The organism is Flavobacterium sp. MEB061, assembly GCF_000834715.1.
GTDB lineage: Bacteria > Bacteroidota > Bacteroidia > Flavobacteriales > Flavobacteriaceae > Flavobacterium > Flavobacterium pectinovorum.
This window is the reverse complement of sequence record NZ_JXQR01000015.1, coordinates 57,672-519,044: the sequence shown is the minus strand read 5'-3', so window position 1 is coordinate 519,044 and position 461,373 is coordinate 57,672. Positions and strand designations below refer to the sequence as shown.

Here is a 461,373-nt window from a genome sequence, read left to right as displayed (position 1 = left end):
CGGAATGGCTTATGTTATCGTACAGCATTTATCATCGGATTATCCTAGTAATTTAACCGAAATATTAGCCCAGCACTCTAAAATACCGGTTCATGAGATTGTTAATGACATTAACCTGGCTCACAATCATATTTATATTATTCCGGAGAACAATAATTTAATTGCCGAAGACGGAGTTTTAAAACTCTACAAAAGAACACGCAGTGATAAAACAAATAAAAGCATTGATATCTTTTTTGAATCGCTTGCGCAGGTACATAAAAGTTTTGCCATTGGGGTAATACTTTCCGGAACCGCTTTTGACGGTACGATTGGGTTAAAAAAAATAAAAGAATTTGGCGGCGCAACAATTGCGCAGGAGCCAGAAACTGCTGCTTTTAAAGGAATGCCGCAAAGTGCCATCGATGCCGATGTGATCGATTATATATTGCCTCCTGAACAAATTGCCTCCCAATTAATCGAAATTCGCAAAAGTTATATTACCAATCATGCTTACAGCGAAGAAGAACATATTCCAAAAGAGGAAGAAGACATTCTGAATCAAATTATAAATCTGGTTTTTTTAAGAACCGGAAATGATTTTCGTCATTACAAACAGCCTACAATAAGAAGACGTATTGCCCGCAGAATGGTTATTTTAAGAAGAGAAACCATGCAGGATTATTACAATATTCTTCGCAATGATAAAAACGAACAGGATGCGCTTTTTAACGATTTTTTGATTCCGGTTACGTATTTCTTCAGAGACGAAAAATACTTTGAGACCTTGCCTACTCTGGTTTTTCCACAGCTAATCAATAATATCGTAAATAATAATTTAAGAATTTGGGTAGCAGGCTGTGCATCTGGTGAAGAAGCGTATTCATTGGCAATCTGCCTTCATGAATATTTAACCCAAAAAAATCTTAAAGACGTCAGAGTTCAGATTTTTGCTTCGGATATTTCCGAAAAATGCATTGCAAAGGCCCGGGCAGCGTTATATACGCCTCAGGATGTACAGCAAATTTCTGAAATAAGACTGCACAATTATTTTACAAAAAGAGATGGACATTATCATATCAATAAGGCAATTCGTGATATGTGTATTTTTGCAGTTCACAATTTTATAAAAGACCCGCCCTTTGCCAGAATTGATTTGGTTTCATGCCGAAATGTTTTAATATATTTTGATCCGTTTTTACAAAATAAAGTGCTGAGCTCTTTTCATTATTCCTTAAAAGAAAAAGGCTTTTTATTTCTTGGAAAATCAGAAAGCACAAACAATGCCGCAAACTTATTTGAAAATGTGGGCAAACATGAAAAAATATACACCCGCAAATTTGCTCCGGGACGTTATGTACCTGAAGCATTTAAACCTACACATATTACTTCACGCGAAAAAACGACGAACTACGACGTAAAAAATGTCCCGGAAACCGATTTTAAAAAAATAACTTCTGATATTTTATTTTCAAAATATACCCCGGCAAGTATTATTATAAACGAGCATTCAGAAATTGTTCATTTTCATGGAGACACAAGTCCGTTTTTATTGCCTTCTCCGGGTAAACCGAATTTTAACATTCTAAAAATGGCACGTGAAGGCATTAGTTTTGAACTTCGTAATGCACTATTGAAAGTAAAAAAGGAAAAGGAAAGCCTCATAAAAGAAAATATCAAAGTTAAAGACCAGAACTATCTGGCATCTTTTGAAATACTTACGCTTCCTTATGATGATTTACATCTTATGGTGATTTTTCATAAAAAACCTATTCCGGAAATTGATAACGATGCCAAATTAAGCGCAAGTACATCTGATAAACAACGAATTAAGGATCTGGAAAAAGAGCTTAACCAGATGCGCGAAGACATTAAACGCGTTACCGAAGAACAACAGACTGCTTTTGAAGAACTGCAGACTACAAATGAAGAATTGTTAAGCAGCAGCGAAGAACTTCAGGCAATGAATGAAGAACTGGAGACTTCTACAGAAGAACTTCAGTCGAATAATGAAGAATTAATGTGTGTAAATGATGAACTTCTGGATCGTCAGGAACAGCTTATTTCGACACGCAACTATTCTGAATCGATTGTAAAAACAATTCGCGAGCCTTTGCTTATCATCGATAAGGATTTTATTATAAAAAGTGCCAATCCTGCTTTTTACAAATATTTTCAAACAACAGAAGCTGAAACCGAGGATCATTCCTTTTTTGAAATTGGAGACTGTCAATGGGATATTCCTGAATTTAAAGAACTTATCTTTACAATGCTGGGAGAAAAAAACACTATTGAAGATTATAAGGTTGATACCTTTTGTTCGGGAATTGGCAAAAAAGTATTGATGGTAAATGCCCGTAAGATTATAAATTCAAAACCAGAAGGAATGATTCTTTTGGCACTCGAAGATATCACAGATTTAAGTGTCACAAATGAATTACTCAAAACTAAAAATGAAGAATTAGAAAGATATAACAAACAGTTAGAATTGTTTACCTCTTCGGCAAGTCATGATTTACAGGAACCGCTGCGAAAAATTAATATGTTTTGCAAAAGAGTTTTTGATACTGAAAAGAACTTATCAGAAAGCGGAAGACATAATTTAGACCGTGTTTTATTTTCGGTAAACAATATGAGTCAGTTAATTACCGATTTGATCAATTATTCGAGAATTAATTTTATCGAAAAAGAATTTAAAAAAACAGATCTGAATTTACTTTTAAAGAAAACAATTAATGATCTGAAGGATGTAATTGCAGAGAAAAATGCGATTGTGATTACAGATCCTATTCCGCAATTAACTGTTATTCCGTATCAAATACAGCAGTTGTTTACCAATTTAATTTCGAATTCGATTAAGTACGCAAAAGAAAATGTTGTTCCTGAAATAAAAATAAGTTCGCAACAACCTACAAATGAAGAAATAACCGAAGTTGGAGGAAATCTGCAGACACATTATGTCAAGATTTGTGTTATGGATAACGGAATTGGTATTGCTGAAAATTATGAAACTAAAATTTTTGAACCTTTTTACAGATTGCATAATAGCGATCAATACAGCGGCAGCGGTCTTGGACTGACTTTGGTACAAAAAATTGTCAACAATCATCACGGCTTTATAAAAGTTTCAAGTAAGGCTAACGAAGGAACAAACATGATTATTTATCTTCCTCTCAATTAATTCAAACACTATTTAAGAACATAAAAAAAGCGGTAAACATAATTTACCGCTTTTTTGTTTCTAATTTGCTACATCTTTCTGGCCTTTACTTTTGCCATATTGGGTTATAGATTCCGTTTTACTCCAATATTCGACTATAGTACGAATAACTTCTTTGAATTTTTCGTACGTATAAGGATTTACAATGTAACTTTGTGTTGGTACTGAATGTACATCAAGCACAAAACACTGATTGAATACAGTTGTAAAAAACAAACAGGGACAATTTAATTCTATACTCAGATTTTTGTACGGAATATGAGCTGTTTGTTTATCATCCATATGAAGCAGTACAATATCTGCAAAAATTAAAAATGCTGAAACATCATGTGTTGTCAGATAATTATAAGCATCATTCCCCGAATTAAAGCATAAAATTTTATTAGAAATTTCTAATTCAGAGAAAATTTGTGTAAATAATTTACGATCTCCCTGATTATTTTCTATAAGTACAATAGGTCCCTTTTGGTTCATAATAGTTCTTTTTTAGTTATAAAATAAGATCGAAAAAACATCATAATTACTGCCTTATTTTGGTGGCAGAAATCTTTAAACAAAGATTTTAAATTTTATGAAATTTAACATTACAAGATAATTTTGAAAAATTATATAATTTTCATTGCATAGTTTGTACAAAAAATTCCTACATTGTAGTGATTGAATTTATTTAGATTTATACAGAAATTCTCAGCAACTACAACTGTTACCCTGATAATTATATAAGTAGAAAATTAAATTCTATAAAGAAAAAAGAAGCTTGCGGGCTTAAATTTGGAAATACTAGAAATTTAAATCGAAAACGTCATGGTCGAAAAGAATTACGATCCGGATAATGACAATTGTCCTGAAAAAGATACTGTAGAGAATCTCTTAAAATCAAAAATGGATTCTGATAAAAACAACCAAATGGAAAAAGAATTAATACATGATACTCCAAATCGAATTTTAAAAGAAAAGAACGATTTGAAGCATATAGAAAATTCAGACGATACTAAAAGATAGAAAGATTTAGAAAAATAAAATCTGATGAAATAACCAGTCAGACCTTTTACAAATGTTAAATTAAAAAAACAAAAAAATCATGGAAAATTTAAATTTCATTAACCCATTACTACACGGAATTATTCCTGAAGAATTAGAAAACAAAGCGCTAAGTTTTTCTACTAAACAATTGGTATGTGCAGGTGTAGGAACATTAATTGCCGGTGCTGTTTTAAAAAAAGCAGGACACCAAAAAACCGGGGCAATCATCGCCGGTATTGCTTTACCTATTCTGGCAACTGCGATTTATAAAAAGATCAAAAAATCGTCTGATGAAAAAGCTGCTTCAGGATATTCTGATGCTGATAATGTAAATGAACATGCATAATATAAATTTTGTACTTCCGGGTTTCACTTTTGTTTTTGGTTTTTAAAATTAAATAGCAGAATGACAGCTTGGAAGTACATTTTTTTTTTACAGACTAAAAAAAAACAGACTATGAACCCATAAATACTTTATTATGTCACTTTCCAAATACAACCAAAAACGTAATTTCAAGCAAACCGAGGAGCCTGAAGGCAAAATTGGCAAATCTGAAAAAGACCTCATTTTTGTGGTTCAAAAACATGCAGCTTCGCATTTGCATTACGATTTTAGGCTGGAACTGGATGGTGTTCTTAAAAGTTGGGCCGTTCCCAAAGGTCCTTCTATGGATCCCGAAGTAAAGCGACTTGCCATGATGGTCGAGGATCATCCATATGATTATAAGGATTTTGAAGGCTCAATTCCAGAAGGAAATTACGGCGCCGGAAATGTTATTGTTTGGGATAACGGAACTTATACTACTGCAGATGAAGATGCTGTTTCTGCCAGAAAAGCATTAAAAGCCGCATTGCACAAAGGCCATTTGAGTTTTGTTTTAAAAGGAAAAAAACTCAAAGGCGAATTTTCTTTGGTAAAACTTCACGGCAAACAGGAAAATGCCTGGCTCTTGATTAAAAAAAAGGACAAATACGCCACGGATGAAGATATTTTGAAGAAAAACAAATCAATTCTCTCGAATCAGACTTTAGAATCGTTAGAGAAAAAAACGGAAAGTGCTTCAAAAAAAAATGAGATTGAAGATGAAGATACCTCTGAAGAAACTACTCCCAGGAAAACCAAAACAGCAAAAACCAAAACAGACAAAAAAGAAACTATAGGCTTTTTGTCGCCCATGCTGGCCAATATTGTCGATAAACCTTTTGATGATCCTGACTGGGTTTTTGAAAATAAATATGACGGTTACCGCACTCTCGCCACCATTACCCCGAATGAAGTGCATTTGTTTAGCCGAAACGAACTTTCGTTTGATAAAAACTTCAAACCTGTTTTAAAAGAACTTGAAAAAATAAAACATGAAGTTATTCTGGATGGCGAAGTTGTTGTTGAAAATGATGCGGGAAAAGCCAGTTTTCAGCACCTTCAAAATTATCTTAAAACCGGAGAAGGAAATTTAAAATATTATGTTTTTGATATTTTAAATCTGAATGGTTTTTCTACTGTTGATTTAACTTTACTTGAGCGAAAAGAGCTTTTAAAAATGTTATTGGAAAAATATTCTTTTTCGAATGTTTTTTACTCTGAACATACTATCGAAAACGGACTTAAAAGCCTAGAAATTGCCACAAAAAACAATAGTGAAGGTATAATGGCTAAGAAAGCTAATGGCACTTATTTGATTGGAAAAAGAAGCAATAACTGGCTTAAAATAAAAATTGCACAGCAGGAAGAAGCGGTTATTATAGGAATTACCGAACCAAAAAATTCCCGCAGTTACTTTGGTGCCTTGCTTTTAGGACAATATTACGGCAAAAGACTGGAATATATTGGTAAATGCGGAACCGGATTTACAGAGGAAGTCCTGAAGGATTTATACACGAAATTTAAACCTCATTTTATAAAGGAATCTCCGGTTGTACAAAAAATAAAACTTCGTGATAAGATACAATGGCTAAAACCAAAATTTGTCTGCCAGGTTAAATTTACAGAATGGACGGATGATATGCGACTAAGACATCCCGTTTATCTGGGCTTGAGAGTGGATAAAAAAGCAAGTGAAGTTTTTTTGACTTCAAAAACCAAAACTTTAAATACGGAAGTTATGAAGACTAAAGAAAAAACAGAAACGGCTAAAAAAAAACCAGAAACGAGTAAAGAAAAGGATTATGATTTGAAGGTGGGTACAAAAACGCTCCATCTTACCAATCAAAACAAAATATATTTTCCTGAAAGTGGAATTACAAAAGGCGAAATTGTGCAATATTACAATGAAGTTGCTGATTTTATTTTGCCGTATTTAAAAGATCGTCCGCAGTCTATGAATCGATTTCCTAACGGAATTGATGCGCCAAGTTTTTATCAGAAAGATGTTGATGTGGATAAAATTCCATCGTGGTTAAAAACCAAAAAAGTATATTCAGAATCCAACGATGAACATCTGGATTATTTGATTTGCAATGACAAAGCGACTTTGCTTTATATGGCAAATTTGGGCTGCATTGACATAAATCCATGGAATTCAACCATCAAACATATTGAAAATCCCGATTGGCTCGTAATCGATATTGATCCTTCAAAAGATAAATTTGAAGAAGTTGTACAAACTGCCTTAACCGTAAAAGAAGTTATGGATGAATTTGAAACCGAATGTTACTGCAAAACTTCGGGGGCTTCGGGCTTGCATGTATATATTCCGCTTGGCGCGAAATACGATTATGATTCGATTAAAATTTTCGCACAATTAGTGGCAACAGAAATTCAAAAACGAATTCCCGAAATTACTTCTCTGGAACGAAGCATCAAAAAAAGAAACAATAAAATTTATGTGGATTATCTGCAAAATCGCCGCGGACAAACTTTGGCCGCACCCTACTCTGTTCGCCCTGTGCCCGGAGCGCAGGTTTCAACGCCTTTAGAATGGAGCGAAGTAACTCCAAAATTGCATCCGTCTCAATTTACCATTAAAAATGTCTTGCCAAGATTTGAGAAAAAAGGTGATTTATGGGCGCCTGTTTTAGGCAAAGGAGCCAATATCCAGAAAATTATCAAGAATTATGGATTGGGAGTTAAAAGTTAGTTATGAATTGTGAATTATGAATTATGAGTTTTGAGTTATAGTTCTGCGTTTGATCTTTTTGATGATTAAAATAAAAAAGAGACAAAAGTCTATATAAACTTTTGTCTCTTTTTTATATAATGACATTCAAACTCATAATTCACAACTCAAAACTTTTAAGACGATTTCTTATTTTCTAAACTTGCTTTCAGCATATCTAATAAATCGTCGCTTTGTTTGTGAACCACTTTGAGTTTTGGTGCTTTTACTTTTTTACCTTTTGCTTTGCTTTTAATTATTTTTAAAAGTTTGGCTGTGTATTCGTCTTTGTAGGCGCTAATATCAAACTTTTCGGTAAGCTGATCTATAAGTTTATGCGCCATATCCATTTCTTTGGTATTCTTTTTTGAAATTGCCGGAACTTTAAGTTCGTCTGTACTTCTGATTTCCTGCTCAAAGCGAATTCGGTTTAAAAGAATTATATTTTTGTACGGTCTTAAAATCGCCAGGCTTTCTTTATTTCTTAAAACAAAACTCGTCACTCCTACTTTTCCCGTAGATGCCAATGCATCACGAAGTAAACCGTAGGCATTCATTGCTCCTTTATCAGGTTCAAGAAAATACGGCTGTTCATAATAAATGCTTTCTATTTCTTTTTCGTCAACAAAACTCTGAATATCAATAGTTTTTGTTTTAACGGCATCTGCAGCTTCAAAATCTTCATCTTCGACAATTACGTATTTATCATCAATTTTGTAGCCTTTTACAATATTGGCAAAAGTGACTTCCTTGCCCGTTTTTTCGTTTACACGCTTGAATTTAATATTAGAATGATCTTTTGCATCCAGCATATCCATATCAAGCGAGCTCTCCTGCACGGCAGAAAACATCTTTATGGGAATATTGATCAACCCAAAACTAATCGAACCTGTCCATATTGACCTCATGAGTGTTTGTTTTTAAATTCCAAAAAATAAATTCCAAATTCCAAAAAAGATAAATTCAAATTCCAAATTCCAAAAAATCTAAAAGTCTAGCTTGGAATTTGGAATTTATTTTTTGGAATTTATGTCTAAATGTTCCCTTCAACCCAATTTAAAGCTTTATTGAATTCCAGTTTTTTAAAGCCTTTAAACTCTCCCGGAACGATATAACTGAATCCGTTTGTAAAAGAAATAATCTCTTCAGAATCTGAAACAATAGCAGCTCTGTTCCATTTTCCCAAATGCTTAAGTCCGATCATGGCATCCTGAAGCCAGGCGCCAGCGGTAAAATTTTCAAGATCAGTATCTAAAACCAATAAAAAATTGATTTCGTTTAATTGCTTTACCAGTTTTTCTACAGCCGGAACAACCACTCTTTGAAAATCTTCTTTAGTTACTTCTGCTAATGCTCTAAAAGCAACAACATTATCTGTTGTATCAATTTGATGTATCATTTTTTTCTTTAATTAAATTATGGTAATTTTTAATTCAGTCGATTTTAATAATGCTGATTTTTTAAAGTTAATCAGGCATTTTTTACGTTGACTCAAATGTAAATCAGAGGCTTGTTTTTTCTCTTATATTTTATCAGTTAAATTTTACAGAATATCAATTTATGAATCTGATTTCGTGATCTTTTGCGCTAACTTTTGATTTTTTCAGGTCACCTTATTTTTGAAAATGAGACTACTTTAGGAAGTTGATAAAGACCCAAAAAATAATTAATCATGGAAAAAGAAAAACCAAAAAAATTTCCCGAACAAAAGCAGAATTTGCCGGGAGATGAACATAAAATGCATCCTCAGCCTGAAATTATCAGGGAGAATTATACCGGAAGCGGAAAACTGCTTGGAAAAGTTGCTTTTATAACCGGAGGTGACAGCGGTATTGGCCGAAGTGTTGCGGTACATTTTGCCAGAGAAGGTGCAGATGTTGCCATAGTTTATCTTAATGAAGATAAAGATGCTCTTGAAACCAAAGAGTTGATCGAAAAAGAAGGTCAGCAGTGTTTGATTATCAGTGGAGATTTAAAAGACGAGAAATTTTGCAAAGAAGCTGTAAAAAAATGCCAGACAAGATTTAAAAAAATTAATGTTCTGGTCAATAATGCTGCTGTACAATTCCCTCAGGACGAATTTAAAAAAATAACTTCAAAACAGCTTCACGAAACATTTGAAACTAATATTTACCCGTATTTTTATATCACAAACGCTGTACTGCCTCTTTTGCAGGAAGGTGATACGATTATTAACACGAGTTCGGTTACTGCCTATCGTGGCAGCGAACATTTGGTTGATTACGCGAGTACAAAAGGGGCTATTGTAAGTTTTACAAGATCGTTAGCAACGATGTTGGCCAAGAAAAAAATACGTGTCAATGGCGTTGCACCTGGCCCAATCTGGACGCCTTTAATCGTTGCCAGTTTCGATAAAGTATCCGATTTCGGAAAAGATAATCCGATGGAACGAGCCGGCCAACCCTCAGAAGTTGCGCCTGCGTATGTTTTTCTGGCTTGTGAAGATAGCAGCTATATCACAGGACAATTTATACATATTAATGGTGGTGAAATTGTGGCTTAGTTTTAGTTTGCAACGAATTTCGTTGTAATGTTTGTTTGCCACGTATTTCACTAATTTTCTCGAATTTTTATTTAAATATAAAAGCGGATATACTTAATTGGTATATCCGCTTTTTTTATTCTTTGCGATAAACCGGACAGGTTTTAGACGTGACGTTGAATTTAAACAAACTGTTTGAAAAGATAGCTTTTACTTTGAGCCACATGGTTTCTTGTATTTGTTAAAAATATGATGTGTTACAGGTCGAATTGTACTTCCGCTTTCGGGATGTCTTCCATTTCCACAAGTTGTAAAAAAATCTACTTCATTATTCGTTTTTGCATACCAAATAATAGATTTCCCATTTGCAAACCAAGTTGTTGTATCACAAACCGGTATCTTTTTAAAATCTAAAAGATGATTGTCGTATTGAATTTTTTCATTTGGGTTTCCTTCAATTCCTTCTTTACAGTCAACAACTTCATAATGATTATCAGACCATTGGATACAACCTTTATTAAAAAACACAAAATAGCCTGCGATAAGCGATAAAAAAATTATAGCACTAATGCTTAATTTATTTTCTTTTAGTTTTTCTATAAAAGTTTTTATCTGTGGAGGCTCTTCTGTTTCTATTGGTTTAATATCGTGAGTTTGTATTACTGGGTCATCTTTAATTTCGGGAATATTATCATTTTCTTCCCTATCAGATTCTAATTCTGGATAATTATAATTTTTAGCCAATTCCTCGATTATTTCTTTCTCGCTTTTTCCTCCCATTACCTTACTAAAATTGTAAAAAGGTCTAGGTTGAAAATCTAATAAAATTGCTGCAAAATGAATTGTCGCTTCAGTAGGAATTTCAGTGATCCCTAGAAAAAATCTTCTAATTTTTTTTAATTTATCTACAGTTTTTCCCGTAATAAGATTTTTTTTATTCGGATCGAATTCAAATTTGAAAAAAGTATAGAAAATTTTTAAATCATCTTCATTGTTATTTTTCTCAAATCGCTCTATACATAAATCTCTAAGTTTTGCAGTTGTAATATTACTTAATGCAATCTCAGGATCTTCATCTTTTTCTCTCTCGTATTTTGCTTTTATAGCTTTTCTATAATATTCAAAAAAAGTACTGTTATACATAGGCTATTCATTTTTAAAGACTTTTGTTCGGACTTTTTAGGACTTTTCTTTTGGACTTTGCAGGACTTTTTACAAGTTTTTAGGACTTTTCAAAAAAGAATTGGAAGTCCAGGAAGTCCATATAAACACTGGTTTATAAGCGTCGCATCTTTGCGATATCAAATTAGTTAAACGTTTTAATCTGCAGGTTAAAACAAATGTACAAAACTAGTTCTATTAACAAGTGCGGAAAACCGTAATGATCATTATCCGGGAAGTATAACACATTCTTTACGGTCGACCGCACTTCACTTCCCAAAGCAATTTGGTATTGCCTTAACAAGATCTGGAAAAATTCCGGACAGCAATACTCATGTCCAATTTTTAAAACTAAAAAACATGAAAAATTTATTTGTGATGGGTGCATTTGCACTATTAAGTACTACGTTATTTTCTTGCACAGCTGACGAATTTGAAACGGCTGAGACAAAAACTGAGATAAAAAAGGATTCTATTCCTGTTCAGGCAGATGCACCACTTGATGGACCTGGGGATCAGCCAATCATTATTACTCCACCAAAAAAATAATGGATTTAATTAAAATGTAAAAAAATAATTACTAATTTAGAGAAATAATCATTGATAATAATTGGTATTGCAATAATAAGATTCGGAAAATCCAGAACGCAATACCAATTTCTAACTTTTAATTCAAATCAAAGAAATGAAAACAAAAAGATTACTTTTAATGGCAACATTCGCTCTTTTGAGCACAATTTTATTTTCTTGCACAGCTGACGACTCTGAAACAGCTGATACAAAAACTGAGATAAAAAAGGATGCAATTCCTGTACAAGCAGATGCACCGCCTGATGGGCCTGGGGATGATACGGTGCCTGTTAAACCACCAAAATAATAATTGGTAAATCTTAATAAAGTACTAAGATAATTAGTACATTCGGGGAAAGTAACTTTTATGCTACGATCCCCGTTTTTTTATTTATTTATTTTTCTCTTTTTTATTTCCTGTAAAGAGAAAACTATAGTAAAAGTTCAGTCCAATCTATCTAAAAAAGAAGGCAAGTTTTTGCAGGAAAAAGCGATGGACAATTTTCAAAAAAACAATTTTAATAGTTCTTTTTATTATTTCAACAAATCAAAAATAGCATTTGAAACTTCAAAAGATAGCGTAAATATCGCTTTCAATTTAATTCAAATGGGTTATATACAACAAATAAACGGCGATTATTATGGAAGTAAAGAAACTTTAACTGAAGTACTTCCTTATCTTAAAAATGATACAAATTATATAGCAGCTGTAAATAATTTCTTTGGAATAGCAGATAAACAACTTTCTCTTTATGATGATGCTGTTTTTTATTACAATAAAGCTTTAAAAGAAACTAAAGATGAAGTTTCAAAACAGGCTCCGTTAAATAATATTGCTGTGGTTTATATTCAGCAAAAAAAGTATAATCAAGCAATTAAGATATTGGAATCAATATTAAATCTGAAAAAAATAAATGATTTATCAGCTATAAATTATAAAGCCAGAGTTTTGGATAATCTTGGTTTTGCTTATTTTAAAAATGGAAATCCAGATAAAGGACTTCAATTTATAAATGAAAGTCTTGAATTAAGAAAACAAACTGATGATGCTTATGGTAGCATAGAAAGCTATCTTCATTTAGCCGAATTTTACGCAAAAACCGATGTTAAAAAATCAAATCAAAACGCTCAGAATGCTTATCAAATTGCAACCAAATTTCATAGTATCGATGAACGTTTAAAAGCATTGTCTCTTTTAATTTCTAATGGTTCAGGTACACAATATGCCCAAAAATACATTTCCTTAAATGATAGTATTATCAAAATTCGCAACAATTTTAAAAACAAATTTGCCAAAATTAAATACGATTCTAAAAAGGAAAAAGACGAAAACCAAAAACTAAAATTAGAAAAGGCAGAGAATTTACTGGCGCTTCAGGAAGCAAAATATCAAAAAATAGTGGGTTTTATTGGCTTTATTTTTCTGGGAATTGTAATTGTCGTTCTGGTACGTTATTACAAAAATAAAAACAGAATTATACGAATAAAAACCGCTTATGATACCGAAACCAGAATTGCAAAAGATATTCATGATGAATTGGCAAATGATGTTTTTAACGCCATAACTTTTACACAAACGCAATCCTTATCTGTAGAAAACACAAAAGAAACTTTGATTCAAAAACTGGATCATATTTATACGCGCGTTCGCGGAATTTCGAGAGAAAACAATGATATTGAAACCGGAGTAAATTATTCTGATAATTTGAAAGAAATGCTTTCTACCTATAATAGCAAATCTACAAACGTGATTATTAACAACATCGAAAAAGTAATTTGGAACGAAATTGACGAAATAAAAAAAGTCACGATTTACAGGGTTTTACAGGAATTAATGGTAAACATGAAAAAACATAGCCACGCGCCGTTAGCTGCTTTAACTTTTGATAACGATCAAAAATTTGTATTTATAAATTATGCCGATCGCGGAAAAGGTGCCGAAAAAAATAAAATTGTAAAAAATGGTCTACAAAATATGGAAAACCGTATTCTGGCCATAAAAGGAACTATTACTTTTGACACTGAACCTGATAAAGGTTTTAGAGTTAATATAAAACTGCCAAAATAAAAACCCTATGTTTAAAAAAGTAATAATTGCCGAAGATCTTGATGCAATGAATTTAGGAATTCAGCAAGTCTTAAAAGATGTAAATATTGAAAATTTTCAGCATTCAAAATACTGTGATGAAGCTTTACTGAAAGTTCGAAAAGCAATCCAGGATAACGAACCTTTTGATTTATTAATCAGTGACCTTTCATTCAAAACAGATCATCGCGAACTAAAAATTGCTAATGGCGATGAATTGGTACAAAAAGTGCGTGAATTACAGCCTAATATTAAAATTATAGTCTATTCGGTAGAAGATAAAAGCTACCGTATAAAATCGCTTTTTGATAATGCGGGAGTTGATGCTTTTGTTCTAAAAGGCCTAAACAGTATTGAAGATCTAAAAAAGGCGATCAATTTACTGTATACTTCAAACGAAACCTTTATTTCTCAAGAAGTTGCTTTTGCTTTGCAGGAAAAAAGCAATTACGAAATTGATGATTTGGATATCAAGATTCTGAAACATTTATCTTTGGGTATTATGCAGGATGATATTACCAATACCTTTCAGGAATTAGGCATAAAACCAAACAGCAAAAGCACCATCGAAAAAAGAATCTCAAAACTAAAGGATTTTTTTAAGGCGGCAAATACTGTTCACTTGGTTTCCATAACTAAAGATATGGGGATTATTTAAAATCTATAATTCTCATTATTAACTTTTAAGCTCCCTTCGGGGAGCTTTTTTTTGCTTTGAAATGTATTTTTTGGATTATGGTTTTCCGTAAAATACTGGTTTTAAATAGGTTTAAGTTTGGCTTATAAATCAATTTAAAATTAAAATTATGAAAAAATTAGTCGTTTTGTTTAGTTTATTCTTCCTGGTTTTAGGAGGTACTGTTGAGGCTCAAAGTGGGCATTACAAAAGTGGAAAAGGTAGTTCTCATAAAGGAGGAAAATACAAAAACTCAAGTACCAACAACCACTATAAAAAAAGAAAATAATCTTTTCTGACTTCGATTGACATGATAAAAAGTAACGTCAAAAGAAGTTGCTGCACAATTAGAAATCTTTAATTAACTAAATCTAAAAATCATGGGCTTTCGATTTCAAAAAAGGATAAAACTTGGAGGAGGACTTGGATTAAACATTAGCCAATCCGGAATTTCTCCAAGTTTAAGAACAAAAATGGGAACATTTGGTAAAAGCGGATATTCTGTAAAAACAGGTATATCCGGAGTAAGATATCAAAATAGCGGATGCATGTTACTATTTGCATTTACAGGAATAATAACCTTTTTATTATTTACACTAAATCACTTATAATCATGGGATATAGAAAAGGATATTACAGAAAAGACGGAACTTATGTTCAAGGTCATTTTACTAATACAAGATCCAGGTCATATTCAAATAAAAATAGCGGCTGCTTACTATTATTTGCATTTGCAGGAATCACAACAATTATAATTTATATGATATAACACTACTAATTATGGAAAAACGAATAAAATACACAGGAATCTTCATTGCAATATTATTATTAAGATTAGCAATTTCATGTTCAGAATCATCAGATTCAGGAGAAACAACCAGTAACGCAGGTGGATCTAGTTCAAATTGCCCCACAAAAACATGCGGCGATTTTTCTAGTCGTGCTGCAGCACAAGCAACTTATGACAGCAATAAAAGCTGTTATAAAAACCTGGATTCTGACAGTGACGGAATCGCATGCGAAAATTTAAAATAAAATCTTAAACAATGATAACACTAGAATTAAAAAGCCATTTTTTAAGATTGTATCAAATGGCATTATCCGATGATCAGTTTGATGTATTAGAATTGCAAATGTTATATCATTTTGCAGATGAACGCGGGATTCCGAGGGAAGAACTGGATAAACTTTTTCTCAATCCAATTACTACAGAATTACTTATTCCGGAAGACTTAAACACTCGCATTGAATATTTATATGATTTTACGAGAATTATTTGGGCAGACGGAAAGATTACTGAAGACGAATTAAATATGCTTAAAAAGTATTGCAGAAAATTTAATTTTTTGGATGAAAACATCAATGATCTATCGGATTATTTGATTGACTGCGTTCAGAAAAATATTCAGAAAGAAGAAATTATTAGTCAATTAAACGCTTAAGTTATGAAATCACTTACACAACTATTTAGTCTTAAAAAAACAGAAGATTCTCCTGTTGTTTTTGAGGAAAACGAAGATGACAGAGAACAAATAAGAATAACTTATTATCAAAGTGGTTTTGCTGCATCTGTAAAAGCAACAGGTAAACCAATTGTTTTAAAAGCATGCCTTCAAAATTTATATATGAGCTTTGAAGATCAATGCAGAAAACAGAAACTGGAACAAGATAAATTAAAACAGCCTTATCGCGAGGAACAGGAAAAAAACAGAACTGAGCTCAAAAAATCGGAAGCTGCGATTGGTATTTTCGAAAAGAAAGAACAAGATATTAATGACCAAATTGATCTGATCAAAACCGAAATCATCGAAGTAAAACGCAATCCCGATAAATACGGAATTGAAGATGGTAAAGGTTTAAAAGCGCAGTTTTATATTGGCTTATTTCTTTTATTACCAATTACGCTTTATTTATTGGTGTTTTATATTTCTGCTTCCTATTCTGCTTTCTTCAAAGAATTTGCTGATGACAGTTTAACTGCAGCAATTTTTGATGCTGATGCCTTAAACAATTCATTTAAAGCAAGCTGGCTTGAAGGAGTTTTGGTAGTAACAATTCCGTTTGTATTTATGGGATTAGGTTATGTTATTCATATGGTACAAAAAACAAAAGGTTATAAAAATATAATCAGAATGATTGCCCTTTTCACCACAACATTTTTGTTTGATGGATTATTAGCATATATAATTGAGAAAAAAATATATGAATTCAATAAAACTCCAGATTCAGATCCATATGATTTAAATATCGCATTAGGAGAATCTGAGTTCTGGATGATCATTTTTGCGGGATTTGTAGTGTACATTATCTGGGGATTAGTATTTGATTTTGTAATGAAAGAATTTGAAAACATTGATAAAATCAGAGCATTTATAAGAGGCCGAAAAGAAAAACAAATTGATTTGGAAAAATTAAAAGTTGATATAATCAATAAAATCAATGATTTCAAACAACAGGTAATTACAATCAACGGAAAAATATCTGAATTACAGTCTAAAATAGACGGTTTTGTCTTTCCCGTAAAAGAATATCTCCATTATCATCATCAATATAAAGAAGGATGGTTTCAGGCAATTAATACAGAGATTGCATTAGCTCACAATCAAAAAACTGAATTATTAGAAAATTGCGAAACCTCATCTGAAGAGCATCTTACTAAATTAAACCTGGTTGATCCTGATTTTCAACACTTGGTTTATTCTAAAAACTAATTATCATGAAAAAAATTTTACCTCTACTATTTGTGTTATTATTTTTTGTTTGCTCATGTAAAAAAGATCCAGATAACACTGCAAAAACTGTTACAATTAAAAAAGATGCAAACGAAAATTACAATATCAGTTTATTGCTTGATTTATCGGATAGAATTAGCCTTGCAAAAAATCCAAATCTTACAATGGAATATTATCAAAGAGATTTGGGTTATATAAAATCAGTTGCGGAAACTTTTACGCAACATCTGAAAGTAAAAAAAATAAAACAAATGGACGATAAAATTCAATTGTTTTTTAATCCTGAACCTTTAGATCCTGCAATTAATTCGATATCTGCGAGCTTAAAAATAGCTGTTGACAAAAATAATGCTTCAAAAGATTTTCTGAATTCCATCAATAAAAATTACGCAGCAAAAACGTCCAAAATATATAATTCTGCCATAAAAGATGACAATTATATTGGTTCTGATATTTGGATTTTTTTTGATACTAAAGTAAAAGATCAATGTGTTGAAGATAAATATCGAAATATATTAATCGTATTGACAGATGGATATATGTTTCATGAAAATACGGTTGTAACAGAAGGCAAAAGAACCTCTTATATTACACCTGAACTGATTCGGAAAAACGGCTTAAATACACAAAATTGGAAGAAAAAATTTGATGAACAGGATTTTGGTTTTATAAAAATTGAGGGTAATTTATCAAATTTGGAAGTATTAGTTTTAGGTATTAATCCTGATAAAAAAAATCCGTATGAAGAAAAAGTAATCAAGGCATATTGGACAAAATGGTTTGCAGAAATGAATATAAAGCATTTTGAAATTAAAAATGCTGATTTACCATCTAATATGGAGAAAATTATTCAGGACTTCATCTTAAAAAAACCTAATTAATCACGTATAACTACGCTATCCCAAAACATTCCTTCTAATTACATTTATCAAAAAATGCCTGTGAAATCTAAAATTACATTATTTGCTTTTGTTCTCTTATTTTTAAGTTGCAAAAGAGAACTTCCACCACCTGAAATAAAATCGTTTTACAAAGAAGTAATCACACCTGATGACAGAAAAGTGATTACGCCGCAGGAAGCGAAAACATATCACGTAGACACAGAATATCAATACGAATACAGAACCGGAAACTCCGGTCATTACGAGTATAATTATGATGTAAAAGGCGTGAATACCAAAGGTGATTCTGTTTACGGAAACATCAATGTTGAAGGTAAATACGGTGCTGGAATTTTACTATTTGACACAATTAATGATATCGAAATTAACACGGAATGGATTGATTACGGAAAACTTAAAGCAACTGACAAAACTGGAAATGAATATTACTTAAAAGTTGAATAATTTCCTGTAACCCAAAAAAACCTGCTAAAATGAAATATAGTACAATCCTTCTTTTTATAGTTCTGAGTTCTTTTCGGCCTGTTGAAACTAAGGTATATATCTGTGGGCCAACGGGTGCAAAAAAATATCATTATAAAGAACATTGTCGTGGCTTAACGGCCTGCAGGCATGAATTAACTAAAGTATCTGAATCTCAGGCACAAGGTTATGGTTTAACACTTTGCGGATGGGAAGACTGATTTAACTACAGATTTTTAAAACTATTATTCAGGACAAAAGGAAATTTTTCTTTTGTCCTTTTTATTTGTAAGAACTACATATACACCTATAAATTAACATTTTACTCAACCATTAAAATTTATTTTATTAGAAAAATATTACAATTTAAAAGAAAATTTATTTAACTTTAACAATAATTAACATATAATTCTGGCTACAGAATTCAGAAACATCCTAAAAATTAAACCCAATTATTTCATTTGAAATAACAAGATTTCCAAGATTACATTAGTACCTATTTATTTTAGGCAGTTCTATTAATTAACGTTATAACACTAAGTCAATGAAATACAATAAACTAATATTCGCCTCTTTATTATTTTGTAGTATCCATGTTTTCGGTCAGGTTTACACCGAAAAAATTGTTGGACAAAAAAATCAACAGCTTAAAGACAGCCTTAAAGTAGAAGAATACCCATATGCCTTACCTATCTGGGGCGAAAAAGTAGCTCAAAAAGGTTACAAACTGCCCTACTCTGCCGGACTTTCGGTTAATTATTTTTGGCAGGATTCTGAAATTGTAATCAATGGTCTGGAAGTTGGTTTTAATAATGGTCCTCAATATAATTTAGATGAAATTGTACGATTTGATAAATCTACTGTAGAAGCCGGAGCCCTTACTATTAGGCCTGATATCTGGCTGCTTCCTTTTTTAAATATTTATGGAATTTTTGGTAAAGGTACATCAACAACAAAAATTAATGCCGGAATCTGGGTTCCTGACGCCGATAATAACTGGTCGCAAATAGCCAGTTTTAATACAAAAGCAAATTTTGACATCACTACTTTCGGATTTGGGTTAACTCCCACAATTGGTATTGGCGGCGGTTGGCTGGCACTTGATATGAATATGTCCTGGAGCGACGTGAGCGCGTTAGACAAACCTGCTTTTTCTTATGTTTTTGGACCACGATTGGGTAAAACTTTTAAACTACCTAAACCAGACAGAAATATTGCTGTTTGGGTTGGCGGTTTTAGGGTTCATATTTCCGGTGACACACAAGGAAATATTCCTTTCTCGGATATTTTTGACGTAAATGGTCTTCAGGAAAAAGTAGATAACGGTTTTGCAAAAGTTGATGAAAACCAAACTAAAGTCGATAATTGGTGGGACACGTTAACCCCTGCACAGCAAAAGAATCCGACAAATATTGCCAAACATAATACTGCAAACCGCGCTCTGGAATCTGCAGGAAACATTTTAACTTCATTGGATGGCGCTATAAGTACAATAGATAATTCATCTGTTCAATATTCGCTTCAGAAAAGACCAAAAGATATGTGGAATTTTATTGTAGGATCTCAATTTCAATACAATAAGCATATTATGCTAAGGGTAGAATGTGGCTTTTTAGGGAGCCGTACTCAGGTTTTAGGTGGTCTTCAATATCGTTTTGGACTTTAATCTATTCTTATGAAAAAAGGTTTATTATTACTCATCGTTTTCTTTTGTATGACTTCGGCACGATCGCAGGTATTAATTTCCTTGATTTTTGGAGATAAACTCAACTCGCCCTTTTTAGAATTTGGTTTGGATGGCGGTCTTAATTTTTCGACGATTTCTAATATGGAAACTTCAGGAACGGAAGTGGGTTTTAATCTTGGTTTTTATTTTGATATCCGGTCTAAAAAAAATCCGGCATGGATGATTAATACCGGGGTTATTGTAAAATCGCCAATGGGTGCGCACGGATTGCCTGTTTATTCTTTAGACGATCCTAATCTGGATAATACATTTGCGGGAGGAAAAGTCGATAGGGAAATTCGGTATTTTAATGTTCCTATTTTGATTAAATATCAATTCAAAAATAATATTTACCTAAAAACAGGGCCACAATTAGGACTTTTGGCAAAAGCTTTTGATAAATTTCATCAGGAATATAATAAGGAAGATGTTGTTTACAAAAACAATATCAGAGATAAAATACATGTTATTGATGCCGGAATTGCTCTTGGCGCAGGTTATCACATGAATGTTGGAAATGGCTTAAACATTACGGTTCAGTATTATTACGGATTGGTTCCTGTAATGAAAGGCGACGGACCAAACCAATACAATCGATCGCTGTATGTAACCGCCGGAATACCAATTGGAAAAGGAAAAGCTGCTCAAAAAAGAGCAGAAAAAGAAGCTGAAATGTATAAGGTTATTTTGCCTGAGGAGAAAAAATAATATTCATATTTTTTGTCATCCTGAGGAACGAAGGATCTCCGCAAGAAACTCCGTAAAGTAAATTACCAATCTTTATCGAGCCACTCGCGGAGATCCTTCCTCCGTCAGGATGACAAGATTGTGGTTACTGTACTGGTTACTTTAAGCAAAAAGCTTTGTCAAAGTTTAAAACTTTGACAAAGCTGCCGAACAGAAGTTTTAAAAAACGTTTATATAAAATAGAAAAAACCTGCTCAAATCACGAGCAGGCTTTTTACTAAAAAAAATAAACTAACACAAAAACTTAATTATAACCTTGATTTTGTTTAAACAATTTCTGATCTATAACGGTTTGCGGAATTGGAAACACTCTTCTAAAAGGTTGAGAAGCAGCTTTTGCAGTTCCGGCCAAATCAAATTTTCCAAAACGGATGCTTTCCGGTCTTCTTTGTAATTCCCAATATAATTCGAAACCTAATTCTTTATACAATTGCTCTGAATCTAAAGCCGTAAGTACTATTCCCGGAGCATTTCCGTACAATGATTCTCTTTTTCTGCTGGTACGCAATTTATTCAAGTCATCCATTGCAGGACCTACACTTCCTTTTCTAAAATAAGCCTCAGCTCTCATAGCGTACATTCCACCTAAACGGAATAGCGGAATATCAACATTACTGTTTCCATTTCCTCCTTCAGGATCGAATTCATATTTAAAAACACGAGCTCCCTGATTGATTTCGTTTTGGGCAAAAACAGCCTTAGTAGGATCTGCAAAGGTTAATTTTGGTGTAAAATCCATTTTTGTAGTCGTACTTTTTTCCATAACCAACGGAGAAACTTTAATACGGTTTCCTACCATTTCAAAAGCTGCCGAAGTTAATAATACAGGACCATATTGAGGCCCGTACTGAATACCTCTGTTAAAATGGAACCAAGGCGTAGCAGGACTGCTCTTTGGTACAATATCTGTTGCAGGAACACTTACATCTGTTCCATCATTCATAAACCACGTTCCATCAGCATATTGATAATGTTGTTGAAATCTAGGATCATCATGATTACCATTCCATGAATTATAAAATTCTTCTGTTGTACAAGCCGCATTTGTTCCTCTGTTTCCAGCAGATGTTCTTTGGTTACGCTCCATACATACATAAGCAAAACTGTTAGAACCATTACGGATGTAATCTATCTTTTGAGAAATCGCAAAAATAAGTTCTTTTCCATTTTCGTTATCTCTTGCAAAGTTTTTGAAGAAATCACTTTCTAAACTATATTTTCCAGAGTCGATTAGCAAAGAAGTGTAATAAATAACACGGTCCATGTCTGTTCCTGTACCACTTACCGCCGCTTCATTAAAATTGAAAGATGATCCTGCATTATAACGATCTTTAAATACCGCACGGTTCAAATACATATTTGCTAAAAAAGCATAAGCAGCTTGTTTTGTAAAACGTCCGTGGTGTGTTCTTTGTGTACCAATGTCGGCCAAATCCGGAATTAAAGCTTCAACATCAGTGATTAATTTATCAATTTGAGTATCTGCTTTTAAAATTTGTATTGGTGCGTCTACATTCAACGGATCTCTAAAAGGTGCTTGTCCGTAAAGATCTAAAGTTGTGTAAGTGTAATAGGCCAAAAGTGCTTTTGCTTCTGCCAAAAATAACGTCTTTTCCGGAAAAGTATTTTCTTCAGATGACTTAATTGCCGTCAAAGAACGAGTGATTCCGTTTGTCAGTAAATCCCAGTTACCCACTATAATAGCATTACTGGAACTCCATGTAAATTCATGCATATCTCTCCATTTTCCACCATCTCCCCAGTCACTTCCGCGTGTTGGCAAAATAGCTTCATCTGTAGTGTATTCCTGCATGGCAAAAACCGCTCCGTGATCTGTAAAAGTTCCGTCTCCAAGTCTGTCGTAAGCTGCCGCAAGCGAACCTGCAGGATCTGTAGCGTCGGTTCCCAATTTTTCATCCAATACAGCTTCATCAAGGTCCGTACAGCTATTTAAAAGAAAAATAAAAGAGAATATTGTTAAAATTTTTATGCTAAAAAATGTCTTTGTCTTCATGATAAATTATAATTTTAAAGTTGCTCCAAAACTGAAAGTTCTCGAAGTTGGATAAGCAGCGTAATCAATACCAATAGATTGGTTTCCACCATTCGATTTCGGGCTGTTAATTAACGGATCGTAACCTGTATAATTCGTAATTGTTATTAAGTTTGAACCCGTTACATAAAGCGTTAGTCCGTTTAACCAGCTTACGTTTTTTAAATCAAAATTGTATCCTAAACGCGCTGTATTTAATCTGATAAAATCTGATTTCTCTAAGAAAAGCGTTGATAATGTTGGTGCATTTGTTGCGTTTGCGCCAGACTCATAATATCCTGTAGCCACGTTTCTGTCAGAAGCCAAATTATTGATGTTTAAGGCATTTAATCCTGTATTATTCAACAAATAACCACCTGTTTGACCAATGATTGAAAACGAAAAACTAAAGTTTTTATAGGTCATATCACTATTAAGCCCGTAATAAAAAGTTGGCAACGCCCCTTCTATAATAATTCTGTCACTGTTATCAATTTTACCGTCTCCGTTTTGATCTTTAAATATATTTCCACCTTTATCATCAAAACCAATATGTTCTAACAAATAAAATGAACCAGCGGCGTATCCGCTTTTGTAAATATTAGCATTTACTCCAGATTGTCCAGGTCCTGAAATAGTTCCTGTTAAGATTTCTGAAACTGGTAAATCTTCAATTTTGTTTCTTAATGTTGCTCCGTTTACATCAACATTCCAGGTAAAATTTTTAGTATTAACTAATTTTGAACCCAACATAACTTCCAAACCTGTATTAACGATTTTTCCATCAATGTTTGTCCATACTGTTGTTGTTGGTTTTAAAGGGCTTGACGGAACGTTTAAGATTGCATCTGTAGTTGTTTTGTTGAAATAATCTACAGTTCCGTACAATTTATCATTCCATAAACTAAAATCTAAACCTATGTTAGCTTGTGTAACCACTTCCCATTTTAAATCAGGATTTGCAGTTCTGGTTACCGAAACTCCGTTTACCAAATTCAAATCATCATACAAATAATATCCGTCAGGACCTGACAAAGAGTAACTTGCTTTAGTCAATTTGTTTTGAACTTCCTGATTTCCTGTTTCTCCCCAACTTGCTCTCAATTTTAAATTGTTTATAGCCGTAACATTTTCCATGAAGCTTTCTTTAGAAATATTCCATCCTAAAGCAAATGAAGGAAAGTATCCGTATTTGTTATTATCTCCAAAACGAGTAGAACCGTCTGCTCTCATCGAAGCCGTTAAAAGATATTTATCGTTGAAAGTATAATTCAATCTTCCAAAGTAAGACTGCAATTCATTTTCCTGAGCATAACCTGTAGTTCCTGACTGTGTTCCTGCAAAACCAGGATTAATAGATGGTTTTATACCAACGCCCTGAGCAGAAATTCCGTCGATACTGAAACTTGTTCCTGATTTTTCAAATTTTTGATAGGAGAATCCGCCCAAAACCTCAAATTTATGTTTGTCTAACAATAAATTATACGTCAAATAATGCTCAACCAAAGAGTTTTTAGAATCTAAATTATTCTGAACATATTTTCCTTTTGGATTCAAATCGGTTAAATTTGGATAAATCGTCGTATTACGTTCAGCGCTGGAACGATCTACACCCACGTTTAATTTATATTCTAATCCGTCGATGATTCTAAAAGAAGCTTCAAAATTTCCTAAAACTCTCAACGTACGCGTTTGATCCTCATAAATACTCAATAAATAAGCAGGATTATAATGCGCGTTCATGTTAAAGTTGGTGTATTTTCCATTAGCATCAAAAACAGATCTTGTTGGGTTTGCCATCAGGGTGTGTACGATTAATTGTCCGTTAGAACCACCGTCATCACTTGTAGGAACTCCATCATCTTTAGTTTCACTTGCAGTAAGATTCACTTTTATTTTTAAACGTTTGTTGTCTAAAAATGATTCTGCCGCATTAATTCTACCCGAAAGACGTTTGAAATTACTGTTACGAATAATTCCTTCCTGATCCATTTGCGCAACAGATGCGTAATAATTTCCTGATTCTGTTTGTTTTGCAAAAGACAAAGCGTTGTTTGTAGTAACGGCACTTCTGTAAATTACATCCTGCCAGTCTGTGTTTCCACCATGATCAAAAGCCGGATCTTTAATTGCACCTCTGTACTCCTCTGCGCTTAAAACATCTAATTTGTGAGCAACTTTCGAAACTCCCATATAAGAATCAAAAGTTAATGTTCCCTCCCCTTTTGATCCTTTTTTTGTTGTAACCAAAACAACTCCATTAGATCCTCTTGCACCGTAAATAGCCGCTGCAGAAGCATCTTTTAAAACTGTAATCGATTCGATATCACTTGTATTCAAAAAGTTTAATGGATTTTTTGCAGATGATGCCCCAAAACCAACATTGCTTCCCGTTGGACTTACGTCATCGTTAGACAACGGCATACCATCTACAACAAACAAAGGTGTACTTCCGCTTCTGATAGAACCAACTCCACGAATCGTAACATTTACACCTGCTCCCGGCTCACCGCTTGTGTTAACAACACGAACACCGGCAACTTTTCCCTGAATTAAATTATCTACAGAAACGTTAACTCCTTGTTTAAAATTTGCTGCTTCAAGCTGAGTTACAGCCCCCGTAACATCTTTTTTGGATTGTTTTCCATAACCTACAATCAAAACTTCGCTTAACTCTGATGTATTTGGCTCCAGCTGAATTGTCATGAAATTCTTTTGAACGCCAACTGTTTTGGTTTTATATCCCAAATACGAAACTTCGATCGTTTTTCCTTCTGTAACAGAAAGTTCAAATTCACCATCAAAATTAGAAACAGTAGCGTTTTTTGTAGCAGTTTCCAAAACCGTTACACCCGGCATTGGTACTCCGTTTTCGTCAATAATTTTCCCTTTAATTTTAATTTTTTCTGCTTCAGATGTTGTTTTTGCCACAACAGTTGTTTTCTGAATCAAAACTAATTTTCCATTAATATTATAATTGAAATTAGCTTTTTTAGAAAGATCACTTAAAATTACATCAACAGATTCGTTGCTATAATTTACCGTATAGGTTGTGTTATCTGCAATAATTGCTTGTCCGTAACTAAATTTATAGTCCGTTTTTTTACTCAGTTTTGAAAAAATAGATACTAAAGTTGCTTTTTCTATTTTATTTTCTATTTTTGATTTTTTAAGAACAGTTGCACTGTAACCACTTTGAACGCACAGTAACGCCAGAATTAAAAAGAAAATTCCCTTTAGAAGATTTAAATTGATTCGTTTAAAATACATGATTTAAGTTATTGGTTTTTCGATACTTAATTATTAATCGCAGTTGTTCTCAGCAACTGCTTTTTTTTTGATTTTAGTTCACTTTTACTATTTCGCCATAAACTTTAAATTTTAGGTTTGTGATATAATTGATTTGCTCTAAAACATTTTCTAATGTTGCGTCCTTCTTTATGAACACCGTTAATGGCGTTGCTAATACAAGTTCATTATCGTATTGAAATGAAACTCCGTATTTATATTGTAAAATGGTAATTACCTGTTTAAGTGTAGTTTGGTTTAGCGTTACATCACTCGCATACCAATTGACCAAAAATGATTTGTCTGCCAGTAGTTTAGTTAGTTTTTTATCTTCAAACAAGGCTTCCTGATTTGGTAGCAAGTCAACGCTTTGACCATTTGAAGTAACATTTACTTTTCCGGTTACGACAATGACTTCGCATTTTGATTTTGACATTTGAATGTGAAAAGAAGTCCCTACAACCCTGGTTTTAATTTCGCCGGATGCAATAATAAAAGGATGTTTTTTGTCTTTGGCTACCTCAAAAAATGCATTTCCTTTTAGTAAAGAAACTTTTCTTTCGCTTCCGCTAAATTTTTCCGGATACTGAAATAATGAATTTGCTGCCAGATAAATTTTCGAACCGTCACTTAATTGGATAGACTTGGGGATGTCTGACGTTTTAAATGTTAATTGCTTTTCGACTGAAAAGCCAGGTTTGAAGAAAAATCCCAAACCGGCAAGAAAAAGAATACTGGCAGCGGCCATATATTTTAAATACGAATTGAAGTTTTTCTTCTTCAGTATTCGAAGTTGAATTCCTTCATATATATTTTGAGAAACTTCATTAGAACTTCCCATTACATTATCATCCCATTTTGAATTTTGATATTCGCTTAAAGCAAAATCATTCAGCAAATTTTCTTCTGCTTTTGATGTTTTATTTCGAGAACTTTTATCAACAAGATATTCTAAACTGTGTTTTAATCTTTTTATCATAATACTTATTATTACCTATAAGTACCGGAAACATAAAATCGTACTATCCGGAAATATTATGAAACCATTAACAGAAAGTTATCTTAAAACTTTTGATGTAAAATAATGAATGGAGCAAGCCAGGCAAGGTCTTTCAGGCCTTCTCGCAATTGTTTTAATCCCGAAGAAATTTGATTTTTTACCGTTTGTTTCGATATTCCAAGTTCATCGGCAATTTGATCAATCGTCATATCCTGCATTTTATACATCAGTAAAACTTCTTTTCTTTTTTCAGGAAGTTTGTCTAATAAAGAGTAAAGCAAATCCATCAATTCAGGATCGATCGTTGCAAAATGATCAATTACATAATCTTCGAATTTATCTTCAAGAATTGTCTTGTCGAACTTATTATTTTGGTAATGTTTAAAAACCTGATTTTTTACGGCCCTGAACAAATAAGGTTCAATAGCATTGATTTCGACATCATTTTTTCTTTCCCATAAATCGACAAAAACATCCTGAACAATATTCTGTGCCAAGTCGTTATCCTGAGTCATCGTATACGAAAAAGCCGTTAGCTTTTTCCAGTACAGCGTATACGTTTCTTCAAAAATTTCAGGATTCTTCATAGGTTATCTGGGTGGCATTTGTTGATGTAAAATAATAAAATGTTATACCATTGTTTTTTTCCTGAAGATTATCTTTCAATTAAGAAATCAATACATTTGTTTTATTAATACTACGTTTTGGAAATAAAAATGATAATTGATTTGCGATTTCTTTTTCTTTAACTAACACATAAATCAAATGGTATTTTTAAATTAGTGTCATCCAAAAAAGGTAATTTTCTTTTGCTGCGTCCTCAGTATTAATAATTTTACACTTAAAAATCATGAAACAAATTTTGTTTACATTATTTCTTGCCGGAGCGATTTCTAACGCTGCTCAGGCACAAAATGACACGCTAAAAATTAACCAATTACAGGTTATTGGTTCTCACAATAGTTACAGACATGCCATTGAAACCGATTTGTACAATACAATTCAGGCAAAAGACACTTCGCGTTCTCTAAAAGGCTTACAATACACACACATTAGCCTTACAGATCAATTAAATAAAGGTTTACGCAATCTTGAAATCGATGTTCAGGGCGATGCAAAAGGCGGAAAATTTGCGCACCCAAAAGGTTTGGACCTTGCAAAATCTCAGGAAGCTTATGACCCAAATGGAGAAATGAAAAAACCGGGTTTTAAAGTTTTTCATATGATAGATATTGATTTTAGAACATCTTGTTACACACTTCAAAATTGCCTTGCAGAATTAAAAAAATGGTCTGACGCAAATCCTGATCACGTTCCGGTTTTTATTACGCTGGAACCCAAAGATGACGACAGTTTTTTAGGTACAAAAGCAGAGAAATTTACACCCGAATTGTTCGACGCATTGGATAAAGAACTTCGCAAAGGTTTAGGAAATAAATTGATAACGCCGGATATGGTGCGCGGAAAATACAAAACGCTTGAAGAAGCGGTTTTAAACAACAACTGGCCAACGCTTAAAAAAGCAAAAGGGAAATTCTTGTTTATTTTGGATAACAACGGAGCCAAAAGAGATTTATACGCTTTGAATCATCCATCATTAAAAGGACGCGCCGTTTTTATTAATGCCGAACCCGGAAAACCAGAAGCTGCAACTTTGTTCCGCAATAACGCTGAAGATCCTACAATTACCGATTTAGTTAAAAAAGGATATATCATCAGAACCCGCGCCGATTCTGACACGAAAGAAGCACGCAAAAATGATTATTCGCATTTTGAAGCGGCTAAAAAATCTGGAGCACAAATAATAACAACTGATTATTATTTGCCAAGTACGTTTTTCGATTCTCCTTATCAGATAAAATACGATGATGGAACTTATGTGAGGGTTGATCCGATCAACGGAGTTAAATAAGTTTAAGGTTTTTATGTTGGAATGATTTTTACCGCAAAGAGCGCTAAGCTTTTTATTAGCTGTCTGTTTGCAAGCTTAAAAAGTTCGCAAAGCTTTGTCTATAAAGCTCTGCGAATTTTGCGTTTTAAAAAAGATTATAATTATAAATCTAGTTTTCAAATATAGCCCGCGGTTTCAACCTCGGGATTCCAACGTATATCGTAAAATAAATATATGGACGTTCCTGCGGTTGAAACCGCAGGCTATATTCGCAAAAAATTCGTAAATCTTTTTGCAGGTAGCTTTGCGAACTTTGCGTTTTCTAACCACAAGCTAAAGCAAAAAATCTTTGCACGCTTCGGTTAAATTATCGAACGTTTTTAGCCACGAATTCACGAATTTTTTCTATTTGATTATAGATAATAATTCGTGAATTCGTGGCTATTTTTTTTTTCATTTTATTAGTGAGGTTGCTTTGTTCCTCGCAATGACTTTGCGTATAAACTTTTGTCTATAAAAAAAATCCGCGCTAAACCCGCTTAAATCCGCGTCATCCGCGTGCCATTTTTTCTCATTTTAAACTTTTAATTTTTCCCGTTTTCAAATCAACACTAAAATGATCTGCAGGAACTTCATGCATGAATTTATTGAAGATGATTAAAAATAATCGAAGTTGATTTTGAAGAGGTTTTTCTTTAGAATTATCATCTTTATGATTTTCAAAAAACATTTGTGAAAGAACTTTGTATTGTTTGGCTCTTTTTTCGCCAACATCGGTCAGAGCCAGTTCATCAGCGCTTCTAAAGCGATAAAAATCTACCAGAAAATCATAACCTGTCCAGTTTAAATCTTGTTTTTTGATATTGTTTTCGGCTAATATCTTGTTTGTTTTTTGTTCTGCTTCCGCCCATTCCTTTGCGGCACTTTCCTTGTTTTTCAGAATAAAATCAAAATCTTTATCAGATTGAATATTCGCTAAAACCAATAATTCTGAAGCAGAAATATGCAGAAAAAAATCTTTGAAAGCAGAAGGCCAATCATCTGATAAAAAACGAAGGCGAACTAATTCTTTCAAATGAAAATCGGTAAAATCGTGGTAGTTTTTGGTTTCTAAAATGGCTTTGTTCCAAATATCTTTAGTATGCTGCGATTCTAAAAACTGATATTCCATTTTATACAGATCAAAAAGTTCATTATAACCTTTCACTTTATCAATCGTAATCGTTTGAATATCTACCAAATTATCTTTTTGAATTGTCAGTAATTTATAAGCGGGAATATACGCCGCCAAAGATGGCGTTTGAATATTGACCAATGTATTGCCTTTTGCTGTGGTGCGAATTCCGGTGTCGTTAATGTGCATGTGTCCGCCAAAATGAATTTTTAAACCTGCATCTGCAAAAGTTTGCGCCACTTCTTCAACCGGAACTCTGTTCAATTGCCATTTGTTTGGCCCAAGCAGTTCTTTTATTTCTGCAGAAGCGTCATCATTAAAATCAATCATCGGAAAATGGCTAAAAGCAATTAAGGTCTTGCCTTGTTTTTTGGCTTGAGCCGAAATTTCTTCGACCCATTTTATTAAATGTTTTTTATTCGAAAGCACATTATTATATCCGGTGCTGGCTTCTGAGTAATTTTTAGAATCTTTTGCGTCTGCCGTAGCATTTTTTTTGGGAATATATACATTACCGTCTATCGCCATAAGCCACAGTCCGTCAACTGGTTCAACAACGTAACTTACGTCCGGAACCTCGTAGCCTGGTGCTACTTCATAAACTCTGTTTGATAATTTTGCAGCTTCTGATGCTTTTTCAAAACTATAATTTTCAGCCGTATAAGCTGAAAAAGGTGTTGCCCAGAATTTGTATTTTTCATTAGGATAAAAACCAAAATTTTTCAAGCCTTCTGTAATTCCCAAATAACCCATTTTAGCAATATCGGCTGTTATTACAACAGGCTGTTCAATAGTTAAATTTGGCTTATACAGGCCTTCTTTGCTATAAATGGGCTGGCTTTTGCCTTCTTTGCCTAAAAAATCTTCTTTGCCGGATTCCTGTGCAAATGGTCCAACAGGATCGTGATTTCCGGTTGTAATGAAAAATTCAATGCCGTATTTTTTTCTGTATTGATTTAGAATCGCTTCTAACCCACGCACGTGAATAGGCTGACCATCATCAGTATAATCACCGGGAAGCGCGACGTATTTTATCTTTCGCTTAGCGATATCATCAAGAGCTGCTATAAAAGCAAAATAGTTTTCGTTGAATATTCGGGTCGAATGCAATTGAGACGCCATAGTTCTCAATAAAGTATATTTTCCTGTTTTTGGATTTAAAACACCCCGATAATCATTATCTGAAAATTTACCAAATAAATCCTGCAAATGCACATCTGATAAAAAAGCAATCTGAACACCATCGAGTTTGGTTTGTTTTTGTGCTGAAATATTATTGATGCAAAGAATAAAAAACAGAAATAGAATTGAATTTTTATAAACGGAAAATATTTTGGAAATCATAGGTTATGTTTTTGCAAATGGAGAATTAGAAAGTATTTTGGGATCACTTTCACTTGCAATTTTATGGATTATAACCGAGAGTTGGTTTATGGTATCGTTATGGAAATGATAATGTTTAGAATGGGTAGCGTCCTGCAAGGTTTTCGAAACCTTGTAGGTTTGGACATAGTAATACCTACAAGGTTTCGAAAACCTTGCAGGATAGAATATTAAAAATATAATTATTTATCTATAGAAATTATAAATTTCAATATTTCTTCGGTGCTTAAAATATAATCCGGAGTAGTATTTAAAATGGCATTAGAAGGCATATAAGGCATTTCTGCCGATTTTGGATCCTGAATTACGACTATTCCGCCTGCGTTTTGAATGGCTTTTAATCCTTCTGTGCCGTCTTTATTGGAACCCGATAGCAAAATTCCGATTAGGTTAGAACCATAAACTTCTGCGGCAGATTCGAAAGAAACATCAATGCTTGGTCGGCTGTAATTTACTTTTTCTGAAGTATCGAGGGCAAAAAAATCATCTTTTTCAAATAATAAATGATAGTTTGAAGGTGCAACATAAATAAATCCATGCATTAATTGCACTTTGTCTTCAATAAGTTTTACCTCGGTTTGGGCTTTAAGTGTTATTAATTCTTCGAGGGTCAAATCATCTGTTCCTCTTCGATGCAGGACAATTACGAGCGCAAAAGTTTTAAATACAGGCAAATCAGGTAAAATTTGTAATATTGCATTCAAACTTCCCGCCGATCCTCCTATAATAACTACTCTTTTGTTCGATATTATTTTACTTTCCTCCATATTTTCTCTTTCTCTAACTGCTTGTATTTAGTTGTAGATATCGAATATTTTATGGTTTCTTTGGTTCCGAGTGCCAAAAAACCCAAAACTGCTAAACTTGAATCAAATAAATTGATGACTCTTTTTTGTAAATCATTATCAAAATAGATTAAAACGTTGCGGCATAAAATAAAATCAAATTCGTTGAATGAATTATCTGAAACTAGATTATGCTGCGAAAAAACCATTTTTTGGGCCAGTTCATCATTGAATTTTGCAATGCCGTAATTGGCGATATAATAGCTTGAAAAATCTTCCTGCCCGCCAGAATCTCTGTAGTTTTCTGAATATTCTTTCATCATTCGTAAAGGAAAAATACCTTTTTTGGCTGTTTCCAATACTTTCGAATTAATATCGGTGGCATATATCAATGATTTGTGCAAAAGTCCCGCTTCTTTTAACATTATGGCCATCGAATACACTTCTTCGCCGGTGGAACATCCTGCATGCCACAAACGTATGAATGGTTTTGTGGCAAGTAAGGGCAATATTTCGGTTCTGACAATTCTATAAAAAGTCGGGTCCCGAAACATTTCTGTAACGTTTACAGTAATTTCGTCGATTAATCTTTTATAATAATCAGAATCGTTTCTAACTTTTGATAAAAACTCATAAAAATTCCTGAATCCATCTAAATGGTAAATTCTATTAACGCGCCTTTTTAATGATGCTCTAGAATAACTTCCAAAGTCAAAACCGTAATATTCGTAAATATCATTTATAAGGGTTTCTAACTCAATGTCTTCTATCATAACAATTTTAAATTTTATTTAAAACGTGCATCAATTTATCTACGTCTATAGGCTTTGAAACATAATCATCTGCGCCTGCTTCAAGGCATTTTTCTTTGTCACCTGTCATAGCCTGGGCTGTAACTGCAACAACTAATGTATTTTTTCGTGACGGAATACTTTTTATAATCGGAATTGCCTCATAACCATCCATTTCGGGCATCATCATGTCGATTAAAATAGCATCGATATGTTCGTCTGTTTTTAATAATCGTATTGCGTCTTCGGCACTTAAACTAGACAAACAATCGAATGATTTGGCACGCAAAACGTTTACCAAAGCAAATATATTTCTTGAATCGTCATCAATAATCAAGAGTCGTTTTTTCTCCATGTCTCTTCAGCAATTATGCATTAAATTTTATCGTATAACCATACACGCAATAGCGACAATAACTGATCTATATCTACAGGTTTTGTAATATAATCTGATGCTCCTGCCTTTATGCACTTTTCTCTGTCGCCTGTCATTGCTTTTGCTGTTACGGCGATTAATGGCAAGGTCAGGAATTTAGGAATTGTTCTTATTTTTTCGGCAGTCTCATAACCGTCCATATTTGGCATCATCATGTCCAGCAAAACAATATCAGTATCGGGATTTTCTTCTAATACCTTTATTGCGTCATTACCGTCGAATGCCGTAATTACATTCATTTTAAAAACTTCGAGTGCTTTTGTTAATGAATAAATATTACGAACATCGTCATCTACAATCAATACTTTTTTATCATGTAAAATATTGTTTAGTAAATTTAGTTTTTTGTAGCTTTCTTTTTTGCCGTTTTGTCCTTTATTTTCTTCTACTAAATGTAAAAACAACGAAACCTCATCGAGCATTCTTTGGTAAGAATGTGCTGTTTTTACGATAATAGAATCAGCATATTTCTTAATTTTTACTTCTTCTTTAAGTGAAAGGCTTTTTCCTGTAAACACAATTACGGGAAGATTTTCTAATCCCGGGCTTTTTTTAACGCCATCTAAAATTTGATAGGCTTGTTTATCCGGAATTCCCATATCGAGAATCACACAATCAACTTCTGTTTTATTCAACGCTTTCAGACCTTCAGAAACTTCACTTTTTATCTCAGAGTTAATATTATAACTTTCTAAGAAATAAGCTAATGCCTTGGCATGTTTAGGGTTATCTTCGATAATTAAAACCTTTTGAGATTCTTTGGTAATAATATGTTCGATACGCATGAAAACCTCCGGAATTCTATCAAAAGCAACCGGTTTGTCTAGAAAATCAACAGCTCCTTTAAGCAAACTTTCCTGTTTTAGTTTGTGCGACGACATAATATGTACGGGAATGTGTTTGGTTTGAATGTTGTTTTTTAATTCTTCCAAAACTTCCCAACCACTTTTTATTGGCAATTCGATATCCAATAAAATACCTACTGGTTTGTACATTAAGGCAAAGTTTAAAGCATAATCCCCGCGAACGGCAACTACAACTTTATATCCATTTTTTCGGCTAAATGCCAAAAGTGATTGTGCAAAATTGATGTCATCTTCTACAATCAAAATAACTTTATCTTCTTCAGTAATTATATCTCTGTCATCTTCAATTTCATCAGGAATTACGGCAGACAAATATTTATTTTTTATCTTTTTCAATTCTTCAGTTTCAACTGTAGAAATTTCCATTGGCGGCGGCGCTTTATCAACAATTACTTTTTTGCTGATTGTTCCGTAAACCGGTAAGCATAAAGTAAACGAGCTTCCTTCGCCTTCTTTACTATGCAGAATAATTTCTCCTCTAAGTAATTTTGCCAATTCTCTACTAATGGATAATCCTAGGCCTGTTCCTCCATATTTACGTTTTGTAGATCCGTCTGCTTGTTGGAAAGCTTCAAAAATTAACGGTTGCTTTTCTAACGGAATTCCGATTCCTGTATCTTTTACAATGAAACAGATTACTTTATCATCGTCATCGTTTATTTTTATTTCGACACTTACAGAACCTTTATCTGTAAATTTAATAGCATTTGAAATTAAGTTTTTCAGGATTTGCTCTAATCTCATTTTGTCTGTTTTAATGACAATTGGAGCATCTTTAGACATAATCTCAAATTTGATTCCTTTCTCTTTGGCAACCTGAGAAAATAAACTGGAAAGTGTATCTGTAATTTCTTTAGTAGAAACATCTAAAAATTCAAGCTCCATTTTTCCGGCTTCGATTTTAGATAAATCCAAAATTTCATCAATTAAACCAAGTAAGCTGTTCCCTGAACTCTGAATCACTTTTGCAAATTCAACTTCTTCATTGTTCATGCCTTTGCCATTATTTTCAGATAATAATCGGCTTAAAAGTAAAATAGAATTTAAAGGTGTTCTTAATTCATGCGACATATTTGCCAAAAACTCTGATTTATAACGAGTTGTAAGCTCCAATGCTTCTGATTTCTTTTGAATTTCGTTGTTTCTTTCTTCCAATAAAACACTTCTTTCCGAAAGTTCCTCGTTGGTTTGCTCCAGTTCTTCCTGTTGCACACGAAGTTCTTCTTCAGATGCCTGCAGTTTTTCTGTCTGCGCTTCTAATTCGGCATTAATAGCCTCTAATTCGCTATGCTGAACACGTAATTCTTCTGATTGTGATTGGGTTTCTTCTAACAACTCCATAACACGTTTACGGTTTTGCGTTGATTTGATGGAAATACCAATATTATTTGCTATGGTTCTAAGGAATTCTAAATGTAATTCGGAAAAACCATAAATACTCGCCAGTTCCAGAGCTCCTTCTACTCTGTTATCGATCAACGGAACTGCCACAATATGCGTTGGTTTTATTTCGCCCAAAGCATAATTTATATGAATAAAATCTGAAGAAATAGTTCTTAATTCTAAAAGTTCGCCCGAAATAATTGCCTGGCCTAACAGACCATCGCCTTTTTGAATCGTTTCTCTGCTTTTTGTCGGGATATAGCTGTATCCTGCCGTAAAAGAAAGTTCATCACCTTCTATAACATAAAAAACGCCGGCACTGCTGTTTGTATAATGACACAAATATTCGATAACATCTTTTGCGAGTTCTTTCAACGATTTATCACCTAGCATGACATTATTAAGACCTGCAACACCGCTTTGTATCCACTCTTTTTCTGATAATAAACTAAAAGATTGCTTTAGCGCACTGCTCATGCTATTAAGTGATTCTCCAACACTTCCCAGTGCATCTGCTTTGGTATCGTCTACACGAATATCATAATTACCATTTGAAATATTTAATGCTATAGAACTGATTGCTTCAATCCTTTGAGCAGTTTCTATATCTTTTTGTTCTAATTCTCTCTGAAGCTCAGAACGTTCGTTGTAATCTTTTAAAATTCTGATTAAAAACACGATCGAAATCAAAAATGCAATAATAAAAGCCACAATAATTAAAATGGTACTATACGTTCCATAACGTTCTGAAGTTTGGTTGCGCTCTTTTAAAAGGGCTTGCTCGCTCAGCTCAATTCGTTTAAAATAAGTACGAAGTTCGTCCATCATGGCTCTTCCTTCGTTTAAGTCGAATGTAGTATTGTTTTTCCCTAGTCGTTTTTTTACAATTTGATTATTTAGGTATTTAAAGAAATTAGATCGAAGGGTTTTTAATTGCAATAAAGCTTTTTGCTGTGACGGATTATCAGTTGTAAGTTCATCTAACTTATCAAAATAACCATTTGATTCTGCTTCATATGCATTATATCTGTTTACAAATTGTTCGTCTCCGGTTATCAGATAGCCTCGCATACTGGTTTGGGCATCTGTAAGCGACGAAGACCCCTGGTTTAAGTTGTAAATAACATCCTGGGTATGGTTGACCCAAAAATTACTTTTCAATAAGTTTTTTATACTAATAAACGATGCCGTAGAACTGATCATTAATACAAGTAATGAAACCAGGGAGCTGATTAGTAAATTTCTTTTAAAGTTGTTTTTCATAGGTTGTAATCCGATTTGATTTAGTTTTCGTATTGTAGGGGAAGAATGATAATAAAACTGGCGCCTTTGCCTAATTGACTTTTTGCGGTGATTAATCCGTTGTGTTTATCAACAATTTTTTTTGCAATGGCAAGACCAATCCCGGTACCTTCATAAGTTTGACGGTCGTTAAGACTTTGAAAGATAATAAAGATGCGGTCGAGATAAATTTCGTCAAAACCTATTCCGTTATCTGTTACTGTAATTCGGCAAAATTTTCCATCAGGAGCAATTTCAGCGTCAAAATCTTTCGTTTTTATTAGTTCTGAAGTGATTTCAATAATCGGAATTTCCACATTTCCGGAGAATTTAAGCGCATTTCCAATCAAATTCTGAAAAACCTGACGCAACTGGCTCGGAATACTGTCTATAGTTGGCAGCTGGCTTGTTTTTATAACCGCACATTTGCGTTCTATCAAATAATCAAAATCCGACAGGACTTCCTGTAATACAACATTTAAGTCTGTTTTTTCAGGTTTAACTTTTGACGAAAGTCGCGAGTAAGCAAGCAAGTCTGTAATAAGGGTTTGCATTCTTTCGGCAGCTTTTATGGTTCTGTCTACATAATCAATTCCTTTTGCATCTGTGGTTAAATAAAGCTCTTTTATGATTTTAATAAAGATTTGAATTTTTCGGATTGGCTCGTTTAAATCATGAGAAACCACCCAGGCGAATTGCTGCAATTCGTGGTTCTTCATTTCCAGTTCTTCATTTTTAGAAACCAGTTCTTTTGTTCTCTCGCTGATTTTAACTTCTAGATTATCCTGAGCTTCTTTACGAATTTTAATCTCTTTTGAAAGTAAGTCTTTCATGACTTTCAATTGATTTTGCTGATCGTAAATTTTAAGGAAAGTTTTTACTTTTAAGATCAGTAAATCAGTATCAACCGGTTTTGTAATATAATCGACAGCCCCTGTTTCGTAACCTTTAAAAATGTATTTTTTTTCGATGCTGATCGCCGATAAAAAGATAACCGGTATGTCTTTGGTGCGTTTATTTCCGGAAAGAATTTTTACTACTTCAAAGCCGTCAAGTCCGGGCATCTGAACATCCATTATTATCAGGCAGTAATTTGTTTTTAGGATTTTCTTTAAAGCTTCTTCTCCAGACTCTGCTGTGTCAACCTCAATATCATGCAGTTCAAGTGTTTTTTTTAAGGCAATTATGTTAGCCCGAATATCATCTACAATTAATATCATTTTATTTGGGGAGTAAAACGTTATGAATTAAATTTTAATTAATTCGGATTAAAATTGATTATATTTTTTAAAAGTTGATTATTCTTTTAAAAACATTCGCTCAAACTTTCAAATTTATAAAAAAAAAGAAGTTTCCTCTTTTATCGTAATTAAAATAAGTTTCATAATTCCCATGTTGAGTTTCAGAATTTCCATTTTAGTGTGATATATAAGATATTAGATTTATCCTATAAATTCTCAAATCGACTTTTGACGTAGCTATTTTCATTCAAATAAGATAAAATCAGAATTTATTGAGATATTCTTTTATGTATTGAAGTTAAGCTTATCAGAAAAGAAGAATTAAATTTAATCTGGAATTTTAATAGAGAATTTATCCTGAGAAATTAGTTTTAAATATTTAAGGCTTATGAATTTAACCGATATTATTGGACTCTTCGCCGGAATCTGTGTAACAATATCCGTTGTGCCACAAATCGTGAAAGTTTGGAAAACGAAAAAAGTAAAACAAATTTCTCTTTTAACTTTCAGTGTTTTAACTTTCGGAATTGCCGTGTGGGTTGTTTATGGTATTCTTAAAAATGATATGCCAATTATCATTACCAACAGTGTTTCACTATTCCTCAACTTAATAATGGTTTATTTTATTATTTATTATGAAAAGGAAAGTTAACGAATAAAAAACAGCTTATAAAAACTGTTTCGCGTTTATCTCATTTTGTTATAAAAATCACTTTCGCGTTTGTATAAATAAATGGCAGGATTCTTTAGATTCTCATTATGAGTTTCTTCTTTAGTATTTGATTTTCGATATAGCTTTTTTGTAGCATAACCTTGTTTTTTCAATATTATGTTCGCAGAATTTGAATTTATTTTCAAGCTAAAAAATCCTAAACTGTCTGTTCGGGTTATATTATTGTTAATGATAATTTCAACATTTTTAAGCGGTTTATCTGTGTCATAATCATGAACATTACCTTCAAAGGTGTAGTTTTTGCAACTGCAAAAAAGTAATATTAGTAAAATGAATTTTATTTTCAATTTATTGTTTTTTTGGTTGAGAGTTTTTGAATTGATTTGTAGGCGGTTTTATTTAGATAGCTGCCATTCTTTTTGTTCACGAGCAGGGCGCTTGTATTAAGTGATCATTATTTGATATAACTTATCTTAAATTAATTTTAGAATAAGAATCCAAAATAGTGTCAGTAGAAGTACTATCAGTAATTATTGTTTTTATTTTGGAAACATTTTTACCTTGATTAAAAATTCTCAGGTTTGTAATCAGAAATAAAAAATGAGATTAATTTACTATCGTAAAATGTAAAACTAATATATCCTGTCCTTTTTTTGTTTACTATAAAAGCCGATATAAAAGCGGCTCTCTCAAGTGGAGTCACTGGTAATCCTGATGCATTTTTATATGAGTTTTTAAAAACTTTCTTAAATTGAGATAATGTCAGGTTTTTAGATAATATGATTTTCTTATTTTTATAATAAATAATTCCAGTTTTTTTAGATAATTCAAAATCAAAATAATCCACAAAAGCCTTATTTTTAGTCATTAATAATGAAACTTCATCATTAGAAAATGAATTGATAAGCTTTGAATTATAATGTAAAGGAATCTTTTCCGTAGTTTTCATTCTTTTTAAATTATTATTCAATTTCCCGTAGATTGTCTCTAAATCTTTGAAATTTTTATATTCAAAATATAATTCCCGATTATCAATTTTAATATTTTTAAACAATATTGTATCATACTTTTTATTTTGAGAAAATAAATTGCTTACAATTAATACAAACCATATTATATAATATTTTTTCATAATTATTTTAGTTCTTTGTAAAAAATGCTTCCGGCATGCGTTGCTAATATCTCAAAACAAGGTGTGTATTTAAGTTTGTCTTGTTTGTTTACAACTTCGTATTCCTCTTTATAAATTATTAGGTCTTTTAAATTGTCAAGTTTATTTTGATAATCTTTTTGCAATGATTCACTTATTTTTGGATTGCTAATTTTATTTTCTAATGCTTTTTTTACATTACTATAAAAAGTTTGAGACAAATTTTTAGGATCGGTTATTCCTTTTCTTTTGCCATGTACTCTTTGCCTAAAATGATTTTCTTGTTTCCATTTAGCATCAAATCTTCCTGTCAATACGTCAACACCATCCCATGAATCTGCGCCATTGCTATAATCTTTACCATCAGTAAGTGCATTAATAACTGCTGCTAACGCTGTCTGCATTACAGTACCATTCCTTTTTTCATTCTCTCTTTTTCTAAATGATATAGCCCCAGCACTATCTTTTCCATATGCTACATTTTTTGGATGCTTAAAATTTACATATGCGATAGCAAATAATTCCAATTTAACATCTAAATTGTACTCTAATGAACATTCTCCATATGCTATTGATGCTAAATTTATAAATTTCTCATGAGTAATTTTCACATCGTTTTCTTTCAACAATTTAGTATTATTATAAGTTACCAAATCATTTCCATTTTTATTTTTTTGGGTTGATTTCCCATCACAAACATAAACATCCTCTACACTTCCTTCAAAATCAGGCTCGTTTATTTTACCTTCAAAAGTACCATCTTTATTATAAAAATGTCCGTTTATGTATATGATACGATCTTCGGTTTCTTCTTTGGGTTGATAATAAGTGGGCTGAGTTGGTAAGGATGATACCTGCCAATGTTTTACAAAATCTTGTGAATAACCATAATTTTGAATCGCAGGTGAAATTGTCAAAATAATTTGCATATTTTCTGTTCCCCAGGAATGAAATATTTCTGAGAATTCTACCAAATAAGCATCATTAAATTTATATTTTCTTATTGCACTATCTTCGTTTCCTTTGCTATAAAAATGTATTTCTCCTTTTTCCATTCTCTCTGTTTCCTTATCGACTTTTTTGACCATATTATGCCAAAAAACCTCATCGCTTTCTTGTGAAACAAAACTTAACCGAAGCAATCCTCCTTCAAGATTACTGCTAGGGGAACCGTCTCTTGCTACATATCTGTAATAATTTGTGTCTACCCATCGTAAGTCTCGTTCCATGCCTAAAAGAAACAATTTTGCTGATGTCAAAGTACTTCAATCTTAAATGTTATTTTTTTATAAAAATAGTAAAATTCTTATAATTAAAAATAGTATTTAAAATAAAACACGTTTTTTCGTACAATTTAACATTAATCTTTTAGAATCAATTCTATAATTAAAAGAATGAAATATAGATAAACAAAAAAAACAGCTTATACAAAAGCTGTTTTTTGATCTTACAAGTTAAAGGTATATTAGGCTGTTTTAGCTAGCGAATTTTGGTGATAATGTTTGTTTAATGTATGATATCTCTCTTTTATTAATCTTGGGAAATAACTTTTGCGTCCAAGACCAATTGAGAATAAAACTTCAGAAAAATTCATGTTCGAAATTCTTTTTAGTTCATCTAATTGTTTTGTCGCCAAATTCATAAACGGAGCAATCATTGTGGCATAGTTATAACTATGTTGGGCTATCTCCAGATCCAGAATCGTGCTCATAATACTTCTTTGAAGCAAACTTCTAACCGCTCCTTTTTGCGGAATCGTATTAAGTTCTTTTAGCTTTTGGGTAATTTTCGGATTTTGCTGTCCGATATAAATATAATTTCCGGATTCGCTTGTAAACACTTTTTTCAAATGAGAAATCAATTCAAAACTCTCTTCTTTTAAAGTAACCGCTAAAGGCATCACGATCAATGAAAACTGAATGCGTTTGAAACTTTCAAAATACAAAACGCTATTGATTGTAGATGTGTTGTTTAAAATACCGGTTTGTTGTTTTTTAAGGCTTTTTTTCTCGCCATTGGCACCAAAACTATGTGTTAGGCTTCCTTCTTCACAATAAGCAAAAAATATTGGCGCTCCCTGAAAAGATTCTATGCTCAAACTTACTTCGTTATGAAACGTAAGGTCAAAATGCATATATGATATTTCTTTTTCAAAATGAGTTCCTGTAATTTTTCCTTTTGCCCACTTTGATTTTATAGCTAAATTGTAGTCATTATTATTAGTGGTTAATTCACCTCCGAAACTATCGGCAAGATCATTAAAAATTGTATTGAATTCTCCTGTATTTAAGTAAAGTTTTTTCATTTTGGTTTGGCTTAATAAATTGGTTAGTACTTCTTTATGTACAATCTTATTATTACTTATTTATTAGGTTTGTCATTCCTGTTTTATAATATTCAAATTTCGTACATATCTACAGCCAATTTATTATACAATTTCAGGCAGATTTTTCATAATTAATATCTTACGTTTAAAAACTGTTGGGATTAATCAATGTACCGCAGAGGATGCAAAGGTTTTCTCAAAGTGACTAAGAGGTGTGTTTATACAATATAAGATCGCAAAGCTTTGCGGTCTTTGCGTAAACCTTTGGACACTTTGCGGTTAAATCATCCTACTACAATTAATCTCATAAAAAAAACAGCTATTCTGGAATTAAATCCGGAATAACTGCTTTCCTGCAAAATAAAATAGTCCAACGTCTAAGTCAGTTCGTTTATATCTGAGTTTTGAGCGTAATTCTCTTCAGGAATGTCTTTAAAGAATTCTGCTTCTTCCAGATCAGCCATTGGTCCATAACCAATTAAATGAGTTCCTTTTATCTTATCTTTCGTTTCTATAACATATAAAATTGACATATCATCAGGATCGCTCATTCCTTCATAACGGTGATGGGCTACAATAGTTATATCTTCAGGTTTATAAACCTGTTTTGTTTCTGAATCTATTAAAGAATTGTTATCGAACAAAAAATTGCTTGTATATCCTTCTTCTTCATATTTCTTTATATAGTCTGTTTCGTGTTTTGACATTTCCTTTTTCATGACCTGATATTTTTAGTTAAATGTTAGCAATCTGTTTATTCAAATTTCTTCATTAAAAAAAGATTTGCTTAACTCAAAAGATTTAAATTTTATCTCAATTAAAAAATTTAAATTTTAATTACTACTTGCCTAATTCACTTAAAAAATTGTGCAGTTTTCTTGATAAATTAGTATATTTATTGAACATTATTAACAGACCTTGGTTACTTAAAGTAAAAAAGAAAATACACTTTCATGATAGATATGAATCAGGATTTCCTTTCGAAAGGAGGCGAAATGGGAGCATTAACCCGTGCTAAAGATTGGAGTAAAACTGCTGCAGGTTCAGTCGAAACATGGCCGCAAAGTTTACGCACAACATTAGGACTTTTACTAAATTCAAAATTTCCAATGTTTTTATTTTGGGGACCGGATCATATTTGTTTTTATAATGATGCTTACCGACCAAGTTTGGGTAATGATGGCAAGCATCCTTCTATTTTAGGTCAAAAAGGCGTAGATTCCTGGCCTGAAATCTGGGATTTTATAAAACCCCTGATAGATCAGGTTATTTTAGAAGGTGAAGCTACCTGGCACGAAGACCAATTATTGCCTATATATCGTAACGGGAAAATAGAAGATGTTTACTGGACTTTTAGTTACAGCCCCGTAAATAACGAATCTGGAAAACCTGCAGGCGTTTTGGTTATTTGTAATGAGACAACCGAAAAAGTAAAATTAGTTAGGAAATTAGAAGAAAGTAATTCACGCTATCTCAATAACATTTTGCAGACACCAAGTGCAATGTGTGTTTTTAGAGGCCCTGATTATATCGTTGAAATTGCAAATACCCTTATGCTCGAATTATGGGGACGAAAAGAAAATGAAGTAGTTAACAAACCCATTTTTGAAGGACTTCCGGAGGCAAAAGGACAAGGTTTGGAAACCATTCTTGAAAATGTTTATAAAACCGGACAAAAATTTGAAGCACACGAACGTCTGGTCAGGCTTCCCCGTAAGGAAACAGTCGAAGATGTGTATATAAACTTTGTATATGAAGCTTTGAAAGAACCAGATGGAACAATTTCTGGTATTGTAGCTCTCGCCAATGATGTCACGTCGCAGGTAATTGCAAGAAATACAATCGAAGAAAGCGAGAGAAGATTTAGAAATACAGTGCAGCAGGTTCCGCTTGGCATTGCCATATTAAAAGGTCAGGATTTGATTGTAGATATGGCCAATCCTACCTATTTACAAATTATTGATAAGCAGGAAAACGATATTCTCGGAAAACCTTTATTTGATTCTGTTCCCGAGGCCAAAGAAACTGCTCAGCCACTTCTTTTGAATGTTCTTGAAACTGGAAATCCTTATTTTACAGATGAATTTTCGGTAACATTAAACCGCTACGGAAAACAGGAATTATGTTATTTTAATTTGGTTTTTCATCCTTTAAAAGAAGAAAACGATATTATTTCGGGAGTTATTGTTGCCGCTTATGAAGTTACAGAAACTGTAAAAACACGTCATTTTATATCTGAAAGTGAAGCCGCTTTTAGAAAATTAGTTATGCAGTCGCCAATTGCAATGGCCATTTTTAGAGGAAAAAATCACACTATTGAAATGGCCAATAACACGATGATGAATGTTATTTGGCAAAAAACGGAAGAAGAAACTATTGGAAAACCAATTCTGGAAGTTTTTCCTGAACTCGCCGAACAAAAATATCCGGAACTGCTTGACGACGTTGTAAATAACGCAAAGATTATAAAAGAAAAAGAAGCTGTTGCTTATGTAGATATTAAAGGAAAACTGGAGAGATTTTACCTTGATTATCAATATACTCCTTTGTTTGAAAAAGATGGCAAGATATCCGGCGTAATGGTTACTGTTAATGATGTTACAGATAAAGTTGAAGCTCGAAAAAAAGTTGAAGATGCAGAAGAAAGAGCTCGTTTGGCAGCCGAAATTGCCGAAATCGTAACCTGGGACCTGAATATACCAACACAGGAATTAATTTATTCTGAGAATTTGCCTTCGCTTTTTGGTCTTGAAAAAGAAACAAAAGTAACAAGAGCCGAAATTCTGACTATGATATATCCTGATGACAGGCCAATCTTGGAAAAAGCATATGAGGTTGCGCTGACGACCAGCATTTATAAATATGAATCAAGAATTATCAAACCCGATAATTCGATTAGCTGGATAAAAGCACACGGGAAAATATTTTTTGATGAAGATGGCGAACCCGCAAAAATGATCGGTACTATTATAGATATTACCGATGAAAAAAATGCGCATCAGGTATTGATGAAAAGCGAAGAAAAATTCAGGCTTCTTGCCGATTCTATGCCACAGCATATCTGGACAAGTGATGCATTGGGCAATATAAATTATTTCAATCAGTCTGTTTATTCTTATTCGGGGCTTAAAAGTGAAGACATCGAGAAAAATGGCTGGCTGCAAATTGTTCATCCTGATGATCGCCAGGAAAACATCAAAGTTTGGGTAGATGCCATTACTACCGGAAAAGACTTTTTATTAGAACATCGCTTTCGTCGTTATGATGGTAAATACCGCTGGCAATTAAGCCGCGCAATTCCGCAAAAAGACACACAGGGAAATATACAAATGTGGGTTGGAACAAGCACAGATATTCAGGATCAGAAAAATTTTACCGAAAATCTCGAAAAACAAGTATACGAACGTACGGCCGAATTGGAGCAAAAAAACAAGGATTTGATTAATATGAATATTGAATTACAATCCTTTGCCTACATTTCCAGCCACGATTTGCAGGAGCCTTTACGAAAAATACAAACTTTTGCCAGTCGTCTTTCTGATTTGGATGAACAGAATATTTCGGCGAAAGCCAAAACATATTTAGGTCGTATAGAAGTTTCGGCAAAAAGAATGCAAACTTTAATTCAGGATCTCCTCACCTATTCCAGAACAAATTCCGCCGACAGGGTTTTTGTAAAAGTAAATCTGGATGAAATTGCCGAAGAAGTTATCAGTGATTTCTCTGAACGTATTGAAGAAACAAATGCAATTATTAATTTAAATCCTTTGGGAGAAGCGACAGTTATTCCTTTTCAGTTTAGACAGTTACTGCATAATTTGATCGGGAATGCTTTAAAGTTTTCTAAAAAAGGCCAGGATCCGTATGTTGAAATTAAGGCCAGGAGAATTAAAGGTTACGAAACAAAAATCCCCGTTGATTATCCTGATAAAATGTATTATCATCTTACAATATCTGACAACGGAATTGGCTTTGCAGATGAATATAAGGAACGAATTTTTGAGGTTTTCCAGAGATTAAATACCGAAAGTGAATTCTCCGGAACCGGAATTGGTCTAGCCATCGTTAAAAAAATCGTAGAAAACCATAAAGGAATAATTCGCGCACATAGCGAAAAAGGTAAAGGAGCAACTTTTGAAATTTACTTACCGGAATAAAATAAAAAAACACCAAAACTCAATTTGAATTTGGTGTTTTTTTTATCTGTTATACCATGTGTTTATGATTTATAAACAAAGTTTTTAGGTCCGGGAACGAAGTTTTTCCAATCAATTTCCAGAGCATGTTCTATAGATTTTACAATATCTTTCATTAAAACTGGCTTGGTAATAAAAAAATTAGCCCCAAGTGTACGGCATTTTTCTATAATACCAGGCTCATTTGAAGTAGAGAAAATAACAATTGGAATGTCTTTTTTATCTTCCGAATTTCTAAGTTCTGCCAAAACATCAAAACCATTTTTACCAGGCATATTTAAATCTAAAAAAACAACATGTGGAGTTGGCGGCGGATTATAAATTGCCGTTAGTAATTTCTCTCCGCCATTATAAGTTAAAAGATCAATTTTCTTAGGCAATGATTCAACAGCATCGGCGAAAATGCTCAAATCATCTTCATCATCATCGGTATAAAATACGGTCAAATCTGTCATATATGTGAAAGTGGTATAATTACGGACCAAAGATAATTCAAATAAATAAAATATAACAATTGATTTTAAATTCTCACAAAAAAGTAAATAATAGAAATCTCATAACTTATAATTTTAATTCTATAAGAACTAAAAATCTAAAAAACAGCAACTTTACAAATAATAATTTTTCAAAAATACCTTTTGTACGACAGTCAAATTAGTATTTAAAAAAACTTTACAAATAACTTAAAATATAGAGCCATGGGAGATCATAAAGACCTTACAAACGAATTTGCTGTAGATAAAATAAAAGATCTTGCAGAAAATATAAAAACCTGCATGCTGTGTACTTATAATCTTGAAAATAAATTACAATCGCGACCAATGTCTGTTCAAAAAATTGACGATTTGGGTCAGCTTTGGTTTTTATCTGACAGAAACAGCAGTCAAAATGCAGAGATTACACAAAATCCAACGGTTGAAATCTTTTTTTCTGAACCGCATGATAAATTTTTAACCTTACATGGAACTGCCAGCATTTTGTACAATCCTGAAATAATTCACGAATTATATGATCCTATTATAAAAGTATGGATGCCAGGCGGCGAGGATGATCCAAATTTGAGCGTTATTAAAGTAATTCCTGAAGATGGTTATTACTGGAACAATAAAAACGGAAAAATGGTTGCTATTGCAAAAATGACCGCCGCTTTTGTTACCGGAAAAACAATGGATGACGGAATTGAAGGAAGTTTGAAATTGTAATTTTCAAACACATAAATTTTAACCGCAAAGTTCGCAAGGATTTACGCAAAGCTTAAAAAACTTTACGAACCTTGCTTAAATCCTTGCGAATTTTGCGGTTAATTTTTTACAGTTAATTCCATATTTTTAAACTCCAAAGCATTCAAAATTCCTGCTTCGCTTGCTGTGTTGTTAAAATAAACGAAACCTGGTTTATCCTCAATTTTCTTTTTTATATTTTCTAATTCTTCTGAAGAATAACTCGAATAAAATAGTTTTTTATTTCCGTGAAAACGAACATAAGTAAGCGGAAATTCGGTTAAAATATCTTCTGGTAATCCTGGGTAATTTACGCTGCAAAAGGTTATTTTGTTTTGTTGAAAAGCATTCCAAACTTCCTGATTCCACCAGCTTTTATGCCGAAATTCAACTGCATTTTTAAAGCTTTTATCTAATGTTTTAATAATAGTATGAAGCCTTTCTTCGGTATAATCAAAACTTGGAGGAAACTGAAAAAGAATACAGCCTAGTTTTTCCTCTAAACCATCATCACATACATTATAAAATTCTTTGATTTGCTCTTTGCAATCTACCAGCTTTTTAATGTGCGTGAGTTCTTTGGGGGCTTTTACTGAGAAAAGAAAATTATCCGGCGCTTTTTTATACCAGTTTTCCATTATTCTGATGGTTGGAAATTTATAAAAAGTACCATTCATTTCATAGGTATTAAAATGCCGGCAATAAAAATTGAACCAATTTTTGGTTGGTAAATCTTCAGGATAAAAGATACCTTTCCAAAAACGGTTATTATAACTTGAACACCCTATGTGTATTTCTTTTTTCATGTGTATAATTGTTGACAGTTGGTACAGAAAAAACTACGGCGTTTTTTTATACCCGTATGTTTTTTTATAAAAGGAAGACCGCATCTCAAACAAGTTTTTTTAGTATGTGCCAGCCAATGTTTTTTCAATTCAAATTTCTTTTTCCAATCTAAAAATTCGAAACTGTAAATGGAGCATTCATCAATTATTTCGACTATTTTATCGTGTGGAATTTTCCCTGTTAAAGATTCCGGATGAACATGGCATCGGTATAAAACTTCATTTTTAATAATATTACCAACTCCTGAAAATATATTCTGATCCAGAACGGCATCACAAATCATTTGGTTGGGAATTTTCCCCAGACTTTGTTTTGCTTTTTCGGGACTCCATTTAATATTCATTACATCTTCTTCCCAATCATAATGCAAATTAATATCACCCTGTAAAATTTTAACCGAACAGGTATAAAAATTAAGTTCTCCGTTTGAGAAAATAAGGCTTAATCTGGGTGTGGTTTCTTTTCTTTCATTAATGCGATAAGTGCCAAACATTAGTAAATGAATCTTAACCGTAAAATCATCAAAACAAATTAAATAATGTTTTCCCCAGGTTTTAATAGCTTCTACAACTTTACCTTTTATTCGCTCTAAATCAATAGCGCTGTTTCCGGAGACAGAAATCACTTTTTGTCCTGCAAAATGCTCAGTTTCTTCTTTCAGAATTACGATAGACGGACCTTCGGGCATAATGAATAATATTTTTTGATTTAAATTTTAAAAAATGAAAAAAAAGTGCAGCTTTTATTACTGCACTTTTTAGATATTTTGAAAACTAAGCTTCATCTTCTTCCGCAGCCTCAACATTAATTGCATTTACAGCAACTTCTGTCAATAGTTTATCTGCGCCTTTTTCTTCGTCAAGAGTTAATTCTAATAAAGAAGCGGCTTCTGTAAGACCAAGTGTTTCTGCAAATTGTCTTAAAGTTCCATAAGTCGCAATTTCGTAATGTTCGATTTTCTGGCTGGCAGCAATAATTCCCGCATCACGAACAACGCCAACTTCAGTTTCTTCAAGGATACTCTTACCTTCTTCAATTAGCCCCTCCATTGCATCGCATTTTTTTGCAGTTGCTTTTTTACCAATACTTGCAAAAACCTGTTCCAATCTGGTTACATGTTCTTCAGTTTCTGTTAAATGGTTTGTTATCGCATCAATTAACTCTGCAGACGTTGCATTTTTTGCCATTAGCGGAAGCGCTTTTGTCAAAGCTTTTTCTGCCCAGTAAATGTCTTTTAATCCATCTTCAAACAGTTCTGTAAGTCCGGATGCAGCATTTGATTTTGGTTTTGTTACTCCTGCTTTAGTTGTTTGTTTTGGTGCAGCTTTTTTTGTCGTAGTTTGTTTCTTATTTTTAGTTTCCATGATAAATAATTTAATTGTTATTAATAATTGTAAAAGTACTTTTGATTAGTAGCAATCAGTTATAGTATTTCTTACATTATTTACAATATAATCATCTGTGAATTATAGAATTAGCGATTTTAATTCTATAAGATAATCCTACACCTTAGTAATTAGATTTGTATTATACGAACAATAAATTAACTTGTCATGGAAACTACTGATAAAAGAAATAGTACTGTAGAAAATAGAGATTCTCGAAATCAAAATTTAAACAGACAAAACAATATTATGAACGAGAAGCTCTATAATAATGACGAAATCAGAAGAGCTAATCATCAGGGTGATGTTAAAAATTATGGTTTTACTATAAATGGATATGATCCTAATAAAGCCATTCCTGATCAGGAGCGTATTACAAATGAAGATGATTTAGACGATTTGGATGATGATTTTCATCAACCGGGCGATCTGGTAGATGACGCAGATGATTTAAATGATGAATTTGATAATCCATCAGATAATGTAAATGATGATTTTACCAATTCTGCAGATGAATTTGATGAGGAAGAATATGAAGAATATGAAGATGACAGAGAAGAAGAAGAAGAACTTGACGATCACACGCACACTACAGGAGATCTTCTTTATGATGAAAATGCAGATAACCTTAACGATGAATTCGACAATCCTTCAGACTCTGAAGAATTAACAGAATCAGATGAGGATTTACAGGAATTAGATCCTGATGATGACGATGATGATTTAGAAGACGATTTGGAACCGGGAGAAATCGAGGAAGAAGATTCTGGAGATGATTATAATGATAACGATCCCAGAAAATTCTAATCGAAAATATAGATTAAAAAAACGCCGTTACTAAAATTAGTAACGGCGTTTTTTTGCCTTAAGCAGTTTTTTTAGTCCCCAATTTTAGTTAAAGTTGGGATATCGTCCATTCTCTCCAAACGCTCTGCAAGACCTAATCGTGCCTCTGTTAATTCGATTTCGGCTTTGCCTAATTCTTTATACCATTCTTCTTTTCCGGTTTCTGAGCTTTCGATTTTTCGCATAATCTCAAAAATTTCGCCTTGTGCTTCCATAACGGCCAGTCTTTTATAATACGTTAAACTTTCTGTCATGTGTGCAAGCGCAATCATAGCGGTTAAAAACGGATGATTGTTGGTTACATTTACGTCTCTTACCCTGCCATGTTCAAGTTCTACTTTTAAGGCAAAGGCAAACTCTTCCATATTAAATCGTTCGTGCTTGCTTTTTGGATTCAAATAAGCCTTAATAGCTTCAACATTATCCATAGTCGAAAGATCAACATCTGTATCTTTATCTTCGCTTAAATCTCTGTAAACGACAGCCGCAATAGCACGCGCTTCATCGATTGTTGGATCATTTTCAGGATTTTCAAAATCTCTTACCGACCAATCCCAATTTTCAGGATGAACAGGTTTTATATATTTCTCACAAAAATCTGTTACATCATTTTTTAAGCTTACCATTTTGTCATCTCTTTTGATATAAACATCCTGATAAGCGCCACTTTTTGTTGCCATAATTTTTTTGATTATTTATTTAAATTAAAACGACACATTACCGATGATGATAATGTGTCGTTTTGTCCCCAACTTGAATCCTTTTATATTTCTCAAAGTTGCCACATAAAAAAGGAAACTGTTAACTCAAAACGTTCAATTATTAGCTCAATCCGTTTCATTATGAAAATTCGGGCTGAAAATTTCCGATTAATTCTGAAAAAGCAATTTCTGAATGCGAAAAATGCGGCTGATTGCTTCGGCATTTTTTTGCGCGATCAAAATATTGCTGAATTGATCCATCTTCATAACTTGCCACAATGAGCGGATGTACATAATAGTTTTTACATACATTTTTTGTATTTCCCAAAGCCTCGGCTGTAGTTTCAAAAGCGTCCAGAATATTCTTTTTAATTTCTTTTTCTTCGGTTGTTGTCCCGATTTCCATTAAAGTTTCGAAAAATATTAAGGATGCTCCCCATGTTCTAAAATCCTTGGCGCTAAAATATTTTCCTGTAATATCATGCAGATAAGAATTCACCATATGACTATCTAAAACTTTGCGTTCGCCATTTTCATCATAATATTTAAAAACTTCCATACCCGGAATTTCTTCACATCGCCCTACCAGTTTAACCAGTTGTTTGTTTCTGGTCGTTATAGTATGTTTTACGCCTTTTTTTCCAACGAATTCAAAACGTAGCGTATTTTTGTCGATGTTAATGTGCTTTTTTCTTAATGTCGAAAGTCCGTACGATTTGTTGTCTTTCGCATATTTTTCATTTCCGATTCTGATATGCGTTTCTTCCATTAAGCGAATTACAAGTGCTGTAACTTTGTTTTTACACCACTCTTTCTGAGCAAGATCCTGATCGACCTGTTCTCTTATTTTTGGGAGGTATTTTCCAAATTCGGCTATTTTATAAAATTTAGTCTGATTTCTGATAAGATTCCATTTCGGATGATAACGGTATTGTTTTCTGTTTTTAACATCCGTTCCAACAGCCTGAAGATGACCGTTTGACAAATCTGCAATTCGCACTTTTTCCCACGCAGGCGGAAGCACGAGGCTGTTAAAGCGTTTTATTTCGTTTTTTGCTTTTATACATCTTCCGTTTTTTTTATAAACAAACCCCTCGCCTTCTCTGCAACGCTCGATCGTTAAGCTGTTATCGCTTACATATACTAAATCTAATTTTTCTAGAACCAATTGAGGTGACTGTATCAATTGTTTCATTAATTTTTCCTGAGAGAGTTTGGCATTCATAATTTATTGAAGATATAAATTTTGTATTCTAGTTATTTCGTAATGATTTGATTAGGTTTCTTTTATTCATGTAAGACCTACCTTCTACTCCAACTTTTCTGGCTTGCTGATAGAGCTCTTCTTTCGTCCATTCTTCATATGGTTTTGTTCTTACGTTTTCTCCAGCGTTAGAAGAATTAGCCGTTTGTCCATATTTTTCGTTACTTAAAACCTTGTGTATAAGAGTCTCGTAATGTTCTTTGTTCTTAATTCCTGAATTTTGCATGACGATTAAATTTTGTGGTTATTATTCAGTAAAGTATACTACCAAAGTTCCTTAAAAACAGCTTGGAATTCGTTATATAATTCTTTCCTATACTTTCATAATTAACTATACATCAAAGGGTTTAAAAACAAAAAATCCCAATTCGCAAGAATTTGGGATTTTTTGTTTTGAAGTTATGAGTTTTTCTTTGTGTATTTTTTTAATAGTATCTCTTTATTCAATATTAATCTCTATAAGACTTTTTACCAAAATACCTTGTATGTTTTTATCTAAAATATCCTTTATGGCTTTTTTAGACTTGTAAATGGTTTTCGTGTCTTTTGTATCAATTTCAATGTTTTTTATTGAATTGGCAAATTTTACAGTTTCGTTAGTTGACCAGGTTCCAATTCCACAATAAAGCGTGGCGGTGTCACTTTTCTTTAAATTATAAACAATCGAATCATTTTCTGCATTTTGATAAAGTTGAATATCTTTTACTTTAGGATCTAAATTAATTTTAATCTTTACATCAAAATCTGTTTTGTTTATAAATGAAATATGCTGTGAAGGATCGCAGCTTATCAGAGCATTCGAGAAGAAAATTAATAACAATAATCTAAGTAGGTTTTTCATTTTGATTCGGTTTTTGTTCTATTGCGAGAACGTAAAGAATATAATTTTTAAAAAGAAGTTTTAATTTTTGATTTTAATTCTTTAATAAAATCAGATTCTTTTAAATCTTCATTTTTAATGATAAATGAAGTCCTATTTTTTAAAGTTATAAAACTGTAATTTTTCGTGATATATGTCTTTTTAATAGTATGCCACTCATACACTTTGACAACATTGTTATAAAAATTATTAAATTCTATTCCATCTGGTTTTATTTCTAAAGACTTTTCCCCTAATAAATCAGGTTGTGAATCTATTAGTTTTTTGATTTTTGAATGTTTTATTAAATCAGGAATAATACTAATGACAATCAAGGCAAAAAAGAAAAAAATAGCTGAAATAAATAAAAATTCCGACCAATTAAAGTCTTTGTATACAAATGTATAACTCACTATAACTGAAACCAGAGAAAAGTAAGTTATCAGAAATATGTACCTTTTCGTAATTAATTCTGTTCCTGCTTTTTTATAATCTTCCCGATCTAAAGTATAGTTTATTTTCAATGTTTGTTTACTTTTAATTTAATTAAGCTTTGGTCTAACCATTCATTATACCATTCTGTAAAATTATATCTATTATTATTTTCTGTTGATAACGGATAAATTCCTTGATCATTTGCTCTGTCATCAACCCAAACATTTCCTTTTTCAACTCCGGAAACTACTAAAAAAAAATAAATAGCACAGCCATAATGACATACTCTAATACTGCCAAAAACATGCTTTTCATTATAGTAATCTTGTTCCCAACATTCAAATTCTTCACTATCCATAAACTTTTCATCTTCTGTATTTCCATTAAAGTCTGAATTCCATTTTTCTGTGTAAGGAAATTTTGTTTTAAGAAAATTATCATTCTCAATTTCTAGTTCTAAATTCCAGTCTTTTAATTTATAAAGTCCTAAAGCAGGACCAACTCCTCCATTTCCTATATGTTTTATAAAATTTCGATAATCTGTTGGAAGCTTTATATTATGGAATTTCTCAAACTCTTCAATTTCAGCTTCACCTAAACAATTATTTAATTTGTATTTATGTATCTTAGAACCAAATAATTTAAATGGCTTAATTTTAAAAAATCCATTACCATCGATTTTTTTAAGTTGTAGTATTTTTTCTTTTTCGATAGTCATGCTCAATTAAAATAGGTTCTGATTGTTTGTTTGGTAATTACTTTTTGTCCTTTTATTTCACCTGCACTACATTTTTGATACTTTTTTAATTGATCAATTCCAGCTTTTACAAATTGAACTTTATACTTTTCTCTGTTGTTTTTTTCAAGTCTATTATAATCGTCTAAATGATACCCGCTATGTTTTCCTTTTTTATCAATGTAAAATCTAATGTCAATTCCTGCTCCATAATAAATCTTATCTTTTGCTAGTTGCTTTTTAAATTTAGCATCTAATAAAATGTGTATTGAGTTTTCAGATGTTAATCCTTCAATTTTTGGTTTTATATCACAATCCCAACTTCGAATAGTATCGTTTGATTTACTTAACATTATATCAGCTTCATTAAGCAGGTTTTGCTTAAAATTTGAATTAAATTTTTTAGCAATCATATTATCCATGTATGCACCATAACACCCTTGCATTCCTTCTTCAACTGGAGCATCATCAATCATTTCAAATCTAAAAATCAAATTATGCTTTTTACATAATATCCTAATATACTTTTCTTGTCTCAAATCATAATCACCTTCACCACTTGGCATACTAAAAACTAATTCTCCTTTTTCAATATCTTTTTTTGCCCATTTTATTCCATTTCTACAAATTCTATCTTCTGATTTTGGAAGCTGAATATAAGTATGAATATTTTCTAATTTAGGAAGTTTTATAATTTTAGAAGTATCCAATGGACTACTTTCTTCTAAATTTTGTTTACAGCTAAAAATGCTCAAAAGTAATAAAAGAAAGAAAATGTTTTTTTTCATAGACTTAGGTTTCAAAGTTTAATAAATAAATTATTTAGTAAATATAAAAACTATTAAATATATCAATCTTGAAATCCTGTAACATTATCTAAAAATGCTGTAAAACATTCCATCTACATCCTATATAATTTTACATCATAACATTTAAACCATAAAATCATGAAAAAGTTACTATTAGCAGGAAAAGTTATTTTAGGCGCCGGACTAATCATTATATTTTTAAATTCTTGCAAAAACGAAACTAAACAAGAAGATCCAAAAGAGGTTGCTGAAGATGCTAACGAAGCTAAATTTGACTCTATCGACAGCAAAGAAGATGATTCTGAATTTTTGGTAGATCAGGCTGAAATTAACCTAGCTGAAATCGAAATTGGAAAATTAGCGCAAACTAAAAGTACAAATGCTGAAGTGAAAAAATTTGGTCAAATGCTTGTTGATGAACACACAAAATCAGCTTCTGAAGTGAGTGCATTAGCAAAAACTAAAAACTTTACGTTACCAACTTCGTTAACTGAAGAAGGTCAGGAAGAATACAAAAAACTAAACGAAAAATCAGGTGTTGATTTCGACAAAAAATTTGCTGACATGATGATTGATGGTCACGAAAAAGCAATTAATAAACTTAAAAAAGCTTCGGAAGACGCAAAAGATGCAGATATTAGACTTTGGGCTTCTAATAATATCGCTGGTTTAACAGCACATTTAGAACATGCCAAAATGCTAAAACAAAATCTGGATAAAAAATAAAAATAATTGGTACTGGTATTTTTTTTTGAGAAACCCCTTAAGAGTTGAATTGCTTAAGGGGTTATTTTTTTTAAGATACTAAGTTGCTAAGATTCTGAGGAACTAAGTTTTTTTTTCTTAGCATCTTAGCAACTTAGAACCTTAGCTACTTTAAAGAAGCCATATCAATCACAAAACGATATTTAATATCTCCTTTAAGTAATCTTTCGTAAGCGTCGTTTACATCGTTTACGCCAATTACTTCGATATCTGCAGTGATGTTGTGTTGGGCGCAGAAGTCCAGCATTTCCTGAGTTTCAGCGATTCCACCAATGTTTGATCCGGCGAAGCTTCTTCTTCCCATTAAAAGGCTGAAAGACGTTACAGGAAGCGGTTCCATTGGCGCTCCAACCAAAACCATATTTCCGTCTACTTTTAGTAAATTCAGGTATTCATCTATATTATGCTGAGCCGAAACGCAATCTAAAATAAAGTGTAAACTTCTCGCATATTTTGCCATTTGTTCAGGATCTGTAGATAAAACAACTTCATCTGCACCCAAACGTTTTGCATCTTCTGTTTTAGATAAAGAAGTTGTAAAAACAACAACATGAGCGCCCATAGCTTTTGCTAATTTGATTCCCATATGTCCTAAACCACCAATACCCACAACTCCTACTCTTTGTCCAGGACCTACTTTCCAGTGTTTTAAGGGAGAATAAGTCGTGATTCCGGCACAAAGTAAAGGTGCAACTCCGGCAAGATCAAGTTTATCTGAAATATGCAATACATAATTTTCATCAACAACAATACTTTCAGAATAACCTCCAAAAGTTTGTCCGCCCAAATGAGTGTCAGAAGAGTTGAATGTCAATGTATTTCCAGGCTCACAAAATTGCTCCAGGCCTTCCTTACAATGTTCACATTCTCTACAAGAATCAACCATACAGCCTACTCCGGCTAATTGACCCACTTTGAAGTTTTTTACATGCTCACCAACTTTTGTAACTCTTCCCACAATTTCGTGTCCGGGAACGATTGGATAAATGGTTCCGTGCCACTCATTACGAGCAGAATGCAAATCAGAATGACAGATTCCGCAATATAAAATCTCGATTTCTACGTCGTGTGCCAATACGCCTCTGCGTTTGATGTCTAATGTTTTTAATAGTGCTTCAGCAGCTTCTGTACCAAAGGCTTTTATGTTTTTTGTTTCCATTTTAAGGGGTTTAAATTTGTTTCAGGTTTTCTTTATTTTAGGGTTCAAGTTGCTTTTTATAGCCACAAAGGCGCTAGGTCTCAAAGATTAAAACTTAGGACCTTAGCAACTCAGCATCTTAGAATCTTAGTATCTTAGAGACTTATTTCACTCCGTAACTAAAATACTCTTCATCGGTTACGCTTTGTAACCAGCTTCCTGAGCCTTTATCAACTTCTGTGATGATGATGATGTAAGAGAATTTACTAAATGGCGTTGCGCCGTACCAGTGTTCTATTCCCGGTAAAATAGTAACCACTTCGTCTTTATGAAGTAATCGTATTGCTTGGCCTTTTTCCTGAAAATAACCAATTCCGTTTGTCGCGATAAGCAATTGCAAACTTGCATTTACGTGCCAGTTGCTTCTTGCGCCAGGCTCAAAAGTTACTTCTTTGATCATTGTATTTTCAGGGTGAATATCGCTGGTTTGTTTTTTATATGAAACATCACCAGTCATATAAGTATTGGGAACTTTCCCTTCTTCGATAACGGTAGAATAAGTTGTTGACATAATAATTGGTTTTGAGTTTGGTTATTAAAAACTATTATATTGTTCATCAGTTACAGGCTCAAGCCAGTCTACAATTCCCAGTTGAGTATTTGTACTGATGGCAATATGGGTAAATTCGCTTTCTGGAGATGCTCCATGCCAATGTTTAACTTCGGGTTGAATATTTACCACATCACCTTCCTTTAGTAATTGAATTGGTTTTCCAACTTCCTGATAGTAACCTGTTCCGTGCGTTACAATCAAAATTTGTCCTCCGGGATGTGTGTGCCAATTGTTTCTTGCGCCGGGTTCGAAAACGACATTACCAACTGCAGTATTTAAAATTGGGTCGTTTGGCACCAGCATTTTAACCCAGGCTTTTCCTGTAAAGTAATCTGCCGAAGCCAAATCGCCTTTAGGAAAAATTTCATTTAATTGATTTTCTGAAGTTTTCATAATTATTTGTTTTTTACTATCGGGAAAACTAAATCAGCAAAGCAAGAATGTGCTTTAAGAAGTTTTATTTAGTTTGCAGAAAACCGATAAAGGATTAATACTAATTATTTCGACGCAAAATTACTTTAGTAAAGCGAACCCGAGATAACAATAATCAAACAAAAAATTAAGAATATGAAACAATTTACATTCTTAACGATTTCGGAATTGTTCCGGTAAGTCTTTTAAAGTAATTATTAAAGTAGCTCGGATATTCAAATCCAAGTGAATAACCGATGTCGGCAATACTCCAATCTGTGTGTTGTAACAAGGCTTTGGCTTCGCCAATAATTCGTTCAGTAATATGTGCTGTAGTAGGTTTTCCGGTCACTTCTTTAACCGAACGATTTAAGTGGTTTACATGTACGGCAAGACTTTGAGCATAATCTTGCGGAGTTTTTAAAACAAGTGGCTGATCTTTAGTTTCAACGGGAAATTGTCTTTCCAGCAATTCCAGAAATAAAGAAGTTATTCGTGAAGAAGCGTTTTTATGTTTAAAGAAATTTTCTGACGGCTGCATTTTCATCGATTCATGCAAAATCAAATTGATATAATTGCGCATTAAATCGTCTTTAAATACATAATCAGTCTCTTGTTCTTCAATCATTTTTACAAAAAGAGAATCAACAAAAACTTTCTGTTCTGCTGATAATGAGAAAATTGGAGTTCCGCCTATTTTAAACAAAGGCGACTCATGAAGACTTTCTGAACGGTCGTTTACCTTTAAAAAATCTTCGGTAAAAACACAGGCATATCCTTCATATGTAGGTGAAAGTGTATCCCACGAATATGGAATGTGCGGATTTCCAAAAAACAAAATAGTTCCGTCAGTTTCGATTCCCCGATCTGCATAATGAATAAGACTTTTGCTGGTATTAATGCAAATTTTGTAATAATCCCTGCGGTTATAGGTTGGAATTTTACTTACATCACCATTTATCTCATAAACTTTAAACCCTTTTAACTTTAAATCGTTAATTCCGAGTTCTGTTGCCTGACATACGCTTTGCTCTTTCATTTTGCAAAGTTATGAAAATCAAATAAAAATTAAGGAGTTTTTTTTGTTTCAAGTTTCAAGTTTCAAGTTTCAAGTTTCAAGTTTCAAGTTTTCACTTTGCTCAATAAACCCGACAGGTTTTAAAAACCTGTCGGGTTTTGTCCTTAGTTTGTCCACAAAGATTGAAACCTGAAACCTGAAACAAAACAAACCCTTTTCTTTTTTATCTTTGTTACATGAAAGAAGTACAACCCGTAATAGACTATATATCAAGATACGTTGATTTGACAGACGCTGAAAAAACGCATCTGGCGACTTTTTTGAAGATTACCAAAGTCAAAAAAAGACAATTTATCGTGCAGCCGGGTTTTGTATGCAAACACAAAAGTTATGTTGTAAAAGGCGCATTTAGAGGTTATTTGGTAGATAATGAAGGAAAAGAACACACACTTTCGTTTGCTATTGAAGATTGGTGGATTTCTGATTACAGCAGTTTGATTTATCAGGAACCTGCAACTTTATTTGTAGAAGCTTTGGAAGATTCTGTTTTAATTCAAATTGAATACGAAGACGAACAGAAATTTTTGCAGAAAATTCCGAAACTCGAAAAATTCGAACGCATTATTACCCAGCGCTCATTGGCTTTTCACCAAAAACGACTTTTATCTAATTTTACCAAAACGGCCGAAGAACGCTACGACGAATTCATGAGCAAATATTCGGCAATTGCAAAGCGCGTTCCGCAATATGCTTTGGCTTCTTATCTTGGTTTTAGTACCGAATATTTAAGTAAAATTCGCAACAGAAAAACTTCAAAAAGTTAAACCAGTTCAACCTTATTTCCTAAACCAGTTCATTTTTATTCGTTTTCTTCTGTCTCAAATTTGCATTGTCAATACCGACAAAATAATTTAATTCAAATAAAAATGAAAAAGACCATTTACCCAAACCATACGAGAATATTTTCATTATTACTATGGTTTTTATCTATCAATTTCAACATTAATGCACAAAACAAAGACAATAGTAAAGTTCAGATTTTCCATATTCAGAACTATTTTACTGAAGCTTATCTGGTAAAAGGAAATTCACAAAAACTGATTTTAATTGATACCGGAGTTCCCGTTGCAGGATATCAGGATAGTTTGATAAGTGCTATCAAAAAATTAGGTTTTAAACCCGAAAATATTGCTCTTGCCATTGTTACACACGGACACGGAGATCATGCAGGAAATGCGAGATTTCTTCAGCAAAATTTCAAAACCAAAATTGCAGGAAGCAAAGCCGATTTAAACAAATTTACTTCAGGCAAAACCGAATTATCAAAATCTGAAGACGTGAGCATTTGGGGAACAAGACTTCGCCAGTATTCCGACTTAGATTATCCCGCTTTTACGCCTGATATTATTGTCGAAAATGCCAATATCGATCTTAAAAAATATGGCTTTGATGGAAAAATAATTCCAATAAAAGGCGGACATACTCCGGGAGATTTATTGATTTTGATTGGAGATAATCTTTTTGTTGGAGATGCTTTTGTAGGCACCTTTAAAGCGCAAGGCGGAGGTTTAGCCCCTGACGGTCATCATGTAAGAGAACATTTTTATCATGAAAACAGACAACTCGCCGACCAAAATTTAAAACTAATCGAGAAAATTGCATTAGATAATAAAGTAAAAACAATTTACCCCACTCACAATGGACCTGTTTCTACTTTTGAATTAACAAAATACATTAAAGAAGAACCATTATTGAGACTTTTATCACAGCAAAATGAATCTTTAAATACCGAAGATTTCAGAATTGTTTCTTCTGATGAAAATACGGCTGTACTAACTTATATCGAAGCAATTAAACTTGAAGGAAAAGAGGCTAAAAATGTTTTTATAACTGAAACTTATTCTAAAGAAAAAGGGAATTGGAAAATGGTTAAGAAAGAGATTAAATAGTCTTGTTTCAGGTTTCAGGTTTCAGGTTTCAGGTTTCAGGTTTCAGGTTTGCGTAATAAACCCGACAGGTTTTAAAAACCTGTTGGGTTTACTCGCGTTACCGAAAAACCTGAAACTTGAAACAAAAAAACCTGAAACAAATTTTAAAGAAAATGCAGTTTTTCCTCTTCCAAATCTAAATGCAAAATATGCTTGCGTACAATTTCTTCATCAATTCGGTGATCCTTGTTTTTATCGGTAAGCCATTGTCTTTGCAGGTTTAATATTTCTCTGTAAACTTTTTTGGCCTCTTCGGTCATTAAAATATCTTCGTTGTTAGAAACGCTTGCATCTTCCCATTTTACAGCGAGTTGCTGCAATACTTTTTCAGTTTCAAGATGTTGGCTGTAGTTCGTTTTTAAATGATTCAGAGCCTGTTGAGAAAGCATTCGTCTTAACTTATTATACATTTCATCATCGGGCATAATAAAATCAGGATCCGGCATATTTAATTTTTTAATAAGCCATGGCAATGTTAATCCTTGTAAAAGCAATGTGGTCAATATAACAACAAAAGTGATGAAGAGAATCAAATTTCTTTGCGGAAATTCTGCTCCGCCCTGCGCATAAACCGGAATCGACAACGCCGCTGCCAACGATACAACACCTCGCATACCCGACCAGCCAATAATTACAATTCCTTTGTAACCCGGATGTCTGGAATCTGCAACTGTTATAAAATTTCGGGCTATCAAAGTCACAATTACAGCCGCATAAGCAGATATTAACCTCGCAATGATCAAAACCAATGTAATCAAAAGTCCATAACCAATCGCTGAGGAAAGACTCACATCTCCCAATCCCGAAGTAATTTCGGGCAAGTCGAGACCAATAAACATAAAAATTAATCCGTTGAGGATAAAGCAGAAACTTTCCCAGACATTAACACCGCGCAATCGCGATGTGCTGCTTAAAAACGAAAGCCGGTTATTCGATAATAATAATCCGCCACTTACAACTGCAAGAACACCAGAACTGTGAATTTCCTCGGCAACGAGATAAATAACATAAGGCGTTACGATAGAAAATACGATATCTATATTGGCATCTGTGGGCAAATATTTATGCAGTTTCATGAAAATAAAACCAATTGCTACGCCAACTCCAACTCCCGCAATTACCATCCAGCCAAAACTCGTTACAGCATTATACCAAACAAATTGTCCCGTTCCTGCGGTTATTAGCGCAAAGCGAAAAATAATCAGCGATGAGGCGTCATTCAACAAACTTTCACCTTCTAAAATAGAAGACAGTCGGCGGGGTACTTTTACAAATTTCAAAATAGCGCCCACACTTACGGCATCAGGAGGTGAAACAATTCCGCCAAGCAAAAAACCTAATGCGAGTGAAAATCCCGGTATAAAATAATTCGAAAAAAGTGCAACAGAAAGTGCTGTAAAAAATACAACCAAAAAAGCAAAACTGGTTATAATACGTCGCCAGCGCCAGAGTTCTTTCCATGAGATTTTCCATGAAGCTTCATACAATAATGGCGGAAGGAATATGAAAAAAATAAGTTCCGGATCGATACGTAATTTTGGAATTCCGGGAATAAAACTAATCGCCAATCCCGCCAAAACCAATAAAACCGGATAAGCAACTTTTATTTTGTTGCTTGCCATAATCAGGAAAAGGATAACAATGACAATACCGATATAAAACGCGAGATTATCTAACATTTGAGAATTTTATTAAAAATTTATAAAGCTATAATCTTTTGAAATATCAATATTAGGAAATATTTTTTGGATAAAGTAATTTCAATTTGGTGCGGTTTATTTAAACACATAGAAATATAGCTTTTTATTTTAAATTAAAAATTGAGAATTAAAAATTAAAATAATTCTAAGATTCACAATACTATGTTATGCGCATTTAAACACATAGAAACATAGAATCTTTGCGTTTAAAAAGGCGTTTCACTTAGTTCAAATGCAGGTGAAAAAACCTTGATTTTCTAAAACCAACTTCAAGTTAATTTTTAATTTTTAATTCTCAATTTTTAATTAAAAAAATTATTTCACACTAACAGTTCCCGTTTTTAATCCTTTGGCTGTAGCCGATAAAATAACTTCGGCTGCATTTTCGTCTTTCTGAATAATGATTTGAGCGTACCCGTTAAATAATTTTCGTTTCCATTGTTCTGCAGGCGTAATTACCTGAATAATTCCGGGATCAGTATTCATAACATCCCAGTCTTTATTTTTTTGCAAAGGCGGCGCAATAATTTGAATTGTGTTTAAACCTTGTTTTAAAACAGCCGCATTCAAAATATATTTTTGATCATCATCTGTACTTGCCGGAATTTTATTTCCGTTCACAAAAACGACTGCGTTTATTCCGATTTTTTTGTAAAAGAAAGTAACCGTATTGGTTTTAATATTGTTCTTTAAATCAAATTTTCCACGATACACATACGCCGGAGCCTGATTTTTATAATCCCTGTCTTTAAAAGCTTCTTTCCAGTTATTATCAGCTTCAACAGTAATTTGGTTAGGAATATTAGCCGAAGCCAATTTCTTCTCCTCAAAATTAGTTATAGCAACAAGTTCCATGTTATCAATAAATTTATCACTTTCTAACGATGTTGGATTTCCATTTCCTACTCCAAGAATCTTTCCTCCTTTTATAGAAAAAGTCATTTCGTGATTTGCAGTTGGTACATGTGCGCCTTTTTCATCTGTTGTTTCAGCTGTAATAACCACAACATTTGCATTAGAAATGTTTTCTTTATCAACAGAAAGTTTGATGTTTTGAGCATTTTCTGTTGTTTTCTGAATGTCCAAAAGTATCTTTTTACCATTTTTATAACCAACTGCTTCAAGCGTTCCCGGAACATATTTCACCTTCCATTCTAAATGTCCGTTTTGCTCCATTTTCTTTTTACCAAGACTTTCTTTATTCAGAAAAAGCTCTACTTCATCACAATTAGAATGTACCCAAACATCGATTTCTTTTCCTGTACTCCAGTTCCAATGAGGCATAATGTGCAAAACAGGTTCAGTTCCCCACCACGATTTCAAATAGAAAACATTGTCTTTCGGGAAACCGCAAACATCCATCATCCCAAAATACGAAGTAACCGATGGCCAGCCGTAAGGCGTTGGTTCACCGCGATAATCAAAACCTGTCCAGATAAACATTCCTGCTAAATAGGGTCTTTCAGCATAAAATTTCCAGCCTTCTTCAATACTAAAAAAACTTGGGCGCGGTTTTTTGTCGTAAGCACTCTGGTAATGTTTGGCATCATCTGTAAAATAAACTCCTCGCGTTGCAAAAGTCGAGCCTTCCTCTGTTCCCATTCCCGGCTGTTGTTTAAACTGGTTTCTGTGTGCATCAATATCACCGTTACCCATGTAATTATAGCCCATAATTTCGACAACCGATGAAATTCCGCTTTTAAAACCGCTGCTAATTCCCACCGTTACAGGTCTTGTAGCATCGATACCTTTCGTAAATTCCTGCATCACATTCGTAATACGTTCGCCTACGATATTACCTTCAATATTCCATTCTTCATTTCCAACCGACCAGCAAAAAATACTCGGATGATTGCGATCGCGTTTTATCATGCGCTCCAAATCATTCAAATGATAATCATTAATTCCCATCAAACGGGTTTCATCAATAACCAGCATTCCCAGTTTATCGCAGGCTTCAAGAAGTTCCGGCGTTGGCGGATGATGCGAACAACGATACGCATTCGAACCCATTTCTTTCAGTTTTTTAATTCTGAAATACTGCAATTCATCCGGCAGCGCCGTTCCAATTCCTGCATGATCCTGATGATTGTTTGTTCCTTTTAGTTTTACCGATTTTCCGTTAAGGAAAAAACCTTTCTCGGCATCAAACTTTATGGTTCTAATCCCGAACGAAGTTTCATAACGGTCTATAATTTTTCCTTCCTGCTTAATTTCAGTTATTAAACGATATAAATTCGGATTTTCTATATCCCATAATAATGGATCATTAACCGTTAATTTTGAAGTGTAATTTGTTGTTTTATAAAAATTTGGCGCAGTTCCGTTTTCAGAAACCGTTGCAATTTGTTTTCCCTGAGCATCCAAAATCGTCTGAACAATTTCGATTGCTCCTTTATAATTTCCTTTGTTTTCGATAGTAACTTCTGCTGAAACTTCTGTCTTGTTTTCTTTTATTTCAGAAGTTACATAAGTTCCGTTTTGCGCCACATGAAGCGGATTCGTTTTCTTCAAATAAACATGTCTGTAAATTCCCGCACCTTCATAAAACCAACCTTCTTCCATTGAGGCATCTACACGCACGACAATCGTATTATCTCCGCCATAATTCACATAAGCCGTTACATCATATTCAAATCCGTTATAGCCACTTTCTTCTGTTCCAAGAAAATAACCATTAAAAAATACTTTCGAATTTCTAAAAACGCCGTCAAATTTTAGCGAAATAATTTTGCCTTTATCACTTTCCTGAATACTGATTTTTTTTCGGTACCAGCCAATGCTTTTTTCAGGAAAACCTTTTCCCGCAGTTTTAAAACCATGACTAAAACTCGCTTTTTCGCTAAAGGATTGTTCAACCGCCCAATCGTGCGGAAGATCTAGTTTTCTCCATGCTCTGTCATCAAAATTGCTGGATGCAGGACCATCTCCAAATCCCGTTTTGGTTAAGTAGGAAAAATATCCCGTTGCATGACCAAAATCTTTCCCGGTATCAAATAAATGTCCAAATGAAAATCGCCAATCTTTATCGATCAGAGTCAAATCTCTTTCTGATTTATTTTGTGCCGAAGCAGAATAGAAAATCAAAAAAATAAAACAGAATAGAATTCCTTTTGAAAAAATAGCTTTCATAAAAACGTGGTTAACGGATAATGGTTGTAAAATAGCGATAAAAATATTGTTTTTAATTTGATTAAAATAATAGTATTTTATCAAATCATGCTTATTTGTACTGAAATGCCCCCTGAGAATTAGGGTTTAAAAATTTAGAATCATTCTACTAGCAGTTTTTGAGTCAAATTTGTTCTTTTGGCGTAATTTTAGATAGAAATTCAACAAAAATAGTAGTACCATGAGTGTTATTAAAGATGAAGATACGCTTCTTAGCACTATTAAGCGTATAGACCATGAAATTGACAAACTTAATGATCAAAAAATAATCGCTTTTTTTGAGCATCTCGGGCTGACCGAACGTGACGATGTGCCTAAAAATTATCTGGATTTTGAAACCATTCTTATCGTTGTTCCCAACCGACATATTTCGCATCAATTAAAATATTTTAAATATTCAATCGCAAGACTTTCTTTCGTTACCAATCCATATGCGAAAAATATTCACGTTTATGATTTTAAAGAATGGGATAGCGTGACCCGAAATAAAACACAATTTCAGGTAAGAGAAATGCTAAAAACCAATTTTGGAGGCGTTAGAAGTATTATTGATGGGCTGAATTAATTTAAAGCAATATAAAAAATGAAGTGGATCACACGCGAAAGGCCAAAGATTGACAGAATTGCTTGTCCATGGCTAATTCAAAAATTTGTTGATCCTGAAGCTGATTTTTTTTATGTTCCTTTTAATGAAGTTATTACCAAAGCAAAAGAATTAAACGCAATTCCTTTTGATATTCCTGATGTAGAATTTACGCATTATAATGAAGAATGCACTTTTGATTACATCATTAAAAAATATCAAATTAAGGATCCGGCGGTTTTAATTATGGCAAAAATTGTTCGTGGTGCCGATACAGACCGACATGAAATTGCAAAAGAATCAGCTGGCCTTTGGGCAATTTCTGCCGGACTTTCTCATAATATCACAGACGATTTAGAATTGCTAAAAAACGGAATGATTCTCTACGATGCCCTTTACAGTTGGGCTACGCATCTTTACAAACAAAATCATCTGCAAAATAGCCCTTTTGAAAATTTGCTTCATGAAGTCTATAATAAATTTTTAAGCGAAAAAAAAGCAGGTAAAAAAACGCCTTCCTGGGTTAAAGATTTAAAAGAAATAATTCAGGATCAAATCGACGCACAGTTTACTTTCGATCTTAAAAAAATATCAAATGATTTAGAACTCAATCCATCTTATTTATCGCGGGAATTTTCTAAATACTTTGAAGATTTAAATTTTGGCGAATATGTTCGAAAATTACGCATCGAAAAAGCCATAAATCTTATTCAGAATTCAACTTACACGCTTACTGAAATCGCTTATATGACTGGCTTTTCAGATCAAAGCCATTTTACGAGAATATTCAAATTACATACAGGAAAAAATCCGTCTTCGTATAGAAAAAATGCACTGAAAAGTAATTCTGATGGAAAAAGTAAATAGCTCGTACTTATCTTTTTATTTCAAAAATACTGATAAACTTTTTTTCTAACTTTTGTCTCTTCCGCTCTTCATACCATCTCGAATAGAAAGCCAAAAAAAGTAAAAACAAATTCACAATGGTAGACGCTCGTCTTAGTCCTCTCGCGAAAAAAAGAAAAAATATATTAATGGCCACAATCAAAATTATTGGAGAATAGTGTGACCAAAATTGCTGGTATTTATTCCCCGATTCCACAATATAATCTACTGTGACTGTATCATTAACTATTTTATACTTTCCATTTATTATATAATATGTTGATGCTTTTAATGAATTTACAGTCAGACTAAAACTGTTATCATCAAAAAATCCATAAAAAGGCTTTACTGCACCAGATAAAGGAAAAACTCTAACCTGCCCCAATGCTGTTTTTGGAGAACCAATTTCTGTATTATCGGTCAATCTTCTACGAAATTCAGACAAACTGAGGTTTGATTGCATAAATTATTTGTTTTTCAGGTTTTGCTTTGTTTCAGGTTTCAGGTTTCAAGAAAAATCTTTGTCAAAGTTTAAAACTTTGACAAAGATCGGCAATTCATTCAAAATAAGTTTTTCTCCGTAAAGCGATTAAACCCGACAGGTTTTATCCCGAGGCTTCGGGACTGTCAGGTTTAACGTTTATCCGCTTTGTGTAAACTTTAGCTTATAGACAAATTTTGCAATCCAAAACCTGAAACAAAAAAACTCTACTGCCCTAAAATACTCTTTACCATTTCATTCAAGGCATTTCCATGAATATTTTTAGCTAAGATAATTCCGTTTTTATCAATTAAAAAATTTAGCGGAACTGATTGCAGCATATAATCGCCAACAACTGGCGAAGTCCAGTATTTTAAATCACTTACTTGAGTCCATGGTAATTTTTGTTTGGCAATTGCTGCCAGCCATAAAGGTTTTTTAGTATCCATAGATACGCTGTAAATCGAAAATTTTCCCTGATAAGTGTTGTATAATTTTATCAATTCAGGATGTTCTTTCGTACAAGGCCCGCACCATGATGCCCAGAAATCAACCAAAACCAAATCTCCCCTTAAAGAAGAAAGTACAACATTGTTTCCTTTTGGATCCGGAAGATCAATTTCCGGAGCGATATCTCCAACATCAGTTCCAATAACCTGAGCTTTTGAGTTTGATATCACGCATAATAAGAATCCTAAAATAAGTAAAGTTTTTTTCATAATAGATTAAGTTATTTATTGGGGTTCGTTTCAATTCTTACAAAGTAGCATCGTTTTTTATGCCTCAATTAAATGCTTAAAAGATTTTTTCACGCAGATTCTGCTGATTAGGGCAGATTTAATTTAAAAAAATATAAATATTATCTGCTTAAATCTTTTTAAATCTGCGTGAAACTAACTTCGCGACTTTGCAATATTAATCCACAAAACAAATATAAACTTTCTCCTCTCCTTCTTAAAATTATCCTAAAAAAAAATCTTTAAATTGATATATCGGGAAAAGTCGATATATTTGCGCCATGGAAAATATAGAAATCTTTAAAGCATTATCTAATAAGTCCAGATTGCAAATGCTGGAATGGCTCAAGGAACCCGAAATTAACTTTCCGGATCAGCTTCAGCACGCCGGATTTGAACACGGCGTTTGTGTGGGACAAATTCAGGCCAAAGCCGGTTTAACGCAGTCAACAGTTTCAGAATACCTGTCTATTTTACAACGCGCCGGATTCATAGAATCCAAACGCGTAGGACAATGGACCTATTATAAACGTAACGAAGGTGCCTTTGAAGCACTCAGTAAATTAATTCAATCTAATTTGTAAATTACTATGAGTACAAACAACCTGTTTTCTCCATTTAACTTAAAAACGTTAAATCTTAAAAACCGAATCGTAATGGCGCCAATGACGCGCTCATTTTCTCCAAACGGAATTCCAACTGATGAAGTAGCCGCTTATTATCAAAAAAGAGCTGAAGGTGAAGTTGGTCTAATATTATCTGAAGGAACTGTAATCGACAGACCTTCATCATCTAACGATGGAAATGTTCCTCATTTTTATGGTGAAGCTTTAAACGGCTGGGAAAAAGTAATTAAAGAAGTTCACGCTGCAGGCGGTGCAATGGGACCACAAATCTGGCATATGGGAATTATGGATAATCACCATTCAGGATGGGTTCCTCCGGTTCCTTTTGAAGGTCCGTCTGGGTTAAACCGACCAGATTTCAGCAACGGAAACACAATGACTGAGAAAGATATTGAAGATACTATTATTGCTTTTGGTAAAGCTGCCGCTGATGCCAAAAGACTAGGTTTTGATACAATCGAAATTCACGGTGCACACGGTTATTTAATCGATCAGTTTTTTAGAGCTGAAACCAATTTACGTACTGATATTTACGGTGGAAAAACATTGCCGGAACGTAATCGTTTCGCTATCGAAGTGGTAAAAGAAATCAGAAAACAAGTTGGGAATGACTTTGCAGTAATCATGCGTTTTTCTCAATTTAAACCTTCTGATTATAATTATAAACTAGCTAAAAATCCACAGGAATTAGAAGCGTGGCTTAATCCTCTTGTTGATGCCGGAGTAGATATTTTACACTGTTCTCAACGTCGTTTTTGGGAACCTGAATTCGAAGATTCTGATTTGAACTTTGCAGGATGGGCTAAAAAAGTAACAGGCGCACCAACAATTACTGTAGGTTCTGTTGGACTTTCTGGTGATTTCTTCGGTGCTTTTGCAGGAGAAAGTTCTGAGCCAACTTCTTTGGAAGAATTAAACAGACGTTTCGACCGTGGCGATTTTGATTTAGTTGCCGTTGGAAGACCTCTTTTATCTGATCCTAATTGGGTTGCAAAAATCAAAGCGGGAAAAACAGATCAATTGAAAGGTTTCAGCAAAGAAGCTTTAGGAGCATTGGTTCTTGAATAAGTTTTTTTTAAAAGGTTCAAAGATGCAAAGGTTCAAAGGGACAAAGTTTTCCTTTGAACCTTTGTTGTTTTGTAGGTTTACAATTGTAGAGACGCACAGCAGTACGTCTACGCAACGTATATACATAAAGAAAATAGACAAAAAGGGATGAAACATATAAAAATGTTTCATCCCTTTTTTTATTAATCGTCATCACCATCTGATTCGAAAAAATCATTTGGATTAAAAGGAATATCTTCATCAGGATCTTTATCATGCGCATTTACACCAGGAGGATTAAATAATCCCCAACTGTCTTTAATATAATTCCAAACATCAAAACTGGCTACCCAATCTATAAATAACAAACGAAACTCTTCAATTGTATTTCGAAGTAATTCAATATAATCTTTATCTGTAATACCTTCTTCAAAACGTAAACTTCCTGCCTGAACATACAATTCTCTTGCCGCCCTGCGAATAATAGCTGCATTTTCCATGCGCAGATCATATAAATCTCCGCCTTCTGCTCCAGCGATTTTTACAGGAATCAGCATTGCATTTTCTAACATATAACGAACCGTCGTTTCTTGTAAAAATTCATTTTCAACAGGAATTATCTGAACCAGTCCTTCTGTTAATCTAAAAATTTGTTCTGCCTTTTGATATATTGGCATATTATCGGTTTTGTCTGCTTCTGACATTTTTTATCGTTTTTTGTTCTTCCAAATTTAAAATATTAATAAACGGAAAATGCATGAGTTAAATTACATTATTTTATATTTATTTCGAACGTTTTATTCTTTGTCGATATACTGTGCGTAGATGCACTGCAGTGCATCTCTACGATTATAGAATCGGATAATTTCTTAAATAAAAAAGGGATGAAAACATAAACGTTTCATCCCTCAATTTGAATATCTACAACTAACGAAATTAGAAAATTCAATATCATTTATTCCGTAACAACAATTTTTCTTTTTTGAAATTTGCTCTGCAACCAATTACGAACCGGTTCATCATACAATTTCAAACATAAATACGCCATTATAATACTGGCAACTAAAACTCCAATTCCAACACCATAACCATCTCCAATTGAAACTTTATTATCTACAACCCAAGCTGTAAACCAATAAATTAGCGGATAATGTGTGATATAAATTGGATATGAAATATCTCCTAAAAGCTTGCATATTTTAGTCGAAAAAGCACTTTTAATTTCTCCGCCGGCACCAATGGCAACAATAAGAGGGAAAACTAAAATAATACAGATAGATTCATATAAACCGTTCATCCATAAGCTATTTTCGTCACCAAATCTTGGTAAGGCAAGTACAATTGTGATTAAAATACTGCAAACCCAGAACGCGCCTTTTATGTGAATTAGTTTTCCTAAACGGGAAAGCAAAATTCCTGCAAAAAACGGATACAATAAACGGGTGAAACCAACATTCATTTGTTCCAGATTTAAAGACCATCCGCCAATAACATCTCCTTTTGGACCAAAAACGGTATAATTAATAAGTAATCCTGCAAATATCAGAACAAAAAAGCCTAAAACTTTATTGGAGAACTTACGGAAGATTAAGGCGTATAAAATATTTGCAATGTATTCGAAGAATAATGACCATGCAGGTCCATTTAACGGGTGCATTTCGCCCCATCCTCTGATTTCTAATGATGGCGGAATTGGTAATAATGTAAACCCAATAACCATGGTTAAAATTACTTTCCAGACTTCCATTCCGGCAATCATCGGAAACAAAATATCCGAAGCCTGAAAATAATAAAAAATGGCTCCAATGATCATTCCCATAATTACCATGGGCTGTAAACGTATTAAACGTCGTTTGTAAAATTCCCATTGCGACATTTTTACCCAGCGATCATCATATGCGTAAGCGACAACAAATCCGGATAAGAGAAAAAAGAAATCAACGGCAAGATAACCGTGATTGATAATTTGTATAAAACGATTTCCGCCGCCAAAAGCTTCAAAAATATGGAAAGCTACAACTAAAATAGCCGCTACTCCACGTAAACCGTCCAGGATTTCGTAATGCTTTTTTGGTTGAATATCAGTAGAAATAGAACTCATAAAAATGGTTAATTATTAATGGTTGATGGTTAGTTTTTTATTGAACTTATTTAAGCGCAAAGTCCGCAAAGGTTTTTACGCAAAGATAGCGATGGAAATTTTTGAAAAGATCTTTAAATGTTCGCAAAGCTTTATGTATAACTATATAATTTTATCTAATTTTCTAATTCGGCTTTAATTAAAACAATAAAGTGTTTATTTTTTTGAACCATTAAGAGATTAAGAAAAATTAAGTTTAAGCTCGTCGAGCTTAATTCTCACCAGATAAATTTAAGCACAAAGCTTAATTAACTTAATATCTTAATGGTAAAATTATTTTAACGTAAAATAATTCTAAAAGCAAAGCCGCAATTTTTTACAATTGCAGCTTTACAACCAACCAATTTAGAAATAATGAAACTATTGAAGTGAGAATCCCACTTTAGATTTTATATCTGTTGAAGATGCACCAACGATTGCTTCAAAAGCGCCCGGTTCTGCAACCCAGTCGTGTTTTTTATCATCAAAAAAGCTCAAAGCTGTTTTATCAATTGTAAATGTCGCTGTTTTTTCTTCTCCCGCTTTAAGCGAAATTTTCTCAAAACCTTTTAATTCTTTTATAGGACGAACTAATGAAGATTTTAAATCACTGATATAAAGCTGAACAACTTCTGAACCTTCACGAGTTCCTGTATTTTTTACTTTTACAGAAAACGTAATTTTACCATCAGCAGAAACTTGTTTTTTATCCGCTGTCACTTTTCCGTATTCAAAAGTCGTGTAACTTAATCCGTGACCAAAAGAAAATAATGGTTTTGCTTTTTGTTTGTCGGCATAGCGATATCCTACAAAAATGCTTTCATTGTATTTAACTTCATCACCACCAGGAAATTCTCCTAAAGCGTGAGCACCATTGTCAGACAATTTTACAGGGAAAGTAAAAGTCAGTTTTCCAGATGGATTTACATCTCCAACTAAAACGGCTGCCAAAGCATTTCCTGCTTCTGTACCTAAAAACCAGCCTTGCACAATTCCCGGAACTTCTTTTACCCACGGCATTGCCACAGCATTTCCTGAAATATTTACAAAAACTATATTTTTATTTACTTTCGCCAATTCGCTGATTAATTTATCCTGACCATACGAAAGTTCTAATCCTTTACGGTCGTGGCCTTCTGCATCCTGATTGTCGGTTTTGTTTAAACCTCCAATAAAAAGCACAATATCAGCATCTTTAGCTACTTTTAAAGCTTCTGCGGTTAGTTCAGCAGGAGAACGTTTGTCTTCTAAACTTACTTTTGCAATAACGCCGTTATAATTACTTGTCGGATCTCCCACATAACCACGAGCGTATACGATTTCAGCCTGATTGCCAATTCTTTTCTTTAATCCTTCAAGTGGTGTGATTTCATATCTTGCTTTTAATGAAGAACTTCCTCCACCAACTGTCATCATTTTAATGGCATTTTCACCAATTACAGCAATTTTTTTAGTTTTAGCAAGATTGATTGGCAAAATATTATTGTTATTTTGAAGTAATACAATTCCTTCTTCAGCAATTTTCAAACCTGCTTTTGCATGTTCTTCTGTTCCAAAAGACCCAAAAGGTCTGTTTTTATTCATCGTTGTTAAAAAAGATAAACGTAAAATACGGCTTACTTTCTCGTCTAATTCTTTCGTTCCTACTTCGCCTCTGGCAATCATAATCGAATATGGTTTTGCCAAAAAGTAGTTGTCATAAGCATTGCTTGTTCCCCATGAAAGTCCGTTTGTCCAGGAGCCAAATTCCATATCCAAACCGTTATGAATCGCTTGTTTGGTATCATTAACGCCACCCCAATCTGAAACTACAACACCTTTAAATCCCCATTCTCCGCGAAGAATATCATTCAATAAAAACTCATTGTGACAACATTGCTGTCCTTTATATTTATTATAAGATCCCATAATCGCCCAGGCATCTCCTTCTTGTACAGCCGCTTTAAAAGCCGGCAAATAAATTTCGTATAATGCTCTGTCGTCCACAATTACGTTTACTGAGTTACGATTGGTTTCCTGATTGTTTAAGGCAAAATGTTTTACGCAAGCCGCAACTCCGTTAGACTGAACTCCTTTAATATAAGGAACCACCATTTTTGAAGTCAGGAAAGGATCTTCACCCATATATTCGAAATTACGACCGTTCAATGGCGTTCTGTAAATATTAACTCCGGGTCCTAATAATACATTTTTGTTACGGTAACGTGCTTCTTCACCAATCGATTTTCCGTATAAAGCAGCCATTTCCTTGTTCCATGTTGCAGAAAGCGCGGTAAGAGCAGGAAAAGCAATACATGAATCGTTTGTCCAGCCTGCCTGATCCCATTCGTCCCATTTAACTTCGGTACGAATTCCGTGTGGTCCGTCGGTCATCCAGTTTTCCGGAATTCCCAAACGCGGAACACCCGGCGAACTAAATTTAGATTGTGCGTGAATCATGGCAATTTTTTCGTCGGTTGTCATTTTTGAAAGTGCATCTGCGACACGCTCTTCAATCGACTTTTTATCATCAAGATAAACCGGAACTTTGTTTTGGGCATTTATCCCAATCGAAGTCAACAAAAGTAAAACAACAATTGTTTTAACGTTTTTAAACATAACTATAATTTATTAAAGCATTAATTTATATATAAGATAGCTTTGTGTCAAAAGTACCCTATAATAATATTGTAAAGCTAAAACGTTATAGTATGCATGAGATTTTTAAACGAAAAAAAGTAGTGAAATAAAAATTTAAAATATTGATTTACAAATATTTAATAAATTTTAAAGCCCAAAAAAAGTAGTGGTTTTAAAACAAAAAGTTATACTTTCAGCGAAATTAAACCTATTTTCATGACCATTTCTTCCAAATCATTTCGCGAAACTGCGGCTTTATTTCGAGCTCTGGTCCTATAGTTGTAAATTGTGCTTAAAGAGTAACGAAGAAAGGCAGCAATTTTTACGCTGTCTGTAATTCCAAGTCGGATTAAAGCAAAAATTCTGAGTTCAGTATTTAGCAATTCGCCTTGTTTCAAAACGATTTGTTCTTCTTTAATCAGCAATTCGTTAAAGTCTTTCACGAAAGTGGGATATAAATTCAGAAATATAATATCGAAATTTTTATATAATTCTTCCAATTCATTATCAACCAAAGTCGTTGATTTTAGCATTTTATAAATTTCGTCAAACTGTTTTGCCGTCGCTTTTTTGTTTAAAATAATGCGATAGTTTTCTAATTTATTGATGTAAGCCGAACAAAGATTGAAAAAATGCGCTATATATTCTTCCTTAACATGATTCGATTCTGATAATTGCGAATTACGTTCCTGCAACTGATTGTTGGTTTCGGTAATATCTTTGTTTAACTCGGCTAGTTTTTGACTTGTTTCATATAATTCTCCACGAATTCTCGAAACTTTTTTCATTTGTTTGTAAACGTAAATAACCGCTACAATCAAGAATACAGAAAGTAAACTAATGCATAAAAGATACAATTGCAATTCTGTTTTTCTTTTGGCTTCTTTTTCTAAATAAACCGTATTGATGATCGAATACACTTCTGACATTAAAAGTGTTCGGAATTGTACATTGCAATACAACGCGTCTTCAATGGCCGATTGCGTGAGCTTGTACGCCATATCGACATCCCCAACTTCATAAAAAACCAAGGCCAGTTCCTGAAGCGATGCATTGTCTTTATTGGCATTTTTAATATCTGCAGTGGCAGAAAGTGCGTAGTATTTTTTTCGTAATTCTAATTGATGTGTTCCCTCATAAATACTGCCTAAAAGATAAGTAATCATGGCATATTGCGGATTATCTTCTTTGGTGTTTTTCAATAAATCCAGTAATTGTTTTCGCGAAATGTCTATTTTTTCCTCAGACATTCGCTGCTGAATTTTATTAATTTGATAGTTTAAAGTACTTGGATCTAAAACCATTAGCAACGAATCACGGTATTTTCGTATTTGCTCGATGTATTTTATATCGTAACTATTGGCGGCATAATGCTCAAAAAATTCGCGATACGCCACATAATAATTAGGAAGCAATGTTTTTGATAATGTTTTTTTGTTGATGCTTTTTAAAATGGCTTCAGATTCACGGTATTTTCCCGAAGAAGAGAAAAGTGTAACCAATTGAATGTTGGCTAAATCTGAAAGCTCTTTGTTTTGAAGTTCTTCAGCAATTTTCAAATTCTTTTTTACATAAAAAATAGCCGAATCTGAATTGAATTTTTGGTATTCTGTATATAAAGTTTTGTTGTAATTGTATTCCTGTTCCTTGCTTAAATCTGCCGATTTGATTTTTTTGAAATTTAAAATTCGCTCTTCCTTAAGCGCCACATATCGCTGTTTGTTTTTTAAAGCGTCATTTAGTTTTCTCAAAATAGTATCTGTACTATCCGATGCAAAAACAGGATTTCCTAAAAGAACGAACAAACAAAACAACAGATAATTTTTCAAACCAATTAAGATATAATGAGACTTACAAATATAAGAAAGTGCGCAAACAAAAATGAATTATTTAGTAAGTCGTAAAATTTGAATTTAGTAACAAAAAATCGAATAAAAACGTTTTATAAAAAGTCATTTTTAAATAATTCCAACTAATGTTTTCTTAATTTTGTTTTAAACTGAATTTCTACACTTTAAAACCAATATCAACATGCCACATTTTATTATTGATTGTTCAGAAAATGTAATCCGAATGAGATCTGCTGATGAAATAATGCAGGAAGTTTTTGATGCCGCTTTGTCTACGGATCTTTTTATTGCTTCTGAAATTAAGGTCCGCATAAATCCATTTAGCTATTATAATAACGGAAATAGTTTAGACGATTTTATTCACGTCTTTGGATATATTATGGAAGGTCGAAATACAGATCAAAAATCGAAACTATCAAAAGCGATTGTAACCAAATTGAATGAAATTCTTCCTGAAGTTCCGGTAATTTCAATCAATATCAAAGATTTTGAAAAAGCCAGTTATTTTAATAAAACCATGATTTAAAACCTAAAATAACAATACAATGATATTATAAAATTAATTTCATTGCCGTTTTGTCATAAAAAAAACAATTCCACTTGTTTATTCAAATCTGAATATCCAAGCGGAATTTGTAGCCTTAATCCATTTTTATCTAACCAAAAATATACTTGTAATTAAGGTTTAAGCTCTGTAAACTTAGTATCTGCTTCAAAAGCTTTTTTTACTTTTTCAACTGTAAGTTCGTTCGGTACCGAAAATTCAGCTGTTTTTTTTATATCTTCAGATGAAGCTCCAACCAAAACTTTATACGTTCCGGCTTCTGCAATCCAGGCGCTTTTATTTTCTAAAAACGAAGCCAGATCTTTTGGAGATAAAGTCAATTGCAATGTTTGAGTTTCGCCCGGTTTTAATTCTTTGGTTTTACCAAAAGCTTTTAATTCTTCTTTTGGTTTGTCAATAGATTTTGCCGGAGCTGAAAGGTAAACCTGCACTACTTCTTTACCGGAAACTTTTCCTGTGTTTTTTACTGTAACAGAAACCGTCAGTTTATCTTTAAAAGTTGGTGAACTTACTTTTACATCGGTATAATCAAATGAAGTATAAGAAGTTCCGAAACCAAATTCATAAGATGGTTTTACATTGAATGTATTGTAATAACGGTATCCAACATAAACGCCTTCTTCATAAGTTACTTCTTTTGGATTATTAGCAGGAATTCCAGGGAAATTTTTTGCCGAAGGTGTATCAGCATATTTTACAGGGAAAGTCATCGTCAATTTTCCTGATGGATTTATTTTTCCTGAAACTACATCTGCAACAGAATGTCCTCCCTCCTGACCCGGCTGCCACGCCAGTAAAATAGCATCAACTTTATCTTTCCATGAAGCTGTTTCAATTACGCCGCCAATATTTAAAATAACCACAACTTTTTTTCCTTTCGCATGAAAAGCTTTAGCGATTTTATCCAGCATTTCAATCTCTTCATTAGCCAAATTAAAATCATTATCGACAACTCTGTCGTTAAATTCTCCAGAGTTTCTTCCTAAAGTTACCAATGCAATTTCAGAACTTGCCGCTTTTTTAGCAATAAAATCATCAGTCAATTTCAATTCAGGAAGTCTTTCAGGCAAAGCCATAACTCCTTTTTCCTCTCTTCTTTCCTTTTCAGCAAGTACTTCTTTATCAGCGTACGGTTTATACAAATCAACTAATTCATTATCTAATTTATAACCTGCAGCATTCAAACCCTCTAAAAGAGAAACGGTGTGTTTATTATTCACACTTCCGCTTCCTGTTCCGCCTGTAATCCAGGCGTAAGAAGTAACTCCAAATACAGAAACTTCTTTTTGTTTGTCAGCAAATGGCAATGCATTATTGGTATTTTTAAGTAAAACCATTCCTTCTGCCGCCGCATTTCTGGTTACTTCAGCATTTTTAGTCAGGTTTGGTTTATCGCTGTATTTATATTTAGCGAAAGTTGGCGTACGAAAAATATATTCTAAAATTCTTTTCACATTTGTATTGGCCACTTCCTGAGATAATTTTCCTGAATTTAAGGCTTCTAATAATGCCTTTTTCTGAACTGGAATTCCAGGCATTAAAAGATCATTTCCGGCAATCATTTGTTTCACTACTTCAGAATTTGAACCGTCTCTAATACTTTCAAATCCTGGAAAACCGCCAAACCAGTCTGTCATTACAATACCCTTAAAACCCCATTCGTTTCTTAAAACTTCCGTCAGTAAATCTTTTCTGGCAGAAGTATATTCGCCGTTAAGTTTATTGTAAGATGACATTACAGTCCACGGCTGCGATTCTTTCACTGTGATTTCAAAACCTTTTAAGTACAATTCCCGAATCGCTCTTTCAGAAACGTGCGCATTGATTGTTAAACGATTGGTTTCTTCGTTATTAACCGCAAAGTGTTTGATAGAAGTTCCAACTCCTTGCGACTGAATTCCATTTACAATTGCTGCTGCCGTTTTTCCTGAAATCAACGGATCTTCCGAATAATATTCGAAATTTCTTCCGTTTAAAGGATTTCTGTGGATGTTTAAAGCCGGTGCCAATAAAACGTCAACACCATATTCTTTTACCTCATTACCCATTGCTTTTCCAACTTCTTCCAAAAGTGCTTTATTCCAGGTCGAAGCCAAAGCCGTGCCAACCGGAAATGCCGTTGCATAATAGGTTTTTGTATCATTATCTCTAGTTGGCTGAATTCTTAAACCCGCTGGGCCATCGGCAACAACTGTAGCTGGAATTCCGAAACGCTCAAAAGCAGCAGTTCCGCCGGCAGCTCCCGGAACCAACCCTTTTTTAGAATCTCCAATAGGACCTGTAAGTACTTCTATTCCCGGCATTCCGGTTCCGATAAGCAGTTCTGCCTTTTCTGCATTTGTCATTTCCTTGATGATCGCATCAATTCTTTGATTATTAGAAAGACGTGTATCTTCCCAAATGTCTAATTTTCCATTTCGGTTAAAGTCTTGAAATGTAAATCCTTTAATCGTTAGCAGCGGTGGATTTGTTTCATCATTCGGAAAAATGTTCCATGATAAATTAGAAAGTACTAACGCGGTTAAAAGTGATAATCGCGCTGTTTTTATAATTGTTTTTTTCATAATTGGAAATTTAGAAAGTGGTTGAAAATAGTAAAGTTGTAGTATTTTAAATTTCATTGCTTCATTATGAAGCAATATTAATTACTTTTTTTCATATCAACAAATAAAATCCCTTAAATTTTCATTTATCACAAATGGAAACCATAAAACTTAATATATTCTTAGTCGAATAAACATTTAATCAAACATTATCAGAATAAAAAAAGAGCTAAAGGATTGATTTTAAAGGAAATTTTTGAATTTTTGCAGTATTACACGGATTTATAATTTTCAAAAAGAGTAAATTTGAAAACAAATCAATACAATGGAATTTAAGAAATTACTTGAACAACAATCTGAAGAAGCGTTTAAAAAATATATTCCGACGCTTTCTATTGACTGTGCTATTTTTAGCTTTCATGAAAATTCGCTTCATGTTTTGACTGTAAAAATGAAGGATCAGGAATTTTGGGGACTTCCCGGAGGATATGTAAAAAAAGAGGAAAACGTAGATGATGCGGCAGTTCGCATTTTAAAAGACAGAACCGGAACCGAAAATATTTATCTCCAGCAGTTTTATACTTTTGGAAACCTGCATCGCTCTGAAGATGCTTTTGCAGACTACCATGACACGATTTGGAACAAACAGCGCTTTGTTTCTATTGGATATTATGCTTTGGCTGAACATTCAAAAGTAAATTTAGTTATTGACGAATATTCTACAAATGTGCAATGGCATTCTATTGAAAATCTTCCGTCGTTTATGATGGATCACAGAACCATTTTAGATAAAGCACTTTCGACACTTCGTGAACAATTAAATAATCATCCTATTGGTTATAATCTTCTTTCGGATAAGTTTACGATGCCAGAACTTCAAAAATTATATGAAGCTATTTTAGGGAAAAAATTGAACCGCGGGAATTTCTATCGCAAAATACTTCGTTATGATATTCTAACCAAATTAGATGAATCGCGAAAAGGGGGCGCCCACAAAGCTCCTGATTTGTACAGTTTTGATTTGGAGAAATACAACAGCGCCCTTAAAGAAGGTTTAAAGGGAAGCTGGTAGTTTTTTTAAACATATAAGTTATTGATTTTACCAGATTTTATTTCTACTCTATACATAAAAATAGCCACGAATTCACGAATGATTGCGTGTAAAGCTTTTAAAATTCGTGAATTCGTGGCTAAAAAAAAAGCTTTGTCAAAGTTTAAAACTTTGACAAAGCTCAAGTTTAAAATTAGTTTGCGCATTTTTATTCATTTCTGAAATGACAGACTGTAAATCTACATTTTATTTCTATTTTCAAACATAGCCCGTGGTTTCAACCACGGGAACACAATATGAGACGTAATAATATTGAATCCCCGTGGTTGAAACCACGGGCTATATTTGACAAAGCTGCTTAAAAAGTCTATATTCTTTACTCTATATTCTATATTCTCAATTAACTGCAATTGGAGCCGCCAAACAACTTTCCGGAATATCAAAAGCGTTTACTAATGCAACTGCATCAGGGCGAATATCCCAACAAAGCTGGTTGACTATTTTGCGAACTGCTTTTGTTTTAACAGCTTCCATATAACCGTCTTCAAGATACCAGGCTTTGTTTTTTTCTATCTGCGAAAGCGCGTATAGTTGGTATAATTTTGTCAATATTTCTTTTGATTTTTCATCTTCAACCGTTTTAATGGCTTCCTGAAATTGCTCTAAAACAATTCTTTCCAAATACGCCTGAGCCACATCGATCATTTGATGCTGAACGACATTAAACGCATCGTAAGGTTCTAAACCGCCATCGACCAATTTTTTGATACGTCGGGCTGCAGAGGCCAAAATTGTTTTTTCTCTATGGATAAAGGCCTGTAAATGAAATTCTGAATCTAATAAATGTTCATCATCTGTTCTTCTGGTCGCGATTGGGTTTTTCTCAGAAATCGCCACTTTTGCATTTTCATACACATAATTGATGATTCCCAATGACCCCATTTCTCCAAATGCTTTTCTGAATTCAGCCAAACGATTTTTAGCAACCAATTGCATCAAAACAGTATTATCACCTTCAAAAGTGGTGTAAATTTCAGTGTCGTTTTTTAAATCGTCGATTCTGTTTTCAGATAAATATCCTTTTCCACCAATAGCTTCACGACATTCCTGCAGAATATCTCTGGTGCTCCAGGTTGAATACGATTTCATTCCGGCTGCAAGAGCTTCAATTTCCTGCATTTCGGCTTCGGTTTTATTCAGGAAACGTTTCGTAAGATATTGTAATGCAAAATGAACCGCGTAGGTTTTCGCTAAATGCGGAAGTAATCTGCGTTGGTGCATTCTGTAATTTAAAATTGGAACTTCAGATCCGCCTTCGGGACCAAATTGTCGGCGTTGATCGCTGTATCGAATGGCAATTGTTAATCCGGATTTGGCTGCTGCCAAAGCCGAACGCGGAATCCCGATTCGGCCTCCAACCAAAGTACCTAACATGGTAAAGAAACGTCTGTTATCACTCGGAATTGGGCTTTCAAATTCTCCTTTTTCGTTTACAGAAGCAAATCTGTCCAGCATATTTTCTTTTGGAATCACAACCTGATTAAAACGAATTATTCCGTTATCAACACCATTTAATCCCATTTTATGGCCGCAATCGCCAATTGTAATTCCGTTTAACGTATTTCCGTTTGTGTCGCGCAACGGAACCACAAAAGCATTTACGCCATAATCGTGATCGTTAATAATTAATTTGGCAAAAACAGTTGCCATTTGTCCGTGTACGGCTGCGTTGCCAATATATTCTTTTTGCGCTTTTTCATGCGGTGTATGAATCGTAAACGTTTGATCGTTATGATTGTAAGTTGCCGTGGTTTCTAATCCTTTTACGTTTGAACCGTGATGTGTTTCGGTCATGGCAAAACAGCCCGGGATTTTTAGCGAACCAATATCTTTTAAATATTTTGCGTAATGCTTTTCGGTTCCTAATGACTGAACGCTCATTCCCCAAAGTCCAAACTGAACGCCAAATTTAATTACCAAACTTAAATCATGATAACTCAAAGTTTCCATAATCGCAAAATAATCGGCTATGTTTTCTCCTCCGCCATGTTGCTTTGGATACGCCATATTTCCGAGATTTTCTTCGGCTAAAATTTTACACCAATTGTAAACCGTTTGGCGATACACATTAATATCTGTCGACGTTTCATAAGCAAATTCAGGTCTTGAAATAACTGATTTTACCTTTTTTATAATCGCAGCTTCTTTTCCGTCTAAAAGGGCTGTTATTTTCTGAATATCAAAATTATTTGTAGTCTGAGAATTGGCTGTAAATGATCCTTCTTTGGTTTTAAAGTTCTGAATTACTTCTTCTCCCAAAACACCCAAATCATTCTCCAGTTTTAAAAATTCAGGTTTTAACTTCGAAATATCTATGTCTTTTTCTGAAAGTGCTTCGGCAATATCAAAAACCGATTTTATGGATGATTTATCTTTTATACTTTTTTCAATATCCAATTTCCATTGTGTGAGTTCATTTCGCGTAGGCGGATTTGAAATATCAACTTTAGAAAGAAGCTGTTGTTTTTCTTCAGGCGAAAGCCATGTCAAATCATTAATAAATGTCTGAATGGTGGCAAACTCTTTTTGTGTTAAAAGATCGTCTGACCATACTAAATAAAATAACGGAATGAAGGCTTGTAATTTGGTATTTTTCATAAAACTTGAATCTGGTTATTTTGTTTTTTTTGCTACGAATTACACTAATTTTCGCTAATTTTTTTAAATTTTAATTCGTAAGTATTTGTGTAATTCGTGGCAACTTTTTTCATGCATTATCGCATAAAAAAACAGAAATGAAAAATACTCATTCCTGTTTAAATATCCTGTTAAGATTCTGGTAATTTTATGAATTACATCTTCAAAAATAATCGCCACGAATTCACGAATTATTATAAACTAAATTCGTGAATTCGTGGCGGAAAAATTTATTGACCTTAAACTTCTAAATTAATTTATAAAATTAGCCACAACTTCACGAATGTTCATCAAATCTATTTCCATAAAATTTGACTATGTCAATTTGGAGTTTTCAGGTTCGTGAAAGTTGTGGCAAAAAGTTTAAGCGTTTTTTGAAGCTGGTGTATATCTTTGTTTTAGTGCAAAAAGATGATGCGAGTTAAAGACGATAACAGCTATAAAAATTATGCTGTAAGCCGTGATTTGTAAAACGGTTATGTTTTCGTGATACACAAAAGTCGCTAAGCCGAAAGCGATCATTGGGTTTATGTTTAACAACATGCCAACTGTTGATGAATTAATGCCGGAAAGTGCGTATAAATTCAGGAACAACGGGAAAATCGTAAACAAAATGGCAATGGTTTCGATACAGAAATAAAATTTAAATTCTGTTGGAACCGGACCGCTGTATGCCGGATAAAAAGGCAATAAAATCAAGGCTGCCAATGTGATATGAAAGGTTAAAATAATAAACTTATCAAAACCTTTATTGACACGCTGACTTACTAAATAACAAGCGTATGTAAAACCTATTATGATACTGAAAAACATATCCATAATATCAGCATAAGACAATAATAAACAACCTGAAATACTTAATCCGACAGAAATCCATTGGGTTTTGCTTAGTTTTTCGTGCAACAGAAAATACGCCAATAAAGTGGTTAAAATTGGACAAACCAAATAGGCTAATGATGTTGCTTTTACGCTAACGTGATTCATTACGTAAATGAATGTGAACCAGTTTAACATCAGGAAAACGCTTCCGCCAATGTTTAGTAAAAGTGCTTTTCGTTTTTCTGATTTTGGTAATGCTTTGAAGATTTCGATTGTTTCTTTTACTTTTTTTCGTTTGAAAGCAAAAGAAATCAATAACATTAAAATACTACAGCTAAAAACTCGAAAGAATAAAATATCCAAAGAGGCATATTCGTGAATTGGTTTTAGCACAAGGCTAAAAAATCCCCAAATGGTGTACGCCGTTATGGCTGCGATGTAGTATTTTGTTGTTTTCACGGATTATTGTTTTTTGGTTTGATTTTGTGATGAAACAAATTTCTTAAAAATAAATAAGCAATACAGATACAGTTTTTGTAAATTGCACCATAACAGTTTTTTTTTATGAGAAATTCTAATTACTTGTATCTGCAGTTTGCCGACCGAATTGAAAAGCAAATCAAATCTGGCGTTTTAAGCGTTGGCGATAAACTGCCTTCGATTCGTGAAGTAGTGGCCGAAACCGGTTACAGCATGAGCACGGTAAGTAAAGCCTATTACGAAGTCGAGAGCCGATCTTTGATTGAATCGAGACCACAATCGGGTTATTATGTGAGTAATACTTCTGCCAGAATTATTACGGAACCTTCACCGAGCAGTCCGGTTTTGAAATGCCTGAACATTGATCGCGAGGATTTGATTGATCAGGTTTACCGTAATATGACGGATAAAAGTATTACGATGCTTTCTTTGGGTTTTCCGTCGAATGAACTTTTACCAATTGCGAAATTGAACAAGGGAATTATTCAGGCGACTCGTCAATTGCCCAATAGCGGAACGAGTTATGAGGAAGTGCAGGGAAATCTTAATTTAAGGAGAGAAATTGCGCGCTGGTCTTTTACTTGGGGTGGTTCTTTGACCGAAAATGATATTATTACAATGCCAGGCTGTACAAGTGCTATATCGCATTGTTTGATGACTTTAACAAAACCCGGCGATACTATTATTACAGAAAGTCCCGCCTATTTTGGGATTTTGCAATTGGCTAAATCACTCGGTTTGTATATTATGGAATTGCCTACAAACATGACAACGGGGATTGAACTGGATGCTTTAAAAAAGGCACTTGCTACAAAAAAAGTAAAGCTTTGTTTGCTGATGAGTAATTTTAGCAATCCGTCTGGGAGTATGATGCCTGCAGAACATAAAAAAGAAGTGGTTAAGCTAATGGAGTTTTATGATATTCCGTTGATTGAAGATGATATTCACGGCGATTTGTACTTTGGCTCCAGCCGACCAACTAATTGCAAAACCTACGATGAAAGCGGGATTGTACTTTGCTGCAGTTCGGTTTCTAAAACTTTGGCACCGGGTTATCGCGTGGGATGGGTTTCGCCGGGGAAATTCAAAAAACAGATTCTGCGAAATAAAATTTATCACACGCTCTCCTCGCCTACTATTACACATGAAGTTGTGGGCGATTTTTTGAAAAACGGACGTTATGAAAATCACCTTCGTAAAATACGCCAAATCTTACATCAAAATTGCAATAATTATATTAATACGGTCCTGGAATCTTTTCCGGAAGGTACAAAAGTGAGTCAGCCTCAGGGCGGTTTTTTTCTCTGGATAGAATTGGATAAAAGCATCGATACGGCGGCTTTTTATCATTTGGCGATGAAACATAATATCAGTTTTGCACCGGGAAGAATTTTCTCTTTTCAGGATCAGTTTTCAAATTGTATGCGTTTGAGTTTTGGTTTGCCTTGGACAAATGAATTGCGACATTCGATACAGACTTTGGGAAAATTACTTAAAACGTGACGCTGTCTCTGTTTGCGCTTCCAGGGATTAAAATCCCTGGCTACAATATAAATCGTTCCTCCGGAACTTTACGAAAAGCGTCGTCAAATAAACCTGACAGGTTTTAAAAACCTGTCCGGTTTTGTGCGTGTGTTTGTTTTCATTCAAAATAACCCGAGTGCCCTAGCCCCGATAGTAGTGGAAAGCCCGGAGCTAAAAAAACTAATTTTTCTTGTCAGAAAACAGCGACCAGCGGAAGCTCGTTTTCTGGCTTAGAAAAATAGTTTTTTTAGCGAGGACTTGGAACGGATAGCGGGATTAGCTCCTAAAAATTTAAATTCCAATTTTGAAATTCCAAATTCCAAATCCAAATTAAACTTCAAATATTAAATTCCAAATTCCAATTCTAAAAATAAAAAACCAGACAACACAAAAGCGTTGTCTGGTTTACAATTAAATAGACTAATATAATTAAAGAACAAAGTACTCGTTTCCGGTAAGTTTTGCAGGTTCTGGTTTGAGATCAAATTCTTTAATGATGTCAAACTCAACCTGAAACTCATTTAGCATTTGCATTAAATTCTTTTCAATTGCCTGAGAAATAGCCGTTACCGGCGTATCTGTTGGTCTGTTTTCGAAAGGATCCTGCAAGTGAATTGCCATTTTTTCGATCAAAAAGAAAGTTCCTGCAATAATTGTAATTAATGGTATTGCGAACCAACTTAATAAATCAATTAATCCAAAAGGCAATAAAATAATAAACAAACACAATGTCATTCTGATGTACATACTATATGTGGTTGGGAAAATTGTGTTTTTAATTCTTTCACATTTACCCATCGCGTCACATAATCTTGTCAATGTATTATCTATTTCTACTTGCTGATAAGTATTGAAACGCTTGTCTTTTCTGGCGTTTCTTAAATCTCTGGCATGCAGTAACAAGATCGCGTTTGGAACGTTTTGATGATTTTTTACAAAACTTAACTCTTCTTCACTTATCAAATTTTTGATAGGCTTTATGGCGTCTTTATTTCGCAAAGCCTGTCCTAAGCTATAACACCAGGCTATTTGTCTTTTAGTGAAATTTTCCTTGAAATCATTGGCTTCAACAGAAAAATCAGGGTCTTTATAAAACGTTAATACTTGTCTAATCAACGTTCTGGATTCATTTACGATTGATCCCCAGATAATTCTTGCTTCCCACCATCTGTCATACGCCTGATTGGATTTAAAGGCCAATAATAAGGATATAATGGTACCAACCATCGTTGGTATTGCGATCGGAATATCTACAGAAATATTGATGAAATAGTGGTGAAAAACTTCAAATAATATGGTATAAGCCACTACAAGACCTAATTCCACTTTAATTTTTCCGAGAACGTACCTCATTGGAATTCTTTTCTTTAATAACATATTTTTTAGTTTTAAATTAAACTTTATTTTATTGAAAAAGCAGCTATTAAGCTAGCTCTTCGTACAGCGATAAAACAGGAAGTCCCAGTTTATCTGTGCTATTTTCTTTTTTTGTTTTTTTGAATTTGATTTTTTCTCCTTTACGGGTTTCTACCAATAAATCAATATCATATTTTGAAATGGCTTCAGACAAATAAGGTGCAAATTGTTCGTAATTATCATCAAAATTGGCCGTTTGGCTTACAATTTCATAAGAGAAATTTTTGCTTAAAAACTGCTGAACATCTTTTACATGCATGTTTGCTTTTGCATTTTCGATGTAAAGTGCTTTATTGAAATCATTTTTAAGGGATTCTGCTCCTAAATGTAAAATTGGGCATTTTTGATTCCCTGCTAATTTTACTGCATATTGATGAATACGTTTTGTTTCTTGCTTATAAGAATGTGTCAGAATAACCAGTTTTATAGCAAAAGCATCGATAATTCCTTTAAAAATAGGTGCCGAAAGTCCGTATTGATTGTGCACTTTTATTTTGCAATTATCTGTGCGTGAGATAATGTAACGGCACGTTTCAAGAACTTCTTCCTGGCTTGTGGTTAGGCTTGTTTTCATTTCACGTAAAAATTGTGAAGATGAAAAAGTATCCGGAGTATCAGAAACAATCATTAATATAATCTCACAATTGGTGTTTTTTGCCTGATTAACTGCTGATTTTACAGCGCTGATAGTATCTTGTTCTAATGTGGTAGGTATAAGGAAATTTTTCATATGTATAATCGTTTAGTTTATACATACAAAATAACATCGTGCAGATTAGAAGGGTCTTAATCTAAAATTAGAATTTCCTAAGATTCAACATTAGAATTTTTAATGTTGGTTTTCTTGATATTTTTTTTGATATTTTTCTTAAAAGTAATGGTTACGATTGTCCCTTTGTTTTGTTCGGATTGTACCTGAATTTCGCCATCGTGCATTCGGATAATTTTGGATGCCAAAGGAAGTCCTAAACCGTAGCCAATATATTTGGCAGCAATTTTTCCTCTAAAAAAAGGTTCATACAAATGCGGAATATCTTCCGGCGGAATTCCGATTCCGATATCGTTAATCGAAATTTTAATCCATTCTGTATTAGCCGAAAGTGTAACAAAAACTTCATTATTATCGGAGTATTTTACACCGTTTGTAATAATATTATTGATTGCCAGTTCTAAAAGCGGTTTATTGCACGGAATTAAAAGTAAATTAGAATCTGTTGGAACAAAATTCAGTTTGATACTCACACGGTTATCCGGATAAATTTTATCTAAATCAGATTTTACATCCATTAACAGTTCATCGATTCTGGCGATATCCAAAACCTGTTTTTTACCATCGTAACCTGTTTGAGTAAGTTTTAATAAACTTTCGGTTAGATTTCCTAATCTTGAAGCCTGACTGTAAATGTTTTGTAATGATTCAATATATTCTGAAACTTCTCTTTCTTTCAAAAGCATAATTTCAGACTCGGCAATAATAGTTGTTATTGGCGTTTTTAATTCGTGAGAGGCATTATTGATGAAGTTTGCCTGAATTTCGAAAGAAGTTTCCAATCTGTCCAGCATATCATTAAAAGTATGGGTAAGATCTGAAATTTCATCAGAGTTCTTCACTTCAGGCAGCCTGTTATGCAAATTTGAAGCACTAATTCTATTTACCTCTCTTGTAATTCTCGCCACAGGATTAATCACGCGTTTGGCCAGAAGACGCCCTAAAAAGAAGGCTAGAATTATAAAAGCAAAACCGCCAAAAACCAATATTTTTATAATGTAAACAGTTGTAGTTTTTCCGCGTCGATCTCTGGCGCCCACTATTACAATATATTTCTGATTGTTTTCGGTGAAAACCTGACCTAAATAATACTTACTGTTTATTTCAAAATAGTCTTTTCCTGTTTCGAGAATAGTAGAATAAAATGAATTGGGTAAATTTAATTTTGTGTTATAATCAAAACTATTGGCGCTGTTAATTTTAAGAACATATTCTTCTTCTTCAATAAGTTCTTCCAGTCCGTTTTTTTTAAGATTACTGTAGTATTTTATTTTTTCGGGATCGTCCTGAAAATGAATTGAAGCTACGATTTTTGCCCTGTCTTCTAATCTTTTTAAAAAATGATATCTGTTGTTTTCACGAAATAATACAAAAACTACAACACACAGTAACAGTGTACTAAATGTAGAAAGTGCAACATAAGTAAAAGTAATTTTTTTTCTTATATCCATTTTATTCTTGTATAACGTAACCTAAACCTTTCATGGTATGAATAAGTTTGGTTGTAAAAGGTTTGTCTATTTTTTTTCTTAAATAATTAATATAAACATCCACAACATTGGTGTTCATATCAAAATTAATGTCCCAGACATTGTCTAAAATCTGGTCTCTGGATACAATTCTGCCTGTATTTTTGGCTAAATAATACAGTAGTTTAAATTCTTTGGCGGTTAAAACAATTGGTTCTCCTTCGCGTTTTACCGTTTTTGCCTGACTGTTTATTTCTAAATCACCAATTATTATGGTATCTGCTTTTTCAGTTTCCTGATTGGCCCTGCGGTTTAAGGCATTTACCCTTGCATCGAGTTCGCCAAACTTAAAGGGTTTTACTAAATAATCATCGGCTCCGGCATTGAGTCCGGTTACAATGTTCTCTGAAGTTCCAAGGGCTGTTAAAAGCAAAACAGGTACAAAATTCTTGTCTGCACGCAATCTTCTGCAAATTTCAATTCCGTTAATGTCAGGTAACATTACATCTAAAATTACTACATCAAAAGTATAGTTTTGAATCATTTCCAAAGCCGTTTTACCATCAAGAGCCACGCTGACATCATTGTTGTTTTCAGCGAAACCTTTGCGTAAAATGGAGAGTAGATTTGGTTCGTCTTCGACTATAAGTAGTTTCATTGATAGAGGTATTATTAACAAAAATAGCAATTGAGTTTAAAATATAAATCACAATAATTTAGAATTATGAATTTATTGTGAAGAAATCAATTTTCAGGTCATAAAAATGTACTTCTCATTATTAAAGTTAGTAAAATCATTGAGTAATCTGTTTCCTGAATTTAAATAAATTTAATTAAACACATAGAAACATAGATTTTCCTTCGTTTATAAAAGATTAGTAAAAGAAACTACTTTCTCACATATAGTCAATCTGAATGGTTTTGAAATAATCTTTTTTAAAATGTTTCTCCCGCATTTAGATAAAAGCCTTTTGATTGGTTTCCCCAGGCGTAATCTACAATTAGATTTGTTCTGGTGCTTTTATCGATTAAAATTCGTAATCCAATACCAGCTGCGGGTTGAATTGAGCTAAAGAGTTTTGTATTGGTATCCGGATTACTTGTAGTTACGAAGTTGGTAAATACAGTTCCGCTAAACATTTGATTGCAGGTTATTGGAAATCTAAATTCTGTAGCCAGATAAACTAAATTCGTTCCTCTAAATAATCCTTGTGTGTAGCCTTCTCCACTCCTGCTGCGCTGATCCCAGCCAATTGCAGGTAAATTCAAATAAGGCAATTTTCCTCTGGTTACAAATTGCCCGTAAGTCCAAATGGCCAAAATATAACGTTCGTTTTTCTGCGAAAGCGGAATAAAATTACGGTATTCAGTATACAAAACATTACTATATCGCTGATTATCAAAAAATACAGGATTGAACCGATAATTAATATTGGCAAACCAGCCACGAGTCGAATTAACCTGATTATCTCTCGAATCATATACTAAATTTAGACTCACGCCAGTCAAAAAATACTCTGAGTTATCAAAACCATACTTTTGGTTATAATCGTAGTGATACGTAAATTTTCCGTTTGCAACATCTAATTCCTTATCTGAAATTTTAGAATACCAATCGATATTGATACCTCCTCCAACATAAAAATTCTTCTTTACTTCGAATGAGGCAGTCTGATGAAATTTGAAATAATTATAATCCATGGGCTGTGCCAGAGAATCGAGACTGAATCCTGGATCCTGATTACGCTTTCGCGGAATAATATTAGTTCCTAATCCATAATTAGGCTGTGAAAAAAGATATATTCGATAATCTCCGCTTAAAAAAATTCGATTATTTTTTAATAAAATATTATTCTTGACATTTACCAGCCATTGATTTTTTACGGTATAGGTGATACCGAGATTTGCTATTGAATATTTATCTGCTTTTTGTTTTCCTTTAAAAGTATACTGGGCCACACCACCAAAAAAAAAGCCTGTTGCAGGTTGCGTGCCGATTGCCGGAATAATTAAAAAGAAACTGTTTTTTACGGGTTTAACAACATACACAGAATCTCTCTTTTTAAAGATTTCTAATATTGTTTTTGGCGGACAAAGTTCTTTATTGATGGAATCGTTTTGAGCAAATAAGGTAAAAGAAATGAAAAATAACAATCCGAAAATTTTATCTTTTTTATGAAAGAGATTATTTTTTAAAAATTTTACCATTTGAAAGCTTTAATTTTTTGGAATAATAATTAACCTTACTGTAAATATAAGTCTTATTTTCAACATCTTACACTAATACACTTACAAATTAAATCGATGTCTCAAGTAAACATTATAAAAGAGAAGTATTAAAAGAAATCAATTATCTGATTTAATTATTATAATTTCGCTTTAAAATAATCAGCAAGCCAGCATTGAAAAAAGAATCAGAATATTTCCTTGATAAAGAATATGATACCATTACTTATGGTAGAGACGATCTTAATTTTAAGGATTTTGAATGCTGTATTTTTAATAATTGCAACTTTTCTGCCTGTACTTTTCTCGCAGTCACTTTTATCGACTGTGTTTTTAATGATTGTATTTTTAATGAAGCCAAAATCAATTATGTAGCTTTCAGAACTGCTACATTTAATCGCTGTGAAATTAAAGAGGTGAATTTTGCGATGTGTGATAAACTTATTTTCGAAGTCCATTTTTACGATTGCATTTTGGATTTTTCGAAGTTTTATACTTTAAAAATTAAAGGAACGACGTTTACCAATTGCAGTTTAATCGCTGTCGATTTTATGGCAACCGACCTTACAAGTGTTTTGTTCGAGAATTGTGATTTATATCGATCAGAATTCGACAAAGCCATCGCTAACAAAGCCGATTTTAAAACGAGTTACAATTATACTATTGATCCCTCAAAAACGAAACTAAAGAAAGCTGTTTTTGCTTTGAAAGACGTGAAAGGATTGCTGTTTAAGCATGATATTGTGGTGAATTAAGAAAAAATTGAACACGAATTTCACGAATTGACACTAATTTTAATGTTAGCTTAATTTTGTGGAATTAATTTCACAAACTAATTCGTGTCAATTCGTGAAATTCGTGTTTAAAACCTCTTCTCCATCACATAATCTTCCATCAAATAGCCATTTCCAATTTCAATATTTACTTCATCAATAACTTCAAAACCTATTTTTTTATAAAAACCTAAAGCCGAATTAAATCGGTTTACATTTAATAATAACGTTTTTGAATTGTTTTTTAAGGCTAATATTCCAATTTCATCAATCACTTTTTTACCAATTCCTTTTCCTTGAGTTTCTGGTAAAAGATATATTTTATGAATTTTGGTTACAGCTTCTCCGTTATAATTATGTTCAATTCCGATAAATCCTATATTCTCAGTTTGATCTTCATAAATCATATAAAATAATTGTTCTTTTTTATTGTATTGAAGAATTAAAGCTTCATCAGAATAAAAAAGATCCAACATATAATCTAATTGTTCATTAGATAAAATTTCACCGTAAGTAATTGGCCATGTTATATGTACTATATTCTGAATTTGTTTAATATCGCTTATAGTTGCTTCTGTAATTGTAATCATATTATATAAAATGCTTTTATTATTTGGTAAAAATTTGATTTTCCTGTTCGCTTACGCGGATGAAAGTCGTTCGTTTTGTTAATTCTTTCAATCTTGAAGCGCCAACATAAGTGCAGGTGCTTCTTAATCCGCCTAAAATGTCTAAAACTGTATTTATGACTTTTCCTCTAAAAGGAACTTTAACTGTTTTTCCTTCACTTGCTCTATATTCTGCTACTCCGCCAACATGTTTGTCCATTGCTGTTGTTGAGCTCATTCCGTAAAATTGTTTAAACTTTTCGCCATTAATTTCGATCAGCTCTCCTCCGCTTTCTGTGTGTCCGGCCAACATTCCGCCCAGCATTACAAAATCTGAACCTGCACCAAAAGCTTTGGCTACATCGCCCGGTGTACTGCAGCCGCCGTCACTGATAATATGTCCGCCTAAACCGTGAGCGGCATCGGCACATTCTATAATTGCCGAAAGCTGAGGATATCCAACCCCAGTTTTTACGCGCGTTGTGCAAACAGAACCGGGTCCAATTCCGACTTTTACGATATCGGCTCCTGCCAAAAGTAATTCTTCGACCATTTCTCCGGTAACGACATTTCCTGCAATAATAACTTTATCAGGATACTGTTTTCTGGTTTGTTTTAAAAACTGTACAAAATGTTCTGAATATCCGTTTGCTACATCTATACAAATAAATTTAAGCAAAGGATTTTCTGTAATGATCTGACCAATTTTAGCAAAATCCTCTTTTCCGGTTCCGGTACTAATAGCGATATAATCGTAGAAATCCGGTGTAACTTTCGATAAAAAAGTCTTCCATTCTTCTGGTGAATAATGTTTGTGAATGGCTGTAAAAAGTTTTTCTTTCGCCAAAACTTCTGCCATTTCAAAGGTTCCAACTGTATCCATGTTCGCTGCCATAATCGGAATTCCTGTCCAATTTGTGGTACTGTGCAAAAATTTAAAATTGCGTTCTAAAGAGACTTCAGATCTGCTTTTTAGTGTTGATCTTTTTGGTCTGATCATTACATCTTTAAATCCTAATTTGAGATCAGTTTCTATTCTCATGAGTTTGGAGTTTGGTTACTTTCAAATATAGCGATTTTAGAATTCAGATTTTAGATTTTAGATTGCTAAACTTTGCGCTTTATTTGGAACGAAAATGGCACGCGGATGACGCAGGTTCGCTAAGCGAAGACGCGGATTTATGCGGATTTTTTATTTTAGAAATTTCGCAGAGATTCACAAAGTTTCTTCAATTTTGGAATTTGGAATTTAAAAAATTGGAGTTTTAATAAATTTATCCATGAATCGTTTCGCCTTTTCCGTAGTTGGTGATGATTGATTCTTCGAATGCCAACCATTCTCTCCAACGTTTTTCTACGTCAATTCCTACTCCGTATTTTCTGGCGTATGTTATGAATGTAACATAATGCCCGGCTTCACTTTCCATTAAATCTCTGTAAAAAACAGCCAATTCTTCGTCCTGAATGTTTTCAGATAAAACTTTAAAACGTTCGCAGCTTCTGGCTTCGATCATAGCTGAGAATAGTAATCTTTCAACTAAACCTGAAACTCGGCTTCCGTCGCCGCTTTTTTTCATATACAAATACAATTCATTTACATAATCGTCTTTGCGTTCACGTCCTAGTTTTAATCCTCTTTTGATAATTATATTATGAACCTGCTCAAAATGATCAATTTCTTCTTTGGCCAAAGCCAATAAATCTTTAACCAAATCCTGATGTTCAGAGTTATTGGTAATAATGGTTATAGCGTTTGTTGCTGCTTTTTGCTCGCACCAAGCGTGATCTGTCAGGATTTCTTCAATGTTTTTTTCTACAATATTTACCCATCTTGGGTCTGTTGGCAATTGTAATCTTAATACGCCCATAATATTTTTGTTTATTTTGTTTCAAGTTTTCTTTGTTTCAAGTTCTTTTAGGAACGAAAAAAGTTTAAAGTTTTGTTTACGTATTTATTACGCGTCACAAAACTTTAAACTTGAAACCTGAAACTTGAAACAATTAAGTTTCAACCTTTTTAATTAGTATACGAAAATCGGTCTTTCGCTCATCATTTCGTTTACTTCGTTTGCTACTTCTTCGATAACTGCTTCGTTTGTATGATCAGCAAGTACTCTGTCGATTAAAGCTACTATAGTTTCCATATCTTCTTCAACTAAACCACGAGTAGTGATTGCAGCTGTTCCTACACGAATTCCAGACGTGATAAATGGTGATTTATCATCAAACGGAACCATGTTTTTATTTACTGTGATTTCTGCTTTTACTAATGCATTTTCTGCTTCTTTACCAGAGATATTTTTATTTCTTAAATCAATAAGCATCATGTGGTTATCAGTTCCGCCAGAAATAATTTTGTATCCTCTTTTTACAAAAGCATCTGCCATAGCATTTGCATTTTTTTGCAATTGCATAGCGTATGTAAAGAACTCATCTTTAAGCGCTTCACCAAAAGCAACAGCTTTAGCCGCGATAATGTGCATTAAAGGTCCGCCTTGATTTCCAGGGAAAACTGCAAGATCTAATAAAGATGACATCATTCTGATTTCTCCTTTTGGAGTTTTTAATCCTTGTGGGTTTTCAAAATCTTTCCCCATCAAGATCAAACCTCCACGTGGTCCACGTAGTGTTTTGTGTGTTGTTGTAGAAACGATATGACAATGTGGAATTGGATCGTTCATTAATCCTTTTGCAATTAAACCTGCTGGGTGAGAAATATCAGCAAATAAGATTGCTCCTACGCTGTCAGCAATTTTTCTGAAACGCTCAAAATCCATATCACGAGAATAAGCCGAAGCTCCTGCGATGATTAGTTTTGGCTGTTCTTTTGTTGCAATTTCCTGAATTTTATCATAATCTAAACGACCAGTTTCTGCATCTACGCCGTAAAAAACCGGACTGTACAAACGACCCGAAAAGTTTACCGGAGAACCGTGAGTTAAGTGACCACCGTGAGATAAATCAAAACCTAAAATAGTATCTCCAGGATTTAAACAAGCGTGATAAACTGCTGTATTTGCCTGAGAACCTGAGTGAGGCTGTACGTTTGCATATTCAGCACCAAATAATTCTTTTGCTCTGTCAATAGCAATTTGCTCAATAACGTCAACTACTTCGCAACCGCCGTAGTATCTTTTGCCAGGATACCCCTCAGCATATTTATTAGTTAAAACAGAACCAGCTGCTTCCATTACTTCATCACTTACAAAATTCTCAGAAGCGATAAGTTCTAATCCGTGAATTTGTCTGTCTTGTTCCTCTAGTATAAGGTCAAAAATTTGTTCGTCGCGTTGCATTTTTTCGTTTTTCGTTAATTTCCTGCAAAAATACAAAAAAACGTTTGTCAAACTGTTAGATTATGATATATTTGACATAGAATTTTTCAACAAATAATTAACATTCACATGCCAATAACCGCCAACGATACCAAAAGAAAATCATGGTTAGAAGTACCAGAAAATAGTGACTTCCCTATTCAAAATATTCCTTTCGGTGTATTTCTTACTAAAGAAAATGTCGTTACAGTAGGAACTAGAATTGGCGATTTCGCTATAGATTTAGGCGCTTTACAACAATTAAACTATTTTGAAGGAATAGATTTAACCGATGATATGTTCATGCAGGACACGCTAAATGATTTTATTTCTGATGGAAAAAAAACATGGCGTTTGGTTCGAAACCGTATCGCTGAAATTTTCGACGAAACAAATCCAAAACTTAGGGATTCAACAAAAGACAGAGATATTGTTATTTTTAAAATCGACGATGTCGAGATGCAATTGCCTGTTTTAATTGGTGATTATACTGATTTTTACTCCAGTAAAGAACATGCTACAAACGTAGGTAAAATGTTTCGTGATCCTGAAAATGCATTGTTGCCAAACTGGTTACACATTCCTGTAGGATACCACGGAAGAAGTTCAACAATTGTTCCGTCCGGGATTCCGGTTCACAGACCAATGGGACAAACTTTGCCTGCGGGTGAAAAATACCCTGTTTTTGGCCCGTCTCGTTTAGTAGATTTTGAATTGGAAACGGCTTTTATTACAACTGACGTCAATATAATGGGAGAAAACATCCCAACTTATGAAGCTGAAGATTATATTTTCGGAATGGTTTTACTGAATGACTGGAGTGCGCGCGATATCCAAAAATGGGAATATGTGCCTCTTGGACCTTTCTTAGCTAAAAACTTTGCTACGTCAATTTCTCCGTGGATTGTTACTATGGATGCTTTGGAACCTTTTAGAACTAAAGGCCCAAAACAAGATCCGTCGCCGCTTCCTTATTTACAAACTAAAGGAAAAAAAGCTTTTGATATTCATTTAGAAGTTTCAATACAACCTGAAGATCAGGAAGAAACTGTTGTTTCTAAATCAAATTTTAAATATTTATACTGGTCTATGGCTCAGCAATTGGCGCATCATACTTCAAACGGATGTCGTGTAAATTCTGGTGATATGATGGGTTCAGGAACTATTTCTGGTCCAACTCCGGATAGTTTTGGTTCAATGTTAGAATTAACCTGGGGCGGAAAAAATCCACTTAAATTAAAAGATGGTAGCGAACGTAAATTTATCGAAGATAATGATACGGTAATCATTAGAGGTTTCTGCGAAAATGCCGAAGTTAGAATTGGTTTTGGTGAAGTTTGCAGTCAACTATTGCCTCCTTTTATCAGACCTTGAAGAGCAGATAAAAAATCTGAAGAAATATAAAAATAGAAAAACCTTGGTTCTCACCAAGGTTTTTTTTATGTTTTATACAAGAAAGAGTTATTTACTCCAAAAGAACCTTAACCCAAACTAAACGATGATCTGAACTTGATTCACGTTTTTCAACCAATTCTGACATTGGTTCAACTTTTGCAGGCCAGAACACACCGCTGTTGATAACCTTAAAACCAAATTTAGAAGGTAACACATAATCAGCGCGCATTCTCCAAAAGGCTGTATGGTTAACTCCAAAAGGATTTTCAGGGCTATATTCAGCACCACCTTTACTGGCAGGTGTAAGCTCGCTATTAATTTTCGGATGAGCAAGTAATGACTTTATACCTTCAGTAATAGCGTTACCTTCAACCGGCGAAGCATTTTGATCACCCATTATAACAAATTGAGAATTCACAGGCAAACCGCCTTTTACACCTTTATCATCATAAATATACGAAGCAGAACTGTCTGAAATGTAGTCTCTCCAAAATCTGATTTCATCATGATTTCTTTTCCCATTACGATCTTCAGCACCATCAAAAGAAGGAGGAGTGGGATGGCTGGCTAAAATATGAACCGTTTTTTTGTTAATCTTAACAGGAACGTCCCAGTGAGATTTGGAAGATAATGGAAAAAGCTCCCATGCCTCCTTGCTATACCAATCCGATCCATCCGGCTTTTTGATAAGCAATGCCCCCGGCATATCTTTCCATTTGAAATTTTGAAAAGTACGGACTGCCTTAACATCAATAGGATATTTTGACAAAAGCATCATCGCATATTGACCCGGATACATACCAAATCCCCAGGCATCATTTCCGAAATTTTCCAACTTTCCGTCATTGTTCAAATCGTAAGGACTTGACTGACCGGTATTCACGGTTGAGTAATAGTAATACGGATAATCAATAGCCTTTGCTCCGCCTTGACTCACTTTTAAATAGTTTTTAATAAATGCCTTGACACCAAGTTTAGGATTTTTAATGTAGTCAAATTCGTTTAGCAGAATAACATCCGGTCTTACGGTCTGAATAATCTGGGCGATATTTCTGATTTGAACATTATTTCCCGAATGAAGCTGATTGATCAATACTTGTTCTGAGTTTCCCTTTGTACCTCTTGGAAAATAATTCTCGGATTCCATACTCACATTATAGGTAGCAAATGTAAGTTCTTTTTGTGGAGCAGTCTGTGGAAAAAGAGTTCCTGCAGAAAGCATGGAAAAGATAAAAAATATTTTATTCATAAAAAAAATTGAATCTGCATTTCTGCATTTATTGAATACACGAATATAAGAATGTTGTTGGGACGTTCGCCAGCCTGTATGTTAAGTATATGTCAATAAAAAGGCTGTCAATAAAAGTGACAACCCAAATAATATTAAGAAAGATTATTTTTCCTTCCGGTTAAAAACGGGGAGTTATTGAATAAATTTAAACTTAAAAAACTTAGTGTCTTTGTGCTTTAGGGAGCAAAAAATTAAGCAGGAATCTGCTGACTCAAACAATGCAAAGTCCCGAATCCCCAAATGAAATCGATACAGCTAATTCCGATTACTTCTCTATCCGGAAAACATTCTGAAAGTATATTTAAAGCCACACGATCGTTGCTGTCGTTGAATGTTGGCACTAAAACGCAATTATTCAGAATTAAAAAATTAGCATAACTTGCCGGTAATCTTAGATCTTCAAAATCAACACGTTTTGGCATTGGCAATGCTACAATTGTTGGCGATTTTCCGTCTTCTAATTTTGCATTTTGCAAACGTTTCAGATTATCTTGTAAAGGCTTGTAATTAGCGTCGTTTTTATCAGTTTCAACAATAGTGACAATTGTATCTTCGTTTACAAATCGGCATAAATCGTCGATATGTCCGTGAGTATCATCTCCTTCTATTCCATCTCCCAGCCAAATTACGTTTGTAACTCCAAGATATTCTTTAAAAACAGCTTCGTAATCTTCTTTGGTAAAGTTTTTATTTCGAACCTGAATTGATGGGTGCATCAAGCATTCTTCGGAAGTCAATAATGTTCCTTTTCCGTTTACATCAATGGCTCCACCTTCAACAATAACCGGTTTTCCTTTATACATTACTTGTGTAAGCGGAACTTCAATAAAATCAGCAATTTTACTCGGAACAAATTTATCTAACTGGTAATTTTTATATTTCGCCCAACCATTAAAATTGAAATTTAATGCTTCTCTTTTCGAACCATTTTTTACAACAATTGGTCCGGAATCACGCATCCAGCTTCTGTTTGTTTTATGAATGATATACGAAATGTTTACAAGGTTTACACGAGCACTTTCAAGCATTCCTGCTACTTTCTCTTTTAATTTTTCATCGGCTACGACCAAAAAAACGGTTTCAAAAGTGGCTACTTTTTTAATAAATTCTACAAAAGCCCATTGAACTGCTTCATATTTTCCCGGCCAATCATTTCCGTTATGCGGAAAACACAATACAATTCCTTGTTGTTTTTCCCATTCTGCCGGAAATCTTCTATTATTTGTGGTCATAAAAAAGTTTCTAAATTAAAGAGTACAAAGATAATCATTCGTAAGGATTATAAAATAGCTTAAAAGACTTCAAATCTATATTTGGAGCATTATCGTCTAAAAATTAAGTTAAAGATTAAATAATGAAGCCTTAATATACACGCTACAATCGCTAATTACTTTTGGCAAAACTAAAAACTAAAGTAATATGAAAAAAGTAAGTCTTTCATTATTAGCATTAATAACAATTTTTGCAAGCTGTAATAATGATGATAATTCTAACAACGAAGAACCTGAAGTTGTTGTAAATGAAAATCCTGCAACCTTTAAAGAAATTGGTTCTATAACGATTGGCGGAGAAGCTGCTGCAGAAATTTCGGCTTATGATGAAAAAACGAAAAGATTATTTACGGTAAACAATAGCGGAACAAATCAGATTGATGTAATTGATATCACTGATCCGACAAAACCAGTTAAGATTGGCAAAATTGATTTAACTACTTATGAAGGTGCATCAAATAGTGTTGCTGTTTATGACGGAAAACTGGCTGTTGCTCTGGAATCAACCGCTAACAAACAAGGAAACGGGAAAGTAGTTGTTTTTAATACATCAGATTATAGCTTGATTAAACAAGTTACCGTTGGTGCTTTGCCTGATATGATTACTTTTTCGCCAGATGGAAAATATATCATGACTGCTAATGAAGGTGAACCAAATACTGATTATTCTCAAGATCCAAACGGAACTATTTCTATTATTGATGTAGCTAATAATTATGCGGTTACAACTCTCGATTTTGCTTCTTTTGGCGGTCAGGTCGAAACTTTGAAAAAAGACGGATTTAGAATTTCAAAAGTTGCTAAAAGTTTTGCTCAGGATATTGAGCCGGAATATGTAACGATTTCTGATGATTCTAAAAAGGCATGGGTAACCCTGCAGGAAAATAATGGTGTTGCAAAAGTTGATTTAACTTCAAAAACGATTACGGCAATTTATCCGCTAGGTTTTAAAGATTTCAATACTGCTGACAACGCTATTGATGTAAGCGATAAAGATGATAAGATTGCTTTTAATCCGTGGAAAGTAAAAGGTATGTTTATGCCGGATGCTATTAGTCATTTTTCTGCAAACAATATTCCTTATTTTGTTACTGCTAATGAAGGTGATGCGAGAGAATACACTGCAAATACAGATATTAAGAGAATGAAAGACATGACATTAGACGCTACTGTTTTTCCTGATGCTGCTACTTTAAAATTAGAAACTAATTTAGGAAGATTGAACCTTATTGCCGATATGGGCGATACTGACGGAGATGGAGACCTAGATGAAATGGTTGCTTTTGGAGCACGTTCTTTTACAATATGGAATGGAAATACCGGGAAAATCGTTTATGACAGTAAAAATGATGCTGATAAAAAAACGAATGAACTGGGAACTTATGATGACAAACGTAGTGATGATAAAGGCTCTGAACCAGAAGCTGTTGTTGTTGCTAAAATGGGAAATCAAAATATATTGTTTGTTGGTCTTGAAAGATCTGATGCTTTTATGACTTATGATGTTACCAATCCTGCATCTCCACAATATTTGCAAACCGTAAAAACTGGGGATGCGCCAGAAGGAGTTTTATTTATTCCTGCTTCAAAAAGTCCAACTAAAAGAAGTTTACTTGTTGTAAGCAGCGAAGGTGATGGAACTATTAAAATCTACCAGCCTGATTTGAAATAAAATATCACCTAGTTAATTTAAAAAAGCGAACAAAAATACTTTGTTCGCTTTTTTTTATTTTATGCATTTTTAGATTTATTTAACATATTCTCATAAAATCAAATTAAAAGATGGGAATTATATAATATTGACAATAAATATATAGAAGCTGATTTTGAAATTCATATTCTAAGTTTGTGGTGAGTTTAAAAATACCTCACCAAAACAAATTTAAAATTAAACGAATCATGAAAAAGAAATTAGCTTCCGTAACACTAGTATTATTATCATTTGCGGCAGGAGCTCAAAATGTGGCAACAACATCAAATCAACCTACAGTTGACGCACCTGCATACAACAAATGGTCTATAGAATTGAATGGCGGTGTAGGAAAACCATTGAGAGCTATGACTCCGGGTTACTCTACCGCTACCCTTAACCCTTTCCACGCAGATTTAGGCGTAAGATATATGTTTAGTCCAACTTTTGGTATGAAATTAGACGTGGGATATGATCAATTCCAGGAACGTGATGACACACCAAACTTTGAAAGCAGATATGTTAGAACAAGTTTACAAGGTGTAATAAACCTTGGTAGAGCTTTAAATTTTGAGACTTGGACAAATACAATAGGCATATTAGCACATGGTGGTGTTGGTGTTTCACAAATTAGCACTGAAACCGGGTATGGCGGACAAGATTACATGGGACATGGGATTTTGGGATTAACAGGACAAATTAAATTAAGTAACAGAGTTGCCTTAACAGGAGATTTAACCGGAATTGTAAATGGAAGACAAAACTGGAACTTTGACGGAATGGGACAAGCAAGAACAGGATCATTAGATGGTATACTATTAAACGCATCTGTTGGTTTGACTTTTTACTTAGGTAAAAATGAAAAACATGCTGACTGGTATGCGGAAGAAAATGACAGATTAAATAAATTAGAAGACAGAGTTGGCCTTATCGAAAATGGACTTTTAGATACTGATAAAGATGGCGTTGCTGATTTATACGATTTAGAACCAAATAGTATTACTGGTGTTGCTGTAAATACAAAAGGACAATCTATCGATACCAACCAAAATGGTGTTCCTGATGAATTAGAAAGCTATTTAGACAAAACTTATGCTAAAAAAGGCGATAATAATCTAACAAACAATACTGTAGAAGAATTAATTAACGGTGGATACGTAAATGTATACTTCGACTTTAACTCTTCTAAACCAACGAATGCGTCTTTATCTGGTGTTGATTTCTTAGTGAAATACTTGAAAAACAATCCTGGAAAATCTGCAGATATCATTGGATATGCTGACGAAATTGGAAATTCAAGTTACAATACCGAATTATCAAGAAAAAGAGCTGAAGCTGTGAAAAAAGTGGCAACAAATGCCGGAATCGATGCTTCGAGACTTAATGTAATCGCTAATGGTGAAGATACTTCTGTGAATAAAAATTCTAAAGAAGCACGTCAAATCGTTAGAAGAGTTACTTTCCAAGTGAAATAATAAATCAGAATCTATATTAATTTCAAAAAAAGGCGGTTTCAACTATTTGAAACCGCCTTTTTCTTTGCAAAGAAAAAGGACAAAATTTTCATTTTGTCCTTTTTTAATTTATTTAAACATTATTTATCTATTGCTCTTTTTGTAATATCTCCAAAAGCATCAATTCTTCTGTCTCTGAAAAATGGCCAGTTTTGACGAACATTTTCCTGTAAATCCAAATCAACTTCTGCAATTAGGATTTCTTCTTTATCGTGAGAAGCCTGAGCTAAAATTTCTCCTTGAGGGCCGGCTATAAATGAAGCTCCCCAAAACTGAATTCCGTCAGTCCCATCAATATATTGCTCTAGACCTATTCGGTTTGCAGCGGCAACAAAAACCCCATTTGCAACAGCATGACCTTTCATCACGTTCATCCATGCGCCATATTGATTTTCTCCGTATTGCTCTTTTTCTTTTGGATGCCATCCAATTGCTGTTGGATAAAATAAAACTTCTGCTCCTTTTAAAGCTGTAATACGGGCTGCTTCCGGATACCATTGATCCCAACAAATTAGTGTTCCAATTTTTCCTTTTTTGGTTTCAATTGCCTGAAAACCTAAATCTCCCGGAGTAAAATAGAATTTTTCATAGAAATGCGGATCGTCTGGAATGTGCATTTTACGGTATAAACCAGCTTCTGTTCCGTCTGTATCTATAATATAAGCACTGTTGTGATAAATTCCAGCCATTCTTTTTTCGAAGAAAGGAACAATAATTACAACTCCTAATTCTTTTGCCAATTCGCTAAAAGCAATAAATGAAGTACTGTAAAGTGGTTCTGCCAATGCAAAATTGTCTACATCTTCGCTTTGGCAAAAATAATGACTGCTATATAATTCAGGTAATAAGATCACTTCGGCACCTTTATTGGCTGCATCTTTTACCCAGCTGATACATTTTTTAAGATTATTTTCGGCTACATCGTTAAGATTCAACTGAACAACGGCTATTTTATATTTTCTTTTCGGCATGACATAAAATTTTAGAAGTGCAAAAATAGTAATTTTTAGAGGAATGACAAAGGGAGTTAATACGGTCTTATGAAAACTAAACCTCTCTTATAGCCCCGATAGCAGCGATATCCTTTTTCTGGCTTCTTTAGCCGGGAAAAGATATAGCGAATAGCGGGACTGATGTTCTTTTGAAAACAAATTCTTCTGCTTCAAAAAAATAAAAAAACCGTTTTATAAAATAATTTATAAGACGGTTTTAAAATATTAATTTATTAAAATAAATTATTCAATAACAACTGTTGTTGAAATGTATTCTGTTTCTGATTTGGCAAGTCTTAAATAAAAAGTTCCTTTAGTTTGTGGAGTAATTTTATATACTGTTACTCTTCTTTCAGGAGTTGTTTTTGCGCAAGTAGCTATAGGATACTGAGCTTCTACCTGATAAACCAGAACTTTATTATATTCTACTTCTACTAATTGGTGAAATTCTCCACACCCATTTTCCGAAGTAAACTCTATATCATAACTAAGTTCCTGACCTACTTTTCCAGTTGTAGGACCTACAACAGATGTCGCATAAGCTGTTTTATAAATAACTTTTGGATCTTCAGCCGTATCATTATCACTGCTGCATGAAGTTAACACAGTTACGAATAACATTATAAGTGCAATGGATTGTAATTTAAAATTTTTCATAGGGTGATTGTTTATTCTTATTTTTTACATAGATACTAATAAGTTGTTTTGGTTGCTTGAAAAAATTGTTAAAATTGAATTTTTAAAAATAATCAACAACAAATCAACGTTTTATATCATCAATTATTTTGCCACTTCTTTCTTTTTAAATATCATTTTAAAAAGATTTACAATTCCTAAAACGACAAATCCTAACGCCAGACCGATTACAAATTCTTTTAAAATAGAAGGCAGTTTAATTGTAGGCACTACATGATGGAAGAATGGAATATAATGAACGAAGATACCTCCGGCAACTAAAAGTAATGCAATTGTACCAATTACGGTTAAACTTTTAATAACCAATGGAAGCGCTTTTACCAATATATTACCTATAAATTTTGAGATACTTTTTTCTTTTTTACTAAATTTAATAAGTTTATAACCAGCTTCATCCATTCTTACAATCAGAGCGACAATACCGTAAACTCCAACTGTTGCAATTACAGCAATTATTGATGTTACCACGATCTGTTGCATCAAAGGCTCATCGATTACTGTTCCTAAAGCGATAATTACAATTTCGACAGATAATATAAAATCGGTTACAATTGCTGACTTTATTTTACCTTTTTCAACAACCAGGATTTCTTCTTCTGTTAAAACTTCTTCTGTTATTCCTTCTGATTCTTTGTGCTTGTGGGGAAAAATAAATTCGTATATTTTTTCTGCTCCTTCGTATGCCAGAAATAATCCTCCAAGTACAAGGATTACAATGATTGCAACGGGTAAAAATGCACTTAATAAAAATGCAATTGGCAAAATGATAATTTTGTTAAGAAGTGAACCTTTACTAATTGCCCACAACACCGGAAGCTCTCTTGATGATGCAAATCCTGAAGCTTTTTCGGCATTTACGGCTAAATCATCACCCAAAATACCGGCAGTTTTTTTTGCTGCAATTTTGCTCATTACTGCAACATCATCCATAATTGCTGCGATATCATCTAATAGTACGAAAAAACCTGATGCCATTTTATTTTTATTTTTTGCGAATTTAATACTTTTAAATTAATTAATTTCTAGAAATTAATGACTGCATTGCCCTAAAAGCACCCAAATAATAATAAATACAAAAATAGTTCCGAAGCATCCGCCTCCTAATTTTTTTGCGCCGTAACCTGCCAATAATCCTCTAAATAAATTATTCATAATAGTTGTTTTAAGTTAGAGTAAATATCAGAATTCAAAAAGAAAATTATTTTATATGAATTTTGAAAAAAGTTTCATGATTCACGGTTTCGTTTTATTCAAAAAAAAACACCAATCTTTACGACTGGTGTTTTTCATTATCTTTCAACAAAAAAATTACTCAACAGGCTGTGTTTGATTTCTAAAAACCAATTTACCATCAAAAGCGTCAATTAAAATAATACTGTCTGTTGTGATATTTCCTGCTAGAATTTCTTTTGATAATTGATTCAAAACTTCTCTCTGGATCACACGTTTTACCGGTCTTGCACCAAATTCAGGATCATAACCTTTGTCTGAAAGATATTTGATTCCCTCTGGAGTTGCATCCATTGTAATGCCTTGTAAAGCCAGCATTTTACTAACGCTCTTCAATTGTAAACTCACAATTCTTGAAATATTATCAACTGTTAACGGCGTAAACATTACGATTTCGTCGATACGGTTTATAAATTCCGGGCGAACAGTTTGTTTCAATAATCCTAAAACTTCCACTTTTGCAGCTTCGGTTGCGGCTTCGACACTTCCTTTTAGATTTTCAAATTTCTCTTGTATAATCTGACTTCCCATGTTAGATGTCATGATGATAATCGTGTTTTTAAAATCGGCCAAACGACCTTTGTTGTCTGTCAATCGGCCTTCGTCTAAAACTTGCAATAAGATATTGAAAGTATCCGGATGTGCTTTTTCTATTTCGTCTAATAAAATCACTGAATATGGTTTTCTACGAACAGCTTCTGTCAACTGTCCACCTTCATCATAACCCACATATCCCGGAGGCGCACCAACTAAACGGCTCACACTGTGACGTTCCTGGTATTCACTCATATCAATACGCGTCATAGCATTTTCATCATCAAAAAGATATTCTGCCAATGCTTTAGCAAGTTCGGTTTTACCAACTCCGGTTGTTCCTAAAAATAAGAATGTTCCAACTGGTTTTTTCATGTCCTGCAATCCGGCACGGCTTCTGCGAACGGCGTCACTCACGGCTTCAATCGCTTCTTCCTGACCTACGACTCTTCTGTGTAATTCTTCTTCCAGATGAAGTAATTTTTCTCTCTCTGTCTGAAGCATTTTCATTACCGGAATTCCTGTCCATTTTGCAACAACTTCTGCAATATCTTCGCGTGTAACTTCTTCTTTAATTAATGAATTACCAGATTGATATTCCTGTAATTGTTTTTGTAAAACATCAAGGCGTTCCTGCGCTTCTTTTATTTTTCCGTAACGAATTTCGGCTACTTTTCCGTAATCTCCGTCACGTTCTGCGCGTTCTGCTTCGTATTTAAAATCTTCAATTTCTAATTTTACAGCCTGAATTCCGTCTACAACATCTTTTTCAGATTTCCATTTCGTGTAGATTTCGTTGCGTTCTTCTTTCAAGTTAGCCAAATCCATGTGAAGGATTTTCAGCTTGCTTTCTTCTTTTTCACGTTTAATGGCTTCAATTTCAATTTCCAACTGCATGATTTTACGATCTAAAACATCCAGTTCTTCTGGTTTAGAATTGATTTCCATACGCAATTTAGAAGCGGCTTCATCCATCAAATCGATTGCTTTATCCGGTAAAAAACGATTGGTAATATAACGCTGCGAAAGTTCTACGGCCGCAATAATTGCCTCATCTTTAATCTGAACTTTATGATGCGTTTCGTATTTTTCCTTGATTCCACGTAAAATTGAAATCGCACTTTCCGTATCCGGTTCATCTACCAAAACCTTTTGAAAACGACGCTCTAAGGCTTTATCTTTTTCAAAATATTTTTGATATTCATCTAAAGTCGTAGCTCCAATCGCTCTTAATTCACCACGAGCCAAAGCTGGTTTCAGTATGTTTGCCGCGTCCATTGCGCCTTCACCTCCACCCGCGCCTACAAGCGTGTGAATCTCATCAATAAATAAAACAATATCTCCCTCGGCAGCGGTAACTTCTTTTACAACTGATTTCAAACGTTCTTCAAATTCTCCTTTGTATTTTGCACCTGCAATAAGCGCTCCCATATCTAGTGAGAAAACAATTTTGTTTTTTAAGTTTTCAGGCACGTCGCCATCAACAATTCTGTGCGCCAAACCTTCTGCAATTGCCGTTTTACCAACTCCGGGTTCTCCCACCAACATTGGGTTGTTTTTTGTTCTACGGGTAAGAATTTGCAATACACGACGAATTTCTTCGTCACGCCCAATAACGGGATCCAGTTTTCCTGTTTTTGCTAATTCGTTTAAGTTTTTAGCGTATTTATTTAAGGCATTATAAGTTTCTTCTGCAGATGCCGAAGTTACTCTTTCGCCTTTTCTAAGTTCTTCTATTGTAGCTTTTAAGGCTTTTCCGGTTACGCCCTGATCTTTTAAAATTTGGGCTACTTTACTTTTCGAATCGAAAATTGCCAGAATTAAATGTTCGATCGAAACGTATTCATCGTTCATTTTTTGCGCGATAATTTCAGCTTCATTCAAAGCTTTATTGGCGTCTCTGGAAAGCATAATATCGCCTCCTGAAACTTTTGGAAAACTCTGAATTGTTGAATCTAAAATTTGCAAAAACAAAGGCACATTTACATTGAGCTTTTTCAAAATAAAAGGTGCTACATTTTCATCTACTTCAAAAATAGCCTTAAAAATGTGTTCGTTTTCTATTTGTTGCTGCCCGTTGCGTTGTGCGAGTTGCTGTGAAAGCTGAATGGCTTCCTGCGATTTAGTTGTAAATTTATTTATGTTCATATTTTTTACGATTTATGATTGATTTTTTATTTTTGATATTCGATTAAATTAAAATTAGAATTTATTGCATTAAGTTTTAACTTTAAATAGGCTAACTTTGCTTCTATATTTCAAAATACATTCCATACTAAAATTACAGACAAAATGGCGTTTAACACAGCTTTTCAGCTAATTATTAACGTCAAAAAGTCATAAAACAAGTCAAATATGAGTTTTTTAAATTCAATCTTCGGAAATTCAGAGAATACAGATTCTCCTAAAAGCAATGTAAACTGGACTGAATTGACTGATGTATTACAGTTACAGGAAATTGAAGCTATTTCTAATGAAAAGCCGGTTGTCATTTTCAAACATAGCACAAGATGCAGCATTAGCCGAATGGCTTTAAAACAATTTGAGCGTGAATTTGAATTAAATGATACAGTCGATGCTTACTTTCTTGATTTAATTGCACACCGTGATATTTCGAATGAAATTGCGCAAAAATTTAATGTATATCACGAATCTCCTCAATTGATTTTAATCAAAAACGGAAAAGCGGTTTATGATGTTTCACACAGCGACATTGATGCTGAAGCATTGAAAAGCAAAGTTTAACAGTAAACTTAAATTTTTTACCATTAAGATATTAAGAAAAATTAAGCTCACACTTAATGAACCTTAATATCTTAATAGTTTTAAAAAAACTTAATGGTAAAACAATTAAAAACTTCCGTCTGAGCCTCCTCCGCTAAAACCTCCTCCTCCAAATTCCATTGGAGATTCTGTTATTTTTGCTTCTGGTTTTAAACCGAAAGTCGAAGCTACAATTAAAGCTTCGGCATTCAATAAAGCATTTGAGTTATTAATTCTGTCCGGTTTAAAAGTCACTCCAACTTCATTATTTTTTAATTTTCTTATTGAAAAATAAGCTATCGTAAATAAAACCATTCCGCCTAGTGTTAGCGCTACTTCTATTGGCAAAACAGAATAATAAAATCGTATTGTGTAAATTGAAAAAGCGATGGCTAAAAAACTAATCCAAAGCATAATTCTGTCTTTGACCCTTAAAGCTTGTACCAAATAAACAGCCGGCACAATAAACGTAAAAGCATAGAAGAAATAAGAAAACGGAATATCCTGTCCGGGAAGAACTTCATTTCCTAAAAGTTCTGCTGAAAGTTCTCTTACTACCAAATAATTACAAGAAAGATAAAAGAGAATCAAACAGAAAGTATTTGCCCACAAAAGACCTTTATAATGATAACTTTCGGTTAGTTTATTGATTGTTTTTTTAGTGAAAAAATAAAAACCTATTGCAAATAACATAGCAACAAATGGTAGTATGGCTTTTCCGATGGCACCAAACTCAAACATTCCGTAAAATAAAAGTGCCGAAACTGAAATACAGAAAATAAGCATTGACATTAAATGCAAATATCTTTTATACATCATAAATGAAGCGATTGCAACAAAAAAAGCAATTACTATTTCATGGCCTTCGGTCGTAATGCCAATAGCAAATCCTACATTTAAGAGCGCTCCTAAAATAAAAGCATCATCTAAACCATGTTCGTAATAATTTTGATTTGCCAGAAACTCTGCGCCCGCAAAACCCACTACAGCAAAAATATAGCAGCAAATTTCAAAAAAAATCCTCTCGCCGCTTAAACCCACTAATGAAATTACACCGCAAATTGAAATGTATAAAAATGCTCCTAAAAGAAAGAATCCTAATCGCACCAAAATATTACTTTGCCTTTTAAAAGCCGGTAATTCTTTTTTGATTAAATCTTTTTGTTCTTTACTAATAAAACCAGCCGATTGTAAAGACTTTGCCTCTTCGACAAAACTCAAATTATCTAATAAATTTTTATCGTATACTATCATGCTGCAATTTCTTTATTGAAATTTTTAATTAGTTTAATAAACAATATTATAGAACCTATAAAATATATTGGAAGTGCCATAATAATAAATATCCATAAATCTCGAAAATCCATAAATTCGAGAACTCTGAAAATAAATATATTCACCCCAATGTAAGCGTAAATAATCATAAAGACATATAACGAAATTGCCTTATATTCATGACTAATTTTATAGAAATAATAAGAAGATCCGGCTAAAGCAATCACAAAAAACAACCAGACTATGTCCTCAAAATAACTGATCAAACTACTAATTGCTGCAATGCTTATAATATGCAAAGCAAAAGTTAGATAAATAATATTGAAATGTGTTTTTAACTGGATTCTTGAACTATAAACTGTCCATAAAACCAATAAGACGCCTAACATTATTGCTGAATAACTTAAAGTTTGATCTTCATAAAAATTAATGTTTTTTAATAAATCCTGAGGTGTTACCGAAAGCCCGATATAAGCTGCCAAACCAGTTATTGCAATGGCTAAAACACTTTTGTTATCAAAATAATAAGCACATGAAAAACTGACTATCGTGGGGATCAAAGTTGCCAGACCATAATGCGTACCAAACGCCTCATATTGAAACTGTAGATATCCTATAAAAATACAAGTCAAAATATTGCCCGCTAAAACCAAATATTCTAAAACAGGATTTTCGAAAACTGTTTCTGCTTTTTGAAATCCTTTTGAATTTTTAAAACAATAATAAAAGCAAACGCAAATAAGTACAAAGAGAATCGAAAGAATAGCGATATGCCCAATACTGTCAATGTTTTTATAGATTAAGACTCCAATTCCCGAAGTAAAAAGTAATACAGATAAATAGAGAAAAAATTTTAATTCGGCATTAAGCGAAAAAATATTCAGACCGCGGTAAGTTGTAATTTCCTGATATTGATTTTCAGTAATTAGATTTTTATCTAAAAGTTTTTGTGTTGCCTGCTCTTCAAATTTTATCATAGTATAAATTTAAGATAACTAATTATTCAAATGTATGTATTTCGCCTGAATTTTTCTATTTAAAATTGAGAACTGATTTATTCAAAAAAAATGCGCCAGAAACTACTGGCGCATTTAAATATTATAATTTAGATATGATTCTTAATTACTTTTGGATTTTAATATCTGCAACAATTCTAGGATTAGAACCCACTCTAGTTACAGATTTAACGTAGATAACTCCTTTTTTACCAGCAGCATTTTTAAACAAAACTACTAGTGGCAATTTACTATCTGGAAATGCTTCACCATCATCAGTAATAGTTAAACTATTTAAATCTTCTCCTTTTTCCAATTTATTGAATTGGTCAATAGTATACTGATTTGTAACATAATTAATGAAATCAGTATTTGTTGCCGTACTACCAAGACCATCTTCTGAATCATTAGGGCTAACGAAAAAATTCAAAGAAGAACTACCTCCGTAAAAAGCTATATCAACCTTTGGCAAAGTAGCAGCGTCAATTTGGCTCTTTTTGTAAGATTTACCAGTTTCTGTTGAGAAGAAACGTCCTGCATCAAATCCTTCAGAATAATCTAAAGAAAAAGTTACATCTTTAAAAGTTTTTAAAGTTGCTGTATCGACAACTTCAGTTTCATTTTTGTCATCATCACTAGAACAACCAGTGAAGATTGATGCGCAAATAAATAATACTACTGCAAATTTTTTTGTAATGTTCATTTTCATAAATTTTTAAATTTGATGCGAATATAATCTGAAAATTCAAAAATTTTAATATTTTTTTAACAAAAAAAACACCTTAATTATTTAATATTAATCGGCTAAACACTAACTATAATAAGATGAATACTTTAAACATTTCCTTTTTTTTATAATCTTTATAGATATATTTTTTCATTGTAATAGTATTCTTGAATTTGAAAAATATTGCAAATATTTTACTACATCAAATACGATTTAAACATACATCTCAAATTATAACTTTTAATTTATTAAAAAATTGATTAAGACTCTAACTATATAAAAAAGGCCGATTTGTAAATACAAATCGGCCTTTTTAATGAATGAAATACTTTTAAAAAGCAGCTTTCATTTTATCTTTAATCGCATCCAGACATAAATTATTAATACTGCCTTCGTGCGTATGTTTTGTTTCTTTTGGAGATTGATATGTTCCTGCTTCCAATTGTTCTGCAACGGCTTTGTACGCGTCTCTAAATGGCATTCCGGCCACAACCATCTCGTTCAGAGTATCAACCGTAAAAAGATAATCATATTTTTTATCTTTTAAGATATTGTCTTTTACTGTAATATCTTTTACCGAGAAAATAGCAATATCCAAACATGCTTTTAAATTTTGAAGTGCCGGAAACAAGCCTTCTTTCAAAAGTTGTAAATCTCTGTGATAACCGCTTGGTAAATTATTGGTTATTAAAGTGATTTCGTATGGAAGCGCCTGAATTTTGTTGCATTTTCCTCTGATTAATTCAAAAACATCAGGGTTTTTCTTGTGAGGCATAATGCTTGAACCTGTTGTAAGATGTGCCGGCAAACCAATAAAATCGAAGTTTTGGCTCATATATAAACAAACATCCATTGCAAATTTTGATAAAGTCCCAGCTACACTTGCCATTGCAAAAGCAACAGTTTTCTCTGCTTTTCCGCGGCTCATTTGTGCGGCAACGGCGTTGAATTTCAACGTTTCGAAACCTAATTCCTGAGTTGTAAAAGTTCTGTTGATTGGAAACGAACTTCCGTAACCCGCCGCAGAACCTAACGGATTCTGATCTACAATTTTTGAAGCCGCATTCAACATCGTTACATCATCGATTAAGCTTTCTGCATAAGCAGAAAACCACATTCCGAATGAAGATGGCATTGCGATTTGCAAATGCGTATAACCTGGCAATAAAACATTTTGGTGTTTTTCTGCCGATTCCATTAACAAGTCAAAAAGTGTTTTTACTTGTTCTTTTAAAGCTTTTAATTCGTCTTTTAAATACAAATGAACATCAACTAAAACCTGATCGTTACGAGAACGCGCGGTGTGGATTTTTTTTCCTGCATCGCCAAGTTTTACCGTTAATAAATATTCTATTTTAGAATGTACATCTTCAAAACTATCTTCGATTTCAAAATTTCCAACTACAATATCAGCGATGATATCGTTTAGGGCATCAACCAAAGAAGTTGTTTCTTCCTGAGTTAATAATCCAATTTGCCCAAGCATTTTAGCGTGTGCAATTGAACCTAAAGCATCGTATTTTGCCAACACCAAATCAAGTTCTCGATCATTTCCTACTGTGAAATGTTCGATTTGTTTATCTGTTGGTATTCCTTTTTCCCAAAGTTTCATAGATTTTTTTTTTTCGCCACGAATTCACGAATTTATATCTTCAAAGATTATCAAAAATAATTCGTGAATTCGTGGCGGTTTTTCTTTTCTTATAATTTAAAGAAATCTGTTAGTATTTTAACGTACAAATCGACTCCTTCTTCAATTTCGTTAATGAAAATAAATTCATCTGCTGAGTGTGACCGCAGGGTTTCTCCTGGTCCTAATTTTAAAGACTGGCAACTTAAAACCGATTGATCTGAAAGTGTTGGTGAGCCATAAGTGGTTCTTCCTAAAGCAATTCCGGCTTGTACCAAACCATGTGCAACCGGAATAGACGATGCATTTAAATGCATAGATCTTGGTGTCACTTCGGCATTTACATTGGCTTTTACCACTTCTAAAATTTCGGTATTTGAATAACGATCTGTTACGCGAATATCGACAACCAAATCACATTCTGATGGTACAACATTATGCTGTTTTCCAGCGCTGATTTGTGTTACGGTCATTTTTACAGGACCTAAAACATCGGAGATTTTATCGAATTTATAGTTTTTAAACCATTCCATTACGGGAATTGATTTGTATAATGAATTATCATCGTTTTGATGCGCGGCGTGACTTGCAGTTCCTTTTACTTTTACGTCAAGAACTAACAAACCTTTCTCAGCTACAGCTAGTTGCATTAAAGTTGGCTCACCAACAATGGCGCAATCTAACTCGGGTAAATGTTTTAAAACGCTGTTTAAACCGTTTTTACCGCTGCTTTCTTCTTCGGCGGAAGCCACAATTACGATATTATGTGATAAGTTTTGATTTTCGTAAAAATGTACAAACGTTGCCAATAACGAAACCAGACATCCTCCGGCATCATTACTTCCTAATCCGAATAATTTACCGTCTTTTTCAATGGCTTTAAACGGATCGTTTGTGTAGGCTTGGTTTGGTTTTACGGTATCGTGATGTGAATTCAGTAAAAGTGTTGGTTTATTCTCGTCGAAATATTTATTGAAAGCCCACACATTATTGTTTTCTCTTTTAAAAGGAATCTCGTTTTGATTGAACCAATTTTCTATTAAAAGTGCTGTTTGATCTTCTTCACTTGAAAATGAAGGGGTTTCAATTAGATTTTTCAATAAGTTAATTGCCTCTTTGGTAAGCGTTGCTATATTTTTCATAGGTGTAGGTTCTCTGCCACGATCCCGATAGCTATCGGGACGAAGTCACAATGTTTTTAATTAAATCTGTGACATTTTTAATTTGCGCAAATTTCTAAAATTAATATTTAAAACAACTTCCGCAGCTATCTTTTTTTGCCACGAATTACACAAATTTTCGCTAATTTTTTTAAATTTTAAGTCGTAAAAATTTGTGCAATTCGGGGCTATATCTTTTATAATGTAATCGTCGTATGCAAAACATCTGGATTTTGGAGCATTTTGTGATGTCCTATTTTGATTTTTTGAACGCCTCTTGACAAACTATTAAAGCAATTATCCAACTTTGGAATCATTCCGGAATGGATTACTTTTTCTGTTTTTAGTTTATTGTATAATTCTTCGTTTATTGCTGTAATCACAGATGAATCGTCTTCTGAATCTTGCAAAACGCCTTGTTTTTCAAAACAGTATGTTAATGTAACATCAAAAACTTCAGACAATGCAATTGATAATTCACTTGCAATTGTATCTGCATTTGTGTTTAATAATTGTCCGTTTTTATCGTGCGTAATGGCGCAGAAAACAGGAACTATTCCAGCTTCAAGCAACGTTTTCAACAAAGCTGTATTTACTTTTTTTACATCGCCTACAAAACCGTAGTCAATTGTTGGGTGATTTCTTTTTATTGACTGAATTAAATTTCCGTCAGCTCCCGAAAATCCTATTGCATTGCTGTTTTTTGCCTGCAACTGTGCGACAATATCTTTATTGATTTGTCCGGCATAGATCATCACGACAACATCAAGCATTGCAGCATCGGTAATACGGCGACCTTCAATCATTTGAGGTACTAAACCAATACTTTGTGCCATTTTTGTAGCCGATTTTCCACCACCGTGAACTAAAACTTTATAGCCTCCGATTTTAGAAAAATCTGTTAAGAATTGCTCTAATTCGGTTGGATTATCGATAATGTTTCCGCCAATTTTTATTACTTTAACTTTATTCATGAGGTTCAAAGGTTCAGAGGAACAAAGGAACAAAGTTTAGATTCAGTTTGTAAAAACCTCTGAACCTTTGCAACTTTGTGCCTTTGCAACTTTATTTATAACTTCTTCAAAATCTTTTGTAAAACTAATTGTGCCGAATACGTTCTGTTATTCGCTTGCTGAATTACGATTGAATTCTCGCTATCAATAACTTCGTCGCTTACAATTACGTTACGACGAACCGGAAGGCAATGCATGAATTTTCCGTTATTGGTTAAAGCCATTTTTTCGGCAGTAACGGTCCAGTTTGAGTCTGTGTTGGTTACTTTCCCGTAATCGTTGAAGTTACTCCAGTTTTTTACGTAAACAAAATCAGCATTTTCGAAAGCTTTGTTTTGATCGTATTCTATTTTGCAGTCTTTTGTAATTTCCGGGCTCAATTCGTAACCTTCAGGATGTGTGATTACAAAATCCATGTCTTTTTGCATTTGCATCATTTCTACAAATGAATTTGCAACTGCCTGTGGCAAAGCTTTTGGATGCGGCGCCCACGAAAGTACTACTTTTGGTTTGTGTTTCGTTTTGTATTCTTCCATCGTAATCGCATCTGCCAAAGATTGCATCGGGTGACGAACGGCACTTTCCATGTTTACAATTGGCACTGTTGCGTGTTTCAAGAATCCTGAAATAACAGTTTCAGCATAATCTTTTTCTTTATCAACTAAACCAGCAAAAGCACGAATGGCGATAATATCACAGTATTGTGAAACTACTTCTGCGGCTTCTTTGATATGTTCTGAAGCACCGGAATTCATTACAGCTCCGTCTTCAAATTCTAATGTCCAGCCTTCGTTGGTAAAATTCATTACCATTACGTTCATTCCTAAATTTAAAGCCGCTTTTTGAGTGCTCAAACGCGTTCTTAAACTTGGGTTGAAGAATAACATTCCTAAGGTTTTATTCTTTCCTAATTTTTGATTTTTAAGCGGATTCTTTTTGATTTTAATCGCACTTTTTACCCATTTTGATAATGAGTCGATATCTTTTATTGAAATATAATTCATAATTATTTAAATTTTATATGACTTCAGCTTAGCAAATCATGTTTTTTCTGCCACGAATTCACGAATTTTTATTTAATAATTTCGAAAATAAAATTCGTGAATTCGTGGCGATTATTTTTACTTTTAAATTTTATATTACACAATCTTAGTAAACGAAATTTCATCCTTCAACGCCTTTAAAATAAAATTATCATTCAATCCGTTTACGATCCAGGTTTCTATGCTGGCGGCTTTTGCGATTCCGGCTGCTTCGATTTTGGATTGCATTCCGCCTGTTCCGTGTGATGATTTTGATTCTCCGATTTCTTTTTCTAATACTTTTAAATCATTTACTAATTTAATCGTTTCAGGGTTTTCATCGTGAATAGAATCTTTCGTATAAATTCCGTTTGTATTAGTTGCAATAATCAGAATATCAACATTTAAAAGAACCGCTGTTAAGGCTGCTAATTTATCGTTATCTCCAAACCGAATCTCATCTGTGGCAACGGTATCATTTTCATTAATAATCGGAATGTAATTGTTCTCGACCAAAACATTAATGGTATTGACAATATTGACTTTTGACTGATCTTTTTCGAAATCTGAATAAGAAAGCAAACATTGTGATGTCAACAAGCCTAAATCGCTGAAATTTTCATGAAAAATCCGCATTAAATGGGGCTGTCCAATCGAGGCTAAAGCTTGCTTTAATGCAATTTCTTTGCCTTTACTTTCGAGTTTTACAAACTGTTTGGCCGCTGCAATGGCTCCTGAACTTACGATTACAAACTCGTAATCTTTGTTTAAAGCGGCAATTTGCATACCAATATCTTCAATCTTTCCCCGCGAAATATGATTGGTTTCTTTGGTTAAAGTATTACTTCCTATTTTTAATAAAATCCGTTTTTTGCTCATTTTGTTTTGGTTTTGCCACGAAGGCTCAAAGGCACTAAGTTTTATTTTTACCGCAAAGGGCGCAAGGTTTATCTTTAGTTAAATTCCAAATTTTAAAATCAGAAATTATTAATCTTTTTAATCCTCAATCTAAAATCTAAAATCAGAAATCTAAAATTCTACCGTATTTGTCCTTCTCCGTAAACGTACCATTTATTGGTTACAAGATGTTGTAAACCAATTGGTCCCCGTTGATGTAATTTATCTGTACTTATCGCTAATTCTCCGCCAAGACCAAATTGTCCGCCGTCTGTAAAACGGGTTGATGCGTTGTGATAAACTGCAGCTGCGTCAATAGATTCCATGAATTGTTTTGCACTATTCTCCTCTTTTGTAATTATTGCTGCCGAATGTCCGCCACAATATTTATTGATTTTTTCGATTGCGTGTTCTTCAGAATCAATTGTTCCGATGACAATTTTATAATCCAGAAATTCTTCATACCAGATATCTTCGTTTTGAAGTGTTTCGGTATTTTCGAAATTTTCTAATGATTGATCAACGATTACTTCGACTTTATTTTCAATTAAAGTTTCTATCAAAATAGCTGTAAAACCTTCAAAATTGGGTAATCTCGAATCGATTAAAACTTTATCTAAAGCATTACAAGCTGAGATTTTAGACGTTTTAGCATTCAAAATTACTTTTAAAGCCAAATCGGTATCTGCATTTTGATGAACGTAAACAAAATTATTTCCGCGACCGCTTACAATTACCGGACAAGTGGCATGTTGTTTGACAAACTCAATTAATTTTTCTCCGCCTCTTGGAACAATTAAATCAACTTTTTGAGTCGGTTTTTCTAAAAAAGCCTGAGTTTCTGCACGATTAAAATTCAGATACTCTACCCAATCTTTAGAAACTCCGTTTTCTTCTAAAGCCTGATGCCATAAATCAACAATCTTCAAATTTGATTTTAAGGATTCTTTCCCTCCTTTTAATAAAATCTTATTTCCGGATTTAAAAGCAATTCCGCCTGCTTCGATTGTAACATCGGGACGCGATTCGTAAATAATTAATATGGTTCCGAATGCTGCGGTTTTATTGACTACTTTGATTCCATTATCATGAACAAAATGAAAACGCTCTACTCCAACCGGATCTTCCTGAGAAGCCAATTGGTTTAACGATAAAATCATCTCGTCGACTTTTTTATTATCTACTTTCAGGCGCTCTTCCATCGCTAAATCTGAACCATCGTAAGCTAATAAATCTTCCTGATTGGTTAGAATTATTTGACTCCGCTCCTGCTCGACCAGCTTTGCCATAGAGTGCAAAACGAGATTGCGTTTTTCGATTGATAATGGGTTCATAATTTGTAGTTGGTTGTTTTTTGGTTGTTTACTTTATAGCATCAATTTCCTGTTTCATTCTTTCTCTCCAATTTTTACCATTTCTTTTTTCGAGATATGGCTCAGTAATTTTTTTATATTCTTCTTTCGAAATCTCCAGGCTTTCAGAAATTATGCAATTACTTGAAATAACAAGACCATACTTCTTTCTTATAGAATCTTTTTTTTGAAATTTTATATATTCAATTTTATCTCTTGGTGGCAATAATAGGCCTATGGAAAATTGTTTAATTTTTCCTTTTTTAATATCATTTCTTGCCTCATTCTTATAAAATCTTATCGAACTTTCTAATTCTTCCTTACTAATATAAAACCGATATAGTCCATTTGATGACATCAAAATGATACACAAAACATTGATAAGAATCATTGAACGAATTAATTTTCGCGAAAAACTTATTTTCTTATAAAAGATCAGACTGAAAAAAATAGCTGCTAAAAATAATGCGCTATAAATGAATAAAAGCTCCTTCCATTCAACATGTTGGGTTAGAATATCAGTCAAAGTAAAACGCTCTGGATAATTAAATAAATAGTAAACTAATATATTTACTATCCAAAGAATTAAAGTACTGATAAATAACCTTACTTTCATAAATCTTAATTTTGAAGCTCTTCTAAACTCTCTTTTAAAGCTACAATAAAAGTATCTATATCTGATTTTTTAACTGTTAACGGTGGCAAAATTCTTAACAGATTTTTGTTATTTGCACTTCCCGTAAAAATATGTTTCTCGATAATTAGTTTTTTTCTTAAAGCAGAAACATCAAAATCGAACTCAACACCAAGCATTAAACCTTTTCCTTTTACTTGTTTGATTCCCGGAACTTGTTTGATTTGTTCTGAGAAATAAGCCGAAACTTCGTTTACATTATCTTGTAATTTCAGTTTTTCCATTACATCCAAAACCGCAATTCCTGCTGCACAAGATAAATGGCTTCCGCCGAAAGTAGTTCCTAATAATCCGAAACTTGCTTCAAATTTTGGCGAAATTAAAATCGCTCCAACCGGAAATCCGTTCCCCATTCCTTTTGCAACAGAAATAATATCAGCGTTGATTCCGTGATGTTGAAAAGCAAAAAATTTCCCGCTTCTTCCGTATCCTGATTGTACTTCATCTAAAATTAAAACAACATCGTGTTTTTTACACGCTTTTTCTAAAGCCTGAAAAAAATCTGTTGTTCCTTGGTCTAAACCTCCAACTCCTTGAATTCCTTCTATAATTACAGCTGTAACATCTCCTTTTGCAAGTTCTGCTTCAACTAATTCGATTTGGTTTAATGGTAAAAAAGTAACGACTTGTTGTGCGTTTATTGGCGCCACGATTTTTTTATTATCTGTAACAGCAACAGCTGCAGAAGTTCTTCCGTGGAAAGAATTATCAAAAGCTACAACTCTTGATTTCCCATTATGGAAAGAAGCTAATTTTAATGCATTTTCGTTGGCTTCTGCTCCAGAACTGCATAAAAACAATTCGTAATCTTCTAATCCTGAAAGTTTTCCTAATTTTTGAGCCAACTCAACCTGCAAAGGATTCTGAATTGCATTCGAATAAAATCCTAAATGATCCAGTTGATTTTTTAATTTGGCTACATAATCCGGTTGCGTGTGGCCAATCGAAATCACGCCGTGTCCGCTATATAAGTCTAAATATTCTACTCCGTTATTGTCTGTAATTGTGCAATCTACTGCTTTTACAGGTGTTATATCGTAAAGTGGGTATACGTTGAATAAATTCATGTCTATTTTTGTTTGTTTTGTTTCAGGTTTCATGTTTCAAGTTATTTTTAGAACGTGAAACTTTAAACTTGAAACTGATTTAAATTTCAGTATTTATATTTCAAGTTACGTACAGAACGTGAAACTTGAAACTTTAAACCTGAAACAAATTTTTCCTAAAATCCGCTTGGTTTCAAATGTAAACCGGTGGTTTCTTCTAATCCGAACATTAAATTCATATTTTGAATGGCTTGTCCTGAAGCACCTTTGGTTAAGTTGTCAATGATTGAGGTGATCAAAATCCGGTTTCCTTTTTTCATTAAACTGATGATACATTTGTTGGTTTGAACGACTTGTTTCATATTGATATTTGTCGTTGTAACGGTTACAAACGGTTCATTTTTATAGAAATCTTCGTATTTGGCAACGGTTTGTTCCAGACTTTCGTCGGATGTTGTATATAATGTTGCAAAAATTCCTCTTGGAAAATCCCCTCTGTTTGGAATAAAAAGCAACTCGCTTTCAAAATCATCCTGTAATTGCACTAAACTTTCTGAGATTTCTCCTAAATGCTGGTGCTCAAAAGCTTTATAATGCGACATATTATTGTTTCTCCAGCTGAAATGTGACGTTTCTGAAAGCCCAACTCCGGCGCCCGTGCTTCCCGTTGTGGCATTAATATGAACGTCGTTATTCAGTAAATTAGCTTTCGCCAAAGGCAACAAAGCCAACTGAATAGCTGTCGCAAAACAACCCGGATTTGCAATATAATTCGCTTTTTTGATTTCTGCTTTATTCAATTCGGGTAAACCGTAAATAAAATCTTTTCCTTCAAAATGAGCGTCTTTGTTCAATCTGAAATCATTTCCTAAATCGATGATTTTTGTATGACTTGCAAATTGATTTTCCTGCAAAAATGAAATCGATTTTCCGTGCCCAAGACATAAGAAAACAACATTTACATCCGGATTTATCTGATCAGTAAAATTCATTTCAATATCTCCCATCAAATCGTGGTGCGCCACAGAAAGTGGTTTACCCGAATTTGTTGTACTGTAAACAAAATCGATGTTTACATTGGGATGATACATTAATATTCTGATAAGTTCTCCGGCCGTGTAGCCCGAACCACCAATTATTCCGATATTAATCATGAGTTAAATGGTTTACAGATGAAAATATGTTTTGTGCATTTCCTAAAATCTTAATAAATCCTTTTGCATCGTCAGATGTCCAGGCGTTATTCATTTCTCCGTATTGTCCGAAGCCTGTGTTCATCAAATCATTTTTAGATTCGATTCCGTCAAGCGAAAAATGATATGGTTTTAATGAAACCGTTACAGTTCCGTTCACTGTTTTTTGTGTGTCTTGCAAAAAGGTTTCGATGTTACGCATTACAGGATCTAAAAACTGACCTTCGTGAAATAACATTCCGTACCAGTTTCCTAGTTGTTCTTTCCAGTATTGCTGCCATTTACCAAGCGTGTGTTTCTCTAATAAATGGTGCGCTTTGATGATAATTAAAGGCGCAGCAGCCTCAAAACCAACTCTTCCTTTAATTCCGATAATAGTATCACCTACATGAATATCTCTGCCAATTGCATAAGCATTTGCCAGTTTTTCAAGCTTTACAATATTATTTTCAGGGACATCTTTTTTACCATTTAAAGCAACTAATTCTCCTTGTTCAAAGTGTAAAGTCACTTTTTCTTCCCCTTCTTTTTGCAATTGCGAAGGATAAGCTTCACTTGGCAAAGGCTGGCTCGAAGTTAGAGTTTCTTTTCCTCCTACGCTGGTTCCCCAAAGTCCTTTATTGATCGAATATTGTGCTTTTTCCCAAGAATAGTGAACGCCGTTTTTAGCCAAATAATCAACTTCTTCTTGTCTTGACAATTTTAAATCTCTAATTGGTGTGATGATTTCAATTTCAGGCGCAATTGTCTGAAAAATTAAGTCAAAACGAATCTGGTCATTTCCTGCACCTGTACTTCCGTGTGCGATGGCACTTGCTCCTACTTTTTTAGCATATTTAATGGCTTCAATTGCCTGAAAAACACGCTCTGCACTTACTGACAATGGATAGGTATTGTTTTTTAATACATTTCCAAAAATCAAATATTTTATAGCTTTATCGTAATATTTGTCTATGATGGTTAGGTTGGCGTGTTGCGCACTTCCTAATTCATAAGCTCTTTTTTCGATCGCTGTTAATTCTTCTTCACTAAATCCTCCTGTATCTACAAGTACGGTATGAACTTCGTATCCTTTTTCATTTTTTAAATATTTCAAACAATACGAGGTATCTAATCCTCCACTATAAGCTAATACAACTTTTTTCATTTTTTATAATTTAGGCTAATACTTTCGTATGTAGCAAGTTTGAGATTTCTTTTTTGTTCTATTCTTAGGTTAAAAAAATAAACGACAATAGTTTATTTAAGAATAAGGCTTGTTTTATTTTCTTTAATCTGCTTAAAACAGCTTCGTTAAAAGGATGTCTTGGCGGACCTTTTGGTTTGTCTTTTGGATCGTACAACATTCCTGTACACAAGCACATTTTGTTTTCTTTGCTTTGCAGAATTTGAAAATTTGTACAGGTTTTACAGCCCGCCCAAAAACTTGGATCTGTTGTCAATTCTGAGAAAGGTACTGGCTTGTAACCCAAATCTGAATTGATTTTCATTACCGCCAAACCAGTCGTAATTCCGAATATTTTTGCGTCCGGATATTTCTGCAGCGAATAATCAAAAACTTTTGATTTTATTTGTTTTGCCAAACCTAAGTTTCTATAGTCCGGGTGTACAATTAAGCCGGAATGTGCCACGAATTTTCCATGCTCCCAACTTTCGATATAACAAAAACCTGCAAATTTTCCGTCTGCTAAAGCAATCATCGCATCACCGTTCGACATTTTTTTCTGAATGTATTCAGGAGTTCTTTTAGCAATCCCAGTACCTCTTAATAAGGCAGATGATTCTATCGTATCGCAAATTTCCTGTGCGAATTTGAAGTGTTCTTCCTGAGTTACAACAATAGAGATTTTCATTTCAATAGTTGAAGTTAGAGTTAAAAATTAAAACGTATTGTTTAGTTTGAAATCTTGAAACCCATCCAATAAAGTTAGACAAAATAGAAGTAACATTCTCAAAATCAAAAAGTTGATTTAGAAAATAATTAAAATAAGATATACTTTTAGGATATGTTTGTCCAATGGACAAATTATGTGATTTCAAAATGAAAAATGAATATAAATAAATACGCGGCGAAAAACTCTGTGAATACTATAGAGATAGTATCCGTACTTCGGGAGAAGTTACAGGTGAGTTTGTCCGTGACAAAGAAGTTATATGTAAACTTATTTTATTCATCGGTGCAAAAGTACACTATTTTTTAATTTACAAAACAAAAAAATAAAATTCTAACATTTTTTTAATGGAATGTTGGTTTTTTCTAAGATTCTGAGTTGATAAGATTCTATCCCGAAGCCTCGGGACTGAGTTTTTTATTGAACTTGAAACTTCAAACCTGAAACTAAAAAACAAAACCCGATAGCTACTAATAACTATCGGGTTTTGAATATTTTAAGATTTTGTGATTTTATTTTTTAGTAAACGGAATTACTTGTCCGTTACCTAAAACAATCATATCAAAACCTGTTTTTGATTCATTAAATTTGAATTTTAAACCTGCTCTTTTTGATTCGAATGTATCTTTTTCATTTGCAACAGGAGATAAACTAAATTTTGGATAGTTTGGAAGTTCTGCGCTTAAAATGCTGTTTTTCTCTGTCATTTCAATTGTCAAAGGCGATTTAGTGGTAACATAATTTCCTAAATAACCATCAAGAATAATATCTTTTTCAATTTTACCGTTTCCCGCTTTCCAAACGTTATTGCTTTCGTTATAATCTGGAAAAGCATGATCAGGATCTAAAGTGATGCTTTCAATTTCTTCTGTAGAATTATGTTTGAAAGACCAATCGTTGTTACGCTGCCAGATTTCTACAGGTAATTTAACTCTGGTTACTTTTCCGCTTTTTGTTTTTACATCCAAAACAATTGGCATTGGCATTTTGTCGAAATTCTCAACTGTAATTACAACTCCTTTTGCAGGATCATTTTTTACATATTTAATAGAGTTGATTCCCTGATCGAATCTCCAGTTGTTTACGAACCAGCTTCTCCAGAACCAGCTTAAATCTTCTCCGGCAACATTTTCAATTGTTCTGAAGAAATCATCCGGAGTTGGATGTTTGTAAGCCCAACGCTCTACGTAAGTACGTAATGCTTTATCAAAACGCTCTTCTCCTAAAACCTGTTCTCTTAAAATTACCAATCCTGCGCTTGGTTTTGCGTAACATAAAACACCAATATTCGCTTCCTTCATATTATCAGGAGAGCTCATAATCGTTTCTAATTTTGGACTTGTATAATATTCTGCATCTTCATGTAAGTTTGAAGCTGGCTGTTTGTATTCTCCATTATTAAAATCGTAAGAACTTACAGAGTTGATAAAAGTATTAAAACCTTCATCCATCCAGGCAAAATAACGCTCGTTTGAACCTACGATCATCGGGAACCAAATGTGTCCAAATTCGTGATCTGTAACTCCCCATAAATCATCTCCTTTAGATTTCCATCCGCAAAAAACAATTCCTGGATATTCCATTCCGCCTTCATTTCCTGCTACGTTTGTAGCTGCAGGATAAGGATATTCGAACCATCTTTTTGAGTAATTCTCTATAGACGCTTTTGTATATTCTGTAGAACGTCCCCATGCATCATTTCCTGAACTTTCTACCGGATAAGCCGATAAAGCCAATGCTTTTTTACCGCTTGGCAGGTTTATTTTTGCTCCGTCTAAGATAAAGGCCGGAGACGATGCCCATGAAAAATCACGTGCATTTTTAATTTGATAATGCCATGTTTTTTCAGCAGTTGCATTTGCTGTTGCTGTTGCAGCAACTTCATCTGCAGAACGAATTACAACTGTTTTATCACTTTGTTTTGCTTCTCCATAACGCTTAAATTGTTCAGCAGAAAATACTTCTGATCCATTTAATAATTCACCAGAACCTACAACATAATGATTGGCAGGAGTTGTAATTTTTACATCAAAATCACCGTACTCTAAATAAAACTCAGAAGCTCCTAAATAAGGTGCCGTATTCCAGCCTCTTACGTCATCATACACACACATACGCGGGTACCATTGTGCAATTGTGAAGATTTTTCCGTTTTTAGTTTCTAAAACTCCCATTCTGTCTGATCCTTCAAAAGGTGCAATGAATGAAAATTCGATTTTAATTTTTATAGACCCTCCTTTTGAAGCTAATTCTTCCGGAAGAAAAATTTGCATTCTTGTATCTGTAACTACATATTTTACATCAGTTTCTGTTTTTTTCTTTCCAGAAATTACCTTCACCGATTTAATTTTATTTCCTCCCTCAAAAACCTGACCCTGCGCTCCGTTACGGCTTCCTGTTAAAGGCACAACAGCATTTCCTCTTGAGTCTTCTTTGAATAAATTTTGATCTAAATTCAACCAGACAAATGATAATTTATCAGGACTATTATTAGTATACGTGATTTCATCTGTACCACTAATTTCATTTGATGTAGCATTTAATCTTGCCGTTATTTGATAATCGGCTCTGTTTTGCCAATATTCAACTCCCGGCTGACCGCTGGCAGAACGTGTTGGCGTACCATTTTTAGTGTAAAAATGTGGTGCAAAAGCATCGTGATAATTGTAATTATTAACAGGGGTAACTGCTGTTGTAGCTGGCGTTTGTTGTGCCGAAACAGAAGAAATCCCTACAAACAAAGCCATGGTTAATAAGGCTTTTGAGAATTGTTTTTTCATATTTTTTAGCTGTTTATGTAGCAAATTAATGAAAAAAAAAGCTATTTACAGAGAAAATCTTAACCTTAAATTAAAGTTTAGCAAAATTTTATCAAAAAAATAATTTAGGCGATTTTCTTAAAAAACTAAATTTTATAAAATATATTTACATCACTTTTAAAACTAATTTCTTTCAATTATACTATTTTGAATACAACTATATCAAATTCAACGCTTAAAGCTTCCATCAAACATGCCGGAGCTGAATTGTTTTCCTTAAAAGACAATCAAAACAAAGAATATATCTGGGAAGGAAACCCTGCTTTTTGGGGAAAACATTCCCCTGTTCTTTTTCCGATTGTGGGAACTTTAAAAAACAATGCTTATACTATTAATGGAAAAGAATATCAATTGCCAAGACATGGGTTTGCGCGTGATATGGAATTTCAATTAATTGATAAAACCGAAAACAGTGCTACTTTTTCATTGCAATCCAATAGTGAAACACTGAAAAAATATCCTTTTGATTTTGAATTGCAACTTATTTATACGCTAAATGAAACCACTTTAGACATTGCATATAAAGTAATTAATAAAAGCGAATCTAAAATACCTTTTTCTATAGGAGCCCATCCGGCAATTGCTTTACCTGAAAATTTTGAGAATTATTCTTTTAAATTTGAGAAGGAAGAAGATTTAAAATATTCTCTTTTAGAAAATGATCTAATTTCGAATAAAACAGAAAGCTTGCAAACTATTGAAAATCTGGTTCCGCTGAATTATAAATTGTTTGAAAATGATGCGTTGGTTTTTAAAACTTTAGAATCTAATTCGCTTACCATCTTGGAAAATTCAAAACCTTATATAAAAGTTGATTTTGCAGATTTTCCAAGTTTAGGAATCTGGACTAAAGATCAGGCTCCGTTTGTATGTATTGAACCGTGGTTTGGTTATTCAGACACCGCCGAAAATTCAGGTGATTTATTCGAAAAAGAAGGAATTTTGATTTTAGATGCCAAACAAACATTTAATTCAAAATTTAGTATACAAATATTATAAAATTACAAAATGCTAGAATTTAACTTTTCTCCATTTCCAACTATAGAAACCGAACGTTTACTTTTAAGAAGAATTACGAATGACGATGTAAATGAAATTCTTGAATTGCGCTCGAATCCGGAAACTATGAAATACATTCCGAGACCTTTGGTGAAAAATACCGAAGATGCACTCGCACATATTGCCATGATCGAAGAAAAAATTGAAACCAATGTTGGAATCAATTGGGCAATTACTTTAAAAGAAAGTACTAAACTATTAGGAATCATTGGTTTTTACAGGATGCAGCCAGAAAATTATCGCGCTGAAATTGGCTATATGTTATTACCTGAATTTCACGGAAAAGGAATTATTCCTGAAGCCGTAAACAGGCTAAACAGATATGGTTTTGATGATTTAAAATTGCACTCCATAGAAGCTGTTATCGATCCGGAAAACTTTGCGTCAGAAAAAGTTTTGCAAAAATGCGGTTTTGTTAAAGAAGCTCATTTTAAAGAATCTGAATTTTATGAAGGTCGCTTTCTGGACAAAGTAATTTACTCATTGTTAGACAAGTAAACTTTTAAAGATTTTATTTCAAAAAATATAATGAAATACTCTGTTTTTTTTAACATACAGCAAGTATTTGTTGCGTTATATTTGCATCCGAAATAAGTAATTTTTAACTTATTTATCACCATGAAAATCTTGTTTATGAAAAAATTACTTGTTCTGTTTGTTCTTTTCTTTTCTATTCAATCACAAAGTCAAACTTATATTAAATTCAATGCCGCTACGGCTATAGTAGGCGTACCTAATATTGGAGTTGAAACAAGCGTTGGAGAAAAACTTACTTTTAGTGTAGATGTTATGGCTTCTTTTTGGGAATCTTTCAACGGTCATAGCCCAATGAAGTTTTATACTTTGACTCCTGAACTTCGTTATCATTTTAAAGAAAATTACAACGGATTTTATGTTGGCGGACATGCCGGACCTGATATTTATGAATTACAAAAATGGAATTATTTTGACTCAAATAAATATGAACATGGCTTTGGTTACCGTCTGGGTGTTTCAGTTGGGTATAACATCAAACTAAATGATAAATTTCTTATCGATGTCTTTGCCGGAGGTGGATGGCACCAGGGGTTTTATCATGGATATTACAACGATGGAACTCCGGGAAGATATGAAACGGCGGCGCATTGGAACAAAAGTGGTGAATGGTTGCCATATCGTGGCGGAGTAATGATTTCGTATAAATTATAATTATTTTGCCAACTTAGGCAGCGTTTTTAGATATAAATCCTCTACTTTTTTGCGTGCCCAGTCCGTTTTTCTTAAAAAGGTTAAACTTGATTTTATACTCGGATTGGAAATAAAACATTTTACAGGAATTAATTCTGATAACGTATCAAAACCATAATATTCTACTAATGTTTCTACTATTTTTTGAAGAGTAACTCCGTGTAAGGGATCTTTAGATTGATTTTGCATTTTTTTACTTTTATAATATTAAAAAAGACCATACTCCAAAAAGTATGGTCTTTTCATTTTACAAAATTAATGATTTCAAATTTAATTCAATCTACTACTATTAGAATATAAATTTAAATCCGACAGAAAGTGGAGAAGTTAGATTTGGATTACTTCCTGCCAATGCTGTATTATAAAATGGGTCTACATTTGCCACATGTGCTAATCCAAAATTAGTAACTGTAGTTTTTTCACCAATTTTAGGGTCAAGAGTAGTAGAAGTAAAATTGGCCAAATCATAAGAGAACTCGACTGAAAAATTTTTCGTTACGAAATAATCAAATCCTCCTGAAAGAGACAAACCAAATTGATTTACTTTTAAGTCACTTTCTTTTTCTTTCCCAGTAATAACAGGCAAGGCCAATTGACCAAAGAAATACAATGAACCAGCTACATTCCAATATTTTCTTGCTAATGGCTCAATTACAATTAAATCTGTTTTTGCTGCAGTTTTACCCTCTGAATCAGCTTTAATATTAATATATCCAAAAGCTGCTCCAACAGCTACCGAAGGAGTTATAAATGTACCTACAATTGGTAAAACAGATAAACTTGTATTTTTTTTATCTGCGGTTTTAGTTTGCTGATAACCAAATTGAGATGTTGCAAACCAGGCACCTTTTAATCCCTGACCTGTTTCCTGAGCTTTTGCGGTTAAACTTACTAATAGAATACTGATTAATGTTACAATTTTTTTCATTTTAAAGTTTTGTTAAATTATTTAACAAACTTAGCAGGAAGGCTTTTCCTTAAAAATGATTAAAATCATAGATTAAAAAAAATCTTTAATTATCTTATATTCCTATTTTTAATTAACTTAGGACTACTAAAGTTTTCAATTTTGTTTTACATTTGCACACTATGTTAAAAACAGTCAATATACTTAATAAAAGAGCTCGATTTGATTATGAGATAATCGACACTTATACTGCCGGAATAGTTTTATCCGGTACAGAAATTAAATCTATACGATTAGGAAAAGCCAATATTACAGAGAGTTTTTGCGAATTTAGTAACCTGGAACTTTTTGCTATTAATACTTATATCGAAGAATATACGTTTGGAAATCAATTCAATCATAAATCCCGAAGTGAGCGAAAATTGCTTTTAAATAAAAAAGAATTAAAAAGTCTTCATAAAAGTGTTCAGGCAAAAGGATTAACTATCGTTCCGTTAAAATTATTTACCAACGAAAAAGGTCTTGCTAAACTGCAAATTGGTCTTTGTAAAGGAAAGAAAAACTACGACAAACGTGAATCTCTTAAAGAGCAAGACACGAAAAGAGATTTAGACAGAATTAAAAAAGCTTACAACTAAATCTGTAAAAGAGCAATTTTTAAATATTTTATCTTATTTTTACTACAATAACTCTAATTAGTAAAATATGAAAAAGTACTTAATTCTATTGGCTGCTATTATACTTTCAGGTTGTGGCAGTAATACTTCTATCGTAAGTAGTTGGAGAGATCCTAAAATTACTGTGGCTCAGGAACATTTTAAAAAAGTTTTGGTCGTTGTTCTGGTAAAAGATGAAGCTTCTAGAAGAACGGCAGAAAATAGAATTGCTGCCAGTAATGAAATTTTTAAAACTTCATATCAATATTTGAACGAAAGCACTTCGCAACTTACTAAAGAGCAAAAATTAAAAATCCTGCAAGATGAGAATTTCGACGGAGTGATTACAATGCGTTTAGTAAGCACTGAAAAAGAAACCAATTATGTTCCGGGAACTTATACCGGAATGTATTACGGGGGTTTTGACGGAATGTATACAAATGTCTATGGTTACGGTTTCGGGAATTGGTACGGAATGTATTCTCCTAGTTTTTATGATCCCGGATATTATCAGGAAACCACATCGTATATGGTCGAAACCAATATTTTTTCATTAAAAGAAAATAAACTGATCTGGACAGGAACAACAAAATCAGAATATGTGACAGACTTAGGACAAACTGTTGATGCTATTATGCAAGCAGTTGTTGCAGAAATGAGAAAAGACGGTTCTTTGCCTCCAAAATAAAATTACACAAAGCAATATTTACTTATTGCTTTTTTTTATTATTAAAAAATGACTAAATTTGTCAAGACATTTAAACTCATTAAAAATGAAAATGCTTCTTAAAAACGCCCGTGAGCAAAAAGGATTAAAAACTCGCGAAGTTGCACAGCTTTTGGGTATTGATCAGGCTTTAATAAGTAAATTTGAAAGTGGTACACGAAAACCAACCAAAGATCAAATTTCTAAACTAGCTCAGCTTTTAGAAATAGATTACGAAACTTTAATGATTGCGTGGTTAAAGGAAAAAATTCTCTACGAAATTGGCGATGATGAGTTTGCATTAAAAGCGCTTATGGTTGCTGAGCAGGAAATTAAATACAACAAGACGATTTCTAAAGTAAAAATATCAAATACTTTAGAAAAAATTCTGAAAGAAATTGATATTCTGAAAGAAAAACTGGACCAGTATAGACAATTTGATAGTTATAAAATTACACAGGCTCTTGAATTAGAGTATACTTTTGAAAGCAATAGAATTGAAGGAAATACGATGACACTTCGTGAAACAGGTTTGGTAATTAATGAAGGCTTAACGATTTCGGGAAAAAGTATGAAGGAACATCTTGAGGCCATAAATCATCAGGAAGCAATTGGTTTTATAAAGGATTTAATGAGTAAAAATAATTCTATAAATGAACGTGATCTTTTATCAATTCATAACTTAATTCTTAGAGGAATAATTCCCGAAGATGCGGGCCGTTACAGAAAAGTTCAGGTCATGATCAAAGGAAGTACGCATATGCCTCCGCAGCCCTTTATGGTTGCCAAAGAAATGGAAGATTATTTTATTTGGTATGAAATTAATAGAAACAAATTGCATCCCATTATTCTGGCTGCCGAAATGCACGAAAGATTGGTTACAATTCACCCTTTTATTGATGGAAATGGAAGAACTTCCCGTTTGATTATGAATTTAATCTTAATGCAAAAAGGATATTTAATAGCCAATATAAAAGGCGATTATGAAAACAGAATGCAGTATTACCAATCTCTCGAAACCGCTCAGATCAAAAACAACAAGGAAGACTTTTTAATGTTTATTGCTCAAACAGAGAAAGAAAGTTTAGAAAGATATATTAGCATTATTGCGCAATAAATTTTAAACACGAATTTCACTAATTGTCACTAATTCAGTTTGTGAAATTAATTTCACAAACCTAATCAGTTTTTAATTTGTGTAAATTAGTGAAATTCGTGTTTAAAATTAATTTCTATCTTCTAATAAAGGAACAAATCGAAACTCTCCAAATTCATGTTTTTCGAATTGCGTTTCATTTTTACGAATTAATAATGTCATAATCTGCACGTCTTCACCTAACGGAATAACAAGCCTTCCTCCTATTTTTAATTGTGCCATTAAAGGCTGAGGAATAAAAGGTGCGCCCGCCGTAACAATAATACTATCAAACGGAGCATGGTTTGGCAAACCTTTATAACCGTCTCCAAACGAAAGATGTTTTGGGCGAATATTCAATTTCGGAAACAAGTTAGAAGTTGCTTTAAACAATTCATTTTGCCTTTCAATACTATAAACTTTAGCGCCAAGCATAAACAAAACAGCGGTTTGGTAGCCAGATCCGGTACCAATTTCCAGGATTTTATGATCCTTTTTTACTTCTAATAATTGCGATTGAAATGCAACTGTATACGGCTGCGAAATAGTTTGTCCCGCTCCTATAGGAAATGCCTTATCCTGATAAGCATAATCTTCAAAACTTGAATTTAAAAAAAGGTGTCTTGGGATTTTTTTTATCGCATCCAAAACTGCTTTATCAGTAATGCCCTTTTGTTCTAAAGTGCTTACTAATTGATTACGAAGTCCTTGATGTTTGGCAGTGTCTTTCAAAATAGGTTTATTTTATTTTGGTAAAATTAATAAACTAAATACTAAATCAAATATTGATTTTTAATTATTAAATCGCTAAATCTTTACTACATTCATTTTCACGTTCAACAAATAAATTATATTTTTGTTTAAAATACATTCTCATGTTAAAAGTAGGAGTTTTAGGTGCTGGTCATCTTGGTAAAATACATTTACGCTTATTACAACAATCTGACAAATACGAATTAGTTGGGTTTTACGACGAAAATCAGGAAAACGCCGAAAGAATTTCAAAAGAATTTGGCTATAAAAACTTCAGCACAATTGCAAAATTAATCCACGCTGTCGATGTAATCGATATTGTAACGCCAACACTTTCTCATTATAAATGTGCAAAAGTGGCCATCAAATCAGGAAAACATATCTTTATAGAAAAACCAATCGCCAATACTGTTGAAGAAGCTGAAGAAATTATAGCTTTAGCAAAAGAATACAATGTAAAAGGGCAAGTTGGTCATGTTGAGCGCTTTAACCCTGCATTTATTGCTACAAAAAACATGATCGAAAATCCGATGTTTATAGAAACACATCGTTTGGCCGAGTTTAATCCGCGTGGTACAGATGTTCCTGTGGTTTTAGATTTAATGATTCACGATATTGATGCGATTTTGAGTGTTGTACATTCAAAAGTAAAAGATATTCATGCCAGCGGAGTTTCTGTAATTAGTGATACTCCGGATATTGCCAATGCCCGAATTGAATTCGAAAATGGCTGTGTTGCCAATTTAACAGCGAGCAGAATCTCAATGAAAAACATGCGCAAAACACGTTTCTTTCAAAAAGATGCTTACATTTCAGTTGACTTTTTAGAGAAAAAGTGCGAAGTAGTTCGTATGAAAGATGCGCCGGAAGTTCCCGGAGATTTTGATATGATCCTGCAAAATGCCGAAGGTGTAAAAAAACAAATCTATTTTACAAATCCTGATGTTGAGCAAAATAATGCAATTCTAGATGAATTAGAATCATTTGCAAACGCTATCAATACAAATACAACACCTGTAGTTACATTAGAACAAGCTACAGATGCTTTAAGAGTTGCGTATCAGATTATTGATTGTTTCGATAAATAATATAATTTTAAAAATAAAAATAGCCACGAATTCACTACTTAATTGGTGAATTCGTGGCTAAATCATAAATATAATACCAATATATAAAATGAAAACTATAGCTGTAATTGGTGCAGGAACAATGGGTAACGGAATTGCTCATAGTTTTGCACAAAGTGGTTTTACCGTAAAACTTATTGATGTTTCTGAAAAATCCTTAGATAAAGGAATGGCGACTATTGCCGCTAATTTAGACAGAATGTTGTCTAAAGGAACCATTACTCAGGAAGATGTTGCAAAAACTATCACCAATATTATTACCTATACTGATATTAAAGACGGAGTTGTTGGTGTCGATTTGGTTGTTGAAGCCGCTACAGAAAATGTAGAGTTAAAACTAAATATCTTCAAACAATTAAACGAAGCTTGTTCTCATAATACAATTTTAGCGACGAATACTTCTTCAATATCCATTACACAAATTGGAGCTGTAGTTGCACATCCTGAACGTGTTATCGGAATGCATTTTATGAATCCGGTGCCAATTATGAAATTAGTAGAAATCATTCGCGGATACAATACCAGTGATGAAGTCACTAAAATTATCATGGATTTATCTGTAAAATTAGGAAAAACTCCTGTTGAAGTAAACGATTATCCTGGTTTTGTAGCAAACAGAATTTTGATGCCTATGCTAAACGAAGCCATCGAAACGTTATATAATAAAGTTGCCGGAGTTTACGAAATTGATACCGTAATGAAATTAGGAATGGGACACCCGATGGGACCACTTCAACTAGCTGATTTTATTGGTCTTGATGTTTGTCTTGCCATTTTAAATGTAATGTACGAAGGTTTCAAAAATCCTAAATATGCTCCTTGCCCATTATTGGTAAATATGGTGAGAGCCGGAAAATTAGGCGTGAAATCCGGAGAAGGTTTTTATGATTACAGTGAAAGTAAAAAGGCTGAGAAAATTTCTAAGCAGTTTATCCTTTCATAAAAAATAAATACAATGTCAATAGCATCGAATTTAAATAGCATTAAAGCAAGTTTACCTGAACATGTAACATTAGTTGCAGTCTCTAAAACCAAACCCGTTTCAGACTTAATGCAAGCCTATGAAGCCGGTCAGCGTATTTTTGGAGAAAACAAAATTCAGGAAATGGCTGAAAAATGGGAAGAAATGCCAAAGGATATTCAATGGCATATGATTGGTCATGTCCAAACGAATAAAGTCAAATTTATGGCACCATTTGTGAGTTTGATTCATGGTGTTGACAGTTTAAAATTGCTACAGGAAATCAACAAACAAGCTTTAAAAAATAATAGAATTATTGATTGTTTGCTTCAAATACATATTGCCGAAGAAGAAACTAAATTTGGTTTAGACGAAAACGAATTAAATGAACTTATTTCTTCATCTGAGTTCAAAGAACTCAAAAATATTCGTACCTTAGGTTTAATGGGAATGGCAACATTTACAGAAGATCAAAACCAAATTAAAAAAGAATTTCAACATTTAAAATCGATTTTTGATTCCATAAAAGAAAAAAATGCATTACAAGAAGCATCTACAATATCAATGGGAATGTCCGGCGATTACCAACTTGCTATAGAATGTGGCAGCACAATGGTGCGCATTGGAAGCAGCATTTTTGGAGGTCGCTAATCAAAAATCCACTATCGTTAGACGCACTGCTGTGCGCCTCTACAACAAAACTGAATACTGATACCTGAATACCGAAAACTAAATTTGTACGCAATACTAGACATAGAAACTACTGGAGGACAGTTTAATGAAGAAGGAATTACCGAAATCGCCATTTATAAATTTGATGGACACGAAGTAGTTGACCAATTCATTAGTCTTGTAAATCCCGAAATTCCGATTCAGCCCTTTGTGGTAAAATTAACTGGGATTAATAATGCCATGTTGCGCTCTGCCCCCAAGTTTTTTGAAGTTGCTAAACGAATTATAGAAATCACTTCAGATTGTATTATTGTTGCTCATAACGCTTCTTTTGACTACCGAATTTTACGTACAGAATTCAGACGTTTAGGCTATGATTTTGAAGCCAAAACCCTTTGTACCGTTGAACTTGCCAAAAAATTAATTCCGGAACAGCCTTCTTATAGTTTAGGAAAATTGGTTCGCGCACTCGGAATCCCCATGGCAGACAGACATCGCGCCAGCGGAGATGCAATGGCTACAACAAAGCTGTTCAAAATGCTTCTTGAAAAAGATCTTGAAAAAACAATTGTAAAAGATTTTATAAAACTCGAAGTCGAAAAAGGGATATCTCCAAAATTAATGGATTTGGTTGGGCAAATGCCTTCTAAAACTGGTATTTATTATATTTATAATGAAGGCGGTACATTAATTTATATTGGCAAAAGCCAAAACATTCGAAAAAGAGTAAATCAGCATTTTACTGGAATTACAACCAAAAGCAAAAAAATTCAGGCAGAAGTTTTTACCATTACGTATGATGAAACCGGAAGCGAATTGATTGCGTTACTCAAAGAAAGTGAAGAAATAAAAGTAAACCGACCAAGACATAATCGATCACAGAAAAAGACTTTTTTTCCCTTTGCCTTATATGCCGAAAAAGATTCGAACGGATATCTGAATCTAAAACTTCAAAAAGCTGATGGACGTAAAAAAGAAATTACATCCTTTATTTCTTTACAGGAAGGTAAAAATATGCTGTTTAAATTCACTGCGAAATATCATTTATGCCAAAAATTGACAGGTTTATATCAATCCAAAAAAGAATGTTTTCAATATAAAATAAAAGAATGCGACGGTGCCTGTATTGGCGAAATTAGTGCAGAAGAATACAATAGTCGTGTACAACAATTTATATCAGAACACAGTTTTGAGAACAAAAGCATGATTATCATTGACAGAGGACGAAATGTTAACGAAAGAAGTGCGGTATTAATCGAAAACGGGCAATATAAAGGCTATGCTTATTATGATTTGAATTATCAGATTATGAATATCGACATCTTGAAAAATATTTTAATTCCAATGCAAAACAATCGCGACGTAAAAAACATAATTCAAAATTACGTTCGTAAAAGCAAATCAGTCAAAATACTTCATTTTTAACAAATAAAAACTTTCATTATATTTGTGGTTTATGAAAAAAATGAAATCAAAATACGAACAATTCAGAGAAAAAATCAAGATTGTTCTCTATGGCACAAACACCATTTTAGGGCGAATGTTTGATTTAGTGCTTCTGGGATTGATATTGTTAAGTGTTCTTTTGATAATGATGGAAACCGTTCAGGGAATCAATCAAAAATACCACACACAACTTATTATTTGCGAATGGATCATTACGGTATTTTTTACTATTGAATATATTTTAAGAATAATTTCGATTCAAAAACCTGTAAAATATATTTTTAGCTTTTACGGAATTATAGATTTACTCGCCGTTTTACCCATGTATTTGTCAATATTTTTTCCGGGAGCGAGCATACTTTCTATCGTGAGAGCTTTACGTTTCTTCCGATTATTTAAAATATTACATATTCCGCAGATATCGCATCAATCAATTCAGCTTCGGGAAGCTATTGACGCCAGCAAAGAAAAAATTCTTGTTTTCATTTATTTTGTTCTGATAAGCACCATAATAATCGGTTCAATAATGTATTTAGTAGAAGGAAAAGAATCTGGTTTTACAAGTATTCCGATGAGTATTTACTGGACAATTGTAACATTAACAACTGTTGGTTATGGTGACATTTCTCCACAAACCCCTTTAGGACAATTCATCGCAGCCTTAGTAATGATTTTGGGTTACGGAATCATAGCCGTACCAACCGGAATCGTTACAGCAGAATTTGCAAAAAGCAGTTTAAAAAACAGTAATAGTGTGAGCGGAAAAAAAACATGCAGAAAATGCAATTCACAAGTACATTTTGATAACGCAAAATACTGTTACGAATGTGGAACAGAGTTGCCAAATAATTAATTTAAGAAGCTAATCCAGCTGTACATTGCAACTCCTCCTTATCTTTGTTGTTTTTTTAAGGCATAAAAGGAGCTTCTAAAGTCGCTCTTTTATCCCAAAAAAAACGAACAAACATAAGTCCGGGGTTTCCATTTCCATCTGGGCTAAAAAATATGAAATACTTAATTACCATTGTCGGACCAACAGCCATAGGCAAAACAGCCTTGAGTATTGCTTTGGCAAAACATTTTAACTGCGAAATAATCTCTTGCGACAGCCGTCAGTTTTTTAAAGAAATGACAATTGGTACAGCAGTTCCAAATCAGGAAGAATTACAATCTGCCACACATCATTTCATTCAAAATAAATCTATTTTCGAAAATTATACTGTTGGCGATTACGAAAAAGAAGCACTTTCAAAATTAGAAGAATTATTTCAAACAAACGAATTTGCAATTTTAATTGGTGGCTCGGGCTTATATGTTGATGCAATTTTAAAAGGATTTGATGAATTTCCTGAAATTGATCCTTCCGTAAGGGCAGAAGTTAATTCTAATTACGAAAAACTCGGAATCAATTATTTACAGGAACAATTACAACTTTTAGATCCGGAATATTTTCAAAAAATAGCTTTAGAAAATCCACAAACTTTACAAAATCCACAACGAATGATGCGTTTTGTAGAAGTTTGCATTGGAACACAAAAACCTTATTCCTTATTTCTAAATCAAAAGAAAAACAATAGAAACTTCACTTCAATTTTAATTGGTTTAGAAACTGAAAGACAAGTAATTTACGATCGAATTAATCAACGTGTCGATATTATGATGAACGAAGGTTTATTAGAAGAAGCAAAAACTTTGTATCCTAATAAAGCGTTAAATGCATTACAAACCGTGGGTTATAGAGAATTATTTAGTTATTTTGACGGAGATTTTACCTTGCCTTTTGCAATCGAAGAAATCAAAAAAAACACCCGAAGATTCTCCAAAAGACAATTAACCTGGTTTAAACGAGATGAAAACACTAAATGGTTTGATTACGTGACAGACAGAAAAAATATAATCAATTATATAGAAAATCTTATAAAGTAAAATCGATAGTATTTTTTCTTTACTCTATTCTATTCTCTAAAATAAATCTAAAATTACAAAATGCCAATATCTCCAAATTTCACATCAGTTTTAAGCAAAGACTGGGAAATCAATTTCACGCAATGCACCCCAAACGGTTTCTTAAAATATACCGATTTGTGTAATATCCTGCAGTTAACAGCCGCGGCACATTCCGAAGTTGGTGGCATCAGCTTTTTTGATATGCAGGAATTTCATCAGGCATGGGTTTTAAGCAGAATGCGTGTTGAAATTAGCGCTTTACCAAAATGGCAGGATATTGTTACAGTAAAAACATGGATCAATAGTTTAGAAAATTCTCGTTCCGTTCGTGCTTTAGAAATGTATGTAAACGACAAAAAAATAGTAGGCTGTGAAACGTATTGGGCAGTTTTTAATACACAATTACGCCGTCCAGAAGCTTTAGCTTTGCCTTACGAACATTTTGAATTGTTTCCCGAAAATAGGGCCACAACTGAAGGTTTTTCAAAAATCAATATCAATCACGAAAAAGGGGCTATTTTTGAAAAAACAGTTTATTTATCAGATTTAGATATTGTAAATCACGTTAATAACGTGAAATATTTAGAGTGGTGCCTTGATCACGTTGATGAAAAGAGAATTTTAAAACAACAAGTGAAAAGCTTTGAAATGAACTTCATGAAAGAACTTTCGCTTAAAGATAATGTCGTGATTCACGAAAGCGAAGATGATGATCATACAACCGCCACATTTAGCATTACAAAGGGTGAAAAAACATGTTTTGCTTTAGAATTACATTGGAAATAATAAATTTCAATAGTAAAGATTGTGTAGTCCCTACGGGACATCATGTATCGTTTGTCAATTATTTCTACCAACATATAATCTCTACGAGATATTTTTTGGAAGTCAAATAAACCTATAGAAATTGCTGATAATACTCCGCTAGGAGTTAAATTTTGGTAGAAAAAATTGATACCGACACGCAAAATGTCCCGTAGGGACTACATGTTATAAAACAGTATAATAAAAAAACGATGCAATTAAATATATTGCATCGTTTTTCTGTTTAAAATCAAAAATCATTTTGATTTATTTTTTGAATCTTTCTTAGATTTTTTCGACTTCTTTTTCTTTTCAAGCAACTCCATTTTGCCTTTAATTCTTTTCTCTACTTCAGTAATATCAGAATCATAAGCAAATTGTAAAGTTGTAAGTTTAGCATTTTTAATCTCCTTTAAAGCCTTTTTAAACTCTTGTTGAGCTTCAAGAAGCATCGCTTTCTTTACAAAAATTTCAGATTTATTTATTCCTTTTATGGTCAAAGCGAAATCGATCAGTTTTTGTGCTTCTTCGTAATCTTCATTCAAAATTAAAACATGCAAATAATAAGGATAAACTTCAAGAGCATGAATATTAATCGCTAAAGCTTCCTGAAAATAGCTTTTTGCTTCCTCATAATTCAATAATTGCTCCGCCTGAATTCTTCCGTACAAACATAAAACCATTGTATTTTTTGCATCATACGAAAAAGCGTAATCTAAAGATTCAATCGTTTCTTCAAGCGAATACGGATAATTATCCAAAGCCTGAAAAAGGTATTTATCAATTGTTTTCATTTCTTAAATCTGTTTTTAATTTCTGTCGAATTCCTTTGTAACTTTTAAGCACTTTATTTTTCTTGAAATCACTTCCTGTAAAAGTCCTAACAGGATTCCCGCGCTGAACATTCAGTTGGTTTTCCCATTGTTTTCCAACATAACTTTTAAGTTGTTGCAAAGTTTCGTCTTCTAATTTCTTTAATAATCTTTCTGTTGCCAGTTTTTTGTTTTGGTGTTGCGAACGGCTGTCCATTGCTACAACCGCAATTCCTGTCGGAATATGCGTTGCTCTAACCGCCGAACTTACTTTATTTACATGTTGTCCGCCAGCACCGGAACTTCGCATTGCCTGATATTGAATATCACTTTCCGAAATTGACGTATTTTTTTCCGGTTCAATCTCAAAAACACCAATAAACCAATTCTTGCGTTTGTGCATTTTACGAAACTGACTTTGTCCAATCCATTGAATCGTTCCAATCCAGGAATTTACAAATGTTGCCGCATTTTTCCCCTTTACAGCAATTGTTGCCGTTTCAATAGTTCCATTTTCAGAACCAACTTCTCTTTGTAATAATGTCGTTTCCAATTGTTGTTCCTGAGCTTCTTCCAACACTTTTTTAAGCACTTGGGCAACTACCCAAGTGCATTCTGCAAGTCCGCGACCCGCCGTTAACTGAATTATTTTTTCCATTTTTAATTTCTTTTTATCGGTCCATTCTAACGATTTTAGGCGTAAAAGTTCCCAGAACTTCAACTAAATCCGTTTGATTAGCCATTACTTTTGTAATGTCTTTGTACGCCATCGGAGCTTCATCGATATTTCCTCCAATTAAAGTGACCTGATTAGCTTTCAAAACTTTTTTGATTTCACTTTGAGTAAAAGTAGCTTTACATTTAGCTCTTGAAAATAAACGACCTGCACCGTGCGAAGCCGAGTTTAAACTTGCTGCATTTCCTTTCCCTTTCACAATATAACCGGGAGCCGTCATCGATCCCGGAATAATTCCCAATTGCCCTTCTGCGGCAGGAGTTGCTCCTTTTCTATGCACAATACATTCTTGTCCGTTTACCATTTCTTTCCAGGCAAAATTGTGGTGGTTTTCGATTGTAACCACTACCCTCTTTCCTATTGCTTTGGCAATTCTTCTGTGAATATCATCGTGACAGGCTTTGGCATATTCTCCTGCCAGATTCATCGCCAACCAGTATTCCTGACCGTCATGCGTGTTTAAATCAAGCCATGCCAAATGCTGTACATTTTTTGGTAACGGACATTGTTTCGTTGCCAAGTACGTATAATGTTTCGCAATATTAGCACCTAAACCACGTGATCCGCTATGCGAAAGAACGGCGAAATATTCACCAGCTCCTAACTTCCATTCATTTTCAGGATTGTCAATTTTTGCAATTCCAAATTCTACAAAATGATTCCCTCCGCCTGAACTTCCCAATTGCTTATACGCTTTTGGTAAAAGATTCTTTAATAACGGAATATCCTGAAATCCACTTTTGTAAAATACATCATGATCAGCTTTTGTGGCATGTGTTTCGTTCATTCCAAACTTGGTATTGTCTTTTAAAATTGCTTCTAACTGATGCTCTTTTCCTTTAAAATGCGACGCTGGTAAGTCAAAAATTGACAAACTCATTCGACAGCCAATATCAACTCCAACTCCGTAAGGAATAACAGCATTATCTGTTGCCAAAACTCCGCCAATTGGTAATCCGTATCCTGAATGTGCGTCTGGCATTAAAGCTCCTGCAATTGAAATTGGTAATTTTAAAGAGTCATACAATTGGAATTTAGCTTGCTGATCAATTTCATTTTCACCAAAAATTGTAAAAGGAACTCGTGTCGTTTTAAGCTGGTGCATTCGAACCTGAACCGGTTTGATTAAACCTTCAGCTACTTTACCCCAGGTGCCATTTCTCTCAAATTTTTCAGGATGAAGCAAGACTTCTTTGGCTTCTGCTAAAATGGATTCTTTTTTTTCTCTTTTTCTATATCTGTTTATTTGCCCAAGAGCAATATTTATTGAATTGTTTTTTGGAAAGCCTAACTTAATCAGGTCTTTTCCGGATAATTTATTTCCCATGATTTATATCATTTTCATCTGCATATTGTTGATACAATACATGCAGGCTTTTATTTTTAATTGGGTTTTTCTCTTTCGGGTTTTCATATTGATAATACCCCGAAAAACGAGCTTTCCCCAGAACTAATTTGTTTATTTTGTGTCTTAAATTTTGATTTACAATATAATTGTCTAAAATTCGAATTTCACTTTCCAAGAGTTCATCAACCATTTTAGTATGCGTTATCATGTTTGGCCTAACGCTAAATACATAACGCCATGGTTCATCAAATACATAATGAATTTTATAACGTTTACAATTAGGACACCATCGTTCCCTCTTATAAAAATGCATTTTCTCTTTTTCTGTCAATGCTAATTTTGGACTTCTCCATTCTGATTCAGAAAACTCTTTTACTGTTTGAAGTTTTTCAACATATACATGTTTTCTTTTCCTCTTTTTCTTTTTCTTAAAAGATTTTTCAGAAGAATACTGAACCGTATTAATCTTCTCCAGTAAAATTTGGTAAAAAGAAGATTCATTTGATCTTTTAATATCATCTCTTAATACAAAATTGCGTTGCCAACCTTTTTGATAAGGACTTTTTAATAGAACTAGTGGTAAATCTCTACGTTTTTTCCAGAGTTGATCTTCAAGCTTTCTTAACTGAATTAATTGTTTTTCAAAATCTTCTTTTACTGCTCTTTTCTTTCTCCTTTTAGTTTTAAAGCGAGAGGATAAAGCATACTCCTCTACTGTATAATTTTCCATAAAAAAATTATAACGTATTAAATTAGTAACCAAACTGGCTACGGCATTTTATCCATACGGATAAATAATAAAAATCGATTATTCGGGAAAATTTGAAGTGTCTAGAATAAAAAAAGCCCGAAACTAAATGTCTTCGGGCTTTTTTATATATCTAAAAATTACTTTCTAAGATTGAAATAAGCCACGAAGAAGCGCTGCACCAAATTCGTTTGGTGTGAAGCTTTGAGATGCTGATGTAAGTACAAACATTTTTCTTCGTTTTTAAAGGGTTATTATTATTTTTTCGTTTGCAAATATTCAGAATTGTTTTTTGTTTTTCCAAATTTATTTTAAGAAAAATCTCTTTAAAAATAATTAAGGTAATTTTAAAAAATGTAAAAACAGAATTATGTATCTGGAAAACAAACTACTATACCTTAATATTAAATTTCAAAAATAAATTCCAAATTCCAATTTTCGCAACGTTTATCACTTCAATTCTAGGACAAACGATGCTCAAAAAGTATTATTGACGTGAAATCTTTAAGCAGTAAACTAAAATTTGAGCATAAAAAAAGCCCTGATTTCTCAGAGCTTTCTTTTTTTTGGATGAACTAGTTTGTTATTCTATAACTTATTCAGATACTTTGCTTTTAACAACTAATCTGAAACCTTCTCCGTGAATGTTAAGAATTTCAACATCTTCATCAGATTTTAGGTATTTTCTCAATTTAGCGATGTACACGTCCATACTTCTTGAAGTAAAATAGTTGTCATCTCTCCAGATTTTCGTTAATGCTAATTCTCTTGGCATTAAATCATTTTCATGCAGAATTAACATTTTAAGTAATTCGTTTTCTTTTGGAGATAGTTTTATTGGCTCTTCGTTTTCGAAAGTTAAAAATCTAAGTTTAGAATTTAAATGGAATTTACCAATATTAAACTCAAACTGAACTTGTTCTGCTTTTGTATCTGCCGATTTTCTTTGAATGATAGCTTTGATTTTCATTAATAAAACTTCTGAATCAAAAGGTTTATTTAAATAATCATCAGCTCCAGCTTTATACCCTTTTAACACATCTTCTTTCATAGATTTTGCAGTTAAAAATATAATTGGCACTTCGCTATTTTTCTCTCTAATCTCTTTGGCTAAAGTATAACCATCTTTATAAGGCATCATTACGTCAAGAATACATAAATCATATACATCCTTCTTGAATTTCTCGAAACCTTCCATACCGTTTTTAGCTAAAGTAACTTCAAAGTCATTTAACATTAGATAATCTTTAAGAACTGCCCCAAAATTAAGGTCATCTTCTACTAAAAGTATTCTTTTGTTATTATTTTCCATATTTTAATTTATTAATGGTATTTTTATTATAAAGGTGCTACCTTTTCCTTTTTCGCTTTCAACATATACTTGACCATTGTGATCCTCAACTATTCTTTTTACATAGGCCAGACCTAAACCGTGTCCTTTTACATTATGTAAATCTCCGGTATGCTCTCTGTAAAACTTCTCAAAAACTCTTTTTTGAGCTATTTTACTCATACCAAGTCCATTATCTTTTACTTTTATCAGAATCATGTCTTTAACATTTTCTGTGAAAATTTCAATTTCCGGAATATCCGGAGAATATTTTATTGCATTTTCTAAAATATTTACCAAGACGTTTGTAAAATGAACTTCATTTACCAAACATGTTGTTCTCGCGGCATTTAGATGTTTTACAACTGTTCCGTGTCGATCTTCTAATATTAGATTCACGTGTTCAATTGCGTCATCAATTATATCATGAATAGCAGTTGGCTCTTTGGTGATATCAAGTTCTCTTTTTTCTAATTTAGAAATTCGGAGAACATTTTCAACCTGAGCATGCATTCTTTTATTTTCGTCTCTGATCATTTGAAGATAGCGAAAAACTTTTTCTTTATCTTCAATAATTTTGGGGTTTCTTATCGCATCAAGCGCTAAGTTTATTGTTGCAATTGGAGTTTTAAACTCATGCGTCATATTATTTATAAAATCGGTTTTGATTTCAGAAATATGCTTTTGACGTAACAATTGATTCAATGCACTTGTATAAGCTACAATTATAATCAGTGTAAAAACAATTGATAATATTGTAATACTCAATAATTCTGATAATAAAAATTTCTTTTTATGAGGAAAAGTTATGAATAGTTCATATTTGCTATTTCCTTCATTATCAGTATATATTGGTATATGATAGCTCGCATCTTTATCATAATGAAAACCATCAGATTTTATTTTTGTTGCTAAACCACTATTAAGAACGCCAAATTCAAATTTGGTTTTTACACCGTATTCTTCCAGTTCCTTTTTTAATAGCTTTTGCAGCTTATCTTTTGTAATTCTTCCTTCGATTGGAGTTAGAGAAGCAATATCTTTATATTGAATCTGTTGCTGAACTTTATTTAAAATATCCAGACTTCCTGATTTTTCAATCTTTAAATCCGGAATAATACTTTGTCCTAAAGCATTATTATCGATATTGTTATTATTATTATAAATTTCAGTTACTCTTTTAGAGCTAAAGTTTTTAAATCTTTCGCTGCTAAACTTTTTATTAAAAAGCGATCCGCTTATGTCGTAATCTTCAGACGTAAGTGTGTTAGAATAAACAATTGTTTTATTTGTTTTTGTGTTTCTTTGAACGTAAAGAACTTCCAATAAATCTTCTTTCTTTGGAATTTTACCTGTACTGTCTTTTATGCGATTGTATTTATCGTAAAAACTATACTCTTCCTGCTGTTCAAGTTTATCAGCAACACTCCCAATCACTTGGGTAACGTGGTATTTAAATTGCTCGTCGTTATTTTTAAACGAAGAATTGAACCAAAATACCTGAACCAGAATTATCCCTATTAAGGACAAACTCATCAATAAAACAAGTATTCTAAAAAATAATTTATTCATCGAAACAAAATTAATATTTTAACAATATACTAAATAATACATTAACCAAATATTAACATTTAAGACTGATTTTGTTTAATATCTAAAATTTTAAGAATTTTAACAACTTCTTCCTTAGCATTTTTAAGATTATCGTTATTAATAACAAAATTGCTTCTGGAAATTCGATTTTCATCATTCCATTGCATTTTCATTCGGCTTAAAACTTGTTCTCTTGTGGTATTGTCGCGTTTTAAGACCCTTTCAATTCTAACTTCTTCGGGCGCAGTAACTGTTATAATTAAATCACATTCTTTATAACGCCCGCTTTCAAATAATATAGCAGCTTCATAAATTACATATTGGTAACTTTTATGTTGCAATAACCATACCTCAAAATCTTTTTTTACAGCAGGATGTACTATTGCATTTAATTCAGCCAGCTTATCTTTATCATTGAATACAATTTCAGCAAGTTTAGCACGGTTCAAAATGTTATTTTCAAATAAGGCTTCACCAAACGAGGTTTTTATCTCCTCAATAATATGGTCAGATTTCATTACATTTCTTGCACCATCATCTGCGATATAAACCGGAACTCCCATTTCATTAAAGTAATTTGCAATGGTTGTTTTACCACTACCAATTCCTCCTGTCAAACCAATAACTTTTGTCATACTATACTTTAAAAAACATACGAGGAAAAGCTTCTTGTGGTTTTTTCTTTAAAAGGATAATTTTAATAAAAGATTCTAAAAAGCCAGTTCCGTATCCGTAAAATTGTTTCCAGACAGCAATAACAGATAAATATCCAATTTTGATACTTTTATTCTGAATACTTGCTGTAAGAAATATTATAACGAAATATACGAAATATAATTGTAATAAAATATCAATATTAAAAATTAACAGTAAAAAAGCTAATAATAAACCTAATATAAACACGGTCGGAAAGAAGAAAGTAAGCTTATTATGTTCTGGATACCAACTATTTAATATTGGTCTTGCCTTACCAAATTTATTTACCTGAACAGCAAATTTTTCCCAGTCAATTCTGCGTTTATGGTACACAAAAGCCTCAGGAAATAGTCTGGTTTGAAAGCCAAGGTTCCACAAACGAATAGATAGGTCGGGATCTTCGCCAGGATGAATATTTCCAAAACCTTTTGAAGCCTCAAATGCTTTCTTAGAAATCCCCATGTTAAAGCTGCGAGGCTGAAATTTATTGATTTTTTCAGATCCGCCACGAATTCCACCTGTTGTAAGAAACGAAGTCATTGCAAAATTAATGGCTTTCTGAATATCTGAGAAACTTGCTAAAGCTCTATCCGGGCCACCAAAACAATCTACATAATCCTTATCTAATTCCGTACGAACCTCAGTTAAGTAATTGGGCGGAATTATACAATCTGAGTCAAAAATGATAAAATAATCACCTCTGGCTTTTTGCATACCAAAATTTCTTGAATCTCCCGGCCCTGAATTCTCTTTAAAATAATAAGATATATTTAGCTTTCCCTGATATGTCATCACAACATCTTTGCAGGGAATTGAAGAACCATCTTCTATCAGAACAATTTCAAAAGCTTCACTATAATCAGATTTGGTTAAACTTTCTAAAAGTTCATCAACTTCATCCGGACGATTATACACGGGTATAATTAAAGAAAAAATCATAATGGAATATGCGTTATTAAAGTGGCGATTGTTTTAAATTTCAAAATTTCAGCAAAGATATGTTATATTAACAAAAAAACCATTCGCCGCAACGAATGGTTTCTTATATGTAGTACTAATTTGTACTTATTTTATACTTTCAATATTTACAACTTCATTTGCTTCGGCTTTATAATCAACTCCTGCAAATTCAAAACCAAATAGATTTAAGAAATCATTTCTATATCCTGCCAAATCACCAATTGCAGGTAAAGTTTCAGTCGTTGCTTCTAACCAAAGTTTAGCCACTTTTGCCTGAACATCATCACGCATTTCCCAATCATCGATTCTGATTCTTCCTTTTTCATCTACAGGAACTTCTGATCCTGAGTATAATCTGTCTTTAAACAAACGCTGAATTTGCTCGATGCAACCTTCATGTATTCCTTCTTCTTTCATAATTTTATACAAAAGAGAGATATACAACGGAATAACCGGAATTGCAGAACTTGCCTGGGTAACTAATGCTTTATTTACAGAAACATAAGCCTTACCTCCTATAGATTTCAAACTATCTGTAATTGTAAATGCAGTAGCTTCTAAATGATCTTTTGCGCGTCCAATTGTACCTTTTCTATATACAGCTTCTGTCAATGATGGCCCTATATAAGAATAAGCAACTGTTGTAGCTCCTTCAGCCAGTAAATTTTCAGCCTTTAAAGCATCAATCCACATAGCCCAGTCTTCACCTCCCATTACTGCTACAGTATTTTCAATATCTTCCTCATTTGCAGGAGCTATTGAAACCTCTGTAACATTTCCAGTGTGAAAATCAACTGTTTTATTTGTAAAAGTTTGTCCGATTGGCTTTAAAACAGAACGGTGCAAAACTCCGGTAACAGGATGCTGACGAACTGGAGAGGCCAAACTATAAATTATAAGATCTACTTGTCCTAAATCTGCTTTTATTAAATCTAAAGTTTCTCTTTTGATTTCATTTGAAAAAGCATCTCCATTGATACTTTTTGCATATAAACCTGCTTTGTGAGCTTCAGTTTCAAAAGCTGCTGAATTATACCAACCCGGAGAAGCCGTTTTACCTTCAACTGGCGGTTTTTCAAAAAACACTCCAATTGTAGCTGCATCAGACCCGAAAGCACTTGTGATTCTTGAAGCCAATCCGAAACCTGTTGAAGCACCAATTACCAGTACTTTTTTTGCTCCGTTAATTGGACCTTTCGATTTTATATATTCTATTTGATTTTTTACGTTTTGCGCGCTTCCATCAGGATGTGCAGTCAAACAAATAAATCCTCGCATTCTAGGTTCTATAATCATCTTGTATTATTTATTGTATTAATTCAATTTCAGTTTTAATTTTTCAAAAATAGACATTTTATCCTTAACCCTTTTCATGTTGGCATTCATATTGTCTATAAAATTTGGATTTAAAGCATTTTTCTTCGCCAACTTATAGAAATTATAAGCTGCAGTATAATTGCTTTCATATTCAGCCATTCTTCCTAATTCACTGTTAAATGAAGAATAATCTACATTTTCAAGATTGTTAAATGTAAAATCAATATGCTCTTTAGCTTCCGCATATCGACCAATATCTATTAACAAATAAGTGTAGTTTAAATACGGCGCAGGATATTTTGGTTCAAATTTCATTGCCAGTTTATAATGATAAATTCCTTTATCATAATTACTTAACTTATTGTAGTAAATCCACCCTAAATGATTGTGGGCTTTTCCAAAATCGGGATATTGAGATAATATTTCTTCCAGCATCTCTTTTCCGTCTGCAATATTTCCTTCAGATATTAATGAATCTGCCTTAATAAATTGATTTTCGTAAAAGCTTAAACTTTCCATACCTATACCTTATATCTTAATTTAATAATTCTTTTGCATGATTTAATGCCGAGTCAGAAATATTGGCTCCTGAAAGCATTTGTGCAATTTCTGTAATACGCTCATCCGGCAATAAAAGTTTCAATTCTGATTGTGTAGCATCTGCAACAGTAGATTTGAACACTTTAAAATGAGAATCACCTTTTGCAGCAATTTGTGGCAAATGCGTAATAGCAAATATCTGCATCTTTGCACTCATTTCTTTCATGATTTCGCCCATTCGAATGGCAATTTCTCCAGAAACTCCAGTATCAATTTCATCAAAAATTAAAGTTGGTAATTTTGAATACTGTGCCAAAATTGCTTTTACAGCCAGCATAATACGTGACATTTCCCCGCCTGAAGCTACTTTTTTCAACAAACCAAAATCAGTTCCTTTATTCGCAGAAAATAAAAATTGCAATTCGTCTTTTCCATTTTGGAAATACGTTTCAGATGGTAAAAGCTCCATTTTAAATCGAACATTTGGCATTCCCAGCGTTTCTAAAATAGAAATTAACTGACTTGATAATACCGGAATAGAATTTAGCCTGTTTTGACGAATTGTTTCTGAAAAAGCATCTAACTCCTGCGCTTTTTGCTCAATTGATTTCGAAAGAATTTCAATTTCTTCTTCTATATTACCCAGTTCAATAACTGCATTTTCAAGATTTACCTGAATTTGTAATAAGTCATCAACAGTATTTGCCTGATGTTTTTTCTGCAAATTATAAATTAACTGCAATTTTTGATTGGTTAATTCTAATTTTTCAGGATCGTTTAATAATTTCTCAGAAGCATTTTGCAATTCTTTTGAAACATCATCAAATTCAATCGTTATACTTGTAATTCTTTCAAATAAATTTTGATATTCTGGCGAAAATGGAGTAATTTTCTGCAAAGAGGCCTTGATTTCATTCAGATTATGAAAAACACCAAATTGCTCTTCATTTGCAATTACTAATGATTTATCAATTGATTCTTTAATAATTTCAACATTATTCAGCTTCTCAAAATCGACTTCTAATTCTTCTTGTTCACCTGATTTTAATTTGGCTGCTACCAATTCATTCAATAAGAAAGTATTGTATTCCTGCTCTTTTCCTGAATCACTTTGCTTTTTTAATAAAGCGTTTAATTTAGATTTATCTGATTTATATGTTTTTAATAATTTTTGATACGCTGAAATTGTATCAAAATTATTAGCAATGGCATCAATTATTTTAAACTGAACACTTTCATCTGATAATTCCTGGGTTTGCTGCTGCGAATGAATATCAATCAAAAACAAACTTAAGTCTTGCAATTCCTGAAGATTTACAGGACTATCATTAATAAAAGCACGTGATTTTCCAGATGGTAAAATTTCACGTCTGATTATTGTGTCATCTTCATAATCCAGATCATTTGCTTCAAAAAACTCTTTTAAATTATATTTTGAGATTTCAAAATGAGCTTCAATTATACATTTTTCTTCTTTATTTTTTAAGGAAGTCAAATCGGCTCTTTTTCCTAAAACCAATCCTAAAGCTCCTAATATAATAGATTTACCAGCTCCTGTTTCACCTGTAATTATAGAAAAACCTTTTGAAAAATCAATAGACAATTTTTCAATCAGGGCGTAGTTTTTAATCGACAGCGAAGTTATCATAGGATAAATATGTGAAAATAAAATTAATGAATAAAGTTAAAATTGAAAAGTCAATTAAAATTTAATTTGTGACCATTTAGTAGAATTTAATGGCGAAACCTTATTCAAAACGTCTGTTAAATCTGTAACCGAAATACTTGGCCCACCAGAAAAAATAGAAACAATTTCATCTGATTTAGCATCAAAAAATACCCGGGTTAAAAAAGCATTTGGCTTAACTGAGTTTAATTTCCCTATTAATGCTATAGATGATTTCACTTTTTCTTTTGATGTTTTTAAATCAACCGTCATATTATCCAATCCTGTGTGATATAAAAAACTGGTTTGACGCAAATCACTATAGGTTGGTGAAACTAAATCATTTATTAAATAATAACGGTTTTGAAGTCCATCAGTCTGGCTCCAGCCTTTTGAACCTCCCTGCTGTGCAACGTTGGCAATATTTTGAGCAGTTTCAAAATACGGACTTCCGGCGCCCATTTGAAAAGTGTCGGCATCTAATCCCAAAATTATATAGCTATAAAAAGAGATAACAGATACTAAGTTTGATTCAAATGTAGTTGGATTAAACAATAAAGGCTGATACTCAGTATAAGTAAAATTAAAGTCTTTATCATTATAATTTAAGACAGGCGAAGAATATGTCGAATTATAAATTAACCTCGAAGATTGTACCTGAATTGTACCTGTAAACTGGTCTGAACTATTTGACGAAAGTGTAATATACATTGAGCAATTAATTCTTTCATTTTGTTTTAAAAGCGCTCCTGTCCAGTCTGTTTTATTTACAAATTCAGATAATGAGGTCTGAAGTGTTTTAAAAACCTGCTGATTTGGGTTTGGGAGTCTTTCAGTATTTATAGTTACAGTACAGTTTAGCTGTTGCGCCTGCGCAAAGCCAAATATTAAAAATACTAAAAGAGTAACTATTTTATTGTTCATACAAGGTAATGTTTGCTTTATCGAAATTCGATTTAGCTATTCTTATTCCGTTTTTTGATTAAAAAATCTGTGGTATTTAAGAAAAATGTAAAATTACTTTATTTAAAATATCAACTGCAACCGATTCTTTTGTTTTTAATTCCATTGGTTCAATTTTAAAATCTTTATCAATAAAGGTAACTTTATTGGTTTCTTTTTTAAAACCTGCGCCTTCATCCTGCAAAGAATTAAGAACTATCAAATCTAAGTTTTTTTTCTGAATTTTCAACTTAGCATTTTCAATTTCATTTTCGGTCTCTAAAGCAAATCCAATTAAAAACTGATTTTTTTTAATGGCTCCCAATGATTGCAGAATATCTTTTGTTTTTTCGAGTTCAATCGAAAACTCATTAGCAGCTTTCTTAATCTTTTGAAGAGCAACTGTTTTAGGTTTATAATCAGCAACGGCAGCAGCAGCAATCGCAACATCTGCATCGTTGTAATGTGCATGACAGGCATCGTACATTTCTTGTGCAGAAATTACATTTACTACTTCAATTGAAGTGTTTTTTGTCTTAAAATGTGTTGGTCCCGAAACTAAAATAACATGAGCGCCCAAATTTGCGGCTGCATTTGCAATATCAAAACCCATTTTTCCTGAAGAATGGTTCCCTATAAAACGTACAGGATCTATTGCTTCGTATGTTGGGCCGGCAGTTATTAGTATTTTTTTTCCTTTTAATGGCAACTTGCTTTCCAGATCTGCTTCAAGAAAAGCAATAATATTTTCAGGCTCTGCCATTCTTCCTTCTCCGGATAAACCACTGGCCAATTCGCCATTTTCTGCAGGAATCATAACATTACCAAATTGCTTTAAAGCCTTAAAACTAGAAAGTGTTGAAGGATGTTTATACATATCCAGATCCATTGCCGGAGCAAAATAAACAGGACATTTGGCCGATAAATAAGTAGCAATTAAAAGATTATCACAGTTTCCTGTTGCCATCTTAGATAATGTATTGGCAGTTGCGGGAGCAACTATCATTAAATCAGCCCAAAGACCTAATTCAACATGATTGTTCCAAACTGCATCTTGATCATCCTCATTAAAAAAAGTAGAGTGTACAGGATTTTTTGATAACGTAGATAACGTAAGTGGAGTTACAAAATCCTTAGAAGCAGGTGTCATTATCACTTGGACATGTGCACCTGCTTTTATAAAGAGTCGTACTAATGTGGCTGTTTTATACGCTGCAATTCCACCAGAAACTCCCAGTAAAATTTTTTTTCCGTTTAAAACTGACATTATACTATATTATTTGTTTGAACCTCTGTGGTAAGTTTTACCGTCTAACCATTCCTGAACAGCTAAAGCGTGTGGTTTAGGCAATTTTTCGTAAAATTTAGAAACTTCAATTTGTTCTTTATTTTCAAAAACTTCTTCAAGACTGTCATTATAAGTAGCAAACTCTTCTAATTTCTCAGTTAATTCTTTTTTAATTTCAGAATTAATTTGGTTTGCTCTTTTAGCCATAATGGTAATTGCTTCATACACATTTCCTGTTGGCTCTTCAATAACTGTTTTATTGTATGTTATTGTATTTACAGGAGCATTCGTCTTTTTTAAATCCATGACTTTATTTTATTTAGTAAATTTTTGTAAATCAGTTTCAACTCTGGCATTCATTTCGTCTGCCTGTTTTTTGTATTTTGTAGCGCTGTTAAACTTAATTAAGTTATTGTAAGCTGCTTTGGCAACATTTAAACGTTCCTGCATTTTTGATGGAACACTATTTATTGCTAATTGGTATGCTGAATCGTATTTGTAAAACAATGCATCTTCTTTAAAAGGTGTTCCCGGAAAATCAGCGATAAAATTATCAAACGCAATTAATGCCGATTTATAATCTGAAATCGTATTATAACCTTTTGCATTTTCGTATGCTTTTTTCTCAAGTTTACCGTTCAAAATCTGTACAGCTGCATTTGCCTGAGGAAGATATTCTGAATTTGGATAATTGTCTATAAAAGCCTGTAATTTTTCTAAAGCTTTTACTGTATCTGTTTGATCCAGGCTATAAATTGGAGATAATTTTGAATAGCTGAAAGCTCCTAAAAATGCGGCTTCCTGAACTTTTTCACTTCGTGGATATCCTGAAACGAAACTCTCAAACTGATAACCTGCCAAATAATACTGTTTTGTTTTATAATACGACTGAGAAAACATATAAAACAATTTCTCTGCCTGAGGTTTACCTCTATAAGTTGGCGCTAGTTGCTCAAAAAGACGAATAGCTTTATTATATTTACCTGCCTCATACATTTTTGTTGCTATTTCAAATTTTGCCGCAACATCTTCATTTTTCAATGCTTTTTGGTAATCACTACAAGAACAAAAAAGGACAACAACAATTAATAGAGATACTATTTTTTTCATTTTCTTACTTTTATTATGATTTCTTAGACAATTGTGCCAAAGCAAAATCACACCGAAGTTCCGGTGGCAAATTTAGTTATTAATTTAGCTACTACAAAATATTTTTTGGTATATTAAAATACCCTTAATCCTGCTCTACTTTGATGCTGTGTTTTACAAATTCGTTTAATCTGTTTGCCAACGAATCGTCTACAGAAACTAATGGCAAACGTACTGTGTTCTCAGCAATACCAAGGGCTTGAAACACTTGTTTGATTCCTGCAGGATTTCCCTGTTCGAAAATCATATCAATACAATCTGATAAAAAGTATTGTGTTTTAAACGCTTCATTTACTTTTTTATTAAGACCTAAACGAATCATTTCTGAAAATTCTTTAGGAAAACCTTGCCCGATTACGGAAATTACACCTGCTCCACCCGCTAAAACAATTGGTAAAGCGATCATATCATCTCCTGAAATTACAAGAAAATCTTTTGGTGCATTTTTTATTAATTGCATTGCCTGCACAACATCACCGGCAGCTTCTTTTATAGCCACAACATTGTCAAAATCTTTGGCAAGACGTACTACTGTCGATGGCAGCATATTACTTGACGTTCTTCCTGGTACATTATATAAAATTACCGGAATTGGAGACGCTTCGGCAACAGCCTTAAAATGCTGATAAATACCTTCCTGAGTTGGTTTATTATAATATGGTGAAACAGACAGAATAGCTTCAAAAGCAGAAAAATCTCTTGTTTTTAACTCTTCTACAACCTGCATAGTATTATTTCCTCCAACACCAAGTACTAATGGTAATCTTCCCTTATTAATATCAATTACTGCATTAATTACCTGTTCTTTTTCGTCTTGTGTCAGGGTAGCATTTTCTGCTGTTGTTCCCATTACTACAAGATACTCAACTCCTCCATCAATCGAAAAATTTACTATTCGCTGTAACGCTTCAAAATCAATTGAGAAATCTTTTTTAAATGGTGTTACAAGTGCAACGCCTGTTCCTATTAATGATTGCATATTCTAATTTATAATTTATTTTATACTTTTTAAATACTTAAACAATTCAGAAATGAAAAGTTTATAATTCTCTAAATCAGTATTTATCATCCATCGATTTAATTTTTCATCGACTGATGCAAACCCGACTTTAAACTTCGCTTTTGATTTGCTGGTTATCATCATCAAAATTGGTTTTTCAATTTCATAATAACTAATCAAAAGGTCAAATTCTGTCTCGACAAACTCATTTAAGAAATCTACCGTAATTCTGCCTTTCCAATTGATGTGATTTTTACCAAAAGTAGTTACTGAATACGTTTTTTTCTTCTTTAATTTGCCTCTATACTGAGCAATTTTTATGTTCTCCGGTTTAATTCCTTTTAAGATTAATTCGCTAATTAACTCTTTAGAATATCGAATTTTACTTTCATCAACCAGCAATCCAATTGTTTGTATATTACTTGTAAATACTTCGTTTTTTACCTTATGTAAGTTATTTTTTAATGATTTTTTTACAAAAAATTCCTTTATATAATTTAAAAACATAGTACTTTTACAAATTACAAAATTAATTATTTAAGTCGCATTTAAGATGGTAAATCTAAAAAAGTATAACGGAGTTTTAAAACTTTTTGTTATATTCTTAACACTTTTTTTTATAGTTTCCTGCAGTAACAAAAACTACAACTTAACAAAGATCGAAGGGAAGCAGCTTCCAGTTACCGAAAAACAGGCCGAAACCCCTGAAATTGAGAATTTCATAAAACCATATAGAGAGCATATTAATAAAGATTTGGACAGTGTTCTGGCATATTGTCCTGAAACTTTGGATAAAAGTACGGGGAAATGGCAAACTACTATTGGTAATTTAATGGCTGATGTTTGTGTAGAAAGAGGAAATCTTGTTTTTAAAGCCCGTGAGAAAAAAAGTATCGATTTATGTTTATTGAATCATGGCGGGATAAGAGCGGTTTTACCTAAAGGAAATGTGACCAGCAGAACTGCTTTTGAAATTATGCCTTTTGAAAATAGTCTGGTCGTAATGGCATTAAAAGGAGAACAGATTCTTGAAATAACTTCTTATATTATTAAGGTACAAAAAGCGCAGCCACTGTCTGGAATGACTTTTACAATTGCAAAAGACAAGACCGCAAAAAACATTTTGATTCAGGGAAAACCTCTTGACCTTAATAAAATTTATTACGTTGTCACAAATGATTATTTGGCTAATGGCGGTGACAGTATGGTTTTCTTTGCTAAAAGTGTTCAAAAATTTGATTTGAATTATAAAATTCGAAATGTATTTATTGATTATTTTAAGGAAGTTGATACCATTCCGGTTCCAAGAGATATTCGAATTACTGAAGAATAAAAAAGTTAACCACGAATTCACGAATTATTTTAAAAAAATTAGTGCCAATTCTTGAAATTCGTGGCGAAAAAATCCTTTATAAAAACCTACAAGATCTTTCCTGAAAAAATATATACAATGAAAAGAAGAGAATTTATCGAAAAAACAGCTGCAAGCACTGCCTTATTAAGTTTAGGTTTATCATTAAGCAGTTTTGAAAGTAACGATATTAAGCATTTAACTGTTTTACATACAAATGATGTTCACAGTCATATTGATCCTTTTCCTGCTGATGACCCTCGCAATCCGAATAAAGGTGGTGTATCTCGTCGTGCGGCACTTATTGAAACTATTCGTAGAGAAAACCCAAATGTACTTTTATTGGATGCGGGCGATATTTTTCAGGGAACTCCGTACTTTAATTATTATGGTGGAGAATTGGAGTTTAAATTAATGAGCATGATGAAATATGATGCCTCAACTATTGGAAATCATGATTTTGATAATGGTCTTGATGGTTTGTATGCTCAAATGCCTCATGCAACTTTTGAGTTTATTAATTCAAACTACGATTTTAAAAATACTGTCATGAACGGACTTGTGAAACCTTATAAAATTTTCAATAAAAACGGAATTAAAGTAGGCGTTTTTGGTGTGGGAATTGAGCTTGCAGGTTTGGTAGATAAACAAATGTACAAGGAAACTGTATATAATAATCCTGTAGAAATTGCACAGGATATGACACAATTATTGAAGAAGGAAGAAAAATGTGATTTGGTAATTTGTCTTTCGCATTTAGGTTATAACTATAAAGAAGATGAATCTAAAATTTCTGATTTAAAATTCGCAGCGTTAACTCAGGATATTGATTTGATTATTGGCGGACATACGCATACTTTTTTAGACAAACCAACGATTGTAAAAAACAAAGCGGGAGAAAATGTATTAGTCAACCAAGTTGGCTGTTACGGAATAAATTTAGGCAGAATTGACTTTTATTTTGATAAGAATAAAGCACATACAAACGAAGGTAAATCAATTATCGTATAACATTTTTTTATGCGATTTTGCTTTTTTAAGAAAATAGGCAACCATAAAATAGTATGCCAGAATTTGGGTTATATCACGAATTAAAATAAGCACAATGGAGTACGAGAAGTATTCGCAGAAAATAAAAAACATATCCGACAACATATAGCTAATAGCCATCAGGCTCATTAAAAAAGCTATATAAGTGCCTTTTGTGATGTAATTTACAAATGCATAATAACACAAAAGGCTTAGGATTATTCCGTAAAAAGTATACAGCCAGTTAAACTTTTTCATATTGTCTGATTCTAAACTTAAGACCGAAATCAATAAATAGACAATAAAAATTACTACTATTGATATTGGCAAAATATCTCTTTTTCGGAATTTTATTCTTTCGTGTCTGGTAATAAAAATTCTTAAAAGCAATATATAAACAATCAGAAAACTTAATACACCGCCAATTTCTGAAATTTCTACATCCATCAATTCGAAAACCTGGCCAATAAAACAAAATAAGAAAACTAGTGCTTCGGTTTTTCCTATTTTATAATCACTACTGATTAAAAAGTAAAAAAAAATAGCAGGCAACACAATAGATTTAGCGTAAACTGCCATAACATCATGCTGCATACAATTAAAAATAATTGTAAACAGCAGTGCTAAAAAATATAAAATCAACGACGGTTTATTCGCTTTCATTTAGTTTATTTATAAAATCCTGTTCAGATAATATAGGTATATTTAGTTTAGTGGCTTTTTCTAATTTGGCTGGCCCCATATTATCTCCGGCCACTACAAAATCTGTTTTTGCAGAAATTGAACTTCCCACTTTCCCTCCATTATCCTCGATTGTTTTCTTTAAATCATCTCTTGAAAACTGCTCGAAAACACCCGAAACGACAAATGTTTTTCCAATGAATTTTTCTGTTGCATCCGGATTTATATTTTCAACAATTTCAAATTGAACTCCGTAACTTTTTAAGCGTTCAATTATTATTTGGTTTTCATCATTTTCAAAAAATTCAACTACACTTCTGGCAATTCTTTCCCCTATTTCATCAACTAAAATTAAATCCATTAAAGTAGCTTTGCTTAGCGCATCGATATTTTTATAATGTTTGGCTAGTTTTTTGGCTACGGTTTCTCCAACAAATCGAATTCCGAGCGCAAAAAGAACACTTTGAAACGGAATTTCTTTTGATTTCTCAACGCCGTTTACCAAATTCTCGGCTGATTTTTGCGCCATTCTTTCTAAGTGCAAAATATCATTTACTTTTAATTCGTATAAATCGGCATAATTATGAACTAAGCCATTTTTGAAAAGCAAGGCAACAGTTTCGCCGCCAAGACCTTCAATATCCATTGCTTTTCTTGAAATATAATGCTGGATTCGTCCAATAATCTGCGGAGGACAACCGTAAAAATTAGGGCAATAATGATTGGCTTCCCCAACATTTCTAACCAACTCGGTATGACATTCGGGACAATATGTAATGTATTGTGTTGGCTCTGAATTCTCAGGACGTTTTTCTAAATCTACTGCAATGATTTTCGGAATAATTTCACCTCCTTTTTCAACAAAAACGGTATCATTTATTCTGATATCTAATTTCTCAATTTGATCTGCATTGTGTAAAGATGCTCTTTTTACAATGGTTCCTGCCAATTGAACCGGCACTAAATTAGCAACGGGTGTTATGGCTCCGGTGCGGCCAACCTGATACGTAATTGAGTTTAACTGTGTCGAAACCTGTTCTGACTTAAATTTATAAGCAATTGCCCAGCGTGGTGATTTTGCAGTATAACCTAATTCCTGCTGATGCTGAATGCTGTTTACTTTTACTACAACTCCATCGGTTTCATAAGGTAATTTGTGACGGTGTACATCCCAATAATCAATAAAATCGAAAACTTCCTGAAGGTTATTTACCAATTTTGCTTCGCTTGGTACTTTAAAACCCCATTTTTTTGCAGATTCTAATCCTTCAAACTGTGTTGAAAAGGGTAAATTGTTGCTGGTTACTGTATATAATAAACATTCTAAAGGCCGTTTTGCAACCTCAGCACTGTCTTGTAATTTTAAACTTCCCGATGCTGTATTTCTTGGATTTGAATAAGGAGTCTCGCCAATTTCGATTAATTCCTGATTCATTTTTTCGAAACCTTTATATGGCAAAATAATTTCGCCACGAATATCGAATTTATCCGGATAATCGCCTTTTAATTGCAACGGAACAGATTTTATGGTTTTGATGTTATTTGTAACCTCATCACCTTGAAAACCGTCTCCGCGGGTTAAAGCCTGGACTAATTTTCCGTTTTCGTATGAAATACTTATAGACGCTCCATCGTATTTTAATTCGCAGGTATATTGTAAATCAACATTTCCCAGAACTCTTTGAATTCGGTTTTCCCAATCGACTAAATCTTCTTTTGAATAAGAATTATCCAAAGAATACATGCGATATTGATGTGCAATGGTCTTAAAATTTTTGGTTACTGTTCCTCCTACTCTTTGCGTTGGGGAATTTTCATCAAAAAATTCGGGATGTTTATTTTCTAAATCCTGCAGCTCCTTTAATTTAATATCAAAATCATAGTCTGAAATTGTGGCATTATCAAGTACATAATAATTGTAATTGTGTTGGTTAAGTTCGTTTCTTAAAGCCTGAATTGTGTCTTGAATACTCATAAAAATATTAAAATGGTGCTGATTGTAATTTAGAATAACTGTAACTTCAAAATTAGGATATTTTTGTTGAAAAGCGTTTAAAAACCTGAAAGTTTTAAAATCAAAAATCAAGTTGCAAAAAGATGCAACTTGATTTTCTTCTTGTCCATTATTCTTTAAAAGAATCAACAAATCTTAAAAAGAATCAAACAAAAACCAACTTCCAAATGGTTTTAACATTTATCAGGACTGATAAAAAAGTTTTAAATAGAAATAGGTTTTATTTTTGGATAATGATAAAATCAGAACGTCTGTTTAGTACATGTTCTGCATCTGTACATTTTACTCCATTTTTACATTTATTGATTAATCGGCTTTCGCCATAACCAATGGCACTTTCAATTCGAGAAGCATCAATATTTTGTGAAATAAGATAATCACGGGTTGATTTTGCTCTGTTATCTGAAAGTTTTAAGTTATAAGCGTCTTTTCCGCGAGAGTCTGTATGTGATTCAATTTTGATACGGATATTAGGAAACTTCTGCATGATGAAAACTACTTTCGTTAATTCTTCAACTGCCAAAGGGGTAATATCAGATTTGTCGTAATCAAAATAAATTGGGTTTACGTCGACTTTTTCGACTCCTTTTTTCTTCACAACCAAATCATCATAATTACTTAGTTCGAAATTAATGTTCGGAATTTCACCTTCATTTTCATTTGTAGTTTCTACCGTTTTTTCGTCGCTGCTGTAATTCGGTTTTGCTGCTATCATTTTAACTGTTTTTCCGCACGGAACTACCAATGCATATTTACCTTCAAAATTGGTTTTTACTTCTCCCAAAACATCGCTGAAAGAGTTGTATCCCATAATGGTAACATCTGTAAGCGGTTTTCTGGTTTTTCTGTCGATTGCAATTCCGGAAATAGTTTGGTTGCAAACCGGATCTCCTTTTATAAAGGAATAAATATCATCATCGCCTTTTCCTCCTTCTCTATTGGAAGACATATATCCTGCATGACCTGTTTTATCAATTATATAAGCAAAATCATCTTTATTACTGTTTATTGGAGGTCCGAGATTTTTTGGGCTTGAAAAACTTCCGTCAGGTAAAAATTTGCTTTCATAAATATCAAGATCTCCTAATCCGTAATGTCCGTCTGAAGAAAAATAGAGTATTCCTTTACTGAAATATGGAAAAACATCATTACCGATAGTATTAATTTTTGGTCCCAGGTTTTGTGGCGAACTCATTGTTCCGTCTGCTGCAATTTTTACAAAATACAAATCACTTTCACCAACTCCCCCTGGCATATCTGATGCAAAGAAAAGCCATTGTCCGTCTTCACTTAAAGAAGGGTGCCCAACTGAATACTCATTACTATTAAAAAATACGTTTTGAGGATTTTCCAGTTTATTTCCATCTAATGTTCCTTTTACGATTTGAAAATTATTGGTTTTTGTTTCGTCTACAACCAATTTATTCTTTTTGACAATATTAGTGGTATAATAAATTGTTTTTCCGCTGGCATCAAATGTAGCTGTAGCTTCATGATATTTTGACATAATGTTTGGTAAAAATACCGTTTCGTTAAATAAACTTGCATCGGCCGGGTTTCTTTCTGCAACATATAAATTCAGAAATGGCTGATTGTTCCAGGTATACAACTTTTCGCTAAATTTTGTAGTATCTCTTGCAGAGGTAAAAACAATTTTATCCTGAAAAAATGCGGTTCCAAAATCAGATTTACTGCTATTTATAGCGAGATTTTTTATTTCATAAAGCGATTTTGATTTTGAAAGACTGTCCAGTTGGTATTTTTGAACCAAGTATCGGTTGATCTCGTTTTTATCGCCTTTTTTATCAAGATATTCTTTGGTAACTCTATTTGCTTCGTCATAGTCCATTACGGCTTTCATCGATTGAATATAACGTAAATAGTAGATATCTGTTAAATTATTCCCTTGGGCTTCATATAACTTTTTGTACCATTTTAATGCATTTCTTGAATCGGAAATAAAGTAATACGAGTCTGCAGCATTTTTTAAAGTTTGTGCCGAAGGATTTTTGATGTTTGCCAAAATTTCTTCGTATGCTTTTGACGCATCAGCATACGAATAATTTTTAAACAACGCGTCGGCCTTTTTTAAATTGGTAGTCTGAGCAAAACAAATCGTGAAGCTCAATACCAGGCTTAGGATATATAGTTTTTTCATAGGGTTTACTTTTAGAAGAATCGAGGAGATTTAATTTTACTTTCGCCTTTGTTAAACTGATAACGCAATATGATTTCGTGCGAACCGTCGTTGTATTTGTTTAATTCGCTTACGGTGTAATCAAAAGCATATCCGATGTAAAAACTTCTGGAGATTTGAAAACCAGCCAGGATGCTTACCGAATCATCTGTTCTATAAGCTCCACCAATTACAAATTTTTCTGCAATCATAAAATTCGCCGAAACATCAGCAGTAAGCGGTGCTCCGCTCACTGCTTTTACTAAAAATGCAGGCTTGAATTTTAAATTCGGATTCAAATCAAAAACATAACCTCCCATTAAATAATAATGCAAACGATCATAATCTACTGATTCCTGTACATCATCATAATAGTTATTTTCTATAAAATTAGGAATCGAAAGTCCTAAATACCACTTATCTGTATAGTAATAGATTCCTGCTCCAACCGCTAATTTCATTTGGTTGTCGATATTTTGGTTTAATAAAACATCGTTTTGGTTGTAATATCTTCCTTTAGACCAGTCTACATTTAGCATTCTCATACCGGCTTTAAGTCCGAAGGCTAATCTTTTTTCATAACCAAGAGGTACTGAGTAGGCAAAATTTCCATCAAGATACAGTTCATCAGACGGACCAATTTTGTCGTTAACGACACTTAATCCCAAACCGATATTTTCATTGGCAAGTGGTCCGTGAATCGAGAACGATTGTGTTTCTGGCGCACCATCAATACCAATCCATTGTGAACGATACAAAAGTGTTGCTTCTAAGGCTCCTGTAGACCCTGCATAAGCAGGGTTTACGGCCATGGTGTTATACATATATTGTGTATACTCCGGATCTTGTTGTGCAGTAGCACTAAATGTTATAATAGAACATATTAAGATTAAATACGTTTCTAATGATTTTATATATAGTTTCATAACGATACTTATTTAGTTTATTAATTAGAGGATTAATTATGGGGCTTATCTCATTATAGATAACCATCCTTTTTTAACCTTTCCGTCTCCCATGTCTATCACATAAAAATAAGTACCTGTTGGCAACATATCTCCTCTATTTATAACTCCGGATACATTTGCTGTTCCGTCCCAATCGTTTTCATAATGTTTTTTGCTGTATACTAATGCACCATATCTGTTATATACTTTTAATTCGTTGTTTGGATATGATTCGATACAATCAATTCTGAAAAGATCATTTGCTCCGTCACTATTTGGCGTGAACTCATTGTAAACCGTTAAACAAACTGGTTCTACAAAAGCTGTGGCCGTATTGTTTGTTGGATCAACATCTAAAGGAGTTGAAATTTCGATCGTTGATACGTTTGTATATTCACCATTTGGCATCACAATCACTCTGATTTCTAGTGTTTCGCTTTCTCCTGCATTTAAAGTTGGAATTGTCCAAAGTCCGGTTAAAGGATCGTACACTCCGCTTGATGTAGAAGTTGAAACTAATTCATATCCACTAGGAATTAAATCACTAACAATTGTGTTGATAATAGTTCCTTCGCCAACATTATTGACGGTTATTGTAAATACTATTTCTTCACCAAAATTAGGAGTTGGATTACTAACCGTATTCGTTATCGTAAGATCTGAACATGTCGCTACTGTCACATTTAGTGTTTTTGTAGTAGTTTCATCGCATGTATTGGTGTAGGTTACTGAAACTGTTCCTGTACCAACATCTCCCCATGAAATTGTTGCAGATCCGTCTGAATTTCCTCCACCGGCAGTTATCGTTCCGGTTCCGCTTGTAATTGACCAAACATAATCGGATTTTCCGTTTGCCACTGAATAGGTTACGCCTTGGAAAACACATGGTGTATCGTCACTTGCCGTAATTTGATATGCGGCATCATTTATGAAACTAACCGCTACTGCTAAACGTGTCGCATTTTCACAACCATTTGTTGTATTGCTAACCGTTGTTGCATAATAGGTCGTTGCAGTAAGTGCTGTATTTGCTGCTAATGGAGTTCCTCCTGTTGCAGTAGCATACCAAATTACATTTGGCTCGTTTACCTGAATGCTAGCAACTGTTGGTGCTGCTGATAAACAAAATTCCTGTGTTGTATCTGTTGTAGTTACAACTTCCGGTGTATTTACATTTACTGTAACCAATAATCGTAGTGAATTTTCACATCCTATAGTACTTGAAATAGCTCCATAATATGTTCCTGTCACTAAAGCTGTTGTAGCTGGTATTACTGTACCACCAGTTGCAGTACTGTACCAAACTACATTTGCCTCATTAACCTGAATGTTGGCAACTGTTGGTGCATTTATTGAACAGAAATCCTGTGTATCATCTGTTGTTGTTGGTGTTGCGGTAGGATTGTTTATTGTTACTGTTACAAGTAATCTTGTAGTACTCTCACAACCTGAAACCGGATCTAAAATTCCTCCATAATAAATTCCGTTTGCTAAAGCTGTTGTTGGTGCAATAGCAACTCCACCTGTAGGTGTGCTATACCAAACTACATTTGCTTCGTTCACCTGAATATTAGCAACCGTTGGCGCATTAGAAATACAGAAGTCCTGTGTATCATCTGTTGTGGTTGGAGTAGCCGGATCTGTAACTGTAATTGTTACTGCTAATCTTACGGCACTTTCACAATTGGTTACAGGATCTAAAATAGCTCCGTAATAAACTCCACTTGCTAAAACTGTTGTTGGTGCAAGTGCCGCTCCGCCTGTGGCAGTACTGTACCAAACTACATTGGCTTCATTTACCTGAATGTTGGCAACTGTTGATGCATTTACCAAACAGAAATCTTGTGTATTATCTGTTGTGGTTGGTGTACCCGGATCTGTAACTGAAATTGTTACCGCTAAACGAACTGAACTTTCGCAACCTGTTACCGGATCTAAAATAGCTCCGTAATAAACTCCATTTGCCAAAGCTGTTGTAGCTGGTATTGCTGTTCCACCTGTGGCAGTATTGTACCAAACTACATTTGGTTCGTTTACCTGAATATTGGCAACCGTTGGTGCATTCACTAAACAGAAGTCCTGAGTGTCATCTGTAGTTGTTGGTGTTAATGGATCTGTAACGGTAATTGTTATTGCTAATCTTACTGCACTTTCACAATTGGTTACAGGATCTAAAATAGCTCCGTAGTAAATTCCGTTTGCCAAAGCTGTTGTAGCTGGTATTGCTGTTCCACCTGTTGGTGTACTATACCAAACTACATTTGCCTCGTTCACCTGAATATTGGCAACCGTTGGCGCATTTACCAAACAGAAATCTTGTGTATCATCTGTTGTGGTTGGTGTGCCAGGATCGGTAACTGAAATTGTTACCGCTAATCTTATAGCGCTTTCACAATTGGTTACCGGATCTAAAATAGCTCCGTAATAAACTCCGTTTGCCAAAGCTGTAGTTGATGGAATTGCTACACCGCCTGTTGCAGTGCTATACCAAACTACATTTGGCTCGTTTACCTGAATGTTGGCAACTGTTGGCGCATTCACTAAACAGAAATCTTGCGTATCATCTGTTGTGGTTGGTGTGCCAGGATCGGTAACTGAAATTGTTACCGCTAAACGAACTGAACTTTCGCAACCTGTTACAGGATCTAAAATAGCTCCGTAATAAATTCCGTTTGCCAAAGCTGTCGTGGCTGGTATCGCTGTACCGCCTGTTAAAGTGCTGTACCAAACTACATTGGCTTCGTTCACCTGAATATTGGCTACTGTTGGTGTATTCACTAAACAGAAATCCTGAGTATCATCTGTAGTTGTTGGCGTTAACGGATCTGTAATGTTAATTGTTACTGCTAATCTTACTGCACTTTCACAATTAGTTACAGGATCTAGAATAGCTCCGTAATAAATTCCATTTGCCAAAGCTGTAGTTGATGCTATTGCTACACCGCCTGTTGCAGTGCTATACCAAACTACATTGGCTTCGTTTACCTGAATATTGGCAACTGTTGGAGCATTTACCAAACAGAAGTCCTGTGTATCATCAGTTGTGGTTGGAGTACCCGGATCTGTAACGGTAATTGTCACTGCTAATCTTACAGCGCTTTCACAATTGGATACAGGATCTAGAATAGCTCCGTAATAAACTCCGTTTGCCAAAGCTGTGGTTGGCGCAATTGCCACTCCGCCTGTTAAAGTGCTATACCAAACTACATTTGCTTCGTTTACCTGAATGTTGGCAACTGTTGGCGCATTCACTAAACAGAAATCTTGTGTATCATCTGTTGTGGTTGGTGTACCCGGATCCGTAACTGAAATTGTTACTGCTAAACGAACTGAACTTTCACAACCTGTTACAGGATCTAAAATGGCTCCGTAATAAATTCCGTTTGCCAAAGCGGTGGTTGGCGCAATTGCCACTCCGCCTGTTAAAGTGCTATACCAAACTACATTGGCTTCGTTTACCTGAATGTTGGCAACTGTTGGCGCATTCACCAAACAGAAATCCTGAGTATCATCTGTTGTGGTTGGTGTTAATGGATCTGTAACTGTAATTGTTACTGCTAATCTTACGGCGCTTTCACAATTGGTTACAGGATCTAGAATAGCTCCATAATAAATTCCGTTTGCCAAAGCTGTAGTTGATGGAATTGCTACACCGCCTGTTGCAGTGCTGTACCAAACTACATTGGCTTCGTTTACCTGAATATTGGCAACTGTTGGCGCATTTACCAAACAGAAATCTTGTGTATCATCTGTTGTAGTTGGTGTACCCGGATCGTTTATTGTAATTGTTACTGCTAAACGAACTGAACTTTCGCAATTTGCTACAAGATCTAAAACAGCTCCATAGTAAACTCCATTTGCTAAAGCTGTTGTTGGAGGAATTGCTGTTCCGCCTGTGGCAGTACTGTACCAAACTACATTAGCTTCATTTACCTGAATATTGGCTACTGTTGGCGCATTTACCAAACAGAAATCTTGTGTATCATCTGTAGTAGTTGGTGTAAGAGGATCGTTTATTATTACAGTAGCAGCCTGAAGTGTTCCTGCAATGTTCTCACAAGTTGTATCACTTGAAACGCCTACATAATAAGTAATCGGACTTACAGCACGGGTTAAACCTGTGATTGTTAAAACTCCGGCTGCATCAATTGTATAAGTTGCTCCACTTATTACAGCTCCATTTGCAATTGGCAGTGTTTTAGCATTATCTAAATACCATGTAAATATCGGATTTGTTAATGTAGTTGCTGTTGGTGTCAATACCGCAGCGACATCATGACAAACTGTTATATCATCAACAGAAATATCAGTTTCATTTGATGGAGGCAATATTGTAAATGTAATTTGTTTTCTGTCTGCTTCAGCAGTTTGACAAAATTCATCTGAACTAACTCCTACATAATAAGTATATGTTCCGGGAACTAAACCAGTCACAACTAATTGTGGTGTTGTCTCTCCTGGAATTAACTGAGCAGTTGTTCCGTCAAAACTATACCAATAGTAAATTGGATTTGTTAAGGTTGCTGTTCCGCTTAAGCTCGTTGCTAAAGTTACGGTTCCTGTTGGAGAACAAATTGAAGTTGTCGTAGCTCCGTTTAACGTAATATCTGTTAAAGCATTTTCAGGAGTTGAAGCGCTAACCTCAACAGTAACTTCTCCTCTCGCAAAAGTTTCGCAACCATAACGAACAGGCTGTACGTAGTATTTATAAATTCCTGCAGCCAATGTGCCTGGAATTGTATAAGTAACTCCCGTTGCTACTACAGAACCTCCCGTAGGCGAATCGTACCACTTATAAGTAGAACAGGCATCGGCCGGAATTTGCAGTGTGACAGCTGATCCCGGACAAACCGTTACTTTATTATTAAGATCGCTGCCTATGACTTTTGTATTTCCTACACGCTCAACAGTATGAACTCTAAGGAATTCTAAAACTCCTGCTACACCTCCAAAACGAATTCTCACACGATCATAAGGTTCTGGCTGAGAAGATACAAGTACCATTGACATTGTATTTCCCGGTAATAATCTTAAGCTTAAAAATGTACTCGTATTTTCAATAGGAGCTCCTACTGCAACATTACCTAAGTAACGTTGAATACTAAATCCTGTCAATAAATTAACATCTAATAAAACAGCAGGTTTTGAAACCACTATTCTTAGTGTATCACTTGCAATTGCCGGTGTTTTAAATGCCACTGTTAAATCGGCTGCAGCCAAAGCCCCAACTCCGCTATACATCGTTGCAAAAGTTGTTATATCATTATCAGCAACATTAAAAGAATCAGTAACTCCAACTGTAGCAGTTAATGCTCCTATTGGAAGACCTAAATCTGTTGCTCCATAATAAACATCCTGAATATCTCCAGGTGTACAAGTAACTGTTGGAACAGATATGTTGTAATAAGCATCAAATACTTTTGTGTTTTGTGCAACACTTAAAAGAGAAGCCGACTGAATTCTCACTCCATTATAAGCCTGAGGTCCGGAACCATTTGCAGGAACAAAAGTATATTCAAAACTATTATCACCAGACAATAAGTTTAATAATGATCCCGAAACAGATTGTAAAGGTCCAATATCAACTCCGTTCAAAGTTCCAACTACTGATAGGTTTTGTCCCACTGCAACTGCGCTATACTCAGATCCTAATTTAATAGTAACCGGAGTTCCTTTTGCAATATTTGCAGGCCAGCTTAAAGTTTGCCAGGTTGTACCAACACCTAAAAGACCTAATCCTGTTGTAATAGTCGAAAATGTTTGCGGATTTCCGTCAACGGCATTTATTCCGTTAGAAACCCCTCCTGTTACAATCGAACCGGAAGTCTGTGCAGTAGCATAAACTCTTTCGGTTAAAGACTGACAAGCAGCAGGATCTATAACATTGATAGAAACCGTTCCTGTAACTGTACAGTTTAAAGCGCTTGTAGCAACTACTGTATAAGTATAGATGCCGGGAGTATTTAAAACACCTGTTGTATACGGTGGCCCGGCTACAGGATTTCCTTGTGGATCAAACCAGGCCAAAGTTCCGTCTGATGTTGCATTTAATGCTACTGTAGCTCCTACATTTACTGAAATTGAAGGTGTTACAACCAAACTTGGCAACGGATTAATAGTCACTGTTACTTGTAAAATAGCAGATGGACATGTAACACCGTTACCTTGAGCCTGAATTGAGTAAACACCACTTGTATTTATATTTGCTGCAGCATTTGCAGGTAAAACATTATTTGATGGATCATAAAAAGTATATGTTGTGTTTCCTGATGTATCAAAACCTGTAATGGCATTTGCTAAATTTACAGTACCACAACCTACTAGAGGTGTACCAATTACAACTAAAGGCGTAACTGTTGGAAAATTAACCACTACTTCTTTTAAAGTATTGATATCATTATCGCAAGTTGCACTATTTGAAACAGACACATAATAACTATAAGGAGCTCCCGCAGCATTTAAACCTGCGATTGCTAATGCTCCGGTTGTTGGATCTTTTGTAAAAGTTACTCCCGGCTGCGCTGCAACAGTAGTTCCTGTTATAATTTCCTGTGTTTTATTTTGATCTGTATAATATCTAAATTGTGCTGCTGCCAAAGGCGATGTAGGAGATAATGTAACTTCTCCAGCACATGAAGCTTCCTGCGGACTTACTATCGTTACATCTGCAGCAGTTGCAAATGGCGCCACAGTAACCGTTACAGGTTGACGAACGCTATTAGTACAAGCTCCGTCACGTGTTGCTTCTATATAATAAGTTGTTGTTGCTGTTAAATTTGGTGTAGTATATGATGCTGTAGCTGAAAGCTGAGTTCCTGCACTTGGAGCATCATACCAGGTAAATGTTTCACCTGCTACTGTTGAACTAGCTGCTAAAGTTGCCGGTTGTCCGCTACAAATTGAAGACGCAGCACCAGTAACTGTTGCAGGATTGAATCTGTAAGAAGCTCCGTAAATGTCTAAACTTGTTAATAAAGTAGCCACGCCACCCAGTCTAACTTCAACAGCTGTAAAAGGTCCCGCTGCCACAAAACTGGCTTTTAAACGAGTAGATGATAATAATTGAACATCAATTAATGATCCGATATTAACCTGATCAGCATTTGGAGTTCCTCCATTATAACTTCTTAAACTAATATAAGAAAGAGCAGTTACATTTGCAATTCCGGCTGGAATTCCTAATTCTACATCTATAATATCGCCCGCGTGTCCTGCTGTAGAAAATGTTAGCATTTGTTGTATGTAATCATTTACTAAGCCAACAGGCACTGAAAGATTTGCTGCTGTTGCATCATTGGCATCAATAGAGTTTCCTTCATTTACCGAACTACATAATAAACATCCCGTAAGTCCCCCTTTTGAAGTTACCTGAGCATTTACCTGCAAACAACTGCTTACAGTGTTACTTATTATAACATTTATCGCCGTTCTTGTACTACTAATACAAGTTGAAGTTGTATTTCTGGCAGTTACATAATATGTTTGATTTGCTGTTAAGACAGGAGTTGTATAAGTAGCTGTTCCTGTTCCTCCAGCCAATACTGTTCCTCCCGTTGGTACATTATACCAATCAAATGTAACATTAGAGTCCGGACTTGATACTTGTAAAGTTGCAGTTTGCCCTGATTGAATAATTACACTGGACGAAGCTGCTATTGGTGCTGCAGGTAACGGATTAACCGTTACAGTAACCGGAGTACGGGTTGCACTTGCACAACTTCCAATTCCGGCTTCAACATGATAAGTTGTGTTGGCAGTTAAATTTGGTGTTGTAAAAGAATTTCCGGTAAATAATAAATTTCCGGCAGAAGCTGCATCATACCAAGTATATACAGTTCCTACAACTGGCGTATCTACATTTAATATAGTCGTCTGACCGCTACAAATTGTTGTATCTCCTGCAGCAATAACCGGAGCAACCGGATTATCAATTGATATTAATACCGGAAAACGCTCACTATTAACACAACCATTTCTTGCTATTTCTATATAATAGGTAGTTGGAGTTGTTAAAGCTGGTGTTGTATAAGCAGCTGTATTAGCAAGTGATGCACCGCCTGTTGCTACACTATACCAGTTAATAGTTTCTCCAACTGCAATATTAGCAACTAAAGTAGTCGTTTGTCCACTACAAATAGTTGTATTTCCTGCCACAGTTGGCGCTTTATATCTGTAAGTTGCCTGATAAATATCTAAACTTGTTAAAACAGTTGCTAAACCTCCTAATCGAATCTCAACACGATCAAAATTAGCACCTGCAACTACACTAGCTCTAAAACGATCACCTGTTAATAATTGTAAAGTTACCAGCGGATTCGTAACTGATATTCTGTCATTATTATAAGTTGCCCCATTATAAGTTGCTAAAGTAACAGCTCCTAATAATTGAAGATCAGCTATTCCGCCCGGTAATTCTAACTCTACATCAACAATGTCACCCGCTTTGCCAGGATTATTAAATTGTAAGGTTTGTTGAACCCATCCGTTAATTAAACCAACGGGAACCGAAATTCTTGCTGCTGTTGCGGTATTTCCGTCAACAGAGTTATTAGGATTAGTACTGCTGCATAGCAAACATAAACCGTTTTGAAGTGTTTGCTGACTGCCAGCTTCTAAACATCCGCCCAAAGCCGATGGTATAACTGTTACTGTTACAGGAACTCTTGTTGCGCTTACGCAGTTTCCTGACGCACTTTGAGCCTCAACATAAAAAGTTTTTGTTGCTGTTAAAACAGGAGTTGTATAAGTTGGCGTATTTATAGCAAGTGCTGTTCCGCCTGTTGCAACATCATACCAATTTAATGTAACTCCCGCCTGAGGAGTTGCCGCGGTTAATGTAGCATTTTGTCCAGATTGAATAGTAACACTTTGCGTTAAAACCGTTGGAAGAGCAGGAACAGCATTCGAAATTACATCTACCTGAGTTCTTGCAGGGCTCAAACAGCTTCCTATTGCAGCCTCAACATAAAAACTTGTAGTTCCCAAAGGAACAGTTGGAGAGTAAGTAATTCCTGAAGCTAAAGCTACACCTCCCGAACCTACATTATACCAATTGTAAGTCGTTCCCGGAATTGGGTTAACAACTGATAATGTAGTTTGTTGTGTTGCACCAGTCGAACAAATTGCCGTACCGGTTGTACTAATCGCAGGAGCAACAGGATTTGACACATTAACGACAACTGGTACACGTTCATTTCCTTCACAGCCCGCTGCTCTCGTAACACCAATATAATAAGTAGTATTAGCAGTTAAAACTGGCGTAGCATAAGAATTTGTAGTTGCCAAAGCTGTAGTCGAAGTTGGTGAGCTATACCATGCTACTGTAGTTCCGGCAGCCGGAGTAGCTGTTAATGTAATTGAGCTTCCAGAGCAAATCGTTTGATTTAAACCTCCTGTTACTGCTGGAGGAGCAAATTCTAAACGAACATCATAAATTCTTAAATCAGTCAGCACGCTTACTAAGCCTCCTAACTGAATTTGAACCTGATTTGCAGGACCTGTCAAAGTATATCTTAATACCCCGATAGTGTTTCCCGGCAACAATGACAAATTAAGTAACGGATCGTTAATCGCTACTGCAGAACCAACATTGGTACCATTTAATTTAGCCTGAACTGTACCCGAAGATAATAATGACAGATTAAGCAATCCGGCACCGCTACCTATATACAAAACAATTTGATCGCCTGCACTTGCCGTTTGGTTAAGAACCAAAGTTTCCTGTGCAGAACACAACACTCCAACGACCGTACTCAGCGTTGCAAATGTCGTTAAGCCTGCGTCGTTATCGTAGGCCGCTGTAGGGCTAGTTACACTTGTACCAAGGCAGATCCCGGAAACACTATTAGTGTTGGATACTGGTCTGCAAAAGGTTTGCCCAAATGCATTATTACATAGAAGTAATAAAAAAAACAGCCCTAATAATCTCTTCTGAAAGAGGAGATTACAAAAAGTAAAGAATTTTTTCATAATTTGGAAGATTAGAAAATGGACAATAAAATACCTGTTGCGATAGGCACGTATGCCTAAGCAATTATAAAAAACGTTAATAATCAATTGATTAAATCAAATTTTAAAACCTTACCTAGCTAAAATTTTAAATTAGATTTTGTAAAAAATTGTATTGCGTATATCAAAATACACTAAAGAGAATTTTTATCCACAACGAATAATGTTAAGCCTACATCTTTCGCGTAGGCATCTGTAGAGTTCGTTACACTTGAACCAATGCATACACCAGAAATACTATTCGTATTTGATGCTGGTTTACAAAAGGTCGGCTCAAATGCATTATTACATAGAAGTAATAAAAAAAGTAGTCCTAACAATCTCTTCTGGAAGATGAGATTACAAAAAGTAAAGAATTTTTTCATAATTTGGAAGATTAGAAAATGGACAATAAAACACCTGTTGCGATAGGCACGTATGCCTAAGCAATCATAAAAAAATTAATAATCAACTAGTTAAACCGAAATTTAAAACCTTACCTAACTAAAATTTTAAATTAGATTTTATAAAAATTATATTGTTTAGTATATATCAAAATATACTAAAGAGCACTTTTTATCCCAAACGAATAAAAGATGTCTCAAAACTTTAGGAAATATTGATCTGAATCAATCTTCCAAACGGAGTGATTTGTACCTGAACTAATTTTCATAAAGAAAACTATAGGTTAAGTAATGCGGGGGGAGTTTAATAATATAGAGTATGATCCAATATTATAGAAAGTTGATTAGGCGATCTACAATTTGTTTATTTAGAATTTAGGTTCTAAAATTGAATCATGATTTTTTATGCAAAAACACATTGAATTTAAAATGAAACGCAACAATGCTGTTCATTAACAAATCCTCTACTGGGGTTTGGAAATAAAAAGCTATTATTATGTTTAAATTTATAAAACAAATTTGCCAATGAATTAAAAATAGATTTTGGAGTAAATTGAATTTTACCCAAAAGAGAAATAAATAAAAACAGAAGAATAAGAATACCTAATGCAAACTTGATAAAAAGAGTAAATTTCAATTCCATAAGTAAATGAATTAAGTTTATATTAAATCTTCAGCTTTTAATCAACCTCAAAAACAATAATTAAGTTCATTTTTTTTTAACCAATTCAATTATGCCTTTGCTGTTTGTTTTTTATTTCAAAAAGTACAAACACATTTTGTTTAACTTTTTTCCTTTACTAAAATTAAGAAAAACCTAAATATAAAACAAGTACAAAACTCTTATCTTTTTTAAATTACTAAAATTCAAAAAAACAAAAAAGATATAAATCTCAATAAAATCAAGGCATTAAATCAAAAAAAGGACTGTTATAGAAATCATAAATAAAACCATATTTTTTCGTAAAAATACAAAAATGTAAGTTTATGATTACTTTTTAAATTTGGTAACATGTTTAAAATCAACATAAATACAAAAAATTGAAAAGTAAAACCTACAATAACAAGTGTAAAGAAGACATTTTTAAACAATTCGAAAAAAACAGGTAAAAATACGGGGTAAAAAAAATAAAAAAGTCTAAACAAAAGTTAAATAAGGTAAAAAAGGTAAATATTTTAACATCAATCATTTACCTTTTAAACAGTTCAACTACAACGATTACGATTCAATAATCGTATTAATTTGCTTAAAAAGCTGTCCGTCGCTTAAAAAAGCGCCTTGCTGAATTAATTCAAATATTGAGGCATTTCTATCTTCAGTAAAAACTTTCTTGCCTACTTTCATTTCAATTGTTTCAGTAAACATATTATCGCTCAGCCATTGCAACCCTTCTTTTGTTAAAAAATCAGTATCCGGAACTAACGATTTCAAGACTATTGATTGAACATGAGTTTCAAAACATTGAAATAAAAAGATGTGATTTTTAGAAAAATGCTCTAAAAATTCGGCTCTTGACAAAACACCTTCCCAAATTAAATCAGAAAAAACATCTAGCTCCTGTTCTGCCACTTCCGGCTTATTTTCTTTAATAGAATCCCACTCAGCTTTATCAATTGCCTGAGTTGCTAAAAAACTAGCAAATTCTGCATGCAATTCATCAAATTGCTCTTTTGTTAATCTTGCGTATTTCATTTATTTTTTCTTTGATTTAAACGCTTTAAAAAGGCTTAAACAGATTATAACTAATTTTAATCCATAAAAAAAGCCCTCACAAATGCGAGGGCAAATTTATAACTTTTTTTTACTTACTAGAAGATATATCTGATACCAAATTGAGCCTGCCATCTGGATGTTAAGCTGGCATCATAACTAAACGTTTTGGTTTGCGTATTATTAAAGGTATAAGTTGGTGTGTTTCCCGCAACTGTAACACCAATTGGCTGAACACTCGTAGGAACCTGAACAACTCCCCAATCAGAATTAAGTAAATTACCAAAATTCAAAATATCAATACTAAATTGAATCGTGTTCGTTTTTTCGGATGCAGAAGAAACCCTAAAATTATAGTCCTGTAATAATTTAATATCACATCTTCCTCTCCATGGAGATATTGCCCCATAGCGCTCTGCATATTGTCCTCTTCTGTCTCTCATATATTTATCCTGAGAAATAAACTTATCAAAAGCTTCCCCTTGTCCCGGGGCGCTAAAATTCATCGTTGCAATTTCTGCAGTTGTTGGTATATAAATTAAATCGTTAACACTTGACCCGTCTCCGTTAATATCCCCTCCATAGGTATAATTAAAACGTCCGCCCTGAGCATATTCCAGAAAAGTTGAAACTGTTGTTGCCCATTTATCTTTTCCGTATTTCCATTTTTTAGATGCAACCCCTATAAAACGATGATTATCTCCATATTTAGAATTCGAAAGCGCTGCAGTATTTACATTTCCTAATGCAGGATTAAAAGAAAAAGCATCTCCCGTAATTTCAGCTTCAATAGAGTTTACATCTTTTGATTTTAAATAATTATAAGCCACACTTGCATACAGACCGTTTTCAAAAGTTTTTTGCAATTTAACAGAAGCATTAAAAGCACTTCCTTTATCAGAATTTGTCATTACATAAGCATTGTTTGCTCCTTTATCTGCAGCAACATAAATAGCTCTGTTGTCAACACCGGCTAAAGTTCCGGTTGGCGGTTTTAAGCCCCAGTTTTGAACCTGAACCGCATTTATATCCTTATTGTAAGATAAATCAACTGTTACAATATAATTACTTTCAAATCTGTGATCAAATCCTAAACTACTTCTCCAGACTTGTGGCCATTTATAATCAGGATCCATAATTTGAAAGAAACTGTCATCGGCACCACTAACCTGGTTTCCTAACCAAACAAACGGAATTCTTCCTGTAAAAATCCCAGATCCTCCACGAAGTTGAGAAGTAGCATCGCCTTTTACATCCCAGTTAAATCCAATTCTAGGCGACCAAAGAATTCTATCGCTTGGTAAATCTGTAGAAATCAATTTAACAGCCTGACCTGTCTGCGGATTATAATAATCAATACTATTATCTCTTCCAGAACCTCCATTATCAGTGTCTATATATTTCTGAATCAAATCTGCTGTATTAAAATACAACGGTTTATCAATTCTTAAACCTACAGACAATTTAAAATCATCACTTACACTAATATCATCCTGTGCATAAAAGGCCAATTGTCCTACATTTAATTCCGCCAGTTTCCATCCACCGTCAGTTCCTACTTCAAAGTTACTTTTGGTATTAAAAACATCCTGAGCATATTGAAGGTTTTGTGCTATGATACTGGTTGCATAAGGCTGAGCAGCATCATTTAAGAAATCTTGTGTTGTGAAATAGGGAGTGAAAAAAGTTCCCGCATAACCATTCGGGTTTCCGAAGTTATCGTAACCACCCAGATTAAATGAATTTTTAAATCCGAATTTTTCAAAAGAAGTTCCAAAAGTAAAAGCATGTTTACCAACCGTATAAGTCAAATTATTGGTGATTTGAATTACTTTTTGATCTAAAGTATTATTGATCGAAAATGGTTCATGACCAGCAATAATATAATTAGAACCCGCGCCATCCTGAATATTAATTACAGGAGCCGGAACAGAAAATGGAACTCTGTAGTCATTAAAATGCGAATATCCTGCCTGAAACTTATTCGAAACTTTCTCACTGAATTTTGAGTTTAATTCAACTAAAAAAGAACTTAAGTTATTATTAATTTGATATCCGGAATTTTGAAATTGTAAAATTGAAGCATTCGGTCCTCTAAAACCAAGAGCTGTTGGATGCGCAGGTTTATCTTTTGAAGCATCAAGAAAATTATAAATAACCGCCAATTTATGATTATCACTGATATTCCAGTCGACTTTAATAATTCCTTTATTTGAGTTTGATTCATGAATAAAACCCTGATAAGCTCCTGTATTATACCCCAAACCTGCCAAAGCATTAGAAACCGCAATTAAATCAGATTCCAAAACCCTTGATTCGTTAATTCCTGTAACACCATCATTATTATTCGCAACGAAATTTGAACCTAAATCGCTTCTTTTATCAATTTCAAAATTTCCGAAAATGAATAATTTATCTTTAATAATAGGCGCTCCTAAACTAAAACCTGCCTGAGTTTGTTCTAGTGTTGGCACAAATATTTTTTCTCCTTTAATTTTATCGCCGGTCAGATCCTGATTTCTGTAAAAAGCATATGCAGTACCATGAAACTCATTTGTTCCTGATTTTGTAACTGCATTTACAGAAGCTCCGGTAAATCCGGATAAAGTAACATCATAAGGAGCAGTCGCCACCTGAATTTGTTCGATTGCATCTAATGAAATAGGCTGAGCACCTGTTTGTCCTCCGGGAGTTGCAGCATCCAAACCAAACGGATTATTAAATACCGCACCATTTAAAGAATAATTATTGTACTGATCATTTCTTCCTCCAAAAGATCCGCCGCTAGCAGTTGGCTCCAAACGTGTAAAATCTTCTGCAGATCTTGAAATTGTTGGTAATGCCGTTAATTCTCTTCTGCCAATTGTAGTTTCGGCACCTGTTTTTCCGCTTTTAAAAACCTTGTCTTTAGCAACAACCTTTACTTCTTCCAGCGCCTGGCTCGCATCTGCAAGCAGAACATCTATATTAAATGGTTTTCCTAAATCAAGATAGATATCATTATATTCCTGATCTTGAAAGCCCACAAAAGTTACAACAATTTTGTAAGGTCCTCCAATTCTCATATTCAAAATATTAAACCTTCCATCTTCATTTGAAACGGCAGAATATTTACCCCCAGTCGGAGTATGAATGGCTAATATACTAGCACCGGGCAATAGTTCGTTGGTTGAACTTTTTACAATACCCTTAATACTCGAAGTTGTTGTTTGTCCCGTGACCGCGGTTAAGGCCAGCAAACATAACAATAATGCAAAGATTTTTTTCATTTTCTTAGTTTTGAGTGAGTTATTTCCCTCAAAATTAGACAAAAAAAAGCCACTCGTTAGAGTGGCTTTTATATTTTATTAACAAGAAGTTAACAAAATGTTATTTTTCAGCGATAATCTCGTATGGTAAATCAACGATAACATCTCTGTGTAAACGGATGCTAGCAGAATATTTTCCTGTACGTTTTACGATACCACTAGTGATGAATTTTCTATCAATAGCATTACCTGATTTCTCTAAAGCTTCAGCAATATCGATGTTTGTGATAGAACCAAAAAGTTTCTCTCCACCAGCTTTTGCAGTAAGTTTAATTTCAAGAGCTTTTAAAGTTTCAGCTAATGCTTTTGCATCAGCAACAACTTTAGCTTCTTTGTGTGCTCTTTGTTTTAGGTTTTCAGCTAAAACTTTCTTTGCAGAAGGTGTAGCTAAATGCGCGAATCCTTGAGGAATTAAAAAGTTACGACCGTAACCAGCTTTAACTGATACTACATCATCTTTAAATCCTAAGTTTTGTACGTCTTGTTTTAAAATAAGTTCCATGTTGTTGTCCTTATATTTTAGAAGTTAGGTTCTGCATAACAGAAACCAGCGACTAGAGTTTTTAATTATTTTAATAAATCGGCCACGTATGGCATTAAAGCTAAGTGACGAGCTCTTTTTACAGCTACAGAAACTTTTCTTTGGTATTTTAATGAAGTTCCAGTTAAACGACGAGGAAGAATTTTTCCTTGCTCATTAACGAATTTCAATAAGAAATCAGCATCTTTATAATCGATATATTTGATTCCTGATTTTTTGAAACGACAGTACTTTTTAGTTTTGTTAGTTTCAATGTTTAAAGGCGTTAAATATCTGATATCTCCGTCTTTTTTTCCTTTTGCAGATTGCTCTATTGTAGACATAATAATTAAGCTTTAGTAGATTTTAATTTGGCTCTTCTTCTTTCAGCCCATGAAATAGCATGTTTGTCTAAACTTACAGTTAAGAAACGCATAACTCTTTCGTCACGTCTAAATTCAGTTTCAAAAGCAATTAGAACTTCTCCAGCTACTTTGAATTCGAATAAGTGATAAAAACCACTTTTTTTGTTTTGGATTTCGTAAGCCATTTTTTTCAGACCCCAATCCTCTTTTGACACCATTTCAGCTCCTCTACTAGTAAGAAATTCTTCAAATTTCGTTACTGTTTCCTTCACCTGAACTTCAGATAAAACGGGATTTAAAATGAAAACAGTTTCATAATGATTCATAAATACAATATTTATTTGTTAAAATTGGGTGCAAAAGTAATCATTATATTTAAATAAACAACTCTTTTTTACGTTTATTCGATGTAAAGTAAAAAATAAAGATCTACTTTAGTTTTTTTCCTAAAAAAATTAATATATTTACTACTGCTATCCTGATTTATATAAATTTAAATGTTATGAAACTAAATTGTGTTGTTGTAGATGATAGTTCTATACAGAGGACAATTATTGCTAAATTAGTCAATAATCACCCAGGCTTGCATTTAATTGGTGACTTTTCGAACGCAATCGAGGCGAAAAGCTGTATCTCCTTAAATAATATAGACTTAATATTTCTTGATATAGAAATGCCGGTTATAAATGGCTTTGATTTTCTGGACGGATTAAAAACTAAACCACAAATTATATTTATAACTTCTAAAGCAGAATATGCTCTAAAAGCTTTTGATTATGATGCCACCGATTATCTACAAAAACCTATTGCAGTAGACCGATTTAATGCTTCTGTAAAAAGAGCAATTGATATGCATCTACTTAAAAAAGAGGTAAAAGAAGAAGAAGGCGAACATATTTTTATCAAAAGCAATCTTAAAAAACTTAAAATCTTTACAGCCAAAATCAAATGGATTGAAGCTTTTGGAGATTACGTAAGAGTTGTTACCGAAGATGATAGCAATTTGGTTCTTTCAACAATGAAATCTTTTGAAAACGACTTGTCTAAAGATAAATTTATCCGGGTACACAAGTCTTATATTATCAATATTGACAAAGTAGAGCGTTTCAACAGCAAATTTGCCGAAATTGGAATTACCAAAATTCCATTAAGCCGAAACAAAAAAGAAGATTTGGTAAAAGCACTCTCCACATCTTCTTAATCAATAAAAATCGACGTTTACAGTAACTTTTATAGCTCTGTATTGAGCAACCGCTTCAAAACTATTCAACATTTTCTGAATAGTTTTTTTTGTGTTCCCTAAATGTAGTTCCTGCGGAATCTTAATTAATATCGTCCTGATATATTCATTTCTGATTCTGCTAATTGCCGGTTCTTCCGGTCCCAAAACGGGCATACTCAGATTTTGACTCAAAACCTGATACAACCACATAGATCCTTCTTTTAGCTTATCAAAATCCCGATGTTTTAAAGTTAACTTTATAATTCTGAAATAAGGAGGATACCTATAAATCAGACGATCATACAATTGTTCCTTATACATACCTGCATAATTATGCGTAGTAACCTGCTGTATTGTATTATGATTTGGATTATAAGTCTGAATCACGACTTTACCCTGTTTTTCTGATCTTCCTGCTCTCCCCGCAACTTGTGTCATCATTTGAAAACTGCGCTCAAAAGCTCTAAAATCAGGATGATGCAGCATATTATCGGCATTCATGATACCCACCAAACTTACGTTATCAAAGTCTAAACCTTTAGCCAGCATTTGTGTCCCTACCAAAATATCTATTTCGCGGCCTTTAAAGGAATCAATAATTTTTTCAAAACCATATTTGCCCCGCGTTGTATCCTGATCCATTCTTCCGGTTTTAGCATTCGGAAAAAGAGAAATTAACTCCTGTTCAATTTGTTCTGTTCCAAAACCTTTCGTTGTCAAATCTATACTCGAACAACTATGGCAATGCGTTGGTTTTGCAATCGAATAACCGCAATAATGGCAACGCAATTGATTTTTATTTTTATGAAAAGTCAAACTCACATCACACTGCTGACAATGTGGAACATGCCCACAAGTCATACATTCAATAATAGGTGAATATCCTCTTCTGTTTTGAAATAAAATTACCTGTTCACCCAATGACAAAGCTTCGGCTATTTCTTCGATTAAAAGATCGCTAAAATGCCCAGTCATCTTTTTTCTAAAGTGTTTGTCTTTTAAATCTACCAAAACAACTTCGGGCATTCGAACATTGTTATAACGTTCTGTAAGCGTTACCAAACCATATTTTGCAGTTTGCGTATTAAAATAGGTTTCAATACTTGGCGTTGCAGACCCCAAAAGAACTTTTGCCTGATGAAAATTAGCCAAAACAATTGCTGCATCCCGCGCATGATAACGAGGCGCCGGATCTGTTTGCTTAAAAGTCTGCTCATGTTCTTCATCTACAATCAATAAACCCAAATCAGTAAAAGGCAAAAACAAAGCCGATCTTGCTCCTATTACAATTTGTGCTTTTTCAGAATTTTCGAGTGTTTGTTTCCAAACTTCTACCCTTTCGTTATTACTATATTTTGAATGAAAAACCGCCACTTTGTCTCCAAAATGAAGTCTAAGACGAGAAACTAATTGAGTCGTAAGCGCAATTTCAGGCAGTAAATACAAAACCTGCCTGCCCGTTTCTAGATATTCTTCAATTAATTTGATGTAAATTTCTGTTTTACCACTTGATGTTACACCATGAAGCAGACAAACTTCTTTTTCCAGAAAATTATCTTTAATTGCTGTAAAAGCACCTTCCTGGGCATCACTTAATTGCAACTGTTTTTCTGAAGCTTTTCCATCAAAAGAAATCCTGTCGTGTTGCAGAAAATATTCTTCAAAAATTTCTTTTTCAATTAACGCTTTTATTACTGCAGAAGTAGATTTCGAAATCTCAACCAGTTTTTTTACTGTTATTGGTTTCTTCTCAGAAGCACGTAATTGAAAAAAAGCCAAAACAATTTCTTTTTGTTTATTGGCGCTTTTTAATATTTCAAGCAATTGTCCCAAACCTTCATCAGATTCGTATTTACTATGCAATTTTACATAGCGAATCAATTTTGGTTTGTAACTTTCTTTTATTTCTTCTTCTAAAACAATAATATCCCTGGCCATCATTTTTTGAAGAACCGGCAAAATATTTTTCTTATTTAAAATTGAAATAATCTCCTGAACCTTTAAGGAACTCTGTTGCTGCAAGGCTTCATAAACCAAAAATTCTTCATCAGAAAGTTCGTTTTGATTTACAACAACATCTGTTTTATGCGAAATAATTGTTTCACTTTCCAGCAATAATCCACTAGGGAAAGCACCGCGATACACATCGCCAATGCCGCACATATAATAATTCGCCACCCAAAGCCAGTGTTTAATCTGAATTTCTGTCGCAATAGGTTTTTCGTCTAAAATTTGATGAATTTCTTTGGCATCATATAAAATCGGAGCATTTTCATGAATATCAATTACCAATGCCGTATAGATTTTACTTTTACCAAAAGGCACCGCGACTCTCATTCCTTTTTTAATGAAATGAAATTCAGCCTCAGAAATACGATATGTAAAGGTTTTGGCTAAGGAAAGCGGTAGAACAACTTCGACAAAAAACATGTAAATATTTTATAGGATTTGAAAAATAACTTTAGTGATGAAAATTAATAATTTTCTAACCAATTTTCTATTTGGATTACATCCAAAGAAATACTTGTGTCAAGTAAATAATCCCATTAAAATTTAGTTTCAGTATTTTTAAATTTTCGGTCGTATTTAATCTCTAAGACAATTTGTTCTGCAGATTTTTCAGAAGCAAAAGCACCAAACGATTTATAAAAGCCGTTTCCTTTTGATTTATTAACTTTTAAAGATTTTATCAATCTTTCAATAAGTTCAATTTTATTACTAAAGCTAAGTCCTTTAAACAAAATTAAATAGCTTTCAATTATTTTTTTATCTGTAACAGTCATCTTACTCTATTTCAAATATAAGCAAAATTAAGCTATTTTTTATTAATCAAAAATAGATCAAAATCTAATATACAATTACTTTTTTGTTGGTTTACCAGAAGATTTCTGAGCAAGATACTCATCAACCAATTTCAAAGTATGATTCAGCGATTCTGTATTTGTCCAGTCTTCATGACCTGGAATAATATAGATTGGATTTTTAAATTTCGTCTTTACTTTTTCGATTGATTTTTTCCATTCTTTTACATCAGAATCAGCCAGATAACCCAAATCTTTGGCATCTGCACTTTTTATAAAACAGGCTCCGTAAAGTACTTTTTCTTTATCAAACCAAACCACAATATTATCTGGTGCGTGACCTTTTCCCGGATAATATACCTCAAAAGTATGCTGGCCAACAGTAAATATAGTATCATTAGGAACTATAAATTCAGCTCTTTTCTCGTTATTTTTTTTAAGAATATTATCAGTTAATTTACCTGAATAAGTCTTCACTCCTTTTTGTCTGTAAAAGTCTAAACCTCCCGCTCTGTCATCATGAGAATGTGTTGCAAAACACATAATTACTTCTTTATTATGCTTTGCCTTAATAGTGTCTAACAAAGGTTGAAATTGCGATTTATCCCATGGTGCATCAAAAAGCACAACTCCTTTATCTGTAACAAGATACATTGCATTCGCAGAAATCATAGTTCCGTTATAATCATGAAAGGTCCTATAAACATAAAAGTCACCTGTAAGATGACTTATTTGTAATGGCGAATTCTTAGATTGTCCAAAACTGCTTGACAGCGCAACTAAGAATAAAATTATTGATGCTAATTTTCGCATTTTAATTATAAAATTAATTTTTTACTCTCGTCCAGTATTGTGTTCTTCCCATGATAGAAATCCCAACATAACCGCGAAGTTTTAGTTTATCGGCAGATTCAAGTTCAATATAACATTTGTATTTTTTTCCGTTTGTAGGATCCAAAATTGTTCCTCCGCTATATTCAGAACCATCTTTTTTAAGTCCGTTAATGATCACCATTCCTAAAATAGGTTTGTTTTTATCTGCACCTTCACATTTGACACATATATCTTTTTTATGATCGGCACGAAGTATATCTGCTACTTTACCATAAATTTTTCCAGATTTTTCGTAAATCTCAACTACTGACTTAGCTTCTCCAGTCGCATCATCAATTGTTTTCCATTTTCCAATGACACTTTGGCCTTGAATTGTGCCTAAGGTTAGAAAACACAATCCAATTGTTAACATCCAATTTTTCATACTATTTATTTTTTTTTTGTTTTAATTTTCTGATAGTAGCATTCAATTCAAACCCTAAAAGCAGAATCATACAGTTTATCCAAATATAAAACATTAGAATTAATAATGTGCCAATAGAACCATAAAGTTCGTTGTATTTTGAGAATTTTATAACCCAAATCCCAAAAAAGAACGAAGATATAACAATTAAGACCGTTGTAAAAACTGACCCAATACTAATAAAAGGTACTTTATTGTATTGTCTTGTGCCGTAACGCAATAATATTGAAGACGTTACCAAAATCATTACCAAAACAAATGCATATCGCCCTAAAATAATCAGCGGAATGTTATCACTTAACACATCCTGAATAATTGTTTTTTGAATAAAAACCTCAAAAACAACAATTGTAGCCACGGTTACAAATAATATAATGGTCATTACAAGTGAAATGGCCAATGCCACTAAATATTGACTAAAAAAACCGCGTTTATCAAAAACATGTTTAGACGATTCAAAACCACTTAAAATTCCGTTTACACCATTTGCCATTAAAAAAATAGAAAGTAAAAATCCTGACGATAATAAACCAGAGTGACTATTATTTAAAATATCACTAATAATTTTATTAATAGCATCGTAGGTATTTGGCGGAACACTTTGCTGCACAAATAACAAAAAATCTGCCTGAAAATTATCAATTGGGATAAATGGAATTAAGTTTAAAATAAACAGTGCAAAAGGAAATAATGCCATAAAAAAGCTGAACGAAACGGCACTTGCATGATAAGAAAATGCACCCTCAAGAATACCTAAAGTATACATTTCGAGCAAATCGTATAACGAAAAACCTTCTAACCAGGGTAATTTTATTTGCTTTAAAAGCCTTACTACAGAACGCAATACAGGAACTTTTTCAATCCGGGCTTCTATCTCTTGGGACATATTTATGATTTTAATTTTAGAGTTCAGGTTTTAGATTGCAAACCTCACTCATAACTTATAATTCAAAACTCATAACTTCATTAGAAAGCTTTAAGACTCAAATCCATGTTGTAAACAGAATGTGTTAATGCTCCGGACGATATATAATTTACACCACATAAAGCATATTCACGAATCGTTTTTTCATTGATATTTCCTGAAGATTCTGTTTTCGTTTTGTTACCAATTAAAGCTACAGCTGTTTTAGTATCTTCATAATTAAAATTGTCTATCAGGATTCTGTGAACACCATCACTTAATAAAATCTCACGAATTTCATCAAGATTTCTGGCTTCAACGATAATTTTCAGATCTAAATTATTGGTCTTCAAATATTCTTTTGTTTTCTTAATTGCAAGCGTAATTCCGCCTGCAAAATCAATATGATTGTCTTTTAGCATTACCATATCATAAAGCGCAAAACGGTGGTTTTCTCCACCTCCAATTTTTACTGCCCATTTTTCTGCAACCCTAAAATTTGGTGTCGTTTTTCGGGTATCTAATATTTTTGCGCCGGTACCTTCTAAAAGTTTTGCGTACTGACTTGTTTTTGTGGCAATTGCAGACATACGCTGCATGGTATTCAAAACAACTCTTTCAGATTTTAAAATGGATTGCGAACTTCCTGAAACTTCAAAAACCACATCTCCATATTCTACATGCGTTCCATCTTCAATAAAAGTCTTCACTTTTAATTTTGGATCAACAAATTCAAAAATCATTTTAGCAATTGCAACACCGGCAATAATTCCCTGATCTTTTACTAATAATTTAGCCTGACCATGAGCTGTTTCAGGAATACAGGCCAATGAGCTATAATCTCCCGTACCAACATCTTCGCGAATTGCGTTACTAATTAATAATTTTAATTCCGTTTGAAATTGTATATCGCTAATCATTTTTATTAAATTTTTATAAGATGCTAAAGTAGGATATATTTTGGGGATTTGAAAGTTTCATTCTGAAAAGTAAGAATAGATTGTTTTAATTCAGAGTACAGGAACTGTCTTATTTTGTCACTCTAAAAACCTTTAGGGGTAAGCTTTTTTTTTGTTTATAGACAATTTTTGCAGTTCTAATCATTACCCCTTAATTTTAATATTAAACCATTTAAATATGAAAAAAATTACTTTATTTCTATTTTGTATTGCAATTTTCTCCTCTTGTGATAGAGAAGAACTTACTTCAGTTTCAAAACCTGATTTATCAGCTTATCCAACTAAACGTCAAAATATGTATCCTATAGTGTTAGTACACGGAATGTGTGGCTGGGGACGTGATGAAATGTTCGGTTACAAGTATTGGGGAGGATTTGGCGATACTCAAACTTACTTAAATTTTAATGGTTATAAAACCTTTACTGCATCAGTAGGACCATTATCAAGTAACTGGGATCGTGCTGTTGAACTTTACTACAACATTGTAGGCGGCAGAGTTGATTACGGAGCTGCTCATGCTTTGAAACACGGGCATAATCGTTTTGGCGAAACATACACCGGATTTTACAAACAATGGAGTGCTACAAATAAAGTACATTTTGTAGGACACAGTTTAGGAGGAGCATCTCCAAGATTTTTAATTCAATTATTAGAAAACGGAGACGCAGATGAAATGGCTTATGTTCCTAGTCATAATGAAACTCCAACTTCTGATTTATTCAAAGGAAATAAAAAGAATTGGGTAGCAAGTCATACTTCTATAGCAGGTGTACAAAATGGTGCTTTAACCGTAGATTCTGATTCTTTCAGAGAAGTACTTATGAAAATGGTTCTGGGTATTGGAACTATTGGAGGAATTGGATTAGAGCAAAATACTTTTTACAATTTTGATCTTGGACATTGGGGATTACAAAGACAACCAAAGGAAACTGTAAAAGCATATTTTGACAGAATATCTGCTAAAACAGCATCTGGAACACCAGTAACAGCTCGTTTTTGGGACTCAAAAGACAATTGCATGTATGATATGAAAGTAACAACCATGCAGCAACAAAACCAATGGGTTAAGAGCTCTCCTAATGTATATTATGCATCATACACATTCAATGATACAAAACAGCAATCTAATAGAAATTGGACTCCAATACCTAGTATGAGTTTATTATTTCAACTTGAATCAGCTCATATTGGTAAAACTAGTGCAGACTTACCAGAAGGTTTCAACAGCTGGAGACCTAACGATGGTCTTGTAAGTGTAGTTTCTAGTCAATACCCTCTTGGACACGATTATGTATTAATGGATCCCGCTAACAGAAAATTAGCTCAAAAAGGTGTTTGGGACGTACATCCTACTATCAATGGCCAAGATCACTTAAGTGTTGTAGCACCAGATTTATTACAATCTACAACTATTTCGTTGAATAATTTTTACCTGGGTATAGCTAAAGATTTATCTTACCTGCCTAAATAAAAATCTGATAAAAAGAATATTTAAGAGTCTAAAAAGCAATAATTTTAAATTGATTTTTAGACTTTTCTTTTTTTAAATATCTTCTTATATCACACAAAAACTTTACCTAATTAAATGCGATAAAAGCGATCAATATTAAATATCTTTGAAGTTCAATATTATTACAAAATGGGATTAATAAAAGATATTTACTCCGTTACTTTTTACGAAAAATTTGGTCAGGCCGTTGCCGAAGTACATTCAACATTCGATAAACAAAAATTCATCGAAGCCATTTACGAAGGCAATTTTGCCCAAAAGGAATGGAAAGAACGCATGAAACATACCACAGTTGTTTTGCATCAATTTATGCCTCAAAATTTCCCTGAAGCGGTTTCTTTAATTGATAAAATCATCGAAAATTTAAAAAAAAATAATTTTACCGAAGGAAATCTGGCGTTCATATTTTTTGCTGATTATATAGAAACTTACGGTTTAGACGACTTTAAAACTTCGGCAAAAGCCTTAGTATCTATCACACAATTTATAAGCTGCGAATTTGCCGTTCGCCCTTTTATTTTAAAATATCAGGAAAAAATGATAGGCGAAATGGTGAAATGGTCTTTACACGAAAATCATCACGTACGTCGTTTAGCCAGTGAAGGTTCACGCTCGAGATTACCGTGGGCAATGGCGATTCCGTTCCTAAAAAAAGACCCTGCTTCTATTCTGCCAATTTTAGAAAATCTTAAAAATGATCCGTCAGAATATGTACGCCGAAGTGTTGCCAATAACTTAAATGATATTGTAAAAGATAATCCTGAAATTGTATTAGAAATTGCAAAAAAATGGCGCGGTTTAAGCAAAGAAACCGACGCGATTATCAAACACGGCTGCAGAACTTTATTAAAACAAGGACATCCTGAAATCCTGAGCCATTATGGTTTAGAAAGCACAAATATTGAACTTTCTAACTTTGAAATCAAAACGCCAATTGTGAAAGTTGGAGATTATCTGCAGTTTCAATTTCACTTAAATAATAAAAATGACGAAGCCAAAACAATTCGTTTGGAATACGCCGTTCATTATAAAAAATCAAAAGGACATTTGGCGAAAAAAGTCTTTAAAATCAGTGAGAAAATCTATCAGCCACATCAATTAACCAAAGTCGAAAGAAAACAGTCTTTCAAACTAATTACAACTCGTGTTTTTCATACAGGAATGCATCAATTGTCTATTATTATTAATGGAACTGAAAGTAAGGCTTTGGAATTTGAGTTGATTGAATAAATACTCTAAACATTAAACCTAAAAAAAACTAAAATGACATTTCCCGACTATTTAAAAGAATTTGAAAGTGATTTATTAAAGTATAAGTTAGGCTTTATTCAAATTAATGCAAAACCTATACAAGAAGAAAGTACTTTGCCTTTTACCCAAAGCAAATTTTTAGGAAAACCATATTTGCCAATTAATATGGAATATCCAAAAGACAAAGCAGGAAAACCAATGGTTTTGTTGGCGCAGCTTAATTTTTCGGAAATACCTAAATTAGAAAATTATCCAGAAAAAGGGATATTGCAATTTTATATTCCATCAGAAGATTGGTACGACATGAATGATTATAAAGTTTTATATCATACAGAAATCGAAAACAATCAAACTAATTTTGATTTTCTAACTGAAGAATTATATTCCGATTTTCCTGTTTATTGTGAACATAGCCTAACTTTTTCAAAACAAGAAGAATATGGAGGTGTTCTAGATTTTAGATTTGATTATAGTTTTAACGGTCTGGATTATTGGGAATTTGAAGAAAAATTGGATGATATCCAAAAAAAAGAAATTCAAAAATTGTTGTATTATGAAGGTCATAAAATTGGAGGTTATGCCTATTTTACGCAATCAGATCCAAGAGAATATGATGATAAATTAAAAAATGATGTTTTACTGCTGCAAATAGATACCGATGAAGAAATAATGTTTGGTGATAGTGGCGTTGCAAACTTCTTTATAAACAAAGAAGATTTACTTAATAAAAACTTTGAAAAAGCATATTTTAATTGGGATTGTTGCTAATTAACTAATCTTGTTTTAGCCATAAAAATTATCGCAAATTGCACCAATTTTCACTAATTTATGTGTGTTAATTTGTGCAATTCGTGTTATATTTTCAATTCAAATAGAATCTTTATAATTCTATTTCCTTACTTTTATAATTCATACCAAAAACAAATTTTCTTAATCTAAATTAAGTTGCAGATTGTGACTACAACTGTAATTTTGCTTTCAACTAAAACAAATACCATGTCAAATATCAGTTTAATTATCGAAGAACGTTCTGCCAGTATTGGCAATTTTATGGTAGGCAGATTATTGCCTTTCCGTGAAAAAAGAGCCGTTGGACCATTTGTATTTATCGATCATATGGGACCGGCACATTTAAGTGATCATGAAAATATGGATGTTCCTCCACATCCGCACATTGGACTTTCGACATTGACATTTTTGTTTGAAGGAAGTATTATGCACCGCGATAGTTTAGGAACAGAATTAGAAATAAAACCGGGTGCTGTAAACTGGATGACGGCCGGAAAAGGAATCGTACATTCTGAAAGAACGCCGGAATATTTAAGACATTCTGATAAAATGCTTCACGGTTTACAAATTTGGGTTGCGCTACCAAAAGAATTGGAACAAATGGATCCGAATTTTGCCCATATAGAAGCAGATGATATTCCGAGTTGGGAAGAAGATGGCGTTTCATACAAATTAATTGCTGGAGAAGCCTTTGGAAAAAAATCGCCGGTTCCGGTTTATAGCCCGTTATATTTTATTGAAATTAAAAGTACAGAGGCTAAAAAGATAAACATCGGCAAAGATTTATTTGGCGAAAGTGGCTTGTATATTTTGGAAGGAAGTATTAAAAGCGGCGAACATGTTTATGATCCGAAACAAATTTTAATTACAAACGACAGTACGCTTTGTGAGTTTGAAATAGCTGCAAATTCAACAGTTTACATCTTTGGTGGACAGCCATTTCCTGAAGAACATTTTATCTTTTGGAATTTTGTTTCTTCGGATAAAAACTTAATCGAAAAAGCCAAACAAGACTGGAGAGAACAAACTTTTCCAAAAGTTCCGGGCGAAACCGAATTTGTGCCTTTACCAGAACCTAAAATCAAATAATAATGGATACTATATCAGCACAAATTGATACACGTTTGTATCGAACGGAAGTCACATCTGCTAGTGGAAATATTTTAATTTCTGATGAACCTCAAATATTGGGCGGCAAGAATTTAGGCTTAAATCCAACAGAACTTTTGGCAGCTTCACTGGCTTCGTGCACCGTAATTACTTTGCGAATGTATATTAATCGTAAAGAATGGGATGTTTCTGAAATAAATGTCAAAATTGATTTTGAAAGAGATTCTGATCGAAATGTATCATTATTTACCCGAAAAATCGAAGTAATTGGCGAAGTCGACCAAACACAAAGACAAAGATTAGAAACAATAGCAAATAGTTGCCCAATTCATAAAACACTGACACATTCAATCGAAATTAAAACCACATTAATATAATTACCATGGAAATTCAACAAATTAACGATACAAGAAGAGGCTATTTTGAAGCTGTAGAAGACGGAAAAGAAGCCGGGAAAATGACGTATACCTGGGCTGGAGATTCAAAATTCATCATCGATCATACAGAAGTAAGTGAAGAATTTAACGGAAAAGGTGTTGGCAAAAAACTAGTTATGGCCGCTGTAGCATATGCCAGAACCAATAACTTAAAAATCATTCCGCTTTGTCCCTTTGCAAAAAGCGTTTTTGATAAGGTTGAGGAAATTCGTGATGTGTTGTTTTCGTAAAGATGCTAAGATGCTGAGTTGCTAAGGTTCTAAGATTTAATATTAAGACGTACTATTGTGCGTCTTTTTTTGTTTATAAACAATTGTCGATTTTGATTGTGGAGCTTCTTGTGTGATCTCTCCTCTGTCGAGATGACAAAAATGGCGCAAAGCTTAGCGAACTTTGCCAACTTTTCTACAAACACTCCACAATAAACTTTGTGAACTTTGCGAAAAAACTTTGTTATCTCTGCGGTTAAATTCACAACCTTAAACCCGCATCCCTAAATCAAATTTTTTAATCTCCTCCGAAACTCTTACATTTGCATGTAATTTAAACTTAGAGTATGTCAAGGATAATTACACTTTTCTTTTTTTTCATAGCACAAATCGGCTTTTCTCAATCAGCTGAAAATTATTTAGAAAAAATCAGAAATAACGAAGCTCTCTTAACAGCTTTTTTTCAGCAAATGCCTAAAGGCGGCGATTTACACCATCATTTTTCGGGATCAATTTATGCAGAACCTCTTTTAGAAAGAGCTATTGCAGAAGATTTTTATCTGAATATAGAAACGATGGCAACTTCTAAAACAAAACCTGCAAAAGGGAATTGGCAAACTTTCTCTTCGCTAAAAAATGAAGGAAAACTGGCTTTTTACGAAGAGCAAGTTATGCAAACCTGGTCGGTTAAAGATTATAATGGTTCTGTGCCTTCTGATGATCAGTTTTTTGACTCTTTTCAAAAATTTGAACCAACTATACAAGGTCATTTTGCCGAAGGAATACTCGAATTAAAAAAACGCGCCCTTGCAGAAAATGTAAGTTATATCGAAACACAATTATCAACGATTCCGTGCGATATGAATGTTGCTGATTTATCTGATTTTAATTCGAAATTGCGTCAGGCTTCATCTCAAAAAGATGAAAAAGCAGTTCTAAAACTTTTAGACGATTTGTATAAATCACTTCAGAAAAAAGACGCTAAAAAATATGCAACAGATTTCAATACTAATTTTATAGCAAAACTTCATAAAGACTTAAAAATTGATGATGAGCGTTTTACCATGCGTTATCAAAACTTTGTACTTCGTTTTATGGATCCTGTTGATTTATTTAAGAACCTGACGATTGCATTTATCTCTGCCAACGACAGCAAATTGGTTGCGGGCGTAAACATCGTTTCGCCGGAACACGGTGAAAATTCCATGAAAGATTATTGGCTTCACATGGTCATGTTTAAATATTGTCACTCAAAATTTCCTGATGTAAAATATACGCTTCACGCGGGCGAATTAACTTTAGGTTTGGTTCTTCCAGAAGATTTAACCTGGCATATTAATGATGCGATTCATATTGCCGGAGCCAACAGAATTGGTCACGGAGTTGATATTGCGTACGAAGCAAATTCATATGATTTATTGCAATATATGGCAAAGAACAATATTCCGATTGAGATTAATTTAGTTAGTAATGAGTTCATCTTGAAGGTAAAAGATAGCCGTCATCCGTTTACACTTTACAAAGAATTTAATGTGCCAATTGTAATCAGTACTGATGATGCAGGAATTTTAAGAACCAATATGACGGAACAATATGTTTTATTGGCTAAAAGATATCCTGATGTTTCATACGCGACTATAAAACAATATGTTTACAACAGTATTAATTACAGTTTTATTCAGGATGAAGCGGTTAAAAAGCAATTAATCAAAGATTTGGATAATAGATTTAAAGCTTTTGAAGGGAAATTTTCTAAAAACTAACTGTCTAATCTTTGCGAAATTGCACGCAGATTTTAAAAAAGATTTAAGCAGATTAACGCAGATAAAATTAAATTTAACTATGATTCTAGAAGCCGCATTCCTTTTCGTAAAACCAGATTTAGCAAATCAGTTTGAAATTGATTTTGTAAAAGCAAGTCAGTATATTTCATCAATTGATGGCTATTTAGGTCATACTTTACAGAAATGTCTTGAAGTCGAAAATAAATATCTTTTATTAGTCGATTGGAATACACTCCAAGATCATACCGTAGGTTTTAGAACTTCTGAAGCTTATCTGGAATGGAAAAATATTTTGCATCATTATTATGAACCGTTTCCCATTGTAGAACATTTCGAAACCGTTTTTGAGAATAAAAAATAGGCCACTGATTATAGTGATTGAACGGATTAACGCAGATTATTTATTTTTAATTCGTACTCATTCGTGAATCCCGATTACTATCGGGAATGGCAAAAAACATTACATATGAACATCAAACTTATCGCCATTGGCAAAACCGACAATAAATCGTTGCAGACTTTAATCGACGATTATACCAAACGTTTGTCCTTTTATATCAAATTTGATTTGGAGATAATTCCGGATATCAAAAACGTAAAGAATTTATCTGAAAGTCAGCAAAAGGAAAAAGAAGGCGAATTGATTCTGTCCAAATTAACGCCGACAGATCAGTTGATTTTATTGGATGAAAACGGTAAAAATTTCTCCAGCGTTGGTTTTTCTGAAGAATTGCAAAAGAAAATGAACTCCGGAATCAAAACTCTTGTTTTTGTAATTGGCGGCCCTTACGGATTTTCCGATACGGTTTACAGCAAAGCACAAGGCAAAATTTCGCTTTCGCTAATGACGTTTTCACATCAAATGGTTCGTTTATTTTTTATTGAGCAATTGTATCGCGGCTTTACGATTTTAAGAAATGAACCTTATCATCATCAATAAAAAAGCTTTGTTTTTTTTAGTTTCAGGTTTTCTTTGTTTCAAGTTTAGAAGATGAATTCTACCGGAAGTTTATCAAGATTATAAGATACATATTTTTGAACTAAAATTTTATGTTGGATATATTCTTCATAACTCATGTTCTTATCAAATAAAAATACGACATCTGGTACTCTTTCAAACTTTATACTATAAAAATATTGTAATATTTTTGATATTTCTATTTCCTTATTTCCCATCAAAACTTGCTCTTTTCCTTTTCTAAAACGAAATACAAAATTTTCTTTATTTGGTTTTTCCATTTTATAATACACTTTCGTGAAAGGTAAAAAGGCTAAATTCTTTCCAACAGAATCTGCGTAGGAATAGTAATTTTCGGCTTTTTCGTTTTTGTGGGCTTTTTCGCCACGCTTTTTTTCCTGTAATTTTATTACTTCCGGAATTACCAATTTTAACGGTAAACGTTTGTCAATATTAAAAATCCAGTTGGTTGAAATAATGCTGTTTTTTCTGTTTACTTCTGCAATTGTATCTTTTCCTTCTATTTTTAAAAAGATATAAATTGGTGAAAGATCTTCGACGTTTTTAACTATTGAAACATTAGATTTTGGAAGTAGAACGTCTTTTTTTTCTTCGCAGGAAAAGAGAAGACAAACTATTATTAAGGTAAAGTATTTCATATTATTTGTTTTTTTAACTAGACGATTTCTTCTATCAAAAATTCATTTTATTATACAAAGTAACACATTCCATCGCCTCTTTTACATCGTGCACACGCAAAATTTTAGCTCCTTTTGTCAATGCAATGGTATTCAGAAACGTTGTTCCGTTTAAAGCTTCTTGTGCTGTATTATTTAGCGTTTTATAAATCATTGATTTTCTGGAAATTCCGACTAAAACTGGCAATTCTAATACATTAAAAAGTTCCATTTTCTGCATGACTTCATAATTCTGATCGGTTGTTTTAGCAAATCCGAAACCGGGATCTAAGATTAAATCATTAATTCCGAGACTTCTTGCTTTTTTTACTTTTTCAGAAAAATAGAAAAGCATTTCTTTTACAATATCATCGTATTGTGTCAAACTCTGCATTGTTTGCGGGTTTCCACGCATGTGCATCATAATGTACGGAACATTATATTTTGCAATTACACCAACCATTTTATCGTCTAATTCGCCTGCCGCAATATCGTTTATAATCGCTGCACCGCTTTCTATACTTGCTTTTGCTACTTCGGCTCTAAAAGTATCGATTGATAATAAAGCTTCCGGAAAATGCTTTAAAATCAGTTCAATGGCAGGAACAATCCGGTCAATTTCTTCCTGTTCGGTAACAAATTCGGCACTTGGTTTGCTCGAATAAGCACCAATATCAATAAACGTCGCTCCTTCTGAAAGCATTTTATCTGCTTGCGAGATTATTTCGTCTTCATTTTTATATTTTCCGCCATCAAAGAATGAATTTGGTGTCACGTTCAAAATTCCCATTACTTTAGGAATAGACAAATCAATAAGTTGGCCTTTGCAATTAATCAGCATTTTTGTTGTTTTATGTTTCAGATTTCAAGCTTCAGGTTCTGGCATTAACATTTTGTTTAGAAAAAACTTGAAACAAAGAAAACCTGAAACTTGAAACTCTTTAATATTATACCTATTTTTGAAGAAATTTAAGCAAATATACAGCAATAAATGAAGAATACTTCCCTTGAATTTGATAATGTAATTACGGTTTGCCGTACTTTATTTATCAATAAAATGAAAGATTATGGTAGTGCATGGCGTATTTTGAGACTGCCATCATTGACCGATCAGATATTCATAAAAGCACAAAGAATCAGAAGTTTACAGGAAAACGAAGTTCGTAAAGTTGATGAAGATGAAAAAGGAGAATTTATCGGGATCATTAATTATTCGATTATGGCCCTGATTCAGTTAGAATTAGGCGTTGTTGACCAACCTGATCTTGATGTAGAAAAAGCAACCGAATTATACGACGCTAAAGTTAAGTTAACCAAAGAGTTAATGGAAGCCAAAAATCACGATTACGGCGAAGCATGGCGCGATATGCGAGTAAGTTCATTGACGGATTTGATTCTGCAAAAATTACTTCGCGTAAAGCAAATTGAAGATAATAAAGGAAAAACTTTAGTTTCTGAAGGCATCGATGCGAATTATCAGGATATGATTAATTATTCTGTTTTTGCTTTGATCCTAAATCCTATAAACAAATAAAATTCCAATTTTTAAATTCCAAAATCCAAGTTATAGAATTGGAGTTTGGAATTTCTTTATTGAGATTTAAATTTTAATACTTTCCCCATGAAAAACATCATTACTCAATTCTCCCGATTATTTGTCGGCGTATTATTTATCATTTCCGGATTAATTAAACTGAATGATCCGGTTGGTTTCTCTTATAAATTGGCCGAATATTTTAGCGAGCCGGTTTTCAATATGCCTTTTTTAGAACCTTTAGCTTTAGGTTTGGCGATCTTTTTAGTGATTTTAGAAGTAGTTTTGGGTGTAATGTTATTGGTGGGTTACAAATCAAAACTTACCATTTGGGCTTTATTGCTTTTAATTGTTTTCTTCACATTCCTTACCTTCTACTCCGCTTATTTTGATGTAGTTAAAGATTGTGGATGTTTTGGAGATGCCTTACACTTAACACCTTGGCAATCGTTTACAAAAGATATTGTTTTACTTTTCTTTATTCTGATCTTATTTATCAATAAAAAGTTGGTAAAACCTTTATTTTCAAAGACAGTTACTAATATTATTACGCTAATTGCTATTGTATTATGTGTTGTTATGGCTATTTGGGTTTTAAAACATAATCCAATAAAAGATTTCCGTCCGTTTAAAGTAGGAAGTAACATCGAAAAAGGTATGGAAATTCCGGAAGGTGCACCAAAATCGGTAGTTGAAATGACTTTTATCTACAAAGTAAATGGTGTTGATAAAGAATTTATAGAAAAAGATCTAGCCAATATTCCTGAAGGTGCCACTTTTGTTGACAGAAAAGATAAAGTAATTACAGAAGGTTATGTTCCGCCAATTCATGATTTTTCGATGACAAAAGACGATTCTGATTATAAAGAAGAATTGCTGAAAGAACCAAAATTAGTGATTTTTGTAACCTACGATCTGGCTTTATCAAATCCTGAAGGAATGAAAAAGTTAGAAGATGTAAATAAAGAGGCAAAATCAAAAGGATATAAAGTTATCGCTATGACTGCTTCCGGAGCTGATGAAATTGCAAAAGCTAAAAAACAATATGGCTTAAATGTCGATTTTTATTTCTGCGATGCTACAACTTTAAAAACAATTGAAAGAGCAAATCCTAGTATTGTGGTTTTAGAGAACGGAACTGTAATTCAGAAAGTTCATTATAATGATGTTGATGATTTAAATCTTTAAGACTCTCGATATAGTATCTAATAAAACATATAATTCAAAAAAGCTACAATTTATTTTGTAGCTTTTTTTTTACTTATTTTTTATATTTTTGTAGATTTAAATTAAAATAATGAAACATTTAAAATATGAACTTTATCGAAATACTGAAACAACTATTTTTGAATTTAAAAGCATTGGTCCTAATGGAGAAATAACGAAAGTCATAATCTTTAATGCAACTCAATCTAAAGAAATTTATAATCTGGCATTCGGAGATTTGATATATGATGAAGTTCATAAAAGATATATTTTAGATGATTCAATAATTACAAATAATGGAGACCGAAATAAAATTTTAGCAACAGTTGCCAGCTCAGTTTATATTTTTACAGAAAAATATCCTAAAAAGATGGTCTTTTTTAAAGGCAGTACACTCGCTAGAACACGTTTATACAGAAGGGCACTTTCAATTAATTTAGAAGAATTGTCCGAAACTTTTATTATCTTTGGATCAATAAAGAATGAGTTTGGAAACGTTAACAGCGTACCTTTCAAATCAAATGGTGATTTTTTTGGTTTTATTATAAAAAGAAAAGAATTATGAAAACTACAGTAAAGAAAGTTTTAACTGAAAACAAAAATACTCCTATAAATTCTAAAGTAAAAATTGATAAAAAATTGGACGATTTAAAAATTATACAATCAAATAAACAAGAAGAAGTAAATAAACTCACCTTTAATTTGAATTTTTAACTTTTATAAACTAATACTACACTATAAAGTCCTTTTAAAAATTGGGCTTTTTTTATAAAAAACAATTAAGTTTTATGAAATTACAAAAATTACCGTTTCTTCTACTAGCAATTTTATCAAGCTTTATTGCTGTTAGCCAATCTCAGATCGCAAACAAAGATCAACGCTACATCTTCTTCTTTCATAATAAATTTGTAGAAGAAAACGATTTAAGTGTTGCCCATCCTGAATATGGAAAAGCAGAGTATAACGAGATTATAGATTCATTTAAAAAAGATAATTTTATTGTTATCAGCGAAAAAAGAAAGAAAAATACTAATGCGTATGACTATGCTGAAAAAACAGTAAAACAAATTAAAAAACTTCTTAAAAAAGGTGTTTCTCCAAATAAAATTACTGTTATCGGAACATCAAAAGGCGGTTATATTGCTGAATATGTTTCTACTTTGCTAGCTAATCCAGATGTAAATTTTGTTTTTATTGGATGCTTTATGGACACCGATATCGAACAAATTCCGGATATTAATTTCTGTGGAAACATTTTAACGATTTATGAAGAATCAGATATTTATGGTGTTGATGCTACAAAACGAAAAGAAACTTCAAAACTGAAAATAAATCATTTCAAACAAATCAAATTACATACAAATCTAAAACATGGCTTTTTATATAAAGCTTTAGACGAATGGATTACTCCAAGTAAAAAATGGGCAAATGGCAATTATGATTTGAATTAAATTCTAAAAATCATATTTAAAAGACTTCAGTAAATTCTAAATTAGAAAATTTTATTGAAGTCTTTTTTTTGCTTTAATCTGACGTTTTTTGGCTCAAAAAAAATCCTTCTTTCATTAAAAATATCTTTTTTCTCATTTTCTTTAGAAAACATTTTCCGGAATATAATATAATTTCAAGTTTTTCAAGTGAACTATTACGATTTCAAAGCGCTTTTTTTAACCGAAATTTCCCGTTTTGTGATAAAATAAACGAGTCTTCAAATTTTGTTAATCTCCATTTGGCATTCGATTTGTTTGTTTAACTTTGTTCGGAACCTTAATTTATGAAATTGCTCTGATTTGAATTTGCAGATTCATTTCCTGAAAAGCAATTTAAAGTACATTACAAATATTATTTTAATATGAAACAAATAGCGCTAATTGTTATTGCATTTATTACTTTTTCATGTTCACAAGCTCAGAAAACAAGTTTTTCAAAAGAGGCTTTGTCTGAAAAATTATTAACCCTTGATGGAGGTCAGACTTCTTTCAAGAACATTCTTAAAAAATACAAAGGAAAAACTTTGGTTATCGAAGTTTGGGCTTCCTGGTGTGGTGATTGCGTAAAAGCAATGCCTAAATTAAAAGAGCTTCAGTCGAATAATCCTGATGTTTCTTACTTATTCCTTTCGGCAGATAAAACGGCTGACAAATGGAAAGCCGGAATTGAAAAACACGAATTAAAAGGCGATCATTTTATGATGAACGACGGTATGAAAGGTGTTTTTGGAAAAGCAATTGATCTAGATTGGATTCCGAGATACATTATCGTTGACAAAACTGGTAAAATTGTATTATATCGCGCCATAGAAACTGATTTTGATAAAATCAATGAAACTTTAAAAGGTTTAAAATAAAATTTGAATGGCAATGACAATTTCAAAATTCAATGTCAATGCTGAATTCAATTTAATACAAGAATAAAAAACAAAAAAAAGAATAATAAAAACTACCAAAATGAGAAAAAAGATTGTTGCAGGAAACTGGAAAATGCATAAAAACGCAGGACAAACTGAAGAATTATTAAGTGAATTAATTACAAAAATACCAGCACAAACAACTGCGCAAGTAATTGTTGCCCCAACATTTGTAAATTTACAAGCAGCTGCTGCTAAAGTAAAAAATACAACTATTGGTGTTGCTGCACAAAACGTTCACCAAGCGGAAGGCGGAGCTTTTACAGGAGAAATTTCTGCAGACATGTTAACTAGCATTGGTGTAAACACTGTAATTCTTGGTCACTCTGAGCGTCGTGCTATTTTTCACGAAACAGATGCATTGATCGCAAGCAAAGTTGATACAGCTTTGAAACATGATATGACTGTAATTTTCTGTTTTGGTGAAGAACTAAAAGATCGTCAATCTGGAAATCACTTCAACATTGTTGAAAACCAATTGCGTGACGGAATTTTTCATATTGCAAAAGAATCTTGGTCTAAAGTTGTTTTAGCTTATGAGCCAGTTTGGGCAATTGGAACCGGAGAAACTGCTTCTCCTGAACAAGCGCAGGAAATGCACGAATTTATCAGAGAAACAATCCGTAAAGCTTTTGGAGCTGATATCGCTGATGAAGTTTCTATTTTATACGGTGGTTCTGTAAAACCGGATAACGCTAAAGAAATCTTCGGTAAACCAGACGTAGATGGTGGTTTAATTGGAGGTGCTGCCTTAAAAGCTGATGACTTTTTAGCAATTGTAACGGCTATCTAAAACTTTTTAGCCATCAGATTACAAAATTAAAAAGATTTTAAAATTTGTTATATTATAAAAGCGTTCACCATGTGAGCGCTTTTTTTATGTTTTTAAACCATATAAGTTATATAAGTAAATATAAGTTTAGTTTAAAATCATACTTATATTTACTTATATAACTTATATGGTGGAAAAAAAATTAGTTTATAAATGATTGCAACAACGGACAATTGTACTTTTTAAAAGTTGGTGTTGTTTTATAAAGCGAATAAAAATCTACAAGCTCCTTCCCTGCTTTAAATGGATTTTTTTCTTCTTCTTCGGCAGAAATAATATTAGCATAATGATTGTAATAGTTACATTCAAAAATCATTAAACTGGCCAGAGCTTTTTCATTTTTGTTTTTAGACATTTTCAAGGCTTTTTCATAATACATTTTTGCCATTGTTAAACTGTAATAATTGCCTTTTTGGTATGTTTTTTCTTTTTCAGAATTATCTCCGTAAACATAATCAATATAGGATTCCCCAGACGTCCAATCGTAAGCAACCATCATCCAGGAATTTCCTAAATAAGAAACATTAAAATACGCATTTGCCAATTGCAGATTGCCCGACGCTGTATTTTGCTTTTTCAACTGAATTAATTTTGCAATAAATTCGGCTTTATTAAAACGGTAATCAAATTTTCGTTCTTCTTGTTTTTGCAGAATTTTGGGTGTAAAAGGGTTTTCATTTAGAAAATCTGTAAAGGCATAATTCTTCTCCCAAAAATCTTTGGGCATACTTGAAAAGGTTTCATAAGCCAATTCTAAATCATTGTTTCTGAAAGCAATTGTTCCTTTTAGATCTTTGTAATAATCAATATTTGGCGCAATTGTTCCTGAGCAAATGTATTTTTCAAATGTGGTTTTATCTTCTTTTTGTTGTAGTGCAATCAATTTATCAATGTCTTCAACGGTTGCAGTTCGTTCAAAATAACCGATGTACATATAGAAATAAGGATTGTTATATCCTGAATAAATACCTTCATTTTTGATATCTGATTTCATCATTAATAAACCTGCTGTAACGCGATCGTTTTTTTTATAGAATTCGCCGCTTGCTATTCTATATAAACTGTATAAGTTTTTGAATAATCCGTTATCGGTTTCAACTAAATTTTCAACAGCATCAAAATATTTAAAAAGCTGGTTTTGCACTGTTTCGCTTTTCAAATCATCTTGTTTTAAGGATACTAATGCCAACTGAATATTTTTCTGCATTTGTATCGATGCATTTGCTTTATCAGATATCATATTGGTATATTTTTTTCCCAACTCGATATCATCGTCCATAAAACAAAGCTGTGCAATTGCAGCGGTTATATAATCTTTTTGTTCACCGGAAGTTTGTTCCCGAATAGCAATCAGAAAATATTCTAACTCTCTTAAATACAGAATGTCTTTATTGAAATTTTCATTTTTAGCATTGACGTAATCTCCGTACCAGTCCGTTCCTTCAAACACAACCGATGGACTTCCGTTTGTGGTATATTGCGGTGTAAAAATCCAGTCTTCGAGTTTATTTATTTCTCTTCCAATTAAAAAACTTAAGTTCAAACTATTCGGACTCAATTCGTAAACTTCTTTGATTGTTTTTAAATCGGGAGCCGGATTACGAAAACTTTCAATTGACAGAATCACACTTCGTTCTTCATTATTTTGGACCAAAGCCAAAGTTTCAGCAGTTAATTTCCAGTTATAATGCTGTAAAACGGCAAATGATTTTTCTTCGCAAGTAGCAAAAACTTTACTCAATAAATAATTCTGCAAAGGCAAATCATCAATACATAAAGCTTTATAGTACAAAGCCCAAGGTTGAAGAATTGTATTTTTATTTTCTGCAAAATAAGTATCGTATAAGCGAATAACTTCATTTTTATCCTGAGCGTAAAAACTATATCTGAGAATTAAAAAAGCATAACGCTGTTTTAAAAAAGGATCTTTTGCAGTTTTAATTTTCTTTTCGAAATCTTCTAAATCCGCTAATTTATGATCTTTGCTATTGTAACCGACTTGTTCCCAGGATTCCCATTTTACATCGATATTACTGTTATATTCAAGTTTTTTAGCAAATAAAATATAGTTTAAAAAGGTTTTGTTTTTTGGCAACAATAAAGCTTCAATAAAAGTGTTTTTTTCGAACGCTTTTTTTAATGATTTAGATTCAAAGGCATTTTCAAACTGTTCAGCATCTGTTTCATACAAAATCGTATGAACATCTTTTGGGTTAATTTTATTTCCTAATTTTTTCTGCCATTCTAAACAATTCAATTCCTGATCTACACCCGAAACTGTATTTGTTGCATAGTAATAATCTGCAGAATAATAAAACGGGGTTAGTTTAAAAAAACCTTCTCGTTGTGCTTTAAACAATACCAATCTGCTGGTTTCCGGCGAAACACTCCATCCGCAGGCAAATGAAACCTGTAGGCTTAAAAAGAAAAGTAAACTACTAAAAACGCGCATAATAGCTGGATATATTTTGGGTTCCATAATCGTTGATGTATTTTTTATCAAAAGAAAAAAACGTCACTTTGGTTTGATTATCAATCTTGATTTTATCTTTTATAATCGAAATCATTTTGTCTAATTCTTCTTCAGAAATTTTCTCGATTCTAATCTCGTCTCCGTTTCGCAAATAAGTTTGCCCAACCAAAACATCATCTTCTAAAACATATTTAGATTCAGTTGATTTCTTCAATTTTATCGAATCTTTCAGTAATTGATCATAATCTGATAAAATTCCTTTAAACTGATTCCCTCTAAAAACAACTGCCCAGCTATATAACGGCAACGCAATATCGAGTTTGAGTTTATATTCGCTGTGTGTAATATATTGCGCCAATTCGTTGCTTGTTCCTATTGAGTTTTTAGTTTTAAAATCATCTGGTTTTGTCAAATTATAACACATCAATAAACCTTTATCTACTGGCGGAATTCCGGCTTTTGAAGCAAATTTATATTGCCAAAGCCTGATTGTAGCAGATATTTGCACTGTTGGAAATTCTTTTTTGATTTGTTTTAATAAATAAAAATAATTGTCTTTAGATTTTTCAGACCAATCGCAATCAATTAGAATTTCCTTAAAATCAACTTTTAATTTCGCTAATTCTAACGCTTTTACTGAATCGTAATTGATTCGTTTATAGTCTTTTTGTTTGTAATAATCTTTGGGGTAAACAATTGCATTGGCGATTACATCTGCTTTTGTTTCGTTCATTTTTACACCAATTTGATTAACGCGTTGTGCAATTCTAACCGCCAAACTATCCAATTGCTTTTTAGTCGATTGTAAAACAACTTCATTGGTAATAAAAACACTTGGTGTAATATCAGGATTGCTTTCGTTTAAACTGACATTTCCAATGGTTGCCACCGGCAGAGGTTCTTTTGCATACGGATTCCAATCTACGTCAAAAAAGCGAACGTACAGGTGTTTTACATCCAATTCTCTCATTAAGGAATCATCTTCTTTCTGAAAATTTAAATCGGTTTTCCAATAACAAAAAGATCGGATTACTTCGTGGTCGTTCTCACACGAAGCGCCGTTTAAAACCGCAAAAAGTAAAATATAGATGGTATTCTTCATAAATTAAATCAGTAGAAATTTGAATCAAAATTAACATTAATCTTCTTGAGAATATGATTTATTTTTAAAGAACTTCAACTTTGGATTCTTACCTTTGCAAAAAAATTATTTATGTCGAATATATATTTAGGATATCATTTTACGATTGAACCGAAAGAACCCGGATCAGAAATTTTAATTGCTGAATTAGGCGAAAAAGCATTTGAAACTTTTACAGAAACAGAAACCGGAATTTCGGCTTATGTGAAGAAAGATTTGTGGGATGAGAATATTCTGGATGACATTTATATTTTAGAATCTGAAGAATTTAAAATTGAGTATACTGTTGAAGAAATCGATCAGGTAAACTGGAACGAAGAATGGGAAAAGAACTTTGAAGCGATTGATGTTGACGGAAAATGCCACGTACGCGCTCCTTTTCATGAAAAAACCAATGCTGAATTTGATATTGTAATCGAACCAAAAATGAGTTTCGGGACCGGTCATCATGAAACAACGCACATGATGATTCAGCATTTATTAGAAATGAATGTTGAAGGTTTAAAAACGTTAGACATGGGCTGCGGAACTGCAATTTTAGCCATTTTAGCCGAAATGAAAGGTGCTCAGCCAATTGATGCTATTGATATTGACAACTGGTGTTATTTGAATTCTATCGAAAATGCTGAACGCAATAACTGCAAACACATTACCGTTTATGAAGGTGACGCCGCTTTATTAGAAGGGAAAAAATACGATTTGATTATTGCCAACATCAACCGTAATATTTTACTAAACGATATGCAAAGTTATGTTGATTCTTTAAACCCAAAAGGAATTATACTTTTTAGCGGTTTTTATGAAGAAGATATTCCGTTTATTGATGCTTCCTGCACGGAGAAAGGTTTGACTTATGTTAAAAAATTTCAAAGAAACAACTGGGTTTCATTAAAATACGTAAATTAGATAGTAATTACAAACAGTACAAAAACCTAAAAAACATGAGTACTAAAGAAAAAGTAAGAGAAAGAGTTCGCGAGAAAGAAGCGACAGGTTTTAATAACGAGATCATTGTTTATAATGACGATGTAAATACTTTTGATCATGTTATCGATACTTTAATGCGCGTTTGTAATCATACACCTGAGCAAGCAGAACAATGTTCTTTAATTGTACATTACAACGGAAAATGCACCGTAAAAACAGGTCCGATGGACAAACTTAAACCTCAATGTACACAGCTTTTAGAAGCAGGACTTAGCGCAGAGATTGTTTAATTGTGAATAATTTAAAAAATGTTATAAAATATTCTATATTTGAATATTTTATAACATTTTTTTTATGGAAGAATATGGAAAGATATTAATTATCGCTACGCCTATTTTTTTAGTTTTAATTATAATTGAAAAAATATACGGCATCTATAAAAAAGAAGACACTGCGCCTTTAATTGACAGTGTTTCAAGCATCAGTTCCGGAATTACCAATTCTGTAAAGGATGTTTTGGGTTTAAGCCTGACTTTTATTTCATATGAATGGCTGGTTTCTAAAATTGCCGTTTTTCATCTTGAAACTTCTATTTTATCTTATTGTATTGCCTTTTTCGTTATTGATTTTTACGGATATTGGAGCCACAGACTGGCACATCAAATAAATTTTCTTTGGAACAAACATGCGATTCATCACAGTAGTGAAGAATTTAATTTAGCCTGTGCTTTGCGCCAGCCTATTGCGAGTGTGGTTAATTTATTCACTTTTTTATTGATTCCTGCTGCATTATTGGGCGTTCCGGCCACAGTGATCGCGATTACTTTGCCTTTGCACCTATTTTTACAATTTTGGTATCATACCAAACATATTAAAAAAATGGGTTTTATAGAACACATTTTGGTAACTCCTTCGCATCATCGTGTTCATCATGCTATAAATCCCGAATATTTAGACAAAAACCATTCGCAGATATTTATTTTTTGGGATAAACTTTTTGGTACTTTTCAGGCAGAAATGGATGATGTTCCGCCTGTATTTGGCATTACAAGACCGGCGCAAACCTGGAATCCGATTAAGATCAATTTCCAACATCTTATTTTATTAATCAAAGATGCCTGGCGTGCCGAAAACTGGAAAGATAAATTTACCATTTGGTTTAAACCAACAGGCTGGCGACCAGAAAATTTTGAAGAAAAATATCCTGTCCATAAAATTGAAAATGTGTATGATTTTGAAAAATACGGAACTCAAAATTCACAAAAACTAGTTTATTGGTCGGTTACTCAAATGTTGATTACCCTTTTGTTTGTCACTTATTTATTTGATAATATTGCCAAAATTGGTTTGCCCAGTATCTTTGTTTATGGCTTTTTTATCCTGATAACGATTTACAGTTATAGTGAATTAATGGATAAAAGTAAATATGCAATTTTTTGGGAAGGTTTCCGTTTTGTAATTGTCATTGCAATCATTTCTTATTATGGCGACTGGTTTGGGCTAAATCAGGTTTTTCCATTTTCAAATTACATCATTTTAAGTTTTTTAAGTTTTTCATTTATAGCCACAATTTATTTTGTAGCTATCGATTTTAAATCTCCCCCCGGTATAACACTCAATTCCTGATGACTATGAAACACACCTTATTTTTCAAAATTTATTTTTTTATCAGCCTTATTTATTTGCTTGCGCTGCTTTTGGGGTATGAATATTTGGATCTGTATTTAAAACCTACTTTGATTCCGTTATTAGGTTTTGCGGTTTACGCTTACAAAAGATTCCCGTCTCGAAATTTACTCTTAGCTGCATTAGCATTTTCTTGGATTGGCGATATTGTTTTATTATTTGCAGATATAGCCGAAATTTATTTTATTCTGGCGTTAGCTTCTTTTCTGATTTCGCATCTCCTATATTGTACACTTTTTAACAAACAAAAAACCGTTGAAATTAGAAACAATATAGTTTTTAGAATTGGATGTCTTATTATTTTACTTTATGTCGTGGGAATGATTTCTTTTTTACTGCCAACTTTGGGCAGTTTAAAAGTTCCTGTAATCATTTATGCATTCGTGATTTCAACTATGCTTTTATTTGCTTTTAATGGTTTTTTAAGCTGGTCGAAACCAGGAAACAAATATGTTTTTTATGGGGCTGTTATTTTTGTCATTTCTGATAGTATTCTGGCAATTAATAAGTTTTATACTTCAATAGAAAAAGGTTCGTTTTTTATTATGCTTACTTATCTTGTGGCACAATATCTGCTTGTACTTGGAATATTAGAACTGAATCCACAAAAGGAAGAATAATTTAGTTTAATTTGAAAGTCGATGACATAGATTACACAGATTTGCGCCTATAACAAATTATTTTATTCTTTTTTAATTCCTTAATCTGTGGCAAAACTATTTTACTTTTACATTTGTACGACCAATACTCTTAAACCATGAAAAAAATAGCATTTTTTATCATTTTACTTATAACTGCAACCTCATGTATAAGTACTAAATCGACTTTGAAAAATGTAGATGACAATGCTCCTGATTTAGTTTTAAAAAAAGACAATACTTTTGTTATTACGCTTTTTAGTAAAGACAAAAAGTACGGTTACGATCCTGATTATCCGATCAATATTTTTTTCAGAAATACTAGAGATGAGGCTTTAAACGAAACTCGTTTCCTGAATGCTTTAGCCGGACCAAATGGTGAAAAAATCACGTATTCAAGATTGGAAACCTGTTGCCCCTTCCCAACCAAACGAAGCGATATGGGCGCTGGATTCCTTAATGTTTATGAACTAAAATGGGAAGGCCAAAAAAAACCTGTCATACTTTATTTGAATATTTATGAGAAGGGAATCTTGATGGTTCCTATGGGATTGAGTTTGAAGAAGGAGTAGATTTTAAATTATTAATTCCTTGTTTTCGCTAGCGCGAGCGTCCCGCTCGTGCCCGCATGCTGAATAAAAATATGAGTACTAAATATAAATTTGGAGAAAAAACAGGCGCATATTTTATAAGTTTTGCAACTGTCAATTGGATTGATGTATTTACTCGAGAGGAGTATTTTTGGACAGTAATTGAATCGTTAGATTTTTGTCGAAAGAATAAGGCAATGGAAATTTATGGATATTGTATTATGCCTAGCCATATTCATTTAATTTTTCGTTCAGGAAACGGAGATCCATCTGGTTTAATGAGAGATTTTAAAGGTTTTACTTCTAAAAAACTTATTCAGGCAATTATAGAAAATCCCCAGGAAAGCAGAAAGGAATGGATGCTTTGGATGATGGAGCGTGCCGGAAAAAAGAATAGTAATGTTAAAAATCGACAATTTTGGCAACAAGACAATCACCCAATTGAAATCTGGTCATTAAAAGTCTTTGAACAAAAACTTGATTACATTCATCAAAATCCAGTAAAATCAGGTTTTGTAACTGATGCTGTAGATTGGAAATACAGCTCTGCTCGAAATTATTCTGATAATAACCATACTGTTTTACAAATAGATCTAAATTGATTTTGATTGCGGGCACGAGCGGGACGCTCGCGCTAGCCATGGGAAATTGAAAATGATTAAGATTTTCTTATAAACTTATAGAAATCAATCACTTTGAAAATCCTTGAAAAATAAGTTAAATTATCTCTTTACTTCTATAAATGCCTTAATTTTGATTGTATTCATAAAATGCAAAAAAATTAAAATGGAACAATCAAAAAATCATAAAATTGAAGCTTCAAGTTTCGATTTACAGCAATATTTAAAGAGAATCAATTTTGAGGGAGAAATTAAATTGAATTTAGAAGGCATAAAGAAATTGATGCAAAGCCAAATATTTAGTGTGCCTTTTGAAAATATTGATGTACAGGCCGGAAAAGTTATTTCCTTAATTGGTGATGATATTGTAAACCAAATTGTGACTAAAAAACGTGGCGGATATTGCTATCAAATTAATGGTATCTTTTCGTTAATGCTTCAGGAAATTGGTGTTCCACATTATTATATTGCGGTGCGCCCGCTTGTTAATCCTGATCCTAATGCTAAAACACATTTGGCCATAGTTGCTACCATCGAAAATGAAGATTATCTTATTGATCTGGGGTTTGGCGGCAACAGTATTAGAAAACCTTTAAAACTGAGTGAAATTGGAACTGAAATTCAGCATGATTTTGACACTTTTACTTTGATCAAAACAGAAGAAAATGAATTTTTACTGCAAATTCTAATCGGAAAAGAATGGGCTAATTTATATTCTTTTGATTTGACTCCACAAAGATGGATCGATTTTAAACCTGCCAATCATTATAATTACTCACATCCTGATTCTGTTTTTACCCAAAAATTAATTGTTGTGTTACAAAATCCGTTGGGCAAAAAAATATTATCAAAAAATTCGTTAAAATCAGTGACAAATGGGATTGCCGAAATTATTTCTTTTGAAGATGATCAGTTGGATGCTATTTTGGAAACAGAATTTAATTTGAAGGTATAATTGAGAAACTGTTTTGAAGAGATATTCCTAATCAAATACTATAATTCCACTACAATTCTAGCCCTGATAGCAGCGGAAATCCTTTTTTGAGAAAGCCTATTTTTTCTGGTTTTTGCAGAGCGACCAGCGGAAGCTCCTGCAAAGACCTAGAAAAAAGGGTTTGGAGAAAAAGATTGCAGCGGGCAGTCCCGATAGCTATCGGGAGGCTTCTTAAAATAATCTTAAATCTTCATCTCGTATTCATAAATCATAACTACCTTTGCACTGTCAAAAAATCATATTATGAACATACAACATATTCCACAAATTAAGCATACTGATAGTGGTAATTTCTTTTTATTGGCGGGACCTTGCGCTATTGAAGGAGAAGAAATGGCTCTCAGGATTGCTGAAAAATTAGTTGGTATTACCGACAAACTTCAGATTCCTTATGTTTTTAAAGGATCATTTAAAAAAGCGAACCGTTCGAGAATTGATAGTTTTTCTGGAATTGGTGACGAAAAAGCATTAAAAATTTTAAGAAAAGTTTCTGAAACTTTTCATATTCCAACTGTAACAGATATTCATACTAATGAAGATGCTGATATGGCTGCGCAATATGTAGATGTTTTACAAATTCCGGCTTTTCTTGTACGCCAGACTGATCTTGTTGTTGCTGCAGCAAATACAGGAAAAGTGGTGAACTTGAAAAAAGGACAATTTATGAGTCCGGAAAGCATGAAACATGCTGTACAAAAAGTATTAGACTGTCAGAATGAGAATGTTATGGTTACAGATCGTGGTACTATGTTTGGTTACCAGGACATGATTGTTGATTTTAGAGGAATTCCTACTATGCAACAATATGCTTCTACTGTTTTGGATGTTACACATTCATTACAACAACCTAATCAAACTGCGGGTGTTACCGGAGGAAGACCTGATATGATTGAAACTGTTGCCAAAGCGGGTATTGCTGTGGGTGTTGACGGTATTTTTATCGAAACACACTTTGACCCTGCTAATGCAAAAAGTGATGGTGCTAACATGTTGCATTTAGACTATTTTGAAGATCTAATGACTAAGTTAGTTGCTATAAGAAAAACTGTAAACGCCTTTTAATTTTTATTATACAATCAATTCATTGAAAAATAAACTTTTATTCTTGCCTTTCTTTTTAATGTGTTTTGCTGTAAATACATTTGCTCAGGAAGAAATTGCAATACAAAATAAATATACAGCACACAATAAAGGAAAGTTCTTTGTAATGTGGGGTGGAAATAGAGAAAGTTACTCAAAATCTGATGTAACTTTTAGAGGAAAAGATTATAATTTTACTGTTGATAACATGCAGGCACATGACAAACCGAAAGGCTGGCATGTCGATTATATTAATCCTGCAAACATGACTATTCCGCAAACCAATTTGAGATTAGGTTATTTTTTTAGTGATCATTATAGTGTTACAATTGGTGTTGACCACATGAAATATGTAATGTCACAAAATCAAATTGCAAATGTTACCGGAGATATCAATTTGCCAGCAGATCAGGCAGGTTCAATTTACAATGGAAATTACAACAATACACCTGTAGATATGTCTCAAGGTGGCGCTATGGAAGGTGGCGGTACTCTTAACGGTGGTACTCCATTTTTAATTTACGAACATACTGATGGTTTGAACTATATTAATACTGAAGTTTCAAGATTTGATGATATTTCGAAATTGTTTACTCTTCCGAATATTGATAAAGTTCAAATTAACTTAACTGAAGGTTTGGGTGCAGGAGTTTTATATCCTAAAACAAACACAACACTTTTAGGAAAAGAGCGTCATGATGATTTTCACGTTTCTGGTTATGGTGTTTCTGCAAAAGCAGGTATCAACGTTACTTTTTTCAAACACTTCTACATTCAGGGAGAGTTAAAAGGTGGTTACATTAACATGCAGGATATTAGAACTACAACAAGTAATGAAGATAAAGCTTCTCAAGATTTTTTCTTCTTTCAGCGTATTATTGCCGTTGGAGGTATATTTAGAATCTAATATTTCTTAAAATATATTTATAAAATAGCTGTCATTTTATTTGGCAGCTATTTTTTTTATTATTTACTTTGTATTTCAAAGTACTTTATATAGCTTTTGTTTTTTTAGTTAATATTAAAAAACTGAAATAAGAAATGATGGAATTTAAAGTATATTTAGAATTTAAAAATTCAACATGAAAAAAATGAAATACATCTTTTTAGGAACTACATTTTTAATTAGTTTTTGCTGTGCTTTGTATGTGGCAACGTTAGTATTTCCTAACAATCCGTTTTCTGGAACAAAACCGCAAACCACACTATCTGATAAAGTTCAGGATGGAGATATTATTTTTCAAACTTCAGAATCTAAGCAATGTGAAGCGGTGAAAATTGCGACAAACTCAAAATTTTCACATTGCGGAATTATCTTCTTTATCAATGACAGGAAATTTGTTTTTGAAGCTGTTCAGCCTGTAAAAATAACGTTGCTGGATGAATGGATAAAACACGGTAAAGAAAATAAATATGTTGTGAAAAGATTGAAAAATACAGAAAAAGTTTTGACTGCAAGTACTTTACAAAAGATGAAAGATTATGGACAGCAATTTAACGGTAAAGAATATGATGCTTATTTTGAATGGGCGGATAATAGAATCTACTGTTCTGAATTGGTCTGGAAAATATATAAAACCGGAGCCGGTATCGAATTGTGTCCATTACAGGAATTAAAAGATTTTAATTTGAAAGATGAAAGAGTTCAAAAAATATTAAAGGAAAGATACGGAAATGATATTCCGCTTACTGAAAAAGTAGTCTCACCATCTAACCTAGCCGATTCTAATTTGTTAAAAACTGTAATCGATACTTATTAAAAAACATACAAAGCTAATTTAAAACTCAATTAGCTTTTTTATTTATTATTTTACTTTGAATTTCAAAGAACTTTTAAAATTATTATATGAAAGATTATATTATTGAAAAAATGTATGAATGGTCAAGAAAACCATATCAAAAGTATTTTAAAAAGAGTATTCCGTGGGAAATCGATAAAGATGAATTATTACAATATCCAGTAGATTCTCTTGGGTTTGGTTTGGGTAATTTCCTTGACAAAAATCATTTTGATATTCAGCCAAAACTGGAAGATCACGACATTATTCATGTTTTAACAAACACTGGAATTTCGGTTGCTGATGAAATCGGAATGCAATATTATCTTTTAGGAAATGGTAAAAGAAGCTTGTATCTATTTATGGTTATTCTTTCGGGCACCCCTTTTTATCTGCGCCATATCAATTATTTTTTTCAACAATATAAAAGAGGCAAACAAGCTCTTCCCTTCCATTATCTCGATTTTTCAAAAATGCTTTCCATATCTATTCAATCAATTCAAAAAACATTTAAAATTTAATTTTATGAAAACAACTGAAAAACCTTTTGAAGAAAAACAATCGACAGAATTGGCTATCGGCAGTTTTATAGTCAGTACCATTTTATTTGTACTTTATATTGTTACAAATGCCAATCCGAATATTTTAATTGTTGCTTTTCCATTTGTGGCATCAGCAATAGTACTTAACACTATAATGTTATTCCATCTTATTGATAAATTTATTGAACTCACAGAACAGAGAAAAGACATAGCGGTTAAAATTTTAATTCTTTTGTCTAATATTCCTGTTACAATGTTGTATTATTCGATAGTAATGAAATTGTAATTATAAAAAAAAAGAAGCTATCTCAAAACGAGACGGCTTCCTTTTCAACAAAAATGAAAAATGAATTATTGTAAAAAATAACCAAGCGTTATTTGAAAAACTTTGTTTTTCATATTATTATCGATGTAATGATTTGCATCTCCATCTTTAAATACATTAGAATAAGAAATATTATATCTTACATCTGTATAAAATTTATTTTTTAATTGATATCCCAAACCGAAGTTTACAGAAGTATCTATACCGCTCGAATACTCTTTTAGATTAAAACTCCCTTGATTTTCATAACCCAAAAAGTTATCCTGATATTTATTATTAGCTTTCAGTAATATTCCTATTTGAGGCCCGGCTTGTACACTTAATCCTTTTATTACGTAATATTTTAACATTACAGGAATGTTTAAATAGTTCAATTCAATAGTACTTTTATAGTGAGAATTTGCTACTTCTTCATCATAAAAAGTAATTTTTGTTCCTTGTTGGCTGTATAACAATTCAGGTTGAAGAGAAAAATTTTTCGCCATAGGAATTTCGACCATAATTCCCGCCGTAAACCCTGTTTTACCTGATGAATTCAATTCGCTTTCGTTAAGAGTGAGATTTGAGATGTTTAAACCTGCTTTTACGCCTAGTTTTACTTTTTCAGTTTGCCCCATAACAGTCACGCCAAAAAAAAGTGTGCTTAAGATTAGTATATATTTTTTCATAGTATTTTTTTGTTTAAGAATGGTAACTCTCAAAAATGAGAGTTACCTTATCTATCTGTAATGCTGTTACTTCTTAATGATTTTGGCTGTATATTTCTTGCCATTTATGATACAGTCTAAAACATAAACTCCAGCATTTAATTCGCTTACATTTATATTTGATGGAATATTGGCATACTTTTTATTCCACAGTACTTTACCATCCATTGCATAAATATTGATTTGTGTTTCTCCTTCATTTTTATCGGCCAAAAAGATATTTACCGTATCAACTGCCGGATTAGGAAATACTCTAAAGGGATTTGTTATTTTTCCAACAAGCATACCTTTTGAATCAAATGAAATTGATTTACTGCTACATCCATTATTATTGGTTATCTGAAGGCTGTAATTTCCTTCCCAAATTGTGATTATAGATTTTTCGGTTGCATTTGGTATAGGTCTTTCATTTAGAAACCATTGATACGAAACAGCTTCAACCGAAGCAGTTAATTTTTTATTTCCTACAACCTGAATCTCAGGTACGATATTGTTTTCAAGAATTGAAATGGTAGTACTAAAAGTTTTACCGATGCCATTTTCATTGTAAACCGTTACATAATAATCCCCACTTTCTGTTATGGTAATAGTTGGTTCTGTTGAGCCGTCAAACCATTCGTAAGATTTGTATGTTCCGGGAGACAAAACAACCTCAGGACCGCATAAGTCTCCGCTTTCCAATTCAGATTCGAAAGTATCAAATGTTGCAGTTATGGTTTCTGTTAGCTTGCATCCGTTTTTCATTACTAATGTTACGGTATAATCTCCTGCTTTATTGATTTCTATACCATTAGAAACATCACCGGTATTCCATTTATAGGAAACAACTTCTAATTTATTAGCCCTAAAATTCGTTGCTGCATCGATGTACAAACTTTTACCTTCATATCCATGAATTACTGAATTATCAAATATTTTGAAATCTCCTGATACCTCTTGATAGATATAGTTTTTTATTTCATTGTTTTGCGGAATAAGGTCATTATCTAATTTTGCAATAACATTAAATACATGAGAATCACCACTTGTATCAAGTTTAGGCTGTTTTTTTAAAATATATTCTATGCTTTCACCTACCGGAATCGCTGCTTCAATCCCTTCTGAAATAGTTTCATTTGTATTGATATATTCCAGATTCAATTGAATTGCCTTTTCCTGAATTGGAATTTGCCCTTCATTGGTCAGCTTAACTTTCACTTCAGATCCGCCACATACATCTTTTGGCGACAATATCTGTACAGATAAATCTAAAATAGGATCGCTGATTATTTTTAAATCATCCAATACCATATAAGAATACCCCCCTGCTTTGGCATGTCTAAATCGCAGCATTACAGATTTACCAGCATATTTACTTAAATTTACTATTCCTTTTTGCCATTCAGTGTCTCTATAATTTCCTTGTTTAGAGGCTCTCCATATCTCATTCCATTCGCCTCCTGCGGTTTTAACATCTATAATAAAGGCATTATTATAATTACTTTCAAGTCCGTAATAAAATTCTAAAGCAGTTGTGTTTTCAGATAAATTATACAACGGAGAGATTAATTCTCCATAAGCTGCATAACCTTCTAGTTGATTGTAAAGCATTTGCGCTGCAATATCGCCAGTATGATCTTTTTTAGGAAGACCCAGATTTGCATTATCCGGTTTAACAACTGCTCGCCATGGATAATTTTCATCACTTTGATTGGATACAAATCCTTTTGATCCAAATATTGATCCCGCCGATATAGTAGAAAAAGTTTCAGCATCTAAAGTTGGTGCTTTTTCCAAAACCTGAAAAGCTCCTTTAAGCTCCTCTGCCAGCGCTTTTGGTTCTCCTTCTGCAATTACTTTTACATTAATCTCATAATTTCCTGCTGGTAACTGCGGTATACCATCTACTGTATAAACAATAGTTTGATATCTGAATATCTGATCATTTCTTTCTCGTACAATTGGCTCCCCTATAGGTTTACCATTTTGGGTAATTTGATATTCGATAGTTGCCTTATTAACTGTACTATAAGATAAATTTTTTCCACTTATAAAAAATTGGTGTGATGGCGCATCTTCATATACATTTTCTGGTACACTTAAATTTGAGAGCTGTAAATAATCTGCTGTGTCTTTGATTTTAATATTATCTACTGCAAAACCATTGGCAAACAATCCGTTATCATCATGTACAAATGCTACAAGAACACAAGATTTTCCGGCATATGGAGTTAAATCTACATGATATTCTATCCAGTTTGTAATATAAGACATTTTAAAAACCTCTTCCCAGGTTTTACCTCCATCCGTACTTACTTTTACATATCCGTCTGAAAGTCTTTGTCCGTCTCCAAAACCATCAAATGACAAATGTGCTTCTTTATACTTTCTTAAATCTAATACTGGAGAAATCAACATATCACTTGATGCATCACAATTACATTTATCATCATTACTTGCCATAAAATGCTCATGGCCTTCTAAAAACCAACCCGGAGATCCTAACTCTTTACTTGTTCCATATTTCCATCCTCCACTATTATTATTTTCAGAAGTTCTCCATCCTTTGTATTGAGTGCTATCTTCAAAATCCATTGTATAAGGCAATGAATCTATCTTCATATCTTTATTATCCCAGTTATCGAAACCAAATGTTAACGAATTATTTTCTGGTTTAACATCCTGAGCTACATCTTCAGGAAAAACTGAAACTGTGATTGTATTTTTACCAATGCTTTTTAAATTAATATTTGAAAGAGAATATGTTAGCGTATCTCCATATTTTGTAAATGTTAAAGCTATTTTTTCGATATTTGAAAAAACTTCATTTTTTTCCTTATCAAGAATTTTAACTGTTACATTAACCTGCTCTTTAGCGGTTGTAAAATTATTAATGATTTTTGCGCTAATTGTTACATTATCATTGTTAACAGTACAGGTACCGGCGTCTAATTTTGCACCCGTAACTTCTAAATCATAAGGCGCATTACCTACACGAATGTTATCTATAAAAGCACCTAAAAAGTTACTGGCATAACTATCTGTAACAACTCGAAAACGAATAGCCGCCTTTTTACCTGCAAGTTCATTTAAACGTATTCCGATTGGTTTTTTATCCGTACGGTTATTAATTCCGCTAAACCATGGGCCAACTACTAAATCATTGTATTGCAAAGTTTCTGGATAATCTATGCCTGTAGCTTTTTTCCAGTTTTGACCTTTGTCTTCAGAATATTCAACAATTAATCCGTCATATCCTTTATAAAACAAATGAATCATATCAAACTCAACATAGGGAGAAGTAATATTGGTAAAGTCAAATATTGGAGATTCTAATGTAAAATCAGAATTGGGTGGTACTCTTTCAGAAGTGCCATAATTTACAGTACCCCATAAATATTTCGAATTAGTATCTCTAAATGAAATCGCGGAAGTTTGCTGCCATACAAATTTTTGATTCATAAGTATTGATTTTGAATACCAGCCACCAGGTGTTTTTTCGAAATCCTGAAAATATGGAAATTGAGTTACAACCCCATTATAAACCGAATTTGTAATACTGTTATTCGTAGTTACAGGATCCTGGCTATAGGTCACAAAAGCTTCATAATTATACAAGCCAGCTGCTGACAAATTGATATTATCTAAAGGAATTATCATTTCTGAATTGCCTTTAAAGACAGCTTGCAGTGTAATATCTTTCCAGATAGTTTCGCCTCCCGAAAGTGTATTCAAATATCCAACTTTCAATTGAGATCCTGCTGCTATATCCTCACAGCCCAAATTATAGATTGTTACAGCTAATGGATGATTGGCTGATAAAGCATCACCAGAGTACACGGGAAGATTTAGTCCCATAAGTTTAAGGTCAAAATCTTTTTGTGCAGGAGGAACTATTAAATTTGAAACAAAAGAAACTCCATCTTTTGCGCCAAATTCTGTAATAGGATTAAAATCAAATTTAACTTCAACATAATTTACTGTATTTAAACTTATTACATAAGGAATATTGTCCTGAATTTTTATAATCGTTTCTTCTCCTACGCCAAGATCTTTGGTAAAGCTGATAATACTATCGTTGGTGTAAAGAACATTAAATCTGCCGCCAAAACCTTGTGTCATCAATCTTAATTTGTAATTTAAGCTTTCATTGGCTTTAATTACAGTAGATCCTGTATTTTTAATTTTAATATAAAAAGGCTCATCCCCTTTTAAAGAACCACAAACAGCCGAAGGTTTTTCAACAGAAACAAGAGATATTTGCTTGTCTGCATAAGCAGCTCCAATACCAATAGCATACCAGGCATTGGTAACTTGTTTGTATTCTTCAGAACCTAATCCGTATAAATCTTCGGCAACCATTAAAGTTGCCCGACGCATATCACTAAAGTTTGAAGAGGGAGATAAATACTCTGTAAGCGTTATGTAGGCAATTTTCTCTGCTTTGGCAAGACCAATAGCTTTAACATTATAACTGTTATTAAGATCATTTACACCTTGGCCGCCTTCGCTTAAAAGGTAAAACCAGTAATTTGTGATTCCGCTGTTAATGTGTACACCACCATTATCGTAATTTATGTTTGATGTATTTGCCCAATTTATTCCTCCATACGTATCAGGCTGTCCTTGGGCTTTCGGATTAGACATACTCCTCATACTTCCGTGGGTATACAATTCATTTCCCAACATCCAAATGTCATCTTTTTTGTCTTTTCCAACATAAAACTCAACAGAAACACCAAAAATATCACTGAAGGATTCATTCATAGCACCTGATTCTCCCTGATAAATTAAACCCGCCGTAAAACGTGTTACACCATGCGTCAATTCATGAGCTGTAATTCCCAATCCAACATAAGGCGTGTCGTAACCATCTCCAAATTGTGCCCATCCACCAGTCCACGAAGCATTTTCGACATTATTGCCTAAATGTGCAAGACCAATAATTGTCATTCCTTTATTGTCGATACTATTTCGATCAAATTTTTCACCATAATATTCTATGGTTTTCTGCATACCCCAATGAATATCAATGGCAACTTCATCGTTATTTTTATTGTGCAGTTCATTCCAAATATTATCTTCATCAATAAAATCAGTAATTACTTCATCTGAAGCCTGATCATTGTGATTCAGATTCATAGTATACATTGGCACATTATATTTTCCCTGCAGACCTTCTAATCTATAACCATCAGCATATTGTTTGGTATTAAAAGTTACATCTCCGGCGTATCGTGATTTACCTCTACCCAGCCTTTGGCCTTCGAAACTGGCATCTCGATTTAAGTCGATAATAAGAACTATTTTTCCAGAGTTTGCATCTACGTAAATAGTCTGGCTTGATTGCGGATTGATTGCATAAATATCAAATTTCCATGTCAGGTAATATTCTTTTAGTTCAGAAGAAAAATTAGGACCCACATAAACCAATTCTCCTTCTGGTTTTGTACTTATATTTTTATCAAGTAAAGCACCTAATTTTTTACTTTCCCAAATATATTGTTTGGCGTTTACTTTTTTAAGTGCATTTTCTAAAGCAGCTGTAGCACTTACTTTATAACTGCTGCTTACAGACAATTTTTTAGCAGTATAACCAAATGCGTCTATCTTGGTTTTATTTTCTCTAACCTTGTAAATTGCTCCTTCTACCGGAACAGAATTATGCAATTGCTGATAAGTAGCCAGTATTCTTCCATGATTATCAGAGATTGATTTTAATTGCATTTTATCTGATGCAGACAAATCAAAAGCTTCTTTTTTAACTTCGAATATGTTTTTGGCAGTTAAACCTGAAGATTTAGCAAAAGATTTAACCTTCGTGCTTACAGTATCCTGTGCGTTTGTTTTCTCTGAATCATTTAGTTTTTGTCCAAATAATTGTTGGCTTTGCTGTAGTTGTTTTGTTACCGATTCACTTTCTGCTTTAGAAAGCTCTTTGCCGCTTATCTTTTCCTCTTCCTGAATTAGAAGATTGCCGGCATTGTTACTCTGAGTAGAATTTGGATCATTATTTGTCTTACTAACTTGATCTTTTGTCTGATTTGGTGCTGACTCGTCAACAGCCATTTTCACACCATCTTTTTTTACGCTTTGAAAAGGAGACTGAGCCATTCCTACGGAACAGGCGAAGAAACTTAACAAAACAAACAAACACTTGGTTTTGAGGTAAATCTGGTTCATTTCTTTAAATTTAAAATTAATATTATGGTTAGTTTGGTTATAATCGCACTTTAAATGGTATAGCAGCCATTCAAATGCCTTTCTAAAAATCAATTTGGAGTTTGATCTTCAGGATTTTCTTTTGTTATTTTTTCAAGAATCTTTAAGAGGATTTCCTTTTGGGTTTTTGTTTCTTCCAAAAGCTGTTCTAAATTTTTAGGAGGTACTTTTTTTTTCTTCTCGTTCATTCTAAATTTATTTGCATCGATTTGGTAAATGTAGAATGGACATTACATATTTTTGAAAAACGGACTATTACAAAAACACTCACAGGTAAAAAATTGTCACTCAAAAAACACTCAAAAAAAAATAACCCAAACTAAATCAGCCGATTAGTTTGGGTTATTTTTTACATTTATTAAACTTAAAATGTATTGAGATAAGTGGAGAGATTTACCTTTTCGTTAGTCAAATCAAATTTTTTCCGAAGTCTTGTTCTGGAATTTTCGATCGCTTTGAAGGATTGCCCTGTAATTTGAGAAATTTCTTTTGTTGTTAGATCCAGGTATAAAAGAGCACATAATCTCCGGTCTTTTGGAGTAAGGGAAGGATAATCGTTTTTTAGTTTATCAAAAAAAGACTGGTGAACCTGTTCAAAACTTATTTCGAATTCTTTCCAGATATCGGTATTTAAATTCTTTTCCAAACGCTTTAAAACTATATCAATAGCTTGTTGCATTTCTTTATTAATAGCTTTGAGTTTAATTTGTTTAAGATCAGTAAGGATTTCATTAATGCTGTCTGTACGATGTATTTCTGACATAGCTTTTCCTACCAGAACCATATTTTTAGCTTTCAGGTTTTCCTTTAAACCTTGCATTTTGGTGTTTAATTTTTCTTTTTCCAGTTGATTTTTAATGTTTCTGTTTCGGTATTTTATTAGTAAAATAATTAAAATTAAAATGCCAACTACCAATATCAATCCCACCACAGAATACTTAAATAGTTTCTTTTGTTCTATAAGTGTTTTTATTTGTGTGCGAACTTTGTAATCCTGTTCTAATTTTATTCTTTCCAGATTTACTGCTTTTTCTTCAACATTAATACTGTCGTTGATTGCATTGTATTTCTGAAAATAATGTACTGCATTTTTATAATCAGCCGTACTTATATAAACCTCATAAAGCATTTTATTCAGGTTTAAACCTGAAAAGCTATATACATTATCTTTACCTAATTCTAATGCCTTTTTTGCATTTGCAATTACGGCATCATAGTTTTTCTCTTTTAATTTATATTGCGAAAAAGACTCATATACAAAAGCTTTTACAGCATTATCAACTGGTTTATCTACTAAAGAAAAAGCCTGGTCAAAATAATATTCGGTATTTTTTTTATCTTTTTTTAATGCATAAGCTCGTGCCAAATTAGTATAGACATAAATTTTTAAGGTGTAGTCTTTTATCGTTCCGTTTATAGCTTGAGCCTTTTGGTAATAATGCAAAGAAGAATCTACATTTTTATCTAAATATAAAGTACCAATATTGTTTAAAATTTTTACGAGCTTAACGGGATCATTCTTAGACTTTTGATAGTGATATACGTTTAAGAAATATTTTAATGCTTTTTCCTTATTTTTCCCGAGTGAATAAATAATGGCAAGATTGTTTTCTAATTTTGATAATTCTTCAATATTATTGTTTTGCTTGTAAATATCATGCGCTTTAAAATAATATTTCAAACTAACATCAAATACTTCTTTGGAGGCATACATTTTTCCTGCCGTAACATAAACATACGCCAGCGTAAGTTCTGGATTTTCTGTTTTTCTGGCTTCAGATTCGGCTATTTCAATATATTTTATAGCTCTGTCCCAATCCGATTTTTGCAATCTTAAAGCAATTTTTCGACAGAGTTCTACTTTTTTCTGATGATCATTAATAGTATTTAGACCATCAATCAGTTCCTTTGTCGATTGTGAATGAATACTCAAAGAAAGAATAAGAAAAAAGTAAGAAAATAATCGTGTAGCCATATTAATAACTCTAAAGAAGGATTCAAATTTAAACAAAAAAAATAGGATTAATAAGACATAAATAATAAAAAGAAGAATTGTCGGTTTAGTCCTGAATTTGAAATTATAACTGCTTTAAGCGATTAATATTATACTCTAAGGAATCAATTATGAATTAAATTTAAAAGCCGTCTCAAACGTATTTGAGACGGCTTCATTTTGTAAATATCTATTTAAAATTAATTAGCCTTTGGCATTTCAATTCCGGTTTGGTCTAATAAATAAACTAAGCTTGCCATTGTTGCTGCTCCAAGTTCTAATTCTCTTTTATTAACAGCATCAAATTTGTCGTTTGCTGCGTGGTGATAATCAAAATAACGTTGAGAATCTGGTTTTAAACCAGCTTTAACAATCGCTTTAGACGTTAAATGGCTAATATCAGATCCTGCATGTCCAATTGTAAAACTATGAACTAAATAAGGCTCAAAAAGATCTCTGAATCCTTGTATTTTTTTTAGGTTTGCATCGTCTGCTTCAATTGAAAAACCTCTTGGTGAAAATCCGCCTGAATCACTTTCTAAAGCAAAAATATGGTTCTCATTTTTTTGTTTTGAAACTTCTTCATATTTCGCTCCACCTTTTCCGCCATTCTCTTCATTCATAAATAAAACTACACGAATTGTATTTTTAGGTTTGTAGTTTAAATTTTTAAGAATACGAACTACTTCCATACTTTGTACTACTCCTGCTCCATCATCCTGAGAACCATCAGCCAGATCCCAAGAATCTAAGTGACCACCAACAACCATAATATTCTCCGGAGTTACTGTTCCTGTTAATTCTCCAATAACATTATATGATAATACATCAGGCAATGTTTCGCAAGATTGTTTGATATAAAATTTTAAAGACGGATTGCTTTTTAAGGTTGCACTTAATAATTCAGCTCCGTTTGTACTAATCGCAGCTGTAGGGATATATTGTTCTTTTGGCAAATCACCATAACTTTGGGCGCCTGTATGAGGAAAATCGTCTAAACGTAAATTCATCGAACGTACAATTGTTCCCACTGCTCCAAGTTTAGCGGCTTCTTTTGCACCAGCAAATCTTTGATCAACACAAGCTCCGTATGAAATGAAAGTTTCAACATTTTCAGGATTCATTGGTCTGTTAAAAAACACAATTTTTCCTTTTACTTTATCTCCTAATTCGGCAAGTTCTTTAATTCCCTGAACTTCTATAACTTCTGCCGTAAGTCCTGTTTTTGCAGTTGCAACAGATCCTCCCAAAGCGCAAATTGGCACAGCAGTTTTAACTTTTCCGTTTAAGATAAAAGCACTTTCTTTTTCGCCACGAACCCAATGCGGAACCATAACTTCTTGTAAATATACTTTGTCAAGTCCTAAACTTTCAAGCTGAGATTTAGTATAATTAACAGCCAGCTGTGCGTTTTGTGATCCTGATAAACGAGCTCCAATATCGTTAGATAAATACTCTAACCAAGTGTAAGCTTTAGACTCGGTTAATGCCTTTTTATAAAATAATTTAATGTTTTTTTCATCATTTGACTGGGCAAAAGATGTCAATCCGCTTAAAACTAATGCAGTTAAAAGAATTGTTTTTTTCATAGGTTTAATGGCTTTTTTCGGGTTACTTAATCTGCTACATGATAGCCATGCAAAGGAACAAATTCTTTTATAAATCGTTGCCATTTTAGTCAACCTTTTATGAAAAAATAGTTACAAAATTATTTTACTTCAATAAGCTTCGTTTTTGAACTAATACCATTTTCGTTAAAAGCTTCAACCGTAAAATAATATTTTGTGTCTTTATCCAAACCTCTAAAATCATACGCACTTTCATCATAAACCATAATGGTATTGTATAATTTATCCGGAGCAATTCCGTAATAAATATTGTATCCAATTGCGTCAGATTGTTTCTTCCAGGAAATCATTGCATTACGAGAATCTTTGTTATTTCTATTTACTTTAAAACCAGAAACAGCTTTTGGTTTTGCCATCAATCCGTTTCCAAAAACCCTGAAATCTGAAACCGCAAATAATCCCGAAGCGTTATGAATGTTTTCCATTTTAATGTAACGAGCTTCAATTGGTTTTGTTAACTCAACATAATCATGCGGAGCATCTTTATCATTTTGAGATTTATCTACCACCAATGTCCAGTTTACACCATCATCAGACATGAATATTTTATATTGATAATAAATATCCATTGCTTTATTGTATTGTGTTGCTTTATGATCGGCATAATTAATTTGCAAAGCATTTACCTGCATTTTTCTCCCTAAATCAAGCTGTAACCATTCACCCGGATTACTTGTTTTTGCTGACCAATAGGTTTGAATATTTTCATCTGTTAAATTATTCGCGCCATAGCAAAATTTCTCATATACTTTTTTGCCTCCATTATCCATTCTGTGTGTTTCCACTTCCATACAATCTTCTGAAGAAGAAACTGTAGCTGTTTTTTTATAAGATAATAACATCCATCCGGAAGAAGCTCCATTTTCGTGATTGCGTTGTTCTGTCGGAAGTTTTATTGGAAAATCTCCATAAGATGTGTTCGAATACATGACATCATCTTTATCAAATCCGGCAGGAAACATATCAATACGACGTTCAAAACGGTCTTTTATTGAAATTTTGCATGTTCCTGTATTCCAGTAATTTCCGTAAATATCTGCAAAAGTGTTTCCGTGTCCGGCACCAATTACAAATCCTCCGGGCTTATACGACATTGGATTGTGCTTTTGATACACAAATGGTCCCAACGGATTATCACCAACGTGAACTCCGTTTGCATATCCTTTAAATTCAGTAGCAGGAGCGCCATATTGCATATAATATTTACCGTTGTGTTTGGTCATCCATGCGCCCTCTATAAAATTACCCCAGGGTGCAGGTTCCATATCATTGTTAGGTCCAAAACGTTCCCAACCGTGTGAAGCAGGATCTAAACCAACAACCGCTTTTGCCTGACCGTAAGGTTTTTGAATATCCTCAACTTCTGTGGCTGCGTATAATTGTGCATAATCTGCCTGATTTCCTTTTGGTAACCATGTTTTATAATCTACTTCTACACCTACAAGTGGTAATTTTCCGCTTGAACCGTAGTACATATATACTTTTTTATCATCATCCTGAAAAATAGCAGGATCCCAGGTTGGCAACATTGCTTTATCGACATGTCGCAACCATTTTCCTGATTTTGGATCGGCTGTTTTCCAAATCGGATGATCTTTTTTCCATGTTGATCCAACATAAAACAAAGTATCGTTTACCACCCATGCAGCAGGCGCACATTGGTCATCATCGCCGGGTTGTCTTTGAAAACTTCCGTATACAAATTTCCAGTCAGACATGTCTTTACTCCAAAAGAAACCTGCCTGATTTGTAGCAAATAAATAATATTCGCCTTTGTAAGTAATAATAACAGGATCGGCACTTGAACGGCGAGATTCAGGAATCCCGTTGTGCTTAAAGGTCGTGTAATTGTAACCAATATTTATTGGATTACAATATGTTGAAGCTGGTTTATTAGGATCAAACCATTCTGTTTTTCCAGGAATGGAATTTTGTGCCGAGATATTAAATCCTATCAAAAGCAACAAAAGCGATATAGACGATAGTTTATACATTTCTTTTATTTTTATGTTTTTATAATTAAAAATCAAGCTTTGAAAAGAGTGTTTTTAATTTTTAATTTTTATAATTCTTTCCTTTAGCAATTCCGGTTCATTGGTGGTTATATAATCGAATTTATTTTCGATAATCCAATCCATTACTTTGGCATCGTTAACCGTCCAGACATTTAGTGTAATATGATTTTCTTTAGCTTCTTTGATCCATTCCGGATGTTTTTCAAAAACTGAATAATGGAAATCAACGCCCGTTATTTTGTCTAATTTCACTTCTTTTGGCGATCTATTTCCTTCCAGATATTGCAAAGAGGTTTTAGGATCGACTTCTCTAATTTGTTTCAGAATGTCATAATCAAAACTGATGTAACCCGTAATTTTATCAGCTTTAAGTTTTTTAATTACTTCAACCGTTTTCAGTGCCGTTTTCTTTCCTCTTTCTTTACTTATTTCCGAAGGTTTTATTTCACAGACCAAAAGTGTGTGCTTATTATTTTTTTTGCCTTCAGTGATATATTCATGTAAAGTAGGCAGCTTCTCTCCGTTTGAAAGTTTAAATTTTATTAAGTCCGCATAATTTGTTTCCTCAATAAGAAGTTTGTTATAGTGCGCATCATGATTGATTACCAATGAATCATCGGCTGTTCTCCATACATCAAACTCTGATCCTGCCAATTTTAAATCAATCGCATGTCGAAGTGAAGCAATTGAATTTTCCGGAAAATTATTTGTTTTCCAGGCTCCGCGATGTGCAACAATCGCATTTTTCTTTGCCGTACAAGAAGACAAAACAACTATTGCAAACAGAAACGGGAATATTTTAGATGTTTTAATGGTTTTCATTGTATAGAAAATTAAATTATTTGAAAAATTTGAGTTTTTATTGATCTAAAAATCCGTACTAATTTTAATACATTTTAAGACTAAAAAACTATAAAAAAGCCCTCCGTATAACCAGTACGAAGGGCAATTTCTAATTAACAAACCAATTATTTAGTTAACTCAAAACTAACTTTCTTATCGGCATTTGAATTTCCACCAACGAAAACATCAAACTGTCCAGGTTCTGCTACGAATTGTAAATCAGAATTATAAAATTTTAAATCTTCAACAGTAATTTCAAAAGTCACTGTTTGTTTCTCTCCTTTTTTAAGGGTTATTTTTTGAAAGTTTTTCAATTCTCTAACGGGTCTTGTTACCGAACCAACTAAATCTCTGATATATAACTGAACGGTTTCTTTACCGTCATAATTTCCTGTGTTTGCAACGTCAACCGTAACTTTTAGTTTTCCGCTGAAATTCATTTTATCAGATGAAATTTTCAGGTTTGAATATTCGAAAGAAGTATAACTTAAACCAAAACCAAATGGAAATAATGGCTCGTTTCTTTCATCGATATAATTTGATCTGAATTTCTCGAATTTTCCTTCTGTATTAGAAAGTGGTCTTCCTGTATTTTTGTGTGCATAATAAATTGGCACTTGTCCTACGCTTCTTGGGAAAGTTGTTGTCAATTTTCCAGAAGGGTTTACATCTCCAAATAAAACATCGGCGATAGCGTAACCTGCTTCTGTACCGGCGAACCAGGCATTTAAAATTGCAGGAACTGTTTTTTCTTCCTCTGTAATAACCAAAGGACGTCCGTCAAATAATACTAAAACAACCGGTTTTCCTGTTTTTAATAAGGCATTTAATAAATCTTTTTGTGCTTGTGGAATTTCTAAATTCGTACGGCTGCTTGATTCTCCGCTCATTTCAGCAGATTCTCCCAGAGCTGCCACAATTACATCTGACTGATTTGCAACTTTTAAAGCTTCAGCTAATAATTCTTCTTTTGAACGAGAATCACGATGTAAGGTTTTACCAAACATTGTAGCATTTGTTTCAAAAGTTTCATCGTAATCTAAATTGCTTCCTTTTGCATATAAAACTTTAGTCGAAGCTCCTGCAACTTCTTTAATTCCTGCTAATAATGAAATAGCATTCTCCATTTTTGTAGCTACACTCCATGTTCCAGGCATATTTTCTTTTGCATCTGCCAATGGTCCGATAAGTGCAATAGTTCCAGATTTTTTAAGAGGTAAAACCTGATTTTTATTTTTTAATAAAACCAATGACTGAGCAGAAATCGATCTTGCTTCTTTTCTGCTGCTTGCTGTAAAAATCTCCGTTTTAGCTCTTTTTTCATCGCAATATTTATAAGGATCTTCAAATAATCCTAAGTCATATTTTGCTTCTAGAATAAGTCTTACCGCATTGTCAATTTGTGAAATAGTAACTCTGTTTTCGTCTAAAGATTTTTTCAAAGTCGTTAAAAAACCTTCTCCAACCATATCCATCTCAACACCCGCGTTTAAGGACATAGCCGAAACATCTTGTAAATTACCCATTCCGTGTTCGATCATTTCAGGAATTCCTGTAAAATCTGTTACTACGAAACCTTTAAAACCCCATTGTTTTCTTAAAACATCGGTCATTAACCATTTATTTCCTGTAGCCGGAATTCCGTCAACTTCGTTAAAAGAGGCCATAACTGAACCTACTCCTGCGTCAACAGCTGCTTTGTAAGGAGGAAAATAATCGTTAAACATTCTGATATGACTCATATCAACAGTATTGTAATCACGTCCGCCTTCTGGGGCTCCGTATAAAGCGAAGTGTTTTACACAAGCTAAAATTGAATTGTTTTTAGATAAATCGTGTTGTTGATATCCGTTTACCATTGCTTTTGCAATCTGGCTTCCTAAATACGGATCTTCTCCTGAACCTTCAGAAACTCTTCCCCAGCGAGGATCACGGGATATATCAACCATTGGTGAAAATGTCCAGTTAATTCCGTCTGCACTTGCTTCCTGAGCAGCAATTTGCGCACTTCTTTCGATCAAATTCATATCCCATGTACAAGATAATCCTAACGGAATTGGGAATGTAGTTTCGTAACCATGAATAACATCCATTCCAAAAAGCAATGGGATTTTCAAGCGGCTTTTTTCAACAGCAATTTTTTGAACTTCTTTAATTTTTTGTACCGATTTGATGTTGAACAAACCTCCAACTTTTCCCTCGGCAATATTTTTTGCAACATTAGAACTATTAGCTTGTCCTGTAGTAATATCTCCAGAAGTTGGTAAATTTAACTGCCCTAGTTTTTCGTCTAAAGTCATTTTTGAAATTAACTCGGCTACAAACTCAGATTTCGGTTTAATTTTTACTGCATTTTTAGTGTTCTTTTTTTGGGCGTAACCCAAAACAGCACATCCTAAAAACAGTAAGACTAATTTCTTTTTCATTCTATTGTTTTTATTTATTTGTATTTGTTTTAATCTGTTTAAGCATCCAGTCATAAATTTCCGGATTATCATAAACTCTTGTCCAGCTATCGTGACCGGCATCATCAAAAATGGTTAGCTGAACATCTTTTGCATTACATTTTTTTAATTCTTTGTAAATCGCAATTGCATAATCTAGTTTTACCACATCATCCAATAATCCGTGATAAATTCTGGTTGGAATATTGGCTATTTTACAAGCACTTTCTAATTCAATTAAATCAACAAAACCCGAAATCGGAACTATAGCTGCAAACATATCCGGATACGAAAGTGCCAAATTCCAGGCTGCCCAGCCTCCGGAACTTAAACCTGTAACATAAATTCTGTCAGGATCTATTTTGTTTTCTTTCTGAATTTTTAAAATCAATTCATAAATAGATTCAATACTCCATTTTTCGCCTTCTTTACATTGCGGCGCCAAAACATAAGTATCTAATTGATGTGTTTTTAAGTACTTTAAAGGCCCATTAATTTTCACTTTTTCAATGTCAGTTCCTTTTTCTCCATCACCGGAAATAAAAACTATTAAAGATTTTTTCTCCTTTGTATTGGCGGGTTTATGTAAAGCGTAACCTAATTCATAATTGGCCACCACAACTGTTTTCAATTTTCCGTTTGTCTCACTTTGCGCAAAACCCATCGCAGAAAAAAGAAACAATAATAACTTGATACTATTTTTAATTTTAAGTGCCATTAAAAACCGTATTTACCTGATTTAAATCCAAGTTTTACTAAACCTTGTTTTACTTCCGGAGCATTCATGAATAATTTCCATAATAATTCAGTTCTGTAATTTTCGATCATCACAACTTCTGGTCCCTGATCGATTGCTAAGTAGCGTTTTGCAACCCAGTTATTATTCTGTAAACTCAAAGCATCATAAAAACCGGCATTCCCCCAAGTTTCTTTTTTATGATTATCGTATAAATTACGAATTACAGCCATAGATTCTTTTGGTGTATAAACGATCGAACTTATAGCAGCAGTTGGCGACATAACGCCCTGATCGTTACTCGGCATATGTGCATTATAACCTATTGACCCATCAGGATTTCTTGAATACGAAGCGCTTAATCCCCAATAATCAGCACTGTAGCCTTTTTTAGGATTTTCTACACAATATTCATAATTGATTTTGGTTTGATTTACGTTTAAATCCCAATAGTTGGCATATTTATCGCTTAATTGAGTTGGATCAAGTCCTACATAAGAATAATGCGCCCAGAATAACGGACCTCCAAATTCTTCTGCTCCATTGTGTTTTAAAACTAACGGAAGATTGTATTTTGTTTTTGATGAAACGATTTCTCCGCTTCTTGCCCAGCCTTCGTGATAAACTTTTGCATCAATTCCGTGAGTTGGAGAAGAAGCTGCCATTACGTAAGTAATTAAACATTCGTTGTATCCTTCTAATGCAAAATTCATTTGCCACGCATAGTTTGGCGACCAATGCCAGTATAGAACATTTTTGTTGTTTGTGTACCAGTTCCACTCCACTCCTTTCCAAAGTGCGTCATATTTTTGAGCTACTGCTTTTTCTTTTTCAGAACCGTCTTTTAGATATTCGCGAACTGTAATCATTCCCGCAACCAAAAATGAAGTCTCGACTAAGTCTCCACCATTATCCTTGGTTCCAAAAGGCTTTACTTTTCCTGTATTTCCGTCTATCCAGTGTGACCAAGCTCCGTGAAAACGATCGGCTTTGCCTAAAAAATCCGCAATTTTGTTTAATCTTTCAACACCTTGATCTTTGGTAATATAGCCTTGAGACATTCCAGAAACAAGTGCCATTAATCCAAAACCAGAACCACCTGTAGTTACAATATTCGAATCATTTTCAGGATAAATTCCATCTGGATGATAACGTTCTCTGGCTAACCCAGAGTTTGGTTCGGCATAATCCCAGAAATACTTAAAGGTTTCTTTTTGAACCACGTTTAAAAGTTGCTCATCAGATAATTTCTCCGTTGCAGTATTTTCTTCTGCATTTTCTTTTGGTTTGTCAGTATTTGAACCACAACCAAAAAAAGTAAAAACCATTAGTAAAACTGAAATTCTAATCATTATAAAAAAATTATGGGAATTTGAAAATAATCACTCCTTTCAACTTTCGAAAGGAGTGATTTTGAGATTTTAATTAGTAACCACCAGGGTTTTGTTGAGAAAGTCCATTCGCTTCTCTTATAAATGAAGTTGGTATAGGCCATAACTCATGTTTTCCAACAATAAAGTTTTTTCCGTCTGCTGCCATTGCTGCTGCTGCCTGACCTGTTCTTACAAGATCAAACCATCTGTCATGTTCGAAAGCAAATTCTAATCTTCTTTCTTTGTAGATTGCTTTTCTAATATCATCTTGAGAAGTAAAAGGAGTATCTCCTAAACCTGCTCTTTTACGAATTTGATTTACTAAAGGAATTGCGTCTGAAGTTTGTCCTAATTCATTTAAAGCTTCCGCTTTCATTAATATGACTTCAGCATATCTTAAATATCTAAGATTTGTATCTGTAAATTCCTGATTGTAAAAAGCTGATGAATATGCTTTATAATTGTATCTTGGATTTGCTACAGTTGATGGTATTTCTCTACCATCATATAAAACTGAACCTCTAAAAATGATAGTTGCTTCTCTTCTAACATCTCCTGGCTCATAAGCATCTGCTAAACCTTGAGTTGGTGTGTTGAATCCCCATCCCCAACCTCCGGCACCACGTGGTGCTTGAGAAACAGAGTAATTTCCAATTCCAAATCCAGGTGTAGAAGTAGAACCAACTCCATTAATTTCGAAAATAGATTCCGGGCCGAATTCTCCTTCTTTTTTAAATTGTAATGAATAATCAGAAACTAAAGAATAACCCGTTACTTTATCGCAATTGTCAATTACTTTTTGCCAATTTTTTTGATATAGATTTACTTTTGCTAATAAAGCGTATGCAGATCCTTTAGAAACTCTGACAACATCTGCCCCTGAGTAAGCTGATTTTAAAGGCAAAGCTTCTGCAGCATCATTTAAGTCTTGCTCTATAAAAGCATAAACTTCTGCTACTGTTTTACGAGTTAATTGCATTTTTCTATCATCCTCAGAAATTGGAACAAGAGCTAAATGATCTATAATTGGCACTCCGCCGTATCCTTTTACTAAAGTAAAATACATAAAAGCTCTCAGGAACTTCGTTTCACCTACTAATCTTGCTTTTAAAACAGGGTTTGCTTTATCTAATTTAGGAAACATTTCTAATGCCTGATTACATCTGTTAATTCCAGCATAATTAGCCTCCCATGTAGATTGAAATGATGGAGTTGAAGCATTATAAGTTAATGCATCAATAATATCTTTATCTCCACCCGCATCTCCCGGGTCAGAGCCTTTATCTGCATCATCTGAGATAATACTTGAAACTGCATTCCATCCAAAAGAAGACATTTCCCATCCTAAAAATTGATTGTAAATTGCCGTTACAAAACCTGTTGCTCCTGCATCGCTATTCACCAAAGCAGGATCTGCGGGAATAGCTTCTGTCGGCTCTACATCCAAAAAAAAATCTGAACATCCGGAAAAAAATAATCCAGAAAGTACAAACATTGATATATATAATCTTTTCATAATATTAAAATTTTAAATTAGCACCTATAACAAATGATCTCAATGATGGGTAAGCATCTAACTCAACCCCTTGAGTGCCTTCAACAAGTTTACCATCACTTGTAACATCTGGTGAAAATCCAGAGAATTTTTGTGAGATAAATGGATTAATTGCATTCACATATATTCGGCAAAAGCTAATAAACTGATCTTCTTTAAGTGGAAGTTTATATCCTAAAGTGATATTATTGATTCTAAAAAAATCTGCAGACTCCAAGTAATAAGTTGAAGCGAAAGGAGTTAAATTAGAAGGTGCAGGATTAGAAGCTGTTGTATTTGTAGGTGTCCAGAAATCACGAGCTGTTGAAGCTTCTATGTTTTCACCTCCAAAACGCTGCGCTTTTTTTCCATTATATACTTTTGATCCTCCAACTCCGTAACCGTCAACAGAAAAATCGATGTTTTTGTAATTTACTCCTAAAGTAACTCCATAATTAGAAGTTGGTAAAAGAGAACCTACATACTTTTTGTCTTTAAGTTCGTCTAATCCTGATTGAGCAACTTTAGAACCATCTGCTTTGTAGTACAACATTTGACCGTTTGTTGGGTCAACTCCTGCATACTCATACATAAAAAAACTACCTAATGGCTGCCCTACTGAAGTATTATCAAGAATTTTGGTGTTTTGTCCATTTCCTAAACTTCCTCCAATAATTGGATTTAACTGAACATTTTTAAGACTTGTAAGCTCATTTTTATTATGGGAAAAATTTCCTCCTACCCAATAGCTTAAATTGTCATTTATTTTATCATCCCAACGTAATGCAATTTCATAACCTTTGTTAGATACTTCTCCAATATGTGCTGGTGTAGCAACGGTAATTCCAGAAGTTGAATATGGTTTAACATTCAAAATTGTATTTGTTGTATTTTTATCATAGACATCAAATGATCCTTTTAATCTGCTGTTCAATACTTCAAAATCAAAACCTCCTGAAAGTTCTTCAACAATCTCCCAAGATAAATTAGGATCTACCTGAGAATTTATTGTAGTACCTGAACCTAAACCTGAATAATCTAATCCAGAAGTTAACAACTGTGTATTAAGTGGTACATTTTGATTTCCTAATCTACCCCAAGATCCTCTAATTTTTAATAAATTAATTGGTTCTACATTACTTAAGAAGGTTTCTTTAGATACAATCCAGCCTAAACCAACTGATGGGAATGTTCCCCAACGCTTGTCTTCAGCAAATTGTGATGATCCATCACGTCTTACAGTACCTGTAACCAAGTATTTGTCTAACAATTTATATTGAAAACGTGCAAAATAAGATGCCAGTCTTCTTTGGTTCAAAGCTTCATCTTTTAAACCTGTAACATTACCTGCAACATTAACATCTTTTAAAGACCAGTAATTTGAGTTTGCATTTACATTCTTTCTGTCAATAGTTAACTTTTCTCTGGTTCCTTGTACATTTGCTTCAATACCAGCTGTAACTTCAACATCATGGATTTCAGCAAAAACTTTGTTGTAAGTTAGATAGTTTGACAAATTCCAGTTAAAATATTGGTCTCTATTCCTTGTTAAAGTATTTATATTCAAATCTAATGGATACCCTGCTACTGCACGAGTTGGATCTGCCGATAACCAAAGTGCTTGATTATCTACATAATTATACTGTTTGTAGGTATAAAATTCTCCATTGAATTGTGAAGTAAATTTTAAAGATTTGATAATATCATAATCTAATTTTAATCCACCTTGCAGCATAACAGTTTGTTGCTGCTCATTTGTATAATCCAATTGAGCTACCGGATTTCCAACATTGTTAAAAGATGCTCCGGTTTCAGCTACAACTCCATTAGAAACAAATGGCACACCATATTTTCCGTCAGCGTAACGCACAGGAACTAGTGGAGATTGTCTGTAAGCATTCGTAAATGCGCTCAAAGGCATTGGCGTATTCTTAATAGTACTTACACTTAAATTCTGGGTTATTTTAACTTTTTCTGAAAGTTTAAACTCATTATTGTTTCTGATAGTAGTACGTCCGTAATCAGATCCGTTTAAAATTCCTTTTTCTTCATAATTTCCAACACTAAAAAAGTATTTTACATTTTCTGAAGATCCTGAGATTGCAATATTGTTTTGAGTATAGGTTCCTGTTCTTGTAATCGCATCTAACCAATCTGTATTATAAGGCTGATTTGCAGAGAATCTGCCTTGTGGAAAATCGTTACTGTAAGCAGCATTACTATAGCGAACATACTCGTCACTATTTGCCATTTTTACTTTTTTCAAAGGGCTTCTGATACCTGTAAAACTTTCAACATCTACAGTAAGTTTTCCTTTTCCGTTTTTGGTTGTAATCATAATTACACCATTTGCACCTCTGGTTCCGTAAATAGCTAATGAAGAAGCATCTTTCAAAATCTCGTAAGATGTAATATCATTACTATTGATGTTATTGATATTGTCAGTTGGCATACCGTCTACAACATATAAAGGATTTCTTCCTCCTAATGCAGTACCAGCTCCCCTGATTACAACTGATGGTGTACTTCCAGGCGCATCTGAAGTAGATACCTGAACACCAGCCGCCTTACCTTGTATGGCCTGCGATGCATTTGCAACCTTCATTTTGGTAATTTCCTCCGATTTAATTGAGCTTACAGCCGAAGTATTATCAATTTTCTTTCTTGTACCATATCCAATTACTACAACTTCTTTCAAGGCAGTATCACCTGATTCTTTTAATGTAATTGACATTGGTTCTGCTGTTGCTGGTACAGATACAGCGTCGAAACCAAGCATTGAGATTTTTATAATCTCACCCACTTTAGCATTTATTGTAAAATTTCCGTCGAAATCAGCATCAGCAGAAGTTCGTGAATTGGGAGCGCTAATGACTGCTCCGGGAATTCCCATTCCACTACTGTCTACTACTTTTCCTTTAATTGCTTGTCCAGACATATAAGCCGGAAGAAGCAAGAGTGCTAAAAAGCTAAAAATAAAATTTTTCATACAGTTCGTAATCGTTTAAGTTAGTAGAGCCAAATTAAACAATTACAACGTTGTAGTACATCAAATACCACTACTACACAGCTACATCATTATGTTAAAACATTAATATATTGTACTAAAAATCAAAGCTTTAAATGTTAATTTTATTTCCTTAACATAACCTTATGATGTAGTAATGATGTATTGTAATTCTATAAAAAATGATGTGGAAAAATATAAAATATGTAAAAAACAAATGCAAATCTTACAGACTTAATAAAAACTTTGACAGATTTTCTTCCTGTGAGAGATTTAATTTCTTTCTAAGGCGATATCTGTGTAATTCTACACCTCTAAAAGAGATATTCATCATAGGTGCAATTTCCTTTGATGAAAGATTCATTTTAAGATAAACACACAATTTTATATCTTTTGGAGTTAAATTTGGAAACTTCTTTGAAAGATTTATAATGAATTCATTATGGATTTGGTTCAGATTGGTTTCAAAAATTTCCCACTCGTGTTTATTGACTTCATTTATCTTTATTGCTTTTTTAATTTCACTTTTAAGTTTGTTGAAATCTTTTTCAGAATCCAAAATGCTTTGGATATTTTCAATCATCTCACTTTGTTTGGCTATAGACAATGACTTTCCGGCAACTTCGGATGATTTAGTTTGTAGTTCCAATTCTAAAATATGTTTTTCATACTCCTGAATATTTAATTCGTTTTCAGCCTTCAACTCCATTTCAAGAATTTCCCTTTGATGTTTTAATTCTTCGGCCTGCAATTTTAATTTTTGCATATAACGCAGTTTATTCCATTTGTAATAGAAAAATAAAACTGCTCCAATTATTAAAAGATATAATAAAATCATCCAAAAAGAAAAGTACCAGGGCTGAGCTACTTTAAATTCAAAACTTGATACTTTGTCATAATTAGCGCCATCGTGTTTATAGATTATCATTGAATGATAACCGCTGCTCAAATTATTCAGCAAAATCAATCCATCTGAAATTGGACTAAAATCTTTGCCTTTATTTAGTTTATAAAACAAATTTGGTTTGCTGGCTCCATAAATTCCAGATATAACATTAATTTTCAGCTCGGTATTATATTTAATTTTAGAATCATCAGGAATTAAATTTCCATCATTAAAAGCTTCAACTTTTATCTGTGTATTTTGCTTATTTTCATACTTCAATTGAAGAGAAATAAAACCATCATCAAGATTTAATAAATAATGATTCTTGTTTTTAAAAATTCTCAGGTTGTCATTGATTAATTTTCCTTTATAATATTTCTCCTGAATAATATTCCAAACAAATTTATTTCCCTTAACATATATATGGTATAAAATTCCATCCTGAAGTACCATAAAATGATCTTCATCTATGCCAATTACATCAGAAACGTTCTTGAAATTTTCATTAAACAATTCGTTTTCTTCAAGTTTGTTGGTTATCGAATTATACGTATACCATGAATTGTTGATTAAGAAGAGTATTTCATTTCTAAATTCAAAAATCTTAACTCCAAAGTCATTTTTGATTTTACTTTGCTGAGTTACATTCTCAATTTTCTTAGTTTTATAGTTATCGTCGTATAAAACACGATACAAACCACGATAATTATCTGCTGCCCAAATTTCATTCTTTTTATTTTGGGCAACGTATTTAATTGGTTTAGTAAAATCGTTAATTACTTTATATTTAGTAAGGTCTAAAGGATTATCATAAACCAAAACGCCACTATAAGTAGATTGAAAATAAGTATCATTGATGCTGCTTTTCGATAAATTCCACCCTCCGCTTACTTTATTTATCTTGCTTAAAAATCCATTATCATATGAAAATGTTCCGTCATTATGACCAATAATATATTTTTCATTTATTTTAGTAATATTCCAGCCCTGACCCTGTGTGTTAGGTATCATTTTAAATTTTCCGGAATCAAATTCAAAAACACCATGATTGGAAGCAATTAAATATCCCTTATTAGTTGTAGCAACAGAATAAATAGAACCTAACGTTCCTGAATTGTCATAAAAAAAGGAGATTGGCGAATTTACTTCAACATGCGCAATTCCGTTATCTAATCCCAGCCACAAATCATTTTCTTTATCAAAGCCAATACTTAAAATAGAATTATTCATTAAAACATTGCTTCTATCAATGTTTTTATAGGTGTCTGTATTAAAATCATAAATAAAAACTCCCCTGTTTCCGGTTCCAACAACCAGTTTGTTTGTTTTTATAAATTTAGCAATATTAATTGTAGCTGCTTTTAATGTTTCATTCAATGGATTGTTCCAGGGTTTTAATCCGTTATTTTCAATGATAAAAATTCCTTTTTTCTGAGTAAAAATATAGAACTTGTCATTATATTTCTCAATTGCATGTACAACTGTGTTTTTTAAAACATTCCAGCCTTTTGGATTCGAAATTTTGGAGCCATCCATTTTAAAAAGACCTTTTTCAACAGAAGCAACGTAAACATTCTTATTGATTACAAAACAATAAGAAATTAAAAATGGAAATTTAATTTTTTGAATATGTTTTCCGTTATAAATAAAAACATCATTAAACGACTGGAAATAAATAGAACCATTAAACCTGAAAATTTTCCAGATTTCTTCGTTATCTTTTTCATCAAACAAACGCAGGTTTTTGGTAATCGAAACATATCGCATTTTACCGTCTTTTCTGTACCAATAACCAAATTCCTTATAAGAGCCAGAATAAATCTTATCGCCTTCGATCATAATTGAACGAATAATGGTTTTATTCGGCAATGTATATTTTTCCCACATTACACCATCATATCGCAATAAGTAGTGATTATTAGCAAAATACATCGCATTATCCTTTCCCTGAGCAACATTCCAAATTTGATTATCACCCTGGTAATCTGATTTATTATAGTTTTCAACGAAAGGAAGTAATTCTTGTGCTTGAATTTGAGAAGCGATGAAAAAGAAGAAAAATAATTTTAGAAGTATCGATTTCAAAATATTCGGATTTATATTCAAAGATAATGACAAATATTTAATTTTTATAAGTAAAAAAGCTCCTCGGTTGAGAAGCTTTTTTACTTATAAAGTGGATTTTAAATTTAGTTTTGAAGCAATTGATAAACCTGATTGGCAATTTCATATTCTTCATCTGTTGGTATAACCAAAACTTTTGTTTTTGAATTTGGCTTACTAATTTCTCTGATTGATTTCGAACGAACCTGATTCTTTTCTTGATCTAATTCAATTCCGAAATAGTCCATATCAGTACAAACCAATTTTCGCATATAAGATGAATTTTCACCAATTCCGGCAGTAAAAATAATAGCGTCCAGACCATTTAATGCTGCAGTGTAAGAGCCTATATATTTTCGAATTCTGTAAGCGTTCATTAATAAAGCCAATTGACAGTCTTTATTTCCTTTCTCGGCTTCAGCTTCAATATCACGCAAATCACTATAACCTGTAAGTCCGAGCATTCCGCTTTGTTTTAGTAAAATTGCATTTACTTCATCTGCAGTGTAGCTTAAATTTTTAGTCAGATAAAAAATTACCGATTGATCGATATCTCCGGCGCGGGTTCCCATAATTAAACCATTTGCAGGCGAAAATCCCATGGTATGATCGATGCTTTTCCCGTCTTTAATCGCTGTCATACTACAGCCGTTCCCTAAGTGAATTGTGATTATTTTAGAATTATTTTCTAAATAACCTATCGCTTTTTCAGATACATATTTGTGACTTGTTCCGTGAAAACCATAAACACGAACTTTATTTTCTGTTAAAAGGTAATTTGGAATCGCATATTTATAGGCTTCAACCGGAATTGTCTGATGGAAAGCGGTATCAAAAACGGCGACTTGTTTTGCATCCGAAAAAATTTCTTCAGCAACAGTAATTCCAATCAAATGTGCCGGATTATGCAAAGGTGCTAGTTCTGAAAGTTCTTTTATTTTTTCTTTAACCTCTTCTGTAATAATTGTTGTATCAGAGAAATAACTTCCTCCATGTACCACACGATGCCCAACTGCCCCAATTTCTGAAGTCGATTTTATAACTCCTTTTTCAGTATCTAAAAGCATATCGGCAACTTTTTGCAAACCTACTTTATGGTTTGCAATCGGAAGCAATTCTTCTAATGAATCTGAAGCTGTTTTAAACGTAACATTTGAAGTTTCCAGACCAATTCTATCAATCATTCCGCTACAAATTACTTCGTTTGTTGGCATAATCATTAATTGGTATTTTATTGACGAACTTCCTGAGTTTATAATTAATATTTTCATTTTTTATGTTTTTGCCACGAAGGCACTAAGTCACTAAGTTTTTTTACTAAAAGGCTTAAGCCTATATTTTTTTTAAGAACGTGAATTTGAACGCGGATGACGCGGATTGCTAAAGCAAAACGCGGATAAAAAACGGATTTTTTTAAGATAATAACACAATATAATTCATAATTCACCATTAATAATTAATTAAAGTCCTTGCGCCTGAATTGCTGTAATTACAACTGTATTTATAATATCATCTACAGTACAGCCACGGCTTAAATCGTTTACAGGTTTGTTTAAACCTTGCAACATTGGTCCGATGGCTAATGCTCCGGTTTCTCTTTGTACAGCTTTATAGGTATTATTTCCTGTATTTAAATCAGGGAAAATAAGTACGCTCGCCTGCCCTGCCACTTCAGAATCCGGCATTTTGCTTTTTCCTACGGCGCGATCTACTGCGGCATCATATTGAATTGGTCCTTCGATTTTTAAATCAGGACGTTTTTGTTTTACAATCTCAGTTGCGGCTCTTACTTTTTCTACTTCATCCCCTTTTCCTGATGAACCGGAAGAATAAGAAAGCATGGCAATTTTAGGTTCAATTCCGAAAGCTGAACTTGATTCTGCCGAAGAAATTGCAATTTCTGCCAATTGTTCTGCGGTTGGATTTGGGTTAATAGCACAATCTCCAAAAACAGAAACACGATCTTCCAGACACATAAAAAATACGGATGAAACTACAGATGAATTTGGTTTTGTTTTAATGAATTGCAATGCCGGCAAAATAGTATGTTGTGTGGTGTGTGCGGCTCCGGAAACCATTCCGTCAGCGTGACCTTTATACACCATCATGGTTCCGAAATACGAAACGTCTTCCATTAAATCTCTTGCCATTGTAATACTTACATTTTTGGCTTTTCTAAGCTCATAATAAGTATTGGCGTAATCTTCATAATTTTTTGATTCGCTCGGATTTATAATGTTTACTTTCGAAAAATCAAATGTTATTCCGAGTTCTGTAACCTTACTTTCAATTTGTTTTTTATCACCAATAATGGAAATATCAACCACATCCATATCTAATAATCTTGAAGCGGCAATGATAATTCGATCATCATTTCCTTCTGGCAAAACAATATGTTTACGATGCTGTTTGGCTCTTTTCACCATATTGTACTGAAACATTTTTGGTGTCATTCCTTCCGGCACAAAAGTGATTAATCTTTCAGATAACGCGTCATTATCAACATATTTTTCGAATGTTGTAATGGAAGTTTCGATTTTGTGGGTGTTGTTGGCATAAATTTCAGATTTTATCGCACCAATTCGGTTTGTAATATGATACGTTCCGCCATCAACAGCAATAATTGGTACAATTGCAGAAAGTCCTTCAATAAGCTTTAAAATACTCTCCTCAGGAACAATATTTCCGGTTAAAATAATTCCTGAAATGGTAGGATAATTTACTGATTCATTGGCTTGTAAAGCACCTAAAATAATATCAGAACGATCTCCCGGAGTAATTACAAGTGCATTATTATGCAAATGCACTAAATAATTATGCAATTGCATTGCTCCCACACTAAAGTGCCCGATTTCATTGTTCAGATAATTTTCTCCAAATAAAACTTTGGCATCCAGTTCATTTACAATTTCCTGCATTGTCGGATTATTCAAACTTGAAATAAGCGGAATTGTATTAATCAAAACATTCGCTGGTAAACTTTTTTGAAGGCTTTTTGTAACCAGCTCGATATTTTCCGGCTGAACTTTATTAGCAAAAACCGATAGAACCTCAACTTCTTTTATTTTGAAAGAATCATAAACCAAATAAAGGCTGTCTACCAATTCTTCTAATGTTTTACCTACTCCTGAACCAATAATTATGGTAGGAATTCCGAGATTTTTTGCAATTAAAACATTCAAATCCAATTCGATTGAAGTTCCTTCTCCTGTAAAGCTTGTTCCCTCTACAAGAACAAAATCAAAACGTTCTTCCAGCTTTTTATATTTCTCAATAATAAGATCCAGAACCTCACCTATTTTCCCTTTATTTTTCTTCTTGATAAGTTTGCTTTTTGTAATGGCATATGCGTCTTCAAACTTAATATCAAGGTTAAAATAAGAGAGAACAGTTTCGATATGATTGTCTTGTTCTCCATCGACGAAATCTTCAACTATAGGTCTAAAATAACCTACTTTAGCCGTTTTACCAATCAAAATGCTCATTAAACCGAGTGTAATAATCGATTTTCCACTATTTTGATCACTGGTGGCTATATATATTGCTTTACTCATAGTTATTTATATTGATTCTAAACAAAGATAATCTAAATGATTTTTTTTTACTGAAACAAACGTTAAAACCAACGTCTTTTTTTGAAATAAATGATAAGGCCAATGACCAATAAAAACATGCATCCCATGACAACAAAATAGCCATTTCTGGCACGTAATTCCGGCATATAATCAAAGTTCATTCCATAAACTCCCACAATAAAAGTAAGCGGAATGAAGATTGCAGAAATGATTGTTAGCGTTTTCATGATCTCATTCATTTTTCGGCTTTGTTCCGAAAAATAAAAATTTGAAGCACTTTCTAATGAACTCATATCCGATTCAATTTGTTCTAAAAGCTCTAAACTTTTTTGATGCAATCTGATAAAAAAATTAAACGTATCTTTTTGAATGAGTTTATTTGTATCATCATCTTTAATCGTTTTCAAATAATACAACGAATCCCGAAGCGGTACAATGGCTCGCTTTAAAAAATTGAAATTATCACGATGATTTTCAATCTTTTCCAGAATAATCGGATCTGCTCCTTTTTTGGTCAAATTGATTAATTCTTCAATTTTATCCTCTTCGTCTTCAATTGTAATGTAAAAATTTTCCATTACAGCATCCAAGAGTAAATACAATAGATAATCGACTTTTTTTGTGCGAACAATTCCCGCATGTGTGCGAATACGCTCTCTAATATGGGTAAAAAAATCACTACGCTTTTCCTGAAATGAAATTAAAACTCCATCTTTTAGAATAAAACTAAGCTGTTCGACACTTATATTATCTGAATATTCAGATGGCAAAAGCGATTTTATATTAAAAAACAAGATATCCTCTTGCTCTTGTAATTTGGTTCTTTTAGTAGTATTTAAAATATCTGCCAGCAAAAAATCATCCACTTTAAAATGCGCCCCAATCGTTTTTATCAGATTAATATCATTTAATCCGTGGATATTCAGCCAGTTATTCTTAGAGTAATCTATACATGTATTTAAAGCCAGAATAGTAAATTTATCATATTCAATAACGTCTTCATTATCATATACAAAAAGCTGCATCTCAGATTCATGATCTTTATGAGAGCCTGTATACTCTAAAGTGATATGTTGAAGCTTGCGCCCTTTCTTGTATTTTATCTTTCTCATTCAAAAAATCAATTATATAGTAATATTACAAAAAAGAATTCGAACGCGAAATGACAATTGTCATTTTGTGAATTCCCTAACAATCTATATGCGTAAGACGCACTGCATTGCATCTCTACAATACAGTACGTTCATTTCTGGCCACAAAAAAACCGGACTATCACTAGTCCGGTTTTCATTATCATTAAAGAAGAATTATTTTACTTCTTCGAATTCAACGTCTTCAACATTGTCACCTTGCGATTGCTCTTGTTGTGGAGCTGCTTGTTGACCTTGATCTCCTTGAGCGTACATAGCTTCTGTAGCTGTTTTCCAAGCTGCATTGATGTTGTCAAGAGCCGTTTGAATAGCTGGAATGTCTTGAGATTGGTGAGCCATTCTCAATTCAGTTAAAGCGTACTCTACAGCAACTTTGTGATCGTCAGCAAGTTTGCTTCCTAACTCTTTCAATTGACTTTCTGTTTGGAAAATCATGCTGTCAGCTTCGTTTAATTTCTCAGCTCTTTCTTTAGCTATTTTGTCAGCGTCAGCGTTAGCTTCAGCATCTTTTTTCATTTTTTCGATTTCTTCAGCTGTTAATCCAGAAGAAGCTTCGATACGGATATCGTGAGATTTTCCTGTTCCTTTATCAGTTGCAGAAACTTTGATGATACCATTTGCATCAATATCAAAAGTAACCTCGATTTGAGGAACTCCTCTTGGTGCTGGTGGAATACCATCTAAGTGGAAACGACCGATAGTTTTGTTATCAGCAGCCATAGCTCTTTCTCCTTGTAATACGTGGATTTCAACAGATGGTTGAGAATCAGCAGCAGTAGAGAATACTTGAGATTTTTTAGTTGGAATAGTTGTATTAGACTCAATTAATTTAGTCAATACACCACCCATAGTTTCGATACCTAAAGATAAAGGCGTAACGTCAAGTAACAATACATCTTTTACATCTCCAGATAAAACTCCACCTTGAATAGCAGCTCCAATAGCAACAACCTCATCAGGATTAACTCCTTTAGATGCTTTTTTACCAAAGAATTTTTCAACTTCGTCAGCGATTCTTGGCATACGAGTAGAACCTCCAACAAGGATTACTTCGTCGATATCAGATGTAGATAAACCTGCATCTTTTAATGCTTTAGCAACTGGCTCCATAGAACGTTTTACTAAAGTATCAGATAATTGCTCAAATTTAGCTCTAGACAATTTTTTCACTAAGTGTTTTGGTCCTGAAGCAGTAGCAGTTACGTAAGGTAAGTTGATTTCAGTTTCAGCAGAAGATGATAATTCAATCTTAGCTTTCTCTGCAGCTTCTTTCAAACGTTGCAATGACATTGGATCTAAACGTAAATCAATACCTTCTTCAGATTTGAATTCGTCAGCTAACCAGTCAATAATAACCTGGTCAAAATCATCTCCACCTAAGTGAGTATCACCATTTGTAGACAATACTTCAAATACACCGTCTCCTAATTCAAGAACAGAGATATCAAAAGTACCTCCACCTAAATCGTAAACAGCAATTTTTTGATCAGTTCCTTTTTTATCTAATCCGTAAGCAAGTGCAGCAGCAGTTGGCTCGTTGATGATACGCATAACTTTAAGACCAGCAATTTCTCCAGCTTCTTTAGTAGCCTGACGTTGTGCATCGTTAAAGTAAGCAGGAACAGTAATAACCGCTTCAGTTACAGTTTGACCTAAATAGTCTTCAGCAGTTTTTTTCATTTTTTGAAGTGTCATTGCTGACAATTCCTGAGCAGTGTATAAACGACCGTCAATATCCACACGTGGCGTATTGTTGTCACCTTTTACAACACTGTAAGGAACTCTTTTTGCCTCTTCCTGAGTTTCAGCAAAAGTGTGTCCCATAAAACGTTTAATAGAAGCAATCGTTTTTGTAGGATTCGTTACCGCTTGTCTTTTTGCAGGATCACCTACTTTAATTTCTCCACCTTCAACAAAAGCGATGATAGATGGCGTTGTTCTTTTTCCTTCTGCGTTAGGAATAACAACTGCTTCGTTACCTTCCATTACAGAAACACAAGAGTTCGTCGTACCTAAGTCAATTCCGATTATTTTACCCATTTTTTATATATTTAATTTTGATATACATTTTATAACTCAGGTGGCATAAGTCAATCTTTGTGCCAATATAAAAAACCAAAGTAAATTGTCAGTTTCATGTCGGCGCAATAAAAATCATCTGACAACATGACATTTTCAAAACCTGACAATCATGGCATATCAGTACTTTACGTGTCATTATAAGGAGCTGTTTCCTGCTGTCCGCTGTATCTTTTGTGCCGAACCCCGGCACAAAAGGATGCCGCTCCCATCAGGGCTAGGGCATCCAGTTTCATAAGAAAATCATTTTCTTATGACAGTTTAATATCTTTCCAATATTTTCAATTAAATCCTGAAATACTTACATTAGCATTTTTCTAAATTAAAAAAATGGAAAACTACAGCATTATTATTTTTATACTCGCCATCGTAATTGGTCTCTCTGCATTTGCCGATAAAGTAAAACTACCCTATCCAATTCTTTTAGTAATTGCCGGAATCGCAATTGGTTTCATACCTTCAATGGGCGAAATCGAAATCAATCCCGAAATTATCTTTCTGATATTTCTTCCGCCACTTTTATACGATGCTTCTTTTAATATTTCTCCAAAACATTTTAAAACAAACCTGGGTACAATAAGTAATTTGGCAATACCATTGGTTTTCCTAACCACATTTTGGATCGCAGTCGTTTCACATTATATGATTCCCGGCATGAGCTGGCCACTGTCTTTCGTACTCGGCGCCATACTTTCTGCCACAGATGCCGTTGCAGCAGTAAGCATAACAAAAGGTTTAGGAATACCCGAAAAAACCATTACAATACTCGAAGGAGAAAGTCTTATTAATGATGCCTCAGCCTTAGTTGCGTATCGTTTTGCCGTGGCAGCCGCAATGGGCTCTGCATTTATAATCTGGAAAGCCACACTTAACTTTGTATTACTATTAGGCGGAGGTTTTTTAGTTGGTTTTGTTATGGCAAAAATTTTATCCATCATTCTTACCAAAGTCCATAAAAACACCAACGCTACCATTGGATTTATGCTTTTAATGCCATTTGTAACGTATTTAATTGCAGAACATCTTCACGTTTCCGGAGTAATTGCTGTTGTAGTATTAGGTTTGGCAATATCCCGTTTTAGCAATAAAATTTTTCCTCAAAACTTAAAAGACAGTTCAAAAAGCCTTTGGGACATCATTATTTTCCTTCTAAACGGATTAATCTTTATCCTAATCGGGCTAAATTTTAGATATATCCTAAAAGATATTGATAACGATATGATTTTACCATACATAGGTTATGCAGCCGTTATAACAGCTGTAGCATTATTGACCAGAATGGTAAGGATATTTCTTCAAAAAATTAATCTTCAAAAAGCTTTTCAAAATAATGATAAAAAAAGACGAAAAGTAAGCGAACATGCCCTACTCGATACCAAAAATAGTTTCATTATCAGCTGGTCCGGAATGCGCGGAATTGTTTCTCTTGCAATCGCTTTAGGTTTGCCGAAATTCCTCGAAGACGGAACTCCTTTTCCCCAACGAAATGCCATAATATTTATTTCTGTAGCCGTTGTGCTTTTAACGCTTATTGGGCAAGGACTGACACTTCCGTGGATTGTGAAAAAGCTGAATTTAAAAGAAGAAGAGCAAAAAGAATAACAATTTGCAAATAACATATAATACAATTTTAGCTACATTAGCGTTCCATTAACAAAACCAAAAACCTAATGAAAAAGTTACTTGTATTTGCATTTTCTCTTCTAATTTATTCAAATTCATATTGCCAAAAAACCGAATTGAGAGTGTCTCTGGATTCAGGACTTTCTTCTTTTAGCGGAGAAAGAGCAGAATCTTCTTCGTCTATAAACTTTAATAACAACTCAAATTCAGGATACACAAACAACCCTTATGGCTCAAAAAATGTACTTTCTTATGGTGTTTCTGTAAATTTAAAAAGAGTAACCAAAGCTAACTTTGTATACGGGATTGGTTTAGGGTACGAAAACATAGGAAGCAAAACTTCGATAAACTCTATATCTCTGTATGATGAAGTAACTAGTTATAACGTTCCTGCCTCCGGAAAAACAATTATGAGCATCAATACCATAAATGCAAATCCTTTTATAGGATATCGTTTTAATGCATCAAAATTACCAATTGATTTAGTAGCCGGTTTTGATTTTGCCAGCATTTTAAACACCAAAGAATGTGGAGACGCTACTGATGAAGACGGAAACAACTATACAACCTCTATAGACAGAAAAACAATAAGTACCGATTTTCGCCCAAGAATTCAGGTATCGACAGATTATAAAAAATTTGGTGTTTATATGGGCTATTCTTTCGGATTGCTAAATTATATGAACGGCTATGTTGGAGGCACAAATGATGCATATTCTAAGATTTTCAGATTTGGAATAACCTATCAGGTTTTCTAAGAAATCATTTTACAAACAAGAAAAATAAATATAATGGATCAGGAATTAGAAAGCCAATTTAACGAATTTGACAAACCGCCTGTCATCAGAAGAAAACTTTTGCCATGGTGGATTAAAACCTTTTGCTGGATTTTTATGCTTTTGGGCATTTGTGCTGCAGGTTCGCTAATTGGTAACTTATTTATATCAAATATTGACTTATCCATTTATGGTTTTTCAAGCAACAATGCATATACAGGTACCGGACTTTTCATTATTGCAATTGCAGTATTTAAAGGTTTTGCCGCTTATTCTCTTTGGTTTGAAAAACCAAATGCAATCTCGATTGGTAAAATCGATGCCTTTTGTGGGGTTGTAATTTGTATCGCTTCCATGTTCATAATTCCCTTTACAACCGGAGATGGTCATATTCAAATTCGAATCGAAATTCTTCTTCTTATCCCGTATTATATAAAATTAAATAAGATAGAATATGAATGGGATAATTTAGAAACCATTTAATTTTTCTCAAATAAATCAGTCTTTTTAAACAAAATAAATCTTTCTAATAATGGAAAACAGCATTGCAATTTACGGCGCTTACGGACATACCGGAAAATTAATTACAGCTGAACTTCAAAGGCAAGGCTACAAATTAATGCTTTCCGGAAGAGATTATGAAAAGTTATCACAGCTGCAGCAACAATATCCGGATTCAGCGATAAAAGCGGCAGATATTAGTGATTCAAAATCATTAGACGAAGCATTTTCCGGAACAAAAGTTATTATAAACTGCGCTGGTCCGTTTTTAGATACTGCAGAACCAATCATTCAATCGGCTTTGCGATTAGGAATTCATTATATAGATTTAAGTGCCGAACAAAAAGCCGTTTTAGATGTATTTGAAAAGTTTTCGGAAAAAGCAAAATCAAACGAAATTTCAGTAATTCCTGCCGTTGCTTTTTACGGCGGATTGGCCGATTTATTAAGCACCGCCATAACTCAGGATTGGGACACAATTGACGAGATAAATGTTTATATTGGTCTGGATTCCTGGCATCCTACAAAAGGAACAAGATTAACCGGAGACAGAAATCATTATACAAGATTAACCTTAAAAGACAATCGTTTACAGGAACTCCAGCCGAGTGCTCCAATACAATGGGATTTTAAAAATCCAATCGGAATTAAAGATGTTGTGGCTTTGCCTCTTTCAGAAATTATTACGATCTCGCGTCATTTAAAGGTAAATTCCATTAATACTTTCCTGAGCCAAAACTCATTAGATGATCTTCGAAATACAGCAACTCCCGAACCAAAACCGACCGATGAAAAGAACAGATCCTCTCAGCTTTTTTGCTTGGAAGTTGTTGCAACAAAAGACAATACAAAAAGAACTATTTTGGCACAGGGCCAAGATATATATGCCGTTACAGCACCATTGGTTGTTGAAACTGTAAACAGGATATTATCAGGAAAATTGAAGAAAACCGGTGTAACAACAATTGGTGAAGTATTTGACGCCCCTGATTTTTTACAATCATTAAATGAAGATGACATAACAATTTCTGTCATTGAAGAATCAAAATTAAAATAATTTATAATGCCCAAGTTTATATTTCCGTTTGTCTTTCTTTTTTCAGTAATGCTTTCTGCTCAAAATAATTTCACCAAAGAAATTACAAAAGTAAAAGGTGATTTAAATAAAGATGGTTTAATTGATTACGTTCAGGTTTTACAAGATACTATAAGTGAAACAGCGCCATATAAACTCGAAATTTATTTCGCAGAAACCAATGGTACTTTCAAAAAAATAATTTCTACAATCAAAGCAATAGATCAGCAATTTCCAGAAGGGAGAAACGGTTATTACAACGGAAATTCTTTTTATGAAATAACAATTATAAAAGGAATTTTAAGCATTCATAATGAACTTATCCGTGGAAATTTTGAACATAAATTCAGATATCAAAATGGGAATTTTGAACTAATTGGTTTCTCCCAAGTGTATTCTGACGGTCAGGGAACAATGGGAATGGTTGATTTTAATCTTTCAACCGGAATCAGAATAAAAACAACAGAGCCTTACGGCGAAGACGATTTTCCGAAAACCAAAAACCAAACGAAAATGATGATTCGGCCGTTGCCAAAACTACAGGATTTTACGCCTTTTAAAACAGAGTATTACTAAGATTTAACTTTTCAAAAAAGTTGCCTTTCCTTTTTTATTTGTAATTTCGATTTTCATAAAATTATAAATAAAAAATGGCTTCATTTATCAAACAAATATCTTTTCGCTGGTCAGATCTTGACCCTAATTTTCACGTTCGTCATAGTGCTTATTACGATTTTGGTGCACAGCATCGTATCGAAATTTTAGAAGAATTAGGCTTAACTTTAAAAGTAATGCAAACACAGGGTTTTGGTCCTGTTTTATTTAGAGAAGAATGTGTTTTTAGAAAAGAATTAAAACTTTCAGACAAAATATTCATTCATACTAAAACATCAAAAATGAAAGCCGATGCTTCACGCTGGTCCATCATTCACGAATTTAGAAAAGAAGACGATACACTTTGTGCCGTAATTACTGTTGATGGCGCCTGGATGGATACAAAACTGCGTAAATTAGCTTCTCCAACACCGGAAATTGCTATCGAAGCTTTAAGTATTTTCCCAAAAAGTGATGATTTTGTTGGGCTTTAATTTAATCATAACTATCAATATTGCTTAAAACTCTATATAATATAGCCCACGGTTTCAACCGTGGGATACAATATATTGCGCTCCAACGGTTGAAACCGTTGGCTATGTTAACAGATTTTCATTTAATTCTTTATTCTGCCACAATTTTAAAAGTTCTGTTTAAATCTTCCGAAGAAATATTCAAAACATACATTCCTGCTATTTTTTTATTCGAAATATTTAAAGTAAAAAGCCCGTTTCCATCAGAAGCAATTTTTTCTTTCAGAATAATTTTGCCTGTCATATCGCTTAAAGTTGCCGTTGCATAAGACGATGCATGATCCGGAATATTAATGAAAATTTGATCTTTCACGGGATTTGGATATACAATTCCTGCATTTTTATTCTGGCTAAATTTTTCGGTACTTAAAAATTCCTGATTAAATAATCCCAATACTTCAGTGGCATTTAAAGGATAATTGAATACCTGAAGCTCATCAAATTGTCCCTTATAAGGAGCAGGCGCAGTTCCTGATGCAAGTTCCAATTCTCCAATATTTCCAATTATTAAATCCGTTTCTTCAGAAATTCCGGTTACGGCAGATTCATCCAATTCAGCCGAAAATACGCCATTGGTATAAATTCTCATTTTATGAGCAGGAACATCTCTCATAATCACAACATTTACCCAATCGTCTGTAAAATATTTGGTGGCGGCTGTTGTTACTTCTTTTTTCGTTTTATCATCATCAATGGCAAAACGCAAGAGTCCGCCTTTGATTTCTATATTATATCTTCTGCCGGTTGCTCCTGTTGTTGTGTTTTTGGTAAACGAACCTTTGCACAAAACATAAATACTGGTCGCCGAAGAACCCGGCAATAAAGCCGGAGCCGCTTTCATCCAAAATGAAATCGTAAACGAACTTTTATCAAACAATAAATGTTCCTGATTTGGAATCTTCACCATAACTTTATCATTTGCCGATGTTGCAAAATCAATCGCATTATTTGCTTTTCCGGGTACTCTTACATTGGCATTATCAAAAACAATATCCAAAGTGCCATAATTGGCATAAGATGTAATATCTGCAATTTGTTCTCCCTGAGAAACAGTTTCCTTAAACGGCCAATGCCCAACAAGACCTGGTGTAAGCGCACGGAAATTCCACACATCGCCGGTTGTAGTTCCTTTATCATTTACGGCATCAATTCTCCAATAATAATTTACTGCAGAACTTAAACCCGCAACCTGATAAGATGGATTTGCAGTATAAGCAACATCGCCTAATTTGGTTAAGTTTAAAGAATCTGTGCCAAAATATACAGCATAGTTTACTGTATTTGAACTCCCGCTCCATTTCAAAGTCAAGTTACCGCCCGACAATTCAGCATTCATAAATCCCGAAGCAGGGCTTGGAGCTGTGGTCTTAGTTGGCGGTAAAGGAATTGGCGGTGTAGTTAAAGAAGTAGTTTCATAAACCGAAGATTCAGTACTGTTGGTTGCTTTAACACGATAATAATAGGTAGTATTTGGTGTTAAACCAGTATCATTATAACTTGTGATATTAGCGTCTAATGTAGCAATTACTGTAAAATATGTGCCATTTGTTGAACGCTCCACAACATAATTATCCTCATTTGTAGTTCCATCAATCCAGTTAACGGTTAAGGAACTAGCAACCGGAATTTCTGTCGATACAACATTCGTAAAATTTATATTTGATGGCGGAATAATAAAAGAAGCCGGCGTTTCATTCGTTAATCCGTTAATATAAACTTCAATATTCAGATAAGGCGCATTCGATGTACTAACCAATAAAGCATCGGCAAGGTTTTTATTCAGTCCATTTGCGTCTTCCCACGCATCCGGCATTCCGTCATTATCAGTATCCAAAGGAGCCGGCGCGCCATAAACATGACCTGCACCACCGTTTATAAATCCAAATTGAGTAGTCAAATCTGTTTGAACATAAACATAGGTTGCCGTTGTTCCTTTCGACATCAAATCGGAAATCATCAAATTATCAACCTGATCACGTCGTGGGTACGAAGCTCCAACACCTTCAACTATTTTATTATAAGCATCCTGAGCGCTTAACGTAGTATTCTTCATTGGGTAATCATATGAAGTTGATAATATCGTCGAAATATCTCCTGTAGGATATCCCGTTAAATCTGCGGGAACCAAAGTTCCGTTTAAAACCCCATCTTTATTGTTATCAAAGTAATTTCCTGATCCGTACAAGGAGAAATTATCGTTTCCGCGGTTAAAAGGAGTCGAAATAGTTGTACTAGTATTGGGTCCGCCAATAAAATAATTATTAATGATATTTACATCAGAACTTCCTGCAGAATCACCACCCATAATGTATGCATCGCCAGATTCTGTGTGTCCGTAGGTATTACCGTAATTTCCCCAATTGTAAACCACATTGTTTACAAACTCATTAATTCCCTTAATTTTATTATTACGTGTCTTATTGCAGATATATAAATTTCCAATCAAACTTATTTTTCCGCCGGAAGGCTGTATCAATCCGCCCGCCGAATGATTATGGCGATGCAATCCCTGACCAATAATAGAATTCTGAATCGTAATATTATCGGGGCTCACGCCTTTACTATCCCAGTTTATAGAAAAAACTTCATCGGTTCCCCAAGTAAAAGTCATGTGATCAAAAATCATATTGGCGCCATTTGCAAGTCCCGATGCATCCTGATTTTGGGCAGTTCCGCCATACCGAATTCTAAGATATCTGGCAATCGTATTATTGGCTCCTGTAAAAGTAACTCTTGGTCCCAAAAACACAATTCCCTCGCCTGTTGCAGTTTGTCCTGCAATCGTCGTGTTACTTGCCACAACAATCTGAGTTTGCAAGTTTACAATACCCCCAACCTTAAAAATCACAAATCGTCCTTCCTGACTAACGGCATCGCGAAACGAACCCGGACCGCTGTCGTTTAAATTGGTTACCAAATAAATTTGAGGATTTGCAGCCCCTCTTGCTCCTGTTGTAAATCGCCCAAAACCAGTTGCTTCAGGAAATGCTAATGTTTGAGCCTGCAGATTAACAAAACTGTTAATAAATCCGTAGATCATAAATAATTTAAGCAAAAACTTAAATTGTAGGTTACTTTTTTTCATAAATTTTGGTTATATGTTAGTATAACTAATTTACTTATAAGCTCAAAAGAGACCATCCTGTCCTATCCTGCTTTATCCTATTAGTTATCAATTAATTATAATTTTAAAACCAGCAAAAAATATTTTTTTTTAAGCAAAAGTCTTGCAATACTTTACACAACAATTACGCTAATAGCTGGAAAACTTCGTAAATTAGCTTTTCTAACTTTTTAGAATTTTAACAAAACTTAAAGCGCATGATCGATTTTACAAAAGACTTTAGAATTGGCTTTTTCATTGCGATAATAGCTCTTACAACCATTGTTTTGGGTGCAGTAACAGATAAAGTACTTCGCTATTTTTTGTATCGAAAACAAAGCAATAAAGAATATGATGCCACTGGTTTTAAGTTTTTAAAACACTTAATTATTACCGTAATTTATATTCTGGGATTTGCTTTTGCTTTAATTCAAATTCCTGAATTTAAAATCATTGGGCATTCTTTTCTGGCCGGAGCGGGAATGATTTCCCTGGTCGCAGGTCTTGCTTCTCAACAAGCTTTAAGCAATATTGTAAGCGGCATTTTTCTGGTGATTTTTAAACCTTTCCGAATCAACGATAAAATCACCATCAACAATTTTGTGGGTACGGTTGAAGATATAAACCTGAGACAAGTTGTTTTAAAAGATGCCGAAAACAACCGGATCATTATTCCCAATTCTGTCATCAGCAATCAGATTATTGTAAACACGAATATGCACGATACTAAATGCTGCAAAATCATTGAAATTGGTATTGGCTACGAATCAGATATTGATAAAGCATTGAAAATCATGAAAGATGAAATTGCAAAACATCCTCTTTTTATCGATACCAGAACAGCCGAAAACAAGAAACAAAAAACACCTTTGGTTGTAGCACGCGTTGTTGCTCTTGCAGATTCGAGCGTTACTTTAAAAGCATGGGCATGGGCCAAAAATTCTACAGATGGTTTTGTGATGTATTGCGATTTATTGCAAAGTATTAAAAAACGTTTTGATGAATCTGATATTAATATTCCGTATCCGCAACAGGTTGTAACACTTAAAAATAACGACATAAAAACATCAAAAGCGAATTAGTTTATGAAATCTTCTGAAATTGTTCCGATAAAAACCTTACCTCTTTTTTCTATTCTTGATGATTTGTTAATTCAACTTTTAAAATCATTAACCGAAGATGAATGGAATGCCAGAACTGTTGCAAAAAAATGGATAGTAAAAGATATCGCTTCACATTTACTTGACGGAAACCTGAGAGGTTTATCTTTTTCAAGAGATCATTATTTTGGAGAAAAGACTGAAAATATTAATTCATACAGTGATCTGGTCGACTTTTTAAATCAGCTCAATATGACCTGGACAAACGCTACAAAAAGACTTAGTCCGAATGTTATAATTGAATTATTAGAAAGTACCGGGAAACAATATTCTGCTCATTTAAAAACACTGGATCCTTTTGACGATGCCATCTTTTCAGTCGATTGGGCTGGCGAAGAAACTTCATTAAACTGGTTTCATATTGCCCGGGAATACACCGAAAAATTTCTGCACCAACAACAAATTCGAAATGCTGTTGGCAAACAGGCTCTTTTTACCAAAGAATTATTCTATCCGTTTATCAGCACTTTCATGTATGCTTTACCCCACACTTATCGGGATGTTTCGGCACAAAAAGGCACAATTGTAACTTTGATTGTAAAGACTGAAATTGGAGGTGAATGGAGCATAATTAAAAAAGAAAAACAGTGGGAATTTATTGAATCCTTTGAAGAAAAACCAACTGCAATTATTAAAATAAATCCTGATGATGCCTGGCTATTGTTCTCAAAAGGAATAACCCCGGATGATGCAAAACAAAAAGTAGAAATTATTGGTGATCAAAAATTAGGTGAAGTTGCCTTAAATATTATTGCCGTTATGGCATAGCGCCTGGATATAAAGCATAAAGAGCAAACACAAATTGCACGAATTTGCACAAATTCTAATAGTTAGCTTAGTTTGTGAAATTAATTTCACAAACTAAAATTAGTGACAATTCGTGCAATTTGTGTTTAAAATTGATTTATAATATTTGTGCCCAGACGGTCGGTTATGGCATAATGCAAAACTGTTATTTTCTGATAACTTTAAGATTTTAAGTTTTGCTTTTAAAATGGTAAACTTTAATTTTATAGTTAAAGCAAACCAACACTAAACTGAAATGAAAAATCTGAAATTTATAATTCTTCTCCTTCCCTTTCTTTGTTTTTCGCAGAAAGAAAATATAAAAGCACTTGACATTAATTTAACCAATTATGAATATCCTTTTCCTGTTCAGTTTTTAGAATTGAGCAATCAGCGCCAGCTTTTAAAAATGGCGTATATGGATATTAAACCAGATAATTACAACAACAAAAACATCGTTTTGCTACACGGAAAAAATTTCAACGGAGCTTATTGGGAAACAACCATAAAAGCCCTGACAAAAGAAGGTTTTCGTGTAATTGTTCCAGACCAGATTGGTTTTGGAAAATCAACAAAACCCGAAAATTATCAGTATAGTTTTCAGCAATTTGCCCAAAACACCAAGAAATTATTAGATCATTTGGGAATTGAAAAAACAACAATTCTAGGGCATTCGATGGGCGGAATGTTAGCCACAAGATTTACTTTGATGTATCCTGAAACAGCTGAAAAATTAGTATTGGAAAACCCGATTGGTTTAGAAGACTGGAAGCTCGTTGTTCCTTATCAAACCATAGATTCGTGGTACGAAAGCGAATTAAAACAAAATTACGAAGCCATAAAAAAATACCAAATGGCGAATTATTATGACGGAAAATGGAATGCAGATTTCCAGAAATGGGCAGAACTTAGCGCGGGCTGGACATCGGCACCAAATTACGATCGGGTGGCTTGGAATTCGGCATTGATGTACGATATGATTTTTACACAGCCTGTTGTTTACGAATTCAAAAACATCAAAAGTGCCACTTTATTAATCATCGGAACAAGAGATAAAACCGCAATCGGAAAACAATTTGTATCTGAAGAAGTTAGAAAAACAATGGGGAATTATGCCGAATTAGGTAAAAAAACACAAAAGACAATTCAAAATTCAAAATTAATAGAAGTTCCAAACACAGGGCATTTACCACATATTGAATCTTTCGATCAATTTATAAAACCATTAATTGTATTTTTGAAACAATAATTTTTCACCACGAAATCTTTTTTCGCCACGAATTACACGAATTTGCACCAATTTTTATACGCAAAACCTTCAATATTAATTCGTGAAAATTAGTGCAATTCGTGGCAAACTTTAACTTAAAAACCAAAATATCATGTTTACAATCGAACAAATAAAAGAAGCACATGCCAAGGTAAAAAGCGGAGCCGATTTTCCAAATTATATACAAGACTTAATTATTTTAGGTGTTTTAGGCTACGATACATTCGTAAATGATGGTCATGTTGAATATTACGGCGTTAACAATTATAATGTTAGTGCTGACGAAAAATATCCTGAAATTAAAGTTGAAGCTGTTGCTAATAAAGAACGTTTTATCGAATTTTTGGTAATGCACCAGAACGGTCAAACAGATTATCTTACTTTTTGTAATCATGCAGCACAATGCGGAATCGCAAAATGGAGAGTGGATATTATCGCCATGACCTGTACTTATTTTGATAAGGCTGAATATGAAATATTGATCGAGAAAATCCCTGATTAATAAACAACGGTAATTTTTATTTGAGCAATACCAGAAAACAAACCTATACCAAATGAAACTTTCTCCCATTATAAATCCCGAAGAACTTTTAAATCTAAAAGATTCATCCGAAATTGTTTTAATTGATGCACGAGCCGGCGCAAATGCCGAAGAAAATTACAGAAACGAACATTTAAAAAGTGCTCGCTATATCGATTTGAATAAAGATTTGGCAGCTGTAGAAAAAAATCCTGCAAATGGCGGAAGACATCCTTTGCCATCATTAGAAAAATTTGCAGAAGTACTTTCAAAACTCGGAATTTCATCTCAAAGTCACATTATTATTTATGATGACAAAAACGGATCAAATGCCGCAGCCAGATTTTGGTGGATGCTAAAATCAATCAGACATGAAAAAGTTCAGGTTTTGAATGGAGGTTTGCAGGCTGCAATAAAAATTGGTTTTGAGACAAGTTCTGAAATTGAAAATTTTGAACCAACCTACAACTATCCCATCACAAAATGGAATTTGGCCGTTGCCGATATTGAAGAAGTCGAAAAAGCCCGAAATAATAGTCAAAATATCGTAATTGACGTAAGGGATAAAAATCGTTTTGATGGCTTAACAGAACCATTAGATTTAATCGCCGGACATATTCCGGGCGCAATTAATGTTCCGTTTAGTGAAAATTTAAACGAAGATGGTTTTTATAAATCACCTGAAGTTTTGGCTGAAAAATATACTGAAATTTTAGGCGATATAAAACCAGAAAATGTAATCGTACATTGCGGTTCAGGAGTTACTGCCTGCCATACTTTATTAGCAATGGATTATGCGGGAATCGAGATTCCAAAACTTTATGTGGGATCATGGAGCGAATGGTCGAGAAACGATCGCGACATGTTTACACAACAAACAAAATAAACCGTGAAGTAAAATTCATAATTATTAGCCACAGATTAAAGGATTAAAATGATTTTAAAAATCTGTGCTAATCTTTTAATCTGTGGCAAAAAAATAACTAACAAAATGCAACATTGGGATATACTTTTATCAAACCTTGTAAATAAAAAAGCTTTCATAGAAACAATACTTTCTGGCGAAGCAAGAGGAGAATTAGCCGTTTTTAACAATCAAAAAGGAATTTTGTTTTCTGATATTGCGATTGAAAAATTCATCGAAAAAGAATACCAATACGATTCTGTTGAAGCTTCTCCGGAATCACACAGGCAATTACGCACTTTTTCTTCTGGAGAGCGTAAGAAAGAGTTTTTAAAATACTGCATCAATCAAAAACCTGATTTCATTATTTTCGACAATCCGTTTGATCATTTAGATCAGGCTTCGCGGGTAATTTTGGCTGAATCGTTAAAATATTTATCCAATATTATTGCTATTATTCAAATTGTAAATCGTGTTACAGACGTATTAAATTTTGTTCCGAATAAAGCTCAGATTAAAGACAATACATTTGAACTGCATCCCATTTCAAAAACCGAAAGCCACTTTAAAACCTTAAATACAGCTTCAATTCCAAAAGCCATAGAAACGCATTCCTTTCAAGAAAGTGTATTAATAAAACTAGAAAATGTTTCTGTAAGTTATGACGAACGAAAAATCGTCGACAACATTTCATGGACCATAAAACAAGGTGAGTTTTGGCAATTAATCGGCCCGAATGGTTCCGGAAAAAGCACGATTTTATCTTTAATAACAGGCGATAATCCAAAAGGTTTTGGCCAGGATTTATTTTTATTTGGAAGAAAAAAAGGAAGCGGCGAAAGCGTTTGGGATATCAAAAAGCAAATTGGAATCTTCGCCACTTCAATGACCGATTTGTTTCAAAAAAGCCACACTTTAGAAGAAATGATTCTCTCCGGATTTTTCGATTCAATCGGGCTTTACATTGAACCAACCACACATCAAAAACAAATTGTTGCGCAATGGCTTGAAGTAATTGAAATGACACATTTAAGAAAAAAACGTTTCATCGATTTTTCCATCGGGCAGCAAAGAGTTGCGTTAATTGTTCGCGCCGTTTTAAAACATCCGCCATTATTAATTCTCGACGAGCCTGTAGAAGGCCTGGACGATGAAAATGTAGATTTAGTAATTCAGCTTATCAACACTATAAAACAAGAAACAAACGTGAGTATTTTATACGTTTCACATCGTATAGAACAAGGCCTCGCTCCTACTTCTGTTTTTGAACTTATTCCTACTCCGACAGGATCAATCGGAAAAATAAAATACCATTCAGAATTGAATTAAAAACACATAAATGAATTTCAAACACCTCTTATTAATAACAATAACATTATTAATTTCTTCATGCGCAAGCACAATTTCAACCACAGAAAAACAATATAAAATAACAAACACCTCAAAACTTAAATCAGAATGGAATTTTAATTCCAAAGAATGGATTCTTGCAAGCGATACTTTAACAGGATCCGGAGGACCAATGCATTGGGGCGTTATAGAATCTAAAAAACAACTTTCTGAAAACTATGAAATCAATTTTAAAGTAAACATGACGAAAGAATCTTTATTTGAAGTCATGCTAAACATCGATAAAGAAAACTACATCAGAACTTATCTTTATCAAATTGAGCAAAATATAGTAATTGGAAAAGGTACTTACAAAAAAGGAAGCGATGAATATAATAAACGAGGCGGACCAACTTTATTCAAAAAACCATTAAAATTAGAAAACAACAAATGGTACGCTGCAAAAATAAGAGTTATAAATGATCAATTATTCTATTCCGTTGATAACGAAACTATATTAGAATGTTCTCTCGAAAAAAGCAATTTGAGCCAAAAAGGAAAGCTGGGATTTATAACAAACGGAGAAGCCAAAATAATTGATTTAACGATTAAAACTTTATGATTTTTACCATTAAGATATTAAGGTGATTAAGCATGCTGCACTTAATTTTCTCTTTTAAGAGTAAGAAAATGAAGCCTTTTAAACTTAACTAACTTAATATCTTAATGGTAAAAAATAATTTCAAAAAAAAAGCTCCACAAGGAGCTTTTTTAGTATATAACAAATTATCTAATTTTCTAATCGACAAATTATCTAATTAATTCTCTTCATCTTCAATATTATGCGATTTCCCGTAATTACGCCATTTCTCAATACAATCCTGAAAATCCTGAGGTAATTCAGTATCAAAACGCATCATTTCGCCTGTTGTAGGATGCACAAAACCAAGTGTTTTAGCATGCAAAGCCTGACGAGGCAATGCTTTAAAACAATTCTCAATAAATTGTTTGTATTTTGTAAATGTTGTTCCTTTCAAAATCAAATGTCCTCCGTAACGCTCGTCGTTAAACAACGGATGCCCAATGTGTTTCATGTGCGCACGAATCTGGTGCGTTCTTCCTGTTTCTAACCTGCAAGAAATCAAAGTTACATAACCAAAGCGTTCTAGAACCTTATAATGCGTAATTGCAGGTTTTCCTATTTCAGGATCAGCAAAAACCGCCATCTGCATGCGATCTTTTAAATGTCTGGCAAGATTCCCTTCAATCGTTCCTTCTTCTTCGGCAACATTTCCCCAAACAAGGGCAATATATTCACGTTCAGACGTTTTAGCTTCAAACTGCTTTGCTAAATGCGTCATTGCGGCTTCCGTTTTGGCAACAACCAAAAGTCCAGATGTGTCCTTATCAATTCTATGAACCAATCCCGGGCGTTCGCTGCTGTTCATTGGCAAATTATCAAAATGATGTGCCAAAGCATTAACCAAAGTTCCCGTATAATTTCCGTGACCCGGATGCACAACCATTCCCGGTTCTTTATTAATCAGTAAAAGTGCGTCGTCTTCATACACAATATTCAACGGAAGATCTTCCGGCAGAATATGGTTTTCAAACGGCGGATGCGATAACATAACTGTCACGACATCAAAAGGTTTAACCTTATAATTTGATTTTACCGGAATATCATTTACAAAAATGTTTCCTTCAGTTGCGGCGTTCTGAATTTTATTTCGGGTCGCATTCTGAATCAAATTCATTAAATATTTGTCAATACGCAAAAGCGCCTGACCTTTAGGTACCTCAAATCTAAAATGTTCGAATAATTCGTCTTCCAGATCTAAATTTTCAATATTATTGTTCATCTTGTGGGGTTTCTGCAGGCACTGCTGTACTATCTGTCGCCTGACTTTCATCTACATAAGTCGCTTTTCCGTCTCCTAAAACCAAATCAATTTTAGAAGCTTTCAATACACGATCTCCAACTTTTAAGTTTCTTCCTTTATAACGCATCTCCAAAACCATATCTTTTCCTAAGTTCGGAATATAAGTAATCGTTCCCTCTTCAAGCCCTAAAGCTTTCAAAGTAGGAACAGCTTCACGATACGTTTTTTCTATTAAATCCGGAATTCTAACAGAAGAAAAACCGGAAGCATTGATTTTAATATATATTTTTCGACCTACTTTTACTTTCGTTCCCGGCAACGGATCTTGCTCAACAACACTGTATTTAGGAAATCCGCTTCGGTAATCAACACTATCCAAAAGCACATAATCAAGGTCTAATTCATCCAATTTTGATTCTACTTGCTCCTCCGTCAATTTAGACAAATTCGGAACCGTAATTTCATGTCCGTGATCAGTTGTAAAAGTCAGCCAATGCATAAACAAATAACCTAAAACGGCAATAATAGCAGCCGCACCCAATACTTGTAAAAAAAACACACGGCTAGTTAAATACTTACGTAAACTCATAAATTTATTTTTAGTTGTCGCAAAGATAAAGCTATTTCGTTTCAAAAAAAATGATAATTTTGTTTTAAGTAATATTAATAATACTAGTAATACTATATTACCAATATTAAAAAAATTGGAATTTGGAATTTCATATGTCACTCTGAGCGGAGTCGAAGAGTTAGGAGCTGTTTCCTGCTGTCCGCTGTATCTTTTCCTGGCTAAAGAAGCCAGAAAAAGGATGCCGCTCCCATCAGGGCTAGGGCTTTAGGTTTCATAAGACGTTTTCTTTTTAAGAGAAACGAACAAAACAAATTCGAGAAAATTAGTGCAATTCGTGGCAAAAAAACAAATACACAGTTAAACAAATAAACGATTAAACATCAAATCAATGAAAAACATAGCCATCATAATGGGCGGATATTCAAGCGAATATAAAATCTCACTTATCTCAGGAAACGTAGTACACCAATATCTTGACAAAACAAAATACAACGGATTCCGTATTCATATTTTCAAGGAAAAATGGGTTTATGTAGACGAAAAGGACGCTGAATTTCCAATCGACAGAAATGATTTCTCTGTTACAGTAGACGGAAAAAAAATCACTTTTGACTGTGTTTTCAATGCCATACACGGAACTCCGGGCGAAGACGGATTAATGCAGGCGTATTTTGAATTATTAGGGATTCCGCAATCATCATGCGATTATTACCAATCGGCGCTTACATTCAACAAACGTGATTTACTATCGGTTTTAAAACCATACGGAATCAAAACGGCAATTTCTTATTACCTAAATAAAGGTGACGTTATCAATACTGACGAAATCGTTAAAAAAGTAGGTTTACCATGTTTCGTAAAACCAAATAAAGCCGGTTCAAGTTTCGGAATATCAAAAGTAAAAACTGCTGCCGAATTGCCAATCGCAATTGAAGTGGCTTATAAAGAAGACAACGAAATCATCATAGAAAGTTTCCTTGACGGAACAGAAGTTTCTGTAGGCGTAATTAATTACAAAGGAGAAATTAAAGTTTTACCAATCACAGAAATCGTTTCAGACAATGATTTCTTTGACTACGAAGCAAAATATGAAGGAAAATCACAAGAAATCACTCCAGCAAGAATTTCAGACGAACTAACACAAAAAGTGGGTGAAACTGCCAAACGTGCTTACGAAGTTTTAAAAATGAAAGGTTTCTCAAGAAGCGAATTCATTATTGTAGACAACGAACCATATATGCTTGAAATGAACACAATTCCGGGTTTAACAACCGAAAGTTTGATTCCGCAACAAGCCAAAGCAGCCGGAATTTCTCTTGAAGATTTGTTCACCAATGCAATTGAGTTAGCGCTTGCTTAAAAGATGCTAAGATACTAAGGTGCTAAGATTCTAAGATTTTAGCACCTTTGTTTTTTAAAACTTTGCTTTCTACACAAAAAACTTAGTAACTTAGAATCTCAGAACCTTAGCATCTTAAAAAAATGAAAGAAATCTTTGAATGGAATAGACTTTTTTTTAACGAGCTTCCCGAAATTTTTATTCTGGAAGTAATATTTCGTTCAACTGTAATGTTTACTATTTTACTGCTTACGCTAAAATTGGCAGGTAAAAGAGGTGTAAAACAATTATCAATTTTCGAAACTGTAATTATTATTGCACTTGGATCAGCAGCCGGCGACCCAATGTTTTATGAAGATGTAGGAATTGTACCCGCAGCAATTGTTTTCTTGACAATCATTATTTTATACCGCGCCGTAACCTGGCTTACAGGAAAAAGCAAAAAATTCGAAGAATTTATAGAAGGCAAAACCGAATGTTTAATCCAGGATGGAAAATTTTCTATATCGAGTTTCAAAAAAGAAACTTTGGCACAGGATGAATTTTTCTCAGAACTTCGTATACGATCCATCGAACATTTAGGCCAGGTAAAACATGCTTTTATAGAAACCAGCGGAGAAGTAAGTGTGTTTTTTTATGAAGATAAAGATGTACAATTTGGTTTGCCAATTTTGCCAGCTGCATTCAATCAAAAAAGCAAAATTATTACAACCGATGGTATTCATGCCTGTACTTTTTGCGGTCACACCGAAGAACAAAAACCCGGAACTGCCAGATGCAAAGTCTGTAAAAAAGAGGAATGGGTTCCTGCGATAAAAACACTCAGAATAACTTAGAATAAATTCCAAAATTCAAATTCTAACAACAAAGCTTCAAAACATTTTAATTTTATTAATCATCTTTGAGCCTTTGCAACTTTGAACCTTAAAAAAATGAGAAAAGCCATATTCCCTGGATCATTTGATCCCATTACACTTGGTCACGAAGATATTATCAAACGAGGAATTTCCCTTTTTGATGAAATCGTAATCGCAATTGGTGTCAATGCCGAAAAAAAATACATGTTTTCACTTGAAGAAAGAAAACGTTTTATAGAAGAAACTTTCAAAAATGAACCAAAAATATCTGTTATTACTTATGAAGGTTTAACGATAGATTTAGCCAAAAAACTAAAAGCAAATTTCATATTAAGAGGTTTACGCAATCCAGCCGATTTCGAATTCGAAAAAGCCATTGCACACACCAACAGAAAGCTGTCTAAAATAGAAACTGTCTTTTTATTAACTGCAGCAAGTACCTCTTACATCAGTTCAAGTATTGTGCGTGATGTATTGCGAAATGGTGGTCAGTATGAAATGCTGGTTCCGGATGCGGTTAGGGTGAAGAAATAGCCAATCTAAACGCATAAATTATACGATCCGTTCCTACGGAACTCAAATACGATTTGACTTATTATCCAACAGAATAAATTCCGTCGCTACAAAATGTTCCGAGCCTCGGGCTCTCTATTCAATAAGTTCCGGAGGAACGATTTATTTTGTAGCGACGGATTTTAATCCGTCATGAGCGAAAGCATTTTTTTTTAATCCAACTCCAAAACATAAACTTGCAAGCGAAAGCAATTATAAGTAATTTCGCATTTTTAAACAAACAGAAATAATGAGCATCGAAAGAGAATTAAACAAACGCAGCGGATCTAAATGTGAACTTTGTGGAGCAGAAGAAAACCTAAAAGTATATCAGGTATTACCAACTCAAAAAGGCGGTCTTGATGAAAGTATCCTTGCGTGTACTACTTGTATTGACCAAATTGAAAATCCTGATAATGTAGATTTAAATCACTGGAGATGTCTTAACGACAGCATGTGGAATGAAAACGTTGCTGTACAGGTTGTTGCCTGGAGAATGTTAAGCCGTATGCGCGCTGCAGGATGGCCACAGGAATTACTGGACATGATGTATTTAGACGAAGATACTCTTGCATGGGCACAAGCAACCGGAGAAGGCGAAGATGATGAAAACAAACTTGTTCATCGCGATAGTAATGGTGTAATTTTAGAACACGGAGATTCTGTCGTTTTAATTAAAGATCTTAAAGTAAAAGGATCAAGTATGGTGGCCAAACAAGGAACTGCTGTACGTAACATTCGTCTGGATCACGAAAATGCAGAATACATTGAAGGAAAAGTAGACGGACAACAAATTGTGATTATCACGCAATACGTGAAGAAGATATAGTTTTTTTTTGAGGTTCAAAGGCTCAGAGTTGCAAAGGAACAAAGTTTTTTGTTTCTAAGATTCTAAGGTTTAGAACCTGAAACTAAAAAACCTGAAACTAAACAAAAAAGGCTATTCAAAATCTGAATAGCCTTTTTTAGTTTTATACTTGAAGTAAATTATTTTTGGAATAATTTATTGATCTGATCTTTTACGAATGGCTCAGAAACACTGCTTGTTGCAGAAGTAGCTTCTTTGCTTGAAACCATAAACTGAACTGTAGCTTTCTCAGGAAGAACACTTCCTGTGTAGTGCAACCAGATATAGTTATTAGGTAATTCTAATTTAATATCATACAAAGGGCTTGCAGTAAAGCCTCCCATGATAATACTATAAAGGCTATTGTAATCGTTGTTTACATTTTTAAATGAAAACTTTCTCATTGGTGAAGAATCGTCATCGTTTTGAATACTTGTGTAATAAACAGTATATTCATCTCCAATTTTTTGAATATAGTTGTTATTTACTTTTCCTAATTTTTCAACAGGAACAGTCTCAAGAACCTTAATCTGTGCAAACGAAACAACACTAAAGAACAAAGTGGCAAGGGTAATAATCTTTTTCATAACGGAATTTGGGGTTAATTTGTACTACTATAATAAACGCCGAAATTATGAAAAATTACTTCTAAAAACACTCTTTTATTAACATTAAATTGTGATTTTTGTTTAAATTTATTTCAACCTAAGACAAAAATATTGCAACTTTTTAATTATCAATAAATTATACGCAAAATTTCAACTCTAAAGCGTGTGCCTTTAATTAAAAAATCTGATTGTTTTTAAAATTTAACGCTCTTCTTCTTTCTTCACGACTTTGCGGGCAACTTCAATTTTGAACTTTTTTCCTTTCATTTTCTCGTCTTTTACGTTTTTAAGCAAGTCTTTTACTTTATTGTATTTTACAGCTGCAAACGAAATAAAATCTTTGACTTCGATCAAACCCAAATCGCCTTTTTCCAGTTTTCCTTTTTGAGAAAAGAAACCAACAATATCAATTTTATTCAGTTTTGTTTTCTTTCCTCCACTAATATATATAGTTTGATATTCTGGTGGTTTTGGTAAAGTAGTTGCATTTTCTACATTCAAAACATCCATTCCGTAATCAATATAGTCTAATTGTTTTTCACTTTCGTGAATAATGATATACGCCGTTCCAGAAGCCTGCATACGTGCTGTACGGCCGTTACGATGTGTAAATTCATCTTCTTTTAAAGGCAAATGATAATGAATTACGTGTTTCATTTCCGGAATATCCAGTCCACGTGCCGCTAAATCTGTTGTAATTAAGTAACTCATACTTCCATTTCTAAACTGAATCAAAGCACGTTCCCGTTCTTCCTGATCCATTCCGCCGTGATAATAAGTAGAATAAATTCCTTTTTCGTTTAAGGTATCACTAATACGTTCTGCGGCGTCGCGATGGTTGCAAAATATAATAGCCGATTCTGATTTCAGCGAACAAAGTAAATTGAATAAACTTCCTAATTTATCTTTGGCTGGCGAAACCACCATTTTCATCGAAAGATTCGCTTTTTCTTCTTCCTCAGGAATAAAATCTAAAACTGTTGGATTTATAACTCTCGTATATCTCGGAATCTCAATATCTGAAGTTGCCGAAACCAAAACACGTTTGTTCAGTTTTGTTAATTTACCAATAATATAAGACATTTGCTCATGAAAACCCAATTGCAATGATTTATCAAATTCATCTAAAATTAAAGTCTGAATTTTATCTGTTCTAAAAGTATCTCTGTCAATATGATCTGCAATTCTGCCTGGAGTTCCAATTAAAACCGCAGGTGGATTGCTTAAATTTTTGATTTCTGTATCAATTGAATGTCCGCCGTAGCAGATATTTACTTTGTATTGCGTTCCCATTTTTTTCCAAACCTGCTCGATTTGCAAACCTAATTCGCGTGAAGGCACTAAAATTAAACACTGAACCGAAAGAATTTCGGGCTGTAATAATTCTAAAACCGGAAGCAAAAAAGCCAATGTTTTTCCTGATCCTGTTGGTGAAAGCAGTAAAACATTATTATCGTTCAAAATTGCGTCCTGAGCAACTTCTTGCATTTCGTTCAGGCTTTCAATGCCTAAATTCGAAAGTATATTATTGGAATGGTGATTTTTATTCATTTTGCAAAAGTAATTAAAAGGTTTCAAGTTTCAGGTTTTCTTTGTTTCAAGTTTTTTTTTACCGCAAATAGCGCAAAGATTTACGTAAAGTTTGCAAAGTTATATTCATACAGCTTTGCGTCCCGAGGCTTCGGGATGCGTTTTTTATAAAACTTGCTAATTAAAAAACTTTGCGCCTTTGCGGTAAAAATGTCACAGTTACTCTACTCCTATTTCAACCTGAAACAAATAAAACTTTATATTTGACTTTTCTATTAAACCCAAAACCATGAAACTTTTTACCTTTCTCATTTCACTTTTCACCATAATAACTTTCGCGCAAAACAATAAAAAATACGAGACTTTTTTTGAGAAAGGAAACGGAAATCAATCCGCTTCTTATCCCGAAACTATAGCCTATTTCAAACTTTTGGCTAATGATTTTCCAACGATTCAAATGAAAGAAATGGGATTAACCGATTCCGGCGAGCCTTTGCATATGGTGGTTTATAATCCTGAAAAAGAATTTGATTTTGAAAAAATCCAGAAAAACAAAGCGGTTCTTTTTATCAATAACGGAATTCACGCCGGAGAACCTGACGGAATCGACGCAACAATGCAATTTTACAGAGATTTAGCAACGGGAAAAATGAAAGCTCCAAAAAATACGGTTCTGGTTTGTATCCCTGTTTATAATATTGGCGGTGCTTTAAACAGAAATTCAACTACAAGAGCCAATCAGGACGGACCTGAAATTTATGGTTTTAGGGGAAATGCCAGAAACTATGATTTGAATCGTGATTTGATGAAATCTGATACCCGAAACACAAAAAGTTTTGTCGAGATTTTCCAGAAAATAAATGCCGATGTTTTTATCGATAATCACGTAAGTAATGGTTCTGATTATCAATATAAACTAACCTATATTATGACACAGCACAATAAGTTAGGAACCGTTTTGGGCGATTTTATGAATAATGAAATGATGCCGGCTTTGGTAAAAGATTTACAGCAAAAGAAAATCGAAACAACTCCTTATGTAGATTCTTTTAAAGATACACCAGACAAAGGTTTCGGTCAGTTTGTGGATAGTCCGCGTTATACAACGGGTTATACTTCGCTGTTTAATACGATTGGTTTTGTGGTGGAAACGCATATGCTGAAAAAATATGCCGAACGTGTAAAAATGACGTACGAATACATGAAATCTACAATGGATTTTACCGATGCCAATTATCAAAAGATAAAAGAGCTTCGAGTGAAAAATCTCGAACAATATCAACCCAAAAAGTCATACACTTTGCAATGGGAACTCGACAGCACAAAAGCAACTACTTTTTCGTTTTTAGGATATGAAGCGGGCTACAAAAAAAGCGATGCCACAACCGGAAATCGTTTGTATTACGACCGAAACAAACCGTATAAAAAAGATGTTCCGTATATCAAAGAATTCAAATCGGTAAAAGATGTTGTTATACCTTCTGCTTATATCATTCCGAGAGGTTATTGGAATATTATTGACCTTTTGAAGAACAATAATATCTCGTTTAAACAACTTAAAAACGATACGATTATAGAGGTTGAAAGTTATAGAATTGCTGATTTTAAAACAGCTACAAATGCTTACGAAGGACATTATATTCATAGAAATACAAAGGTTACTTCTAAAACAGTAAAAATGGCTTTTACCAAAGGCGATTATCTAGTTCCAACAAATCAAAAAGGCGTAAAATATTTAGTGGAAGCTTTTGAACCCGAAGGTGTTGATTCTTTTTTTAATTGGAATTTCTTCGATCCTATTTTACAGCAAAAAGAACATTATTCTGAATATATTTTTGAAGATACGGCAGCGAAACTTTTAAAAGAAAATCCAGCTCTACAAACTGAATTAGAATCTAAAAAACAAACTGATGCTGAATTTGCTAAAAACTCCGAAGCACAGTTGGACTGGATTTATAAGCATTCTGTTCATTATGAAAAGGCGCATATGCAATATCCTGTTTATCGTGTTTTGTAGGTTTTTAAACGGTGTGTTTTTTACCGCAAAGTGCGCTAAGATTTTTTTTCTTAGTTTGTGCTGGGCAAAGGCAAAGTTCGCAAAGCTTTGTGTTTAGCTTTTCGTAAATCTTTGTCAAAGTTTTGAACTTTGACAAAGATTAAATTCTTAATTTGCCTTTAATTCAAAATATTTATAAAAGCCTAATAACAACCAAGTCAGACAAAAAACTCAATCAAACACTAAATTAATTATGGGATTATTCAAGAATTTATTCAATACAAAAAAAACACAAGTTGATTCTAAAGACAATAACGAAATTGAGAACATAAAACTTTTTACAGATGAAAATGATTTCCTTGAAAAATTTGGCGCCATAGCATTAGATAAACAACGAAATCTTTTTAGTGTAATTGGAGAGAATTCCTGGAATGTGGACATGCAAAAACAGGAAATATATTTTGGAGATCTGACTTTTTCAATTAACGTTTTGGGTTCTTTTTCGCATTCATCTGAAACCTGGCTTTGGATTTGGGAAAATAAGGCTGGCGGTTATTCTGAAGCTATAATGGAAAAAGCGCTTTCATTAAAAAAATATGGCGAAGAAAATAATATCGATTTATTAAAAATTCCCCAGTTTGATGCTGTTGAAAATGATTTGCATTTAATTGGCATGATTGCTTCTGAATTATTTAATTCAAGTTGTTATTATCTTGCTAATTACGGACAAGGAACTATGGTTTTGACTATTGATTCTGAGAGGATTGATAAGTCTGAAAGTGAAGAACTAGCCCGAATTTTGACTGTTTTCCCTGAATTTATATCATCTTTCGATATAGTAAACCATAAAACAGCATTTGCTAATTATTTAGTTGCTAAAGGTTATTTAATAACTGAAAACAGAAACGAATTGACATCAGAAAAAAATGGTAATAAAATAACCGCTGTCTTTAATGAGAATAATCTTTTGACAAAATTAAATGGATATTAAAATAATAAAACCTGCAATATAAATGTCATACAAACTTTTTCTCGACGACATAAGAGATGTCAAAATGGTTTACAAAAACCTGACAGACGATGATTTTGTAATAGTACGGAATTTTCATGATTTTAAAAAAGTAATCATTGAAAATGGACTTCCGGAATTAATTAGTTTTGATAATGATTTAGGTTTAGATGAAAACGATATTATTGCCGAAGATGGCTATGCGGCCGCAAAATGGCTGGTTTATGAATCTGGAATTGATTTACAGCATTTAAAATTTAATGTACATTCGGCCAATCCGGTTGCAGCACAACAAATTCAGAGTTTATTGGACAATTATATCAAACATTTAAAAAGTTTAAACGAATAATCTTTAAACTTAAACCATAAAAATCACCAGATTATGAAGAAACTTGTATTAACTTCTTTGATTTTACTTTTTGCAAATTTAGCAATTGCACAAAAATTAATTTCGGGCGAATATGATTCAGGAATGAAACTTTCGTATGAGGCATCTTCGAATATTCTGACTGGTTATTTTGAAAGTTATACGGGTTTGGATGAACAAACCCAAAACCCTAAGTTTTCCTGTATTTTTTATATTGAAGGAAAAGTATCGGGAAAGAAATTCTCGATTAAAACGTATTATCCGGAAGATAAGAAAGACGATATTATTTCTGGTACCATTGAAATAATAAACAATAAAACCATAAAAATCAAACTTCCCGAGGAACATGGAGGTTGCTGGAATGTGCAGCATTTTGCCGATAAACCTGAGGAATTCACTTTAGATAAAAAAACAAATTGGAAACAAATTAGATATATCGATAAACCAAAATCTTTCTTTTATAAAGATCAGTCAAACACTAATAAAACAAAAATATATTTAGTAAAAGGAGATGTTGTTTGTATTGAGAAAATAGAAACCGACAAAGTATTTTGTACTTATTTCGGAAAAAAAACAACAAAAGGATGGATCAATATTAGTGATTTGAATAAGCTATAATATAATTCGTCAGTACTTAGAAGTCTAAGTAATCGCTGTGCGAAGTCTCCCGACTTCGTATCCATTTCTATATTCCTTTCTTTTTTTGATTCTCTTTGTAGATTATTGGAGCGGTTACAAAGTCGGGAGACTTCGCACAGCAATCAGCAAATTTTAAAACGAACACTTTATAGAGCTGTTTTTTTTACCGAAAAGTTCTCTAAGTTTTTTTATTTATTTTGAATGCTTTTCGTAAACATTATGCCCTAGAAGCTTTACATATAGAACTTTGTCAAAATTTAGGCTTAAGTCTAATAAAATTTAATTGATTATGGATTTCCGTAATATTACCTTACCAATAGTCTTTATCTTTATTTAAAATTAAACAACTAAAACATGAATATTAAACATTCAGAAATAACGATTGATCCTGAAAATCCTTTTGAAAATTGTAAGTTGGATCGAAAAAAATATTCACAAGTTTTAACTGGTCTTATTAATTCATATTCTGAAGGCTTTGTTCTTGCCATAAATAATAAATGGGGTACTGGAAAAACTACATTTATAAAAATGTGGAAGCAAGACTTAATAAATAATGGATATAAAACTGTTTATTTCAATGCGTGGGAAAATGATTTTGAAAACAATCCACTTGTAGCAATTATGGGTGAATTAAAAATATTAACTAAAAAATCAGCAGACCCTGAATTTAAAAGTATTTTAAAAAAAGCATCAATCTTATCCAAACATTTAGTTCCGATTGTTGCCCAATCTATTGTCGATAGATATATTGATACCAAGGAAATAAAAGATGCTATCGTAGATCTCTCAAAAGGTGCCTCTGATTTATTTGAAAATGATGTCAATGAATATTCTGCCAAAAAGAAAGGTATTAAAGAATTTAGAACAGGTTTATCGCATTTCATTGCTAATAACAATGATGGAAAACCATTAATATTTATCATTGATGAATTAGATCGATGTAGACCAAATTATGCAGTTTCAATTTTAGAACAAATAAAACATTTCTTTTCTATTCCTGATATAATATTTGTACTATCCATTGATAAAGAACAACTTGGAAACGCAATTTGTGGCGTTTATGGAAGTGATAAGATTGATTCAAACGAATACTTAAGACGCTTTATAGACATCGAATATTCTATTCCAGAACCAGAAAATAATGTTTTTCATAAATACTTATATTCGTATTTTGGATTTGATGATTTTTTAGAAAAAAACTCAAGAAAACAATATAGAGAATTAGCCTCCGATAAAAGATCTTTTTTAGAAATTTCTAATATTTTATTTTCAAATAACTCCATCACACTTCGCCAACAAGAAAAAATATTTTCTCATTCTCGTTTGGCAATGAGGTCATTTGGCGATAACATGTATTTGGTTCCAGAAATTTTTCTTTTTCTCATATACACTAAAGTAATTAATGAGAATTATTACAATAAAATTAAATCTAAAACCTTATCGATTCCCGAACTACAAGAAGAATTTTATAAAATAATAAAAAATAAAATAAATGAAGATACACAAAGATTACTAATGTGGCTTGAAGCATATCTAGTATTATTTTACACTAATTATATTCATCAAGATTATAGAAGAAATAAAATATTCGAGCGTGATGCTACATTAAACAAAAATAAATTACTAGTTCATTCAATAATAAATAAATCTGCTGATGATGAATTTCTAAGTGTTTTTGAAAATATTGATAACTCAAGAAATTCTGGAAATTTAGATATTAGCCATTTTACAAATAGAATAGATTTAACAGAATCGATAATAAACTAACACTTCTGAAAGCCCGCAACGAAAGAAAATATAAAAAATAAATAAAGTTTATGCCTTACTTTGCGGGTACGGATTGCAAATCCGCGCTATCGTAGTTCTCTTTGTAGATTATTGGAGCGGGTACGAAGTCGGGAGACTTCGCACAGCAATCAGCAAAATGAACATTTGGGAGAGCTCGTCAAAAACTTGAAATAAAGATTATTCTTAAAGTGTAGCTTTCGCATGAGGGATAGAAGCAAGCTACCGAAGTAGCGCGGATAGCCCGACAGCAATTAAGAAAAGGCCTAATGAACGCAAAGTTGATTAGGCCTTTTTTTAATTGGTGGCATGCCCACATCAATGTCAAAATTAAATTTCAAAATTCAATGTCAATTTTCACATTGCAATTGACATTGATTTTTGATATTTTAATTGTTATTGTAATTGATTTTCTTCTTCAAAAAGTAATTTGATGTTTTCGTAAGAGTTTTTTAGGGCATCTTTGATTTGTTCCGGGTTTAGCCAAGCTACTTTTTCGATGCCTTCGTTTTCCTGACCAACGGGAGTTCCTTCAAAATCAGATTGCATTTCGAACCAATGTGTGATTTTGAGTTTGTATTTTCCGTTGCGTTTGAAAACATGATAGGTTTTTTCGAGTTTATTTGTGATTCGGAGCTCACCTACGCCTGTTTCTTCTTCGACTTCACGCATGGCGGTGTCTTCAATTTCTTCCCCTTTTTCAATTCCGCCTTTTGGTAAATCCCATTTTCCGTTTCTGAAAATGAATAAAACTTCACCTTTTTTGTTGTAAACTAATCCTCCGCCGGCTTTATTTACGGGAATTTTAGCTTTTAAGGTCTTCATGATTTCCTTTTCGTCAGGATAATACAAATAAGCCTTTTGAATTTTATTTTGAAACATTTTCACTATAAGATGCTCAATATCAATACTCTCTAACAAGAACAATTGAAAATCGGTCTCTTTTGAGATTTCATTTGTCAAAAAAAGTGGTTTGTCGTTCACAAAAACTTTATACATTTGTACTATGATTTTTAATAAAGATACTGCCGAAAAAACAGCCGAATTACTTTTGCAAATAAATGCAATTAAATTGAATCCAGAAAATCCTTTTACATGGGCTTCTGGATGGAAATCTCCTATTTATTGTGATAATAGGTTAATTCTTTCATTTCCGGCTATAAGAAATTACGTTCGCGACGAGTTTGCGAAGAATATTGAGAAACAATTTGGGAAACCAGATGTAATTGCCGGGGTTGCCACCGGAGCTATTGGAATTGGAATACTTGTTGCTGAAAGCCTTGGATTGCCGTTCGTATATGTGCGCCCGGAAGCGAAAAAACACGGAAGACAAAATCAGGTTGAAGGATTTTTGCAAAAAGGCCAGAACGTGGTTGTCGTTGAAGATTTAATTAGTACCGGAAACAGCAGTTTAATGGCTGTAGAAGCCTTACGCAACGAAGGCGCTAACATTAAAGGTATGGCGGCAATTTTTACCTACGGTTTTGGTGTTGCCGAAGAGAACTTCAAAAACGCAAATATCGATTTGTTTACGTTGAGCAATTACGAAAATTTATTAGACTTAGCGGTTCAAAAACAATACATTACCGAAGATCAACAGTCGACTTTACAGGAATGGAGCGAAGAACCATCGACGTGGATGCAGGAGGAGGAATAATTTTAGATTTTAGATAAGAGAAGCAAGATGCAAGATTTTGGAATTTAAAAAATTGGAATTTATTTTAATTTTAGCTTTGCGAACTTTTATTCATAAAGATTTACAATCAAAATCAAAAAAGAACCTTGCGCTCTTTGCGGTTAAATAATTTTAGATTTCAAATTGTAGATTTTAGATTTACTTTTGATTTAACAAAAAATAAAAAAATAAAATATGAACTTAGAAAGTCCAAAGGTTACTGTTCAGAAATCAGCTCAGGATTTATTTGATTTATTGACTGATGTAAAGAATTTCGAAAAATTAATGCCGGATAATATTGCTAAATTTGAAGTAATTGGCGAAGATGCTTTTATTTTTGGACTGAAAGGTATGCCGGAAATAAAACTAAAAATGAAGGAAAAAGTAGCGCCAAACAAAATTGTTTTGGGTGCTGCAAGTGATAAACTTCCGTTTACTTTGGTTTCGAATATCGAAAGTGTTTCTGATGCTTCAAGCGCTGTTCAATTGCAATTTGAAGGAGAATTTAACCCAATGATGGCCATGATGATTAAAGGACCAATTAGCAAATTCATTGAAACTTTGGCAAACAATATGACCAAATTATAATTGTGAATTGTAAATTATAAATTTTTAGAAAGCCTGATCTTAAAAGATTGGGCTTTTTTTTATGCTACAAAGGCGCTAAGACACAAAGTTTAATTTCTTGGCTTCTTTTCGAAATTCTTTAAAAAACTTTGCGTCTTAGCCCCTTCGTGGCAAAACTTCCTCAATAAAGCATTTGAACTTCCTTTATATCGAATTCTGAAACAGAATCATCTTCTAATAAAATTTGAATTTTTCCGATGGAAGAAACGCCCTGAATAATTCCCATGAAGTTTTGCCCGGCTCCATTTTTAAACGGCATTGGAATTCCTTTTTTAAATAAAGTATTGAAATATTGTTTCCAAAAATCGGTTGAATTGGTTTCCCATAATCCTATTTTCTCCTGTATTTTCTCGATGATTAAAGCGGGAAGAATATCTTTATCAAATGTGTTTCCTGTAATTACTGCCAATGAAGACGCATGTGGCAATTCGGTGAAGTTGGTTTGATTTACATTTAAGCCTAATCCAACTACTGACACGATTCTGCCATCACTTTTGAGGGTATTTTCAATAAGTATGCCACCAATTTTTTTATTGTATGACATTATGTCGTTAGGCCATTTTATACATAAATTAGGAATATCAAAAGATTTTAAAGTTTCGATTACGGCTAATGAAACTACAATGCTCAGATTAAAAACCTGTTCATTATTATATAGAAAATCCTTTACCAAGGCACTCATAATTAAGTTTTTACCTGATTCAGACTGCCATTTCGAACCCATCTGCCCCTTGCCTTTTGTCTGATTTTCAGCCGTTACGACGGTAAAATTATCAAGCTCGTCCTGACTTGCTAAAGCTTTTAAGAAATCGTTTGTAGAATCTATGGCATCGAGTTTGATTAGTTTCATTAAAATAATTTATTTATACTTAATTTAATATTTTGTTAAGGTTCAAAATTAATCACAAAAATTGGTAACTTTACAAAATCATATAAAATAATTCATGGCGAAAAAGACTATTAATAATGATGTTCTATTGGCGAACATAATCAAAGGAATTGAAGAAGTAAAGGGAAATGATATCGATATTCTTGACTTAAGAGAGATAGACACGGCTGTTTGTGACTATTTTGTTATCTGCAACGGTAACTCTAACACTCAGGTTAACGCCATTGTGAATTCAATTCAAAAAACAGTATCAAAAGACTTAAAAGATAAACCGTGGCACGTAGAAGGAACCGATAACGCGGAATGGGTTCTTATGGATTATGTGCACATCGTCGTACATGTTTTCCAGAAACACATTCGTGAATATTACAATATCGAAAGCCTTTGGGGTGACGCCAAAATAACTACAATCGAAAACAAATACTAAAGAAAATTTCTTCTAATGGCTAAAGATAATAATCCAAATCCGAATAAATTTAAAATAAGTCCCTGGTTAATATATACTGCAATACTTCTAGTTTTTTTATTTATAAGTTTTGCAACCGGTGGATCTAACTTAAGCGAACCTGCTCAATTAACTTCTTCTAAATTCAATGTATTATTAGAAAAAGGACAAATTGAAAAAGTGATCGTTTATAATAAAGCTGAAGCTGAAGTATACTTAAATGCTGCAGCTCTTAAAGACGCTGCCAATAAAAAAGTAGCTAAAGATATTTTTGACAGACCCAATAAAGGTCCGCATTATACTTTAGAAATTGGTAACGACCAAATTTTTCAAACTAAATTAGAAAAAGCGGTTGGCGAAGGCAAACTGAAAGATTTTAATTTCCTTCAAAAAAATAACTGGAGCGATATTTTAATCAGCTTACTTCCTATCATCATCATTATTGGTGTATGGATTTTCATTATGCGTAAAATGTCAGGCGGCGCTGGTGGCGGTGGCGGACAAATTTTCAATATTGGAAAATCAAAAGCGAAACTGTTTGACGAAAAAACTGATATCAAAACTACATTTAAAGATGTAGCTGGTTTAGAAGGTGCAAAAGAGGAAATACAAGAGATTGTAGAATTCCTTAAAAACCCTGAAAAATATACAAATCTTGGAGGTAAAATTCCGAAAGGGGCCTTACTTGTAGGACCTCCGGGAACTGGTAAAACCTTACTTGCAAAAGCGGTTGCCGGTGAAGCTCAGGTTCCATTCTTCTCATTATCAGGTTCTGATTTTGTTGAAATGTTCGTAGGTGTTGGTGCTTCACGTGTTCGTGATTTGTTTAAACAAGCTAAAGAAAAATCTCCTGCTATTATTTTCATCGACGAGATTGATGCTGTTGGTAGAGCAAGAGGAAAAAGTAATATGTCTGGCGGAAACGACGAGAGAGAAAATACTTTGAACCAGTTATTAACAGAAATGGATGGTTTTGGTACAAACTCAAACGTAATTGTTTTGGCTGCGACAAACAGAGCTGATGTTCTTGATAAAGCTTTAATGCGTGCCGGTCGTTTTGACAGACAAATTTTTGTTGACTTACCGGACATTCGCGAAAGAGCTGAAATCTTTAAAGTGCACTTAGCTCCTATCAAAAAAGTTGAAGGTCTTGATTTAGATTTCTTAGCGAAACAAACTCCGGGATTCTCTGGTGCTGATATTGCAAATGTTTGTAACGAAGCTGCCTTGATTGCTGCCCGTAACAACAAAGCTGCAGTAGATAGACAAGATTTTCTAGATGCTGTTGACAGAATCATTGGAGGTCTTGAAAAGAAAAACAAAATTATTACCCCAGAAGAGAAAAGAGCAATCGCAATTCATGAAGCTGGTCACGCAACTGTAAGCTGGATGTTAGAGCATGCTGCACCGCTTATTAAAGTAACTATTGTACCTCGTGGACAAAGTTTAGGAGCTGCATGGTACTTACCTGAAGAGAGACAAATCGTGAGAACAGATCAAATGTTGGACGAAATGTGTGCTACTATGGGTGGAAGAGCTGCTGAAAAGGTAACTTTTGACAGAATTTCTACGGGAGCATTAAGTGATTTAGAAAAAGTAACGCGTCAGGCTCGTGCAATGGTAACAATTTATGGTTTGAATGATAAAATCGGAAATGTTACTTATTATGATTCAAGCGGACAAAGTGAATATAATTTTTCTAAACCATATTCTGATGAAACTGCGAAAGTTATTGACAAAGAAATTTCAGAATTAATTGAAGGTCAATACCAAAGAGCAATTCAAATTTTACAGGAAAACAAAGACAAGTTAAATCAATTGGCTGACATCTTAATAGAAAAAGAAGTTATCTTTAAAGATGACTTAGAAACGATTTTCGGAAAACGTACTTTTGACAAAAACTTGGAAGAAGTAGTTTCGTAAATTATTCAGGAAATATACATTATTTATTAAAATCTTAATTCAAAATAGCCTTTTGAATTAAGATTTTTTTATCTTTGAACGTTTTCAATTAACATGTAAAGTATTTCATATAAAAATGAATTTTTTCAAAAAAATATTTGGTTCCAGCGACGCCGCTTCTGATGAAGAAAACGAAAGTGAATATGCAGGCTCTCCAGTTCAGGATAGTCATTTGTCTATAGATGAAAGATTCATTTTTAATTTCAAGAAAAATGGCGGTAAATTTTTGTATTGTGAAAACAAACAGGAAGTAGCTGAACAGTTTGAAAATATCCTTGAAGAAAATGATTGGTTTGAAAAAGAAGTTTTATGTTATGAACCTGCCTTATTTAGCTTATTAGAAGAAAATAAATTATCATATCTTTCTCCTTCAAATCCAAAATTTTTATTTGCAACCTGCGAAAATTTAATTGCTGACGAAGGATCAATTTTATTTTCATCAAAACAAATCAAACAAAATAAACCAAACGAACTACCTCCAAACATTGTAATTGTAGCCACAACTAGCCAGATGCTGCCAATGAAAAGCGATGGACTAAGCGCTATTAAACGCAAATACGAAAGAGACTATCCTACCAATATCACCACCATAAAATATTTCGAAAAAGCAAAAGAAGAAGATTTTACACAATACGGAAGTGTTGCCAAAAATTTGTATTTATTGCTTTTAGAGGACCTTTAAGATGAATGAAACACTCAAGAGAACCATTTCTGGTGCTGTTTATATCGCTTTACTTTTAACTTCAATTCTGTTTTCTACAGAGAGCTTTATCATTCTTTTTGGTATATTTCTGATCATAGCAACTTATGAATTTTGTAATTTAGTAAAAATCAACAAGTATTTTGCTATACTATTTGTTTCGCTTTTTTATTCCATTGTATCTTTAATCAGTTTTTATAGAACTGAAACTGAAGGTTACATCAGTAAAATTTTAAAAGAAAGCACCCTTCTTACCGTTAATACAGATAAATTATTCACTGTATTACTCATTATTACATTAATTATTTCCATAAAATGTATCGTGTTTCTGTTTGATGACACTCAGGTCATAAATAAAGTATCAAAATACATTTATTTAGTTGGATACATCATGTTACCATTTCTTTTTATAGTCAAAATTTCTTTTGGAATTGCAGCTTATAATCCAAAAATCATAATTGGCTTATTTATCTTAATCTGGACCAATGACACTTTTGCTTATTTGGTTGGTAAGTCTATTGGAAAACATAAATTATTCGAACGTATTTCTCCTAAAAAAACCATTGAAGGTTTCTTTGGAGGAGTTGTTTTTGCAGCTTTTGCAGGTTTTTTAATTTCTAAATTTTATATTCAGCCTACTCCTGAGTTTAGCAATAAATCTATTTTAATTTGGATGATAATTGCCCTCATTGTTAGTGTTTTTGGAACTATAGGAGATTTGATTGAATCAAAATTTAAGAGAATTGCAGGCGTAAAAGACAGCGGTTCGATAATGCCGGGACACGGAGGTGTTTTAGATCGATTAGATAGTGTTATATTTGTAGCACCAGTTATATATTTATTTTACCAAATTTTATATTATGTTTCATAAAGAGGGAGGCCCATCCATTTTATTAGGTACTGTTTTTGCAGTTGCTGTGCTTTTAATTGCTGACAAATTCATTGATATTACCTGGCTAAGAATGCTGGTACAAATTGCCGGCGTTGTAGTTTTGATTATCATTTTGCAATTTTTTAGAAATCCTAAAAGAATCGCAATCAGAAACAGCGATCACATTCTTGCTCCGGTAGACGGGAAAGTTGTGGTAATTGAAGAAGTTTACGAAGGAGAATTTTTTAAAGACAAACGTTTACAGGTTTCTATCTTTATGTCGCCTATAAATGTGCACGTTACGCGTTATGCTATGGACGGTATTATTAAATTTAGCAAATACCATCCGGGAAAATTTTTAGTAGCATGGCATCCAAAAGCAAGCGAAGAAAATGAAAGAACAACGGTTGTAATTGAAAATGAAACTTTTGGACAAATATTATACAGACAAATTGCAGGTGCTTTGGCGCGTAGAATTGTAAACTACGCTCAGGAAGGAATGCAGGTTGTTCAGGGTACTGATGCCGGATTTATTAAATTTGGTTCTAGAGTAGATTTATTTTTACCTTTAGGTACAGAAATTAATGTAGAGTTGAACCAAAAAGCAATTGGAGGCAAAACTATTATCGCTACAAAAGCATAAATGACTCAAAAAGATTTAGATACTCGCTTTTTAGAGGCTGTAGAAACTGCTTTAAAAATGACTCAGGCCTCGCTGCCGCAAGATGTGCAGCTAAGGCTTTATGCGTATTACAAACAGGCAACTTTTGGAACCGCAGTATATAATCAATCTGAAAATTTTGATTTGCGCGATGCGTTCAAAACAAATGCATGGATGCAAATTAGTCATATTTCGATTGATGAAGCAAAAGAAAATTATATTGCAATAATTAATTCTCTAACATCAAAATAATTTCTATCATGAAGAAAATCATCACCTGTTTGACAATTTCGGCTTCATTTTTAATATTATTTTCTTGTAACGACAATAATAAGCTAACTGAAGTTGTTGAAGTACCTTTGCCAACAAAGGAGGAAAAAATAACAATTGGTTCTCCAGACGAAGTAAAAGCAGAGCCTGGTTCTTTTGGACTGCTCAAATTACCTTTTTCTTACGATGCACTGGCTCCCGAAATTCGTTCTCTTACTTTAGAAACGCATTATTCGAAACATTATGTATCGTACACAAATAATCTGAATAAAGAGATTGTGTCTACGGAGTTTGAAAATATGCCAATTGAGGATATTTTAAAAAAGTTAGATCTTAATAATGCTAAGCTTCGTCAAAATGCAGGTGGGTATTACAACCACACGATGTACTTTAATCTTTTAACACCTAAGGAACAAACGCCACAAGATACTTTAGCAGGATCTATTAATAAGGAATTTGGTTCTTTTAATAATCTTACTAATCAGTTTAAAGGTCAGGCTACAAAACAATTTGGTTCTGGCTGGGTTTGGCTGGTAGTTGATAAACTAGGCAAACTTCAGGTAACTACTACCGAAAATCAAGACAATCCGTTGATGCGAAATGCTTTGGTTCCGGGAACTCCAATTTTAGGGATTGACTTATGGGAACATGCTTACTATCTTGACTATCAAAATAGAAAAGGAAGTTATATTGATGCTTTTTACAAACATATCAATTGGGAAAAAGTAAACGAAAACTACATAGAAGCCTTAAAAAAGGTTCGAAAAGTATAAAAGAAAAAAGCTGATACAAATTTAAGTATCAGCTTTTTTTTATGCATTAAAAGTTCTCGACTCCGCACGCCCGAACTGAAAAATCTATTTTAACTCATAAATAAATGATTCTGAAGGACTAATTTTAACTCTTGCAATTCCTTCTCCATTTGTTACTTCTAACTGAATAGAACTCTTTTGATATAATTGATCTGTTAGCTGATATTTTCCATCTTTTAAACTCCATTTTAAAATAATATCTGCTGGAATCTTCAAATCAAATTCGCTTGTTTTTTCAGATGAAAAATTTGTAACTATTATTAGTTTTTGATTTTGTGACCAGCGAACATAAGAATAAATCAATTCATCATAACCCGCATTATTCTGGCGATTTACAGATTGAATTTCCTGAAAACTCCCCATTAAAGCAGAGCTGTTAATCGAAAAATTCAATAATCGCTTGTAAAAATCACGTAAGTTTTTTTCTGATTCAGAAAGTTTTCCTCCATCAAATTTTCCTTCATTCATCCAGCGTTGATGATTTGGAACTCCGATATAATCAAAAATTGAAGTCCGGGAACGCGTACCGAAACCTGCATTTTCATTTCCGGCCTCTCCTACTTCCTGACCGAAATAAATCATTGTTGGTGATGTGCTGATTGTCGTAGAAACCAGCATTAAAGGTTTTCCTCTTTCGAGTGTTCCTGCAAATTCGGGACTTGCCAAACGCTGTTCATCATGATTATCCAAAAAATGCAACATATGATGCTCAATATCCGACATTCCTTTTTGAATATCCGACAATCCATCCGGCGACGATTTTCCTCTAATTATATCTTTTAGTTTGTCATAAGTCTCTACTTTATCATACAAATAATCCATTTTCCCTAAACGAATATAATTACGATATTCATTGGGATTATAAACTTCTGCCAATAAAAAAGCATCAGGATTCTTCATTTTGATAGCCGAATTCATATAACTCCAAAATTCATACGGGACCATTTCGGCCATATCATAACGAAATCCATCAACTCCTTTTGCTGTCCAATACAAAGCGATAGATTTGAATTTTTTCCAGGAATCCGGAACGTCTTTTTCCTGCCAAAAAGCAAAATGTTCCTGATATGACTTTTGATCAAACCCCGAAGGAAGTTCAGGAAAATCTTTTGAGCCATCCGGACGAATTCCGTAATTTACTTTCACGGTTTCGTACCAATCATTTTGATCCGGTTTTACCTTTCGAGATCCGTTTCCTGTCCATTTAGCAGGATTTTCATCAAAGAAACCGTCAACCATTGGATTTTTTTCTCCGTTTAAAGGAATATCTCCATCCGGGATTTCAAAATGATTTTTCGGTATATAATAAAAATTATTATCGCGACTATATTCTACATTTATATTATCATCGGCACCAAAATCTTTAACTCCTTCGGGATTCTTTTTCCCTTCGTATTTTCGGGCAATGTGATTGGGAACAATGTCTATTATTACTTTTAAACCTGCTTTGTGTGTTCGATCTATTAAAGCCTCAAATTCCTGCAATCTATTTGCCGGATTTACGGCCAAATCAGGATTTACATTATAATAATCTTTTACCGCATATGGCGATCCGGCGCGGCCTTTTACTACTTCGGGATCGTCATTTGAAATTCCGTAAGCTGTATAATCCCCAACCAAAGCATGATGCGGAACTCCGGTATACCAAATATAAGTAACGCCCAAATCTTTGATTTCATGAAGCGCTTTATCTGTAAAATCATTAAACTTTCCTACTCCATTTTCTTCAATTGTTCCCCAAGGTTTGTTGGTTGTATTTTTATTTCCAAATAAACGTGTAAAAACCTGATATACTACAATTTTCTTATTTGTAGTATTTTCTTCATTTGCTGTATTCATTCTCAAATCGTTTGTTTTACATGCCGAAAATAGCATTGTTGCAGCCATTCCAGCAACCAAAATTCTTTTATTTATCATAATCGTTTTATAACTTTCTAATTTGAATAAAAAGACGCATTCAAAAAATAGAAACCATTTTTTAAATTTAGACTAATTTTTAAAATTCAAAAGAAACTAATTTTAATTTATAATCATAAAACCAAACTACAACGAAATAGTTTTAAGTTTTGTTGGTAACTTAAGGAAGGTTCAAAGTGGCAGAGGTTCAAAGGGACAAAGGTTTTTCTTGCTCTTCTTTGGGTTAGACTCACTGCTGTGCGTCTCTACGCTATATATTGTCTATAAATTTGATTCTGTTAGAAGATACTACTTTGCACCTTTGCCACTATGAACCTCTGAACCTGATAAAAAATATAAATTAATCCTAATATCCTCAAAGGTTGTAACCTTTTTCATAAATTTGACAAAAATTTAATCAATTGAAGAAATTACTCTTTTTCATATCTTATTGTTTGCTGTTTTTAAGTGTTCAAAGCATTTTTGCGCAGGCACCTAAAAAAATTATTGTCGAAAATGCTGATTATTCCGATGTAAATCAGGAATTAATGCCAGATGCACTTTTACTAACCGGAAATGTAAAAGTAAATCATGATGGTGTTGTGCTAACTTGCAATAAAGCTTATTTTTTTCAAAAAGAAAACTACCTAAAAGCCTTTGGTAATGTACAATTGGTACAGGGAGATACTTTATTTCTTAATAGTAAATACGCCGAATATAACGGAAATTTTAAAAAAGCTTTCGCCACAGGAGATGCCGTTATGAGTTCTCCGGATGCAACTTTGCAAACGGATACCATTAATTTTGACCGAAATGTTCAGGAAGTTTTTTATAACTCAAAAGGAACAATTGTAAATAAAGATAATACTTTGGTAAGTAAATCAGGTCGTTATTATGTTGCTCAAAAGAAGTTTCAGTTTTTAACCGAAGTGACAATTACGAATCCAAAATACGTTATAAAATCAAATCATTTAGATTATTATAGCAATTCAGGCCATAGTTATTTACTTGGCCCCTCGACGATTACAAGTAAAGCCAATTATATTTATACCGAAAAAGGATTTTACGATACGAAGAAAAACATAGCCCATTTTGTTCGAAACTCTTATATAAAATATGATGACAGGCGCATAGAAGGCGATAGTTTATTTTATAATCGAAATACCGAATTTGCTTCGGCAACACGAAATGTAAAAATCACGGATTCTATTAATAAAGGAGTTGTAAAAGGCCATTATGCAGAATTATACAAGCTAAAGGACTCTATGTTTGTAACAAAAAGAGCCGTTGCGATCAACCTGGTTGAAAATGATTCTGTTTACATTCACGGAACTAAATTGATGGTTACAGGAAAAGAAGGCGAACGCATTTTGAGAGCTTATAATAATGTTCGTTTTTACAAAACTGATATGAGCGGAAAATGTGATTCGATTCATTCTAATTCTAAAACGGCTTTGACAAAACTAATCGGAAATCCGATTTTATGGAATGGCGAAAATCAAATTACCGGAGATATTATGCATTTAATTGGTGATAATAACACCAAAAAACTGGATTCACTAAAAGTTCTCAATAATACATTTCTGGTCTCGCGGGACACGCTCAGTACCGGTTTTAACCAAGTAAAAGGACTTAATTTATTTGGAAAATTCAAAGAAGGAAAACTGCATGATGTTGACGTCATCAAAAATACCGAAGTCATTTATTATATGAGAAATGACGCGAATGAACTCATCGGAATTAATAAAAATGTAAGCAGTAAAATCAATCTTATTTTAGAGAATAATGCGGTTGAAACCATTACGTTTTTCAATAAAGTAGATGGTGATATTTATCCCGAAGCTGATTTACCCGAAAATGCCCGTAAATTAAGAGGTTTGGTCTGGCGCGGAGATGAGAGGATAAAATCGAAAGATGATATTTTTACAGCCGAAGAAAATGAAATGAATGAGAAATTAATTCAGGAAGGAAAAGACGAAAACGCAAAAGAAAATGTCCCGATGAAAGTCAGGAAAGAAACACTTGATTACGGTAAAAAGAAACCTGCTGTAAAAACAAATACAGCTAAAGCGGATACGACAAAAACTGCCAAAGCTAAGAAGTAGTTTTTTAGTCACAGTTTTCAGTTTTCTATCCAAAACTAAAAAACTTAGAATCTTAGTAGCTTAGCAACTTAGAACCTCAAAAAAATGAACCCAGATTTTATAAAATACCAGGCACAAACTTCTCCTTATCCGTTAGGAATGGAAGTTTCACATGCCATTGGCTCTTATATTTACGATACTAACGATAAAAAATATTTAGATTTTGTTGCCGGCGTTTCTGCCTGTACATTAGGGCATCAGCATCCGAGGGTAAATCAGGCTATAAAAGATCAGTTAGACAAATATTCGCATGTAATGGTTTACGGCGAATATTCACAAAGTCCAGCTGTTCAGTATTGTAAGTTGCTGGCTTCACTCCTGCCGGAATCTTTAAATAAAACATATTTGGTAAATTCAGGTACAGAAGCGATTGAAGGTGCGCTTAAACTGGCCAAAAGAACAACAGGTCGTAGTCAGCTTATTTCATGTCATAATGCATATCACGGCAACACAATGGGTTCTATGAGTGTTATGGGATTTGAAGAACGCAAACAAGCCTTTCGACCATTGCTTCCTGACGTTGATTTTATTACCTTTAACAACGAAGAAGATTTACAAAAAATAACAACCAGAACCGCAGCAATTTTGCTTGAAACAATTCAGGGCGGTGCCGGGTTTATTCAGCCTCACGATAACTTTTTACAGAAAGTCCGTAAACGTTGTGATGAAGTTGGCGCCATGATGATTGTCGATGAAATCCAGCCGGGTTTCGGCAGAACGGGAAAACTATTTGGTTTTCAAAATTACGATGTTGTTCCGGATATTGTCGTTATGGGTAAAGGTATGGGTGGCGGAATGCCTGTAGGAGCTTTTACAGCTTCAGCAGAAAAAATGGACCTTTTGACAGAAAATCCTAAATTAGGGCATATAACCACCTTTGGGGGTCATCCTGTCATTGCGTCAGCTTGTTTGGCTACTTTGCAGGAATTAACTGAAACTAATTTAATGCAGGAAGCATTAGAGAAGGAAAAACTGTTCAGATCGCTTTTGGTACATCCTTTGATAAAGGAAGTTAGAGGAAAAGGATTAATGCTTGCCGCAATGACCGAAACAGCCGAAATAACCAATGAAGTTATTTTAAGCTGTCAGGACAAAGGTCTTATTTTATTCTGGTTACTATTTGAAGGTTGCGCTATACGAATAACGCCTCCGTTAACCATTTCTGAAGAAGAAATAAAAGAAGGCTGCGCCATAATTTTAGAAGTTATGGATCAAATCATTAAAAGACAACAAAAAGCTTAATTAAAGCTTTACATTAAAAAGAAGAATAATAACGAATAATCTTTTACATTTCAGAAGATTATGATTAAAAACAGAATGTAAATTCTGTCCATATTGTTAATTAAATTGTTCAAAACAATTAATTTCTATTCCGCACAACAATAATATGGTTGCCTAAATTTATAACAGGCTAATTTCAAATAAAACAAAGTATGCAATTAAGCAACGAAGAAGAAGATTATAACCTATCCCTATCCAAATTTGAGTCGATGTTAAAAACTAACAAAGTGCTCTTTTTTGATTCTGAAGAATTTGAAGAAATCATTCTTCATTATTTAGATATAGGTAAGGCTAATTTAGCAAAAAAGGCCTTAAAACTTGCATTAGACCAACACCCAAAATCTACAGGCTTAAAATTAGTACAAGTAGAAATGCTGGTGTATGACGACAAACTTGAGATCGCTGAAAAGCTTTTAAATGAGTTGTATGCAATCGAACCAAACAACGAGGAAATTTACATTCAGAAAGCCAATATCTGTTCTAAAAGAGATCAACACGAAAAAGCTGTAGAATTGCTTAAAATTGCCTTGCAATATACTGACGATTACGCTGACGTGTATAACCTGATTGGAATGGAATATCTTTTCATGGATAACCTTGAGATGGCAAAAGACAGTTTCATCAAATGTCTTGAAGAAGATTTAGAAGATCAATCTGCCTTATATAATGTAGTTTACTGTTTTGAATTTTTAGATCAAAATCAGGAAGCTATTCTTTATCTTAACGACTATATCAACAAAAATCCATATAGCGAAATCGCCTGGCATCAACTTGGACGTTTGCATTATGGGGTAAAAGAATACGAAAACGCCATTCGTGCTTTTGACTATGCAACTCTTATTGACGATGAGTTTTTAGGGGCTTTTATGGAAAAAGCAAAAGCTTACGAGCGTCTTAAAAAATACAACGAAGCAATTGAAAGCTACAACCGCACAATCGAATTGGACGATGCGACTTCGTATGCTTTATTGAGAATTGGTAAATGTTACGAAAAACTTGGAAATTCTGTAAAAGCGCTTCAATATTACAATCAAACTGTTCATGAAGATCCGCTTTTGGATAAAGGCTGGATTGCTATTACCGATTTTCATGTTCGCCAGAAAAACTTTCAAAAAGCATTATTTTTTGTGAATAAGGCATTAGCTATCGACAATCAAAATCGTTTGTATTGGAAACGTTACGCAACGATTAATAAACAAATGAACTTTTTTGAAGAAGCAGAATTTGGATACAGAAAAGCGGTAGAATTTGGTGATTATGCATTAGACACCTGGTTATTCTGGGTTGATATTTTACAATTTTTAGGAGAATTTGAAAGTGCAATTCAAACCTTATTGCAGGCTACAGAATATTTTCCTGAAGAAAACGAAATAGAATATCGTTTAGCCGGATTGTACTTTATGATTCAGGACAACACAAAAGCAAAATTCCATTTAAGCAACGGGTTACGTTTAAACTTTGATAATTATATTTTAATTGAAGATTTATTTCCGGTTGTCTGGGCAAAAAAAATGGTTAGAAATTATATTGAGAAACATAGAAAACAATAATGGTTGATATTTTAAAAAGACGTTTTGGCTTATTAGGGCGTAATATTAGTTACTCATTTTCAAAAGGATATTTTACTGAAAAGTTTAATGATGAAGTTTTTTTAGGCAATAGCTATGAAAATTTTGATATTTCTGAAATCAATCATTTCAGCGGATTAATCAAAAACAATCCTGATTTAAATGGTTTAAATGTAACAATTCCGTACAAAGAACAAGTTATTCCGTTTTTAGATAAATTATCAAAAAAAGCAGCCTTAATTGGGGCTGTTAACACCATTAAATTCACCAAAAAAGGAAAATTAAAAGGCTACAATACAGATTATTATGGTTTTAAAAAGTCTTTAAAGCCCTTATTAGAACCACATCATAAAAAAGCGCTTATTCTGGGTACAGGAGGCGCATCAAAAGGTGTTGCCTTTGCTCTTGACGAACTTAATATTCCTTATACTTTTGTTTCCAGAGAGGCAAAAGAAAATATTATTGATTACGATTTGATAAATGCAACTACATTTGATAATTTTCAAATCATAATCAACTGTACTCCAGTAGGAACAAGTCCGAATATTGAAGCTTGTCCTAATCTTCCGTATGAGTTTTTTACAGATAAGCACATCGCTTACGATTTAATTTATAATCCTGCCGAAACGCAATTTTTAAAAAATGCTAAAGAAAAAGGAGCAATAATTAAAAACGGTTATGATATGCTTATTTTTCAGGCTGAAAAAGCATGGAAAATATGGAATAAATAAAAAACAGCAGAGGGTAAAATATTAAGGTAATTTTCGTACTTTTAGACTGCTCATTTATAAGTAGTTATGAAAAAATTCTACCTTTTTTTACTGCTATTTTTTTTAATTACTTTTTTCGCAAAAGCTCAGGATATTGAAGAAGCTGCCAAAAATGTATATACGGAGGCTCGCTATCATTATTATCTAAAAACCATTTTATTATTTAATGAATATTTAGATACAGATTCCGGGTCATTTAATACGACCGAGCTTCGATTTTTACATCCTATCGCCAACAAAGCGTGGAATTTAAGATTAGATCTTCCTTTAATTTCAACCAACTCAAGTTCTGATAATAAAACCGGAATTGGTGATATTGGTGCCGGAATTAGTTATATTCCTTATTTAGAACATCAAAATGGCGGAATTGCGTTTCGCGCCAGGGTCATTTCTAATTCTGCAACTGATCCCGCTCGCGGATCCGGAAAATGGGTTTTCGCTCCCGCAGTTTTCTATGGAAAATATTTAAAGAAAGATAAAATACTATGGATTTCTTCTTTAGAAAACCAGCTTAGTTTTGCAGGTTCTGACAATAGAGACGACATAAATACGACTTCATTTGAAAATTATTTCATGTTTATAATGGGGAAAAACTGGATTGCCGCAGATGCTGCGTTTAGATATAACGCTACAAACAAGGGATTCCCAAACAATGCTTTTTTAGAATTTGGCAGAAAAATAACAGCAAACGATATGGCGTATATTCATCCAAGTATGGGTTTTGGAAGTCATAAGTCTTATAATTTTGGTATCGAAGTCGGAATGTTAATTCTATTTTAAGCTTTAATTAAAATAAGAACTTCTTTACTAAAATATTATTTTATAATTGTTTTTCTTAAAACGATATTGTTTTGAAATTTAAATTTACTTCAAAAATAAAGCGAAAAAACAAGTATCATAATCTTAAATCACTCCAATAAATAAGAATTTCACCGCAAAATAGCAGATAAACAAACGATTTATTTTGTATTTAGAAACACCTTTACTATCTTTCGCAATGTTTAAATCAATATACTTATACATTTAAAATGTTAGAAGAAAAGAATGATAACCTGCAAGAGGCAGACGGAAAAGTTGGAATCGAAATTAGTGATTCTATAGAAAATGATGCAATTGAAACATCAGACACAGTGACAGCACCCGAAAATGAAATAGAAAGTGCTGATGAAACTGAGGAAGCAAATCATCAAACAGCATTAGACGCTATTACAAATTCGAATGCCGAAGAGAGTGAAGATGAGACGCTAAAAGAGCGTCATGATATTCCTATGCAGGATTATGACACTTTTTCAATGGATGCGCTTGTTGATGAATTGAAAAAACTTGTCAATACAGACAAAGTAATGTCTGTAAAAGATCATATTGAAGAAATTAAAAAATCATTCTTATTACAATACAACCATCTTATAGAAGAGAAAAAAGAAGAATTTAATGCTTCTAAAGAGGATCCGAATGAAGAATTTGAATATCATTCTCCTTTAAAATCTAAATTTGACGAATATTACAACATCTTTAGAGAAAAAAGAAATGTTCATTTTAAACATTTACAAACTAATTTAAAAACAAATTTAGAGAATCGACTTGCTATTGTTGAAGAACTAAAAGAACTTATAAATCCGCAGGAAAACATCAAAGACACGCTTAAACATTTTAATGATTTAAGAGAAAGATGGAAAAATGCAGGATCAATTCCGAAAGATAAATACAATCACGTTTGGAATAATTATCACTTTCATGTAGAAAATTTCTATGATTATCTGCATTTAGATCGTGAAGCTAGAGATCTGGATTTTAAATATAACTTAGATCAAAAGCAAAAAATTATTGCACGTGTTGAAGAACTGGTTAATGAAACTGATATCAGCAAAGCTTTCCGTGAATTACAGGATTTACACAGAATCTGGAAAGAAGATATCGGGCCGGTTTCTAAAGAACACCGTGATGTGATTTGGAATAAATTTAGTGAGTTAACTAAAAAAATTCATGATAAAAGAGAACTTTTATTTGAAAGCCAAAGAGCAAACGAGCAGCAAAACCTTGAGGTTAAAAAGGAAATTATTGCAAAAATAGAAGTTCTGGGTACCGAAAAAGTAAACTCGCATTCGCAATGGCTATTACAAATACAAAAAGTTGAGGCACTTAGAAATGAGTTTTTTGCAGCTGGTAAAGTACCTTCAGAAGTAAATGAAGAAACATGGGCCGCGTTTAAAACTGCTGTTAGAAACTTTAATTCATTTAAAAATTCGTTTTACAAAGACATTAAAAAAGACCAAAACGATAATTTAAATAAAAAAATGGCTTTGGTTGCTAAAGCCAAAGAATTACAGGAAAGTACAGATTTTGCTGCCACTACTCCAATAATGAAGCAAATTCAGGAAGAATGGAAGCAAATTGGCCATGTACCTAAAAAATATTCTGATAAAATCTGGAAAGAATTTAAAGACGCCTGCAATCATTATTTTGATAAATTAAAAGAGCATAAATCTGAAGAAAACGGTGATGAAGTTGCCGCTTTCGATAATAAAAAAGCTTATTTAGATATTTTGAGAGCTTACCAGTTAACTGGTGATCACAAAACAGATTTAGATGCAATAAAACAACATATTGAAACCTGGAAAGGCTTTGGAAAAGTTCCTTTTTCAAGACGTCATATCGAAGGTAAATTCAACAAAATTCTGGATGCTCTTTTCGAAAAATTAAGTTTGAGCAAGAAAGAAACAGAAATGATGCGTTTCTCAAACAGAATTGATTCATTATCTGAAAGTAACGATACCAGAAAATTAGATAACGAAAAGATTTTCTTAATGCGTAAAATTGAAGAAGTACAAAACGAAATATTCCAATTAGAGAATAACATTCAGTTTTTTACAAATACTAAAAACGCTAAAAAAGAGAATTCAATTGTTCTTGAAGTTCGTAAAAACATTGCTATTCACAAGGAAAGCCTTGACGTTTGGAAAGACAAACTGAAACAATTACGAAATTTAGGTCAGGAATAAGATGAATTATTAGATTGAGTAATAATTAAATTGTCAGGTTGAGCGGCAATTGCCAGGTTGAGCGGAGTCGAAACCCACGCAACATTAAGTTCAAATCCTAAAATATAGAAGCTGCATTGAAAATTTTCATTGCAGCTTTTTTTTATCGTGTTTCAAACCTAACACATCATAAAGTTTTTTTTAATATCTTCCAATAGTAACGAGCTTCGACTCCGCTCAGCCTGATAAACGTTGAAACTTTAAACCTGAAACAAAATAAGCTTAAACAACCCCAAACTTAACATTCTAATTAAATTCCATAAAACTATTCTGTAAAATATTGATTATATTTGAGTATCAAAAGATTATAAACCTTAATACAATATCACATGAAATTTACAAGAAAAGCAAACGCAAACTGGCAAGGAACAGGTATGGAAGGAACTGGAAAAATTAGTACTCAAAGTACAACCCTGGATAACGCTCAATTATCATTTAAAACCAGATTTGCAGATGGCGTTGGAACAAATCCTGAAGAACTTGTTGCTGCAGCTCATTCGGGTTGTTTTACAATGCAATTAAGTTTTTTACTAAATGAGGGAGGTTTTACTGCAGATGATTTATCTACAGAAGCGACTGTAACTTTTGAAGATGGTACAATTACTTTAATTCATTTAGACTTAAAAGGAAAAGTTCCTTCTATTTCTGCAGAAGAATTCGAGAAAACAGCAGCAAAAGCAAAAGAAATTTGTCCGATATCTAAATTATTGAATACTACAATTACTTTATCTGCTACTTTAGTAAGTTAATTTAAAAAGTATAAGGCATAAAAAAAACCATTCGTTTCAACGAATGGTTTTTTTTATATAAGAAATAGACTTCTTAGTTCATTGTAGCTTTTAATGCTTTTGCTTCAGCAGTCATCTCCAAAGCTTTGTAAACCCCTAATAATGTTTTAGAAACATCATCATTTTTAGGATCTAATTCATGTGCTTTTTTAAGATAAGGAATAACTCCTTTGAAAACATTTTCTCTTTCTGTTTTTAAAACATCATAACGCTTCATATCTTTTGCAGAAGTTCCCAATTTGTTCATTTCGTCAATGATTGGTTTCTCAGCCTCTAATTTTAAAGCTGCAAGGTTAAGATAAGCATTTGTATAGTTTGGATCAATTTCGATTGATTTCAAATAATATTTTTCAGCATCGGCATTGTTTTTAGCATTTGCACTAATAACTCCTAAGTTGAAAACTAGATCAGCATTGTTTGGATCTTTTTGTAAAGCCTCTCCAACTAATTTTTTGTAAGTTTCAAAATCTTTAGTTTCTAAATATAAATTAGCTTCTGAAAGAATTAAAGAAGAATCATCCGGATTTGCTTTTCTTGCATCTGCAATTGCTTTTTTAGCATCTTCAACACGTCCCTTTTGTACTAAAATCAAAGCTAAGTTTTTGTAGATCTCACCTCTTTTAGAAGGAATTGCTTCTGTTTTAGGTTTTTCGTGAGTTCCTAATTTAATAGCCAAATCTCTTTCGCTAGCTGTATTAAAACCATCTTCGTTACCAGAAGCTTTGTTGATTGCAGTATAGCTTGTTCCTTTTCCAGAATAGTTTAATTTTTTCAACTCTTCATACATTGGTAAAGCTGTATCGTAATCCTGAGCATTTACAGCTGTTGACGCAGCATAATACAAGTTAATTGTATCTTTTCTGTCTAACAAATAAGCATCATACAATTTTTTTGCTCCGTCAGCATGTTTGTTTGCCTGAGTATCAGCAATTGCTGAGTTAATCAATAAACCTTTAATTTGAGTAATTGAAGCTGCAGCCTGAGTTGAATACTTTTGTTTTCCAGATGCTTTTTCAACTTCAATCAATTTATTATAGCTTTGAGCAGCTGCAGATAAATTTTTGCTTTCTTCTACTTTTTTATTTGCTAAATCAAGGTAAGCATTACCTTGTACAAAATAATATTGAGCCTGTTCAACATCTTTGGCATTCACCACCATGTTTTCAGCATCTTTTAGTATCGTAATTGCTCCTTGAGCATCTCCGCCTTTTAATGCTTTTTCAGCACTTTTAATTTGATCTTTTTGAGCAAAAGTAGCTACCGAAATCAATAATGCTGATGCAAGTATTACATATTTACTTTTCATAATATTCAATTTGTGTATTTAATTTTAATTTTCGTGGTTATATATTTTTACTCTTCTGATTCTTCTTCAGAGTCATCTTCGTCTTCTACTGCTTCATCAGTATCGTCGTCATCGTCTTCAACTGTACCGTCGTCTTCAAGAACTTCTAAGTCTGGTTTTACTCTTTCGATAACAGGTCCTACTACATTTCCGTCTTCATCAACAACAACTTCTTCAACATCATCTTTCATGACTTTTGTTACGGCTGCAATAGAATCTTTACCTTTTAAGTTAATTAATCGAACCCCTTGCGTTGCACGACCCATTACACGTAAATCTTCAATAGCCATTCTAATTGTCAATCCTGATTTGTTGATAATCATTAAATCATCAGCATCAGTTACGGCGTTGATAGAAATCAGTTTTCCTGTTTTTTCTGTAATGTTAAGTGTTTTCACACCTTTTCCACCACGGTTTGTAATTCTGTAAACATCTTCTCCATCTTCGTCGACTAATTTGGTACGTTTTCCGTACCCGTTTTCAGTTACAACTAAAATTTGCGAATCGTTAACATCATTTTTAGCTACAGTAACCATACCAATTACTTCATCAGTATCATCTTTTAAGCTAATTCCACGAACTCCCGAAGCTGTTCTTCCCATCGGACGTGTTTTAGTTTCTTCAAAACGAACCAGTTTACCAGATTTAACTGCCAGGATAATTTGACTTTCACCATCAGTTAATTGTGCTCCCATTAATTCGTCGCCTTCCTTAATAGTAATAGCAGCAACTCCATTTACCCTTGGTTTAGAATATTTCTCTAAAGAAGTTTTCTTAACCTGACCTTGTTTGGTAACCATTACAAGGTTATGACTGTTGATATAATCTTTGTCTTTTAAGTCTTGAGTACAAATGAAAGCTTTTACTTTATCATCACTTTCAATGTTTACAAGGTTTTGAATTGCTCTACCTTTTGCAGTTTTACTTCCCTCTGGAATTTCGTAAACACGCATCCAGAAACATTTTCCTTTTTGGGTAAAGAACATCATATATTGGTGGTTGGTCGCAACGAACATATGCTCAAGGAAATCCTGATCTCTTGTTCCTGCACTTTTTTGTCCAACTCCTCCTCTGTTTTGAGTTTTATATTCTGTTAAGTTGGTACGTTTGATATAACCTGCATGAGAAATTGTAATTACTACATTTTCATCGGCAATTAAATCTTCGATACTTACATCTCCACCAGAATATTCAATTTGAGAACGACGCTCATCTCCGTATTTCTCACGAATTTCTTCAAGTTCTTCCTTAATTAATTTAGTTCTCAAATCAACATCGGCTAATAATGCTTTTAAGTGCTCAATTAACTTCATTAATTCTTCAAACTCAGCTCTTAATTTATCTTGTTCCAGACCTGTTAACTGACGCAAACGCATCTCAACAATAGCACGTGCCTGAATATCTGATAATTTAAATCTTTCGATTAATTTCTCACGAGCTTCTTCTGTATTTTTAGAACCTCTGATTATTGCAATAACTTCATCAATATTATCAGAAGCAATAATTAATCCTTCTAAAATATGTGCTCTTTCTTCTGCTTTACGCAATTCAAATTGTGTTCTGCGAACTACAACATCATGACGGTGCTCAATAAAATAGTGAATCATATCTTTTAGATTCAACATTTGTGGGCGGCCTTTTACAAGTGCAATATTATTTACACTAAAAGATGATTGCAATGAAGTGAACTTATATAAGGTATTCAAAACTACGTTTGGCGTAGCGTCACGTTTCAGGATATAAACGATACGCATACCGTTTCTGTCAGATTCGTCACGAATATTGGCAATACCTTCAATTTTTTTATCGTTAACCAAATCAGCCGTACGTTTGATCATTTCGGCTTTGTTAACCTGATATGGAATCTCGGTAACGATGATACATTCTCTACCGTCAACTTCTTCAAAACCAACTTTTGCACGCATTACAATACGTCCTCTACCGGTTTTAAAAGCTTCTCGAACGCCTTCATAACCATATATTACACCACCGGTTGGAAAATCCGGCGCTTTAATATGTGTCATTAATTCGTCAACTTCAATATCGTTATTATCAAGGTAAGCTAAAGTACCATTGATAACTTCTGTTAAGTTGTGTGGCGGCATATTTGTCGCCATACCAACTGCAATACCTGTTGCTCCGTTTACTAATAAAGTAGGAACTCTTGTTGGCATTACTTTTGGCTCATATAAGGTATCGTCAAAGTTCAATTGAAAATCAACTGTTTCTTTTTCGATATCTGCCATAATATCTTCAGATATTTTACGCATTCTCGCCTCAGTATAACGCATTGCTGCCGGACTGTCTCCATCCACAGAACCAAAGTTACCCTGACCATCAACTAATAAATATCGTAAACTCCATTCCTGAGCCATACGTACCATCGCATCATAAACCGATGTATCTCCGTGCGGGTGATACTTACCCAGAACCTCCCCTACAATTCTCGCAGATTTTTTGTGGGCAGATCTTGAGGTTACTCCTAAGTCATACATTCCGTAAAGAACTCTTCGATGCACTGGTTTCAAGCCATCTCTAACATCCGGAAGTGCTCTTGATACGATTACTGACATCGAATAATCGATGTAAGCTGATTTCATTTCATCTTCTATGTTAATAGGAATTAACTTTTCTCCTTCAGACATAAGTTGTTATGTTTAATAATTATATTAGTTTCAAAGCGTGCCAAGATACGGTTTTTTGAAATTTTTTCAGCTATTTACTTACACTTATTTCAATGATTTATTAACAACTTTATTTTACTTTTTAGTTAATAAATTAAGCGTTTTTTAACGCTTTTATTGTTATTTTTTTTGTCTATTAGCTGACAGGAGATTCGGAAGGGTATGGTTTTTGTTTTTCAAAGACTAATTCACTAAATTTACAATTACAATTATATATTATGGATGATAATTTTTCACCAAGAGTAAAAGATGTTATTACCTACAGTAAAGAAGAGGCCTTACGTTTGGGTCACGACTTTATTGGTACTGAACATCTAATGCTAGGCATTTTGAGGGATGGAAACGGTAAAGCCATTCATATACTTAATAACCTTGCAGTCGATTTAGATCATTTGCGCAGAAAGGTAGAAATACTGAGTCCGGCCAATCAAAGCGTTGAAGTAAATGCTGAAAAGAAAAATCTTCATCTTACCCGTCAAGCGGAAAGGGCACTGAAGACAACTTTCCTTGAAGCCAAAGTATTTCAGAGCTCGTCAATTAGCACGGCGCACCTGCTTTTATGTATCTTACGAAACGAAAACGATCCAACAACCAAGCTGTTGAATAAACTAAAAATAGATTATGACATAGCTAAAGAACAATATTTAAATATGACTCCAAACGAAGAAGAATTCTTAGAAAACTTGCCTAGAAACGAATCATACAATGACGATTCAGGACAAGATGACAGTCTTAAGGAAAGTAGTTTTAATAATCCAGCCAATAAGTCAAACAAAAAATCTAAGACTCCAGTTTTAGATAATTTTGGGAGAGATTTAACAGAAATGGCCGAAGAAGGAAAACTAGATCCTGTTGTAGGACGCGAAAAAGAAATTGAGCGTGTATCGCAAATTTTAAGCCGTAGAAAAAAGAACAACCCACTTCTTATTGGTGAACCAGGAGTTGGTAAATCTGCTATTGCTGAAGGATTAGCATTGCGCATCATTCAGAAAAAAGTATCACGTATTCTTTTCCACAAACGTGTAGTAACTCTTGATCTGGCTAGTTTAGTAGCCGGAACAAAATACCGTGGTCAGTTTGAAGAAAGAATGAAAGCCGTGATGAACGAACTTGAAAAAAATGATGATATCATTCTTTTCATTGATGAAATTCACACTATTGTAGGTGCTGGCGGAGCAACAGGTTCTCTTGATGCTTCAAACATGTTTAAACCTGCATTAGCAAGAGGCGAAATTCAATGTATTGGTGCAACAACGCTTGATGAGTACAGACAATATATTGAAAAAGACGGCGCTCTTGAAAGACGTTTTCAAAAAGTAATTGTAGAACCAACTTCTGTTGAAGAAACAATCGCGATTTTGAACAATGTAAAAGACAAATACGAAGATCACCATAACGTAACTTATACGCAGGAAGCGATCGAAGCTTGTGTTAAATTAACCAACAGATATATGTCTGAGCGTTTTTTACCGGACAAAGCTATTGATGCTCTTGACGAAGCTGGTTCTCGTGTACACATTACTAATATTGATGTTCCTAAACAAATTTTGGATTTAGAACGTCAGTTAGAAGAAGTGCGCGAAAACAAAAATATGGTAGTTAAAAAACAAAAATATGAAGAAGCTGCCAAACTTCGTGATGATGAAAAACGTATCGAAAAAGATTTAGCTGTTGCGCAAGAGCAATGGGAAGAAGATTCTAAAAACAACAGAATTGAAGTTACAGAAGATAATGTAGCCGATGTTGTTTCTATGATGACCGGAATTCCTGTAAACAGAATTGCACAAACAGAAAGTAATAAATTAGCCAAATTACCTGAATTGATTCAGAATAAAGTAATTGGTCAAAACGATGCTGTTTTAAAAATTGCACGTTCTATTCAACGTAACAGAGCCGGACTTAAAGATCCGAACAAACCAATTGGTTCGTTTATTTTCTTAGGTCAGACCGGAGTTGGTAAAACCCAATTGGCTAAAGTTTTAGCAAAAGAATTATTCGATTCTGAAGATGCATTAGTTCGTATCGACATGAGTGAATACATGGAGAAATTTGCTATCTCTCGTTTAGTTGGAGCGCCTCCGGGATACGTAGGTTATGAAGAAGGTGGACAATTGACCGAAAAAGTTCGTAGAAAACCTTATTGTGTTGTACTTTTAGACGAGATCGAAAAAGCGCATCCGGATGTGTTTAACATGATGCTTCAAGTTTTAGATGATGGTTATTTGACTGATAGTTTAGGTCGCAAAATCGACTTTAAAAACACTATCATTATCATGACATCTAACGTTGGAGCACGTCAGTTGAAAGATTTTGGACAAGGTGTAGGATTTGGAACTGCTGCAAAAGTGGCTCAGGCCGATGAAAACTCAAAAAGCATTATCGAAAATGCATTGAAAAAAACTTTCGCTCCGGAATTCTTAAACAGAATTGATGACGTAATCGTGTTTAATGCATTAGAAAAACATGATATTGATTTGATTATCGAAATCGAACTTACAAAATTGTACACTCGTATTGCTGAATTAGGATATAAATTAAGCCTAACTGATAAAGCAAAAGCATTTATTGCTGAAAAAGGTTTTGACAGACAATTTGGCGCAAGACCTCTAAAAAGAGCGATTCAGAAATATGTTGAAGATTTGTTAGCAGAAGAAATTATTACCTCAAAAATACATTCAGGTGATGAAATCTTAATGGATTTAAAAGATGATTCTCAAGAGCTTTCTGTAGAAGTACACAAAGCCGAAGAGCCAACAAATCTATAAATTGATAAATTTTATAACAGAAATAACAAACCCGTTACGTTTTTATAACATAACGGGTTTTTTCTTTGGATAAAATCGTATATTTATTAAAAGCAAATAGCTACTTTTGAATATTAAATTTTATAACAAACAATAACGTATGCTTCAAAATAAAGTCATTTTAGGTAGCGAAGAATGGTGCTCATTTCCAGAACTAGGAATCCCTACAATCAAGGCTCGCGTCGATTCAGGCGCAAAAACTTCGGCAATGCACGCCATAAACATAGCTCCTTTTATAAAAAATGATGCCAATTGGGTAAAATTCGACATTAACCCAATTCAGAATAATATTAAAACCATTATTCATTGTGAAGCTCCACTGGTTGATAAACGAATTGTAAAAAGTTCAAGCGGTTTTAGAGAACATCGTTATGTTATTCAAACGAACTTAAAAATTGGCGATGCAAAATGGCCAATCGAAATGACATTGACCAATCGTGACTCAATGGGTTTTCGTATGCTTTTAGGCCGTGAAGCCATGAGCGGACGTGTATTGGTTGATCCCGAAGACAAATATATGCTGGGACAACCCACAACCGAAGCATTAAAAGAATTATACCAAAACTCTGAAAAAGCAAGTTCTGGTTTACGAATTGGACTTTTGGCCAGTAATCCTGAATTATACAGCAATAAAAGAATTATGGAAGCCGGCGAAATGCGCGGTCATGAAATGCATTTTTTGAATATCAAAGAATGTTACATGAAACTGGATGCTAAAACTCCTGAAATTCATTATCGTGGAGGAAAAATATTGAATCAATTTGACGCTATTATTCCGAGAATTCGACCAAGTATTACTTTTTACGGTTGTGCTTTAACGCGTCAGTTTGAAGCTTTGAAGGTTTTCGTTTTAAATTCGGCTACAGCCATAACACAATCACGTGATAAATTATATTCACTGCAATTGCTTTTGAATAGCGGAATTGATATCCCGACAACCGGTTTTGCCAATTCACCTTTGGATACTGACAACCTGATCAAAATGGTTGGAGGTTCGCCTTTAATCGTAAAATTACTGGAAGGAACACAAGGAAAAGGAGTTGTTTTGGCAGAAACCAAAAAAGCGGCAGAAAGTGTAATCAACGCTTTTAAAAGCTTAAACGCAAACATCTTAGTACAGGAATTCATCAAAGAAGCCAACGGAAAAGACATTCGTTGTTTTGTAATTGACGGAAAAGTAGTTGCAGCGATTCAGCGTGAAGCAATGCCGGGCGAATTTAGAGCCAATATTCACTTGGGCGGAACAGCCTCTGTTATAAAAGTAACTGCCGAAGAGAAAAAGATTGCGATTAAAGCCGCAAAAGCAATGGATTTAAAGGTTGCAGGTGTAGACATTATTCGTTCTTCAAAAGGTCCGTTATTACTCGAAGTAAACTCTTCTCCAGGTTTGGAAGGAATTGAAGGTGCAACAAATAAAGACATTGCCGGAGAAATGATTAAAGCGATTGAGAAGAATTTTAAATTGATATAAGTTCATTTAAACTTAACAACACATAATTAATTTAGCAGCTTTGTCAAAGTTTAAAACTTTGACAAAGCTTTTTTATTAACTTTAAATAAAAAATATGGTTTTCCCTTATTTAGACATTATTCTTAGAAGCGCCGCTGTTTATTTTTTCATGACAATTGCCCTTAGGATTTTCGGTAAAAAAGAACTTTCGCAATTAAATACCGCCGATATTATTCTGATTTTACTGATTAGCAACTCTGTTCAAAATGCCATGGTGGGACCGGATACAAGTCTTTGGGGAGGTTTGGTTGCAGCTTTGGTCTTGTTTGTAATCAACTTTGTTATAAAAAAACTTACGCACAAATACAAAGTGCTCAACGATTTACTTTTGGATAAACCCGAAATCCTGATTCACGACGGGAAACTTGATTTTAAAGCTTTAAGCAAATTAGACATTTCACACGACGAATTGAAAGAAGCGATGCGTGAGCATGGTTTAGAACATTATACCGATGTAAAGCTTTGTATGCTCGAAATTGATGGTACAATCAGTATAATTTCTGAAGATAAAAAGAATCTGAAACAAACGCATTATAAAAGAAAGCACAATCATAAGAATTTTAGAAAATAACATTTATTAAAATTCCAATATTTTTAAATTCCAAATTCCAACTGAAAAGATAAATTCAAGTAAAAAAAATCAAATAAAAAATTCCAAATTCCAACGCTTTGTGCTTTTCACATTTGCCTTGGAATTTGGAATTTAAAAATATTGGGATTTAATTCTGAAACCCGCTTTTTTATTTCCAAAACTCAAACCATTTCTTCTCATTAATTACATCAATATTAATAGTTTTTATTGTTGTAGTTGACAATCCAAATAATTTAAGATTTTGATTTAAATTGGATAATATATAATCCTGCTCTTTCGGGAATTTCTCAGCAATCATTTTATAATGAGGCAAAAGTTTTTTATCCTTTATTCCATTCACAGCCTGTAGCGCAGCATGTATAACCAAATTTGAGCTCTCTTGTAAACCCACTATAAAAGTATCAACATAGTCACTTTTATTTTCTAATTGACCAAGCGAATAATAAGCATCCTTTTTTATTTCTTCATTTTCGTTATATACAAATGGAACAATAACAGCTCCGTAATCGAATTTCATTTCTTTTAGTAAATAAGTACAGAATCTAAAGGTTTCTTCTTCTTTTATTCTGTCGATATTATTTTTGATAAATTCTTTCCAATCAGCACTTTTATCTTTTGCGTACCAAAACACAAATTGAAACACAGGCAAAATATCTTCTTTGGCAAAATCTAGCAAATAAGGAAAGGCCCGATTATAATCAAACTTAACAAGCACCTGAAGCAGCATTTTTTTAATTTTACCACTACCCGATTTATACTGTTCTTCCAGAAAATCCAATTCACCTGAATTTATTTTTTGCTTTTTTAAGATTCCATATAAACATTCTAATTTTACCTCTTCATCATCCGTTGCAGCATAAACATCTAAAATATGCGATACAACACCGCCTAATGTATAATTGAATAGCTCAGTTTCTGTTTCATTTTCAGAAGTAATTTCATCAAGCCAGCGTTCGTACCAATCCAGAAAATTGGATTCAAAAACGAAAAATGGCTTTTGCAGATCTAAATCAACATTCACGATTCTGCCTTTAAATTCTCCATTTAAAACAAGTCCATAATAATACGTACAGCCTTGAGTTCCAATAGGCAAAATTCCAGAATATAATTTCCCTGATTCAGCATCAAAATCCTCATTAGACAGATTTTCATTTTCATCTATATTTTTCGTCAAATCTTTCCAGAATCCATCGCTCATTTCCGGATTTAACTTACAGTCTTCTTTTAAATATTTTTCCGGATTGGCGCAAATGAATTCCTCAACATTTTTCCCGAGAGGAAATATTCCATAACCGGGACCGGCAGCAGAATCCTGATAAGATATTCCACCATTTCCAATATGCAGTAAAAACGTTTTGTAACAGTCCGGAAGAGAAACATTATAATCGCTTTCAAATTGCAAAATATCTGCAATATCTGCCATTTTACCTACAACATATTCATGACTATCAGCTGCAAATACTTTTAAATCTTTATCTGTATTTTTTGCTATAACCAACTTCTTTTTTATTCTCTCTATTTGATCTGAAGTTTTTTGATCTATCATAATGCATTTTGAATTTATATCAAATATATTACTTTATAAGTATTGAAAAAGATGTTTTAGAAACAAAAAAAAGCCGCTTTCAAATTGAAAACGGCTTTACTATATTTTGACAAATGTGATGATTACTCTCTCACATTTTATATTAATCTGTTTACGAAATAAATAAACTTAAAACAAAGTAAACCAATCCAGCTAAAATAGCCGAAATAGGAATCGTTAATATCCAGGCCCAGATCAAACTTACAGTTACCCCCCAACGAACGGCAGATACACGTTTTGTTAATCCAACCCCGATGATAGAACCTGTAATCGTGTGGGTTGTACTTACCGGTATTTTTAAGTGTTCTGTAAAATACAATGTCAAAGCTCCTGCAGTTTCAGCAGCAACTCCTTCAAACGAGCTTACTTTAGTAATTTTAGAACCCATTGTTTTTACAATTTTCCATCCTCCGCTTAAAGTTCCTGCAGCAATTGCAGAATAACACGCTAATGGAATCCAGCCCGGCATTACACCTTTAACACCTAAATCATCATTTGGTAAAACAACATCTAACCAAGAAGCCATATGAACTCCCGGATTTGTATGGATATAAACCGCTACAGCAGCAGCAATAATACCCATTACTTTTTGCGAATCATTTCCTCCGTGTCCTAAACTAAAAGCAGCAGAAGATAATAGTTGCATTTTTTTCAAAGCAGCATCTGCCTGATGAAGATTTAAGCTACTGAATATTAAACAAAAAGCACTTACTGTTAAGATAATAAAAGCAACTAAAAACCATTTAATATTGTGTGGATCAAAGGCTACGCTCCAAAAATGTGAATCAAATCTAGGTTTACCATGCTTAACAATCTCTTCATAAGGAACCATTAAATTGCTAACCAACCAGATTGTAGCTATCATTAAGGCTACTGTAAATATTTTAGGCCAAATACTTTTACGAGAAGCATTTAACAACCAAATCGAAATTAAATAAGAAGCAAATGCTCCCAATAACGGTGCTAAAACAATAAATGCAATAATGATAATAACTCCCGAAGGCATTCCGCCATCTTTTCCGGCTTTGTACCAGCTTACGATTTCATACCAATAATGTGTAGCTCCATCTTCGCCAACATAACCAGAAAAACCATGCACGGCAATCGCATGAGCAACTGCTGCTCCTGCAAAACCACCAATTAAAGTATGTGAAGAACTTGAAGGAATCCCTAACCACCAGGTTAATAAATTCCAGCAAATAGCTGCAATTACACCGGCAAGAATTACAACAAGATTGATTTCCATAGTGTGCGCTGTTTTGGCAACAGTATCTGCAACACCAAATCCGAAAACCCAATAAGCTAAAAAGTTAAAAAATGCTGCCCAAAGTACGGCCTGAAAAGGCGTAAGTACTTTTGTTGCAACAACGGTTGCTATAGCATTTGCTGCATCATGAAAACCGTTGATGTAATCAAAAATTAAGGCTAATACTATAATAATTATAAGTAGCGTCATAAATTATAACTTCAGAATGAAATAAATTGAATTTAAGAATGTTTTACAGAAATAGATTCCAATATGTTTGCAACACTCTTACATTTATCTGTCGCTGATTCTAAAACAGATAACACTTCTTTATATTTAATAATATTTTTAGCATCTGTTTCGTTCTCAAAAATTTCAAAAACTGCTTTGTTATAAACGTTATCTGATTTATTTTCCAATTTATTAATTCTGGCGCAAGCCTCCTTAATAATATTCATATTTTTCAAATTGCTCAACTCTTTTACAGCACTGTCGATGTTTTGACAAGCTTCAAGGTTGATTTCAGTCATTTTTCTGATTGATTTTGTAATTTTATCAACCTGATATAATCTCATTCTGCTCGCCGCACCGTGCAAATAATCGGCAACGTTATCAATAGAAGTAATAAGTGTGTGAATATCCTCTCTATCAAACGGAGTAATGAAGTTTCTGCTCAACTCAAGATTGGTTTGACGTGTAATGTCTTCTCCTCTTTGCTCTAACTCATCAATTTTTTGAAAAAGAACTTCTCTTTCTTTCAATGGAAGATTTACAGCTTCGTGTAAATTAGAAGCTAATTCAATTAAATTGCTTGAAGCCTCTTCAAAAAGTGGAAAGAATTTCTTGTCTTTCGGCACTAAAAATTGGAAAATACTGTTTATTGACATTTTTATATTTTTGATAGTGCAAAATTACTTCAATATTATTCGGTAATGTTAAGCCATTGTTAACAAATCGTTTTCAATTTGGAAACTATCCAAAAACGAAACCGTCTTTTCAATGTCATAATGTAAGATTCTGTCTTCTTTTACCAAAGGCACAACTTCTCTGTAACTGCTTAAAAACATTTCGATGAAATCACTTGATTTTAAAGGCTCTCTGTACGCAATTGCCTGTGATGCGTTCATTAATTCGATAGCCAGAATACGCTCTAAATTATCTAAAATACGTAACGCTTTTGTAGCTCCGTTTGCGCCCATGCTTACGTGATCTTCCTGTCCGTTACTCGACACAATACTATCAACACTTGATGGTGTAGCCAATTGTTTATTTTGACTTGCAATGCTTGCAGCGGTATATTGCGGAATCATAAATCCTGAATTTAATCCCGGATTATCTACCAAAAATGCCGGAAGATTACGCAATCCCGAAATTAACTGATAGGTTCTTCTTTCAGAAATGCTTCCTAATTCTGCCAACGCAATTGCCATAAAATCTAAAGCTAAAGCCAAAGGCTGTCCGTGGAAATTTCCTCCAGAGATAATCTGATCGGCTTCAATAAATATATTAGGATTATCAGTTACTGAATTAATTTCGGTTTTGAATACTTTTCGAACATAATCAATCGCATCTTTTGAAGCGCCATGAACTTGTGGCATGCAACGGAAAGAATACGGATCCTGAACGTGTTTTTTCTCCTGAGCAATAATTTCACTTCCTTCCAAAAACTCATTAACACGCTGCGCTGTAATAATTTGTCCTTTATGCGGACGAATAAAATGAATCAATTCGTTAAAAGGCTCGATTCTTCCATCAAAACCTTCTAAAGAAATGGTTCCGATTAAATCTGCCAAATACGAATATTTATATGCTTTAATCAAAATATGAGCTCCATAAGCACTCATAAATTGAGTTCCATTTAATAAGGCCAAACCTTCTTTTGACTGTAAAACAATTGGTTCCCAGTTAAAATGCTTCAAAACTTCGGCAGAAGCCATTTTTTTACCTTCAAAATAAACTTCTCCTTCTCCTAATAACGGCAAAGATAAATGTGCCAAAGGAGCCAAATCTCCAGATGCGCCAAGTGAACCTTGTGTGTATATTACGGGTAGAATATCATTATTATAAAAATCAACCAAACGATTTACCGTTTGCAGTTGAATTCCTGAATGTCCGTAACTTAAAGACTGAATTTTAAGAAACAGCATCATTTTTACAATCTCGGCAGGAACTTCTTCTCCTGTTCCGCAAGCGTGCGATTTTACTAAATTCTCCTGAAGTTTTGATAAGTTTTCATTTGAGATTTTAACACTATAAAGTGAGCCAAAACCAGTATTGATTCCGTAAATAGGTTCTGAATGTGAAGCCATTTTTTTATCTAAATAATCACGGCATTTCTGAACATTTACTTTTGCTTCTTCAGATAATTCAAGCATCTTTTGGTTTACAATGATCTCTTGTAAATTTTCTAAAGTTAAGGTTTCGGTACTTATATAATGGACTTCTCTCATGGTAATATTTATTTTAAGGCATCAAAATTCAGCAAATCAATATTAAAAAGCAACATTTGTTCATAATAATTAAAAATTAAACAATTTAAAATTATTCCTTTTGCCTATTTCATAATCGAAATTGGTATTAAAACGGTCTTCTTCTTGATTTTGCATTGTGAAACTTACATTTCAAAAAAAAGATTCCTATTTAACATATAGACTAAATTATGTGTTTTTCTTCTTTTCAAAACAAATAAATCCGTTCCTTACCGGTAATTATATTGGCAAAAGCACATTAAATATACGAATAAGACAACTTTGAAGATCGAATCTTAACAAATGCTCAATATTGAAATTGATCTTTTGGAAATATTAAAATATTCGTAAAAAGGAAATAAAGATTTTTAACTTTTATAAAAAGCTGTACTTTTGAAAAATCAAAAATGAAAAGTAACAGCATTAAATATCAATCTACAATGACAACTCAAACAAGAGTTGCAATTGCTGCTACAACAACTTCTACTACAACAACTACCCCTTAGGGGTATACATTTTACATATAATCCTGGTTATCTATACTTTTTTTCATGAAAGAAGAAAGGCTTTGGATACATAAAAACATTTGCAAAAAAGAAAAAAATCATCAAAATGAAAGTATTAAAATTTGGCGGAACTTCGGTTGCCAATGCTCAAAATATAAAACTCGTTCTCGAAATTATAAATCAAAAATCTAAAAATGATAAATTAGTTGTTATTGTTTCTGCTTTAAGCAAAGTCACTGATTTATTGCAATTGGCAGCAGCAAAAGCCGCAGCTAATGACGAAAGTTTTAGAGAAATTGTTGCTGAAATAGAAAAAAAACACCTTGACACTTTAAAAGATTTGATTCCGGTAAGTGAACAAAGCAGTTTGCTAAGTCACGTAAAAAGAATTATTAATCACTTAGAAACTTTATTAGACGGCTGTTTTTTATTGGGCGAATTATCTCCAAGAACAGCTGATACCATTTTGAGTTTTGGAGAATTGCTTTCGTCATACATCATTGCACAGGCTTATCAGCAAATTAATAAAGATGTAGTTTATAAGGACAGCCGCGAAATCATCAAAACAAATGCTGATTTTGGAAAAGCCGCTGTAAACTTCGAAATATCAAATCAGCTGATTCAGGAATACTTCGGTCAAAATGAATCACAAATCAATATTTTACCGGGTTTTATAGCTCTAACGCTTGACGGAATCACTACAACTCTTGGTCGTGGAGGTTCTGATTATACAGCCGCCATTATCGCCGGAGCTCTTGATGCTGATCAACTTGAAATCTGGACAGATGTAAACGGAATGTTTACTGCCAACCCAAAAATCGTAAAACAAGCTCAGCCAATTGCTGCAATTTCATATCAGGAAGCAATGGAATTATCGCATTTTGGTGCCAAAGTGTTGTATCCGCCAACGATTCAGCCTGTTTTAAGAAAAAATATTCCAATTTTAATCAAAAATACTTTTGAACCGGAAGCTGAAGGAACTTTAATTTCCAGTCATGTTTCATCAAAAGATACGGTTGTAAAAGGAATTAGTCATATCGATCATATTTCGCTTGTAACACTTGAAGGTCCCGGAATGATTGGAGTTGCAGGTTCATCAAGACGTTTGTTTGAAGTATTGTCTCAGGAAAAAATCAACGTAATTTTTATCACTCAGGCTTCTTCTGAGCATTCGATTTGTATCGGAATTTTAAATTCTGATGCTGAAAATGCCGAAGCAGCGATTAACAGAGCTTTTGAAGTAGAGATTCTTCAAAACAAAATTGATCCGGCGATTGTCGAAAAAGACCTTTGCATTATTGCCTTGGTTGGTGAAAACATGAAAAATCACCAGGGTTTGAGCGGAAGAATGTTCAGCACTTTAGGAAAAAATAACGTAAACATTCGTGCCATCGCGCAAGGTGCATCTGAAAGAAATATTTCGACTGTAATCAACGAAAGAGACGTTAAAAAAGCGTTGAATACATTACACGAAAACTTCTTTGAAGAAAACACAAAACAGCTCAATTTATTTGTAATGGGAGTTGGAAATGTGGGTGAAAAATTCATCGAACAAATTCATACTCAAAAGAAATTTTTAAAAGATAATTTAAAGATAAATGTTCGCGTAATTGCTTTGTCAAACTCCAGAAAAATGCTTTTTGATGAAGACGGAATTTCGCTAAAAGATTGGCAAGCCGATTTAGACAATGGCGAACCAGCCAACAAAGAAGCTTTTATCGAACGTGCCAAAGAACTGAATTTACGTAATAGTATTTTTGTAGATATTACAGCAAATGCAACGGTTTCTGAAACTTACGAGCAATTCTTAAAACAAAGTATTGCGGTTGTAACTTGTAATAAAATTGCCTGTTCATCTGCTTACGATAATTATAAAAAACTAAAAAGTTTATCACGTCAATACAACGCTCCGTTTTTGTTTGAAACGAATGTTGGCGCGGGATTACCAATTATTGATACTGTAAAAAACTTAATTGCATCTGGCGATAAAGTGCATAAAATTCAGGCGGTTTTATCGGGAAGTTTAAACTTCATTTTCAATAATTTTGATGAGAAAAATTCTTTTCACGATGTGGTGAAAGAAGCCGGAGTTCAGGGATTTACAGAACCGGATCCAAAAATTGACTTAAGCGGAATTGATGTGGCACGTAAAATCCTGATTTTAATTCGCGAAAGCGGTTACGAAATGGATATTGACGCCATCGAAAACGAATCGTTCCTGCCTGCAGAATGCCTGGCAACAACAAACAACGATGACTTTTTTGCCTCGTTAACCAAACACGCAGAACATTTTGAAAACATCTATAAAGAAGCTTTAGCAAAAGATTCGAGATTGAAATACGTAGCACAATTCGAAAACGGAAAAGCAAGCGTTGGCCTGCAATTCATCCCAAAAGATCATCCGTTTTACAATCTTGAAGGAAAAGACAATATCGTACTTTTCTACACAGATCGTTACGTTGATCAGCCGTTATTGATAAAAGGCGCAGGGGCCGGAGCCGCGGTTACTGCATCAGGAATTTTTGCGGACGTTATTCGAATAGGAAATATATAAAGGTGCTAAGGTTCTAAGTTGCTAAGGTTCTGAGTTTTTTTTAAACCTGATCTTAGCCTCTTAGAATCTAAGAACCTTAGAAACTAAAAATAAAAAGTTGCAAAAGAAATCTTAGGATCTTAGCAACTTAGAACCTCAGAACCTTAAAAATGGAAATTAAACTATTTTGCCCGGCAACTATCGCGAATCTTTCGTGCGGATTTGACGTACTTGGACTTTGCTTAGACAATGCGGGCGATGAAATGATTGTTCGAAAAACAGATCAAAAAGGCGTTCGTATTACTAAAATTGTAGGTGCCGATTTGCCTATGGAAACCGAGAAAAACGTTTCCGGAGTTGCCGCTTTGGCCATGTTAGAAGCCTATGAAAGGGATTTTAATCCGGTAACTTTTGGATTTGAAATCGAAATCTATAAAAATATCAAAGCCGGAAGCGGAATTGGAAGCAGCGCCGCAAGTTCTGCCGGAGCAGTTTTCGGGATAAATGAATTATTAGGAAAACCTTATTCTCGTAAAGATTTGGTGCAATTTGCGATGCAGGGCGAAAAACTAGCCAGTGGAAACGCACATGCCGACAACGTTGCTCCTGCCCTTCTAGGCGGATTTACTTTGGTAAGAAGTTATGCTCCGCTTGATATTATCAGAATTGATAGTCCTGAGGAATTGTTTGCAACGGTGGTTCATCCACAAATTGAGTTGAAAACATCTGATGCGCGTTCGGTATTGAAACAAACGGTTTCCCTAAAAAGCGCGATTATGCAATGGGGAAATGTGGGCGGATTAATTGCCGGTTTATACACTAAAGATTACGATTTAATTGGGCGTTCGCTTCATGATGAAATCGTAGAACCTTTAAGAAGTGTTTTGATTCCGGGTTTTGATTTAATCAAACAAACGGCTCTTGAAAACGGTGCTTTAGGTTCCGGAATTTCAGGTTCTGGTCCGTCGATTTTTGCTTTAAGCAGAGGAAAAAATACCGCTGACCAAATCGCCAAAGCCATGAGCGATGTTTACGAAAAAATGAATTTGCCATATGAAATTCACGTTTCGAAAATTAATCCGGATGGAGTTCGTGTTCTTTGAACGCCGTAAGCAATAGGCTTTAGGCAATAAGCTTAAAACTATTGCGAAAATATAAATAAGAAAAAATTAAAAAAGCAATAAGCTGAACGCACTAGGAAAAGCCTAATGCCTAATGCTTAAAGCTTAAAGCCAAAAAAAAATGAAATACTATAGTTTAAACCATAATGCCCCGGAAGTTTCGTTTAAAGAAGCTGTTATACAAGGATTAGCGAGCGATAAAGGATTGTATTTTCCGCAAAATATTACGCCTTTAAATCCTGCATTTTTTAATGTAATCGAAAATCTAACGCATCATAATATTGCTTATGATGTGATTCAGCAATTTGTAGGCGATGATATTCCGGAGGATCATTTAAGAGAAATTATTGCAGAGACTTTATCATTTGATTTTCCGATTGTCGAAGTTGAAAAAGGAATTTATTCGTTAGAATTATTTCACGGGCCAACAATGGCTTTTAAAGATGTTGGAGCGCGATTTATGTCACGTTGTCTGGCATATTTTAATAAAGACAAAAAAGACAGTAAAAACACGGTTTTGGTAGCAACTTCGGGAGATACGGGCGGTGCGGTTGCCAGCGGATTCCTTGGCGTTGACGGCGTTGATGTTGTGATTTTATATCCGTCAGGGAAAGTAAGCGATATTCAGGAAAAACAATTGACGACTTTAGGAAAAAACATTAAAGCGCTTGAAGTTGACGGTGTTTTTGATGATTGCCAGGATATGGTGAAAAAAGCGTTTTTGGATGAAAGTCTGGCGCATAAAAACCTGACTTCGGCAAATTCTATAAATATTGCGCGTTGGCTGCCGCAAATGTTCTATTTTTTCTTTGCTTATAAAGCGTTGAAAAGCCAAAACAAACCGTTGGTTTTCTCTTGCCCAAGTGGAAACTTCGGAAATATCTGCGCGGGAATTATGGCAAAAAAACTAGGTTTGCCAATTGAACATTTCGTTGCGTCTACAAACGTAAACGATACCGTACCAAGATTTTTAGAAAACGGAAAATACGACCCGAAACCTTCTAAAGCGACAATCTCAAACGCAATGGACGTTGGAAACCCAAGTAACTTTATTAGAATTCAGGAATTATACAACAATGATTTAAAAGCTTTCGAAAAAGACTTTTCATCTTATAGTTATACGGACGAAGAAACGCTTGAAGCTTTAAAAAACATCTACAAAGCTGACGGTTACATCGCAGAACCGCACGGTGCTGTTGGTTATTTAGGTTTAAAAAAAGAACTTCAAAAACACGAAAATGCGATTGGTGTTTTCTTAGAAACCGCTCATCCTATTAAATTTCTTGATGTGGTTGAGCCTGCTTTGGGGATTAAACTTCCTATTCCTGAACAAATTGAAAGTGTTATGAATGAAGAGAAAGTGAGTGTGAAGATTGGGACTTATGAGGAATTGAAGGCGTTTTTGGGGTAAAAAACATATGATAAATGATTAAAGCGAGTAAAAAAATTTTACTCGCTTTTTTATTGCATAACTTCTAATAAACAATCTACTACGGAAATCCGTAAAAATTAGCAATGAAAAATACTTATATTTGAAAAATAAGAAAACTAATTACCAACATCTTATCCTATTTAAATTCAAAAAGAATGAAGTCATTTTCAGGTATTTCTTGGTTGGATTTTCCAGCACAACATTTTGGGAGAATAAAAGAAGAAATATTATCTAAAGGAAAAGATTATATCCTTAAAATAGATGAAGAAGAATTTATTGACTATTTATTTGAAAAATATAGACTTGAACCATTAAAGATTTATCTTGAAACTGAATCCATTTCAGAACCTAAAAAAAGAATAGAAAAAAGAAGTGATCCTTGGGGATATTATTTTGATGCTGAAGTATATTACTTTACTGTGAGCTATCAATTTACTGGAAGTGAAGAATTATTCTTTGTTCAACCAAATCCAAGAACTATTGTCAGCTATGATATAAATGTAAAAAATAACCAAGTCTCATTTTCATTTTCAATTTACAAACAAGACGTTAGAGAATTTAACAAAGTAAAGTCAGAGGCCTATTCTAATGCATTTACCAATTTAGAAAAAATTAATAATAATTTACAATCCATGAATGGTAGTTTTGAAAATGCCGTGAAGCTCGCATTTCAAAATGAAAAAAATAAATTCAAAGAGGAAAATGATTTCTTTGCTGCTATAAATGTTAATATCAATAAAGATACGGCATTCGTTTTTACAATTCCGACGATTACTAAAAAAAATATTCCGCAACCAAAAGTATCCAATAACAAAGAATTTTCCAGCGAACCGACCATGTCAATGGAGATGTATAACGATGTTTTGAAAGTAATATATGATTTAGGCAAAAGCATGGAAAAAAAACCTTCAACTTATCAAAATAAAGATGAAGAAGCTTTAAGAGATCAAATATTGCTATTTCTAGAAACAAGATATGAAGGAACAACCGCTACAGGAGAAACATTTAATCGCGGAGGGAAAACTGACATTATACTTAAATATGCAAATGATAACAGTAATCTATTTGTTGCAGAATGCAAATTTTGGCACGGTGCTTCAGAGTTCTTAAAAGCAATTTCTCAATTATTTGATAGATACTTAACTTGGCGCGATTCTAAAGTTGCTTTAATTCTATTTGTTACGAACAAAGACTTTAGCAATGTATTAAACTCAATTAAAGGTGAAGTTGTTAATCATGAATACTATGTTAGCTCTAATGGAGAAAAAGGAGAATCCTCGTTTAGTTATATATTCAGATTACCTCAAGATGAAAACAAAAAGGTTTTGCTTGAAATAATAGCATTTCATTATGACAAATAGCAAAGAAGTGATGCAAAATTGCAGGCTCTGTAAAACTCGAATTGCCGACAAACTCAACTCGCACATAATTCCTAAATTTATGTGCAAACGGCTTTTCGAAAATGCAAATCCAAGACATACTATTCAGGTTTCAAAAGATGGGATTCAAACTAAACTTCAAGACATTCCAAAGGAAAATCATATTTTTTGTAGTTGGTGTGAAAAACGACTAGAAAAACTCGAAACATATTTCTCTAAAGTTTTTACAGAAGTAAATTCATTACAAAATGCTCGTAGAAAATATAAATTGGAAAATGTCCAAAATCAAGAAATCTTACATTGTGAAGAAATTAACCCTTCAATGTTTTATTTATTTTTATACTCTCTAATTTGGAGAAGTTCGATTTCTAAAGACTTGCTCTTCGACACATTCTCAATTGAAGATTATATTGAGGAAGAAATTAGAATTTTTCTGGATAATAATTTACGAGAATTACATAGTGATTTATTAGAACATTCTAAAAAAATACAAAATGTTCCAAATTATCATTTATGTTTAATTAAACCTAAATATAAAACTCGCGGAATATTTAGTGTATACAATTCCGGCCCAAACACTTATGCTATCTATACAGTTGATTATGCTTTATTCTTTTATACAAATGAAAAAGATTGCCCTATTGCACATAAGTTATTCGGAAACTCCATGAATGAAACTTTCAAAATTGTTATTGGAAATGATGAAACCTGGAAAGAACTAAATAATTTAGTAGTCAAAAATATGTTAAACTATAAAAAAACTGCTAGTGCGGGCATCCCGCTCGTGAACGCAAAGAGAGAAAACTTCCCAAATCCCGACATTCATTTTAAAAATAATAAAAAATGAACATACGCTTTTTTCCTAAAAAAGATTGTACAGCCTCTATTTGGAGTGGTGGATTGACATATGAATATATGATATATCCGGAAACAGCAAGATATAGCGATAGAGATTTTGTATTTAGAGTAAGCAGCGCTACAATAGAGAAAGTACCTTCGAAGTTTACCAAATTTAATGGTTATCATCGGTATTTGGTTATGCTTGATAACTCCTTAGATATTGAGGTAAACAAAGAGAAAAAAGTATATGAGAAATTTGAAATCATAGAATTTAATTCGGATGATGAAGTGACTTCTTATACAAAAGGTATTGATTTTAATTGGATGGTTTCTGAAAAAACAGGCAATCACAAACTGCAAATAACACAGAGTAATCAGAATTGTAATGCTCAAATGATACTTTTATTTTCTTTAGATACAACCCTTATTAAAATTAATGAGAAACCATACGATCTGGAACGGTATGATTTATTAGTGATTGAAAATCCAAAAAAGGAAAATATAATGCTTCATTTTTCTAATAAATGTCTTTATGGAACATTAGAATCACTTTAGTTTTAGCTAAAGACAATCATAAATATTATAATTTTGTTCCTCCAGCTAAAGCAGGAGTCAATTCAAATTTCGAGTTGAGAAGAACAAAAAACTTTAAACTATAATTATCGCATAAAAATTTCATGATTACAAAAGCAACATTACAAGACATTCCAGCATTAAACATATTAATCAACTCAGCTTACAGAGGCGAAACTTCTAAAAAAGGCTGGACAACAGAAGCGCATTTATTAGAAGGAAAAAGAACAACGGAAGAAGAATTAACGGAAATGATTCAGGATCCTAAAAATACATTTCTGAAATATACCGAAAACAATCAAATTATTGGGTCGGTTTTATTGGTGGAGAAAGAACATCAATTGTATTTGGGAATGTTAACCGTTTCGCCGGAATTACAAAATAGCGGTATCGGAAAAAAGTTATTGGCCGAAGGTGAAAAGCATGCTAAAACCTTGGGATTGTCGAGTATTATTATGACGGTTGTTTCGGTTCGTTCAGAGCTTATTGCGTGGTACAAACGCCACGGTTATGTTGAAACCGGAGAAAGAGAACCTTTTCCTTCCAGTGATATACATATTAATGTTTCTGATAAGCCTTTGGAGTTTATATATTTAGAGAAGGGCATTTAATTTTTTGCCACGAAGACACAAAGGCACTAAGTTTTTTTTAAAGCTGGTGCGAAATATGCTCGCAAAGTCGCAGAGTCGCAAAGTTTTATTTTTTCTTTGCGACTTCGCGACTTTGCGAGATTTTTAGACGCACTACTGTGCGCCTCTACAGAAAAACTTAGAATCTAGCATCTCAGTCCCGAAGCTTCGGGATAGCAACTTTCTTCAGCAACTTTTTTTAATCTTTGACAGAAATTCGTGTGAAACACCTAAATAGGATGATAAATTTTTGTTGTTAATTTTATCGATCTTATGCGAATATCTTTCTACAAACTCCAAATACCGTTGTTTTGAGGTTTTGTTTAAAACATCTAAAAGTCTTTGCTGAATGTTGATGTTGGCTTTTTCTACCATAATAATATGAAACTGCACCAGCTTTGGTACTTGCTCAAACAAAAGTGCTTTGTTGGCTTTGCTAATCACTAAAATCTCGCTATCTTCTATTGCCTTGATATTGTAGGTTGTAGGCTTTTGATGATAGAAACTTTCGAGATCGCACATCCATTCGTTTTCAAAAGAGAAGAAAATAACGCTTTCTCCTCCGCTGTCGTTTATAATGTAGGTTTTAAAAGCGCCTTTTAAAATAAATCCTTCATAAGAACTGTTTGAGTCCTGAATTTGCAGGAATTCATTTTTTTTCAGTTTTATAAATTCTGTTTTTTCTGTAATGCATTTCCATTCTTCTTCGGTTAAGTTAATTTTACGTTCAATGTTTAATCTGAGGGCTTTGTACATGTGTTTTTACTTTTATTCTTACTTGGGGGCGTAAGTATTTGAATGAATTAAAAAAAGATGTAATCGATTACGTAAAAATACTTCTTTTTGATATTTTTGTCTCTTAACAATTGTTAAAAAAACATTTTATCCGAAAAAAAATACAAAATATTGAACTTGTTCAACTTTTTTAAGAATTATTATAAGCAGATTTGTACTGTTAAATATTTTAACAAAAAACCCCAAACTTAAATTATTATGAAATTAAAATTAAATTTGTCAGTCTTGGTATTGGCACTTACTTTAGGTTTTACAAGTTGTAATACCGAAGAAATTGCTTCATCAACAGATGCAAGCGCTGTTGTAGAAACTACACCTGCTTCGGGTAATTTGACAGCAAAAATTGGAAATTGTGCACAGGTTCCGGGATGGGCTTCTCAAAATGGTGGTACAACCGGTGGTGGAAGTGCTGCTGAAACAACTGTTACTACTTATGCTCAATTAAAATCAGCTATCGAAAGCAGCTCTGTAAAGGTTATTAAAGTGAGCGGAACTATTACTGTTACAACCAGATTGTCTTTTCAGGATCAAACTGGTAAAACTATTTATGGTGCAAGCGGTGCAAAACTGGTTTCGACTAATCAAACAAAAGATGCTTCGGGAATCATTAACATCAAAAGATGTAAAAACATCATTATCAGAAACCTTATTTTTGAAGGTCCTGGTGCTTATGATACTGATGGTTGGGATAATGCAATTCTTGACGAATGTACAAATGTATGGGTTGACCACTGCGAATTCAGAGACGGTGTAGACGGAAACTTTGACATCAAAAACAAATCAGATTATATTTCTGTTACTTATTCTAAATTTCACTACCTAAAACCACCAAAAGCAGGAGGTTCAGGAGGATCAGATGATCACAGATATTCTAACTTAATTGGTTCAAGCGACGGTGCTACGGGAGATCGTGGAAAACTAAGAATTACTTTCGCTCGTTGCTGGTGGGCTCCGGGATGTAAAGAAAGAATGCCAAGAGTTCGTTTTGGAAAAGTGCATATCGTAAACAGTTTCTTTAACAGTACTGTGAGCAATAAATGTATCGCTGCAGGTTTTGAAGCTGATATTCGTGTAGAATCAAACGTTTTTGAGGGTGTAAAAACTCCTATCGATTTAATGACGGGTTATACAGCTGTTACAGCAGTTGATAACGTTTTCACTAATACATCTGGAAATCAGGCAGGAAGTAAAACTGCTTTTACACCTCCGTACACAATCGTAAAACTTGATAAAACTGCTGTTAAAGCTGATGTTTCTGCAAATGCAGGACCAACTTTAGGCGGAAATATCTGCGGATCGTTTTAATAAATTTTCATTTTTAAATTTCATAGTTTCAAATTCATCACTTGAAACTATGGTTTTAGAGAATGTGAGTTAGTTAGTTTAGTTTTGTCAAACCCTATAAGTGTAAATTCTTATAGGGTTTGACTTTTTTATTTTGTACAGATTTTTTTTGTTTCACGCAGATTTTGCAGATTGAGCAGATTTAAATTGATTGGAATTTTATTATAAATCTGGGTATTTTTTTATCTGGTTTCATTATCTCCGCGAAGTTTGCTAACCTTTGTTTTTTGAATCGCGCAAAGTAGCAGTCGCGAGGCTTCGGGAGCAAAGTTTTTTAATTGATTGCGTGTAAACTTTATGTTAGACGCACTGCTGTGCGTCTCTACAGAAAACCTTTGTCCCTTTGAACCTTCCTTAAAGCACAAGCTCCTCAAATAATCTCTGAATTGTTTTTTCTAAATCTTCGCACAAACCAGAATGTGGTCTTGAAGTTTGAATTGCTGAACTGCGAATCGCGGTTAACCAACGAAAACGTGACGGAATATCCATTTCGCCAATTGGTCCGCCATCTTTATCTCCGGTTGCGATTTTCTTTAATGCGGTAACATTGCAATGCAATTGCTCAATATCAAAGTCGTTTGAAAGTGTTTGAATTTTGTCGTCGTCGATGTGAGACAATACTTTTATAAATTTGGCTTTTTTGCAAAACAAAATGATTCCGATATTCAGGAATTCTTCGCGTTCTACTCTTGGTACTACACGAATTACGGCGTACTCATATAAGTGACTATCTTGCATTTTGGGCTTGATTTACAAAGATTTCGGAATTGTTTAATCGGGTTTGCAAAAATTGTAAATATACATTTCGCAAGGTTTCCGGAGTTTCGTCGGTATCTTCCCATTGTAACCATTCCAGAGGAATTGTGTTTACAATTTCTTCCAGAATTTCATTGGTTAAAAGTGCTTTAAATTCGGCATCAACTTCTTTTAAAAGTGAGGCTTGTGGCAATAAAACGTGATCTTTTATCAATGCAAACGGACTTTTGGCATGCTGTTCCCAATTGTTCCAGGAATGATGAAAATACAAACATGCTCCGTGATCGATTAGCCATAATTCTTTATGCCAAATCAGCATATTGGTATTTTTGAAAGTTCTGTCAACATTGGTTATATATGAATCCAGCCAAACAATTTGTGATGCTAATTTATCGTCGACAGTTGTTACAACTGGATCAAAAGTTATTGCACCGGATAAAAAGTGAAGTGCCAGGTTTAATCCCTGACTTCCTTGTAGTAAATCCTGAATTTCTTCGTCGGCTTCTGTTCTTCCAAAGGCTTCGTCGAGATTGGCAAAAACCAATTCCGGAAGCTGTAGTTTTAAGGCTTTTGCAATTTGTCCGCCAACTAATTCGGCTATTAAAGCTTTTACGCCATGTCCGGCTCCTTTAAATTTTAAGACGTATTTAAAATCATCGTCGGCTTCTGCCAAAGCGGGTAAGGAACCGCCTTCGCGTAATGGCGTTATATAACGGGTAACGTTTACGGATCTGAGATCGAAGTTTTTCATAAGCAGTATTTACTGAGAATACAAACTTACGAATTTAGATTCTTATTTTTTTAACCGCAGAGATCACAATCCCGATAGCTATCGGGATACGCAGAGTTCGCTAAGGTTAAATTCTAAGTTTGCTAGCTTTTGGAAGTTCGCAAAGCTTGATGGTGAATTCTAATTATCGTCGTTTTTGTCATCTCGACGGAGGAGAAATCGCACTAGAAACTCCGCAAACTGAATCGCCAATCTTTGTAGAGTTCCGTGTGTGATCTGTCCTCCGTCGAGATGACACAACTATGCCGAATTTTATTGACTATACTTTAATGTAAACTTTAGTTTATAGACAAAAGTTGATAGATAAGATTTCATTATCTAATTTTCTAATTTTCTAATTGTCACATTATCTAATTTTCTAATTATCTAATTCTAAAAAAGCTTTTCCTAAGTTCTTAATAATATCAGAGGCTGTAAACGATTGATATCCTGTTTTTGGCAACGCAATATCTGCAGTTAAACCGTGGAGAAAAACGCCAAGTTTTGCGGCATACTTTGGTTCGTAGCCTTGTGCCAATAAACTAGTCAGGATTCCGGTTAGGGCGTCGCCGCTTCCTGCTGTTGCGAGTGCCGCGTTTCCGGTGGTGTTTTCGTAAATTTTACTTTGATTGATGATGTAAGTTGGTGCGCCTTTCATGACAATGATTACTTTGTATTTCTCTGAAAATGCAATTGTTTTTTGAAACTTTTCAGATTCTGAATTCCATTTACCTATTAAGCGTTCGAGCTCTTTTGGATGTGGTGTCAGAATAGTGTTTTCGGGAACTAATTCGAGCCACGATTGGTTTTCTGATAAAATATTTAAGGCGTCGGCATCAAGAACTAAAAGCGCTTTGTTGATTCTTAAAAATTCGAATAGTGCTTTTTGTGTTCCTAACTCCTTCCCTATTCCGGGACCAATTCCGATAGCTTGCGGTGTTAACGGAAGATGGATATGTGTGATGAAATTGGTATTTTCGTCGGTGACAACCATGACTTCGGGAATGGAGATTTGGAGGATTTGATAACCGCATTTTGGTGTAAAAGTCGTTACGAGTCCGCATCCTGTTTTTAAGCAGGATTTTGATGCGAGAACGGCTGCTCCTATTTTGCCGTAACTTCCGGCAATAATTACGGCATGTCCCTGAAGTCCTTTATGTGTGTTAGGATTTACTGGCTTATATAATTGTAGAATTTCTTCTTTTGTAATTAAAAATGGATCTTTCATTTGGCTTATTATCTATTTTAATATTTTATTTTTAATTACTTATGGATTGTGGTTAATTGTAACGCGGATAAAACGGATTTACTTGGTAAAACGCGGATAAAAACGGATTTTTAAATTTGGTGACGCCTGTACATTCTGCCTTAATTTCAATAAGAAGAAAAAATTTAATGACTTAAAGTTACATAAAAATTGAAGAAGAAAATGTTTCTTATTATCAGAATGCCCTAGCCCAGATTGTAGAGGAAAGCCCGGAGTAAAAAAAGCAAAAGTTTCTTGTTCTAAAAAAGCGACCAACGGAAGCTCTTTTTGGAACATTAGAAACTTTGCTTTTTTTATGAGGACTTGTAACGGAAAGCTGGAATTGCTTCTAATTATTGCGAAATTTATAATTTAGACTATCATTTTTAGATATTTTTTGAATAAATTTGCGACACAATTTTATAAATCAACACAATGAAAAATACTGCGCTTACGCACATACATGAAGGTTTGGGAGCTAAAATGCTGCCTTTTGCTGGTTATAATATGCCTATTACTTATGAGGGCGTGAATGCTGAACACGAGACTGTTCGTAATAGTGTGGGCGTTTTTGACGTTTCGCACATGGGTGAATTTTTGCTGACGGGTCCAAATGCTTTGGCTTTGATTCAGAAAGTGACTTCGAATGATGCTTCGACTTTGACGATTGGTAGAGCGCAATATTCTTGTCTTCCAAATAATGACGGCGGAATTGTAGATGATTTGATTGTTTATAAAATGAAAGAGGAAGAGTATTTACTGGTTGTAAATGCTTCGAATATCGAAAAGGACTGGAACTGGATTTCGGCTCAAAACGATTTGGGTGTTGAAATGAAAAACCTTTCTGATGATTATTCTTTATTGGCAATTCAGGGTCCAAAAGCGGTTGAGGCTATGCAGGCTTTGTCTTCTATAGATTTAGCTGCGATTCCTTATTACCATTTTGAAGTGGCTGATTTTGCCGGAATCGAAAATGTAATTATCTCGGCTACAGGATATACAGGTTCTGGCGGTTTTGAAATTTACTGTAAAAACAGTGAGGCTGAACAGGTTTGGAATAAAGTTTTTGAAGCTGGAGCGGCTTTTGGAATTAAGCCAATTGGTTTGGCAGCTCGTGATACTTTACGTCTTGAAATGGGTTTTTGTTTGTACGGAAATGATATCAACGATACGACTTCTCCACTTGAAGCCGGTTTGGGTTGGATTACGAAATTTAATAAAGATTTCACGAATTCTGAAAGTTTGAAAAAACAAAAAGAGGAAGGTGTTTCTAAAAAATTAGTTGCTTTTGAAATGCAGGAACGTGCCGTACCAAGACACGATTACGAAATTGTAGATGCTGAAGGTGCTGTAATTGGTGTTGTAACTTCTGGAACTATGTCACCTTCTATGAATAAGGGAATTGGTTTAGGATATGTTACTGTAAACAACAGTACTGTTGACAGTGATATTTTTATCAGAATCAGAAAAAATGATGTTCCTGCAAAAGTGGTTAAATTGCCTTTTTACAAGAAATAATTTTTACATAAATTTTAAAAGCATCACTTAAATGATGCTTTTTTTTTCGCCACGAATTCACGAATGTCTTATTATAAGAATTGGTGAATTCGTGGCGAATACTTTTATAATAATAGCAATAAAAAAATGATTTTCTTGTAAGATATTTTCGAAAAAATATAAAACGGTGTCAAAAAATAAGCGTAATTTTAATATAGCAAATTGATCTCCGCCTTTTATGAAAAGAATATTATTAGTATTAATGTTAGGTACAAACATTCTGTTTAGTCAGAGTGGTGATCCCACATGCGAAATATTAAACAAAATAAACGCCCTGATTCAAACCGAACATATACGCCCAAAACCGGTAAATGATAGTTTGTCTATTTTTGTTTTTGACAATATTATTGATGAATTAGATCCGTCACGAAATATCTTCTTTAAAAGTGAATATGATGAAATGGCGCAAAAATATCGCTTGAAACTCGACGACATGATTCTTAGTAATGATTGTAGTTTTTTAGCAGATATTACTAATAAATATAAAACAGGCCTTTTGAGAACAAAAGCTGTTTTAGAAAAAATAGATTCCGGAACTATCGATTATAGTAAAAAAGATACGATTCGTTTTTATAAAAAATCATTCGATTTTTATCTCAAAAAAGAAAATCTGGAGAAAGTCTGGCTTAAAAAACTTCGTTATCAAATATTAGATGATATTGCCGAAACAGGTGATAATCTGGATTCTATTAAGGCTAATTTTGCATCAATTGAATTGGCATCCCGAAAATTGGTATTATCTAATGAAATTTGCCGAATTACTACGCTTTTGGAAAATAATCTGAAGCAGGAAGAAAAATTATATAATTTCTTTTGCTTGTATTTTGATCCGCATACGGCTTATTTTAGCAATGACTCGAAATCGAGTTTTGTTGCTTCGCTCTCAAAAGAGCATTTATCATTGGGAATGACCGTAAACCTAAACGAGAAAAACGAAATTATAATAGATGAAATTGATCCGAATGGTCCGGCTTTTAAAACGGGACAAATAAAAAAAGGTGATCAAATTCTTTCGGTATCCAATCATAAGGAAACTTTGCAGGTTTCGTGTGCTTCATTAGAATCAATTTCTACCATGATTTTATCAGAATCGAACAAAAGTATTGTTCTTACCATAAAACGTAATTCAGGCAAAAGCTTTGATGTTTATATTGAAAAGCAGGTGATGAAAGACGAAGAAAATTCGGTTTTTAGCTTTATAGTGGGCAAAGAAAACAAAATTGGTTATATTAAAATTCCGAGTTTCTACGCTGATTTAGATGGAAATAGCCGAAAAGGCTGTGCAGATGATGTTGCCCGCGAAGTGATAAAACTGGAAAGAGACAATATTAAAGGTCTTGTTATTGATTTGATTGATAATGGAGGCGGATCTATGGAGGAAGCTATAAAACTGGCGGGAATGTTTGTTGATTATGGTCCAATTTCGATTGTTGTTGATAACAAACAAGAAAAATCGATTATTAATGATCCGTATCGAGGCGTTATTTACAAAGGCCCGATGGTTGTTTTGATTAATAGTAATACGGCTTCGGCAAGTGAGTTTTTTTCTTCGATATTGCAAGATTACAATCGTGCCTTATTATTGGGCAGTAATACGCTTGGAAAAGCAACAATGCAGACCATTCTTTCGCTTGACGAGGAAAAAAATACCGATTTCTTAAAAATTACCATTAATAAATTTTACAGAGTTACGGGTAAAAGCCACCAATATATTGGGGTTAAACCCGATGTTGTACTTCCGGAATTTTATGAAGGTATTTATCAAAAAGAAAGCGATTTTCCGACTGCCATAAAAAATGATAGTATAGAATCACTTTTAAAATATAAAACTTATGTAAAAAGAAGTGTTATTGATAAAATTGCTAAAAGCAGTACACTTCGACTTGCGGATAATTATTACTTTAACAACATCAAAAAAATCAACTTAAAAATTGATGAAATGGTGAATGTTCCTAAAGCTGAAATCCCGATGACTTTGGATGCGGTTTTTAAACAGAAAAAAAACGTGAATTATATCTGGTCTGAGATTAACACATTCAACGACGAAAATAATCCGCTGGATGTTTATAATTCGAGTGTAAACCAGTTTCTATTAGGCGCCTACCCTACCGAAAAAACAATCAATCAATATCAGATTGATAATCTTAGAACGAATCCTTATTTAAACGAAGCTGTAAATATTATTACGGATTTTAATGCGGCGAAGTAATATCTTGTTTCAGGTTTCAAGTTTCAAGTTTCAATAAAAAACCTCAAATTCTTAATTAGAATTTTGATTTTTGATCTTATTGAAGTCAACAAAAACCTGAAACTTGAAACCTGAAACTTTTTAACCAAAAATATAATTGAAATTGATTTTGGAAAAATAAGGAATAACCGTATTTTTGCATCTCAAAATAAAAAACTAGTAATGGGAAGAGCGTTCGAATTTAGAAAAGGAAGAAAAATGAAACGTTGGTCAGCAATGGCTAAAACATTTACCCGAATTGGTAAAGATATCGTTATGGCCGTTAAAGAAGGTGGTCCTAACCCAGATGCCAATTCTAGATTAAGAGCTGTTATACAAAATGCAAAAGCCGCCAACATGCCTAAGGACAATGTGGAGCGCGCGATAAAAAATGCAAGTAATAAAGATACTGCCAACTATAAAGAAATTCTGTTTGAAGGATATGCTCCTCACGGAATTGCGATTTTAATTGAAACTGCATCTGACAACAATAATAGAACTGTAGCCAACATTCGCAGCTACTTTAACAAATGTAACGGAACAATGGGAACTCAGGGTTCTGTTGAGTTTATGTTTGACCATACTTGCAACTTCAGAATTGCAAAAGGAAACCTTGATCCTGAAGAACTGGAATTAGAATTAATCGATTTTGGTGCCGAAGAGGTTTTTGAAGATGAAGACGGAATTTTAATCTACGCTCCTTTTGGAAGCTTTGGAGCTCTACAAAAAGAATTAGAAAACAGAGGTCTTGAAATTTTATCTTCTGGTTTTGAGCGTATTCCGCAAATCACAAAAGAACTTACAGAAGCTCAAATCGCTGACGTTGAAAAACTAATCGAAAAAATTGAAGAAGATGATGACGTTATGAACGTTTATCATACTATGAAAGAGGAATAATTTTTTTGATTTTTCTTTATATATTAAAAACTCCGGAGAAATCTGGAGTTTTTTTTTGTCAAAATGTGGAATCCCGTAAAGATTAATGTGATGAAAGTTTTAAGTTTGGCTACAATTATTTTAAAGATGATAATTATGTAAATTTTAAAGGAAATAGTATAATAACTTTTTATAAACAACTGTTTTCCTGTTAAAAATTATATATATTTGGCTCTTTAAAATACCATAAATACCACCCAAAAACCTACACCGACATTGAAAAAAACTACTCTTAGATTACGCTCTTTCGTATACATTTTAGTTTTATTTACGATCAGTTTAAACTGTTTTTCAAATACTTACACCGACACAATAAGTAATTCGAAAAAACTTTCGTTAGTTAAAAACAGTAATACAAAACCCAATTTTCTTCCTGAGAATAATTCTTTCAATTTCATTCAAAATTCTGAAAGTGAATTTACGAATGAATACCTTAGAAAGAATTTTCCTATTGCAGAACAAACTTCGGATGATTTGCAAAAAGCGATGGCCACTTGTCTTAAAATAGACGAAAATGGTAATCTTACAGATAATCTTGAACCTAAAAATTTGTCGCAATTACCTTTGGGTATAAAAAAGACAATTGGAGGTATTCAATATCTATTAGGAATTAGTAATGCAAAGTTTACACCTGAATATACCGAGTTAACTGCTTTTGTAAGGATCATAATTCCACAACATGGTGCAGACGGAAAACCGAAAGAATTATTTTTTGGTGCCAATAATATCAAGTTATCTCATAAAGGTGGCTTAGTTGGTGATACTAATTTAGTTTTACTTGGAGATGTTCCGATAAAAATTAACGGCGAAAATTTATTGTTGATTCTGAAGGGCGGAATGGACATGAAAACCGGAGTCGTTGAGAACAAAACCTATGTCACTATAGATTGTAATGGTTTTAAAGAACTTGGAATAACGGCTGATGTGCAGTTTTCCAGAAACATGTTGGAACCTGTTGACAATAACTATGTTGCCATAGCTTCTCCTGCCCTTGTTACCGGAAATTTTAAAACTATTGTTTCTAACTGGAATGATATTTTGATTGAAATGTCATTACCAAAATTTCAGTTAACTTCTAAAAAAGGTTTTTGTTTTGAATTAAACAAAGCGGTAATCGATTTTAGTGATTTACGAAACTCCACAACTGTAAAATGGCCACCTAATTACGCTACAAAATATTTAGTTCCCGGAAATGAAAATTTATGGCGCGGTCTTTATGTACAATCTCTTAAAATAGTTTTACCGGAAGAGTTTAAGAAAAAAGAAAGCAATGAAAGAATACGGTTTGAAGCCACAGATTTATTAATAGACCGTATGGGTGTTTCCGGAACTTTTTCCGGGAGCAATTTAATAGGTATTGATGAAGGAGATGCTTCAGGATGGCAAATGTCTCTTGATACAGTTAGTATAACATTAGTAGCAAATTCATTAACTGCAGCCAGTTTTGGCGGGGATATTCTTTTACCTCTTTCTGAAAAATCGGCGAGCTGCAATGGTGGTACAAGATCAGAGCTTGCTTATAAAGCATTAATTGATCCTGTAAATAATGAATATCTTTTAAATGCGCAGGTCACAAATGGTATTTGCTTTCAGGCATTTAAGGCGAATGCTATTATCGAAAAAAACTCTTATATAGAGTTAAAAGTAAAAGACGGTAAATTTTTACCAAAAGCAGTTCTTTACGGTACTTTATCTTTAAAAGCCAGTAATAAACCAGTTACAGCTGCTGAAGCTCAAGCTGGTACAACTGCAGACAAAAAGGAAACTGTTGATTTTAAAGGAATTATATTTGAAAATTTAATATTACAAACAGTAACTCCATATTTCCGTGCTGATTATTTTGGATATAAAAATATTCAGGGCAAGGATCAAAGTGTTAGTAATTTCCCCGTAACGATTAATGAAATTGCTCTAATTGCCACTGACGAAAGTGCCAGCCTGAAGGTCGATCTTGCCATTAATATGATGGAAAATCAATTTACAGGCCAGACTAAATTTTATGTCGTTGGAAAATTTGACCGAGAAAAAGGGATACAGAAATGGAAGTATGACCATCTAAAATTTGAACAGATTTCAATTGGCGCCGATTTAGGCGGAATGAAATTAAAGGGAAGCATTACTATTATGGATAATGATCCTGTTTATGGTAAAGGCTTTAAGGGATCATTAAGTTGTGATTTTACGGGCGGTATTAAAGTCGAAGCCAATGCTATTTTTGGATCAATAGATTTTAGATACTGGTATGTAGATGCCATGGTGGATAATTTAAACATTCCCGCCGGAGCCATTACGTTTAAAGGTTTTGGAGGTGGTGCTTTTTACCACATGAAAAAAGACGGTTTCAGTAATCAATTTGCTGCTTCGGGATCTAATTATGTTCCTGATATTGAATCTGGGTTGGGTGTCAAAGCCATGATTAAATTTGCAGGTACTGCAACTTCCAGTGCTTTTTGGGGAGGTGCCGGTTTTGAAATCGCCTTTAATACTAGTGGTGGTATAAACAGGATTAGTATTTATGGTGAAGGCCACGTTATGCAAACTTTTGAAATACCTGGTGCAGAGGCATTAACCAGTGCTTTAAAAGCAGTAACGGAAAATGAATCATTATTATCTAAAGCGGCGTTAGAAGTTTTAAAAGTATCTGATTTATCTAAAGCCGCAAAAGACTTATACCCCAATACTGTAGAGACATCAATGGGAATTAATGCTTTTGCAGCTATCGAATACGATTTTAGATCAAAAACACTGCACGGTACATTTGATTTATACATTGACACACCGGGTGGTTTTATAAAAGGCCGTGCTTCAGGAAACAGAGCTGGCTGGGCAGTTTTACATTTTGCTCCCGACAAATGGTACATTCGTATGGGGACTCCTACTGATAGATTAGGAATAAAAATGGCTATTGGTTCTGTTGAAGTTGAAGCAGGCGGTTATTTCATGCTTGGAGATGATATTCCGGCAAGCCCTCCTCCACCTGATATTGTTGCTCAATTATTGGGGGTAGATGTCGCCGTTTTGGATTATATGCGTGATGAAAATAGTGTTGCTTCTGGTAAAGGTTTTGCTTTTGGTTCTGATTTTAGTATCAAAACGGGAGATCTACGTTTTTTGATGTTTTATGCTAATTTTCAAGCTGGTTTTGGATTCGATATTATGGTAAAAGATTATGGCGAGGCAGAATGCAAAGGATCAGGCCAAATAGGTATTGATGGCTGGTATGCTAACGGTCAATCATATGCATATCTTCAGGGAGAACTTGGAATTAATATTAAATTGTTTTTTATAAAAAAGAAAATATCAATTATAAAAGGAGGTGGCGCTGTTTTACTACAGGCAAAATTACCCAATCCTGTCTGGATTCGAGGTTATATGGCCGGTTATTTTAATTTATTAGGTGGTGTTGTTAAGGGCAGTTTCAGATTTAAACTAGAATTTGGAAAACAATGTGAATTCACAACCAATAATCCTCTTGAAGGCATAAAATCAATTGCTGATATTACGCCGGCAGAAGGAACAAAAGATGTAAATGTTTTTACGGTTCCTCAGGTTGGATTCAACATGCCTGTTGATAAAAACTTTAATATTGAAGGAGATAGTGGTATAAAAACATATCGATTAAAGCTTGAAGAATATACGATCAAAAAAGATGGCGTTCCGATAATAGGAAGCTTAAGCTGGAATCAAACCAGTGATTTAGTAAGTTTCAATTCTGTTGAGGTTTTACCTCAAAATTCAGATTTAGTTTTAACCGTCAAAGTTAGTTTTCAGGAAAATGTAAGCGGTAGCTGGAAAACCATATACGATGAGGGACAAATTGCTATGGAAAGTGAAACAAGAAATTTTACAACAGGTGCTGCTCCAAACAATATTCCGGTAACTAACATTGCTTACAGTTATCCTATTTTTGATCAAAAATATGTTTATCCAAATGAAAGTAAACAGGCATATGTTGTTTTAAAACAAGGACAGTCTTATTTATTTGAATTAAAACCCGGACAATCTCAAAAAGGATTTTATAAAACTGGAGATAAAACTCTGAATTCTGCTATTACTTATAATCCAAGTCTTAAAAAAGTAATTGTTGATATGCCTGTTTTACAAACTCTTAAGCCATACAGTATTTCTTTAATGACATTAGAAGCACCAACTGATGCGAACTCGAATCTTTCTCAAAATTATGAGAAACAAGATCTTGGTAGTGATGCTGACATTGAAATGAAAAGCAATAAATTAAATGAAACTATAATTGGTGGTAATGGTGTAGAACTTTTACAATATAATTTCAATACAAGTCAATATAATACTTTTCAGGAAAAAATAACTGCAAAGAAATCAAAAGAAACTTTGGTTGAAATTATTTATGCAGATGTACACGCTTTACAATCTACAAATAGTTCTTCGGAACCATTTGATCTGGTAGAGCTTATTGGAAATGATAAAACTTTAAATACACCATTGATTAATGCCGAAGCGGTTTTAGATGATTCGTATTATAAAAATGATATTTTCCCATTAATTTATAGTGGATATCCATTGGAAGCCGATCTTGCTTTTGACAGAAATACAGCCATTTTAGGAGTACCTCCAACAAAAGCAGTCGAAACACTGGCATGGTATCAGGATTATGTGATAAATAGTCCTGAAAGTTTTGTGCTAAAAGACTATCTACCTTATAGATATAACCTACCCTATTTCTATAAAACCGATTTTGCAAATCTTAGATATAAAATTGTAAATAAATATGTAAATACGCTAAATCAGGCAATGATTGGAAAGTATAACTATATCATTAACGGACAATTTCCATACATAAAAAAAGGTACTTATAATATAAAATTGAAGTATACCCTTCCTGGAGGGCAAGCTGGTACAAGTTCAATTTTTACATACAACAAAATAAACTAGCATGAAATTTAAATTTTTAATTGTCTTTTTTTTAATTGTAACTGTTTCTGGCAAAGCACAGGTCAAGATCACTAATGATTCGATCTTATCTGAAAAAAAAATAGAAATACAAGTTATTGCGAGGGTTCAAAAAGATAAGATATTACTCCGTTGGGCTGTGAATGATCCTCTTGCATGGAAAAAATTAAATAAATATGGTTATTTATTAGAAAGATACACGGTAACCCGAGACAACAAAACTTTAGAAAAACCTGAAAAATTAGTTCTGGGAAAAGTTGTTAAACCGGAAGCCCTTGAAGCCTGGGAAAAAATTATTGAAATTAATGACGAAGCTGCTATTGTGGCTCAGGCACTATATGGAGAAAATTTCGCTGTTACTGGGGCTGACAATTTACAGTCGATTATAAATCTTTCTGAAGAAACTCAGCAACGATTTACTTTTGCTTTATATACTGCCGATAAAGATTTTCAAATTGCAAAAAAAGCAGGATTAGGTTTTGAGGATTTAAGCCCTAAACAAAACGAAAAATACATTTACAGAATATTGTCAAATGTACCTGATACTGAAATGAAAATTGCATATGGTGGTGTATTTGTAGGCTTAAAAGAATATGAACCTTTACCTAAACCTATGGATTTTACTGCTCATTTTACAGATAGCAGTACCATGTTGAGTTGGAATTTTAAGATTCTTGCACATGAATATGGCAGTTATTATATCGAACGTTCTTCGGATAAAAAAACTTTTAAAAGAATAACTGATAAACCGTATACAAGTTTAAATCAGCAAAATTCAAATAACAATCGTATTTTTTATATAGATTCGATTGCAAACAATATTTCTTATAGCTACAGAATTCAGGGAATTTCGGCATTTGGAGAACTAAGTCCATATTCTGAAATTGTTACAGGAAAAAGCAAGGCGATATTAAAATTTGTACCTCATTTAACTGTTAAAGAATTCAAAGATGATACTACTGTAAACTTAATTTGGGAATTTCCTGAAGAAGGCAGTAATGAAATTAGTGGTTTTGAACTTAACCGTTCAGACAATGACGATAGTAATTATAAAACAGTTATAAAAAATATTTCGCCAAAATCCCGAAACGTTGTTTTTAACAAATTATCATCTACCAATTATTTTACTTTAACTGCTATTGGGAAAAATGGTAATAACAGAACCTCTTTTCCTATGCTTGTGCAACCTGTTGATTCAATTCCGCCTGCTCAGCCAATTGGTTTAAAAGGTGTAATCGACAGTTTAGGAGTTGTAAAATTAACATGGACTCACAATAAAGAAAAGGATTTATTGGGATACAGAATTTACAAAGCAAATAACCCTGATGAAGAATATAGTCAGGTAACTGTAAGTCCAAGCGAGCCAAATACATTTGAAGATAAGGTTGTTGTAAAAACATTAAACAGTAAGGTTTATTATAAAATTATCGCTGTCGATTATCGTTACAATATGTCTGTTTTTTCAGAACCATTGATTCTGAAAAAACCTGATTTAATTCCCCCGGCCTCACCTGCTTTTACAAAATATGAAATAAAAGATGGTTCTGTTTTTCTGGAATGGGCAAATAGTTCCAGCGAAGATGTTGCGGTGCATCAATTATACCGCAAAGAAAACGATCAGAAAGATTGGGCTTTAGTTTTTGAAACTAAAAATAAAGAAGAAAAATTTCAGGACAAAAATGTAAAAGATGGTTCTCTTTATAAATACGCCATTTTTGCAAAAGATGACAGCAATCTTGTTTCCAATCCATCACCCGGGGTAAACTTACTTGTGCCTAAATATTCTGTTATGCCATCTGTAAAAGGATTTTTTGCACAGGCAAATAAAACTACGAATACAATTGATTTGTCTTGGGAATATTCTAATAATGAAGTGGATAGTTTTGAAATTTATAAGGCCTCTGATAAAGATGCATTGCAGTTAATTCAGATTGTTGTTGGAAAAACAAAACGTTTATCTGACCCTACAATTACCATTAATACTACTTATAAATACGGAATTAGAGCTGTATTTAAGGACGGAAGAACATCCAAAATGGATTTTTTTACAATAAAATTTTAGTTTATGAAAAAAAAATACATTCTCTTTTTACCTCTTTCATTGCTGACATGTGAATATAATAGTACCAAAAACTTAAAAAGATGAAAATAAAAGCTTTATTAATATTATTATTTTTTGGATTAACACAAATATGTAATGCACAAGCAGATAAATATGGGATATTGATCGAAACGTTTTTAGATGGATTTCAAGGTTGGAACGGAAGCCACGCTGGTAATCACAGGGTAACTGTTGGAAGTAAAACTGTCTCTAAAGGAAGTAATACTAAAGACGAAGCTGTTGTAGAATATGATTTTTTCTACGTTACAGATAATCCTACCGTTATTAGATGCAGTGGAAGTACTGCAGGGAATAAAGATGGTTCAGATTGTGATGAAAATAAGACGATTCCTTATAATCCTGAAACTTTTGATAGTGCATCGTTTAGTGGATGTATTGGTAGTTCAGATATTATGGGTATTTACCTGCCACAGCCATCTGGAACAAATATTTGTAAAGAAGATGTTATTAGTTTAACTCGAGGCTGGAATTGGGAATATAGTTTTGAGGATACTCCCTGGACTAGTTTTCCAAATCAATATCAATCTAAAAGAAATATTTCTTTCAAATTAAAAGATTTAGCAGGTTATGATGGAAAAAAGAGATTAAATATCAGAACAGGATATAAAACTCAGTTTACATCTTCAATTTTTTACGATATAATTCCTTGTGCACCAGGTTTAATTGGCGAACCAGAATTAAAAAAAACAACTTGTATTTATAAAAATGACGGAAAGGCAACTTTTAGTTTCAATCGGGATATAGCTGATAATGAACATTTTTTATTTAATGTTTATCAAAAATCAAACGGGCAGCTTATTAAATCACCAACTGTGTTACAAACCGATTTTCCTGATAGGAAATATACTTTTACAGATTTACCAAAAGGAACATATTATTTAATATATCAATCGTTTATAGGTACTCAGCAAACAAGTGTTAACCAGCCTCCTTACCCTGAATTTACGATAGGATCAGAATCTCCGGTAAATTACCAAATATTTGATACACAGCCTATATGCAATAATGAGCCGGGGCAAATTCGGCTGGAAGTTTCGGGTGGAACAGAGCCTTATTATTATACACTAAATTCAAATGCAGAAGTTCAATTTACATCACCAATAAATATAACAGTAACAAGCGGAGATTATTCGATTAAAGTTAGAGATAAATATAGCTGCATCGATCAAAATGCAAACCAATAATAAATGAAGAAACTTTACCTATTACTTTTTTTTCTTATTTGTGGAATCAGTACTAGTCAGGCACAATTGTATGTTATGGCAACAAATACAGGCGGCTGGACGAATTATAGTACTGTATCCGGAAACATGAATATGGGAAATTATTCCACTGAATATTGGATAAAATCAAATGGTGTTCTTCTTCAGCCAATAAAAGAGGTTGGTGATTTTTTAATTTTTGATAAAATACCAACTGCTTACTATTTTAGCGGTTACAGACCGGAATCATACTCTTGTAGTGGCTCATGTGGTGAAGAATGGTCATCAGGATTATCTGCCACTAATTTTAACATAAACTGCTATAATGCAGTTGGTTACGGAATTGGTTACTCTATAGAAATCATACCTTATTTTAATATAATAAGCAATCAGGTTTTAGTTTCGCCAGGTGCAGACAATAATTTTTGTGATAAAATATCATTAAAAACTGTTGGCTGTACCGGGCCACAAAAGTTTTATTGGGAATATCGAATTGATGGAGGTTCTTTCCAAAAAACGAATATAAGTACTAATTACAATCAGGCTTTTGAATTTATAAAATTAAATTATCTTCCTGCTGCATATTCCGGAAATATTGACTTTAAAGCTGTAATAGATTCAGATCCATCAATTAACGGAGAAGAAGTTGATTCTAATATTATTTCTTTTAATATAATACCATGCTCACCAGATTTAGTTGGTGTTCCGGAATTGAAAAAAACAACCTGTATTTATAAAAATGACGGAAAGGCAACTTTTACTTTTAGCCGAGATATAGCAAATAATGAACATTTTTTATTTAATGTTTATCAGAAATCAAATGGACAGCTTATTAAATCACCAACTGTATTGCAAGCTGATTTTCCTGATAGAAAATATACTTTTACAGATTTACCAAAAGGAACATATTATTTAGTTTATCAAACCTTTATTGGTACACAGCAAACAAGTGTAAACCTGCCTCCATATCCTGAATTTACTATAGGATCAGAATCTCCAATAGATTATAAAATATTTGATAATCAACCTTTTTGTAATAATGAAAAAGGTCAAATTCGTCTGGAAGTTTCGGGTGGTACTGAGCCTTACTATTACATACTAAATTCAGATGTGGAAGTTCAGTTTACATCACCAATAAATATAACAGTAACAAGTGGAGATTATTCGATTAAAGTTAGAGATAAGTATAACTGCATTGATACAAAAGCAAATGATTAAAAATATGAAAAAAATTATACTTTTATTATTATTGATTACGGGTACACTTAGTTACTCTCAAACAGGTATCAGAAAAGTTTCTATTAAAAATCCACCTGTTATAAATACTATAACAGGAACTATTACTCATGTAAGTGGTAACGGATTATCTAACGGACAAATTCTGTTAAATCCCATAACAGGAGGTATTACTGACGGAGCCGGACCTTATACTTATTCTTGGGAGAAAACTGGGGATACTACTTTTTCTGCAAATACAAGTACAATTTCTAATTTAGAAGCCGGTACTTATATTGTAACTGTTATAGAAAATGCAAAATGTTCTAAAAAAGAAATATTTATTGTTACAGAACCACCTCTTTTAGAAGTAAATTATACAGGCACTAAAGAAATCTTTTGCAATGGAGGAACTACAACCTTAACAGCCAGCGCTAAAGGTGGCTTTTTAGCAACCAATGGTACTTATAGTTATAATTGGAAAATTACGTATGCCGATATCACTAAAGGAGTTGAAAATAAAACCGGAATAACTGTAAAAGGTGCTGCGGGTTCATATGAATTAACTGTTTCAGATAATGCTTCTCCGGTTAATAAGAGCATTATTGTTATTAATGTGACCCAAAATCCATTAATTCAAGTAACTAAAAAAACGATTCAATCTGTAAAATGTAGAGGCGGAAACGATGGTGCTGCTTTATTGAATATAGTGGGAGGCGTTAGTCCATATACAGTAATATGGGATGATAATCTAACTCTTAATTCTAATTCCAGAACAGGATTGGCTGCTGGAGTTTATACTTTTAAAATTAAAGACAATATAGGTTGTGAAATTTCTGACAATGTCTATATAGAGCAACCAGCAACTGATTTGGTAGTTACATATACCTCAACACAACCAACACTAACAAACAATAACGGCAAAATTGTACTTACTCCTACGGGTGGAACTCTTCCAAGTGGACCCCCCGGCTACACCTACCAATGGTCAAAAGTTGGTGATACTTCATTTCAATCGCTAGATGTAAGCCAAAGAACTGATTTAGGAAATGGTACTTATAATATCACTGTTACTTCATCTTCAGGATGTCCTTTTCCAGTAATAACTGTAAAATTAGAAGCTTTAAATCTGGAATTTGTACAACAAACTAACGTAAAATGTTTTGGTGCTGCTACAGGTTCACTTACAGTTAAAGGAGTCGGCGGTACCATAACATCAGACTACGATTATACATGGTTTAAAAACGGAACCGAAATTACAGAAAAAACCGCAGCAATAACAGGACTAACCTTGGGGACCTATCGTGTAGAAATACGAGATAGTAAAGGTGATATGGTAGAAGCAACTTACACAATTACACAACCTAATGCACCTTTATCAGTTACAAATAACGCAGCATTACAGCAAAATGTATCTTGTAAAAATGGTAATGACGGTAAAATTTCAGTTTCAGTTTCTGGGGGAACAGTTGGAAGTGGTTATCAATTTTTATGGAATAATGGAAGCACACAGCAAAATATAGAAAATTTAATTGCAGGAACGTACTCTCTTATAGTTACCGATGCTAATGGATGCCAGGCATTTTTGAATAATATTGTAATTATAGAGCCTACATCTGTAATTACAATTCCTGCAGCAACGATTACGCACGTCGCAATTTTTGGCGAAAGCACCGGAGCAATTTCACTAGGAAACATAACAGGTGGAAATAGCGGTTATAATTACAAATGGTCTTCAAGTACTTATTCTGGATTTACTAGTATTACAAAAGATATTAGCGGACTAAAAGCAGGTTCATACACATTAGTAGTGACTGATAGCAAATTATGTACGGCAACGCAGACTTTTATAGTGAATCAAAATCCTTTATTAACAGTTGCACTAACAGAATCACTTTCTATAAAATGTAATGGAGATTCTAATGGAAAAATTACTTCAAATGTACAAGGAGGTGTGACAAACTACAGCTACAAATGGTACAAGAACAATGCGGAAATTATTGGTGAAACTCAAAATTTTATTGAGAATTTAGGAGTTGGAAAATATAAAGTAATCGTTAAAGATAATGTTGGAGCTATTACAGAATCATCTGAATTAAATTTAATTCAACCTGATAAATTAATCGTTTCCCTTGCCAATAAAGTTAATGTTTTATGTTACGGAAATCAAACCGGAACAATTGATATTACTGTAACCGGAGGAACGCTGCCTTATACATTTGTATGGAAAAAAGATACTGAACAAACTGTATATGCTACAACCGAAGACTTAATAAACAATTTAAAATCCGGAGTTTATAGTGTTGTTATTAAAGACGATAACAATTGCGAAACAACACTTTCGAATATTACTATAACACAACCAAATGCGTCTTTATCAATTATAGATGCCGACACAAAAATTAAAAATCTAAGCGGTTTTGAAACTAAAAACGGTAGTATCGAAGTTTCAATAACCGGCGGAACTCCTCTTTATACTTATGCATGGAGAGTTAAAGGTTCTCCTGCAATTATTGGAAATGCAAAATTATTAGATCAATTAGCAATTGGTACTTACGAATTGACGGTAACAGACGCTAATAATTGTTCTATTGTTAAAGAATATACTTTAATACAACCTGATAAACTTTTGATCACCGCAATAAATGAAACCGAATCAATAAAATGTTTTGGATACAAACAAGGTGTTTTAAAAGCAACAATTACCGGTGGAGCGCCAATTGGAGTTCCGGATACTAATAAAAATTATATTTACAGATGGTATAATGAACTTGCTCCTTCTGTAACAGTATCAACAACAAATCCAACAGACCTATTAATTGCAGGAAACTATTTCCTAGAAGTTTCTGACGGATTTGGAAATAGTTTTACTTCGAATAAAGTAACGATAAACGAACCCACTCCGGTAAAAATCAATTTTACGCAAACCAATGTTTCGTGTAAAAATGAAAAGGATGGGAAAATTCAGATTACCACAACAGGAGGTACCGGATTGCATACCATTTCATGGAGTGTTTCTTCCGGAGTAAATCCGAATGTCATTGATGAGTTATATGCAGGAAGTTATTCAGTAACGGTTAGAGATGAGAATAATTGTAGTGCTACTCAAAATTTTGTTATAACCGAGCCTGAAATTTTGGCTATTAAAAGTGTAGTTAAAACCCCTCCATCAGCTCAAGGTGTAGACGATGCGAGTATTGCTGTGACGGTTCAGGGTGGAACTCCAAATTATAATTTTAATTGGCTTGACCAGAACAAAAATATAATCTTTACAGATAATAATCAAAGCTCAAATACAAGTATTTATAACATTTATGCAGGTCAGTATTTTATTTCTATAACTGATGCAAATGGCTGTGAGATTATAGAAAGAGATTTAGATAAAGTCGATCCGTTGTTTATAAATGTCGTTCAGATAAATATGGTACAATGTTTTGGTGATGCTACAGCAAGTATAAAAGCGCTTACGTCTGGCGGACTTCCGGGTTATTATTATAAATGGTATAATGTAAATAATCCTGCAATTGTTGTGGGAACAGCCGAAACATTAACAAATGCAAAAGCAGGAACGTATTATGTTATTGCAACAGATTCTTTTGATAAATCTATTCAAAGTCAAAATATTACAATCAATGAACCAACAGCTTTAGCCAATACACTTTCTTCAGAATATGTTCGTTGTGGTGATTTAAACGACTGGACTATAACTTCTGCCGTTTCCGGAGGTACATTGCCTTATACTTATTTGTGGAATACGGGAGCAAAAACGCCTAATTTAATAGACGTTGTTCCAGGAAATTATTCTGTAACAGTAACCGATAAAAACGGATGTACAATTACCAAAAGTATAACTGTTACAGCTCCGGCTCATTTAGATGCATCTGAAAATATAAAAATCCCAACTTGTTATGCAGGTTCTGATGCGTCAATCGTTGTAACAACAATTGCAGGTATTGCGCCATTTACCTATTTGTGGAACACAGGAGAAACATCCAATACGTTGAACAACGCAAAAGCCGGAACGTATTCGATAGAAATTAAAGATGCTAAAGGCTGTATCATTTCAAGAACATACGAAATCGAAAATCCGCCCCAAGATGTAATAGATCTTGGGGCAGATGTGACTTTATGTTTTGATCAGACTTTAACAATTAACGCTACTATAAACGACGATCAGGCAAAATATTCATGGACATCTGATAAAGGTTTTAAAAGTACTGATGCAATGATTACCGTTTCTGAACCGGCAAATTATACGGTTATTGTTACGAATAAATTAGGTTGTGAAGCTACAGATTCTATCCTGATTTCGAGTCAAAATACGGCCATTAGTGCTGAGTTTGCAGTTTCGTCTCAGGTTTTCCTTAACGAAAAAATTATTGTGGTAGACATTAGTAATCCTATTCCTGATGATGTAGAATGGATTTTACCTGCCAGCGCAATTATTGCTTCTAAGGATAAAGATTATGCTGAAATAAGTTTTAACCAGGTTGGTGAACACGACATTACTTTAATTACAAAAAAAGGAAATTGTGTTGCTACTCAAACCAAAACCATAATCGTTACTGAAGGTGAATATGAGAATCCTGACGAAACTGATTTACAGAAGAAATTTGATCTGACAATATTTCCAAATCCATCAGACGGACATTTTACTGTTGATGTAACATTAGACAAAATCATGCCTGCTCACATCAAAGTGTATAACTTAAGCAACAACCAGGTAATAGATTCTAAATACGAAGAAGGCAAAGATAAATACTCCTTTAATTTTAGTTTAAACGGACTTCCGTCAGGAATTTATTTTGTACTGTTTGAATCACAGCAAGGAACTAAATTAAGAAAAATAATCATCAAATAATTTGTGTTTTTCAGAGTAGATGTTCATTAAATAATGAAAATCAATAAGCAGAAATTAGTACTGCTGATTTGGTTTTTCACAATAAAAAAGATGATTTTAAAAAGATTTAAATTTAATATTATATTGCTATTTGTAAGCGCATTAGGTTTTGCACAAAACTTTAATGTTCAGGAAGTAGCAAAAGCTAAATTAATAAACGTATCGGGAGGTGTCTCTGCAAATAGTATATTCTATTCAGGAAACGCTGCCAGAGAACCTTTTAGTTATTTTCTTAACGGAAATATCAATTTCAACATAGCCGGATTATACAATATTCCATTATCTTTTTCATATACAAATCAAAAATTTGGTTATGATAAACCTGTATTGATGAACCGTTTAAGCATTCATCCATCTTATAAATGGATCACGGCTCATATTGGAGATGTAAGCATGACATTTTCGCCTTATACTTTAAGCGGACATCAGTTTTCTGGTTTTGGAGTTGATCTTACTCCGCAAGGAAAATTTAAAGTTAGCGCGATGTACGGCCGTTTATTAAAAAGCAGCGAGTACAATAATGCTTATCCGGATCTTTTACCAACCTATAAAAGATTTGGTTACGGTTTTAAAACTAATTATGCTTTAGATAATGTAACTTTTGGTCTTATCTTTTTTAAAGCTAAAGATGAAATAAATTCCATTTCAAACCCTGTACCTGTAGAATTAGGAGTTTCTCCAAAAGAAAATGCAGCTGTAAGTTTTGAAACTACTTTTAAACTTTTTCAGAAATTACAAGTATTTACAGAATTTGCCAATAGCAGTATTACAGAAGATACCAGAACAATTGACGGTACAAAAGCAAAAGGTGTTGCGGCTTTATTTTTAAGTCCGAACAATACAACGGCAAGTTATAATGCTTTTAAAGGGCAATTGGTTTATCCTGCCGGAAAAGGAACTTTAGGATTAGGTTACGAACGAATTGATCCAAATTACAGAACATTGGGCGGTTATTATTTTAATAATGATTTAGAAAATATTACCGTGAATGCAACTCAAAATCTATACAAAGACAAAGTTTCTGTATCTGTAAATTTAGGACTTCAAAAAGACAATTTAGACAAGCAAAAAGAAAGTCAGATGAAGCGCTTGGTTTCTGCCCTGACAATTGATTACCGTGCTACAGAAAAACTGAATTTCAATTTAAATTATTCTAATTTCCAATCGTATACCAATAGCCAAAATCAGTTTGACTACATCAATCAGGTTTCTGAGTATGACTATCTGGATACTTTAAACTTTAGACAAGTCAATCAAAATGCATCTCTTGCCATTAATTATTTATTGAAAAATGACAAGCGAATTAAAAAATCGATAAATGCTAATTTTTCGATGCAGGATGCCGTAAACCAACAACAAGGACAAACGATTGCCGGCGGTGCAAGTACTTATTACAATTCTGGTCTTTCTTACAGTGTTGGTTATCCCGAGAAAGATTTAAATATTAATGCATCCATAAATAATACATACGGAAAAACCGACGGCGGTAAAAGTTTTATTATTGGTCCGACAATTGGCGCAACCAAATTATTTTTTGATAAAAAATTTACAACCTCAGCATCAACAAGCTATAACACAAGTTATAATAACGGAGACAAGCAAAATGACATTATCAATTTTAGAGTAAATGGATCGTATATCTATTTGCAGAAACATAATTTCAATATGGGAATTATTTCGTTGTTCAGCAATTCTTCAAATGGAATTTCAACTCAAAAAAATAACGATTTAACAGGTACACTGACTTACACTTATTCTTTTGATAAGATCAAATTGCGTCCAAAAAGAGAACCAAGAACCGAAGGCGATTTAAATTTAACCGGAGATCCTATTCTGAAAATTAGTTCTGGCGGAAAAATATTTGAAGGAACACGTGATGAAATTACCACACAGTTAAAAGATATGCAACTGGCTTTACAGCCTTTACCTGCCGAAGAAAATACCAATTTGGAGCATTTGCTAACATTGGCAACATTAACTCCTGACGAAAAACAATTTAAAGATAAAGTGCTGGATTATCTGGAAGCTTATAATACCGAAGCTGAAACTTTAAATAAATACAACGAATACTTGGCAGAAGCTTCACAAAAACTCGAAAAAGAAATTTCGACTAAAGATGAAAGTCTTGAAAATGCCTATGTAATTGCCTTGGGAAGAGTAAACAGCCATCCGCTAAACGGTAAAACTGAAGCAGAAGCAGAAGTAACAGACAAAACTGCTTATAAATCGTATTCGAGATTGGTTGAAAGAAGTAATAATAGCCGAGATCAGTTAATGCACCACAAATGGATGATGAAGGAAATTTCTACGCTGGCTAAAATTCCGGCAACCGAAATTCAGAAAAACCAATATGCAGCTGACTTTAGCAAACAGGAAATCGAAGAAGTTTTTAAATTGATAAAAGACAAAAAACCATCAACAGAAATTGTAGATGCTATCGAATTAAAAATGATTCCGTTTTATCATGATTTAGCTGTAAAAAATGCCACGGTTGAAGAACTTGATTTAAAACATATTCAGAAATAAGATTCTAAAAACTAAAGTTGGAAGACCAAACAAGATATAATACCAAAAAAATGGATAAACCTCAATTACCCAAAATGCTAAAAAAACTACACCTACTTGTATTTTTTGTATGCGCTCTTATAGGATTTAGCAGTAATGCACAAACATTTCCTGTTACCATAAGCACGCAAATTTTACAGCCCTCGCCTATTTACCTGAGTAATTATGCCGATGCAACGACCATAAATAGTCCTATAAAATTGCAGTTGGTTTTAAACGATTTAACGATCTCAAACCGACAAGTGCGTTTGAAAATTTATTTTCAGGGAAATTCAATTTCGTTTGCTTCAAATGATTTTGTTGTAGGCGCACGACCATTATATCTTGAGGGAGGTTTTCCGCTACAGTTAACCAATGTTGACTTAGCACCGTATTTTGAATATCAGAACATATTGGGAATCAATCCAAACCAATACGCACAGCCTTTGCCGGAAGGTGTTTATAATATTTCTGTAGAAGTATATGATTTTGCGACCAATAAAAAACTATCCAAAAAAACGGCTGTAACTACTATTATTTTTCAAAACGAACCACCTTTCCTGAACCTGCCTTTGAATGGTGCTTCGATCATGCAGCAAAATATTCAGAATATAGTTTTTAGCTGGACACCAAGAAGTATCAATGTAAGCAATGTAGAATATGAGTTTTCGTTAGTCGAAATTTGGGATAATTATACTCCTGTTCAAAATGCATTTGCCTATTCACCACCATTATACACCACTACAACCAGAAATACGACTTTACAATACGGCATAACCGAACCTCAGCTTATTCCCGGTAAAAAATATGCCTGGCGAATAAAAGCCAAAGCTATTTTGGGCGCCGAAGAAATTGGTGTTTTTAAAAATAACGGTTATAGCGAAATTTTCTCTTTTACTTACGAAGTATTTTGTACGGCTCCATTATCTATAGCCACAAGCGGCGTTAGCCAGGATCAGGCAAAGATAACCTGGAGCGGCAGTATTGATAATTATGATTATCAGGTAAACTATCGTGAAAAAAATAGTCGTGATTGGTATAAATTGGTAACGCCAAGAGAAACCATAAATATTAGTAATCTAAAACCGAATACGACTTACGAATATACAGTTGGTTCGTCGTGTGATGTTGGTAAATATACACACAGCACCATTCACGAATTTACCACACTCGCACAAGACGAAATTGCCTTTGCCGGTTGTGGTATACAGCCGGATCCAAATGATTTAAAAAATAAAAATCCGTTACCAAGCCTTTTCCCGAATGATGTTGTAACTGCCGGAGATTTTCCAATTGTTGTAATAAAAGCTACAGGAAGCAACGGAAACTTTACCGGCGAAGGTTATGTAACCCTGCCCTTCTTAGAAAAATTCAGAAAACTAATTGATGCTGCAGATGCTGCTGGTGGTAGTAATATTGGTAAATTCTCCCGTATCAGAATTACGTTTAATAACATTGGTGTAAATACTGATTTTAAATTGATTTCAGGAGAGATTGTGGCTAGTTATGATCCTGATTGGGGCGGTATGGCAGATCTTGATGGTGTTGTAAATGATGCATTTGGAGATGCCGGAAATGTTGTTAATCATCAATATGAATTATCTATAAAATCTGTTGTAAAAAATCCTGATGGAACAATAACTGTAACTAGTACTACAGGTGTTGTTTCTGTTATAGACAAAACAGTAAATGATGTTATCATCACTGATAAAGATGGAAAACAATTTGCTGTTCCTGCCAATGCTCCGGCAGGAGACATGAAACAAACGGGACAACTTGCTCCAGGCGGAATTCCGACTTCTAAAAATACAAACGGAATGGGATCTGGCGGCGATGTAGCCGAGATTTCGTCTGCGGATGTAAATGTTGTTTTCTCTAAAGGAAATGGAACTTATTCATTTGATACTGCTCCAACAGCAGAAAATGGTAAATTAAATAAAACTTACCAAACAATTCCTCAAAAAAGCGGTGGTACTTATAAAGTAAATTACAAAGCTATTTCAGAAAGTCCGAATTCAACTGATGTTGTAGTGGCGACTGTTGATTTCAAAAACGGGAAAACCAAAAAAGATCTTGTCTTTAAAACCCAAAACGGAACTGCAATCGACAGTACTCAAATTGTTTGGAAAGACAATGTTGCAACGCTTACGCTGAAAAAGACTTTAGATTTTGCTAAAGAAACAATCATTGCAACAGTTAGACCTGCAACCCCAAAAGATCCAAAAGAAGCGGCTGGCAAATATGATATTGCCGGTACGATGGATTTGTGGCATTTAACGAATAAGAAGGTGAATGTAACATTGGTGAGTGTAAATAAAACGTCTATAACTAATGTAGAAAAAGACCTTAATAATATTTACAATAAAGCTGGAATTAATTTTACTGTGACATCTGCAAATGTAGATTTACCTGCAAGTTACTATCCTAAAAACACTATTGAATGTGGTGATAGTGGCTGGTTAGCTCAATACACTGCAGAACAACAAGCAATTATAACATACGTAAAAACACAAATAAAGTATGAAAAAGACTCTTACTATGTTTTAGTGACAAATATTCCTTCTTCTAAAGGTCTAGCTGGTTTTATGCCATTAAAACGTCAATTCGGTTTTATATTTAGTGGTGCAAAAGACAAAGAAGAAGACAAAGGCAGTACCTCTAAAACCATTGCTCACGAATTAGGACATGGTGTATTTGGATTACAACATCCATTTACTGAATACAATACTACTACTCCTACTGATTTATTGATGGATTATGGGACTGGCACAGAATTTAGCCATAACGACTGGCAGGTTCTTCATGCGCCTGGATTGCAATTGTATTTATTTCAAGGCGATGAAGATGGTGAAAATATTAGAACATACGATAAAATTCCATATAGTTTTGTCAATTTAGATAAAGATCCTAAAGATGAAACAAAAGGAACGGTATCATTTGTTACACCAGACGGGCAAATTGTATCTATTCCTAACAATAAATTAATGAGATATGAATTTATATATGGATCTGTAGTTGCTGATGAGTCTTCAAAATCATATTACAATAAAACAAAAACGGGTGGTCTCTATAGATTTGAAAAGCTCGAAGAAGATGGAAAAACTATACATGAATATGTATATCAAAAACCTACAGGATATGTAGATCAACAAGATAAAAAAGTTTATAAAGATTTGACAGATTATAATAAAGTTGATGGCTTTATTTATCCGTTATTGAATGAAAATTCAAATTATGCAATATTCAAACTATCATTTCCTATTGGTGAACATCAAAATTTAACTCAATATAATGCTGGTGCAAAAGATATGGCGCTTGATGAATTTATTAATAAAATTGCTCCATATTCAACTAAAATTTTAAACAACTTAACAAAAGAAATTAAAGTCCCTGGAAATTCATGTCTTTGGTGTTATGATCAAAACACAAAAAACATGCTTAAGAATCATTTTGGAAAACCTGAGCAATTATGGATAAATAAAATTGCTGAAATGCGAGTTGTATATCCTGACTTTTTCAACAAATTTGCAGATACGTATTCTGAGCAATCTGGTGCAGGAGCCACTGCATATGCCGGTTCTATAAAAAACACTTATAAATGGGATGAAAACTTTAGAGTTGAGTTAAATGATCATACAGGATGGAGAGGTCAATCAACCAAATATAGTGTTGTTTACGAACTATATAATAGTGCTGATAAACAGAAATACTACGAAAAATATTTTCAGTATTTTGATACATCATTAAATGATCAGGTAAAAACAAATAATGAATGTCTGAAAGCTTTATTTGATCCAAATGTTGCACTTACCTCTATTAGCGAACAGCAAGTAACATGCTTAAAACTAGCTACAGAGCTCGAATTCCAAAAATTAGAATCTGAAAGGGCAATAGCACTGGTTAAAATACTAATGCAAAGAAATCTATGGGATGAAGAAGAAGAAAAAATTATAGTTAAGATAATTGGCTATACTAAATTTGATTCAAACACATTAATAGATTTATTAGAAAATGATAAAGTAGTTTTTAGCTGGCCAAATACAAGAGGTGGTTCAGGTCCGGCAACAATCAAAAGAGAATTCCCTCTTTGGTACATTATGTATCTTAAGATAAATGATAGTAATTTAGTTATCTCTGGTGATAACAGAAAGTTATTAATGAGTGTATTCTATCAGCATTTTTTACGATCAGATAAATACAAGAATGGCATAAATGAAATTGTAAATAAATACAAACTGAAGTCTATAAATGAACTTAAAGAATACTTCAAAAAACCAGAAAGTACTCTTACTTATGATTATCAAAACATTTTTGTAAGAGGGTCTGCTGATTTTGCTTCATATCTTTCGAGCTCTACGGTTATTGGTCTTTTTTACGACTATGATAAAACAAAACATCAGTTTTTATCTATTGATGCTGAATATGACGAAAAAACCAAAAAAATTCATGTAGAACAGGTTTTAAAAGAAGGTTTGTTTAAGAATGAATCAATGGCTTCGAAAACAAAACTGTATTCTCCGTTTGATTTTATATTATATAAGAATTTGTCAAAAGATAATCTGCTTTCTGATTATCCACAAAATAAAGATAAGGATGGAAAACCTATAGCAATTCCTGTTCCTGCAATTTTATCATTATACTCAAGTGATGTGGGCGATAGTCAAACACAGGCAGACATCATTCAAACATCATTTGATGCTTTAACTTTAGCTATACCAGGAGGACAATTAACAAAACTAGGAAGAGTTCTATTCTATGCAGATAAAATAAGTTCTGTCGCAAGTATGGCAGGAACAGCCTTTAGAGAACAAAATCCGGAACTTGCAAATTTCTTTAATAAAGCAAGTTTAGTAACTGGTATCGTTTCTGTTGGTGATTTACTATTGCCAAATAATATGTTGAAAATTTCTAATGAAATAGGAGCTATTAATGATGCTAAAAATATTGGTGAAGTTGTTGAGGATACACAATTGAATTATACAGCAATTGATATAAAAAATCAATCTGTTGAATTTGCAACAGAAGTTAAACTTATAAACACTAATAATAATATAAGTTTATTAACAAAACCAACGAAAGAACTATCTGCCATACAGTTAGAAAAAAACTTAAATGCATTGAAGGATGCAAAAGCTATTACATCTGCAGAAATAGAACTAGTAAGCAGCGCAATTTTAATATTGAGATCAGAAAAAGGAGTTAGTGAGACTGGAGATTTATTAACTTTGCTTAAAAAATCCGAATTAAACACTCTAAACAAAGAAATAAATGCGCTTGGTGAAACATCTAAAGCAAAATTTTTAGAAGATTTTGCAAAAGCTGATTTAGTAACTTTAAAAAGGATTCAAGATGAAAAATTATTAGCTTATTGGACTAAATGGGCCTCAAAAGGAATAAAAAATATTGATGAACTTTCTACTATTTCGAAAGTTGAGAAACTTAATAGAGGAACTTTTGAAGCTTTTGAAGCAACTGTTGGTAATGCAAATATGTCACAAAAAGTAAAGGCTTATGAATTATGGGGTAATAAAGATTGGGATGGCTTATATAGTTATTTTCATGCAGATCCAAAAGATTTAATAAACGGTGGTTGGCCTCCTTTTAATGGATTCATAAAAGTTGATGATGAAATTGCTCCTAAAATTGGAGATCTATTCGATCGTTTTCAAAATCCAAAAGTTGATAAAGCTGATGGAAAAGTTACTGAAGTTACAGAATTAGGAGGTGGTTTTGCTAGTCCAGTAAATTTAGATGAATATAATAAAATTGATATTCCTTATACTTATGATTCCAGAGCTCTACTAGAAGATATACAAGAAGGAATGGTGTATATAAAGTTTAGAATGAAAAATGTAGATGGTTTAAAGTTTAGTTATGGAGATGCAATACCATGGAAAAATAAAAATGGTGTTTTGCAACAAGGACTAGCAAAACAAATTCAGTCTAATCATAAATTTCATGATGCAACCTACTTTATAAAAGGAGCAACTTATGATATAGTACAACGTTCTGTTTTTAGAGGTGGCAAATGGGTAGACGAAATAGAAGACTTAACTTTCAAAGTAGATAAATTAATAAAAAACATTCATTGCAAATGAAACTAATAGAAAAATTTTATTGTATTCAAACTGAAATTTTTGGCGATGGATCTGAAAAAATTATACAAGATATAGTTTCTATAAAAACAGAATTGATTAGGCCCTCAATTAAATTTCTAAATGAGGATGGAAGTATTATATCTTCTGAAAATAGGAAGGCTTATCGAAAAAAAATAATAGTTAATCCATTTGTAGATTCAAACGAGTATTTTAATATAAACGAATTATTGTTTTTATCTAAAACCTATGGATTTGAAATCGAAGAGCATACAATTCATAAAGGTTATTTTTTAAGTGTATTAAAAATCAACTCATTATATACTGCTCCTGGAGAAATTATTTTAATTGAAGAAGAAGGGAAAGAATATATATTAATTGAATTCAGTAGATGGAGCTCAGAAAATCAACCTCGTAGTGCAGCAGAAGATCAATTAGGAGAAGATATTACTTATGTAGTTGGTATATGGGAAAATCCACTATTAACAGATGAAATAATCGCAAAAATTAAAAATAAAGGATAATGAAAAATACATTCAAATTATATTTAACATTATGGGTTATGTTATTTACATTCTTAAATGTAAATGCACAATGTGAAACTATAAAGAATTTCTTTAAAAATGACATGTATACATCTAAAGAACTTGTAGCTTTCGCAGAAAAAGATCCGCAAAAAGCATATGATTCCTGGAAAATATTATATAACGAAAAAGCTGGTCTTACAAGGAGTGTAGAAGAACTTAACTTAGTTTCAAAGAATTTAGATGAAATTACTAAAGTTGGATATAGTACATGGAAGAAAGCGGGGAGCCTTTCAGAAGACATTATTAATCAAGTTAATGATGCCTTAGGTAAATTTTATTCTAAATCTAATGATAAAATATTAACTGATATAATTGAAGAAGCAGTTTATGCTGATAATTATACAAAGCTATCTAAAAGTTTTGGAATCGATAAAACCTTGAAAGGAAAAACGCTTGGCAGTTCAGGTAAAAGATACGAATTGACTGCCTCAAATATATATAAGGGAGAAGAGTTGGGCAAATTTCCAGCATATGAAAACATAAAATATTTAAACGAATCAGAACGTCAGCTATATAAAGTAGCAGTAAAAGATGGAGAATTATTCGTTAATGGTAGTAAATTAGCTTCTTTGCCAACTAAACGTGTAATTTTTGTTATGGATGAGGGGGGTAATATTTATGCAGGTGTTCAAAAAATTGGAGAATTTCATCATAGTAGTTTTTTGTCAGGTGCTGATGTTGTAACAGCAGGGGAATTTAAATTTATTGATAATATTCTTGAAATATCGCCAAGTAGTGGTCATTATACGCCTACAGCAGAATCATTAACAGGGTTGATCGAAGAATTAATTTCTAGAGGAGTGAATATAAATAATCTTAAAATAAATAGAATTTACTAAAATGGAAGTAAAAACTCTTCAAAAATATTTAGGGATGGCAGTTCATTTTATTTATTATCATCATCATAGATTGAATAATGAAAAAGTGTTTGAAGATGATTATTGGGAGCATTTATTAAAAATAGGAACATTGGAATATTGGGAAATGTTATATAAATGTCTTGACTTCGCTTTAACTCAAGATGACTACTGTTTATCAATAGTTGATTCACCATTTAAAGAGCGTTATTCTGAGGCTGATATTAAATTGTTTTTCGAGAAATTTCACATTTATTTAAAAGCACGTTTACAAGTTAAATTTGATGGCCTTAGTCCATGATAGTAAAAATACTTTTTCTAGAAATGAATTTACTTTATAACCCCGATAGCTCAGATATATATAAACATAGATAGCGCGGAAATTCTTTCCGTGCCCGTTGCTATAAGACACAAGAAAAGTCATAATTAAAGAAATCTATTAAATTGAGAGGTTGTTTTCTGGTTCAATGAGAATCATGCAGATTTATAAATAAATTGAAGTTAGTTCTTCTTAATTGATATACTTTGTGGGTACGGAAAGAATTTCCGCGCTATCGTTGTCTAAATCTCCCATATCCGAGCGATCGAGCCATTTGCAGAGTTTAATAAAAATATATTATTTTTTGAAAAAATAAAATAATGATGGAAGTTTTAGATAAAGACTGGAAAATTTTTGATGAAAATTATAAAGTTAGAAGAGACAAATTGTTTCTCATTTTTCCTTATAGGGCAAATTATGAAGAGCTGAAACAGTTATTATTAGAATCAAAAACTGATTCTATTTATGATACAAGATTTAGTAAGATATTATGGAGATTTCCAATCTCTATGCCCGATAGTGATTTTATGAAACTATTACAATTCTTTTTATTAGAGAATTGGCATCATGGTCACGAATCTATAATTGAAACATTCCAAGATAGTTTTAATAATGATAAAGAGAACATAACATATTTAATGCATCTGCTTTCTTCACTTCCTGAATTTTATAAATATGATGACGATCTAAAATATCCATTTATTCGTAAAATAATCTATGCAATCGGTGCACAGCCAGAGCCACACAATATTGAAGCATTAGAAAAAATATCACTATCAGAAGATGAGAAAATAAAGGAATTAGCATTACATCAAATTAAAAAAAGAAAAAAACTGGGTAGATGGGAAGCTAGTAATATATGATTTTTCATTAGCACTCCAATTAAACTTTGATAATAAAAAATTAATTGAAATTACTTTCACTACAATTAGAAAATCATCTGAAAAACAATTGGTATTTTAACCAAAAAAGCCTTCTGAAATCCAGAAGGCTTTTCTACTTCATAAAAACATATCAAATCTCCCTACTCCCCTTCTTCTCAACATAATTAACACCCAATCCTCCCATAATCATAATTTTAGTCAACTCTTCTGTTTCAATAATTATATCTTGTTTAAAAACATTTCCTTTAACTAATTTTATATCAAATGGTAGTAATTTAGAGAAATAATAATCCCCGCTCACAACTGTAACACTAAGATTATCAGTATTCTTTAAAACTTTTAGAGGAATAGCAAATTCACCCGTTTTTGCGTTTATTTTAAACGGAGTTGGTGAATCATTTATAGTCAGCATTAAGTTTGGATATGTTTTATTATTTAAAGGTTTATTTGTTTTTGAATCTAATATTTTTCCTTTTACAATAATTGAAACTTCCTCTTCAACCGGCTGTTTAAAGGCAATTTTACCTACAATGTGATTATTTAATTTCGGAGAAGTAATTTCGGTTTGAATTGGCTCTTTTTCTTGCGCTGAAACATTCGAGGCTAATAAAACCGATGCTGCGATTGCGGCATATTTAAAATTGTTGATTTTTGATGTTTCATTATATGCAAATTCTTCTTGTAACTGTGTTGATTTTACTCGTGCACAAATGTTTTTACCTTTGTTTTCTGCAATAAATTTAGCTACTTCAGAGTTCGATTTTTTACTTAAATCAATTACGTTTTTAGCGCACGAATCACAAAACGAACCTTTTGAATTCGGAATCATTTTATCAAAATTTTCAGAACAAGGACTTGCTATTTCTAAGGTGAATTTCTTTTTCATAGTATATATTTTTAAGTTAAAATCATTTCAAAATGCTTTCTACTTATATAGAGAATGTTTTTCCCGAAAAGGTTGGGAAGAAATAAAAATATTTTTTGATTTTTATAATTTATGGTTAATTTAAATACCTGTAAGATTAATAATTCAAATAAACTATTATATTTGCGACAATTAGAAGAATAAATAATTTAAAAACAATATCATGCAGACATCAAAATACACAAAATTCGCCGTAATTATTCTGGTGATTTTATTTGTTGTTATAAGCGTTATAAGCTAAAAAGCAAATAATACTAATAATTGAAAAGCCTTCTAAAGTTAAACTTTAGAAGGCTTTTTTACATCATTTCAAATTCATAATCTTTAACTGTATATATACACTCTAAATAGATTCAAGGTTTCAAGAAAAAAATATAATCTCTTATATTTGTAAATCCAAAAACAAAAAAATAAAAAAATAATTTATGAAAACATCAAAATACACGAAATTTGCCGTAATTATAATGGTGATTTTGTTTGTAGCTCTTAGCGTTATAAGCTGTGTTGCACATGTGCATAACGATGGTGGACCGAAAAAAATGCCACCGGGACAAGCGAAAAAAATGTCGGGAAGTCAAAGCGCCAAAGCTTACGCACCAGGACAACAGAAAAAGCATTAAAAAAAGAAGCCTTTTGATTTATTTCAAAAGGCTTTTTTCTTTTATATTTATTAAAAATTAATGAATAATCTTTATTTTGGCTATTTTTTTGGATTATTTGTTACTTTCAACAAATAGGTACCTTCGGGTAAATCACCAATATTTGTAGCATTTGCCCCTGCTACTTTTGTTCCTTGTGAAAAAACCTCAACAATTTTAGATGCATTTTTTGTATCTGTTGCTGATGCAGTTGCCGGAGCTGTCATTTTTATAGGAGCTGCAGTTTTCTCTACTACTACAGGAGTACTTTTTTGAGCTGAAGCACTTTGAGATGCTACAACAGCATTCGTTGGTTTTGAGCTATTATAAGACTCCATAACCTGCTCATCCGTCATAGCAACGGTATATACTTTTACATCGTCTATATCAGCATTAATTCCAACTGTTGTATTCAGTTCTCCGAGTCTTAAGATATATCCTTTTGTTAATCGCGAAATTCCATCAACTGATTTTAGTAATTCGCCATTACGATATATTTTTGAGGTATTTCCGTCATAAGTGATGGCATAGTGATACCAAACATCTTTAGCAAGCGGAACTGAAACAATAACATCATTTGTGGCTCCCCAACCTGCAAGACTTAACTCAGAATTGCCTGCCGATGCTGCTTGTTGCAGTAAACCAAAGTATTGAGCATTGGCTGCGCTGCCATAACCCAGAATATAATTTGGTGTAGTTATAGCATTAAATTTCACCCATACAGATATTGATCTTGGTTTATTTCCCTGCGGAAGATCACCTACTACAACTTCAAAACCTTTATTAGTTAATCTCAGAGCACTTTTAACAGCACCTGTTCTGTCATTTACAAAAATAGGGGTTCCCAAAAAAGAAATTGTATTATCGGTACTTTTTAAATTTCCATCAAACTTGAATTCCTGAATGGGATTTTGGGCATTAGTATTTAAAAAACTTACGAACATTAATGTTAGTAATAATTTCTTCATATTTTATAGATGTTTGGGGATTTAAAACTTTAAATTTTAACAATACTAAACTATATTATAATGCCCATGACTAAAAATTTAGTCGACAACAAACCTAAATAACCGTCAAATAACCAAAATTGATTATTTAAAACTCTTAATTAAATTATTTTATACTATTATAAATTTTGTTAAAACTATAAATTTAATTCAACATAAACAAACACTTACCGCGTATAAATACGTTATTCTCATTCAATCAAAATATTTTAACATTTAAAAATAGTAAGATTAGATATTTGTAAAACGATTCTTAAAAAAAACTCCATTCGTTTACACGAATGGAGTCATATATTTTAAAAAGTAATCTTTAATTTACTTTACAAATTCAATTTTTTGAACTTCCTCTTCATTGATACTGTCAAAGAATCCTTGTTCGTTCATCCAGTCATCACTAAATACTTTACTCATATAGCGAGAACCATGATCCGGGAAGATTGCAATAATATTACTGTCTTTTGTAAACTCTCCTTCTTCTGCATATTGTTTAATCGCCTGCATTACTGCTCCTGAAGTATATCCAACAAATAAACCTTCTTTACGAGTAATTTCTCTTGCAGAGTGAGCACTTTCTTCATCGGTTACTTTCATGAATTTATCGATGATATCAAAATCTGTAGCAGATGGAATCAGGTTTTTTCCTAAACCTTCAATACGATACGGATAAATTTCTTTGTTATCGAATTCTTTTGTTTCGTGGTATTTTTTCAATACTGAACCAAAAGCATCTACACCTAGAATTCTAATGTTTGGATTTTGCTCTTTTAAGAATTTTGCAGTTCCTGAGATTGTTCCTCCGGTTCCGCTACAAGCAACAAGGTGTGTAATTTGTCCTTTTGTCTGTTCCCAGATTTCAGGACCTGTAGAGTTGTAATGGGCATCAATATTTAATTGATTAAAATACTGATTAATGTAAACTGAACCTTTTGTTTCTTCGTGCAAACGTTTTGCAACGTTGTAATATGATCTTTCATCATCTGCAGAAACGTGTGCGGGACAAACATACACTTTAGCTCCTAAACTTCTCAGCATGTCAATTTTATCTTTCGATGATTTTGAACTTACTGCCAGAATACAGTTATAACCTTTTATAATGCTTACCATGGCTAAACTAAAACCTGTATTTCCAGATGTTGTCTCGATAATGGTATCTCCTGGAGAAAGTATTCCTCTTTTCTCGGCTTCTTCAATAATATATAACGCTATTCTATCTTTTGAGGAATGACCCGGATTAAAAGCTTCTACCTTTGCGTAGAAATTTCCTTCTAACTCTTCGGTGATTTTATTTAGCTTAATAAGTGGGGTGTTACCTATTAACTCTAAAACATTATTATAAGCATTTATTTCTTCTTTCATAAAAAAATAGTTAATCGAAGGCAATTTTAAATATACCTTGATAGGTTGCAAATTTAACAAAAAATTTCTAATTAGCTTTTAATTTTCTCTAAATCTAATAAAAAACTAAATTCTTTTGCTAAGTCTTTTAAAGCTTCAAATCGGCCTGAAGCACCGCCATGTCCAGCATCCATGTTGGTATCTAAGAACAAAAGATTATTATCTGTTTTTAAATTTCTCAACTTGGCTACCCATTTTGCTGGTTCCCAGTACTGTACTTGCGAATCATGCAGTCCTGTAGAAACGTACATATTAGGGTATTGTTGTGATTTTACGTTATCGTATGGTGAGTACGACAACATATAATCGTAATATTTTTTATTGTTTGGGTTTCCCCATTCGTCATATTCTCCCGTTGTTAACGGAATACTGTCGTCGAGCATTGTTGTAATAACATCTACAAAGGGAACCTGAGCGATAACACCATTATACAATTGTGGTGCTTCATTTATAATAACTCCCATCAAAAGTCCTCCGGCAGATCCTCCTTCTGCATACAAATGATCAGCAGAAGTGTATTTCTCATCTATTACAAATTTAGAGCAATCGATGAAATCTGTAAAGGTATTTTTCTTTTTTAACAGTTTTCCATCTTCATACCATTGTCTTCCTAAATCTTCACCACCTCTAATATGAGCGATGGCATAAACAAATCCGCGGTCTAACAGAGAAAGTCGTGTAGAAGAAAAATAGGTGTCCATAGTTATCCCATAAGAACCATAGGCATAAAGCAATAAAGGGTTTTTGCCGTTTTTCTGTAATCCTTTTCGGTAAATTATCGAAATTGGAACTTTAACTCCATCTCTTGCCGTTGCCCAAACTCGCTCTTCGATGTAATTTTCTTTATCAAATTTTCCACCTAAAACCTGTTGCTCTTTTAAGATTTCTTTGGTTTTAGTCTTCATATTAAAATCAATTACAGACGATGGCGTTGCAAGCGATTGATAACTGTAACGTAAAACATCTGTATCAAAATCAATATTGGTTGTTGTATAAGCATTATAGGTTTCGCTTCCAAAAGGCAAATAGTAATCCGTCTCGCCATTCCATGGCATAATTCGAATATGATTTAAACCGTTTGAGCGCTCCTCTACTACTAAATAGTTTTTGAAAATTTCGATATCTTCCAATAAAACATCTTCGCGATGCGGAATAAGATCTTTCCAGAATTTCTTTTCTGTTCTGTTTTCAGGCGTTTTCATCAACTTAAAGTTGGTTGCCTTATCTTTATTCGTTAAAATATAAAAGGAATCTTCATAATGAGAAATACTATATTCTAAACCACGAACACGAGTTTGAAAAACTTGAAATTCCCCATCAGGATTATCTGAATTTAAAATTCTATATTCTGTTGTTAAAGTACTTCCAGAACCAATAACAATATATTTTCTTGATTTTTCTTTACTTATCGAAACATTAAAAGTATCATCGGTTTCATTAAAAACCAAAACATCTTTTTCCGAACCTGTATTTAATTTATGTCTGAAAACTTTATCAGATCGCAAAGTAACTTCATCTTGTCTGACATAAAAAATAGTATTGTTATCATTTGCCCAAACAGATCCTCCGGTTGCATTTTCGATTTTATCTGAAAGAATTTCTCCGGTTTCTAAGTTTTTTATCTGAATAGTATAAATCCTTCTACCTACAATATCAACTCCAAAAGTGGCAAATTTGTTATCCGGACTAATACTTAATCCGCCTAATTTAAAATAAGCATGATCTTTTGCCAATTCATTGCAATTGAACATAATTTCTTCATCTGCCGAAAGGCTTCCTTTTTTTCTTGAAAAAATTGGATAATCCTGACCAGTTTCAAAACGAGTAATGTAATAATAACCATTATAGAAATAAGGTACAGAGGAATCATCTTCTTTAATTCTGCCTTTCATTTCTTCGTATAAAGATTCCTGAAGACCTTTTGTATGCGAAGTCATACTTTCGTAGTATGCATTTTCCTGATTTAAATAATCAATAACTTCTGGATTTTCTCTGTCGTTCAGCCAAAAATAATTATCAATTCTGGTTTCTTTGTGTTTTTTTAGTGATTTTGGAATTACTTTGGCCTGTGGAGCCGATATATCGTTTTGCATTGGTTGAGCATTAATTTTTATATAAGTCGAGGCAAAAATACTATAAACACAATAGAACAGAATTAATTTTTTCATAAAATATTGTATTGATATAATACAGCAATATAGTAATTTTGTCTGAAATAATTTAAAAATCAACAAAAATGGATTTAATGGGAATGATGGGAAAACTTAAAGAAACCCAACAAAAAATTGAAGATACCAAAAAACGTCTGGATACTGTTTTAATTGATGAGCAAAGTGCTGACGGATTATTGAAAGTAACATTAACGGCTAATAGAAAGATACAATCAATCTCTATTGATGATTCTTTACTTGAAGATAAAGAACAATTGGAAGATTATTTAATTGTAACCTTAAATAAAGCTATCGAAAAAGCAACAAGCGTAAATGAAAGAGAACTTGATGCCGTGGCAAAAATGGACATGCCAATGATTCCAGGAATGGATAATTTGTTTAAATAAGAATCTAAGTTTCTGAGATACTAAGGTTCTAAGATTCTGAGTTTTTTCCAATAAGATACTTCGAATCTTAGAACCTTTGCTTATTTAAATAGATACAGTCTTAACTAAAAAACTTAGCATCTTAGCATCTCAGTACCTTAGCATCTCTTTTTAAAACTTCTGAAGCGTTTCAATCACATAAGTATGCATTACTTCTCTGTAATCTAAATGCGTTACAATACGAAGTTTATTATGTCCCATTGAACTGATGGAAATATTTTTTTGTTTTAGTTTTTCTATTAAAAGCTGATCGTTATAACCTTCGGCCAATGAAAAAATCAAAATATTGGTTTCGACAGGTTCAATTGCCGCAACCCATGGTTTTGTGCTTAAAACTGCTGCAATTTCTTTAGCTCTTCTGTGGTCTTCGGCTAATCTTTCGATATTATGTGCCAAAGCATACAATCCGGCTGCAGCCAAATAACCAACCTGACGCATTCCTCCGCCTAGTATCTTTCTGATTCTCAACGCTCTGTGAATATCAGCTTTACTTCCTAACAATACAGAACCTATAGGAGCGCCCAATCCTTTTGATAAACAAACAGAAATGGTGTCGAAAATTGCTCCAAATTCTTTCGGATTTTGTCTTTTGGCTACTAGTGCATTCCAAATTCTGGCACCATCTAAGTGAAATTTCAGATTATTAGCGTCGCAAACCTTTTTTATTTCTCTTAAATCTTCTAATTCATAACAAGCGCCGCCCCCTTTATTGGTTGTATTTTCTACGCAAACCAAACTCGTTAACGGACTATGATAAAACTCAGGATCATTGATTGCCGCTGCAACCTGCGCTGCATTGATCATTCCCCTATTTCCATCTATTAAACAGCATGAAACACCGCTGTTAAAAGAAGCTCCGCCTCCTTCATAATGATAAACATGTGCATATTTATCGGCAATTAATTGCTCTCCGGGTTGTGTGTGTAATTTAATTGCGGTTTGATTGGCCATAGTTCCGGATGGAAAAAAAAGTCCTGCTTCCATACCAAAAAACTCAGCTACCCTTGTCTCTAATTCGATAACTGTAGGATCTTGTTTGTATACATCGTCACCAACCTGAGCGTTAAACATATACTGCAACATTTCATAGGTAGGTTTGGTAATGGTATCGCTAATTAAATTTATTTCCATATTCTAAAAACTATATCTTATTTTTGTACAACAAAATTACGTATTACTTATAGTTATTCTTGGCAAGTTTTAGTAAATTTTAACTTGGGAATATCCTAGAACCAAATTAACGTAATATTTATAAAAAACATATAAAACTAATATTAATTTATGACAACTACCGAACAAATAAAAGGTATTGTGGAGCGCCTTGGTGCGTTGAGGAGGTATCTTTGACGTCGATGCCAAGCTAATCGAAATTGCCAACGAAGAAGAAAAAACCTTCGCACCCAACTTTTGGAACAACGCAAAAGAAGCCGAAGTAATTGTAAAAAACCTTCGAAACAAGAAAAAATGGATCGAAGATTACAACAAAGCAATCGAACTTACTGATGAATTGCAATTGGCGTATGATTATTATAAAGAAGGAGAACTTTCTGCAGAAGAATTAGACGAGCATTACAAAACAACGCAGGATCATATTGAAAACATCGAGTTCAAAAACATGCTTTCTGATGAAGGAGACAGTTTAAGCGCTGTTGTTCAAATTACTGCCGGAGCCGGCGGAACCGAAAGTTGTGACTGGGCCGGAATGCTAATGCGTATGTACATGATGTGGGGAGAAAGTTATGGCTATAAAATAAAAGAACTAAACTTTCAGGAAGGTGAGGTTGCCGGTATTAAAACGGTTACTTTAGAATTTGAAGGTGATTATTCTTTTGGTTACTTAAAAGGAGAAAATGGTGTACACAGATTGGTACGAATTTCACCTTTTGACAGTAATGCCAAACGTCACACATCGTTTGTATCTGTTTATGTTTATCCGCTTGTTGACGATAGTATCGAAATTGACATTAATCCTGCCGATATCGAAATTACAACGTCTCGCTCTAGTGGTGCGGGAGGACAAAACGTAAATAAGGTTGAAACCAAAGTACAATTGGTACACAAACCAACCGGAATCCAGATTCAATGTTCTGAAACGCGTTCTCAGCAAGATAACAGACAACGTGCTATGCAAATGTTACGTTCTCAGTTGTACGAAATTGAATTAAAGAAACAACAAGCACAACGTGCCGATATCGAAGCCGGAAAGATGAAAATCGAATGGGGTTCGCAAATACGTAATTATGTAATGCAGCCTTATAAATTGGTAAAAGATGTTCGTACAGGTTATGAAACCAGCGATGTTGACGGTGTGATGAATGGAAATATAGATCCGTTTCTGAAAGCTTTCTTAATGATGATGGGACAAAAAGAAGAAGAATAAATTTTAAAACATTTAAAATTTTTCTTTAAACCATTAAGATATTAAGTTTCATTAAGCTAAAACTTAATTTTTCTTATTATCTTAATGGTTTAAAATAATAAAGAACCAAGACTTATTTTTCTTAATGTCTTAATGGTTAAAAAAAATACGATTATGATAAAATGGGCAGATATAATTCGTTTTTCGAATAACGGAAATCCAACTCCTGAAAAAAGAGTGGAAAAAACCGAAGAAGAATGGAAACAAGTTTTAACTCCTGAAGAATATCAGGTAACACGCTTAAAAGGAACCGAGAGATCTTTTAGCTCTGAGCTTTGCAGTTTATTTGATCCGGGTATTTATGAATGCAAATGTTGTGGCACTGTGCTTTTTGATGCTTCTGAAAAATTTGAATCAGGAACCGGATGGCCTTCTTTTACACAACCAATTCAGGAAAATGCAATTGCATATCACGCCGACAAATCATACGGAATGATTCGTGTTGAAGTAGTTTGTAATACCTGCGATGCGCATTTGGGTCACGTTTTTCCTGATGGTCCCGAACCGAGCGGTTTACGTTATTGCATAAATGCGATTTCTCTTTCCAAAATAAAAGAGTAAATAAACTTTACATCATTTTAAAGCGACTTCTTTTCTGAAAAAGAAAGTCGCTTTTTTTATTGTTTTAAAAATAGTTTTTCCGAGTTTAAGTACTTAATAAATAGAATTTAAAAGGTAAAATAGAGTGTCTTCTTTTTAAAAAACAAAATACAAATAACAAAGAAATACCTTATAAATATTATACCAAATTTGAGAATTATCAAATAATCATTATTTTAACTAAAATTTTTTATCGATCCTTTTTTTCTCTGAATTAAAAACTGAAAAGAAAAATGAACACTTTAAAATTTAATAGTGATAGATTCTTTAAATCTTCTTTATCATAAAACGTAAGATAATCAGGCTTATTCTTTCTAAATTAATTCCTTTTTATATTTATAGCTAAATGACAACCAGAGGATTAAAAAGAAATCTAATGCCTTTTTTAAATTTAAAATAGATAATCAGAAGTTGTTTTAAGAGATAATTTTCTCATTAAAACAAGGTTCGTAAATTAGAAAACAATCAATAAATTAATACAATTTATGTTAATTTTATAATATTTATAACTTTATTTATAAAAGAATTTAAAAAACTTCAAAATAAGATTAGGTAATTCGAATCTAATTGATTTTATTTGGCAAAAAATAACCCCACAATCTATTAAATTCATTCGATGAAATCCTATTCAATTCAAGAAATTAATGAAGTAATTAATGGTGTAATTTATGGCACAACTTCACAATGCATTACAGCAACAGAGCAGCTAGAAAAAGCTACAACTTCAGAAATTTCATTTATAGGAAATAAAAAATATGAAAAATACTGGGAAGGTTCAAAAGCTTCAATTGCAGTTGTAAACGAAGACATTTCAATAGAGCCGGGAGACAATCGTGCTTTTATTAAGGTAAAAAATGCTGATTTGGCTATGTCTCAAATTTTGGCCCTTTTTGCTCCGCCTACTCCAATATTCCATAGTAATATTCACAAAACTGCAACAGTTGATGAAACAGCTATTATAGGTGAAGGAGCAAGAATTGGTGCAGGTTGTTATATTGGTCCAAAAGTAGAAATTGGTGCTAATGCTACCATCTATCCAAACGTAACAATTCTTGATGAATGTACTATTGGTAAAAATACAATTATCTGGTCCGGAACTGTAGTTCGTGAACGTTGTCATATTGGCAGCGATTGCATTATCCATCCAAATGCGACAATTGGTGCAGATGGTTTTGGTTTCCGTCCTTGCAGTGAAAAAGGCTTGGTAAAAATTCCACAAATTGGAAACGTAATTATCGGAAACGGAGTTGAAATTGGTGCAAATACTTGTGTCGATCGTGGCAAATTTAGTTCAACTGTTCTTGGTGATGGTTGTAAAATTGATAACTTAGTTCAAATTGGACATAACAGTAAATTAGGTAAATTTTGTATCATGGCCGGAAATAGTGGTTTGGCCGGTTCTGTAACTTTAGGAAACGGAGTTATAATTGGCGGAAGTGCATCTATAAAAGACCATACCACAATTGGTGACGGTGCTATTGTTGGTGCTGGTTCTGGTGTTACCGGAGATGTTCCTGCCGGAAAAACCATGTTAGGATATCCTGCAGTAGAAGCTCGTGATGCTTTGAAACAATGGGCTATTCTAAAAAGAATGGTTTGTGATTCTAAAAAATAATCCAAAAATAATTATATAAAAAAACAGAAGGTGACTTCTGTTTTTTTTGCTCTATACATAAGTGAAAGATTTATTTACAAGGCTTCACATTCAAAACCTAAAATTTTCATCAAAAAAATAATCTCTTTCATAATATCATTCTCCGATTCAAATCGTAAAATTCGATCACAATCTTCAAGATCAAAATTCCATTTCGAATTCGGAAATAGGGTATTCAATTTTGGAGCAATTCTTTTTACTTTCGAAGAAGAATTGACATTTGTTTTAAATACTAAAACCATAATTTAAATTGATTTTACTGTTGAGACATTATTTCAATTTTACTTAGAATTTTAGCATCAATATAAAAAGTCCCAAACGGAATTATACAGGCTAACAATACTTTCCATGTTGTGTTTTTAAATTTCCAGTTCTGCTCTACTCCTACACTTATTGTATTAAAGATAAAAAGCAAAAATAAAGCACCATGAATTGTACCCATAATTCTGGTCAGAAATGGTTCTGCAAAAACATACTTTAAAGGAACAGCAATAAATAATAATATCAACAAGGATGTTCCTTCTAAAAATCCAATAATTCGTAATCTTCCAATGTTTGTTTGAAGTAAATGTTTCATAATTATCTAAAATAAGGTCGGTTTGAAAATGGAGAAAATGGCCAGGGAATGGCAATAAAAATGATCAATAAAGCAACTGAAAACCACAATAACATAGTTTTAAACTTGTCATTGTCTGCTTTTTTTCTTTTGGCTAGAGCCGAACCAATTGTAATTAAAACAATTCCGGTTAACATCAGGAAAATATGAAGTATTCCAAAAAATGCAGTTTCAGAATTTTGAATTCCTTCTGAAAAATTCTTCCAAAAATATTTCACGATCGGACTTTGTACATAAATTAAAATCCCAAAAATTAATTGAATATGCGCAATTGTCGCCGTCCAGTGTCGAACAGCATTATCAGTTTTGGTAAATAATAATTGCGAAGTGTAACCTTTATAAGCCCTGAAAATAGAATACAATAAGCTTATTAATACGAGCCATCTAAGAAAAGAATGGCAAATTAAAAGAGTTTGATACATTGTTTTTTGATTTAGACAATGCAAATATATCCAAAAACATACTAATTAGTATGTTTTTGAAATTGATTTTATTTCAAACTATTCAAATAATTCCTAAACTCTTTTAAATAAACTATATAGCAGGAATTATTATCTTGTAATTTACCAAAATTTCGTATTCCCCAATAACCGGACATTATAAAATAAGCAACTTGTTCGCCATTTACATCTTTCCTTATTAATCCTGATTTTTGAGCATTTGCAACAGCTTTTTCAATAGTAATTTTCCATTGATCGACCAATTCAGTCAAAGCTTTACTAAACTGGTTATTCCACGGCGTCATTTCCTGCGTTAAATTCCCAACAGGACACCCATATTTTACCTGCAAAAAAGGATCGTCGAGAAGTAAATACGAAATCATGTTATAAAAATCTTCAATTGGATTTGCTGAATTTTCTACTGGTTTTATAAAACTTTCCAGCATTGTAGGTCTTAAAATTTCCTCAATAATAGCAACACCCATTTCATCCTTTGTTTTAAAATGGTAATAAAAAGCACCTTTCGTAACCTGAGTTGTCGCAATAATGTCATCGATACTCGTGGTTTGATACCCTTTTGAATAAATCAATTCAAATGCTTTTTGAAGAATTGTAAGTCGGGTGTTTGCAGCTTTAGACATAAAAAATACCAATTAGTATGAAACAGCAAATTAAGTTAAAAAAAGTGAATTTCGTTTAAAAATTCAATGAACCTAAAAAAAGGCGTTTCACTTGCATTAACACATCCTGATACTTCGGGACTATGTGTTAGAAACGAGTTTCTTTTGATTTACTTTTCAAACACATAAAACCTATGTTTCTATGTGTTTAATTAAATTTTACGCATTGTACCAAACGGATTAATTTATTATGCTAGTTTCAATTGATTTTGTAAATTAGCCAACACTATTTTGTAAAAACCACAATTTCTTATGGATTTAAACTTCAATAAAAACGAAGATCACAATAAATTATTACTTTCTGAATTAAAGCAAAGATTCACCAAAATAAAATTGGGTGGAGGAGAAAAACGTATTGAAAAACTACATGCCGAAGGCAAAATGACAGCGCGTGAACGTATCGCCTATTTGCTTGATGAAGGTTCAAAAAGTATTGAAATTGGAGGATTTGTTGGAGACGGAATGTATGCTGAACATGGCGGCTGCCCTTCAGGCGGAGTTGTGATTAAAATAGGATATATTCGAGGTAAACAATGCATTGTAGTGGCAAATGACGCTACTGTAAAAGCGGGAGCCTGGTTTCCTATTACAGGAAAAAAGAATCTTCGTGCGCAGGAAATTGCCATGGAAAACAGATTACCTATTATCTATTTAGTGGATAGTGCCGGGGTTTATTTACCGCTTCAGGATGAAATTTTTCCTGATAAAGAACACTTTGGCCGCATCTTTAGAAACAATGCCCAAATGAGCAGCATGGGAATTACGCAAATTGCTGCCGTAATGGGAAGCTGCGTTGCCGGAGGAGCTTATTTGCCTATTATGAGCGACGAAGCTTTAATTGTAGACAAAACCGGAAGTATTTTTCTTGCCGGAAGTTATCTCGTAAAAGCGGCCATTGGAGAAACTATTGATAATGAAACGCTTGGCGGAGCAACAACACATTGCGAAATCTCCGGCGTGACAGATTATAAAGCAAAAGACGATAAAGACGCTCTTGATAAAATAAAAAATATTGTAGATAAAATTGGCGATTTTGATAAGGCTGGTTATAGCCGAATCAAAGCTGAAAAACCCGCTCTTGAACCAAAAGATATTTACGGAATTCTGCCAAAAGCCCGAAACGAGCAATACGATATGATGGAAATCATCAATCGTTTGGTTGATAATTCTGAGTTTGAAGCTTATAAAGATGGCTACGGTCAAACTATTATAACAGGTTATGCCCGAATCGACGGCTGGGCTGTTGGAATTGTTGCGAATCAAAGAAAAGTTGTAAAAACCAAGAAGGGAGAAATGCAGTTTGGTGGTGTAATTTATTCTGACAGTGCCGATAAAGCAACACGTTTTATTGCCAATTGTAATCAGAAGAAAATTCCGTTGGTATTTTTACAAGATGTTACTGGTTTTATGGTTGGGTCAAAATCTGAGCATGGCGGAATTATAAAAGATGGTGCCAAAATGGTAAATGCAGTTAGTAATTCAGTAGTTCCAAAATTTACTGTTATTGTAGGTAATTCATACGGTGCAGGAAATTATGCCATGTGCGGAAAAGCTTATGATCCGAGATTAATTTTTGCCTGGCCAAGTGCGGAACTTGCTGTTATGGGCGGAACTCAGGCTGCAAAAGTATTGGCACAAATTGAAGCTTCTTCGCTTAAAGCAAAAGGAGAAATCGTAGACGAAACCAAAGAAGCTGAATTATTCAATAAAATAAAGGCACGTTACGACGAACAAACTTCGCCTTATTATGCGGCATCAAGATTGTGGACAGATGCCATTATCGATCCGCTAGATACACGTACCTGGATTTCAATGGGAATCGAAGCTGCCAACCATGCTCCTATTCAAAAACCATTTAATTTAGGCGTTATTCAGGTATAACTTTTTAGTTTTTTTTCAAATGCGTAAAAAAATAATACATAATTTATTTTTAAGTCTCTAAAAAATAACTATCTCATTAAAAATTAGTAACTTAGTGTGTAATTTTTAATTAGCGTAGTATCATGGAAAATGTAAAAAGTTTAAATAAATGGGCCAATTCGCACACTTATTTACCAGTAGATTTAGTACGTATTATATTGGGTGTTTTTTTATTTATGAAAGGAGTTTCATTTGTAACGAATGTCCAGTATTTACATGATTTGATTTCTCCTATTGATCGTTTTGGCGGCGGAATGTTTCTTTTGCATTACATCGCACCAGCTCACATGATCGGCGGGATTATGATTGTTTTTGGATTGCTAACCCGTTGGGCAATAGCTGCTCAGTTACCAATTTTATTTGGAGCTGTCCTTGTTAATTTTATGGGACACATGCATTCTCAAAGCTTAATTTTGGCAATAGCTGTATTATTACTTTGTATTTTCTTTTTGATTTATGGAGGCGGAAAACATTCAGCCGATTATTATTTCAAAATGCAGCAATAACACGATTTATCCTCGACTTTTTACATTTGTTGGGGATAGATATGTCTTCTTTTAACATTAATTAGCATTTTAAAGTTTCGTTTATTGTATTTTATGAACTAATTTCGCCAGCATGAATTGGATTCGTAAAACAATTATTTTTGTATCACTTTTGATCATCACTTTATTTGCTTTTCAGGCAAATGAAGCTGGTGTACCAAAAATTGAAAATAAAAAAACGAATCCTGCCTTTTCAGTAGAAAATGTTGACACATCAGAATTTATACAACCACAAGCCAGTTATCATTTTGCGGCTAATATAAAAACAAGCCAATCAGTTTTAATTAAATGGTTTGAAACTTTATTGATGACAATTCCCGGTCATCAGGTTGTAAAATCAACAACAAATTTTGCCAATCAATTCTCAAATCAGAGTAAGAAAATATCTTTATTGCTCTATCCCTTCCATTATTTCTGGTAATTAAATTAATGAAACTTATCGGGAAGAATATCTTCTTCCAAAATTAATCAGGCCGTTTTCAACAACGAAAACAGTTTGTTATTTCATGTAATTTAATTCAAATTTAAAAACATAATGGATACAAGTGTAACTATAATTGGTATTGTGATTGCGATCATAGTAGCCATTCCGGTATATTTTTCTGCACGAACAAGTGCTGCAAACAAATCAAAGATCTTAAATATCAAAAAGAAATTCAATCCGGTAAATCCGGAAGATTTTGATTTAACAGAATCTCAAAGCAATAAAACGCTGACGATTGATCAAAAAAACAGAAAATTTATTTTAATGAATTTCAATCCCAATAAACAAGAATCAACGTTTGTAGATTTAAAAACGGTTTCATCCTGCAAATTAATTCCAACTACTGACGGAAATTCAGATACAATCTTAAAAATTGATTTCGAGTTTCAGGAAAAAGAAACATCAAAAAAAATCACGATTCCATTCTACGATTTTGACGACGACAGAATTAAGCAAATAAGTGCTTATCAAGATCATCAGTTTGCAAAAAAATGGCTTAAAATCATTCAGGATTCTATTTAGTGTTAGTTATTTAATTCAGTAAAAAGAGGCTCATTTTGAGTCTCTTTTTTTTTACGATAAATATGACATTTATCATTTTATATTTTAAGCCTGTTAATTAATTTTGATAGTCCAAAAATGTACTCTTATGAAAATTTCACTGATCCAAAAATACAATGTCCCTGGTCCAAGATATACGAGCTATCCAACTGTTCCGTATTGGAACGAAGCTGGTTTTAGCCAGGAAAAATGGATAGAATCGTTTCAGAAAGCTTTTTCAGAAAGCAATTCAGAAAACGGAATTAGCTTGTACATTCACTTGCCTTTTTGCGAAAGCATGTGTACTTTTTGCGGATGCAACAAACGTATCACAAAAAATCATTCAGTTGAAGAAACTTATATAAAAGCGCTGCTAAAAGAATGGAGCCTTTATTGCAGACTACTTCCGGAAAAGCCCTTAATAAAAGAGATACATTTAGGCGGAGGAACACCAACATTTTTCTCAACAAATAATTTAGAACATCTTATAAATGGCATTTTTTGTTTTGCCAATAAGGCCGAGAATTACGAATTTAGTTTTGAAGGGCATCCAAATAATACAACTTACGAACAGCTTAAAAAATTATATGATTTAGGTTTTCGCCGGGTAAGTTTTGGTGTTCAGGATTATGCAGAAAAAGTACAAAAAGCAATTCATCGTATTCAGCCTTTTCACAATGTTGCAAAAGTAACTTTTTGGGCAAAAGAAATTGGATACACTTCTATAGGTCACGATATTATATTCGGACTGCCATTTCAAACAATTGAAGATGTTGTGGATACGGTTGAAAAAACAAATTCATTAAGACCAGACAGATTAGCATTTTATAGCTATGCACACGTGCCATGGATAAAAGGAAATGGTCAGCGTGGATTCAATGAAGAGAATCTTCCTAAAGATGCCGAAAAAAGAAAACTATACGAAATAGGAAAACAAGTACTTTCTAAAAATGGTTATCACGAAATTGGAATGGATCACTTTGCATTACAATCAGATAGTTTGTATAAAGCTTCTCAAAACAAAAAACTCCATAGAAATTTTATGGGTTATAGCGCCTCAAAAACACAATTAATGATTGGTTTGGGTGTTTCATCTATTAGCGATAGCTGGTACAGTTTTGCACAAAACACTAAAAACCTGGAAGATTATTATCAATTATTAGAATGGGATAAATTGCCTGTTGTAAAAGGACACATTCTTGATAATGAGGATTTGATTATTCGAAAACATATTCTAAATCTAACATGCGAATTTGAAACTTCATGGAGCAATGAAAACCTTTATTTTAATGATCTTGGAAATGTAATCTCAGATTTAAAAGAAATAGAAAACGACAATTTAATTGTGATTGAAGAAAATAAAATTAAAATTACAGAAGCGGGAAGGCCTTTTGTACGCAATATTTGTATGGCTTTTGATTTACATTTAAAAAGAAAATCTCCAGAAACCAGCTTGTTTTCTATGACAGTTTAGATTTAGTGACAATTAGGCACTTGCTGCACAAATAAACTCATATTTGATGGAGATAAATACGGAATTCCAAGTCCCAGACCTCTAAGAATAAATAAAACACCAATAATCACAGCAACATAAGGAATTGCTTTTTGTATTTTATTTCTAAAAGACATTTTTAATAAAGAATGTAAATATACTACCGCCGTCATTAAAGGAATGGTACCTAATCCGAATAAAAGCATGTACAAAACTCCATAACCGGCACTTTGCATGGCTATTGCTCCAAATAAAGCTACGTAGACCATTCCGCATGGTAAAAAGCCGTTTAAAAGCCCGATTATAAAAAGCGATTTATAACTTTTGTTTTTAAAATGACTTCCTAAATTAGATTTGATTTTTGAAATCAGCTTATAAACGGGTTTTGAAAAATTGTATTCTGAAAATATTTTTTCCGGAATCAAAACAATGATTATCATCAATATTCCAATAAAAATAGACATTTTTTGTTGTAATCCCGCCAGAAAGAAACCTCTCCCTAGTAATCCAAAGATTAACCCAATTGTTGCATACGCTGTTAAGCGGCCAATATGATAGGTAACAATTTGAGTTGTTTTCTTTACTTCATTTTGATGATCTACAGGTAACATCATGGCAATTGGACCACACATTCCTATACAGTGAAAACTACTAATTAGCCCGAATATGAAAGCAGAATACAACATTTTTCGTCTTATTAATTTACATAAACAACCTCTTTTGACAAGTATTTTTTACCATCGTATTGCCATTCCATATTAACATCCCAGCGGCCTTTGATGAGTTTGTTTTTAGGAATTAATAATGAAGATTTTGTTAAAGCGATAGGCGTATTAAAATCGAATTTTTTGTTTGAAGGTCTGTATAATAATATGTTTCCTTTTATTTTATCACTTTCAAATTTTACAGGAAAAATTATTTCTACTCCGTCCTCAACATATTTTATAGTTGGTCTTTGCTGTAAATCATGTGCATTTTGAATTCGGGCCATTTCATCCTGAAAATGCGAGTCATGTTTGTAATATTCTTCTACAACCAAATCATTATCATATTTACTATTTGACTGTACTTCAAAAACAAAATATAGAATGAAGGTCATAAATAACCCAAATGCTATCACTATTCCGGTTCCCCAATTTATTTTCATGGTATTATTTTTTAATTAAAACTTCGCGGTCCTAAAAAGTTTGTTGTGGTGGTTTCAAGCAACTCATTTCCGTTATAAACACCTATTTTTACTTTGGTTTTATCACTTTCTAAAATAGCCTGATCAATTTCTATAAAAAGAGTTCCTTGCGAAATTCCTTCTTTTATAATTTTAAAATGCTCACTACCAACATTTTTAATATCTCCTTTTTGATCAATCAATTCAAAATGAATATCATTATAATCCTTCATTGTTTTATTGACGATCTTATAGGTGTAAACATTACTAATTTTATCGCCTTTATGTTGAAAAAGCTGTCCCGGCAAACGCAAAATAATAGCCTGAACATCGGCACGTAAAAAAAGCATTCCAACAAAAACACTCAATAAAATAAATAAAACTGCAGTATAACCTTTCATTCTGGCAGTAAACTTGAAAGGCTCCTTTTTTACAATTTCATCTTCAGATGCATAACGAATAAGTCCTTTGGGCAAACCAACAGAATCCATTATAGAATCGCATTCATCAATACAAGCAGTACAATTTGTACATTCTAATTGTGTTCCGTTTCTAATATCGATTCCCATGGGGCAAACATGCACACACTGATGACAATCAATACAATCTCCTTTTCCGGTAGTAGCCCTGTCTTCCTTTTTATTAAACTTGGCACGTCCCTCTTCTTTTTCACCTCTCACAAAATCATACGCGACGTTTATCGATTTATTATCTAAAAGTACACCTTGCAATCGGCCATAAGGACAGGCAATAATACAAACCTGTTCGCGAAACCAGACAAAAACAAAATAAAAAACACCTGTAAAAATTAGTAACGCAATAAAATTACTGGCTTGCGCAATAGGTCCTTGCTCAATCATTAAAAACAAAGTATCACTTCCTACCAAATAAGCAAGAAAAACATTGGCAATACCAAAAGAAATCAGAAAAAAGATAATCCATTTAATGACTCTTTTTCGGATTTTTTCTGCATTCCACTCTTGTCTTGACAAACGTAGCTGTGCACCTCGATCACCGTCGATCCAATATTCTATTCTACGAAAAACCATTTCTAAGAAAATAGTCTGCGGGCAAATCCACCCACAAAATATTCTTCCAAAAACAACTGTAAACAATATTATAAAAACAATACCAACGAGCATTGAAATTACAAAAAGATAAAAATCCTGTGGCCAAAATGGAAAACCAAAAATATTAAAACGACGTTCCAAAATATTGAACATCATAAATTGGTTTCCGTTTATTTTTATAAACGGATTAGCAACTAATATTGCCAATAGCACATAACTAACCCATTTTCGATAATCATAGAATTTACCAGACGGTTTTTTAGGAAAAATATATTTTCTCTTACCACCTTCGTCAATCGTTCCAATGGTATCTCTAAATGCTTCGTCTGGTAAATTTGACATGACTTATTATTTTTTAACTTCTGTACTATCAGCTGGTTTTCCATTTGCTATATCGGGGTGCGGAGCATTTTCATCAACCCAAACTTCCCCTTCTGCTTCTTTTGGATCTTTTGGATTACTTCCTTGTAAAGACAAAATATAACTGGCTACTTTTTGAATTTCTTTAGGTTTTAAGGTTCCTTTCCATGAAATCATCCCTTTACCATCACGACCTCCATTTGTTATAGTATGAAACAGGTTTTTAATTCCGCCACCCAAAATCCAGCGATCATCTGTTAAATTTGGTCCGATTTGTCCACCACCATCAGCTCGGTGACACGCAGCGCAATTTGTTGTAAAAATTTCTTTACCAGCATCTAAATTTTCTTTATCTGTCAGTAAAACAACAGTTTTCTCGTCCATCAAATCAGGTGCTGTTTTAAGATATTCATCAACATCAATTTTCGCCTGAGCCATTTCTTTTTTAAGCTCCATTTCCTGATCATCGGCACCAAAAACATCATAACGGGCAACATAAATTACTCCAAAAATAATGCAGGCATAAAACAGATAAACCCACCATGGCGGCAAATTATTATCCAATTCCTTAATTCCGTCATAATCATGATCCATTAGCAAAGCCCCTTCATTTTCGATAGGCTGCGTTTTAGTAAGCTTATGCATTAGGTCTTTGTACCAGGTACTTTCTTTTAGACTTAAACTGTTTTCATAGTCTGACTGCGCCTTTTCTTCCGGTGACATTAATTGATACATCACACGATTTACAGCACTTAACGTAATTTCAATTGCAATTAGAATGAAGAGAAATACAAATAAAAAAACTGAAACCATTGGGTATTTTATAAAAGCGGCTCTGTCACCTGAATCTATAAAATACTCCATCAATCCGAAAACGATGAAGAAAATCACCGGTACTCTTACATATACTGGGAAAAATTTTTTCATTTTAAATATCTTTTGAAATTAAACTATTTCCTTCATCTAAAGGTATTTGACTCATCTCCTTAATTTTTTCTTTTTTATATGTAAAGACCCAAAGACCTAAGAATACAAAAAAGAAGAAAAATATCAGCAGAGAGAGAATCGGGTAAATTTCGATACCCGATATATTCTCCATATTGTGTTTTATTTGTTCGAACATAATACTATTATTTAGTCTCTTTTACTTTTATATCTGTTCCAAGTCTTTGTATATATGCAATTAAAGCAACAATTTCTCTTTCATTCATCGGAACAAATTTTTCTCCTCTTGCAGCAGCATTTTTCTTGCTTTCCTCGTAACTTTTCACAAAATCAGGGTCGTTTTCTAAGTTTTTCTCGATTGATATTGCCTGAGTTCTTAATGTTTGCTGCGCATTTGAAATTTCAGATTCAGAATACGGAACACCTAAAGAAACCATTGCCTGCATTTTCTTTTGAGTTAAAGAAATGTCCATTGGTTTATTATCAAATAACCATTTATAACCTGGCATGATTGAACCTGCAGAAATACTTTGTGGATTCCAAAAGTGGTTAAAATGCCAATTGTCATTATATTTTCCACCAATTCTCAACAAATCAGGACCTGTACGTTTTGACCCCCAAAGGAATGGATGATCGTATACAAATTCACCTGCTTTTGATTGTGGTCCATAACGCTCCACTTCACTTCTAAATGGTCGAACTGATTGTGAATGACAGCCTACACAGCCTTCTCTGATATATAAATCACGGCCTTCAAGTTCTAAAGGTGAATAAGGTTTTACACTTGAAATAGTTGGAATATTAGATTTTACCATAATTGTTGGTACAATCTGAATTACACCTCCAATTAAAATAGCAATGGTAGCCAAAATGGTCAATTGAATTGGTTTTCTTTCTAACCATGAATGGAATTTTTCTCCATTTATTCTGCCACTGCTTATTCTTTGCAATGCCGGAGCCTGAGCCAATTCATCCTCAACAGTTTCACCAGCTTTAACCGTCATGATAATATTGTAAACCAATGTAAGCATACCAACTAAATACAAAGTACCTCCAATTGCTCTCATCCAGTACATTGGCATGATTTGCGTAACTGTTTCAAGGAAGTTTCCGTAAGTCAAAGTACCATCAGGGTTAAATTGTTTCCACATTGAGGCTTGAAGAAACCCTGCAACATACATAGGTAAAGCATATAATATAATTCCTAATGTACCAATCCAGAAATGGAAATTAGCTAATTTAGTAGAGAATATTTTGCTTTTTGTCATTCTTGGAACTAACCAATAGATGATACCAAATGACATGAAACCATTCCATGCCAAAGCTCCAACGTGTACGTGGGCAATAATCCAGTCCGTATAGTGTGCAATAGCATTTACATTTTTTAACGAAAGCATTGGGCCTTCAAAAGTTGCCATTCCGTATCCGGTAATTGCTACTACGAAAAACTTTAAAACCGGCTCTTCACGCACTTTGTCCCACGCACCTCTTAAAGTTAAAAGTCCGTTGATCATTCCTCCCCAAGATGGTGCAATCAACATTATAGAAAATGCTACTCCTAAGTTTTGCGCCCAATTTGGTAAAGCTGAATATAATAAGTGGTGTGGTCCGGCCCAGATATAAATAAAGATCAAAGACCAGAAATGTATAATTGATAAACGATAAGAATAAATTGGCCTATTGGCTACTTTTGGAACAAAGTAATACATTAAACCTAAAAATGGTGTCGTTAAGAAAAAGGCAACTGCATTATGTCCGTACCACCATTGTACAAGCGCATCCTGAACTCCTGCGTAAACTGAATAACTTTTAAGAGCAGAAACCGGAAGTTCGATATTATTGAAAATGTGTAAAACAGCAACTGTTACAAACGTTGCAAGATAAAACCAAATAGCTACATACAAATGACGTTCTCTACGTCTTAACATTGTACCTATCATGTTGATTCCCATTACTACCCAGATTAACGCTATGGCAATATCAATTGGCCATTCTAATTCAGCATACTCTTTTGAAGAAGTATATCCTAAAGGCAAAGTAATAGCAGCGGCAACAATAATAAGCTGCCAGCCCCAGAAGTGCAAACTACTTAAAAAATCGCTAAACATTCTGGCTTTTAGCAATCGCTGTAACGAGTAATACATACCCGCAAAAAATGCATTTCCAACAAAGGCAAAAATAACCGCATTGGTGTGCAAAGGTCTTAAACGACCATAACTAAGCCATGAGATCCCATCTGTCATGTTGGGAAAAAGGTACATAACCGCCAGGGTTAGCCCCACTAACATACCCACAACTCCAAAAAGGATAGTGGCGTAAATGAATTTTTTTACAATTTTGTTGTCGTAATAAAACTGTTCCATTTCCATAATTATACTTGTTTTTCTTCGGTTGGTGAAATATTATTTTTTGAAGTAATTTTGGTCTCGTCATCAAAAAGCATTCTGACCGAGGGTGTATAATCATCATCATATTGTCCCGATTTTACAGCGACAATAAAGGCAATAAAGAAACAGATTGCGACAAAAATACTTACTGAAATTAATAGATAAATGACACTCATACCCTAAATTTATGTTAACAAAATTAATAGGTAACAGGCTTGTAAAATATGATAATTATCATGATTGAAAAGATATACTAAAAGTAGGAAAAATTACCTTATTATTATTTATAATTATTTTAAATTACTATTACTGAAATAGTTAGACATAAAAGTCACAAAACTTACAATCGTAATTGTACTTAATGGCATAATAATAGCCGCGACTAAAGGAAGTAAATTGCCAGTAACGGCAAAAGATAAACCAAGAACGTTGTACAGCAATGACAAAGTAAAACTCATCTTGATTATTGAAATTGATTTATGCGATAATTTCAGGAAATAATCGAGTCGCGAAAATTCGCCTGCATCTAATATTGCATCACAAGCCGGAGAAAAAACATTGACATTTTCTGAAATAGAAATTCCAACATTACTTTGCGCCAAAGCACCGGCATCATTTAAACCATCGCCAACCATCATCACGTTCTGTCCCTTTTCCTGAAGTTTCTTGATAAAATCAAGTTTCTGCTCTGGTTTTTGGTTAAAAATCAGCTCTGTATTTTTAGGCAAAATGGCTTCGAGATTTTCTCTTTCTCCATCATTATCACCTGATAATACTTTGATTTGATATGTTTTACTAAGTTCTAAAAACAACTCTTGCAGACCTTCCCTATATTGGTTTTTAAACACAAACCTGCCATAATAAACATTATCAATTTTAATATGAAGTGAAGTTTTTTCAATTTCTGATGTATCTGAAACCGAATTCCTAACAAATTCAGCAGAACCAATCTGAATTTGTTTATTCTGGATTATTGCCTGGATTCCTTTTCCGGTTATTTCCTGAAAATCATCTGTTTTAATTTTCTTTGTTTCCGGTAAGAAATCATATAACATTCTGCTTAAAGGATGGTTTGAAGCCCGAAGTACATTTTTGATAAGCACATTATTTTCTTCAGAAATTAAATCTCCTTCATATGTAATATTGGCTTTTTTATTTGTTGTAATTGTTCCTGTTTTATCAAAAACTATCGTGTCAACTTTTGCCAATTGTTCGATTACCAGAGCATTTTTCAGGTAAAATTTTCGCTTTCCTAAAATTCTCAGAATATTTCCAAAAGTAAATGGCGCCGTAAGAGCCAATGCACAAGGGCATGCTACAATAAGTACCGCAGTAAAAACATTAAAAGCTATATTGGCATCAATAAATATCCAATAACCAAAACCTGCAAAAGCAATTAATAATAATATTGGTGTAAAATATCGGCTAATAACATCTGTAATGGTTTTATGTTTTTGATCTACATTTTTTTGAAAGATTTCATTACTCCACAATTGTGTCAGGTAACTTTGTGAAACCGAATGCAAAACTTCCATTTCGATAATTTTTCCAATTTGCTTTCCTCCTGCAAATATTTTATCTCCCGATTTTTTAGTTATCGGAACTTCTTCTCCTGTTACAAAACTATAATCGATCTCGGCTTTTTCACTAATCAAAATTCCATCAACGGGAATTAATTCCTGATTTCTGATTAATAAACGATTACCTTTTAAAATATCATATATAGGAACGCTTTCTTCAGAAATATCCTGATTAATTCTGGTAACTGCAATAGGAAAATAGGATTTAAAATCTCTTTCGAAACTTAAAAAGCTATAGGTTTTAATTTGAAACATCTTTCCGAGCAGCATGAAGAAAACCAAACCTGTTAAGCTGTCAAAAAAGCCAGGACCATAATCCATAATCATATCAAAAGTACTTCGGATAAACATGACAATAATCCCTAAAGCGATAGGAATATCAATGTTTAACATTTTAGCTTTAATACTTTTATAGGCAGAAACATAATAACCACTTGCGGAATATAAGAAACTAGGCAATGACAGAATAAAGATTAAAGCTCTAAAGAAAGGTTTATAATTGTCGAGCCAAAACTCTTTTATTTCAAAATATTCAGGAAATGACAGCAACATTATATTTCCGAAGCAAAAAAAAGCAACTCCTAATTTATAAGTAAGCGTTCTGTCAATATTACTTTTTCCTGTTTCGTAATTTTCTAAACTAATATAAGGCTCATACCCTATTGAACTTAGCAAATACACAATTGTTTTAAGAGAAACAATTTCTGAGTTATAGGTAATTCGAACTCGTTTTTCGGGAAAATTAACCTGAGAAATACTTATTCCTGACTGTAATCGGTTTAGGTTTTCAAGAATCCAAATACAAGAACTACAATGAATGTGAGGGATGTTTAATGACGCAATGGCTGTGTTTCCTTCTTGAAATTCGAGGACTTTTGATAAGATGGCTTCATTATCAAGGAAATCATATTTGCCCTGAATATCTTGTGGAGTAGCGCCAGGGGATTTTTCAAAATCATAATAGCAGGTTAAATCATTAAGACTAAAAATTTCGTAAACTGTTTTACAGCCATTACAACAAAACTTTTTTTCATCAAAATTGATTTCTTCATTTTTATCTATGGTCAAGCCACAATGAAAACAACCTTGCTCGTTCATAATTTGTTTTTTTTAACTTATGCAAAGTTTATAAATTGCAAAAGACTATAAATATGACATTTATCATAGTTTAATAAATTATGATTCTAATTTAGTAAAATAAAAAAGGCAAATTACTGCCGTACATTTTTTATTATTTTTTTTATCGAATAATTATGTAATTAGATACTAATATTGGTTAATTTTGCATAAAATTTCTTGTCATGAGTAAATGTGACCAATGTATCGTACGCCAGCTTACTTCTTTACAAGCCTTAAATAAAGATGAAGTCATTAAACTTGCCAATAGCAAAACTACTTATATCATTAAAAAAGGAGATGCTATTTTTGAGGAAGGTGAAGTAACCAATGGTGTTTTTTGTGTTAAGGATGGAGTTGGAAAACTTTCAAAGCTGAGCGCCAACGGAAAAGACCAAATTATAAAACTCGTTAAATCTGGAGAACTTTTAGGGCAGCGTTCTATGATTAGTAACGAACCTGCTAATTTAACTGCAAAAGCTGTTGCTGATATGGAAGTTTGTTTTATTCCAAAATCTGAAATCATTGGCTTTTTTAATAACAATAATCAGTTTTCTATGAAGTTGATGCAATCTGTTTGTGAGGATTTGAAAGAATCTGAAAACGATAAAATTGCATTGGTACAAAAAACCGTAAAACAAAGATTGGCAGAAACATTGCTTTATTTACATGATTTTTATGGAGAAAACGCTGATAAAACATTAAAAATACAACTTACCAGAGAAGAATTAGCCGGTATGATTGGAACTGCTACTGAAAGCTGTATTCGTTTATTATCTGATTTTAATAAATTAGAATTGATAGAATTGGTTGGTAAAAAAATTGTTCTTAAAAATGTAAAAGCATTAAAAAAAATAGCTGAATAATCAGAGTTTTTTAGCTTCATTCCAAAAAACATCCATTTCTGCAAGTGTCATATCCATTAAAGGTTTTCCTAATTCACCTGCTTTACTTTCAAGGTATTGAAAACGTTTCATAAACTTTTTATTTGTTCGCTCTAAAGCATCTTCAGGATTTACATTTAAAAATCGGGCATAATTAATCATGGAGAATAATACGTCTCCAAATTCAGCCTCTATTTTATCCTGATCGCCAGCGGTAACTTCTGCTTGCAATTCTTGTAGTTCTTCCTGAACTTTATCCCAAACCTGATGCGGTTCTTCCCAATCAAAACCTACACCTTTTACTTTATCCTGAATTCGGCTCGCTTTTACAAGTGCAGGCAAACTTCTTGGAACTCCTTCTAAAACAGATTTTTTACCTTCCTTTAGTTTTAGTTTTTCCCAGTTTTGTTTGACTTCTTCTTCATCTTTTACAACCGTATCACTATAAATATGTGGATGGCGATGAATTAGTTTTTCGCAAATTTCATTACAGACATCTGCAATATCAAAATCATTGGTTTCTGAGCCTATTTTTGCATAAAAAACGATATGCAGCAATAAATCTCCCAATTCTTTTTTTACTTCATTTAAGTCATTGTCCAAAATGGCATCTCCTAATTCATAAGTCTCTTCAATTGTCAGATGTCTAAGGGTTTGCAAAGTCTGCTTTTTATCCCAAGGGCATTGTTCGCGCAACTCGTCCATAATAATTAATAATCTCTCGAAAGCCTGAAGTTGAAGTTCTTTACTCATTTTGATGTTTTTTTGGGTTGTAAACCTAATATTGTAAAAGTAAAAAATCCTGTTAAGAAAACTCTTAACAGGACTAGTATATTTAATTGAAGATATTTACTATTCTTCTTTTTTTGCTTTTGCTTTTTTTGCAGCCGGAGCTTTCTTTGGTTTTTCTTCAGCAACTGGAGCTTTTTCAGCAGTTTCAGCGGGAGCCGGAGCTAAATCTGTAACTAAACCTTTTGCCTGAAGTGTATTATACCAGTTTAATACTTTTTTAATATCTGAAGGATAAACTCTTTCTTCATCAAAATCCGGTAAAATCTCTTTAAAGTAAGCTGTTAATGCAGCATTATCTTCTTTGTGCGAAATCGCTTGGCCATTTTTCTCTTTCTTCGCAATAATTTGCATTACTTCTGTTAAAGGTTTTTCTCCTTCGTAAGTGTAAATTGAGATCTCAGATAGTAAGCTTACATTACTTTTTAAGTTTACTGTAATTTTTTTTCCGTCAATTAATGATTCTGCCACAAAACCTGTACGAGTTTGCACTTTCAATACATATAAACCAGGTTTCCCTGAAATGGCTAAAATTTTCTCTAAATTCATGTTTATTAAAATTAGTATTAAGAATTTCTTTTTTGTTTAATGTTCTTCGCTAAGAACATCGTTTTTATCTTCCTTTTTTTGCCGCTGCAAACTTCATTCTATATTCCTGAAAAGTTTTACCTTCAGTAATATTTTTCAATTTCTTTTGAATCAAACGCTTTTTCAAAGAAGATATTTTATCTGTAAACAAAACACCTTCAATATGATCGTATTCGTGTTGAATAACTCTTGCAATCAATCCGTCAAAAACTTCGGTTTTCATTACAAAATCTTCCTCACAATATTCAATTGTAACAGTTGGTTTTCTGTAAACATCTTCACGAACATCCGGTATACTTAAACAGCCTTCGTTAAAACTCCACTCCTCACCTTCTTCTTTAACAATTTTAGCATTGATAAAAGTTTTCTTGAAACCTTTAAGCTCTTTTTGCTCTTTTGTCGATACATCTTCATCATCGCTAAAAGGCGTCGTATCAATAACAAACAAACGAATCGCTATACCAACCTGGGGTGCAGCCAGACCTACGCCATAAGCGTTGTACATGGTCTCGTACATGTTTGCTATTGTTTCTTTTAAACCGGGATAATCTGGCGTAATTGCCTCACCCACTTTTCTTAAAACAGGATCACCATATCCTACAATTGGTAAAATCATTACTATTAATTTAAGTATTATCTACTGAAAAACGTTGAAATTTATTCTTATAATTCAGTTTGCAAAAATAGTAAAAAATAGTCAATGAATAATTGTAAACACAGATTAATCTCATTTTTGCTTTATGCTCAAAAACTCATCCATAATTGTGCCAAAGTTATTCGTACAATTCTTACCTTTGCTAGTAAACCTGATTATATGTACGAACGTATCACAAAATTCACCAACAGCACTTCTTTTTTAAATGCTTCAAAAGTAACTATTGCTTCTGTTGTTCCTGTTTTAATTTTGAACTTTCTGGGATATTTCGAACTTGGTTTTACCATTGCTTTAGGCGCATTTTTTACGTATCCAAGTGATATTCCGAGTACTTTAAAGCATAAAATCAAAGGACTGATTGTTGCATCTTTTATTGTTTCTGGTGTTAATTTATTGGTCAATTTTGCTTATCCGTATCCGTTTTTATTTTATCCTTTTTTAGCCATATTACTTTTTTTATGTTCGATGATTTCTGTTTACGGGCAAAGAGCAACTTTAGTATCTTTTTCTGCTTTACTTTCTATTTCGTTATCATTTGGACATTTACATCAGGGTTGGGAAGCTATTGAATATGCTGGTCTTATTTTTATTGGAGGTATTTTATATCTAATAGTATCACTTGTTTTTCATTTTGTACAACCTTATAAATATGTTGAATTGCAAATTGCCGAGGGCATTAAATTAACGGCAAAATATTTAAAATTAAGAGGTGATTTATGGAGTCCTGAAGCTAAAAGAACGGCCATTATTGAAAAACAATTAGCGCTTCAGGTAGAATTAAATTTAATCAATGAAGATTTAAGAAAGGTACTTATTGGAAATCAAAATACATCTGCAGCCACGAGCCAGAACAGAAAAATGCTACTTGTTTTTATCACTCTGATCGAAATTCAGGAACTGGCATTATACACCTCATTTGATCATAGTAAACTTCATGAAAAATTTGACAAGCATCCGGAAGTTTTACGCACCTATCAGAATGTCGCTTATAAACTGGCTTCAACCTTAAAAAAACTTTCTAAAAACGTACATCATATTGCCGTTTATGTTGACAAATCTGATTTAAAAAATGAACTTGACGCACTTGAATTTGCCATTTTTGATTATGAAAAAACATTAGGCAAAGAAGAAGCTGCAGAAGGTGTTTTAATGTTAACCAACATGCTTAAATATGCAAAAAATCAAGTTGGAAAAATCAAGACTATTCAAAGGGCATTTTCGCTCGCGATGCAATCTTATAAACTAAAAGACAAGGATAAAGAACTTGAAAAATTCCTTACGCCTCAATATTACCCATTTCGGACATTGGTAGAAAATATGAGTTTTTCATCTTCAATTTTCAGGCATTCTTTACGGTTAACTATTACTATTTTGATAGGTTTTATTGTTGGAAAATTTCTTCCTTTTCAAAATGTTTACTGGATTTTGCTGACTATCGTTGTAATTATGCGACCTGGTTATGGCTTAACAAAAGAAAGATCTTATAATCGAATTTTCGGAACAATTTTAGGAGGATTACTCGCTTTCGGAATTGTTTCATTGGTTCAGAATCATGTTGCACTGAGTATTTTTTCTATTGTTTGTATGCTACTCGGAATTTCATTTACACAAATCAATTATAAAATAAGTGCCACTTTTGTAACTATGTATGTGGTTTTTATTTACGGAATTCTAACACCAAATGTTGTTGAAGTTATTCAGTTCAGGATATTAGATTCGCTTACAGGAGCTGTTTTAGCCTTTTTGGCCAATCAGTTTTTATGGCCGGCATGGGAATTTATAAATACACCAATACATATTGAAAATTCTATACGTTCTAATAGAAATTACTTAAAAGAAATTGCTGATTTCTATAATAAAAAAGGAGAAGTTCCTACTTCTTACAGATTAGCCAGAAAACATGCCTTTGTTGAAATTGGAAATTTAATGACTTCATTTCAACGTATGATGCAAGAGCCAAAATCAAAACAAAAAACAATGCCTTTGGTGAACAAATTGGTAGTTTTAAATCATTCTCTGCTTTCTGCATTGGCTTCTTTATCAACTTATATTCAATCGCACCAGACAACTTCTGCCTCAGAATCGTTTAATTATATCATAAAGTCCATTTTATCAAATCTTGATCATTCGATTTCAATTTTAAAAAATGAAACTATTGTAACGGATACTTTTTTTGATAAAGAAGATGTGACTTTGCAATTTGAAGAACTAAAACGTATCAACTTTAATCGTTTGGCTACAGATGATGAACTAGATAAAGAAACGCGTCAGGCTAAAATGCAGGAAGCCTCTATGGTTATCGAACAATTAATCTGGATGAGCAATCTTGCAGAGAAAATTTTGAAAAACACGAAAGATCTTAAAACAACAAATCCAGATTAATTCATCTGGATTTGTTGTTTATATAAGGATTTAAAATATCTTAATTATTCAATTTTAAAACTTCTGCGGTATGTTTTCTAATTTCTTCCAGAAGCTCTGGCTTATCATTTAATGTTCTTCCGTAAGAAGGAATCATATTTTTCATTTTAGCTTCCCATTCCGGTGTTTTAATTTGATTGGTAAAACATCTGCTAATTAAGTCAATCATAATCGAAACTGCTGTTGAAGCTCCCGGAGAAGCTCCTAATAAAACGGCTAAAGTTCCATCATGCGTATTAATTACTTCTGTTCCAAATTCTAAAACTCCACCTTCTTTTTCGTCTTTTTTAATAACCTGAACACGTTGTCCTGCTCTTTCCAGCACCCAGTCTTTAGAACGTGCTGTTGGTAAATACTCGCGAAGCGCATTCATTCTGTCTTTTGGAGACTGACGAACCTGCTCTATTAAATATTTTGTCAAAGGTATATTGTGATATCCCGCTGATAACATCGGAATTAAATTGTTGGCTTTTATAGATAACGGTAAATCAAGATACGATCCGTTTTTTAGGAAACGTGTTGAAAATCCTGCGAAAGGCCCAAAAAGCAATGCTTTTTCACCATCGATTACACGTGTATCGATATGCGGAACAGACATTGGCGGAGCACCAACACTTGCTTTTCCGTATACTTTTGCCTGATGTTTTGCAATAACTTCCGGATTGGTACATTTCAACCATTGCCCGCTTACCGGAAAACCGCCGTAACCATTTCCTTCGGGAACATTTGCTTTTTCTAACAATGGTAATGAACCTCCTCCTGCTCCAATAAAAACGAATTTGGTATATGCTTTTCTTGTATTTCCTGTGCTTAAATCCGTAATTTTAATTCTCCACGATTTATCTTCACGTTGTCTTAATTTTTTAACTTCATGGTTAAAGTGCAAGGAAACTCCATCCAGTTTTTCTAAATAATTAAACATACTTCTGGTTAAGGCTCCAAAATTAACATCAGTACCAATAGCCATATGTGTAGCAGCCAATTTTTCATTAGCTTCTCTTCCTTCCATTACAAGTGGCATCCATTGTTTTAATTGCTCAAAATCAGTACTAAATGTCATTTGAGAAAAAATTGGATTGCTTTGTAAAGCTTCAAATCTCTTTTTAAGATATTCTACATTTTTATCTCCCCAGACAAAACTCATATGGGGAACACTTTTTATAAAATTATCAGGAGACGGAACTTTGTTTTGCTGTACTAAGTACGCCCAGAATTGACGTGAAACCTCAAATGATTCTGCTATACTTATTGCTTTTTTAGGGTCAATACTTCCATCAGCTTTTTCGGGAGTGTAATTTAATTCACAAAAAGCAGAATGTCCTGTTCCTGCATTATTCCAGGCATCAGAGCTTTCGGCAGCAGCGACATCTAGTCTTTCGTAAATTTCAATTTTTATATCAGGTTGCAGCTCTTTCAAAATTAATCCGAGAGTTGCGCTCATAATTCCAGCTCCAATAAGCACTACTTCACTATTGGAACGTATTGTATTGTCAGGCATAACAGTAATTTATTTTTAAAGTGCAAAGGTAATTTTTATAATTGCAAAAAAAAACTAAAATAGCATGATAAAAGTTATGTTTTTCTAAAAATTAAAACATCATAAGATTATGATTAAAAAAAACTAAAATCGTTTTGAAGAAAGGTAATCCTGAAGCATTATTGTGGCAGAGATTTCATCAATTAAACCTTTGTCCTGACGTTTCTTTTTGCTCAGGCCGCTATCTATCATCGTTTGAAACGCCATTTTTGAAGTAAAGCGCTCGTCTACACGAACAACTTTCATATCCGGAAAAATATTCGAAAAATGAGTTACAAATCCTTTTACTATTGAAGCACTTTCTGAAGGCTGACCGTTCATTTGTTTTGGTTCTCCAATTAAAACAGCTTCGACTTTTTCTTTTGCAAAATAATCTTTCAGAAAATCAATTACAGTATTAGTTGGAATCGTAGTTAAACCCGACGCTATTATTTGCATTTCGTCAGTAACGGCAATTCCTGTTCGTTTTTGTCCGTAGTCTATAGAGAGAATTCTTGGCATTTTGTAGTTTTTATCATCTTCTTTATTATACAAAGATAAACTATTTTATTTTTCAAATTTTCTGCAGTCATACAAAATCTGAGACAGCGAGAAAATATCCTATTCTGTTATAAACATGCTGTTTCATGCCTTTCTCACAGGAAGAACTAAGTTTCTTTTGTGTGAAATTTTATAGCATAAAAGTAGCTTCCTCAAATAATTGAAAATTTGGTAAATAATCTACAGCTATTTCCACATTATATTTCACATGACTAATTACAAAAAAAGTGCTTTTTTATTTCTTCAAAGATTTATCCTAATAGTTCTAACTTACCAATTCAGCAGACTTTTATTTTACTTCATTAACATTGAATTATTTGATCGTTTTACACTTCAAAATTTTGTTGGCGGCCTTTTATTTGATCTTGCTGCGATTAGTTATATTAATATTCCGTTCCTGATTGCCCATTTAATTCCCGGCAATTTTAAATATAATAATTTGTATCAAAAGATTCTAAAAATCACTTTTTATGTAGTCAATCTTATTTTTATTTCAACAAATTTCATAGACATCATTTATTACCGATTTACCGGCAGAAGAAGTACTTTCGGAATGATTACAGCAAAAGGAATGAAACAGGAAATTCCGGGTTTGCTTCCTTCTTTTTTAAGAGAGTTTTGGTACATCGGCATCATTTTTCTTATCCTGAGTTTCTTATTGTGGAAATTAATTCCCAGCCTGAATGATACTATAATTCTTAAAAAAATAACCAAAAAAAATTACTTAAAAAAATCAGTATTTATCTGTTTTTCAATTATTATAATTGTTATTATTGGCCGTGGAGGTTTACAAAAAAAACCTATAAAAATTGTTGACGGCATAAAATACGGTAATCTCAATAATGCGGGATTGGTTTTAAATACGCCGTTTACGATTTTAAAAACGTTAACCAAAAAAGAAGACATTGAGAAAGTTAATTATTTTAGTTCCGAAAAATTAAAATCAATTTACGATCCTGTTATTTCAACAAAACCAAAACATTCTGCAACTAAAAAAAATGTAGTAATTCTTATTTTAGAAAGCTTTGGTAATGAAAACATTAATCGCGGTCAAACTCCTTTTTTAGATTCTTTAATTACCAAATCATATTATTTTAAAAACGGATTTGCAAACGGTAAAATTTCTATTGATGCCGTCCCTTCCATTCTTTCAAGCATTCCGAGTTTAATGAATAATTCATTTATTACGTCTGGGTATTCTTTAAATAAAACAAACAGTCTTTCTGAAATTTTAAAAAGACAAGGTTATAAAACTTCTTTTTTTCATGGGGCGTTTAACGGAAGCCAAAACTTCGATCAATATACAACCGTTGCGGGTTTTGACGAATATTATGGAAAAGATCAATATATAGGTAAACCCGCTTTTGATGGAAAATGGGGCGTTTTTGACGAGGAGTTCCTGCAATTTTTCGCGTCAAAATTAAGCTCTTTTAAGCAACCTTTTTTTAGTTCGTTATTTAGTATTTCTTCACACAATCCTTATATTATTCCCGAAAAATACAAAGGAAAATTTCCGAAGGGAACAACCGTAATTCAGGAAAGCATTGCCTACACCGATTTTGCTTTGCGTGAATTTTTTAAGACTGCCAAAAAGCAAAATTGGTACAACAATACACTTTTTGTTATTACCGCAGATCATACATCATCTGGTGGAGACACAGATATTGACAAAACAAATATTGGAAAATTCAGAATTCCGATCCTATTTTTTGATCCTTCAAATCCAAAATTTGTTGGTATTAATGAAAAAAACTTTCAGCAAGTTGATATTATGCCCAGTATTATTGACTATCTAAATATCAAAACCAAAATGGTCAGCTTTGGAAAAAGTTATAAATCAAAAGAAAATTTTGTGGTTTACTATCTCCAGGGAACTTATCACTGTATTAAAGATGACTATTATCTTGCTTTTGCAAATAATCAGACTATTGGTTTGTATAATTGGAAAAAGGACATTTTATTAAAAAACAATTTAATGAATCAGGAAACGTTAAGAACTAAAGAATTAGAGAATTTTTTAAAAGCGTATATTCAAACCTTTAACGAAAAAGTAATAGAAAACAAATTGAGTATTTAATAAAACTTAAAGCACAAAAAAATCCGCTTTGAAAACTCAAAACGGATCCTTTTTTCAAATAGTTAAAACCTAAAATTTAAATATCCAAACCTAAAAATCAATATTTATCTATTAAATAAACGTTTAAAAAAACCTCTTTCTTCTTCCTCTTCTTCAATATGCTGTTCTTCATACTGAGCAAATTTTGCATGACCTTTTTCGTGTTCAAAAATCAGCTCTTTTATATATTCTACATAACTTTTCTTTTTTTCTTCCAGAAAACCAATTAAATATTTTTCGCTAAATTCTACTCCGCTTGCTGCTTCAATTTGCAGTAGTTTTTTATACAATGGCTCAATATGCAAAGCAACAACTTCCTGAGGCACAGCTTGTCTTCTTGCAAAATAATTTACAATTACATCATTTTCATCACACGAAATCTCAAAATCGGTAATTACCCAATAATATCTTCCAGATTTGGCTAAGTTTTTTACAATTGCATGAAAGTTTTTTCCATTTTTTAAATTTTCCCAAAGCACTTTAAAAATCACTTTTGGCATATCCGGATGGCGTATAATATTGTGTGGCTGACCCATTAATTCATAATCTTCGTACCCCGAAACATCGACAAATACTTCATTGGCGTATTCTATAATACCAAATGCATTTGTTTTACTCATAATAACCTGAGTTTTGTCCCACGAAACTTCTTTATCAATAATAATTCGCTGTTGTCTCTGAAGTTGATTTTCCTGATTCATATATATGTAAATTTGTTTCTGGATTGGCATTTGATAATTCATTTGATGTTTGAATTATGCGGCGAAATTAAGTTGAAGGAAAATCACAAAACCTGACTTATGTCATATTTTGATATTAAAAAAACTTTTAGAGTTTGTTTCTGATTTTTATTAAGCTGAATCAAATCGCAATATTTATCAAATTAAAAACAAAAAGTTACATCTGTAACATTTTCAAAGGTTTTTACTTTTTTGCTTTTACCCAAATACGCTATCTTTGCAAAAAATTAAAACTTATGAATTCTTTACAGACTATAATTGAACAAGCTTGGGAAAACAGAGCTTTATTACAAGAAACAGCAACAACTGATGCTATTAGAGAAGTTATTGAATTGGTTGATGCAGGAAAATTACGTTGTGCTGAACCAGTTGGTGACAAATGGCAGGTAAACGAATGGGTAAAAAAGGCTGTTGTAATGTATTTTCCAATTCAAAAGATGGAAACATGGGAATCTGGTATTTTTGAATATCACGATAAAATGTTGCTAAAAAGAAATTATGCTGAAAAAGGAATTCGTGTAGTACCAAATGCTGTTGCACGTTACGGAGCTTACATTTCAAGCGGTGTGATTTTGATGCCAAGTTATGTAAATATTGGCGCATATGTAGACGAAGGAACTATGGTTGATACCTGGGCTACTGTTGGTAGTTGTGCACAAATTGGTAAAAATGTACACTTAAGTGGCGGAGTTGGAATTGGTGGAGTTTTAGAACCTCTACAGGCCGCTCCGGTAATTATTGAAGATGGTGCTTTTATTGGTTCTCGTTGTATTGTTGTAGAAGGTGTGCATGTTGGTAAAGAAGCTGTTCTTGGTGCCAATGTTTGCTTAACTGCTTCAACTAAAATTATAGATGTAACTGGTAAGGAACCTGTTGAAATGAAAGGTTTTGTGCCTGCGCGTTCTGTTGTAATTCCTGGAAGCTACACTAAAAAATTCGCTGCCGGAGAATTTCAAGTACCATGTGCTTTGATTATTGGTACTCGTAAACCATCTACAGATTTAAAAACTTCATTAAACAATGCACTTCGTGAATACGATGTTGCTGTATAGATTTTAAATAAAATAAATCACAATTTCTAAATTCCAAATTCCAATCGTAACAGATTTGGAATTTGGAATTTTTTATTTAGAATTTCTTTTTTGAAGTTTCAAAAGCTTAGCATATTTCATATAAGAGAAAAAACTTTGAATCATTGCTATTGATAATCCTTCAATTCCATTAAAGATACCTTTCTTAAAAAAATAACAGCGTATAAAAGCAACCGTTCCATTCAAAACCGGTTTAAAAGCATTTATTCTTTTTCCCTGATCAAATAACTGCTGTGCATGCCAGCCGGAATATTGATTCTTTTTTGCAATGATTTGATCTAAAGAATCCCATCCATAATGTAAAATATGTACTGCTACTTTTTTCTCATTTTGAGTTACAATTTTTTGATGTACTATTGAATCTGAGGGATGCGCACTTTTTTTGTTAAAAAAACGAACTTTCTGATCCGGATACCAACCGGAGAAATCAATAAGCTTATCTGCCATAAAGTTTTTTACCCTAAAACTAAAAGCATCATGATTTCCTTCTAAATACTTTTTCTCCTTTATAAATTCTTTAGCATCTTTATCTAGAAATTCATCTGCATCCAGATTTAAAATCCAATCGTTTTTACAATATGGCAAACCGTGTGTTCTTTGTGGTCCATCTCCTAAAAAAGCCTGTTGAATAACTTTTGCACCTTTATTTTGAGCTATTTCAACTGTTCGATCCTTGCTAAATGAATCAACAATTATTACTTCTTCACAAACTTTTAATAAAGAATCTATACATTTTCCTATATTCTTTTCTTCATTAAACGTAATTACCAAACCACTAATTTTCATTACAAATATTTATTTATAAGTACAAAAATAGAAATTTTACTTACTTTTATCAATTAAAATATAAAAATATTCTTACAATGGTAATTACTATTATTAGTCACGATAATTGGGGTTATAACGACAATATTGCGATAGCTCTTGAAAAAAGAGGACATACCGTGAATCATATAGATTTTAATACTTTCAAATACAAGTATCCAAGTTTTGTATACCGTATTTATAATTTTTTTCTAAAAGCATTTTTTAAGAAAAATATAAAAAATATTCATTTTGGAAAAGAAATAAATAATCGTTTAGAAAAACTCGGAGAAATTCAGGATGTAATTCTAACTATAAAAGGTGATTTTATTGATCCAAAAAATATTTTAGAGTTTAAAAAATATACCAAAAAATCAATTGCTTTTTTTAATGATAATATCTATCGCTGCCCAAAAATAATCCGCATTCTTCCTCATTTTGATGAAGTCTATTCATTTGAAAAAGAAGATTGTGCAAAATACAACCTAAAATTTATAACTAATTTTATTTACAAAGAATCAAAACTAAATCCGGTCAGAATTTTCAAATACGATATTTTTAATATTAGTTCAAAAGATAATAGATTTAATATTATATCTAAAATTGCAGATGAACTGAGTAACAAGGGAATTTCATTTAAAATTATTATTTACGATAAAAAGAATAAAACAAAAAACGCCAACATTGAATTCATTTCAGAATACATTCAAATTGATCAGGTTAATGAATTCGTAAACGATTCCAAATTCCTTTTAGACATTCATCGAAAAGAACAGAATGGATTAACTTTTAGGGTATTTGAAAGTTTGGGACTGCAAAAGAAATTAATTACAACAAATCCCAATATTGCTCACTATGACTTTTATAATCCCAAAAACATATTAATTATTGATGAAACAAACATAAATTTTGACACTGATTTTTTTACTTCTCCTTACGAACCAATTCCTGAGAATATTTATACGAAATACACCATAGAAAATTGGATCGAAACAGTTTTTGATTTATCAAAAAAACAGCAGCATTAATAAGAAAACACAAATCCCTACTTATGATATGTTTAAGTAAATAAAATATTATACTTCATTATTAAATCCAAATTCCTTTCTGAAATATGATTGGGATTTGGATTTTTTTGCTTCAATTTGCAATCTCTTTATAAATACCACATAAATGAAGATACTTGTAATTCAGCAAAAAATGATTGGTGATGTTTTAGTCAGCAGCATTATATGCAACAATTTGCGTGCTGCCTATCCTGACGCTCAAATCGATTATTTGGTTTATTCCTCAACAACTCCTGTTTTGGAAGGGAATTTAAGTATTGATAATATTATTCTTTTTGAAGAAAAACATCGAAAAAGCAAAAAGGAATTATTAAATCTTGCCTTTCAGATTCGTAAAGAAAAATACGATCTGTTAATCGATGCTTATTCAAAATTAGAAAGCTGGATTTTGGTTTTATTAAGTAATGCCAAAAGAAAAATATCATATAAAAAACCGGGAAGAAACTTTCTATATACAGACAATGTTCCGTTTGAACCTTTTCCTAAAACAAACTTGGGCTTAGCAATAGAGAGGCGACTTTCGTTATTGGAACCTTTGGATTTAAAAATTAAAATAGATCCAATTCCTAAATTGTTTGTTTCAGAAAAAGAAAATCAGGAAGCAATTGCAATTTTTGAAAAACACCTGGTTCGAAAAGATCGAAAAACAGTTATGATTAGTCTTTTGGGAAGTGAAAAACTAAAAACATATCCTTTAGACTTCATGGCAAAAGTTATTGATTATGTTGCTGATAATGCCGATGTAAATATTCTTTTTAATTATTTCCCAAAGCAGCTCGAAGAGGCCAAAACTGTTTTTAATGCCTGCAAACCTTCAACTCAGGAAAAAATTTATTTTGATTTACTAGGGGGCGATTTACGTTCTTTTATTGGTATTGTAAATCAATGCGATTTTATAATTGGTAATGACGGAGGAGCTATAAATATGGCAAAAGCGCTCGAAAAACCTTCGTTTATTATTTTTTCTCCGTGGATTGAAAAGAAAATCTGGGCCACCTTTGAAGACGGAATCCATCATCTTTCGGTACATCTAAAAGATTATCGTCCTGATTTATTTGAAAATAAAACTGAAAAAATGCTTAAAAAAGACGCATTATCTCTATACAAAGAATTTAAACCAGAATTTTTTACAGCTAAAATTGAGTCTTTTTTAATCCAAAATCTTAGCACAAAATAAAATGGTTTTGGCAGAAAAACAGCGGTTAACAGTTTTAATCATTACTTACAATGAAGAGTCGAACATAAAAACACTTCTTGATGATTTGGCTTTTGCCGATGAGATAATTGTAGTAGATTCTTTTAGTACCGATAAAACTTTTGAGGTTGTTTCAGGATTTAAAAATGTAAAAATATTTCAGCGCACATTTGATAATTTTGCCTTACAACGTAATTTTGCCTTAAGTCTCGCCACAAATTCATGGATTCTTTTTATTGACGCCGATGAAAGATTGACGCCTAAACTTAAACAGGAAATAGATTTTACGATAAATCAAAAAGACAGCGCTTCGGCTTATTTTGTTTATCGAAATTTTATGTTCAAAAACAAAAAAATACGTTTCAGCGGCTGGCAAACTGACAAAATCATCCGACTTTTCAAAAAAGAACATGCACATTATAATGTCAATAAAATTGTGCATGAAAAATTAATCGTAAACGGAAAAACAAAAAAATTAAAACATAAACTGAATCATTACTCGTATTCCAGTTACAACGAATACAAGCAAAAAATGATTTTTTATGGAAAATTAAAAGCACAAGAACAATTTATAAAAAACACAAAACCAAGCTTTTATCATTTCTATCTACGCCCTGCTTATAAATTTTTAAATCAGTATTTTTTACGATTAGGAGTTCTGGATGGCCGAAAAGGAATTATTATCTGTTATTTAAATGCTTTAAGCGTTTTTGTACGCTATCAGGAACTTAAAAAAATTATTAAACAAGCTAAGACTTCCAAAATTTAAGCTTCTTTTTCAGTCTTTTCTTTCTGGCGAATTCTTCTTGAAAATCTACCGTTGCTTTCCACATAGTGTCGAAAATTTCAGCTTCTGTTTTATCTTTATAAAACTTTGAGTATTCGTTACTCATAACCGCAATCATTTCTTTATGAGGCGTTAAGCGTCTAAAATTATTCATGCGTTGTTCAAAAGTCATATCTGCATGAAAGTTCATTCGGTTTAAATCAACCAGAAAAAAATCATATTTATTGCCAGTCGTTTTTTTGATTAAAGTATTTCCTGGCGAATGATCTAAAAACTCAACCCCTTTTTGATGTAAATCGAAAGTAAATTTCGAAAACTGTCTTAGTATATTATCATGATCCGGATAATCAGGAATTTCTACGAGTTCTCTATAGGTTAATTCAGTAATTAAATGCTCACTTGCATAATAACTGTCTTTTAAACCAATAGCATTAAAATTTTCAAGAAATGCAATTGGCTGCGGAGTTCCAATACCTTTTTCTAATAAAATAGTTGCAAATTCAAACGAACGTCTTGCTTTTGACTTTCGAAAATATTTGTAAGCAATTTTATTTACGATATTTGGTATTTTAAAAGATTTGATATTAATTGTAGTTCCATTCAGTTCAAACAATTTTATTTTATTTCGATCACCATTTCCAAAAAGAGTTCCTGAATTATTAAACGTTTTAATATTATCAAGTACAGATAGGGTACTATTTTCAAAAGCGGGATTTACTTTAAAATTCATCAGTATATTTTTATAAACAACAAAAATACATATACAATTTAACACATCAAATTAATATTGTATTTTCGTGAAAAAATTAAGTAATGTCACACAAAAAAAGAGTCTTTTTAGAAACCCATAATATAAACAACAGAGCTACTGGCTTAGGAACTTTTAACTATGAACTTATTAAAGGTCTACAACATCTTTCTTTTGACGACTTAGAGCTTCATCTTAATTCTGGCAAACCTGATTTACTTAAAAATGAATTTGGAGCTAAATTTGAATATCACAAATACAGATCGTTTCATAGGTATAAGCACTTTAGACCTATGGATAAATATGATTTATGGCATTCAGTTAACCAAAATTCTAAATTAGAACCGCGAAAAAACACAAAATACTTACTTACAATTCATGATGTAAATTTTGTTGAAGAAATTTCATCAGATATGAATCATAAACGCAATCGCCTGTTTATTGAAAAATTAGCCAGAGCGAATGCTATTACTTATATCTCTGAGTTTGCAAAAAAGCAAACACATGATTATTTTAAAGTTCCTAATGTTCCGGAACACATCATTTATAACGGAAATCCGATATCTACACTGCTAGACACATCAAATTTTATAAGTAATGTTCCTGTAGACAAGCCTTTCTTTTATACCATCGGAGATTTTATTGAAAGAAAAAATTATACATCTATTATTAATATGATGAAATTAATAAAAGATTATAATTTGATTATTTCCGGAAATGACACCAAAAAATACGGCGAGGTTATTAGAAAACTAATTGAAAATAATGGCCTTAAAAACCATGTTTTTTTAACCGGAAAAGTGAGCGATGAAGGCAAACAATATTATATGAAAAACTGCGCTGCCTTTCTTTTTCCTTCTATAAGAGAAGGTTTTGGTTTACCACCTATTGAAGCGATGAGCTTTGGCAAACCGGTATTTTTATCAGACAAAACTTCTTTGCCTGAAATTGGTGGCGATGTTGCAAGTTATTGGACTAATTTTGATCCTGAATATATGAAAAATGTACTTTTTGATGGATTAGACCACTTTAATGCTAATAAAAACGAAATGGAGACTCTAATGAAAAAAAGAGCCTCAAGTTTCGACTGGAAAGTTGCAGCTGCTGATTATTTAGAGGTATATAAACAAATTTTATTTTAAGCCTTAATCTTTTTTTTCATTAGAAACTTAAACCATTGTCCGAAATTCTTTCTTAGTAAAAAGAATTTTCCAATATTAATTTTATTGCTTAATTTAAAATTACTTAACAATTCCTGAAGAGAATTTCCTTTCATGAATTCTAACGTTTTCCAATGCATTGGATCTAAATAGAAGAACCCGCGAATTTGTTTGTAATTTGATATCGAAACCGAATCCCATTTACTCATAAATTCATTTTTGTTGATCTCGTCATTATGTCCCCAGTTTTCTATTTTTTGAACTAAATCTTCTCTTGATCTCGACAAACAATCGTGCAGTGCAACAGAATCTGTATAAATAGATCTACATTTGGCGTGTCTTCCAATTTTATAATTTGGATAGTTTGTTGCAATCATAAACTTATCTAGTTTATCAACGTATAAAACACCTTCCTCTACATATTTATATAAGTTAATTTTGAATCCGCATATTTGAACGATCTTATTTTCAGGGTTAATTAGCAGATCGTTTTTTGCTTTTAAAAAAGAAACAAATTTTCTAAAATCATAAAAATACTCATCAGAATCAAGTTGAATTAGCCAGTTTCCAATTCCCATTTTATGGGCAAGCATTTTACGCTCCCGGATTTCACATTCCATTGCAGTAAGTCCCTGGATATAAAACTCTTCTTCATATATGACAATCTTTTTTTGCGTATCAAAATCTTCAATCCACTTAAAAAAATCCTCCTTAATTTCTATAGTTTGGCCTTTCCATGTTTTTCTGTTGCTGTCAATTGCTAAAAAAACAGTATCCGAATCACTGTAAACTGTTGGTATTGCATTTTTTAGCAACTCGTAATCGTATGAAACTAAATATCCTACCTGTATCTTTCCTTCCATTAACTTCGCTATAAAATTCCTTGCAATTTATTATTAAATCTCTATTTTTGTTATTAATCAACAATAATATATTTAGTAGACAACTTTATTTTTAAATGGTTGCGTACAAGTTTTTTTTTAATCTTATTCTTTTTTTTAATCAGTTCCAATTGTTTATTTAATTTTGAATAGATTTTAAAATTGATAAAAAAACTTTCCAAATTAATTATCTGTAATTAACCATAAGCCTTTAAAAAAATTCCAATATGAAAATTTGTTTAATAAGTTTTGACTTTTTCTCCTTTGATCAAAATATTGTACTCGAATTAAAACGTCAAAATATTGAAAAACATCATATTGATATATCGAAATACAAATACGAATACCCAAATATTTTTAGTAAGATAACTAATTTTTTAAACAAAATATTGTTTAAAAAGAATATAAAAAAAATTGAACTAGAAAAAGATATCTTAAACCGTCTTGAAAAATTAGGTCGTCAGGATATCATTTTAATTATAAGACCCGATCGGCTGACAAAACAAACTCATCTAAAAATAAAAAATTATACGGATAAATATATCACCTACATTTATGATAGCTGTACTCGTTTTCCTATAGACGATTTATTAAAAGACAAAATTTTCGACAAGATATATTCTTTTGATTTACAAGACTGCAAAAAATTTGGCTTCAATTTCATCACTAATTATATCTATTTAGAAAAGAAAGAGATTCAGCCTCTTTCTAAAATAAATAATAGCATATTCATTATTTTATCAATAGATGAAAGGTTGCATTTATTAAACAAAATTGCCAATTATTTATCGGACAATGCTATTGCGTTTAAATTTATTATTACAGGAAAGAAAAGACCAAAAAATATAAATGATAATATAATTTACACCAAAAAGCCCATTTTTATTGATGCTTTAATGGAAGAATTAGAAAACTCAAATGTGTACTTAGATCTAATAAGACATGGTCATAACGGACTAAGTTTTAGAATATTCGAAGCTTTAGCAATGCAAAAGAAAATTATAACCACAAATAAATCGATTGCTGAATATGATTTCTATAATCCGAATAATATTTTGATCCTTGACGAAAACTCAGAGATAGATATAAACCCCGATTTTTTTAAAACTCCATACCAACCTTTAAGTGATGCCGTTTATTATAAATATACTATTGAAAATTGGGTAAAAACCATATTTAAGCTGTAAATTATTTCACTAAACTTAAAATTTTATTTTCGATGGTATTGATAGAAAAAGGTTCTATAACTTTTTTAGAATCAGAGCTTATCTTTTCCCATACTTCTTTGTTTTTATATAGTAAAAGTATATTCTCAACAATCTCCTGACTTGTATTTCCGACTATAATATTTCTATTTTCTTTAAAATTGAAACCTTCTGCACCAATACTTGTTGTGACCAATGGAAGGCCAAATTCTAAACTTTGCCCAATTTTACCTTTAATTCCGGCACCATAACGAAGCGGGGCTAGAAAAATTCGTGAATTTAAAAAATAAGGCGAAACTTCTTTTGCGAATCCTATTATTTTGAATTTATCTGAATTCAGCTTTAATATCGATTCCGGCGGATTACTACCAATGATTGAAATTGAAATTTCGGGCTCTGATTTCCATAATAACGGCATTATTTCATTAGATAAATATTGCACTGCATCAACATTTGGTTTATGATCAAAGCCTCCAATAAACAATAAATCTTTTCGATCTTCAAAAGATACCGGATTTTTATTTTCTATATATTGATGAATGTTTCCAATACTTACTATTTTAGAATCTTCTGTATAAAAATCCTTTAGAGTTTCTTTTTCAATATCAGAAATTACAATGATTTTATCTGCTTTTTGACAATTATCCAATTCTAACTTCAGATACTTATCCGCATTTTTCATTATGTCAGGATTTGCTGTCAATTCATATTCTCTTTTAAATCGTAGATAATGAAAATCAACCATGTCAAAAAATATTTTTAAATCTGGCTTATTCTTCTTCACAATTGGATAATATTTTTCAAAAATTTCCGGTCTGTGCAGCCATGCAAAATTCGCAAATGGAAGAACTTGTTTTAGAAAATCATTTTTAGTGATTAATTTTCCTGAATTGTTTATACTTGGCTCATAAACTACAACTCCCAGATCTTTAAAATATTGGACATAATTTGTTGCAAAACGGTATTCTTTAAAATCTGCCAGTAAAAAAACACCAATCTTATTTGCAATCAGTAATTTTATAATTTCTGTCAATCGTCTTGAACCTGAATCTTTATCAAATTCAGGGACTTTAGTATCAACTATAATAACGTTTGAATCGTATTTTAAGTTACCAATAAAATCGAATTGTTTATTTTCTTTTCTCAGCTTTTTAGCCAAAAATTTTAACCTAAAATATAACTTTATTGTTTTAAACATTCTTATTGTATTGTTTTATGTTTTATTTAAATAGCTATTTTAGAAAATACTTTAAAATATATCTTACTAGGTTCTACTACAAAAAATAACTTTATAATAATTAATTAAATTATAGAAAATCTTATTTTATTATGGATCAAAATTGATACGAATTCTAAAAATAAAGCTTATCAGATTAGAAATATAAAATTTTCATTCGACCCAGATATTTTAAAGTCCAAAAATAGTTTATTTTTGACATTTATAAATAGCCAATTTATTGACACTATTATAAATTAATAATTATACCTGTTTACTACACAATTAAAATTTTGTTTAAATAATTTAAAACCAAAATCTTTAGACAAAACAAAAAATAAAAATCAGTATTTAACACTAAAATAATGAACGAAGAAATACACAACGCTTACGAAGTTATAAAAGAAGGCGGAATAATACTTTACCCAACTGATACCGTATGGGGAATTGGTTGTGATGCTACAAATCCTGAAGCTGTTGCCAAAATATACAAACTTAAACAGCGTGCCGAAACACAAAGCATGATTGTTTTGATGAATGGCGAAAAAATGATGTACAATGTTTTTAAAAATATTCCTGAAGTTGCCTGGCAAATTTTAGATTTATCAGAAAAACCAACTACTCTAATATTAGATGAACCCAGAAATGTCGCTAAAAACATCATTGCAGCTGATAATTCGCTTGCAGTGCGTATTGTAAAAGAGCCTTTTTGCTTTAAATTATTAGAGCGAATGAAAAAACCATTGGTTTCGACTTCGGCTAATATTTCCGGACAGCCCACTCCTATTGCTTTCAAAGATATTAATCCTGAAATCATCAAAGGAGTTGATTATGTAGTAAAATTAAATCATGATAAAATAGGAGGAAAACCTTCGACAATCATCAAATTGACCAATGATTCGCAGGTAAAAGTGATAAGGAAATAATTTTAGAGACTAGATTTAGAGCCTAAATCAGTTTTCAAAGCTAAAGATACATAATCACAACTAAAATAAGCCCCTGATAATTGAATATTTGAGCCCATGCTTCGAGAAGTTTAAATAAAAAAAAGAGGTTATTTCAAGTTGTGAAACATCCTCTTTTAAATTTTCTAAAAAAGTATTAACTACTCATTATAGTATATTCATTTATTAAAAAACTTAAATACCCCCAATCAGTAGAGTTTTTAGGATATTTTTTCATAAACGCAGCATTATCTCCAAAAAGAAAATCATAATTGTCTTCAAAATCATCTTTGTGAAGCCATATTACTTTCTCTCCTTTTTTTACATAAAAAGATTTAGTAACGCCACCTCCTAATTTTAATCCTCCGGGTGCAACAAATCCGCCTGTTTCTTTAGCATTTGGATCGTGATAAACTGCTATGATCTTATCAAAATCAGGGTTTAAAACTTGCATCAAAAACTCCTTATTTTCTTTTTTGTTTTTTAAAGAAACAGTTTCATTAACAAAGTGAATATGCTCGTTTGTTGTACTTTTATCTAGTTTTTTAGTACCAATATTTCTAATATTACTCATGTACTTGCCTACTTTCATGCCTTTTTCAAAGTTACTAGGAAGAACATACATTTCTTTGACATCTTCTGCTTTAAAAGTTTCTTCTTTTTTAGTTACGCTGTCTTTTAATGATATTGCATAGATTTGTCCTTTTTTAGTATCAATATCTTTGCAATATCCTTTATGTATAGTACCATCTTTGAGTAATACTGTAGATATTTTTTTAGAAGAAGGTCCTGAAAATCCTTCATTAAAAAGATACATTTCCATTTTTTTAACGTCTTCCTTAGAATACTTGATTTTTTCTTGTGCTACAGATAATAAGCTTGAAAAGCTCAACAATAGCGATAACATTTTAACCTTCATGTCTTTTAGATTTATTAATTGATTGCAAAAATACATATTTCAATAAATTAATAAACTAATTCTTACTTTTTTTTTAAAAATAAAAAATAATACTAATTATTAAACAATCAATAAACCTTTGAATCCCAATCCCTTTGCAACTCTGTCTCTTTGTACCTTTTTAAAGAGTTTTCAAACTTTGAATTAGCCAGTCAATATCTTCTTTGGTATTATAATGACTAAATGAAATTCGGAGATTTGGTAATTTTAAATCCGTTTCCGAAAGCATTTCTTTTAAAACATGTGAAGGCTTTATACTTCCTGACTGGCAGGCGCTTCCTCTGGAAACAGCAATTCCTTTCATATCCAGACTAAATAATAACATCGAAGTTTTATCTTCAGAAAAAGGTAAAATGATATTGATGATATTATAAAAATCTTCTTTTTTACCGTTAATTCTAAAACCCGGAAAATGAATTTCTAATTGTTGAATAAGATACATTTTCAAGTCGGAAATATATTTTCTTTCTTCCTCTAAATTTTCATAGGAAACAGACAAGGCTTTTGCCATTCCGGCAATTTGATGTACCGCTTCGGTTCCTGCGCGAAGTCCTTTTTCCTGTTCTCCACCAAAAATTAATGGTTGCAAACCTGAGTTTTTACGAATAAAAACAAAACCAATTCCTTTTGGTCCATGAAATTTGTGCGCGCTTGCAACAATAAAGTCAACAGTAGTTTTTTGCAAATCGATTTCGGTTTTACCCACAGACTGAACAGTATCTGAATGAAATAAAGTATTGTATTGCCTGCAAATAACACTAACTCTGTCAAGATCTAAAATAGCGCCTGTTTCGTTGTTTACGTGCATTAAACTGACAATCGTTTTTTTATCCTCAGATAATAAACTTGATAAATGTGTTAAATCGATACTTCCGTCATGATTTACATCAACATAATCAACCTGAATACCATAATCTGATTGTAAAGCTAAAACGGCATATAAAACCGCATGATGTTCAATTTTTGAAGTTATAATACGGGTCACTTTTAAATCTTCAACTGCCGAACGAAGAATCCAGTTATCAGCTTCTGTACCGCCGGATGTAAATATAATTTCCTGTGCAGAACAATTTAACTGTTTTGCAATACTTTTTCTGGAAAGTTCTAAAATAGTTTTTCCATTTCGTCCAAAACTGTGCGTAGATGAGGGATTACCAAAATCTTCAGTCATCACTTTTGTCATTTCGTGAATAACTTCAGGTCGCAAGGCTGTAGTTGAGGCGTTATCGAGATATACTTTTTTCATTGGTGCAAAGTTAAGAAATATCAATTGTGAATTCTTAAATATCATTTGCCAAATTTTTCACTATTTTTGACCCAAATAAAATTATGATGAGAAAATATGCAAGCTTACTGTTATTCGCATTTTTATTAAATGGTTGCGATGATGGTGATATAACTGTTGATAACGTTGACTTTAGTAAAATTACAAACTCTGCAAGCTGTACTGATGAGAATTTATTGGTTTATAAACTTAAAACTCAGGAATCATTACTATTGCAAGTACCTGAAAATACTTTTCCTGAAAACCCAACACCCGTAGGCGTGCCAAATCAATACAATATTGACAATAGTAGTTACAGACTTGTTTACAGAGGTTATGACGGAACAATAGCAGGAACATACATTTGTAGTTTAATACCGCCAACATCGCCTAAAGTTATCGATGAATGGTATGCTAAATCAGGGTTAATAGAAATAGAAACCGTACAAACAGCAACAGAACCCGACGCTAATAATGCTACGAGAATTAATGGATATAGTCATAACATTATAATTAAAAATGTTACTTATTCTGTTTCCGGTGTCGATGTAACTGTACCTGAAATTGTATTTGGAGACTTTTCTACAAAATTGGAAACCACATTAGATTTAACATTTGATGAAACAGCAGCACAATGTACTACATCAGGACAAATTTATAATTTTATTGTATCTGGAGCAGCTATAACAATTGATGCTGTAGAATCTGGTTTAATTCAAAACACTGTTACTCCATTAAATCAGCCAAGAACAGCGGTGATAGGTGCTACCAATAATAAACTTTTATACCGAGTTTACAACAGTACTTTGACCGAAGATTATTTTTGCCAGACTACTACTCCATCAACTCCATCTTTAAAAGAAACATGGACTGGAGCTACAGACACAAATGGTTCTATTGAAGTAACCACTACTACGGATGGACCAAATGCATTTAAGCACACAATTGTACTTAAAAATGTAACACTTCAAAAAGGAAACAGCAGCTTTAGATTAGGGAACACTTTTGCAATAGGATCGTTTTCAACAAGTGTTGCAAACTAAATAATCCAGTTCTTTTCAAAGCTATAAATTCTTACAAAAAAAAACATCCGTTTTTAAAATTGATTTCTCATCGAAATTGACTTTAAAAACGGATGTTTTTTTATGCTTTATTTTGAGTGTTTTCAATTCAATAAACAATCTTATTTATTGTTTTGCTTAATATAAACTTCTGTTGCTCCCAACCCATATTTTTGATAATTGGCATCCTGAAAATCTATTCCGTCATAACGGCCTAATAAAAAATCAAGTTCCGCTTTTAAGATTCCTTCGCCAACTCCGTGAATAAAAACAATTTTCGGAATTCGATTTCTAATCGCAAATTCGATGTGTCTTTTTGCCGTTTCTGTCTGCAGAGTCAAGATGTCATAATTTGACATTCCACGTTTATTAGGAACCAGTTTTTCAATGTGCAAATCAAATTCCGGAGCGGCAATTTCGCGTTTATCTTTCTTTTCTTTTACAAAACTTCTTGGTTTTGGCTCCGTTTTCTCTTTTGAAATTTCTTCTAAATTAATTCTTTTAATAGAATTCATTAAATTACTGGAATCTTGCATTTTAAGTAATTCATTGACAAAAAATGTCATCAAAAATCCATCTTCAGTTTCGATCAAAACTTCCTTGTTTTTTACCGAAACAACTGTTCCGTTTATGGCTTCGTCTAAAACGGAAACCTTATCTCCTTTATTCAACATCATGCTCCTCTTTTTCTTGATTTTTACTTGGTGTTTTTGCACTCAGCTGCATCATTCCATACATGAAAACTGCAATAGCAACTACCATAATATAGATATTTTTTTCTGCCGAAACCTGCTCATATAAGGCAACCGAAATGGCAAGTATCATTATTAAAATTTTAAAAGCTTTCATATTTTAAAGTATAAGAATCCAAAAGTATGAAACTTTAAAATACTAGTTCCTACCTCCTGCAATGTTATCGGATATTTTTTTGTAAAATTGTAAAAAATAATCGCTTTGAATTTAGAGAAATTTATGCTGCCTTGTTTGTTCAAAACGCTGTTCGGAATCGAGTGTCTGGGCTGCGGTTTTCAACGCGCATTATTCTTACTTTTTCAGGGTGATTTTTTTGCTGCTTTTAAGATGTATCCGGCACTTTATTCTACCCTTTTATTTTTCGGATTTGGAGCTTTATATCTTTTCCAAAAATCAAAAAACAATCAAAAAATGCTTTGGGTTTCAGCTGTCATAAATGGCTTATTTATGGTTGTCGGATATTACTTCAAACACTTTTATTTTTAATTTTTTAACCTGAATTATTTCTTAATCTGATTCAGAATATCGTTCATCATTTCGATTTGTACTTTCTGAATTTCGATTAATTCCTGTTGCTGATGCATAATCAAATGATCAATTTTATCATGAATCATTCTGATTTCAAGTTCAGATTTCAGATTGATCATGTAATCTTTTTTGGCACGGGTTCTGTCTTTTTCTTCCTGACGATTTTGGCTCATCATAATTACCGGAGCCTGCAAAGCTGCAATACAGGATAAAATCAAATTCAGCAAAATAAACGGATAAGGATCAAATCCTTTATTCACCAAAATATAAACATTTGAACTGATCCAAATGACAATAAAAAGCAAAAACGAAATGATAAAAGTCCAGCTTCCGCCAAAATCAGCTACTTTATCGGCTATTTTTTGACCAAAACTTCTCGTTTCTTCTTCATCTTCTACAATACTTACAATTGATTTATCTTCTTTTAAAGAGGTAATAACACTTTTTTCAAGATCAGATAATGTACCAATTTCTGTAGATAAATAATTTGAAACATATTTCTGGCGGTAGTCATTTAATTCTTTAACAGCAATAAAATCAGCATCACAAAAAGAAGGATGATCCTGAATAATAAGTCCTAAAATAGGATCATGGATAGATTTTCCTGAAACTTTTTCGTTTGCAGGAAAAGACAGGTTAGAAATAGCGCTCTTAAAAGTCTGATTATTTTTCATTTTTAATATATTTGACTGGCTAAATTACACATTTAACTTCTTAAGAATCATATAAATTATTGCCTTTCAAAAATCTTTTATTTATCACAAATAGAATTCTTAAAACAAAATTTCTTTAGTTAATTCGTGCCTTTATTTACAAAAAACGCCTTACTTTTAACGTTTCAAAATTATTCATCCAATTTTTATAATTGTGTCAAAAAATACCATCATAGAGAATATAAAAGCTTTAAAAAGCCATTTAAATATAAATTACGGAATCAAAACTAAAACTGAAGATTTTACCGAAAAGCTTTTTTATACTCTTTTTGATTCAAATGCGCCTTTAGATCAAAGTATCGACGAACTCGAAATACGTTTTAAGGAAATAGCTGTTCTGGCCTGTAAAAAGCCTCAAAATATGTGCGAATCTATCTGGGATCGTTTCCTGGAAAAATTGCCCGGCGTTCTGGAAAAACTAAATCAGGATGCAGAATATATCTTAGAAAATGATCCAGCATCAAATAGTATTGATGAAGTTTATTTAGGCTATCCTGGTTTTTATGCCATTGCGATTTACAGATTAAGCCATGAATTATATCAGCTTGATTTATTGTTGTTTTCGAGATTAATGAGCGAATATGCACACCGTATTACCGGAACCGATATTCATGCCGGTGCACAAATTGCCTCGCCATTTTTTATTGATCACGCAACGGGAATTGTTATTGGAGAAACTACCGTGATTGAAAAAAACGTAAAAATTTATCAGGGAGTTACACTTGGCGCATTGAGCGTAAGCAAGGAAATGAAAAATGCAAAACGTCATCCAACTGTAGAAAAAAATGTTTGCATTTATGCCAACGCCACTATTTTGGGTGGTCAGACTACAATTGGCAAAAACAGTATTATTGGCGGAAATGCCTGGGTAACAAAATCTATTCCTGCAGGTTCTATTGTCATGAATACCACTACAACTGAAGTTAAAATAAAAGAAATAAAATAATGGGTCCACAGAAATTGCTAAACCTAATTGGAAATACTCCATTGATGGAAACTGTCAATTTGGTTAAAAATAAAAACGTAAAACTTTTACTGAAATTAGAGGGGAATAATCCAGGCGGAAGCGTAAAAGACAGAGCAGCATACAATATGATTGCATCGGCTCTTGAAAGAGGCGACATTAAAAAAGGAGATAAACTAATTGAAGCTACAAGCGGAAATACCGGAATTGCTCTTGCAATGATCGCGCAATTGTTTCAAATTGAAATAGAACTGGTTTTACCGGAAGATTCTACAAAAGAACGCACTCAAACAATGCGTGCATATGGCGCTACAGTAATTTTAACACCTGCCAGCGAAGGAATTATTGGTTCGCGTGATTATGCCGATAAAAAAGTCGCACAAGGCGGATATATCATGCTAAATCAGTTTGCAAATGATGATAACTGGAAAGCGCATTACAAAACTACAGGTCCTGAAATCTGGAATGATACTGACGGAACTGTAACGCATTTTGTTTCGGCAATGGGAACGACAGGAACTATTATTGGAACTTCGACTTATTTAAAAGAAAAAAATCCCGCCATTCAAATCATTGGCGCGCAGCCAAGCGACGGATCTCAAATTCCAGGAATCCGCAAATGGCCACAAGAATATTTACCGAAAATTTTTGATGCTTCAAAAGTAGATACTGTTGTTGATGTAAGCGAAGAAGAAGCCAGAGAAATGACAAAAAGATTAGCTCTTGAAGAAGGTGTTTTCGCCGGAATGAGCAGCGGGGGTTCTGTTGCAGTTGCCCTAAAAATCGCCGAACAATTAGAATCCGGAGTTATTGTTGCCGTTATCTGCGACCGCGGTGATCGTTATTTATCTTCGGATTTATTTGATTGAGGAATTAGCCACTAAGTCGCTAAGGCACTAAGTTTCTAAGTTTCTTATTGAGCTAAAAAATCAGCAACTTAGAAACTCAAATTCTTACAACTTTAAAAAACCTGTGTTAATCTGCTCAATCCGTAAAATCTGTGGGCAAAAAAGACGCACTGCAGTGCGCCTCTACAGAAAGCCTTTGAACCTTTGCTACTATGAACCTCTGAACCTTAAAGAAATGAACTACAGAAAACTAGGAAAAACAAACTTCAATATATCAGAAATCTCACTTGGCACCTGGCAAGTTGGAGGGAAATGGGGATCTCCGTTTGATAATAAAACAGCAGACGAACTTTTGAATACTGCAATTGATAACGGCGTTAATTTTATTGATACTGCCGATGTTTACGAAAATGGATTGAGCGAAACTGCCGTTGGGCGTGTCGTTCGTTCAAGATCTGAGCGTATATATGTCGCTACAAAATGTGGGCGACAAATTAATCCGCATGTAAATGAAGGTTATCAGCCAAAAGTGCTTCAGAAATATGTTGAAGACAGTTTAAAAAGAATGGGATTGGAAACACTAGATCTGATTCAGCTACACTGTCCTCCTACCGAAGTTTATTACCGACCTGAGATTTTCGAAATGTTTGATCGTTTAAAAGATCAGGGCAAGATTTTAAATCTTGGCGTAAGCGTCGAAAAAGTCGAAGAAGCTTTGAAAGCAATTGAATATTCGAATGTTACAACGGTTCAGATTATTTTTAATTTATTTCGTCAGCGTCCGTCGCAATTGTTTTTCTCAGAAGCCAGAAAAAAAGATATCGGAATAATTGCCAGAGTTCCCTTAGCAAGCGGACTTTTAACAGGCAAATTTGATGCAAAAACAACTTTTGAAGCAGATGATCATCGTAATTTTAATAGAAATGGAGAAGCCTTTGATAAAGGTGAAACTTTTTCAGGAATTGATTATAATTTAGGCTTAAAAGCAGTTCAGGAATTAAAAGCATTATTTCCCGAAGCTGAAAATCTGGCACCGTATGCCTTGCAATGGATTTTAGGTTTTGAAGATATTAGCTGTATTATTCCTGGAGCTTCAAAAACAAGTCATGTTTTGTCTAATTTATCAGTTTATGATCAGCCAAAATTAACTCCTGAAAAAATTTCGGCTATGAACGCTATTTATGAAGAATATATAAAACCTTCTGTTCATCAACTATGGTAGTTTTAAGGTTCTGAGGTTCTAAGTTTTTTTCTTATATAATTTTGCTGGAATGAGAAACATCAGCTTTTCAAAAGTAATCTTAGTACCTTAGCAACTTAGAATCTTAGAATCTTTTTTTCGAAATGCTTACAAAATCAAATTTTAAAGAATGGTTTAACCGATATAAATATGCGGAGTTAGCCAGTACAAGTGCTGCACTTTTAACATCACTTTTCAGTAAAATTTATAGCGGATTAACAACTGCATATTTGATTACGTTTGCAGAATATTTTGCTTTTTATGGTGTAATAATCTTTACTTCATACAGGAAATTAGCGAAGCAAAATAAGATTTTAGAAAAAACTACGACATTAAAAGATGTTATATCTCTTATAAAAAACCTGGCGTTAGAATTTGGATATCCTGCCTTTTTAGACTTTTTGGTAGTTCGCCCATTTTGCATGTATTGGATGCCGATTTTATGCGGAAATTATTTCTTCGGAATTATTCTTGGAAAAATTACAGCCGATTCTTGTTTTTATTTCTTTACAATTATCAACTATGAAATTATAAAAAGGAGGAAAAACTAAATTTCAAATACAATTTTAAATTCAGCTCCTTTGTTTTTTCCTTCGCTGGCAGCGGTTAATTCACCTTGGTTTCTTTCGATTATTTTTTTGCATAAATACAAACCAATTCCGGTTGAAGTTTCTTTTGCAGTTCCTAATCGGCTCATTTTGGTAAATTTCTTAAACAATTCATTAATTTGATTTTTATCAAAACCAATTCCGTTATCAGTAACAGTAATGATCAACTGGTCATTTTCAATGTACATTCTTACTTTAATTTCACTATCAAAATAAGAAAACTTAATAGCATTACTTATTAAGTTAACCAAAACCTGAACCAATAAACCTTCATCAATTCTAAGTTTAGCTTCTTCCAATTCTACACTTAGGCTTAATTTTATATTTTTATCCAATAAACGCTGCTCAACCTGTTCATTAATAAAGGGCAAAATATTCGGGAAAATAATCGTTTTCAATTCCTGATTTAATCTTACAACCTGGTCTTGTTCGTTTAACAACTTAATAAAGTTTTCGATATATCTAAATTGCAAATCAGTCGATTCGCAAATTAAAGCAGCCATATCTTTTACAGATTGTGATGGATTTTCCTCAATAATTAATTTTGCCAGACCCTGCGGATTTCCTGCAAAGTTTTTCAAATCATGCGAAAGCATATAAATCAGATCCTGTTTTTCGTTGATAAAACTTTCGGCTTCATAAATAGATTCCTGAATATTACACATTAACAATCCCGCTTCATCAGAGTATCCGGTTGGTAAAACAGATAATCTTCGATTGTTTCTGTAATCGTTCAAAGATTTTGATGCAATTGCTATAGGTTTTATCAATTGATTCAAAATCAACAATGTTATTAAAGTAGCCAACAAAGTCATTATCAAAGAAAAAACTAAAATAGAAGTTGGAGAGATAGCACTATTATAATAAAGGACAAAAAACAAAATTCCGATTAGAGGAATATGTATACCAATAAACGCAACAAATAAAAATTTGAAGGCATAACTCTTTTTTAAAAAGCTAATTTGTGAAAGCTTGTGGTACAACTTCATAAAAAAACAATACAAATAGGTTAAAAATGCAGCATTTGGGGATTGTTGCAAAGGCAAAGTTACCTTTTAAACGTTATTAAACTCAATAAATTGATAAAATTGGTAAAATATTTTGAAAATTAAATTTGTAAAAGTTTACAAACCCTTATTTTTGCGCTATGGGAAGAAAAAATACAGACAAAGTTGTCTTTCATCAAATTCCGGTTCTTGATGCCGGAGCAAAAGGAGTTTCAGTTGCGAAAGCTCCTGACGGAAAAGTAATCTTTATTCCGAATGTTGTACCCGGAGATGTGGTTGACGTACAAACTTTCAAAAAAAGAAAGGCTTATTACGAAGGTAAAGCCGTAAAATTTCATGAATTATCAGAACATCGCATTGAACCTATTTGCGATCATTTTGGAGTTTGTGGAGGTTGTAAATGGCAAAACATGAAATACAGCCAACAGTTGTATTATAAACAAAATGAAGTAAAAAATCACTTACAACGTATTGGAAAAGTTGAACTTCCTGAATTTGAAACTATTTTAGGTTCAGAAAAACAGTTTTTCTACAGAAATAAAATGGAATTTTCGTTTTCTAACGCTCGTTGGTTAACCGAAAAAGAAATTGGAAGTACAGAAGATTTAGGAAACAGAAACGCACTGGGATTTCATATTCCGAAAATGTGGGATAAAATCCTTGATATCCAAAAATGTTATTTGCAGGAAGATCCTTCAAATGCGATCAGAAACGAAATTCGGGATTTTGCCAACGAACATAATCTGGCATTTTTTAACCCAAGAGAACAATCAGGTTTATTAAGAACTTTTATGATTCGTACTGCTTCAACGGGAGAAATCATGGTTTTGATTCAGTTTTTTGAAAATGACAAGAAAAATCGTGAACTTATTCTGGATCATTTATACGAGAAATTTCCGCAAATTACTTCATTGCAATATGTCGTAAATTCGAAGCAAAATGATACTATTTACGATCAGGATATAAAATTATACAAAGGAAGAGATTATATTCTGGAAGAAATGGAAGGTTTAAAATTTAGCATCAATGCTAAATCATTTTACCAAACCAATTCTGATCAGGCTTATGAACTGTATAAAATTACACGCGACTTTGCCGGACTTACAGGCGACGAAACTGTTTATGATTTATATACAGGAACAGGAACTATTGCTCAGTTCGTTTCTAAAAAAGCAAAAAAAGTAATTGGCGTAGAAAGTGTTCCGGAAGCAATTTTGGATGCTAAAGCAAATGCAGAACGCAATAATATTACAAATTGTGAGTTTTTTGTTGGTGACATGAAAGTAGTTTTCAATGAAGCTTTTATCGCACAGCATGGAAAACCTGACGTTATTATTACAGATCCGCCAAGAGATGGAATGCACAAAGACGTTATTGATCAAATCTTAAAAATTGCTCCTAAAAAAGTAGTTTACGTAAGCTGTAACTCGGCTACACAAGCACGCGATTTAGCTCTAATGGATGAAAAATACAAAGTAACCCGTGTTCGTCCGGTTGATATGTTTCCGCAAACGCATCATGTTGAAAATGTTGTACTTTTAGAACTTCGATAACTAAATTATAAATGAAAAAAATAATCTCATTTTTATTACTCTTTGCTTTTGGATTGTCAGGTTGCGAGAAGGATGATATTTGTGACGCAAATACACCAACCACTCCCCGATTGATAATTTCGTTTTACGATATTAATAATCCAACTGTAAGGAAAAAAGTAACAAGATTAAAAGTAATTGGCGACGGACAAACGGAAGGAATCGTTTTTAACAAAACAGCCCTTGATGATGAAAAATACATTACCAGCGGTGATTCTATTGGTATTCCATTAAAAACAGATGAAGATACAGTCACTTATAGTTTTATTTTAAATTCAGATAATACAAATGCAGATTTGGTTAATACTGATAAATTAAAATTTAATTATACCAGGCAAAATGTGTATGTATCCAGAGCTTGTGGTTTTAAAACTATTTTTAAACTGAATACTCAAACACCTTACGAACAAACAGATCCTACCAGTGATGGTTTATGGATGCAAAATATCGCCCCAATAAATCTTAACATTGAATTTGAAGATGAAACACACATTAAAGTATATCATTAGTACTTGTTTATTGCTTTCAATGTTTTTGGTTAACGCCCAGGATTCGACGGCGACAAAAGAAATCGTTCCTGAAAAAACAAAAACTGTAGCAAAACCTGTAACAAAAGCAAAACCAGCTCAGGAAACAAAAACTGATACTGTTGTTCCTCCAAAAACAAATCGTTATGGTTTGCGCGTAGGTGTCGATTTGTATAAACTAACCCGCGGTTTATATGATAAAGATTATAAAGGAATTGAAATTGTAGGTGATTTTCGCTTAACGAAAAAATACTATATAGCAGCAGAACTTGGTTTTGAAGATAAAACTACAGATGACGACAGATTAAACTCTACCGCAACAGGGACATATATTAAAGGTGGTTTTGATTATAACCTATACCAAAACTGGCTTGATATGGAAAACATCATAAGCATAGGTTTACGTGGTGGTTTTAGTACCTTTAGTCAGCAATTGAACAGTTATAAAATTTACAACGCAAATCCTTATTGGGGTGAAGAACCTGCAATTGCTGCGGGACAAAAATTTGACGGCTTAACAGCAGGATGGCTTGAAGTTACAGCAGGTTTAAAAGCAAAAGTTTTTAATAATGTATTCGTAGGTTTCTCTGTTCAGTTAAAGCTTTTGGTAGCCAATAAAACACCTGATGGTTTTGATAATCTGTATATTCCAGGTTTCAACAGAACGTATGACGGTAATTTCGGAATTGGTTTTAACTATACTGTTTCTTACTTTATTCCGCTTTATAAGAAAAAAGTAATTATACCTGAAATTCAAAAAAGCAGTCCAAAGAAATAATTTTCATAAATAAATAAAAGCCACGAATTCACGAATTGATTATTTAATTCGTGAATTCGTGGCTTTTAAATTTTATATTTTTTAATTAAGACAATTGAAATTCAACTGCGGCTTTTGAATGAATCAAAGTTGTATCAAAAACAGGAACATCAACATCTTCAGGTAAAATCACTAGCGGAATTTCGGTACATCCTAAAATAATACCCTCAGCTCCTCTTTTTATTAATTCGTTTGCAATTTCCAGATAACGTTTTTTGGTTTCGGGAGTTACAAGTCCTTTTCCTAATTCTTCAAAAATGGTGGTGTGAATAAAATCTTTATCATTTTCACTTTCCGGAATAATAGCTTCAATTCTCTGAGCGATAAGTTTATCTTTAAAAAAATCGAGTTCCATTGTAAATTTGGTTCCCAATAAACCTACTTTTTTCAAATTTTGCTTCTGAATTTCTTTCGCTGTTTCTGTAGCAATATGAATAATTGGCAAATCGATAGCTTCTTCAAGTTTGTCAGCAATCAAATGCATGGTATTGGCACATAAAACAATGGCTTCTGCTCCACCTGCTTTTAAAAACTGGCTGCCTTTTAAAAGCATCTTAAAAGTCGAATCCCAATCGTTGTTTTCGTTATTCTTTTTTATATCAGCATAATTGAAAGAATAAAGTAAACATTCTGAGAAGTTTAAATCTCCCATTTTTTCATTTATTCCCTGATTTATAAGTTTGTAATAATCAGCTGTAGAAACCCAGCTAATTCCGCCTATAAGTCCAATTATCTTCATAAATAACTATCTTTTAAATATTACTTAATTATTTTTAACGCAGAGAACGCAAAGGTTTTTCGCAGAGTTCACTAAGATTTAAGTTGTGTTTACACAATCAAAGTCCGCAAAGCGTGTAAATATTTTTTCACGCAGATTTTAAAAGATTTAAGCAAATTTACGCAGATAAATTATCTAGATTAATCTGCTCAAATCTGCGTGAAAAAAAATCTTTATAATCCTTTAATCTGTGGCTAACTAAATTATCCGATTTCTCTAATTCCTTTTATAAAAATCCATTTCATGAAAAGCTTTTCACCGTCTTTTGTTTTTACCGCCTGAAATTTAGGCGAAATCAAAGTCGCCACAATAAAAGCCGTCATCGGAATCCAAAGTCCGGTTAATTGTGTATACGTTGCGACCAAAAAGCGACCTAAAATAAATAAAATCGCGAAACATCCTAATTGATATAAAAAAGCTCTTACTTGTAGTTTTGACATTTTTTTTAAAGTTACTAAGGTTCTGAGATACTAAGTGGCTAAGGTTTTTATTTAGCAGCTTATTTTCTGAACCTTAAATTATTATTTAAAGTTGCTATCCTGAGACTTAGGGACCGAGTTTCTAAGATGCTAAGTTTTTACATTACATAAGTAATAAAGCAAAGCTAAAAAAACTTAGAACCTTAGCATCTTAGTATCTCAGAATCTTATTCAGAAACCTGAAACTTCGTTCTCTTACTTCCTTCGTACATTTCGTATTTTACCAAACGGGCTTCAAGACTTGCGTTGAAAAGTTTGATTTTTCTTGAAGGTTTTAATCCCACAAATTTTAATGCTTCAAGATTTGCTGTTATAAACCAGGCATTTGTTCCCGGGTAACTTTTCTTTAAAGTATCACCAATATTTTTGTAGAATTCTTCCATATGAATATCCAGACGCTCATCATAAGGAGGATTAAAAACCATGTGCAGTTTTCCTTCAACAGCTTTTTCAGTATCAAAAAAGTTATCTTCAGAAATAGTAACGTAATCGTCAAGATTGGCATTTTTGATATTGTCTTTGGCTTTATTTACTGCACTCGGTGCTTTATCAAAACCTTTAATGGTATAATGAAACTCTTTTGTTTTTTTCATCAAACTATTTACAATCTGATCAAATAAATCATTGTCCCAGTCTTTCCATTTTTCGAAAGCAAATTCTTTTCTGTTGATGTTTGCCGGAATGTTACAAGCAATCATAGCTGCTTCCGCCAAAAAAGTTCCGGATCCGCACATTGGATCTAAAAAGTGACTTTGACCTTCCCAACCTGATAACAACAAAATTCCTGCTGCCAAAACTTCGTTGATTGGCGCAATATTCGTAGCCGTTCTGTAGCCACGCTGATGCAATGAATTTCCTGAGGTATCCAAAGCAACCGAAACCTGATCTTTATCGATATGAACGTTGATTCTTAAATCAGGAAAAGCTTTATCAATACTTGGGCGTTGTCCCGTTCTTTCTCGAAACTGATCCACAATTGCATCTTTACATTTTTGAGAAACGAATTCTGAGTGATTAAAATATGTTGAATGCACCGTTGCATCAATAACAAAAGTTTGGTTGGCGTTTAATAGCTTAGACCAGTTTACGCCCGAAATTCCTTTATATAAAGCCTGTTCGTTATTAGCTCTAAATGAGTAAATTGGTTTTAAAACTTTAAGTGCTGTTCTTAGCGATAAATTGGCTTTATACATAAAACCTTTATCACCTTTAAAACTCACCATCCTTACCCCTTTCTCGACATCCTGCGCACCAAGATCACGCAATTCTTTTTCTAATATTTCCTCAAAACCAAAAAAACATTTGGCTATCATTCTAAAATTTTCTTCCATCTTTATTTTTGTTTAAAAAAAACTCCGATCGCATACACACATCTGATTATTCAGGTATCGTCACGAAATAGTTATTTTTCGGCAAAAATACACTAAATTTGCCGGACTTTGAATTAATTGAAATAGAATAAATGTCTGAAGCACCAAACTCATCAACACCAAATCAGGAGCGTAACACAGAAAACTGGTTTACATCATGGTTTGATACTCCGTATTATCACATTCTTTATAAAGACCGAAATTACAGAGAAGCGCAGATTTTTATGGATAATCTTACGCATTATTTAAACCTGCCCGAAAAAGCAAAAGTTCTTGATTTAGCTTGCGGAAAAGGGCGTCATTCTATTTATTTAAATCAACTTGGTTTTAATGTTTTAGGAGCAGATTTATCTGAAAACAGTATTGCCGAAGCCAATAAAAACAGCAACGAAACCCTGCATTTTAAAGTGCATGATATGCGCGAACCTTTTGAAGAAAAATTCGACGCAATTTTTAATCTGTTTACCAGTTTTGGTTATTTCGAAAGTGACGATGACAATCTAACGACCTTAAAAGCCATTAAGGAAAGTTTATCAGAATATGGCTTTGCCGTAATTGATTTCATGAATGTTAATCAGGTAATTGAAACCCTGGTGCCGGAAGAAACTAAAACTGTTGAAGACATCGATTTTAAAATAAAAAGATATGTTCAGGACGGTCATATTTTTAAGGAAATAGATTTTGAAGATCAAGGCAGAAAATACCATTTTACCGAAAAAGTAAAAGCTTTAACCCTAAAAGACTTTGAAGAATTAATGGCCGAAGCCGGAATTTTTCTATTGGATATTTTTGGAGACTACAAACTCAAAAAATTCCACAAAACCGAAAGCGAACGATTAATCATGATTTTTAAATAAATTGGTGAATCGTTTAATTGTTTAACCGTTTAATCGCTAAGCAAAAAAACAATTAACCGATTAAACGAATCAACGATTAAACAATAAAGATGAACTATTTATTACCCTTATTTTCTGTACTTCTGGGCTATGCTGTGGCTTTGTTTTTAAAACCAAAAAACAAAACCAATCTAAAACTATTATTGGCATTTAGTGGTTCTTTTTTATTATCGTTAACCGTAATGCATTTATTGCCTGAAGTTTACGAATCTCACAATCACAATATTGGTTTATTTATAATGATCGGGATTTTATTTCAGATCATTCTGGAGTTTTTTTCAAAAGGTGCAGAACACGGACACGTTCACGGGCATGCACAAATGTCACAAATTCCGTGGCTCCTGTTTATAAGTCTGTGTATCCATGCTTTTCTTGAAGGTTTTCCGGTAAGCCATCATCATGGTTTAGCGGTTGGAATTGCGATTCATCATTTGCCAATTGCCGTGATTTTAACCACGTTTTTCATCAACGCAGGTTTAAACAAAAAAGCCATTTTTGCTTTTATGCTTACTTTCGCCATTATGACGCCGCTTGGTACAATTGCTTCAGAATATTTACCCGTTTTAAATCACTATTATACTGAAATTACAGCCATTGTAATTGGTATTTTATTCCATATTTCGTCAACAATTATTTTTGAAAGCAGCGAAGGACATAAATTCAATATCGCCAAAGTCTCCATGATCGTTCTCGGAATTTTATTGGCATTTCTATTATAATAAGGGCGTGACCAAATTCACAAAAGGCGCTATTTAACAAGCCGCTTATGAGCGCCTTTCGCAAATTCGGTCGGGCTATCCGCATTACTTCGGTAATTTGCTCCTATCCCTCACGCAACAAAACAAAAGAACATCCAGTGCATCCATTTTCATAATTCAATTATCTAATTGACTAATTTTCTAATTTATCTAATTAGTTTCCAGTTCTCTTTTTCTCCTCCTGATTTCCAAAAGCTCTCTCCTTCACATTAATCTTTTTGTTTCCAAAATTATAAACCACAGACAAACGTACAAATCGATTGCTCTCTTTTTGGTCATAAACTTGTTTTACACCATTAACAACAGAAGTAAAATCTTTTAAGTAAGACGTATTAAAAATATCATTTGCTAAAAATGCAATCTGCATCGTTTTATTAAACAAATCCTGCTTAAAACCAATATCAAAGCTAGACGTATATCCTATTTCATATAAACCACTTTTAAAAGGTGTGCTGTACGCAAAGTCAATTTGCAGCTTTGTAGTTTTCCCTAATATAAAAGTATTATTTGTCGAAAAATCAATTTGCAAACTATTTGATGGCGTGGCATCGATATCTTTAATAAATTCAGTTTTTGCTCCTAAAAAGTATAATGAATTTTCGCTTGACCACCAATCTGCAAAAGTTGCCGAATAACTCTCTCCAACTCCATAACTCAAATTTTTAAAATAATTCTCACGTGTTACAATTTGTGTATTTGTTTCAGGATTTGAAGTAAATAAAACACCGTAACCATTTGTAACTGAATTGACAAAAACACTAGTTCTTAGGATTTCTTTATACGAATGCGCAAACTCAAAATTATCACTAAAAGAAGGTTTCAAAAAAGGATTTCCTTCAGAATAACTATTACTACTAATGTAAATTCTAAACGGATTCAATAAATCAAAACGAGGTCTGTTAATTCGTTTTCCATAATTTAAACTGAATGTATTATTTTCATTTTTCTTGTAAGAAGCATAAAATGTTGGAAACAATTTCAAATAATTATTCTCTGTTTCCTGATTCAGCGTTTCAGAAAATCCTGTAGTTTGAGTATTTTCCAATCTCAATCCCAATTGAAAATTCCATTTCTCATTGATTTTTTTATCTGCATTAACATAAACTGCCTGATTATTTTCGGTATACTTAAATCGGTTGGATTGGTTAGGATCAAGTTCCGGTGTTCCTGTAATTGTATTGTAATAAAGTATATCGCTAATACTATTTGTAAAACTCATTTTGGCACCGTAAGACAAATTGATCGTTTGAAGCGGATGTTCCATATCGGCCTTAAAACTCCAGTTATCAATATCCTGATTCGAAATATTTCTTCCCGCCTGATTTACATCTGTAAATATCATATCTGGTGTATAATTATTAGCTATAAAATTTCTGTCGAATTTTGAATCGTAATTAAAATAATCCACATCAAAGGATAGTTTTCTTTTTAAAGAATCCAGTTTAGTGATCAAATGTGCGTTATAAGTTTGATTTCCTGATCCTCTATCGGTATTACTTTTATTCAACGTAATTTTGTCCAATTGATTTTGAGTATTATAGTTATGAATCGAAATATCCGATTTAAAATCAGGATTGTTTCTGTCATTCAAATATTGAAAACCAATTGTAGTACGCTCAGAAAGGTCATAATCTAAAGCCAATTTTCCGGAAAGGTTTTCCGTTTTTACCTTCGTTACACTTTTCATATGCGAAAGTCCGTCAGGAAAATATATCTTTAAATCGTCAGTAGCATTTATATAACCCGTTTTTGCATTTACGCTGGCAGAAAATCTAAACTTGTTTTTATTGTAAAAGAAATTATCTCTTAAAGTAGAAACACCAAATTTGTTTTGATCGTAAGAAACTGTCGTCGTATTTTTCCAGGAATCACGAACTCCTTTTTTCATAATAATATTAATCAGTCCGCCAGTTCCTTCAGCGTCATATTTTGCCGGCGGATTGCTGATAATTTCAATATTCTTAATATCACTTGCCGATATCGATTTTAAAAAACTATTCAGTTCTTCGCCTGTTAGTTCAATAATTCTTCCATCAATCATAACTCGCGAAGTTCCTTTTCCTAATATATTGATCGTGTTATTCTGCACCACAACGCCAGGCGCGGTGTTAATAGCACTTAACGCATCTCCGCCAACATTTGTAACATTATTTTCAAGATTATAAACCAAACGATCTGTTTTTTGTTCGATCGTTTTCTTTTTAGATTGAACGACAACTTCAACTAAATTGGTTGCACTCTCTTTTAGAATAATGATTCCTAAATCAGTATTATTTTCTATCGAAATTTCTTTTTCGTATTCTTCAAATCCCAAAAGACTAACGCCTATTTTATAAGAACCTTTTTTAAGATTGATTTCAAAAGTTCCATCTTGTTTCGTTGTTGTTCCGTCAACAATTTTTTCTTCTGAATTTAAGATTGAAACATCTGCCCATTCTAATGGAGTTATTTCGCTTGCTATTTTTCCTTTTAATTTAAATGTTGATTGTGCTATACAAAAGAATGGCAATAATAAAAAGATAAGGAGGTTTGCTTTTTTCATGATTTCTAATTTTTAAACTTGTTTCGATTAATTTGAAGCAAAGTTGCCTTAGAAATTTTCCGGAATCGACCGACAAAAAAAAGTCGAACCATTTTCTATTGAAGAATTTGGTTCGACTTTATTGCGTGTGACGTACGACTTTTTACAAACCCTTTATTATGAAGCGTTTCGGTAAGCTGTCGGCGTTAAATTCGTGTATTTTTTAAAAGAAGTATTAAACGAAGATTTGGAGTTAAAACCTACTTCATATAAAATTTCTAAAACCGTAAGCTGATTTTTAGACTCATCTTTCAAAATATTCATTGCTTTTTGAATGCGATATTCATTCACAAAATCAAAAAAGTGCTGATCCATTTTATGATTAATCAAAACAGATAAATCCCGAACCGGAATATCAATTTGATTGGCCAATTCCTGAATCGTAAGCGACGGATCAAGAAAAGGTTCTTTCTCCGCCATATATTGTTTCAAAGTCGAAATTTGACCCGTAATCAAATCATCCTGAACATTTGTTGAAACAGATTTATCATCAACTTCCGGCAGAATCTCTTTTGTTAGTTTTAGTTTAGAATTAACTCCTCTAAAAAGTTCTGGATGATTGAGCGCTTTCATTATAAACCAACAGGTTATAAACAAAGCGATACTTCCTACAAGTACATTTGCCCAAACAAATATTTCCCTAAATCCGCTGTAACGCAATACATTTTTTAATGCCACAATTGAATGTGCAGTAAGAAACACACAAGTAATCTGAAAAAGCCATTTATAAGTCGCTGCACTCGGATTTGCATAATTTTCTAAATAGATATCACGATATTTTTTTAAGATCAAAAATACGCTGACAATGTAAAATATATATTGAAATTCAATTAAAATCTGGATAAAATAAATCTCAGGCAATTGATTAAACCTTGAAAGAAAAGTATCTTTATCTGTGTCAAGGTTTAAATAAATTCCTGGAATAAAAACTAAATTGACAACTATAAAGGGCAGTAAATGCACTAAATGTTTCCATTGTAATCTAAAATCAGAATAACAAACCGCTAGTACAAAAAGATAAAACAAAGGCATTCCGAATAAACATGCAGTTGACCTGAAAATCTCCCAATTTAATTGAGTTCTCGTTACAGTAGTAATAAAAAATCCACTGAGATCGACAGCCGAGAAAATAAAGAACCAGGCAAATAATCTGTTCGCCAATTTATTTTCGGTTTTAACCGTTAATAAAAAAAAGGCCAGCAGTAAAGAAACAAAAACAGAGATCTTACCAATCCCTTGCAGAAAATCTAATTTATCCATTCTCTTTTATTAATTAACAAATATAATATTTTAGTTCTTTTAACAAGATTCTAAAACTAGTTTCCTCAAAAGAAAAGTCAACAAAAAAAGATTAAAAATCTTTATGAGTTTGGCTTGCACTTTTTCCTGATTTGGAATAAAAAAGTTTAATTTTGGAGGATAACTATTTCGACAAAAAATGACGTTTATAAAAACCACAGAACAAGCATCAAAATACGAACATTTAGAAAAAATGTCGGTTCATGAATTGCTTATTAATATTAATAATGAAGACAAAACCGTTCCAAATGCGGTTGAAAAAGCAATTCCTCAAATCGAAGCTTTAGTGGCTCAAGTTGTTGCTAAATTAAAATTAGGAGGAAGAATTTTTTACATCGGAGCTGGAACTTCAGGGCGTTTAGGCGTTGTTGATGCTTCAGAATGTCCGCCAACTTTTGGTGTTCCGTTTGATTTGGTAAACGGAATTATTGCCGGTGGAGACACTGCAATTCGTCGTGCTGTAGAAAATGCCGAAGACAACGCAACTCAAGCCTGGATTGATTTACAAGCCAATAATATTGGTGCAAATGACGTCGTTATCGGGATTGCTGCTTCTGGAACAACGCCTTATGTTATTGGTGGTTTAGAAACTTGCAATCAAAATAATATCCTTACGGGATGTATTACCAATAATGCGGGAAGTCCGCTGGCTTTAACGGCTCAGTTTCCTGTTGAAGTTGTGGTTGGTCCTGAATTCGTTACCGGAAGTTCAAGAATGAAAGCTGGAACTGCTCAGAAATTAGTTTTAAACATGATTTCGACTGCAGCCATGATTCAGCTTGGAAAAGTAAAAGGAAATAAAATGGTTGATATGCAATTGAGTAACATCAAATTGGTAGATCGTGGTGTAAAAATGATTATGGGAGAAATTCCGGTTTCATATGAAGAAGGTTCTGAATTATTGAAAAAATATGGCAGCGTTAGGAATGCTGTTGATAATTATAATAAGTAAAAAGGTTTTATCTAGAATGTTTGCTTAACTGCATGATTTTTACCGCAAAGTTCGCAATCCCGATAGCAATCGGGATTCGCAGAGATCACAAAGCTTTGAGTTAAAAAAAGTTTTTTAAGATCGCAAAGTTGATGTCGATCTTTGTCAAAGTTTAGAACTTTGACAAAGATTTCGCAAAGTAAAACCTGAAACTAAAAAAACCTGAAACCTGAAACTTTTCAAAACAAAATTTTAAAATGGCAACAAATAAAGAATTACTAGGAAAAGGAATTAAATATCTATCAGGTTCATTGCCGCTATTATTTATTGGGCCTTCTTTAATATATAATGCTTTTCAGAATCAGCATACGAACTGGCATTATCTGGTTTTAGGAATTGGAATTGTAGCTTGTTTAAGTGCTATGTTTTTGATTTTTTATGGATTGAAAATTATTATGAAGGGTTTGTTTAATGACTAATTTGTATCTTAAAAAAACATATGAATTGGAGAAGAATGAAAACCGAAAAAAAAAAGATGTTAATGATAATTACAATTTAGAAATTGAAAATTCATTAAAAAATATAAAAGAAGGTAAATTTTATACTGAAGATCAAGCCAAAGAAATTGCTAAAAAATGGGCAAGGAAATAATTTGGTGTATTTAGCAATCTAAAATAACATATAATACACCCTCAAAAACCTAAAAAACATTCATGGAAAGCCTAATTCACATTCAGAAAACATTCGAGAAAGTCGTTTACATCGACAAAAAAATAAACAATCGGGAGTTTGAAGATTGTGTGTTTAAGAACTGTGATTTTTCGAACAGTAATTTTGGCTATAACACTTTTTTAGACTGTGAATTCATTGATTGTAATTTGTCTATGACAAGTTTATTCAGCACGAGTTTAAAGAATGTGACTTTCAAAAATTGTAAACTTCTTGGAATCGCTTTTAACGAATGTGATGATTTTTTATTTCAGGTTTATTTTGAAGAATGCACTTTGGATTATGCTATTTTTTCGAATAAAAAAATGCCTAAAACCAAGTTTATAAATTGTTCGGTTAGAGAAGTAACTTTCATCGGCACCAATTTAACAAGTTCGGTTTTTGATAATTGCAATCTGGAAGGTGCTATTTTTAACGATACACAATTGGCTGCGGTGAATTTTAAAACTGCCTATAATTATAAAATCGATCCGGAATTTAATCCGATGAGGAAAGCACAATTTTCGAATGACGGAATTGTGGGGCTTTTAGATAAATATGATATTAAGATTGTTTGATTTTCGTTAGAATATACCGCCTCTACGAGACTAAATCCACTTGAAATAAATAATTTTCTATAAATATTATACTCCTAAAGGAGTATGTTTTTAACAGTTTTGATTATAATTTTCTAATAAAAGTAAAATACCCCAGCGGGGCAATATATTTATAGAAAACAATAAATCCATTGCTAACAGCTCCATCGGAGCGAAATATTAATGTCTTTAAAACATAAATTCATGAAGGCTAATGAATCCTATTTAGAAAGTGTTAAAAAGCAATTTCTTTATTATAAAATGCTCGGCGAAAAATCCATCGACCAATTAGAACCGCAACAGCTTTTTGTTTCTGTAAATGAAGACACCAATAGTATTGCAACAATTATAAAACACATTTCCGGCAATATGTTATCGCGCTGGACAGACTTTCTAACATCAGATGGTGAAAAAGAATGGCGTAACCGTGATGCTGAATTTGAAAATGATTTACAATCTAAAGAAGAAGTTCTCGGGGTTTGGAACAAAGGCTGGGATTGTTTTCTTGGCGCCTTAAACGGTTTAAACCCCGAACAGCTTTCAGATATTATTTATATTCGAAACGAAGGGCACACCGTTATTGAAGCCATAAATCGTCAATTGGCTCATTATCCGTATCATGTGGGGCAAATTGTTTTTTATGCGAAACAATTGAAAAATGGAGATTGGGATAGTTTATCGATTCCGAAAAATAAATCCGGAAATTACAATGCGGAAAAGTTTGCCAAAGAAAAAGAAATCAAGAACTTTACCGATGATGAATTGAAGAGATTGAAATGATCGAATATCATGCTAATTTAGGTGGTCTTTGGTGGTGGATTCTGATTAAGTTTTGTAAAACAAAATTATCTGATGAACAAACCAATGAAAAAAGAAGAAGAAATTTATATTTTCTGTTCTTTATAAATATATTTTTTGTTTCGATAGCCACTATATTTCTAATTTACCCTATATATTTCTAGCCCTGATTGCAATGGAAATCCTTTTTGTTTTTTCTTTAAAAACAAAAAGATTGAAATGGAAAGCAGGAAACAGCTCCTAAAAAAACAACTTATATTTAAAATGAAAAAAATTATATTTCTTTTACCGTTAGTCACATTATTCTCCTGTTATAACGCAGAACACAATTGCAAAGATTTTAAAACCGGAAAATTCAAATTTGAATTTGAAGTAAATGGTGTTAAAAAAACAACCGTTTTTGAGCGTAAAGATAATATTGAAATCGAGACTTTTGAAGGGAAAACAGACACATCAACAATTCGCTGGGTAAGTGATTGTGAGTATGTTTTGCAGAAAAAACACCCAAAAAACATGGCTGAGGAAAAAGCAATCAGCATGAAGATTTTAAATACTTCTAAAGATTCATATACTTTTGAATTTGGAATGGTGGGTTCTGAAGAAAAACAACGTGGAAAGGTTTATAAAATTGATTAAATAAACTACTAATTCTGCCACAAAGGCACAAAGACACAAAGTTTATATCTTGGTGTTTTTGTGCCTTTTTTGTAAAACATAAATATTTTAATGTGTTTCTTTTACATTTCTATTTTAAATGTTAAATTACAACTCAAATCTTACACATGAAAAACACGATTTCACATAGAGTTGCCGACTTTTTAAAGGATTATCCGCCTTTTAATTTTATGCATCAAAAGGATCTTGAAAAATTATCTGAGCAAATTTCTATTGTTTACAAAGATAAAGACGCTGTTATTTTTGCAGAAAATGATAAAACGCACGATTCTTTTTATGTGGTTCATAAAGGGGCAATTGCGCTTAAAAAAAGTTCTAAAAACAATGTTTTGGACATGTGTGATGAAGGTGATATTTTTGGATTGCGTCCGCTTTTGGCACAGGAAAATTATATAATGGAAGCCGTGGCGCATGAGGAAAGTATTCTATATGCGATTCCAATTGCTGTTTTTAAACCTTATGCACTGGAAAACAGAAATGTTGGTAATTTTCTGATTGAAAGTTACGCTTCAAATACTCGCAATCCTTACTCGGATATTCATAAAGATAAATTATATGGCGACGATTTAGGAAACGACAATTTACATTCTACAAAAGATTCTTTCGACTTACAGCCTATAAAATATTCGAAGAAAATTGTGACTTGCAGTCCGTCGACAACGGCGAGAGATATTGCAAAAATCATGAATAAGAAAAAAGTTGGTGCAATTTTGATTGTTGATGAAATGCTTCCGATTGGTATTATTACCGATAAAGATTTGCGTAATAAGATTGTTACCGGCGATTATTCGATCCTGACTACGGCCGAAACGATTATGACGAAGCCTGTGGTTACGTATCCTAAAAAAATGACGGTTACAGAGGCGCAAATGGCAATGATGAAAAGCAACATTAACTATTTATGTCTTACAAAAGACGGAACTGTAAACACTAAAGCCGTTGGTATTTTATCGAAACATGATGTAATGGTGGCGTTGGGCAATAATCCCGCTGTTTTGATAAAAGCTTTAAAAAGAGCTAAAAAGGCAAAGGAAATTAAACCTATTCGTGCCAGAATTATGCAATTGCTTCAGGGATATTTAGATCAAAATATTCCGATGACATTGATTTCAAAAATCATAACCGAATTGAATGAAGCTTGTACAACGCGCGTTATTGAAATTTGTATCGAAAAAATGAGCAGTCCGCCACCTGTAAAATTTGCATGGCTGGCACTTGGAAGTCAAGGAAGAAGCGAGCAAATGCTGCATACGGATCAGGATAATGCAATTGTTTATGAAAATGTTTCGGAAGTTTTTAGGGATGAAACAAAAGTCTATTTTTTAAAATTTGCCGCTCTTGTTAATAAAGGCCTTTTTGATATTGGCTACGATTATTGCCCTGCAGAAATGATGGCCTCAAATCCAAAATGGTGTTTGAGTCTGGATGAATGGAAGACTCAGGTGCATCATTGGATTACGAATCCGGGGAAAAATGAGGTTTTACTCTCTTTTATTTTCTTTGATTATAGTGTAACTTATGGTGATACAGAGATTACTAATGAACTTTCTGAATTTATTTTTGAAGATGTAAAAGCAAATCCTATTTTTTATGTTCACTTAGTGAGCGGCGCTTTACAGAGTCCTTCGCCAACAGGCTTTTTTAGACAATTTCTGGTAGAACAAGACGGTGCAAATAAAGATAATTTTGATATTAAAAGACGTGCTTTAATGCCGCTTACGGATGCAGCACGAGTTTTGATTTTATCGCACTCCGTAAAATCAATTAGTAATACTGCTGAACGTTTTGAAAAATTGGCCGAACTGGAACCCAACAATAGAGAGCTGTATTTATCCTGCTCATATTCGTTTAAGGCGTTATTGAAATTTAGAACAAAACAAGGTCTTTTACATAATGATTCGGGCCAATTTATAGCGTTGGAATCTTTATCAAAAATGGAAAAAATAAAACTCAAAAGGACTTTTAAAACGATCAAGGAACTTCAGGAATTGATTAGTGTTAGATTTAATGTTTCAAATGTGGTATAAATATGAGTTTATTTAATTTTTGGAAAAAAGACGATAATTTATTTGATGAAAATATCAGTATTGAAGAAACGAGATTTGTTGTTTTAGATACAGAAACTACAGGCTTTGATTATGACAATGATAGAATACTATGCATTGGCGCCTTGGTTTTGCAAAATAATATGATCTCGATTCAGGATAGTTTTGAAGTTTACATTCAACAAGATCATTACGACAAATCGACTGCTCAGATTCATGGTATTTTGAAAGATTTTGTCTTGAAACGTCCCAATGAATTAGAAGCTTTACAGCAATTTTTAACTTTTTTAGGCGATTCAATTATTATCGCGCATCACACTATTTTTGATGTTACAATGATTAATAAAGCACTGGAAAGAAACGGTTTGCCAGCTTTAACGAACAAAACTTTAGATACAGCACATTTGTATAAAAAGACTTTAATTAAATCGCATTTATTTGAAAGAAAGGATCATTATACCTTAGATGATCTTGCCGATAAATTTGATATTTCAAAAAAAGACAGGCATACCGCTTTAGGCGACGCTTATATTACTGCCATTGCGTTTTTGAAAATTGTAAAGAAATTAAAAGAGAAAAAAGAAATTAATTTAAATCACATTTTTAAATAATTCACATTTTTTTATGAAGCTAAAATTTACATTTAGCACCACTTATTTACTATTTAATAATATATACCTTATTTTTATTAGCAAAAAGAAAAAACTAGCATAACATCTATATTGATTTTGAAAGATAGCTTTGTTAAAAAACAAAAAACAAACTATTATGAAATTTAACTTTTTAAAATCAGTAGCATTACTGGGATTTACAGGACTTTCTGTAATTAGCTGCCAAAATGATGATTCAAAAGACTCTTCTAACGATGTCAATGCAGATATTGATTTTACATCACATTCAAAAGTTCCTGCTTTTGTATATCCAATGACTGGTTTCGAAAATCTTAAAATCAGTACTTTAATCAGTACTACCGATGTTTTACCAGAATCGCCAGCTTTTATTTACGGTGCGCAGCCTGACGGTGCAGGATTAATGAAAAATCCAACCGGAGAAGGTTACATCATGATTACGAATCACGAAATTTTGCAATCGGTTTCACGAGTTTATTTTGATAAAACTTTTAAACCTGTAAAAGGAGATTATCTTGTTGACGGAATTGGCGGATTAACACGTTTGTGTTCTGCAACTTTGGTAACTCCTGAGGTTCATGGATTTGGCCCTATCTTTTTAACAGCTGGAGAAAGTGGTCAGGAAAGTATGGTTCACGGAATTAATCCTCTGGGATTGTCTACAGACAAAAGCAGAACCGACAGAGTTTTACCTGCTTTAGGAAAAGCGGCTATGGAAAATGCAGTTCCGTTAACAAAGGAAGCTTATCCGGGAAAAACGGTTATAATTATTGGTGAAGATCAATCTTATGCTACTTCTCACGCAAGTGCCGGTCAGTTAATTATGTATATGAGCAATACTGTTGGTGATCTAACTAACGGAAAATTGTATGCTTTAAAAAGAACAGACGGAAATCAGGTAGAAACCACAATGACTTTAAACAATTCATACCCAGTTTCATTTGTCGAAATTCCGGATGCTAAAAACTTAACCGGTGCTGTAATTAATACAACTGTAAATGCATTGGGTGCTATCCGTTTTTCAAGAGTCGAAGACGTTGATTACAGAAAAGGTAGTGCAAGCAATAATAGAGAAGTTTATTTTACGGCTACAGGTCAGGCAGCTTCAAACGTTCCTGTTGAAGGCTACACAATGTGGGGAAGGGTTTATAAATTAAAAATGGATGCCAGTGATCCTTTAAAAGGAACATTAGAACTGGCTGTTGAAGGTGACAGTACTCCAGGAACGGGAATTATTAATCCTGATAATCTATGTGTTACAGAAAATTATGTTTACATTCAGGAAGATGGTGACAGCTATTATGCCGATGCCAAACACGATTCTTATATCTGGCAGTATAATATTGCTTCAAAACAAAATAAGCCTTGGTTAAACATGAACCATAAAAGAACTGATGCAGCGTGGAATACGTTGTACAACCAAACAGGAGAAATGAGATTTGGCAGCTGGGAATTTGGTGCAATGCAGGATATCTCAGATATTATTGGTGTTCCGGATACTTTTACGGTAAATATTCATCCTCATACATGGCAAAGCGATGCATTTAAAAATGCAGATGGTTCAGGAATAAATACAAATAAAGAAGGCGGTCAGACTGTAATTATCAGAAACGTACAACGTTAATCTTTTTAATCTAAATAATTCAACCCTTATTTTAAAAATAAGGGTTGTTTTCTTTTATAGTAATATTATGAAATTGAAACATTTTATTCTTCTCTTTTTATCACTTTGTTTGTTTTTTTCATGCAAAGAAAATAAGGTTTCACAAACCACCATTAAACAGGATTTATTAGTTGATTTAAGCAAATTAAACAATGAAATTGAAAAATTTATAAATCTTGCAGATCATAATAAATCACAAAAAGAAATTCTGGAACAATTTAAAAAATCTCGTCTTGCTTACAAAAAAGCAGAATGGGCGATTGAATATTTCATTCCTGAAACAGCCAGGTTTATGAATGGACCTGCATTGGACGAAATGGAACTTGAAGAAAACAGGTCGTTTGAACCCCATGGTTTTCAGGTAATGGAAGAATTAATCTATCCTGAATATGAAATTGAAAATAAAGAAAATCTAATCAGAGAACTCAATATTTTTAAATCGAATATTAAACAGGTACAAAGCACTTTTGAAGTTATAACAATTAGTAATAATTATGTTTTAGATGCGGTACAGCAGAACGTTTACAGAATCATTGCTTTAGGAATCACTGGTTTTGACAGTCCTATTTTACAATCTTCAATTCCTGAAACCAATCAAAGCTTAATAGAGATTCCGGTTATATTTGAAAAAATAAACCCAAATAGTAAAATACTGGCCGATTTAAAAAAACTAACACTTAAAGCGCAAAAGTATTGTGTTGACAATAATAACTTCAACGCTTTCAACAGGGCTTTTTTTATAACCGAGTATTTAAATCCAATTTCAAAGAAAATTAAAATTTTTCAACAGCAAGAGAATATAAAAATTGTAACAAAGAATAGTCCCTTAAAACCTACTATTACTACTTTATTTGATAAAGATGCTTTTGATGTAAATGGATTTGTTCTTTCAAAAGATTATAATTTTACGGCTGACAAAGCAACTTTAGGAGAAAAATTATTTTATGACAAAAGCCTTTCTAAAAATAATAACAGAAGTTGTGCCTCTTGTCATCATCCGGAAAAAGCTTTTACAGACGGTTTAAAAACAAATCTTTCATTAACAGGAATCAATTTAGCAAGAAACACTCCTACGCTAACCTATGCCTCATTACAAAATGCTCAATTTTGGGATATGCGTCAGCTGGATTTAGAAAAGCAAAGTGTTGATGTTATTCAAAATAAGGATGAAATGCATGGCTCTATGGAAAGTATTCATGCAAAAATTTTATTAGATCAGGATTATATAAAATTATTTCAAAAAGCATTTCCAAAAACTACTAAACCTGAGGCATGGCAAATTCAAAATGCTATTGCCAGTTATGTGAGATCTTTAAATTCTTTTGATTCGAGATTTGATCTTTATATGAGAGGAGAAAAAAATGCATTGAATAATGAAGAAATTGAAGGTATGAATCTTTTTATGGGCAAAGCCAAATGTGCAACCTGTCATTTTACGCCTTTGTTTAACGGAACTGTTCCGCCAAGCTACTCAAAAACCGAACATGAAGTTATAGGAACTCCTGCTGAAGCAAACGGAAAAAAACTGAGTCCGGATTCTGGTCGTTATTTGTATAATAAAATGCCACAGCTAATTGGAGCATTCAAAACTCCAACAATTAGAAATATTGCAATTACAGCTCCATATATGCATAATGGAGTTTTCAAGACTCTGGAAGAAGTTGTTGATTTTTACAATAAAGGTGGTGGAAAAGGTTTGGGATATGATGTAGAAAACCAAACACTTCCTTTTGATGAATTAAAGTTGAATAAAAAGGAAGAAAAGGCTCTTGTTGCCTTTATGAAAACGCTGACTGATAAAAGATATCAGTAAAATATATTGTAAAAAAAGCGCTAAGAAAATCTTAGCGCTTTTTAAAAATTTATTCTAAAACTAAACCAATCTGGCCGTCGTCATCTAATTCTGTTTCAACCGAATCATCTTCTGAAATCTCCGGCGTTTCAGGAATTTCTTCAACAGGCTCTTCATAAGGTAACGGGTCTAATAAATTAACTTGTTTTAGTTTTTCAGTTGTTAACTGATTTCCTAAAGCTTTAAAACCTTTTACAGCTATAAATTCCTCAACATCAATATGTAAATCTTCTTTTTGAACTCCTTTTACTTTAGCAAAAACCAATTGTGCCATCGGACGATAATCTGTCGAAACAATTTCTAATTGCGAATTTGGATGTTCTGTAATGAAACTTTCTTCTTTTCCTTCATTTTCAACTAAAAAGCGTTTCAAATAATAACGCTCTTTTTCTCCATCATAATAAATAGCAGAAATTGGTTTCTTTGGATTCCATTTTTCCAAGACAATCATATCTTCATCAAAATGTGTCGATAACTCCGGAATTATAACTTTCAGTTTACCACTTTGATTAATAATCAAGATTTTATCACTTGGTTTAAACTCACCTAATAATTCTCCTCTTGCATCAACATTCAAACGTTTTACAGTATCATCAAACCAAACTTTTCTTGGCAATAAAGTCGAAATTCCTTTTTCTTTTAATTCAATTTTCTTGATAGGATATTTGGTTACCAAATTTCCTTTTGATGCACGTCCTTTAATGGCTAGTTTGGCAAAATCAATATCAAATTTCAATTTTTTGATCGTTCCAACCTGACGTAATAAAATGGTAATTACCTCAGCTTCTCCATTCGGATTATGCGAGAAATAAACCACCTGAGAACCAGCTGTTTCATTGGTCAAATCATAAGGCTTATCACGCGTTACACCCGACACATTAAAGCGTTTAATGTATGAAGGCCCTGATTTTCCATCACGATAAATCATGTTGTAAATCGTACGTTTATCACTCTTATCAAAAATAGCAACATGAATAATGTCTTTTCCAACAAATGTCTTTGCATCAACTTTTGTAACAAGCATTTTTCCATCACGGAGAAACACAATAACATCATCAATATCAGAACAATCCGTAAGATATTCGTCTTTTTTCAAACTTGTTCCAACAAAACCTTCTTCACGATTTACGTAAAGTTTTGTGTTTCTTAAAACTACTTTTGTAGCCTCAACATTATCAAAAACACGAAGTTCTGTCTGGCGCTCGCGGCCTTTTCCGTATTTCTCTTTTAATTTAGTAAAATAGGCAATTGCAAAATCTGTCAGATTTTCTAAATTATGCTCTACTTCCTTCATTTCATCCTCTAACTTAGCGATAAAATCATCGGCTTTATCAGAGTCAAAACGGGTAATACGAATCATCGGAATCTGAGTCAATCGCTGTAAATCATCGTCATTAATTTCTCTGACGAATGATTTTTTGAAAGGCTCAAATCGGTCGTATAAATATTTATAAAGAGATTCCCTATCAGAATACAATTTGAAATCAATGTACATTTCTTCGCGAATGAAGATTTTCTCCAATGTCGAGAAATGCCATTTATTTTTTAATTCTTCTAATTGAATTTCTAATTCCTGACGAAGTAAATCTACAGTTCTGTGAGTCGAAATTTTCAACATTTCAGAAACTCCGATAAACAAAGGTTTGTTATCTTCAATAACACAACCCAAAGGCGCTACAGAAGTTTCGCAAGCTGTAAAAGCAAATAAAGCATCAATAGTTTTATCTGGAGAAACGCCTGGAAACAAGTGAATTAAAATCTCAACATCAGCCGCCGTATTGTCTTCAATTTTCTTGATTTTGATTTTACCTTTATCATTGGCTTTCAAAATACTGTCAATCAAAGTAGTCGTATTGGTCGAAAACGGAATTTGCGTGATCACCAAAGTGTTCTTGTCCAATTGTGAAATTTTCGCACGAACACGAACACGTCCACCACGAAGTCCGTCATTATAATTTGACACATCGGCAATACCTTGTGTCATGAAATCAGGATACAGTGTGAATGCTTTTCCTTTTAAAATTTTGATCGAAGCATCAATTAATTCATTGAAGTTGTGAGGTAAAACTTTAGTCGAAAGACCAACCGCAATTCCCTCAGCTCCTTGTGCCAAAAGCAACGGAAACTTTACCGGAAGATTGTTTGGTTCTGCACGACGACCATCGTATGAAACTCCCCAATCGGTAATTTTTGGCGAATATAAAACCTCCAAAGCAAATTTAGATAAACGTGCCTCGATGTAACGAGAAGCCGCAGCTCCGTCGCCCGTTAAGATATTCCCCCAGTTTCCCTGACAATCAATCAATAAATCTTTCTGACCAATCTGTACCATTGCATCACCAATACTCGCATCTCCGTGAGGGTGATACTGCATGGTGTGTCCTACAACATTGGCAACTTTATTATAACGACCATCATCCAACTCTTTCAAAGAGTGCATAATACGACGTTGAACCGGTTTAAAACCATCTTCAATCGCGGGAACTGCACGTTCAAGAATTACATAAGAAGCATAATCCAAAAACCAGTCTTTGTACATTCCCGTTACTTTCGTAATGACGTCTTCTCCTTCTTCTTCCTGATTCTCGTAAAAATGCTGTCCTTCAAAATGTTTAGCGTCTACGTCAATAATTTCATCGTCTCCTTCCTGATTTTCATCAAGTTGGTTTTCGTCTGAATTATTTTCGTCGTCGTTTGGAATTATGTTATCGTCTTCTTCGTCTTTCATTTATTTATATTCGAAATTATAAATTTGATATTATTTGTTTTCGATGAGCTCTTTTAAAACTTCAACACTCGGCAATATTGTCTTGTATTTACTTGCAAAAATTTGTTCGTTATTTTCAGGTAATGTATATTTAACTACAGCTTCACTTTTATTTTGACAGAGGATAATTCCGATAGTTTTATTTTCATCTTCCAATCGCATTTCTCTATCATAATAGTTTACATACATTTGCATCTGCCCTAAATCCTGATGCTTTAATTCTCCTATTTTTAAATCAATAAGAACAAAACATTTTAATATTCTATTATAAAAAACTAAATCAATTCTAAAATGTTTATCATCAAAAGTAATTCTTTGTTGTCTTCCAACGAAAGTAAAACCATGACCTAGTTCTAATAAAAAATGTTCTAGTTTATTTATTATTTCTTCTTCGAGCTGTGATTCTGAATATTGAGGCAATTCAGGCAATCCTAAAAACTCTAAGATATAAGGATCTTTAATAAGATCTTTAGGTTTTTCGATAATCTGACCTTCTTCTGAAAGTTTCAAAATACCTTCTTTATCTCTGCTTAATGCTAATCTTGTATAAAGTGCCGAATCATACTGACGTTTTAATTCCCTTACACTCCAATTGTGTTTTTCAGATTCTATCTTATAAAAACGTCTTTCTTTTTCATCATCAATTCTCATTAAAAAAATATAATGGCTAAAAGTCAATTTAAAAAATGAATCCAAGGTTTGATAATCTAGTTTCTTGAATTCCGCAGACACTGTCTGCGTTTTTTGAGATTTGAATTCCGCAGTCAGTGACTGCGTATTTTTAATCCCTAAAATCCGAGTCAATGATTCGGATTTTGAATAAATAATATAGAATTGTCTTATTTGCTCTAAATTCCTGATAGAAAACCCTTTTCCAAACTCCTTTGTCAATTGTTTAGAAAGATTTTTTAAAAGCTGTTTCCCATATTCAGCCCGATCTTTTCCATTTTGCTCCTCTTCAACAATAATTTTTCCTATTTCAAAATAGGTAATTGTCATTGTTGAATTTACGGTACGTAAAACCTGTTGCCGGGCGTTTTGAAGTAACTGGGCAACGTGATGAAATACAACTTTATTTTGAAGATCGTTTGGCAATATTATATTTTTTATTTTTTAAATAGCAACATCTTCAATCGTATCCAACTCCACCTTCAAATTCTTGATAATGAATTCTTGCCTGTCCGGGGTATTTTTCCCCATATAGAACGACAATAATTGCTCTATCGAAGTATTTTTATCCATCATAATTGGGTCAAGACGAATCGTTTCTCCAATAAAGTTTTTAAACTCATCTGGAGAAATCTCTCCCAAACCTTTAAATCGAGTGATTTCCGGTTTTGGTTTTAATTTTTCGATGGCGTCTCTTCTCTCTTCTTCAGAATAACAATAGATGGTTTCTTTTTTATTTCGAACCCTGAAAAGCGGTGTCTGCAAAATATACAAATGTCCTTCTTTGATTAATTCGGGAAAGAATTGCAAAAAGAAAGTAATCAACAACAAACGAATGTGCATTCCGTCGACATCGGCATCGGTTGCGATTACGATATTGTTGTAACGTAGTTTTTCCAGTCCGTCTTCGATATCTAAAGCAGCTTGCAATAAATTGAATTCTTCATTTTCATAAACGATTTTCTTCGTCATTCCGTAGGAATTCAACGGCTTACCACGCAAACTAAAAACGGCTTGCGTATTTACATCACGCGATTTGGTGATCGATCCGGAAGCCGAATCTCCCTCGGTAATAAAAAGCGTACTTTCTAAGTTTCTAGGGTTTTTTGTATCCGGAAGATGCGCTCTGCAATCTCTTAATTTTTTATTATGTAGATTGGCTTTCTTCGCACGATCTGTTGCCAGTTTACGAATTCCTGACAATTCTTTTCTTTCGCGTTCTGCCTGTAAAATCTTGCGTAATAAAGCTTCTGCAGTTGGCGGATTTTTGTGTAAATAATTGTCAAGTTTGTTCTTAACAAAATCATTTACAAAAGTACGAACCGAAACAGCAGGCGTTCCATCATCAGAACCCATATCTGTAGAACCTAATTTTGTTTTGGTCTGAGACTCAAAAACTGGTTCCATAACTTTAATACTAATCGCACTTACAATCGATTTACGAACGTCTGAAGCTTCAAAGTTTTTGTTGTAAAACTCACGAATGGTTTTTACAATTGCTTCTCTGTATGCAGCTAAGTGAGTTCCTCCTTGTGTTGTGTTTTGTCCGTTTACAAAAGAGTGATATTCTTCGCTATATTGTGTTTTACTGTGTGTTAAAGCGATTTCGATATCATGATCTTTCAAATGAATGATCGGATATTCTAAATCATCTTCATTAATGGTTTCTTCTAATAAATCTCTAAGACCATTCTCCGAAATGTATTTTTCGCCATTAAAAATAATCGTTAATCCATTGTTTAGATAACAATAGTTTTTGACCATTTTAATAACATATTCCATACGGAATTTGTAGTTTTTGAAGATCGTTTCATCTGGCGTAAAAGTTACTTTTGTTCCTTTACGTTTGGTTGTCTCGATTACATCTTCTTCTAAAACCAGATTTCCTCCTGAAAATTCTGCTGCTTTTTGTTTGTCATCACGAACAGATTCTACACGAAAATAGTTCGAAAGTGCATTTACCGCTTTTGTTCCGACACCGTTTAGACCAACAGATTTCTGAAAAGCTTTAGAATCGTACTTTCCTCCTGTGTTCATTTTCGAAACTACATCTACTACTTTTCCTAACGGAATTCCACGTCCGTAATCACGAACCGAAACCGTTTTATCTTTGATGGTAACTTCAATCGTTTTTCCGGAGCCCATGACGAACTCATCGATACAGTTATCTAAAACCTCTTTTAATAGAATATAAATACCATCATCCGGCGAAGATCCATCTCCCAATTTTCCGATATACATTCCCGGACGCATACGAATATGCTCCTTCCAGTCGAGTGATCGGATATTATCTTCGTTATATTGATTTTGCTCTAGCATAAATGAATTGGATTTTCGGCTAATGTACCATTTCTAGCTAAAAAATAAAAGCGTATTTTCTTTTTGTTACGAATAATAACAGCTTTGAATTCTATTTAAATTGATTTTAAAATAATACAGACTTTAAAAGTAGAAAATATCCGTTCTAAAATAAAAAAATACTATTTGATTCCCAGGACTTCTTTTGCCAAAGCAATCATTTCGGGAGTTCCCGTATTTTTGTTTTTTTCGTCAGAAAGCTTCACGACGCCCTGCCAATGGGTATTATCTGGTTTTGTGTCGGTTAATTTTATTACCATATTCATGGAAGGCAATCCAACATCATTGGTAAAATTAGTTCCGATACCAAATGACATTTTAATTTTGTCTTTACAAAAGTCCGCGATCGTTTTTACTTTATCAAAATTAAGCGAATCTGAGAAAACAATAGCTTTAGATTTTGGGTCTATTCCCATTTTGGTATAATGAGAAATTACTTTTTGGGCAAACTCAACAGCATCACCACTATCGTGCCTTACACCATCAAAAAGTTTGGAGTATTTTTTATCAAACTGATTGAAAAATATATCTGTTGTGTATGTATCCGTTAAAGCGATTCCAAGATCACCGCCATAAACTTGTGTCCAATGTTCAAGACTGATTGAATTTGCCATTTTAAAACCGTATTGTGCGGCATGAAACATAAACCATTCGTGTGCGTGAGTTCCTAAAGGGCGTTTGTTGTTGAGCATGGCAAAATGAACATTGCTTGTTCCAATGAAACTTTCTGAGCCAAAAGTTTGCAGCGTTTCGTTAACCAAAACATGTACATCGTAAGAATGACGTCGTCTTGTACCAAATTCTAAAACAGAAACTCCTAATTTATTATAGTTGTCAATCTTATTTTTAGTGAGCGTTTTTATAGCCTCATCATTCAGTCGAATTAAGTGATTTGATTTATAAAAAAGTTCTGAAATCAAAGCCATTAAAGGCACTTCCCACAAAATGGTTCGGTACCAGAAACCTTCTACAACAACTTTTATTTCAGATCCCTCCTGAGTAATTTTAACTTCTGAAGGATCGTAATTATATCCTTGCAAAAAATCTAAATAAGTAGGATCGAGATATGGGCAATAGTGGGATAAATAATGCTTTTCGTCTTTTGTTAATCGCAAATCTGCCATTGCATCAACCGATTTTCGAAGCAAATCTGCAAAACCGGGCGGAAAAACATGTTTGCCGCGATTTATAAATCCATAACGCACTTTAGCCTTTGGAAAAAGTCTGATTACGGCATGCTGCATCGTAAATTTGTAGAAATCATTATCTAAAATTGATTTCAAAAAAGTTGTTTCCATAAGGCAAGTTCCTATATTTTTTTTCAAATCCGTAACAGCTAAGATACGCCAATTCGATAAAAGAAGAAAATGATATAAATCAACTTTGCTAAAAATTCTTACTTGGAAACTATTTTAAATGCTGCAATACTATTTGTATCTACAAAAAAAGTAATATACTCGCCTATTGTATTATCAAAAGTTATTTGAAACTCTAAACCGCCTTTTCTCTCTCTTCCGTTAGTAATTTTCACGGGTTGATTTCTTTTGTTTAAATAATAAAACTGATCTGATTTTGAAATATTTTTGATTTCAAAAGTGATTTTATCGCCATTCCTTACTTCAATTATACCAGAATCGGGTGATTTGATTTTATAATCTTTTTCAATTGTTTTATTATAAATTAAAGGTCCGTTCAGGAAATCTTCTTTACTTAATTTATTGCCTAAATAAGATTCGGAATCTGGGAAATGTTTGGCAAAAAAATAATCAGGATCTGTATCAAAATAAACGGCCGAAAAGTCATTTACCATTCTTCCTTTACTGCTGTCATAATAACCTTGCCCCCAGGTAACGTCTATCAATCTCCATTTTTTATCAATCAAAACCATATTCCATGCATGATTTGAAGTGGTGCTTTTTCGCCCAATATCTACTAATCTGGTTTTAGAATCGCCACGAATTATCTCAGATTTAATTCCAACTAATGAAGCCAAATGTTGATACAAAACCGTAAAACCTTCGCAAACTGCTTTTTTAGACTTAAATGCTTTTTCAACCATTTGATCATTCAGCGCCTGAATCTTTCTTTGTTTTTCGGCTTCTGAACGATAGCTAAAGCCCTGTGTTTTTGGCGGATTCAAAAAAGCAGCATAATCATACCTTACATTAAGAGCAATCCAGCTATAAATTGCTCTCGCTTTGTCGTAATCAGAGGTAAAATCCTTTTCGATTCTCTCTGCCAATTTTTCGGTTGTACTAAAACTTTTTGGGTATTTTAAAACGATGTTATCAATTGCATTATATTTTTGTGCAAATGAAGAATACAGGAAGATAACATTTATAAGGAGTAAAAAAACAATCTTTTTTGGTGTCATAAATTAGAAACAATCTTTTATAATATCTTTTAATTCTTTGTCTAATTCGGCATTAGAAATTTGATTTTTTTCTAAATCAAAATTAGCATTGAAGGCCGGTAACGAAAATGTACCTTTTATTTCGGCTCCATATCTTGGCAAAGCATTGCGTGCAATTTCTAAAACGGAAGCTCCGCCTCTTGTACCTGGCGAAGTTGCCATTAGTAACATTGGTTTTTGCTGAAAAACTTCTTTGGTAATTCGGGAAGACCAATCGAATATATTTTTAAAGGCTGTTGAGTAGTTGTTATTATTTTCAGCCAAAGAAACGACTAAAATATCTGCGCTTGCCAGTTTGGCTAAAAACGCTTTTGCTTTTTCATGCTGACCGATTTCTTTCTCTAAATCAACGCTGAATAATGGCATTGCGAAATCATTTAAATCTAAAACTTCAACTTCTCCATTCTCAATTAAACCTGCAGCATAAGTTGCCAGTTTTTTATTGATTGATTGTTGACTATTACTTCCTCCAAAGGCTATAATTTTCATATTGTGGTATTTGTGTTATATCTGACAGCAAAGTTCTTGCCACAGATTACATTCTAAAGATTAAAAATATCATAGCGAAATCATTATAATCTGTAAAAATCTGTGGTAATATCTTATTTTTCTATTTCAAAAATCTCTTTCTGTATTTCTACTGAATATTCATTTGGATAAATTTTTCCTCCGTATGACTTAGCGTAGACTTTTGTAAATTCTGCCCCAAAATACAGAATTATTGCTGAATAATACACCCAAACCAAAATAATAATTACAGAACCCGCCGCACCATAAACTGACGCTACTGTGGAGCTTCCTAAATAAAATCCTATAGCAAATTTACCAATCATAAAAAGCACGGCTGTAACTGATGAACCGATAATTGCATCTTTCCATCTTATTTTTCCGTCTGGCAATGTTCTGAAAATAATCGTAAAAAGAAGCGTTATACTAACCAAAACAATGAAAATATTTACGACGTAAAACAAATAAACAGTACTTTCCGGGAAGTATATTTTTAAACGGGTACTTACCAAATCAAGAGTTGTATTTACCAAAAGGCTGACGAGCATTAAAAATCCAACGGAAGCAATCATTGAAAATGACATTAATCTGTTTTGTATGAATTTCTTAAGACCTTTGTCTGGTTTTGCCCGTAAACCCCAAATAAAATTAATGGAACTTTGTATTTCTGCAAAAACCCCCGAAGCACCTATTAATAACATAACAATACCAAAAACGGTTGCAAAAACATTACTTCCGGAAAGTTGTACGTTTTTTATAGCTTCCTGAATCTGAATTGCTGCTTCATTTCCAACCATCTCATTAATTTGTCCGTATAATTGTCCCGTTACTGCTTCTTCACCAAAGAAAAAACCGCAAATTGTTATGATAATAATCAATAAGGGCGGCAATGCAAAAATGGTATAATAGGATAACGCTGCACTAAGTTTAATAGCGTTGTCATCATTAAATTCTAAAAAGGTATTCTTGAGCAGAAACCACGTTTTGGAGAATATATTTTTAATTTTCACGATACTTCGATTTTTGGATATTCTCTCAAATTTAAACAATAAGTTAAAATTTTGAATTGTTGCTTTTTGAGCAAATTTTACATTTTTACCATGTGAATATTTTTTTATGTAGTCCCTACGGGACATTTGCAAACGTTATTTCTATTTTTTTCCTACCAATATTTAACTCCTAACGGAGTATTATACTTACCTTTTTAATATTTAATATTCTATATTCATTAAGGAATATCTCGTAGAGATTATCTATTGGTAGAAAAAAATCATTACACCACCATTTTTGTCCCGTAGGGACTACATATTAAATAAAAACGATTTATTTATAATGACAAAAAATCCCTTTATCATAAACCGTCCATAAACTGGCTTTTTGATTCGCGGCTTTCAACGCATTATTCGCCCAGGTGTTACAAGTGTAAAACAGACTGTAACTCCCTTTTGCTTCATAAAAAGCATCTTTTTTTCCGTAGCTGTGTCCTTCAATCCATTCCGGATTTGTTGGGTTACTAAAACTGTCTGAAATATAAGAAACCAGCTTTTGATAGTTTTCTTTAGAGATTAAAATTCGTTTACAATCTTCACCCTCTTTTAATTGTTTGAAAAATGTAGTGTGCATCGCTGATGAACTTATACCAAATGCAGCTCTTAAGGCTGTGCTGGCTTTCAAATCTGACCATTCTGGCGTGTTGAGATAAAAACCTTTATCGCCCCAGCCAAAAGCTATAAAATTCATTAAACTATCTTTGGATTGTGTCTGGTTAAACTGAATTTGGTTGCGCCAGTCTTTTATATCATTTACTACAGGAACGACAATATCTGTATGAACGCCGTTGGAGAGAATGTAAATTGGAATTGTTTTTTGTTCTTTAATAAATGCGCTATCCGAGTTAACGGTAATTTTAGAAATCAGATAAACTGCAATTATATATAGGACAAGAAAAGTAATAATGGCAAGAATAGCCCAGCCCAGAATTTTGAAAGTTTTTAGCATTTGATTGGTTTGTTTTTGGTTGTTAAAAATATACTTTTTTCTGATAACCAATTTTTGAGCCAAAAAATTAAACTTTAAATTTTATTTGTTTTTATTGTTATGAGAAAGTGGATTGCGTTAAAAAATTCAACGCTGATGACGCGGATTCGCTAAAGCGAAAACGCGGATTTACACAGATTTTTATTTTTATGCTGTGTTTATTTTTTCACGCAGATTTTGCAGATTTTATTTTGAAAACGAATGTCATCCTGAGCGGAGTCGAAGGCTTTCTACTTTGAAGGGCTTCGACTCCGCTCAGCCTAACATTTGTAATATTTAAACACAAAAAAACTGCTGAATTTCTTCAGCAGTTCAATCTATTCTCTTTATTCTTTATTCTTTATTCTTTATTCTTTATTCTAAAGTTCTATTCTCAAAGAAAAAAATTAAACGTTGAAACGGAAGTGCATTACATCACCATCTTTTACAACATATTCTTTTCCTTCTACTTTGAATTTTCCTGCTTCTTTTGCTTTTGCTTCAGAACCGTACTGAACGTAATCTTCGTATGAAATAACTTCTGCACGAATAAATCCTTTTTCAAAATCAGTATGAATAACTCCGGCTGCTTGTGGCGCTGTAGCTCCAATATTGATTGTCCAGGCACGAACTTCTTTTACACCTGCTGTAAAGTAAGTTTGCTGTTTTAATAATTTGTAAGCTGCACGAATTAAAACTGATGCTCCCGGCTCTGTTAATCCCATATCTTCAAGGAAAACCTGACGCTCTTCGTAGCTTTCTAATTCTGTAATATCAGCCTCTGCTCCTACTGAAAGAATAATTACTTCTGCATCTTCATCTTTTACTAATTCACGAACCTGATCTACATATTTATTTCCGTTTACAGCTGAATTTTCGTCAACATTACAAACATATAAAACTGGTTTTGCCGTAATCAACTGAAAAGATTCCATTAAAACTTCTTCATCATTTCCTTGAGGTACAACAGTACGAGCTGATTTAGCCTGCAATAATGATTCTCTGATTCTGTCTAAAAGTGCTTTTTCAGTCTGCGCTTCTTTATTTCCGGTTTTAGCGGCACGATTTACTTTTTCCAAACGTTTTTCAACGGTTTCTAAGTCTTTCAACTGTAATTCGATATCGATAGTTTCTTTATCACGAATTGGGTTTACATTTCCGTCAACGTGTACAATATTATCATTATCAAAACAACGTAAAACGTGAATAATAGCATTACACTCTCTGATGTTTCCTAAAAACTGATTTCCAAGTCCTTCACCTTTACTCGCACCTTTTACCAAACCTGCGATATCTACAATATCAACAGTTGCCATTTGCACACGTTCTGGTTTTACCAACTCTTCTAATTTGTTGATTCTTGGATCCGGAACGTTAACAACACCAATATTAGGTTCGATTGTACAAAACGGAAAATTCGCACTTTGTGCTTTTGCATTCGACAAACAATTAAATAAAGTCGATTTTCCAACATTTGGTAATCCTACAATTCCTGCTTTCATATGTAGATAATATTTGTTTTTTATTTGATTTTATCTCTGTCAGACGCCGTCATTACTGATTTATGTATCAAATATTTAGCCTCTGATTTGAACGTTTTTTCTTCTTTTTAATTTTTTGCTAAAATGATAGATTTTAGCCTTAAAATTTTGCAAATATAAGATTTAATACCTCTTAAGTAAACAAAAAATGACGATATATGTTTTTTTACGACTTTTCTTAAAAAAAATCAAACTTTTTTATAATGTTTTGTTAAATAACGCTATTTTTATCACAATATTTAACAAACCAACATACAAATTTTAACCAAAATTAGATTAAACATGAAAAAAATTGCAATTCTATTATTCCTATTTAACACAGTCGTCATTTTTGCACAACAGCAAATTTCTGGTGTAGTAAAAGACAATACAGGCAATCCACTGCCTGGTGTTAACATTGTCGAAAAGGGTACTAATAACGGTGTTTCTACCGATATTGACGGGTCGTATAAAATTACAGTTAAAGAAGGAGCTTCATTAATTTTTACTTACATGGGGTATAACAGCGTAACCAGGCTGGCAAACTCTCCTCAAATTGATGTTGCTTTATCTGAAGAAGGAGGACAAAATTTAGACGAAGTTGTTGTTACAGGTTCCAGAACCGCAGCCAGAAGTAATACTACAACTCCGCTTCCTATTGATGTAATATCATCAAAAGATTTAACTTCTACCGGGCAAGCTACTTTTGACAAGGCATTGCAATACAAAATTCCGTCTTTTAATACGGTACAAACTCCGGTAAATGATGCTACATCATTACTGGATCCGTACGAAATTAGAAATTTAGGACCTAGTAGAACTTTGATCCTTATTAATGGTAAACGTAAAAACTTAAGTTCATTACTTTATGTACAAACTTCTCCGGGACGTGGAGAAACAGGTGCAGATATCTCTGCAATTCCTACCGATGCGATCGAAAGAGTGGAAATTCTTCGTGATGGAGCTTCTGCACAATACGGATCTGATGCGATTGCGGGAGTAATGAACATCATTTTAAAGAAAAACAATACTGATGGATCTGTAACAGTAAGAAGTGGAATTACTTCTGAAGGTGATGGAGAAATGTTGGGCGTTAGTTTAAACCAAGGAACAACTGTAGGCGAAAAAGGTTTCTTAAATTATACAATAGATTTTTCTAAAGTAAATTTGGCAAACAGACCAGGAACTGTTGATGCTGAAGGTGATGCGGGAGATTTTGGTGCTGATATAGCCGATGTTCAGGCATTTTTAGCAAAATATCCTGATGCCAGAAACGTTAATGGTTCTCCTGAAACTGCAGCAGCAAAATTCTTAATTAACGGTGGAAGCCCAGTTAGTGATAATACTAATTTATATTATAATGCTGCTTATGTTTACAAAAAAGTAAATTCATTTGCCAATTTCAGAACGCCTTATTGGAGACCTTTATCTGGCGATCCTTATCTTAATGATTTATTTGGAAATGGTAATGATGCTAATCCATCTTATGAAGGATACGGGCCAACTTTTGAAGGAGATTTGAGTGATTACAATGGTACACTTGGGTTTAAAAACGTAACAAATGGATGGAATACTGATGCAAGTGTTACCGTTGGTGGTAATAAACAAACTTATACAGTTAATAATTCTGTAAACAGATCCAGCATTCTTGATGCAGATGGAAATGAAACTTACAGAGAAAACAGTCCCATTTCGTTTAAACCAGGAGGAACCTCTTTTAATCACGTTGTTGGAAATATTGATATTTCTAAAATTGTATCTGATCAAATCAGTATTGGATTCGGTTCTGAGTTTAGATCAGAGTCTTTTACGGTTATGGAAGGTGATCAGGCATCTTGGGATGGTGCAGGAGCAGATTCTTTTGCTGGAAACTTACCTGAAAACTCAGGAAAATGGAATCGCTATAATGTTGGTGTGTATTTAGATGTTGCTTTTGATATCACAAAAGACTTCTTATTAAACGGAACTGTTCGCCACGAAGAATATAGTGATTTTGGTGGGGCAACAGTTTGGAAAGCCAGTACAAGATATAAATTCCTTGATGATAAAATTACGTTTAGAGGATCTGTTTCAACAGGTTTCAGAGCTCCGACACTACACCAGATTTATACTCAAAAATCACAATATTCTTTTGTTCCAGGCCAGGGAATCCAAGTGAGCGGAATCGTAAACAATGTTTCACCTCAGGCACGTAAACTAGGCGTATCTCAATTACAACCAGAAAAATCAACAAGTGTAACAGTTGGTTTTGGAGCAAAACCTTTCAAAAATTTCAATATAACTGTTGATTACTACAATATTAAAATAGAAGACAGAGTAACATTGGGAGACAAGCAATATGAGGTTATACCGTCAACTGATCCAGCTCAACCGGATGAAGTTATTGGTGAAGTTGCCTATTTTTCTAATGCTTTTGATTCAAGAACTTCCGGATTGGATGTCGTTGCGGGTTACAGCAATATTGGTATAGGAGAAGGTAAATTAGGGTTTAATTTATCAGGAAATGTCACTTTTGAAAATGAAAGAATTTCCGGAATTAAAAATAACAGTTCATTCAGTGATATTTTAAACTCACTAACCTTTACATCAAGACCTAAAACAAAATGGATTTTAGGAATAAACTATGAAATTGGAAAATTTGGTTTTTCTCTTAATAATACTTATTTTGGGGAATCTACTTTTAATCAGGATGGTTTAGTTTCTAATGAAGTAAGAGATGCAAATGGAAAACTGGTAAGAGTTCCTGGAAGTACTGAAACAGAACGTGATGATTCAGCGAATCTTAAAACACAATTCCTTGCTAAAATCGTTACTGATTTAGGTGTAAATTTTAATGCTACCGAAAAACTAACAATCGCATTAAATGTAAATAACCTGTTTAATATTTTACCAGAATGGAAATTTGTAGCTGAAAATGAAGCTGGAGCTGCATTATTAGCAGATCCTGCACAAGTGAAAGCACAATCTAACTTAATTACATTCAATCAACGTTATTCCAGAATGACCTATGATGGTTCACATTTCAGCCAGTTAGGAACAATGTTTAACTTATCTGTAAATTATAAATTTTAATTCATATTTAGTTAATAACGCTAAAGGGCTGTCGATATGACAGCCCTTTTTTATATTTTTATATTAAAATTTTCAAATTATGGCAAATTTATATGATGGAAAAATGGCAGCGATATACGATGCGATGTACCAGACTTTTGTTGATTATGATGAAGAATATGCTTTTTACAACAAGCTAATTCAGGAAAACAAAGCTTCAAGCATTCTTGAAATTGGAAGCGGAACCGGAAATCTTGCAAAAAGGTTCGATCAAAACAATCAAAATTATCAGGGTTTGGATTATAGTGACGATATGATTGCAATAGCCAGACAACGAAATTCAAATTGCTCTTTTACACAGGGCGACATGCGTGATTTTAAACTTGAAAATCCTGTAGATGCTATTTTAATTACAGGAAGATCTACAAGTTATCTCATTACAAATAATGACATGAACAGGACTTTTGATTCGCTGCATAAAAACTTAAATGACGACGGTGTTATCATTTTTGATTTTATAGACGCCAACAGGTTTATTCCTTTCACCAAAGAAAACCCAATTATTACGCACGAAGCCAAATACGAAAACGTCAATTATATCAGAGAAAGTCATTGGGATACAAATAATTCCTTAGAAAATTTTATGCTCGAATGGACTGCTCAATATTACACTTTGGTGGATGGCAAAAAGGAAATTATAGAAAATGATTTTTCGACCGTTCGCGTTTTTACTCTTAATGAGATACAGCTGTTTTTATACCTGAATAATTTTGACATAATCAAAACTATCGACCGCAAAACATACGCTTACGATACTTTTGTAATTGTTGCGAAAAAAAGAAAATAAAATTAAAGTTTAAATTCTAATGAATTTATAATTCCTTTTTCTTCTTCAGTAGCAGTAAACCCAGATAAATCCCAATACTTGGTCAGGATTTTGTTTTGCTTATTAAAAAGCGTTTTCTCCTTAAAAACATCACTTTCTTTATAAGTAAAGTTTTGTCTGTTAAAGTTTGTTGTGATAAAATTATTTCGAACCTGAATGTTTTTTTTGACCTGATCTTTTAAAATAAGATCGTATGCAATTTCTTCGTTTGAGCTTAGTAAATAATAATCCTCATCATCAATTCTGTACGTTACCTTAACCTGTGATCTGGTAACATTCTTAGAGCCTACTTTTGTTTGTTCTTCTATTTGAGCAAGATCACCAGGCTTTATACTAATAGTGAATTCTACAATTAACTTTTTTGTAGGATCGTAAATAATTTCAAAAGTATCCAATGCCTTTTTAGATTTATCCAACGGCGTTACAGACATTATATAATAATCCTTATTATTTGGATGTCCTGTTGTTGTAAACTCGTATTCTTTCTTTGTTTTTGAATCTAAAAGAGGATCAAAATATTTTAAATTTGAATAATTCTCCATAATATTATTCAAATTATATCCAATTAAATCGGCAGAAACATCATTTTCCAGCAATCCATAAGATCTGTTTTGCTCTACTAATAAGGTTGTTGTTGATTTTTTTTGATCACCATCAAATTGAAAATTAACCAATCCGTCATTATAATAAGAATATTTATTATCCAGCATAAAAAACTCTCTTACATAGACTTTTAATCGGTAAGCATTGGCCAATTTCTGTCTGGAATTAGAAACAATTCTTTGCAGGTTTTTTTCTGGTTTTTCTTTGGATACTACAATTTCTTCTAATTTATTGTCGTTGTTGTTTTTAAGATAAACAACAAATAAATCCGGTTTTAAAGATCCCCAACGAAGTGTCACTTTCTCGTAATTGGTCTCCGAAACCTGAACATTAGATGCGCCTTCCAATTCAAAAGTTACCTTTCCGTCCTGATTACTTATTAAAGTTTGTTTCGTTTTCATAATCAACACAGTTGCATTTTCTATTGGCAATTGTGTTTCAATATCTTTTACGACAATGGAATACTCCACTTTTTGAGCAAAAATGGCAGTGTTAACGAAAATAACAAATAAAAGCAGCAGTCCTCTCATAGGCAATTATTTAAATATTGCCATCAAATTAACAAAATAAATCATTATAAATAGCATAACAGAGTATAAAAATAATAAAAAACTTATATTTCGTAAATAAAAAAATCCTGAACAGCTAAGTTCAGGATTTTTTGATCTTTAAATTGAATTAAAGATATTATTCTCCGTGCAAAAATGCTTGTCTATTCAACAAGGTTTCTTCATCTTCTACGTGGTTATCATCTGGTACACAACAATCTACAGGACATACAGCGGCACATTGAGGCTCATCATGAAAACCTTTGCACTCGGTACATTTTCCCGGAACAATATAATACACTTCGTCAGAAATTGGTGTTTGAGCATCATCTGCATCAACCTCAGTTCCGTCTGGTAAAATTACTTTTCCTTTAAGACTCGTTCCATCTTTATATCTCCAATCATCGGCACCTTCATAAATTGCTGTATTTGGGCATTCTGGTTCGCAAGCCCCACAATTGATGCATTCGTCAGTTATAATTATTGCCATTTTTTTCTTGGTTATGAGTTAAAAGTTACAAGTTGAAAAATAATAATGTGAAGATTTTATTCTGCTTTGTCTTATAACTTAATATAGCTTATTTTTGTGCAAAATTACAATCAAAACTCTTCATAAACAAACATTATGACATTAGAAACAAAAAAAAGTGTTTTTGTTGAATTAGGAAAATTTCTGAAACAATTTTCTGAAAACGATACAATTAAAAAATCGGATGTTTTGCATAACGATTTATTTTTTGATGATTTCGAAAAGCTGATCTATTTATCACAATCTCATAATGGATGGTATACACCTGAACAAGTGTACTTTGCTATAAAATCATGGGCAGATGCGCTGACAGAAGAAAATATCGACAAATGGCTTTCGGCATATACCTTTGACACTCAGGATAACAAAAACGAAAAAACAGTAGCGCTAATTTTAGCCGGAAATATTCCATTGGTAGGTTTTCATGATTTTCTTTCCGTTTTAATTACCGGAAATAAAACTTTGATCAAAACTTCTTCAAACGATCAGCACTTATTGCCTTTTTTAGCCAAATATTTGATTGCTGTTGATGAAAGCTTAAAAGAAAAGATCACTTTCGTGGAAGGAAAACTGGAAAATTTTGATACCGTAATCGCCACCGGAAGCAATAATACAGCCAGATATTTTGAATATTATTTTAAAGATAAACCTTCAATCATTCGAAAAAACAGAAATTCGGCTGCCGTTTTAAACGGAAAAGAAACACATGAACAATTAGAAGCGCTGGGCGAAGATATTTTTAGGTATTTTGGTTTGGGATGTCGTAATGTTTCTAAACTTTTTGTTCCGAAGGGCTATTCATTTGATGCTTTTTTTCAGGCTATTTTTAAATATCAGGACGTTATTCACTACGAAAAATATGCAAATAATTACGATTATAACAAAGCCGTATTTTTAATGAGTAACTTCAAATTACTAGACAATGGTTTTCTTACTTTAAAAGAAGATTTGAGTTACGCCTCACCTATTTCCAGTGTTTTTTATGAATTTTACGAAAACATCGAAGATCTGCAAAGTCGTCTTGCAACTGATTCCGAACAAATTCAATGCATCGTAAGCAACGATTTAATTAAAAATAGTATTCCGTTCGGAGAAACACAAAATCCTCAATTGTGGGATTATGCAGATAACGTTGATACTATAACGTTTTTGTTAACAACAAAGTAAAAAAATGTTTAATTATTTCGAATAATTTATCGCTTTTTCAGCTCCTATTGCCGAAATTTGCATCTTTAAAATTTCCGACTATTAACAACAACCATGAAAAAACACAACTACAGCGCAGGACCAAGTATCTTACCTCAAGAAGTTTTTGAGAAGGCATCAAAAGCAATATTAAATTTTAATGATTCAGGACTTTCTATTCTGGAAATTTCGCACCGAAGCAAAGATTTCGTTGCAGTAATGGATGAAGCTCGCTCCCTTGCTTTAGAACTTTTAGGACTTCAGGGAAAAGGATATCAGGCATTATTTTTACAAGGTGGCGCAAGTACAGCATTCTTAATGGCTCCCTATAATTTAATGAAAGAAAACGGGAAAGCCGCGTATTTAGATTCAGGAACATGGGCAACAGCTGCTATAAAAGAAGCTAAATATTTTGGAGAAACTGTTGTTGTAGCTTCTTCAAAAGAAGAAAATTACAACCATATTCCAAAAGGATACACAATACCAAGTGATGCAGATTATTTTCACTGCACAAGTAACAATACCATTTTTGGAACTCAAATGAAAGAATTTCCAGCAACAAATGTACCTGTTGTTTGCGATATGAGTTCTGATATATTTTCACGCAATTTGGATTTCTCTAAATTTGATTTAATCTATGCCGGGGCTCAAAAAAATATGGGACCTGCAGGAACTACTCTTGTAGTTATTAAAGAAGAAATCTTAGAGAAAAACGGAAGAACAATTCCTAGTATGTTAGATTATGCTAAACATATTAAAGGAGAAAGTATGTACAATACGCCTCCGGTTTTTGCTGTTTATGTTTCTTTATTAACCTTACAATGGATTAAGGAAAAAGGTGGAGTTGCTGCTGTTGAAAAATTAAACGACGCAAAAGCAGATTTACTTTATACTGAAATCGACAGAAACCCATTATTTAAAGGTGCTGCAGCTGTTGAAGATCGTTCTAAAATGAATGTTACTTTCTTGCTAAACAACGCTGATCACACAGAAACTTTTGATGCTTTATGGAAAGCCGCAGGAATTTCAGGATTACCAGGACACCGTTCTGTGGGTGGTTACAGAGCTTCTATTTACAATGCTATGCCTATCGAAAGTGTTCAGGTTTTAGTAGATGTAATGAAAGCATTGGAAGCTAAAGTTTAGTTTTCAGTTTACACGAAAATTTATAATGAATACGGGATTTTTAGCCCCGATAGAAGTGGAAATCCTTTTATTTTTTTTCTTTAAAAAAATAAAAGATTGCAACGGATAGCGGGATTAGCTCCTAAACAAAAAGAAAAAAATATCACATATGTTAATTAACAAATCTTACGATTTAAGATTAACCAAATAAACACATAAACTAAAATGAAAGTATTAGCGAATGATGGAATTTCTAAAAGTGGAATTCTGGCTTTAGAAAAAGGTGGATTTGAAGTTATAACTACAAAAGTAGCTCAGGAACAAGTGGCTAATTTTGTTAATGAAAATAATGTAGACGTTGTTTTGGTTCGTAGTGCAACCAAAGTTCGTAAAGATATTATTGACGCTTGCCCAGGATTAAAAATTATTGGTCGTGGTGGTGTTGGTATGGATAATATCGATGTTGATTATGCAAAAAGTAAAGGAATTCACGTAATTAATACACCGGCTTCTTCATCAGAATCTGTTGCTGAGCTTGTATTTGGACACTTATTTTCTGGTGTTCGTTTTTTACATGATTCTAACAGAAATATGCCTCTTGAAGGAGATTCAAACTTTGACGGTTTGAAAAAAGCTTACGCAAACGGAGTTGAGTTAAGAGGAAAAACACTTGGAATTGTAGGTATCGGCCGTATTGGTCAGGCTACTGCAAAAATGGCACTTGGTTTAGGTATGAAAGTTATCGCAGCAGATAGTTTTATTCCTAAAGTAGATATCAAAGTTGAGTTTTTTGATGGTCAGTCTATCACTACGACAGTTGTTTCTCAATCATTAGAATCATTGTTTAAAGAAGCTGATTTCATTACATTGCACGTTCCTGCTCAAAACGGTTATATCGTTGGTGAGAAAGAATTTGAAATCATGAAAGACGGTGTTGGAATCGTAAACTGTGCTCGTGGTGGTGTTATTGATGAAGTTGCTTTAGTAAAAGCTTTAGATTCAGGAAAAGTTGCTTTTGCTGGTTTAGACGTTTTTGAAAGCGAACCAAAACCGGAAATGGCAATCTTAATGCATCCGAAAATTTCATTGACTCCGCACATTGGAGCTGCAACAGGAGAAGCACAAGACAGAATTGGAACTGAATTAGCCTCACAAATTATTTCTTTGTTGAGCTAATTATAAAATAAAAAGATTAACTTTAGAGGGATTTACCGCATTTTTTGTAGTAAATCCCTTTCTTTTTTATTAATTTTGTTGTGTAATTTTAAACTTTAAATATCATGTTTGAACAATTAACGCAGTTAGTACAACAATACGGAGGTGATGCCATTGTAAAAAACAATGCAGTCCCAAATGAACACAACGAGGCCGTTGTAAATGAAACAAGTAATTCTATTTTTGCTGGATTGCAAAAAATTGCTTCAGAAGGTGGTGCAGAACAATTAGCTGGTCTGTTTAGTGGAAAATCATCAATAGACAGTTCTAATCCGATTGTTCAGCAAATTACGCAGCAATTATCAGGAAGTCTGGGCCAAAAATTTGGTTTAAGCAGTGAAGCTTCTTCCGGTGTTGCGGCAAGTATGATTCCACAAGTTTTAAATTCTTTGGTAAATAAAGCAAAAGACCCAAATGATAGTGGTTTTCAAATTTCGGATATCATCAGTGCAATTTCAGGAAATAGTGGTCAGGCTTCAGGCATCATGGATACAATTTCTAAATACGGAATGCAATTTGGTTTAGACCAAAACGCAGACGGAAAAGTTGATGTTGCCGATGTTTTAGTAGTAACAAAAAGCAAAGGTGGAATTTCAGGATTTATTGGGCGACTTTTTAAGAGTAAATAATTTAAGGTTCTGAGATACTAAGATGCTAAGGTTCTAAGATTTTTAAAATCTTTGTCGAAAAAAAATAATGCAAGCTGTTTACATTTAAGTAAACAGCTTTTTTTATAAACTAAGGAAAAACTTAGAATCTTAGTCGCGAGGCTTCGTGATAGTAACTTAAAACCTTAGCGTCATTTTAAAAAACTTAGGATCTTAGTATCTTAGAGCCTTAGCATCTTAAAAAAAATCCGTAACTTTAAGGTATGAAAAACTGCATTTACATATTAATTGTTTTGTTTACGATTATTGCATGTTCAACACCTCAAAAGACGGTTGACAATGCAGTAAAACAAAATGTTGTCGTAAATGATACTGTTAGAATTGCAAATGATTCTCTCGAATATGAAGTTATAATTATTGATAACGGATTTAGCACTTGGCTGGCTTCGAGAGCTTTTCCTAGAAATTATCATTCTCTGTCTTATCTGGAAAACAAGAACAATTTGTATATTACAGAATGGAATAACAGGGTTTTACAACCACAACGCTACAATCCTGACTTGTACGAAATGAGCATTAATTACAACCCGACTATTAAGTACGGTTACGAGGTAAATTATCTTATTTACAACTACATGATTTATTTTCAAAATACTTACAAACAAAAGCTTTGGGGATATGTACCATCAAGATAATGTTGCTATATTTGTAATCATTACTAATAAAAATGAATAAATTAAAGCAACGTTGGGGCATCACCTCAAATTTTCAATTGGTCATCATATTTATCGTTTTTGCCATCACCGGATCGGCATCTGCATGGTTGTCTAAACCTTTTTGTGTATGGTTAGGCATTACAAAAGAAGATTTTGGAGGTTGGTTTACTTTAATTAGGCTAATTATTATTTTCCCAATTTATCAGGTTTTATTGGTTGCTATCGGAACTGTTTTTGGACAATTTCGTTTCTTTTGGGCTTTCGAAAAAAGAATGCTTAAAAGTATGGGATTGGGATTTTTATTTAAAGACTAAGCATCTTTGTTAGTGTTCTGAAAAAAAATAAGTATAAATCCACGTAATTGTAAATGATGGAATTATATCTGTAAACGGAATTATTTCTTCAACAAAGGTCAAAAAACCGGCAACCTTCCCTACTCTTCCCTTGTACATTCTGCTCATAATAAAAGCCGCAATTGGCGCCCAGATTACATCTGAAAATTCGCCAAGTACCGGAATCGAAAACGAAATCATTCCTATACCATCAAAAAGAAGCCCTAAAAGAAGTTTTCTCATTCTTTCGTCATTCGCAACATTCAAATCCTGCATTTTGTTTTATTTAGAGATTAATCGAATTTAAAAATAATTCACTAAGTAAATTTATTTTTAACCGCTATTTTTTTTCTTAATTACCACTTCTTCAATTTTCAAGCCAAGTTTTTTTTAATTGTAGATTTTAGATTAAGAATTGGAATTTGGAATTTTTAAACTTTTGGAATTTAAATTTAAGAATTTGATTCTAATCATAATCTTTGTTTCTTTGTAGAAACAGTTTCAAAATGATACACGCAAAAAACATACATAAATTTTACGACAAACTTGAAGTTTTAAAGGGAGTCGATTTACATATTAAAAAAGGAGAAATTGTTTCGATTGTTGGTGCTTCCGGTGCCGGAAAAACTACATTATTGCAAATTTTAGGAACTTTAGACAAACCCGAACAAAATACAAATTCGTCATTAACGATTAACGGAGAAAACATCTTAACACTTCAGGATGTTGAAAAAGACAATTCAAAAGAAGAAAAAACATTCAAAATTATTACCTGGACTGGTTTCATTTATGTTATAATTTTGATCGTTTGTTTTTTGTTTTTCAGAGCTAAAATCTACGATGATAATTTAAGGTTAATAACAGCCGGTATTCTGTTATTACCTATCATTTCTATGATTATTTATTATACCAGATATTTCCAAAAGAAAAGCAAAAAAGACAAAACCTTATCCAATTTCAGAAATTTAAATCTGGGTTTTATCTTTCAGTTTCATCAATTGTTACCTGAATTTACAGCTTTAGAAAATGTTTGTATTCCCGCTTTTATGGCCAATAAATCAAAAGCAGAAGCCGAAAAAGAAGCCAAAAAACTGTTGGAATATTTAGGTTTATCACATCGAATAAATCACAAGCCAAACGAACTTTCGGGCGGAGAACAACAAAGAGTTGCCGTAGCAAGAGCCTTAATCAACAAACCAGATGTTATTTTTGCCGATGAACCTTCCGGAAATCTCGACACACAATCTGCCGAAAACTTACATCAGTTATTTTTTCAGCTTCGCGACGAATTTGGGCAGACATTTGTAATCGTAACCCATAACGAAGAATTGGCCAATATGGCCGATAGAAAACTCGTAATGGTAGACGGTCAGATTAGTAATTAGGATTAGGAGCTATTTCCTGCTGTCCTTCCAATCTTTTGTGCCGAACTCCGGCACAAAAGGATTTTCCCTCCCATCAGGGCTAGGGCACCCGAATAAACAAGAACATTCATTTCAACATGAACAAAAAAGAACTCAAAGAATTCCTTGACGAAAAAGTCATCCAATATAACAATCAGGATTTTATAGAAAGTGATCCCGTACAGATTCCGCATTTATTTTCGCAGAAAGAAGATGTCGAAATTGCCGGTTTTTTAAGCGCAACAATCGCATGGGGAAACCGTAAAATGATTATCAAAAATTCACATCAAATGATGGAATTAATGGGCAACACGCCTTATGACTTCATTATGTCACACTCTGAAAACGATCTGGAACGTCTCGAAAATTTTGTACATCGCACCTTCAACGGAAAAGATTTTAGTGGATTTATAAAAGGTTTACAGCACATTTATAAAAATCACGGCGGTCTTGAAACTGTTTTCGCTAAAAATCAGGAAAAAGACAGTTTACAGAAAAGCATCAGCGAATTCAAAAAAACATTCTTCGAAATTGATCATTTGCCAAGAACACAAAAACATATTTCAGATCCCTTAAATAATTCCGCAGCAAAAAGAATCAATATGTATTTGCGATGGATGGTGCGCCAGGACACAAAAGGAGTAGATTTAGGAATTTGGAAAAGCATTTCGCCAGCCGCATTATCTTGCCCGCTTGATGTTCATTCCGGCAACGTAGCCCGCAAACTTGGAATACTTTCGCGAAAGCAAAACGACGGAAAAGCTTTGGCAGAACTAGACTTACAGCTTCGTAAAATGGACAGTAACGATCCGGTAAAATATGATTTCGCTTTATTTGGTTTGGGTGTTTTTGAAGGATTTTAATTTGGATAAATTACTTACTGAGTTAGCGTTCCTAATGTCAGGCTGAGCGTCCCGAAACTTCGGGAGAAGCCCGATTCCAATTGGAGCGCCCTTCGACTTCGCTCAGGGTGACATCCAAAAATCGAAAACATAACAAACGAATTAACCA

The 461,373-nt window shown here is 33.1% G+C and carries 397 protein-coding genes and 2 pseudogenes (1 of these 399 cut by a window edge); 198 read left to right on the top strand and 201 right to left on the bottom strand.

What is annotated here, in order from left to right; all coding sequences use genetic code 11:
• Positions 1-3,160: the 3' portion of a CheR family methyltransferase gene (locus RT99_RS09550; protein WP_052483634.1), read on the top strand. The gene continues 125 nt to the left of window position 1, outside the view; only the last 3,160 of its 3,285 coding nucleotides appear in the window; its start codon lies beyond the left edge, outside the window; its stop codon occupies positions 3,158-3,160.
• Between the two features lie 60 nt (positions 3,161-3,220).
• On the opposite strand, the gene RT99_RS09545 is transcribed toward RT99_RS09550, so the two are convergent.
• Positions 3,221-3,673 (bottom strand): hypothetical protein, encoded by a 453-nt coding sequence (locus RT99_RS09545; protein WP_042564485.1) that lies wholly within the window; start codon positions 3,671-3,673, stop codon positions 3,221-3,223.
• A 330-nt stretch (positions 3,674-4,003) separates the two neighbouring features.
• Here RT99_RS09545 and RT99_RS09540 point away from each other — a divergent pair, with 330 nt between their 5' ends.
• The 3 genes from RT99_RS09540 to ligD all read left to right on the top strand — a co-directional run bounded on the left by RT99_RS09540 (position 4,004) and on the right by ligD (position 7,299).
• The gene (locus tag RT99_RS09540; protein WP_042564484.1) at positions 4,004-4,201 is read left to right on the top strand and encodes a hypothetical protein; all 198 of its coding nucleotides are present in this window, start codon (positions 4,004-4,006) and stop codon (positions 4,199-4,201) included.
• Positions 4,202-4,280: 79 nt separating this feature from the next.
• Positions 4,281-4,568, top strand: a complete 288-nt coding sequence (locus RT99_RS09535; RefSeq protein ID WP_042564483.1) for a PrgI family protein — start codon at positions 4,281-4,283, stop codon at positions 4,566-4,568.
• Positions 4,569-4,701: 133 nt separating this feature from the next.
• Entirely contained in the window at positions 4,702-7,299 is a 2,598-nt protein-coding gene (ligD, locus tag RT99_RS09530) for a DNA ligase D (RefSeq protein ID WP_042564482.1), read from the top strand.
• Between the two features lie 155 nt (positions 7,300-7,454).
• Here the strand turns inward: ligD and RT99_RS09525 are convergent, their stop codons facing one another.
• Both RT99_RS09525 and RT99_RS09520 read right to left on the bottom strand, forming a co-directional pair.
• Positions 7,455-8,225, bottom strand: coding sequence for a Ku protein (locus RT99_RS09525; RefSeq protein WP_042564481.1), 771 nt, complete (start codon positions 8,223-8,225; stop codon positions 7,455-7,457).
• A 125-nt stretch (positions 8,226-8,350) separates the two neighbouring features.
• Positions 8,351-8,716, bottom strand: coding sequence for an STAS/SEC14 domain-containing protein (locus RT99_RS09520; protein WP_042564480.1), 366 nt, complete (start codon positions 8,714-8,716; stop codon positions 8,351-8,353).
• 273 nt (positions 8,717-8,989) lie between these two features.
• Between RT99_RS09520 and RT99_RS09515 the strand changes: the two genes are divergently transcribed.
• On the top strand, positions 8,990-9,841 hold the full coding sequence (locus RT99_RS09515; RefSeq protein ID WP_042564479.1) for an SDR family oxidoreductase: 852 nt from the start codon (positions 8,990-8,992) through the stop codon (positions 9,839-9,841).
• A 189-nt stretch (positions 9,842-10,030) separates the two neighbouring features.
• On the opposite strand, the gene RT99_RS24665 is transcribed toward RT99_RS09515, so the two are convergent.
• Complete coding sequence (locus tag RT99_RS24665; protein WP_052483633.1) at positions 10,031-10,963, bottom strand: hypothetical protein; 933 nt, start codon at positions 10,961-10,963, stop codon at positions 10,031-10,033.
• Positions 10,964-11,341: 378 nt separating this feature from the next.
• On the opposite strand from RT99_RS24665, the gene RT99_RS09505 reads away from it, so the two are divergent.
• The 14 genes from RT99_RS09505 to RT99_RS09445 all read left to right on the top strand — a co-directional run bounded on the left by RT99_RS09505 (position 11,342) and on the right by RT99_RS09445 (position 20,843).
• The gene (locus tag RT99_RS09505; protein WP_042564478.1) at positions 11,342-11,530 is read left to right on the top strand and encodes a hypothetical protein; all 189 of its coding nucleotides are present in this window, start codon (positions 11,342-11,344) and stop codon (positions 11,528-11,530) included.
• A 136-nt stretch (positions 11,531-11,666) separates the two neighbouring features.
• Positions 11,667-11,858, top strand: a complete 192-nt coding sequence (locus RT99_RS09500) for a hypothetical protein (RefSeq protein WP_042564477.1) — start codon at positions 11,667-11,669, stop codon at positions 11,856-11,858.
• 186 nt (positions 11,859-12,044) lie between these two features.
• Complete coding sequence (locus RT99_RS09495; protein WP_371197938.1) at positions 12,045-13,619, top strand: ATP-binding protein; 1,575 nt, start codon at positions 12,045-12,047, stop codon at positions 13,617-13,619.
• A 7-nt stretch (positions 13,620-13,626) separates the two neighbouring features.
• Positions 13,627-14,295, top strand: a complete 669-nt coding sequence (locus tag RT99_RS09490) for a response regulator transcription factor (RefSeq protein ID WP_042564475.1) — start codon at positions 13,627-13,629, stop codon at positions 14,293-14,295.
• Between the two features lie 148 nt (positions 14,296-14,443).
• Complete coding sequence (locus RT99_RS25305) at positions 14,444-14,602, top strand: hypothetical protein (RefSeq protein WP_165587192.1); 159 nt, start codon at positions 14,444-14,446, stop codon at positions 14,600-14,602.
• Positions 14,603-14,693: 91 nt separating this feature from the next.
• Positions 14,694-14,924, top strand: coding sequence for a DUF4236 domain-containing protein (locus RT99_RS09485; RefSeq protein WP_042564474.1), 231 nt, complete (start codon positions 14,694-14,696; stop codon positions 14,922-14,924).
• A 2-nt stretch (positions 14,925-14,926) separates the two neighbouring features.
• Positions 14,927-15,082, top strand: a complete 156-nt coding sequence (locus RT99_RS25300) for a hypothetical protein (protein ID WP_158549418.1) — start codon at positions 14,927-14,929, stop codon at positions 15,080-15,082.
• A gap of 11 nt (positions 15,083-15,093) precedes the next feature.
• Complete coding sequence (locus RT99_RS09480) at positions 15,094-15,348, top strand: excalibur calcium-binding domain-containing protein (RefSeq protein ID WP_042564473.1); 255 nt, start codon at positions 15,094-15,096, stop codon at positions 15,346-15,348.
• A gap of 11 nt (positions 15,349-15,359) precedes the next feature.
• Positions 15,360-15,755, top strand: coding sequence for a hypothetical protein (locus tag RT99_RS09475; protein WP_042564472.1), 396 nt, complete (start codon positions 15,360-15,362; stop codon positions 15,753-15,755).
• A 3-nt stretch (positions 15,756-15,758) separates the two neighbouring features.
• On the top strand, positions 15,759-17,024 hold the full coding sequence (locus RT99_RS09470) for a hypothetical protein (protein ID WP_042564471.1): 1,266 nt from the start codon (positions 15,759-15,761) through the stop codon (positions 17,022-17,024).
• A gap of 5 nt (positions 17,025-17,029) precedes the next feature.
• Positions 17,030-17,926, top strand: a complete 897-nt coding sequence (locus RT99_RS09465; protein WP_052483632.1) for a hypothetical protein — start codon at positions 17,030-17,032, stop codon at positions 17,924-17,926.
• Positions 17,927-17,986: 60 nt separating this feature from the next.
• On the top strand, positions 17,987-18,391 hold the full coding sequence (locus tag RT99_RS09460) for a hypothetical protein (RefSeq protein WP_242607181.1): 405 nt from the start codon (positions 17,987-17,989) through the stop codon (positions 18,389-18,391).
• 562 nt (positions 18,392-18,953) lie between these two features.
• Positions 18,954-20,075 carry a hypothetical protein gene (locus RT99_RS09450; RefSeq protein ID WP_042564468.1) on the top strand — a complete coding sequence of 374 codons (1,122 nt, stop codon included), beginning with the start codon at positions 18,954-18,956 and terminating at the stop codon, positions 20,073-20,075.
• A 9-nt stretch (positions 20,076-20,084) separates the two neighbouring features.
• Positions 20,085-20,843, top strand: coding sequence for a porin family protein (locus RT99_RS09445; RefSeq protein WP_042564467.1), 759 nt, complete (start codon positions 20,085-20,087; stop codon positions 20,841-20,843).
• A 283-nt stretch (positions 20,844-21,126) separates the two neighbouring features.
• Here the strand turns inward: RT99_RS09445 and RT99_RS09440 are convergent, their stop codons facing one another.
• The 4 genes from RT99_RS09440 to RT99_RS09425 all read right to left on the bottom strand — a co-directional run bounded on the left by RT99_RS09440 (position 21,127) and on the right by RT99_RS09425 (position 27,789).
• Complete coding sequence (locus RT99_RS09440) at positions 21,127-22,896, bottom strand: RagB/SusD family nutrient uptake outer membrane protein (RefSeq protein WP_042564466.1); 1,770 nt, start codon at positions 22,894-22,896, stop codon at positions 21,127-21,129.
• Between the two features lie 6 nt (positions 22,897-22,902).
• A complete protein-coding gene (locus RT99_RS09435; RefSeq protein ID WP_042564465.1) occupies positions 22,903-26,184 on the bottom strand; it encodes a SusC/RagA family TonB-linked outer membrane protein in 3,282 nt (1,093 codons plus the stop codon).
• A gap of 73 nt (positions 26,185-26,257) precedes the next feature.
• The gene (locus RT99_RS09430) at positions 26,258-27,181 is read right to left on the bottom strand and encodes a FecR family protein (protein WP_042564464.1); all 924 of its coding nucleotides are present in this window, start codon (positions 27,179-27,181) and stop codon (positions 26,258-26,260) included.
• A gap of 83 nt (positions 27,182-27,264) precedes the next feature.
• Complete coding sequence (locus RT99_RS09425; protein ID WP_042564463.1) at positions 27,265-27,789, bottom strand: RNA polymerase sigma-70 factor; 525 nt, start codon at positions 27,787-27,789, stop codon at positions 27,265-27,267.
• Between the two features lie 263 nt (positions 27,790-28,052).
• Here RT99_RS09425 and RT99_RS09420 point away from each other — a divergent pair, with 263 nt between their 5' ends.
• On the top strand, positions 28,053-29,114 hold the full coding sequence (locus RT99_RS09420; RefSeq protein WP_042564462.1) for a phosphatidylinositol-specific phospholipase C1-like protein: 1,062 nt from the start codon (positions 28,053-28,055) through the stop codon (positions 29,112-29,114).
• Positions 29,115-29,664: 550 nt separating this feature from the next.
• Here RT99_RS09420 and RT99_RS09415 read toward each other — a convergent pair.
• The 6 genes from RT99_RS09415 to RT99_RS09390 form a co-directional block, all read right to left on the bottom strand.
• On the bottom strand, positions 29,665-31,611 hold the full coding sequence (locus RT99_RS09415) for a metallophosphoesterase (protein WP_042564461.1): 1,947 nt from the start codon (positions 31,609-31,611) through the stop codon (positions 29,665-29,667).
• Positions 31,612-31,832: 221 nt separating this feature from the next.
• Entirely contained in the window at positions 31,833-32,417 is a 585-nt protein-coding gene (locus RT99_RS09410) for a chemotaxis protein CheB (protein WP_042564460.1), read from the bottom strand.
• On the bottom strand, positions 32,399-33,208 hold the full coding sequence (locus RT99_RS09405; protein ID WP_042564459.1) for a protein-glutamate O-methyltransferase CheR: 810 nt from the start codon (positions 33,206-33,208) through the stop codon (positions 32,399-32,401). Before RT99_RS09405 ends, RT99_RS09410 begins: the two co-directional genes overlap by 19 nt.
• 7 nt (positions 33,209-33,215) lie before the next feature.
• Entirely contained in the window at positions 33,216-33,581 is a 366-nt protein-coding gene (locus RT99_RS09400; RefSeq protein WP_042564458.1) for a response regulator, read from the bottom strand.
• Between the two features lie 20 nt (positions 33,582-33,601).
• The gene (locus RT99_RS09395) at positions 33,602-37,174 is read right to left on the bottom strand and encodes a response regulator (RefSeq protein ID WP_042564457.1); all 3,573 of its coding nucleotides are present in this window, start codon (positions 37,172-37,174) and stop codon (positions 33,602-33,604) included.
• Between the two features lie 20 nt (positions 37,175-37,194).
• Positions 37,195-38,412 carry a response regulator gene (locus RT99_RS09390; protein ID WP_042564456.1) on the bottom strand — a complete coding sequence of 406 codons (1,218 nt, stop codon included), beginning with the start codon at positions 38,410-38,412 and terminating at the stop codon, positions 37,195-37,197.
• Positions 38,413-38,821: 409 nt separating this feature from the next.
• Here RT99_RS09390 and RT99_RS09385 point away from each other — a divergent pair, with 409 nt between their 5' ends.
• Positions 38,822-39,085 carry a SemiSWEET family sugar transporter gene (locus RT99_RS09385; RefSeq protein WP_042564455.1) on the top strand — a complete coding sequence of 88 codons (264 nt, stop codon included), beginning with the start codon at positions 38,822-38,824 and terminating at the stop codon, positions 39,083-39,085.
• Between the two features lie 35 nt (positions 39,086-39,120).
• On the opposite strand, the gene RT99_RS09380 is transcribed toward RT99_RS09385, so the two are convergent.
• The 5 genes from RT99_RS09380 to RT99_RS09360 all read right to left on the bottom strand — a co-directional run bounded on the left by RT99_RS09380 (position 39,121) and on the right by RT99_RS09360 (position 43,301).
• On the bottom strand, positions 39,121-39,453 hold the full coding sequence (locus RT99_RS09380) for a hypothetical protein (RefSeq protein WP_042564454.1): 333 nt from the start codon (positions 39,451-39,453) through the stop codon (positions 39,121-39,123).
• Between the two features lie 218 nt (positions 39,454-39,671).
• Complete coding sequence (locus RT99_RS09375) at positions 39,672-40,238, bottom strand: hypothetical protein (RefSeq protein ID WP_042564453.1); 567 nt, start codon at positions 40,236-40,238, stop codon at positions 39,672-39,674.
• Positions 40,239-40,240: 2 nt separating this feature from the next.
• Positions 40,241-41,500 (bottom strand): type VI secretion system tube protein TssD, encoded by a 1,260-nt coding sequence (gene tssD, locus RT99_RS09370; protein ID WP_256365463.1) that lies wholly within the window; start codon positions 41,498-41,500, stop codon positions 40,241-40,243.
• Between the two features lie 221 nt (positions 41,501-41,721).
• The gene (locus RT99_RS09365) at positions 41,722-42,561 is read right to left on the bottom strand and encodes a hypothetical protein (protein WP_042564451.1); all 840 of its coding nucleotides are present in this window, start codon (positions 42,559-42,561) and stop codon (positions 41,722-41,724) included.
• Positions 42,562-42,959: 398 nt separating this feature from the next.
• Positions 42,960-43,301, bottom strand: coding sequence for a hypothetical protein (locus RT99_RS09360; protein WP_042564450.1), 342 nt, complete (start codon positions 43,299-43,301; stop codon positions 42,960-42,962).
• A gap of 234 nt (positions 43,302-43,535) precedes the next feature.
• Here RT99_RS09360 and RT99_RS09355 point away from each other — a divergent pair, with 234 nt between their 5' ends.
• Complete coding sequence (locus RT99_RS09355; protein ID WP_042564449.1) at positions 43,536-46,739, top strand: PAS domain-containing protein; 3,204 nt, start codon at positions 43,536-43,538, stop codon at positions 46,737-46,739.
• 62 nt (positions 46,740-46,801) lie between these two features.
• Here RT99_RS09355 and RT99_RS09350 read toward each other — a convergent pair whose 3' ends face one another.
• Positions 46,802-47,233, bottom strand: coding sequence for a response regulator (locus RT99_RS09350; RefSeq protein ID WP_042564448.1), 432 nt, complete (start codon positions 47,231-47,233; stop codon positions 46,802-46,804).
• Positions 47,234-47,476: 243 nt separating this feature from the next.
• On the opposite strand from RT99_RS09350, the gene RT99_RS09345 reads away from it, so the two are divergent.
• Positions 47,477-47,980, top strand: coding sequence for a pyridoxamine 5'-phosphate oxidase family protein (locus tag RT99_RS09345; protein ID WP_042564447.1), 504 nt, complete (start codon positions 47,477-47,479; stop codon positions 47,978-47,980).
• 98 nt (positions 47,981-48,078) lie between these two features.
• Here RT99_RS09345 and RT99_RS09340 read toward each other — a convergent pair whose 3' ends face one another.
• From RT99_RS09340 to RT99_RS09330, 3 genes are all read right to left on the bottom strand, one after another.
• The gene (locus RT99_RS09340) at positions 48,079-48,804 is read right to left on the bottom strand and encodes a DUF72 domain-containing protein (RefSeq protein WP_042564446.1); all 726 of its coding nucleotides are present in this window, start codon (positions 48,802-48,804) and stop codon (positions 48,079-48,081) included.
• Positions 48,801-49,532 carry a DNA-formamidopyrimidine glycosylase family protein gene (locus RT99_RS09335; RefSeq protein WP_042564445.1) on the bottom strand — a complete coding sequence of 244 codons (732 nt, stop codon included), beginning with the start codon at positions 49,530-49,532 and terminating at the stop codon, positions 48,801-48,803. The genes RT99_RS09340 and RT99_RS09335 overlap by 4 nt, the downstream gene beginning before the upstream one ends.
• Positions 49,533-49,617: 85 nt before the next feature.
• Positions 49,618-50,208: a ferritin-like domain-containing protein gene (locus RT99_RS09330; protein ID WP_042564444.1), complete on the bottom strand. Its 591-nt coding sequence runs from the start codon at positions 50,206-50,208 to the stop codon at positions 49,618-49,620.
• 189 nt (positions 50,209-50,397) lie between these two features.
• Here RT99_RS09330 and RT99_RS09325 point away from each other — a divergent pair, with 189 nt between their 5' ends.
• The gene (locus tag RT99_RS09325; RefSeq protein ID WP_052483630.1) at positions 50,398-51,036 is read left to right on the top strand and encodes a hypothetical protein; all 639 of its coding nucleotides are present in this window, start codon (positions 50,398-50,400) and stop codon (positions 51,034-51,036) included.
• Positions 51,037-51,107: 71 nt separating this feature from the next.
• Here the strand turns inward: RT99_RS09325 and RT99_RS24660 are convergent, their stop codons facing one another.
• From RT99_RS24660 to RT99_RS09290, 7 genes are all read right to left on the bottom strand, one after another.
• Positions 51,108-51,755, bottom strand: coding sequence for a DUF5661 family protein (locus tag RT99_RS24660; RefSeq protein ID WP_052483629.1), 648 nt, complete (start codon positions 51,753-51,755; stop codon positions 51,108-51,110).
• 160 nt (positions 51,756-51,915) lie between these two features.
• The gene (locus tag RT99_RS09315; protein WP_042564443.1) at positions 51,916-53,001 is read right to left on the bottom strand and encodes a DNA topoisomerase IB; all 1,086 of its coding nucleotides are present in this window, start codon (positions 52,999-53,001) and stop codon (positions 51,916-51,918) included.
• A 28-nt stretch (positions 53,002-53,029) separates the two neighbouring features.
• A complete protein-coding gene (locus RT99_RS09310; RefSeq protein WP_042564442.1) occupies positions 53,030-53,266 on the bottom strand; it encodes a hypothetical protein in 237 nt (78 codons plus the stop codon).
• A 213-nt stretch (positions 53,267-53,479) separates the two neighbouring features.
• A complete protein-coding gene (locus tag RT99_RS09305; RefSeq protein WP_042564441.1) occupies positions 53,480-53,881 on the bottom strand; it encodes a hypothetical protein in 402 nt (133 codons plus the stop codon).
• A gap of 47 nt (positions 53,882-53,928) precedes the next feature.
• Positions 53,929-54,423 carry a hypothetical protein gene (locus RT99_RS09300; protein WP_042564440.1) on the bottom strand — a complete coding sequence of 165 codons (495 nt, stop codon included), beginning with the start codon at positions 54,421-54,423 and terminating at the stop codon, positions 53,929-53,931.
• Positions 54,420-55,052, bottom strand: a complete 633-nt coding sequence (locus tag RT99_RS09295) for an SMI1/KNR4 family protein (RefSeq protein WP_052483628.1) — start codon at positions 55,050-55,052, stop codon at positions 54,420-54,422. The genes RT99_RS09300 and RT99_RS09295 overlap by 4 nt, the downstream gene beginning before the upstream one ends.
• 2 nt (positions 55,053-55,054) lie before the next feature.
• Positions 55,055-55,858, bottom strand: a complete 804-nt coding sequence (locus tag RT99_RS09290) for a hypothetical protein (protein WP_042564439.1) — start codon at positions 55,856-55,858, stop codon at positions 55,055-55,057.
• A 159-nt stretch (positions 55,859-56,017) separates the two neighbouring features.
• Between RT99_RS09290 and RT99_RS09285 the strand changes: the two genes are divergently transcribed.
• Entirely contained in the window at positions 56,018-56,605 is a 588-nt protein-coding gene (locus RT99_RS09285; RefSeq protein WP_042564438.1) for a DUF4142 domain-containing protein, read from the top strand.
• A 145-nt stretch (positions 56,606-56,750) separates the two neighbouring features.
• Here the strand turns inward: RT99_RS09285 and RT99_RS09280 are convergent, their stop codons facing one another.
• The 4 genes from RT99_RS09280 to RT99_RS09265 form a co-directional block, all read right to left on the bottom strand.
• The gene (locus RT99_RS09280; protein WP_042564437.1) at positions 56,751-57,803 is read right to left on the bottom strand and encodes an NAD(P)-dependent alcohol dehydrogenase; all 1,053 of its coding nucleotides are present in this window, start codon (positions 57,801-57,803) and stop codon (positions 56,751-56,753) included.
• A gap of 142 nt (positions 57,804-57,945) precedes the next feature.
• Positions 57,946-58,353, bottom strand: a complete 408-nt coding sequence (locus RT99_RS09275; RefSeq protein ID WP_042564436.1) for a cupin domain-containing protein — start codon at positions 58,351-58,353, stop codon at positions 57,946-57,948.
• A gap of 24 nt (positions 58,354-58,377) precedes the next feature.
• Complete coding sequence (locus RT99_RS09270; protein WP_042564435.1) at positions 58,378-58,788, bottom strand: cupin domain-containing protein; 411 nt, start codon at positions 58,786-58,788, stop codon at positions 58,378-58,380.
• Between the two features lie 184 nt (positions 58,789-58,972).
• The gene (locus RT99_RS09265; RefSeq protein ID WP_042564434.1) at positions 58,973-59,845 is read right to left on the bottom strand and encodes an AraC family transcriptional regulator; all 873 of its coding nucleotides are present in this window, start codon (positions 59,843-59,845) and stop codon (positions 58,973-58,975) included.
• Between the two features lie 215 nt (positions 59,846-60,060).
• Here RT99_RS09265 and RT99_RS09260 point away from each other — a divergent pair, with 215 nt between their 5' ends.
• Both RT99_RS09260 and RT99_RS09255 read left to right on the top strand, forming a co-directional pair.
• Entirely contained in the window at positions 60,061-60,648 is a 588-nt protein-coding gene (locus tag RT99_RS09260) for a Crp/Fnr family transcriptional regulator (protein WP_042564433.1), read from the top strand.
• A gap of 102 nt (positions 60,649-60,750) precedes the next feature.
• Positions 60,751-61,773 (top strand): MBL fold metallo-hydrolase, encoded by a 1,023-nt coding sequence (locus tag RT99_RS09255; RefSeq protein ID WP_042564432.1) that lies wholly within the window; start codon positions 60,751-60,753, stop codon positions 61,771-61,773.
• Positions 61,774-61,916: 143 nt separating this feature from the next.
• On the opposite strand, the gene RT99_RS09250 is transcribed toward RT99_RS09255, so the two are convergent.
• Both RT99_RS09250 and galA read right to left on the bottom strand, forming a co-directional pair.
• Positions 61,917-63,491: a Na+/H+ antiporter gene (locus RT99_RS09250; RefSeq protein ID WP_042564431.1), complete on the bottom strand. Its 1,575-nt coding sequence runs from the start codon at positions 63,489-63,491 to the stop codon at positions 61,917-61,919.
• 336 nt (positions 63,492-63,827) lie between these two features.
• Positions 63,828-66,644 (bottom strand): beta-galactosidase GalA, encoded by a 2,817-nt coding sequence (gene galA, locus RT99_RS09245; protein WP_042564430.1) that lies wholly within the window; start codon positions 66,642-66,644, stop codon positions 63,828-63,830.
• A gap of 220 nt (positions 66,645-66,864) precedes the next feature.
• Between galA and RT99_RS09240 the strand changes: the two genes are divergently transcribed.
• A complete protein-coding gene (locus RT99_RS09240) occupies positions 66,865-67,248 on the top strand; it encodes a hypothetical protein (protein ID WP_042564429.1) in 384 nt (127 codons plus the stop codon).
• An 18-nt stretch (positions 67,249-67,266) separates the two neighbouring features.
• The gene (locus tag RT99_RS09235) at positions 67,267-68,133 is read left to right on the top strand and encodes a chromate resistance protein ChrB domain-containing protein (RefSeq protein WP_042564428.1); all 867 of its coding nucleotides are present in this window, start codon (positions 67,267-67,269) and stop codon (positions 68,131-68,133) included.
• 7 nt (positions 68,134-68,140) lie between these two features.
• On the opposite strand, the gene RT99_RS09230 is transcribed toward RT99_RS09235, so the two are convergent.
• Entirely contained in the window at positions 68,141-68,614 is a 474-nt protein-coding gene (locus RT99_RS09230) for a hypothetical protein (protein ID WP_131494909.1), read from the bottom strand.
• A gap of 245 nt (positions 68,615-68,859) precedes the next feature.
• Positions 68,860-69,351: a TlpA disulfide reductase family protein gene (locus RT99_RS09225; RefSeq protein WP_042564426.1), complete on the bottom strand. Its 492-nt coding sequence runs from the start codon at positions 69,349-69,351 to the stop codon at positions 68,860-68,862.
• A 299-nt stretch (positions 69,352-69,650) separates the two neighbouring features.
• On the opposite strand from RT99_RS09225, the gene RT99_RS09220 reads away from it, so the two are divergent.
• Both RT99_RS09220 and RT99_RS09215 read left to right on the top strand, forming a co-directional pair.
• Complete coding sequence (locus RT99_RS09220) at positions 69,651-69,953, top strand: helix-turn-helix transcriptional regulator (RefSeq protein WP_041518777.1); 303 nt, start codon at positions 69,651-69,653, stop codon at positions 69,951-69,953.
• Positions 69,954-69,959: 6 nt separating this feature from the next.
• Positions 69,960-71,063: an NADH:flavin oxidoreductase gene (locus RT99_RS09215; protein WP_042564425.1), complete on the top strand. Its 1,104-nt coding sequence runs from the start codon at positions 69,960-69,962 to the stop codon at positions 71,061-71,063.
• Between the two features lie 182 nt (positions 71,064-71,245).
• On the opposite strand, the gene RT99_RS09210 is transcribed toward RT99_RS09215, so the two are convergent.
• The 4 genes from RT99_RS09210 to RT99_RS09195 form a co-directional block, all read right to left on the bottom strand.
• Positions 71,246-71,746, bottom strand: coding sequence for a hypothetical protein (locus RT99_RS09210; protein WP_042564424.1), 501 nt, complete (start codon positions 71,744-71,746; stop codon positions 71,246-71,248).
• Between the two features lie 251 nt (positions 71,747-71,997).
• Positions 71,998-73,143, bottom strand: coding sequence for an acyltransferase (locus RT99_RS09205; protein WP_042564423.1), 1,146 nt, complete (start codon positions 73,141-73,143; stop codon positions 71,998-72,000).
• Positions 73,144-73,542: 399 nt separating this feature from the next.
• Positions 73,543-75,759 (bottom strand): glycoside hydrolase family 3 C-terminal domain-containing protein, encoded by a 2,217-nt coding sequence (locus RT99_RS09200; protein ID WP_042564422.1) that lies wholly within the window; start codon positions 75,757-75,759, stop codon positions 73,543-73,545.
• A 206-nt stretch (positions 75,760-75,965) separates the two neighbouring features.
• A complete protein-coding gene (locus RT99_RS09195; RefSeq protein ID WP_042564421.1) occupies positions 75,966-77,609 on the bottom strand; it encodes a DUF6377 domain-containing protein in 1,644 nt (547 codons plus the stop codon).
• 202 nt (positions 77,610-77,811) lie between these two features.
• Here RT99_RS09195 and RT99_RS09190 point away from each other — a divergent pair, with 202 nt between their 5' ends.
• Positions 77,812-78,156, top strand: coding sequence for a 5-carboxymethyl-2-hydroxymuconate Delta-isomerase (locus RT99_RS09190; RefSeq protein ID WP_042564420.1), 345 nt, complete (start codon positions 77,812-77,814; stop codon positions 78,154-78,156).
• Between the two features lie 152 nt (positions 78,157-78,308).
• On the opposite strand, the gene RT99_RS09185 is transcribed toward RT99_RS09190, so the two are convergent.
• Positions 78,309-80,759, bottom strand: a complete 2,451-nt coding sequence (locus RT99_RS09185) for a glycoside hydrolase family 3 C-terminal domain-containing protein (RefSeq protein ID WP_052483627.1) — start codon at positions 80,757-80,759, stop codon at positions 78,309-78,311.
• Between the two features lie 304 nt (positions 80,760-81,063).
• Between RT99_RS09185 and RT99_RS09180 the strand changes: the two genes are divergently transcribed.
• The gene (locus RT99_RS09180) at positions 81,064-81,810 is read left to right on the top strand and encodes an NUDIX domain-containing protein (RefSeq protein ID WP_042564419.1); all 747 of its coding nucleotides are present in this window, start codon (positions 81,064-81,066) and stop codon (positions 81,808-81,810) included.
• A 375-nt stretch (positions 81,811-82,185) separates the two neighbouring features.
• Here RT99_RS09180 and RT99_RS09170 read toward each other — a convergent pair whose 3' ends face one another.
• Both RT99_RS09170 and RT99_RS09165 read right to left on the bottom strand, forming a co-directional pair.
• Positions 82,186-84,447, bottom strand: a complete 2,262-nt coding sequence (locus tag RT99_RS09170; RefSeq protein WP_042564417.1) for an acyl-CoA dehydrogenase — start codon at positions 84,445-84,447, stop codon at positions 82,186-82,188.
• 402 nt (positions 84,448-84,849) lie between these two features.
• The gene (locus RT99_RS09165; RefSeq protein ID WP_042564416.1) at positions 84,850-85,764 is read right to left on the bottom strand and encodes an EamA family transporter; all 915 of its coding nucleotides are present in this window, start codon (positions 85,762-85,764) and stop codon (positions 84,850-84,852) included.
• Positions 85,765-85,869: 105 nt separating this feature from the next.
• Between RT99_RS09165 and RT99_RS09160 the strand changes: the two genes are divergently transcribed.
• Positions 85,870-87,288 carry a PLP-dependent aminotransferase family protein gene (locus RT99_RS09160; RefSeq protein WP_042564415.1) on the top strand — a complete coding sequence of 473 codons (1,419 nt, stop codon included), beginning with the start codon at positions 85,870-85,872 and terminating at the stop codon, positions 87,286-87,288.
• A gap of 450 nt (positions 87,289-87,738) precedes the next feature.
• Here RT99_RS09160 and RT99_RS09155 read toward each other — a convergent pair whose 3' ends face one another.
• From RT99_RS09155 to RT99_RS09135, 5 genes are all read right to left on the bottom strand, one after another.
• Positions 87,739-88,686: a bestrophin family protein gene (locus RT99_RS09155; RefSeq protein ID WP_042564414.1), complete on the bottom strand. Its 948-nt coding sequence runs from the start codon at positions 88,684-88,686 to the stop codon at positions 87,739-87,741.
• 46 nt (positions 88,687-88,732) lie between these two features.
• Positions 88,733-89,455: a hypothetical protein gene (locus RT99_RS09150; RefSeq protein WP_042564413.1), complete on the bottom strand. Its 723-nt coding sequence runs from the start codon at positions 89,453-89,455 to the stop codon at positions 88,733-88,735.
• A gap of 77 nt (positions 89,456-89,532) precedes the next feature.
• Positions 89,533-90,945, bottom strand: a complete 1,413-nt coding sequence (locus RT99_RS09145) for a HAMP domain-containing sensor histidine kinase (protein WP_042564412.1) — start codon at positions 90,943-90,945, stop codon at positions 89,533-89,535.
• Position 90,946: 1 nt separating this feature from the next.
• Positions 90,947-91,621, bottom strand: a complete 675-nt coding sequence (locus tag RT99_RS09140) for a response regulator transcription factor (protein WP_042564411.1) — start codon at positions 91,619-91,621, stop codon at positions 90,947-90,949.
• A 278-nt stretch (positions 91,622-91,899) separates the two neighbouring features.
• Entirely contained in the window at positions 91,900-93,171 is a 1,272-nt protein-coding gene (locus RT99_RS09135) for a BamA/TamA family outer membrane protein (protein ID WP_042564410.1), read from the bottom strand.
• A gap of 194 nt (positions 93,172-93,365) precedes the next feature.
• On the opposite strand from RT99_RS09135, the gene RT99_RS09130 reads away from it, so the two are divergent.
• Entirely contained in the window at positions 93,366-93,944 is a 579-nt protein-coding gene (locus RT99_RS09130) for a pentapeptide repeat-containing protein (RefSeq protein ID WP_042564409.1), read from the top strand.
• A gap of 107 nt (positions 93,945-94,051) precedes the next feature.
• Here RT99_RS09130 and RT99_RS09125 read toward each other — a convergent pair whose 3' ends face one another.
• The 4 genes from RT99_RS09125 to glyA all read right to left on the bottom strand — a co-directional run bounded on the left by RT99_RS09125 (position 94,052) and on the right by glyA (position 97,866).
• Positions 94,052-94,552, bottom strand: a complete 501-nt coding sequence (locus RT99_RS09125; protein WP_052483626.1) for a GNAT family N-acetyltransferase — start codon at positions 94,550-94,552, stop codon at positions 94,052-94,054.
• A gap of 19 nt (positions 94,553-94,571) precedes the next feature.
• Complete coding sequence (locus RT99_RS09120; RefSeq protein WP_042564408.1) at positions 94,572-95,612, bottom strand: GMP reductase; 1,041 nt, start codon at positions 95,610-95,612, stop codon at positions 94,572-94,574.
• 232 nt (positions 95,613-95,844) lie between these two features.
• Positions 95,845-96,438, bottom strand: coding sequence for a tRNA-(ms[2]io[6]A)-hydroxylase (locus RT99_RS09110; protein ID WP_042564406.1), 594 nt, complete (start codon positions 96,436-96,438; stop codon positions 95,845-95,847).
• 153 nt (positions 96,439-96,591) lie between these two features.
• Positions 96,592-97,866: a serine hydroxymethyltransferase gene (glyA, locus tag RT99_RS09105; RefSeq protein ID WP_042564405.1), complete on the bottom strand. Its 1,275-nt coding sequence runs from the start codon at positions 97,864-97,866 to the stop codon at positions 96,592-96,594.
• Between the two features lie 108 nt (positions 97,867-97,974).
• On the opposite strand from glyA, the gene fahA reads away from it, so the two are divergent.
• Positions 97,975-99,258 carry a fumarylacetoacetase gene (gene fahA, locus RT99_RS09100; RefSeq protein WP_042564404.1) on the top strand — a complete coding sequence of 428 codons (1,284 nt, stop codon included), beginning with the start codon at positions 97,975-97,977 and terminating at the stop codon, positions 99,256-99,258.
• Between the two features lie 91 nt (positions 99,259-99,349).
• Here fahA and RT99_RS09095 read toward each other — a convergent pair whose 3' ends face one another.
• On the bottom strand, positions 99,350-100,528 hold the full coding sequence (locus tag RT99_RS09095; RefSeq protein ID WP_042564403.1) for an endonuclease/exonuclease/phosphatase family protein: 1,179 nt from the start codon (positions 100,526-100,528) through the stop codon (positions 99,350-99,352).
• A 233-nt stretch (positions 100,529-100,761) separates the two neighbouring features.
• A complete protein-coding gene (locus RT99_RS09090) occupies positions 100,762-101,802 on the bottom strand; it encodes an agmatine/peptidylarginine deiminase (RefSeq protein WP_042564402.1) in 1,041 nt (346 codons plus the stop codon).
• Between the two features lie 187 nt (positions 101,803-101,989).
• On the opposite strand from RT99_RS09090, the gene RT99_RS09085 reads away from it, so the two are divergent.
• Both RT99_RS09085 and RT99_RS09080 read left to right on the top strand, forming a co-directional pair.
• Positions 101,990-103,513, top strand: a complete 1,524-nt coding sequence (locus RT99_RS09085) for a choice-of-anchor I family protein (protein ID WP_042564401.1) — start codon at positions 101,990-101,992, stop codon at positions 103,511-103,513.
• Positions 103,514-103,740: 227 nt separating this feature from the next.
• Positions 103,741-105,006, top strand: coding sequence for an OmpA family protein (locus tag RT99_RS09080; protein ID WP_042564400.1), 1,266 nt, complete (start codon positions 103,741-103,743; stop codon positions 105,004-105,006).
• A 119-nt stretch (positions 105,007-105,125) separates the two neighbouring features.
• Here the strand turns inward: RT99_RS09080 and RT99_RS09075 are convergent, their stop codons facing one another.
• The 5 genes from RT99_RS09075 to clpB form a co-directional block, all read right to left on the bottom strand.
• On the bottom strand, positions 105,126-106,016 hold the full coding sequence (locus tag RT99_RS09075) for a carbon-nitrogen hydrolase (RefSeq protein WP_042564399.1): 891 nt from the start codon (positions 106,014-106,016) through the stop codon (positions 105,126-105,128).
• A gap of 264 nt (positions 106,017-106,280) precedes the next feature.
• On the bottom strand, positions 106,281-106,694 hold the full coding sequence (locus tag RT99_RS09070) for a hypothetical protein (protein ID WP_042564398.1): 414 nt from the start codon (positions 106,692-106,694) through the stop codon (positions 106,281-106,283).
• A gap of 123 nt (positions 106,695-106,817) precedes the next feature.
• Complete coding sequence (locus tag RT99_RS09065; RefSeq protein ID WP_042564397.1) at positions 106,818-107,708, bottom strand: DUF808 domain-containing protein; 891 nt, start codon at positions 107,706-107,708, stop codon at positions 106,818-106,820.
• Between the two features lie 54 nt (positions 107,709-107,762).
• Entirely contained in the window at positions 107,763-107,885 is a 123-nt protein-coding gene (locus RT99_RS25800; RefSeq protein ID WP_042564396.1) for a hypothetical protein, read from the bottom strand.
• A gap of 156 nt (positions 107,886-108,041) precedes the next feature.
• A complete protein-coding gene (gene clpB, locus RT99_RS09055) occupies positions 108,042-110,645 on the bottom strand; it encodes an ATP-dependent chaperone ClpB (protein WP_042564395.1) in 2,604 nt (867 codons plus the stop codon).
• Positions 110,646-110,852: 207 nt separating this feature from the next.
• Here clpB and ytxJ point away from each other — a divergent pair, with 207 nt between their 5' ends.
• A complete protein-coding gene (ytxJ, locus tag RT99_RS09050) occupies positions 110,853-111,242 on the top strand; it encodes a bacillithiol system redox-active protein YtxJ (RefSeq protein WP_042564394.1) in 390 nt (129 codons plus the stop codon).
• A gap of 105 nt (positions 111,243-111,347) precedes the next feature.
• Here the strand turns inward: ytxJ and RT99_RS09045 are convergent, their stop codons facing one another.
• From RT99_RS09045 to RT99_RS08975, 15 genes are all read right to left on the bottom strand, one after another.
• Positions 111,348-112,514 carry a hypothetical protein gene (locus RT99_RS09045; RefSeq protein WP_042564393.1) on the bottom strand — a complete coding sequence of 389 codons (1,167 nt, stop codon included), beginning with the start codon at positions 112,512-112,514 and terminating at the stop codon, positions 111,348-111,350.
• A complete protein-coding gene (locus RT99_RS09040; protein ID WP_042564392.1) occupies positions 112,511-113,512 on the bottom strand; it encodes a DUF2157 domain-containing protein in 1,002 nt (333 codons plus the stop codon). The genes RT99_RS09045 and RT99_RS09040 overlap by 4 nt, the downstream gene beginning before the upstream one ends.
• Before the next feature lie 145 nt (positions 113,513-113,657).
• Positions 113,658-114,233, bottom strand: a complete 576-nt coding sequence (locus tag RT99_RS09035; RefSeq protein WP_131494908.1) for a hypothetical protein — start codon at positions 114,231-114,233, stop codon at positions 113,658-113,660.
• Positions 114,234-114,588: 355 nt separating this feature from the next.
• Positions 114,589-115,869, bottom strand: coding sequence for an argininosuccinate lyase (gene argH, locus RT99_RS09030; RefSeq protein ID WP_042564390.1), 1,281 nt, complete (start codon positions 115,867-115,869; stop codon positions 114,589-114,591).
• 89 nt (positions 115,870-115,958) lie between these two features.
• Positions 115,959-117,029, bottom strand: a complete 1,071-nt coding sequence (locus tag RT99_RS09025) for a M20 family metallo-hydrolase (protein ID WP_042564389.1) — start codon at positions 117,027-117,029, stop codon at positions 115,959-115,961.
• 215 nt (positions 117,030-117,244) lie between these two features.
• The gene (gene argB, locus RT99_RS09020) at positions 117,245-118,021 is read right to left on the bottom strand and encodes an acetylglutamate kinase (RefSeq protein WP_042564388.1); all 777 of its coding nucleotides are present in this window, start codon (positions 118,019-118,021) and stop codon (positions 117,245-117,247) included.
• A gap of 95 nt (positions 118,022-118,116) precedes the next feature.
• Complete coding sequence (locus RT99_RS09015) at positions 118,117-119,064, bottom strand: N-acetylornithine carbamoyltransferase (RefSeq protein ID WP_042564387.1); 948 nt, start codon at positions 119,062-119,064, stop codon at positions 118,117-118,119.
• 135 nt (positions 119,065-119,199) lie between these two features.
• On the bottom strand, positions 119,200-119,961 hold the full coding sequence (gene proB / locus RT99_RS09010) for a glutamate 5-kinase (RefSeq protein ID WP_042564386.1): 762 nt from the start codon (positions 119,959-119,961) through the stop codon (positions 119,200-119,202).
• Between the two features lie 158 nt (positions 119,962-120,119).
• A complete protein-coding gene (locus tag RT99_RS09005) occupies positions 120,120-121,313 on the bottom strand; it encodes a glutamate-5-semialdehyde dehydrogenase (protein ID WP_042564385.1) in 1,194 nt (397 codons plus the stop codon).
• Positions 121,314-121,341: 28 nt separating this feature from the next.
• Entirely contained in the window at positions 121,342-121,947 is a 606-nt protein-coding gene (locus RT99_RS09000) for a hypothetical protein (protein WP_042564384.1), read from the bottom strand.
• A 5-nt stretch (positions 121,948-121,952) separates the two neighbouring features.
• Positions 121,953-123,092, bottom strand: coding sequence for an aspartate aminotransferase family protein (locus tag RT99_RS08995; RefSeq protein WP_042564596.1), 1,140 nt, complete (start codon positions 123,090-123,092; stop codon positions 121,953-121,955).
• Positions 123,093-123,247: 155 nt separating this feature from the next.
• On the bottom strand, positions 123,248-124,225 hold the full coding sequence (argC, locus tag RT99_RS08990) for an N-acetyl-gamma-glutamyl-phosphate reductase (protein ID WP_042564383.1): 978 nt from the start codon (positions 124,223-124,225) through the stop codon (positions 123,248-123,250).
• Complete coding sequence (locus RT99_RS08985) at positions 124,218-125,411, bottom strand: argininosuccinate synthase (RefSeq protein ID WP_042564382.1); 1,194 nt, start codon at positions 125,409-125,411, stop codon at positions 124,218-124,220. Before RT99_RS08985 ends, argC begins: the two co-directional genes overlap by 8 nt.
• Positions 125,412-125,475: 64 nt before the next feature.
• Entirely contained in the window at positions 125,476-126,117 is a 642-nt protein-coding gene (locus RT99_RS08980) for a GNAT family N-acetyltransferase (protein ID WP_042564381.1), read from the bottom strand.
• 551 nt (positions 126,118-126,668) lie between these two features.
• A complete protein-coding gene (locus tag RT99_RS08975) occupies positions 126,669-128,936 on the bottom strand; it encodes a M1 family metallopeptidase (RefSeq protein WP_042564380.1) in 2,268 nt (755 codons plus the stop codon).
• A gap of 186 nt (positions 128,937-129,122) precedes the next feature.
• On the opposite strand from RT99_RS08975, the gene RT99_RS08970 reads away from it, so the two are divergent.
• From RT99_RS08970 to RT99_RS08960, 3 genes are all read left to right on the top strand, one after another.
• Positions 129,123-129,974 carry an aldose 1-epimerase family protein gene (locus tag RT99_RS08970; protein ID WP_042564379.1) on the top strand — a complete coding sequence of 284 codons (852 nt, stop codon included), beginning with the start codon at positions 129,123-129,125 and terminating at the stop codon, positions 129,972-129,974.
• A 9-nt stretch (positions 129,975-129,983) separates the two neighbouring features.
• The gene (locus RT99_RS08965; protein WP_042564378.1) at positions 129,984-130,532 is read left to right on the top strand and encodes a GNAT family N-acetyltransferase; all 549 of its coding nucleotides are present in this window, start codon (positions 129,984-129,986) and stop codon (positions 130,530-130,532) included.
• Positions 130,533-130,667: 135 nt separating this feature from the next.
• The gene (locus tag RT99_RS08960) at positions 130,668-131,222 is read left to right on the top strand and encodes a DUF3575 domain-containing protein (RefSeq protein ID WP_042564595.1); all 555 of its coding nucleotides are present in this window, start codon (positions 130,668-130,670) and stop codon (positions 131,220-131,222) included.
• Here RT99_RS08960 and RT99_RS08955 read toward each other — a convergent pair whose 3' ends face one another.
• Together RT99_RS08955 and RT99_RS08950 are read right to left on the bottom strand one after the other, a co-directional pair.
• On the bottom strand, positions 131,223-131,450 hold the full coding sequence (locus RT99_RS08955) for a VF530 family DNA-binding protein (RefSeq protein WP_042564377.1): 228 nt from the start codon (positions 131,448-131,450) through the stop codon (positions 131,223-131,225).
• Positions 131,451-131,550: 100 nt separating this feature from the next.
• The gene (locus tag RT99_RS08950; protein ID WP_042564376.1) at positions 131,551-132,189 is read right to left on the bottom strand and encodes an outer membrane beta-barrel protein; all 639 of its coding nucleotides are present in this window, start codon (positions 132,187-132,189) and stop codon (positions 131,551-131,553) included.
• A gap of 161 nt (positions 132,190-132,350) precedes the next feature.
• Here RT99_RS08950 and smpB point away from each other — a divergent pair, with 161 nt between their 5' ends.
• The 3 genes from smpB to RT99_RS08935 all read left to right on the top strand — a co-directional run bounded on the left by smpB (position 132,351) and on the right by RT99_RS08935 (position 134,647).
• A complete protein-coding gene (gene smpB / locus RT99_RS08945) occupies positions 132,351-132,806 on the top strand; it encodes an SsrA-binding protein SmpB (protein WP_042564375.1) in 456 nt (151 codons plus the stop codon).
• Between the two features lie 67 nt (positions 132,807-132,873).
• Complete coding sequence (locus tag RT99_RS08940; protein ID WP_042564374.1) at positions 132,874-133,512, top strand: hypothetical protein; 639 nt, start codon at positions 132,874-132,876, stop codon at positions 133,510-133,512.
• 85 nt (positions 133,513-133,597) lie between these two features.
• The gene (locus tag RT99_RS08935) at positions 133,598-134,647 is read left to right on the top strand and encodes a Fic family protein (RefSeq protein WP_042564373.1); all 1,050 of its coding nucleotides are present in this window, start codon (positions 133,598-133,600) and stop codon (positions 134,645-134,647) included.
• A 108-nt stretch (positions 134,648-134,755) separates the two neighbouring features.
• Here the strand turns inward: RT99_RS08935 and RT99_RS08930 are convergent, their stop codons facing one another.
• Positions 134,756-135,397, bottom strand: a complete 642-nt coding sequence (locus RT99_RS08930) for a protein-L-isoaspartate(D-aspartate) O-methyltransferase (RefSeq protein ID WP_042564372.1) — start codon at positions 135,395-135,397, stop codon at positions 134,756-134,758.
• 143 nt (positions 135,398-135,540) lie between these two features.
• Between RT99_RS08930 and RT99_RS08925 the strand changes: the two genes are divergently transcribed.
• The 7 genes from RT99_RS08925 to RT99_RS08895 all read left to right on the top strand — a co-directional run bounded on the left by RT99_RS08925 (position 135,541) and on the right by RT99_RS08895 (position 142,357).
• Positions 135,541-136,506 (top strand): Gfo/Idh/MocA family protein, encoded by a 966-nt coding sequence (locus RT99_RS08925; protein ID WP_042564371.1) that lies wholly within the window; start codon positions 135,541-135,543, stop codon positions 136,504-136,506.
• 88 nt (positions 136,507-136,594) lie between these two features.
• Complete coding sequence (locus RT99_RS08920) at positions 136,595-137,488, top strand: 3-hydroxyacyl-CoA dehydrogenase family protein (protein ID WP_042564370.1); 894 nt, start codon at positions 136,595-136,597, stop codon at positions 137,486-137,488.
• A 12-nt stretch (positions 137,489-137,500) separates the two neighbouring features.
• Positions 137,501-138,157 (top strand): YggS family pyridoxal phosphate-dependent enzyme, encoded by a 657-nt coding sequence (locus tag RT99_RS08915; protein WP_042564369.1) that lies wholly within the window; start codon positions 137,501-137,503, stop codon positions 138,155-138,157.
• An 84-nt stretch (positions 138,158-138,241) separates the two neighbouring features.
• Positions 138,242-139,603: an exonuclease domain-containing protein gene (locus RT99_RS08910; RefSeq protein ID WP_042564368.1), complete on the top strand. Its 1,362-nt coding sequence runs from the start codon at positions 138,242-138,244 to the stop codon at positions 139,601-139,603.
• 31 nt (positions 139,604-139,634) lie between these two features.
• Entirely contained in the window at positions 139,635-140,477 is an 843-nt protein-coding gene (locus tag RT99_RS08905; protein ID WP_042564367.1) for an ion transporter, read from the top strand.
• Positions 140,478-140,629: 152 nt separating this feature from the next.
• On the top strand, positions 140,630-141,550 hold the full coding sequence (gene miaA, locus RT99_RS08900) for a tRNA (adenosine(37)-N6)-dimethylallyltransferase MiaA (RefSeq protein ID WP_042564366.1): 921 nt from the start codon (positions 140,630-140,632) through the stop codon (positions 141,548-141,550).
• A gap of 60 nt (positions 141,551-141,610) precedes the next feature.
• On the top strand, positions 141,611-142,357 hold the full coding sequence (locus RT99_RS08895) for an acyl-[acyl-carrier-protein] thioesterase (RefSeq protein WP_042564365.1): 747 nt from the start codon (positions 141,611-141,613) through the stop codon (positions 142,355-142,357).
• A 275-nt stretch (positions 142,358-142,632) separates the two neighbouring features.
• Here the strand turns inward: RT99_RS08895 and RT99_RS08890 are convergent, their stop codons facing one another.
• The 17 genes from RT99_RS08890 to RT99_RS08805 form a co-directional block, all read right to left on the bottom strand.
• A complete protein-coding gene (locus RT99_RS08890) occupies positions 142,633-143,169 on the bottom strand; it encodes a hypothetical protein (protein ID WP_042564364.1) in 537 nt (178 codons plus the stop codon).
• The gene (gene prfH, locus RT99_RS08885) at positions 143,156-143,845 is read right to left on the bottom strand and encodes a peptide chain release factor H (RefSeq protein WP_042564363.1); all 690 of its coding nucleotides are present in this window, start codon (positions 143,843-143,845) and stop codon (positions 143,156-143,158) included. Before prfH ends, RT99_RS08890 begins: the two co-directional genes overlap by 14 nt.
• A 13-nt stretch (positions 143,846-143,858) precedes the next feature.
• Complete coding sequence (locus RT99_RS08880) at positions 143,859-145,250, bottom strand: RtcB family protein (RefSeq protein ID WP_042564362.1); 1,392 nt, start codon at positions 145,248-145,250, stop codon at positions 143,859-143,861.
• On the bottom strand, positions 145,240-146,001 hold the full coding sequence (locus RT99_RS08875) for a hypothetical protein (RefSeq protein WP_052483624.1): 762 nt from the start codon (positions 145,999-146,001) through the stop codon (positions 145,240-145,242). Before RT99_RS08875 ends, RT99_RS08880 begins: the two co-directional genes overlap by 11 nt.
• Positions 146,002-146,614: 613 nt before the next feature.
• Positions 146,615-147,331, bottom strand: coding sequence for a response regulator transcription factor (locus RT99_RS08865; RefSeq protein ID WP_042564360.1), 717 nt, complete (start codon positions 147,329-147,331; stop codon positions 146,615-146,617).
• Positions 147,332-147,334: 3 nt separating this feature from the next.
• Complete coding sequence (locus tag RT99_RS08860) at positions 147,335-148,921, bottom strand: sensor histidine kinase KdpD (protein ID WP_042564359.1); 1,587 nt, start codon at positions 148,919-148,921, stop codon at positions 147,335-147,337.
• Positions 148,922-148,980: 59 nt separating this feature from the next.
• Positions 148,981-149,577, bottom strand: coding sequence for a dephospho-CoA kinase (coaE, locus tag RT99_RS08855; RefSeq protein WP_042564358.1), 597 nt, complete (start codon positions 149,575-149,577; stop codon positions 148,981-148,983).
• A gap of 1 nt (position 149,578) precedes the next feature.
• Positions 149,579-150,577, bottom strand: a complete 999-nt coding sequence (locus RT99_RS08850) for a glycosyltransferase family 2 protein (protein WP_042564357.1) — start codon at positions 150,575-150,577, stop codon at positions 149,579-149,581.
• A 126-nt stretch (positions 150,578-150,703) separates the two neighbouring features.
• Positions 150,704-151,894, bottom strand: a complete 1,191-nt coding sequence (gene fabV, locus RT99_RS08845) for an enoyl-ACP reductase FabV (RefSeq protein ID WP_042564356.1) — start codon at positions 151,892-151,894, stop codon at positions 150,704-150,706.
• Between the two features lie 18 nt (positions 151,895-151,912).
• The gene (locus tag RT99_RS08840; RefSeq protein ID WP_042564355.1) at positions 151,913-152,434 is read right to left on the bottom strand and encodes a hypothetical protein; all 522 of its coding nucleotides are present in this window, start codon (positions 152,432-152,434) and stop codon (positions 151,913-151,915) included.
• 16 nt (positions 152,435-152,450) lie between these two features.
• Positions 152,451-154,103, bottom strand: a complete 1,653-nt coding sequence (recN, locus tag RT99_RS08835) for a DNA repair protein RecN (RefSeq protein ID WP_042564354.1) — start codon at positions 154,101-154,103, stop codon at positions 152,451-152,453.
• A 54-nt stretch (positions 154,104-154,157) separates the two neighbouring features.
• Positions 154,158-155,045 (bottom strand): DUF4835 family protein, encoded by an 888-nt coding sequence (locus RT99_RS08830; RefSeq protein ID WP_042564353.1) that lies wholly within the window; start codon positions 155,043-155,045, stop codon positions 154,158-154,160.
• Positions 155,046-155,121: 76 nt separating this feature from the next.
• Entirely contained in the window at positions 155,122-156,330 is a 1,209-nt protein-coding gene (gene coaBC, locus RT99_RS08825) for a bifunctional phosphopantothenoylcysteine decarboxylase/phosphopantothenate--cysteine ligase CoaBC (RefSeq protein WP_042564352.1), read from the bottom strand.
• A 9-nt stretch (positions 156,331-156,339) separates the two neighbouring features.
• Positions 156,340-156,657: a DNA-directed RNA polymerase subunit omega gene (locus RT99_RS08820; RefSeq protein WP_007807938.1), complete on the bottom strand. Its 318-nt coding sequence runs from the start codon at positions 156,655-156,657 to the stop codon at positions 156,340-156,342.
• A gap of 9 nt (positions 156,658-156,666) precedes the next feature.
• The gene (locus tag RT99_RS08815; protein ID WP_042564351.1) at positions 156,667-157,461 is read right to left on the bottom strand and encodes an outer membrane protein assembly factor BamD; all 795 of its coding nucleotides are present in this window, start codon (positions 157,459-157,461) and stop codon (positions 156,667-156,669) included.
• Between the two features lie 124 nt (positions 157,462-157,585).
• Complete coding sequence (gene dapA / locus RT99_RS08810; RefSeq protein ID WP_042564350.1) at positions 157,586-158,479, bottom strand: 4-hydroxy-tetrahydrodipicolinate synthase; 894 nt, start codon at positions 158,477-158,479, stop codon at positions 157,586-157,588.
• A gap of 15 nt (positions 158,480-158,494) precedes the next feature.
• The gene (locus tag RT99_RS08805) at positions 158,495-159,007 is read right to left on the bottom strand and encodes a hypothetical protein (RefSeq protein WP_042564349.1); all 513 of its coding nucleotides are present in this window, start codon (positions 159,005-159,007) and stop codon (positions 158,495-158,497) included.
• A 46-nt stretch (positions 159,008-159,053) separates the two neighbouring features.
• On the opposite strand from RT99_RS08805, the gene RT99_RS08800 reads away from it, so the two are divergent.
• Both RT99_RS08800 and RT99_RS08795 read left to right on the top strand, forming a co-directional pair.
• A complete protein-coding gene (locus RT99_RS08800; RefSeq protein ID WP_042564348.1) occupies positions 159,054-159,833 on the top strand; it encodes a 5'-nucleotidase C-terminal domain-containing protein in 780 nt (259 codons plus the stop codon).
• 117 nt (positions 159,834-159,950) lie between these two features.
• Positions 159,951-160,862, top strand: coding sequence for a bifunctional UDP-sugar hydrolase/5'-nucleotidase (locus RT99_RS08795; RefSeq protein WP_042564593.1), 912 nt, complete (start codon positions 159,951-159,953; stop codon positions 160,860-160,862).
• Here the strand turns inward: RT99_RS08795 and RT99_RS08790 are convergent.
• From RT99_RS08790 to rpsF, 10 genes are all read right to left on the bottom strand, one after another.
• Entirely contained in the window at positions 160,848-161,543 is a 696-nt protein-coding gene (locus RT99_RS08790; protein WP_042564347.1) for a lysoplasmalogenase family protein, read from the bottom strand. The genes RT99_RS08795 and RT99_RS08790 overlap by 15 nt on opposite strands.
• Positions 161,530-163,536, bottom strand: a complete 2,007-nt coding sequence (gene ligA / locus RT99_RS08785; protein WP_042564592.1) for an NAD-dependent DNA ligase LigA — start codon at positions 163,534-163,536, stop codon at positions 161,530-161,532. Before ligA ends, RT99_RS08790 begins: the two co-directional genes overlap by 14 nt.
• A 259-nt stretch (positions 163,537-163,795) precedes the next feature.
• Positions 163,796-165,733, bottom strand: a complete 1,938-nt coding sequence (locus tag RT99_RS08780; protein ID WP_042564346.1) for an OmpA family protein — start codon at positions 165,731-165,733, stop codon at positions 163,796-163,798.
• An 11-nt stretch (positions 165,734-165,744) separates the two neighbouring features.
• Positions 165,745-166,677, bottom strand: a complete 933-nt coding sequence (locus tag RT99_RS08775; protein ID WP_042564345.1) for a type IX secretion system membrane protein PorP/SprF — start codon at positions 166,675-166,677, stop codon at positions 165,745-165,747.
• Between the two features lie 45 nt (positions 166,678-166,722).
• Entirely contained in the window at positions 166,723-176,667 is a 9,945-nt protein-coding gene (locus RT99_RS08770; RefSeq protein ID WP_042564344.1) for a T9SS C-terminal target domain-containing protein, read from the bottom strand.
• A gap of 1,641 nt (positions 176,668-178,308) precedes the next feature.
• Entirely contained in the window at positions 178,309-178,782 is a 474-nt protein-coding gene (locus RT99_RS08755; RefSeq protein WP_042564341.1) for a DUF6495 family protein, read from the bottom strand.
• Between the two features lie 116 nt (positions 178,783-178,898).
• Complete coding sequence (locus RT99_RS08750) at positions 178,899-182,069, bottom strand: carboxypeptidase regulatory-like domain-containing protein (RefSeq protein WP_042564340.1); 3,171 nt, start codon at positions 182,067-182,069, stop codon at positions 178,899-178,901.
• Between the two features lie 100 nt (positions 182,070-182,169).
• Positions 182,170-182,610, bottom strand: coding sequence for a 50S ribosomal protein L9 (gene rplI, locus RT99_RS08745; protein ID WP_042564339.1), 441 nt, complete (start codon positions 182,608-182,610; stop codon positions 182,170-182,172).
• A 65-nt stretch (positions 182,611-182,675) separates the two neighbouring features.
• Positions 182,676-182,972 (bottom strand): 30S ribosomal protein S18, encoded by a 297-nt coding sequence (rpsR, locus tag RT99_RS08740; RefSeq protein ID WP_002987043.1) that lies wholly within the window; start codon positions 182,970-182,972, stop codon positions 182,676-182,678.
• A gap of 5 nt (positions 182,973-182,977) precedes the next feature.
• Positions 182,978-183,319: a 30S ribosomal protein S6 gene (gene rpsF, locus RT99_RS08735; protein WP_007810575.1), complete on the bottom strand. Its 342-nt coding sequence runs from the start codon at positions 183,317-183,319 to the stop codon at positions 182,978-182,980.
• Between the two features lie 176 nt (positions 183,320-183,495).
• On the opposite strand from rpsF, the gene RT99_RS08730 reads away from it, so the two are divergent.
• Positions 183,496-184,194 carry a LytTR family DNA-binding domain-containing protein gene (locus tag RT99_RS08730; RefSeq protein WP_042564338.1) on the top strand — a complete coding sequence of 233 codons (699 nt, stop codon included), beginning with the start codon at positions 183,496-183,498 and terminating at the stop codon, positions 184,192-184,194.
• Here the strand turns inward: RT99_RS08730 and priA are convergent, their stop codons facing one another.
• The 6 genes from priA to nadC form a co-directional block, all read right to left on the bottom strand.
• Positions 184,195-186,645, bottom strand: coding sequence for a primosomal protein N' (gene priA, locus RT99_RS08725; RefSeq protein WP_042564337.1), 2,451 nt, complete (start codon positions 186,643-186,645; stop codon positions 184,195-184,197).
• Positions 186,646-186,761: 116 nt separating this feature from the next.
• Entirely contained in the window at positions 186,762-186,998 is a 237-nt protein-coding gene (locus tag RT99_RS08720; RefSeq protein ID WP_042564336.1) for a hypothetical protein, read from the bottom strand.
• 75 nt (positions 186,999-187,073) lie between these two features.
• The gene (gene bla-B1-FLAV, locus RT99_RS08715; protein WP_042564335.1) at positions 187,074-187,829 is read right to left on the bottom strand and encodes a subclass B1 metallo-beta-lactamase; all 756 of its coding nucleotides are present in this window, start codon (positions 187,827-187,829) and stop codon (positions 187,074-187,076) included.
• A gap of 13 nt (positions 187,830-187,842) precedes the next feature.
• Positions 187,843-188,274, bottom strand: coding sequence for a DUF2147 domain-containing protein (locus RT99_RS08710; RefSeq protein ID WP_042564334.1), 432 nt, complete (start codon positions 188,272-188,274; stop codon positions 187,843-187,845).
• A gap of 1 nt (position 188,275) precedes the next feature.
• The gene (locus tag RT99_RS08705) at positions 188,276-189,199 is read right to left on the bottom strand and encodes a YihY/virulence factor BrkB family protein (protein WP_042564333.1); all 924 of its coding nucleotides are present in this window, start codon (positions 189,197-189,199) and stop codon (positions 188,276-188,278) included.
• A gap of 80 nt (positions 189,200-189,279) precedes the next feature.
• Positions 189,280-190,137 carry a carboxylating nicotinate-nucleotide diphosphorylase gene (gene nadC / locus RT99_RS08700; protein WP_042564332.1) on the bottom strand — a complete coding sequence of 286 codons (858 nt, stop codon included), beginning with the start codon at positions 190,135-190,137 and terminating at the stop codon, positions 189,280-189,282.
• Between the two features lie 217 nt (positions 190,138-190,354).
• Here nadC and RT99_RS08695 point away from each other — a divergent pair, with 217 nt between their 5' ends.
• The 9 genes from RT99_RS08695 to rlmH all read left to right on the top strand — a co-directional run bounded on the left by RT99_RS08695 (position 190,355) and on the right by rlmH (position 198,206).
• Positions 190,355-191,647 (top strand): triacylglycerol lipase, encoded by a 1,293-nt coding sequence (locus RT99_RS08695; RefSeq protein ID WP_052483623.1) that lies wholly within the window; start codon positions 190,355-190,357, stop codon positions 191,645-191,647.
• A gap of 168 nt (positions 191,648-191,815) precedes the next feature.
• Positions 191,816-192,916 carry a DNA alkylation repair protein gene (locus tag RT99_RS08690; RefSeq protein ID WP_042564331.1) on the top strand — a complete coding sequence of 367 codons (1,101 nt, stop codon included), beginning with the start codon at positions 191,816-191,818 and terminating at the stop codon, positions 192,914-192,916.
• Between the two features lie 33 nt (positions 192,917-192,949).
• On the top strand, positions 192,950-193,705 hold the full coding sequence (locus RT99_RS08685) for a YwqG family protein (protein WP_042564330.1): 756 nt from the start codon (positions 192,950-192,952) through the stop codon (positions 193,703-193,705).
• Between the two features lie 228 nt (positions 193,706-193,933).
• Positions 193,934-194,815: a pirin family protein gene (locus tag RT99_RS08680; protein WP_042564329.1), complete on the top strand. Its 882-nt coding sequence runs from the start codon at positions 193,934-193,936 to the stop codon at positions 194,813-194,815.
• A gap of 2 nt (positions 194,816-194,817) precedes the next feature.
• A complete protein-coding gene (locus tag RT99_RS08675) occupies positions 194,818-195,213 on the top strand; it encodes an OsmC family protein (protein WP_042564328.1) in 396 nt (131 codons plus the stop codon).
• 5 nt (positions 195,214-195,218) lie between these two features.
• Complete coding sequence (locus tag RT99_RS08670) at positions 195,219-195,503, top strand: GNAT family N-acetyltransferase (RefSeq protein WP_042564327.1); 285 nt, start codon at positions 195,219-195,221, stop codon at positions 195,501-195,503.
• A 326-nt stretch (positions 195,504-195,829) separates the two neighbouring features.
• Complete coding sequence (locus RT99_RS08665) at positions 195,830-197,245, top strand: hypothetical protein (RefSeq protein WP_042564326.1); 1,416 nt, start codon at positions 195,830-195,832, stop codon at positions 197,243-197,245.
• Between the two features lie 79 nt (positions 197,246-197,324).
• On the top strand, positions 197,325-197,627 hold the full coding sequence (locus RT99_RS08660) for an antibiotic biosynthesis monooxygenase (RefSeq protein ID WP_042564590.1): 303 nt from the start codon (positions 197,325-197,327) through the stop codon (positions 197,625-197,627).
• 105 nt (positions 197,628-197,732) lie between these two features.
• A complete protein-coding gene (gene rlmH / locus RT99_RS08655) occupies positions 197,733-198,206 on the top strand; it encodes a 23S rRNA (pseudouridine(1915)-N(3))-methyltransferase RlmH (RefSeq protein ID WP_029269532.1) in 474 nt (157 codons plus the stop codon).
• A gap of 44 nt (positions 198,207-198,250) precedes the next feature.
• On the opposite strand, the gene RT99_RS08650 is transcribed toward rlmH, so the two are convergent.
• Together RT99_RS08650 and folP are read right to left on the bottom strand one after the other, a co-directional pair.
• Positions 198,251-198,883, bottom strand: coding sequence for a hypothetical protein (locus tag RT99_RS08650; protein WP_042564325.1), 633 nt, complete (start codon positions 198,881-198,883; stop codon positions 198,251-198,253).
• 34 nt (positions 198,884-198,917) lie between these two features.
• A complete protein-coding gene (gene folP, locus RT99_RS08645) occupies positions 198,918-199,742 on the bottom strand; it encodes a dihydropteroate synthase (protein WP_042564324.1) in 825 nt (274 codons plus the stop codon).
• Between the two features lie 150 nt (positions 199,743-199,892).
• Between folP and RT99_RS08640 the strand changes: the two genes are divergently transcribed.
• From RT99_RS08640 to tpiA, 7 genes are all read left to right on the top strand, one after another.
• The gene (locus tag RT99_RS08640; RefSeq protein ID WP_042564323.1) at positions 199,893-200,435 is read left to right on the top strand and encodes a DUF1599 domain-containing protein; all 543 of its coding nucleotides are present in this window, start codon (positions 199,893-199,895) and stop codon (positions 200,433-200,435) included.
• A gap of 87 nt (positions 200,436-200,522) precedes the next feature.
• Positions 200,523-201,623 carry a BT_3928 family protein gene (locus RT99_RS08635; protein ID WP_042564322.1) on the top strand — a complete coding sequence of 367 codons (1,101 nt, stop codon included), beginning with the start codon at positions 200,523-200,525 and terminating at the stop codon, positions 201,621-201,623.
• A 109-nt stretch (positions 201,624-201,732) separates the two neighbouring features.
• Positions 201,733-202,206: a hypothetical protein gene (locus RT99_RS08630; RefSeq protein ID WP_042564321.1), complete on the top strand. Its 474-nt coding sequence runs from the start codon at positions 201,733-201,735 to the stop codon at positions 202,204-202,206.
• Positions 202,203-202,355, top strand: a complete 153-nt coding sequence (locus RT99_RS25295) for a hypothetical protein (protein WP_159438457.1) — start codon at positions 202,203-202,205, stop codon at positions 202,353-202,355. Before RT99_RS08630 ends, RT99_RS25295 begins: the two co-directional genes overlap by 4 nt.
• Positions 202,356-202,429: 74 nt before the next feature.
• Complete coding sequence (locus tag RT99_RS08625) at positions 202,430-203,092, top strand: dienelactone hydrolase family protein (protein WP_042564320.1); 663 nt, start codon at positions 202,430-202,432, stop codon at positions 203,090-203,092.
• A 401-nt stretch (positions 203,093-203,493) separates the two neighbouring features.
• Positions 203,494-203,988 carry a TlpA disulfide reductase family protein gene (locus RT99_RS08620; RefSeq protein ID WP_042564319.1) on the top strand — a complete coding sequence of 165 codons (495 nt, stop codon included), beginning with the start codon at positions 203,494-203,496 and terminating at the stop codon, positions 203,986-203,988.
• Positions 203,989-204,088: 100 nt separating this feature from the next.
• Entirely contained in the window at positions 204,089-204,841 is a 753-nt protein-coding gene (gene tpiA, locus RT99_RS08615) for a triose-phosphate isomerase (RefSeq protein ID WP_042564318.1), read from the top strand.
• Between the two features lie 181 nt (positions 204,842-205,022).
• Here tpiA and RT99_RS08610 read toward each other — a convergent pair whose 3' ends face one another.
• Together RT99_RS08610 and RT99_RS08605 are read right to left on the bottom strand one after the other, a co-directional pair.
• Positions 205,023-207,359, bottom strand: a complete 2,337-nt coding sequence (locus tag RT99_RS08610; RefSeq protein ID WP_042564317.1) for a hypothetical protein — start codon at positions 207,357-207,359, stop codon at positions 205,023-205,025.
• Positions 207,319-208,455 (bottom strand): hypothetical protein, encoded by a 1,137-nt coding sequence (locus RT99_RS08605; protein WP_042564316.1) that lies wholly within the window; start codon positions 208,453-208,455, stop codon positions 207,319-207,321. Before RT99_RS08605 ends, RT99_RS08610 begins: the two co-directional genes overlap by 41 nt.
• A gap of 111 nt (positions 208,456-208,566) precedes the next feature.
• Between RT99_RS08605 and prmA the strand changes: the two genes are divergently transcribed.
• The 12 genes from prmA (at position 208,567) to RT99_RS08545 (ending at position 217,635) form a co-directional block, all read left to right on the top strand.
• Positions 208,567-209,400 (top strand): 50S ribosomal protein L11 methyltransferase, encoded by an 834-nt coding sequence (gene prmA / locus RT99_RS08600; protein ID WP_042564315.1) that lies wholly within the window; start codon positions 208,567-208,569, stop codon positions 209,398-209,400.
• A gap of 35 nt (positions 209,401-209,435) precedes the next feature.
• The gene (locus RT99_RS08595) at positions 209,436-209,711 is read left to right on the top strand and encodes an ATP-dependent Clp protease adaptor ClpS (RefSeq protein WP_029269514.1); all 276 of its coding nucleotides are present in this window, start codon (positions 209,436-209,438) and stop codon (positions 209,709-209,711) included.
• Between the two features lie 64 nt (positions 209,712-209,775).
• A complete protein-coding gene (locus RT99_RS08590) occupies positions 209,776-211,047 on the top strand; it encodes a sterol desaturase family protein (RefSeq protein ID WP_042564314.1) in 1,272 nt (423 codons plus the stop codon).
• A gap of 5 nt (positions 211,048-211,052) precedes the next feature.
• A complete protein-coding gene (locus RT99_RS08585) occupies positions 211,053-211,727 on the top strand; it encodes a lysoplasmalogenase (protein WP_042564589.1) in 675 nt (224 codons plus the stop codon).
• A gap of 137 nt (positions 211,728-211,864) precedes the next feature.
• Positions 211,865-212,317, top strand: coding sequence for a hypothetical protein (locus tag RT99_RS08580; protein ID WP_042564313.1), 453 nt, complete (start codon positions 211,865-211,867; stop codon positions 212,315-212,317).
• Between the two features lie 71 nt (positions 212,318-212,388).
• Positions 212,389-212,937: a transposase gene (locus RT99_RS08575; RefSeq protein ID WP_042564588.1), complete on the top strand. Its 549-nt coding sequence runs from the start codon at positions 212,389-212,391 to the stop codon at positions 212,935-212,937.
• 184 nt (positions 212,938-213,121) lie between these two features.
• Positions 213,122-213,910, top strand: a complete 789-nt coding sequence (locus RT99_RS08570) for an arylamine N-acetyltransferase (protein ID WP_052483622.1) — start codon at positions 213,122-213,124, stop codon at positions 213,908-213,910.
• A gap of 282 nt (positions 213,911-214,192) precedes the next feature.
• On the top strand, positions 214,193-215,011 hold the full coding sequence (gene kdsA, locus RT99_RS08565; RefSeq protein WP_042564312.1) for a 3-deoxy-8-phosphooctulonate synthase: 819 nt from the start codon (positions 214,193-214,195) through the stop codon (positions 215,009-215,011).
• A gap of 22 nt (positions 215,012-215,033) precedes the next feature.
• On the top strand, positions 215,034-215,936 hold the full coding sequence (locus RT99_RS08560; protein ID WP_042564311.1) for a membrane protein: 903 nt from the start codon (positions 215,034-215,036) through the stop codon (positions 215,934-215,936).
• A 175-nt stretch (positions 215,937-216,111) separates the two neighbouring features.
• Complete coding sequence (locus RT99_RS08555; protein WP_042564310.1) at positions 216,112-216,789, top strand: YiiX family permuted papain-like enzyme; 678 nt, start codon at positions 216,112-216,114, stop codon at positions 216,787-216,789.
• Positions 216,790-216,875: 86 nt separating this feature from the next.
• Positions 216,876-217,328, top strand: a complete 453-nt coding sequence (locus tag RT99_RS08550) for a hypothetical protein (protein WP_042564309.1) — start codon at positions 216,876-216,878, stop codon at positions 217,326-217,328.
• 4 nt (positions 217,329-217,332) lie between these two features.
• Positions 217,333-217,635 (top strand): hypothetical protein, encoded by a 303-nt coding sequence (locus tag RT99_RS08545; protein ID WP_042564308.1) that lies wholly within the window; start codon positions 217,333-217,335, stop codon positions 217,633-217,635.
• A gap of 65 nt (positions 217,636-217,700) precedes the next feature.
• Here the strand turns inward: RT99_RS08545 and RT99_RS08540 are convergent, their stop codons facing one another.
• From RT99_RS08540 to dnaK, 17 genes are all read right to left on the bottom strand, one after another.
• Positions 217,701-218,342, bottom strand: coding sequence for a porin family protein (locus tag RT99_RS08540; RefSeq protein WP_042564307.1), 642 nt, complete (start codon positions 218,340-218,342; stop codon positions 217,701-217,703).
• A gap of 66 nt (positions 218,343-218,408) precedes the next feature.
• Positions 218,409-224,543 carry a M4 family metallopeptidase gene (locus RT99_RS08535; protein ID WP_082036936.1) on the bottom strand — a complete coding sequence of 2,045 codons (6,135 nt, stop codon included), beginning with the start codon at positions 224,541-224,543 and terminating at the stop codon, positions 218,409-218,411.
• Between the two features lie 89 nt (positions 224,544-224,632).
• The gene (locus RT99_RS25290; RefSeq protein ID WP_165587191.1) at positions 224,633-224,770 is read right to left on the bottom strand and encodes a hypothetical protein; all 138 of its coding nucleotides are present in this window, start codon (positions 224,768-224,770) and stop codon (positions 224,633-224,635) included.
• A gap of 176 nt (positions 224,771-224,946) precedes the next feature.
• Entirely contained in the window at positions 224,947-226,557 is a 1,611-nt protein-coding gene (locus tag RT99_RS08530; RefSeq protein WP_042564305.1) for a hypothetical protein, read from the bottom strand.
• 218 nt (positions 226,558-226,775) lie between these two features.
• Positions 226,776-228,164, bottom strand: a complete 1,389-nt coding sequence (locus tag RT99_RS08525) for a M20/M25/M40 family metallo-hydrolase (RefSeq protein WP_042564586.1) — start codon at positions 228,162-228,164, stop codon at positions 226,776-226,778.
• A gap of 119 nt (positions 228,165-228,283) precedes the next feature.
• Positions 228,284-230,197, bottom strand: coding sequence for a discoidin domain-containing protein (locus tag RT99_RS08520; RefSeq protein ID WP_082036943.1), 1,914 nt, complete (start codon positions 230,195-230,197; stop codon positions 228,284-228,286).
• 54 nt (positions 230,198-230,251) lie between these two features.
• A complete protein-coding gene (locus tag RT99_RS08515; protein WP_052483621.1) occupies positions 230,252-231,040 on the bottom strand; it encodes a glycerophosphodiester phosphodiesterase family protein in 789 nt (262 codons plus the stop codon).
• A 146-nt stretch (positions 231,041-231,186) separates the two neighbouring features.
• Positions 231,187-233,487, bottom strand: a complete 2,301-nt coding sequence (gene bglX, locus RT99_RS08510; protein WP_042564583.1) for a beta-glucosidase BglX — start codon at positions 233,485-233,487, stop codon at positions 231,187-231,189.
• A gap of 10 nt (positions 233,488-233,497) precedes the next feature.
• On the bottom strand, positions 233,498-234,223 hold the full coding sequence (locus RT99_RS08505; protein WP_242607180.1) for a prolyl oligopeptidase family serine peptidase: 726 nt from the start codon (positions 234,221-234,223) through the stop codon (positions 233,498-233,500).
• Positions 234,223-235,593, bottom strand: a complete 1,371-nt coding sequence (locus tag RT99_RS08500; RefSeq protein WP_042564304.1) for a glucoamylase family protein — start codon at positions 235,591-235,593, stop codon at positions 234,223-234,225. The genes RT99_RS08505 and RT99_RS08500 overlap by 1 nt, the downstream gene beginning before the upstream one ends.
• Before the next feature lie 73 nt (positions 235,594-235,666).
• Complete coding sequence (locus tag RT99_RS08495; protein ID WP_042564303.1) at positions 235,667-237,130, bottom strand: RagB/SusD family nutrient uptake outer membrane protein; 1,464 nt, start codon at positions 237,128-237,130, stop codon at positions 235,667-235,669.
• Between the two features lie 4 nt (positions 237,131-237,134).
• Positions 237,135-240,137: a SusC/RagA family TonB-linked outer membrane protein gene (locus RT99_RS08490; protein WP_042564302.1), complete on the bottom strand. Its 3,003-nt coding sequence runs from the start codon at positions 240,135-240,137 to the stop codon at positions 237,135-237,137.
• Positions 240,138-240,381: 244 nt separating this feature from the next.
• A complete protein-coding gene (locus RT99_RS08485; RefSeq protein ID WP_042564581.1) occupies positions 240,382-243,126 on the bottom strand; it encodes a LuxR C-terminal-related transcriptional regulator in 2,745 nt (914 codons plus the stop codon).
• A 104-nt stretch (positions 243,127-243,230) separates the two neighbouring features.
• Positions 243,231-244,415: an acetate/propionate family kinase gene (locus RT99_RS08480; RefSeq protein ID WP_042564301.1), complete on the bottom strand. Its 1,185-nt coding sequence runs from the start codon at positions 244,413-244,415 to the stop codon at positions 243,231-243,233.
• A gap of 189 nt (positions 244,416-244,604) precedes the next feature.
• Entirely contained in the window at positions 244,605-246,698 is a 2,094-nt protein-coding gene (gene pta / locus RT99_RS08470) for a phosphate acetyltransferase (RefSeq protein ID WP_042564299.1), read from the bottom strand.
• A gap of 62 nt (positions 246,699-246,760) precedes the next feature.
• Positions 246,761-247,831: a magnesium/cobalt transporter CorA gene (gene corA / locus RT99_RS08465; protein ID WP_042564298.1), complete on the bottom strand. Its 1,071-nt coding sequence runs from the start codon at positions 247,829-247,831 to the stop codon at positions 246,761-246,763.
• A gap of 195 nt (positions 247,832-248,026) precedes the next feature.
• The gene (gene dnaK / locus RT99_RS08460) at positions 248,027-249,910 is read right to left on the bottom strand and encodes a molecular chaperone DnaK (RefSeq protein WP_042564297.1); all 1,884 of its coding nucleotides are present in this window, start codon (positions 249,908-249,910) and stop codon (positions 248,027-248,029) included.
• Between the two features lie 369 nt (positions 249,911-250,279).
• On the opposite strand from dnaK, the gene RT99_RS08455 reads away from it, so the two are divergent.
• The 6 genes from RT99_RS08455 to RT99_RS08430 all read left to right on the top strand — a co-directional run bounded on the left by RT99_RS08455 (position 250,280) and on the right by RT99_RS08430 (position 255,012).
• Positions 250,280-251,551 carry a Na+/H+ antiporter gene (locus tag RT99_RS08455; protein ID WP_042564296.1) on the top strand — a complete coding sequence of 424 codons (1,272 nt, stop codon included), beginning with the start codon at positions 250,280-250,282 and terminating at the stop codon, positions 251,549-251,551.
• A 68-nt stretch (positions 251,552-251,619) separates the two neighbouring features.
• On the top strand, positions 251,620-252,330 hold the full coding sequence (locus RT99_RS08450; protein WP_042564295.1) for an outer membrane beta-barrel protein: 711 nt from the start codon (positions 251,620-251,622) through the stop codon (positions 252,328-252,330).
• 33 nt (positions 252,331-252,363) lie between these two features.
• Positions 252,364-252,831: a hypothetical protein gene (locus tag RT99_RS08445; RefSeq protein WP_052483620.1), complete on the top strand. Its 468-nt coding sequence runs from the start codon at positions 252,364-252,366 to the stop codon at positions 252,829-252,831.
• 49 nt (positions 252,832-252,880) lie between these two features.
• Entirely contained in the window at positions 252,881-253,906 is a 1,026-nt protein-coding gene (locus tag RT99_RS08440) for a trans-acting enoyl reductase family protein (RefSeq protein WP_042564293.1), read from the top strand.
• Positions 253,907-253,912: 6 nt separating this feature from the next.
• The gene (locus RT99_RS08435; RefSeq protein ID WP_131494907.1) at positions 253,913-254,500 is read left to right on the top strand and encodes a hypothetical protein; all 588 of its coding nucleotides are present in this window, start codon (positions 253,913-253,915) and stop codon (positions 254,498-254,500) included.
• Positions 254,501-254,574: 74 nt separating this feature from the next.
• On the top strand, positions 254,575-255,012 hold the full coding sequence (locus RT99_RS08430; RefSeq protein WP_042564291.1) for a thioesterase family protein: 438 nt from the start codon (positions 254,575-254,577) through the stop codon (positions 255,010-255,012).
• Between the two features lie 130 nt (positions 255,013-255,142).
• On the opposite strand, the gene RT99_RS08425 is transcribed toward RT99_RS08430, so the two are convergent.
• Positions 255,143-258,136, bottom strand: coding sequence for a LamG-like jellyroll fold domain-containing protein (locus tag RT99_RS08425; RefSeq protein WP_042564290.1), 2,994 nt, complete (start codon positions 258,134-258,136; stop codon positions 255,143-255,145).
• A gap of 236 nt (positions 258,137-258,372) precedes the next feature.
• Between RT99_RS08425 and RT99_RS08420 the strand changes: the two genes are divergently transcribed.
• The 7 genes from RT99_RS08420 to RT99_RS08390 all read left to right on the top strand — a co-directional run bounded on the left by RT99_RS08420 (position 258,373) and on the right by RT99_RS08390 (position 264,745).
• On the top strand, positions 258,373-259,236 hold the full coding sequence (locus RT99_RS08420; RefSeq protein ID WP_042564289.1) for a mechanosensitive ion channel family protein: 864 nt from the start codon (positions 258,373-258,375) through the stop codon (positions 259,234-259,236).
• Between the two features lie 3 nt (positions 259,237-259,239).
• The gene (locus RT99_RS08415; RefSeq protein WP_042564288.1) at positions 259,240-260,082 is read left to right on the top strand and encodes a maleylpyruvate isomerase N-terminal domain-containing protein; all 843 of its coding nucleotides are present in this window, start codon (positions 259,240-259,242) and stop codon (positions 260,080-260,082) included.
• Between the two features lie 274 nt (positions 260,083-260,356).
• Positions 260,357-261,349 carry an alpha/beta fold hydrolase gene (locus RT99_RS08410; RefSeq protein WP_117614804.1) on the top strand — a complete coding sequence of 331 codons (993 nt, stop codon included), beginning with the start codon at positions 260,357-260,359 and terminating at the stop codon, positions 261,347-261,349.
• 133 nt (positions 261,350-261,482) lie between these two features.
• Positions 261,483-261,872 (top strand): DUF1398 domain-containing protein, encoded by a 390-nt coding sequence (locus RT99_RS08405; RefSeq protein WP_042564287.1) that lies wholly within the window; start codon positions 261,483-261,485, stop codon positions 261,870-261,872.
• A 52-nt stretch (positions 261,873-261,924) separates the two neighbouring features.
• Positions 261,925-262,776: a sulfurtransferase gene (locus tag RT99_RS08400; protein ID WP_042564286.1), complete on the top strand. Its 852-nt coding sequence runs from the start codon at positions 261,925-261,927 to the stop codon at positions 262,774-262,776.
• A gap of 105 nt (positions 262,777-262,881) precedes the next feature.
• Positions 262,882-264,123 carry an ATP-binding cassette domain-containing protein gene (locus RT99_RS08395; RefSeq protein ID WP_042564579.1) on the top strand — a complete coding sequence of 414 codons (1,242 nt, stop codon included), beginning with the start codon at positions 262,882-262,884 and terminating at the stop codon, positions 264,121-264,123.
• A gap of 10 nt (positions 264,124-264,133) precedes the next feature.
• Positions 264,134-264,745 carry a hypothetical protein gene (locus tag RT99_RS08390; RefSeq protein ID WP_042564285.1) on the top strand — a complete coding sequence of 204 codons (612 nt, stop codon included), beginning with the start codon at positions 264,134-264,136 and terminating at the stop codon, positions 264,743-264,745.
• 196 nt (positions 264,746-264,941) lie between these two features.
• Here the strand turns inward: RT99_RS08390 and RT99_RS08385 are convergent, their stop codons facing one another.
• Both RT99_RS08385 and RT99_RS08380 read right to left on the bottom strand, forming a co-directional pair.
• Positions 264,942-265,985, bottom strand: coding sequence for an RluA family pseudouridine synthase (locus RT99_RS08385; protein WP_042564284.1), 1,044 nt, complete (start codon positions 265,983-265,985; stop codon positions 264,942-264,944).
• A complete protein-coding gene (locus RT99_RS08380) occupies positions 265,975-266,595 on the bottom strand; it encodes a PASTA domain-containing protein (protein ID WP_042564283.1) in 621 nt (206 codons plus the stop codon). Before RT99_RS08380 ends, RT99_RS08385 begins: the two co-directional genes overlap by 11 nt.
• A 370-nt stretch (positions 266,596-266,965) precedes the next feature.
• Between RT99_RS08380 and RT99_RS08375 the strand changes: the two genes are divergently transcribed.
• The 4 genes from RT99_RS08375 to RT99_RS08360 all read left to right on the top strand — a co-directional run bounded on the left by RT99_RS08375 (position 266,966) and on the right by RT99_RS08360 (position 270,154).
• Positions 266,966-267,937: a D-alanine--D-alanine ligase gene (locus RT99_RS08375; RefSeq protein WP_042564282.1), complete on the top strand. Its 972-nt coding sequence runs from the start codon at positions 266,966-266,968 to the stop codon at positions 267,935-267,937.
• A gap of 122 nt (positions 267,938-268,059) precedes the next feature.
• A complete protein-coding gene (locus tag RT99_RS08370) occupies positions 268,060-268,752 on the top strand; it encodes a DUF421 domain-containing protein (protein ID WP_042564281.1) in 693 nt (230 codons plus the stop codon).
• Between the two features lie 96 nt (positions 268,753-268,848).
• Positions 268,849-269,307 (top strand): pantetheine-phosphate adenylyltransferase, encoded by a 459-nt coding sequence (gene coaD / locus RT99_RS08365; protein WP_042564280.1) that lies wholly within the window; start codon positions 268,849-268,851, stop codon positions 269,305-269,307.
• Positions 269,308-269,575: 268 nt separating this feature from the next.
• A complete protein-coding gene (locus RT99_RS08360) occupies positions 269,576-270,154 on the top strand; it encodes an alkylphosphonate utilization protein (RefSeq protein ID WP_042564279.1) in 579 nt (192 codons plus the stop codon).
• Between the two features lie 158 nt (positions 270,155-270,312).
• Here RT99_RS08360 and RT99_RS08355 read toward each other — a convergent pair whose 3' ends face one another.
• The gene (locus RT99_RS08355; RefSeq protein ID WP_042564278.1) at positions 270,313-270,759 is read right to left on the bottom strand and encodes a hypothetical protein; all 447 of its coding nucleotides are present in this window, start codon (positions 270,757-270,759) and stop codon (positions 270,313-270,315) included.
• 222 nt (positions 270,760-270,981) lie between these two features.
• Positions 270,982-272,331 (bottom strand): DEAD/DEAH box helicase, encoded by a 1,350-nt coding sequence (locus RT99_RS08350; RefSeq protein WP_042564277.1) that lies wholly within the window; start codon positions 272,329-272,331, stop codon positions 270,982-270,984.
• A 268-nt stretch (positions 272,332-272,599) separates the two neighbouring features.
• Here RT99_RS08350 and RT99_RS08345 point away from each other — a divergent pair, with 268 nt between their 5' ends.
• The 5 genes from RT99_RS08345 to RT99_RS08325 all read left to right on the top strand — a co-directional run bounded on the left by RT99_RS08345 (position 272,600) and on the right by RT99_RS08325 (position 278,088).
• Positions 272,600-274,327, top strand: a complete 1,728-nt coding sequence (locus RT99_RS08345) for a M14 family metallopeptidase (RefSeq protein ID WP_042564276.1) — start codon at positions 272,600-272,602, stop codon at positions 274,325-274,327.
• 232 nt (positions 274,328-274,559) lie between these two features.
• Positions 274,560-275,297 carry a DUF6882 domain-containing protein gene (locus tag RT99_RS08340; RefSeq protein WP_042564275.1) on the top strand — a complete coding sequence of 246 codons (738 nt, stop codon included), beginning with the start codon at positions 274,560-274,562 and terminating at the stop codon, positions 275,295-275,297.
• A 22-nt stretch (positions 275,298-275,319) separates the two neighbouring features.
• Positions 275,320-275,664 carry a cyclic-phosphate processing receiver domain-containing protein gene (locus RT99_RS08335; protein WP_042564274.1) on the top strand — a complete coding sequence of 115 codons (345 nt, stop codon included), beginning with the start codon at positions 275,320-275,322 and terminating at the stop codon, positions 275,662-275,664.
• A 33-nt stretch (positions 275,665-275,697) separates the two neighbouring features.
• On the top strand, positions 275,698-276,300 hold the full coding sequence (locus RT99_RS08330; protein WP_042564273.1) for a hypothetical protein: 603 nt from the start codon (positions 275,698-275,700) through the stop codon (positions 276,298-276,300).
• A 375-nt stretch (positions 276,301-276,675) separates the two neighbouring features.
• Positions 276,676-278,088, top strand: a complete 1,413-nt coding sequence (locus RT99_RS08325) for a P-loop NTPase fold protein (RefSeq protein WP_042564272.1) — start codon at positions 276,676-276,678, stop codon at positions 278,086-278,088.
• 414 nt (positions 278,089-278,502) lie between these two features.
• Here the strand turns inward: RT99_RS08325 and RT99_RS08320 are convergent, their stop codons facing one another.
• Positions 278,503-279,105 carry an NUDIX hydrolase gene (locus RT99_RS08320; RefSeq protein WP_042564271.1) on the bottom strand — a complete coding sequence of 201 codons (603 nt, stop codon included), beginning with the start codon at positions 279,103-279,105 and terminating at the stop codon, positions 278,503-278,505.
• A 7-nt stretch (positions 279,106-279,112) separates the two neighbouring features.
• On the opposite strand from RT99_RS08320, the gene pyrE reads away from it, so the two are divergent.
• A complete protein-coding gene (pyrE, locus tag RT99_RS08315) occupies positions 279,113-279,763 on the top strand; it encodes an orotate phosphoribosyltransferase (RefSeq protein WP_042564270.1) in 651 nt (216 codons plus the stop codon).
• Positions 279,764-279,976: 213 nt separating this feature from the next.
• Positions 279,977-280,369, top strand: a complete 393-nt coding sequence (locus RT99_RS08310; protein WP_042564269.1) for an orotate phosphoribosyltransferase — start codon at positions 279,977-279,979, stop codon at positions 280,367-280,369.
• 160 nt (positions 280,370-280,529) lie between these two features.
• Here the strand turns inward: RT99_RS08310 and RT99_RS08305 are convergent, their stop codons facing one another.
• Entirely contained in the window at positions 280,530-281,258 is a 729-nt protein-coding gene (locus tag RT99_RS08305; RefSeq protein WP_042564268.1) for a biotin--[acetyl-CoA-carboxylase] ligase, read from the bottom strand.
• 94 nt (positions 281,259-281,352) lie between these two features.
• Between RT99_RS08305 and rsfS the strand changes: the two genes are divergently transcribed.
• The 7 genes from rsfS (at position 281,353) to RT99_RS08270 (ending at position 286,979) form a co-directional block, all read left to right on the top strand.
• Entirely contained in the window at positions 281,353-281,724 is a 372-nt protein-coding gene (rsfS, locus tag RT99_RS08300; protein WP_042564267.1) for a ribosome silencing factor, read from the top strand.
• A gap of 15 nt (positions 281,725-281,739) precedes the next feature.
• A complete protein-coding gene (gene ftsH / locus RT99_RS08295; RefSeq protein ID WP_042564266.1) occupies positions 281,740-283,665 on the top strand; it encodes an ATP-dependent zinc metalloprotease FtsH in 1,926 nt (641 codons plus the stop codon).
• Positions 283,666-283,780: 115 nt separating this feature from the next.
• Positions 283,781-284,386 carry a lactate utilization protein B/C gene (locus RT99_RS08290; RefSeq protein ID WP_042564265.1) on the top strand — a complete coding sequence of 202 codons (606 nt, stop codon included), beginning with the start codon at positions 283,781-283,783 and terminating at the stop codon, positions 284,384-284,386.
• 1 nt (position 284,387) lies between these two features.
• The gene (locus RT99_RS08285; RefSeq protein WP_042564264.1) at positions 284,388-285,275 is read left to right on the top strand and encodes a phosphatidate cytidylyltransferase; all 888 of its coding nucleotides are present in this window, start codon (positions 284,388-284,390) and stop codon (positions 285,273-285,275) included.
• Positions 285,265-285,918: a phosphatidylserine decarboxylase family protein gene (locus RT99_RS08280; protein WP_042564263.1), complete on the top strand. Its 654-nt coding sequence runs from the start codon at positions 285,265-285,267 to the stop codon at positions 285,916-285,918. Before RT99_RS08285 ends, RT99_RS08280 begins: the two co-directional genes overlap by 11 nt.
• A complete protein-coding gene (locus RT99_RS08275; RefSeq protein ID WP_042564262.1) occupies positions 285,919-286,188 on the top strand; it encodes an acyl-CoA-binding protein in 270 nt (89 codons plus the stop codon). It begins immediately after the preceding gene.
• Between the two features lie 8 nt (positions 286,189-286,196).
• Positions 286,197-286,979, top strand: a complete 783-nt coding sequence (locus RT99_RS08270; protein WP_042564261.1) for a superoxide dismutase — start codon at positions 286,197-286,199, stop codon at positions 286,977-286,979.
• Positions 286,980-287,063: 84 nt separating this feature from the next.
• Here the strand turns inward: RT99_RS08270 and RT99_RS08265 are convergent, their stop codons facing one another.
• On the bottom strand, positions 287,064-288,935 hold the full coding sequence (locus RT99_RS08265; protein ID WP_042564260.1) for an alpha-amylase family glycosyl hydrolase: 1,872 nt from the start codon (positions 288,933-288,935) through the stop codon (positions 287,064-287,066).
• 401 nt (positions 288,936-289,336) lie between these two features.
• On the opposite strand from RT99_RS08265, the gene RT99_RS08260 reads away from it, so the two are divergent.
• The 7 genes from RT99_RS08260 to RT99_RS08230 all read left to right on the top strand — a co-directional run bounded on the left by RT99_RS08260 (position 289,337) and on the right by RT99_RS08230 (position 298,464).
• Complete coding sequence (locus tag RT99_RS08260; RefSeq protein WP_242607179.1) at positions 289,337-291,019, top strand: OstA-like protein; 1,683 nt, start codon at positions 289,337-289,339, stop codon at positions 291,017-291,019.
• A gap of 84 nt (positions 291,020-291,103) precedes the next feature.
• Entirely contained in the window at positions 291,104-292,300 is a 1,197-nt protein-coding gene (locus tag RT99_RS08255) for an aspartate aminotransferase family protein (RefSeq protein ID WP_042564258.1), read from the top strand.
• A gap of 191 nt (positions 292,301-292,491) precedes the next feature.
• On the top strand, positions 292,492-293,889 hold the full coding sequence (locus RT99_RS08250) for a tetratricopeptide repeat protein (RefSeq protein ID WP_042564257.1): 1,398 nt from the start codon (positions 292,492-292,494) through the stop codon (positions 293,887-293,889).
• Positions 293,889-294,638 (top strand): shikimate dehydrogenase, encoded by a 750-nt coding sequence (locus tag RT99_RS08245; RefSeq protein ID WP_042564256.1) that lies wholly within the window; start codon positions 293,889-293,891, stop codon positions 294,636-294,638. Before RT99_RS08250 ends, RT99_RS08245 begins: the two co-directional genes overlap by 1 nt.
• A gap of 66 nt (positions 294,639-294,704) precedes the next feature.
• Positions 294,705-295,457 carry a hypothetical protein gene (locus RT99_RS08240; RefSeq protein ID WP_042564255.1) on the top strand — a complete coding sequence of 251 codons (753 nt, stop codon included), beginning with the start codon at positions 294,705-294,707 and terminating at the stop codon, positions 295,455-295,457.
• 248 nt (positions 295,458-295,705) lie between these two features.
• Complete coding sequence (locus RT99_RS08235) at positions 295,706-297,676, top strand: DUF349 domain-containing protein (protein WP_042564254.1); 1,971 nt, start codon at positions 295,706-295,708, stop codon at positions 297,674-297,676.
• Positions 297,677-298,044: 368 nt separating this feature from the next.
• Complete coding sequence (locus tag RT99_RS08230; protein WP_042564253.1) at positions 298,045-298,464, top strand: OsmC family protein; 420 nt, start codon at positions 298,045-298,047, stop codon at positions 298,462-298,464.
• Positions 298,465-298,537: 73 nt separating this feature from the next.
• Here the strand turns inward: RT99_RS08230 and RT99_RS08225 are convergent, their stop codons facing one another.
• Positions 298,538-299,809, bottom strand: a complete 1,272-nt coding sequence (locus tag RT99_RS08225; RefSeq protein ID WP_042564252.1) for a lipopolysaccharide assembly protein LapB — start codon at positions 299,807-299,809, stop codon at positions 298,538-298,540.
• Between the two features lie 47 nt (positions 299,810-299,856).
• Positions 299,857-302,493 carry a DNA gyrase subunit A gene (gene gyrA, locus RT99_RS08220; protein ID WP_042564251.1) on the bottom strand — a complete coding sequence of 879 codons (2,637 nt, stop codon included), beginning with the start codon at positions 302,491-302,493 and terminating at the stop codon, positions 299,857-299,859.
• Positions 302,494-302,750: 257 nt separating this feature from the next.
• Between gyrA and RT99_RS08215 the strand changes: the two genes are divergently transcribed.
• From RT99_RS08215 to RT99_RS08205, 3 genes are all read left to right on the top strand, one after another.
• Positions 302,751-305,297, top strand: coding sequence for an ATP-dependent Clp protease ATP-binding subunit (locus tag RT99_RS08215; protein ID WP_042564250.1), 2,547 nt, complete (start codon positions 302,751-302,753; stop codon positions 305,295-305,297).
• Between the two features lie 139 nt (positions 305,298-305,436).
• A complete protein-coding gene (gene rimK, locus RT99_RS08210) occupies positions 305,437-306,807 on the top strand; it encodes a 30S ribosomal protein S6--L-glutamate ligase (protein ID WP_042564249.1) in 1,371 nt (456 codons plus the stop codon).
• A 94-nt stretch (positions 306,808-306,901) separates the two neighbouring features.
• A complete protein-coding gene (locus RT99_RS08205; RefSeq protein WP_042564248.1) occupies positions 306,902-307,417 on the top strand; it encodes a DUF421 domain-containing protein in 516 nt (171 codons plus the stop codon).
• A 169-nt stretch (positions 307,418-307,586) separates the two neighbouring features.
• Here the strand turns inward: RT99_RS08205 and RT99_RS08200 are convergent, their stop codons facing one another.
• The 4 genes from RT99_RS08200 to hutH form a co-directional block, all read right to left on the bottom strand.
• Complete coding sequence (locus RT99_RS08200) at positions 307,587-308,984, bottom strand: SMI1/KNR4 family protein (RefSeq protein ID WP_042564247.1); 1,398 nt, start codon at positions 308,982-308,984, stop codon at positions 307,587-307,589.
• A gap of 151 nt (positions 308,985-309,135) precedes the next feature.
• Entirely contained in the window at positions 309,136-310,479 is a 1,344-nt protein-coding gene (locus tag RT99_RS08195; RefSeq protein WP_042564246.1) for an inorganic phosphate transporter, read from the bottom strand.
• Between the two features lie 32 nt (positions 310,480-310,511).
• Positions 310,512-311,156 carry a DUF47 domain-containing protein gene (locus tag RT99_RS08190; RefSeq protein ID WP_042564245.1) on the bottom strand — a complete coding sequence of 215 codons (645 nt, stop codon included), beginning with the start codon at positions 311,154-311,156 and terminating at the stop codon, positions 310,512-310,514.
• Positions 311,157-311,204: 48 nt separating this feature from the next.
• Entirely contained in the window at positions 311,205-312,719 is a 1,515-nt protein-coding gene (hutH, locus tag RT99_RS08185) for a histidine ammonia-lyase (protein WP_042564244.1), read from the bottom strand.
• 630 nt (positions 312,720-313,349) lie between these two features.
• Here hutH and thrA point away from each other — a divergent pair.
• From thrA to RT99_RS08150, 7 genes are all read left to right on the top strand, one after another.
• Positions 313,350-315,797 (top strand): bifunctional aspartate kinase/homoserine dehydrogenase I, encoded by a 2,448-nt coding sequence (gene thrA, locus RT99_RS08180; protein WP_042564243.1) that lies wholly within the window; start codon positions 313,350-313,352, stop codon positions 315,795-315,797.
• Between the two features lie 149 nt (positions 315,798-315,946).
• Positions 315,947-316,879 carry a homoserine kinase gene (locus RT99_RS08175; RefSeq protein WP_042564242.1) on the top strand — a complete coding sequence of 311 codons (933 nt, stop codon included), beginning with the start codon at positions 315,947-315,949 and terminating at the stop codon, positions 316,877-316,879.
• Positions 316,880-317,018: 139 nt separating this feature from the next.
• Positions 317,019-318,308, top strand: a complete 1,290-nt coding sequence (gene thrC, locus RT99_RS08170) for a threonine synthase (RefSeq protein WP_042564241.1) — start codon at positions 317,019-317,021, stop codon at positions 318,306-318,308.
• Positions 318,309-318,484: 176 nt separating this feature from the next.
• The gene (locus RT99_RS08165; RefSeq protein ID WP_042564240.1) at positions 318,485-319,690 is read left to right on the top strand and encodes a hypothetical protein; all 1,206 of its coding nucleotides are present in this window, start codon (positions 318,485-318,487) and stop codon (positions 319,688-319,690) included.
• Positions 319,680-320,555 (top strand): hypothetical protein, encoded by an 876-nt coding sequence (locus RT99_RS08160; protein WP_042564239.1) that lies wholly within the window; start codon positions 319,680-319,682, stop codon positions 320,553-320,555. The genes RT99_RS08165 and RT99_RS08160 overlap by 11 nt, the downstream gene beginning before the upstream one ends.
• Positions 320,552-321,103: a HutD family protein gene (locus RT99_RS08155; protein WP_042564238.1), complete on the top strand. Its 552-nt coding sequence runs from the start codon at positions 320,552-320,554 to the stop codon at positions 321,101-321,103. Before RT99_RS08160 ends, RT99_RS08155 begins: the two co-directional genes overlap by 4 nt.
• 122 nt (positions 321,104-321,225) lie before the next feature.
• Positions 321,226-321,732, top strand: coding sequence for a GNAT family N-acetyltransferase (locus tag RT99_RS08150; protein WP_042564237.1), 507 nt, complete (start codon positions 321,226-321,228; stop codon positions 321,730-321,732).
• Positions 321,733-321,936: 204 nt separating this feature from the next.
• Here RT99_RS08150 and RT99_RS08145 read toward each other — a convergent pair whose 3' ends face one another.
• Complete coding sequence (locus RT99_RS08145) at positions 321,937-322,506, bottom strand: Crp/Fnr family transcriptional regulator (protein ID WP_042564236.1); 570 nt, start codon at positions 322,504-322,506, stop codon at positions 321,937-321,939.
• Positions 322,507-322,743: 237 nt separating this feature from the next.
• On the opposite strand from RT99_RS08145, the gene RT99_RS08140 reads away from it, so the two are divergent.
• Positions 322,744-323,850, top strand: coding sequence for a polysaccharide lyase family 1 protein (locus RT99_RS08140; protein WP_042564235.1), 1,107 nt, complete (start codon positions 322,744-322,746; stop codon positions 323,848-323,850).
• A gap of 393 nt (positions 323,851-324,243) precedes the next feature.
• On the opposite strand, the gene RT99_RS08135 is transcribed toward RT99_RS08140, so the two are convergent.
• The 3 genes from RT99_RS08135 to RT99_RS08125 form a co-directional block, all read right to left on the bottom strand.
• Positions 324,244-324,627 (bottom strand): DUF3037 domain-containing protein, encoded by a 384-nt coding sequence (locus RT99_RS08135; RefSeq protein ID WP_042564234.1) that lies wholly within the window; start codon positions 324,625-324,627, stop codon positions 324,244-324,246.
• Complete coding sequence (locus RT99_RS08130) at positions 324,617-325,396, bottom strand: HipA family kinase (RefSeq protein ID WP_042564233.1); 780 nt, start codon at positions 325,394-325,396, stop codon at positions 324,617-324,619. The genes RT99_RS08135 and RT99_RS08130 overlap by 11 nt, the downstream gene beginning before the upstream one ends.
• A gap of 397 nt (positions 325,397-325,793) precedes the next feature.
• Entirely contained in the window at positions 325,794-326,642 is an 849-nt protein-coding gene (locus RT99_RS08125; protein ID WP_042564232.1) for an NAD(P)H-hydrate dehydratase, read from the bottom strand.
• Positions 326,643-327,095: 453 nt separating this feature from the next.
• Between RT99_RS08125 and gcvT the strand changes: the two genes are divergently transcribed.
• From gcvT to RT99_RS08050, 14 genes are all read left to right on the top strand, one after another.
• Positions 327,096-328,178: a glycine cleavage system aminomethyltransferase GcvT gene (gene gcvT / locus RT99_RS08120; RefSeq protein WP_042564231.1), complete on the top strand. Its 1,083-nt coding sequence runs from the start codon at positions 327,096-327,098 to the stop codon at positions 328,176-328,178.
• A gap of 217 nt (positions 328,179-328,395) precedes the next feature.
• Positions 328,396-330,426: a S41 family peptidase gene (locus RT99_RS08110; RefSeq protein WP_042564229.1), complete on the top strand. Its 2,031-nt coding sequence runs from the start codon at positions 328,396-328,398 to the stop codon at positions 330,424-330,426.
• Between the two features lie 201 nt (positions 330,427-330,627).
• Entirely contained in the window at positions 330,628-331,341 is a 714-nt protein-coding gene (locus RT99_RS08105) for a YebC/PmpR family DNA-binding transcriptional regulator (RefSeq protein WP_007811539.1), read from the top strand.
• A gap of 255 nt (positions 331,342-331,596) precedes the next feature.
• Complete coding sequence (locus RT99_RS08100; RefSeq protein WP_052483619.1) at positions 331,597-336,288, top strand: hypothetical protein; 4,692 nt, start codon at positions 331,597-331,599, stop codon at positions 336,286-336,288.
• A 1-nt stretch (position 336,289) separates the two neighbouring features.
• Positions 336,290-338,368, top strand: a complete 2,079-nt coding sequence (locus RT99_RS08095) for a hypothetical protein (protein ID WP_052483617.1) — start codon at positions 336,290-336,292, stop codon at positions 338,366-338,368.
• 80 nt (positions 338,369-338,448) lie between these two features.
• Positions 338,449-339,612 (top strand): hypothetical protein, encoded by a 1,164-nt coding sequence (locus RT99_RS08090; protein WP_042564228.1) that lies wholly within the window; start codon positions 338,449-338,451, stop codon positions 339,610-339,612.
• A gap of 3 nt (positions 339,613-339,615) precedes the next feature.
• Positions 339,616-340,848 (top strand): hypothetical protein, encoded by a 1,233-nt coding sequence (locus RT99_RS08085; RefSeq protein ID WP_131494906.1) that lies wholly within the window; start codon positions 339,616-339,618, stop codon positions 340,846-340,848.
• A 4-nt stretch (positions 340,849-340,852) separates the two neighbouring features.
• Positions 340,853-345,706, top strand: coding sequence for a T9SS type A sorting domain-containing protein (locus RT99_RS08080; protein WP_165587190.1), 4,854 nt, complete (start codon positions 340,853-340,855; stop codon positions 345,704-345,706).
• 90 nt (positions 345,707-345,796) lie between these two features.
• Entirely contained in the window at positions 345,797-348,271 is a 2,475-nt protein-coding gene (locus RT99_RS08075; protein WP_131494905.1) for a hypothetical protein, read from the top strand.
• Between the two features lie 50 nt (positions 348,272-348,321).
• Positions 348,322-354,387 carry a fibronectin type III domain-containing protein gene (locus RT99_RS08070; protein ID WP_131494904.1) on the top strand — a complete coding sequence of 2,022 codons (6,066 nt, stop codon included), beginning with the start codon at positions 348,322-348,324 and terminating at the stop codon, positions 354,385-354,387.
• A complete protein-coding gene (locus tag RT99_RS08065) occupies positions 354,384-354,908 on the top strand; it encodes a hypothetical protein (RefSeq protein WP_042564224.1) in 525 nt (174 codons plus the stop codon). Before RT99_RS08070 ends, RT99_RS08065 begins: the two co-directional genes overlap by 4 nt.
• Complete coding sequence (locus RT99_RS08060) at positions 354,908-355,810, top strand: hypothetical protein (protein WP_042564223.1); 903 nt, start codon at positions 354,908-354,910, stop codon at positions 355,808-355,810. The genes RT99_RS08065 and RT99_RS08060 overlap by 1 nt, the downstream gene beginning before the upstream one ends.
• 1 nt (position 355,811) lies before the next feature.
• A complete protein-coding gene (locus tag RT99_RS08055) occupies positions 355,812-356,129 on the top strand; it encodes a hypothetical protein (RefSeq protein ID WP_042564222.1) in 318 nt (105 codons plus the stop codon).
• Positions 356,130-356,467: 338 nt separating this feature from the next.
• Positions 356,468-357,010, top strand: a complete 543-nt coding sequence (locus RT99_RS08050; protein WP_042564221.1) for a hypothetical protein — start codon at positions 356,468-356,470, stop codon at positions 357,008-357,010.
• Positions 357,011-357,161: 151 nt separating this feature from the next.
• Here RT99_RS08050 and RT99_RS08045 read toward each other — a convergent pair whose 3' ends face one another.
• Positions 357,162-357,917, bottom strand: coding sequence for a hypothetical protein (locus RT99_RS08045; RefSeq protein WP_042564220.1), 756 nt, complete (start codon positions 357,915-357,917; stop codon positions 357,162-357,164).
• A 464-nt stretch (positions 357,918-358,381) separates the two neighbouring features.
• On the opposite strand from RT99_RS08045, the gene RT99_RS08040 reads away from it, so the two are divergent.
• Positions 358,382-358,576, top strand: coding sequence for a hypothetical protein (locus RT99_RS08040; RefSeq protein ID WP_042564219.1), 195 nt, complete (start codon positions 358,382-358,384; stop codon positions 358,574-358,576).
• A gap of 80 nt (positions 358,577-358,656) precedes the next feature.
• On the opposite strand, the gene RT99_RS08035 is transcribed toward RT99_RS08040, so the two are convergent.
• From RT99_RS08035 to RT99_RS08025, 3 genes are all read right to left on the bottom strand, one after another.
• Complete coding sequence (locus tag RT99_RS08035) at positions 358,657-359,562, bottom strand: LamG domain-containing protein (RefSeq protein ID WP_042564218.1); 906 nt, start codon at positions 359,560-359,562, stop codon at positions 358,657-358,659.
• A gap of 354 nt (positions 359,563-359,916) precedes the next feature.
• Positions 359,917-360,957, bottom strand: a complete 1,041-nt coding sequence (locus tag RT99_RS08030) for a PLP-dependent cysteine synthase family protein (protein ID WP_042564217.1) — start codon at positions 360,955-360,957, stop codon at positions 359,917-359,919.
• Positions 360,958-361,028: 71 nt separating this feature from the next.
• Positions 361,029-363,164 (bottom strand): S9 family peptidase, encoded by a 2,136-nt coding sequence (locus RT99_RS08025; RefSeq protein ID WP_042564216.1) that lies wholly within the window; start codon positions 363,162-363,164, stop codon positions 361,029-361,031.
• Positions 363,165-363,232: 68 nt separating this feature from the next.
• Here RT99_RS08025 and RT99_RS08020 point away from each other — a divergent pair, with 68 nt between their 5' ends.
• Positions 363,233-363,553 (top strand): YbaB/EbfC family nucleoid-associated protein, encoded by a 321-nt coding sequence (locus tag RT99_RS08020; protein WP_042564215.1) that lies wholly within the window; start codon positions 363,233-363,235, stop codon positions 363,551-363,553.
• A gap of 150 nt (positions 363,554-363,703) precedes the next feature.
• Here the strand turns inward: RT99_RS08020 and RT99_RS08015 are convergent, their stop codons facing one another.
• Positions 363,704-364,723, bottom strand: coding sequence for a low specificity L-threonine aldolase (locus RT99_RS08015; RefSeq protein WP_042564214.1), 1,020 nt, complete (start codon positions 364,721-364,723; stop codon positions 363,704-363,706).
• A gap of 150 nt (positions 364,724-364,873) precedes the next feature.
• Here RT99_RS08015 and prfB point away from each other — a divergent pair.
• The 3 genes from prfB to lpxD all read left to right on the top strand — a co-directional run bounded on the left by prfB (position 364,874) and on the right by lpxD (position 368,226).
• Positions 364,874-365,972 (top strand): peptide chain release factor 2 gene (gene prfB / locus RT99_RS08010; protein ID WP_117614803.1). Its coding sequence is split into 2 segments (ribosomal slippage): positions 364,874-364,936 and positions 364,938-365,972, totalling 1,098 coding nucleotides; the frame shifts between segments, so codons are not numbered across the junction.
• A 153-nt stretch (positions 365,973-366,125) separates the two neighbouring features.
• Entirely contained in the window at positions 366,126-366,572 is a 447-nt protein-coding gene (msrB, locus tag RT99_RS08005; RefSeq protein ID WP_042564575.1) for a peptide-methionine (R)-S-oxide reductase MsrB, read from the top strand.
• A 655-nt stretch (positions 366,573-367,227) separates the two neighbouring features.
• Positions 367,228-368,226: a UDP-3-O-(3-hydroxymyristoyl)glucosamine N-acyltransferase gene (gene lpxD, locus RT99_RS08000; protein WP_042564212.1), complete on the top strand. Its 999-nt coding sequence runs from the start codon at positions 367,228-367,230 to the stop codon at positions 368,224-368,226.
• A gap of 74 nt (positions 368,227-368,300) precedes the next feature.
• Here lpxD and RT99_RS07995 read toward each other — a convergent pair whose 3' ends face one another.
• The 4 genes from RT99_RS07995 to RT99_RS07980 all read right to left on the bottom strand — a co-directional run bounded on the left by RT99_RS07995 (position 368,301) and on the right by RT99_RS07980 (position 369,962).
• Positions 368,301-368,507, bottom strand: a complete 207-nt coding sequence (locus RT99_RS07995; protein ID WP_042564211.1) for a hypothetical protein — start codon at positions 368,505-368,507, stop codon at positions 368,301-368,303.
• Between the two features lie 14 nt (positions 368,508-368,521).
• Positions 368,522-368,842, bottom strand: coding sequence for a DUF3817 domain-containing protein (locus RT99_RS07990; RefSeq protein ID WP_042564210.1), 321 nt, complete (start codon positions 368,840-368,842; stop codon positions 368,522-368,524).
• A gap of 2 nt (positions 368,843-368,844) precedes the next feature.
• The gene (locus RT99_RS07985) at positions 368,845-369,303 is read right to left on the bottom strand and encodes a hypothetical protein (RefSeq protein WP_042564209.1); all 459 of its coding nucleotides are present in this window, start codon (positions 369,301-369,303) and stop codon (positions 368,845-368,847) included.
• A gap of 68 nt (positions 369,304-369,371) precedes the next feature.
• The gene (locus RT99_RS07980) at positions 369,372-369,962 is read right to left on the bottom strand and encodes a TetR/AcrR family transcriptional regulator (RefSeq protein WP_042564208.1); all 591 of its coding nucleotides are present in this window, start codon (positions 369,960-369,962) and stop codon (positions 369,372-369,374) included.
• Positions 369,963-370,253: 291 nt separating this feature from the next.
• On the opposite strand from RT99_RS07980, the gene RT99_RS07975 reads away from it, so the two are divergent.
• From RT99_RS07975 to hemN, 5 genes are all read left to right on the top strand, one after another.
• On the top strand, positions 370,254-371,882 hold the full coding sequence (locus RT99_RS07975) for an acyl-CoA carboxylase subunit beta (protein WP_042564207.1): 1,629 nt from the start codon (positions 370,254-370,256) through the stop codon (positions 371,880-371,882).
• A 122-nt stretch (positions 371,883-372,004) separates the two neighbouring features.
• A complete protein-coding gene (locus RT99_RS07970) occupies positions 372,005-372,427 on the top strand; it encodes a DoxX family protein (protein ID WP_042564206.1) in 423 nt (140 codons plus the stop codon).
• A 112-nt stretch (positions 372,428-372,539) separates the two neighbouring features.
• Positions 372,540-372,887, top strand: coding sequence for a hypothetical protein (locus RT99_RS07965; RefSeq protein WP_042564205.1), 348 nt, complete (start codon positions 372,540-372,542; stop codon positions 372,885-372,887).
• Positions 372,888-373,001: 114 nt separating this feature from the next.
• Positions 373,002-373,472 carry a hypothetical protein gene (locus tag RT99_RS07960; protein WP_042564204.1) on the top strand — a complete coding sequence of 157 codons (471 nt, stop codon included), beginning with the start codon at positions 373,002-373,004 and terminating at the stop codon, positions 373,470-373,472.
• A gap of 127 nt (positions 373,473-373,599) precedes the next feature.
• Positions 373,600-374,964 carry an oxygen-independent coproporphyrinogen III oxidase gene (gene hemN / locus RT99_RS07955; protein ID WP_042564203.1) on the top strand — a complete coding sequence of 455 codons (1,365 nt, stop codon included), beginning with the start codon at positions 373,600-373,602 and terminating at the stop codon, positions 374,962-374,964.
• Positions 374,965-374,966: 2 nt separating this feature from the next.
• Here hemN and RT99_RS07950 read toward each other — a convergent pair whose 3' ends face one another.
• The 8 genes from RT99_RS07950 to RT99_RS07915 all read right to left on the bottom strand — a co-directional run bounded on the left by RT99_RS07950 (position 374,967) and on the right by RT99_RS07915 (position 383,587).
• A complete protein-coding gene (locus tag RT99_RS07950) occupies positions 374,967-375,668 on the bottom strand; it encodes a sulfite exporter TauE/SafE family protein (RefSeq protein WP_042564202.1) in 702 nt (233 codons plus the stop codon).
• An 11-nt stretch (positions 375,669-375,679) separates the two neighbouring features.
• On the bottom strand, positions 375,680-376,129 hold the full coding sequence (locus RT99_RS07945; protein WP_042564201.1) for a FixH family protein: 450 nt from the start codon (positions 376,127-376,129) through the stop codon (positions 375,680-375,682).
• Between the two features lie 11 nt (positions 376,130-376,140).
• Positions 376,141-377,559 (bottom strand): cytochrome c oxidase accessory protein CcoG, encoded by a 1,419-nt coding sequence (ccoG, locus tag RT99_RS07940; protein ID WP_042564200.1) that lies wholly within the window; start codon positions 377,557-377,559, stop codon positions 376,141-376,143.
• 6 nt (positions 377,560-377,565) lie between these two features.
• Positions 377,566-378,504, bottom strand: a complete 939-nt coding sequence (locus RT99_RS07935) for a cbb3-type cytochrome c oxidase N-terminal domain-containing protein (RefSeq protein ID WP_042564199.1) — start codon at positions 378,502-378,504, stop codon at positions 377,566-377,568.
• Between the two features lies 1 nt (position 378,505).
• Positions 378,506-378,700 carry a cytochrome c oxidase subunit IV gene (locus RT99_RS07930; RefSeq protein ID WP_042564198.1) on the bottom strand — a complete coding sequence of 65 codons (195 nt, stop codon included), beginning with the start codon at positions 378,698-378,700 and terminating at the stop codon, positions 378,506-378,508.
• A 7-nt stretch (positions 378,701-378,707) separates the two neighbouring features.
• The gene (gene ccoN / locus RT99_RS07925; RefSeq protein ID WP_042564197.1) at positions 378,708-380,891 is read right to left on the bottom strand and encodes a cytochrome-c oxidase, cbb3-type subunit I; all 2,184 of its coding nucleotides are present in this window, start codon (positions 380,889-380,891) and stop codon (positions 378,708-378,710) included.
• A 2-nt stretch (positions 380,892-380,893) separates the two neighbouring features.
• Positions 380,894-381,085 carry a cbb3-type cytochrome oxidase assembly protein CcoS gene (ccoS, locus tag RT99_RS07920; protein WP_042564196.1) on the bottom strand — a complete coding sequence of 64 codons (192 nt, stop codon included), beginning with the start codon at positions 381,083-381,085 and terminating at the stop codon, positions 380,894-380,896.
• 114 nt (positions 381,086-381,199) lie between these two features.
• A complete protein-coding gene (locus tag RT99_RS07915) occupies positions 381,200-383,587 on the bottom strand; it encodes a heavy metal translocating P-type ATPase metal-binding domain-containing protein (RefSeq protein WP_042564195.1) in 2,388 nt (795 codons plus the stop codon).
• A 203-nt stretch (positions 383,588-383,790) separates the two neighbouring features.
• Here RT99_RS07915 and RT99_RS07910 point away from each other — a divergent pair, with 203 nt between their 5' ends.
• A complete protein-coding gene (locus tag RT99_RS07910; RefSeq protein WP_042564194.1) occupies positions 383,791-384,471 on the top strand; it encodes a Crp/Fnr family transcriptional regulator in 681 nt (226 codons plus the stop codon).
• On the opposite strand, the gene mazG is transcribed toward RT99_RS07910, so the two are convergent.
• The 3 genes from mazG to def form a co-directional block, all read right to left on the bottom strand.
• On the bottom strand, positions 384,472-385,242 hold the full coding sequence (gene mazG, locus RT99_RS07905; protein ID WP_042564193.1) for a nucleoside triphosphate pyrophosphohydrolase: 771 nt from the start codon (positions 385,240-385,242) through the stop codon (positions 384,472-384,474).
• Positions 385,243-385,341: 99 nt separating this feature from the next.
• Positions 385,342-385,827, bottom strand: coding sequence for a DUF5606 domain-containing protein (locus RT99_RS07900; protein ID WP_042564192.1), 486 nt, complete (start codon positions 385,825-385,827; stop codon positions 385,342-385,344).
• A 64-nt stretch (positions 385,828-385,891) separates the two neighbouring features.
• Positions 385,892-386,482: a peptide deformylase gene (gene def, locus RT99_RS07895; protein ID WP_042564191.1), complete on the bottom strand. Its 591-nt coding sequence runs from the start codon at positions 386,480-386,482 to the stop codon at positions 385,892-385,894.
• Positions 386,483-386,680: 198 nt separating this feature from the next.
• Here def and RT99_RS07890 point away from each other — a divergent pair, with 198 nt between their 5' ends.
• Complete coding sequence (locus RT99_RS07890; protein WP_042564574.1) at positions 386,681-388,903, top strand: FUSC family membrane protein; 2,223 nt, start codon at positions 386,681-386,683, stop codon at positions 388,901-388,903.
• A gap of 40 nt (positions 388,904-388,943) precedes the next feature.
• Here the strand turns inward: RT99_RS07890 and RT99_RS07885 are convergent, their stop codons facing one another.
• Both RT99_RS07885 and ruvX read right to left on the bottom strand, forming a co-directional pair.
• Positions 388,944-390,440 (bottom strand): malate:quinone oxidoreductase, encoded by a 1,497-nt coding sequence (locus RT99_RS07885; RefSeq protein ID WP_042564190.1) that lies wholly within the window; start codon positions 390,438-390,440, stop codon positions 388,944-388,946.
• Between the two features lie 123 nt (positions 390,441-390,563).
• On the bottom strand, positions 390,564-390,980 hold the full coding sequence (gene ruvX, locus RT99_RS07880) for a Holliday junction resolvase RuvX (RefSeq protein WP_042564573.1): 417 nt from the start codon (positions 390,978-390,980) through the stop codon (positions 390,564-390,566).
• Positions 390,981-391,227: 247 nt separating this feature from the next.
• Here ruvX and RT99_RS07875 point away from each other — a divergent pair, with 247 nt between their 5' ends.
• The gene (locus tag RT99_RS07875; RefSeq protein ID WP_042564189.1) at positions 391,228-393,096 is read left to right on the top strand and encodes an LTA synthase family protein; all 1,869 of its coding nucleotides are present in this window, start codon (positions 391,228-391,230) and stop codon (positions 393,094-393,096) included.
• Positions 393,097-393,200: 104 nt separating this feature from the next.
• On the opposite strand, the gene RT99_RS07870 is transcribed toward RT99_RS07875, so the two are convergent.
• Positions 393,201-393,836, bottom strand: coding sequence for a PAS domain-containing protein (locus RT99_RS07870; RefSeq protein WP_042564188.1), 636 nt, complete (start codon positions 393,834-393,836; stop codon positions 393,201-393,203).
• Positions 393,837-394,111: 275 nt separating this feature from the next.
• On the opposite strand from RT99_RS07870, the gene RT99_RS07865 reads away from it, so the two are divergent.
• Positions 394,112-394,927, top strand: coding sequence for a 2,3,4,5-tetrahydropyridine-2,6-dicarboxylate N-succinyltransferase (locus RT99_RS07865; RefSeq protein WP_042564572.1), 816 nt, complete (start codon positions 394,112-394,114; stop codon positions 394,925-394,927).
• Positions 394,928-394,999: 72 nt separating this feature from the next.
• On the opposite strand, the gene RT99_RS07860 is transcribed toward RT99_RS07865, so the two are convergent.
• Positions 395,000-395,752, bottom strand: coding sequence for a glycosyltransferase family 2 protein (locus RT99_RS07860; RefSeq protein WP_042564187.1), 753 nt, complete (start codon positions 395,750-395,752; stop codon positions 395,000-395,002).
• A gap of 77 nt (positions 395,753-395,829) precedes the next feature.
• Between RT99_RS07860 and RT99_RS07855 the strand changes: the two genes are divergently transcribed.
• From RT99_RS07855 to RT99_RS07845, 3 genes are all read left to right on the top strand, one after another.
• Positions 395,830-396,798 (top strand): hypothetical protein, encoded by a 969-nt coding sequence (locus tag RT99_RS07855; protein ID WP_042564186.1) that lies wholly within the window; start codon positions 395,830-395,832, stop codon positions 396,796-396,798.
• A gap of 145 nt (positions 396,799-396,943) precedes the next feature.
• Positions 396,944-398,014 (top strand): glycosyltransferase family 9 protein, encoded by a 1,071-nt coding sequence (locus RT99_RS07850; RefSeq protein ID WP_042564185.1) that lies wholly within the window; start codon positions 396,944-396,946, stop codon positions 398,012-398,014.
• A 1-nt stretch (position 398,015) separates the two neighbouring features.
• Positions 398,016-398,801 carry a glycosyltransferase family 2 protein gene (locus RT99_RS07845; protein WP_042564184.1) on the top strand — a complete coding sequence of 262 codons (786 nt, stop codon included), beginning with the start codon at positions 398,016-398,018 and terminating at the stop codon, positions 398,799-398,801.
• On the opposite strand, the gene RT99_RS07840 is transcribed toward RT99_RS07845, so the two are convergent.
• A complete protein-coding gene (locus tag RT99_RS07840) occupies positions 398,782-399,549 on the bottom strand; it encodes a hypothetical protein (RefSeq protein ID WP_042564183.1) in 768 nt (255 codons plus the stop codon). The genes RT99_RS07845 and RT99_RS07840 overlap by 20 nt on opposite strands.
• Positions 399,550-399,632: 83 nt before the next feature.
• Here RT99_RS07840 and RT99_RS07835 point away from each other — a divergent pair, with 83 nt between their 5' ends.
• A complete protein-coding gene (locus RT99_RS07835; RefSeq protein WP_042564182.1) occupies positions 399,633-400,709 on the top strand; it encodes a glycosyltransferase family 1 protein in 1,077 nt (358 codons plus the stop codon).
• On the opposite strand, the gene RT99_RS07830 is transcribed toward RT99_RS07835, so the two are convergent.
• Positions 400,706-401,590, bottom strand: coding sequence for a hypothetical protein (locus RT99_RS07830; RefSeq protein ID WP_042564181.1), 885 nt, complete (start codon positions 401,588-401,590; stop codon positions 400,706-400,708). The two genes, RT99_RS07835 and RT99_RS07830, sit on opposite strands and share 4 nt — an antisense overlap.
• Positions 401,591-401,997: 407 nt before the next feature.
• On the opposite strand from RT99_RS07830, the gene RT99_RS07825 reads away from it, so the two are divergent.
• Positions 401,998-402,795, top strand: coding sequence for a hypothetical protein (locus RT99_RS07825; protein WP_131494903.1), 798 nt, complete (start codon positions 401,998-402,000; stop codon positions 402,793-402,795).
• 1 nt (position 402,796) lies between these two features.
• Here RT99_RS07825 and RT99_RS07820 read toward each other — a convergent pair whose 3' ends face one another.
• The gene (locus tag RT99_RS07820; RefSeq protein WP_165587189.1) at positions 402,797-403,972 is read right to left on the bottom strand and encodes a glycosyltransferase; all 1,176 of its coding nucleotides are present in this window, start codon (positions 403,970-403,972) and stop codon (positions 402,797-402,799) included.
• A gap of 422 nt (positions 403,973-404,394) precedes the next feature.
• On the opposite strand from RT99_RS07820, the gene RT99_RS07815 reads away from it, so the two are divergent.
• On the top strand, positions 404,395-404,955 hold the full coding sequence (locus tag RT99_RS07815; protein WP_042564178.1) for an L-threonylcarbamoyladenylate synthase: 561 nt from the start codon (positions 404,395-404,397) through the stop codon (positions 404,953-404,955).
• A gap of 175 nt (positions 404,956-405,130) precedes the next feature.
• Here RT99_RS07815 and RT99_RS07810 read toward each other — a convergent pair whose 3' ends face one another.
• Complete coding sequence (locus RT99_RS07810; protein WP_042564177.1) at positions 405,131-405,892, bottom strand: hypothetical protein; 762 nt, start codon at positions 405,890-405,892, stop codon at positions 405,131-405,133.
• Positions 405,893-406,052: 160 nt separating this feature from the next.
• Positions 406,053-407,177 (bottom strand): cysteine desulfurase family protein, encoded by a 1,125-nt coding sequence (locus tag RT99_RS07805; RefSeq protein ID WP_042564176.1) that lies wholly within the window; start codon positions 407,175-407,177, stop codon positions 406,053-406,055.
• An 86-nt stretch (positions 407,178-407,263) separates the two neighbouring features.
• Here RT99_RS07805 and RT99_RS07800 point away from each other — a divergent pair, with 86 nt between their 5' ends.
• On the top strand, positions 407,264-408,238 hold the full coding sequence (locus tag RT99_RS07800; protein ID WP_131494902.1) for a hypothetical protein: 975 nt from the start codon (positions 407,264-407,266) through the stop codon (positions 408,236-408,238).
• A 140-nt stretch (positions 408,239-408,378) separates the two neighbouring features.
• Here RT99_RS07800 and RT99_RS07795 read toward each other — a convergent pair whose 3' ends face one another.
• Together RT99_RS07795 and RT99_RS07790 are read right to left on the bottom strand one after the other, a co-directional pair.
• The gene (locus RT99_RS07795) at positions 408,379-408,930 is read right to left on the bottom strand and encodes a Smr/MutS family protein (protein WP_042564174.1); all 552 of its coding nucleotides are present in this window, start codon (positions 408,928-408,930) and stop codon (positions 408,379-408,381) included.
• Positions 408,920-409,105, bottom strand: a complete 186-nt coding sequence (locus tag RT99_RS07790) for a hypothetical protein (protein ID WP_042564173.1) — start codon at positions 409,103-409,105, stop codon at positions 408,920-408,922. Before RT99_RS07790 ends, RT99_RS07795 begins: the two co-directional genes overlap by 11 nt.
• A 105-nt stretch (positions 409,106-409,210) precedes the next feature.
• On the opposite strand from RT99_RS07790, the gene RT99_RS07785 reads away from it, so the two are divergent.
• A complete protein-coding gene (locus RT99_RS07785) occupies positions 409,211-409,495 on the top strand; it encodes a DUF2752 domain-containing protein (RefSeq protein WP_042564172.1) in 285 nt (94 codons plus the stop codon).
• A 14-nt stretch (positions 409,496-409,509) separates the two neighbouring features.
• On the opposite strand, the gene RT99_RS07780 is transcribed toward RT99_RS07785, so the two are convergent.
• A complete protein-coding gene (locus RT99_RS07780; RefSeq protein ID WP_042564171.1) occupies positions 409,510-410,211 on the bottom strand; it encodes a DUF1003 domain-containing protein in 702 nt (233 codons plus the stop codon).
• A 193-nt stretch (positions 410,212-410,404) separates the two neighbouring features.
• On the opposite strand from RT99_RS07780, the gene epsC reads away from it, so the two are divergent.
• From epsC to RT99_RS07760, 4 genes are all read left to right on the top strand, one after another.
• Positions 410,405-411,196 (top strand): serine O-acetyltransferase EpsC, encoded by a 792-nt coding sequence (gene epsC / locus RT99_RS07775; protein ID WP_042564170.1) that lies wholly within the window; start codon positions 410,405-410,407, stop codon positions 411,194-411,196.
• Positions 411,196-412,083, top strand: coding sequence for a cysteine synthase CysM (cysM, locus tag RT99_RS07770; protein WP_042564169.1), 888 nt, complete (start codon positions 411,196-411,198; stop codon positions 412,081-412,083). The genes epsC and cysM overlap by 1 nt, the downstream gene beginning before the upstream one ends.
• A gap of 214 nt (positions 412,084-412,297) precedes the next feature.
• On the top strand, positions 412,298-413,284 hold the full coding sequence (locus RT99_RS07765; protein WP_042564168.1) for an aldo/keto reductase: 987 nt from the start codon (positions 412,298-412,300) through the stop codon (positions 413,282-413,284).
• Between the two features lie 122 nt (positions 413,285-413,406).
• Entirely contained in the window at positions 413,407-413,853 is a 447-nt protein-coding gene (locus RT99_RS07760) for a hypothetical protein (RefSeq protein ID WP_042564167.1), read from the top strand.
• Here RT99_RS07760 and RT99_RS07755 read toward each other — a convergent pair.
• Complete coding sequence (locus tag RT99_RS07755) at positions 413,850-414,725, bottom strand: sensor histidine kinase KdpD (protein ID WP_242607187.1); 876 nt, start codon at positions 414,723-414,725, stop codon at positions 413,850-413,852. The genes RT99_RS07760 and RT99_RS07755 overlap by 4 nt on opposite strands.
• 332 nt (positions 414,726-415,057) lie before the next feature.
• On the opposite strand from RT99_RS07755, the gene rlmD reads away from it, so the two are divergent.
• The 3 genes from rlmD to RT99_RS07740 are packed head-to-tail and all read left to right on the top strand — an operon-like array spanning position 415,058 to position 417,814.
• Positions 415,058-416,470 (top strand): 23S rRNA (uracil(1939)-C(5))-methyltransferase RlmD, encoded by a 1,413-nt coding sequence (gene rlmD, locus RT99_RS07750; protein WP_042564165.1) that lies wholly within the window; start codon positions 415,058-415,060, stop codon positions 416,468-416,470.
• Between the two features lie 11 nt (positions 416,471-416,481).
• Positions 416,482-417,018, top strand: coding sequence for a DUF6452 family protein (locus RT99_RS07745; RefSeq protein WP_042564164.1), 537 nt, complete (start codon positions 416,482-416,484; stop codon positions 417,016-417,018).
• Positions 416,990-417,814, top strand: a complete 825-nt coding sequence (locus RT99_RS07740; RefSeq protein WP_042564163.1) for a DUF6048 family protein — start codon at positions 416,990-416,992, stop codon at positions 417,812-417,814. The genes RT99_RS07745 and RT99_RS07740 overlap by 29 nt, the downstream gene beginning before the upstream one ends.
• Before the next feature lie 85 nt (positions 417,815-417,899).
• Here the strand turns inward: RT99_RS07740 and RT99_RS07735 are convergent, their stop codons facing one another.
• The 3 genes from RT99_RS07735 to RT99_RS07725 all read right to left on the bottom strand — a co-directional run bounded on the left by RT99_RS07735 (position 417,900) and on the right by RT99_RS07725 (position 420,441).
• Positions 417,900-418,592, bottom strand: a complete 693-nt coding sequence (locus RT99_RS07735) for an aspartate/glutamate racemase family protein (RefSeq protein ID WP_042564162.1) — start codon at positions 418,590-418,592, stop codon at positions 417,900-417,902.
• A 242-nt stretch (positions 418,593-418,834) separates the two neighbouring features.
• A complete protein-coding gene (locus RT99_RS07730; protein WP_042564161.1) occupies positions 418,835-419,071 on the bottom strand; it encodes a hypothetical protein in 237 nt (78 codons plus the stop codon).
• Positions 419,072-419,277: 206 nt separating this feature from the next.
• Complete coding sequence (locus RT99_RS07725; RefSeq protein WP_042564160.1) at positions 419,278-420,441, bottom strand: class I SAM-dependent RNA methyltransferase; 1,164 nt, start codon at positions 420,439-420,441, stop codon at positions 419,278-419,280.
• 131 nt (positions 420,442-420,572) lie between these two features.
• Between RT99_RS07725 and RT99_RS07720 the strand changes: the two genes are divergently transcribed.
• A complete protein-coding gene (locus RT99_RS07720) occupies positions 420,573-421,337 on the top strand; it encodes a bifunctional 2-polyprenyl-6-hydroxyphenol methylase/3-demethylubiquinol 3-O-methyltransferase UbiG (protein WP_042564159.1) in 765 nt (254 codons plus the stop codon).
• Positions 421,338-421,426: 89 nt separating this feature from the next.
• On the top strand, positions 421,427-422,095 hold the full coding sequence (locus RT99_RS07715; RefSeq protein WP_042564158.1) for a ZIP family metal transporter: 669 nt from the start codon (positions 421,427-421,429) through the stop codon (positions 422,093-422,095).
• 193 nt (positions 422,096-422,288) lie between these two features.
• Here the strand turns inward: RT99_RS07715 and RT99_RS07710 are convergent, their stop codons facing one another.
• Both RT99_RS07710 and RT99_RS07705 read right to left on the bottom strand, forming a co-directional pair.
• Positions 422,289-424,676 carry a TonB-dependent receptor domain-containing protein gene (locus RT99_RS07710; RefSeq protein ID WP_042564157.1) on the bottom strand — a complete coding sequence of 796 codons (2,388 nt, stop codon included), beginning with the start codon at positions 424,674-424,676 and terminating at the stop codon, positions 422,289-422,291.
• A gap of 156 nt (positions 424,677-424,832) precedes the next feature.
• Entirely contained in the window at positions 424,833-425,975 is a 1,143-nt protein-coding gene (locus tag RT99_RS07705) for an AraC family transcriptional regulator (RefSeq protein WP_042564156.1), read from the bottom strand.
• Positions 425,976-426,153: 178 nt separating this feature from the next.
• On the opposite strand from RT99_RS07705, the gene murQ reads away from it, so the two are divergent.
• The 10 genes from murQ (at position 426,154) to RT99_RS07650 (ending at position 435,872) form a co-directional block, all read left to right on the top strand.
• Complete coding sequence (murQ, locus tag RT99_RS07700; protein ID WP_042564155.1) at positions 426,154-426,966, top strand: N-acetylmuramic acid 6-phosphate etherase; 813 nt, start codon at positions 426,154-426,156, stop codon at positions 426,964-426,966.
• A gap of 236 nt (positions 426,967-427,202) precedes the next feature.
• Complete coding sequence (locus RT99_RS07695; protein WP_042564154.1) at positions 427,203-427,424, top strand: DUF6095 family protein; 222 nt, start codon at positions 427,203-427,205, stop codon at positions 427,422-427,424.
• Positions 427,425-427,449: 25 nt separating this feature from the next.
• The gene (locus RT99_RS25285) at positions 427,450-427,596 is read left to right on the top strand and encodes a hypothetical protein (protein WP_159438454.1); all 147 of its coding nucleotides are present in this window, start codon (positions 427,450-427,452) and stop codon (positions 427,594-427,596) included.
• A gap of 62 nt (positions 427,597-427,658) precedes the next feature.
• A complete protein-coding gene (locus RT99_RS07685; RefSeq protein ID WP_042564152.1) occupies positions 427,659-428,231 on the top strand; it encodes a pentapeptide repeat-containing protein in 573 nt (190 codons plus the stop codon).
• A 222-nt stretch (positions 428,232-428,453) separates the two neighbouring features.
• Entirely contained in the window at positions 428,454-429,029 is a 576-nt protein-coding gene (locus tag RT99_RS07680) for a DUF1572 family protein (RefSeq protein WP_042564571.1), read from the top strand.
• Between the two features lie 282 nt (positions 429,030-429,311).
• Positions 429,312-429,683, top strand: coding sequence for a hypothetical protein (locus RT99_RS07670; RefSeq protein ID WP_042564570.1), 372 nt, complete (start codon positions 429,312-429,314; stop codon positions 429,681-429,683).
• A gap of 146 nt (positions 429,684-429,829) precedes the next feature.
• The gene (locus RT99_RS07665) at positions 429,830-431,749 is read left to right on the top strand and encodes a DUF294 nucleotidyltransferase-like domain-containing protein (protein WP_042564150.1); all 1,920 of its coding nucleotides are present in this window, start codon (positions 429,830-429,832) and stop codon (positions 431,747-431,749) included.
• A 2-nt stretch (positions 431,750-431,751) separates the two neighbouring features.
• On the top strand, positions 431,752-432,378 hold the full coding sequence (locus RT99_RS07660; protein ID WP_042564149.1) for a PolC-type DNA polymerase III: 627 nt from the start codon (positions 431,752-431,754) through the stop codon (positions 432,376-432,378).
• 157 nt (positions 432,379-432,535) lie between these two features.
• Positions 432,536-434,020, top strand: a complete 1,485-nt coding sequence (locus tag RT99_RS07655; protein WP_042564148.1) for a hypothetical protein — start codon at positions 432,536-432,538, stop codon at positions 434,018-434,020.
• A 67-nt stretch (positions 434,021-434,087) separates the two neighbouring features.
• The gene (locus RT99_RS07650; protein WP_052483611.1) at positions 434,088-435,872 is read left to right on the top strand and encodes a cytochrome-c peroxidase; all 1,785 of its coding nucleotides are present in this window, start codon (positions 434,088-434,090) and stop codon (positions 435,870-435,872) included.
• 49 nt (positions 435,873-435,921) lie between these two features.
• On the opposite strand, the gene RT99_RS07645 is transcribed toward RT99_RS07650, so the two are convergent.
• The 9 genes from RT99_RS07645 to ychF form a co-directional block, all read right to left on the bottom strand.
• Positions 435,922-438,639, bottom strand: a complete 2,718-nt coding sequence (locus RT99_RS07645; RefSeq protein WP_042564147.1) for a DNA gyrase/topoisomerase IV subunit A — start codon at positions 438,637-438,639, stop codon at positions 435,922-435,924.
• A gap of 30 nt (positions 438,640-438,669) precedes the next feature.
• On the bottom strand, positions 438,670-439,773 hold the full coding sequence (locus RT99_RS07640; protein WP_042564146.1) for a YhcG family protein: 1,104 nt from the start codon (positions 439,771-439,773) through the stop codon (positions 438,670-438,672).
• Between the two features lie 18 nt (positions 439,774-439,791).
• Positions 439,792-441,666 carry a DNA topoisomerase IV subunit B gene (locus RT99_RS07635; RefSeq protein ID WP_042564145.1) on the bottom strand — a complete coding sequence of 625 codons (1,875 nt, stop codon included), beginning with the start codon at positions 441,664-441,666 and terminating at the stop codon, positions 439,792-439,794.
• 161 nt (positions 441,667-441,827) lie between these two features.
• Complete coding sequence (pncB, locus tag RT99_RS07630) at positions 441,828-443,003, bottom strand: nicotinate phosphoribosyltransferase (RefSeq protein WP_042564144.1); 1,176 nt, start codon at positions 443,001-443,003, stop codon at positions 441,828-441,830.
• Between the two features lie 98 nt (positions 443,004-443,101).
• Complete coding sequence (locus RT99_RS07625; RefSeq protein WP_042564143.1) at positions 443,102-444,079, bottom strand: transglutaminase domain-containing protein; 978 nt, start codon at positions 444,077-444,079, stop codon at positions 443,102-443,104.
• 3 nt (positions 444,080-444,082) lie between these two features.
• Positions 444,083-444,607: an NADPH-dependent FMN reductase gene (locus RT99_RS07620; RefSeq protein ID WP_042564142.1), complete on the bottom strand. Its 525-nt coding sequence runs from the start codon at positions 444,605-444,607 to the stop codon at positions 444,083-444,085.
• 113 nt (positions 444,608-444,720) lie between these two features.
• Positions 444,721-445,635: a YihY/virulence factor BrkB family protein gene (locus RT99_RS07615; protein ID WP_082036942.1), complete on the bottom strand. Its 915-nt coding sequence runs from the start codon at positions 445,633-445,635 to the stop codon at positions 444,721-444,723.
• Between the two features lie 313 nt (positions 445,636-445,948).
• Positions 445,949-446,623: a TIGR02117 family protein gene (locus RT99_RS07610; RefSeq protein WP_042564567.1), complete on the bottom strand. Its 675-nt coding sequence runs from the start codon at positions 446,621-446,623 to the stop codon at positions 445,949-445,951.
• A gap of 425 nt (positions 446,624-447,048) precedes the next feature.
• Positions 447,049-448,143 (bottom strand): redox-regulated ATPase YchF, encoded by a 1,095-nt coding sequence (gene ychF / locus RT99_RS07605; RefSeq protein WP_042564141.1) that lies wholly within the window; start codon positions 448,141-448,143, stop codon positions 447,049-447,051.
• A gap of 321 nt (positions 448,144-448,464) precedes the next feature.
• On the opposite strand from ychF, the gene RT99_RS07600 reads away from it, so the two are divergent.
• Positions 448,465-451,233 carry a TonB-dependent receptor gene (locus RT99_RS07600; protein WP_042564140.1) on the top strand — a complete coding sequence of 923 codons (2,769 nt, stop codon included), beginning with the start codon at positions 448,465-448,467 and terminating at the stop codon, positions 451,231-451,233.
• A gap of 79 nt (positions 451,234-451,312) precedes the next feature.
• A complete protein-coding gene (locus RT99_RS07595; RefSeq protein ID WP_042564139.1) occupies positions 451,313-452,059 on the top strand; it encodes a class I SAM-dependent methyltransferase in 747 nt (248 codons plus the stop codon).
• A gap of 2 nt (positions 452,060-452,061) precedes the next feature.
• Here the strand turns inward: RT99_RS07595 and RT99_RS07590 are convergent, their stop codons facing one another.
• Positions 452,062-453,231 (bottom strand): hypothetical protein, encoded by a 1,170-nt coding sequence (locus tag RT99_RS07590; protein WP_042564138.1) that lies wholly within the window; start codon positions 453,229-453,231, stop codon positions 452,062-452,064.
• Between the two features lie 157 nt (positions 453,232-453,388).
• Complete coding sequence (locus RT99_RS07585; RefSeq protein ID WP_042564137.1) at positions 453,389-453,739, bottom strand: 4Fe-4S dicluster domain-containing protein; 351 nt, start codon at positions 453,737-453,739, stop codon at positions 453,389-453,391.
• Between the two features lie 135 nt (positions 453,740-453,874).
• Here RT99_RS07585 and RT99_RS07580 point away from each other — a divergent pair, with 135 nt between their 5' ends.
• From RT99_RS07580 to RT99_RS07555, 6 genes are all read left to right on the top strand, one after another.
• Complete coding sequence (locus RT99_RS07580) at positions 453,875-454,945, top strand: acyl-CoA reductase (RefSeq protein ID WP_042564136.1); 1,071 nt, start codon at positions 453,875-453,877, stop codon at positions 454,943-454,945.
• Positions 454,946-455,038: 93 nt separating this feature from the next.
• Positions 455,039-456,109, top strand: coding sequence for a 3-phosphoserine/phosphohydroxythreonine transaminase (gene serC, locus RT99_RS07575; RefSeq protein WP_042564135.1), 1,071 nt, complete (start codon positions 455,039-455,041; stop codon positions 456,107-456,109).
• A gap of 204 nt (positions 456,110-456,313) precedes the next feature.
• Positions 456,314-457,264, top strand: coding sequence for a D-2-hydroxyacid dehydrogenase (locus tag RT99_RS07570; protein ID WP_042564134.1), 951 nt, complete (start codon positions 456,314-456,316; stop codon positions 457,262-457,264).
• A gap of 104 nt (positions 457,265-457,368) precedes the next feature.
• A complete protein-coding gene (locus tag RT99_RS07565) occupies positions 457,369-457,932 on the top strand; it encodes a DUF937 domain-containing protein (RefSeq protein ID WP_042564133.1) in 564 nt (187 codons plus the stop codon).
• Positions 457,933-458,174: 242 nt separating this feature from the next.
• On the top strand, positions 458,175-458,606 hold the full coding sequence (locus RT99_RS07560; RefSeq protein ID WP_042564132.1) for a DUF6146 family protein: 432 nt from the start codon (positions 458,175-458,177) through the stop codon (positions 458,604-458,606).
• A gap of 32 nt (positions 458,607-458,638) precedes the next feature.
• On the top strand, positions 458,639-458,941 hold the full coding sequence (locus tag RT99_RS07555) for a DUF6787 family protein (protein WP_042564131.1): 303 nt from the start codon (positions 458,639-458,641) through the stop codon (positions 458,939-458,941).
• A 9-nt stretch (positions 458,942-458,950) separates the two neighbouring features.
• Here the strand turns inward: RT99_RS07555 and RT99_RS07550 are convergent, their stop codons facing one another.
• Positions 458,951-459,235 carry a hypothetical protein gene (locus RT99_RS07550; RefSeq protein WP_042564130.1) on the bottom strand — a complete coding sequence of 95 codons (285 nt, stop codon included), beginning with the start codon at positions 459,233-459,235 and terminating at the stop codon, positions 458,951-458,953.
• A 230-nt stretch (positions 459,236-459,465) separates the two neighbouring features.
• On the opposite strand from RT99_RS07550, the pseudogene RT99_RS25925 reads away from it, so the two are divergent.
• The 3 genes and pseudogenes from RT99_RS25925 to RT99_RS07540 form a co-directional block, all read left to right on the top strand.
• Positions 459,466-459,678, top strand: a pseudogene (locus RT99_RS25925) (ATP-binding cassette domain-containing protein); the annotation flags it as partial.
• A 216-nt stretch (positions 459,679-459,894) separates the two neighbouring features.
• Positions 459,895-460,344, top strand: a pseudogene (locus RT99_RS25920) (ABC transporter ATP-binding protein); the annotation flags it as partial.
• Positions 460,345-460,460: 116 nt separating this feature from the next.
• Entirely contained in the window at positions 460,461-461,225 is a 765-nt protein-coding gene (locus RT99_RS07540; protein ID WP_042564128.1) for a TIGR02757 family protein, read from the top strand.
• The last annotated feature ends 148 nt before the right edge of the window (positions 461,226-461,373 follow it).

What these genes read in the sequence shown, in the direction of transcription:
- RT99_RS09545 (WP_042564485.1), bottom strand. Translation starts at nt 3,673, where the DNA reads ATGAACCAAAAGGGACCTATTGTACTTATAGAAAATAATCAGGGAGAT.
- RT99_RS09540 (WP_042564484.1), top strand. Translation starts at nt 4,004, where the DNA reads ATGGTCGAAAAGAATTACGATCCGGATAATGACAATTGTCCTGAAAAA.
- RT99_RS09535 (WP_042564483.1), top strand. Translation starts at nt 4,281, where the DNA reads ATGGAAAATTTAAATTTCATTAACCCATTACTACACGGAATTATTCCT.
- ligD (WP_042564482.1), top strand. Translation starts at nt 4,702, where the DNA reads ATGTCACTTTCCAAATACAACCAAAAACGTAATTTCAAGCAAACCGAG.
- RT99_RS09525 (WP_042564481.1), bottom strand. Translation starts at nt 8,225, where the DNA reads ATGAGGTCAATATGGACAGGTTCGATTAGTTTTGGGTTGATCAATATT.
- RT99_RS09520 (WP_042564480.1), bottom strand. Translation starts at nt 8,716, where the DNA reads ATGATACATCAAATTGATACAACAGATAATGTTGTTGCTTTTAGAGCA.
- RT99_RS09515 (WP_042564479.1), top strand. Translation starts at nt 8,990, where the DNA reads ATGGAAAAAGAAAAACCAAAAAAATTTCCCGAACAAAAGCAGAATTTG.
- RT99_RS24665 (WP_052483633.1), bottom strand. Translation starts at nt 10,963, where the DNA reads ATGTATAACAGTACTTTTTTTGAATATTATAGAAAAGCTATAAAAGCA.
- RT99_RS09505 (WP_042564478.1), top strand. Translation starts at nt 11,342, where the DNA reads ATGAAAAATTTATTTGTGATGGGTGCATTTGCACTATTAAGTACTACG.
- RT99_RS09500 (WP_042564477.1), top strand. Translation starts at nt 11,667, where the DNA reads ATGAAAACAAAAAGATTACTTTTAATGGCAACATTCGCTCTTTTGAGC.
- RT99_RS09495 (WP_371197938.1), top strand. Translation starts at nt 12,045, where the DNA reads ATGGACAATTTTCAAAAAAACAATTTTAATAGTTCTTTTTATTATTTC.
- RT99_RS09490 (WP_042564475.1), top strand. Translation starts at nt 13,627, where the DNA reads ATGTTTAAAAAAGTAATAATTGCCGAAGATCTTGATGCAATGAATTTA.
- RT99_RS25305 (WP_165587192.1), top strand. Translation starts at nt 14,444, where the DNA reads ATGAAAAAATTAGTCGTTTTGTTTAGTTTATTCTTCCTGGTTTTAGGA.
- RT99_RS09485 (WP_042564474.1), top strand. Translation starts at nt 14,694, where the DNA reads ATGGGCTTTCGATTTCAAAAAAGGATAAAACTTGGAGGAGGACTTGGA.
- RT99_RS25300 (WP_158549418.1), top strand. Translation starts at nt 14,927, where the DNA reads ATGGGATATAGAAAAGGATATTACAGAAAAGACGGAACTTATGTTCAA.
- RT99_RS09480 (WP_042564473.1), top strand. Translation starts at nt 15,094, where the DNA reads ATGGAAAAACGAATAAAATACACAGGAATCTTCATTGCAATATTATTA.
- RT99_RS09475 (WP_042564472.1), top strand. Translation starts at nt 15,360, where the DNA reads ATGATAACACTAGAATTAAAAAGCCATTTTTTAAGATTGTATCAAATG.
- RT99_RS09470 (WP_042564471.1), top strand. Translation starts at nt 15,759, where the DNA reads ATGAAATCACTTACACAACTATTTAGTCTTAAAAAAACAGAAGATTCT.
- RT99_RS09465 (WP_052483632.1), top strand. Translation starts at nt 17,030, where the DNA reads ATGAAAAAAATTTTACCTCTACTATTTGTGTTATTATTTTTTGTTTGC.
- RT99_RS09450 (WP_042564468.1), top strand. Translation starts at nt 18,954, where the DNA reads ATGAAATACAATAAACTAATATTCGCCTCTTTATTATTTTGTAGTATC.
- RT99_RS09445 (WP_042564467.1), top strand. Translation starts at nt 20,085, where the DNA reads ATGAAAAAAGGTTTATTATTACTCATCGTTTTCTTTTGTATGACTTCG.
- RT99_RS09440 (WP_042564466.1), bottom strand. Translation starts at nt 22,896, where the DNA reads ATGAAGACAAAGACATTTTTTAGCATAAAAATTTTAACAATATTCTCT.
- RT99_RS09435 (WP_042564465.1), bottom strand. Translation starts at nt 26,184, where the DNA reads ATGTATTTTAAACGAATCAATTTAAATCTTCTAAAGGGAATTTTCTTT.
- RT99_RS09430 (WP_042564464.1), bottom strand. Translation starts at nt 27,181, where the DNA reads ATGATAAAAAGATTAAAACACAGTTTAGAATATCTTGTTGATAAAAGT.
- RT99_RS09425 (WP_042564463.1), bottom strand. Translation starts at nt 27,789, where the DNA reads ATGAAGAATCCTGAAATTTTTGAAGAAACGTATACGCTGTACTGGAAA.
- RT99_RS09420 (WP_042564462.1), top strand. Translation starts at nt 28,053, where the DNA reads ATGAAACAAATTTTGTTTACATTATTTCTTGCCGGAGCGATTTCTAAC.
- RT99_RS09415 (WP_042564461.1), bottom strand. Translation starts at nt 31,611, where the DNA reads ATGATTTCCAAAATATTTTCCGTTTATAAAAATTCAATTCTATTTCTG.
- RT99_RS09410 (WP_042564460.1), bottom strand. Translation starts at nt 32,417, where the DNA reads ATGGAGGAAAGTAAAATAATATCGAACAAAAGAGTAGTTATTATAGGA.
- RT99_RS09405 (WP_042564459.1), bottom strand. Translation starts at nt 33,208, where the DNA reads ATGATAGAAGACATTGAGTTAGAAACCCTTATAAATGATATTTACGAA.
- RT99_RS09400 (WP_042564458.1), bottom strand. Translation starts at nt 33,581, where the DNA reads ATGGAGAAAAAACGACTCTTGATTATTGATGACGATTCAAGAAATATA.
- RT99_RS09395 (WP_042564457.1), bottom strand. Translation starts at nt 37,174, where the DNA reads ATGAAAAACAACTTTAAAAGAAATTTACTAATCAGCTCCCTGGTTTCA.
- RT99_RS09390 (WP_042564456.1), bottom strand. Translation starts at nt 38,412, where the DNA reads ATGATATTAATTGTAGATGATATTCGGGCTAACATAATTGCCTTAAAA.
- RT99_RS09385 (WP_042564455.1), top strand. Translation starts at nt 38,822, where the DNA reads ATGAATTTAACCGATATTATTGGACTCTTCGCCGGAATCTGTGTAACA.
- RT99_RS09375 (WP_042564453.1), bottom strand. Translation starts at nt 40,238, where the DNA reads ATGAAAAAATATTATATAATATGGTTTGTATTAATTGTAAGCAATTTA.
- RT99_RS09365 (WP_042564451.1), bottom strand. Translation starts at nt 42,561, where the DNA reads ATGAAAAAACTTTACTTAAATACAGGAGAATTCAATACAATTTTTAAT.
- RT99_RS09360 (WP_042564450.1), bottom strand. Translation starts at nt 43,301, where the DNA reads ATGAAAAAGGAAATGTCAAAACACGAAACAGACTATATAAAGAAATAT.
- RT99_RS09355 (WP_042564449.1), top strand. Translation starts at nt 43,536, where the DNA reads ATGATAGATATGAATCAGGATTTCCTTTCGAAAGGAGGCGAAATGGGA.
- RT99_RS09350 (WP_042564448.1), bottom strand. Translation starts at nt 47,233, where the DNA reads ATGACAGATTTGACCGTATTTTATACCGATGATGATGAAGATGATTTG.
- RT99_RS09345 (WP_042564447.1), top strand. Translation starts at nt 47,477, where the DNA reads ATGGGAGATCATAAAGACCTTACAAACGAATTTGCTGTAGATAAAATA.
- RT99_RS09340 (WP_042564446.1), bottom strand. Translation starts at nt 48,804, where the DNA reads ATGAAAAAAGAAATACACATAGGGTGTTCAAGTTATAATAACCGTTTT.
- RT99_RS09335 (WP_042564445.1), bottom strand. Translation starts at nt 49,532, where the DNA reads ATGCCCGAAGGTCCGTCTATCGTAATTCTGAAAGAAGAAACTGAGCAT.
- RT99_RS09330 (WP_042564444.1), bottom strand. Translation starts at nt 50,208, where the DNA reads ATGGAAACTAAAAATAAGAAACAAACTACGACAAAAAAAGCTGCACCA.
- RT99_RS09325 (WP_052483630.1), top strand. Translation starts at nt 50,398, where the DNA reads ATGGAAACTACTGATAAAAGAAATAGTACTGTAGAAAATAGAGATTCT.
- RT99_RS24660 (WP_052483629.1), bottom strand. Translation starts at nt 51,755, where the DNA reads ATGGCAACAAAAAGTGGCGCTTATCAGGATGTTTATATCAAAAGAGAT.
- RT99_RS09315 (WP_042564443.1), bottom strand. Translation starts at nt 53,001, where the DNA reads ATGAATGCCAAACTCTCTCAGGAAAAATTAATGAAACAATTGATACAG.
- RT99_RS09310 (WP_042564442.1), bottom strand. Translation starts at nt 53,266, where the DNA reads ATGCAAAATTCAGGAATTAAGAACAAAGAACATTACGAGACTCTTATA.
- RT99_RS09305 (WP_042564441.1), bottom strand. Translation starts at nt 53,881, where the DNA reads ATGAAAAACCTACTTAGATTATTGTTATTAATTTTCTTCTCGAATGCT.
- RT99_RS09295 (WP_052483628.1), bottom strand. Translation starts at nt 55,052, where the DNA reads ATGACTATCGAAAAAGAAAAAATACTACAACTTAAAAAAATCGATGGT.
- RT99_RS09290 (WP_042564439.1), bottom strand. Translation starts at nt 55,858, where the DNA reads ATGAAAAAAAACATTTTCTTTCTTTTATTACTTTTGAGCATTTTTAGC.
- RT99_RS09285 (WP_042564438.1), top strand. Translation starts at nt 56,018, where the DNA reads ATGAAAAAGTTACTATTAGCAGGAAAAGTTATTTTAGGCGCCGGACTA.
- RT99_RS09280 (WP_042564437.1), bottom strand. Translation starts at nt 57,803, where the DNA reads ATGGAAACAAAAAACATAAAAGCCTTTGGTACAGAAGCTGCTGAAGCA.
- RT99_RS09275 (WP_042564436.1), bottom strand. Translation starts at nt 58,353, where the DNA reads ATGTCAACAACTTATTCTACCGTTATCGAAGAAGGGAAAGTTCCCAAT.
- RT99_RS09270 (WP_042564435.1), bottom strand. Translation starts at nt 58,788, where the DNA reads ATGAAAACTTCAGAAAATCAATTAAATGAAATTTTTCCTAAAGGCGAT.
- RT99_RS09265 (WP_042564434.1), bottom strand. Translation starts at nt 59,845, where the DNA reads ATGAAAGAGCAAAGCGTATGTCAGGCAACAGAACTCGGAATTAACGAT.
- RT99_RS09260 (WP_042564433.1), top strand. Translation starts at nt 60,061, where the DNA reads ATGAAAGAAGTACAACCCGTAATAGACTATATATCAAGATACGTTGAT.
- RT99_RS09255 (WP_042564432.1), top strand. Translation starts at nt 60,751, where the DNA reads ATGAAAAAGACCATTTACCCAAACCATACGAGAATATTTTCATTATTA.
- RT99_RS09250 (WP_042564431.1), bottom strand. Translation starts at nt 63,491, where the DNA reads ATGTTAGATAATCTCGCGTTTTATATCGGTATTGTCATTGTTATCCTT.
- galA (WP_042564430.1), bottom strand. Translation starts at nt 66,644, where the DNA reads ATGAAAGCTATTTTTTCAAAAGGAATTCTATTCTGTTTTATTTTTTTG.
- RT99_RS09240 (WP_042564429.1), top strand. Translation starts at nt 66,865, where the DNA reads ATGAGTGTTATTAAAGATGAAGATACGCTTCTTAGCACTATTAAGCGT.
- RT99_RS09235 (WP_042564428.1), top strand. Translation starts at nt 67,267, where the DNA reads ATGAAGTGGATCACACGCGAAAGGCCAAAGATTGACAGAATTGCTTGT.
- RT99_RS09230 (WP_131494909.1), bottom strand. Translation starts at nt 68,614, where the DNA reads ATGCAATCAAACCTCAGTTTGTCTGAATTTCGTAGAAGATTGACCGAT.
- RT99_RS09225 (WP_042564426.1), bottom strand. Translation starts at nt 69,351, where the DNA reads ATGAAAAAAACTTTACTTATTTTAGGATTCTTATTATGCGTGATATCA.
- RT99_RS09220 (WP_041518777.1), top strand. Translation starts at nt 69,651, where the DNA reads ATGGAAAATATAGAAATCTTTAAAGCATTATCTAATAAGTCCAGATTG.
- RT99_RS09215 (WP_042564425.1), top strand. Translation starts at nt 69,960, where the DNA reads ATGAGTACAAACAACCTGTTTTCTCCATTTAACTTAAAAACGTTAAAT.
- RT99_RS09210 (WP_042564424.1), bottom strand. Translation starts at nt 71,746, where the DNA reads ATGTCAGAAGCAGACAAAACCGATAATATGCCAATATATCAAAAGGCA.
- RT99_RS09205 (WP_042564423.1), bottom strand. Translation starts at nt 73,143, where the DNA reads ATGAGTTCTATTTCTACTGATATTCAACCAAAAAAGCATTACGAAATC.
- RT99_RS09200 (WP_042564422.1), bottom strand. Translation starts at nt 75,759, where the DNA reads ATGTTTAAAAACGTTAAAACAATTGTTGTTTTACTTTTGTTGACTTCG.
- RT99_RS09190 (WP_042564420.1), top strand. Translation starts at nt 77,812, where the DNA reads ATGCCACATTTTATTATTGATTGTTCAGAAAATGTAATCCGAATGAGA.
- RT99_RS09185 (WP_052483627.1), bottom strand. Translation starts at nt 80,759, where the DNA reads ATGAAAAAAACAATTATAAAAACAGCGCGATTATCACTTTTAACCGCG.
- RT99_RS09180 (WP_042564419.1), top strand. Translation starts at nt 81,064, where the DNA reads ATGGAATTTAAGAAATTACTTGAACAACAATCTGAAGAAGCGTTTAAA.
- RT99_RS09170 (WP_042564417.1), bottom strand. Translation starts at nt 84,447, where the DNA reads ATGAAAAATACCAAATTACAAGCCTTCATTCCGTTATTTTATTTAGTA.
- RT99_RS09160 (WP_042564415.1), top strand. Translation starts at nt 85,870, where the DNA reads ATGAGAAATTCTAATTACTTGTATCTGCAGTTTGCCGACCGAATTGAA.
- RT99_RS09155 (WP_042564414.1), bottom strand. Translation starts at nt 88,686, where the DNA reads ATGTTATTAAAGAAAAGAATTCCAATGAGGTACGTTCTCGGAAAAATT.
- RT99_RS09150 (WP_042564413.1), bottom strand. Translation starts at nt 89,455, where the DNA reads ATGAAAAATTTCCTTATACCTACCACATTAGAACAAGATACTATCAGC.
- RT99_RS09145 (WP_042564412.1), bottom strand. Translation starts at nt 90,945, where the DNA reads ATGGATATAAGAAAAAAAATTACTTTTACTTATGTTGCACTTTCTACA.
- RT99_RS09140 (WP_042564411.1), bottom strand. Translation starts at nt 91,621, where the DNA reads ATGAAACTACTTATAGTCGAAGACGAACCAAATCTACTCTCCATTTTA.
- RT99_RS09135 (WP_042564410.1), bottom strand. Translation starts at nt 93,171, where the DNA reads ATGGTAAAATTTTTAAAAAATAATCTCTTTCATAAAAAAGATAAAATT.
- RT99_RS09125 (WP_052483626.1), bottom strand. Translation starts at nt 94,552, where the DNA reads ATGATTACAATTACAGAAGCAACTATAAGCGATATTAAACAAATTCAG.
- RT99_RS09120 (WP_042564408.1), bottom strand. Translation starts at nt 95,612, where the DNA reads ATGAGAATAGAAACTGATCTCAAATTAGGATTTAAAGATGTAATGATC.
- RT99_RS09110 (WP_042564406.1), bottom strand. Translation starts at nt 96,438, where the DNA reads ATGGGCGTATTAAGATTACAATTGCCAACAGACCCAAGATGGGTAAAT.
- glyA (WP_042564405.1), bottom strand. Translation starts at nt 97,866, where the DNA reads ATGCAACGCGACGAACAAATTTTTGACCTTATACTAGAGGAACAAGAC.
- fahA (WP_042564404.1), top strand. Translation starts at nt 97,975, where the DNA reads ATGCCAATAACCGCCAACGATACCAAAAGAAAATCATGGTTAGAAGTA.
- RT99_RS09095 (WP_042564403.1), bottom strand. Translation starts at nt 100,528, where the DNA reads ATGAATAAAATATTTTTTATCTTTTCCATGCTTTCTGCAGGAACTCTT.
- RT99_RS09090 (WP_042564402.1), bottom strand. Translation starts at nt 101,802, where the DNA reads ATGACCACAAATAATAGAAGATTTCCGGCAGAATGGGAAAAACAACAA.
- RT99_RS09085 (WP_042564401.1), top strand. Translation starts at nt 101,990, where the DNA reads ATGAAAAAAGTAAGTCTTTCATTATTAGCATTAATAACAATTTTTGCA.
- RT99_RS09080 (WP_042564400.1), top strand. Translation starts at nt 103,741, where the DNA reads ATGAAAAAGAAATTAGCTTCCGTAACACTAGTATTATTATCATTTGCG.
- RT99_RS09075 (WP_042564399.1), bottom strand. Translation starts at nt 106,016, where the DNA reads ATGCCGAAAAGAAAATATAAAATAGCCGTTGTTCAGTTGAATCTTAAC.
- RT99_RS09070 (WP_042564398.1), bottom strand. Translation starts at nt 106,694, where the DNA reads ATGAAAAATTTTAAATTACAATCCATTGCACTTATAATGTTATTCGTA.
- RT99_RS09065 (WP_042564397.1), bottom strand. Translation starts at nt 107,708, where the DNA reads ATGGCATCAGGTTTTTTCGTACTATTAGATGATATCGCAGCAATTATG.
- RT99_RS25800 (WP_042564396.1), bottom strand. Translation starts at nt 107,885, where the DNA reads ATGAATAATTTATTTAGAGGATTATTGGCAGGTTACGGCGCAAAAAAA.
- clpB (WP_042564395.1), bottom strand. Translation starts at nt 110,645, where the DNA reads ATGAACATAAATAAATTTACAACTAAATCGCAGGAAGCCATTCAGCTT.
- ytxJ (WP_042564394.1), top strand. Translation starts at nt 110,853, where the DNA reads ATGAGTTTTTTAAATTCAATCTTCGGAAATTCAGAGAATACAGATTCT.
- RT99_RS09045 (WP_042564393.1), bottom strand. Translation starts at nt 112,514, where the DNA reads ATGATAGTATACGATAAAAATTTATTAGATAATTTGAGTTTTGTCGAA.
- RT99_RS09040 (WP_042564392.1), bottom strand. Translation starts at nt 113,512, where the DNA reads ATGATAAAATTTGAAGAGCAGGCAACACAAAAACTTTTAGATAAAAAT.
- RT99_RS09035 (WP_131494908.1), bottom strand. Translation starts at nt 114,233, where the DNA reads ATGAACATTACAAAAAAATTTGCAGTAGTATTATTTATTTGCGCATCA.
- argH (WP_042564390.1), bottom strand. Translation starts at nt 115,869, where the DNA reads ATGAAACTTTGGGAAAAAGGAATACCAACAGATAAACAAATCGAACAT.
- RT99_RS09025 (WP_042564389.1), bottom strand. Translation starts at nt 117,029, where the DNA reads ATGAAAAATATAGCAACGCTTACCAAAGAGGCAATTAACTTATTGAAA.
- argB (WP_042564388.1), bottom strand. Translation starts at nt 118,021, where the DNA reads ATGAATAAAGTTAAAGTAATAAAAATTGGCGGAAACATTATCGATAAT.
- RT99_RS09015 (WP_042564387.1), bottom strand. Translation starts at nt 119,064, where the DNA reads ATGAATTATATTTCAATAAAAGATATCGACTCATTATCAAAATGGGTA.
- proB (WP_042564386.1), bottom strand. Translation starts at nt 119,961, where the DNA reads ATGAGCAAAAAACGGATTTTATTAAAAATAGGAAGTAATACTTTAACC.
- RT99_RS09005 (WP_042564385.1), bottom strand. Translation starts at nt 121,313, where the DNA reads ATGAACCCATTATCAATCGAAAAACGCAATCTCGTTTTGCACTCTATG.
- RT99_RS09000 (WP_042564384.1), bottom strand. Translation starts at nt 121,947, where the DNA reads ATGAAAGTAAGGTTATTTATCAGTACTTTAATTCTTTGGATAGTAAAT.
- RT99_RS08995 (WP_042564596.1), bottom strand. Translation starts at nt 123,092, where the DNA reads ATGAATTTATTCAACGTATACCCACTTTACGATATAACACCTGTAAAA.
- argC (WP_042564383.1), bottom strand. Translation starts at nt 124,225, where the DNA reads ATGATTAATATCGGAATAATTGGTGGTTCGGGCTACACGGCCGGAGAA.
- RT99_RS08985 (WP_042564382.1), bottom strand. Translation starts at nt 125,411, where the DNA reads ATGAAAAAAGTTGTATTAGCTTATAGTGGAGGATTAGATACCTCGTAT.
- RT99_RS08980 (WP_042564381.1), bottom strand. Translation starts at nt 126,117, where the DNA reads ATGAAAATCTCTATTGTTGTAACTCAGGAAGAACACTTCAAATTCGCA.
- RT99_RS08975 (WP_042564380.1), bottom strand. Translation starts at nt 128,936, where the DNA reads ATGAAAAAACAATTCTCAAAAGCCTTATTAACCATGGCTTTGTTTGTA.
- RT99_RS08965 (WP_042564378.1), top strand. Translation starts at nt 129,984, where the DNA reads ATGCTAGAATTTAACTTTTCTCCATTTCCAACTATAGAAACCGAACGT.
- RT99_RS08960 (WP_042564595.1), top strand. Translation starts at nt 130,668, where the DNA reads ATGAAAAAATTACTTGTTCTGTTTGTTCTTTTCTTTTCTATTCAATCA.
- RT99_RS08955 (WP_042564377.1), bottom strand. Translation starts at nt 131,450, where the DNA reads ATGCAAAATCAATCTAAAGATCCCTTACACGGAGTTACTCTTCAAAAA.
- RT99_RS08950 (WP_042564376.1), bottom strand. Translation starts at nt 132,189, where the DNA reads ATGAAAAAAATTGTAACATTAATCAGTATTCTATTAGTAAGTTTAACC.
- smpB (WP_042564375.1), top strand. Translation starts at nt 132,351, where the DNA reads ATGTTAAAAACAGTCAATATACTTAATAAAAGAGCTCGATTTGATTAT.
- RT99_RS08940 (WP_042564374.1), top strand. Translation starts at nt 132,874, where the DNA reads ATGAAAAAGTACTTAATTCTATTGGCTGCTATTATACTTTCAGGTTGT.
- RT99_RS08935 (WP_042564373.1), top strand. Translation starts at nt 133,598, where the DNA reads ATGAAAATGCTTCTTAAAAACGCCCGTGAGCAAAAAGGATTAAAAACT.
- RT99_RS08925 (WP_042564371.1), top strand. Translation starts at nt 135,541, where the DNA reads ATGTTAAAAGTAGGAGTTTTAGGTGCTGGTCATCTTGGTAAAATACAT.
- RT99_RS08920 (WP_042564370.1), top strand. Translation starts at nt 136,595, where the DNA reads ATGAAAACTATAGCTGTAATTGGTGCAGGAACAATGGGTAACGGAATT.
- RT99_RS08915 (WP_042564369.1), top strand. Translation starts at nt 137,501, where the DNA reads ATGTCAATAGCATCGAATTTAAATAGCATTAAAGCAAGTTTACCTGAA.
- RT99_RS08905 (WP_042564367.1), top strand. Translation starts at nt 139,635, where the DNA reads ATGAAAAAAATGAAATCAAAATACGAACAATTCAGAGAAAAAATCAAG.
- miaA (WP_042564366.1), top strand. Translation starts at nt 140,630, where the DNA reads ATGAAATACTTAATTACCATTGTCGGACCAACAGCCATAGGCAAAACA.
- RT99_RS08895 (WP_042564365.1), top strand. Translation starts at nt 141,611, where the DNA reads ATGCCAATATCTCCAAATTTCACATCAGTTTTAAGCAAAGACTGGGAA.
- RT99_RS08890 (WP_042564364.1), bottom strand. Translation starts at nt 143,169, where the DNA reads ATGAAAACAATTGATAAATACCTTTTTCAGGCTTTGGATAATTATCCG.
- prfH (WP_042564363.1), bottom strand. Translation starts at nt 143,845, where the DNA reads ATGGAAAAAATAATTCAGTTAACGGCGGGTCGCGGACTTGCAGAATGC.
- RT99_RS08880 (WP_042564362.1), bottom strand. Translation starts at nt 145,250, where the DNA reads ATGGGAAATAAATTATCCGGAAAAGACCTGATTAAGTTAGGCTTTCCA.
- RT99_RS08875 (WP_052483624.1), bottom strand. Translation starts at nt 146,001, where the DNA reads ATGGAAAATTATACAGTAGAGGAGTATGCTTTATCCTCTCGCTTTAAA.
- RT99_RS08865 (WP_042564360.1), bottom strand. Translation starts at nt 147,331, where the DNA reads ATGGAAAATAATAACAAAAGAATACTTTTAGTAGAAGATGACCTTAAT.
- RT99_RS08860 (WP_042564359.1), bottom strand. Translation starts at nt 148,921, where the DNA reads ATGAATAAATTATTTTTTAGAATACTTGTTTTATTGATGAGTTTGTCC.
- coaE (WP_042564358.1), bottom strand. Translation starts at nt 149,577, where the DNA reads ATGACAAAAGTTATTGGTTTGACAGGAGGAATTGGTAGTGGTAAAACA.
- RT99_RS08850 (WP_042564357.1), bottom strand. Translation starts at nt 150,577, where the DNA reads ATGATTTTTTCTTTAATTATACCCGTGTATAATCGTCCGGATGAAGTT.
- fabV (WP_042564356.1), bottom strand. Translation starts at nt 151,894, where the DNA reads ATGATTATAGAACCTAGAATGCGAGGATTTATTTGTTTGACTGCACAT.
- RT99_RS08840 (WP_042564355.1), bottom strand. Translation starts at nt 152,434, where the DNA reads ATGGAAAGTTTAAGCTTTTACGAAAATCAATTTATTAAGGCAGATTCA.
- recN (WP_042564354.1), bottom strand. Translation starts at nt 154,103, where the DNA reads ATGATAACTTCGCTGTCGATTAAAAACTACGCCCTGATTGAAAAATTG.
- RT99_RS08830 (WP_042564353.1), bottom strand. Translation starts at nt 155,045, where the DNA reads ATGAACAATAAAATAGTTACTCTTTTAGTATTTTTAATATTTGGCTTT.
- coaBC (WP_042564352.1), bottom strand. Translation starts at nt 156,330, where the DNA reads ATGTCAGTTTTAAACGGAAAAAAAATTTTACTGGGAGTTTCTGGTGGA.
- RT99_RS08820 (WP_007807938.1), bottom strand. Translation starts at nt 156,657, where the DNA reads ATGGATTTAAAAAAGACGAATGCTCCTGTAAATACAATAACATACAAT.
- RT99_RS08815 (WP_042564351.1), bottom strand. Translation starts at nt 157,461, where the DNA reads ATGAAAAAAATAGTATCTCTATTAATTGTTGTTGTCCTTTTTTGTTCT.
- dapA (WP_042564350.1), bottom strand. Translation starts at nt 158,479, where the DNA reads ATGCAATCATTAATAGGAACAGGCGTTGCACTTGTAACACCATTTAAA.
- RT99_RS08805 (WP_042564349.1), bottom strand. Translation starts at nt 159,007, where the DNA reads ATGTTTTTAAATTATATAAAGGAATTTTTTGTAAAAAAATCATTAAAA.
- RT99_RS08800 (WP_042564348.1), top strand. Translation starts at nt 159,054, where the DNA reads ATGGTAAATCTAAAAAAGTATAACGGAGTTTTAAAACTTTTTGTTATA.
- RT99_RS08795 (WP_042564593.1), top strand. Translation starts at nt 159,951, where the DNA reads ATGAAAAGAAGAGAATTTATCGAAAAAACAGCTGCAAGCACTGCCTTA.
- RT99_RS08790 (WP_042564347.1), bottom strand. Translation starts at nt 161,543, where the DNA reads ATGAAAGCGAATAAACCGTCGTTGATTTTATATTTTTTAGCACTGCTG.
- ligA (WP_042564592.1), bottom strand. Translation starts at nt 163,536, where the DNA reads ATGAGTATTCAAGACACAATTCAGGCTTTAAGAAACGAACTTAACCAA.
- RT99_RS08780 (WP_042564346.1), bottom strand. Translation starts at nt 165,733, where the DNA reads ATGAAAAAACTATATATCCTAAGCCTGGTATTGAGCTTCACGATTTGT.
- RT99_RS08775 (WP_042564345.1), bottom strand. Translation starts at nt 166,677, where the DNA reads ATGAAACTATATATAAAATCATTAGAAACGTATTTAATCTTAATATGT.
- RT99_RS08770 (WP_042564344.1), bottom strand. Translation starts at nt 176,667, where the DNA reads ATGAAAAAATTCTTTACTTTTTGTAATCTCCTCTTTCAGAAGAGATTA.
- RT99_RS08755 (WP_042564341.1), bottom strand. Translation starts at nt 178,782, where the DNA reads ATGAAATACGCAAGATTAACAAAAGAGCAATTTGATGAATTGCATGCA.
- RT99_RS08750 (WP_042564340.1), bottom strand. Translation starts at nt 182,069, where the DNA reads ATGAAAAAAATCTTTGCATTATTGTTATGTTTGCTGGCCTTAACCGCG.
- rplI (WP_042564339.1), bottom strand. Translation starts at nt 182,610, where the DNA reads ATGGAACTTATTTTAAAACAAGACGTACAAAACTTAGGATTTAAAGAT.
- rpsR (WP_002987043.1), bottom strand. Translation starts at nt 182,972, where the DNA reads ATGTCTACAATAGAGCAATCTGCAAAAGGAAAAAAAGACGGAGATATC.
- rpsF (WP_007810575.1), bottom strand. Translation starts at nt 183,319, where the DNA reads ATGAATCATTATGAAACTGTTTTCATTTTAAATCCCGTTTTATCTGAA.
- RT99_RS08730 (WP_042564338.1), top strand. Translation starts at nt 183,496, where the DNA reads ATGAAACTAAATTGTGTTGTTGTAGATGATAGTTCTATACAGAGGACA.
- priA (WP_042564337.1), bottom strand. Translation starts at nt 186,645, where the DNA reads ATGTTTTTTGTCGAAGTTGTTCTACCGCTTTCCTTAGCCAAAACCTTT.
- RT99_RS08720 (WP_042564336.1), bottom strand. Translation starts at nt 186,998, where the DNA reads ATGACTGTTACAGATAAAAAAATAATTGAAAGCTATTTAATTTTGTTT.
- bla-B1-FLAV (WP_042564335.1), bottom strand. Translation starts at nt 187,829, where the DNA reads ATGCGAAAATTAGCATCAATAATTTTATTCTTAGTTGCGCTGTCAAGC.
- RT99_RS08710 (WP_042564334.1), bottom strand. Translation starts at nt 188,274, where the DNA reads ATGAAAAATTGGATGTTAACAATTGGATTGTGTTTTCTAACCTTAGGC.
- RT99_RS08705 (WP_042564333.1), bottom strand. Translation starts at nt 189,199, where the DNA reads ATGTCCCAAGAGATAGAAGCCCGGATTGAAAAAGTTCCTGTATTGCGT.
- nadC (WP_042564332.1), bottom strand. Translation starts at nt 190,137, where the DNA reads ATGATTAGCGATATACAATTTCAAACGGAATTAAAATTATTAATTAGT.
- RT99_RS08695 (WP_052483623.1), top strand. Translation starts at nt 190,355, where the DNA reads ATGAAAAAAATTACTTTATTTCTATTTTGTATTGCAATTTTCTCCTCT.
- RT99_RS08690 (WP_042564331.1), top strand. Translation starts at nt 191,816, where the DNA reads ATGGGATTAATAAAAGATATTTACTCCGTTACTTTTTACGAAAAATTT.
- RT99_RS08685 (WP_042564330.1), top strand. Translation starts at nt 192,950, where the DNA reads ATGACATTTCCCGACTATTTAAAAGAATTTGAAAGTGATTTATTAAAG.
- RT99_RS08680 (WP_042564329.1), top strand. Translation starts at nt 193,934, where the DNA reads ATGTCAAATATCAGTTTAATTATCGAAGAACGTTCTGCCAGTATTGGC.
- RT99_RS08675 (WP_042564328.1), top strand. Translation starts at nt 194,818, where the DNA reads ATGGATACTATATCAGCACAAATTGATACACGTTTGTATCGAACGGAA.
- RT99_RS08670 (WP_042564327.1), top strand. Translation starts at nt 195,219, where the DNA reads ATGGAAATTCAACAAATTAACGATACAAGAAGAGGCTATTTTGAAGCT.
- RT99_RS08665 (WP_042564326.1), top strand. Translation starts at nt 195,830, where the DNA reads ATGTCAAGGATAATTACACTTTTCTTTTTTTTCATAGCACAAATCGGC.
- RT99_RS08660 (WP_042564590.1), top strand. Translation starts at nt 197,325, where the DNA reads ATGATTCTAGAAGCCGCATTCCTTTTCGTAAAACCAGATTTAGCAAAT.
- rlmH (WP_029269532.1), top strand. Translation starts at nt 197,733, where the DNA reads ATGAACATCAAACTTATCGCCATTGGCAAAACCGACAATAAATCGTTG.
- RT99_RS08650 (WP_042564325.1), bottom strand. Translation starts at nt 198,883, where the DNA reads ATGAAATACTTTACCTTAATAATAGTTTGTCTTCTCTTTTCCTGCGAA.
- folP (WP_042564324.1), bottom strand. Translation starts at nt 199,742, where the DNA reads ATGCTGATTAATTGCAAAGGCCAACTTATTGATTTGTCTATTCCTAAA.
- RT99_RS08640 (WP_042564323.1), top strand. Translation starts at nt 199,893, where the DNA reads ATGAAGAATACTTCCCTTGAATTTGATAATGTAATTACGGTTTGCCGT.
- RT99_RS08635 (WP_042564322.1), top strand. Translation starts at nt 200,523, where the DNA reads ATGAAAAACATCATTACTCAATTCTCCCGATTATTTGTCGGCGTATTA.
- RT99_RS08630 (WP_042564321.1), top strand. Translation starts at nt 201,733, where the DNA reads ATGAAACATTTAAAATATGAACTTTATCGAAATACTGAAACAACTATT.
- RT99_RS25295 (WP_159438457.1), top strand. Translation starts at nt 202,203, where the DNA reads ATGAAAACTACAGTAAAGAAAGTTTTAACTGAAAACAAAAATACTCCT.
- RT99_RS08625 (WP_042564320.1), top strand. Translation starts at nt 202,430, where the DNA reads ATGAAATTACAAAAATTACCGTTTCTTCTACTAGCAATTTTATCAAGC.
- RT99_RS08620 (WP_042564319.1), top strand. Translation starts at nt 203,494, where the DNA reads ATGAAACAAATAGCGCTAATTGTTATTGCATTTATTACTTTTTCATGT.
- tpiA (WP_042564318.1), top strand. Translation starts at nt 204,089, where the DNA reads ATGAGAAAAAAGATTGTTGCAGGAAACTGGAAAATGCATAAAAACGCA.
- RT99_RS08610 (WP_042564317.1), bottom strand. Translation starts at nt 207,359, where the DNA reads ATGGAACCCAAAATATATCCAGCTATTATGCGCGTTTTTAGTAGTTTA.
- RT99_RS08605 (WP_042564316.1), bottom strand. Translation starts at nt 208,455, where the DNA reads ATGAAGAATACCATCTATATTTTACTTTTTGCGGTTTTAAACGGCGCT.
- prmA (WP_042564315.1), top strand. Translation starts at nt 208,567, where the DNA reads ATGTCGAATATATATTTAGGATATCATTTTACGATTGAACCGAAAGAA.
- RT99_RS08595 (WP_029269514.1), top strand. Translation starts at nt 209,436, where the DNA reads ATGAGTACTAAAGAAAAAGTAAGAGAAAGAGTTCGCGAGAAAGAAGCG.
- RT99_RS08590 (WP_042564314.1), top strand. Translation starts at nt 209,776, where the DNA reads ATGGAAGAATATGGAAAGATATTAATTATCGCTACGCCTATTTTTTTA.
- RT99_RS08585 (WP_042564589.1), top strand. Translation starts at nt 211,053, where the DNA reads ATGAAACACACCTTATTTTTCAAAATTTATTTTTTTATCAGCCTTATT.
- RT99_RS08580 (WP_042564313.1), top strand. Translation starts at nt 211,865, where the DNA reads ATGAAAAAAATAGCATTTTTTATCATTTTACTTATAACTGCAACCTCA.
- RT99_RS08575 (WP_042564588.1), top strand. Translation starts at nt 212,389, where the DNA reads ATGAGTACTAAATATAAATTTGGAGAAAAAACAGGCGCATATTTTATA.
- RT99_RS08570 (WP_052483622.1), top strand. Translation starts at nt 213,122, where the DNA reads ATGGAACAATCAAAAAATCATAAAATTGAAGCTTCAAGTTTCGATTTA.
- kdsA (WP_042564312.1), top strand. Translation starts at nt 214,193, where the DNA reads ATGAACATACAACATATTCCACAAATTAAGCATACTGATAGTGGTAAT.
- RT99_RS08555 (WP_042564310.1), top strand. Translation starts at nt 216,112, where the DNA reads ATGAAAAAAATGAAATACATCTTTTTAGGAACTACATTTTTAATTAGT.
- RT99_RS08550 (WP_042564309.1), top strand. Translation starts at nt 216,876, where the DNA reads ATGAAAGATTATATTATTGAAAAAATGTATGAATGGTCAAGAAAACCA.
- RT99_RS08545 (WP_042564308.1), top strand. Translation starts at nt 217,333, where the DNA reads ATGAAAACAACTGAAAAACCTTTTGAAGAAAAACAATCGACAGAATTG.
- RT99_RS08540 (WP_042564307.1), bottom strand. Translation starts at nt 218,342, where the DNA reads ATGAAAAAATATATACTAATCTTAAGCACACTTTTTTTTGGCGTGACT.
- RT99_RS08535 (WP_082036936.1), bottom strand. Translation starts at nt 224,543, where the DNA reads ATGAACCAGATTTACCTCAAAACCAAGTGTTTGTTTGTTTTGTTAAGT.
- RT99_RS25290 (WP_165587191.1), bottom strand. Translation starts at nt 224,770, where the DNA reads ATGAACGAGAAGAAAAAAAAAGTACCTCCTAAAAATTTAGAACAGCTT.
- RT99_RS08530 (WP_042564305.1), bottom strand. Translation starts at nt 226,557, where the DNA reads ATGGCTACACGATTATTTTCTTACTTTTTTCTTATTCTTTCTTTGAGT.
- RT99_RS08525 (WP_042564586.1), bottom strand. Translation starts at nt 228,164, where the DNA reads ATGAAAAAAACAATTCTTTTAACTGCATTAGTTTTAAGCGGATTGACA.
- RT99_RS08520 (WP_082036943.1), bottom strand. Translation starts at nt 230,197, where the DNA reads ATGTATAAACTATCGTCTATATCGCTTTTGTTGCTTTTGATAGGATTT.
- RT99_RS08515 (WP_052483621.1), bottom strand. Translation starts at nt 231,040, where the DNA reads ATGAAAACCATTAAAACATCTAAAATATTCCCGTTTCTGTTTGCAATA.
- bglX (WP_042564583.1), bottom strand. Translation starts at nt 233,487, where the DNA reads ATGAAAAAGAAATTAGTCTTACTGTTTTTAGGATGTGCTGTTTTGGGT.
- RT99_RS08505 (WP_242607180.1), bottom strand. Translation starts at nt 234,223, where the DNA reads ATGGCACTTAAAATTAAAAATAGTATCAAGTTATTATTGTTTCTTTTT.
- RT99_RS08500 (WP_042564304.1), bottom strand. Translation starts at nt 235,593, where the DNA reads ATGATTAGAATTTCAGTTTTACTAATGGTTTTTACTTTTTTTGGTTGT.
- RT99_RS08495 (WP_042564303.1), bottom strand. Translation starts at nt 237,130, where the DNA reads ATGAAAAGATTATATATATCAATGTTTGTACTTTCTGGATTATTTTTT.
- RT99_RS08490 (WP_042564302.1), bottom strand. Translation starts at nt 240,137, where the DNA reads ATGAAAAATTTTATTTTTAGCTTTTTAGCACTCTTGCTTCTTCCGGCT.
- RT99_RS08480 (WP_042564301.1), bottom strand. Translation starts at nt 244,415, where the DNA reads ATGAAAATATTAATTATAAACTCAGGAAGTTCGTCAATAAAATACCAA.
- pta (WP_042564299.1), bottom strand. Translation starts at nt 246,698, where the DNA reads ATGAGTAAAGCAATATATATAGCCACCAGTGATCAAAATAGTGGAAAA.
- corA (WP_042564298.1), bottom strand. Translation starts at nt 247,831, where the DNA reads ATGAGAAAGATAAAATACAAGAAAGGGCGCAAGCTTCAACATATCACT.
- dnaK (WP_042564297.1), bottom strand. Translation starts at nt 249,910, where the DNA reads ATGGGTAAAATAATCGGAATTGACTTAGGTACGACGAACTCTTGTGTT.
- RT99_RS08455 (WP_042564296.1), top strand. Translation starts at nt 250,280, where the DNA reads ATGGAAAACTACAGCATTATTATTTTTATACTCGCCATCGTAATTGGT.
- RT99_RS08450 (WP_042564295.1), top strand. Translation starts at nt 251,620, where the DNA reads ATGAAAAAGTTACTTGTATTTGCATTTTCTCTTCTAATTTATTCAAAT.
- RT99_RS08445 (WP_052483620.1), top strand. Translation starts at nt 252,364, where the DNA reads ATGGATCAGGAATTAGAAAGCCAATTTAACGAATTTGACAAACCGCCT.
- RT99_RS08440 (WP_042564293.1), top strand. Translation starts at nt 252,881, where the DNA reads ATGGAAAACAGCATTGCAATTTACGGCGCTTACGGACATACCGGAAAA.
- RT99_RS08435 (WP_131494907.1), top strand. Translation starts at nt 253,913, where the DNA reads ATGCCCAAGTTTATATTTCCGTTTGTCTTTCTTTTTTCAGTAATGCTT.
- RT99_RS08430 (WP_042564291.1), top strand. Translation starts at nt 254,575, where the DNA reads ATGGCTTCATTTATCAAACAAATATCTTTTCGCTGGTCAGATCTTGAC.
- RT99_RS08425 (WP_042564290.1), bottom strand. Translation starts at nt 258,136, where the DNA reads ATGAAAAAAAGTAACCTACAATTTAAGTTTTTGCTTAAATTATTTATG.
- RT99_RS08420 (WP_042564289.1), top strand. Translation starts at nt 258,373, where the DNA reads ATGATCGATTTTACAAAAGACTTTAGAATTGGCTTTTTCATTGCGATA.
- RT99_RS08415 (WP_042564288.1), top strand. Translation starts at nt 259,240, where the DNA reads ATGAAATCTTCTGAAATTGTTCCGATAAAAACCTTACCTCTTTTTTCT.
- RT99_RS08410 (WP_117614804.1), top strand. Translation starts at nt 260,357, where the DNA reads ATGAAAAATCTGAAATTTATAATTCTTCTCCTTCCCTTTCTTTGTTTT.
- RT99_RS08405 (WP_042564287.1), top strand. Translation starts at nt 261,483, where the DNA reads ATGTTTACAATCGAACAAATAAAAGAAGCACATGCCAAGGTAAAAAGC.
- RT99_RS08400 (WP_042564286.1), top strand. Translation starts at nt 261,925, where the DNA reads ATGAAACTTTCTCCCATTATAAATCCCGAAGAACTTTTAAATCTAAAA.
- RT99_RS08395 (WP_042564579.1), top strand. Translation starts at nt 262,882, where the DNA reads ATGCAACATTGGGATATACTTTTATCAAACCTTGTAAATAAAAAAGCT.
- RT99_RS08390 (WP_042564285.1), top strand. Translation starts at nt 264,134, where the DNA reads ATGAATTTCAAACACCTCTTATTAATAACAATAACATTATTAATTTCT.
- RT99_RS08385 (WP_042564284.1), bottom strand. Translation starts at nt 265,985, where the DNA reads ATGAACAATAATATTGAAAATTTAGATCTGGAAGACGAATTATTCGAA.
- RT99_RS08380 (WP_042564283.1), bottom strand. Translation starts at nt 266,595, where the DNA reads ATGAGTTTACGTAAGTATTTAACTAGCCGTGTGTTTTTTTTACAAGTA.
- RT99_RS08375 (WP_042564282.1), top strand. Translation starts at nt 266,966, where the DNA reads ATGAAAAACATAGCCATCATAATGGGCGGATATTCAAGCGAATATAAA.
- RT99_RS08370 (WP_042564281.1), top strand. Translation starts at nt 268,060, where the DNA reads ATGAAAGAAATCTTTGAATGGAATAGACTTTTTTTTAACGAGCTTCCC.
- coaD (WP_042564280.1), top strand. Translation starts at nt 268,849, where the DNA reads ATGAGAAAAGCCATATTCCCTGGATCATTTGATCCCATTACACTTGGT.
- RT99_RS08360 (WP_042564279.1), top strand. Translation starts at nt 269,576, where the DNA reads ATGAGCATCGAAAGAGAATTAAACAAACGCAGCGGATCTAAATGTGAA.
- RT99_RS08355 (WP_042564278.1), bottom strand. Translation starts at nt 270,759, where the DNA reads ATGAAAAAGATTATTACCCTTGCCACTTTGTTCTTTAGTGTTGTTTCG.
- RT99_RS08350 (WP_042564277.1), bottom strand. Translation starts at nt 272,331, where the DNA reads ATGAATAAAAATCACCATTCCAATAATATACTTTCGAATTTAGGCATT.
- RT99_RS08345 (WP_042564276.1), top strand. Translation starts at nt 272,600, where the DNA reads ATGAAACTTTTTACCTTTCTCATTTCACTTTTCACCATAATAACTTTC.
- RT99_RS08340 (WP_042564275.1), top strand. Translation starts at nt 274,560, where the DNA reads ATGGGATTATTCAAGAATTTATTCAATACAAAAAAAACACAAGTTGAT.
- RT99_RS08335 (WP_042564274.1), top strand. Translation starts at nt 275,320, where the DNA reads ATGTCATACAAACTTTTTCTCGACGACATAAGAGATGTCAAAATGGTT.
- RT99_RS08330 (WP_042564273.1), top strand. Translation starts at nt 275,698, where the DNA reads ATGAAGAAACTTGTATTAACTTCTTTGATTTTACTTTTTGCAAATTTA.
- RT99_RS08325 (WP_042564272.1), top strand. Translation starts at nt 276,676, where the DNA reads ATGAATATTAAACATTCAGAAATAACGATTGATCCTGAAAATCCTTTT.
- RT99_RS08320 (WP_042564271.1), bottom strand. Translation starts at nt 279,105, where the DNA reads ATGTATAAAGTTTTTGTGAACGACAAACCACTTTTTTTGACAAATGAA.
- pyrE (WP_042564270.1), top strand. Translation starts at nt 279,113, where the DNA reads ATGATTTTTAATAAAGATACTGCCGAAAAAACAGCCGAATTACTTTTG.
- RT99_RS08310 (WP_042564269.1), top strand. Translation starts at nt 279,977, where the DNA reads ATGAACTTAGAAAGTCCAAAGGTTACTGTTCAGAAATCAGCTCAGGAT.
- RT99_RS08305 (WP_042564268.1), bottom strand. Translation starts at nt 281,258, where the DNA reads ATGAAACTAATCAAACTCGATGCCATAGATTCTACAAACGATTTCTTA.
- rsfS (WP_042564267.1), top strand. Translation starts at nt 281,353, where the DNA reads ATGGCGAAAAAGACTATTAATAATGATGTTCTATTGGCGAACATAATC.
- ftsH (WP_042564266.1), top strand. Translation starts at nt 281,740, where the DNA reads ATGGCTAAAGATAATAATCCAAATCCGAATAAATTTAAAATAAGTCCC.
- RT99_RS08290 (WP_042564265.1), top strand. Translation starts at nt 283,781, where the DNA reads ATGAATTTTTTCAAAAAAATATTTGGTTCCAGCGACGCCGCTTCTGAT.
- RT99_RS08285 (WP_042564264.1), top strand. Translation starts at nt 284,388, where the DNA reads ATGAATGAAACACTCAAGAGAACCATTTCTGGTGCTGTTTATATCGCT.
- RT99_RS08280 (WP_042564263.1), top strand. Translation starts at nt 285,265, where the DNA reads ATGTTTCATAAAGAGGGAGGCCCATCCATTTTATTAGGTACTGTTTTT.
- RT99_RS08275 (WP_042564262.1), top strand. Translation starts at nt 285,919, where the DNA reads ATGACTCAAAAAGATTTAGATACTCGCTTTTTAGAGGCTGTAGAAACT.
- RT99_RS08270 (WP_042564261.1), top strand. Translation starts at nt 286,197, where the DNA reads ATGAAGAAAATCATCACCTGTTTGACAATTTCGGCTTCATTTTTAATA.
- RT99_RS08265 (WP_042564260.1), bottom strand. Translation starts at nt 288,935, where the DNA reads ATGATAAATAAAAGAATTTTGGTTGCTGGAATGGCTGCAACAATGCTA.
- RT99_RS08255 (WP_042564258.1), top strand. Translation starts at nt 291,104, where the DNA reads ATGAACCCAGATTTTATAAAATACCAGGCACAAACTTCTCCTTATCCG.
- RT99_RS08250 (WP_042564257.1), top strand. Translation starts at nt 292,492, where the DNA reads ATGCAATTAAGCAACGAAGAAGAAGATTATAACCTATCCCTATCCAAA.
- RT99_RS08245 (WP_042564256.1), top strand. Translation starts at nt 293,889, where the DNA reads ATGGTTGATATTTTAAAAAGACGTTTTGGCTTATTAGGGCGTAATATT.
- RT99_RS08240 (WP_042564255.1), top strand. Translation starts at nt 294,705, where the DNA reads ATGAAAAAATTCTACCTTTTTTTACTGCTATTTTTTTTAATTACTTTT.
- RT99_RS08235 (WP_042564254.1), top strand. Translation starts at nt 295,706, where the DNA reads ATGTTAGAAGAAAAGAATGATAACCTGCAAGAGGCAGACGGAAAAGTT.
- RT99_RS08230 (WP_042564253.1), top strand. Translation starts at nt 298,045, where the DNA reads ATGAAATTTACAAGAAAAGCAAACGCAAACTGGCAAGGAACAGGTATG.
- RT99_RS08225 (WP_042564252.1), bottom strand. Translation starts at nt 299,809, where the DNA reads ATGAAAAGTAAATATGTAATACTTGCATCAGCATTATTGATTTCGGTA.
- gyrA (WP_042564251.1), bottom strand. Translation starts at nt 302,493, where the DNA reads ATGTCTGAAGGAGAAAAGTTAATTCCTATTAACATAGAAGATGAAATG.
- RT99_RS08215 (WP_042564250.1), top strand. Translation starts at nt 302,751, where the DNA reads ATGGATGATAATTTTTCACCAAGAGTAAAAGATGTTATTACCTACAGT.
- rimK (WP_042564249.1), top strand. Translation starts at nt 305,437, where the DNA reads ATGCTTCAAAATAAAGTCATTTTAGGTAGCGAAGAATGGTGCTCATTT.
- RT99_RS08205 (WP_042564248.1), top strand. Translation starts at nt 306,902, where the DNA reads ATGGTTTTCCCTTATTTAGACATTATTCTTAGAAGCGCCGCTGTTTAT.
- RT99_RS08200 (WP_042564247.1), bottom strand. Translation starts at nt 308,984, where the DNA reads ATGATAGATCAAAAAACTTCAGATCAAATAGAGAGAATAAAAAAGAAG.
- RT99_RS08195 (WP_042564246.1), bottom strand. Translation starts at nt 310,479, where the DNA reads ATGACGCTACTTATAATTATTATAGTATTAGCCTTAATTTTTGATTAC.
- RT99_RS08190 (WP_042564245.1), bottom strand. Translation starts at nt 311,156, where the DNA reads ATGTCAATAAACAGTATTTTCCAATTTTTAGTGCCGAAAGACAAGAAA.
- hutH (WP_042564244.1), bottom strand. Translation starts at nt 312,719, where the DNA reads ATGAGAGAAGTCCATTATATAAGTACCGAAACCTTAACTTTAGAAAAT.
- thrA (WP_042564243.1), top strand. Translation starts at nt 313,350, where the DNA reads ATGAAAGTATTAAAATTTGGCGGAACTTCGGTTGCCAATGCTCAAAAT.
- RT99_RS08175 (WP_042564242.1), top strand. Translation starts at nt 315,947, where the DNA reads ATGGAAATTAAACTATTTTGCCCGGCAACTATCGCGAATCTTTCGTGC.
- thrC (WP_042564241.1), top strand. Translation starts at nt 317,019, where the DNA reads ATGAAATACTATAGTTTAAACCATAATGCCCCGGAAGTTTCGTTTAAA.
- RT99_RS08165 (WP_042564240.1), top strand. Translation starts at nt 318,485, where the DNA reads ATGAAGTCATTTTCAGGTATTTCTTGGTTGGATTTTCCAGCACAACAT.
- RT99_RS08160 (WP_042564239.1), top strand. Translation starts at nt 319,680, where the DNA reads ATGACAAATAGCAAAGAAGTGATGCAAAATTGCAGGCTCTGTAAAACT.
- RT99_RS08155 (WP_042564238.1), top strand. Translation starts at nt 320,552, where the DNA reads ATGAACATACGCTTTTTTCCTAAAAAAGATTGTACAGCCTCTATTTGG.
- RT99_RS08150 (WP_042564237.1), top strand. Translation starts at nt 321,226, where the DNA reads ATGATTACAAAAGCAACATTACAAGACATTCCAGCATTAAACATATTA.
- RT99_RS08145 (WP_042564236.1), bottom strand. Translation starts at nt 322,506, where the DNA reads ATGTACAAAGCCCTCAGATTAAACATTGAACGTAAAATTAACTTAACC.
- RT99_RS08140 (WP_042564235.1), top strand. Translation starts at nt 322,744, where the DNA reads ATGAAATTAAAATTAAATTTGTCAGTCTTGGTATTGGCACTTACTTTA.
- RT99_RS08135 (WP_042564234.1), bottom strand. Translation starts at nt 324,627, where the DNA reads ATGCAAGATAGTCACTTATATGAGTACGCCGTAATTCGTGTAGTACCA.
- RT99_RS08130 (WP_042564233.1), bottom strand. Translation starts at nt 325,396, where the DNA reads ATGAAAAACTTCGATCTCAGATCCGTAAACGTTACCCGTTATATAACG.
- RT99_RS08125 (WP_042564232.1), bottom strand. Translation starts at nt 326,642, where the DNA reads ATGAAAGATCCATTTTTAATTACAAAAGAAGAAATTCTACAATTATAT.
- gcvT (WP_042564231.1), top strand. Translation starts at nt 327,096, where the DNA reads ATGAAAAATACTGCGCTTACGCACATACATGAAGGTTTGGGAGCTAAA.
- RT99_RS08110 (WP_042564229.1), top strand. Translation starts at nt 328,396, where the DNA reads ATGAAAAGAATATTATTAGTATTAATGTTAGGTACAAACATTCTGTTT.
- RT99_RS08105 (WP_007811539.1), top strand. Translation starts at nt 330,628, where the DNA reads ATGGGAAGAGCGTTCGAATTTAGAAAAGGAAGAAAAATGAAACGTTGG.
- RT99_RS08095 (WP_052483617.1), top strand. Translation starts at nt 336,290, where the DNA reads ATGAAATTTAAATTTTTAATTGTCTTTTTTTTAATTGTAACTGTTTCT.
- RT99_RS08090 (WP_042564228.1), top strand. Translation starts at nt 338,449, where the DNA reads ATGAAAATAAAAGCTTTATTAATATTATTATTTTTTGGATTAACACAA.
- RT99_RS08085 (WP_131494906.1), top strand. Translation starts at nt 339,616, where the DNA reads ATGAAGAAACTTTACCTATTACTTTTTTTTCTTATTTGTGGAATCAGT.
- RT99_RS08080 (WP_165587190.1), top strand. Translation starts at nt 340,853, where the DNA reads ATGAAAAAAATTATACTTTTATTATTATTGATTACGGGTACACTTAGT.
- RT99_RS08075 (WP_131494905.1), top strand. Translation starts at nt 345,797, where the DNA reads ATGATTTTAAAAAGATTTAAATTTAATATTATATTGCTATTTGTAAGC.
- RT99_RS08070 (WP_131494904.1), top strand. Translation starts at nt 348,322, where the DNA reads ATGGATAAACCTCAATTACCCAAAATGCTAAAAAAACTACACCTACTT.
- RT99_RS08065 (WP_042564224.1), top strand. Translation starts at nt 354,384, where the DNA reads ATGAAACTAATAGAAAAATTTTATTGTATTCAAACTGAAATTTTTGGC.
- RT99_RS08060 (WP_042564223.1), top strand. Translation starts at nt 354,908, where the DNA reads ATGAAAAATACATTCAAATTATATTTAACATTATGGGTTATGTTATTT.
- RT99_RS08055 (WP_042564222.1), top strand. Translation starts at nt 355,812, where the DNA reads ATGGAAGTAAAAACTCTTCAAAAATATTTAGGGATGGCAGTTCATTTT.
- RT99_RS08050 (WP_042564221.1), top strand. Translation starts at nt 356,468, where the DNA reads ATGATGGAAGTTTTAGATAAAGACTGGAAAATTTTTGATGAAAATTAT.
- RT99_RS08045 (WP_042564220.1), bottom strand. Translation starts at nt 357,917, where the DNA reads ATGAAAAAGAAATTCACCTTAGAAATAGCAAGTCCTTGTTCTGAAAAT.
- RT99_RS08040 (WP_042564219.1), top strand. Translation starts at nt 358,382, where the DNA reads ATGAAAACATCAAAATACACGAAATTTGCCGTAATTATAATGGTGATT.
- RT99_RS08035 (WP_042564218.1), bottom strand. Translation starts at nt 359,562, where the DNA reads ATGAAGAAATTATTACTAACATTAATGTTCGTAAGTTTTTTAAATACT.
- RT99_RS08030 (WP_042564217.1), bottom strand. Translation starts at nt 360,957, where the DNA reads ATGAAAGAAGAAATAAATGCTTATAATAATGTTTTAGAGTTAATAGGT.
- RT99_RS08025 (WP_042564216.1), bottom strand. Translation starts at nt 363,164, where the DNA reads ATGAAAAAATTAATTCTGTTCTATTGTGTTTATAGTATTTTTGCCTCG.
- RT99_RS08020 (WP_042564215.1), top strand. Translation starts at nt 363,233, where the DNA reads ATGGATTTAATGGGAATGATGGGAAAACTTAAAGAAACCCAACAAAAA.
- RT99_RS08015 (WP_042564214.1), bottom strand. Translation starts at nt 364,723, where the DNA reads ATGGAAATAAATTTAATTAGCGATACCATTACCAAACCTACCTATGAA.
- msrB (WP_042564575.1), top strand. Translation starts at nt 366,126, where the DNA reads ATGATAAAATGGGCAGATATAATTCGTTTTTCGAATAACGGAAATCCA.
- lpxD (WP_042564212.1), top strand. Translation starts at nt 367,228, where the DNA reads ATGAAATCCTATTCAATTCAAGAAATTAATGAAGTAATTAATGGTGTA.
- RT99_RS07995 (WP_042564211.1), bottom strand. Translation starts at nt 368,507, where the DNA reads ATGGTTTTAGTATTTAAAACAAATGTCAATTCTTCTTCGAAAGTAAAA.
- RT99_RS07990 (WP_042564210.1), bottom strand. Translation starts at nt 368,842, where the DNA reads ATGAAACATTTACTTCAAACAAACATTGGAAGATTACGAATTATTGGA.
- RT99_RS07985 (WP_042564209.1), bottom strand. Translation starts at nt 369,303, where the DNA reads ATGTATCAAACTCTTTTAATTTGCCATTCTTTTCTTAGATGGCTCGTA.
- RT99_RS07980 (WP_042564208.1), bottom strand. Translation starts at nt 369,962, where the DNA reads ATGTCTAAAGCTGCAAACACCCGACTTACAATTCTTCAAAAAGCATTT.
- RT99_RS07975 (WP_042564207.1), top strand. Translation starts at nt 370,254, where the DNA reads ATGGATTTAAACTTCAATAAAAACGAAGATCACAATAAATTATTACTT.
- RT99_RS07970 (WP_042564206.1), top strand. Translation starts at nt 372,005, where the DNA reads ATGGAAAATGTAAAAAGTTTAAATAAATGGGCCAATTCGCACACTTAT.
- RT99_RS07965 (WP_042564205.1), top strand. Translation starts at nt 372,540, where the DNA reads ATGAATTGGATTCGTAAAACAATTATTTTTGTATCACTTTTGATCATC.
- RT99_RS07960 (WP_042564204.1), top strand. Translation starts at nt 373,002, where the DNA reads ATGGATACAAGTGTAACTATAATTGGTATTGTGATTGCGATCATAGTA.
- hemN (WP_042564203.1), top strand. Translation starts at nt 373,600, where the DNA reads ATGAAAATTTCACTGATCCAAAAATACAATGTCCCTGGTCCAAGATAT.
- RT99_RS07950 (WP_042564202.1), bottom strand. Translation starts at nt 375,668, where the DNA reads ATGTTGTATTCTGCTTTCATATTCGGGCTAATTAGTAGTTTTCACTGT.
- RT99_RS07945 (WP_042564201.1), bottom strand. Translation starts at nt 376,129, where the DNA reads ATGAAAATAAATTGGGGAACCGGAATAGTGATAGCATTTGGGTTATTT.
- ccoG (WP_042564200.1), bottom strand. Translation starts at nt 377,559, where the DNA reads ATGTCAAATTTACCAGACGAAGCATTTAGAGATACCATTGGAACGATT.
- RT99_RS07935 (WP_042564199.1), bottom strand. Translation starts at nt 378,504, where the DNA reads ATGAAAAAATTTTTCCCAGTATATGTAAGAGTACCGGTGATTTTCTTC.
- RT99_RS07930 (WP_042564198.1), bottom strand. Translation starts at nt 378,700, where the DNA reads ATGTTCGAACAAATAAAACACAATATGGAGAATATATCGGGTATCGAA.
- ccoN (WP_042564197.1), bottom strand. Translation starts at nt 380,891, where the DNA reads ATGGAAATGGAACAGTTTTATTACGACAACAAAATTGTAAAAAAATTC.
- ccoS (WP_042564196.1), bottom strand. Translation starts at nt 381,085, where the DNA reads ATGAGTGTCATTTATCTATTAATTTCAGTAAGTATTTTTGTCGCAATC.
- RT99_RS07915 (WP_042564195.1), bottom strand. Translation starts at nt 383,587, where the DNA reads ATGAACGAGCAAGGTTGTTTTCATTGTGGCTTGACCATAGATAAAAAT.
- RT99_RS07910 (WP_042564194.1), top strand. Translation starts at nt 383,791, where the DNA reads ATGAGTAAATGTGACCAATGTATCGTACGCCAGCTTACTTCTTTACAA.
- mazG (WP_042564193.1), bottom strand. Translation starts at nt 385,242, where the DNA reads ATGAGTAAAGAACTTCAACTTCAGGCTTTCGAGAGATTATTAATTATT.
- RT99_RS07900 (WP_042564192.1), bottom strand. Translation starts at nt 385,827, where the DNA reads ATGAATTTAGAGAAAATTTTAGCCATTTCAGGGAAACCTGGTTTATAT.
- def (WP_042564191.1), bottom strand. Translation starts at nt 386,482, where the DNA reads ATGATTTTACCAATTGTAGGATATGGTGATCCTGTTTTAAGAAAAGTG.
- RT99_RS07890 (WP_042564574.1), top strand. Translation starts at nt 386,681, where the DNA reads ATGTACGAACGTATCACAAAATTCACCAACAGCACTTCTTTTTTAAAT.
- RT99_RS07885 (WP_042564190.1), bottom strand. Translation starts at nt 390,440, where the DNA reads ATGCCTGACAATACAATACGTTCCAATAGTGAAGTAGTGCTTATTGGA.
- ruvX (WP_042564573.1), bottom strand. Translation starts at nt 390,980, where the DNA reads ATGCCAAGAATTCTCTCTATAGACTACGGACAAAAACGAACAGGAATT.
- RT99_RS07875 (WP_042564189.1), top strand. Translation starts at nt 391,228, where the DNA reads ATGACTAATTACAAAAAAAGTGCTTTTTTATTTCTTCAAAGATTTATC.
- RT99_RS07870 (WP_042564188.1), bottom strand. Translation starts at nt 393,836, where the DNA reads ATGAATCAGGAAAATCAACTTCAGAGACAACAGCGAATTATTATTGAT.
- RT99_RS07865 (WP_042564572.1), top strand. Translation starts at nt 394,112, where the DNA reads ATGAATTCTTTACAGACTATAATTGAACAAGCTTGGGAAAACAGAGCT.
- RT99_RS07860 (WP_042564187.1), bottom strand. Translation starts at nt 395,752, where the DNA reads ATGAAAATTAGTGGTTTGGTAATTACGTTTAATGAAGAAAAGAATATA.
- RT99_RS07855 (WP_042564186.1), top strand. Translation starts at nt 395,830, where the DNA reads ATGGTAATTACTATTATTAGTCACGATAATTGGGGTTATAACGACAAT.
- RT99_RS07850 (WP_042564185.1), top strand. Translation starts at nt 396,944, where the DNA reads ATGAAGATACTTGTAATTCAGCAAAAAATGATTGGTGATGTTTTAGTC.
- RT99_RS07845 (WP_042564184.1), top strand. Translation starts at nt 398,016, where the DNA reads ATGGTTTTGGCAGAAAAACAGCGGTTAACAGTTTTAATCATTACTTAC.
- RT99_RS07840 (WP_042564183.1), bottom strand. Translation starts at nt 399,549, where the DNA reads ATGAATTTTAAAGTAAATCCCGCTTTTGAAAATAGTACCCTATCTGTA.
- RT99_RS07835 (WP_042564182.1), top strand. Translation starts at nt 399,633, where the DNA reads ATGTCACACAAAAAAAGAGTCTTTTTAGAAACCCATAATATAAACAAC.
- RT99_RS07830 (WP_042564181.1), bottom strand. Translation starts at nt 401,590, where the DNA reads ATGGAAGGAAAGATACAGGTAGGATATTTAGTTTCATACGATTACGAG.
- RT99_RS07815 (WP_042564178.1), top strand. Translation starts at nt 404,395, where the DNA reads ATGAACGAAGAAATACACAACGCTTACGAAGTTATAAAAGAAGGCGGA.
- RT99_RS07810 (WP_042564177.1), bottom strand. Translation starts at nt 405,892, where the DNA reads ATGAAGGTTAAAATGTTATCGCTATTGTTGAGCTTTTCAAGCTTATTA.
- RT99_RS07805 (WP_042564176.1), bottom strand. Translation starts at nt 407,177, where the DNA reads ATGAAAAAAGTATATCTCGATAACGCCTCAACTACAGCCTTGCGACCT.
- RT99_RS07800 (WP_131494902.1), top strand. Translation starts at nt 407,264, where the DNA reads ATGAGAAAATATGCAAGCTTACTGTTATTCGCATTTTTATTAAATGGT.
- RT99_RS07795 (WP_042564174.1), bottom strand. Translation starts at nt 408,930, where the DNA reads ATGTTGAATAAAGGAGATAAGGTTTCCGTTTTAGACGAAGCCATAAAC.
- RT99_RS07790 (WP_042564173.1), bottom strand. Translation starts at nt 409,105, where the DNA reads ATGAAAGCTTTTAAAATTTTAATAATGATACTTGCCATTTCGGTTGCC.
- RT99_RS07780 (WP_042564171.1), bottom strand. Translation starts at nt 410,211, where the DNA reads ATGAAAAATAATCAGACTTTTAAGAGCGCTATTTCTAACCTGTCTTTT.
- cysM (WP_042564169.1), top strand. Translation starts at nt 411,196, where the DNA reads ATGGGTCCACAGAAATTGCTAAACCTAATTGGAAATACTCCATTGATG.
- RT99_RS07765 (WP_042564168.1), top strand. Translation starts at nt 412,298, where the DNA reads ATGAACTACAGAAAACTAGGAAAAACAAACTTCAATATATCAGAAATC.
- RT99_RS07760 (WP_042564167.1), top strand. Translation starts at nt 413,407, where the DNA reads ATGCTTACAAAATCAAATTTTAAAGAATGGTTTAACCGATATAAATAT.
- RT99_RS07755 (WP_242607187.1), bottom strand. Translation starts at nt 414,725, where the DNA reads ATGACTTTGTTGGCTACTTTAATAACATTGTTGATTTTGAATCAATTG.
- rlmD (WP_042564165.1), top strand. Translation starts at nt 415,058, where the DNA reads ATGGGAAGAAAAAATACAGACAAAGTTGTCTTTCATCAAATTCCGGTT.
- RT99_RS07745 (WP_042564164.1), top strand. Translation starts at nt 416,482, where the DNA reads ATGAAAAAAATAATCTCATTTTTATTACTCTTTGCTTTTGGATTGTCA.
- RT99_RS07740 (WP_042564163.1), top strand. Translation starts at nt 416,990, where the DNA reads ATGAAACACACATTAAAGTATATCATTAGTACTTGTTTATTGCTTTCA.
- RT99_RS07735 (WP_042564162.1), bottom strand. Translation starts at nt 418,592, where the DNA reads ATGAAGATAATTGGACTTATAGGCGGAATTAGCTGGGTTTCTACAGCT.
- RT99_RS07730 (WP_042564161.1), bottom strand. Translation starts at nt 419,071, where the DNA reads ATGTCAAAACTACAAGTAAGAGCTTTTTTATATCAATTAGGATGTTTC.
- RT99_RS07725 (WP_042564160.1), bottom strand. Translation starts at nt 420,441, where the DNA reads ATGGAAGAAAATTTTAGAATGATAGCCAAATGTTTTTTTGGTTTTGAG.
- RT99_RS07720 (WP_042564159.1), top strand. Translation starts at nt 420,573, where the DNA reads ATGTCTGAAGCACCAAACTCATCAACACCAAATCAGGAGCGTAACACA.
- RT99_RS07715 (WP_042564158.1), top strand. Translation starts at nt 421,427, where the DNA reads ATGAACTATTTATTACCCTTATTTTCTGTACTTCTGGGCTATGCTGTG.
- RT99_RS07710 (WP_042564157.1), bottom strand. Translation starts at nt 424,676, where the DNA reads ATGAAAAAAGCAAACCTCCTTATCTTTTTATTATTGCCATTCTTTTGT.
- RT99_RS07705 (WP_042564156.1), bottom strand. Translation starts at nt 425,975, where the DNA reads ATGGATAAATTAGATTTTCTGCAAGGGATTGGTAAGATCTCTGTTTTT.
- murQ (WP_042564155.1), top strand. Translation starts at nt 426,154, where the DNA reads ATGACGTTTATAAAAACCACAGAACAAGCATCAAAATACGAACATTTA.
- RT99_RS07695 (WP_042564154.1), top strand. Translation starts at nt 427,203, where the DNA reads ATGGCAACAAATAAAGAATTACTAGGAAAAGGAATTAAATATCTATCA.
- RT99_RS07685 (WP_042564152.1), top strand. Translation starts at nt 427,659, where the DNA reads ATGGAAAGCCTAATTCACATTCAGAAAACATTCGAGAAAGTCGTTTAC.
- RT99_RS07680 (WP_042564571.1), top strand. Translation starts at nt 428,454, where the DNA reads ATGAAGGCTAATGAATCCTATTTAGAAAGTGTTAAAAAGCAATTTCTT.
- RT99_RS07670 (WP_042564570.1), top strand. Translation starts at nt 429,312, where the DNA reads ATGAAAAAAATTATATTTCTTTTACCGTTAGTCACATTATTCTCCTGT.
- RT99_RS07665 (WP_042564150.1), top strand. Translation starts at nt 429,830, where the DNA reads ATGAAAAACACGATTTCACATAGAGTTGCCGACTTTTTAAAGGATTAT.
- RT99_RS07660 (WP_042564149.1), top strand. Translation starts at nt 431,752, where the DNA reads ATGAGTTTATTTAATTTTTGGAAAAAAGACGATAATTTATTTGATGAA.
- RT99_RS07655 (WP_042564148.1), top strand. Translation starts at nt 432,536, where the DNA reads ATGAAATTTAACTTTTTAAAATCAGTAGCATTACTGGGATTTACAGGA.
- RT99_RS07650 (WP_052483611.1), top strand. Translation starts at nt 434,088, where the DNA reads ATGAAATTGAAACATTTTATTCTTCTCTTTTTATCACTTTGTTTGTTT.
- RT99_RS07645 (WP_042564147.1), bottom strand. Translation starts at nt 438,639, where the DNA reads ATGAAAGACGAAGAAGACGATAACATAATTCCAAACGACGACGAAAAT.
- RT99_RS07635 (WP_042564145.1), bottom strand. Translation starts at nt 441,666, where the DNA reads ATGCTAGAGCAAAATCAATATAACGAAGATAATATCCGATCACTCGAC.
- pncB (WP_042564144.1), bottom strand. Translation starts at nt 443,003, where the DNA reads ATGGAAACAACTTTTTTGAAATCAATTTTAGATAATGATTTCTACAAA.
- RT99_RS07625 (WP_042564143.1), bottom strand. Translation starts at nt 444,079, where the DNA reads ATGACACCAAAAAAGATTGTTTTTTTACTCCTTATAAATGTTATCTTC.
- RT99_RS07620 (WP_042564142.1), bottom strand. Translation starts at nt 444,607, where the DNA reads ATGAAAATTATAGCCTTTGGAGGAAGTAATAGTCAACAATCAATCAAT.
- RT99_RS07610 (WP_042564567.1), bottom strand. Translation starts at nt 446,623, where the DNA reads ATGCTAAAAACTTTCAAAATTCTGGGCTGGGCTATTCTTGCCATTATT.
- ychF (WP_042564141.1), bottom strand. Translation starts at nt 448,143, where the DNA reads ATGAAAGCAGGAATTGTAGGATTACCAAATGTTGGAAAATCGACTTTA.
- RT99_RS07600 (WP_042564140.1), top strand. Translation starts at nt 448,465, where the DNA reads ATGAAAAAAATTGCAATTCTATTATTCCTATTTAACACAGTCGTCATT.
- RT99_RS07595 (WP_042564139.1), top strand. Translation starts at nt 451,313, where the DNA reads ATGGCAAATTTATATGATGGAAAAATGGCAGCGATATACGATGCGATG.
- RT99_RS07590 (WP_042564138.1), bottom strand. Translation starts at nt 453,231, where the DNA reads ATGAGAGGACTGCTGCTTTTATTTGTTATTTTCGTTAACACTGCCATT.
- RT99_RS07585 (WP_042564137.1), bottom strand. Translation starts at nt 453,739, where the DNA reads ATGGCAATAATTATAACTGACGAATGCATCAATTGTGGGGCTTGCGAA.
- RT99_RS07580 (WP_042564136.1), top strand. Translation starts at nt 453,875, where the DNA reads ATGACATTAGAAACAAAAAAAAGTGTTTTTGTTGAATTAGGAAAATTT.
- serC (WP_042564135.1), top strand. Translation starts at nt 455,039, where the DNA reads ATGAAAAAACACAACTACAGCGCAGGACCAAGTATCTTACCTCAAGAA.
- RT99_RS07570 (WP_042564134.1), top strand. Translation starts at nt 456,314, where the DNA reads ATGAAAGTATTAGCGAATGATGGAATTTCTAAAAGTGGAATTCTGGCT.
- RT99_RS07565 (WP_042564133.1), top strand. Translation starts at nt 457,369, where the DNA reads ATGTTTGAACAATTAACGCAGTTAGTACAACAATACGGAGGTGATGCC.
- RT99_RS07560 (WP_042564132.1), top strand. Translation starts at nt 458,175, where the DNA reads ATGAAAAACTGCATTTACATATTAATTGTTTTGTTTACGATTATTGCA.
- RT99_RS07555 (WP_042564131.1), top strand. Translation starts at nt 458,639, where the DNA reads ATGAATAAATTAAAGCAACGTTGGGGCATCACCTCAAATTTTCAATTG.
- RT99_RS07550 (WP_042564130.1), bottom strand. Translation starts at nt 459,235, where the DNA reads ATGCAGGATTTGAATGTTGCGAATGACGAAAGAATGAGAAAACTTCTT.
- RT99_RS07540 (WP_042564128.1), top strand. Translation starts at nt 460,461, where the DNA reads ATGAACAAAAAAGAACTCAAAGAATTCCTTGACGAAAAAGTCATCCAA.